The organism is Polaribacter butkevichii, from assembly GCF_038024105.1.
GTDB classification, from domain to species: Bacteria; Bacteroidota; Bacteroidia; order Flavobacteriales; family Flavobacteriaceae; genus Polaribacter; species Polaribacter butkevichii.
Genome location: NZ_CP150661.1, coordinates 1,135,001 through 1,596,373, shown reverse-complemented (window position 1 = coordinate 1,596,373; position 461,373 = coordinate 1,135,001). Strand labels below are relative to the sequence as shown.

Below are 461,373 nucleotides of genomic sequence, written 5' to 3'. Positions count from 1 at the left end.
AAATATATATTGATATCGATTTATTTTTTGGCTTCCAACTTAAAATAAATCATTAAACATTTTTAAAATGGCAAAAGAAGTTAGTAAAGTAGTTAAGTTACAAGTAAAGGGAGGCGCAGCGAATCCATCGCCGCCGGTTGGACCTGCTTTAGGAGCTGCTGGTGTTAACATTATGGAGTTCTGTAAACAGTTTAATGCAAGAACGCAAGACAAACAAGGTAAAGTTTTACCTGTTGTTATTACTGTTTTCAAAGATAAATCATTTGATTTTCTTGTAAAAACTCCTCCTGCAGCAGTTCAGTTACTAGAAGCGGCCAAAATTAAAAAAGGTTCAGGAGAACCAAACAGAAAGAAAGTAGCATCAGTTACTTGGGATCAAATTAAAACGATCGCAGAAGACAAAATGGTAGATTTAAATGCCTTTGAAATTTCTTCAGCAATGCGTATGATTGCAGGTACAGCACGTTCTATGGGATTAACAGTAAAAGGAGATGCACCAGCATAAACTTTATAAAAAGTAGTAAAATGGCAAAATTAACAAAAAAGCAAAAAGAAGCTTACGCAAAGGTAGACAGCTCTAAATCTTATGATTTAGCAGCAGCTTCAGCGCTAGTCAAAGACATTACTAATGTAAAGTTTGATGCATCAGTAGATCTAGCTATACGTTTAGGAGTAGATCCTCGTAAAGCAAATCAAATGGTTCGTGGAGTTGTAACATTACCTCACGGAACAGGAAAAGATGTAAAAGTTTTAGCATTAGTAACACCAGATAAAGAAGCAGAAGCTACAGCAGCAGGTGCAGATTATGTTGGGTTAGATGAGTACCTTCAAAAGATTAAAGGAGGATGGACAGATGTAGATGTAATTATTACAATGCCTAGTGTAATGGGTAAATTAGGTCCTTTAGGAAGGATTTTAGGTCCTAGAGGTTTAATGCCAAACCCAAAAACAGGTACAGTAACAATGGACGTTGCAAAAGCTGTTACAGATGTAAAAGCTGGTAAAATCGATTTTAAAGTTGATAAAACGGGTATCGTTCATGCAGCAATTGGAAAAGTATCTTTTGATGCTAAGAAAATTGAAGAAAATGCAAACGAGTTAATACAAACTATCATTAAATTGAAACCAACAACTGCAAAAGGAACGTATGTAAAAAGCGTTTTTATGTCTAGTACTATGAGTCCTAGTATTGCTGTTGATGTAAAAGCTGTTTAATACGTTAAAACTTATAATTATGACTAGAGAAGAGAAATCACAAGTAATACAAGATTTAACAGCAGTATTAGCAGATACAAATACGTTATATTTAGCAGATATTTCTGGATTAGATGCACAAACTACCTCTAACTTACGTAGAGCATGTTTTAAAGCAGGTGTTCAGTTATCAGTTGTTAAAAATACATTACTTGCAAAAGCAATGGAAGCTTCAGATAAAGAATTTGGAGACTTACCATCAGTATTAAAAGGTAATACATCAATGATGATTTCTGAAGCAGCAAATGCTCCAGCTAAATTAATCAAAGAATTCAGAAAGAAAACTAAAGATAGACCTATTTTAAAAGGTGCTTTTGCAGAAGAATCTGTTTACATTGGTGATGATCAATTAGATGCTTTAGTAGATATTAAATCTAGAGAAGAACTTATTGGAGAAATCATTGGATTATTACAGTCTCCTGCTAAAAATGTTATTTCAGCATTACAATCAGGTGGACAAACACTTTCAGGTATTATCAAAACATTATCTGAAAAATAATATCGCGCACAAATAAACTATAATAAAACAAAATTTTAAAAACAATTAAAATGGCAGAATTAAAAGATTTCGCAGAGCAATTAGTTAACTTAACAGTAAAAGAAGTTAATGAATTAGCTACTATTTTAAAAGATGAGTATGGTATTGAGCCAGCAGCAGCTGCAGTAGCAGTAGCAGGACCAGCAGCAGGAGGAGATGATGCAGCAGATGAGAAAACAGAATTTGACGTTATCTTAACAGCAGCAGGAAGTTCTAAATTAGCAGTTGTAAAATTAGTTAAAGAATTAACTGGATTAGGTTTAAAAGAAGCTAAAGGTATTGTAGATAGTGCTCCTGCAGCAGTAAAAGAAGGTATCTCTAAAGATGAGGCTGAAGGTCTTAAAAAATCTTTAGAAGAAGCTGGAGCTGAGGTAGAGCTTAAGTAAGCTACATATCCCGAGTACGTGAAGAACGTAACGGGAAAACAAATTTAGGTTTAGGTACTAAGAACTAACGTTTTTAGACCTAAACCATTTTGTGTATATATTCGTTTTTTATTTTAATTTAGATTTTTAATCAAAAAAATACTCTCTTTTGGCAACGAAAAACACTACTGAAAGAATCAACTTCGCTACTTCTCAAATGATTAAGGAATATCCAGACTTTTTGGATATTCAGGTAAAATCTTTTCAAGATTTTTTCCAACTTCAAACAAAGGCAGAAGAAAGAGGTGAAGAAGGTTTGTACAAAACCTTCATGGATAACTTTCCAATTACAGATACAAGAAATCAATTTGTATTAGAATTTTTAGACTACTTTGTAGATCCGCCAAGATATTCAATACAAGAATGTATTGAAAGAGGTCTTACACACAGTGTGCCGTTAAAAGCACGTCTTAAATTGTACTGTACAGACCCAGAACATGAAGATTTCGAAACAATTGTACAAGATGTTTATCTTGGTACAATTCCTTACATGACAAACTCAGGTACCTTTGTAATCAATGGTGCAGAGCGTGTTGTGGTTTCTCAGTTACACAGATCACCAGGTGTATTCTTTGGACAGTCTTTCCATGCAAACGGTACAAAATTATATTCTGCTAGGGTAATTCCTTTTAAAGGTTCTTGGATAGAATTTGCTACCGATATCAATCAAGTAATGTATGCTTATATTGATAGAAAGAAAAAATTACCAGTTACAACATTATTCAGAGCTATTGGTTTTGAAAGAGATAAAGATATTTTAGAGATTTTTGACCTTGCTGAAGAAGTAAAGGTATCTAAAGCTGGATTAAAAAAAGTATTAGGTCGCAAATTAGCCGCTAGAGTTTTAAAAACTTGGCATGAAGATTTTGTGGATGAAGATACTGGTGAAGTTGTATCAATCGAAAGAAATGAAATAGTTTTTGATCGTGATACTATTTTAGATAAAGAACATATTGATGAAATAATTGATGCAGGTGCTAAAACCGTTTTACTTCATAAAGAAGATAACGATATGGCAGATTATGCTATTATTCATAATACACTACAAAAAGATCCTACCAATTCAGAAAAAGAAGCAGTAGAACATATTTATAGACAATTACGTAATGCAGAACCGCCAGATGAAGAGACTGCAAGAGGTATTATAGATAAGTTATTCTTTTCTGAACAAAGATATAATTTAGGGGAAGTTGGTCGTTTTAGAATGAACACTAAACTTCAGTTAAATGAACCTATTGATCAAAAGGTATTAACAAAATTAGATATTATAACTATTATTAAATATTTAATTGAGTTAATCAACTCTAAAGCAGAGGTAGATGATATTGATCACTTATCTAACAGACGTGTAAGAACTGTTGGTGAGCAATTAGCAGGTCAGTTTGGTGTTGGTTTAGCTCGTATGGCTAGAACCATTCGTGAACGTATGAATGTACGTGACAACGAGGTGTTTACACCTATCGATTTGATTAATGCTAAAACATTATCATCTGTAATTAACTCATTCTTTGGTACCAACCAGTTATCTCAGTTTATGGATCAAACAAATCCATTAGCAGAGATTACTCATAAGCGTAGATTATCTGCACTTGGACCAGGTGGTTTATCAAGAGAAAGAGCAGGTTTTGAGGTACGTGATGTTCATTATACTCACTATGGTCGTTTATGTCCAATTGAAACTCCAGAGGGACCAAATATTGGTTTAATTTCTTCACTTTCTGTTTTTGCAAAAGTGAACAACTTAGGGTTTATTGAAACTCCATATAGAAAAGTTAATGATGGTGTTGTAGAAACAGTAGAACCTACCTATTTAAGTGCTGAGGAAGAAGAGGGAATGAAATTTGCTCAATCTAACTTAGAATTAAATGAGGATGGAAGTTTTATCGCTGAAAGAGTGATTGCTCGTGAAGGTGGTGATTTCCCAGTTGTTGGGCCAGATGCTATTGATTATATGGATGTTGCTCCTAATCAAATTGCTTCAATTTCAGCATCTTTAATTCCTTTCTTGGAACATGATGATGCCAATAGAGCCTTGATGGGATCTAACATGATGCGTCAAGCAGTACCATTATTAAGACCAGAATCTCCAATTGTAGGTACAGGTTTAGAGCGTAGAGTTGCAAAAGATTCTCGTATCTTAATCAATGCAGAAGGAGCCGGAGAGGTAACTTATGTAGATGCTAATAAAATTACAATTAAGTATGATAGATCTGAAGAAGAAAAACTAGTAAGTTTTGAATCTGATGAAGTATCTTATAACTTAATTAAATTTAGAAAAACCAATCAAGGAACAAACATCAATCTAAAACCTATTGTAGAAAAAGGTGATAGAGTAGAAGAAGGACAAGTTCTTTGTGAAGGTTATGCTACACAAAAAGGAGAATTAGCTTTAGGAAGAAATATGAAAGTAGCCTTTATGCCTTGGAAAGGGTATAATTTTGAGGATGCAATTGTAATTTCAGAAAAAGTTGTTCGTGAAGATATATTTACATCTATACATATTGATGAGTATTCTTTAGACGTAAGAGATACAAAATTAGGAACTGAAGAGTTAACTAATGATATTCCTAACGTTTCTGAAGAAGCTACAAAAGATTTAGATGAAAACGGAATGATTAGAATTGGAGCAGAAGTGAATCCAGGTGATATCTTAATTGGTAAAATTACACCAAAAGGAGAATCTGATCCAACGCCAGAAGAAAAATTATTACGTGCTATTTTTGGTGATAAAGCAGGTGATGTAAAAGATGCATCATTAAAAGCTTCTCCATCATTAAGAGGTGTAGTAATTGATAAAAAATTATTTAGAAGAGCTGTTAAAGATAAAAACAAACGATTAAGAGATAAAGAAGCTGTATCTAAGTTAGAGGCATCTTTTGTATCGAAATTCGAAAGTTTAAAAGATGTTTTAATAGACAAATTGTTTATGCTTATTAGCGGAAAAACTTCGCAAGGAGTTTATAATGATTTAGGTGAAGAAGTTTTACCAAAAGGTAAAAAATATACACTTAAAATGTTAAATTCTGTTGATGATTATGTGCATTTAACAGGTTCTTGGACAACGGATAAAGAATTGAATAATTTAGTAGGTGAATTAGTTCACAATTACAAAATTAAAGTAAATGATTTACAAGGTTCTTTACGTCGTCAAAAATTTACAATCTCTGTAGGAGATGAATTACCAGCAGGTATTTTAAAACTTGCCAAAGTTTACATTGCTAAGAAACGTAAATTAAAAGTTGGTGATAAAATGGCAGGACGTCATGGTAATAAAGGTATTGTTGCTCGTATTGTTAGAGCAGAAGATATGCCTTTCTTAGAAGACGGAACTCCAGTAGATATCGTATTAAACCCATTAGGGGTACCTTCTCGTATGAATATTGGTCAGATTTATGAAACTGTTCTTGGTTGGGCAGGTCAAAAATTAGGAACTAAATATGCAACACCAATTTTTGATGGAGCATCTTTAGAACAGATCAACGAAATTACAGATACAGCAGGTGTACCAAGATTTGGTCATACTTACTTATACGATGGTGGAACAGGAAAACGTTTTGATCAACCAGCAACAGTTGGTATCATTTATATGATCAAGTTAGGTCACATGATTGATGATAAGATGCACGCTCGTTCTATTGGACCATACTCTTTAATTACGCAACAACCATTAGGTGGTAAAGCACAATTTGGAGGACAACGTTTTGGTGAGATGGAAGTTTGGGCACTTGAGGCTTATGGTGCTTCAAGTATCTTAAGAGAAATCTTAACTGTAAAATCGGATGATGTGATGGGTAGAGCTAAAACATACGAAAGTATTGTAAAAGGTGAAACTATGCCAGAACCAGGTTTACCAGAATCATTTAACGTATTAATGCATGAACTTAAAGGTTTAGGTTTAGACGTTAGATTAGAAGAATAAATTTTTTCAGTAACCAATAATCAGTAACAATTTAGTTACTGATTATTGAATACTGCCAACTGAATACTTATTAAAAGACATGGCAAGAAAACAAGAGAAATACACTGTAAAAAAGTTTAACAAAATCTCAATTGGTTTATCATCACCAGAAGCTATTTTAGAAATTTCTAAGGGTGAAGTTTTAAAACCAGAAACTATAAATTACCGTACACACAAGCCAGAAAGAGATGGTTTATTTTGTGAGCGTATTTTTGGTCCTGTAAAGGATTATGAATGTGCTTGTGGAAAGTACAAAAGAATTCGCTACAAGGGTATCGTTTGTGATAGATGTGGTGTAGAAGTAACAGAAAAGAAAGTACGTAGAGATAGAGTAGGACATATCAATTTGGTAGTTCCTGTGGCTCATATTTGGTACTTTAGATCATTGCCTAACAAAATGGGATACCTTTTAGGTCTGCCATCTAAAAAGTTAGATATGATTATTTACTACGAACGTTACGTAGTAATTCAACCAGGTATTGCAAAAAATGTGGAAGGAGAACCATTACAAAAAATGGATTTCTTAACGGAAGAAGAATATTTAGATATTGCTGATGAGTTACCACAAGATAACCAATACTTAGATGATTCTGACCCAAACAAGTTTATCGCTAAAATGGGTGCTGAATGTTTAATTGATTTATTAGCACGTATCGATTTAGATGGGTTGTCTTTTGAATTAAGACATAAAGCAAATACAGAAACGTCTAAACAACGTAAAACTGAAGCTTTAAAACGTTTAAATGTAGTTGAAGCATTTAGAGATTCTCAGAAAAATAGAGAAAATCATCCAGAATGGATGATCATGAAAGCAATTCCGGTTATTCCACCAGAATTAAGACCATTAGTGCCATTAGATGGAGGTCGTTTTGCTACTTCAGATTTAAATGATTTATATAGAAGAGTTATTATTAGAAACAATCGTTTAAAAAGATTGGTAGAAATAAAAGCTCCTGAAGTTATTTTACGTAATGAAAAACGTATGTTGCAAGAATCTGTAGATTCATTATTTGACAACACTCGTAAATCATCTGCAGTAAAAACAGAATCTAACAGACCTTTAAAATCGTTATCAGATTCATTAAAAGGTAAACAAGGACGTTTCCGTCAGAATTTATTAGGAAAACGTGTTGATTATTCTGCACGTTCTGTAATTGTTGTTGGACCAGAAATGAAATTGTCTGAATGTGGATTGCCAAAAGATATGGCAGCTGAACTTTACAAACCTTTTGTAATTAGAAAACTAATTGAAAGAGGAATTGTAAAAACAGTTAAATCTGCAAAGAAAATAATAGATAGAAAAGAACCAGTAGTTTGGGATATTTTAGAAAATGTAATTAAAGGTCATCCAGTTTTATTAAACAGGGCTCCTACTTTACACAGACTTGGTATACAAGCTTTTCAACCTAAATTAATTGAAGGTAAAGCAATCCGTTTACATCCATTAGCATGTTCTGCATTTAATGCCGATTTTGATGGGGATCAAATGGCGGTTCACTTACCATTAGGACCAGAGGCTATTTTAGAAGCACAATTATTAATGTTGGCTTCTCATAATATTTTAAATCCTGCAAATGGTGCTCCAGTTACTGTACCTTCTCAGGATATGGTACTTGGTTTATACTATATGACCAAAGAAAGAATTTCTACACCAGAAGTTCCTATTAAAGGTGAAGGTTTAACTTTCTATTCGCCAGAAGAAGTAACTATTGCTTTTAACGAAGAAATGGTAGACTTAAATGCTGGAATTAAAGTTAGAACTTATGATGTTGATGAAAACGGAGAACAAGTAAGAAAAATTATAAAAACTACTGTAGGTAGAGTTTTATTTAATGAAGTTGTTCCTCCTGCGGCAGGATATATTAATGAGGTATTAACTAAGAAAAACTTACGTGGAATTATTGGTGGTATTTTAAAAGCTACAAATATTCCTACAACAGGAGAATTCTTAGATGCAATAAAAAATATGGGATATAAATTTGCCTTTCAAGGTGGTTTATCTTTCTCATTAGGGGATATCATTATTCCTAAAGAAAAACAATCTATGATTGATGAAGCCAATAAAGAGGTAGACATCATTATAGGTAACTATAACATGGGTATGTTAACGCAAAAAGAGCGTTACAATCAGGTAATTGATGTTTGGGGTTCTACCAACAATAGATTAACTGAATTATCGATGAAAAACTTACGTGAAGATCAACAAGGTTTCAACTCGGTATACATGATGCTTGATTCTGGTGCAAGGGGTTCTAAAGAACAAATTCGTCAGTTAACAGGTATGCGTGGATTGATGGCAAAACCTAAAAAGTCTACAGCAGGTGGTGGAGAAATTATTGAAAACCCGATTCTATCTAACTTTAAGGAAGGTTTATCGATTTTAGAATACTTTATTTCTACGCACGGTGCGCGTAAAGGACTTGCAGATACCGCCTTAAAAACGGCAGATGCTGGTTACTTAACTCGTAGATTGGTAGATGTTTCTCAAGACGTTATTGTTAATGAAGAAGATTGTGGTACTTTAAGAGGATTAGAAGTTGCTGCATTAAAGAAAAATGATGAGATTGTAGAATCTTTATCAGATAGAATTGAAGGACGTGTTTCTTTACAAGATGTGTATCATCCATTAACAGATGAACTTATTTTAGGAGCAAATCAAGCAATTACTTCTAAATTAGCAGAGGCTGTAGAAAAATCAGGAATTGATAAATTAGAAGTTAGATCTCCATTAACTTGTGAGTCTACTAGAGGTATCTGTGCTAAATGTTATGGACAAAGTTTATCTACTCTTGGTAAAGTACAAATTGGTGAAGCAGTTGGTGTTATTGCAGCACAATCTATTGGTGAACCAGGTACACAGTTAACATTACGTACATTCCACGTTGGTGGGGTTGCAGGTAATATTTCTGAAGAGAATAAATTAATCGCTAAGTTTGATGGTAAAGTTGTTATCGATGATTTACGTACAGTTGTTGGAAAAGACAATGACGGTAAAGAAATTGATATTGTAATATCTAGAACTGCAGAGATTAAAATTATAGATAAGAAAACAGGAATTACTCAGAGTACAAACATTTTACCTTACGGTTCTATCATTTTTGATAAAGAGCGTAAATCAATTAAAAAAGGTGAAGTAATTGTTCAATGGGATCCATTTAATGGTGTAATTGTTTCTGAATTTGCAGGAAAAGTGAAGTTTGATAACTTACAACAAGGTATTAACTACTCTGTAGAAGTTGATGAGCAAACAGGTTTCCAAGAGATTGTAATGATCGATTCTAAGAACAAGAAACTAATTGCATCTTTAATTATAGAAGATGAAGACGGTAATGCTTTACGTTCTTACAGTTTACCTTTAGGTGCACACTTAATGGTTACTGATGGAGATAAAGTAGAAGCAGGTCATACATTAGTGAAAATTCCTAGAAAATCTGGTAAAGCAGGGGATATTACAGGAGGTTTACCACGTGTAACAGAATTGTTCGAAGCACGTAATCCTTCTAACCCATCTGTGGTTTCTGAGATTGATGGTGTGGTTTCTTTCGGTAAAATTAAGCGTGGAAATAGAGAAATTATTGTTGAATCTAAAACAGGTGAAATTAGTAAGTATTTAGTTAAACTTTCTAACCAAATCTTAGTTCAAGAAAATGACTTTATTAAAGCAGGTATGCCATTATCAGACGGAGCTACAACTCCTTCAGATATTTTAAGAATTCAAGGACCATCTGCAGTACAAGAATACTTGGTAAATGAAATACAAGAAGTATATCGTTTACAAGGTGTAAAAATTAACGACAAACATTTTGAAGTTGTTGTTCGTCAAATGATGCGTAAAGTTAAAATTATAGATTCTGGAGATACTTTATTCTTAGAGAATCAATTAATTCATAAAATTGACTTTATCAAAGATAACGATGCAATCTACGGAATGAAAGTTGTTGAAGATGCTGGAGACTCTGAAAATTTAAAACCAGGTCAAATTATTTCTGCACGTCAATTAAGAGATGAAAATTCTTTATTAAGAAGAAATGATCAGAACTTAGTAGAAGCAAGAGATGCTAAACCAGCAACGGCAGAGCAAGTTTTACAAGGTATTACAAGAGCATCACTACAAACAAAATCGTTTATTTCTGCAGCTTCCTTCCAGGAAACTACAAAAGTATTAAACGAAGCTGCTGTAAGTGGTAAAATAGATACTTTAGAAGGATTAAAAGAAAATGTAATTGTTGGTAAGAGAATTCCAGCAGGTACAGGTATGAGATCTTATGAAAAAATTCTAGTTGGTCCTAAAGACGAAATGGAAAAAAGTTTCTAAATAAACGTTTAAACGTTAAAATTTTTTAAAAGTTGAATTGTTTACTGTAACTTATTACACTATTCAATTCAACTTTTTTTATTTCTTCTCGAGCGCAGTCGAGAGGTTTATAATTTAGGTGTCGACTGCGCTCGACCTGACAAATTTATTAATATGGAAGAAGATCAAAACAAAGACGGACAAATAAATATAGAATTAGATCAAGAAATTGCGGAAGGAACCTACTCTAATCTTGCAATTATTAATCATTCAATGTCAGAATTCATTGTAGATTTTATTAATATTATGCCTGGTGTACCAAAAGCTAAAGTAAAATCTAGAATAATTTTAACGCCTCAGCATGCTAAAAGGTTAACACAAGCTTTAGCAGATAATGTTCGTAAATTTGAACAAGCTCATGGAGAAATCAAAGACTATGAACAGCCTCCAATTCCTATGAATTTTGGACCTACTGGTCAAGCTTAAAAAAATATAAAGACTGCTAAATAGGCAGTCTTTTTTTATTTATACAAAATTTAAAAGGCTATAAAAACGTAAAATTATAATTACTTCAACGTTAAAAATGTATTTTTTGGTTAAAGAATTATCTTTTTGTTTTCATTTAGTTAATCATTTTAAAACGCCGCTATAAATACTTTTGTTTCATTATAAACTATTATTAAAATGAAACAATACAGTTATTTAAAGTTATTTATTTTAACGATATTTTTATCGTTAAGCGCATTTAAAACAATTGCCCAAACGGGTAAGATACAAGGTGTAATAACCGATAAAGATGGATTTTATGTACCTGGAGCAAATATTGTTTTAGAGTCTTTAAGAAAAGGAGATATCTCTAATTTTGATGGAAAATTTACTATTGTTGCAATTCCTTCTGGAAAATATACTCTAAAAATTACTTATTTAGGTTATAAGGATATTAAAGAGGAAGTTGTGGTAAAAGAAAATGAAACCACCAACCTTCATTTAGAGTTAATTTCAGAAAGTATAGCTTTAGATGTTGTTCAAATAAGAAGTTACAGATTAGGCAGCCAGTCTAAGGCGCTAAACACCCAAAAAAATAATTTAAATATTACCAATGTGGTTTCTACAGATCAAATTGGTAAATTTCCTGATGCTAATATTGGAGATGCTGTAAAAAGAATACCTGGTATTACAATGCAAGTAGACCAAGGTGAGGCAAGAAATATTATTATTAGAGGACTTTCTCCTCAATTAAATTCGGTTACACTTAATGGAAGTAGAATTCCATCCGCCGAAGGCGATAATAGAAATGTTCAAATGGATTTAATTCCTTCGGATATGATACAATCGATACAAGTTAACAAGGCAGTAACTCCAGATATGGATGCAGATGCCTTAGGAGGCTCTGTTAACTTAATTACAAAAACAGCACCACGAGCATTTCGATTATCGGCAACAGCAGGTTCTGGTGTAAACACAATTACCAACAAAAGAATTTTAAATGGTTCTTTTTTGGTTGGTGATCGTTCTAAAAACGGAAAATTTGGTTGGATGATTTCTGCAACCATCAATGATAATGATTTTGGTTCTGATGATGTAGAGGCAGAGTGGACGGATGAATTTGCCTATACCGATCTGTTAGGAAATGAAGTTGAAATGGATGTAAACCCGTATACAAATGTATTTGAAGAAAGAACTTATTTAGTGCAAAGAGTTCGTAGAAGTTTTTCTGCAAATTTTGATTTTAAAGTGAATGATAATAATAATCTGTATTTTAAATCGATGTATAATTGGAGAGATGATAGAGAAAATCGTTTTAGACTAGAACATGAAATTTTAGATGCGGAAGATATTTTTATTGGAGATTTTACAATTACAGACAATACACCAACCATGTTTCCTGTAGAAGTTAAAAGACAATCTAAAGGAGGTATTGATAACAACAGAAATAAAAATAGACGTTTAGAAGATCAAAAAATGCAAAATTATACGCTTGGTGGTCATCACTTAGCTGGATCATTAAAAATAGATTGGATGTCTTCTTTTGCAAAAGCATCCGAAGAAAGATTGCATGAGCGTTATGCAGAGTTCGAGTCAGAGTATAACATCAATAATGATATTTCTGATATTAGATTTCCATTATTTACAGCCGTAAATACATCAGATTTTAATGACCTTTCTAATTTTGAGTATGGAGAAATAACAGAGGAAAATCAATATACAGAAGAAAAAGATTTTAATACGTTTATTAATTTCGAGCTTCCTTCAGATTTTTTTGGAAATGGAGATGGTTTTATAAAGTTTGGATTTAGAGGTCGTTTTAAAACGAAATTAAGAGATAATGATTTCTTTGAATATGATTTAGAAAGTAGTTACCCAACTTTAGCGGCTATACCTACTAAAAACTATTCTGATGCAGATTACTTAGCAGGGAGTCAATATCAAGCAGGTTTGTTTGCAGACGAAAAATGGTTAGGTTCTTTAGATTTAACTAGTGGAGATACGGTAGAAGATGAGTTTTTACGTAAAAATTACAATGTAAAAGAAAACGTATTAGCTTCTTATGTAATGACAAATCAAAAGTTATCGGATAAATTAAGCGTTTTAGCAGGTGTTCGATTAGAGCATACAAAATTAACGGCTACAGGAAATAATATTTTAGATGAAGATACTTTAGATGGCACATTAACAAAAGAGAGTTCTTATACTAATATTATGCCTGGGGTACATTTTAAATATGATGTTTCAGATAAAACAGTAGTTAGATTTGCTTGGACAAATACATTGGCAAGACCAAATTACGTAGATATTACACCTACTTTAGATGTAGTTACTGGTGATGAAGAAGTGTTTTTAGGAAATCCTGATTTAAAACCAACAACCTCTATGAATTTTGATGTAATGGCAGAAACTTATTTTGATAATGTTGGTATTTTATCAGGAGGGTTGTTTTACAAAAATATCAAAGATTTTATTTACACTTTTCAATCAGAAACCACAACGAATGATTTTGGTGCAGATACAGCAGGTTTTGAAGTTTATCAACCTTTAAACGGAGACAATGCTTCTATTTTTGGTGTAGAGTTGGCAATTCAAAGAAAATTAGATTTCTTACCTGGTTTCTTAAAAAACCTTAGTATTTACGCTAATTACACTTATTTAACTTCGGATGCCAACGGAATACGTAATGAAGATGGAGAGGAAAGAGATGATTTAGATTTACCAAATACAACACCTAATATGTTAAATGGATCTTTAGGGTATGCAGATAATAAGTTAAGTTTAAGACTTTCTGCTAATTTTTCTGATGCTTATATAGATGAAATAGGAGGGAATGCCTTTGAAGATCGTTATTACGACAAACAGTTTTTCTTAGATTTTAGCGCAGGCTATACGATTAATAAAAATTTAAGCATTTATGCCGGTGTAAATAACCTTACCAACCAACCTTTGCGTTATTACCAAGGAGTTAGTGACAGAACTATGCAAATGGAATACTATGGTAGAAGAATTACTTTTGGTTTAAAGTATGATGTTTTTAAAAAATAAAGAAAAATGAATTTTAATTTCAAAAATATCATAGCATTTTTAGGGGTTTTACTATTACTATCTTGTAATTCTAAAAGTAAGTTACCTGCCATTACACCAGATGTAATTACAGAAAAATCTATAAATGATACCGATGATCCAGCAATATGGATTGATCCAACAGACGCGTCAAAAAGTATTGTTTTTGGTACGGATAAAAAAACAAATGGAGCCATTTATGCATACGATTTACAAGGTAAAGTTATTGAAGAGAAAACTATCAGAAATATAAAAAGGCCTAATAATGTAGATGTAGCATATGGTTTTGCAATAAATGATTCTGTAAAAGTAGATGTTTTGGTATTTACAGAAAGAGAAAAACAACAGATTAGAATGTTTTCTATACCAGATATGAAACCATTAGATAATGGAGGTTTTTCTGTTTTTGAAGATGAAACAACTATAGAAAATAGACTGCCAATGGGAATTGCAATGTATAAGAGTCCGGTTGATGGTAGTTTTTACGCAATTGTAGGTAGAAAAATCGGACCAACAGAAGGGTATTTATATCAATATAAATTAGTTTCGGATAACAATAAAGTAAAATCTGTTTTGGTTAGAAAATTTGGAAACTTTAGTGGAAAAAAAGAAATAGAAGCCATTGCTTTAGATGCAGAAATGGGCTTTGTTTATTATGCTGATGAAGGGCACTGTATTCGTAAATATTATGCAGAACCATCTAAAGGTAATGAAGAGCTTGCCTGTTTTGGTGGTGAGTATTTTCTAAAAGATATCGAAGGAATAGCGATTGCCAAACTAGAAAACAAAAAAGGTTATCTTATTGTTTCTGATCAACAAAAAGGACAGTTTAACTTATTTGATAGACAAACAAATGCGTTTGTAAAAGCCGTTAATTTAACCACAACAGAAACCGATGGATGTGATGCGGTAACAGTACCTTTAAATGCTACTTTTAAAAGTGGGTTATTTGTTGCAATGAATAACGAAAGAGATTTTTATTTTTATGATCTAGATAAGATTTTAAAATAATTAGTATTATTATTTTAGAAAAAAACCGAAACTCTTTAAAGTTTCGGTTTTTTTATTATCATAAAAGAAGGTTACTTCTTTAGACTTGTCTCGTTTTATTTAATAACCAAAAATCGGCTAAAACTAAAGCAGTCATAGCTTCTACAATTGGTACAGCTCTAGGCACAACACAAGGGTCATGACGTCCTTTACCTGTAATTTCTGTAATTTCGTTTTCAGAATTTATGGTTTGTTGAGAACTCATAATGGTTGCAACGGGTTTAAAAGCAACTCTAAAGTAAATATCCATTCCGTTACTAATTCCACCTTGAATTCCACCAGATAAATTAGATTCAGTAGAACCATCTGCATTAAAAATATCGTTATGCTCAGATCCTTTCATTTTAGCACCACAGAAACCACTACCAAATTCAAAACCCTTTACAGCATTTATAGATAACATGGCACTACCTAATTGCGCATGTAATTTCTGAAATATAGGTTCGCCTAAGCCAACAGGTACGTTTTGTGCAACACAAGTAACGGTTCCACCAATGGTGTCTCCTGCTTTTCTTATTTCTTGTATTCTAGTAATCATTTTTTCGGCAGAAGTTTCATCCGGACAACGAACAATGTTACTTTCTGTTTTAGAAAAATCTAAATCTTGATAAGGTTTGTCTATAAAAATATCACCTACAGAAGATGTAAAAGCATTAATATTCATGCTAGCAATAAGCTGTTTAGCCAAAGCACCAGCAACAACCCAATTTGCAGTTTCACGAGCAGAACTTCTTCCGCCACCTCTATAATCTCTATTTCCAAACTTTTTATCATACGTATAATCTGCATGAGAAGGTCTGTAAACATTTGTATTGTGATTGTAATCTTTAGATTTCTGATTGGTGTTTCTAATTATAAAACCAATAGAAGTTCCTGTTGTTTTTCCTTCAAAAATACCAGAAAGAAATTCTACGGTATCAGGTTCTTTACGTTGAGTTACAATTTTAGATTGCCCAGGTTTACGTCTGTTTAACTCATTTTGAATAGCATCAAAGTCTAGTGCTAATCCTGCAGGAAAACCATCTATAACCCCTCCAATAGCAGTTCCATGAGATTCTCCGTACGTTGTTACTTTTAATAAATTTCCAAAGGAATTAAATGACATAATTATATAATTAGAATAATGAAGACAAATATAATAAACTAGTATACAAGAATTCTATATTTACACATTTTTGTAATGATTTCTAAAAAAATAATATTATTTAGAATACTTGATTTATAGAGAGATATGAACTATTATGAATGATATTCAAAAAAAAAATAAAAAAAAATCATTTTTTGTTTTTTTAAACTAAAAAACCTTTCTATATTTGCAGCCGCATTCAGGGAATACCTGATGAGACACACTGGAGAAATGGCAGAGCGGTCGAATGCGGTAGTCTTGAAAACTATTGACTGTAACAGGTCCGGGGGTTCGAATCCCTCTTTCTCCGCAATGTCAATTGACAATCAGTTAGTTGTGAGTTTGACACCCAATATTACACCCAATTCTATTAGAATTGGGTGTTTTTTTTGATGTAAATAATTATCTCGTTTCTTTCAATTTGGATGTAACTCTAGTTAAGATAAAAGTTTCTCCAGCTTTTCTTTTGAATCTTTCCAATTAGGTAGTTTTTTATCTAAAAGATTATAGAATTTATTACTATGGTTATGATGTGCTAAATGACATATCTCGTGTACGATTACATAATCTATACATTCTTTTGGAGACTTAATTAAATCTAAATTTAAACTAATTGTTCCATCTTTAAAGCAACTTCCCCATCGGTTATTAAACCATTTATAGTTTAATGAAGTATCTTTTTCTGATAGTTCTTTAGCTAATTCTAATCTATTTTCAAAAAGATTTTGAAAATGTATAATAGCTTTAGATTTGTACCACTCTTTCAGTTCTTTTTCAATAGCTTTTTTATTATTTTTATCTTTTGTGTTAATTAAGATATAGCCTCCTTTTAGCTTGACTGAATTAGTATTTGATTCATTTATTTTTAATCTATAATTTTTACCTAGATACAAATGGCTTTCTCCACTTTCATATAGCTTTTCTTTTGCTCTAGGTTCAAATAACATAAAGAATTCTTTTTGCTTATCTATCCATTGAGCTTTAGACTTTACTTTTTCAGTTACTTTTTCATAAGGCGTTTCTATTGGTGCTGTGACAACCGTTGAACCATCTGGATACACCTTAATACCTAGCGTCTTCCTTTCATTTCGCTTTAAGCAAAAATCAATTCTAGAATTACCGTATGGAATACTTTTTAACTCCATGACTTATTTATACTTTTCAATGGCTATTTTTATACATTCTTCAATAAGGTAATCTATCTTACCCCAATCTGTATCTAAATCGAATTTTTGATGTAAATCATAAATAGCATCACCTAACTCTATATTGATTTTCCCTGTAATATCTTCGTTTTTATGCCAGTCAATTATCTTTTTTTCATTTAGATAAATATGTTCTTTCACTATATTATCAATAGCTAAACTTATTTCAATATGGAATGGTGTTTTTAATAATTCAACATCTTCAAAAACCGAGCAGCTATAATTATAAAAAGCTATAGCCACTGTGTTATCTGCTAATTCTTCTGGAGCATCTTTAGAGCGACCATTAAAAAATTCATCTTGGTATTCTTTAGTTTTTTTTAAGTATTCAGCTTCGTCTATACGTCTTTGATGGTAGGCTGCAATAGTTTCTTTAATAAGGTCTGCCAGTTTTCTATAATAAATAGGGTCTTCCTGCATCTTTATATTGATAGCCTTAACTGTTCTACTAGCAATATGATCTGCTTGAGCAGCTTTCCCTTTAATATTTTCTACCTGTGCATCACGTTCTTCTTTGTTAAATATATCAACCAGCTCTGTGATTTTCATCACTTCGCCATCAGTTGTAATATGCTTATTAATAAGTTTCTGAATTTGTGGTTCAAACTCTTTATATGCAATATCATCATTGTAACGTCTAGTAACATCTACACGTAATTTCAAAAAGAACTTTGCATCTCGCTTGTAGTTGTCTATCTTCTTTTTATCTGTATTGGTAACAAAATCTACTGAAGAAAGTGCTAGTTTTAAAAGTCTTGCGAACTGAGACACTTTAGTATAAAACTTGTTTCTTACGTCTTCAGGCGACAAGTGTTCTTCATATGCAGTTGTTTCTAAATGTTTTCCTTTTAAAGTTTTAAAAATATCCCACAATTCTGAGTGTGCCTGCGGTAGTTTGGCAATCTCATCTTTAATATTGGTTAGTGTGCCTTCTAAGTCTTCTTCTTCAAATCCATTTAAATTTGAATAGGTACTTAAAGCAGTATCCAAATTTTCAAGATTACCATAATAATCTACAATATAACCATAATCTTTACCAGGATAAACACGATTTACACGTGCTATGGCTTGTAGTAATGTGTGTTCTTTAAGCGAACGGCATAAATATAAAACGGTATTGTTTGGTGCATCAAAACCAGTTAAAAGCTTTGCAACAACTATTAGTATTTCTGGTTTATCACGTTTTTTAAACTGATTGATGATACTTTTTTCGTATTTCTTTAGATCACCATACTTATCTATCATCGCATTGAGATAGGTGTCTTCTCTTCTTTTGTCTTCGTTTTCATTAAAATAACCATCTTCTGTTCCTTCTCTTTGGTCAGATTGCGTTACTACAACCTCAGAATCCACCATTCCGATTTCATCTAAAAATTCTTTGTATTTTAAAGCTGCTTTTATGGTTGGTGCTACTAATTGTGCTTTTGGTTTATAATTGTCATTATGTGTTTGAAAAAATGCTGTATAATGCTCGCTAATGTCTAATGCTCTGCACATAATAACTTCATCTGCTTTATTCAATTCATTTACAGTATTGAATTTTTGTTTCAACTTTGCACGCCCACGTTCTGAAAGATTATTACGCTCTACTAGTTTTTCAAAGTAGGTATTTAAAGGAGCTTCATTTAACATTATATGTGTATGTCTTCCTTCATATAATAATGGTACTACAGCACCATCTTCAACAGCATTTTTTACGGTATATGCTTTGCCTATATAGCCTCCAAATTTATTAGCAGTACTTTTTTCTTTTTTCATTAAGGGTGTACCTGTAAAAGCTAGAAAACAAGCATTAGGAAATACACGTTGCATACTTACGTTAAACGTACCGTATTGCGTTCTGTGTCCTTCATCAATTAACACAAAAATATCTGATGAAGTAAACGGTTTCTTGTTGTTTTTTACCGCTGCTTCAAACTTGTTGATAATGGTTGTTATAATTGCGTCATTACTATCTTCTAATAACTCCGTAAGGTGTGCACCTGTCTTAGCTTGACGTACTTCTTTTTTACATTTTTTAAAAGTATCTGAAATCTGATCATCAAGGTCAACTCGGTCTGTAACTAAAATTATTTTAGGGTTTGAAATATGAGGATTTGACGCTAACATTTGCGCAAGCATTACCATGGTCAATGATTTTCCACTTCCTTGCGTATGCCAAATAACGCCTCCTTGACGTTTACCAGTTTTATCAAATTTAGTGACACGATTAATAGTGTTGTTAACGGCAAAATATTGTTGATATCGTGCTACTTTTTTAGTACCATCATCATAGAGTGTGAAGTTTAAAATTAAGTCTAGTAAACGTTCTGGACGACATAAATTATAGAGTAATTTATCTTGTTCTGTAAACAAACGTTCTTCTGTGTCTATGCTATCAAAAGTTTTTCGTACATATTCAGTACGTTCTTCAAAAACCATATTCTTTTGGTCTTCATCTAAAGATTTGTTTTTAAGTTTTTTTAACTTAGACCAATATGCTTTTTCGGCTTCTCCAGATGTAAATTGTTCTGTCCATTTTGCCCAAAATTCTTTACTTGTATCTGTAGTTGCATATTTACCTTGGTTGGTTGCGACACTTAATAACAAACTAGAATACACGTATAAAGACCGAATACCTTTACTGCCAAAATTTCTAATATGCTGTTCTATTGCTAAGTCTACTGGAGGTTTTGTGCCACCTAAAGAAGGGCTTTTACATTCTATAATAACAGAAGGAATTCCATTAATAAACAACACTAAATCTGGTCTGTAGGTATCTGTTCTAGCGGTTCTTAATACAGGAAACTCTTCGGTTACGTGATACACGTTGTTCTCAGGTTTTTTCCAGTCTATAAAATTTATATTATGGCTTTTTTTATCGCCATCAATACTTTGCTCAAAAGCTTTACCTAAAGTAATTAAATCGTAAAAGGCTTTGTTTGCGTTGATAAAACCATCTTGTATAGGTAGATCTTTTACTGCTAAAACAGCTGAGTTAATGTTAGCATCTGAAAAGGCATATTGCTTACCACGACGATTAATTTTATTGATCTTCTGTAATTGTTTGCGTAACACTTCTGTAAATAAAACTTGTGCCTTTCCGCCCCTCCATTGTTCTGCTTGCTTTGGAGATACATAGTTATACCCCATATTAATGAGTAGTTGCAATGCTGGTATTTGAGAAACATTATCTTCTATATATGATGGTGTACTCATAGTATATTTTTTACATTATTGTTAATAACTTTGTTTGTATTACAAATTTTTGTAATTTTGCAATGTCATTACCCAAAGGGTAAAGGACTTGGCTTAGCACTTGTTGCATCAGTCGTATTGCCTTAAGATACGTACCTCGCTTACGAAGTGAGGTTTTTTTTTGTCTTTAATTTTTGTAATCATTATACCAATTATTAAATCTTGGTTTTTCTAATTCATCTACTTTAAACGCTGTAACTAGCTGTAAATTAGTGGTTATTTCTCTAATAATTACCACATAATCTTTTTCGTGTAACCAATAGTATTGTTGGTTTTTACCATTAGCATGTACACGCTCAAAATAACGAACTCTAGCATCTTCTTTAAAATGAATTACTGGCTTTATCCAGTGAATTTTATTCGTTCTTTCAGGGTCAAAATATCGTTTTTTAGAATGCTTACTTTCTCTAGTGCAAATATGCTCAAAACCAACAGGTTTTCCTTTAAACAAAGGATGTCTTGACTTCCTTTTATCATAAGCTACTTGTATCTTGTTGATAAAAATAGGTTCGTCTATCATATCTTTTTTAAACACACCATAGAGTTTATACATTTGTTCCTTATCTGGTCCATCTAGGTCTAAATATTCAAATAAATCTTCTACAAGGTCTAACTCGTGTTCTTCCTCAAAATAATTCATTACTGTTTGTTTTGAGTTTGAATTTGAAAATCGAAAATATTAAACTTCTCTTCAAACGGAGCTGTACCATCGTCTAACTGATAACCAGATTTTTGTTCTAAATACGCTACAATATCTTTTTTTACCTGTGATGATGTTGCTAGTAAATGCAAGCCTCTTGCTTTATAGGTTATGGCACCAATAAAAAAATCGGCTAATTGCAAAAATTCATTTTCGTCTGAGCGGATGTGCTGAAAAAAATTAAAAGGAGAATCTCTATTGTATTTTTGCCTGTATTCTTCATTTAAACGCTTGTCTAACTTGGTTAAGCGTTCTTTACCTCTGGTATCTTTAATGTCTAAAACTACCTTATGTGGATTTTCTAAATAGTTTACCCAAGGGTTTCTCAGTAACAAAAAAACAAGTGTGTAGTAAAACGAGTTGTGGTCGCCTCTATTGAATTTAGAATGGTCTAGTTGTGCTTTGTTTTTTACCAAAATGGCTCTAAATTCTATATTGTTTTCAAAAAAGAAATCTATAATCGCTTTATAAAATGGTAAACGATTATTAGAGAGTTTATTCCATTTAATTTCTGTAGGCGCTTTAAATTTTAATTTAATTTTTTTAAGCTCATTTTTATACAAAACATAATCTTTAGATGCTATTTTGGTATAACCAATACACATTAATGGGTGTATGTCATTCTCTAAATGACAGCTTTCATCTATATAAATGTTATGTTGGTATGCTGTTGCCATATTAATCTATTTTTACCCGCTTTTTACCCGTTAATAATTGCTGCATTAAACCTTTTTTCTGTTGTTTAAGACTTTCTAATTTTTTAGTAGCTGTCTCTATTTCCTCATCTACTTTATCAAAAAAATTAGCGATAGAAACTTGCTCTTCGTAAGATGGAATTTTAATAATCAAAGTTTCAAAAACACTCCATCTTAATCCACCTCTTCTTGCTATTGAGCCAGACATATTACTCTGATAACTATATATCATTCTATCTGTCTTTAAAAGTCGAAAGAAAAACGAATCATCAATACTGTTATCTGTTTTGAATACCGTATACATAGGACTTACTAAACCTTTATCCCAAATATTTTGATAACCAATAGAACCTTCTTCAATGTGATTAGTTGCATAGGCAAAATAGTTTCTTGGTACAATTTTGTACTTGCTCAAATCATCACCATAAACTTTTCTTCCAAAATACTCTAGTGATGGAACTAAACCATTGTATTTAGTGCAGGACAGTACTTCAATATCTTCATTATCTTTATTCTTGTCAGTGAATTGGGTGGCAACATCTCCAATACTTATTTTCTTCCACTTATCAATGTATCCGGCCAAACGTTTTTTACCAGTCAACACCTCTTGCGTTAATCCTTTTTTACGCAACTGTAGTTGCTCAATAAGGTTTTGTGTTGTTTCTATAGCTTCATCCCATTGTGAGAGGATTTGAGCTATTTTTTGTTGTTCTTTTAAAGGCGGTAGGGAAACATAACATTTACCTATTTCGCCTAAATTTATTTTCTTAGGAAAAGCTACGTGTATCATTCTTTGATTTATTTCTTTCTGGAAAATATTTGAATTGATAAACAATTCAAAATACTTAGAATCAAAATTTTCACTTTTCTTGAATAATGCTAAACTCACATAAAACGAAGCACGAACATCCCAATCTATAAGTTTTGCTGTGCCAACATCTCCGATTCTAGTCATTAGAATGTCTCCTTTTTCTAGAATTACCCTTTTACTTTCCTTATGAAATACTTCCTCTGAAATATATTTTGTTTTTGAAAAATCATTTTTAGAAATATGTTCAACACTATAAAAAGGGACTCCTGACTTAACGTAGTTGGGAGTTGCGTGAGTACCATCGTATACTTTTGTGACTTCTGCCACCCTTTTAATATCCCAGTTTTTAGGTATCAACCCGATTTTCGATTTTTTATAATCTTTAATATCTCGCACCATATTAATATCCCATTTCTTTAAGATAAACTTCCATTTGGCTTTCTACCTCATTTAATTTCGCTTTCAAGGCAACTATCTCTTTTTGAGTTTCTACAATATCAACAGGCTCTTCTTCAACAAACGTATCAACATATCTAGGAATATTAAGGTTGTAGTCGTTCTCTTGTATTTCTTCTAATGTAGCAATGTGGCTGTATTTATCAACTGTTTTCCATTCAGAAAAGGTGTTGTAAATTTTGTCAACATCTTCATCGCGTAACCGATTTTGGTTTTTACCATTCTCAAACTCATTACTGGCATCAATAAATAACACCTCTGTATTGTCTCCTTTATTTTTATCAAAAATTAAGATAGAAGCAGGAATACCTGTACCGTAAAATAAATTTGCGGGCAAACCAACCACAGCTTTTAATAAATTTTCATCAATCAATTGCTTACGTATTTTACCTTCGCTACTTCCTCTAAATAAAACTCCGTGAGGTAAAATAACACCCGCTTTTCCGTGTTCGTTTAAGGTTTCTATCATATGGGTAATAAATGCATAATCACCTTTGCTTTTAGGTGGTACACCTCTATGAAAACGGCTGTATCTATCAGAAGAAGCATCTTCTGCTCCCCATTTATCTAAAGAAAACGGTGGATTGGCTACGACTATATCAAATTTCATTAAAGCATCATTCTCAACCAATTTTGGCGAGTTTAAGGTGTCACCCCATTCTATAGTGGCATTATCCATTTCGTGCAAAAACATATTCATACGTGCTAAAGCATAAGTAGAACCATTTACTTCTTGCCCATTCAGCGAAACATTAGTACTGCCTACTTCTTTTGCTACTTTAAGCAACAGCGAACCAGAACCACAAGTTGGGTCGCAAATACGATCTCCTGCTTTTGGTTCTACTAATTTTGCCAATAATTGCGATACTTGTGAAGCTGTATAGAATTCACCAGCCTTTTTACCTGCGCCAGCAGCAAAGTTCCCTATTAAATACTCGTAAGCATCACCAATAACATCGTTATTATTTAGATTAGAAGGTCTTAAGTCTAATGCTTTAAAATCATTTAGAAGATGCTGTAAACGTCTGTTTCTATCTGTTGTTTCTCCAAGATTCGATTCACTATTATAATCGATGTTTCTAAACACCTTTTCTAGTTTGCTTCTATTGGCTTCTTCTAATGCTTCTAGTCCAATATTAATTAGGTCTCCTAAATTGCTTTCGTTACGTTTTTCATATAGATAATCAAAAGACGATTTTTCAGGCAACGAAAAACGCTCGTGTTTTAAAGCACGTTCTATACGCATTTTATCTCCATTATACTTTTTCTCGTATTCGGTTTTCTTCTCTTTGTTTACATCGCTTATGTATTTAATAAAGAGCATTGTAAGTATGTAGTCTTTGTATTGCCCTGCATCTACAGTGCCTCTAAAGGTATCGCAGGCTTTCCATACTTTATTGTTGATATCGCTTTGTGTTAGTTTACTCATTTTTTATTTTTTTAAAGGAGCGATAGTTTCCTATCGCTCCTTATTAGTTAATTAGCCTTTTGGAGGAAAGTTGTCGTTTCCGTGAGAATCTTTTCTCTGAATTTTGCCATCCTTTTTATGAATGACTAATTCCGTTTTTTGCTTCTTAGAAAGTTCTCTGCTATAATCTACAGCTTCTTTCTTTGTTTCAAAGTTTTTTGAAGCTCTTTTTGCTCCTCCTTTTTTAGAATCCCAACCACCATCTTGGTTTGGGACTACGTGTCTAGTATTACTCATTTTACTATAATTTAAAAATACACTCAATATCTCGGAGTAGAGTGTGTTAATCCGAGTCTATACACATCGTAATTTTGATATGTCATAAGATTGGTATACTTTTGTTTTTCCAAGAACATTGTTAATTTCAGTTCGGTGACAAGCCACTGAGTATAAACAATACCAATCTAAAGTCTTCAAGGCGACCAGCTTTAAAGGCTTTTTTTATGTCTTACAGTTTCATTTTATTTGTTATTAATTCGTTTAAAATTCCCTTTTTCAGCGCTTTTTTCTTTTCTAATAGTTCGTTTGTTAATGCTATTTCTTCTTCAAGAAGATCTAGTACATCAATAACTTTTTGTTGTTCTTCTAAACTCGGTAGCGGTATTTCAAAATCTAAAACATCGTTTTTAGCAATAGATGTTATAGAAGAACCCACACCAAGCAATTCTAACTCGTATCTTTTTCGTTCAGAATTAAGTACAGCAGCCAAATAGCGACTGTCAATCAATGTTGCATCTGCTCTAATAATGTAAAATAATGAGCTAGGAACAACTTTGCCAAATGACTCATTGTAACTCCAGGCAAAAATTCGTTGTCCTTTTCCAGTAAGAATCACATCATTAGGTTGTAGTAAAAATTTTGTATCTTTACCTGTAATTTTGATGAAACTATCATCAAATAGCGTTGGATTTAAGAAATTATCAAAATGGCCAGTAGTAAGATATTTGGTATCTCCATCCTTGCTTTTTTTCTTATAAAGTCCAAATTGAACTTCTGCTATTTGATTAATGTTTGTCATAAAATTTCTTTGTAATCGTTTTCTAATTTGATACAAAGATAGTGGTATTTATAATTAAAAAACAAGTATTTTTCTTTGTAATTGATTTCTAATTTATGTAAAAAACATAATTTACTGATTTTAAATAGGTTATGTTGTGTGTTTTTTTCAGTGTAATTCAATAATAAAATATTTATCTTTTAAATACATCTAGAGAATTAGTTTTTCCGTTTTAAAAATCAGTTGATTTTTATTTAATTTAACTAGCAAAAATCAACTGATTTTTAAAATGAGCCTAAGCGGCAGGCGTCACGTACTGTTTATCTTTTTATATAAAAGTGCATTTATATAAAAAAGAAAGTTCTAAGTATATAAAACTATAAAAGTATAAAAGTATAAAGCTATAAATAGATATTTATAGTTTTATACATTGTTCTATGTTTTAATCAAAAATTCACATTTTAAAACCCCTGTTTTTTTTATTCATTCGTTTTTCTTGTTGTTCGTAAGATAAAAGTTTCTCAATACCTCTTAAAGATAGTTTTCTATCTATTTCTGAGCCTTTTTTTCTTACTCCTTTAGCATCGATAAAAGAAATACCACGACCTATTTTAGTTTGTATATTTTTATTTTTAAGGATAAAAACAACATCTTCAATACTATCTGAAATATCTATTGCAGAAAAAATAGCTTCCTTAAGGTCTGTAGTATGTTTGTTATTAGGAATAAACTCTTGATTCATTTTTAATGCTTCAAGCTTTCTACCAACTTTTCGTAAGTTATATTCTTTTTCTATTACTCTAGAAAAATCTTGACTTTTATAATGTGTATAGCTATTTGAGATCGCTAAATTATTATCCCCAATCCTTGTACTCACTATATGAATATGTTCTTTATCTGTGTTTTTTTCATGTAGATAAACTGCAAACATATTGTCTTGAAAACCTATTTTTAAAGCATATCTATTGGCAATATCAATCCAATCTTGATTGTTTAACTTGCCTTTATCTTCTGGAGCTGCTCTAATTTTTATATGAAACGTTTTATTAGTACATCTATCATTCTGTGTTTCTTTTTCTTTCATTTGATTATAAATATCATTTGCATTACCAAAACATTTATTGGTAGTTAAAACTTCTCCACCTTTTTCACAGTACAATAAAGCGTTTTTGGTAAAAGAAATACTTTGTAGCTTTGTTATCATCTTCCTTTTTCTAAGTCCTCTAATTGTTTTTCTAAAGCTTCTTTTTTTAGTTGAGTATTGTATTGTTTACTTAGTTTATGCACATACCGTAATAATACCGTGTCTTTTTGCTGAATATCATTTAGTATTGAAGCAATGTTTTTAGATGTTTTATTATTTTTAGAATAAGCATCTAAAAAAAAATACTCGTAGAACAACTTATATTCGTCTCTTTCGGTTTTAAGTTCACTGTTTTCATTTAGATAACTTGGTATGTACTTAAACCCAGAAAAAGCTATTAAAATAAAAGTGATAATTGAAAGCAAAAGTTTAGATGTAAACGGAGTGTCTTTACCAAACAGATAATATTCTTTTTTTTGATTAATTATGTTTGGTTTATTACTTAATGATTTTATAGATTCTTCTATTTTTATGATACTAAGAAATGCACTTGTTTGATTTATATTTAACTTATGTTGCTTCATAAGTATTTGTTTTTGTGATTCTATGAATTCTCCAAAAGTTTTGTTGTCAATTTTATTTTCTCTTATAGTGTTAATATTACTTTCTAGAGTATCTAATTTGTCACATACGTTTTGCATTAAATACAATACTTTTTTGTTTTCTTCCATGTTAGTTAAGTTTAGATTTTATATCAATAATGTGTTTTTTTAACTCTTCAATATCACTTATTATTAAATCTTCATCTGTTAATTTTAACTTGATTCCAGAATTTAATTTACGAGAGATTTGATTTAAATTATTACCTATTTTAAAAAGTTGTAATATGTAATTTTTGGTTTCTAATTGTTTTTGTTTTACTTCTAAAATTGGTTTCCCTAGTTTCTCAAGTACACATTGTCGGATGTAGAAAGAGGCTTTCACTTGTAATAATTCACATTGATTATTTAGTAGAATTTTATCATTAAAATCTAAATAGAATACCATTCTAGTCTTATTTTGATTATTCATTATTTTATATTTTTTTAGTATGTTTTTTTTCTATGAGCATTTTTATGCGAATAGCAAGGTTTGGTTAATGTGCACTTTTCGTGAACATTAGCCACACCTTGCAAATAACTGACCGCATTAATTTCGATTCACTAAATAGTGATTTAAGTCATTGTATTTTTCATAATAGATTCTGCTGTCTATAATTTTACCATTTGCATTTTCTATTAAAAAATCGGTAGCTTTATTTCCTGCTTCATCGTTATCCATAAATAATTTTATTACAGAATATTCATTTAATAAACCCATTGTTTTCTTTACTAAAGAAGTAGAGTTAAGTATGATAAAGTTTTCTTTCGGAATTTCATTTTTTATAGAAAAATATGAGAGCAGATCAGACCAAGATTCAAATATTGAAACAACGTTAGAATTATTATTTATGGTTGTAATTTCTTTTTTACCTAAGCAACCTTTAAAAAATTCATTTCTAATTTCTAATCCACCAACATTATTCATAAATCCAATTCCGTAGTTTTCTTTTCCATTAGAAAAAGAGTAATGAACTTGAAAACAAAATTGTTTTGCAAATTGTAAATTGATTTTCCTCCTGCTTAAATAATCCAATAAATTTTGATTCGTTAATTCGGTTACTTTTTTAATAGAGTAGGTTGGTTCTGGTTCAATGATAACTTGTTTTTTTTGCTGGTGAAAAGAAAAAGAACCTTCGGATAAAATAACTAAGGCTTCTCTGATTGAACAATTATTGTAATTTGTCACAAAATCAATGATGGTTCCTCCAATACCAGAACTATGGTCAAAGAATACGTTCTTTGTAGTATTAACTTTAAAAGATGGTGTTTTCTCTTCTTTAAAAGGAGAATAAAACCAAACATCTTTTGTATTGGTTTTGCTTGTTCTAAATCCTTGTTTTTTTAGGTAAGAAACTAGGTCTATTTGTTTTGCTTTTTTACAATTCATTTTTGTTTGTATTATGCGTATGAAGAATATCTAAAAGTTGATGATTTGATGACGATACTCTTGAATCTCTTTACAGTAAAGGGAAAGTTGCGTCATCAACTTGTCATCAGGTCATCAGATTTTTTTTAAACATGTCATCATTTTTTTTATTGATGACGCTTTGATGACGGTTTTGATGACGGCTTAGCCCCTTATTATTATTGACTAAGAGTATATATAGGCTAGTCCGTCATCAAATCATCAAAGTTTTTACCTAAAAAACTTTTTTTGATGGTGAAATACCTTCCTTTTGTGTCTACAAGTATGATTTCTCCATCACTAAGAATAACAAATTTTTGATAGTTAAAAGAGTTGTTTTTTGACTCAATTTTCCATTCTTTTTTTAATAACGCGCGAAGTTGTGTTAAATCCGTTTTAACTCTTGTTTTTGTAAGCCCATTTAATAAATCCATCAAACTAAAGTGTACTTCTTCTAACTCAAATTTCTCCATAACACTTAAAAGAAGGTGTGCTATTTCTTTTTCCACTCTATTTCTATTATTGTTTACTAGTTTTTTAAGCGCAGGAGTATAAATTTGTTGTGCAGTAAACCACATTCTAGTTTTTCTTTCACTAGCAAATTTTCTATTTTTAATAAAGTGTAGAAAGGCTGGAATCTCATCAATTAACTTATCTAGAAAATTAACATCTTCTTGTTTGATTACAGGAACTTTAATTACCCAAAATCTAATCTCATCAGAATCAATTTTAATGAATGAATTTTCTTTGTTGCTACACATAATAAACTTACCAAAAAAGTCTACTTCAAATCGTTCTTTACCCTTAGCCTCAATCTTATTTTTATTTGATGTGGAGAGATATTTTATTTTTTCCGTTATTTCCTCTTTTTGAAGAAAAGCTTCGTCTAAACCAAGTAATAGTTTGTTTCCCCAATCCAAGTTGAAATTGCTGTTTAAGGAGTGACTATCCAAGTAACTCATATTCTGTCCAAATACTTCTTTTAAATATTTTAAAAATGAACTTTTACCTGTAGAACGTTCTTTACTAACCAAACATAGAACAGGGAGTATTTGTGTTGGAACCTCATATAAAAGCTTAAAATAATCTAACCCAAGTTCAAACTGTGAACCAAAAATGTGATTAAAAAACTTAATAGTATTTTTAACACCGCCTTCTTTTGGTGTATGGTTTAACGGAGAATAGGTATTGTAAAACCCATAAAATTCTTTAGAAAAATCAAAATGATCCGGGAAACATATTTTACCATGATATTTAGGAATATCATCTAAATACTTCCTGCCATGGTCTTGTATAATGGTAGAAACATCCCATTTTATTAAAGCTTCGTTAAATTGATTGTTTATTGTTGGAACTTGTACTATTTTATAATAGGATGTACCAATCCTTAAATATGGTATATCTGACATATTTATTGAGATTATCCGTATATTTGTTCTATACGGTGGTTAATACTGTGTTTTGAAAATATTCTAAAGCATTGAGCGGACACTCTATGCTTTTTTTATTTAGACGCCTTCATAAGTTCTAAGGCTAGTTCAGAATCAACAATAATTTTACGACCATCTTGAATGATTGCTTCATCTATTTTTCCTGATTTCTTAAGTCGGTTTGCAGAAGAAATACTGCAATCAAAAAGTTTTGCAATTCCTCTCATACCATAAACATACTTTTTACCTTTTTCTGGCTCTAAAGTTTTTATAGGCACTTCGCTGTTTAATCTATTCTGTAGGAATATAAACTCTTCCCCTGTCATTTGGAAGAGTGGTTTGTCTCTTAATGTTTCTAAATTCATTTTTTAATAATTTTAATTATACAAATTTGGCTAACTATTTAACCTTGTTTGACAACAAATTTAGAGTCACTATGCTGTGGATAAAGTGTGGAAATATCAAAAAAAAAAGCGCTTTAATAAAGCGCTTTTTTGTGTTACAGGAATTGATATATGGTTTTTATGTGGATTTTGAGTTTAAAAAAACCTTTATGATATTAATGGTACTAATATAGTTTTAAATAAAGTATCAAGTGAGTCCGCAAACTCCTTCTGTTTTTCAGAACGATCTTCCCAGACTACAGCTTTGTATTGGCTATTATAGTATTTTTTTGTTGTATTTATTTCATTTAAAATTCCATCTAACCATTGTTCACTAACTTCTGTATTTAATAAATCATTTTGCATTTTGTAGAAAAGGTAGAATATCATTCGTTTATCCTTAATTTTTAGATAAGATATTGTGTTTTTAAGGTTTAACGTATTGTACAGTTCTATTTCAGTTATTTTTTCAAAAATAATTCCATTGTATTCTTTATGTATGTGGTGAACTACCCCCATATTAAAGAAGCTTTGTTTATGAATTTTTAAATAGTTAGAATCATAAGGTTTGTAACCTTTAAAATTCGCCTCAATAAGATTTTTAATCCATACACTAATATGGTACATATCTTCATGATAATTATTAATTAAGAAACCAACAGTATTATAAAAACTTGTTCTGAAAAACTTTTCTCGATCTGTCAGTTCTATTATTTGATCAAGTCTAGCTTGAACCTCTTGTTCAGTGTAATTGTTTTCTGGTAATTTTTGTTTGTTAAATTCATCAAGTCTTAGTTTTTCTCTAGGGAGTTCTTCAAAAAAATCACTGTATTTTATGTATAGTTTAATGTTTTTTTCAGTTGCAATTTTTAAATCTTTCAGCAGTACTTTTCTTTCTTCTTTATCCGTTTCTGGAGATATTTTTTCAACAATTTCAAATCTTAATAGAATCTGTTCTAAAACATGTCGATAAATATCTTGAGAATCATAATCAAAACTATCACCGTTTGAATTTATTTCTTTTTTCCAATGTAAGTTATTTAGATCATTATAAATACAAGTAAGCATGACTATACTGCCATCTATGTTGTTTACATTTACTGTTTCATTTTCTTCCTCCATGTTTTTCATAACTCATTAAATTTTTCCATTGCATTTTTCTTTGTTTTATCTGCAACATCAATATAGGGTTTCATTGCTTTGTAATCTGAATGTCCTGTCCATTTCATAACAACTTGAACAGGTATCCCTATAGATAATGCGCTACATATAAATGTTCTACGACCAACATGCGTACCTAATAAATCGTATTTTGGTATTGTTTCATCTTTTCTTTTATTTCCAACATAATATGTTATTCTTACGGGCGTATCAATTTCAGCTAATTCTGCTAAATCTTTGATGTAATCATTCATTTTTTGATTAGATATTACAGGTAGTGCCTTGTTATTTTCATAAGGAATATCTTTATATTTTTCAAGGATAGCTCTACTGTGTCTGTTTAATTCTATAATTAAGCTATCAGAAGTTTTTACAGTAGTAACTTCTATATGATCTTTTTTAATATCACTTCTTTTTAGATTATATGCGTCTGAATATCGTAATCCAGTATAGCAAGTGAAGAAGAGAATATCACGAACTCTTTCTAAGTGTTTTTTAGTGCTAGGGATTTCATATTTAAGCAGTTTTGATTTCTCTTCTTCTGTTAGAAATATTACTGTTTTATTAGCGTCTTTAATTTTTGGTCTAAAACTTTGATAAGCATCATTATTATGATGTTTTTTTTCGAAACTCCATCTAAGAAACCATTTTATAAAACCAAGCTGTTTTTTTATGGTGCTATTTCGCATTTTCTTTTCTTTCCTAAGATGGATAAGATAATCTGTAAGTCCACTTTCATCAAAGTCTTCAAATTTAGAATCTGGGTTAAAGCTTGTAATATGTTTTTTTACTGCTTTAAATTTTGTAAGTGTTGCATCGCTCCAATTATTTAAACGACTATTTTCTTTTACAAATAAATCAAATACATCAAAAAGGGAAGTTTCTGATTTTTTTTCAATTTCAACTTTTCCTTTTTCTTTAAGGCTTTTGGCTATTGCCCTAATCTCGTCTTTATTGGGGATATTATCTTGACTTTCACATTCTTGGAAAAAATCTTGAATAGCAACTTTCAATTCTAAAATACGAGAATTAATAGCAGAGGAACTTTGTTCTAATTTATTGTATGCGCCATTTTTAACCTGTTCTTTGTCTTGATTCCATTTTGCAATATCTATACGATACCCTGTTTGGATATCTAGACGAGTGCCTTCGTAATTTACCCTTAAACGTATTGGTACATTTTCAGTAATTAATTGACCTGCTTTTTTTCTCTTTTCGAGTGAGAAAATTAAATTTCGTTTTATTTGAATCATACCTATAAAAAAGTTACACCCAAATTTACACCCAATTTTTAAGAAATCAAATGATATTCTATGATGTTTTAAAAAACTTAAAAAAATAAAACCTTATATTTAAAGGGATTTTGAAGCTTTATGGTTTTTTACGAACAACTAGGTGATAGAGCCTCTTTCTCCGCAGCAAACCTCGTAATCAAAAGATTACGAGGTTTTTCATTTTATAGATATTGTATGAGGTGTTGCTTTTGTTTCTTTTTATTTTAAATGATTAATGTAGAAGGTAGTTTTATTATAAAATATTTTGTTGATAGATAAGAGTATTATTGTTTTAAAAAAATAATAGAAGATGTGTTGGTTATCTCTATTTGATAATTTCACCTTTTGATTAAATTGAACGATTGATTCTGTAGTTTTTTTGATTGAATTAGCGCCTTAAATTTAGCGCATAAAAAAAACCTTATTATTTCTAATAAGGTTTTGAGCGAAAGACCGGGTTCGAACCGGCGACATTCAGCTTGGAAGGCTGACGCTCTACCAACTGAGCTACTTTCGCGTATATTGGTAAGCGGTTGCAAATATACAACCTTTATTAAGTTCTGCAAGTTTTTTTTTAAAAAAATTAATAAAATTTTTTATCATCACGTAATACCTTTAAAAAGTGAAAGCCATAGATATTGTACCCTTCATTATAATAGAATTTGTGAGATTGTGGATTGTTTACATAGGCATTTAATTCTATAGCCTCACAACCTTTCTTTTGAACATGATTGTCTATCCAATTAAAGAATTGTTTTCCAAGTCCTTGACCTCTTACTGTATCATCAATAATTACATGATCGGGCTCTACAGTTTTACCTATATAGTGTCTTGTTGAATACCAAAGGCCAGAAATTCCTACTAGATTATCATCAATATATAAACCTATACATTCATAATTAGGTAATTTTGCTATTTCTACGACTCTTTCTTTGAGTATTTCTAGCGGTGTTTTGGAGTTTAATTTTGTTAAAAGTGGAATTATCGTTAGAATGTTATCTACTTCAATGATTTTTATTTGTGTTTTCATTCTTTAGAATTGTGATTTTTAATATTTAAAAAGCGAATATATAACTGTCTTTTTAAAATTTAGGGATTTTTTTATTTACACAAAAATAAAAGTAAATTCTTTTATTAGAGATTGATGATTATGTATTTTAGCTTATTCAAATTGTTATTCCGTTTTTCTTTTATGATTTTAAAAAACAAAAGAGTAAGGCAATTAATTTTTGCTATCACTTTACTACTATTATTTTTAGCATGTTCTAGGCAAGATGTTATTCGCCCTGATATACAAAAAAAACTAACTAGCATAGATAGCTTAAGTCAAAAAGTACCACAACAAACTCTCTTTAAATTAGATAGCTTACTGCAAAATAATAAAGATTTAACGTCTTTAGAGCAAGCTATGTTTTTATTTAAAAAGGGAGAATTTTTATATCTAAATTTTAAATATAATGAAGCGCTGAATACGCATTTAAAATGTTATGAATTATTTGTTGAATTAAAAGATACTTATAATCAGGGACGATGTTTAATTACATTAAGTGGTGCTTCTCTTCATATGGGAGACATAGAAACATCGCAAATGTATGCACTAAAGGCGCTGCATTTGGCTAAATTAATAGAAGATAAGCGTATTGAGGGTAAAGCGTATAATCAGTTATTTAATCTTCATTTTAAATTAAAAGATTACAACAAAGCATTGTCTTATATAAAAGTAACCGATAGTTTGTTTTCTAAGGGAATTGATACCGCTTCTATCATATCAATAAAAAACAACAAAGCCAGCGTTTATTTACAGCTAAAAGAATACAACAAAGCTTTAAAAAGTTATTCTGAAGCAATGCAGTTAAGTCATGCTACAGGAAACCCTAAAATATTAGCAAGTGTTCTAAATAATATAGGATATACCTACATAGAAGCTGGCGAATACCAAAGTGCTGAAAAATTTCTAAGAGGTGCTGCTACTTTAAACAAAAATATAAAAGATGTAAATGCTTCACCTTACAAAGGTTTGGGAAACCTGTTTTTATTGCGAGCTAAAAACGATTCGGCAGCAATTAATTATAAGAAAGCTTTAAATATTTATGTTTCTAATAATAATGCTAAGGATGAAATAGAGGTAAGAGATAAACTTGTTGCAATAGCAATTATGTCTGGAGATTATGTAAAAGCTTTAGATAACCAAATAATTAGAGATAGTTTACAATTAAATGTGAGTAGATTAGAACAAAATAGACTTTTAAATTTTGCAAATGTTAATTATGAAGTTAAACAAAAGGAAACTGAAATAAATCATCAAAAAGAAATTAATAGTAGAAACCAGTGGCTTTTAATAAGTACCGTATTGTTATTTGTTTTGTTAGCAATAGTAACTGCTTTTTATATATACAATACAAAACTAAGAGCAGCTAATAAAGCATCTAAATTAGAGCAAAGTTTACTACGGATACAAATGAATCCTCATTTTATCTTTAACACCTTGGCAGCGATTCAGAATATCACTTTAGAAGGAAATCCTATAAAATCATCTAATTATATTGCAAAATTTTCTAAGCTGATTCGACAAAATTTCGATTATGTTAGAAAAGATGCTATTTCGTTAGATAAAGAGATTGCCATGATTTCTAATTATATAGAAACACAACAATTACGTTTTAATAATGTTTTTACCTATTCATTAGAAATTAACAACTCTATTGATACTACAAAAATACAAGTGCCACCAATGTTATTGCAACCTTTTTTAGAAAATGCCATAGAATATGGATTAAAAGAGAAGAAAGAAGGAGGGAAGCTTCAATTGAAAATAGAAAAGGAAGGACAAGAATTGTTATTTGTAATTTTAGACAACGGTTTAGGCAGATCATCAAAAGCTAAGCAAGAAGAATTAACGGAAGATTTACACGCTACAGCTATTTTTAAAGAACGTTTAAAAATGCGAAAAAAAGGAGAAGAGAAATCCTTTATTCTTCAAGATTTATTTGATGAAAACAACAAGCCTTCTGGAACAAAAGTATTTTTTAAATTAAAACTATAATGATAAAAGCCGTTATAATAGAAGACGAATTTAATGCTTTAAATACATTAGATAAACTGATAAAATATACTCAGAAAGATATTGAGGTTATTGCAAAAATAGATAATGTTACAGATGCTATTTCGTTTCTAAAAAAGGAACCGATAGATTTAGTTTTTTTAGATATAGAATTAATTGGCGGAAATGCATTTCAGATTTTAGAAGCTTTAGAGAGTATTGCGTTTAAAATAATTTTTACCACTGCGTATGATGAGTTTGCAATAAAAGCAATAAAATTTGATACCATAGATTATTTACTAAAACCGATAGATTCTGAAGAGTTATCAGAATGTATAGATCGCTTTAGAATTGGTTATAAAAAAGAACAAGTTTATAAAAATGCTTTAGACAAGGTTTCTGAAATTAATAAAAAGGAAATTGAGAAAACCTTGTTAATAAAAACTGCGGATGCTCAGTATTTTTTGCAAACAAAAGATATTGTACGTTGCCAATCAGACGGAGCGTATACTGTTTTTCATACAGTTGATAAAAAAATAATGAGTGCTCGTAATTTAAAATACTACGAGAATATTTTAAGTGAACACACCTTTGTACGCGTGCATCAATCTCATTTAGTAAATATAAAATACATAAAAAAGGTGAATGCTAACAATACGGTTCACTTAACAAACCAAGAAATAATACCTGTTGCTACACGTAAAAAATCGTACTTAAAACAGGTTTTAGATAGCTTATAAATGCGAATATAAAACGAAAAAGAGCATATGTAAAACGGTTTTAAAATCATCCTAATCAAGTCTTAGTTTTGAGGTATACAAAGAAATAACCTTTAAATTAAAATATCATGGGATTAAAAGAAAACAGATTTACAAAAACATTTCAAGAAGAACAATTTCCAGAATTAAAAGCACAAATAATAGCAGCTGCAGGTTTTGATGTTCCTTTAAACATTGAATGGAGTACTTTATTTGAAGATCGTTTTTTACACTTATACAACGATTCGTACCCTAAAATATATTTTTTACCACTTGTAGCGGCTTTTAAGTCTATTGCGGCAGATGAAATGGGGAAAGAAGCTTTAGCAGAAAGCTTAAAAGAAATACACATATTAAATACCAAAGACCACCACAATCCTACTAATGCGTATGCATTTTCTAATGGAGTTTTAACTGTAGACCATAGTCCTATTTTAAATGCAGATGATGTTGATAGCAGGACGAAAGTATTGGTTAATTTATTAGAAAATAATTTATAAGCAAAGGGCAAGGCTTTGTGTAATTGGTAAATAATATTGGTATGTATAAATTTATTTTTTATAGTATTTTAATCGGAATTCTATTCTTGCTGGTTGGTTGTGGCGTTTCTAATATGAAAGCAAAAAAAGGGTTTGTAGCCTATTTAAAAGAGCATCATCATAACAAATATGAGATTTTAACTTTTAAAAGAAACTTTAATGCAGCAAACATGAATCCTAATTTGTTTTGGGTAGAATTAGCACTTAAAGAAAACCGTAACATTGTTATAAATTTTGAATGGAATGCAAAAGACAATGCACTTTATGTTCCGTTTCATTATACAGAAGATAGAAGTATAGAGGCCTTAACTCATTATCAAAAACAAGAAATTGTATTAAGAGAAGCGTTGTACCAAGCATTAGATAAGGATGTTTTTAATATGGATGTTAATGTATTTAATCATACCATTAGTATTGGCTTAGAAAGCGAACCAACATTTAAAGAGTTTCAATATTTTTCAGATAAAATTAGTGCCATTTTAGAAGATTATCCAAAGACCTGGACCAGAGAAGCGCATATAGAATTTAAAATTAAAGAAGAAGCAAAAGGTTTTTATGAGTTGATTGTTAAGCCCAATACATTTAATGATAGCAACGAATCTTATAGATACAAACAGCACGCTATTGTTGCTAATAATTACGGGTCTATAAAAGCAGTACATATAAACCATATTGTAGAACAAGAATTTTCTAAACCAAATTCTCCTGTGTATTTGAGTAACATTTGGGTCAATCAAAAAGATTTAAATTCATTTTACATCGCTTTCGAAAAACACGAGCCATTAAAAAGACCCGAAACAAATAAAAATTTAACTGAAGGTGTTGGTATGTATGTCGTAAAAATGAGTTACCCTAATTTAGTGAAGGAAACCTTAACCTATTACGATTACAAAACAACTTCTAGAGACGGAATTTTTCTGTATCTCATAGACCAATTACCAGAAGATTACCAATTTCTTATAGAACACTCATAATATCTAATTTACATCATGGAAAAAATATCATACTATAAAGCGTTTGTAGCCCAAACGCCAGAGGAAATCTTACGATCTGTTTTTAAGAAAGAAGAAGCTGTTTTAATTGCTATTTCTTTAAATAATGGAACGTATCTAGAAGGCATAATTCTAGATTTAAAGGAAGATCATAACCACAATAAATCGGTTTGTATGCTTTCTCAGAATGAAGATGTACTCTTTTTTAATACGCACAGTATTGTGTCTGTTATAGTAAAACAACCTAAAAAAATGGTAGTTGAATTATCTAAAGGTGCTATTAGCAGGCCCATATCATCAGAAAATGAAAATCTAACGGTTTTACAATTAAAACGCTGGTTACAAAGTGAAAAAAGCCTATTAGGAAATCAAATAAAGGAATTTAATGTTGATAAACTTCCGCTAGGAGAATTAAACAATCGATTAAATATTAAAGATGTTTTTACCGCATTAAAAAGTACTGTTGATGAAATTACAAAAGATATTTTAGGTAAAGAAGCATGGCAAGGTATTGATAGAATTGTACTGCAACAAGAAAATAAGTTAGGTGTTGATAATCAATCTGGAGTATTAACAATATCAATTGCAATTGATAAAGCTTTACCAGAAAACTTATTGAATATTTTAGAAGAAAAATTACTTCAAATATTATAAAACAAACAAAAAAATCATTTTAAACAATTAATAAATTATAAAATAAAAATTATGGGACTTAAAGAAAAAAGAATTATTCAAGCATTTCAAAAAGAATTATTTCCGGCATTAGAAACAGAAATTAATACCGCAGCAGGTTTTGCCGTTCCTTTAGATATTTCTTGGAACACTTTAATGGAAGATCGTTTCTCTCACTTGTACAATGATACGTTTCCTAAAATATATTTTTTACCATTAATAGAAGCTTTTAAAGCTATTTGTATAGATGAAATGGGTGTTGAACTTTTAAAAGCTGGATTAAAAAATGTAATTATTATTAATGAAAACGAAGAGCATAATTTAGAACGTGCAATTACATTTGAAGAAGGCGTTTTAAAAATAAATCATAGCCCTGTTATAAATGCCGATGCTGTAGATAGAAAAACAGCTCGTATTATTTCTTTATTAGAAGAAAAGTTAGAAGAATTTGCAGAAGGAACTTCGGATGCAGCATCTACGGAAACAGAAAGTGCTCAAGAAGCATCAGCAGAAACAACAAAAGTAACTATTCAAGAATTGTATAATCAATCGTTTGTAGTTTCTACCGAAAAACAGGAGATTTTTGGAGAAATGGTAGAAGGTTTAGGTTGGAGTTGCGATATGTTAGAAGGTAAATTAACCTACGGAGACGATAAAGTTTTTGACATTCAGGTGATAGGTACTTATTCTGAAAATGAAAAAAGTTGGTTATGGGCTTGGGCAAATACACAAAGTGGTATTCCAGAGAAGTTTTTACAAACAGCTTTAGCAGCAAAAGCAATAGGAGAGGCTTATCAAATTGAAGATTTTGTTACATCTAAAAAAGAATTTAGTTCAGATCCGGGAGTTTATTTTTCTACAATAATTTCTGCAATGGCAAAAGAAAGTTGTTACGTGCCATTAACTTTTAAAGGCTTAACGGTTTATGTTACCATAACATCTGCAGAAGCAGATAGCAAAGCAAGAACGGTGCCTGCTTTAATTTGTTCTCATTTTACAAAGATAGCCGCAAACTATACGTTTCCTCATAAATACAGTTTGTATTTTTATTTAAAAGGAAAAGGGTACGAAGTAGAGTTGCCAGGTAATAATATTGTTGCTAAAAATGGAGATGATCAAATTCTTGGAATTTTCGACTTAAAAGGTCGATTAATGAAAATATCTAATTCAAAATTAACTGTTCAAGCCTAAAATAGTATGTCATATATATCAGAAACACTTTCAGAATTAGAAAAAGAACATCAAGCTGCTTTAAACGCAGCACAAGAAAAAATGTTAACCGATTTAAATGATGCACAAGCATCAGGAAATTTCGAAAAAATACAAGAAGCCAGTGTTGTATTTCAAAATATAACAACAGAATTGGCATCAGAATACACCAAACGTATTGAAGAAATAAATGCTTTAAACCATAAAGCAATTGTAGATACAGCACCAGAAATTTATACGAATAACAGAGCCGATATCGATTTAAATTTATTAGTATATGATGGTGATAGAGATTACGTAATTGCTTTTCAGCAAGACGAGTTGATACAAAAAACGTTAGAAAAGGTAAACAAAAATAGTGGGAAATTTAAGTCTAGAAAACATTTGTTAAAATCTAGTTTAAGGCTTACAAAAACCTTAGCACCAATGCTTCATGAAATTGGTGAGCATTGTAAAAGTACCTTAAAGTTAAAAGCAGATATTGAGTTTTTTGTGTACCAAGGAGATACTTTTAACGCTTCTTGCTATCCGCCAGATGAGAATAAATTATACATTATTTTATCCTCAGGAATCTTAGAACGTTTTTCTAAAGAAGAGTTAACTTTTGTAGTTGGTCATGAAATAGGCCATGTGCTTTTTGAACACTTCGATTATCCGGTAAGACAAATATTAGATACAGGAGAAAATGATTTAGCGCCTATCCATGCCATGAAATTGTATGCTTGGAACAGAAATGCAGAAATTAGTGCAGATAGAGCCGGTTTATTATGTTGCCAAAACTTTGAAGCTGTAGGACGTACTTTCTTTAAATTATCGTCTGGTGTAACCACAGATTCATTAGACTTTCAATTAAATGCTTACATAGAGCAATTTGTAGATTTAGAAGAGGTTTTAAACGATTCTAATTTAGATCCATCAGATTGGTATAGTACTCATCCTTTTAGTCCTTTAAGAATTAAAGCTCTAGAACTTTTTAATAAAAGTGAAACGTATGCCGCTTTTAATACGTCTGTTTCTGGAGAAATTACAGAAGAAGCTATGGAGGTAGAAATTAAACGTATTATGTCTTTAATGGAACCAGAAAACTTAGAAGAAGAAGGAGAACATTCTGAAAAAATACAACGTTTAATGTTTTTAGGAGGTTATTTAATATCTAATGCCGATGGTGTTGTAGACGATTCTGAAATACAAGCACTAAGTAGTATTGTGGCGCCTAAAGTTTTTGCCAATTGTATGATGACTATAAAAGGTCTTACAGAAGATGAAATGATTGAAGAGGTACAACAACTTACTAAAGATTTAGACGTTGTGTTGTCTGTAATGCAAAAGCTAAATATATTAAGAGATTTATCTATTATTTCTTATGCCGATGGAGAAATAGATGATAGTGAAGTAAATGTTTTATACAACTTAGCAAGACTTTTGTATATCAATACAGATTTTATAGATCGTGTTATTGGTGATGCACAAGGAGTCTAATAAAAAGTTTATAAGTGCTGTTTAAGAATTGGGGGATTTTTACTACAGCAATAAGAAGGGTGGTAATTTTAAATTACTGCCTTTTTCTTTTAAAAACCTAAAGCTTCTAAAACTTCTAATTTTGGTAATTCTTTACTTAATATGCTGTCAACAAAAATTCCAGATTTGTAAGTACCATCTCTAAAATAGAGAATACCAAATCCACTCCATATTCCGTTTTTATATTCACCAACATATTTTATTACATTTTTATAATTGTTGTTGCTAAAGGGTTTGTAGTTAGACCATTTTGTAATTCCAAAACCATTTTTAACAGCATCTTGGTAAGTTCCCATAAAACTATAATCAAGACTTTGAGATAACGTCATACCGTTTGGTTTTGTGTTTTTCCAATTGCTAAAAATATAACTATTGTTTTTTGATTTAAATTGAATTCCGTATCCCGTATAGTTTTCATTTTTACCTAAGCCAGCATACCAACCACCATCTTCTAGTTCCCAAGAAACCATTTTGTTTTTAGAAAGGTTATCGTTACTATTTGAAGAACCAAATAACCAATACCAAGTGTTGGTATATCTTTTTAGTTGAGGTTGCTTTTGGTAATAATCTTCTGCTTTTTTCTTTTGAACTTCCGTTTGTGCTACAATACCATTGGTTGTGCTATATATTAAAATTAATAGTAATAATAGATTTTTCATTTTTTGTAAACTGTACTTAAATCGTTTTACTGATGTAGATTGATTCTTTTATCGAAAATAAATCAGCTAGGGTTTTTAATCTTTAAGCAGGTAAAATTACATTATTTATATGATTTCTATTTAATATTGGGTTTAAAAGAAATTTTTATCAAAGGTTAAATGCTTTAATTTTCTATTTTATACAAGTAAGATTAGGTTAAAGTTGGCATAGGATTGTGTTTTAAAAGAAGCAAGTAAAAAGGGTGGCTTTTTATGGTAAATTAAATGTAAAATAGTAAAGGTAAATAGGTTTTTAGTGCTGTAGTTTTAAGAGTAACTATTTAAATTATCTTGTTTTATTTTGCATATCAAAAACAATACAGGACAGGCTAAAATAATTATTCTTATAGTTTTACAAATGAGATTTTCTAATAAAAATCTATTTATAAAAACTAACCCTAAATTTAATTAAAATGAAAACAAAACAAAAAATGATTAATTTAACAAAACAAATATTATTGGTATTGTTCTTTGGTATTGTAGCATCATCTTGCTCAAATGAAGACGAAATGCTTTTAAATAATGACTCATCAGAAGCAGGTATAGAAACTATTAAAGATAAAGAACCTAAGGTCTATGCAAGGGTAAGTTGTAATGAAACATCATTTCCTACTTTAGGCCCAAGTGCGTCTAGTGCACAAACGTGTAATGATGTAACTAGTCCAAAAAATATAGGAACCTTAGATTGTAGAACAAATAGTGGTGGTTACTCTAATTATGGTAATTATGGTAAATATCAAATAACAGGATCTTCTACAAGATACGCAGGCACAAAAACAAGAGTAGAGCGTCATTTTAAGGATATAAATCGTGCAAATAATAGAAACGGAAAACTATCTTATAAGTTTATTATAGACGACTTAAGTGATGAGCAAACCTGTATTGTACAAGCACATGCCGTAGGAACTATTGTTGCAGGACAAAGAACTGGGCAAACTGCAGAAAGTGCTGTTATTTTACTCTATGCAACAAAAACAAGTGACCCTAATAAATTTAATTTATATACTCACGAATCTACAACACCTTACACAACAACTAATAGTGGAGCTAGAACAATTACTTTTTTTAGACAAGTAACTAAAGGTTTAGAGTATGATTTAACATTTAAAACAGGTTATAATTCTGTTGGTAATGCATACACAGCTATAAGAGTTTGGAGAGGGACTAGTTCTAAATATAAAAACCTAAACCATACATATACAACAACTGGTGTTTATGTTAGATATGGTGTTTATGGAGCAAATGATACAGGAGATAGAACTGCAACAGTTAGATTTAAAAATGTTGGTTTTTGTAGAGAAAACTAATTTTTTAAAATAAAGTAAATAAACAATTATTAGTTTTTATAGCATAAAAAGAGGTTATCTCTTTAAGATAACCTCTTTTGTTTTTAATTTAATTTTATAAAGGATAAAAAGTAAAGTTTTTTAATTACAATCTTCTGCATTTTTAAAATCATCTACAGTAAAAGTATAGATTTCAACTGTATTACCTGTAAGGTTAAAAATAAGGTTACTTTCATCAGTTTTTTTTATAATTATAATCTTTATACTTTATATTATATATAACTTTTATTGAATCAGCTTGTCTAGAATCTCTTCCAAAAAAGAAAGCAAAATGGTACCACCATCTTTATATGTTTTGGTTAATTTGTCACCACTTTCTATACTTATAATATAGGACTCTAGATTGTACTTTTATTAAGAGGTTTTAATTTGTTTTTTACGAATGAGAACTTTTATAATATTAAAAAATTTCTTAACTGATTATATAAAATCTTAAAATATTACTTAAAACAAAACACCAAATTCTAAGTATAGCCTGTAAATTGTTAAATTTTTTGTAAAATTCTAAACCCAAAATTATTATTATTTTGTAATTCCTAGAAAAGACATACGACAACATACTTAAATCTTTAAAAAGTATGAAAAAAATACAATTATTAATAATTTTAGCAATCACACTAATATGTTATAACTGCATCGGAGAAGATGTTATTATAGATGAAGTTGAACCAGAATTAAGAATTTTAAGCACAACGCAAAGTATTAGCATATCACAAACCGCTAATTTAGAAGCTACTTATTTTAATAATGTAGGTCAACCAGAAAGTACAAATATTATCTGGTCTAGTAATAACGAAGCTGTACTAAGTGTAAATAGTGTTGGTTTAATAACAGCTTTATCTGAAGGAACAGCAGTTATAAAGGCTCAGGTAATTAAAGAAGGTCAACTACCTACTGAAGACACTATAAGTATTACTGTTACAGAAAAACCAGAAGTGCCTAATACTAACACTAACACTCCAGAAGTAAACACTATAAGAACAACAAGTAGTTACAATTTACAGGGGTCTTTTACTGTTTCTGAAATTGAAAATACAGATAATATTTTAATAGATATACAAAGTGATTACGAAGCAACTACAGCACTTCCTGGTTTATATGTCTATTTAACAAATAATCCAAACTCTATAAATGGCGCTTTAGAAATTGGAAAAGTTACCGTTTTTAAAGGTGAACATAGTTATACTATAAATAATCAAGGTATAAACAATTATAAATATTTACTTTATTGGTGTAAACCATTTGGAGTTAAAGTAGGCGATGGAAAATTTAATAATTAAATTTATTTAAAAATGATTTTAAAAAGAAACATATTAATAGTTATAGCAATTATTTCATTTTCTAATTCTGTTTTTTCTCAATGGACACACGAAAAAAACAAAGGATTTTATAAACTATCTGCATGGTATTTAGAGGCTGATAAGCACTATACAGACACAGGAGAAACAGATCCTAACACAACAAGAGGTTTATTTAATATAAATTTATACGGAGAATATGGTATTTCAAACAAGTTTGATGTTATTGCCTATATCCCTTTCTTTTCTAGAACTTTTGAAAACAGTGTTGTTTCAGGAACTACAGGAGAAGTTATTGAAAAAGGTGAAGGTTTTAATAGTGTGGGAGATATAGAATTTGGAGTAAAATACGGTATTCTTAATATTAAAAATTATGCTTGGTCTACAACATTAAGTTTTGGGTTACCTACAGGGAACAACCAAGGAGGTAGCGATGGTAGTTTTCAAACAGGTGATGGGGAATTCAATCAAAACTTAAGAACAGATTTCGGAATATCTTATCACCTCGGGAAATTACCCGTTTATTCTAAAGCTTATTTAGGGTTTAACAATAGAACCAAAGGCTTTTCTGATGAATTTAGAACAGGTTTAGAATTTGGAGCTAATATTATAAAAGATAAATTATGGCTTATAGGGAAAGGTGATGTTTTAAACTCATTAAAAAACGGAAGCTTAGATAGCCAGAATTCACAAGGTAGTATTTTTGCAAATAATATTGAATTTGTAAGCTTAGGTGCAGAAATAAATTACTATGTTACACCAAAAATTGGTTTTTCTTTAAATTATTCATCAGCTATAAGCGGACGTATTATATACGCTAGCCCATCTATTTCTGGAGGTATATTTTTAGATATAAAATAAATATGACGATCTAAATAGCGTTGTATAATTAATAAATTAAGGTAGTGATTTTTTATCATTGCCTTTTTTTCTTTTAATTATTTTTTGTCTGTATATGATTAGTAGTATTTATGTAAATGGTTTTAGCAGTAGTTTTTTATACTTTTAATTCTATCTTGTTTATCCAAATTCATATTCTGTATTTGTTTTTTCAAAGTTTTTAAATATAATTTATCATTAACATAGACTTTTACTTTTTTTTTATGTTTATCATTTTTGGTGAAATTATAATATTAAAAGATGCTATAGAAGATGTTTAATTTTAAATATTTTACTCGATTTTTTAGACGTAAAAGCATTTTATCAACATTTAGCGCTATTAAACTATATTTTAATTCTTTATATATTTTAATTCTTTATATATTTTAAAGTTTATGTTTTTATGCTAAGGTTTTTGTTACCTGCAGACTTTTATTTTCTTTTCAAATTTTTGTATTTAATTTCCTAACTTGATTTAAGTATAATTTATATTCCGCAATAACAATTATTCCAATTATTAATAATTCAAGGATGAAATATACCCATCCTAGTTCAGTAATTTTTTCAGAATACTTAATTAACAGTCCAAGGGAAATTAACGAATAGATAATATTACTAATTATTAATATTCTTAAATAAGGTATGCAATTTAACTTAATAAACTTGTTACAGCTTATCGAGTAAATAAACAAGCAAAAGGCAATTCCAGATAATAGATATAATGTCTTTTTAGGCATTCCAAAATACGGTTCCAATTGTGCTAAGATTCCAAATAATGAAATTGCAGTTAGTAAAGCTCCGAAAGCGTCAATCAGAAAAAATCGTTTTGGATTAGTTTTAAGTTCATTCAGAAAGTTTTGTTTCCAATTAGACATATTTAATATTTGCTATAACGTGTATTATACTGATATATGTTGACCTTTTTTTAGGTTTATTTAGACGTTCAAAAGATTTTTTTTAGCCGTTTAGAAGGCAAAAAAATAATTTGAACTAGGTTTGTTTTTAAATTGTAAGTTCCGTCAAATTTACATTATTTTTTCGATACGATTTGTATTTGATGTTTGGATTTAAATGTACTTCTGCTGGTTTTCTTAAGTCTAGGCTAAAATGTGTTCTTAAATTATTGTAAATATCTACAGCTTGTTCAGCTAATTTTTGAGCAATATGAGTGTTTTTAAGACAGTTTCTAAGTCCGTATTCATATTTCAAAGTTCTATTGATTCTCTCTGCAATAGCGTTTTCATATGGGTCATATTGCTCTGTCATACTCATTGTTATTCCATTATTTTCAGCAAACTGGGTATATTCAGGGCAACAGTATTGCATACCTCTATCAGAATGATGAATCAATTTTTTAGATGGATATTTTCTGTTTTTTAAAGCCATCTTTAAAGCGTCCTTACAGAGTGATACCCTCATATGGTCATCTAATTTATATCCCATAATTTTCTTAGAGTATGCATCGGTTACAATTGCTAAATAGTTGTGTCCTTTTTCTGTTTTAATGTATGTAATATCGCTTACCCAAAGTTGTTCGGGTCTAGTAGGTATTTTGTTTTGAATGAGGTTTTTATGTTTTTTAAATAGATTATTAGAGTTTGTGGTAGTTATGTAGTTTTTGAGTTTAGGTACGAGTAAATTATGCAGTCTTAATACATCAAAAAACTTATCTCTACCGATTTTAATATCTAGTTCTATCAACTGATTTTTAAGTTCTTTATAGAGTTTTTTACCTCCAGTTCTGGAGCTTACTTTTTTACGATACTCTTTGACCATCGTAATTATTTTAGTGTCGTTTATCGCTTTACTTTGTTTTACTTTTTCTCTTTTGTAAAAGGCTTGTTTACTAATCCCAAAACATTGATAGAGCCATTTTCTTTTAAAATGTTTTTCTTCTTTAGTTCTATCTCTTTTGCTAATGTTTTGGGTAGCGACTTTTTTGACAAATCGACTCAAGTAATGATTTCCATATCGGCAATAATATCTTGCTGAAAGTCCTTTACAAACTCTAGTTCTTCAATACGTTCCTTTAGTTTTTTTATTTCGTCTAGTTTACTCATACCTTTATTTTGTTGAGCTAAGGTACTATATTTTCTAATCCAATATGAAATAGTAGTTCTAGGAATATCGTATTTTATGGAAGCAAAGTTTGTAGAAATCTGGCCATTTTGAATTTGGTCAACGACAGATAATTTGAGTTCTAAAGTTACTTTTTCGTAGCTTTTTTTTCGCCAGTGTTCTTTTTGTGTTTTCATAAGTGACTATAATTAAATGTTTAATTTTTAGTCAACCTATTTCAGGACGCTTCAATTTTCATATTGTGCCCAACGTTGTTGTGTAAGATTAGTTGCGTGTTTTAAGCACTAAAGTTAGTAAATAAAACACAGATAGAAAGTCCGCGAGGACTTTCGTAAATTAGCTAAAACTAGTAATTAATTTTACACGGTGTTGGCAACTGGCTTTATTTTATTTCATTTATTTTTTCGGGATCTTGCCTTGTGTCAAACACATTTGCGATTTCAATGCGGTTGAAATCATAATTTATCCAATATACTATTTTGTAATTTCTAAAAACGAGGTATCTAAACTCTTGTTTTCTGTGCTTTAGGCTAATTTCAATTTGTCCAATTTCTGGTTGTTTCTCAATTCCTATTGTTGAGTCAACAATTCCATTAACTAATTTTTCGGCAACTTTTTTGTTCGCTTTTATTAAATAATAACCGTAAATATCTTCAAGTTTATTTTCAGCAAGTTCTAACCAATAAACTTCTAGCTCCATTTTTGGATTTTAGCTTTTAAATCTGTTGCTTTTATCATTCGACCATTTTTAGAATCCTCCATTGCTTGGTCAATTTCAGCATCATATTGCTCCATTGTCATTGGTTTGAAATTGTTTTCAATCAATTCAGCTTTTCTTTTTCGCAATAATTTTTCAAGCCCACTAACAATTTCTACGTTTTGCAGTCTTAAAAATTCTTGAACAAACGTTATTTTTCTTGCTTCTAAATCCATTGTTATTGTTTTTTATCAAAGATACAAAATTTTCAATTTAATTCTTACTTTTCTTGATTTAACGGATTTTTTACAGCTTGTTGCCAACGTATTTCTTTAGTTTGTATTAAATATCTTTATGTAGTAACAGAGGAGAACTATAACGTGTTTTAGATTTGAAGGTCCCTTACACGTACGAGTCCTCTGTTTCTATAAAGTTGCAAAGAACCATTTGGAATACTAGGCGTATAAAACCCCGATAAAGGAAGTAGTTTTTGCAACATATTTAATCATTCTAATTGTAAAAATATGAAAAATTACCAAGAAGTAGTAGGAATTGATGTGTCAAAAAAGACGATTGATGCTTATTGTTATCATGCCCAAGTACACAAAGAGTTTAAGAACGATTTAACTGGTTACAAAAGCCTAATAAAATGGGTTTTAAAAGCAACAAAAGAGAGTGCTGTTTTTTATTGTTTTGAGAATACCGGTTATTATTCCTTAAAGTTGGCACTTTATTTACACAGTAAAAAAGTTATTTACGTAGAGGAGAGTCCGTTAAAAATTAAACGTTCATCTGGCATTGTAAAAGAAAAAACTGATAAGTTAGATGCTCAGGTAATTGCTAGGTATGGTTGGCTTTACCGGGAGGAATTAACTCCAAGTACTGTTAAAAGTAGCGCTCATTTAGAGTTGGGTAGATTGTTAGCTTTAAGAGATCAGTTGGTTAGAAATAATTCAGGTTTAAAAGGTACTTTAAAAGAGATGAAAGTACTTTTAACAAGCTCTACAACAGATTTAGGTTGTATCAGTTTAAAACGAAGTATTGACTATCTCACAAAACAAGTCAAGGCAATAGAAATTAGAATTGAAGAAATAATTTTTGACGATATTTCTATGAGTAAAAACTACGAATTACTTAGAAGCATGAGAGGAATTGGCTTTGTTGTTGCTTGTCAACTTATTTATCATACAGGTAATTTTACGAGGTTTAAAAGCTGGCGATCGTTCTCTAGTTATTGTGGAACCGCACCTTTTGAACATAGCTCTGGAACCAGTATTCATAGGCGAAAACAGTGTCATTATTTAGGAGATAGAAAAATGAAAAGTTTGTTGAGTATGGCAAGTGTTTCTGCTATACAACATGATAGTGAACTAAAGTTATATTATCAAAAAAAATTAGCAGAAGGAAAAGATAAAATGTTAGCGATAAACAATGTGAGAAATAAACTAATAGCAAGAGCATTTGCGGTTGTTAAAAGAGGAACGCCCTATGTTGTACTTCAAAATCATATGGCTTAAAAAAAACTAAATTTTATTAGGATTTGATCTTGGAATACGTATATGGTTTGTTGCGTGGTTTAAACACTAAATTTAGCAAATAAAAACCGAATAGAAAATCCGCGAGGATTTTCGTAAGTAGGCGAGTACTAGCAATGAATTATATACGGTGTTGCCCACAGTTTTTATTCCGCCAACCTCTTTTTTCAATTCCTCTCACATTTTCAGAATCCTTAATAGACTTAAGAAATTCAGAGAGTAGAGTCAATTCGTTGTCTTTTAAATTTCCTTCGTAGGGTTGCACATAAATTGCGTTTCCAAAATTATCTCTTGTCTTTTCAGGTGAATCATCTACAATCAGAGATTTCTCAAGTCGGAAACCTTGTTTCTTTATTTTTTTTAATCTTTTTTCTCGCACATATTTATCCAATTCATAATCACGTTTTAAAGTACATCTACTTCTTGCCCAAACAAATTCAAATTCTATTTCAGTCGGTTTAATTAAATTTACAACATCATTTACATATTTATCGTCAGCAGATGACCAAACAGCAAGTTTAAAGTGTTCGTTCATTTCTGTCAGAAATTCAATTAAATTCGGGCGTTTATAAACGAAATATTCCGCATACTGAAAATCAGATTCGATATCGAGTTTCTTTTCAGTTGCGTGGATTAGAGTTTCGTCTAAATCCAGAATTAATAATATTTGTTCGGTTTCTCTCAAATTGTGGGCAACGTTGTTGTTTATGGGAAAGTTGCGTTTAAAAGTGAACGGCTATTTTCCGAAGGAAAATAGGGGTTTACAAAAACGCGACTAGTTTTGATAAGGCACAATTTAGCAATTTTTTATAAACGGTGTTGCAAGTAGTTGGTTTTTTTTTCAGTTTGTAGTATTTTTTCATTTTTCAAAATTCAACGTTTGAGTGGTAATTCCGCCAAGTTTGTCATTCAAGGTTTGAGTGAATTTCAGGCTCTAGATTTTTCGTGTTTTGCTAAATTCCTTAAACTTGCTAAATTCAGGGTTTGAGTGAAAATTCCGGCATTTTGCTAAATTCCGCAATTTGGGGTTCTCAAGGTTTGAGTAAATTGATTTTGATTAAATTTCTAAAACTCTCCAATTTTACAAATTTTGCCGAGCGAGAGAGTGTCTAGCTTTTTTCCGTTTTTAAATTCAAGAGTTTTGAACCGCAAATTTCAAGTGTCTGAGTGGTTTCCGCCAATTACTTGCAACGTTGTTGTATAAGAAAAGTTGCGTGTTTTAAACACTAAATTTAGCAAATAAAAACCAAATAGAAAGTCCGCGAGGACTTTCGTAAATTGGCTTTTACCAGCAATTTTTTTTATACGTTGTTGTACACAGGCTTTCCACGTCCTGCTTGGTTTTCCGAGGTTTTCTGTTCGTTCGGAAGTGAGCGTTGGCAAGACATACTCTTTTGCAATTTTTGGCGTAGCGTTGGCTGGTGCGAATTGCAAATGTGTATGGCTTTTTAGCGTTGGCTTTTTGTTCTATTCATAAACAGACTTGTAATAAGTCCAATTCCGACAATCACGTCCACAATGTTCCACATTTCTCTTCCAAGTGCGATTTTAAAAAACGGTTGAAAGAGTACTGCAAGTCCACCATAAATAGTCATTTCCGTATTTTTATTTTCTTCATTCGCTTTATATGCCAAAATTGCAAATCCAATTAATGCTACAAATCGGACAAATTGATAAAATCCATAAGGCATATCTAACAAGCATAGAAACATCAATATTACTAAAACAATTTTTATTTTTCTAACCATTTGATTTTTCAGATGTTTCGTTTTTTTCTTGACCGTTGTTATTTATGATATGATTAACACCATTATTCAATTTTTTCAATTCTTCTTCTTTCCATTTTTCTACTGCGATTTCAGCAATTTCTGCTTGTGCTAAAGCCATTTTATTGAGCAAAGCCTTGTTTCCTGCAATCTCTGCATCGAGCCTATTCTGATTTTTCTCTGTTGAGATTTTTATTGAAGTGTTTATACTATCATTTATATCTGATATTTTTTGTTTCTCTCTCACAAAAGATTCATGTTTCAGCCGATCCATTATATCGTCATAAGGCCCTGATTCTGCCATCAGTTTAAACAAAACTGGAGCTACTTCAATAAAAATAAATAAAAGTGTGATTAGCCATTTTGCCCAAAAAATTGCTGACTTTTCACTAGTTAAAATACTCAATGCTTCAAGGTGAGCCGCAAAACCATCATAATTTTCTACTTTATTGTCATAATTTTCCCGTTTGGCAGTTCGGGTAGTTTCCATCTGTGTTTTTTTATCCAACAATGATTCTTTTTCAGTAATCAATAATGAAATCTGTTTATCAATCTTTTGTTGTTCATTTGTTATAGCTTCTCCTTTATTTTCTGTTAATTCTACAATTTGATGGTCTAATTCTTTTTTCTCTTCTCTCAATTTATTTCTAACACCTATTTGAACATCTCTTGTGTATTTACGACTACTAATTGTACTTAATGGTAGGGAATCATTTATAGCTCTGATGTAATTGCTATGTAATCTATTTACTTTACTTTGAACCGAGTTCAGTTCAGATTCTTTCTGTTTAGAATCTACTTTTAACTCACTCTTTCGTTCTTCATAATAAGCCCCCGCATTTTCAGTCAGTTTCTTTTTATTATTAGTTAAATTACTTATATCACTTTCAACTTTTGTTAATCGATTATTAAGTTTATCATATTCGTCATTAAATGAAACATCTCTACCTTTTAAATCTTCAGCCTTGTCAATCTTCAATCGTTCAACAACCGTTTGTATTTCTGTTTCAAATATCTTTAACTCCAAAGGTGTAGAAATTACAAATCCTAAAAGAACGGCCATCAATAACCGTGGTGCTGCTATTTTCCATTCCTCCTTTGTAATTTTTTGTGTTCCATCGCCTTTTCCTATTGTTGAAACTATATATCGGTCTAAGTTAAAAATTAACAAACCCCAAAATGCACCAAAAAATAAGGATGGCATTACAGATTTAAACGCTGTAAAAAAAGCATAGCCTCCAGCAAAACTCGCCATTAATGCCGTAAATACGATTGTTCCACCTACACCGAAATATTTTGAGTGGTCAGTAGGACATTCTTTTAAAATTTCAATATTGGCGCCTGCACACCACCAAAAAAATCTGTTAATTCTTTTCATTCGGTTGATTCTTAAATATTCTGGATATGATTTTACTATTATTTATGGCTTGAAAAACATTCTTCAAACCTCCTTTTTTTGCATTTAGGCTGCTGAAATTTTTATCAAGTGAGTTGAACTTTATTTCTTCAAAAGAACTATTAATATTATTGTTGAAGTTCACATTTAGGTTATTGGATAAATTATTTATTCCTAATTCTATATGTGGAAATTCTGGAAGATTTACTTCTAAATTGGTCGTTTTCTCAAACAATGGAATTGGGACTTGAATACTTTTTATAATCGGTGTTGGAAACACCTTTATTTCAAGTTTTTTAACAACGGTTTCATTAAAACCGATTGCAGTTAAAACGTATTCAAAATTATCTTGTGGTTTTAAAATTTCAGTTCCAATATGCTCAACTTCATTTATACCATTATTTATTGAGACTTTTAATGCGTTTTCAACTTCCCAAGCAAGGCTCATTTCACTCCCTTGCATTAATACTTCTTTGTCACTTGTGAATTTTGTTATCACAGGAGGAGCCAAATAAAGGAGGAAAGGTTTTAATTCTGTATAATTTACAGTTTTTAAATATTCAATTAAAATAGCAAGAAGCTTGTCAATTTTTAAAGAAAGGCCAGATAAGTCTTTATAGATTTTTGAATTTTCTAAATCTTCGAAATCAGTTTCGGAAAATAATAAATATTGTGTGTCTTTAACTTGATATTTTTCCCAAAGTTCTTGTTTTTCAGCTATGGCGAGAATTGACAAATAAATAATCAATTCTGAAAAGTAATCAGCTTTTAAAGAGGTTTTTCCACCTTTAAAACGTGATGGATGTTGATAACCTTTAAGCCCCGTTACAAATTCTTTTTGACCTTCAATTTCTGGAATACAAATAGAATCGTAATCTACTAACTTTATATTTCCATTTTCGGTTACTAAAATATTACCTTCTTGCAAGTCTCCGTGAGAAATTTGGTTATCCCTTAAATCTTGGCACATTTTTAAGAAATTATCGGCTAATGAAACTAATATTGATGAGTTCGTTAGATGCTTTTCAATGTATTCTTTGAAAAGCATACCATCCAACCATTCCATTCTTATCGTATCAACCAATTCACCATTTACAAGGAGTCCTTTTTCGTCATATATAAACTCTGCGAAATAGGGTAACTTTTTAGAGGTTAAGTATTTTGATATGTTTAAATAGCGTTCTTTATTTTCGCCCATTGGAACGTGCCAAACCCGAAATGCCCATTTTTTACTTTTATGGGTCAATTGAAATACCATATTGAAACCACCTACATAAACAAATGGATTTCCATTTTTATTGATTCTAGCTTTTGCACCTTTTAAAGCAAGAACTTTTAAGAAGAGGTCTAGATTTTTTATAGATGTTAATATGTCCTGCTTATTTGCCATAAATTAAAATTTGTCTAAAATATTTGAAGTATTGTTTGACGTTTTTTTACCAGCTGGCTTCTTATCCCATTTCGCCATTATATTTTCTATGGGTAGCAATGCCACTTTATTGTTTTTAATCGCAAATCCAAATTGCGGCTTAAGGTCAAAAAACTTGTTTTCAAATTGTTTTGTCAATGAACTATCATCTTGTATGATTAGGATGTTTTCATCATTCATTCTTGCTTTAAATGACCAATTATATGAACCAGTAATTACAATGTTATTGTCTATGATGCAGAATTTGTTGTGCATAAAACTATCCCTAGAACTATCGTTAAGATTACCTATGTAACCTACCTTACCTTTGAATTTTAAGAAGTCTTTAAAATCAACTCTTGATTTTTTATTGAACTTATGATTTGCAACAATTACTTCTATATTCAATCCTTCTTTTAGTTTGTCAACCAATTTTGAATAGATTTCAAAATCAGTAAACCAAGCAACACAAATCTTAATATCAGATTGTGCATTCTCGATATGATGAATGATTTGGAGATGAATATTTTCGAAGTAAGCTTTTACCATTAAAATTTGTTTGTGATGTCATTTTTATCAGGCAACGAGACTTTTTTTTTTACAGCTGGATTTGGTTGCTTCTCCCACTTATCAAAAATATTATCCTTGGCTACTTCTCGTCTATTTATCAACAAGTCTTCTAAAGGGCGTAATTGAGAAATATCAGTAGCTTTTAATTCCTCCACCATCTTTTCAGTAAGTTCAGAAATTGTTGGATTGGCCGATTTTAAATGACTGCTAATTAGCTTTGAATTGCTTGGGTTTGCAAAGTCATCTTTTGAAAAAAGCAAATCTTCTGTTTCATAGTAGTCATCCCATAATTTAGGTGTATCAGCATAAATTAAAAGAGAAAGATATATTACAAGTTCAGAGAAGTAGTCCAATCTTGAATTTACAAATTGATTACTATGCCTCGTAGGATGTTGGTAACCTGGTAAACCTTTTATGGTGTCGGACATTCCGTTTAATGGTTCAATAAACATTGAATCATAATCAATAGCGACAAGTGAACCATCACTTTTTACTAAAATATTTCCGTGCTGTAAATCTCCGTGAGCTATATTTTCTTTATGGAAATACGCTGTCATTTCTTTGAATTTCTCGGCTAAACCAAGAATTTTAGATGTGTCTGTAATATTGGAGTTAATATATTCTTTTAGAGTTTGACCATCCACCCAATCCATAAGAACAATTGGATGTAACGTACCATTTACTAATATTGCATCATCAATATATTTGAATCCTGCGAAATATGCGTTATTCAAATTTTCTAAATAATTAGAAATTTCAAGTGAACGTTTTTTTGCATCTCCAATGTCTGCAATCCAAAGTCGAACAGCTACTTTATTTCCTGTTTGCTTATGAAATGGAAATACAGTTGTATAGCCTCCGGAATATTGAATTATTCTTGAACCTTTCTGAATAACGGAACCACCAATTATTTCGTTTGATTTAAAACTAACGTGCGGATTTCGCATTGCGGTTACAATGTCTGTTCTGGATGGATAATTTGACATAATTAGAATTTATCTATAGCATTTTTAGGAGAGTTCTTTGGTATTGTGTCTTTTACCTCAGATTCTTTTTCACTTATTGTTTCACTTTCTTGGCTTTCGTTCTTTTCTGAATCATCAGGTTTCTCAATCTCGATTTTATTTTCTCGGTCTTTTGAAGAAGGTTCTTCTTCTTCTTCTTTCTGGTGTTTTTCTGATTTTTCTACTTCTTCAGTAGAATCCACATTTTCTTCTTTCCCGAATATTCGTTTGAGGAATCCTTTCTTTTGCTTTTCATTTTCAGTTTTTATTTCTTCAGGTAGTTCTTTTTCTAAAGGTTCCTCTTGTTTGATTTCTTCTGATGATATTTCAGAATTTGAGTTTTCTTTTTGAAGAATTAATTCTTCTTCTTTACCTTTTTTAGAAACCTCAATTTCCTTTTGTTCATCTTTTATAAGTTCATTAATATCAGAAACATCCTCTAAAACATAGTCTAATACGTCTTTTTCATCTTCTATAATCGTAATCATTAGGATTGCTGAATCGTCATTTCCTAGTTTTTTATTGTACCTTTCTTCAACCACAAAACGTTCAAAATCTTTTTGATTTTGCCAAACATTAATTTTACTAATAGCATCTTCCTTTTCATTCAAGAACCATTCTGCAAGAGCATCTGTCATTAAATAGAATGTGCCAGAAGTCAAAAGATTTTCTTTCAACTGTTTCTCTCCTTTGTGATTGTTTCCTAAACTGCTCAAATAATCTGGGAAATTGTCAAAAACAATGGGCTCTTGTTTTGAAGATAAAACAATACATTCCTTTGAAAAATCTTTGATTTTTTTTGGGACAAAAAACAAAAAACTATCGCCTAACGCATCTGCTTTCCAAAACCATTCTTTCTTTTTCTTGTAGAATCTTAACCCAACAAAAGTTGCCAATCCAGATTCTTTTCTATTGAAAGCATTTTTTGTGAACCACTTTGAATCAGGCTTATTGACGATTTCAGTTACTTGATTTAGCCAGTCCTTTTGACAGTCTAAAATAAATTTAGCTTCATCAAATTCTTTAGAATCAACCCATTTATTCACTAATACGTCAGCCCAAATTTTGGGAAAGAAAGATTTAGATACACCATCAGAAATAGCGAATTTGTTTTGCGATTTGTTATAAGCATATCTGTCGGCACAGTCATAAAATAATTCTGATTCTTTTGCCGTGATATATCCTTTAATTGATATTTGCATCTAGTCAATTTAAAGATTAAGCGATTTTGTCTGAACCACCAGAAGAACCAAAGTTAATAAATTGTATAAATGCTTGAGCATCTGCATTAGAAACAAACCCTCTTGATTCAGGTTTAGCTTGAAAATCCTGTTTGACCGCTGCTTGTTTGTAAGATTCGGGAACTTTACTTGAAATTTTGAATAAAAATTTTGCTTGGTCGTCTGAAAGTTCATTTTCACTTTCATTAAAACTGTGAGATTGTCCTACTCCTAAATGACAGTTAAAGATTAAAGGGTTACCGTCTGCTGAATTGATATTCATTATTTCTTTTGATACAGAAATAGCATTATTCTTTGCAGTATCAATTGAGTCTCCTGTATATGGCAATCCATCAGAAATATTAATGATAATTGGTGCAGGATTATCAGGTTTCTTTTGAAGCCATCCTTCAATTAACTCTTTTGTAAAAGAAAATGCATCTGCCATTGGTGTCAATCCATTTGCAGTTGGTTCGATAAAAATTGGCATTTGTTCATCTATTTCTATTAATCCACCAGCTCCATCAGAAACTTTCTTTTTTAATTGTTCCATTCTTAATGGATTGTCAGCAAATGAACTTAAATAATCAGACCTAATGTCATCAACAGCAAGTGAACTACTTCCACCATATCCAATCATAGAAATAAAGACACGATCTTTTACCTTTTCCCCGTCCATATTTGTGTTGATGAGTTCGTTTATGGTGCGATTAATCACAAGAGCGGTAAATTCCGACCTAGTTTTTCCTTCTGCATAAATTTCATTCATTGAACCTGATTGGTCTACAAGAAAGATAATGTAGCCTGGAGTTGCAGAACTCCATTGTTTTGAATTACTCATATTGGTTAATTATTATTTAGTTAATATTATCCTTTTTTATTTTCAAGTCTTTTTTTTTCAATTCTACAACAACTCAATTTTGCTAATTTAGAATATTTTCAATTTATTTAATTACGGTTTTCCTCAATCCTGTTTCGAGCGTTGGCAAAAAACAGCTCTTTTGTTTTTTTCAGCGTTGGCTTATGTGTTGTCAAAAAAACAAATGTGCTGATTATACAGCTGGCTTTTAGCTTGCTTACAACGTTGTTGTGTTATGAAAAGTTGCGATTAAAATGAACGGCTATTTTCCGAAGGAAAATAGAAGTTTATAGAAAAGCCACTAATTTTTATTAAGCTAAAATTAAGCAATTTTTTTTACACGGTGTTGCCTAAAGTTATTTTTTGTTTTTCCTAGTTTGGTTATTATTTTCGAGATTTAGCGTTCGAGTGATAATTCCGCCAACATTTTCAATTCCGCAATATTTGGAATTCAACATTTGAGTATTTTTTCATGTTTTGATTTTCGAGATCTTTCCGTATTTTAAAATTAAGTGTTTGAGTGATAATTCCTCAAAGATTTTCACTCCGAAATAATTGGAAATTCAACATTTGAGTGGTTTCTTTTATTCTTAAAAAACGAGATTTCTCCGCCTTTTTTAAATTTTAAGTTTGAGTAAAAATTCCACAAACTTTGTTTTAAGAATCTCTATATTTTCAACCTTTTTAATTTTTATATAAAACTAAATTTTTGACTCGCGAGAGAGTGTCTAACATTTTAAAATTCAAGAGTTTTATTGTTTTTTTTCCAACGGTTTGAGTGTTTCTGGATAATTTTTGGCAACGTATTTATATATGGTGTTGGCTGTAGTTTTTTTATATTTTTTCACTCAATTCTTTTGGTAGTAATTTTTCCAAAATCATCTTCTGTTTCTTTTCAATTACTAAAAATTTCCAGTTTTTTTCTCCACTTTCAGAAATTGCATAAACGTCTTTTTGAGACTGAATTTCAAAAAAATCAGTTTTTTCGTTATAAACGACATTTTCAGAACCAAAAGTGCTTTCCAATGACAATTTAGTCAAGTTTATTCTCGTTGTTTTTTCGTCTTTTGTTTCTCCTTCTTCTCCTTTTATTTTCATATTCATTTGATTTGAATAAGTCAGAAGTGAATAATATTTCTTTTCAATTTCCTTTTTGTCATTAACTTTCAAGATTTTTGGATTTTTTATTTCAAATTCCATATCTGGATTGTTAAAAGTCATTTTCATAACCTTAATCATTTGCGATTTCGGAATAATTTCAAAAAATTCAGGAACAATATATTCCATAGATTTTTCAAATTCCATATTTACAATTGTACTCAAATAATCATTAAATTCCTTTTTCAGTTCATTTTTATAATCTTGCGCAATTCCAATTGCACTAATTGTCAAAAATAGAATTGTAAATAAATTTCTTTTTAATTTCATATGTTAATTTTGATTTCGGTTTTTAATTACAGCCAACGTTGTTTTGTATGGAAAGTTGCGTTTTAAGTCGACGGCTATTTTCCGCAGGAAAATAGGAGTTGACAGAAATGCAACAAACCTTGATTAAGCCAAATTTAGCAATTTTTTATACAAGGTGTTGCCAAATGCGTTATTTTATTTCCATTTCCATATTTCGTTTAATATTCACGTTATTTTTAATTTACAACTAGTAATTTCATTAAATTCCATTTTTCATGCATTTCTAATTCCGCAAACTTGATAAATTAAATTCTGAGTAAAAATTCCGCAACTTTGGTTTTCAGCGTTTGAGTGGTTTTCTCACGTGATTAATTCCGACAATAATTTTCACTTAATTTAATTTTCAGAAAATTCTCAGCCTTACTAAACTTTGTTTTAGAGAAAATTCCGCACAGTTTTTGTTCCGCATTTTGCTTAATTCCGCAAAGTTTAGAAATTCACATTTGAGTGATTTCTCTGGAATCTTGGTTTCAGAGTTTGAGTAAATTCCTTTTTTGTAAAATTTAGAAAACTCTCCGATTTTTCAAAATTTTAATTCGCGAGAGAGTGTTTAACTTTTTTCAGATTTACAAACTAAAAAAAAGCCAAAATTATATTTTACTAAACGACTTGTATTCGGCTTGATTCACCAGTTTTTGGCAACGTATTTTTGTATGGAAAGTTGCGATTTTTGTGAACGAGGAATTTCCAACGGAAATTCAGAAGTTTACAAAAATGCAACAGCTTTTGTTTTAGCTAAAAGTAGCAATTTTTTATACAAGTTGTTGTAAAATGCGTGTTTAATTTTTCCATATTTTTGGTTTTTTTCAGCTTCTACTAATTCAGCTTTTATTTTTTTAGATTTATTTTTAAGAATTAATTCAGCAATTCTGATTTTTGGTATTTTACTAAATTTTCAAATTTATCGTTTGAGTAAGAATTCCAACATTTTTATTTTTTTTCCGCAATTTTGGTTTTCATAGTTTGAGTATTTTTTTTTTAATACTAAAACTTTCCAATTTTACAAGACTAGTTTTTAGTATTTTGCTGAATTTCTCAAACTTTATAAATTTAGAGGTTGAGTAAGAATTCCGCAATTTTGGTTCTCAAGCATTTGAGTAAAACCTTTTTATTAAATTTCTCACACTTTCCAATTTAGACAAATTTTCACTCGCGAGAAAGTGTTCCATATTTCTGAAAATTTATTTTCCAACATTTAGGTTTTCAAACTTAAAAGCCAAAAGTTAATTTAAAATAAATTAGTTGTTTATGGCGCGATTCAGTAGTTTTTTACAACGTGTTTATATATGGTTTGTTGCGTGTTTTAAGCACTTAATTTAGTAAATAATTATTGACAAAGAAAATCCGCAAGGATTTTCGTAAGTAAGCTTTTTGCCAGCAATAAATTATATATGTTGTTGTAGTGCGTTTTTATTTTCTATAAATTCAGTTTTAAATTTTTCAACCATTTTTTTATTCGAAAACCAATTGTAAGGATTTGGTGTTTTTCCAAAAGCAAATGAAGTGCAATTTATTAAAACGTGATTATTTTTATAAAGGACAATAATTTGTTTCCCATAATCTGTTTGTGTGTCTAAAAAAGAAATGTTAATAATATTTAAATTTTTATTTTCCTCAAATAGTTTCCACCCGTTTCTATTTACAATTTTCTTTAAAATTTTTGTGTTTTCAGATTGAGTTATTCCTTCAATTTTTTCAAGTTTTTTGCTATTCAGAAATGAGATTATTCCCAATGAAATAATGACTATTACTAGTATGAAAAAAAATAATGTCCATCCAAATGGTTTTGATTTTTCTATATTTTGATAAAAATCTCTTCCTGTTACATAGAGAAAAAACATAAGGTTGGCAATGATTAGTCCGTTTTCCCATAAACTTTCAACGAAAGATTTGTCAAAGTAAAGTCTTTCAGAATTCAAGGATTTTTGTATGTTGATTTTCAGGATGTTCATTTTTCAAATGCACTACAACGTTGTTGTGTTATGGAAAGTTGCGTTTAAAGTGAACGGCTATTTTCCGCAGGAAAATAGAAGTTTACAAAAATGCAACTAACTTTGGTTAAGCTAAAAATAAGCAATTTTTTATACACGGCTTAAGTTAGCATTTTATAATAAAAGACTAAATTTAAGTATATAAATCAGAAAGAATAAAAGAGAGAATTAAGGTTAATATACACGGTGAAGCCAAGACTTCGACAACATTGATAATCCTCTCTCTTTTCTACTAACAATCACGTTCAGTTCTGTGAGACCTAGATCTCGATTTCAAGTTGTTGTGAGTAAAAGTAGGTTATTCTTTCATAAATCAGTTCTTATGAATAAATATAAGGAAATTTTTGGAGTTGACATCAGTAAAGACGTTTTTGATGTTTATGGAAGTACAAGTGGTCATGATCAATTTAAAAATGATGAATTAGGGTTTAAAAGATTCTTAAAAAGTCTGCCTAACAACTCATTAGTAATTATGGAAGCAACAGGTTATTATCATTATAGATTAGCTCAGTTTTTATACAAGCAAAGCATTTTTGTATCGGTTGTAAATCCTTTATCAGTCAAGCGATTTATCCAAATGAAATTATCTAAAGTAAAGACGGATAAAAGTGATGCGAAGGCTATTTGTGAATATGGAACCATTAATGAAGTTCCATTGTATACGGCTCTTACCAATGTTCAGAGCGAGTGTTTACAGTTGTTTAGATTATTAGATAGTAATATTAAAAAACGTACAGCGGTTAAGAATAAAATTCACGGAGAAGAAGTTTTAGGGATTCCTTCTAAGTGGGTTTATAGTTCATTAAAACGGACTAAAAAACATTTAGATAAAGAGATTTTAGGAATCGAAACAAAAGTATTATCGTTAGTAAAACAAGACCAGCAAGCACAGTTAACATTGCTAACAAGTATTCCAGGAATAGGATTGAAAACGGCATTGTTTTTAATTGTAATTACTGATGGATTTAAGAAATTTGAAACAGCTTCACAATTATGTAGTTATGTAGGAATTACTCCAACGATAAGAGTATCTGGGAGTAGTGTACGTGGAAGAAGTAGAATAAGTAAGGTTGGAAATAGGAAGTTACGCAACCTCTTGTTTCTCTGTGCTTTTACAGCTAGCAAGCATAATAAAGGATGTCGCGAGATTTATGAGCGAATTGTTAACAAGGGTAAGAGTAAGAAATTGGCTTTAATAGCGGTTTCAAATAAATTGATAAGACAGGGTTTTGCTATTGCAAAATCAGGTTTACCATATGACGAAACGTACGTTTCTGTTTTATCAAAATAAGTAGTATTTACATAAAAAATAAAAGCTCAAAATACGAATTCATAGCATTATGAGCCTAAAATAATAGTGCGTAAATTTAATGAAGAAAAGAGTTGTTTTTTAGCTCAGTTCTTTGTTGGCAGTAGTTTTTTTATTTTTCAATTTTTTTTAGTTTCGGTAATCTTTCATATTTCTCGAGAAGGTCAATATATTTATTCTGATATGCTAAATAGTCAAATAAATCTCTACATACAGTTCCATTTAATTCACTATCCTCAATTCTATATTTCATAAAGATTTTCCTCCATTGTTTTGCTTGAATTATTGGAAAGTCGTAAGATTCAACATATTTTGAAATATTTACAATTAAATCTTCGTTTATGCCTTCTAATCTCAAAAGATTTTTATGAACTCTTACAATTCCTTCAGGGAAAATATTTGCTCCTTTTTCATAGAATTTTATAACCCATTCTAATATTTCTTTTTCGTTATTTTTATTTAATTTTTTAAATGCTTGTAATGCTTTTTTTGAAATATTATGTTTTGTTTTTAAACCAATAAGATTATAAATGATAAACAGTTTATTTATATTTACCTGATAATCTTTAACAAATTTCATATTCTGAAATTTATCCATTTGTTTTTTATTCTTCTCTCCTTCTGCAATATCCTTAAATTTAGAATAAAAATTCAAAAGTTCATCTATATCAAAAACATTAGTGAAATAACTTTCAGGTACTTTTCCTGATGGCAGTTTTTTATATTTTTCTAATATATCTAAATGTTTGTTATGAAAACCTAAATAGTAAGGTATTGTATGGCTTTCAATTTCATCTAAAAATTTTTCTTCTGGTCTATATTTTTCATAAATATCTCCCCAATGTTCCCCATATTTATTTATAAAATCATAAGAAACAGAATATTTTGAGCAGTCAATAACAATATTTTCTTTAATGTCTTTAATTTTAAATAAATAAGCATAAACGTTTTCAGATTGCTCAAAAAAACAGAATTCATTTTCATATTTAAAAATCCATTCTATTATATTTTTTTCATCATTTAAATCTAATGAATTGTATTCTTTCATTGCTTTATTTGAAAACTCATAGTTTTCTTTAAATTCAAAAAGGTTTTCTAAAGCAGAATTAATCTTGTAAAAAAAATCAAAAGATTCATCGTTATTTATTCTATTATAAACGTGGATTTCTGAATATAATTTTTTTAATTCCTCATTTATTTCCTCTAAATTATCTAAATCTACAATATCATTTTCATAATCTTTTAATTTATCAATGATTGACTTTCCTTGTTTTACTATTACTTTTATTTCATTACCAACGCCCATTTTGTTTATTTATAAAAATTTTTCTAAATAAGGTTTTGGTTGTGAAGGATTACTTAAGTCATATTTTGTATTATATAAATTATTTTTAATTTTCGGTAGTGTTTTGTTTAATATATACAGCCACATACCCTTTAATTGCTCTGAATTAAATTGGGTTTTATAACTTAACGCAATTGAAGTTTTAACCATAAGAGCCATATCAATTAGACCGTATAAATCATTATCAATAATTCTTTTATTTTTTTCTATGTGTCTTTCAGCTAAAATAAGTAATGCGTTTTCAAAACTATTATCATTTAATCCATTTTCATTTAAATATTTTCCAAAAAAAGTGATTTCTTTTATAAAAGATTCTATTGGGGTCATATAAAAGAAATCTTCACTCTGAAATGTTAAATTTTTACTTCTGTAGCTTTTATATTCAATCATTTCGGAATTTTGATTAGAAATAGGAGCAAGTATTGGTATTTTATTATCATCTATTTTGAGCCTAATTACTATACATTTTTTTCCTTCTACTGTATGTTTTTCAACTGTAAAATTAGAATTTAAATCATTATTTTTTTTTTGATTCTCTTGATTTGTTGTTTTATTTTTCCTTTTAAAAAAATTCAAAAATTTCATATTTCACCTTTTATTGTTAATTTTCTTTTATTTAAACTAATTGTAATTTAACAATTTTTTAATGTCCATTCTATTATTAAATTAGGTATATATTTTTCATTTATTAGTTCTTCCCTAATTTTATTTTCGGAATTTATAAAAACATCTTCAGTTTCATTTTGGATTATAAATAGAAGTAAATCTATCGATTTTTTAGCTTTTTTAATTTTTTCAGAACTGTGATTTTCAATTAGTGCTATTAGCCCTTCATTTATTTCTTTGTAGCAAACAACCCTATGTGATGATGTTAATAGTTCTTCCTCTTTTTTTTCCTTTTTATTATTCTTTGTTATTTCAACTGATTGTCTTAATAATTCACGACAATTGTCTAAAGCCATTCTCAAAGCTTCTGATTTTGGGATTTGACTATAATATGAATTAATTTCTTCTTTTAATCTTTCCATAATTATTCGATTTCTAAATGTATTGTTGAAGTTTCTCTTAAATTACTGCCAACGTTGTTGTATATTGAAAGTTGCGTTTAAAGTGAACGGCTATTTTCCGAAGGAAAATGGACGTTTACAAAAATGCGACTAGTTTTATTAAGCACTAATTTAGCAATTTTTACTATACGGTGTTAGCTGTAGTTTTATTATTTGTTGCAATGTTTCGAAATTACTTTATAAGCATCAGTCATTCCTAATTCTCCTGCTTTGCTTAGGTTTAAACATCCTTCTTCAATTCTCAGTACTTTTATTTTTAAAAGGCCAATATTATAATGCGTCATTCTGTTTGTATAATCGTCATTATAACTATGTTTAAAAACCTTTTCATAATCTTCTATTGCTTCATTATATTTACCGATTTTAGATTTACAGAAAGCTCTATTAAAGAAAACTTCGACCCAAACACTGGATATTGAATTAGCTACATCAACTGCTTTATCAAAGTCTAATATTCCTCCACGATAATCTTTCAAATCAAGTTTTAATTTTCCTCTTTCATTGTAATAAGTTGTTAGGCGACTGTCTTTTATTCTATTATTATAAAATTCTTTTTCTTTTCTTATAACTTGATTTAAATCTTTCATTCCTTCCACCTTTCTCTTATTTTCAATGTATAATTTTGCTCTCTCAAAATATTCATAATAACAACGATTACAATTTTTAATCAATGAAGTTATTGAGTCAATTTCTTTCTGAATTTCCTTTTTTTGAGCAGTTAAATTAGTGTTGTAAAAGAGTGAAATTAGTAATATTATAAGAACTTTTTTTTTCATAATGTATCAGTTATTAGCTACGTTAAATTATTGAATGGAGCGTGGTTTCCGCCAATTACTTGCAACGTGTTGTGTATGATTGGTTGCGTGTTTAAGCAACTAATTTAGCAAATAAAACACAGATAGAATATTCCGCAGGAATATTCGTAAGTAGGCTAGAACTAGCAATTGATTATACACGGTGTTGTAGGTAGTTATTCTTCCTTTTTCTTTAATTCGATTAATTCAATTAACTTATTCAAAGATGATTTAATTTCATTTGATTCACTCTTTTTTAGCATCAATTCCGCTTTATTTTTCATTCCGCTATAATTTGCTTTCGGATGAAGTTCGACAAGCTTAGAGAAATATTTATTAATTCCACTCGCAAGTTTAGATTTTCCTTTTTCTGAAAATGCTTTTTCATTGTTTATCTCATCTAAATAAATAATATAATTACTTATCAAAGTTTGAATATTTGAGTTAATGGTGTTTTTAACTTTTGAAGAATTTGGATCGTCTGCACTTTCAATTATTTCGTCATTTCCTAATTTAAAATATTCAAGCTGTAAACTCAAACCATATTGCCAAACAGCTAACATTTCTAAATCATAAAGATATTTATCTTTTCGGTCTGTTGCTTGATAAATTTGATGCATATCTTTCCAATGATTAAAGAATTCTGTTGCAACTTTATTTCGATGTTTTAAACCTAATTCTTTATCATTTAATACGACTTTAAAATTTTGTTCATCTGTTAGTTTCTCAACAACGATTCTTTGTTCTGGATTGTCAAAAGTTGGTTTTTTTTCGTCATTTTCGTAACCATATCTTAATTCAAGAATTACTTTGTCGTAATCGTTCGTATCCCAATATCTTTTATCTAATGGGAATTCGTGTTTTTCAGTTTCGCAATTTGTTAATATTAAGCAAACAAATGCTAAAAGGAAGTATTTAATTTTTCTCATTAATAGTAATTTTTGGTTTTTTATATTCTTTTAGCAAAGTTAATAAACTATCAACTTCTTTCTCATATTTCTTTTGCTCACTAAAAACATAGCTATGAAATGTATCATAATCATATTCTTTCTGAAAAGCTCTTTCGTTCGTTTTTACTTCTCTTATAATTCCTTCAATTTTGTTTTTATTGAATTTTTTTAGATTAGATATTTTTGCTTTTGCTTTTCGAGAAAACAATTCTGTGATTTTAATGTGATATTTTTCGTGCGTTAATAGTTCTTTGCTATTTGTATTTGTTTTGTAAACAAAAGAACGTGAAGGATGAAACAATGATTGAACTGTAACAGAATTTTCATTAATTTCAGTTTCTATTGATGTTACAACATAAGCAAATCTTTCATTTCCGTAAAGTGACTTTTTAAAAAATTCTAAACCACGAAAATTTTCAAATGTGATTTTATCGAATTTGTCAAAAGTTATAGGTTTTTCGTAATTCAAGAAATTTGTGTGACTTAAAATTCCAAAAGTAATTGCAGTGAAAATTAGAATTATAAAACTGTATTTAGTAAGTCTAAATAATTTTTTTAAAGCTTTTTTATTTTCAGCTTTTCGTTCTTTTAATAATAAATACCATTGATGAATTACTGGCGAAAATAATAGTAAAATTGCAAGAGTAATTATCAGATTGTCATTCATTTACGAAATTTTGTTTTTAATTACCTACAACGTTGTTTTGTATGGAAAGTTGCGGTTTTGTGAACGAGGAATTTCCAACGGAAATTCAGAAGTTTACAAAAATGCAACAAACTTTGATTAAGCCAAATTAAGCAATTTTTTATACAAGGTGTTGCAAAATGCGGGTTTAATTTTCGTTTTTATGTTTTCAATTTCTATTTTTTGGGTTTAAGAGTAAATTCCGCCAAGATTTTAATTCCGCAATTTATTCAGTTTCTCATTTTAGTTTTTTCGTGCTTTTAGTCGCATTTAATTCCGAAAGTGAGTAAACCTTTTTGTTTGTTCTCTAAATCTCTCAGCCTTTCTAAAATTGTGTTTGAGAGTTATTTTCACCAACATTTATTCAACACTTTGCTTAATTTCTTAATTTTCTTTTCAAACAGTAAATAAGTTTCAAGTTTTCACTAATTTTCAAACTAGTTAAATTTGACCAACTTTTTCAACGTTCTGAAACACTAATTATTAATAAAATTCTTTCAGAATTTTCCAATCTCGAGAGAGTGTTCCGCAGCATTTTTTTCAAACTTTTTTCCGCCTTTTGAGTTTTCTAACTTGTAAAATAAAATATATTTTAAAATAACTTTTGTTCTTAAATTATATTTTCAGCCAGTTTTTTGCAACGTTGTTGTATAAGATTAGTTGCGTGTTTTAAGCACTAAAGTTAGTAAATAAATCACAGATAGAAAGTCCGCGAGGACTTTCGTAAATAGGCTAGAACTAGCAATTAATTTTATACGGTGTTGTAGCCAGTTTTTATTTGTATTCAAGTGTTTTATATTTTTTATTTATTCCGTATCTCTGTTTTGCAATATCTTTATCTAATTCAATGAATCTTTTTGAGTCCATATTTTCAATTTTTCCAAGTATTCGGTCAGCACTTCTTTGGCTTTTTATCCTATAAGCTTTATTCTTATAAATAATATAAAACCCTTTAGGTTTTTCCGATGAACTTTTCAGGTAGTCAGTTGAAAAATATTTTTCGTCGTTCTTTAAGCTCGTTATACTATCATTATTTACCAAATATATGTTTGAAAAGTCAGGATTATTGTCGGTCAAATTTTTTCCATAAATATCTTTAGTTCCCAAAATCAAAGTGTCATTAGATATTTTATACTTAATTGTAGTTACTGCTCCGAGATGTCCATAAATTTTCGAGTAATTCACAGTCGAGTCGGAAATGAAAATAATTGATTTGTTCGGGCTTTTGGCATATAATCGTTCTTTTCCATTCGTCTCTACATATTCTATGTTTCTGCTCAACGAGTATACTTTTATTTTATAAGAATTACACGAGGTTAGAAATCCGATTAAAGTCAAAAGTGGAAATATAATTTTGTAATTCATTTATTTTGGTTTGATTCCTCAAACTTAATTCAGTTTTTCAGTAAGTCAAAGTCAAATTGAGTGAACGATGCTTTTGGTCGAGTGATTGCGTTTTCTCAAATTGGCTACAACGTTGTTGTATATGGTTTGTTGCGTCTTTCAAGCAACTAATTTAGTAAATAATTACGGACAAAGAAAGTCCGCGAGGACTTTCGCAAGTAGGCAAAAAGCCAGCAATAAATTATATACGGTGTTATGCAACGGTTTATAGTTTTTTCCTGTCAGGATTTTTCTTATTTGAAAATAAAGATATTATTTCGACAGAATTGCCAATTATTCTATAATATAAATTATTATGTTTTTCAACAACAGCTTTTTTGATTCCTTTTTTTTCGTAAGAGTCAGGAAACATTTCAGGTGTTTTTGAGATTAATTCGATAGTATGGTCAAGTTTCGCAGAAAATTTTCTCAATTCTTTTTCAGTCCAATTATTTTCCAAATACTCAATAGTTTCTCTTAATTCTGAAATAGCGTGATCAGTCCACAGAATTTTATAACCACTTTTCATAAATCTGTTTCACATTTGAGTGAGAAGTTAACTTACCATTATCAGCATCTTGTATTCCTTTTTCTATTGATTTTTGCTCTTCACTAGAGATTTCATTCCACCAATCTGTTTTCTCTTTTTTTCTCAACATCATAATCTTGTCAATCAAAGACTTGTCATTTAGCGTGGAAAGCCACTGAATTAATTCAATTTTATTATTTTGAAGATTTATATCCATAAATCAAAGTTACAAATTTCATTTAATATTTCAATATTAACGTGATGTTTTTTTACTGTTGCATAACGTTGTTGTATAAGCTTTGTTGCGTTGTTTAAGCAGTGAATTTAATAAATAAAACACGAACGGCGAAATTCCGGAGGAATTTCCCAAGTGAGCTAAAACCAGCAATAAAGTTTATACGGTGTTGTACGTAGGCTTTTTATTCCTGTTTCTTCATTTCAATTCCTTTCGGGTTTTCAGGAAATCCAATTAATTTGTTTTTGTAAAAATACATTTCAAAATTTTCGCCTTGTTTCCACCATTTTAATATAATACTATCTCCTTTTTTTAGATTCATACCCATTTTTATGATTTTCAAAGAATCATTCGGATTTGGATTCAGTTCATAAATTCCATAAGTATTTGGGTTTTCAGAAATATCTAAACGTAAATTTCTGTTTTCAATTTTAAAATGATAGTTCGTTTGAGAATAAGGATGATTTTCAATCCAAGAATTCCAGAAAAAAGAGAAGATTAAATAACAGATAATTGTGTTTACAAAAAATAAAATAGAAAATCTTTTTTTAATTAAGAATGTAATAATTCCAACCAGAATGTTCACAATAAATATTCGAGGTCTATAAGATTCAATTCCAACTGACATAAATGAATAAGGTTCAATTATACTAACCCAATATTTCATTAATAAAATATCAATTAATAAAATTAGAACTCCAATTCCGACAAATATTTTTGTTTCAGATTTTTTCATTTTCAGCTTTAAATTCCGCTTGTTTTTCATTTTTAAATATCTGAAAACTTAAATTTTAACTAAATTTTTGTTGGTAATTCTAGCTTACGTACAACGTTTATGTATAAGGAAAGTTGCGTGTTTGTGTGCGAGGATTTTCCGAAGGAAAATCAGAAGCTAGCAAACGAGCAACTCACTTTGGTTTAGCTAAAACTAGCAATTTTTTTTATACGGTGTTAGCTGTAGTTATTTTTTTTACTCCTAAAATAGTTGTTAATATTCCAAATACAAACAAAGCCCAATACATAAAATCATAGTTTAGTCCATAGATCCAATCAAAAAATGGGTCGCCAAAAATTGAATATAGCATAGAACATAAGTTATTTAAAAAATGAATAATTATGAGGTAAACAATATTCTTTGTTTTCATATAGATTATGCAAGCAATTACACCATAGATAAAGGTTGGAATTAAATTATTTGGGGTTGGATAATGAATAGCTGAAAAGCATAAACTCGAAATTAAAATAGCTATCCAAACCTTATTTTTTTCAAGAAGTTTTGAAAACAGAAATCTTCTAAAAAATAATTCTTCAAAAACAGGAGCAATTAGGATACTTGAAATTCTAAAATATATAAAATATGTACTAAATCCAGAAAATTTATAATGTGGTTTTGTCTCTGAATTCAGATAAAAATCTATAATTCTATTAAAATCAATTATCGGTTGTGTTGCGAATCCAAGTCCAATTATTATTATCAATAAATATGGAATTAAAGTGAAATCCAATTGTTTAATATTTAACTCTGATTTTAAATTCGGTCTAGGTCTCCAAAAAAAGTAAGCAACAATTATGAAAGAAATCCACATTAAAATATAAGCAATACCAATGATATGTTGTTCAGTTCCTTTTTCAATTAAGTTAGTGTATTCGTCAAGTCCGATAAGACTAAGTTCAAGTATAATTCCTATTGCTAAAAGTAATGCAGTTAATAATATAGCTTTGATTATTTTCAATATTCTCGGTGTTTTTTTTAATTACAGCTAACGTTGTTGTATAAGGAAAGTTGCGGTTTTGTCAGCGAGGAATTTCCGAAGGAAATTCAGAAGTTGACAAAAATGCAACTGCCTTTATTTAAGAACTAATTTAGCAATTTTTTTTATACGGTGTTGTAGCCAGTTTTTTAATTTTCCATTATTGTTTTATAAATCAATTTACTTGAATTCCTGTTTTCTGTAAGTATTGTATAATAACTATTTACGTTAAGTTTTAATGTTATTAAAGGATCTGAATTAGTAGTTTTTAATTTAATATTTAAGTTGTAATTCTGTTTTCTTTTTTCAATTAATTCATTGTCCCAACCTTTAAAGTCAGATAAAGAAATATAACATATAGATTCAAAGTCGTTCTTATCGTATTTTTTTGAAGGAATATTTTTCAAATCAGACTCAAAAGATTTTTTAGCATTCAATTCGTAGTTAAAATTTATTTTGAAGTTCCTAAATTTCTTTTTCATTTTTTTCTTAAAATCTTTACGGATTCTCTTTTTAAGGTCAAGAAAGTAATTAATTGAATGGGTATGACCTTTGAAAATAAATAAAATCGATTTTGGTTTTTTATATTCTTTTATTTTTTCATTTTCAATGATTTTAACTCCTGATTTAAATTTTTCATTTTTTTGAGAAAAACTACTCATTCCAGCTAACAGAATTATTAATAATAATATTTTCTTCATTTCTTGGGTTCTATTTTTTAATTGGCTACAACGTGTATGTGTAATAAAAGTTGCGACTTTTGTGTGCGAAGATTTTCCGAAGGAAAATCAAAGTATGCAAAAAAGCAACTAACTTTGTTAAAGCACTAATTTAGCAATTTTTACTACACGGTGTTGGCAAACGTTTTTTGTAATTCAATATTTATCTTGTATTTGAATTCATAATTTTAAAAACAATTTCCAACAGGTGTTTCTATGCAGCCACCTCCTGGATAGCAAACTGTTTTAGTTTCACATTCTTCTTCTTCTGGTGTACAAGAAATTATTACTAATGTAAACCCTAAAAAAAGAGCATATATAAAATTCCTGTTTTTAAATTTTTGATTCTTCATTTTTTTTATTTATTAAATTCTTCAATTGCATTTTTAATATGCTTGTGTCTATTTCGAGTTGTTAAGTAATTAGTTACAAGGGTTCCAAATCCAATTCCAATAATAACAGCACTTCCTGTTACGTTTGGAGTTTCTTCTCCTTGTGGTATATTACTGGTTTTATTTATAAGTGTGGCTACTCCTGCAGTCATAATAATTCCACCAACAATATATAAAATTGTTTTCCTTTGATTAACAGATTTAAACTTTTGCAAATGAAACATACTATTTTGATTACTAATTAAATCTATTTTTAGATTTTTATAATTTGCTTTTTTTAGGTCGTCAAATTCATTAATGTTATAATAATAATCAACAAAATGGTTTGGTCCCATACTTCCCATCATTCCATTTGGTCCCATCATCATTGTATTTGAAACTGACTCTTCTTTGAATAAATTAATGTTTCCCCTAACGACTCTTTTGGCAAATCCTACTCTTTCAATAAAATCCAAGTTCATTGTATTTGCAAAAAAGCCTTCACTATTTTTGTAAAATTTTACATCCGAATTAGCTATTTCTCTATCGGAGACTAAAAAATAAGATTTTGAGAAATTTTTAGTTACATACTTCACATTATTTGAATAAATTTTCTCTCCTGAAAAAAGATAGGTGAAATCTTTTGTCTCTTGTGCAAACAAAATATTATTCATTAATATAATTATAGCAATTAAAGGTGTTTTTTTCATATTCAATTTGTGTATTTATTATCTATTTTCGTTTAAATGTTTGGCAACGTATTTTTGTATGGAAAGTTGCGATTTTTGTGAACGAGGAATTTCCAACGGAAATTCAGAAGTTTACAAAAATGCAACAGCCTTTGTTTAAGCTAAAAGTAGCAATTTTTTATACAAGTTGTTGTAAAATGCGTATTTAATTTTTCCATAGTTTTGTTTTTTTCAGCTTCTAATAATTCAATTTTTTATTTTTTCAGAATTAATTCAGCAATTCTGATTTTTGGTGTTTTACTAAATTTCCAAATTTATCGTTTGAGTAAGAATTCCAGCATTTTTATTTTTTTCCGCAATTTTGGTTTTCAGAGTTTGAGTAAATTATTTTTTAATTACTAAAATTCTCCAATTTTGCAAGACCTTTTTTTAGTGTTTTGCTGAATTCCTCAAACTTTATAAATTCAGAGGTTGAGTAAGAATTCCGCAATTTGGGTTCTCAAGCGTTTGAGTAAAACTTTTTTATTAAATTTCTCAAACTTTCCAATTTAGAGAAATTTTCACTCGCGAGAAAGTGTTCCATATTTCTGAAAATTTATTCTCCAACATTTAGGTTTTCAAACTTAAAAGCCAAAAGTTAATTTAAAATAAATTATTTGTTTCTGGCGCGATTCAGTAGTTTTTTACAACGTTGTTTTGTATGGAAAGTTGCGATTTTGTGAACGAGGAATTTCCGGAGGAAATTCAGAAGTTTGCAAAAGAGCAACAAGTTTTAGTTTAAACCAAATGTAGCAATTTTTTATACAAGGTGTTGTGTGTAGGCTTTTTATTCAACTATATTTTTCCTTTTTTTCCAAACTTTTCAATTCGTTTGTTGTTTTATAATTTCCCTTTTTATCTGACGAATGTATTTTGTAAGATTCCCTTTTTTGACTTTGTTCTTTTCTAATTTCATAGAATAAATTTAAGTTTCCATTTAAAAAGGTAATTCCAAATTCAAGCAATTCATTATTAGCATTTTCTAAACTTGGATTAATTCCTTTTTCACTTGGAAAACTATATTCAGAAGCTTTTAATTTTGGATCAATTTTTTGTTTAAACTTCCATAAAGCGATAGAATTCCAATCATATTCATAAAAATCTTCGCTGTCTCCTTCTCCGAATACAATATTGTAGCAATGAGGATAATCTCTTGGATAAGTTGTACTCGTTATTTTCAGGTATTGTTTATTCTTCTGATAAATTATTGTTGAAGAATATTTTTCAATTTCAATTCTGTGCTTTTCAAATCCAAACTTTTCAAATGTAGGAATTATGATTTCTAAACATTTTTCAGAGAATAGTTTTTGTTCAGGCAAAGGTTTTTCGGTTTTTACCGATTTAGTTTTTTCTTTTCCTTTTATAAAATCAAATATTCCCATTTTTGTTAATTTGACGGATTTTTTTCAGCTTACACACAACGGTCTAGTGTATGATTTCGTTGCGTGTTTAAGCACTAAAGTTAGCAAATAAATCACAGATAGAAAGTCCGCGAGGACTTTCGTAAGTAGGCTATAACTAGCAATGAATTATACACGGTGTTGGCGGTAGTTTTTTATTGATATTTTTCCAAAGCTTCTTTATAAATTGCTTCTGTTTCGTCTTTAAAACGGTCTTTATTATTTAAGAACGTATTCAGCTTTTCATAAATACCTTTGTAGATTATTTGATGCGCTTTATTCGCCAAATTATTTTCATCATAAACGTCCATTTCAAAATCCTCTTCAATTGCGAAATCTAGAAGTTTCATTAAATCTTCTTTCTCAATTTTGTCAATTTCAGTCCAAGTTTCCGGTTCCGCTTTATCTTTTAGAAAAAAGGCTTGGTTATTATTAATCTTTAAGAATTTCATAATTCGTTATATTTCTTTGGTTATAGGCATCTTCTCCTGCTTCTAAACAGTTTAGAAGTACATCTAAGTTTTTAATTGTTTCTCCACCAACACTTTTTAATATTTTGCTAGTTGGATGACCAAAAAACACTTTGTAATCTACATTTCCTGCATTAACAGTTTTTTGCGTAAATACAAGGTGATTAGGATTTATTGATGCTCCGATAGTACTATTGTGAGTAACAACAATTACTGGGATTTCCTTTGATATTTCTTTAATTAATTCGTTTACTTCGCTTTTAAGAAAAATATTATCAAAAGAAGATTCTGGCTCGTCAATCAATAACAAATCGTGCTTTAATGCGTCACTTATTTCGTGAAGTAAATTAAATTCAGAACGTTCTCCACCTGAAACTTCATAGCCGTGTTTATTTAATGTTCTGTAATCGATATCTACAAAATATTTATAGAATTCAGTTTCTTCGATTCCTACGTTTTGAAGAGAAATTAAAAATTTATATGGATTTTCGTAATTATTGAACGCATCACTAAAACGTAAATTGGTTTTGCTTTTCTTTTTTAATTGTCCAGCTCCTGTATATTTTTTCGTTTTTGCTAAAACTTTAAAACCTCGTATTTCTTTACTATCAATAATTTTTTCTGATTGGACATTTTTAACCAACTTAATAAACTTTTGAACTTTAATTTTCTCTGATTGAATTTTTGAAAAATCTACTTCCTCAATTGATGTTGTTGTTGAGCGAAATTTTAAACTATCTTTTATCGATTCTATTAAATTATTTGTCCAATCTTTTTTTAGATTTTGCTCATAAAGTTCATTGTACTTTTGAATTAGTTCAATAGCTAAATTCTTTAAACTATTATCTGTTGCGTGCTTATTTACTATATCTTTATACTCGTTGGTTTCAAGTAAAGTTTCTGTAGCAGATATTAACTTTTTAAGATTTTCTAAACTATCAAGTGTGAATTTAGTTTCATTATACAATTTGCATTTTGAAAATGTATCTAAATTATTAGTTTCAGAAGCATATTTTTTTAGAGAAATTAAATATTTGTCGAGCGAAATTTCATTTGATTTTAAATCTATTTCATTTACGTCTAAAACAACATCTTTAAATTCTTTGAGATAATTTTCCGTAACTAAACTGTGTCTTGTTGTTACTAATTTTTTGAAATTCTCTTTGTCATTTTGTAGTAAAGAAAATTGTCTTAAATATTTTACGTTATCAAAATTTTCGCAAATCTTGTCGAGTGTATATGTTTTACCAGAAGAACGACCTCCAACGATTACATTTAAACTTGTTGACAACATAATTCCATCATCAGTCGCTTGAAAAAAGTCATTTCCATCTTCTTCTGAAAGAAAGACTTTAGTTTTATCATATAAACAACCTTTTATAGCATTTAATGTTGTCTCTTCAACATCAACATAAGTTTGTCTTGTTGGATATGAAGACATATTTTCAACAAACCTACAATCACTAAAAATTAGAGGTGTAAGTTTGTCAGCTTCTTTTATGCAAGTTTTAAATTTTCTTAAACTAGTTACTTCTCCTGCAATGATGTTATCTCCTAATTTTTCTAAGGTGATTGGTTTAATATTTGGCTTTTTATCATAGTGAGGAATTAAAAGGTAATCTTTGAGATTAGGAAAAATATCAATTAATTGCTCATAATTTATTGAATCGTCTTTGGTAGGAATAAGGTCTTTTACTTTTTGGCATTTTAAAGCAAAATCATCTAGAATATCATTTTCAGATATTAATAATAAATGACCTCCTTCTAAATCAATTTCGATTCCAGGAAAAACTTTAATTTCAAGTTTTTTACATATTTCTTCAAATTGGATTTTGTCAAATAAATTATGATTAGTAATAGCTATACAATCAATTTTAAGAAGATTTACATATTCCTGAAGTGATTCTATGTCAAATTCAAAATGTCTGTCGCTTACAGATTGAACGGTGTGAATATGGAAATCAATTTTTTTCAATTATGTATGTTTTTTTAAATTACCGCCAACGTGTTTGTGTAATGAAAGTTGCGATTTTTGTGAACGGCTATTTTCCGCAGGAAAATTGAAGTGAGCAAAAATGCAACAGCTTTTAGTTAAGAACTAATTTAGCAATTTTTACTACACGGTGTTGGCATTTCGTTGTTTTTATTCCGAGTTATTCTTATTCGGCTTAATTCAGTTTTTTTGTTTTCCAGCGTTTGAGTGAATTCGGTAAGCCTATTATTTCTCAAATTTTTTCAATTCCGATTGAGAGAGTAATTCCGTTTCTTGCTAAATTCCTAATTCAATATAGATTTTGCTTTTCAGTTCAGTTTAAGATTCCTCAAACAAACTAAAATTCCGACATAATTTTATTTATTATTTAGTCAGATTTAGTTTTTTTGTTTTCCTTCTTTTCTCTAATAAATATTTTAACCAAAGCAGCAATAAGTAGAAGTGCGGAAACTAATGTTAACCAAAAATTAAATGATCCAACACTTTTTTTTATATAACCAAAATTCAATATGTTTAAACTCATAGCCATTATAACAAATATTAAGCCTAAATTTCTTTTAATCATAATTTCTACATTTTGAGTACTTTCGTCAATGAATGCCAACGTTGTTGTATAAGCTTTGTTGCGTTGTTTAAGCAGTGAATTTACTAAATAAAACACGAACGGTGAAATTCCGGAGGAATTTCCCAAGTGAGCTAAAACCAGCAATAAAGTTTATACGGTGTTGCCAACAGTGTTTTTTTTCAGGCAATTCCTCCAGAAAAGTATTCCGTTATTTTCCACTTTCCATTTACTTTTTTAATTTCAATATTATTGTCCCAAGCACAACCAACTCCACAAATAAAGTCAAAATGTAAATAACCTTTCGTAAAATTTCTATTAAAAACTATTCTTGAAATGAATAAATAACCAAATTCATTTTTTTTAGTCTCAAAGTTTTCTAATGCTTCAATCTTCTCTTTTTTTATTAATTCAATCTTTAAATTTTCATTCTTAAAGGAATAATTCAAATTCCGAGTTTTAATTTTTCCATTTTTTAAGTCGATGAAAATTTTTTCCTCAAATTCATACTGTTTTAAATCTTCTTCAAATTTATTTTTGTTTCTTTCAATTCTTTCTTTTGAATAATCAATTCCATTCGCACCAATGTCATATCCAGTTGGTTTTATTGTCCAAGCTGTTGTTGTGTCTAATTTTGATAAGATATAAAGTTTGAGTTTTTCATTTCCATATTCATTCAGTTCTTTCATTTCCTCAAATTGTGTCATTTCAAGAATTATATCATTAATTGCTTCATTTTCCATTTTAATATATTTCTCGCTTTCATAATTCTGACAACTTGAAAAAGAAAATATTATTAAGACTATTATTATAAATCTATTCATTTTCGGTAGTTTCGGTTTTGCATTGTTGGCAACGTTGTTGTGTTATGAAAAGTTGCGATTAAAATGAACGGCTATTTTCCGAAGGAAAATAGAAGTTTATAGAAATGCGACTAACTTTAATTAAGCTAAAATTAAGCAATTTTTTTTACACGGTGTTGCCTAAAGTTGTTTTTTGTTTTTCCGAGTTTGGTTATTATTTTCGAGATTTAGCGTTCGAGTGATAATTCCGCCAATATTTTTAATTCCGCAATATTTGAAATTCAACATTTGAGTGGTTTTTATGTTTTGATTTACAAGATCTTTCCAAATTTTCAAATTTTGCGTTTGAGTGAAAATTCCACAAAGATTTTCATTCTGTAATAATTGGAAATTCAACATTTGAGTGGTTTCTTTTATTTTTAAAAAACGAGATTTTTCCGCCTTTTCAAATTTTGAGTTTGAGAGAATATTCCACAAACTTTATTTTAAGAATCTAAATATTCTCAAACTCTTTAAATCTTTATTAAAAACTAAATTTTCAATCTTGAGACAGTATCTAACATTTTAAAATTCAGCAATTTTATTGTTTTTTTTCCAACGTTTTGCTTGGTTTTGGGCAATTTTTGGCAACGTTGTTGTATAAGCTTTGTTGCGTGGTTTAGGCACTGAATTTACTAAATAAAACACGAACGGCGAAATTCCGAAGGAATTTCCCAAGTGAGCCAAAACTAGCAATAAAGTTTATACGGTGTTGTACCTAGTACTTATTATTCAACATAAATTTTAAAAGGCAGTGAATATTCAGTCGAAACTGCTATTCCATTAACTTTTCCAGGTCTACTAAATTTCGGCATTAACTTTAAAACTGTTTCCATTTCTTTTTTTAATTCTAAATTTTCAGACTTTACTGCAATATTCAAAATTTCGCCATTCTTTCCAATTATAAATTTACTATTTAATTCATATTTTCCAGCCGGTAAACCTAATTCACCAACAAGTAAGTGACTAAAATTCTCATAGATGAAATTCATTATTTCTTTTTTTACACATTTTTTTTCCTTTTCAGCTTTCTTCTTAGGCTTGCACTTTTCAAATAGAGGTGTTATTTCAACATTTTCAAATTCAAAAATTTTTTCCTTTTCAGATTTGTTTTGAGAATGTATAGTTTCACTCAAACTTAAGATTGCTAAAATTATAATCAATATTCTCATTTTTTTGGGTATTAGGTACAACGTATTTTTGTATGGAAAGTTGCGTTTTAAGTCGACGGCTATTTTCCGCAGGAAAATAGGAGTAGACAAAAATGCAATAAACTTTGATTATGCTAAATTAAGCAATTTTTTATACAAGGTGTTGTGCGTTCGTTTTTTTACCATTCAGCGTTATTTTTCAATAATTCAATTGGTATTTTTCTTTTAATATAAATTCTTTTTCCAAATGAATTTCCTTTTCTATTTATTAATAGCGAGTCTCCTCTAAATTCAAAAGTTTGTTTTATTATTCCTACATTACCCATTCCAGAAACTTGAGTTATTAAATCTCCTTTTATTTCACCATTTTTAGAATATAAAACTCCACGCCAACCTGTAAATTCAGGGTCAAACATATTGCTTTTCAATTCAGAATTTTCTCTGTTTAGAATAAATAAATTAAAATTTCCATTCTCATAAAACTTATAAACTTCATATGAAGTGTGAGGGTTTTCATAATTTTTTCTAGCTAAAACATTAATAGGTTTATCTCCAGAATAAAAAGTCGTATTATATTCTTCGTAGATTATTTGAGTATCAATATCTTTTAAAACACCTTTTTCAAAATGTTTTTTATTCTTGTAAACTTTTTCGTTTATTGCTGCTCTTGAATAACCATTTTTCAATTTAAATGTTTTTATTCCACAAGATATAGTGGTTGCTAAAACAAATAATATTATTAAGTTTTTTTTCATTTTCAATAGTTAATTCTTCAATTCAGCCGTTTTGCTTGGTAATGACGCACAACGTTGTTGTTTATGGGAAAGTTGCGTTTAAAAGTGAACGGCTATTTTCCGCAGGAAAATAGGGGTTTACAAAAACGCGACTAGTTTTGATGAGGCACAATTTAGCAATTTTTTATAAACGGTGTTGCAAGTAGTTGGTTTTTTTCAGTTTGTAGCACTTTTTCAATTTTTCAAAATTCAACGTTTGAGTGGTAATTCCGCCAAGTTTGTCATTCAAGGTTTGAGTGAATTTCGCGCTCTAGATTTTTCGTGTTTTGCTAAATTCCGCAAACTTATTAAATTCAGGGTTTGAGTGAAATTCCAGCATTTTGCTAAATTCCGCAATTTTAGGTTTTCAAGGTTTGAGTAAATTGATTTTGATTAAATTTCTAAAACTCTCCAATTTTACAAATTTTGCCGAGCGAGAGAGTGTCTAGTTTTTTTCCGTTTTTAAATTCAAGAGTTTTGAACCGCAAAATTCAAGTGTCTGAGTGGTTTCCGCCAATTACTTGCAACGGTCTCGGCTATGAGTAGTTGCGTGGTTTAGTGATTAACTTTGCAAGTATTCACAAAACTGAAAATTCGCGAGGATTTTCGTAAGTAGGCGAGAACAAGCAATTACTTATAGCCATTGTTGTAGCCAGTATTTATTTCATATTTATTTGATAATTCTTGAAAAAATGTTGCCCATTCCATTTTTCCAAAATCTTTTCCAAGTCTTACAATTATTAATTGATTTTTTGAATCAATATAAATGTGTTGACCTTTGTAGCCTTGAGTATAATAGGTTCCATTTGGATTTATGTACCAATTGTAATTGTAATAATACTTTTCTGGGTTTATTTTTTTACTTTCATCGTACTTTGTGGTTTGTTCAATCCATTTTTCTGATACAATTTGATTCTCATTCCAAGAACCTTTATTTAAATATAGTCTGCCTATTTTTGCAAAATCTATCGCAGTTGCGTTGATACAACAAAAAGCTCTTTCTAAACCTTTATCATCAAGACTCCAGTTAGCAGTAAATTCCATCTCTAATGGTTTCCAAACTTTATTTGAAAGGTATTCTGAAAGACTGATATCTTTTAATGCTCTTGATAAGACTAATCCCATTATTTGAGAATCTCCACTACTGTAATTAAACTTTGTGTCTGGCGAGTATAGAATTTCAAGTTTTCCTAATTCACGAATAATATTTCTTCCATAGTATAAATTTGCGGCGTCAGTAAAAGGACCATATATTTCCTTGAATTTTATTCCCGAAGTCATTTGAAGTAAGTTCCTTATTTTAATTTTATCAAATCCATCTTTTTTAAACTCTGGAATGTAGTTGGTTATAGGTTCTTCTACTGATTTTATATATCCATCATCAATTGCAATACCAATTAATAGTGATAAAATTGATTTACTTGTTGAAAATGAATTTACTAAAGTAGCTTTTGAATAATCATTAAAGTATTTTTCGAGTATTAAAGAGTCATTCCTAATTACAATAAAAGATGTGGTTTCGTTTTCTTTTAAAATCTCCTCAAATGTTTTTTTAAAATCGTATTTTTTATCGCCGTCTTTTATTGAGTATTCTAAAGTGTCAAATGGAATAATCTCTTTTGATTTTTTAAAGAAAAATTGCTTGTTTGAATTTTCTATATTTCGTGTTTTGAAAATTTTATAATCATCAATGTCTGCTTTTCCATAAAAAATGAATCTTGACATTTTACAAGATGATAAAACACTAAAAATCAATAATACAATCCCTATTTTCAATAATTCATTCGGATTTATTTTTTTCATATTGGCTACAACGTTGTTGTGTTATGAAAAGTTGCGATTAAAATGAACGGCTATTTTCCGAAGGAAAATAGAAGTTTATATAAATGCGACTAATTTTTATTAAGCTAAAATTAAGCAATTTTTTTTACACGGTGTTGCCTAAAGTTGTTTTTTGTTTTTCCTATTTTGGTTATTATTTTCGAGATTTAGCGTTCAAGAGATAATTTCGCCAATATTTTTAATTCCGCAATATTTGGAATTCAACAATTGAGTGTTTTTCATGTTTTGACTTACGAGATCTTTCCTAATTTTCAAATTTTACGTTTGAGTGATAATTCCGCCAAGATTTTCACTCCGAAATAATTGGAAATTCAACATTTGAGTGGTTTCTTTTATTCTTAAAAAACGAGATTTCTCCGCCTTTTTTAAATTTTAAGTTTGAGTAAAAATTCCACAAACTTTGTTTTAAGAATCTCTATATTTTTAAGCTTTTTAATTTTTATAAAAAACTAAATTTTTGACTCGCGAGAGAGTGTCTAACATTTTAAAATTCAAGAGTTTTATTGTTTTTTTTCCAACGGTTTGAGTGGTTCTGGACAATTTTTGGCAACGTATTTGTGTTATGAAAAGTTGCGATTAAAGTGAACGGCTATTTTCCGAAGGAAAATAGAAGTTTATAAAAAAGCCACTAATTTTTATTAAGCTAAAATTAAGCAATTTTTTTTACACGTTGTTGCCTAAAGTTGTTTTTTGTTTTCCGATTTTGGTTATTATTTTCAAGATTTAGCGTTCGAGTGACAATTCCGCCAACATTTTCAATTCCGCAATATTGGTAATTCAACATTTGAGTGTTTTTTTCATGTTTTGACTTACAAGATCTTTCCTAATTTTTAAATTTTGCGTTTGAGTGAAAGTTCCGCAAAGATTTTCATTCCGCAATAATTGGAAATTCAACATTTGAGTGGTTTCTTTTATTCTTAAAAAGCGAGATTTCTCCGCCTTTTAAATTTTAAGTTTGAGTAAAAATTCCACAAACTTTGTTTTAAGAATCTCTATATTTTCACCCTTTTTAATTTTTATAAAAAACTAAATTTTTGACTCGCGAGAGAGTGTCTAGCATTTTAAAATCCAAGAGTTTTATTGTTTTTTTTCCAACGGTTTGAGTGGTTCTGGACAATTTTTGGCAACGTATTTGTGTTATGAAAAGTTGCGATTAAAGTGAACGGCTATTTTCCGAAGGAAAATAGAAGTTTATAAAAAAGCCACTAATTTTTATTAAGCTAAAATTAAGCAATTTTTTTTACACGTTGTTGCCTAAAGTTGTATTTTGTTTTCCGATTTTGGTTATTATTTTCAAGATTTAGCGTTCGAGTGACAATTCCGCCAACATTTTCAATTCCGCAATATTGGTAATTCAACATTTGAGTGTTTTTTTCATGTTTTGACTTACAAGATCTTTCCTAATTTTTAAATTTTGCGTTTGAGTGAAAGTTCCGCAAAGATTTTCATTCCGCAATAATTGGAAATTCAACATTTGAGTGGTTTCTTTTATTCTTAAAAAGCGAGATTTCTCCGCCTTTTAAATTTTAAGTTTGAGTAAAAATTCCACAAACTTTGTTTTAAGAATCTCTATATTTTCACCCTTTTTAATTTTTATTAAAAACTAAATTTTTGACTCGCGAGAGAGTGTCTAACATTTTAAACTTCAAGAGTTTTATTGTTTTTTTTCCAACGGTTTGAGTGGTTCTGGACAATTTTTGGCAACGTTGTTGTGTATGGTTAGTTGCGTGGTTAAGCAACTAATTTAATAAACAAATACGAACCCGAGAAAATTCCGAAGGAATTTTCCAAATAAGCACTTGCCAAAGCAATTAATTATACACGGTGTTGCCACCAGTTATTTTATCAGTTTAATTATATTCGGATATAAATTCTCTGTTTTTCCTTTGCTCGTTTTAATTGCAAAAGTTATCGGTAATATTATATTCAAAGCATAAAGTCCGATAAAAATATAAAAAAGAAAAGGATAATAACCATAATGCATAATTTTCGAAAAAGCGAACCCAGTTATACTTAAAAATGTAATAATCGACCATAGAATTTGATAATTCAAAAGGTTTGCTCCGATTTCTTTTAGTCCAACAATTTTATCTTTTTTATTCATCCATAAAATCAAAGGAACAATTATGTTTCCAACAGGAATTGCTAAAAAGACTATTACAGAAAGATGAAAAATTGTTAGATAGCTTTTATCAGGTTGTTTACCATAATCTAAAATATCTTCTGCGTTTATGTCAAGAACCTCACAAATTAAATTCAGGGTTTTTCCACGAGGTTCACTTTCGTTGTTTTCAATCCGTTGAATTGTTCTTAAGTTCAATTTTGCAGATTCAGCTAATTCCTCTTGAGAAAGTCCTTTTTTCTTTCTTATTTCTCTAATTTTTTTTCCGATTCCATTCATAGTTATTTGTGTTTTATTATTTCTACAAAACTACTTATGAATCTATCATTTTGATAACGGTTTATTTGCGACATTTTTACGACATTCTTGTCAATATGTTGGTTTTGTTGAGTTTTTTTAATTGGTGGCAACGTGTTTCTTTAGTTTGTATTAAATATCTTTATGTAGTAACAGAGGAGAACTATAACGTGTTTTAGATTTGAAGGTCCCTTACACGTACGAGTCCTCTGTTTCTATAAAGTTGCAAAGAACCATTTGGAATACCAGGCGTATAAAACCCCGATAAAGGAAGTAGTTTTTGCAACATATTTAATCATTCTAATTGTAAAAATATGAAAAATTACCAAGAAGTAGTAGGAATTGATGTGTCAAAAAAGACGATTGATGCTTATTGTTATCATGCCCAAGTACACAAAGAGTTTAAGAACGATTTAACTGGTTACAAAAGCCTAATAAAATGGGTTTTAAAAGCAACAAAAGAGAGTGCTGTTTTTTATTGTTTTGAGAATACCGGTTATTATTCCTTAAAGTTGGCACTTTATTTACACAGTAAAAAAGTTATTTACGTAGAGGAGAGTCCGTTAAAAATTAAACGTTCATCTGGCATTGTAAAAGAAAAAACTGATAAGTTAGATGCTCAGGTAATTGCTAGGTATGGTTGGCTTTACCGGGAGGAATTAACTCCAAGTACTGTTAAAAGTAGCGCTCATTTAGAGTTGGGTAGATTGTTAGCTTTAAGAGATCAGTTGGTTAGAAATAATTCAGGTTTAAAAGGTACTTTAAAAGAGATGAAAGTACTTTTAACAAGCTCTACAACAGATTTAGGTTGTATCAGTTTAAAACGAAGTATTGACTATCTCACAAAACAAGTCAAGGCAATAGAAATTAGAATTGAAGAAATAATTTTTGACGATATTTCTATGAGTAAAAACTACGAATTACTTAGAAGCATGAGAGGAATTGGCTTTGTTGTTGCTTGTCAACTTATTTATCATACAGGTAATTTTACGAGGTTTAAAAGCTGGCGATCGTTCTCTAGTTATTGTGGAACCGCACCTTTTGAACATAGCTCTGGAACCAGTATTCATAGGCGAAAACAGTGTCATTATTTAGGAGATAGAAAAATGAAAAGTTTGTTGAGTATGGCAAGTGTTTCTGCTATACAACATGATAGTGAACTAAAGTTATATTATCAAAAAAAATTAGCAGAAGGAAAAGATAAAATGTTAGCGATAAACAATGTGAGAAATAAACTAATAGCAAGAGCATTTGCGGTTGTTAAAAGAGGAACGCCCTATGTTGTACTTCAAAATCATATGGCTTAAAAAAAACTAAATTTTATTAGGATTTGATCTTGGAATACGTGTAATGAAAGTTGCGGTTTTTGTGAACGGCTATTTTCCGTAGGAAAATTGAAGTGAGCAAAAATGCAAAAGCTTTTAGTCAAGCACTAATTTAGCAATTTTTACTACACGTTGTTGTACACAGTACTTTTATTTCCATTTCGTGATTAATTCAGTTACTCCTTTATTAATTCCGTTATAAAATTTTCCTTTTTTAAATTCGGGTATAATTGTATTTTCAATTACTTCTTTACAAATTTCGTCAGTCAAAATCAGTTCAGTTCCAGTTCCTGTTGCTATTCCAATTTTTTTACAAGGTTTACATAAAACAATAGTAAGTCCATTGTTCCATTTTGGAGCTCCAATTCCCCAGTCATTTCCTAAGTCAGTTGCGAACTTTTGAATGTCTTTGTATGGCTTTATGCTGTCTATAGTTACGATAATAATTTCCTTTGTAGTATTTATTACATAATCAGAAATATTTTTGTTTAATTCAGCTTTTTGAGATTTTGTGAAAATTTGGCCATAATCATTTATAATTTTCAAAGAATCTGGTAGAGAAAAACCTATTTCAGAATGAATAAATTCAGGTGCTGATTTTTTAGTTTCTTTTTCTTGATTAGAATACTTGCAAGAAAATAAACCAAAAGTCAAAATTAAGATTATTATTTTATTCCTGATTTTCATTTTTCGTATTGTGTACAACGTTGTTTTGTATGGAAAGTTGCGGTTTTGTGAACGAGGAATTTCCAACGGAAATTCAGAAGTTTACAAAAATGCAACAAACTTTGATTAAGCCAAATTAAGCAATTTTTTATACAAGGTGTTGCAAAATGCGGGTTTAATTTTCGTTTTTATGTTTTCAATTTCTATTTTTTGAGTTTGAGAGTAAATTCCGACAATATTTTAATTCCGCAATTTATTCAGTTTCTCAATTTTAGTTTTTTCGTGTTTTCAGGCGCATTTAATTCCGAAAGCGAGTAAACCTTTTTGTTTGTTCTCTAAATTTCTCAGCCTTTCTAAAATTGTGTTTGAGAGTTAATTCCACCAACATTTATTCAACACTTTGCTTAATTATCTTTTCAAACAGTAAATAAGTTTCAAGTTTTTACTAATTTTCAAACTAGTTAAATTTGATCAACTTTTTCAACGTTCTGAAACACTAATTATTAATAAAATTCTTTCAGAATTTTCCAATCTCGAGAGAGTGTTCCGAAACTAATTTTTTCAAACTTTTTTCCGCCTTTTGAGTTTTCTAACTTGTAAAACAAAATATATTTTAAAATAACTTTTGTTCCAAAATTATACTTTCAGCCAGTTTTTTGCAACGTATTTTTGTATGGAAAGTTGCGATTTTTGTGAACGAGGAATTTCCAACGGAAATTCAGAAGTTTACAAAAATGCAACAGCCTTTGTTTAAGCTAAAAGTAGCAATTTTTTATACAAGTTGTTGTAAAATGCGTATTTAATTTTTCCATAGTTTTGGTTTTTTTCAGCTTCTACTAATTCAATTTTTATTTTATCAGAATTAATTCAGCAATTCTGATTTTTGGTGTTTTACTAAATTTCCAAATTTATCGTTTGAGTAAGAATTCCAGCATTTTTATTTTTTTTCCGCAATTTTGGTTTTCAGAGTTTGAGTAAATTATTTTTTAAATACTAAAATTCTCCAATTTTGCAAGACCTTTTTTTAGTGTTTTACTGAATTCCTCAAACTTTATAAATTCAGAGGTTGAGTAAGAATTCCGCAATTTGGGTTCTCAAGCGTTTGAGTAAAACTTTTTTATTAAATTTCTCAAACTTTCCAATTTAGAGAATTTTTCACTCGCGAGAAAGTGTTCCATATTTCTGAAAATTTATTCTCCAACATTTAGGTTTTCAAACTTAAAAGCCAAAAGTTAATTTAAAATAAATTATTTGTTTCTGGCGCGATTCAGTAGTTTTTTACAACGTTGTTGTATAAGCTTTGTTGCGTTGTTTAAGCAGTGAATTTACTAAATAAAACACGAACGGCGAAATTCCGAAGGAATTTCCCAAGTGAGCTATAACCAGCAATAAAGTTTATACGGTGTTGGGCATAGTTTTTTAATTTTCAATCCAGCTATAAAATTTGATATTATTCCAACTATAAATTGAAATTGTAACTCCAGAATTTTCTTCGATATTCTGTGAAGAATAATCATTCAATATGTCAGCTAAACTGTTAAATTCGACTGATTCTGTGTATTTATAATATTTAGAAGGGTGATTGACCCAATTTCCATCGGTTGTCTCAGGATAAGGAATTCTTCCTTCTCCGTCAAATTCAAATTCTATGAAGTCAGGATTTTGTTCTATAATCGCTGAAAAATCTTTATAAATATTTGTGTTATTTGTATTAGTTCCGCAAACATAGGCAAATGAATTTTCAGGAATCCTAAAAGTTTTATTGTATAATGAAGTTGTAAAATTATTTTCGATGTGCGTTACAGATATTTTTTGTTCGTTAATGTCAATTGAATATTTATCAATTGTATTTCCATTTATAAAAGTTAATTTATTTGTGTTTAGAGGTAAGTCAATATAAGAAATGGCGGATCCAAGTGCGGTTAAACAAATTTCTGGTTCAATTATTTCATCAAACCTTATAATTAGTTCATTTCCCTTTATAAATTCGGTTGTAGATAAAGTATAGTTTACACAAGGGAAAATTTCAGAACTGATTAATTTTAGTTTTAAAATTGGTTCTTGAGTTTCATTAGTTGTATATATTTCCTCTGCCATAAAATTTATTTCAGTTTCAATTAAGTTTCCCGTAATAAATTCAGAATATTCTGTTTCATTTGTCCCCTCATCATTCGTATTACAACTAAATATAATTATGGATAGGATTATTAGTGTCAGTTTTCTCATTATTGTTCTTTTTAGAATAGATGAATAAATTCCAAATAGGTTGCGTCAAATTATGCCCAACGTTGTTTTGTATGGAAAGTTGCGTTTTAAGTCGACGGCTATTTTCCGCAGGAAAATAGGAGTTGACAGAAATGCAACAAACCTTGATTAAGCCAAATTTAGCAATTTTTTATACAAGGTGTTGGCAAATGCGTTATTTTATTTCAATTTTCATATTTTGTTCATATTTCGGGTTATTTTTAATTTACAAGTAGTAATTTCATTAAATTCCATTTTTCAGGCATTTCCAATTCCGCAAACTTGATAAATTAAATTCCGAGTAAAAATTCCGCAACTTTGATTTTCAGCGTTTGAGTGTTTTCCCACGTGCTTAATTCCGACAATAATTTTCACTTAATTTAATTTTCAGAAAATTCTCAGCCTTACGAAACTTTGTTTAAGAGAAAATTCCGCACAGTTTTTGTTCCGCATTTTGCTCAATTCCGCAAAGTTTAGAAATTCACATTTGAGTGATTTCTCCGTAATCTTGGTTTCAGCATTTGAGTAAATTCCTTTTTTGTGAAATTTAGAAAATTCTCCAACTTTTCAAAATTTTGATTCGCGAGAGAGTGTTCCGAAAAACTAATTTTTCAAACGTTTTATTTCGCTTTTTTGAGTTTTCAGACTTTAAAGCTAAATGTTTTTAAAAGAACTTTTACTTGCGGATTATACTTTCGCCCAGTTTTTGCCAACGGTTTTGCATAAGAAAAGTTGCGTGTTTGTGCGCGGCGATTTTCCGTAGGAAAATCAGAAGCGAACAAGCAAAGCAACGACCATAATGCAAGCCCAAAATAGGAATTTTTTTTATGCGTTGTTGGGTTTTAGTGCTTTTTTGTACGATTTTATTCAGTTGTTTTTTCAGTCCGCAATATTTTTCAAATCCGCAAACTGGCTAAATTCCGCAAAAGTGAATTTCAGCGATCTGTTCTTTTTCAGATTTCTACTGCGTAAACCAAGTCAAAAGTCAGTCGTAATTTTTGTCAGCGTATCGATTCCGTAAACTTGCTGAAAGTTCACAGTTTTATTTTCCGTAATTGGCTCAAATTCCTCGTGAACATTTTTAGAAATCAGACTTAATGGACTTCTGTTTTTAAGCTTGAACTTGTGGTTTTGCAATGACTTTTTGCATTAAACCCAACGTGTTTGTATATGGTTTGTTGCGTGTTTTAAACACCTAATTTAGCAAATAAAAACCGAATAGAAAATCCGCGAGGATTTTCGTAAGTAGGCTAGAACTAGCAATAAATTATATATGGTGTTAGCAATAGTTATTAATTTTCAAATTCCTTTTTTATTTGTTTTGAAAACAATTGCTCAATTTCATTTTTACTTAATTTTCTAATATATTCAACGTCATCTTTGTCAATTCCGCTACTAAATAGAAATCCATTTCCCTCAACAGTAAAACTTAATATACTGTCCAAAGAAACTCTTGTCGTCTGTTCATTTATAGAATCTACTTTTATAGAAGTTAAAATATGAGCATTTTTTCCAGACATTTCAATTCGATAGTTATCTTGTGCAAACATTCCTTCTTTGTATATCTGAAGTTGTGTTCTTACAGATTGTTTATCAGAACTAACAATAGTCGAAAATTCCGATTTCATAGATAATTTTTCGTAATGTTTAGGTAGAGTAGTTGCAATAAATGCAAAGCAACTTATTCCGATAATTATTGGCTTTAATTTTTTCGTTGCTTTAAACAAAGATTTAGATTCCGAATTCCAATAGACATATGAAAATGGTAGAACCAATAAAGCAATTAAATCAGAATAATCTATTGTTCGATTTATTCCAATTCCGTTTGAGAGAGCAAAATCAAATATCGGTTGTGAAAATTCCGATTTCCAAAAGACAAACAAAAGCCCGCTCAAAATGTAAATAGGCTTTATCTTTTTTGGAAAGAAACAACTGAAAAAATATGGAAAAGCAAAAAGTCCAACAAAATCAGAAAGTTTTCCAGTTAGATAATTATGATATTCAAATTTCAAGTATAAATCGTTAATCAACAATAGGAATATTGAAGCAAGAAATAATATTCGATAAAGGTGTTTTTCTTTAGTCACGATGTTTCTTGTTAATTATTGCTAACGTTGTTGTGTTATGGAAAGTTGCGGTTTTGTGAACGAGGAATTTCCGGAGGAAATTCAGAAGTTTGCAAAAGAGCAACAAGTTTTAGTTTATGCTAAATATAGCAATTTTTTATACACGTTGTTACCACACGTTTTTTTATTCCGTTATTTTTAATTCAGACAATAATTGTTCATTCGAAAACCCAGAACAACTGTCGTCTTGAAAATTCAACTTTTCAATTCCATTGTTAAGATTATAATTGATTCCGAAATTACAGGAATTGTCAGCATTTTGCATTAGATTCAGTTTACGCTCAAACAATGCTATTTTTTCTATGATGGATTCTGTTATTTTTATTTTTCCACGTTTTATTCTTTTTCCGTTTTTATAATATTTATATTTTAAAAATCCGTTTTTAGGTTTTAAAATCAGTTTGTCAGATTCAAAAGTTTGATGTCCCCAAGTTCTATTCAAAATCCAACTTTCATTATTTTCGATTGATTCTTTTATTAGAGATTTATTTTCGTAATCTTTGAATTTATTTACACAGATTTTTATTTCATTCAGTTCCTTTGCGTTTGTGAAAGTTGTGTCGATTATCTGTCCAAAAATATTCGTGTATTCTATTTTAATAATGTCCGAATTATTGAGTAAAATCTTCTTTTGGCTATTCCAATATTTTTCTTCTTGTTCAAATTTTTGTTCAGTTAGAATTTTCGGTTTAGCTCTATCCAATAAAAACATTGTAAATCCATTTTCTTGACTACAATCATTCGTAACTAATTCAATTCTGTTTTGGGCAAACGAAAAGAATGAATTCAAAACTAAAATTGTCGATATGAAAAGCGTTTTTCTCAAATGTGTGGTAACGTTGTTGTGTATGATTAGTTGCGTGGTTAAGCAACTAAATTAGTAAACAAATACGTGCCAGAGAAAATTCCGAAGGAATTTTCCAAATAAGCACTTGCCAAAGCAATTAATTATACACGTTGTTCTACACCGTTTTTATTCCGATTTTTATTAATTCGTGTCGATATGTAATCGATGTTGGTCGCAATGTAAACACTTAAATAAATAACCTTGCATTCCGCCATCATTTACTAAATATTGCTCAAATTCCGACTGCGATAATCCATATTCCGATTTAATTCTTTCAATATCGTCTGATAAATTTTCTTTCAGATGTTCAATTTCTTTCCAGCCAACATATTTCTCAAATGAACAATAATCATCGTGATGTGCAAGCCAAACTTCTTGTTGCCAACTCACATAATTTGGTGTTTTCGTAACCAATTCAGTCAGTTTATTTTGGTCAGAAACTTCTTCGCAAGAAGCATCGTCAACATACATTCCATCGTATTTTTCGGCTGCGCTTCCGTCCGCAACACACCAAGGACAAATAAATTCAACTTCTTCGACAGCGTAAATTCCGCCAGAGTATGCATAGTCTCTATTTTTCTCACAAACTGGACAATCAATATTTTTCTTTTCAATTATTCCCAATTCGATTGCGTTCGGTTGGTATTTAAACTTTGGTAATTCAGACATATTTTTTGAATTCATAGTGTTATTATTTTTACAGCCAGAAACTATTCCGATTACTAATATTAATGCTATGACGAATGTTTGTTTCAAATGGTGTAGAACGTTGTTTTGTATGGAAAGTTGCGGTTTTGTGAACGAGGAATTTCCAACGGAAATTCAGAAGTTTACAAAAATGCAACAAACTTTGATTAAGCCAAATTAAGCAATTTTTTATACAAGGTGTTGCAAAATGCGGGTTTAATTTTCGTTTTTATGTTTTCAATTTCTATTTTTTGAGTTTGAGAGTAAATTCCGACAATATTTTAATTCCGCAATTTATTCAGTTTCTCAATTTTAGTTTTTTCGTGTTTTCAGGCGCATTTAATTCCGAAAGCGAGTAAACCTTTTTGTTTGTTCTCTAAATCTCTCAGCCTTTCTAAAATTGTGTTTGAGAGTTAATTCCACCAACATTTATTCAACACTTTGCTTAATTATCTTTTCAAACAGTAAATAAGTTTCAAGTTTTTACTAATTTTCAAACTAGTTAAATTTGATCAACTTTTTCAACGTTCTGAAACACTAATTATTAATAAAATTCTTTCAGAATTTTCCAATCTCGAGAGAGTGTTCCGAAACTAATTTTTTCAAACTTTTTTCCGCCTTTTGAGTTTTCTAACTTGTAAAACAAAATATATTTTAAAATAACTTTTGTTCCAAAATTATACTTTCAGCCAGTTTTTTGCAACGTGTTTTTGTATGGAAATTTGCGTTTTAAATGAGCGGCATTTTTCCGCAGGAAAAATGAAGTTTATAAGAAAACACAAACTTTTGATTAAGCCAAATTAAGCAATTTTTTATACAAGGTGTTGCAAGTAGTAGTTTTTTTTCACAAGTTTGGTTTTATTATTTTCCCTAATTTTCTCTTTTAGCATTTTTCCAACATTTTTAATTCCGAAAGTTGCTAAATTCCACAATTTTGGAAATCTTTTTTTCTTGTTTTTGTGAGAGAGAAAATTCCGAAAAACGGCTCAATTCCGAACGTTTTATAATTCCGAAATATTGGAAATTCCACATTTTGTTTTACAATAGGTTATAGATTAATACAAACGATAATATACCTAGTATAAGAAAAGTTGTTCCCCATTGAGTATTTAATTCATTTTCGAGAATCTTATTTTTGCTTTTAGCATTTCTCATTTTTTTAAAATTACCTTTATATACAAAAATTAGCCTTAAAATAAATCCTATTTTATCGGAGTAAATATTGTTCATAGTTCTTCTTTATTGTGTTTAAGTAATTTTTTTCAATATTTAATAATCGTAAAATTTTAGAGTTTCAAACCACAAATTATTTGAATGCAAGAGTTTTTTCCGCTATTACTTGCAACGTTGTTGTATAAGCTTTGTTGCGTTGTTTCAGCAGTGAATTTAGTAAATAAAGTACGAACGGCGAAATTCCGGAGGAATTTCCCAAGTGAGACAAAACCAGCAATAAAGTTTATACGGTGTTGGCATTTCGTTGTTTTTATTCAGATTTTTAATTATTCAACTAAATTCCGTTTTACACTTTTTCAGCGTTTTATTTAATTCGGTCAGCGATTTATTCCGCAAACTTTTTCAATTCCAGTTGAGTGAGAAATTATTCAACTTGCTAAATTCCACATTCAGTTAGTTTTTTATTTTTCAATTCAGTTTCCCATTCCACAAATCAGTTAAAAAATCAGTATTTGATTTTATTCAGATTTATAATTCGTCATTTTATTAATAATAGTATTTTCATTAAAAAAATAACTATAAATTATTTATCAGTAGTTTCTTTTTTATTAAAGAAATTAAAAATATCTTCTGTCCAAAAAAAGAAGAAGAATAATTTAAAGTATTTTAAATAATATGGACATTCAATAAAATAAGGAAGAAATCCTATTATTCCAATAAATCCTAGTAATTTTAGTTTTTTCAATTTTATATTTTTTTTAAATTTAGAATTCTTCTGATCAATGAATGCCAACGTGTTTGTATATGGTTTGTTGCGTGGTTTAAGCACTTAATTTAGCAAATAAAAACCGAATAGAAAATCCGCGAGGATTTTCGTAAGTAGGCTAGAACTAGCAATAAATTATATACGGTGTTGCCAACAGTATTTTATTTTTTCCGATTATAAAATTCAGTCAGAACTTTTTGTTTTTCCAATTTCGAAAGTCCAAAATCAGTTATTAATTCAGGTCGGAAAGGTGGAATTCGGTTGTCAATCATTAAAACATTTTGAACCAAATATTCGCCAACTTTCAATTCGTTTCCTAAACAACCAGATTGATAATAAACAGAATAAATCGTGTCATTAATCGCATTTGAAATCAGTTCAGGTTTGTTTTTGAAATTCTTTTTTCTCAATAATCCCTCGTAAGCAATTGCTTTTATATTCCCATTTGGAAATTCCGTAAGTTTTAGAAGTTCAGATTCTGTTGCATTTTCCATAATCCATTTTCTACTTTCTATTTCCTCAGGCATTGCTCTTCCATTTCCTCCAATTCCGCTCGAAATAGATTGATATTCATAAACACTAATAGAATCTTTAATATTTCTTTCAATTCCGTTCCAATTAAATGTCCAACTTTTTTCATAGCCAGAAGTTAACGCAGCAATAATTCCAATTCCGAGTATTGTCAGGATTGGAAATAAAATCGAAAATCGACCTCGTTTGTTAGTGTTTCTGCGTTTTATCATATTGTTGGCAACGTGTTTGTACAAGGTTAGTTGCGTGTTTAAGCAATAAAGTTAATAAATAATTACTGACCAAGAAAATCCGCGAGGATTTTCGTAAGTGAGCAAAAAGCAAGCAATTAATTTTGTACGGTGTTGGCTACTGCCTTTTGTTCCATTGTTCAATTGTCATTATTTCTGTTAATTCCAACGTTTCTTTTTTTCCGTCTGAATATTCCTTTTCCATTTTAGCTAATCCAATTCCTTTTATATAATAACTGAATTGAGTGTATTCAAATTTATCTGTAGAATTCACAACAATAGTTTTATAACTTCCTTTCAGTTTTATAGCTTCATATTCTTTTCCGAGAATAATAATTTTCGATTTGCCAATAAATTCTCTTTCTTTTGAAAATATCGTTTTTTGATTTTGAGCATATAAAGTTTCTGCTGAATATTTATATGGATCTTTCTTTTCCCATCTGAAAACATCAATATCTTTCGGAATATTTGATAATGGAATTGAACGCCCTTTTCCGTTTTTGATATAGCTTATAAACTCTATAACTTCTGTTCCTTCCTCTGTAAATTTTTCTTTAAAAAGTTCATATTGTCTGAAGTCACTTTCATAAGCTTTTGTAGTTAAAACTTTATTTTCAGGATTATAAGTTATTTTCCAATATTGAGTTTTATTTGGTTCGTTTTTACATTCGTATTTGTAAACTTTTCCATTTGTCAATTCAGATATTGGGAAATAATATTTTTTGATTGAACATCCTAAAAAAGTCAGGATTATTATAATTGTCGAAATTATTCTTAAGTTTCTCATTTTTAGGTTGTAGCCAACGTTGTTGTACAAGATTAGTTGCGTTGGTTTAGCTATAAAGTTACTAAATAATAACTGACAAAGAAAATCCGCGAGGATTTTCGCAAGTAGGATAGAAGCAAGCAATTAATTTTGTACGGTGTTAGGCACAGTTATTTTTGTTGATGTAGCTAATTTAATTCCTAATTCACAAAGTTTTATTGCTTCTTTTAATTCAAATACTTTTTTAAAACGAAAAAGACATTTCCTATTAGAAAATTCCATTTCAAGATTTTTATATTCTGTTATGGAATTTAATATATTTTCATTTATTGATTTTAAAAATTTTTCTTTTTCAGAAACTACTAAATAGTAATTTTTGCTAAACTTTTCAAATCCATCTATATCTAATTCTACAGGAGAAAAATATTCGCTTATTTTGTCTCCAATATTTTCAGGTCTTAAGAATCCTTTTCCAAAATCTTTGCTTGTCCTTAAAAAACCAAATAAATATTTATGTGATTCAGAAGCCATTCTTCCACCATATTTATGGACTATTTCGTATGAATTGCTATATTCAACCACGCAGAGCGTAAATTCATTATGATCTTTTTTTATTTCATAAGACTGAAGAACTTTTAAGGAATTTCCTTTATTCAAAATTTCAAAACTTGAAAGAGATGGTTTTCGGGTTTTTGAAACTTTAAATTCAGAAGAAATGTGAGAAAAAATTCTCTTAATATTAATCCATTCCTTCCTTTCATTTTCAAAAAGACTATCATAGTTTTTAGGTAAATAAAATGCCATTTTCAGAAGTTTTTAATTGTGCCTAACGTGTTTGTGTATGGTTAGTTGCGTGGTTAGGCAACTAAGTTAGCAAACTTTAACGAACCTGTGAAAATTCCGCAGGAATTTTCGCAAGTAGGGAAGAACCTAGCAATTAATTATACACGGTGTTGGTAGGCGTATTTATTTCAATGTTTTATAATATTCTTTTTTGTAGAAATTTTCCTTCATTTTTCTTTTTTTCAAAAGGTTCAAAATTTCTTTACTTCCTTTTTTAGTTAGGATTTCTTCCAGTTTTATATTTTCAGTCATTGGTAAATAAGAAACTACAAATTCACCAAGCATAAAACCTGTTCCAATACAGCCACTTTCATAATGAACAAAAGCTAATGTGTCATTCAAAGCTTTTTCAAATAATTCCTTTTTCTCAACTTTTTTATTTTTAAATAAATTCCAATAAGCTATTCCTTTTACACTTCCATTTGGATATTCAGTCAATTTTGACAATTCCTTTTCATTCAGGTTTTCATTCAACCAATTTTGTCTGAACCATTGTTGAGGAGTTTTTCCTGCATAACCAACATACTTTGAAGTGATACTTCCATATTTTTCAAATTCAATTATAGAATCTTTAATTTCATTTCTAATTCCATTCCAATTAAAGTTATTGATATAACTATGAGAGAAAGTAAAAGAAAGCAATAGAAAAACTATTCCAAGTGAAAATATTGGAATATAATTTATTTTTGTTTTCCTTCTGTTTGTTTTTCTAAACTTCATTTTCTTATATGACTACCAACGTATTTTTGTATGGAAAGTTGCGATTTTTGTGAACGAGGAATTTCCAACGGAAATTCAGAAGTTTACAAAAATGCAACAGCCTTTGTTTAAGCTAAAAGTAGCAATTTTTTATACAAGTTGTTGGCAAATGCGTGATTTTTTTATTTCGTTCAACTTTTTCATAATTTTCTTTTTTTTCAAAATTCAATCCCTGAGTGAGAATTCCGTAAACTTGCTAAATTCAGAGTTTGAGTAAGAATTCCACCATTTTGTTTTTCCGTATTTTGCTAAATTCCGCAAACTTGCTAAATTCAAGGCTTGAGTGAAAATTCCGCAATTTTGGATTTTCAGTGTTTGAGTAAATTCCATTTTATTAAATTTTTCAAACTCTCCAATTTTTACAAAATTTCACGAGCGAGAGACTGTTCCATAAATTTTAAATTTCTACATTTTCCGAAATTGGGTTTTGAAAAGAGAGGAAAAGCAAGAAGTAAATTTATAAAACAGACTTTATTTCGGCGCCTTTCCCGAGTTTTTGCCAACGTGTTTATATATGGTTTGTTGCGTGTTTCAAGCACCTAATTTAGTAAATAATTACTGACAAAGAAAATCCGCGAGGATTTTCGCAAGTAAGCAAAAAGCCAGCAATAAATTATATATGGTGTTGGTAAAAGTTTTTTTAATTCCAAAATTGATTAAATTTAAGTATTCTTTTTCATTCAGGTTTTTAAAATTCAGAGTTGAGTAAGAAGTTCGCAAATATTTTCAATTTCATATTTCATTAATTTGTACAATTTTATTTTCACGTTTTATAAATTCACATATTTTTTATTTCGACAATTTTATGTTATAATTAATCTTTAAACTTATTATATTCTTCTAAATTTATATCACTCTTTTTTGGGTTAATAGAAGAATAAGAAACATTAAAAGCTTTTCCAACACAACCTCGAATTCCATCTTTACATTTAAAAAATGAAGTCGAAATAACATTTTTATATTTAACTTCATTAACTTCATATTCATATGTTAGAAGGTAATCATATTCAGAAAATTGATATTCAGTAACTTTTCCGATTACAGTTTTTTTATTGTCAATGATTTCTTTGTGATAAGAATTTTTTTCAAATATTGTGTAGCAAATAATTAATAAAACTGAAAGAATGAAGAAAAATGGTTTTTTATTATCACTCATTTTTTTAATTTTTACCAACGTTGTTGTGTAGGAAAAGTTGCGGGTTTAAGCACTAAAGTTAGTAAATAAAACACAAACCAAGAAAATCCGAGAGGATTTTCGCAAGTAAGCTAAAACAAGCAATTTTTTTTACACGGTGTTGGCTTTTAGTGCTTTTGTTTAATTTCCTTTCGTTATTCTTAATTCAGACTTATTTTTACAATCTAAACATATAACATTTTTATTTTCAATCTTGTACTTTGTTCCTAAATATTCAGATTTCTCATTATTATAATTTAGTTTTAGAACATTATTATTTAAGCTAAATGTTCCAATATTTTCCGTTTCACAACCAATTCCCAAAGTATTTGAGAAAAAGCGACCACTTTCGTATAATTCTAATTTTATTAAAGGAAAACTATTACTTTCAATAACAATTTTTTGTTTTCCATAAGTTGTTGAGAACAAAATTCCCCTAAAAGAAATACTTAATATGACTAACGTACAAACATATATTATTGAAATAATTCTATATTTTTTCCATTTCCCTTGATTGTGAAAATTTATTGTGTTGATAATAAATCCAATTATTAGAATTGTAAAAGTCAAAATGAATCCAAGTAAAAATATACTTTCAGCGTCACAAATCGCTCCGTTTCCAGGAATATTCATATAAATGAAAATTATTCCTATCAGTGATATTATACTTAAAACAATTACTTGTCCTATTATCGTTAAAATTTTTTTAATTTTCATTTCTTAAACTTATTAATTCAGATTTTCTGAATTAATATCAATTCTTATAACGTAATTTCAAATTTCGAGCTTGGATTTTCCTGCATTAAAGCCAACGTTGATGTATAAGCTTTGTTGCGTTGGTTTAGCAGTAAAGTTACTAAATAATTACTGACCAAGAAAGTCCGCGAGGACTTTCGCAAGTAAGCAAATAGTTAGCAATAAAGTTTATACGGTGTTGTGTTTAGTACTTTTTCATATTCAGATGTTATTGTCTCTTCGCAATTTAAATTTTCAGCCATTTTAATCATAGAGTTTAATTTATTCTCAATGTATTTTATTGTGATTGAATTTTCCTTTTTTGTATTAATTTCCCAAGAAATTCCATATTTGTCAATTATAAATTTCTCGTTATTCTTTTTTTCAAATTCCGTTTTCATTTCTTTTAATTCAGGAATGTTTCCATAAATACTGAATGTTACAATTTTCGGTTTTCGAAAACTTACTTCGAAATATATTTCCCAATTATTAAATTTTGAAAAATAAATATAATCAATCATTCCATTTGGATGAATTACAGATTTCACACGATTATAAAATCCAATTTGTTTCAGATTTTTATATGGGTTTTTAGAGTAAATTCGGTTGTAATTTTTCCTGTTTCTATACCAATCCCAAGACCAAACGCCCAAAATAAAAAGCGGAAGAATAATTAATGTTCCTAAAAAAATAATAATTATCCATTTTAAAGGTATTTCAGAACTATCAAACAATAAAAGTAAAATGAAAATAAAACTTAAAAAACCAGCAGACCAAAAGTATCCTTTTTTCAGATTTTTGGAATTTAATTCTATAAGTTCATTCATTGATTAGGATTTCGTTTTGTATTAAACACAACGTTGTTGTGTATGGTTTGTTGCGTGTTTAAGCAGTAAATTTAGTAAATAAAACACGAACCAAGAAAGTCCCAAAGGACTTTCGTAAGTAGGCGATTACCAGCAATAAATTATACACGGCTTAAGTTAGCATTTTATAATAAAAGACTAAATTTAAGTATATAAATCAGAAAGAATAAAAGAGAGAATTAAGGTTAATATACACGGTGAAGCCAAGACTTCGACAACATTGATAATCCTCTCTCTTTTCTACTAACAATCACGTTCAGTTCTGTGAGACCTAGATCTCGATTTCAAGTTGTTGTGAGTAAAAGTAGGTTATTCTTTCATAAATCAGTTCTTATGAATAAATATAAGGAAATTTTTGGAGTTGACATCAGTAAAGACGTTTTTGATGTTTATGGAAGTACAAGTGGTCATGATCAATTTAAAAATGATGAATTAGGGTTTAAAAGATTCTTAAAAAGTCTGCCTAACAACTCATTAGTAATTATGGAAGCAACAGGTTATTATCATTATAGATTAGCTCAGTTTTTATACAAGCAAAGCATTTTTGTATCGGTTGTAAATCCTTTATCAGTCAAGCGATTTATCCAAATGAAATTATCTAAAGTAAAGACGGATAAAAGTGATGCGAAGGCTATTTGTGAATATGGAACCATTAATGAAGTTCCATTGTATACGGCTCTTACCAATGTTCAGAGCGAGTGTTTACAGTTGTTTAGATTATTAGATAGTAATATTAAAAAACGTACAGCGGTTAAGAATAAAATTCACGGAGAAGAAGTTTTAGGGATTCCTTCTAAGTGGGTTTATAGTTCATTAAAACGGACTAAAAAACATTTAGATAAAGAGATTTTAGGAATCGAAACAAAAGTATTATCGTTAGTAAAACAAGACCAGCAAGCACAGTTAACATTGCTAACAAGTATTCCAGGAATAGGATTGAAAACGGCATTGTTTTTAATTGTAATTACTGATGGATTTAAGAAATTTGAAACAGCTTCACAATTATGTAGTTATGTAGGAATTACTCCAACGATAAGAGTATCTGGGAGTAGTGTACGTGGAAGAAGTAGAATAAGTAAGGTTGGAAATAGGAAGTTACGCAACCTCTTGTTTCTCTGTGCTTTTACAGCTAGCAAGCATAATAAAGGATGTCGCGAGATTTATGAGCGAATTGTTAACAAGGGTAAGAGTAAGAAATTGGCTTTAATAGCGGTTTCAAATAAATTGATAAGACAGGGTTTTGCTATTGCAAAATCAGGTTTACCATATGACGAAACGTACGTTTCTGTTTTATCAAAATAAGTAGTATTTACATAAAAAATAAAAGCTCAAAATACGAATTCATAGCATTATGAGCCTAAAATAATAGTGCGTAAATTTAATGAAGAAAAGAGTTGTTTTTTAGCTCAGTTCTTTGTTAGGCGTAGTGTTTTTACTTTTCAATACTTCTTTTTTCAACTTGGTTTTTTAAATGTTCTGTCGTGTTTTCCGCTCCACGAAGTTATATAATATGTAATACAATCATAATTAAAATGTTCAAGATTTTTCCCACTTTCAAGAATTTCTATTTCTTTATTTGTCAAAAGTGTTGATACTCCACCACCAGCAGAAACAACAAATAATTCGTCTTTTAATAATTTATAAAAATTTTCAAGTGCTTTTTTCAGTTCCTTTTTGAAATTCAGTTCTGCAAAATTATCATAATGGCTATGAAAATTACCAAACCCAACAGTTAATTCGTTATTTTCAGTTTCAAAGTATAAATTAGCAACAGTATTTTCATTTTTTGGTTTTAGTTCAACCGAAATATACTTTTTTCCAAAATTCGATTTTTCTAATGATATATTTTTTAATAACTCTTTGTTATGCCTTTTTAAATATTTATAAACTTTAAGAGAATAATCATTTAACTCTTCACGTTTAAGTTCGTCTTTCTGTAATTTAAAAAAACTATAAAAATTATCTTTTATATTGCTTATTATCATTTCATTACGTTCGTTTTTTTTGACATTACGCCTAACGTTGTTGTATAAGGAAAGTTGCGGTTTTGTCAGCGAGGAATTTCCGAAGGAAATTCAGAAGTTGGCAAAAATGCAACTGCCTTTAATTAAGCACTAATTTAGCAATTTTTTTTATACGGTGTTGGCAACTGGCTTTTACTTTTTCGGCATTTCTGTTGTGACATAAATCAGTTCATCACATTTTTCTGATGTTAATTCCTTAATAGCATTCTTTTCCAAAATTGTTGCAATTCCGATTATTTTATTCTTTTCAATCTTATGATATGCATTTTTTGATATAATTTTTCCATCCAAGACATAAATAGTTTTTTTGTCAGAATTTGAGTTTTTATTTCCTAATTCTGAAAGTATCGTTTTTACTAATACAGCTCCATTTTTTCCTTTTTCTCCGTAAATTTTAAAAGCAGTTTCTTTCTTTAAATATTCGGTGTTTACAATATCTTCTTCTAATAATAAGAATGCTCCGTCATTCATTAATTCATACTGCTCAACATAACCATCAATTAGAACTAATGGATTTTCAGTTAAAGAATGTTTTTCCTTAATTGACTCAACATAATTTGCTAAATAAGTTTTGTTCGTCTTTTTCTCATTACAAGAAATATTTATAAAAATCAGAAATATTATTATGTAATTTTTCATTCTGTTCATTTTTCAGCGTTCTGTTTTTTGCTTGTTGCCAACGTTGTTGTGTTATGAAAAGTTGCGATTAAAATGAACGGCTATTTTCCGAAGGAAAATAGAAGTTTATAGAAAAGCTACTAATTTTTATTAAGCTAAAATTAAGCAATTTTTTTTACACGGTGTTGCCAGTAGTTTTTATTCCGCTGGTTTATTTATTTCGGTTGAGTTGTTGATTGAAGATAAAATATCAATCCAATCTTCTTTTTTGCTAACTCTTAATTCCAAAAGGTCATACAAATCTTGTTCATTTACATATTTTATTGATAATACATCAAATCCGAAATCGAATATTCTCGTATCTAATTTGTTGCTTACTATTTTATCTACTTGGATAATCTTTTCAGCAGTTTTATTTATTCCAGCGTAATATTTGATTTTTAATTCATTCGATTCAGCATTATATTCAATCAAATGGTTTTTCTGTTTGTAAAAGATAAACAGAGAAACTATTAACCACAAAATGAGGTAATAAATTATAAATCCGAATTCTAAATAATTTTGTCTTAATACATAGATTATTAGGATAACCAACAATATCGCAGGTACAAGAAATTTATTCAATAATATTTTATTCTTTAAAGTCATTTTCGGTTAAAATTCTATTTCCTTATTTAAATATAATTGTGATTTTAGTTTTCTATTCGTTCAATTCAAATGGCTTCTAGCTGTTCCGTTAAATTACTGGCAACGTTGTTGTGTTATGAAAAGTTGCGATTAAAATGAACGGCTATTTTCCGAAGGAAAATAGAAGTTTATATAAATGCGACTAATTTTTATTAAGCTAAAATTAAGCAATTTTTTTTACACGGTGTTGCCTAAAGTTGTTTTTTGTTTTTCTGATTTTGGTTATTATTTTCGAGATTTAGCGTTCAAGAGATAATTCCGCCAATATTTTTAATTCCGCAATATTTGGAATTCAACAATTGAGTGTTTTTTCATGTTTTGACTTACGAGATCTTTCCTAATGTTCAAATTTTGAGTTTGAGTGAAAATTCCGCAAAGATTTTCATTCCGCAATAATTGGAAATTCAACATTTGAGTGGTTTCTTTTATTCTTAAAAAACGAGATTTCTCCGCCTTTTTTAAATTTTAAGTTTGAGTAAAAATTCCACAAACTTTGTTTTAAGAATCTCTATATTTTCAACCTTTTTAATGTTTATAAAAAACTAAATTTTTGACTCGCGAGAGAGTGTCTAACATTTTAAAATTCAAGAGTTTTATTGTTTTTTTTCGAACAGTTTGAGTGGTTCTGGACAATTTTTGGCAACGTTGTTGTATAAGCTTTGTTGCGTTGTTTAAGCATTGAATTTACTAAATAAAACACGAACGGCGAAATTCCGGAGGAATTTCCCAAGTGAGCTATAACCAGCAATAAAGTTTATACGGTGTTGTAAAACGTTTTTTATTTATTCAATTCGGATTAGTTGCTTTTCAACAGGTTTTGAATTTCCGTACTTTTCATTAAATTCCTTGACCATATTTTCGTAATTGTCAATTAGGTCAACTTGAATTTTATTTTCATTTTTTCCTGCGTCTGAAACTGCTCCGACAACACCAGTATTCGCAACATCATTTTTGTTGATATTCCAGTTAAAAGTCAAATCTCCGATATAATATATTTTGTTCGGTTCTAAATCTACAGATAAATAATTGTCAGGAACATTTTTTCGATATTCATTGTATTGAAGTAGAGATATAAAATGTTTTCCTTTTGGTAATTTCATAAATACATATCCATCTTTTTCAACCCAAACAGCGTTTTTCCCCCATAACCTTTCATCCCAGAGAAAATTCCATTTTGTATTTATATTTTCTCCATTATTTTTTATGAACGCACGAGTAATTATGATAGCTTCATCATTCTCGATTTCCGTAGTTTTCAGTTGTCCGCTTGCGCAACCAATTAGCAATCCTAAAAAAGGAATTATTAAATATTTTAATCTTGTTTTCATTTTTTTTTCAAATGTTTTACAACGTTGTTGTTTATGGGAAAGTTGCGTTTAAAAGTGAACGGCTATTTTCCGCAGGAAAATAGGGGTTTACAAAAACGCGACTAGTTTTGATAAGGCACAATTTAGCAATTTTTTATAAACGGTGTTGCAAGTAGTTGGTTTTTTTTCAGTTTGTAGCACTTTTTCATTTTTCAAAATTCAACGTTTGAGTGGTAATTCCGCCAAGTTTGTCATTCAAGGTTTGAGTGAATTTCGCGCTCTAGATTTTTCGTGTTTTGCTAAATTCCGCAAACTTATTAAATTCAGGGTTTGAGTGAAAATTCCGGCATTTTGCTAAATTCCGCAATTTTGGATTTTCAGGGATTGAGTAAATTCATTTTGATTAAATTGCTAAAACTCTCCAATTTTACAAATTTTGCCGAACGAGAGAGTGTCTAGCTTTTTTCCGTTTTTAAATTCAAGAGTTTTGAACCGCAAATTTCAAGTGTCTGAGTGGTTTCCGCCAATTACTTGCAACGTGTTTGTGTTATGGAAAGTTGCGTTTTTGTGAACGAGGAATTTCCGAAGGAAATTCAGAAGTTTATAAAAAAGCAACAAACTTTAATTTAAGCTAAAAGTAGCAATTTTTTATACACTGTGTTACCACACGTTTTTTTATTCTTCAATTTCTATTAATTCCTTGTCAATTGCAATTAGCATTAATCCTTCCAATGTATATCTGCGATAAAATTTCATAAATGCCATAAAAAACACATAGGAAATTAGTCCAATTATAATTAATTGTAAATAATTCACAAAACCATTTATCTGGTTAGTCATTATGTATACAAAATACCAAAATATAATTATTGATATCAAAGTCATAGTTCTCAAAAAACCATAAAGAACAACATAATTTACTAATCTAAATTGATGGTTTTTAGAATGCTCAAATGTATAATGTGAAAATATTCTGAAGAAGTCATAATTTTTCAAACCTTTAATTTTATTATCAAGCTCAATATTTTCAAGTAATCTATTAATTAAAATAAGTCCTTTTTTTGAAATTGTCTCAATTAGAAAATCATCTAATTTTCTAGTATAGAAATTTTTAAACTTAAATAAATCTCCAAGTATTAAATCTAAAACTGTAACAGGAAATAATATAACGGCTAAAATAAATCTCCTAATATTCAGAGTTTTAATTACTCCTTTTTTATTAAAACCTAAAAGGTATTTTGAAGGATAATCATATTTCCAATTCGCATATTTTTCAATTGTAATTGATGATGTGAAATTTAATAAATGACCTAAGGAATAACTTAATATTACAAAGAAAAGGACTTTTTCAATTTGAAGTTCCGAGTTTAATTTTAGAAAACTAGATAAATCAAGTTTGTCATTTATACTCCCAAGATATTCTATGAAAGTATATAAATAAATTAGAAGAGCTCCTGGTATAAAATATCCTAAAAAATCATAAATTGAAAAAGGATTTTGTTTTATCATAGGTACAAATTTTTTATGTGTGGTAACGTTGTTGTGTTATGAAAAGTTGCGATTAAAATGAACGGCTATTTTCCGAAGGAAAATAGAAGTTTATAGAAAAGCCACTAATTTTTATTAAGCTAAAATTAAGCAATTTTTTTTACACGGTGTTGCCTAAAGTTGTTTTTTGTTTTTCTGATTTTGGTTATTATTTTCGAGATTTAGCGTTCGAGTGACAATTCCGCCAACATTTTCAATTCCGAAATATTTGGAATTCAACATTTGAGTGGTTTTTCATGTTTTGACTTACGAGATCTTTCCTAATTTTCAAATTTTGCGTTTGAGTGATAATTCCTCAAAGATTTTCACTCTGCAATAATTGGAAATTCAACATTTGAGTGGTTTCTTTTATTCTTAAAAAACGAGATTTCTCCGCCTTTTTAAATTTTAAGTTTGAGTAAAAATTCCACAAACTTTGTTTTAAGAATCTCTATATTTTCAACCTTTTTAATTTTTATAAAAAACTAAATTTTTGACTCGCGAGAGAGTGTCTAACATTTTAAAATTCAAGAGTTTTATTGTTTTTTTTCCAACGGTTTGAGTGGTTCTGGACAATTTTTGGCAACGTTGTTGTGTATGATTAGTTGCGTGTTTCAAGCACTAAAGTTAATAAATAAAACACAGATAGAAAGTCCGCGAGGACTTTCGTAAGTAGGCTATAACTAGCAATGAATTATACACGGTGTTGTGGTTAGTTTTTTTCAGTTATTGGAATTCCATAAGGACCATTTTCAGATGTTGATTTTGAGTAAGATTTTCGGTTTTTTAAATCCATAATCAGAAAATCAATTCCGTTTAGTTTTATACTTATTTCGTTTCCGTTCCAATCAATTTCTATGTCCTTATTTTTAATTTCTCGTTGGATAGAGAATTCATTCGAATACCTTTTCATTAATGGTGCAGAAATAGCGTTATTGATATAGTCTTTTATTTCTTTACTTGACTCAACAAGAGTTCCGCGAGAACATATAAATCCGTCAAATTCAATTCCGATACTTTCCTCCGAATGTTTCAAGACATAAGCCCAAACAGAATGGTCATCTCCTTCGACAATGACCTCTCGATTTTGTTCTTCATTTATTTTAGATAAATAGATTTCGTTCATTTTAGACTTCTTGATTTGTTTTACCATAAATGTGGTTTTGCAAAATAAAGCCAACTACACCATAAAGTCCATAAGCAACTGAATAAAATTCCGATTATGAAAAATACCATTCGGAACCTTTTAATTCCGACTCTGTTTTTCAGGTAATACCAGTCAAATAATTCCAATAAAATTCCTAATGAATAAAAAATATTTGCTCCAATTCCCCAAATAATAATTCCAATTGTGTCGTCTATTGTCCAAGAGTATTCTCCTCTTGAAAGTCCATCGTAAATTCCAAAAATTCCGAAAAGTCCAACAGCGACATTATAAATCCATCTTTTGGATTCCCACCATTTTATGTTCAATTTTAATTGTTCTATCGTCATTTTCTTAAATTAACCACAACGTTGTTGTATAAGCTTTGTTGCGTTGTTTAAGCAGTGAATTTAATAAATAAAACACGAACGGCGAAATTCCGGAGGAATTTCCCAAGTGAGCTAAAACCAGCAATAAAGTTTATACGGTGTTGTACGTAGGCTTTTTATTCCTGTTTCTTCATTTCAATTCCTTTCGGGTTTTCAGGAAATCCAATTAATTTGTTTTTGTAAAAATACATTTCAAAATTTTCGCCTTGTTTCCACCATTTTAATATAATACTATCTCCTTTTTTTAGATTCATACCCATTTTTATGATTTTCAAAGAATCATTCGGATTTGGATTCAGTTCATAAATTCCATAAGTATTTGGGTTTTCAGAAATATCTAAACGTAAATTTCTGTTTTCAATTTTAAAATGATAGTTCGTTTGAGAATAAGGATGATTTTCAATCCAAGAATTCCAGAAAAAAGAGAAGATTAAATAACAGATAATTGTGTTTACAAAAAATAAAATAGAAAATCTTTTTTTAATTAAGAATGTAATAATTCCAACCAGAATGTTCACAATAAATATTCGAGGTCTATAAGATTCAATTCCAACTGACATAAATGAATAAGGTTCAATTATACTAACCCAATATTTCATTAATAAAATATCAATTAATAAAATTAGAACTCCAATTCCGACAAATATTTTTGTTTCAGATTTTTTCATTTTCAGCTTTAAATTCCGCTTGTTTTTCATTTTTAAATATCTGAAAACTTAAATTTTAACTAAATTTTTGTTGGTAATTCTAGCTTACGTACAACGTTGTTGTGTTATGAAAAGTTGCGATTAAAATGAACGGCTATTTTCCGAAGGAAAATAGAAGTTTATAGAAAAGCCACTAATTTTTATTAAGCTAAAATTAAGCAATTTTTTTTACACGGTGTTGCCTAAAGTTGTTTTTTGTTTTTCTGATTTTGGTTATTATTTTCGAGATTTAGCGTTCGAGTGACAATTCCGCCAACATTTTCAATTCCGAAATATTTGGAATTCAACATTTGAGTGGTTTTTCATGTTTTGACTTACGAGATCTTTCCTAATTTTCAAATTTTGCGTTTGAGTGATAATTCCTCAAAGATTTTCACTCTGCAATAATTGGAAATTCAACATTTGAGTGGTTTCTTTTATTCTTAAAAAACGAGATTTCTCCGCCTTTTTAAATTTTAAGTTTGAGTAAAAATTCCACAAACTTTGTTTTAAGAATCTCTATATTTTCAACCTTTTTAATTTTTATAAAAAACTAAATTTTTGACTCGCGAGAGAGTGTCTAACATTTTAAAATTCAAGAGTTTTATTGTTTTTTTTCCAACGGTTTGAGTGGTTCTGGACAATTTTTGGCAACGTTGTTGTATATGTTTTGTTGCGTGGTTTAAGCACCTAATTTAGCAAATAAAAACCGAATAGAAAATCCGCGAGGATTTTCGTAAGTAGGCTAGAACTAGCAATAAATTATATACGGTGTTAGCACCAGTTATTTATTTTTCAATTCGATAATTTCACTTATTTGTGGTGTTTTTTCCGAGTATTTGATTCTTATTGTGTCTCCTATAAATAATGTTTTTTCAGGATTTTCTTTTGTAGACGTATGAAATGTTTTATCTCCTACAATATATTTTGCCTTAACAGACCAAACATCCGTTCTGCTTTTTCTAATAATTAACCACGCTTTTTCAATTATTCCGTATGTTATTTTTCCGTTTTCTTTCAGTTCGTTTTCACTATAAACATTCAGCCACAGACCAAATGGAATTCCAAGAAAAATTGACAGATAAGCAATTCCTTTTCGTGTCTTTTTGGAAAAAGAAGTTAATTCCAATGATTTAAATAGTAAATACGGTAATAATAAAAATATTCCTCCATATATAATCCATCTCATTATTCCTTCTCCAGAATAAAAGACTTCTTTCGGTGTAAGAAAAATTATTGAAATCCAAATAATAACATAGATTATCGGTAATAATTTGTTCAAGTTCATTATTTTTATCTTATTGGTGCTAACGTGTTAGTATATGGAAAGTTGCGGTTTTGTATGCGAGGATTTTCCGAAGGAAAATCAGACGTAACAAAACAAGCAACGACCTTTGTTTAAGCACAACACCAGCAATTTTTTATATACTGTGTTGTAAGCAGTATTATTAGCTCTATTTCTTAATTTTATAGTTGTCATTTATGTTGTCTATATAGATTTTAGAGTCTTTGAAAAATCCAATTCCGATTTTTGCTTCCTTTGCTGAATTTATAGTTGTTTTGATATTTTCAAACTTTATATTTCCTAATTTGATTATAGGCAATATTCCAACTTTTTCCTTTAGTTTTTGAAGACCGCCAAGAGTATATCTTTCTCTTTCATTGTTAGAAAAATTATGTTGTATTAATAATTCTTTAGCTAGTTTAGATTCCTTAGGAATATTAAAATCAGCTGATGAACCAAAATCTACCATTACTTTATAATCAGTTTCATTGATTGTAATGTATGTATATGGTGAACCTTTTTCTATTGTTCTTTTAATGGTCTCATAATTTGTGTCCACTATATTTTTGTTAGATAATTTTATCGTTCTGTTAGGGTAATCAATAAGCCAATTTGCTTTTTTTATAATAGACTGTCCAATTATCCCTCCAAAATTGGGGATTTGTTCTTTAAGACCTTTCATGTCACCATTTAGAGCGAACGTATTAGTGAAATCTATATTATTAATTTTCATCGATAATATAATCTCACTCCCTAATCTCATTTTACGTTTAGAGGCTCCCCCATAATTGTTAGTTTTGCCAATCATCGAGTCTCTTTGAATAATGGAATAGTCAGCACCTGTATCAAAAATAAAGTTTTTGGTAACTCCATTTATTTCAAATGGTAAAATCATAACTGATTTGAGTGTCGTAAATTTCGTTTTATATTCAAAATTTTCGGGAACGACATTTCCTTTGTTTTGTTTATTGGTTATAGAGGAACAAGATATATTTAGGATTAATAGACTTAATAATAGTATTTTTAACTTTTTCATAATTCTTTTGGCTTGCCTATTATTCTAGATTCAAAAAAAATGTTTAAGATTATCTGAGTTTTTGTGTATTGCTTACAACGTTGTTGTGTTATGGAAAGTTGCGATTTTTATGAACGGTTATTTTCCGCAGGAAAATTGAAGTGAGTAAAAATGCAACTGCCTTCGGTTAAGCTAAAAATAAGCAATTTTTTATACACGGTGTTACCAAAAGTAGTTTTTTTATTTTCCAATTTTTTCTTATTATTTTCTAAATTCAGCGTTCGAGTGAAAATTCCGCCAATATTTTAATTCCACATTTTGCTCAATTCCGCAATTTTGGTTTTTCAGCGTTTGAGTGTTTTCTTACGTGCTTAATTCCGCCAACAATTTTTACTTTTTTTTTTTGATTTTAAAGAAATTCTCAGCCTTTCTGAATTTTCGTTTTAAAGATAATTTTACTCCGCATTTTGCTCAATTCCACACTGCTCAGTTTTTACTTTTTATTTTTCTAAATTCTCAAAAATGTAAACAAAATTCTTTCAGAATTCTCCAATCTTCAGAGAGTGTTCCGCAATTTTAAATTCTTTTTTTTTAGCTTTTAAATGCTATTTTAAATTCAGGATTTGAGTGATTGAGCTATTTTTGGTAACGGCTTCGGCTATGATTAGTATGGGAATAAATAAGCGATTAATTTCCGATTAAGCACTTAGCCAAAACTTTTTATTTTGTTTTAATTTTTCCTTTTTAAATTCCAAATCAAAAGATTTGGCGGACATTATAAAAATACACTAACTTTTCGATTAAACACCAAAACCCGTATTAATTATAGCCAATGTTAGGCAATGTTATTTTTTATGTCTGATATAAATTTTCGCTCCATAACTTGGAACTTTTTTGATTTTAATACCCTTAATTTTTTTATCAATTGTTTTTAGTAGTTTAGAATTTATATCTTTTATAGCATCTTTTTCGGGTTTCGCTGTATTCTTACTTTCGTGTAATTCTAGAATTAATTCTTTATCATTAAATTTTAATACAACTCCATCAATATCAGTCACTGGCCTTTTACTTGGTGCTAATGAATAATTGTAAATTTTTATTCTAGAAAGACAAATCAAGACAGTACCATCAAATTTGCGATATGCTGATTTTTTTTGTTGATTTAATTCGTGTTTTCTATCTATATCTTTCTCAGAAATTATCGCTTTATCTAAATTTTCTTTAAGAGGGTTTAGGCCAGCAACCTTTACTCCAAAATAATCGTATTTCTCAAAAGAATGGTTTTCAATATCAAAATGATACTCTTTATCTAAGTGGTAACGTAGAACTGACCAAAGTATATTTTTGAATATTGGTAGGTTTTTATTTAATAAAGCTTTTTTAATATTAGATGAAATATGTTCTTGAATTGGTTTCTTAAAATCTTTTTTTTGTGCTTCCGTGATTGGTAGTACATTTAAATTACTATCGATTATTTCATTGATTTTTTTAGTTTTATTAAATTCATTAGAAGCTGTACCTATAATTTGTCTAATTGTTATTTCTCCGATATTGTATATGAAACTAGAGAAATATTTAATATTGAAATTATTTTCTATATAAAAATCAATAACTCTCTCGTCAGTAAAAGGATTTAAATCTATTGAGGCATTAACACCTTCTATTCCATTTTTTACAGTTAAAATTTGTTGAGTGGCTCTTGAAATTTTCTCAAAAACCATATTCTTTTTATTAAGTTGAATCCTTAAAAAATGTTCCAAATTACATTCTGTAGGGTCGTATAATCCATCGCTTAATGCAATATCAATACTTTTTATAACATTTGGATCAATTTTTTTAGATGCATTTATTTCATATGACCTTTGGTGAGTTTGGCTTTTAACATTTAAATAAAGGTTATCACACAGAATTGAAATAAGAGGTTCTAAAATGACTGAAATTCTTCTATTTTGATATTTTTGTTCAAACGAATCTAATGATAATACTGTTGAAAGAATATCTAAATTGAAAGGTAAAGAGCTATTTCTTGAATCTAAAGAGATAATAGAAATATCTCTCAATATGTAATAAATGTTTTTCAATTGAGAAATCTGAATAGGATTTGCAATTACCTTATTTTCTTCTTCAGGTAGTATTAATAATTTGTATAACTTAATAAGTTCATCTTGTCTTGAAACTCTCCTTGTGAATGTTTTATATATTCTAATGAAACTTATTATATGATGAAAATTTACATAATCAAAATTATTAATTACTTCTTCAGACCATTTTTTTAGTCTAATGTCTTTAATTGAATTGATTAATTTTCTTTTAAATGTTTTATTTTGAATACAATGAAGAAGTAGTGTTTTTTCATCTCCAATAGTATTTTTGCAATGCCCAAAATTGGAAAGTAAAATCCAAGTTTTAATAATATCGTTTCCATTTTGCTTAGTTCCATTTATAGTTATACTTCCTTGAGCATTAGAAGTTCCTTTATATGAGTTTTCAATTAAATCGGATATTACACATTGCAAAATTAAATAATCAAATCTGCTGTGATTTGAGTTTTTAAAGGCGTGAGAAATTAGTCCTAAATGAGCTGTGTTTTTCTGTCTATCAATTTCTTTGATGTCAATGAAATGCTTATACAGTTTTGCACTTAATTCAAGGAAGTTAACATTAACCTTTCCTAATATTGGAATGTCTTCCTTTATTCTCATAGTTTATTTTTAATATTGCCTAACGTTGTTGTATATGGTTTGTTGCGTAGTTAAGCGACTAAGTTAGCAAATAAAAACCGAATAGAAAATCCGCGAGGATTTTCGTAAGTAGGCGGGAAGCCAGCAATAAATTATATACGGTGTTACCATTTGTTTTTTATATGAACTCTTTCAAATCTTTCCGAACTTTAGTTGTGTGACCTTTTTGAAGATTAAATAATTTTTCATAATTATTCTCAATTTTCCCAAACAAATATTTTGCTTTTTCGGAATTATCTTCTTCGGGATTTAATTCTAAAATTTCTCTGTTTACAGAATTAATTTCATTATTTATTTCCAGCGATTTATTTTCGTCAAATTCATAAAAAATATTTATATGATGATGTTCAAAATGAGGAAACGACTTTAGTTTATCCGCATAAAATTGCACTTCTTTTTGGAAATTTTTGATTAATAAACCGTGTTCAATTTTCTGTAGCCTATAGTTTTCAAATTGAATACGTGCTAAATTTAAGAAATTAGCATATTCAAAGTAAAATTCAGATGCTTTTTTAGAAGCATCAATTTTTTCTTTCCAGAAATAGGTTTTTAGTTCTCTATTATATTTTCTTTTTTCTATGAAAAGTTCAAATAAATTTCTAAAAACCCAACCAATTGATGCAAAAGTGGTAGCAATTAATGTTGCGCCAATTTTAGGATATACAGCAAGAAATTCTGTGATTTTTTCCATTCAGGTTTAATTACAGTTAGAGTTACTTGAACTTGCTCCTAAACTTCTTATATAGCCACTATGTCCGTTTCCATTGATATCTTTGATAGAAATCCATTCACAAGGTTCAAATGGAGGAGTATTTTGAATTTCTTTTATTCTTTCATATTCTTGTTTCGTTATGCAATAATCATTTCCATCTTCTCGACATACTTCTTCTAATTCAACGGAATATTTCAATTCGTTTTCGTCATTATCGTCATTATTACTACAAGAAGTAATAAAAGGAAATGATGTTAATAAAATAGTAATTACAAATAAATTAATCTTTTTTTTCATATTTCAATTTTTGTTTGGGTTATTGATTTTTTGTTTAATAAATGGTAACGGTCTCGGCTATGAGTAGTTGCGTGGGTTAGCACTTAACTTTGCAAGTACACACCAAACTGAAAATCCGCGAGGATTTTCAGAAGTAGGCGAGAACAAGCAATTACATATAGCCATTGTTGGGCATAGTTATTTTCTTAATCCTTTTATTAATCTATAAATCAGTTTTTCAAATTTATGTTCATCCATTGAATCTGGATTTACAAAATCTGAAAAGTCCAAAGAATTTAATTTCCTTAATTCTTCAATGTTTTTCCAGTATTCATCTTGATTTTCAATAGGCCTTATTTGTTCCTTTTCTAAATCAAATAAAAAATTATCAATATGTATTGGGAAAAGAACATCATTCCAAGTTATTTCCTGTTTTTCTCTCCCTTTTGACAATTCAAATTGACAGGCTTTACTTTTTATGGAATTTTCCGAGGCAATAAATAGAACTCTGTCTTTGTTCTTAATGTTTGATGACATTATGTTTTTGAGGCTCTTACCTCCAGGAGAATCATATTCCCATAGAAATGTCATTATTCCACGTCTATTTAGCGTTTCATTTATTTTTTTAGCGAACTGTTTGTCGGCAAAACTGTATGAAATAAAAATTGATTGAAATTCAATTTTTGAAGTTAAATCGATTAAATACTCTTTTACATCTGAACTATTTATTCCAAAAATATTTTCAAGTACAATTTTATCAAGTGGTGGTGAATTTAAAATCGTTCTAATGTCAACCATATTAAATTCATTTGCATAAGTTTTATTAGAAACATCAATAGTATTTTTTGAAAATTCACAGGAAGAAAATTGAATTAACGATAAATCACATTCTTTGAATGTACTTTTCGTAAAATCAATTCGGTCAAAACTAGACTCTTTAATTATACACTCTTCAAAATCAATTATTTCTTGATTAATCTCTTTGGGGGAATTTTCATTGACGCTAATAGGTTCGACATCTAAATGGTGCAAATAACAGCGAACGAATGAAATGGAACGTTTACCAAAACCTCGTAAACTTAAATCAAGAATTTCAGGGCAATCAATGAAAATCAAATTGTTTGCATCCAAGTCCGAAAATTCTAATCCAGTTATTGTGCAATCTATAAATTGACAATTAGTTAACTCCACGAAAAGGAATTTAGTTTGATAAAATTTACATTGGATGAATTGGCAATCTACAAAAGTGCAAGAATGAAAAACTGAATGATTAATATCACAATTGAAGAATACACAATTTTTAAAAAAAGTACATTCAAAAGATTTATATGTTATATCAATATTCTCAATTTTCAAATTATCTAAATTGAGCATACTGTCTGCTACCCTGTAGTTGCAATATTCAAAACCTTTCCGGATGTATTCCTCATCCTTTAGATTTATCCAGTCAAGAAACTCTTCTTTGTCCTTAATAATAGTCAATATGTATGTTGTTTTTAATTATGCCCAACGTTGTTGTTTATGGGAAAGTTGCGTTTAAAAGTGAACGGCTATTTTCCGCAGGAAAATAGGGGTTTACAAAAACGCGACTAGTTTTGATAAGGCACAATTTAGCAATTTTTTATAAACGGTGTTGCAAGTAGTTGGTTTTTTTTCAGTTTGTAGCACTTTTTCAATTTTTCAAAATTCAACGTTTGAGTGGTAATTCCGCCAAGTTTTTAATTCAAGGTTTGAGTGAATTTCGTGCTCTAGATTTTTCGTGTTTTGCTAAATTCCGCAATTTTGGATTTTCAGGGATTGAGTAAATCGATTTTGATTAAATTTCTAAAACTCTCCAATTTTACAAATTTTGCCGAACGAGAGAGTGTCTAGCTTTTTCCATTTTTAAATTCAAGAGTTTTGAACCGCAAATTTCAAGTTTCTGAGTGGTTTCCGCCAATTACTTGCAACGTTGTTGTTTATGGGAAAGTTGCGTTTAAAAGTGAACGGCTATTTTCCGCAGGAAAATAGGGGTTTACAAAAACGCGACTAGTTTTGATAAGGCACAATTTAGCAATTTTTTATAAACGGTGTTGCAAGTAGTTGGTTTTTTTTCAGTTTGTAGCACTTTTTCATTTTCAAAATTCAACGTTTGAGTGGTAATTCCGCCAAGTTTGTCATTCAAGGTTTGAGTGAATTTCGCGCTCTAGATTTTTCGTGTTTTGCTAAATTCCGCAAACTTATTAAATTCAGGGTTTGAGTGAAAATTCCGGCATTTTGCTAAATTCCGCAATTTTGGATTTTCAGGGATTGAGTAAATTCATTTTGATTAAATTGCTAAAACTCTCCAATTTTACAAATTTTGCCGAACGAGAGAGTGTCTAGCTTTTTTCCGTTTTTAAATTCAAGAGTTTTGAACCGCAAATTTCAAGTGTCTGAGTGGTTTCCGCCAATTACTTGCAACGTTGTTGTATAAGAAAAGTTGCGGTTTTGTCAGCGAGGAATTTCCGAAGGAAATTCAGAAGTTGGCAAAAATGCAACTGCCTTTGATTAAGTACTAATTTAGCAATTTTTTTTATACGGTGTTGGCAACTGTTTTTTTATTTCCGTTTTTATTCAATATTTTTAAACTCAATTTTATTCCAATTATTAAACTAATTCCATAAACAAATAATAGAATACTTTCTTTGTCAAATTTTTGATGAAAAACTCCAATAAAAAGAATTTTAATAATTCCTGAAGTAATAAACCAAAATCCCATAAATTGGAAAAAATTCAAACTTTTTGAAGAATTTAAAGAAAGAGGATTTTCATTCCAAGTTGGTTTCTTAAATTCAATTCCGAACCAACTCCAAAGTTTAGTTATAAATGCTAAAAATAAAATTACAAAGACAAAAATCATAATACTAATCCCTAATATTTCAAAGTTATTTAGAGAATCTAAATCTTCTCTAACTTTAAAGAGAATTAAAGGTAAAATACTAAATAGTAAAATTAGAAAACTTTTGATTTTTCCTATTTTATTCCAATTTTCTATTTTGGTTTTGTAAAATAGTATTGAAAAATATTTTTTAATTCCGATTTTCAATTTTTCAGATTTTGAGTGAGTAATAGTTGCCAACGTGTTTTTGTATGGAAAGTTGCGATTTTTGTCAACGAGGAATTTCCAACGGAAATTCAGAAGTTTACAAAAATGCAACAGCTTTTGTTTTAGCTAAAAGTAGCAATTTTTTATACAAGTTGTTGTAAAATGCGTGTTTAATTTTTCCATAGTTTTGGTTTTTTTAGCTTCTACTAATTCAACTTTTATTTTTTTAGATTTATTTTTAAGAATTAATTCAGCAATTCTGATTTTTGGTGTTTTACTAAATTTCCAAATTTATCGTTTGAGTAAGAATTCCAGCATTTTTATTTTTTTTCCGCAATTTTGGTTTTCAGAGTTTGAGTAAATTATTTTTTAAATACTAAAATTCTCCAATTTTGCAAGACCTTTTTTTAGTGTTTTGCTGAATTCCTTAAACTTTATAAATTCAGAGGTTGAGTAAGAATTCCGCAATTTGGGTTCTCAAGCGTTTGAGTAAAACCTTTTTATTAAATTTCTCAAACTTTCCAATTTAGAGAAATTTTCACTCGCGAGAAAGTGTTTCATATTTCTGAAAATTTATTTTCCAACATTTAGGTTTTCAAACTTAAAAGCCAAAAGTTAATTTAAAATAAATTATTTGTTTCTGGCGCGATTCAGTAGTTTTTTACAACGTTGTTGTGTTATGAAAAGTTGCGATTAAAATGAACGGCTATTTTCCGAAGGAAAATAGAAGTTTATAGAAAAGCCACTAATTTTTATTAAGCTAAAATTAAGCAATTTTTTTTACACGGTGTTGCCTAAAGTTATTTTTTGTTTTTCCTAGTTTGGTTATTATTTTCGAGATTTAGCGTTCGAGTGACAATTCCGCCAACATTTTCAATTCCGCAATATTTGGAATTCAACATTTGAGTATTTTTTCATGTTTTGATTTTCGAGATCTTTCCGTATTTTAAAATTAAGCGTTTGAGTGAAAATTCCGCAAAGATTTTATTCCGAAATAATTAGAAATTCAACATTTGAGTGGTTTCTTTTATTAAAAAAAAAACGAGATTTCTCCGCCTTTTTAAATTTTAAGTTTGAGTAAAAATTCCACAAATTTTGTTTTAATAATCTATATATTTTCAACCTTTTTAATTTTTATAAAAAACTAAATCTTTGACTCGCGAGAGAGTGTCTAACATTTTAAAATTCAAGAGTTTTATTGTTTTTTTTCCAACGGTTTGAGTGTTTCTGGATAATTTTTGGCAACGGTTTTGTATATGATACGTTGCGTGGTTTAGCACGTAATTTAGCAAATAAAAACCGAATAGAAAATCCGTGAGGATTTTCGTAAGTAGGCTAGTACTAGCAATGGATTATATACGTTGTTGTAGCCAGTATTTTTTCCTTAAGCTACTCAATTTAACTTTGTTTTTACACTTATTATTTTCAAAGTCAGAATAGAATTCGTCTTGAAATAATTTCAGATTGTCCCAATTCGAAAAACTCTGATAATCTTTATTTGAAAAATAATCTTTATTAACTTTTAATTGTCCAATTTTTTCAAATTCCGTTTCCGATTTTTTGAAATGTTGAGCATAATACCAACTAATTTGTTCTTTTGGTTTATACTCTTTGTTTATTTGTTGTTCAAGTCTAAATAATAGTTTTGCGTTTTCGAAATCTTTTTCAGTTGGTTTTTCTGATTGTTTAATGTCAGTTACAACAATTAAATTCAGTCCGAATTCCGTTTCCTTTTCTGATTCTAAAACAAAAACTCCACAATAATCTCCATCATTTAATTTAAAAGCCAAACAATCGCCTTTTTCAAAAATTGCATTTCGTGATTTTTTTACCTTTCGTTTTCGAGATGTCTTTTTTTCGGTCGATATTTTCTCTAAAAAACTAACTAAAACTTTTTTCCTTTTAGTCAAATCAGATGTTGAAGAGTCAAGTTCTTTCCACAATTCAATATCCTTTCCAGATTCGACAATATCTTTAATTCGATTAAGAACTTTTGGGTCAAGTGATTTACATTCCCATTGAGATTTTGCGATAGTTATCCAAAAATTATTTTGGTCTTCATGAGAATCAATCAGTTCCTTATTTTCCTTAATTAACTTTTCGGTAATCGCAGAGACTTCCATCCCTTGATTATATAATTCAAAGAATTCATAGTTAATATCTTCGTAAATATCATTTGAAGAAATTCCTGTTCCCCAAGTTCCCATAGGCGTTTCTTATATTGGCTACAACGTTGTTGTGTTATGGAAAGTTGCGATTTTGTGAACGAGGAATTTCCAGCGGAAATTCAGAAGTTAGCAAAAGAGCAACAAGTTTTAGTCTATGCTAAATATAGCAATTTTTTATACACGGTGTTGCCAAACGTATTATTGATTCATTTCAATATTCTTTTTTATTATTTCAATATCATTTATCTTTCCTTCAATTTCAATTACTTTGAGAACATTATTTCTATCTTTTGTTAATTGATTAAAATTTAAATATTCGTTTGATTTATTCACAACAATTGGTGAGAAATTACTAAATATTACATAATAATTTTCAAAATATATTAATTTCCAGTAACCTGTGGATTCCCATTTTTCACGTTTTTTCTTTTTCCCTTTAAAAAATAAATATTTTTCACTAAAATATATTGTGTCAATATTTCTTTGATTTTCTATTTTAAAAAATTTGTTTTTTAATTCAAGAGTTTGATTTGAATTAGATTTTAAAGAGTCAGGAATTTTTCTATATGCTTTAGTCTCTAAAACACTTTTCAATATTAAACTGTCATTTTTAAAATTAACAATTTTAGTTTGAATTGTTTCAAATTCGTTAATTGGTTTTGAAAATATGAGATTACCAAGAGTAATGTAATTTCTTTTTATTATACTGTCCTTTTTTAGATAAGGATTAATGTATTTGAAGTTAAAAGTATTAAAATTTATTAGAGATTCATTAATTGAATTATACTTACTATTGTCGTAACTTATATACGTTCCAATCCATATTCCATTTATTTTTCTATTTGAATAGATTAGAAAAATAGTAACTGTAATTACCAGTAATATAAATACTTTAATAAGTTTCGTTCTCATATGTTTGGCAACGTTGTTGTATAAGCTTTGTTGCGTGTTTCAAGCAGTTAATTTACTAAATAAAGCACGAACGGCGAAATTCCGGAGGAATTTCCCAAGTGAGCTAAAACCAGCAATAAAGTTTATACGGTGTTGTAGCCAGTTATTTTTCATTCTTAATTTTTTCTAAAATATATTCTAAAGGTGCGTTTACATTATTTATGTACTGATCAAAAGTCTGTATAACTTTATGGTCAGGAACTACTCCGCTTCCAAACGGTAGTTTTTGCTCAACATTCATAACAAATTGCAATGCTGGTATGTCTATTTCAATTTTCGAATTTGGTAAAATAAGTTCTTTACTATAGCCACTTGTATTTCCCAAATATCCGCCTCCAGTTTCTTGACCAACAAAAGTTCCTTTGTCATTTGAATAAACCATATTACTAAACTCACTTCCACCAGAATAAGTTATTGGACTAATAATAACATATGTTTTTCCTGAAAATTTATTTTTTGGTTCTTTTTTGTAAGCCATTAAACCGTATCCAATCCATTGCTTCCTTTCTAAAGAACCATCTGTCATTTTTTTGTTTACAAATGTTCTTTCTAAAAAGCCAAATGTTTTTAATGTTATTGGTTTGTCAATTCCATTATCAAGAACTGCTTTTTGAGTTTTTGCTCTTACTTTCTTGTATTTTTGATAATTGTCTCCAAGATATGAATAAACAATTCCTTCATTTCCTTCAGTCCCACCTCCATTTTCACTTACGTCAATTATTAGATTTGTAATTTTATTAACTAAAATTGATTTGAAACTGTTTTCTAAAAATTTACTCAAACTTTTTTCTTTTGTTTCCTTTTTTATATCAGAGTTAGAAAACGAGTGAAGTCCTAAGTATGCCGTTGTTTTGTTGAGTATTTTGAATTCTAATAACTCCTTATTTTTATCGCCTTTTTTATTTGTATTTCTCGAGCGTAAATTTTTATTGATATTTTCAATTTTTAAAGGCTTAATAATTATTGGGTTTTCAAATTCTTGAAATTTAATAGTTACATCTGTTATGTTGCCGTAATAATAAAAATAATATTTAGAGAAATTAAAACCTTCTAAGTCGCTATATTTAACGGGTTTTATATATCCGTCAGATGCAAATAAATTTCCAATTTTCTCAACAATATCTATAGGTTTTTCTCCATTTATAGATTCAATTTCCTTTCCTTCAATTATTAATTCTTGATAGTTTGAACCATTTTTAACGCAATATAATTTTGTTCCTAAAAAAACAAAAGTTAGAGGAATAAAAGTAGATTCTAAATTTCTCTTTTCAATTATTTTTTTTGGTAAATATATGTCTGTATGGTCTTCTCTTGAAAGGGCAACTAAAGGCGCAATAAGTTTATGAAATTGAAGAACGTTCATATCTTCACTTATTTTTGACTTCACATTTTTAAAAGCAATATCTACGCTATCTTTTGGCGTATACCAATACATTCCAGAATGAAACTTATCTAAACCTTGATAAAGAATTTCTAAATCATTAAGTAGTTTTTGTTTTTCTATTTTTGGAAAATCTCCAAAATTCTGACCAAGAGAAATTTTAAAAGATAAAGTCATGATAATTAAAAGTACTGATATTCTATTCATTAACGTGATTTTTTTTAATTGGCTACAACGTTGTTTTGTATGGAAAGTTGCGTTTTAAGTCGACGGCTATTTTCCGTAGGAAAATAGGAGGTGACAGAAATGCAACAAACCTTGATTAAGCCAAATTTAGCAATTTTTTATACAAGGTGTTGCCAAATGCGTTATTTTATTTCCATTTCCATATTTCGTTTAATATTCACGTTATTTTTAATTTACAAGTAGTAATTTCATTAAATTCCATTTTTCATGCATTTCCAATTCCGTAAACTTGATAAATTAAATTCTGAGTAAAAATTCCTCAACTTTGGTTTTCAGCGTTTGAGTGTTTTCTCACGTGCTTAATTCCGACAATAATTTTCACTTAATTTAATTTTCAGAAAATTCTCAGCCTTACTAAACTTTTTTTAGAGAAAATTCCGCACAGTTTTTGTTCCGCATTTTGCTGAATTCCGCAAAGTTTAGAAATTCATATTTGAGTGATTTCTCCGCAATCTTGGTTTCAGCGTTTGAGTAAATTCCTTTTTTGTAAAATTTAGAAAACTCTCCGATTTTTCAAAATTTTAATTCGCGAGAGAGTGTTTAACTTTTTTCAGATTTACAAACTAAAAAAAAGCCAAAATTATATTTTACTAAACGACTTGTATTCGGCTCGATTCACCAGTTTTTGGCAACGTTGTTGTGTATTGAAAGTTGCGATTTTGTGAACGAGGAATTTCCAACGGAAATTCAGAAGTTTGCAAAAAAGCAACAGGTTTTAGTTTAGCTAAATATAGCAATTTTTACTACACGGTGTTGGGCTTAGTTTTTTTATTCCGATTTATGCAGTATCTTGAAAAAATAATTCCGCAAATAAAAGCAATTCCTCCTTCTAATCTGTATAGAATAGGAGAGTCTGTGTTATTGAAATTTCCTTTATTAGGGCTTATTTTTCTTAAAATAGCTAAAAATTCAACTATTAATTGTTCATTAACATCTAAAGAATGTGCTATTGTATTTCTCAATTTATTAAGAACATTTAGACTTTTAATTATCAATTCTCCTTTATTAGTATTCAATTCTCCGAAAAGGCGTAGCAATTTTGTTTTCGCACTATAAGAGAAATTTTCTTTAAAAAAATTTGAATCGTTATTGGTTGATATACTTTCCAAGTAACAATTTAATGTAAATTCAGTAAAAATATGTCCTTTCAAAATAGTTAATTCAATGTCTTCTATTTTTGTTAATTCAGACATAATGAATAATCCATATTCATCTTCGCTATAATTTCTAATTTTCTCCATTTAATATAGAATATTAACTCTGTTTTTAAATCACTTGGATTAATTTTTTAATTTTCACTCAAATTAAGCCCAACGTTGTTGTGTTATGAAAAGTTGCGATTAAAATGAACGGCTATTTTCCGAAGGAAAATAGGAGTTTATAGAAATGCGACTAATTTTTATTAAGCTAAAATTAAGCAATTTTTTTTACACGGTGTTGCCTAAAGTTGTTTTTAGTTTTTCCGATTTTGGTTATTATTTTCGAGATTTAGTGTTCAAGAGATAATTCCGCCAACATTTTCAATTCCGCAATATTTGGAATTCAACATTTGAGTGTTTTTCATGTTTTGACTTACGAGATCTTTCCTAATTTTCAAATTTTGCGTTTGAGTGAAAATTCCGCAAAGATTTTCACTCCGCAATAATTGGAAATTCAACATTTGAGTGGTTTTTTTTATTCTTGAAAAACGAGATTTCTCCGCCTTTTAAAATTTTGAGTTTGAGTGAAAATTCCACAAACTTTGTTTTAAGAATCTATACATTTTCAACCTTTTTAATTTTTATAAAAACTAAATTTTTGACTCGCGAGAGAGTGTCTAACATTTTAAAATTCAAGAGTTTTGTTGTTTTTTTTCCAACGGTTTGAGTGGTTCTGGACAATTTTTGGCAACGTGTTACGTGTATGGTAAGTAAGGGGTAGTTATAAGTTACTGTTCATTTGGCACTTTGTAGATAGAAAAAAATAAATTTTAACAAGACATCAGCCCTTATTAATTATACACGGTGTTGCATAAAGTACTTTTTCAAATGACCGATGATTCAAATTACGACGGAAAAAAATTCAACACTATAATTAAAAAGACAGAAGAAAGATTGTCTAAAATTAAAGATAGTGTTGTAGTTATTTCCAACGAACTTAAAAAGTTAAAAGAACTTTCCGAAAATTTCTGATAGAGTATTTTCCATAATTACAGAAGCTTGTTTTTCTAAAACATCCTTATCCTCATTAGATGATTCTATTATTAATTTTATATCTTCACCTAATGGTTTTAGTTTCGTGTTTATTTGGGAATCAATATCTGCCAAGGAATTTATTGCTTTATCTATTCCTTGGCTAAAGTCAATTTTAGAAGATAATTCTGTAATTACTTCATTTTTCTTAATTTCACACTTTTGTTTAATTACTTCAATTGTTTTCATAGTTATTTATTTTAAAAAATTATTTAATGTTCATTATAAGTTGGTTTAAAATGTTTTATAAAACTCAACTAGTATATACCCTAATAAAGTTCCTAACCCACTTAAAATGATTACTACAATAGATTTCCAAATTGGTTTTAGTATTGCTTTTGGTCTTATTTTCTCAAATATTGCATATCGTATTCTTTTTAAAAAATGGTTTTGGGATGATTTATTTTGATTTTTAAGTATTTTAGTTTCCAAATACTCTTTATAAAATTCCATTGTAACTTTTTCTTTCAAAATAGAAGTGCTTGTTGAAAATTGATTTTTATGTCTTTCAGCATCTCTCTTACTCATTAAAGTTTCAGATGTTTTTCCGTCTTTGTGAAGTGTCTTAACTTTTACTACATTATTCAGATTTAATATTTCCCAATCTTTATACAATTCTTTTCTAACGTATTCTCTTACCCATTCTCCAAACGTAGGATTCCTTTCGATTTTTGTTTCTTTATGTTTTATCTTCATTCCTTTCCTTTCTCTCCTTACTTGTATTTTATGCAACGTATTTTTGTATGGAAAGTTGCGATTTTTGTGAACGAGGAATTTCCAACGGAAATTCAGAAGTTTACAAAAATGCAACAGCCTTTGTTTAAGCTAAAAGTAGCAATTTTTTATACAAGTTGTTGGCAAATGCGTGATTTTTTTATTTCGTTCAACTTTTTCATAATTTTCTTTTTTTTCAAAATTCAATCCCTGAGTGAGAATTCCGTAAACTTGCTAAATTCAGAGTTTGAGTAAGAATTCCACCATTTTGTTTTTCCGTATTTTGCTAAATTCCGCAAACTTGCTAAATTCAAGGCTTGAGTGAAAATTCCGCAATTTTGGATTTTCAGTGTTTGAGTAAATTCCATTTTATTAAATTTTTCAAACTCTCCAATTTTTACAAAATTTCACGAGCGAGAGACTGTTCCATAAATTTTAAATTTCTACATTTTCCGAAATTGGGTTTTGAAAAGAGAGGAAAAGCAAGAAGTAAATTTATAAAACAGACTTTATTTCGGCGCCTTTCCCGAGTTTTTGCCAACGTTGTTGTGTTATGAAAAGTTGCGATTAAAATGAACGGCTATTTTCCGAAGGAAAATAGAAGTTTATATAAATGCGACTAATTTTTATTAAGCTAAAATTAAGCAATTTTTTTTACACGGTGTTGCCTAAAGTTGTTTTTTGTTTTTCTGATTTTGGTTATTATTTTCGAGATTTAGCGTTCAAGAGATAATTCCGCCAATATTTTTAATTCCGCAATATTTGGAATTCAACAATTGAGTGTTTTTTCATGTTTTGACTTACGAGATCTTTCCTAATGTTCAAATTTTGAGTTTGAGTGAAAATTCCGCAAAGATTTTCATTCCGCAATAATTGGAAATTCAACATTTGAGTGGTTTCTTTTATTCTTAAAAAACGAGATTTCTCCGCCTTTTTTAAATTTTAAGTTTGAGTAAAAATTCCACAAACTTTGTTTTAAGAATCTCTATATTTTCAACCTTTTTAATGTTTATAAAAAACTAAATTTTTGACTCGCGAGAGAGTGTCTAACATTTTAAAATTCAAGAGTTTTATTGTTTTTTTTCGAACAGTTTGAGTGGTTCTGGACAATTTTTGGCAACGTTGTTGTTTATGGGAAAGTTGCGTTTAAAAGTGAACGGCTATTTTCCGCAGGAAAATAGGGGTTTACAAAAACGCGACTAGTTTTGATAAGGCACAATTTAGCAATTTTTTATAAACGGTGTTGCAAGTAGTTGGTTTTTTTTCAGTTTGTAGCACTTTTTCAATTTTTCAAAATTCAACGTTTGAGTGGTAATTCCGCCAAGTTTTTAATTCAAGGTTTGAGTGAATTTCGTGCTCTAGATTTTTCGTGTTTTGCTAAATTCCGCAATTTTGGATTTTCAGGGATTGAGTAAATCGATTTTGATTAAATTTCTAAAACTCTCCAATTTTACAAATTTTGCCGAACGAGAGAGTGTCTAGCTTTTTCCATTTTTAAATTCAAGAGTTTTGAACCGCAAATTTCAAGTTTCTGAGTGGTTTCCGCCAATTACTTGCAACGTTGTTGTGTTATGAAAAGTTGCGATTAAAATGAACGGCTATTTTCCGAAGGAAAATAGAAGTTTATATAAATGCGACTAATTTTTATTAAGCTAAAATTAAGCAATTTTTTTTACACGGTGTTGCCTAAAGTTGTTTTTTGTTTTTCCTATTTTGGTTATTATTTTCGAGATTTAGCGTTCGAGAGATAATTCCGCCAATATTTTTAATTCCGCAATATTTGGAATTCAACATTTGAGTGTTTTTCATGTTTTGACTTACGAGATCTTTCCTAATTTTCAAATTTTGCGTTTGGGTGATAATTCCGCAAAGATTTTCACTCCGAAATAATTGGAAATTCAACATTTGAGTGGTTTCTTTTATTCTTGAAAAACGAGATTTCTCCGCCTTTTAAAATTTTGAGTTTGAGTAAAAATTCCACAAACTTTGTTTTAAGAATCTATATATTTTCAACCTTTTTAATTTTTATAAAAAACTAAATTTTTGACTCGCGAGAGAGTGTCTAACATTTTAAAATTCAAGAGTTTTATTGTTTTTTTCCAACGGTTTGAGTGGTTCTGGACAATTTTTGGCAACGTTGTTTTGTATGGAAAGTTGCGTTTTAAGTCGACGGCTATTTTCCGCAGGAAAATAGGAGTTGACAGAAATGCAACAAACCTTGATTAAGCCAAATTTAGCAATTTTTTATACAAGGTGTTGCCAAATGCGTTATTTTATTTCCATTTCCATATTTCGTTTAATATTCACGTTATTTTTAATTTACAAGTAGTAATTTCATTTTTCATGCATTTCCAATTCCGTAAACTTGATAAATTAAATTCTGAGTAAAAATTCCGCAACTTTGGTTTTCAGCGTTTGAGTGTTTTCCCACGTGCTTAATTCCGACAATAATTTTCACTTAATTTAATTTTCAGAAAATTCTCAGCCTTAATAAATTTTGTTTTAGAGAAAATTCCGCACAGTTTTTGTTCCGCATTTTGCTGAATTCCGCAAAGTTTAGAAATTTACATTTGAGTGATTTCTCCGCAATCTTGGTTTCAGCGTTTGAGTAAATTCCTTTTTTGTAAAATTTAGAAAACTCTCCGATTTTTCAAAATTTTAATTCGCGAGAGAGTGTTTAACTTTTTTCAGATTTCAGATTTACAAACTAAAAAAAAGCCAAAATTATATTTTACTAAACGACTTGTATTCGGCTCGATTCACCCAGTTTTTGGCAACGGTCTTGTGTATGAAACGTAGCGTATAAATAAACGCTAACTTTTCGGATTTAGCACGAGCCGAATTTTTATTTTTTATCTTTAATTTTATTTTCTAAATATACAAAAATAAAAATTTGGCGGACTTAATAAATAAGCAAAAACCTCTCGGAAAGCCTGTAATAGCTATGTTTTATACACGTTGTTGTGCATAGTGCTTTTCACGTTCAGCTTGGTTTTCCGATGTTTGTTATTTAGTTCAAAAGTAAGCGTTGGCAAGACATACTCTTTTACAGTTTGGGTGAAGCGTGGATGATGCGACTGTGAATGTGTATGGCTTTTAGCGTTGGCTTTTCAATAATCGATTTTTAATGTTAGCACCAAATTTTTCCGCAACATTTCTCAATCCCACTTCATTTTCTGTAATCTTACAGCGTTTAAGATTGCTAATAAAGCCACACCAACATCGGCAAAAACTGCTTCCCACATTGTCGCCAATCCACCTGCTCCTAAAATCAATACAATCACTTTTACTCCAAAAGCTAAACCAATATTTTGCCAAACAATTTTTCGAGTGGAACGACCTATTTGTATTGCTTTTACAACTTTCGAAGGTTGGTCGGTTTGAATTATCACATCTGCGGTTTCTATTGCAACATCACTTCCTAAACCACCCATTGCAATTCCGACATCACTTGCGGCTAAAACTGGCGCATCGTTAATTCCATCTCCAATGAAGGCAATTTTGTTTTCGGGATTCTTCTTTAAAAGCTCAACCTCATTCAGTTTATCTTCTGGCAATAATCCGCCTTTGGCTTTTTCAATGTTTAATTCGGCAGCAACTTTTTGAGTTATGGAATCTTTGTCTCCCGAAAGCATCATAATATTTTTAATGCCTACTTTTTGTAAATTAATAATTGTGTCTTTTGCATCGTCTTTCAATTCATCCGCAATAACCACATAACCTGCAAATTTTACATCGATAGCGACTAAAACAATTGATTCAACAATGTTTTCCGTTTCCTTCGAAACTTCAACATTATTTGCTGTCATCAACGCTTTGTTTCCAACTAAAACGGTTTTGCCATTTACAATACCTTTCAAACCTTTTCCAGCGATTTCTGAAACTTCTGTAGCCTCAAAATCTGCTCCGTTTGCTTTATATTCTAAAATAGCTTTGGCGATTGGATGCGTAGATTGTTCTTCCATCGCCATCAAATATTTCATAAATTCGGTTTCTTCCCAACCAATTGCTTTAATTTCTTTAATCTTGAAAACACCTTTGGTTACAGTTCCTGTTTTATCCATAACCAACGTATTTATTTTTGTCATTGCATCGAGAAACGAAGCGCCTTTAAATAAAATTCCGTTTTTTGAAGCTGCTCCCAATCCGCCAAAGTAGCCTAACGGAATTGAAATTACCAACGCACAAGGACACGAAATCACGAGAAAAATTAAGGCACGATACAACCAATCTCTAAATACATAATCATCCACAAAAAAGTACGGTAAAAACGTAACTCCAATTGCTAAAAACACAACGATTGGCGTGTAAATTCTTGCAAATTGTCTAATGAATAATTCCGTTTTTGATTTACGAGCTGTCGCATTTTGAACCATATCCAAAATTCGAGCAATGGAACTATCCTTAAATTCTTTAGTTGTTTCAATTTCAATTACACTATCCATATTAATACTTCCAGCAAAGACTTTTTCGTTTTTCGCAATAGTGTCAGGTTTGCTTTCGCCTGTTAATGCTGCTGTATTGAAAGAGCCTTTTTCGGAAATCAAAATACCATCTAAAGGAACTTTTTCGCCCACACGCACTTGTACTTTTTCTCCAATTTCAACTGTTTCGGGATTAACCGAAATGTAATCGTTATTCCGATAAACCAAAGCCTCATTAGGTCTTACATCGAGCAATGCTTTGATATTAGATTTCGCTCTGTTGACTGCTGCATTTTGAAACAATTCGCCAACTGCATAAAATAACATTACTGCAACTCCTTCGGGATATTCGCCAATGATGAATGCACCAATTGTTGCTATTGACATTAAAAAGAACTCTGTAAATACATCGCCTTTTTTAATACTTTCCCAACCTTCTTTTAATACTGGGAATCCTACTGGTAAATAGGCAATGATATACCACACAATTCGAAGCCAATCTTTAAAAAATGCAACATCAAAATAATCTAAAGCAATACCAATAATGAGCATCGTAAAGCTAATTATAGCTGGTATATAGGCTTTAAAGTTATTGGGTTGACCACTATGATTATGACCATCATCGTGACTATGTTGCTCTTCCGAATTTGGTTTTAAATCTCTTAAATTGATTTTCTTTTTTTTCATCATTATTTAATTCTTTAGATAAGAAATATTTATATCCAACGTCTTACTTTTTTTGCATACTCTAAATAATCATTTTCGAATTCTCTTTTTAAAAACTCTTCTTCTAATCTAATTTGTGTGTTTATACTTATTGTTGATAACGAAATTATTAATAATGTAAAAGCGTTTGGTATCGCTAAAAACAATCCGATATTTGCTATCATAATACCAAGAAAAATTGGGTTTCTTGAAATTGAAAACATTCCATTTGTAACTAATTTAGTTTTGTTATTTTCATCAATCCCAATTCTCCAAGAATTCGCCATTTGACTTTGAGAAATCCATACTACAATTAACGATAGAAACAAAAGTGCCCAACAAATCTTGTGTAAAGTAGAGTTTTCTATATACCAAAATGGAAGCAAGTATTCATACCATTCACTTTTAAAAGCATAGATTCCAACAACTATTAATTCCAAAAACGAGATAAATGTAAATACCTTGCCATTAAAACCGTGAGCATTATCAGTTTTATTAAACGTTAATGGGTTTATACCTGTTTTTTTCCATAGTAATAAAGACCTTAATACAAAGACCAATAAAAAATATAATATCAGATAAGCAAATAATAACATAATTTCTAATTTGATACAAAAATGCTCTAAATATCAATGCAATGGAAGTGCAATTATTGACCACTACATTTATCACAAATTCCTTTTACAACCAAGTTTACATTTTCTGAAACAAAACCATCAGGCACTTTAATTTGAGGGATTTTATGCTCTGTTAAACAAACAGTTTCGTTACAGTTGTTGCAATGAAAATGCAAATGCAAATCGGTTTCAATTTCGCAATTACAACCTTTTTCACACAAAGCATATTTTGTATTTCCTGTACCATCGTCTATTTGATGCACTATCGCTTTTTCCTCAAATGTTTTTACTGTTCTATACAATGTCGTTCTATCTGCTTTATCAAAAGCACTTTCGATATCACTCAATGTAACAGCGACTTCTTTTTCTGCAAGAAACTTATAAATAAGTAAACGCATTGCCGTAACTCGTATATCTTTTGACTCTAATAATTTTTCTATTGTTTGCATAATTAATCGTGGTCTTCGTTTCCAAATGGTTTAATTATTATTCCTACGCTAAATATAAATCCATCTGTTGGTGCATATATTTCTGGAAATATAGGATTTTCGTGAGGTGGCAAAACCAAAGGTGAAAACCTACTTTGCCTTCTATCTGTGAAATTTTCAAAATTTACGAAAGCACTACCAAACTTAAAATTCCTCATTAAAAGTAAACCCATAGTTACAAAGTCTGTTGTTTCAGTTCCGTTTGACAAAAATTGCTTTCCTGTATAAAATGTTTCATAACCTATTCGCCATTTTTCAGATTCATACATCAACACGCTTCCTGCGTTATGTTTTGCCGTTAAAGGCTTTTGCGGATTTCCTGCCAAATAGTTCAATTTTATATCTATTAGCGCATAATTTAAAAACCATCGAAAGTCTTTGTATGTAAACTTTATATTTGTTTCTGCTCCTTTGCTTAAAATTTCGTCGGTTGCATTTTCAAATGCAAACAATCCGTTATCTGTACTATTTAATAATAAACCGTTGTTTATTGCAGAAACGTAAAAAAGCTGATTAATTGAAAAACCTATACTCTCGAATAGTCGAGTTTTATAATTAAAATCAAGATTTAAACCATAAGAACGTTCTGCTTTTAAGTTTGATTTATCTATACCAAGTACATTTTCGAAATTTATAAATTCTGCTTCCTCTGTGAAAATATCAGGTATTTTGTAGCCTAAACCACCACCAATTCTACTTGAAAATCCATTGTCATTTTTATATAATAATGAAATTCTTGGAAGTGGAAAAAATCCAAAATCCGTATTGTAATCTGCTCTCAATCCAGTTTCTAAAATCCAATTATCTGAAAGGTCATAAATATTGTTTGCAAACATTCCATAAGTTATATCTGTTTGGTCACGTTGTAAAGTTGCGTTATCATTCTCATCAAAGTTTGATGTATATAAGTTTGCACCAAAAATCCAATCAGCTTTTGAAGTTGCTTTTTGATAGGTAACTTCTGTAAACGTGTTGATTTGTTTACCGTCAAAATTAAAATCTGGAATAGTAAGGTTTCTATCGAAAAAGGAAACACTATTTTTTATGTTTAAAGAGCTTATTGAATCTATTTGTGTTTTATAAACTGCTTGACTGCTTACTCTTTTTGAGATATTTTCTTCAGTATATTGATGAATTCCATTTTCTCCACTTTCAATTTTTGTTACATCTCCACCAATTCTGTCATCGTAAGTTCCATTTAAACCAATCCAAAAGGTTGTTTTTTCTGATGGATAATAAAAGAATTTTGGGTTGAATGAAATTGATGTTGTTTTTGGTAAATTACTAAAACCATCATTTTCTGGGTCGTATACTTTTTGAGAATGACCAGAACCGTAAAGTGAAACACCAAATTTCTCATTTCGCTTGCTGTAAAATACATTTGCTGTACTTCCTAATGCTTGGGTTTGCGTCAACATAATATCTAAAGCTGGTTCTTCGTCAGGTGTTTTTGAAACCATATTTATTAAACCTGCAATTGCTCCACCACCATATAGTGTTGAAGAACTTCCTTTAATAATTTCAAACTGTTCTAAGTCTAATGGTGGAATTTGCAATATGCTCAAACCACTTGAAAAACCTCCATAAAGAGGAAATCCATCTCTTAAAAGTTGCGTGTAGCGTCCATCAAGTCCTTGTATTCTAATATTTGTACTTCCGCTACTTAAAGAAGTTTGTTGCATTTGAATTCCTGTGCTTTCACGAAGTACCATTGAGATATTGGTGGGATTCATTATGGCTTTTTCTCCTAACTCTTCTGCACCAATATATTCTATTCTTGTTGGAATTTTTCTTACCGTTCTTGTGCTTCTTGAAGATTGTAACACAACTTCATCCAATTCATTTCCTCCACTTTTTAACTTGAAAATTAAGTTTGAACTATTAGGGAATAGAATAGTAGTTTTTAAGGTTTCAAAACCTAAATATGAAATTATTAGAATATGTTCTCCGTTTGGAATTTCTGTAAAAGTTGCAATTCCGTCAAAATCGGTTACTGCTCCTTTTTCTAATTCCTCAAAATATACTGTTGCTCCTAATAACGGTTCGTTTTCGGATTCTGAAACTACTTTTATTTGTATATCAGATGTTTGCGCTTTTATAGAAAAGCACATTATTATTGTGAGCATTGCGCTCAATATGTATTTATTCATTGAAAATGTAAAAATTAATTAACTAAAATTTTTTGACTTTTGGTCGATAAATTAGCTAATCAATTGAGGCGGTTGCCAGATATTGGAATGAAAATTAAATCTGTATATTGATTGATAAGCAGATAGAATTTCTGTAGAAATTTGATTATTATTACCTAATTCAAAAGTTTGAATTGGTTGGTATGTAATTGCGATTCCGCAACAATTACAAATACAAGTTATTGGACACGTATCATCACTATCATTTTGATGATTGTGTTCAGCAGTTATTTCGTCTTGGTGTTGGTCTTCGGCATTATTTCCGTCAGAACAAGGTTTTATTGACAAAACAAGTATTAATAAGGATAATATGATAGTGATAAATTTCATTGTCACAAAGATAGAGAATTATTAATGCAATGGTATTGCAAAGTCATTTCTTAATTCTGTTTTGCGTTCCGTTTTTGAGCGTAGGCTAAAAACAGCTCTTTTATTTTTTTAAGCGTTGGCTTTAGGTGTCTGGAAAAAATAAATGTGCTGTTTGTGCGGTTGGCTTTTTTAGTTCAAATGTTGATGTTTAACACGATTTTCCGCATTATGCACAACGTTGTTGTGTATGATTAGTTGCGTGTTTTAAGCAATAAAGTTAGTAAATAAAACACAGATAGAAAGTCCGCGAGGACTTTCGTAAATTAGCTAAAACCAAGCAATTAATTATACACGGTGTTAGCACCAGTTTATTTTTCACAATTAGTTTTTAACTTTTCAAAATCTTCGTCTGCTTTAAAGTGTTCTTCTTTTAAAACTCCTAATTTTATAGCTTTTTTAAAATCTTTACAAGCTTTTTCTGTGTTTCCTAATTTCAGGTAAACATTAGCTCTATTAAGAATTCCTAAAGGATATTTTCTTTTTAATTTTATAGATTTATTTACATCTTTTAAGGCTTTTTCTAATTCATTTGTCTCTTGATAAAGACTCGCTCTATTATTATAAAGAATATGTAAATTTGGTTGTGTTGGAAAGTCGTTCAATATCTTTTCATAATCTAATTTTGCTTCTTCATACAATTCCAATTTTGTTTTAATATTTATTAAATTTGCAAGAGATTTAAAGTCTTTAGGATTAAGTTTTATTTGAGATTCCAAGTCAGTTTTAGCGATTTCATACTTTTCAAGCCTAATATTTGCATATGCTCTGTCAAAGTAAATAGTTTTATATGATGGTTTTTTATTTATAATCGTAGAGTAATCTTTGATAGCTTTTTTAAATTCCTCTTTTTCCAAATAAACACTTGCTCTTGAGTAAATAACTCCCAAGTTTTCAGGGTTTAATTGAATAGATTTTGAATAGTCTTTTATAGCTAAATCATATTCCTTTCTCATTCTGTAAACATTTCCACGATTAGAATAAGCATTCGGGAAATCTGGATTTATCTTAATGGCTTTGTCAAATAATTTAAAAGCTTCATTTATTTTTCCTTTTTTTGCAAATTCTATTCCTTTTGTGTTCAATTCAGCTTCTTCTTGTGAATATAAAAATGCTGAAAATAATATAAGTAAAATCGATAATTTTAATTTGTTCATTGAATTGGTTTCTAATTGGTGCTAACGTTGTTGTTTATGGGAAAGTTGCGTTTAAATGTGAACGGCTATTTTCCGCAGGAAAATAGGGGTTTACAAAAACGCGACTAGTTTTGATGAGGCACAATTTAGCAATTTTTTATAAACGGTGTTGCAAGTAGTTGGTTTTTTTTCAGTTTGTAGCACTTTTTTATTTTTCAAAATTCAACGTTTGAGTGGTAATTCCGCCAAGTTTGTCATTCAAGGTTTGAGTGAATTTCACGCTCTAGATTTTTCGTGTTTTGCTAAATTCCTCAAACTTGCTAAATTCAGGGTTTGAGTGAAAATTCCGGCATTTTGCTAAATTCCGCAATTTGGGGTTCTCAAGGTTTGAGTAAATTGATTTTGATTAAATTTCTAAAACTCTCCAATTTTACAAATTTTGCCGAGCGAGAGAGTGTCTAGCTTTTTTCCGTTTTTAAATTCAAGAGTTTTGAACCGCAAATTTCAAGTGTCTGAGTGGTTTCCGCCAATTACTTGCAACGTGTTTCTTTAGTTTGTATTAAATATCTTTATGTAGTAACAGAGGAGAACTATAACGTGTTTTAGATTTGAAGGTCCCTTACACGTACGAGTCCTCTGTTTCTATAAAGTTGCAAAGAACCATTTGGAATACCAGGCGTATAAAACCCCGATAAAGGAAGTAGTTTTTGCAACATATTTAATCATTCTAATTGTAAAAATATGAAAAATTACCAAGAAGTAGTAGGAATTGATGTGTCAAAAAAGACGATTGATGCTTATTGTTATCATGCCCAAGTACACAAAGAGTTTAAGAACGATTTAACTGGTTACAAAAGCCTAATAAAATGGGTTTTAAAAGCAACAAAAGAGAGTGCTGTTTTTTATTGTTTTGAGAATACCGGTTATTATTCCTTAAAGTTGGCACTTTATTTACACAGTAAAAAAGTTATTTACGTAGAGGAGAGTCCGTTAAAAATTAAACGTTCATCTGGCATTGTAAAAGAAAAAACTGATAAGTTAGATGCTCAGGTAATTGCTAGGTATGGTTGGCTTTACCGGGAGGAATTAACTCCAAGTACTGTTAAAAGTAGCGCTCATTTAGAGTTGGGTAGATTGTTAGCTTTAAGAGATCAGTTGGTTAGAAATAATTCAGGTTTAAAAGGTACTTTAAAAGAGATGAAAGTACTTTTAACAAGCTCTACAACAGATTTAGGTTGTATCAGTTTAAAACGAAGTATTGACTATCTCACAAAACAAGTCAAGGCAATAGAAATTAGAATTGAAGAAATAATTTTTGACGATATTTCTATGAGTAAAAACTACGAATTACTTAGAAGCATGAGAGGAATTGGCTTTGTTGTTGCTTGTCAACTTATTTATCATACAGGTAATTTTACGAGGTTTAAAAGCTGGCGATCGTTCTCTAGTTATTGTGGAACCGCACCTTTTGAACATAGCTCTGGAACCAGTATTCATAGGCGAAAACAGTGTCATTATTTAGGAGATAGAAAAATGAAAAGTTTGTTGAGTATGGCAAGTGTTTCTGCTATACAACATGATAGTGAACTAAAGTTATATTATCAAAAAAAATTAGCAGAAGGAAAAGATAAAATGTTAGCGATAAACAATGTGAGAAATAAACTAATAGCAAGAGCATTTGCGGTTGTTAAAAGAGGAACGCCCTATGTTGTACTTCAAAATCATATGGCTTAAAAAAAACTAAATTTTATTAGGATTTGATCTTGGAATACGTGTATGGTTAGTTGCGTGGTTAGGCAACTAAGTTAACAAACTTTAACGAACCCGTGAAAATTCCGCAGGAATTTTCGCAAGTAAGCAAGTAAAAAGCAATTAATTATACACGGTGTTGTAGCACGTTTTTTTATTTATATTCAATCATAATTAATCAGTACAATTATTAGAATAACATAAAATATTGTGCCCAAAGTCATTAAAATTAATTTTCGACCCATTTTATTGTCTGAACTCCTTTTTATGCCTGTGTTGTGATGACTGTATGTTCCATTTAATCTAATCAATATTAGATATAAAGGGCCTAAAAAAAAGAGTTTAAGGTCAGAGTCAGTATATTTTTTAGACGTGCTCATTATTTTTATTCCGATTTAATGTCATCTTCAGTTCCAAATTTTCCGTCTAAACCAGCAGACGTTATTAAAAATCCTTTTCCGTTCTCTGTAATCGTAAATTCATATTCTCGATTCCAAGCATCTTTTGTCCAATCTTTTCTTAAAGGACTATTTCCGATTAATTCATTCAATTCTGTTGGGTATTTTCCGAGATTTTTATTCCAGTTTTCCATTCTCTCGCTCATTTCCGAGATTTCCTTTTCAGTTTTTTTTGGAAATACAGATGTTCTTTGATAAGTAAAAAATAGAACAGCACTAAAACTTCCAATGATAAAAACAGCAATAAACATTAATGCACTTGGTTGCATAAAATACTTTTGAATCGGTCTTTTAATTCCGTCTTCTTTTTCCTTTTTACTTATCCGTTTTTGATGTTTATAATCTTCACGAATTAGTCTAAATTCAGCTAAAGTTGAAAGTATTAATTCTATCATTTAGTTCGTTTCTCAAATGTGCTACAACGTTGTTGTATAAGCTTTGTTGCGTTGTTTAAGCAGTGAATTTACTAAATAAAACACGAACGGCGAAATTCCGAAGGAATTTCCCAAGTGAGCTAAAACCAGCAATAAAGTTTATACGGTGTTGTAAGTAGTACTTTTTTGTACTTTCAGTTTATTCTTTAATATAAATACTTTTCTCGAAAAATAATCTTCTTTCATATTTTTTATTCTCAAATTCCCCTCTTTCAACTACAACTCCACGAAGAACTTTTTTTCCAGAACTTTGATAGTCATATTTAAATTCTGTTATATGGTTTAAAGGTAAATTTAAATTAGATAATTCAGGATGTGGAATTTTATCATTTTTCAGACTGTAAAAAGTATCAAGTTTAATTTCTGATAGGTTGGAAAAATCCTCTTTCAGTTTATTTTCAGGTATTGGGAATATTACGAACATATCAGACTCCCAATTTATTGTCGGTTTTGTCAATACAAATCTTAAAGTAGTTAATTCTCCTAATTTTGTAGTATCATTTACATATAAATCAAAATAATTTCCTCCAATAGTATCATTTTCTTTATCTACTAACCAAATTTGATTTGCATATTCCTTTCCATTAATTTTTAGATATTCAACTATACTATCTTTAATATTTTTATCTGAAGATTTAAGTTTTTTTATTCCAATTCTGTTTGTCGATTCCTTTATATAATTTTCTTTATTATCAGATTTACAAGATAAAATTGAAATGAATAAAATTAGCAAAATAGTCTCTTTCATTTTCGGATTCTGTATTACTTACAACGTTGTTTTGTATGGAAAGTTGCGTTTTAAGTCGACGGCTATTTTCCGTAGGAAAATAGGAGGTGACAGAAATGCAACAAACCTTGATTAAGCCAAATTTAGCAATTTTTTATACAAGGTGTTGCCAAATGCGTTATTTTATTTCCATTTCCATATTTCGTTTAATATTCACGTTATTTTTAATTTACAAGTAGTAATTTCATTAAATTCCATTTTTCATGCATTTCCAATTCCGTAAACTTGATAAATTAAATTCTGAGTAAAAATTCCTCAACTTTGGTTTTCAGCGTTTGAGTGTTTTCTCACGTGCTTAATTCCGACAATAATTTTCACTTAATTTAATTTTCAGAAAATTCTCAGCCTTACTAAACTTTTTTTAGAGAAAATTCCGCACAGTTTTTGTTCCGCATTTTGCTGAATTCCGCAAAGTTTAGAAATTCATATTTGAGTGATTTCTCCGCAATCTTGGTTTCAGCGTTTGAGTAAATTCCTTTTTTGTAAAATTTAGAAAACTCTCCGATTTTTCAAAATTTTAATTCGCGAGAGAGTGTTTAACTTTTTTCAGATTTACAAACTAAAAAAAAGCCAAAATTATATTTTACTAAACGACTTGTATTCGGCTCGATTCACCAGTTTTTGGCAACGTTGTTGTGTTATGGAAAGTTGCGATTTTGTGAACGAGGAATTTCCAGCGGAAATTCAGAAGTTAGCAAAAGAGCAACAAGTTTTAGTCTATGCTAAATATAGCAATTTTTTATACACGGTGTTGCCAAACGTATTATTGATTCATTTCAATATTCTTTTTTATTATTTCAATATCATTTATCTTTCCTTCAATTTCAATTACTTTGAGAACATTATTTCTATCTTTTGTTAATTGATTAAAATTTAAATATTCGTTTGATTTATTCACAACAATTGGTGAGAAATTACTAAATATTACATAATAATTTTCAAAATATATTAATTTCCAGTAACCTGTGGATTCCCATTTTTCACGTTTTTTCTTTTTCCCTTTAAAAAATAAATATTTTTCACTAAAATATATTGTGTCAATATTTCTTTGATTTTCTATTTTAAAAAATTTGTTTTTTAATTCAAGAGTTTGATTTGAATTAGATTTTAAAGAGTCAGGAATTTTTCTATATGCTTTAGTCTCTAAAACACTTTTCAATATTAAACTGTCATTTTTAAAATTAACAATTTTAGTTTGAATTGTTTCAAATTCGTTAATTGGTTTTGAAAATATGAGATTACCAAGAGTAATGTAATTTCTTTTTATTATACTGTCCTTTTTTAGATAAGGATTAATGTATTTGAAGTTAAAAGTATTAAAATTTATTAGAGATTCATTAATTGAATTATACTTACTATTGTCGTAACTTATATACGTTCCAATCCATATTCCATTTATTTTTCTATTTGAATAGATTAGAAAAATAGTAACTGTAATTACCAGTAATATAAATACTTTAATAAGTTTCGTTCTCATATGTTTGGCAACGTTGTTGTATATTGAAAGTTGCGTTTAAAGTGAACGGCTATTTTCCGAAGGAAAATGGACGTTTACAAAAATGCCACTAGTTTTGTAAAGCACCAATTTAGCAATTTTTACTATACGGTGTTAGGCATAGTATTTTATTTTTTCAATCTTTTACTTTTCAATTCTAAACCTTTACTCGGAATTTCATAAAGTGTATCAAAAACATTTTCAACTATCTCAATTGCTAAATATAAATCTTCTTTTGATGGAAGTGATAGTTCATGTATCGCTTCGTTTCCTAAAAACCGATGTTCATGTAATATTTCCGAATGTTGTAACGTAAGTTTTCCGCTTTCATGAAGTCCGTTAATTTTTCCTTGAAGATTCGTTTTTTTTTGAGTTACAGTAGAACCATCTTTATTCTTAAATTCAACATTACCTTCTGTAATTCCATTTTCTTTGCATACTCCTTCCACTAAAGCTCTCACACCAGCTCCACAAAGCGTTAAGTTTCCATAGTTATAACTTTCGACAGTTTCACTGTATATTCTTTGTAAATTATATGGAACATTAAAATAATGTTTTGCTGCTATAGTGTCTTTACTTCTTTTAGGGTAAATTAGAGTAGTTGATATTGGTCGACCTTGATAATCAGTGTTTTCAGAGTTTGTTGAGTGATTCCTGAATGAAATTCTTTCACAGCCTAAACATTGAATAATTTCATAGTCAGTATTCCAGTCTATAGAATAATATTCTCCTAAAGGTTCAGTTCCAATTTCGTTAATAGATGTTAATACATTATGATTTGTATTATTTTTACAAGATGAGCAAAGGACCTTTATAGTTTCATTCTTTGTTTTATCATTCTCAAACTTTATGTTCATTCAATTTTCGGTTTTCTTGGATATTATGCCTAACGTTGTTTTGTATGGAAAGTTGCGGTTTTGTGAACGAGGAATTTCCAACGGAAATTCAGAAGTTTACAAAAATGCACCACCCTTTGATTAAGCCAAATTAAGCAATTTTTTATACAAGGTGTTGGCAACTGGCTTTTATTTATTTTTCCAACTTTTAAAATAATCTTTCAGTTCCTTAAATCTTTTCGGTTTTTTAATTAATTCGTGTATCCAAATTGGTTCGAGATAATCTCCTGTCGAATCTTCTCCGCTATTGTCATTTAAATATGTTTTTCGAGCTTGTTCAATTTTTTCTAACCATTTTGAATTCGGGTTTTTGAGAATTTCAAAAGACACAATGTTATTCATTGCTATTTTTTCTGCAATAGAATCTGTCTCGTTATAATTTAAATGATAAGTTCTTGGGAGTTCTTTAAATAAAGGAATTGAATCGAACATTCTGTATTGATGAATTAATTCCGTTTTCTTAATTAAGTGTTTTCCAATAGAGTCACTAATGACCTTTTTAGAGTCTTTTGAAGAATATCTATCATTTCCCCAGGTATGAGCTATAAAATGAATTTCTTTTGCATCTGGACTAAAATTCCCAATGTTATATTTCGTTTTTCCAATTCTTTTCAAACTATGCAACTCAAAATCAAATAATGTTGTCCAATTATAGTGCTCATCTTGATAGAGATAAAAACCATTAGCATGCATTCCATTATAACTTCCATTTATTAAAGTTACAAAACCTACGTGTGTTTCACCATTTTCAGTGGTAATTTTACAAACAGCTTGAATAGAAGGATCTCCAACATCTACATAATTTGTAAATGCCATTAAAATTATAGTTATAAGTATTGTTAATTTTTTCATTTTTCAGCGTGCTATTTTGCGCTTGTTGCCAACGTATTTTTGTATGGAAAGTTGCGATTTTTGTGAACGAGGAATTTCCAACGGAAATTCAGAAGTTTACAAAAATGCAACAGCCTTTGTTTAAGCTAAAAGTAGCAATTTTTTATACAAGTTGTTGGCAAATGCGTGATTTTTTTATTTCGTTCAACTTTTTCATAATTTTCTTTTTTTTCAAAATTCAAACTCTGAGTGAGAATTCCGTAAACTTGCTAAATTCAGAGTTTGAGTAAGAATTCCACCATTTTGTTTTTCCGTATTTTGCTAAATTCCGCAAACTTGCTAAATTCAAGGCTTGAGTGAAAATTCCGCAATTTTGGATTTTCAGTGTTTGAGTAAATTCCATTTTATTAAATTTTTCAAACTCTCCAATTTTTACAAAATTTCACGAGCGAGAGACTGTTCCATAAATTTTAAATTTCTACATTTTCCGAAATTGGGTTTTGAAAAGAGAGGAAAAGCAAGAAGTAAATTTATAAAACAGACTTTATTTTGGCGCCTTTCCCGAGTTTTTGCCAACGTTGTTGTTTATGGGAAAGTTGCGTTTAAATGTGAACGGCTATTTTCCGCAGGAAAATAGGGGTTTACAAAAACGCGACTAGTTTTGATGAGGCACAATTTAGCAATTTTTTATAAACGGTGTTGCAAGTAGTTGGTTTTTTTTCAGTTTGTAGCACTTTTTTATTTTTCAAAATTCAACGTTTGAGTGGTAATTCCGCCAAGTTTGTCATTCAAGGTTTGAGTGAATTTCACGCTCTAGATTTTTCGTGTTTTGCTAAATTCCTCAAACTTGCTAAATTCAGGGTTTGAGTGAAAATTCCGGCATTTTGCTAAATTCCGCAATTTGGGGTTCTCAAGGTTTGAGTAAATTGATTTTGATTAAATTTCTAAAACTCTCCAATTTTACAAATTTTGCCGAGCGAGAGAGTGTCTAGCTTTTTTCCGTTTTTAAATTCAAGAGTTTTGAACCGCAAATTTCAAGTGTCTGAGTGGTTTCCGCCAATTACTTGCAACGTTGTTTTGTATGGAAAGTTGCGTTTTAAGTCGACGGCTATTTTCCGCAGGAAAATAGGAGTTGACAGAAATGCAACAAACCTTGATTAAGCCAAATTTAGCAATTTTTTATACAAGGTGTTGGCAAATGCGTTATTTTATTTCAATTTTCATATTTTGTTCATATTTCGGGTTATTTTTAATTTACAAGTAGTAATTTCATTAAATTCCATTTTTCAGGCATTTCCAATTCCGCAAACTTGATAAATTAAATTCCGAGTAAAAATTCCGCAACTTTGATTTTCAGCGTTTGAGTGTTTTCCCACGTGCTTAATTCCGACAATAATTTTCACTTAATTTAATTTTCAGAAAATTCTCAGCCTTACGAAACTTTGTTTAAGAGAAAATTCCGCACAGTTTTTGTTCCGCATTTTGCTCAATTCCGCAAAGTTTAGAAATTCACATTTGAGTGATTTCTCCGTAATCTTGGTTTCAGCATTTGAGTAAATTCCTTTTTTGTGAAATTTAGAAAATTCTCCAACTTTTCAAAATTTTGATTCGCGAGAGAGTGTTCCGAAAAACTAATTTTTCAAACGTTTTATTTCGCTTTTTTGAGTTTTCAGACTTTAAAGCTAAATGTTTTTAAAAGAACTTTTACTTGCGGATTATACTTTCGCCCAGTTTTTGCCAACGTTGTTGTGTTATGGAAAGTTGCGGTTTTGTGAACGAGGAATTTCCGGAGGAAATTCAGAAGTTTGCAAAAGAGCAACAAGTTTTAGTTTATGCTAAATATAGCAATTTTTTATACACGTTGTTACCACACGTTTTTTTATTCCGTTATTTTTAATTCAGACAATAATTGTTCATTCGAAAACCCAGAACAACTGTCGTCTTGAAAATTCAACTTTTCAATTCCATTGTTAAGATTATAATTGATTCCGAAATTACAGGAATTGTCAGCATTTTGCATTAGATTCAGTTTACGCTCAAACAATGCTATTTTTTCTATGATGGATTCTGTTATTTTTATTTTTCCACGTTTTATTCTTTTTCCGTTTTTATAATATTTATATTTTAAAAATCCGTTTTTAGGTTTTAAAATCAGTTTGTCAGATTCAAAAGTTTGATGTCCCCAAGTTCTATTCAAAATCCAACTTTCATTATTTTCGATTGATTCTTTTATTAGAGATTTATTTTCGTAATCTTTGAATTTATTTACACAGATTTTTATTTCATTCAGTTCCTTTGCGTTTGTGAAAGTTGTGTCGATTATCTGTCCAAAAATATTCGTGTATTCTATTTTAATAATGTCCGAATTATTGAGTAAAATCTTCTTTTGGCTATTCCAATATTTTTCTTCTTGTTCAAATTTTTGTTCAGTTAGAATTTTCGGTTTAGCTCTATCCAATAAAAACATTGTAAATCCATTTTCTTGACTACAATCATTCGTAACTAATTCAATTCTGTTTTGGGCAAACGAAAAGAATGAATTCAAAACTAAAATTGTCGATATGAAAAGCGTTTTTCTCAAATGTGTGGTAACGTTGTTGTTTATGGGAAAGTTGCGTTTAAAAGTGAACGGCTATTTTCCGCAGGAAAATAGGGGTTTACAAAAACGCGACTAGTTTTGATAAGGCACAATTTAGCAATTTTTTATAAACGGTGTTGCAAGTAGTTGGTTTTTTTTCAGTTTGTAGCACTTTTTCATTTTCAAAATTCAACGTTTGAGTGGTAATTCCGCCAAGTTTGTCATTCAAGGTTTGAGTGAATTTCGCGCTCTAGATTTTTCGTGTTTTGCTAAATTCCGCAAACTTATTAAATTCAGGGTTTGAGTGAAAATTCCGGCATTTTGCTAAATTCCGCAATTTTGGATTTTCAGGGATTGAGTAAATTCATTTTGATTAAATTGCTAAAACTCTCCAATTTTACAAATTTTGCCGAACGAGAGAGTGTCTAGCTTTTTTCCGTTTTTAAATTCAAGAGTTTTGAACCGCAAATTTCAAGTGTCTGAGTGGTTTCCGCCAATTACTTGCAACGTTGTTGTATAAGCTTTGTTGCGTGGTTTAATCAGTGAATTTAGTAAATAAAACACGAACGGCGAAATTCCGAAGGAATTTCCCAAGTGAGCTAAAACTAGCAATAAAGTTTATACGGTGTTGTGCCCAGTTATTAGTTTGTATATTGTTTTATTTAGTTTTCCTGTTTTCTCAAATATTTTTAATTCTGTTCCTTTTTTCAAATCTCGACTTGCAGTTGCAGCAGAAATATCTTTAAATATATCCATATAATCTTTTCTAGTAAATTGAATTTTATTTAAAGAAACAAAATATTCTAATCTGTCTTTTTCATTTAATGTTCGATTATTGAAATTCAATAATTCACTTATTGAAATATCAATTACTCCTAACATATATTCAATAAACTTTGTTGATTTTCCAGATTTATCACTTTCAGCTAAAGCCTGGTAATATTTTTCTTGATCGTTACTAATTAAAGTTTCAAAAGGTAAAAATTCAAATATTGGATATTTTTCCATTAATATTAGAGTTTGCCATAATCTTCCCATTCTTCCATTACCATCTAAAAATGGATGTATAAACTCCATTTCATAATGGAAAACACAACTTTTAATTAACTCAATTTCGTCTGACTTTTTTAAATATTCAAAAAGGTCTTTCATTAAGTATGGAAGGTTTCCAAAAGGTGGAGCTACATGTTCTACTTTAGTGCCTTTTACAATTCCAACACTTTGTTTCCTATATGTTCCTGCATCTTCAACAAGGCCTTTCATTAAGCTTTTATGTGCTTTTAAAAATGACTTTTCATTAGATGGTTTGTAAATATCTAAATTCTCGTAGATTTCTATTGCATTTAAAACTTCAACAACATCTTTTTTTGGACCAATAACTCTTTTGTTTTCAAGAAGTGCTGTTATTTGTTCTTCTGTAAGTGTATTTCCTTCAATTCTTAGAGAGGAATGAATTGTTTTAATTCTGTTCTGTTTTCTTAATTTAGGAGAAGGTTTGTTTAATAAGTTAGCGTTTACTTCACCTATTTTTTCTGAAATAGAAGTTATTAATTTTAAAATTGAAGATGTTATTTCGTAAGGTGGTTTCATTCGTGATACTATCATTTGATATTATCAAAGATACAATCATTTAATTATATTTCTTTAATGTAACGGATTTTTTTAATTGGGCACAACGTGATTGTGTATGGTTAGTTGCGTGATTTAAGGAACTAAGTTAGCAAATAAATCACAGATAGAATATTCCGCAGGAATGTTCGTAAGTAGTCTTAAAACAAGCAATTAATTATACGCGGTGTTAGCCACAGTTTTTTTTTGTCGTTTTATTATTGGGTCAATTCGTCTTTTGTTTTCCTGTTGTAATAAAGTAGGATATAAATTCATAAATATATTCACAATCATTATTATCAGACCAAATAAAAAGTCGTGAGTAATACTTTTATAAACAGCAAAGAAAGTCACGAATATAAATCCGATTAAATGGCTTATTTCCGCAATTGTCATTTCCTTTCGTATTTCAGTCAATTCCGTTTTTTTATTTTTCAATTTTATTTTCTGATTAAAAAACTTGAAAAATGAATTTTTCACAATCCATTTAAAATAGTCAATTCCAATAGTTTTATTTAAAGATTTACTTTCAATAAAATTCAGATTTGATATTTTTATGTAGTATTCAGTTTTGACAAGAATACTATTAATTATCATTCCGACTATCCACGATATAAATGATATTGATATTCCGAATGTTAAATATTTAAGCATAATTCTCTTGAATTTCGTGTTTTTTTAAATTGTGGCTAACGTATTTATATATGGTTTGTTGCGTGGTTTAAGCACTTAATTTAGTAAATAATTACTAACAAAGAAAATCCGCGAGGATTTTCGTAAGTAAGCAAAAAGCTAGCAATAAATTATATATGGTGTTGGCTGTAGTTTTTTTATATTTTTTCACTCAATTCTTTTGGTAGTAATTTTTCCAAAATCATCTTCTGTTTCTTTTCAATTACTAAAAATTTCCAGTTTTTTTCTCCACTTTCAGAAATTGCATAAACGTCTTTTTGAGACTGAATTTCAAAAAAATCAGTTTTTTCGTTATAAACGACATTTTCAGAACCAAAAGTGCTTTCCAATGACAATTTAGTCAAGTTTATTCTCGTTGTTTTTTCGTCTTTTGTTTCTCCTTCTTCTCCTTTTATTTTCATATTCATTTGATTTGAATAAGTCAGAAGTGAATAATATTTCTTTTCAATTTCCTTTTTGTCATTAACTTTCAAGATTTTTGGATTTTTTATTTCAAATTCCATATCTGGATTGTTAAAAGTCATTTTCATAACCTTAATCATTTGCGATTTCGGAATAATTTCAAAAAATTCAGGAACAATATATTCCATAGATTTTTCAAATTCCATATTTACAATTGTACTCAAATAATCATTAAATTCCTTTTTCAGTTCATTTTTATAATCTTGCGCAATTCCAATTGCACTAATTGTCAAAAATAGAATTGTAAATAAATTTCTTTTTAATTTCATATGTTAATTTTGATTTCGGTTTTTAATTACAGCCAACGTGATTGTGTATGGTTAGTTGCGTGTTTAAGCAACTAATTTAGTAAACAAAAACGAACGCGAGAAAATTCCGAAGGAATTTTCCAAATAAGCACTTGCCAAAGCAATTAATTATACACGGTGTTGGCAAATCGTTTTTTATTCCGTCTCAATTTTCCAGTTTTCAGTATTCAAAACTCCATCTATTATATCATAATCAGGTAGTTTCTCAAAATTAATTCTCAATTTCGTTCCGATATAATTTCTAAACACAATATTGTCAATTCCGAAATCGAGATTTAGATATTTTGTTTTAAAATCTTTGTCAATAATTCCAATTTGGTCATAATCCGCAATAATGAATTTGTCCTTTGTTGGTAATTCGGCTAATTCTCTAAATTCAGTTTGTTGGTCAAAAAAGAGAGTTTCTCTTTTGTCAATATCCAATATATAAAGTCCATCACTTGTCAAAACAGCCACTTGATTTATTTTTTCCGCAATTACAGTTTTCTTTGGTTCTCCACGAAAAGCTCCAATCCATTCAATTCCGTCTTTTGTTGTGAATTTTGTCCAACTCCAAATTTGACTTTTCCAAACTGTATTTAAGTCAAAAGTTTTCTCTTCATATTCTCCAGAAGTAGGTTGGTAAATAAATTCAGCTTTCAATTTTTTCTTTCAGTTTTGGGTTTGGTCAAAATGTTTGCCAACGGTCTAGTATAAGAATAGTAGCGGATTAAAACACACTAACTTTTCGGTTAAACACAGACCTTTTTTATATTTACTTACTTTCATTTTAGCGATTAAACCGCTATTATTTTTATACATTGTTGGGTGTAGTTATTTCTGGAAGTTCCATCTTTTTTAATCTAGCCAATGTTACCATTCTGCCATAAGAGAATCTCCAACTACAATATTTATTTATATAAGCAGCATAGTAAACAAAAACTTCGTGAGTCATTTCTTTTTTGGGAATTAAAACTATTAATCCACTTCCTCCATTTCCTCTCGGTAAAAAAGGAGGGTTATGTATAGTTGCTTCACAAAATGCAGAAACACAAATTCCTTTTTTGTTAAAAACTCTATCAGTGTCTAATGGAGAAACATAACCTATTATTCCATTATTCATTATTCCATTTGAAATAAATGGAATTTCCCCAATATCGTAGGAACTAAATCCACTTGATTTCGCATTTACTACATCAAATATTTTATTAATGTCTAAAAACTTATTGAGTAAATTTATCTTGTAATATTCATCTAATTGGATTTGAGGTAACAAGCCTTTAATATCTATTTTTGTTTCGTATTTACTCTTATCATACTCCAATACGTTTACCTTTCGTAGTCTAGCCATATTCATTCGTCTCCCATAATGGAAACCGAATTTAGCAGTTGTGTTAATTTGAAAGCAGTAGAAATACAATTCAGATAAAGTCATTTTATTCTTGGGTTTAAGAATAATTATATTACTCTTATCTACTACAGAAGTTGTAAATGGAAGTATTTGAACAAATGCAGTACCTAAATAAGAAACTGTTATTAATGGAGGTTGAAAAATGTTTTCTTCGCTCTCGACTTCAACTAGTTTGATAACTCCATTATTAAATGAAGTGCCATAAATTAATGGAATGTCTCCCTCGTCAGTATTTTCCAATGCAGGAAGATTACCTGTTAGAAAATCGAAAATGTCATTAATATTTTTCATATAATTTCATTTTCATTTTTTGACCTAATAATAAATGCTGCTGCTTCTCTCACTAATTCATCAATTCCAATCATTATTTCTTCTTTAGTCGGAATTTTTTGGTCTAAATAAGCTTCTGGAACTAACTCTAACAAATTATCTTTAAAATCAATTTTTTCTGATTTTTGAAATTCAGGTATGTTATTTATTTTAGTATTTGAATTTAAAATGAAGAGTTTAAGTTTATCCTCAATTTGTTCAAGATGATTTTCTATACTATCGTTTTTAAGTCGTTTACCTTTTTTTGTTAAATAGCCGTCTTCATTACATTTTGCCCAAAAAACTTTTTGATTTTCTGGATGTGGAACTCCTTTTTTGACAATTAATGCACAAGTATGCACACCAACAGGATAAAATAATTTATCCGGTAATGAAATAACAGAAAGGACTGTGTTTTCTTTTAATAATTGATTCTGTCTCCATTTTTTAGAAACGCCAGATTTTGTAAGAACAGATAATGGTATTATGGCGAATAATAATCCTCCATCAATCATTTGGTCAAGTGCGTGTTGAATAAATTTATATTCTTTTTCGTCTTTATCTTTTAGAGCAAAAGGAGGATTCATTAATACTTTTGAAACAACTTTGGAGTTTATATTTTCTCCAGTCTTTACATATTCTCCAGTTGTTGAACTATTAAGAACTAATCTCTTTAAACCAACTGACAAACAATTATCATCTATTATATTATTACTTCCATCTCCTCTGAAAATCATATTAACAATTGCTAGAGATGCAACCTTAGGTTGTTGTTCAATACCAAAAATTCTATGTTTTTTGAATTCAGAAAGTTGTTCTTCACTTGAGTTTGACCTTACATAATCAAAAGCAGAAACTAAAAATCCACCTGTTCCACAAGTTGGGTCATATACTACATCTTGATGAGTAATGTTTAAAATATTACAAGCAAAAGTTGTTACGTGTCTTGGTGTTAAAACAATACCAATATCTTTCGCTCCATTACCATATTTTAAAAATACTTCATAGAACTTACCTAGAACATCTGTTCCAGAAAACATAGCTGCTTTAATGTTTATCTTTTTAAGTTTGAATATTGTAGATACTAAAGACTTTTTATATTTTTTTCTAGCTTCTTCCTTACTTGGAAGTTTAATTTCAATATGCTTAAAAAAGTCTCTTTTATTATGCTGAATTAGAATTTCTTCGGCTCGATTATTAACATCTTTAACAAAAACAGTTGCAGATGCATTATAATTTGGTTTTGTATCATCAATTAAAGACAAGAGCAATGTAGCCATAACCGAAGCTCTTTCATCTTTATTTATTGAGCCCAAATGTAAAACTTCATTGATATCTTCGGCAGTGGCTAGAAGTTGTTTTTCATTAATTTCTAGTTCTTTGATTGATGAACTTTTATTTTCGATTAATTCTATACAGAGGGAAGGGCTAATTAAACTTGTTATTTCCTTGCTATGATAATTTATTGTTTTAAAAATCCCTTTTTCTAAAAAAGCACTTCTTACAATGTATCCATCTTCATCATTTCCAGCAACTCCAGAAACTATTGGAGCTTTAATTAGTTTACTTTTATTTATAAGTGTGGCATAATCACAAGCCTCTTGAAATGCTTTGTCTATTTCTTCAATTTGACCTTTGGCTTCAATTACGTAAAAGTTATCTTCATTTATTTTGCAAACATATTCAGGCTTTTTCTTGACTAATTGTTTTTTGATTTGTTCATTATCAAGACATTCTTGTTGCGTGTATACTTGTCCATCTGAATTTCTATTCGGGTTTTTTGTATTCCAATCGAGTTCTTGTAATTCGTTTTTTATCCAGATATAGGATGTGTATTCAGATATTCTTTTTTTCGTCATTTAGTTTTTTTTTAATTACACCCAACGTTGTTTTGTATGGAAAGTTGCGTTTTAAGTCGACGGCTATTTTCCGCAGGAAAATAGGAGTTGACAGAAATGCAACAAACCTTGATTAAGCCAAATTTAGCAATTTTTTATACAAGGTGTTGGCAAATGCGTTATTTTATTTCAATTTTCATATTTTGTTCATATTTCGGGTTATTTTTAATTTACAAGTAGTAATTTCATTAAATTCCATTTTTCAGGCATTTCCAATTCCGCAAACTTGATAAATTAAATTCCGAGTAAAAATTCCGCAACTTTGATTTTCAGCGTTTGAGTGTTTTCCCACGTGCTTAATTCCGACAATAATTTTCACTTAATTTAATTTTCAGAAAATTCTCAGCCTTACGAAACTTTGTTTAAGAGAAAATTCCGCACAGTTTTTGTTCCGCATTTTGCTCAATTCCGCAAAGTTTAGAAATTCACATTTGAGTGATTTCTCCGTAATCTTGGTTTCAGCATTTGAGTAAATTCCTTTTTTGTGAAATTTAGAAAATTCTCCAACTTTTCAAAATTTTGATTCGCGAGAGAGTGTTCCGAAAAACTAATTTTTCAAACGTTTTATTTCGCTTTTTTGAGTTTTCAGACTTTAAAGCTAAATGTTTTTAAAAGAACTTTTACTTGCGGATTATACTTTCGCCCAGTTTTTGCCAACGTTGTTGTTTATGGGAAAGTTGCGTTTAAAAGTGAACGGCTATTTTCCGCAGGAAAATAGGGGTTTACAAAAACGCGACTAGTTTTGATAAGGCACAATTTAGCAATTTTTTATAAACGGTGTTGCAAGTAGTTGGTTTTTTTTCAGTTTGTAGCACTTTTTCATTTTTCAAAATTCAACGTTTGAGTGGTAATTCCGCCAAGTTTGTCATTCAAGGTTTGAGTGAATTTCGCGCTCTAGATTTTTCGTGTTTTGCTAAATTCCGCAAACTTATTAAATTCAGGGTTTGAGTGAAAATTCCGGCATTTTGCTAAATTCCGCAATTTTGGATTTTCAGGGATTGAGTAAATTCATTTTGATTAAATTGCTAAAACTCTCCAATTTTACAAATTTTGCCGAACGAGAGAGTGTCTAGCTTTTTTCCGTTTTTAAATTCAAGAGTTTTGAACCGCAAATTTCAAGTGTCTGAGTGGTTTCCGCCAATTACTTGCAACGTTGTTGTTTATGGGAAAGTTGCGTTTAAAAGTGAACGGCTATTTTCCGAAGGAAAATAGGGGTTTACAAAAACGCGACTAGTTTTGATAAGGCACAATTTAGCAATTTTTTATAAACGGTGTTGCAAGTAGTTGGTTTTTTTTTCAGTTTGTAGTATTTTTTCATTTTTCAAAATTCAACGTTTGAGTGGTAATTCCGCCAAGTTTGTCATTCAAGGTTTGAGTGAATTTCAGGCTCTAGATTTTTCGTGTTTTGCTAAATTCCTCAAACTTGCTAAATTCAGGATTTGAGTGAAAATTCCGGCATTTTGCTAAATTCCGCAATTTTGGGTTTTCAAGGTTTGAGTAAATTGATTTTGATTAAATTTCTAAAACTCTCCAATTTTACAAATTTTGCCTAGCGAGAGAGTGTCTAGCTTTTTTCCGTTTTTAAATTCAAGAGTTTTGAACCGCAAATTTCAAGTGCTTGAGTGGTTTCCGCCAATTACTTGCAACGTGTTTGTATATGGTTTGTTGCGTGGTTTGAGCAACTAATTTAGTAAATAATTACCAACCAAGAAAGTCCGCGAGGACTTTCGTAAGTAGGCGAGAAGCCAGCAATAAATTATATACGGTGTTGGCATTTCGTTATTTTTTCAGTTTTTAATTTCGTAATATTTACTTTTCTAATTTACTTAAATTGTACATTTAATTGAGAATTCCGTCTTTTTTATTTTCAGAGTTTGAGTAAATTCCTATGTTTTTTTAATTTTCATTAGTCAGATTGTTCAATACTTTTAAAGTCAAACTTTTTCTTCTAACTTTCCCATCCAGTATCTTTATTATTTATTAGACCTAATATATAAAAAGTAGCGAGCATAAGTAAAAAAGAGAAAATACTTACCATTAATAAATTCCTTATAAAAAAATTAAATTTATAACGTTCAAGACCTTTTAAACGACTGCTTAAAGGATTACCTTTCACATATTCTATTTCAATCTTATCGCCAATAGAGTATCCGTTTGGAAAATGTTCACTACCATATTTATAACTTTTCCCATTTACAACATAAGAGTATTCTATATATTCAACATCAGAAACATCAACACTCCTTCCGTCATTATATTCCTCAATTACTTCTTCTGTTCCGAAGTTAAAAATTGTAGCTGTAGTTATTCCTTTTTCTCTAAATTCAATATCAAATTCATTTTTGTCAAAATAAAAAATTGTACTTAACCAAATAAGTACAAATGATATTAAGAAAACTATGATATAGTTTTTTCTTGATCGTGTCATTATATTTTCGTTTTTTTAATGAATGCCAACGTGTTTGTATATGGTTTGTTGCGTGGTTTAGGCACCTAATTTAGCAAATAAAAACCGAATAGAAAATCCGCGAGGATTTTCGTAAGTAGGCTAGAACTAGCAATAAATTATATACGGTGTTGCCAGTAGTACTTTTCTAAAATGGTAAATCATCATAGTCGTTTTCCACTTGATTTTTTTCTTCCGTTTCCTCGCTAACTGTTCCGTCATTTACAATGAACTGTGCTCTTTCTAAAAGTTCATCGTAAGTTATTATTTCAATATTTCTTGAATTTCTGCGATATAATTCAAATGTCTTTTTCTTAATTAAATCCGTTTTTGTGGAACCTGAAAATTGATTGGTGTTTCCGATTATTAAAATTGTTTTTGGGTCAACTGTATCTTGTTCAATTTTATCTCCATTTTCATCGAATTGGTCTGTTTGAGCTTTTATTTCCCATTCTGCTTTTTGAGAAAGAATTTGAGATACTGCATAAGTCAGGTCCTTTGATAGTTTCCAAGATTCTGAACGATTTTTGTCTTTTTCAAATAGAGGTGTGTCAGGTCGTTTTAATTCAACAATAATGGTGAAATTTTTATCGCCAAGTAAATAGTCCAACTTAACTTCGTTTTTTCCATCCAAATCAGTTGATGAAACGGAAGCTTCTCTTTGTAAAATACTTAAAAACCTATAATCTAAACCATAACCGAAAATCCAAGAATTCTGTTTAAAAAACACTTGCCATTCAGGTTCTGTAATATCTTTCGTAAAAAGCTCTTTAAATATTTCTAAACCATCTTTTCTACCTGAGAGAATATTCAAATCTTGTTTTGTTAAGACATTATTTCGTAAAGTTTCCAGAACAGATTCTCTTTTGTCTTTATCTAAGTCAGACAATTTATCGACTAATTCTGCTAAATCTTTGTCAACTAAAATTTTGCTCGTGTCAGGTTTTGTTAAGTTTAATAAGATTTTTCTATTTGGTAAAGTTCCTTCTTCTATTACAAATCTATCTTTATTAGAAAAGTCTAAAAATTTCAAATCACTCAAGAATTTTAGTAATTCGGTAAATTCATCTTGACTAAACGAAAAGGCAGTTTCTTGAATTGGTGTAGAAATTCCTGTCTCTTGATTTTCTGTAAACTTTTGTAAAGTAAATTCTAAAAGATTTGTGTCTTTAATTGAGTAAACAATTGCGCTTACTTGATATTTATTTTCAAAAATTCCAGTTTCTCGAAGTACAATTTCTCCTTTAACTTCGGCAAATTCGTTAATAGTTTCTTTTTTGAAAACTTTTTTGACAAACCGTTTTTCATTAGTAAAAATGCCTCTAAATTTCAAATAAGGAAACGATTTACTTACATATATTCTTGAAGAACTACGTTGTCTAAAATAATCAAGTTCCTTACTTATGTTTTTTCTCATTTTTTGTTTTTCGGTATTACTGGCAACGTTGTTGTGTTATGAAAAGTTGCGATTAAAATGAACGGCTATTTTCCGAAGGAAAATAGAAGTTTATATAAATGCGACTAATTTTTATTAAGCTAAAATTAAGCAATTTTTTTTACACGGTGTTGCCTAAAGTTGTTTTTTGTTTTTCCTATTTTGGTTATTATTTTCGAGATTTAGCATTCAAGAGATAATTTCGCCAATATTTTTAATTCCGCCAAGATTTTCATTCCGCAATAATTGGAAATTCAACATTTGAGTGGTTTCCTTTATTCTTGAAAAACGAGATTTCTCCGCCTTTTAAAATTTTGAGTTTGAGTAAAAATTCCACAAACTTTGTTTTAAGAATCTATATATTTTCAACCTTTTTAATTTTTATAATAAACTAAATTTTTGACTCGCGAGAGAGTGTCTAACATTTTAAAATTCAAGAGTTTTATTTTTTTTTATCAACGGTTTGAGTGGTTCTGGACAATTTTTGGCAACGTTGTTGTGTTATGAAAAGTTGCGATTAAAATGAACGGCTATTTTCCGAAGGAAAATAGAAGTTTATAGAAAAGCTACTAATTTTTATTAAGCTAAAATTAAGCAATTTTTTTTACACGGTGTTGCCTAAAGTTATTTTTTGTTTTTCCTAGTTTGGTTATTATTTTCGAGATTTAGCGTTCGAGTGACAATTCCGCCAATATTTTTAATTCCGCAATATTTGGAATTCAACATTTGAGTGTTTTTTCATGTTTTGATTTTCAAGATCTTTCCGTATTTTAAAATTAAGCGTTTGAGTGAAAATTCCGCAAAGATTTTATTCCGAAATAATTAGAAATTCAACATTTGAGTGGTTTCTTTTATTAAAAAAAACGAGATTTCTCCGCCTTTTAAAATTTTAAGTTTGAGTAAAAATTCCACAAACTTTATTTAAGAATCTCTATATTTTCAACCTTTTTAATTTTTATAAAAAACTAAATTTTTGACTCGCGAGAGAGTGTCTAACATTTTAAAATTCAAGAGTTTTATTGTTTTTTTTCCAACGGTTTGAGTGTTTCTGGATAATTTTTGGCAACGTATTTTTGTATGGAAAGTTGCGATTTTTGTGAACGAGGAATTTCCAACGGAAATTCAGAAGTTTACAAAAATGCAACAGTTTTTGTTTAAGCTAAAAGTAGCAATTTTTTATACAAGTTGTTGTAAAATGCGTGTTTAATTTTTCCATAGTTTTGGTTTTTTTAGCTTCTACTAATTCAACTTTTATTTTTTTAGATTTATTTTTAAGAATTAATTCAGCAATTCTGATTTTTGGTGTTTTACTAAATTTCCAAATTTATCGTTTGAGTAAGAATTCCAGCATTTTTATTTTTTTTCCGCAATTTTGGTTTTCAGAGTTTGAGTAAATTATTTTTTAAATACTAAAAATCTCCAATTTTGCAAGACCTTTTTTTAGTGTTTTGCTGAATTCCTCAAACTTTATAAATTCAGAGGTTGAGTAAGAATTCCGCAATTTGGGTTCTCAAGCGTTTGAGTAAAACCTTTTTATTAAATTTCTCAAACTTTCCAATTTAGAGAAATTTTCACTCGCGAGAAAGTGTTTCATATTTCTGAAAATTTATTCTCCAACATTTAGGTTTTCAAACTTAAAAGCCAAAAGTTAATTTAAAATAAATTATTTGTTTCTGGCGCGATTCAGTAGTTTTTTACAACGTTGTTTTGTATGGAAAGTTGCGTTTTAAGTCGACGGCTATTTTCCGCAGGAAAATAGGAGTTGACAGAAATGCAACAAACCTTGATTAAGCCAAATTTAGCAATTTTTTATACAAGGTGTTGCCAAATGCGTTATTTTATTTCCATTTCCATATTTCGTTTAATATTCACGTTATTTTTAATTTACAACTAGTAATTTCATTAAATTCTATTTTTCATGCATTTCCAATTCCGTAAACTTGATAAATTAAATTCTGAGTAAAAATTCCGCAACTTTTGTTTTCAGCGTTTGAGTGTTTTCTCACGTGCTTAATTCCGACAATAATTTTCACTTAATTTAATTTTCAGAAAATTCTCAGCCTTACTAAACTTTGTTTTAGAGAAAATTCCGCACAGTTTTTGTTCCGCATTTTGCTGAATTCCGCAAAGTTTAGAAATTCACATTTGAGTGATTTCTCCGCAATCTTGGTTTCAGCGTTTGAGTAAATTCCTTTTTTGTAAAATTTAGAAAACTCTCCGATTTTTCAAAATTTTAATTCGAGAGAGAGTGTTTAACTTTTTTCAGAATTCCGATTTACAAACTAAAAAAAAGCCAAAATTATATTTTACTAAACGACTTGTATTCGGCTCGATTCACCAGTTTTTGGCAACGTGTTTGTATATGGTTTGTTGCGTGGTTCAGCACGTAATTTAGCAAATAAAAACCGAATAGAAAATCCGCGAGGATTTTCGTAAGTAGGCTAGAACTAGCAATAAATTATATACGGTGTTGCCAACAGTATTTATTTCCACAGTTCAAATTTTCCGTTTCTAAATTCAAATATTTTATCTGAAACTAAATGGTCTCCTGACTCATTAATTTCGTTAATTGTATTCTTTAATTTCTCGATATTGTCTTTGTCGTTTGTTCCAGTAATAAATACAATATCTCTTGCTGGAATTCCAATTATTAAATTTCCGTTTACTGGAAAGTTTTCCTTATTCCAAATGTCAAATAAAATTAAGCTTGCTTCGTAATCTCCTCCAGAAGTTAACATAAAATAGCCATTTTCTCCGTGTCTTTCCATTTTAGAAACTACAGAATTTAGATTTTCAATTGCTTTTTCTTTTATTGTTTCAATTCCTACATTCAGTTGCTCAAATTTTTCTTTTGTGAAATAGCTAATCGTATTTTCTTTATCCTCTGCGTAAAATATGTATAATTCAGAATTATACTTTTCGTAAACGTGAGTGTTTTCAAAATTCTCAATGATTTTAGAACTCTCAATTAAATATCTTTTGTCTTTAATTACTGGAACTATTCTTTTTAATTGTATTGGTTCTTCTGGTAGAAATAGGTCTTTGGAAGCGAATGTATATTTTTCAATTACGTTTTTTAAATCTTTCGGGTCATTTTTATATTCAGCGTAAGAGTTGTCCAAAAAATGTTTGTAATTGTCAGAATCTTTGAGTTTAGTAATAACTTCAAGTCCGTTGATTGAAACTAATTCCAAACCTTTGACTTTCTTTTTTAATTCAGCGAAAAATTTTTCGGCAAATTCCGATTCGGTTAAGTTAGATTTTGATTTAAAAAATGTAAGCATAAATGTTAACGATTCGGTTTTTTTATATTGTTGGCAACGTTGTTTTGTATGGAAAGTTGCGTTTTAAGTCGACGGCTATTTTCCGCAGGAAAATAGGAGTTGACAGAAATGCAACAAACCTTGATTAAGCCAAATTTAGCAATTTTTTATACAAGGTGTTGCCAAATGCGTTATTTTATTTCCATTTCCATATTTCGTTTAATATTCACGTTATTTTTAATTTACAACTAGTAATTTCATTAAATTCCATTTTTCATGCATTTCTAATTCCGCAAACTTGATAAATTAAATTCTGAGTAAAAATTCCGCAACTTTGGTTTTCAGCGTTTGAGTGGTTTTCTCACGTGATTAATTCCGACAATAATTTTCACTTAATTTAATTTTCAGAAAATTCTCAGCCTTACTAAACTTTGTTTTAGAGAAAATTCCGCACAGTTTTTGTTCCGCATTTTGCTTAATTCCGCAAAGTTTAGAAATTCACATTTGAGTGATTTCTCTGGAATCTTGGTTTCAGAGTTTGAGTAAATTCCTTTTTTGTAAAATTTAGAAAACTCTCCGATTTTTCAAAATTTTAATTCGCGAGAGAGTGTTTAACTTTTTTCAGATTTACAAACTAAAAAAAAGCCAAAATTATATTTTACTAAACGACTTGTATTCGGCTTGATTCACCAGTTTTTGGCAACGTGTTTTTGTATGGAAAGTTGCGTTTTAAGTCGACGGCTATTTTCCGCAGGAAAATAGGAGTTGACAGAAATGCAACAAACCTTGATTAAGCCAAATTTAGCAATTTTTTATACAAGGTGTTGGCAAATGCGTTATTTTATTTCCATTTTCATATTTCGTTCATATTTCGGGTTATTTTTAATTTACAACAACGCATTTCAGTAATTTCCATTTTTAATGCATTTCCAATTCCGCAAACTTGATAAATTAAATTCCGAGTAAAAATTCCGCATTTATGGTTTTCAGCGTTTGAGTGTTTTCCCACGTGCTTAATTCCGACAATAATTTTCACTTAATTTAATTTTCAGAAAATTCTCAGCCTTACTAAACTTTGTTTTAGAGAAAATTCCTCACAGTTTTTGTTCCGCATTTTGCTCAATTCCGCAAAGTTTAGAAATTCACATTTGAGTGATTTTTTCGCAATCTTGGTTTCAGCATTTGAGTAAATTCTTTTTTTGTGAAATTTAGAAAATTCTCCAACTTTTCAAAATTTTGATTAGCGAGAGAGTGTTTAACTTTTTTCAGAATTCCGATTTACAAACTAAAAAAAAGCCAAAATTATATTTTACTAAATGACTTGTATTCGGCTCGATTCACCAGTTTTTGCCAACGTTGTTGTGTATGATTAGTTGCGTGTTTTAAGCACTAAAGTTAGTAAATAAAACACAGATAGAAAGTCCGCGAGGACTTTCGTAAATTGGCTAAAACCAAGCAATTAATTATACACGATGTTAGCTGTAGTTTTTTTTGTTCGCACTTTCTATAAATTTTTCAACAGCTTTATTTTTGTCCGATTCACGTTTAGTTAAGATATCATCTATTATTTTTCTAATCGTTTTCTTTTCGTGAATTGGTTTGAATTCAAAATGAGTATCGAAGACAATTAAATATATTTCAAATACAATTTTAACTAAAACGTTTATTAATTCCTCCGTTTTTTTTAATGTCAATTCAGAGTTGTTAATTACGTTTTCATAATTATTGTCAGTATGTGCATATAGCTTAAATCTCAAACTACTGACTTGTTCTATTGATTTATTCTGTTTTTTTAATTCGGTTTCCCATTCACTAATTTTTGATTCATCAATTTTTAATGATTGATAAATCCCTCCTTTTTTTAGTTTTCTAATTAGATGATGAAGGTTGTATTTGTCAGTTTCTTTATTGTTATTAGTCAACTTATGAAGTTCTATAATTGTTACACGCCAAAGTGCATATCTCGTAAATGAAAAGAAACCTGAATTGTTAATATACTTCAGCTGTTTCTCATCTAAAATGTTGTCCGTTTTAGGATAGTTTAGGTAATAGCAAAATTCAAAAGATTGAAGAAAGGTAACAATACTTTTAGTAATCTTATCTAAGTCTTTTTTTAATTGTTCTTTCTTGTTCATTCAAATTACAGCTAACGTTGTTGTGTATGGTTAGTTGCGTGTTTAAGCAACTAATTTAGTAAACAAAAACGAACGCGAGAAAATTCCGAAGGAATTTTCCAAATAAGCAACGTCCAAAGCAATTAATTATACACGTTGTTACCACACGTTTTTATTCCGTTGTTGTTTTAATTCAGTTTTTTATTTTCTAAAATGTCAAATCCAAAAAGTCCATTCCGAGTTTCCAATTCAACGGTTTTGTATTGATTCATTTTTTCAAAGTATTGGTGTTTAAAAACTAACTCTTTCTTAATTCCTTTATAATTAATTGTAAATACAGGTTGTTGTTCTCCGATTCTGTATTTTGTTCCGCCACGTATAAAAGTCCGTTCAACAATTTTATAAGATTCCTTTTTGTTTTTTTGGTCAGCAAAGTGATAATTCATAAACATAAAAATAGAACAAGCTATAAATCCAAATCCAATGAAATAGTTTATCAAAGCATATAGTTTTATCGTTTTGTAATGAAAGTAAGTATTTTTAAAATTTCGAAAATCAATTCCGTATGCTATTATTCCGAATACAATGATTATTAACGCTGGAATTAACCAATTAATGATTGTATTCCGAAAAATCTGTATTTGAAAGTACATTGAAAATATTCCAATAAAGAAAATTGTTGGATAGAATATTTGTCTTTGTTTTTGCGTCATTCTCAAATGTGTGGTAACGTTGTTGTGTTATGAAAAGTTGCGATTAAAATGAACGGCTATTTTCCGAAGGAAAATAGAAGTTTATATAAATGCGACTAATTTTTATTAAGCTAAAATTAAGCAATTTTTTTTACACGGTGTTGCCTAAAGTTGTTTTTTGTTTTTCTGATTTTGGTTATTATTTTCGAGATTTAGCGTTCAAGAGATAATTCCGCCAATATTTTTAATTCCGAAATATTGGGAATTAAACAATTGAGTGTTTTTTCATGTTTTGACTTATGAGATCTTTCCTAATTTTCAAATTTTGCGTTTGAGTGATAATTCCTCAAAAATTTTCACTCCGCAATAATTGAAAATTCAACATTTAAGTGGTTTCTTTTATTAAAAAAAAACGAGATTTCTCCGCCTTTTTAAATTTTGAGTTTGAGTAAAAATTCCACAAATTTTATTTAAGAATTTCTATATTTTTAACCTTTTTTAATTTTTATAAAAAACTAAATTTTTAACTCGCGAGAGAGTGTCTAAGATTTTAAAATTCAAGAGTTTTGTTGTTTTTTTTCCAACGGTTTGAGTGGTTCTGGACAATTTTTGGCAACGGGTTATATGCAATCAAATATATTGATTATCGGTCAAATTCTTCCGGATAATAAAAGTTTTTTGTTTTCATTATCATGTTTATTTATTTTCTGTAAAGCAATATCTAGTGGGTTTTGTATATCCATTAGATCTTTTCTTTTTACATGAGTGTAAATCATGGTGGTTTCTGGTTTAGCATGGCCCAAAAGGGATTGTATATATCTTATGTCTACTCCATTTTCTAATAAATGAGTAGCATAACTATGCCTAAGTGTGTGGGGAGTAACAATTTTTTTAATATTTGCTTTTAAGCAACTTTTTCTTAAAAATTGGCGTACACTTTCTGCACTATATTTACCTCCATTTTGTCCTTCAACAAAATAAAATTGGGGTTTGTAAGAATAGTAATAATTAGATAATAAAGGTAAAAAACTATCCGCTAAACTAACATATCTATCTTTTCTTCCTTTTCCATTTTTTACAATAAGTTGTTTTCTTTCTAAATAGAAATCGGTTAATTTTAAATTAATTAATTCACTTATACGTAATCCACAAGAATAAATTAAAGCCAAAATAGCTCTGTGTTTTAAATTTTGAGTAATTTGTATAATTGTTAATACTTCTTCTTGCGATAATACACTAGGGAGTTTTCTAGATTTTTTAGGTCTTTCTAATACAAGATCGTTAATCTTTGTATGAGGATAAAAAATTATAAAAATTTTTAAAGCGCTTATAAATTGTCTTTGAGAACTAACAGAGTAATTTCGCTCTATAAATACTTTTTCTATAAAAAGCTCTACATCTCTATTTGTAAGTTCATCTAGAGCTTTATTTGTGTGAAAATTAATAAAATCAGCAACAAAAAAAGTATAGGTTTGTATGGTACTTTTACTATATCTTTTTCCTTTTAAAAAAAGATAAAAATTATTAAGAAGTTTTTTTTCTTCAGGAGTTAAATTTCTCTTAAACAAATCCTTTTTAGGGAGCTTATCTGAATTTACGTTTGTTAAATCTTTAAAAGTTTTTAGAACAAGAGCTAAGTTTTCTTCACTATATTTAAGGTGCCAACTATGTAGCGTTTTACTCCATTGAGCACCATCTAATTTTCTAGTTGCTTCAATAAGTGTATTGTTGTAATTGAACTTTAAAAGTAGTCGAAGTTCTTTTCTGTGAGTTTTTTGTTCTAAAAATATTGTTGGATATGTCAAACTTATTCAATTTATAGCAGTTTAAATATAGCATTTTTTTTTGAATTAATTGTTATAAAAAGAAACAATATTATAAGTAACAATAAAAAAAGATTAGATTTAACCTGTTGCGCATTTATACTTTTTTTAACTATAAAATGTCAGTTCTAGTGATTTTGAGGAACTAAAATTGTATAGAGAACAATTTAATAATTTAAAATACGTATTCTCGATACAAATTTTACGCATTACAATCGTAAAATTCATTCATATTGACAGAATTTCACCAAATGTACAACAGGTTAGATTTATATAGTTAATATTCTCTAAAAGGATTGTAGTATTTATTTTTTATTTTCGAATAAAATATTACTAGAGTACTTCTTTTGATGTTCCAAGTAATAATTTCTCTTTTATTGATATTGTAATAATAAACAATTAAACCATTTAATATTTAAAATTATTTAAAAGAAGGAAGTTGTTTCTTTGGTTTTTTTTATTCAGAAAAGTTCAATTTCATAGTGCAATCGTGTACTTTATCGTGTACTCTTTGTAAAAGTAAGAAAAATGTAGACATAAAAAAAACGAATTGTGAGACACAATTCGTTGATTTAATTAACTTTAAGCTTGTAGCGAGAACGGGATTTGAACCCGTGACCTCAGGGTTATGAATTTATGGTAAATTCTTATTTTAACCTGTTTTATGACTTATTTTAAGAAAATCGTGTACTGAATCGTGTACTCTGATTTATATATAATTTCTATTCAAATATAATTAAGATTTTTATTCTTGAAAGGTTAAAACGAATTTTTTTAACTCATTTTCAAAGATTTTTCTAATTGCTTTAATTCCACCCCTAATCCATTAAACATTTGCATAATACTACTCAATTTTAGTTCATGTTCTTCATACTCTTGCGTATTTATGCTGCAAGTAAATTTCCAAAGTTCTAAAACTTCTTCTAAGGGAACTTCATAAGACTGATATTCTTTGTTATCTGGTTTTAAAAGTAAACTTCCTTTTTCTTCAATTTGATTATAGACTCTTTTGTAGGTCATACCATCATTTTTAGTGACTATGATATAAGACGTTCCATTTTTAACATCTGTAATATTTTCTACAAATTCAGCAACCACATAAGAGCCATCTTTCATGGGTAACATAGAATCTCCTTTAATAGGAAATGCTCTGTGTTTACCAGTAGGTAAAAAAGGCAGTTTTATTTTTTCTAACTGCTCAATATATTCAGGATCATCATACCCTAATAAATAACCTGCAGAAGTTTTAGCAGAAACGACTTCAATTAAATTTTCATTTTCGTCATCAACTGTAATTGGAAATAAAACACGTTTGCTTCCAACTTCTATAAACGAAATATCTTTTGTTTTTGTCAAATCATTTTTCAATAAAATATCAATAGGGATTTTAAAATAATTAGAGAAATCTATTAAAAACTCTAAAGTAGGAGAAGACCTGTTCTCTTCATAAGAACCTATTCTTGATCTTGTTACATTTAAATCGTCCGCTAAACGCTCTTGTGAAAGCGCTTTTAAACTTCTTAAATGACGTATGTTTTTGGATATAATTTTCATAATACTACAAATGTAAGCAATAATTGTTTGTTTTTGTAGCTAATTTTGTGATGTGAAGAAAAATATTTTACATCTCGATTTAGATACTTTTTTTGTCTCTTGTGAACGATTGATTGATAGTCGATTGCAAAAGAAACCGTTGTTGGTTGGCGGAACAGGAGATCGTGGAGTTGTGGCGGCTTGTAGTTATGAAACAAGAACTTTTGGAGTGCATTCTGGTATGTCAATGAAAATTGCTAGAAAGTTATGTCCTGAAGCAGTTGTTATTAGAGGAGATACGAGCATTTATTCTAAATACTCAAATATTGTTACAGAAATCATCAAAGAAAAAGTACCCATTTTTGAAAAAGCGAGTATCGATGAATTTTATGCAGACCTTTCTGGAATGGATGCTTTTTTTGGAAGCTATAAATATGCTTCTGAATTACGTCAGCGAATTATAAAAGAAAGTGGTTTGCCTATTTCTTTTGGAATGTCACAAAACAAAATCGTATCTAAAGTAGCAACAGGAGAAGCAAAACCCAATAATCAATTGTTGATTGATGCAGGGTTTGAGAAAGAATTTCTGGCACCATTATCAATTCGTAAAATTCCATCAGTTGGAGAAAAAACGTATCAAATTTTAAGGAATTTAGGGGTAGAAAAAATAAAAGTAATTCAAGAAATGCCTTTAGAAATGATGATAAGCGTTTTGGGGAAAAATGGAAAAACGATTTGGAAACGAGCCAACGGAATAGACAATCCACCCATTATTGCTTTTCACGAACGTAAATCTTTATCCACAGAAAGAACTTACACAAAAGATACTATTGATATGATAAAGTTAAAAGAAACCATTTTTGCAATGGCAGAAAACTTAGCCTATCAATTGAGAAAAGGAGATAAGTTAGCAGGTGTAATTAGTGTAAAAATTAGATATTCAGATTTTAACACGTATAACAAACAAATAAAAATTCCTTATACAAGTGCAGATCACATTATCATTCCTGCTGTTTTAGAATTATTTAAAAAATTATATCAACGAAGATTGTTAATTCGATTGGTTGGGGTAAAAGTATCTGATATTGTCAATGGTAATTACCAAATTAATTTGTTCGATGATACGGAACAACTATTGGATTTATACAATGCAATGGATACCGTTAGAAATAAATATGGAGATAAAAGTATTATGAGAGCAGCTTCTATGGGAGCAAAATCTATTGGTCGTTTTAGCAATCCTTTTAATGGAGAACCTCCTTTAGTTCTTGCACATAGAAAACAATAATTGATTGCTTTATGTATTTAAACTGTCATACTTATTATTCCTTACGTTATGGTACGTTCTCGGAAATAGAATTATTAGAACTCGCAAAAGAAAACAATATCAAAAGTATTGCACTTACAGATATCAACAATACTTCTGCTTGTATGAATTTTATACAACAAGCTAAAAAGTATCATATTAAACCTGTCATCGGTGTTGATTTTAGAAATGGAAATACCCAGCAATTTGTAGCAATCGCAAAAAGTAATGTTGGTTTTCAAAATATCAATCAATACTTATCTACTTTTTTAGAATCTAAAACCGATATTCCAGATACTCCAAGTTATTTAGAAGATGTATTTATCATTTATCCGTTTGAAAAAGTATTGCAGTTAAATATGACTTCTTTTAAAGAGAATGAATTTATTGGAGTTTCTATTGCAGAAATTAATAAGCTCCGTTTTTCTCATTTAAAGAAATTTGAAGATAGAATTGTGATACAACAACAGGTTACCATCCGAAATAAAAAAGATTTTAACGCACACAGGTTGTTACGTGCCATAGATAACAATACTTTATTAAGCAAACTTCTTGCTACAGAACAATGTCTTATCACAGATGTAATACATGAAAGAAAAGAATTGTTAGCGTTTTATAAAGAGTTTCCAAATAGTATTGCAAACACAGAAAAAGTATTGCAAGGTTGTAATACGTTTTTTGACTTTCACGAAGATAGAAAAAACCAAAACCTTAAAAAGTATTGTAATAGTTTTAAAGAAGATTGTAAAATGTTACTGGATTTATGTAAAAACAACTTACATAAACGTTATAAAAATCCGACTCAAAAAGTACACGATCGACTTGAGAAAGAATTGAAAGTAATTATCGATTTAAAGTTTGTTTCCTTTTTTTTAATCAATTATGATATTGTGAGTTATGCAAAAAGTAAAGGCTACTTTCATGTAGGAAGGGGGAGTGGTGCCAATAGTATTGTTGCTTATATTATTGGTATTACAGATGTAGACCCTGTAGAACTTGATTTGTATTTCGAACGTTTTATCAATCCTTTTAGAGCTTCTCCTCCTGATTTTGATATTGACTTTTCATGGAAAGATAGAGAAGATGTTACCAACTATATTTTTAAACGCTTTAAAAACACTGCACTTTTAGCCACCTACAATACTTTTAAGTATAAAGCTGTAATAAGAGAATTAGGAAAAGTATTTGGATTGCCAAAAGAAGAAATAGATAAACTGAGTAAGGGAGAAAAACAACAAAAAACGGTTGTCAATAATGGAAATACTGCCCCAAATAAGGCTTTACAACAAGTCAGCAACAAGGGAACAACAGATTTACAACAACAAGTAAAAAAGAGTGCAACAAAAAATCAACAACCATTTAATGACGTTGCAACAGTTTATCAACAGCAAGAAATGGATAGTATTGCAATGTTGGTTTTAAAATACGGTAAACTAATTGAAGGTTTCCCGAATTATGTTAGTGTCCATTCTGCAGGAATATTGATTTTAGAAAAACCGATTCATTATTATTCAGCAACAAGTTTACCTCCAAAAGGATTTCCAACCGTTCAGTTTGACATGAACATTGCAGATGATGTAGGTGTTTTTAAGTTTGATATTTTAGGACAACGAGGTTTGGCAAAAATTAAAGAAGCCTTAGAAATTATCAAAGAAAATAATCCTGATGATCCACCGATAGACATAACAGATGTTGAAAGTTTTAAAAAAGATAAAAAGATTAATGACTTATTAAAGTCAGGTGGAGCCATTGGTGCCTATTATGTAGAATCTCCTGCAATGCGAGGATTGATGCAAAAACTACAAACCCAAGATTATTTAGGCTTAGTGGCTGCAAGTTCAATTATTAGACCAGGTGTCTCAGGATCAGGAATGAAAGATGAATTTATAAAAAGACATCGTTTTCCTGAAAAAAGAAAAGAAGCGAATCCTATTTTGTTAGAAATTATGCCAGAAACGTATGGTGTAATGGTGTATCAAGAAGATGTGATGAAGGTGGCGAGTAAGTTTGCAGACTTAACATTGGGGGAAGCAGATGTTTTAAGACGTGGAATGAGTGGAAAATATCGATCTCTTAAAGAGTTTAAAGCTGTAGAAGATAAGTTTATTGCTAATTGTAGAAAAAAAGGGCATAAAGATGCTTTAATTTTTGAAGTATGGAATCAAATTAAAAGTTTTGCAGGCTATGCTTTTGCTAAAGGACATTCGGCTTCTTATGCTGTAGAGAGTTATCAAAGTATGTTTTTAAAATGTTATTACCCCATAGAATTTATGGTGGCGGTTTTAAATAACGGAGGTGGCTTTTATTCCACGGAACATTATATCCATGAAGCAAAAATGCAAGGAGCAATTATTGAATTGCCTTGTATCAATAAAAGCAACCATCCCAATATTGTTATAGATAAAACTATTTATTTGGGTTTTGGGTATTTAAAAAGTGTAGAGCATTTAACTATTCAAAGATTGTTAACAGAAAGGCAATTATATGGGGATTTCACCTCTTTAGAAAACTTTATAGATCGTGTTGTAATTAGTATTGAACAACTAACCATTTTAATAAGAATTGATGCTTTTCGTTTTACTAATAAGACCAAAAAGCAACTATTATGGCAAGCTATTTTTAAATTGAAAGCTACCAAACAAAAAACAAAACAAGAGCTGCTTTTTAAAACAGAACAGGTAAAGTATGAACTGCCAAAATTAGAATCTCATTGGTTGGAAAAAGTCTATGATGAAATGGAATTGTTAGGGTTTACTGTGCATGATTATTTTAAATTGGTGACTGAACCTTTTTTGCCAAGTATTAAAGCTAAACAAATGATTGATTTTGAGAATCAGCATGTTTTAATTTATGGTTTATTGGTAACTACTCGCTTTAACAAAACATCTCAAAATAAATTAATGAGACTGAGTACTTTTATTGATCAAGATGGTCATTATTTTGATGCCGTACATTTTACCAATGTTGTACATCAATACCCAGTAAACGGAATGGGAATTTATGGTTGTTATGGGAAAATCACCAATAGATATGGTTTTTGTAGTATGAATGTAATTCAATCTAAAAAGATGAGTGTTTGGGTGATCCAAGAAAATAAAAAAATAATAATCTAATTTTTAGATTGTTACATTTATTTTTATTAAGTTTAACTGCTATTTAAAAAGAATGAAGAACTTACTTACCCCATTTATTGACCAAAATACTCACAGAAAAACACTAAATTTTCCTGTAAATTAAGTACGTTATTAATTCTCTTCCCCAAGTAATGGAAATTCTAATTCCACTAGATATTACATTACCAAAAAATAATTAAAGGTGATAATGGAGGCAATTTTTTTTATTATCTAGTTGTAAGCAATCTAAAACCAACCGTATGAAAACTTTAACACTTACTACAATCTTAACAGTTCTTTTATTTTCTAATTATTCATTTAGTCAGGATTATGACCTAACAGAAAAAGTCAATAAATCTATAAGATTTGGATTTTCGGCAGGAATTGAAAATAAGTTTTCTAAACCTCACGAAGCTTATTTAGACCCAAGTGGTTTAACACTTGAATTTGATGATTTGAGTAGAAATTCATTTGTAATTTCAACAAGTATTGTCTATATGCCAAACTACTATTTTAGAAATAAAAATAAGGTAGTTGACGGAAGTGGAAACCCAAAAAAAGATGCAAATGGAAATCAAATGTTTACATATGGCGACTGGAAATATAAAAGCGGAAAATGGGGTGGAGTTGTATCTTTGAATGTAGCAGAAGTGTCGCCTGACACAGGGTTTAATTCAAGAATTGATGGAGGAATAGGAGTTGCCTATGCACCAGGAAGTCAAGAAGAAGATGATAAAGGAAAATATAATCCAAGACCATTTTATTTATCATTGACACTTGATTTTAGTTCTATTAGACAAGTAAAAGAAGGAATTATGAATAAATATAAAGGGAAACAAATCCTAATTAACGAAAAACCTTTGAATGCATTAGACCAGACAGATAACAGCTTATTTACAAATAAAGTTTTTGCAGGAATTTCATTTAAACTAATCTATTTACTGAATTAAAGGCAGCTTACAACAGCGTATAAAAAAAAAGCTAAATTTAGGCTTTATCAAAGGCAGTTGCTTTTTTGCTCACATCAATTTTCCTTCGGAGAATAGCCGTTCACAAAACCGTAACTTTCTTTATAAGAAACACGTTACAAATAATTCAACCAAATACAGCCTCCATTCAATAACTCAACGTAACAAACAAAAATATTATGACTACTTTAAAAACTTTATTTATAGTAATGCTCTTTTCTATTAATTTTACATTTTCTCAAGTTGAGCCAATTTCTGCAGATGATGGAAGAACAATAAAAATCCCTGTAGTTTTTCATGTAATACAAGAGAAAGGAAAAAGTCAAGATGTTCATGAAAAAATTACCGATGAAGTTTTAAAAAAGGAAATACAAGATTTAAATATAAACTTTAGTGCGCAAAATAATATGTCTGCATTAGACGTAAGATTCGAAAATTTAATAGGGAATCCTAATTTTGAGTTTTACTTATTTAATCCAGAACACGAAGGCTATATTTGGAGATATGACCTTTCTTCTAACGTTTCGTCCAGACCTATTTTCGGTAGAAGTTGGAAAATATTACATATTGTAATTGGTGACATGTTGAGTTCTTCAAATGTTTTGTTAGATAATAATAGTATAAATAAGCCAAACCACATTAATATAAACTATAAATTAGTTGGAAATGGTAGTAATACAGTAACCCATGAACTTGGTCATTATTTCGGACTTTGGCATGTGTGGGGAAAATCTAATTGTAAAAAGATAAAGTTTCATAAAAGAACAGATTTTATAGCAGATACACCTAAACAAAATAATTGTACTGATGTAAAAAGAACAAAACCTTGTCCGCCGAAGAAAATTTCTAAAAATCCAAATTATAATAATTTTATGGACTATAGTTCTTGTAGGTGTTTTTTTACAAAAGACCAAGTTCAAACTATGAGAAATAGAATAATTAAATATAAAAAGTTCTTTCAAGAATCAAAATAACTAAAACTGTATACAATAAAAAACTAAGCTAAAAACAACTCTTTCTTCATTAAATTTTTACACTATTATTTTAGGTTCATAATACTATCAATTAGTATTATGAGCTTTTATTTTTTATGTAATTACTACTTATTTTGATAAATTATAAGGTAAACCTGATTTTGAGAATCAGCATGTTTTAATTTATGGTTTATTGGTAACAACTCGTTTTGACAAAACGTCTCAAAATAAATTAATGAGACTAAGTACTTTTATTGATCAAGATGGTCATTATTATGATGCTGTTCATTTTACAAATGTTGTACATCAATACTCCATAAATGGAATGGGAATTTATGGTTGTTATGGGAAAATCACCAATAGATATGGGTTTTGTAGTATGAATGTAATTCAATCTAAAAAAATGAGTGTAGCGCTTGATCCAAGGAATTTAGGATAAAAAAAAAGCCAAGACCTAAATCTTGACTTCCCTAAACACACTACTATTTAGTAAATTACCAGTTAACACTAATCTCTAGAAGACCAATAGGCATCATTATTAGAATTTAACTGATTTGAATGATTATCCAGTTCATCTTGTGAATAATCATTATTTTGATTTAAACCTTTCATAATATCTATATTTAAAATTATATTAGTAAAAGTAAAATGAATTGATGTATCAAACGTAAATTTTGAATAATCGACACAAAAATGGAATCCGAAGAAAATCAAGCTAAAAATATCAATACGATTGAACTCAAAATTGATATTCGACATTTTGGATTAGATGAAATTTCAAAACTTGAAATTGAATTAGATAATTTAAAAAGTATAGGTTTAAATTTTGATAAAGAAAAGTATTCAAAATATCTTACTATTAAATTACCTGTGTCTTTAATCTTTTATGTAGAATACAGGCAAAAGAAAATCAATTTTCATCTTTGTTGCCATCAACTTATTTTAACAGATCTTAGCTATACTTCATTGGTTAAAATGGAAGAAAAAATAAATGCTAAAATTTGTAACAAAAATCCTTTGAACAAATTTGTACATATAAACAGCTATTATTTAGTTCGTAAAAGAGATGTAAAAGGTTATGATTATGCAGATAGAAAAGTTTTACTTTCTTCCATTTCGCATAATTATAAATGTGCGAAAATTGAGGTAGGTAGAGATTATAAAATCAAATTATTTGAGAATATTGATATAATTTCAAGAGGATTATTACTAATAAAGTCTATTCACAACATTGAATATATTATTTATCCCCAGGACATTAGGAGTATAGAAAGTCATACGAAGTCTAAAGTTGTTTTTTTAGAAAATAATTTACACACAAATATAATTGAAATAAAGCTTTCAAATTCTTCCGAAAAATTAACGGATTTTTTTAAAGATGAGTTTAATATTATATTTAATTACGGCAGTTTTATAAAGTTTAACAGAAGTGTAATTTATAACTTACGCTTTTTTGAAGAAAACTTACTTGAAGACAATATTTATAATGATCCAATTTGTGGCAAAATTGAAATTCAAAAAAAAGTTTTAAAAAAACTTAATCTTTAAAAATCTTATGTGCTACCATTTTAAACAAACCAAAACTATTAAAGATCTTGAAAAAAAATTCAAAGCTACAATTGATTCAAGCGAAACTTTAAAGCCATCAGCAGATATAAATGGGTTCAAGTACCCCAAAACTCCCATAATTACAAATTTAGATTCCTCTAAAATTCAACTATTTAATTGGGGTTTAGTGCCAGATTGGGCAAATGAAGATTGGAAAAGAAATTACACTTTAAATGCACGTGTAGAAACCTTATCAGAAAAACCTGCGTTTAAAAATTATACAGAAAATAGATGTATCATTTTGGTTGATGGGTTTTATGAATGGCAGCATAAAGGAAAAGAAAAAATAAAATTTGATATTGGTTTTGATAATCAATTATTTGCTTTTGCAGGTTTATATTCAAATAACACATACACCATAGTAACTACCGAAGCAAAAGGTATAATGAGAGAAATTCACAACACAAAATTAAGAATGCCTTTTAGTTTAAAAACGGACGATGATTTTAAAAATTGGTTGAATATGGAAGAAGTTAATCCTCAATATGATTTTACTACAAATCAACTAGGTTTTTCGCAACCAACTTTGTTTTAAAATACAACTACAAAATTTCTAATTATTTTGGAGTATCTAAACTGACTTATGAGTTTTGTAATATGACTATTATTAATATCTTAAAAATCGAGTTTTGCTGTTAATCAGAGGAATTAAAAGAACGCAATAAACTCATACTTATATCTTTAGTAAAACCTGTAATTATAGTTCTATAGTTTTATGGAAATCCGTAATTATATATCAGTTCGTTTTCATACTTTTAATGTTCATAAAAAAAATTGTTTTAAATATATTTCTATGTCACTATTTATCACTTATAATTAGGATTATTATAGCATAATTATATATTACACTTTACCTTATTAAGATAAAAAAATACATGAATAAATCATCACACAATAAATTAGTATCCTTTATTTGGTCTATTGCAGACGATTGTCTTAGAGATGTTTACGTACGCGGTAAATATAGAGACGTTATTTTACCAATGATTGTATTACGTAGGTTAGACGCATTGTTAGAACCTACCAAAGACGCTGTTTTAGAAGAACTAGCTTTTCAGCGTGATGAAGCTGGTTTTACCGAATGGGACGAAACAGGATTACGTGAAGCTTCGGGTTACGTGTTTTATAATACTAGTAAATGGACACTTCAAAAAATAAAAGATACAGCTACCAATAGTACACAAATATTACAAGCTAACTTTGAAGATTACCTCAATGGCTTCAGCCCTAATGTGAAGGAAATTATCCAAAAATTTAAGCTTCGCAGTCAAGTTGCTCATATGGCTAGTAAAGATGTGTTGTTAGATGTATTAGAAAAATTTACTTCATCAAACATCAACTTAACACCTTTTGAAAAAGAAGATCCAGAAGGTAGAAAATTGCCTGCGCTTTCTAATTTAGGAATGGGGTATGTTTTTGAAGAACTCATCAGAAAATTCAACGAAGAAAATAACGAAGAAGCAGGAGAACACTTTACACCCCGTGAAGTAATCGATTTAATGACGCACATTATCTTCGACCCAATAAAAGACAACTTACCACCAGTAATGACTATTTATGATCCTGCTTGTGGTTCTGGAGGAATGCTTACCGAAAGTCAAAACTTTATTAAAGATGAAGAAGGAGACATTCGTGCTACAGGAGATGTCTATTTATACGGAAAGGAAATAAACGACGAAACCTACGCAATTTGTAAGTCTGATATGATGATTAAAGGAAACAATCCTGAAAACATCAGAGTAGGTTCTACCTTATCTACAGACGAGTTTGCTGGCAAGTCTTTTGATTTTATGTTATCTAATCCACCTTACGGAAAATCATGGTCTAGTGAGCAAAAATATATCAAGGATGGTAAAGATGTGATCGATCCGCGTTTTATAATCTCTTTAAAAAACTATTGGAATGTAGAAGAAGAAGCAGATGCCATTCCACGTTCTTCCGACGGACAATTACTGTTTTTAATGGAAATGGTCGATAAAATGAAGTCCTTATCGCAAAGTAAAACAGGAACACGTATTGCTTCGGTACATAACGGAAGTAGCCTTTTTACAGGAGATGCAGGAGGAGGAGAAAGCAACATACGCAGACACATTATAGAAAACGATTGGCTAGAAGCTATTGTACAATTACCAAACAACTTGTTTTACAATACAGGAATTACAACCTATATCTGGATTTTAAGCAACAATAAAGCTGCCAATCGCAAAGGCAAAGTGCAATTGATTGATGCAGTACAACTGTACCGTAAATTACGTAAAGCCTTAGGAAACAAAAACTGCGAGTTCTCGCCAAAACACATTACTAAAATCGTAAATACTTATAAAAACATGAGTGTTGAAGAACGTGTAGGCGAGCAAGGTATTTCTTCAAAAGTTTTTGATAATTCGGATTTTGGGTATTATAAAGCCACTATAGAAAGACCAAAACGTTTAAAAGCACAATTTACAGCAGAGCGTATTGAAGCACTTCGTTACGACAGAGTCTTACAAGAACCGATGCAATATGCGTTTGAAACCTTTGGAGAGAGTATTTACACCAATACCACAAAACACGGAAAAGATATTTTAGAATGGTGCGAAAAAAACGAATTAAACTTATCGTCTGCCAATAAAACGAAGTTGACCAAGCCTGCAACATGGCAAAAACACTTAAATTTAGTAAAAACAGGAGCTCTTTTATTAAAAGCAATTGGTAAAACTGAATACAACGATTTTAACGACTTTAAAAAACTAGTAGATGCTGAAATTAAAAAGCAAAAACTAAGTATTTCTGCAAGCGATAAAAAAGCCATTTTAAATGCGGTAAGTTGGTATGATGCTGAAGCTGAAAAAGTCATTAAAAAGGTAGAACAACTATCTGGTGATAAACTAGCAAAACTACTAGCACATTTAGATTGTGAAGAAAAAGACTTAGCAGATTTTGGGTATTATGGTTTTAGTAACGATGTCACCTCGAGCGCAGTCGAGAGGTCTCTTAAAAAAGGAGAATATATTACCTACGAAACCGAAAGCGACCTACGAGACACAGAAAACGTACCATTAAAAGAAAACATACACAATTACTTTAAACACGAAGTACAACCGCACGTGCCAGAAGCGTGGATAAATCTAGACGCTACCAAAATTGGTTACGAAATTAGTTTTAATAAATACTTTTATAAACATAAGCCTTTACGAAATATAGAAGACGTAACTAAAGATATTCTGGATTTAGAACAACAAAGTAATGGTTTAATTACTGAGATTTTAAACTTGGTGTAATGGTAGAAGCAAAAACAAAAATAGAGCATTACGAAAGCTATAGAGATTCTGGAATAGAATGGTTAGGAAAAATCCCTGAGCACTGGAAGATTGAATCCTTTAAATATATTCTAACAGAGCGTAATGAAAAAAATGCACCTATCAGAACTAAAGAGATTTTATCACTTTCTATTGATAAAGGTGTTACTTTATATGCAGAAAAAACTACAAATTTAGACAGATTCAAAGATGATTTTTCCAAATATAAGTTAGCTCATAAAGGCGATTTAGTGTTTAATAGTATGAATATGATTGTTGGAGCAGTTGGTGTTTCAGGCTATTTTGGCTGTGTAAGTCCTGTTTATTATACATACTATGGAAAACTTAATAATTCTGATACTTCAAAGTTTTATGAGTATTTGTTTAGAAGTAAAATTGTTCAAGGTGTTTTATATAGTCTTGGAAAAGGATTAATGGCTATTGATAGAGGTGATGGAAAATATAATACTCTGAGGTTAAAAGTTTCTAGAGATGATTTACGGTCTATGAAATTGCCATTTCCTAACCCTTCAGAACAAACCCAAATAGTACAGTTTTTAAACGATAAAACCATCAAAATAGACGAGGCTATTGCTATTAAACGGCAACAAATAACTTTACTTAAAGAACGCAAACAAATTATAATACACAAAGCCGTAACACGTGGTTTAGATGATAGTGTGACGTTGAAAGATTCTGGTGTGGAGTGGATTGGTGAGATTCCTGAGCATTGGAAGCTAAAGCGATTAAAATATTTAGGATATACATTTGCGGGAATAACAGGGAAATCTGGTGAAGATTTTAGTAAAGAACAAAAAGAAGGGTATAAGTCATTTGTCCCTTTTACTAGTATATTTAACAATGTAATAATAAATACTTCGAAGCATCAATATGTAAATATCAGAGAGAATGAATCTCAAAATAAAGTAAGTAAGAATGATTTATTATTTCTGATGAGTAGTGAAACTATAGCCGATATAGGCAAATGTTCTATTTATTTAGGAGAGGAAAATGAATTGTATTTAAATTCATTTTGTAAAGGTTTTAGATTCAGTAACCCTATAATAAATGCTGTTTTTGCAAACCACCTATTGCAATCATACAACTATAGACATTATTTTTCGCTGAAAGGAAGAGGTTTTACTAGGATAAATATTAAGCAAGAATTTGTGTTAGAAATGCCAATACTGATTCCACCACTTTCAGAACAAAAAGAAATTTCAGAATATATAGAAACAACTTCACAAAAAATTGAAACAGCTATTGGTTTAAAACAGCAAGAAATAGATAGGTTAAAAGAGTATAAGAGTAGTTTAATAAATGGGGTTGTAACTGGTAAGGTTAGGGTTTGTTAGGTCTAAAAAATACAAAGTTATGAATGGGGAAAAGTACATAAAAGCAAAGCAGAGAATCTGGGCAAAAAGTGAAGGACATAAACTTACAGGAGGTACCAAACCAAAAAAAGGAGAAAAGAATTATGTAGATGATATAGCCTTAAACATTTTTAATCAAAAACTATCAAGCGAAACGCTACAGGATTTCAAGAAAGGTGATGGTAATGAAACTAAAGATACTAATACTAGATTGGCTAAAATGAAAGCGCTGCATTCGTCTTCGGCATTACCTGTAAATGTATTTCAATATTGGCAAGAAAAAGATGTAAGCCCTATACTTTTTGCCTGTAAGTTAATTAATAGAAGACCTTTTAATTCAAATACCTTGCCCAATGCTGTACGATTTGAACAAAAGTTTGAAATAAGTAAAGACAAAAAACTATTTCCAAAAACACCTAATTTGGATGTTGTCATTGAAAATGATGGAAAGGTATTCGCCATAGAATCAAAATTTACAGAGCCTTATAAAAAGAAGCAAAAAGGATTAAGTGAGAGATATATGTCTGATAAATCATTTTGGAAAGGTATTCCTCATTTGGAAGAATTGGCAAATACAATTTCACCCGATAACGTTAAATTTAAATACCTAGATGTAGCACAATTAGTAAAACACATATTGGGTTTAAAGAATACACCGAAGAGAAAGAGCGGTTTTACACTTTTATATCTCTGGTATGATGTGATTGGAAAAGATGGCGCAGCACACAGAAAGGAAATACAGCAATTTGCGGAGATAGCTAAAAAGGATAACATAATATTTAGGCATATAAGCTATCAAGAAGTTATAGTTAATTTATCTAATAACTTTTATGAAGGGAATGTGGCATATGTTGATTATTTAACGAATAGGTATTTGTAAAGTAATATGAAAGAGTTTATAAGTGGTTTAATAAATTGTGTGTTAATAAGAAAATAAATGAGTCAACTATTATACAGTATTGAAGAAGTCTTTTCTAACAAAGAATATCTAAAACAACAAGAAAAGAATTTTTATAATATTCCATTATATCAACGTGGCTATAAATGGGAGCCTAAACATGTAACTAAGCTATTAGTAGATATTGATAATTTTCAAGTTTCAGATGCTAAGTTTTATTGTTTACAAAACATTACAATTGTACCTAAAGACAACTACTTTAATATTGTAGATGGTCAACAACGTTTAACAACTCTTACCATAATACTTGCTTATTTACAGGAAGAGGAATTGGTATATAACAAAGTTCGGTTTCCCGAAAACTCTATTAGAAAAGAAACTAATCGTTTTTTAAATGAAATAATAACGAAGCAAGATGTTAGTTTTCCAGAAGAAGATTGGGATGTATTTATTGATGAGAATAAAGATTATGACCATCAAGACATCTATCATATTTTTCAGGTCTATAAAACTATTGATAAATGGTTTGAAGAAAAAGAGAGTCAGCTTTCCTTCTCGAAAGAAAACTACAGAAATAAATTATTAAAGCACGTAAAATTTATTATCAATAAAATAGATGATAAAACATCTAGTGAAGAGAAGATTTTTGGAAACCTAAACTCAAAACGTATTCCTTTAGATGGTGCAGATTTAGTAAGAGCGGTTTTAATTACACGTGTAGCTAAAGAAGAAGGTAAAAGAGAAGCCGATATTAAGAATATAGTACGTGTAAACGAGAGACGTGTTAAAATTGGTTGGCAACTAGACCAAATTAATAATTGGTGGAGTAAAGAAAATGTAAGACATTATTTTTCAAAATTTGTTTCTGTTTCTTCAGAAAGAATTGGTACTATTAAGTTATTTGATGATAATAAATATCCAATTAACATATTGTATTTATTATTCGCTGAAAAAAAGGGTGAAGAGGTTTTAACCTTAGAGCTTATTGAAAAGAACAATAATGATGCATTGGGCTTGTACAAAGAAATAATAAAGTTAAACAGCACATTGCAAGATTGGTTTCAGGATAAAGAAATTTACCATTATTTAGGTTTTTTATTTAATCAAAAACTAAAAAGAGATTTTAATTATTCAACGGTTTGGCAATTATGGGAAGATTGTAATACTAGAGATTTATTTAAAGAGGAGTTGATAAAGGAAATGAAGTCTTCCTTAATGACAGATGATGAACTTATTAGTTTTGTAGATACAAGTATTAATTGGTATAAGAAAGAACCAAGAAAGTTAGTAAGTGCTTTAATACTAATGGACATTATCCATTCTATAAAAAACAACCAACCATTCCTACCTTATAGTTCATTTAATAAAGCAACAAACGATATTGAGCATATTTTCCCTCAAAACCCTGAAAATATTAAGGATAAAAAAGCTTACATAGTATTTTTAAATACATATGTAGTTGCGAAAGATAGTCAATTCGATGTTTCAGAATTTGATTTAAATAAAGATGATGATGAGTACCTAGATACAGTTGATGATTTTATTGAAACTCAAATTGAAGCTATAAATATAGATTCAATAGGGAATTTAGTTTTACTTTATAATTCTTTAAACAGAAGTATTAGTAACAATCCTTATGCTAAAAAAAGAGCTAGAATAATAGAATATTTTAATAAGGGCAATTTTATTCAGCCACATACTTTTCAAGTTTTTGTCAGGTATTTTAATGATGACTCTAATGATGTAAAAGATTTTGAACATTGGACAAACAATGACATAGAAGCTAATGCAAAAAGAATAGATACTGAGATTAATAACTTTTTTAAAACAGATAGCGATGAGTAAAAATAAATCTATGGAAGAAGTATCTGTTGAGCAATTAATTTCTAATTATAATTTAGTTGTACCAGAAATACAACGAGAATATGTTTGGGGTTTAAATACACATGGTATATTAGAAACTTTTATTTCAGACATAAAAGAAGGGTATAAATCACATAAAAAAGACCAAAATAAATCCAATAAAGAATTAGAAGTTTTAAACAAATTATTTCTTCAAGCAGACAACCTAGCTAAAGATTCAATAAAGAAAATGATTTTAGAGTTAGGTGTAAATGAAAACCCTATCAATATTGGGTTTTTGTATTCTTATCGTCCAGATTATTATGTATACAATGATAGAAATGAAGATGTTTATTTAATTGATGGTCAACAACGTTTCACAACACTATTCTTTATGCTTTTCTATTTAGCCATTAAAGAAAATAGAAAAGAGGATTTTATAGAATTGTTTAGGTTTAATAAAGAATTAGAGAAAATAGCATTTGATTATCGAGTAAGAACCTTAACACATAACTTCTTTATCGATTTAATTAGTAATTCTCATTCTGTAGAAGATTTAAATCAAATACAATCTAAAAATTGGTTTTTATCTAATTACAAAAACGATATAACTGTTAACTCTATTGTAGGTAATATTAAAAGTAACTCTTTAACAGGAACCTTACCAATACTTGACTACCATTTTAATGATGATGTAAACAAGTATTTCGATTATGTGAAAACACAGATAAAATTTTGGCATTTCAAGACAGAAGAAACATCGCAAGGAGAAGAACTGTATATTACAATGAACTCTAGAGGACAGCAATTAGCCGATAATGAAAATGTTAGAGCAAGGTTGTTTGAAGAGGAAACTATAAGAGCTAATCAATTAGAATGGAGTGAAAAATGGGAAAATTGGCAAGATTTTTTCTGGAAACATAGAAACAAAAAGGATATTAATGCTTCAGCAGATAACGGTTTTAATGAGTTATTAAGATGGGTTTGTGTCATTGAAATGTTTGATAACAATATTCGTTTGGAAGACGAAGAAGGTTACAGCACGGATTTAAAAAAACTAATAAAAGGTGATAGTAGTTTAAAGCTACCTATTAAATATTTAGGTATTCAAAAAATTGAACACTTAATGTCTGCTGTTAAGTATTTGTTTGAAACTTTGCCTAATAATTTAGAAAAGATAAAGGAAGGTTATTCACTATACAAAAACTTCAATTTGATTAGTGAATATTGGTTGTCTTCAAAAGAAAAAGGATTAACGCAAATAGAATTATTTAGATTATTACCTATTTTAAAATATGTATCAATAAGATTACAAGATGGTAAGACAATTGATGATTTACAGTTATTTAGACTTATTAGATTTTTCTATAATTTAAGACAAGATGATACAGTTGGTAAAACACCAGACGTTCAACTGTTAAATGCTCTTGACTTAGTTTCAATAATGGGTATTGATAATGATGATATTACCTCAATAGTTGAATTAAAAGGAGTTTCAAAATCTTTATTAAATAAGGAAGAATCAAAAAAGCTAAACTATTTAAAAAGTGTTGATGATAGAACAAAACTTGAAACGTGGTTTTGGATTTCGGAAGACCATACAGAAGCAAAAGGTAAAATTTCTCACATTATAGAATTGGGAGAAAGGGCTTGTGCAGAATTTGATTTAAAATTTGATTCTGAGTTATATTTAAAAGTTCTAAAAGCATATCGTCAGCTTATTCTCAATGATGCTAAAATTTGGGGCAACTTTTTGAATACAAAACTGTATAATGTGAATAATGATAGAATTCAATATGCATATAGTTTATATAGAAATGAAGACTATCTTGATTGTGCTTATGAGCGTTATTTAAATCCAGTTGATACTATAGAAGTTTTCTTTGAAAAGAAACAAAAACAATTCATCAAAGAATACGCTAACGAAAAAGAAATGTTTGAAGAAGAAAGTTATAAAAAACAATTATATATCTACTATATTCTAAACACTCAGATAAAAGGAGAATGGGTTTGGGATGGAAATTGGAATTTTGGAGCTTTTAATTACGAAATGGATAGTAGTTATAAAAGTTTATTTAAAAATAACAACGAAAATATTATTTTCCAAAAGTATAATCAACAATGGAGATATAGTTATGGGTATAATCCGCAAAACGGTATTTATACTCAACATAATTATGACGAACAATACAACTATTTTCAAGAATTAATTAATTGGGCAAATAAATAGAATATGCATAGCCAAACCAACGAACAAGCTTTAGAAGCAGCCATAGAAAAAACTTTAACAGGAACTTGTTTAGAGGATATTAAAAAACAAGGAACATCTGTAGATGTAGTAAACGAAAATGCAGAAATATATAGAACAGGCAAAGGCTATTATATTGGTCAACCTGCTAACTTTAACGCACAGTTCGCCATAGATGAGCAATTTTTTTGGGACTTTTTAGAAAGCACACAAAAAGAAGAATTAGAAAAGCTACAAAAGCAAAGCGACTGGAAATTGAAAATTCTAAACCGTTATGAGCGTTTGGTTAAAAAGTATGGTATTCTGTATCTGCTTAAAAAAGGCTTACAAGTAGATGATGCGCATTTTACCTTGTTTTACCAATTACCATTGGCTAGTAGTAGTCAACAAGTTAAAGACAACTTTGCTAAAAACCGTTTTAGTGAGACCAGACAATTGCGCTATAGTAGAGACAACCCAAGAGAAGAAATAGACATGGTTTTGTTTATTAATGGTTTGCCAATTGTTACAATGGAATTAAAAAACCATTGGACAGGACAAAATGCCAGAGTGCATGGACAACACCAATATAAAACCCAACGCGATACCAAACAACCTTTATTACAATTTGCACGTTGTGTAGTTCATTTTGCTGTAGACACCGATGAAGCCTATATGACTACGAAATTAGATGGTATAAACACGTTTTTCTTACCATTTAATAAAGGAAATAATCACGGTAAAGGAAATCCTACATTGCCTGATGGTGCAACAGGACATAGAACCAATTATTTATGGAATGAAGTATTTACAAGAGAAAGTTTAGCAAATATCATTCAGCACTTTGTACGTTTAGATGGTAAAAAGAAAGACCCTATACAAACAAAAACATTGTTCTTTCCAAGATACCACCAAATGGACGTGGTACGAAAAATAATAGAAGATGCTAGTAAAAAAGGTGTAGGGCAAACCTATTTAATTCAGCATTCTGCAGGTTCAGGTAAATCGAATTCTATTACTTGGGCAGCGTATCAATTGATTGAAACCTATCCAGAAAACAGCAATGTACCAGGAATAAAAGATGTAGAAAGACCATTATTTGATTCTGTGATTGTAGTTACAGACAGACGTTTGTTAGACAAGCAAATTCGTGATAATATTGCCAGTTTTTCTGAAGTAAAAAACATTATTGCACCCGCATATTCATCCAAAGAACTAAGAGATAGTTTAGAGCAAGGCAAGAAAATAATTATTACAACGATTCAGAAATTTCCATTTATTATAGATGGCATTGCAGATTTAAGCGAAAAGCGTTTTGCGGTTATTATTGACGAAGCGCATTCTAGCCAAAGTGGTTCGGCTCATGATAACATGAACAGAGCCATGGGGCAACAATTTAATGAAGAAGAAGCTGCCGATGCGCAAGATAAAATTGTACAAGCCATGCAATCCCGTAAAATGCGAGGGAACGCAAGTTATTTAGCATTTACAGCAACACCAAAACCAATTACTTTAGAAAAGTTTGGGGTAAAACAAGAAGATGGTAGTTTTATACCTTTTCATTTATACTCTATGAAGCAAGCTATTGAGGAAGGTTTCATATTAGATGTCTTAGCAAATTACACTACGTTAAAAAGTTATTACGAAATAGAAAAATCTATTGAAGATAACCCCTTGTTTGATGCAGCAAAAGCACAGAAGAAATTGCGTGCGTATGTAGAACAACATCAACAGACTATTAATACCAAAGCAGAAATAATACTCGATCATTTTATTCCGAAAATAGTCAATCAGAAAAAACTAAAAGGAAAAGCAAAAGCTATGGTAGTAACACAAAGTATCGAATCTGCAATTCGTTACTACAAAGCTTTACAAAGTGTTTTAAAGGACAAAGGACATCCGTTTAAAATTGCAATTGCCTTTTCTGGAACAAAAACGGTAGATGGTATTGAATATTCCGAAGCAGAAATGAATGGTTTTGCAGAAAAAGACACACGCATTAAATTTGATGAAGACGAGTATAGAATCTTAGTAGTAGCTAATAAATACCTTACAGGATTTGATCAACCTAAGTTATGCGCCATGTATGTAGATAAAAAACTACAAGGTGTTTTAGCAGTACAAGCATTATCTCGTTTAAATAGAGCAGCCACAAAACTAGGAAAGAAAACAGAAGATGTTTTTGTATTGGACTTTTTTAATCCTTCTGCAGATATTAAAACTTCTTTTGATCCTTTTTATACCGCAACTTCATTAAGTGAAGCAACAGATGTAAACGTATTGCATGAATTAAAAGATGTATTGGATGATGTAGGCGTTTATGAATGGAGCGAAGTAGAAAACTTTAACGAGTTATTTTTTAATAAAGCAGACGCACAAGTATTGAGTCCGATTATTGAAAGAGCAGCAGAACGTTTTGTAAACGAACTCGAATTAGAAGATGAAGATAAAGCCGATTTTAAAATAAAAGCCAAACAGTTTGTAAAAATCTACGGACAAATGGCTTCTATTTTACCTTTCGAAATATTGAATTGGGAAAAATTGTACTGGTTTTTAAAGTTTTTAATTCCGAAATTACCAATAGTAGACCCAGCTATTGATGCCCTTGATGAATTGTTAAGTTCTATTGATTTATCTACCTATGGTTTAGAGCGAGTACGTTTAAATGAAACCATAGAATTAGACGCTTCTGAAACAGCAGTAGATCCGCAAAACCCAACACCTAGAGGTGCTTACGGTAGTGATGAAGAACAAGATCCTTTAGATTTAATTATACAGAGTTTTAATGAGCGTTGGTTTCAGGGTTGGGATGCAACACCCGATGACCAACGCGTAAAGTTTATTAGTTTAACAAAATCGATACAAGCACACCCAGATTTTGAGTCTAAATATTTAAATAATACAGATGAACAAAACAAAAGCATAGCGTTTGAAAAAATAATGAATGACGTTATGGCGCAGCAACGTAAACAAGAACTCGATTTATATAGATTGTACGCAAAAGATGATGCCTTTAAAATAGCACTTTTTGATACGATGAAGAGAATGGCTAGTGTTGGAAAGTGATTTCTAATGTTATAATAGCAGAATGATTACCCACCAATTACAAAAGAAGAGGTTTTTAAAGAGATTTTTGAGCAGGCTGAAAACTTTAAAAAAAACATAACAAATAACGGAATTAAGATGTCCTTAGAGCATGTTACTTATTATATAAAAAATCAACCAAATCCCCTCCATTTTCTAATTCAATACTTTCCAATAAATTACTACATTCAATTTTATATCCTTGTTTATTTAAAAGGAGTGATGTTTTTTGCCAATTGTGATACTCAGTTTTATCAGGGTAAGCAATAATTTTATATTCTTTAATTGGTTGTAACATATTTTCTTTAAAACCAGATTTACTACCAGTAGCTAGCCATAAAAAATTGGTTATCAGAATACTCATTATTATTGCAGTTTTTTCAGATTCTACAATACAAATTGTATCACTTTTAGAAATAGTGTTTATAAGGTGTTGCCCAAATAAACATTGTTGTAATACAAAGTTTTTTAATTTAAGTTGTTTGTGCATCCAACTAACATGATTAAAAGGTTTTTTTACTCTTTTTCCTGTTTTACAATCGTATTGCATTATTTTACCACCTCGTATTACGTTTTTTGTGTCCATTTGCCAAAATATGGTTGCGCCATGCCAGTAGTTTGTTGTACCAATGTGATACAAATTTATTGCTTGTGATACAGCTTTAGGTTCAAAATGTTTAAACAAATAGCTTATAAAGTTACTTTGTTGTTTTGTATTACAATATTCTTGCAATACTTTTCTATTGTGATACGAAGGTTGTATTACTTCAGTGATACAGTTATTAATATTTGTAATACAATTTGATGTAGGCTTTTTAAAATATCCACATTTACTTTCTCTATCGCATCTACCATCATTATTATTTAAGTATTGTTGTGTTTCATTGTCAATAAATTTCACAAATGTTTTCTTATTGCAATTTGGACATATAAATTTCTTACTAGATGTATCTAAACTGTATTTGTAATTATGCTTCATTTTTTTTGAATTCGTACCATTCGTACCTATTTATTGGTACGAATGGTACGATTATATTTTTTTGTTTTTCCGAATGTGATTTTCTAATAGGTAACGTAAGCCATCTTCTTTGGTGAAGTCTGGTAACTCATATTTCTTTTTCTTTTTCAGTTTTATTTCACTTTTCTTTATATCGCTTCTGAGCATATCGGATAGCTTGATAAACTCTTCTTTTGAAAGAGCCTTTGCTATTGTGTATATGTCTGAAGCAACCATCTATCTTAGATATTTAGTTTTTTTCTTCTTTTTCTGATAGCCCCTTCAGTTAAGCTTAACATTTCACCTATATGAACATTGGTTTTTCCTTCAGAAACTAAAAATTTTATCTGCTCGTCTCTTTCCTCTAAATTCAATGAACCAGAAGTTTGTAAATGTGCTTTTTCAGAATCAAAATCTTCAAAATGAAATTCTAGAAAATTAGTTTCTTTATCAAGACTGCAAACAATAACATTCTCTGAGTGATATAAATGTTCTGTATTACGTTGCTTAATTTGTTTGATATATCTAAACGATGCTTCTTGAGAACTACTACCAATAGCAAAACAACTATCACAAAAATTCATTAGCATTTTACTTCCTGCTAAATCATTTTTACTAATGGGTTTAGAGTCATCTCTTTTAGGGGTATGAGCTAATACAAGTATTGAAACATTATTTGTGTTAGATATTTTTTTAAGAGTTTTCATTAATACCAAAGCATCTTTTGCTTTTTCATTTTCGCTGCTTAAAAAAGTAAGATTATCCACAATCAAAACAGATACTTTTGTCTTGGTAATAATATCTGACAAGGTTGCGCAAAGATATTCTTCAATATTCTTGTACTCTTTAGGTAACTCTAATTCGGTATGAAATTCTGCACGAAGAAAATTTTTATTAAATTGATAATGGTTTTCATATTCTTCAGAACACCTATTTTCAAATTGTTTATCAGATAATTCAAAGTCTAAATAGAGAACTCTTTTAGGAGGGCTTTCAAGTTTGAACCCAGGTATTGCTTTTCCTTTACTAATACTGTCTGCTATTTGCACAGCTAAAATAGATTTACCTAAATTAGTATCTGCAAATAAAATACAAAGCTCACTTTCATACCATAGCTCACTAAAAAGCATGTTGGGTATGGGTCTGTTTTTAGCTTCCTCTACCCAGGTATTTGCTTCTTTGATAATTAAACAACCATATTCAAAACCCTTATTTTTAAGTTTTTTTTGATTGTTTTCTATATCCTTCGTTATTAAATTAACTTTATCTCTTATCATAAAGTTAATTTTAAAGATTGTCAGAATCTATTGGTGGAATAGGAAGAATGAATTCTCCAATAGTTTTTGATGGGTCATAGCTAATGCTATTTATACTATTTAAATAATCTGTTATGATTTCTCTAGTAATAACAGATATTTTCACACCTTTTTCATCTGCTAGAATTTGAAGGTGTTCTTTCTGGTCTTGATCAATTCTAAAATTAATTGTTGTAATCATTTTTACTTTTTGTTTTAAATATTTTTAAAATAAATACTTGTTAAAAAGTAAGGTGATTTTACATCAAAGGATAACTACCTAATTAACAAGAATTAACTAGGTGCAATTACGTGATACAATGAAGATTTTAAAAGGGCAAAAAAAGGGTCATTTTGGAGTATATAGGGTCTTTTAGGGTCAGAATTAAGTTTTTAGGGTCATGCCTAAAAAAAGAGGGCTATTTTATAAATTCTAACCATTCATTTTGAATAGTTCTCATTCTTATTTGGTGCTTATCATTACTAGAGTCATTAACTTTTAGTCTTTTAAGTTTCAAGTCGAAATAATCTAATAAGATTTCCCTAAAATCTTTTTCTTTCGGTATTTTTAAATTGACTTTCTCCAATTTGAAGAAAAAGTACAGACTAACAATATATGAGGGTTTTCTATTTTCTTCAATAGTTAGTTTTTCTTCAATGAATTGGAGTTGTTTTAAAGATTGAAATTGATCATTGTATTCTTTAAAAATTATTTTAGCTTTAGTTTTAGGGATAAAAATATCATCCTCTTCAAATTTGAATTTTTTATTTAATTCTATTAAAATTTTTAGATTATTTTCAAACTCAAAGATTTCTTTAATCATTGAATTGTTTTCAAATAGATCTCTGTTATAATAGTTGTCATCACCTGCTAAATAAGGAATAATTAGTTCTGATTTATTTTCAAGACTTAAAAATAAACAATCTTTATATCTTTTTAATGATTCAAACTTTGTTGCTGGTATTATATTTCTAACTTCATCCAATTTTAGTTTAAAGCCTGGGTTAATAGGAATTTGATTATAATAAACTTCAAAATAAGATAAGGCAATTTTTTTACATTTAGAGTCTTTTAAGCCAAAGGTGTCTTCGTGTAATTTTAAATTAAACATTATATGTTTTCCAAGTCCTGCTTTGTAATGAGTTAAAAGAAAGCTATAAAATTCATTTATTACTTCATTAGAATAAATTTGACTATCATAGACTTTAGTTCTACGACTTTTAGAGTAATGTTCCCCTAAAACATCTGTTTTTTCAAATTCACCTGTGTATAAAATATTTGTAAATTCTCCGCAAATTTTATTTTCTACTAGGTATTCAATTATAAGTTCTTGATTATTTGTTTTGTATAATTGGTCTGGTATAATTTTATAATATTTACTTTGCATTACTTTAATAATTTTGAATAATCTTCAGGTAATACAGCATCAATATCCCTAAGGTATAATTCTAGTGCATCCATTGTTGCATGACCTGTAATTAATTTTAATTTACTTTTCACTTCAAAAGGAGTTGCTGTTTTAGCCATTTCTTTATACAACTTCGTTATAAAGGTATGTCTAAAACTGTATAAACCATAATCTTTACCTAAACCAAAATGGTCTTTTACTTTTTTAAACTGTTTGGTAAAATAATCTCTTTTATTGTTTTCTTTTGATTCCCATTCGCCTCCAATTTCATTGGGAGTAAATAAAAAATCGTTTTTATTTAATTTAGATAGATCTGGTAATTGCTTAATTAATATATCAGGAATGATTTTAATTTTTACAGGCTTGTTTTTGGCTCTCACATAAATCTTTTTATCTATTAAATCGATGTCTCCAATTTTTAGTCGACAAACTTCAACAGGTCTAAGAAAATTATAAGATATAAATTGAACAAAAAGATATAATACTGCATCATGTTTTTCTAAATATTTAAAAATATCTTTCTGCTCAGTTGTAGTATAGGTTTTATTTCTTTCTGGTACAGATTTTAAAACATTAATTTTCTTAACAAAATTATTTTCAATGATTTCATTGTCTTCAAGAGTTTGAAACAATGAGCTGATGTCAATCCGTGTATTATTTCTATTTCTAGGACTTGTAGCTTGTAATACAGTGTTTAAATATTGTATTACAAGTTTCTTATTTATAATTGAAATGTCTTCTTTAAGGTCATGGCCTTCTTTATTGAGCCATTTTTTAAATCGTTCAATTCTATTTTTAAAATTTTGATAAGAAATTCCACTTAGAACTTTAGATTTGGTGTCTAATGCTAGGTCAAAAGAGGTATTAATAGGGTGGAGGATTGGTGTTTTCTGTACAGTCTTTTTTTCAAGATGCAATGGAGTTTCCTCTTGTGTTGGTGTATTCTTGATTTCGCTTTTTTCAGGAGAAAGAAGATTTTCGATAAATTCAGCTAAAGAACTATTGTCTTCATAAGGATTGAAGCCTTTTGATAAAACATATTCTAAACTTTCTTTTAATTGAGTTAATATGTGTATCCTACTTCTTTTATCTTTATAAAGATTGACTCCTGCTTTTATATTGGTCTGCCTTTTTAGTTTTCCTGTAATTGGATCTCTAAATGAATAATAGACATACCAATTTTTGGATAATGCTTCTTTTTTATCTTTTTTTGAGAGTTTAGACCAAGCTCCAATATCAACTCCTCCAGTGAATATTTTTGGCTCTGAATAATTCAATTTCATAGTGCAATCGTGTACTTTATCGTGTACTCTTTGTAAAAGTAAGAAAAATGTAGACATAAAAAAAACGAATTGTGAGACACAATTCGTTGATTTAATTAACTTTAAGCTTGTAGCGAGAACGGGATTTGAACCCGTGACCTCAGGGTTATGAATCCTGCGCTCTAACCAACTGAGCTACCTCGCCGTGGTTTTGAGGCTGCAAAGATAGTAGAGTTTTATTAACTGGCAATAATTATTTAAAATTTTTTTTAAAAAGAATTAATAACTATATTGTGAGCCTAAGAAAAATAATAATGGATAAAATAAAATTCGAACTAGAAATATCAATTCACGCATCTCCACACATGTTATATCAATACATCTCATCACCATCTAATTTACAAGAATGGTTTGCAGATAAAGTGAATTCTAGAGGGAAAGAGTATAGTTTTACCTGGGAAGGAGAAGAAGAAATTGCAGAATTGATCACTAAAAAAACAGATGATAGAATTCGTTTTAAATGGTTAGAGAGCGAAGGAGATGATAGCTACTTTGAAATTAAAATTCAAGTAGATGCATTAACTAAAGACGTCTCTCTAGTTATTACAGATTTTGCTGATGACGAAGATGATGTTGAAGAAGCAAAACAATTATGGGAAAATCAAATAGATGAATTAAGACATACCATTGGGGCTTAAAAATATTTTTTATTATTATAAAACTCAGCATTATTGTTGAGTTTTTTTATGCTTAAATATTTTAAATACATTAATTTTGCAGGGCTAAAAAAAATCTTATTTATGATCAATTTTAATGGACAATTATTAAAATCAGAAGATGTAAAATTGTCTTCAGAAAATAGAGCTTTTAAATATGGTGACGCCATTTTTGAAACCGTAAAAGTAATGCATAAAAAAGTTGTTTTTTGGGAAGATCATTATTTTAGATTAATGGCTTCTATGAGAATGTTACGCATGAAAATTCCATTAGAATTTACCTTAGAATTTTTAGAGCAAGAAATTTTAAAAACCGTTGCTACTCTTGATGATGCAAATACGTGCAGAGTTCGTTTAAACATTTTTAGAAAAGATGGTGGTCTTTATACACCTAAAACAAATAAAATCGATTACACCATAGAGGCTAGTGAGAGTTCTTATCAAACTAAAGAAAAGTATTCATTAGATGTATATAAAGATTTTTACAACTTTTCTGGACTTTTGTCTACCATAAAAACCAATAACAGAATGCTAAACACATTGGCGAGTATTTTTGCTGATGAAAATGATGTAGACAACTGTATTTTATTAAATGAAAAAAAGGGAGTAGTAGAAGTAACCAACGGAAACATTTTTATAGTTAAAGGAAATGTTATAAAAACACCTGCTTTAACAGAAGGATGTATTAAGGGGATTACTCGTAATAAGGTGATTGAAATTATATCTAAAAACAAAGATTTTACGTTAGAAGAGACTTCAATATCTCCTTTCGAAATTCAAAAAGCTGATGAAGTATTTATAACAAATGCAATTATTGGGGTACAACCAGTTACAAGTTATAAGAAAAAAACGTTTATAACAGAGCTTGGGTCTAAAATAGCAGGTAATTTAAAAGTATTGCAAATTACGGGTGTTTAATTTAAATTAAAATCGCTAGGCGCATTTGCCCAAAGTTTGTAATTGCCACCTTTTTTTAATAGTTTGTTTTTCCAAAGGCTTTCATCATCCATAGAGAAAATATTTTCAGAATCATTTTCTTCTACAAACCAAGAATTTTGATTCATTTCTTCTTCTAGTTGTTCTTTTTCCCAGCCAGAATAGCCTAAGAAAAAACGAATGTCAGAAGTGTTTAGAGCTGCATTGTTTAATAAATCTTTTAAACATTCAAAACTGCCACCCCAAAAAATGCCATTTGCAACTTCAATACTATCTGGGAGTAGCTGTGGAATTTTATGTACAAAATATAAATTATCTTGTTCTACAGGTCCGCCTTGATAAACAGGAAAATTACAATCTATTTCTGGTAATAAATCGTTAATCGTATAATTTAAGGGTCTGTTTAAAATAAAACCAACAGAGTTGTTACAAGTGTGTTCTGTGAGTAAAACAATGGTTCTATTAAATGAGCTATCATTTAAAATAGCGGGTTCTGCAATTAATAATTTACCTTTATTTAGTTTCAAATTATCGATTTTAAATAATTATGTTAAATATAACAAAATTATTCATAAAAAAAAACTCCCTTAAAAAAGAGAGTTTTTAAATATACTTTAAAACAATAGGTTTTAGTTTACAGCATCGCTTAAACCAGCTCCTGCTTTAAATTTTGCTACGTTTTTAGCTGCAATTTCGATTGTTTTTCCTGTTTGAGGATTTCTACCAGTTCTAGCAGCTCTGTTAGATACAGAGAATGTTCCAAATCCTACTAAAGCAACTTTATCTCCACCTTTTAAGGCAGCTGTTACGTTATCTGTAAAAGATTCTAATGCCGCTTTAGCTGCTACTTTAGAAATTCCTGCATCAGCAGCCATTGCATCGATTAAATCTGACTTGTTCATAATAAATAAATTTTTTAAATTAATTGAATATTTTTTCGCTTAAAAGCTTAACAAATATAGATGGATTAAGGGTTTACGCAAATTTGAGTGCTAAAAATGTACCTTTTTGTTAATAAATATGTCTAAATTGTTAATAAAGCTAGTTGTAAAACACAAAAATCTATAAAAACCTTATTGATAAAGGCTTTAGAAGACATTGGCTTCTGATAAAAATGTATAGCCATTTAATAAACTTTTTGCATCCATTTTTTTCTTTCCAGATAGTTTTATTTCATTAATTATAATGAAACCGCCATTAACAGCCACTTTCAATTCTTTTTTAGTGGCTATAATTTTACCGATCGCAAAGTTATGCGGTGTTTCTTCTTCTGATTTTTGAATTGCATAAATTTTGGTTGCTATTTCTTCTTCTCCATTTTTTATAATAGTCCAAGCTGCCGGAAAAGGGTTTAAGCCTCTAATTTTATTGTAAATATTATCTAAAGAGTCGGTCCAATCTATTCTACAATTTTCTGGATTTAATTTAGAAGCAGATTTTTCTTCTAAATCGGGTTGTTTTGTTGTCGTTACTTTTTCAGTAGCTATTAAGTCTATTGTTTTTGCAACTAAATTGGCGCCTAAAAACATAAGCTTGTCATGAAGTGTACCAACGGTTTCTGTATCTAAAACAGGTATTTCTTCTTGTAAGATAATTTCTCCGGTATCAATTTTATCATCAATAAAAAAGGTAGTAACGCCTGTTTTGGTTTCTCCGTTAATAATGGCCCAATGTATGGGTGCTGCTCCTCTATACTCAGGTAATAAAGAAGCGTGTAGATTAAAAGTACCATATTTTGGCATTTGCCAAACAACTTTAGGTAACATTCTAAAAGCCACTACAATTTGTAAATCTGCTTTTAACTCTTTTAAAGTGGTTAAAAAGTCTTCGTTTTTTAAATTGGTAGGTTGTAAAATTGGCAAATTTACCGAAGTTGCATATTTTTTTACGGCAGATTCATTTAACTTACGTCCTCTTCCTGCGGGTTTATCTGCTGCTGTAATAACACCAACAACATTATAGTTTTTTTCTACCAAATGCTTTAAAATGGTAACAGCAAAATCTGGAGTTCCCATAAAAACAATACGCGTGTCTTTCATAATTAGTTGTTTAATTGGTATTTGTTTTGATGATTTATTGTAATTACATCATCTGTTAGTAATTGTCGCAAATGTATTAAAATGTCTTTTTCATTCGCTATTAAAGCTCCACTAATTTCTAAGGAGGATAAAGCTTGTTGCTTTTGTAAAAGTTGAATTATTTCTGAAGATAAATTTTTAGAGGGCTTTCTGTTATTAGAAATACAAACATCACAAATACCACATTTTTCTGTTTTTATTTCATCAAAATAACCTAAAACCTGAATACTTCTACAAATGGTATTGTTATTTACAAAGGCAATTAAATCATCTGCTTTTTTCTTTTTTTGATGTATAAATTGCTTTATTTCTCTAGAAAATCGATTGATGGTATAATCGTCTTCTCTTGGAAGTAAAAAAGTAAGTTCAGCTTCATTTTTTACAGGTTTGTATTCAATAATAGCATCATTTTGTAAACGTTCTAAATTAGATAAAACAAGGCTCGTTGTAAGGCTCGTTTTTTTTGCGATAAAAAATTCGTCAATCTTAACTTCTTGCTCAAACAAACCCGCATAAGTTCTTAAAATTGAATTGGTAAATTTTTTGATAATAGGATTTTGATCTAAGTAGTTTAAAACAGTTTTACTAGGTACAATAAATAATAACGTAGATTTCTTATTGTACTCATTGCTAATTTCTATAACTCCGTTATTTGCTAATGTTTTAAGAGCGGTATCTACCTTTAAAACCGAAAATTTATATTTTTTACAGAATGCTAAAAGATTAAAAGAAAAAGTTTCTTCGCTTATTTCTCCTAAAGCAATTCTAAAATATTGATATAATTTTCTGTGAATTTCTTTAATTTCAGTAATGCTTAATAATGTTTTTTCTAATCGATCTTTAAATAATAAGATATCACTTTTATTAAATAACAAAACGGCAAACGATTTTGTACTATTTCTACCAGCTCTACCTGTTTCTTGCACGTAATTCTCTATGCTAGAAGGTAAATCTAAATGGATAACCAAACCAACGTTTGCTTTATCAATTCCCATTCCGAAGGCATTTGTAGCCACCATAATAGGTGTTTTTTCTGTCATCCAATTGTTAAAAGAAATATTTTTTTCTATGGATGATAATCCGCCGTGATAAAAAGAACTTTTAAAATTATTAGCATTTAGAAAAGCCGCAATTTGTTCTGTCTTTTTTCTTGAATTGACATAAACAATTGCGGGTGTTTTTGTTTTGGTAAATATTTGAAGTAAACGCTGTAATTTATCTTCAACCGTAAATATTTGATACGCTAAATTTTTTCTAAAAAAGGATTTTTTAAAAACAATATGTTCTTTTAAAGTTAGGTTTGTAGCAATATCATTAAGTACTTTTTTATTGGCTGTTGCGGTTAAAGCAATAAAAGGCACCTCTGGTTTTAGTTCTCTTAAAATTTTAATATTTCTGTAAGAGGGTCTAAAGTCGTGGCCCCATTCAGAAATACAATGTGCTTCATCAATAGCAATTAAATTAATATTTAATTCTTTTATTTTTTGTTGAATAAAAAATGATTGTAATCTTTCGGGAGAAATATATAAGAATTTAATGCCTCCAAATTTTATGTTATCAAATAACATAATAATTTCATCTTGTGTAGCACCAGATTTAATGCTTGTTGCTTTAATTCCTTTTTCGGTTAAGTTTTCTACTTGATCTTGCATTAAGGCTATTAATGGAGAAATTACCAAACAAACACCTTCTTTTGCCATTGCAGGTACTTGAAAACAGATAGATTTACCGCCACCTGTTGGTAACAATGCAATGACATCTTTTTGAGCTAGAGTAGCAGTAATTATTTCTTCTTGCTGTGATCTAAATGTAGAATACCCCCAATATTCTTTTAATATTTCTTTAGGCGGAATCATAAATCGCAAGCAAGCGAATTAATTACAAAATCGGTTCTTTCTTTTAAAGTACCAAAGGGAATGTTGATAATGGTGTAGCCTAAATCTGTATAAGATTTCATTAAAAAACGATCAATTTCCATGGTTTCTTCAAAAGACTCATAACGTTCATTATCTGTTGTATGAATGTCTTCCCAAGGGGAAAAATGAAAAATTTTGGTATATTTATAAAGATTACTTTTTTCGAAAAAAGTAGCTGGATATGCTGTTTTAAAGTAATCCATATAGGCATGAACATCAGGGATTCCTCTATCAAAAAAAACAAGTTCTTCATTATTTTTACTAGCTGTTAAGTATTGTTTTTCTCTACCTTCTAAAAGCATTTTACTAAACAATAGCGGTTCTGTTAAAAACAATTGATCGATTCCTTTTTTTTGAGCTTCTAAAGTAACTTCTCTAGATATTTCTGGCATACAAAAATACCCTCTCTTTATTAACTCATTTATTACTGAAGTTTTCCCTGTTCCTGGTCCACCGATTAAGACTATTTTTTGCTGCATTTCACAAAAATAAATGATTCCCTTTATAAAACTAATTTTTAATGTAATTTTGTGTCTTGTTATTTGTAATTAATTTATATTTAAGAAAGCGTTTTTATGAGTGATAAAAAAGAGTTTTATGCAAAGTTAAAGGTTCAATTAGATGATACTACTACCTTTCCGGCAGATTATATGTATAAGTTTATTGTACCTACAGATGGTAATCAGGTGCAAGAAGTAGAAGATTTATTTAATAATACTGGCGCTGTTATAAATACAAAAAAATCTAAGACAGGAAAATATGTGAGTGTTTCTATCGTATTAAATATAGAAAGTTCAGATAAAGTAATTTCTTATTATTTAAAAGCAGAAAGCATTAAAGGGATTATATCATTATAATTAAGTACGTTATGAAAAAAATAGTTTTATTATTTGTATTAAGTTTATCAATAGCTGCCTTTGCTCAGAAAAAAGATAAAACATTACTCACAATAGATGGAGAAAAAACAACCGTTTCTGAATTTAAAAGGGTCTATGAAAAAAATTTAGATGCTATAGATAATGAAGAAGCAAAAAGCATCAACAAAAATTTAGATTTGTATATAAATTACAAACTAAAAGTTAAAGAGGCGTATGCTATTAAATTAGACACGTTGCCTTCTTATAAAAGGGAAATGGAGACTTATAAAAATCAACTTTCTGCGCCTTATTTACAAGACACTACCTTTATAGATCAATTGGTTAAAGATGCTTACTTTAGAACCAAATATCAAGTTAAAGCAAAACATATTTTAATGCGATTACCAAGAGAAGCCTCACCAAGTGATACTTTAGTAGTCTATAATAAGATTTTAAAATTAAGAGAAAGAATTTTAAATGGCGAAAAATTTGAAACATTGGCAGCTCAGTATTCAGAAGATAGATCTGCCAAAGATGATCCAGAAACAGGTAGAAAAGGGAATGGTGGTAATTTAGGCTATTTCTCTGGTTTTAGTATGGTGTATCCTTTTGAAGTTGCTGCATATACAACAAAAGTTGGTGAAATTTCGATGCCTTTTAAAACCCAATTTGGGTATCATATTGTACAAGTTGATGATGTAAAGGAGTCTAAAGGAGAAATAGAAGCGGCACATATTTTACTAAGAGATACCACCTTGGTAGGTAAAGCAAAGATAGATAGTATCTATACAAAATTAAAAAATAATGAAAAATTTGAAGATTTAGCCAAACAGTATTCGGAAGATCCAGGATCTAAAAACAATGGCGGTAGCTTGGGTAAATTTGCTTCTGGTAGAATGGTAAAACCGTTTGATGATGCTGCATTTGGGTTAGAAAATGTAAATGATTATTCTAAGCCTTTTAAAACTCGTTTTGGTTGGCATATTGTTAAACTAACAAAAAAACATCCTATTAAATCTTTTGATGAAATGAAAAAAGATTTAAAATCTAAAGTAAAAACTAGCTCTAGAATGGAGTTGTCTGAAAAAGCTGTTGTAAATAAATTAAAAAAAGAATATACAATTACAGAATTTGAAGATGCTAAAAAAATTCTAGATAAAAAGAACTTAAGAGGTTTACCTAAAGATTCTTTACAAGGTACACTTCTTGCAATAAACGATAAAAATATTACTCAAGAAGATTTTATAAAATATATTAGAAACAGAAGACAGTTTCCTGTTTATAAGTTATTTGAAATGTTTAAAGAGAAACAAATATTAGAATATTATAAAGAAGATTTGGTAAATAGAGAGCCAGAATATGCCTATACTTTAAAAGAATATGAAGATGGTTTGTTGCTTTTTGAATTAATGCAAGAAAAAATTTGGAATCAATCTTCTAAAGATACTTTAGGTTTGCAAGAATATTTTAAAATAAATACAGCTAACTATAAAACAACAGATTTAAAAAGTATAAAAGGTCAGGTTATTAACGATTATCAAAACTTTTTAGAAAAAAACTGGATTGCAGATTTAAGAAAGAAGAGTAAAATTAAAGTAGATAAAAAACAGTTAAAAAAATTAATTAAATTCTACGAAAATAAATAATGAAGTATATAGCTATCTTGTTTTCTGTTATTCTTTTTATTTCTTGCGATTTTTTTAAAATGCAAGAGAAAGAGAATAGTACTTCAGAGATTGTAGCTATTGTAAATACAGAAAAACTTTTTAGAAAAGATTTAGTAAATATTTTACCCAAAAATATTAATAAATTAGATAGCGTAATTTTAGTAAAAAGCTACATTCAAGATTGGGCAATTAAAAAACTTTTACTAGAAAAAGCTAAGAATAATAGTTCTTTAGAAACCGTAACGCAAATAGATAATTTAGTAAAAGATTATAAAGAAAGTCTTTTAATAAATAACTATAAAGAAGAATTGGTAAAACAACAATTAGATACTGTTATTTCTGATGAAGAATTAACCAACTATTATTTGTTAAATAAAGAGAATTTTAAATTAAATGAAGAATTAGTTAAAATAAAATATCTGTATGTAGATAAAAACATAAAAGATAAAAAAGAAATTATAAAACTCTTTAAATCGGATAGTATTAATGATTTAGAGAAGTTAGAAAAACAAGAATTAAGTTTTAAATTTCATCAATTTAACGATTCCATTTGGACTCAATTAGATAACATTTTGTTAAAACTTCCTTTTTCAAAGGAAAAACTGTTAAAAAAAACAAAATTCATCGAAAAACAAGATTCAATAGGTTTATATTTGGTGGCTATAAAAGACGTTTTAGAGCGTAATTCTATTGCGCCATTAAGTTATATTACACCAACAATAGAACAAATGATTTTACATAAACGTAAAATTGAATTATTAAGAGAGATAGAAAAAATAATAGTAAAAGATGCAACACAGAAAAACAATTTCAAAATATATTAAAGTATTAACTTTTGCCTTTTTCTTAGGTTTTTTAGGGTTGCAAACTTCTGCACAAAAAGTAAAAATAGATGGAGTAGCAGTTGTTATTGGTAAAAACATTGTGCTAGAATCTGATATAGCTAAATTTAAGCAAGAAGTAGAGTTAAGAAGTGAAGGGAAAGTAACCATCACAGATTGTGAAATGCTAGAAGAATTAATGCAGCAAAAATTATTAGCGCATCATGCAATTGTAGATAGTGTTACCGTTTCTGATGCAGAAGTTTCTACGAGAGTAGATAGAAGTATACAGTACTTTACACAACAGTATGGTAACGTAGAAAAAGTAATTAAGGCGTATGGTTTTAATGATTTAGATGATTTAAAAAAGGAATTAACTACCGTTCAAACAGAAAATATTTTAATAGAAAAAGAGCAGCAAAAAATTACTGAAAAAATAGATGTTACTCCAGAAGAGGTGCGTTTGTATTTTAATGGATTAAAAGAAAAAGGAGAGTTGCCTCAGTTTCCTGCGGAAATAGAATTGGCGCAAATAGTTATCAAAGCAATACCTACTAAAGAAGAAACAGATAGAGTTATTGCTAAATTAAATGCATTAAAAAAAGAAATTGAAGAAGGGTCTAATTTTAGAATGAAAGCAATTATTAACTCAGATGATCCTGGAGTTACAAGTAATGGTGGTGAGTATACTGTAACTAAAGAGTCTAGTTTTATTAAAGAATTTAAAGAAATGGCTTTTACTTTAGATGTTGGTCAGGTTTCTAAACCTTTTAAGTCTGAATTTGGGTATCATATTATGCAATTACATGCCATAAAAGGAAATACAAGAGTTGCTTCTCACATATTAATGCAGCCAAAAGTACCAGATGAGAAGATGAATGAGATTAAGGAAAAGGCAGAAAATATTATTAAAGAAATTAGAGCAGGTGACTTAACTTTTGCAGAAGCGGTTAAGAAATACTCTAATGACGATGAAACGAAGAATAATGGAGGTCTTATTATTAATCCATCTACAGGAGAATCTAAATTTGATTTAACAAGAATGGATCCTGCATTTTATGCTAGAGTAAGTGATCTTAAAAAAGGAGAAATGACAGAACCATTTTATGATGAAGAAAGATCTGGAGATAAAATGTTTAAGTTTATTTTAATGAAAGATAGAACAGATACGCATGTTGCCGATCTTGTAGAAGATTACGTTAAAGTACAACAATTAGCACTTCAAAAAAAGAAAGAAGAAACCATTACTAAATGGTCTAAAGAAAAAATAAAGGATACGTACATTAACATAGGGCCTACTCATAGCAATTGTACTTTTGAAAAAAACTGGAAAAAAGAAGTAAATAAATAATGTCTGACGTTAAAGCAGTAACTGATTTAGTAGCTAAATTTAAAAACATAAAAGCAGAAATTGCAAAAGTAATTATTGGTCAGCATGAAGCTGTAGATTTTACTTTGTTATCTGTTTTTTGTGGCGGACACTCATTATTAGTTGGTGTGCCAGGTTTGGCAAAAACGTTGTTGGTTAATACAGTTTCTGATGCATTAGGTTTAAACTTTAAAAGAATACAATTTACACCCGATTTAATGCCTTCTGATATTTTAGGAAGTGAAATTTTAGATGAAAACAGACACTTTAAATTTATTAAAGGGCCTATTTTTTCTAATATTATTCTTGCTGATGAAATTAATAGAACGCCTCCTAAAACGCAAGCAGCATTATTAGAAGCTATGCAAGAGCGTTCTGTAACGGTTTCTGGGAATCATTACAAGTTAGATTTGCCTTTTTTTGTATTGGCAACACAGAACCCAATTGAGCAAGAAGGAACTTATCCTTTGCCAGAAGCACAATTAGATCGTTTTATGTTTTCAATTTATTTAGAATATCCTTCTTTTAAAGAAGAGGTAGAGGTTGTAAAAAGTACAACAGGAAATAAAAAAGAAACGATAAACCCTTTATTTTCTGCGCAAGAAATTGTTGAAATTCAAAAACTAATACGTAAAATACCTGTTGCGGATAATGTTATAGAATATGCGGTTCGTTTAGTAGGTAAAACAAGACCTAAATCTAAAGAAGCTACAGAGTTAGTAAAATCTTATTTAGATTGGGGAGCAGGTCCAAGAGCTTCTCAAAATTTAATTTTGGCAGCAAAAGCACATGCAGCAATTAATGGTAAATTTTCTCCCGATATAGAAAATGTAAAAGCCGTTGCGGTTCCTATTTTGTCACATAGAATTGTAAAGAATTACAAAGCAGAAGCAGAAGGAGTTACCGTTTCTGATATTATAAAATCACTACTGTAACTGTTTTTTATTTCTTTGGATAAAAAAAAACGCTCTAAAAGTCAAAATATTGTCTCTTTAAAGCGTCTTCTTTTTTTATACTAAAATGCTATTGTTTATTCGTTTTCAAAAAAGCTAAATACATTTCCACCATAACGTTTGTCGTAACTATGGTTTTTGTGTTTAGATAAATCGGTATGTTTAGAATGCTCTACAATTAACACACCTTCTTCTTTAAGTAGGTTTCTTGTAAAAACCAAATCTACTATTTTTAAAAATTGTTCCTCATCAAAATCATAAGGAGGATCTGCAAAAATAACATCTGCTTGTAGCGAGGTTTTTTCTAAAAATTTATAAACATCACTTTTAAAGGTGTTTATAGGTAAATCTAATGTTTTTGATGTTTCGTTGATGTATTTTATACAACCAAAATGTGCATCAATTGCATAAATATCTTTTGTACCTCTAGAAGCAAATTCATAGCTAATGTTTCCTGTACCAGAAAAAAGATCGATAACCGAAATACCATCAAAGTAGTACGTGTTGTTTAAGATGTTAAACAACGATTCTTTTGCCATATCTGTTGTAGGACGAACAGGTAAGTTTTTAGGCGCTGATAAACGTCTGCTTTTGTGTTTTCCAGAAATTATTCTCATGAACTTAAAAGGATGTAATTAGAATGTTTAGATACATCTAATTGATTAAAAATTTTATTATTGCTTTCTAGAAAAGATACATTTCTAATATATTGATAGGTTATTTTATAAATTTCAGATGTTTTTTCAATATTACCAATAAAAGAAAGTGGTGTTTTTTCTACATCTAATTTTAATTGTTCAAAAGTAAATAAGATGTAATAGATAAAATCTTCTTTTGTATCAAAATAAAAAGAATTCGAAAACTCTAATTGTTTGTTTTGAAGTACAACGATATCAAAATTATTTTTAGAGACATTTATAAATACTTTTTTTTCATCACTATTATTTTTTAAAATTAATTTTTCAATTAAAATAGTTAAATGATGCTTGTATTCGAACTCTCCAAAATTTTGAAATAAATAATTATTAATATTTACATAAGGCACATATACATTTTTAGCATTGCAGTTTTCGATATCATCAAAAGCAATAAAATCTGTAGCTAATGTTTTAATATTAAAATTAAGGTATTCAGAGAGTTTATCTTCAGAAAAATAAGGTGTAGGTACAAGTGTAAATAAATTGTTTTGATGTACCACTAAAACAGAAGAAAAGTCTTTTTGTAGGTGTGTATCTGTTTTAAAGATCTCTTCTATTTTTTTTAAAAGATTTTCTGGAGTTACTTGTTTTTCATTAAATACGTATTCAGAAAAATAGATGGTTTCTTTTGTTGTAGTATTTGTGATACAAAAAGAAAATCCATCCAAATTAAATTGGATGGATAACTTTGTATCTTTTGAGTGTTCTAATGTAATTGTACTATTCGTTTTTATCACCGTCTTTGTCATAAAAAGGAGGCCAGTTACCACCTGTAGAAACTTCGTCTAAAGAACCAACAGAAACAAATTCACCTTTAATTTGATCTGTAGCTAATTGTTCTAATTCTTGTTTTAGAAGAGATTCATCCATTCCTTTTAAAATATCTGTTTTATGAGATTTTACATAAAAAGTTGGTACAACCATACCAGGTACTTTTTCTACAGTTCCTACCTCAACTTCAAACTCTTTACCTTCTACACCAGGAATTTTAAACATTTCTTTGTAGTTTTTACCTTTAAAATACTTAGAAACAGGTTCGTAGCCAATAGTATCTGTTTGTCTTTTTTCAACATCAATAATAATACCACCACCTCTGTTTTCTTTTTCTACAATAGTTTTAGTTTCTGTTAAAGCTAATTTTGCAGTATCAATAAATTGAATTAAAGCTGCTTTGTCTTTTGTATACTTTCCGGTAACTTCAAAATGCTTTACTTCTGCATCTCTAATTATTTTTAAGTTTTGAATAACTTTACTGTATTTGATAACTTTATTTTTGTTAAAAATAATCGGTTCCATAATACCGTAATATATTTTATAAACCAAGAATACTGTTAAACCTAAAAGTAAAATAGATGCAATCCATCTTAATTTTAACGGTAAAAATTTAACTATAACAATAGCTAGTAATACTGCAACTATAACAGCTGCCAAAATCATTCCAAGTAATCCCATTTTACGTATATTTATTTTAATAGTCTTAAGGCAAATTTACACTTTTTTTTTTATGATAAAAACTTTTATTTACAAATCAATGTATCTTTGTGGTATTAATTTTTATATGATAAATAAAACAACCGATTTTTACGGAGAATTACTGAAAAAATTTCATTTTACACCTACTTCTAAGCAAGATAAATTATTACGCCTTTTAAGTGATTTTAGTTTTAGCGAGGATACTGATGCCCTCTTTTTATTAAAAGGGTATGCAGGTACAGGAAAAACAACTACCATTAGTGCATTTGTAAATAGTTTAAAAACTATAAATAAAAAAGCAGTTTTATTAGCGCCAACAGGTAGAGCGGCTAAAGTGATTGCTGTGTATTCTAAAAGACCTGCATTTACAATTCATAAAAAAATATATTTCCCTAAAAAACAGGCAAATGGTGGTGTTGGATTTGTTTTACAGCCCAATAAGCATAGAAATACAATTTTTATTGTAGATGAGGCTTCCATGATTCCTGATAGTAGACAAAATCAACAATTATTTGATTCTGGTTCTTTATTAGACGATTTAATTAGATATGTATATTCTGGTCATCAATGTAAATTGATTTTTATTGGAGATACGGCACAGCTTCCGCCTGTAAAATTAAATATTAGTCCTGCTTTAGAGCAAGATACATTAATGTATGATTTTCATAAAAATGTTACAGAAATAGAATTGGATGAAGTGATGCGTCAGCATGAAGATTCTGGAATTCTTGCAAACGCTACTTTATTACGATTGATGATACAAAACGATACCACTAACTTTAAGTTTGATATTGATTTTCCGGATATTGTAAGATTAGATGATGGCTATGATATAGAAGATGCTTTGGTAACGGCTTATGATAGTGGAGGTATAGAAGATACTGCTTTTATTGTGCGATCTAATAAAAGAGCAAATCAATACAACCAACAAATTAGAATGAATATTCGTGGGCAAGAAAATGAAATTTCTGCGGGTGATTTTATAATGGTGGTTAAAAATAATTATTTCTGGTTAAAAGAAAATTCAACCGCAGGTTTTATTGCCAATGGAGATATTTGTGAAGTATTAAAAATATTTTCTATTAAAGAATTATACGGCTTTAAATTTGCGGAAGTAGAAGTAAGGATGATTGATTATCCAGACATGCAACCTTTCGAAACCGTTTTATTATTAGATACTTTAACTAGTGAATCTCCATCGTTAACTTACGACGAATCCAATAAACTGTATCAAGCGGTAAAAGAAGATTATGCCCACTTAAAATCAAAGTCTAAACAGTTTATGGAAATTAAAAAGAATGTTTTCTTTAATGCTTTGCAAGTAAAGTTTTCGTATGCTATGACCTGTCATAAATCTCAAGGAGGACAATGGAAAACGGTTTTTATAGAGCAGCCTTATTTACCCGAAGGAGTATCTAAAGAATATTTTAGATGGTTGTATACAGCATTAACAAGAGCGCAAGAAAAATTATATTTAATTGGTTTTAAAGACGAATTTTTTAATGATTAACGTAATAAATAATTAATGATAACGCTGCCGTATCTATGACCATACGTAAATCTTAAATCTTTAGATTTACTTGTGTTGTAGTTAAAACTGTAACCAAAATTAAATCGATTAGCAGTAAATTTTAAACCAACTTCAATATCAAAAACAAAAGGCATAATGTTTTTTGTAATTGGACTTGTTTTGTTTAAAAAACTGCCTTGTAAGGTTGCATCATAAAAAGCATAACGTAACATTGGTTTAACAAAGAAAAAACTTTCTATTTCTCTGTAATTACTTGTTTTGTCATCATTTAAATTGGTATTAAATGCTATTGAGTTTGTTAAATTTTGCAGTGGTTTTAAACCAATTCTACTGTAAAAACCAGAGGCAATATTTGTATAAACAGTACCAGCATTTAACGTATTAACCCAAGTAATATCTAAGTTATTATCATTGGTTGTTGCAAGGGTTTTTAAGTATTCTGCATTAAAGTTTAGTGCAAAAGCATTTTTTATTTGATATTGCCAACCTACGGCTTTTTTAAAACCATAAATATCATGTATAAATTCTTGTAATTCCTCGGCATAAGAGTCAGCGCCAATAACACCAATTTGAGCAGAAGTATTAAAAATTTGATTGCTTTTATAGACTCTTTGTATTTTAAAGCCTCCATATAAGTAGCCTGCAAAAGGTCTGTCGTGTTCATTCATGTTTTCAACCGTAGCTTTGTACGGTGTGTACATTTCATGACCAATTTTCCATTCAAAAATTCGCTTTTCTAAAAATTCATTTTTTTTGCTCGAAAGATATCTGTATTCTAAAAAAACTCCACTAGTATAATACCTGTCTCTAGTTGCAGAAACATACAAATCATTGTCTGTTCTAAAACTAATTTCTTTAGAAAATTTTTCTTGTGCAATAATTAGTGAAGACGCAAATAGAGCTAGAATAAACAGGAAATTTTTCATAGAAAGCAAATATAAAATAACTTATTTAAAATGATGTTTTTTTTATGGATTTCTAAAAAAAAGTAGTTATTTTTAGACCAAGTAAAAAGAATGAATGGAGACAAAAAAAGGATTAACTGCAGCAGACTTTCAAGGTGCTAAAAATACAGAAGAACTTCTGGCGCTTATAGCGGATAAAAACGAGACTTATAACAAAGTAAAAAAAACACTTCAGTATAATGAAGAGTTAAGATTGCTTCAAATAGAGTTGGTTAAATTACAACGTTGGATATCTAATAACAACAAGCGGGTTGCTATTATTTTTGAAGGTAGAGATGCAGCTGGTAAAGGTGGTAATATTCGTAGATTTATGGAGCATTTAAACCCACGTTCTAGTAGGTTGGTGGCTTTAAATAAACCTACCGAAGTAGAAAAAGGGCAGTGGTATTTTCAACGTTATATAAAAGAATTACCAAACCCAGGAGAAATTGTTTTTTTTGATAGAAGCTGGTATAATAGAGCTGTTGTAGAACCTGTTATGGGGTTTTGTACAGACCAACAATATAAAGAGTTTTTGGTGCAAGTGCCAGAGTTTGAGCACATGATGTACGAAGATGGTGTGGTAATCATTAAATTTTGGCTTTCTATATCTAAAGATGAGCAATTAAAACGTTTTGAAGGCAGAAAAGAAAATCCATTAAAAAGATGGAAATTTAGTCCTGTAGATAAGCAAGGTCAAATTCTTTGGGATAGATACACTCACTACAAAAGAGAAATGTTTTCTAAAACTCATACCTCATACAGCCCTTGGATGATGATTAAAACGAATGATAAAAAAGTAGCAAGATTAGAAGCTATTAGACATGTTTTATCTATGTTTGATTATGATGAAAAAGAAGACTCAAAAACAGTTTTAAACCCAGATCCTAATGTTGTAATGCGTTATTATAGATCTAATACTAATATAGATTAAATTTAATATGGAAATATCACCTAAAAATTTAAAGAAGTTAAATTCTAAAAAAGGCTTATTAGCGTTGTTGTCTAAAGAACCGTTAAATATTGGTAGAGCAATTAGATATGTAGATTATCAACGTAAACTAGAAAAGTTACAAGTAGAGTTAATTCGTTTACAAACTTGGGCAATTAATCAAGAAGAAAGAATAATTGTTGTTTTTGAAGGTAGAGATGCTGCAGGTAAAGGTGGGGCAATTAGAAGGTTAACAGAACGTATTAATCCTCGTCATATGCGTATTGTTGCATTACCAAAACCAACAGAAGACGAGCAAACACAATGGTACTTTCAAAGATATATAGAGCAATTACCAAAAGCTGGTGAAATTGTTTTTTTTGATAGAAGTTGGTACAATAGAGCGGTTATTGAACCCGTAAACGGATTTTGTACTCAAGAAGAGTATCAGATTTTTATGAATCAGGTAAATGATTTTGAAAGAATGATTTTAGAATCTGGAATTCATGTAGTTAAAATTTATATGTCTATTTCTAAAAAAGAACAAGCAAAACGTTTTGAAGACATTAAAAGCAATCCATTAAAACAATGGAAAATGACAAAACTAGATGAAAAAGCCCAAGATTTTTGGGATGAATATACCGAGTATAAAAATGCAATGTTCGAAAAAACAAATACTGCAATTTCTCCTTGGAAAATAATTAGAGCAAATAGAAAAACAGAAGCACGCGTAAATGTTATCAATCACATTTTAGATCGTATTCCGTATGATAAAAATTTAAAAGTTTAAAGGAGTGCTTTTTTTACTTCTGCAAAAATAAAATAGATTTCACCTGCAATTTGTTGGTTTGTATTTAGATAAGTTTCTTTCTGTAATGGAGTTCCATCAGAAGGTTTAGGGTCTACAAAGGGTAAGTGAAATCTATAAATAGCTTCTGCTATAAAAGGACATTTTGTATCGGCGTTATTACAAGTAGTTATTGCTATAAAAGGTTTTTTATTATCTACATGATCATATCTTTTAGAAAAACCTAAAATTGTTTTAGATGATTCATCAAAAGAAATAAGATACTTTGGGTTTTGATGCGAAAAATCTTCTAAATTAAAAGAAAAACTAGCTTTTTGTAATGTTTTTATGGTGTTTCTATAAAAAGAAGTTACTTCTGTTCCGCCAGAAAAACTATAAATGTTTAGGTCAAAATAATGGGCTGCAAAAAATGCCCAAACTTGTGCTATTTGACTTCTTCTAGAATTGTGTGTGCAAATAAAGTTTAAATTAACAAGACCTTCGCTTTTATATTCTTTAGAAATTGTTTCAGAAATTTCTAACAATAAATTCTTTCTGCCTTCACTTAATGTAATTTTATTGTGAGCATTTGTAAAGAATTTTCTTGTAGAAATAGCTGAAGTCTTAATCATCTTGTTATTTTTGTCTCAAATATACTATCTTAAAAACTGAAAACAAATTAATACAAGGTTAAGAATGTGTTTAGAAATTGGAAATAAAGTGGCGGTTTTAGATGATGTTTTAAAAGGAAAAGTCATCCATATTATGGGTGATGAAATTTCGATTGAAACTAGCGATGGCATGGTTTTTAAGTTCAATTCGTCTGAATTAGTAAGAATTGGAATAGAGCAACATGAACTCTCTAAATTTAGTGATATCAACAATGCACTACTAAAGGATAAAATTGCTCAAAATAAGCCAAAGAAAAGCTTGTTTAAAAAAGAAAAAAAGGAAATAATTTTAGAGGTTGATTTACATATTAGTAAATTAACAAAATCTACAAGAAACATGGATAATTACGACATGTTAAACCTTCAGTTAGATACTGCAAAAAATAAAATTGAGTTTGCTATTTCTAAACGAATTCCTAAAATAGTTTTTATTCATGGAGTTGGTGAAGGAGTTTTAAGGTCAGAGCTTCAACGATTATTAAATAAATATCCGGTTCAATTTTATGATGCTTCCTATAAAAAATACGGTTTAGGAGCAACAGAAGTTTATGTTTTTCAGAACGCTAATTAATTGTAATTTTACAGTATGAAAACGGTTTATTTAGACAACGCAGCTACCACACAAATTGATGAAGAAGTTATAGAGGTAATTTACTCTTCTATGAAGCAAAATTATGGTAATCCATCTTCAATACATCAATTTGGAAGAAAAGCTAAATCGGCAGTAGAAACTGCTAGAAAAAATATTGCAAAACATTTTAATGTAACTGCTAGCGAAATTATTTTTACAGCAGGTGGTACAGAAGCTGATAATTTAATTTTACAGAATGCTGTTTTTAATTTAGGAGTGCAAAGAATTGTTACTTCTAAAATAGAGCATCATGCAGTTTTACATACTTGTACTTATTTAAAAAAAGCACATAACATTATTGTAGATTATGTTAATGTTGATGAATTTGGAACTGTTGATACAGGGCATTTAGAACAGCTTTTATCAACATCAAAAGAAAAAACATTGGTAAGTTTAATGTTGATCAATAATGAAATTGGTAACATTTTAGAAATAGATGTAATTGCTGATATTTGTAAAAATAATAAGGCTTTATTTCATTCGGATACCGTTCAGTTGATAGGGCATTATCCGCTTGATTTACAAAAAATACCAGTTGATTTTATAGCAGCAAGCGCACATAAATTTCATGGACCAAAAGGAGTTGGTTTTGCCTTTTTTAGAAAAGGATTTGGAATCTTACCAATGTTACATGGTGGAGAACAAGAAATGGGCGCAAGGTCTAGTACAGAAAATGTACATGCTATTTTAGGGATGGAAAAAGCATTAGAAATTGCTGTTTCTAATTTAGAGGAAGATAAAGTTTACATAGAAAATTTAAAAAAGTATTTTATTTTTGAACTACAAAGTATATCCGAAAAGATTCAGTTTAACGGACTTTCATCCGATATAGAAAAAAGTAGTTATGCAATTTTAAATGTGCGTTTTCCTTTTACAAATGATATGTTGTTATTTAGTTTAGATATGGCAGGAATTGCTGTTTCTGGAGGAAGTGCTTGCCAAAGCGGAAGCAATAAAGGCTCTCACGTATTAAGAGAGATTTTAAGTGACGCAGATGCGGATAAAACGTCTATTCGTTTTTCTTTTTCAAAATATACAACAAAAGAACAAATTGATTTTGTTGTAAAATATTTAGAAACTGCTATATAAGTAGAGCGTTTTAATAAAGGTTAACTAATGAATAGGGTTGCTTAAAATATTTTAACCAACCCTATTTTTAATTATTTTAACTTTAAAAATGAGATGTTATACTTTAGTCCTAAATTGATAAAAGGACTGCTTAACTCTCCGCCTTTTGCTTTTACATAACCAGCGGCAGCTCTAAAGTTTAACGTATTAGAAAGTTTATAATCTAAACCTAAACTTGGTTTTATAATAAAACCTTGGCCTGTGCTAATATTTCCTCCACCTGCTGCACCACCTAAAATTTGTGTAAAAATAGAGGTAGAATTATTAAAGAAAGGCTTTGATTTTATACCTAAACCAACCAAACCTTCTGCATAAGCACCTGCATTACCAAAGTTTGCAAAAGAGGTTTGTCCTGCAACAAAAAGATGTTTGTTTAAATCTAAATTTATTTGCAAAGAAATTTGATGCATGTGTTCCGTAGGGTCTTCTATCCTCTTAGCATTAAAGTACAGGTCTTGTTTTACAATAACATCAAATCCTTTAAACTTTCCTTGTGTAAAAGAAGTATTGTCTGTTTTTACTCCATTTCTTTCTATGTAGTATTTAATTCCGACTCCAAATGTTGAGGTATAAAAATCTTTATTAGGCGTTAATAAATATCCTTTATTAACAGAAACATAAATGTCTTTTAGTATTTGTTGCTCTATGGATATATCTGGGTAAAATAAAAAACCACCTTTTGTATCTACACCACCACCACCACCAGCACCAAAACCTAATTTAGCTAAGATATTGGTTCTGTTTTTATTCATAGATAAATGATACCCTCCTCCTAATAAAACATCCATATAACCTGCTCTAATACCATCGTAGGCACCATCTACTTTTAAAAATGCAAACCAATTGTCATTAAGGTAAGACGTAAATTCAAAACCAGCTAATTTTATTGTTTTTCCTTTTAAAACTTCTCCAGTAGTAGAATTTGCTTCACTTAAAACTTTTAAATTGTTAAAATGAACCATCAAGGAATTTTGTTTCGGATTTTGATTCCAATTTGTGTTTTCAAAATTATCCAAACCAAATTCTTTTTCTGTATGCTTATAATTTGCATATTCAAAATCTAAAGGAATCTCTAATCCAATATTTAGTTGATGTCCTTTAATTCTTCCACCATCAAAAAAGTTAACATAACTCCAACCTCCATTTAAAGAGAAGTTTTTAAATTGATACCCTAAATTAGCATGAGGCAAAATGAAAGCGCCACCACCATCGGGAGCACCAGCGCCACCACCACCACCAAAGTGAAAACCTGTATCGATATATAATTTTTTAGAAAAATATTTTTTTAGCCCTGCATTAATTCCTAAAGTAAAAAAGCCACCTCTAATGCCAGAAATAGAGCCATAAAGGCCAACACCTGTGTAAAAAGATTCATTTAAAAATAAATTATAATGGATACCCGTAAATCCCATATTTGGTTCATTAAAAGTAGTTCCAATATCTTCTGGAGGCGGCATCTTTATAGAAAGAAAATCTATTTTGGCAAACCCTTTTTGAGTAATTCTTTCAGGAATATTTTCTGTTTGAGAAAATAATGCTTGAAAAGAAATAAGCGTTATTAATAAGAATATAAACTTTTTCATAAGCTAATTTTATCTTTTTTTGATGGTAATAATTACAGTTTTAGAGGTAGGTGTATTGCTAATATCTGCTTTGCTTTTTAAAGGCACTAAAACATTTGCTTCCGGAAAATAAGTAGCTGTACATTGTTTAGGAATCTCATAAGGAACTACTAAAAAACCTTTTGCTTCTCTTTCTTCTTTATTAAAATGACTTGTTAGATCTACCAAATCTAACTTTTTTAAATTTAATGAGTTCATATCATCTGTATTCATAAAGATAATTCTTCTTTCATTTAAAACCCCTCTATATCTGTCATCTAAACCATAAATAGTGGTGTTGTATTGATCATGAGTTCTAATCGTCATCATCATAAATTGGTTATTTTCTAACGCAATTTCAGAAGGTTTGTTGATACTAAAATTAGCCTTTCCTGTTTTGGTCGGTGTAAAATCATTTTCTCTTGCATTGTTTGGCAAGTAAAAACCCCCTTTAATTCTTACGCGGGTATTAAAATCATTAAAACCAGGAATGGTTGCTTCAATTTTATCACGAATAAAGTCGTAATTAGAAATTAATTCAGACCAATTGGTTGTTGTATTCTTAATAGTTGCATTGGCAACACCCGCCACAATAGCGGTTTCACTTAATAAGTTTTTAGAACAAGGTTCTAAAGTTCCTTTAGATTGATGTACCACTCCCATCGAATTTTCTACGGATACAAATTGTTCTCCAGTTGCCTGATAATCTTTTTCAGTTCTTCCTAAACAAGGAAGTATAATTGCTTTTTTACCAGTAATTAAATGACTTCTATTTAGTTTAGTAGATACTTGTACTGTTAAATTACAATTTCTTAAAGCATCCGCAGTAAAAGTGGTGTCTGGTGTGGCAGAAATAAAATTTCCCCCCATTCCAAAAAATACTTTTGCTTCTTTTTTATGCATGGCTTCTATAGATTCAACCACGTCAAAACCAAATTTTCTTGGAGCTTTAAATTGAAACTCTTTTTCTAAATTGTCTAAAAATGAAGCGGGAGGTCTTTCCCAAATCCCCATGGTTCTGTCTCCCTGTACATTAGAGTGTCCACGAACCGGACAAGTACCTGCGCCTTTTTTACCAATGCTTCCTTTTAGTAATAATATGTTAACAACTTCGCGGATATTATCCACTCCGTTTTTATGTTGCGTTAAACCCATTGCCCAACAAATAATAATATTTTTATTATTGATAATGAGGGCTGTAGTTTCTTTAATTTTATCTAATGTTAAACCTGTTTGTGGTAATAATTCATCAATTGAGTAGGTGTCTAAATCTTTTAATAAGTCTTCTAATCCAGCAGTTTTTTCTTCAATAAATTGATGATCGAAAACGCTATTAGGTTCTGCATCTTCCTTTTCTTTCATCAACTTTAAGATGATTTTTAACAAAGCCACATCACCATTTATTTTTACGGGTAAAAACAAATCCGTTAAATCTTGTCCTGCTCCCACCCATTTTAAAGGGTTTTGAGGATCTTTATAATTCATTAAACCAACCTCTGGTAACGGGTTTATTGTAATTATTTTTGCGCCTTTCTTTTTTGTTTCACCTAAAGCACTTAACATTCTTGGGTGATTGGTTCCTGGGTTTTGACCAATAACAATAACTAAATCTGCATGATTGAAATCGTCTAAAGTAACAGAACCTTTTCCGATGCCTAAAGTTTGAGAAAGTGCAACACCACTAGATTCATGACACATGTTAGAGCAATCTGGTAGATTGTTTGTTCCAAACTGACGTACAAACAACTGATATAAATAAGCTGCCTCATTACTAGTTCTACCAGAGGTATAAAAAATAGCTTCATCAGGAGAGTTTAATGAATTTAATTCTTCACCAATTATATTAAAAGCATGCTCCCAAGAAATTTCTTCGTAATGTGTTGCGCCTTCTGGCAAATACATTGGGTGTGTTATTCGTCCGCTTTTACCAATTTCATAATCAGATAATTCAGAGAGTTCTTGTATCGATTTTGTAGTAAAAAAGATTGGAGAAACTTTATTTTTGGTAGCTTCTTCTGCAACTGCTTTTGCACCGTTTTCGCAATATTCTGCTAAAAAAGCTCTTTTTTCATCAGGATCTGGCCACGCACAACCTGGGCAATCAAAACCATCTTTCTGGTTTAATTTAGATAATAATTGAATCCCCTTAGAAATACCAACTTCGTCTTTAATATGAGTTAAAGCAGAAACAATTGCCTTAACACCAACAGCAGTTTTTGGAACTTCTGTTAATTGAATGCCTGTTAATTTTTCTGGTGGTTGTTCTTTTATTTTTTTAGACATAGGTTGTTTTTCTTTTAACAAATGATGGATTCGAATAAATAGTCATTTTTTGATCTCTAGTAAAGCCTATTAAGCAAATACCAAATTCTTTAGCAAAATCTACAGCCAATGAAGAACAAGCAGAAACGGCTACAATAATAGGAATTTTTGCAATAAAGGCTTTGGATACAATTTCGTAAGAAACACGGCCGCTAACAATTAAATAATTTGCTTCGCTTAATTTCTCTTTTATCAACAAATCCCCAATTACTTTATCAACAGCATTGTGTCGACCAATATCTTCTTTAATTGTTAATAAATCATAATTTTTATTAAAAAGAGCTGCGGCATGACTTCCTCCAGAATTTTTGAATGTATGCTGAAAATCATTCATTTTTAAAAACATTTCATGTAAAATATCACTTGAAAAAGAATTTGTTTGTGCTAATTTTTCTCCATTAACTTTAATGTCTTTTAATTCTTTTTTGCCACAAATACCACAAGACGAAACAGACAACAAGGTTCTTTTATTTAAGTACCCTTTGCCTAATATATATTTAGAAATAGTAACGTTTATAATAGTAGGAACTCCGTTTTCTGCTTCTTCAACATTAAAAGTCAACGTTTTTTTACTTTTATAAATATCTTCAGCATAAAGTAAACCTCTTATCAATTCCTTATCATTATCAGGAGTTCTCATCACAACGGTATAAGGTTCATCATTAATATTTATCTGTAAGGCAGCCTCAACAACCAAAACGTCATCAATAAAATTTTGAGTGTTTTGGGTGATTTTTAATGCTTGATAGGTAAGTGTCTGCATGTATATAAGTTGAGCTTTTGCAGCAAATTTAATAAAAATGTAGTCGTTTAGAGTTACTAGTCTCTTATTAACTTACTTTACTTAAACTTGACTTTTAGAACATGAAATACAAATGAGCTTATTTTGTACATCTGTGGTAAAAAATAAATACTTATTTCCACCATCTTTTAAATTGGTTTCCTTTCTTATTTGAGCAACCGTTTTAGGGAAATTTCTTGTAGTAATATTGGCTTTATTATCAGTAATTAACTTCTTGATTTTTTTCTTATCATAATTTAAAATTTGCTCAATTTTAAAAACTCTTCCAGGGAAATTGATGATTTCTTTAGAGGTGTATAAGTGTGAATGTTGATGAAGTTTAAAAAGGTTTAACTGCTCTGAAATTTCATGAAAACCACCAGATTTTAAAATTGCTGCATTAGGCTCGTACAAATAGGTAAGTGGTTCTGAATAAGTTGATGTTACTTCTTCTTTGTACTTAAAATTAAAAGTTTGAATATCTTTTTTACCAATATTTACGGTATTAATTTTGATAGGATTTTCAGATCCTTTTTCTAATAAAAACAATAATTCTTTTACTTCATTATTTACTGCAAGAATATGAATTCCTTTTACAAATTTTAACTCATTTATGGTGCTTGTAATATCTAAAATAGGCGAGTTCTTAATAAGAATTTGATTGGTTTTAGAAAACAAAAAATCAATGTTTTCGGGTACGTTTGGTAAACAATCATTTAATAAAAACACTTTGCCTTTTATATCATTTCTTCTGGATGGGTCTATATAAATACAATCGAAATTATCTTTAGTATTTTTAATAAATTCGATTCCATCACCAGAAAAAGTAGTGATATTTTCTTTTTTTAATTGTTGATAATTATGCTTTACAATTGTTGATAACTCATCGTTAATTTCACAATGTGTAACGTCTTTAAAATGGTTAGAAAAGTAAAAGCAATCTACACCAAAACCGCCTGTAATATCAATAATAGAAGTGCCTTTTACTAAAGTATCTTTATAGTTTGCTGTTATTTCAGAAGAGGTTTGCTCAATGCTTATTTTCTCTGGATAATAAATGTTTTGGGAAGTAAACCAAGAAGGTAGTTTATGTTCAGACTTTTGCTTAGCAACAATTTGATTCGCTAATTCTTGTACTGTAATGTTATCAAAAGGACTTCCTTTTAAAATTAGTTTTGTAATGTCTGATTTTAAATGATCTGTAATAAATTGTTGTACTTCTGGTCTTAAAATGGCTAAATTCAAAAGAAATTATAGGTCTTTGGTTAGTGACTTTACGATTTTGTTTTCGGCTAAAAATTCTTTCAGTATTACTTTTAAAGCTGTGTACATTGGTACCGCAGTTATCATACCTACAATTCCAAAAAGTAATCCACCAATAATGATAATTAAAAATATTTCTAAAGGATGCGACTTTGTTGTTTTAGAAAATATAATAGGTTGACTGAAAAAATTATCGACCAATTGGGCAATCAAATAACCAATCATCACGTAAAGTGAGGTTGGTAAAATTTCTGTTTGAAAATCTAATCCAATATTACTTGTCATCGATAAGATAAACATAATAACGGCTGCAATTAAGGGACCTATGTATGGTATTAAGTTTAATAGGGCGCATAAAAAAGCAATAACGATGGCATTCGAAATTCCGAAAATGAATAAAACAATGGTATAGATAACAAATAAAATAGTAATTTGAAGTATCAAACCAATAAAGTATCTAGATAATAAATCGTTAATGGTTTCTAAGGATTTAGAAAACCGGCCTTCATTTCCTTTAGGTATAATAACCATTATTCCATTTGCTAGTAACTGGCTGTCTTTCATAAAAAAGAAAGATATAAATAATACAGAAAATAACCCAACACTTAAAGTGCCAACAGCACCTAAAATGGCATTTAAAAAATCAGGAATTTCTTTAAAATGAGAAGCGATATCTATATTTTCTAATTCTTTTAAAACATTGATACCTCTAGATGAAAAATAAGAGTTTATTTGGTTAATGATTTCTTGAATGTTTGCTTGTAATTTATCTATATTTAAAAGTGATAAACTTTCTCCTTGTTCAGCAATTAAAGGGATAAACATGCCAATTAAACCAGCTAAAAAACCTAACATTAACAGCATTGTAGTAATTACTGCAAGTGTATTGGGAAATTTTAATTTTCTTCTTAAAAATTGAATTAGTGGTCTTGCAATTAAAGATAAAACACCTGCAATAATAATGTAAACAATTACAGATTGTATTGCGTATAAGAAGTAGCCCAAAAGTAAAATACCTACCAGAATAGCTACCGCTCTTAAAATTCCGTTTGCAATTGTTTTCGATTTCATTAATTATATCCTTTTACAGTTCCCATACTTAAAATTCGTCCATTGCCAAAAGTATGGTTTGTTGGTAACAAAGTACCACTTTTTGTGGTTATCCAATCTTGCCAAGTAGCAGAAACTCCATCCATTTTCATGCTTGGTACAAACATTTTATAACTTTTAGGTACATAATTAGAGTCTAAAAGCCACAAATAAGAATCACCAGGTGTAGAACCACCAGTGGTATATTTAACTAATAACACATCTTTATCATCTACTTGTTGTATGCTTCTTATAATTCCGTTTTCGAATAATTTATGCGGAGCAACCAACCAAAAAGAATCGTTGTTAAAAATATTCCACGCTTTTTTTACAATGGCAGTATCTATAACTTCTTGTTTTTTATTGTTGATGTAAACCGTGCTTTTTTGGGTGTTTCTAGTATCTAAATTTACAAGAATAGAATCCCAAGAAACGTCTGCAACATTTTTTTCTTTATCCCATTTAAAAGATCTTTTACCAGCAAAACTCCATTCTAAATATCTAGTGTTTTTATACGCTTTATGTTTTATCGCTTTTAAAATTTTATCAGCTAATTCGTCTGCTTTTTCATTATAAGCTTTTACATCGCCCATGTTTATTTCCATTCCAAAAAGAGACAATGTGTGTTTTGTAGGTAATTTAATTCCAGATGCTGTGTTTTTTAAATCAGACCAAGTGGCAGCAACACCGCCAATAGGAATAATGCTTGTCCACATTTTAAAAGAAGTAGGTAAGTAGTTGTCATCTAAAATCCATAAGTAAGAATCTCCAGGAGTAGAACCGCCAGAAGTGTAGGTAATTAACAGTGCGTCTTTACCTTCATGTTTTACAATACGTCTTTCTGTACCAGAGTCAAAAACTTTGTAAGGAGCAATTAGCCAAAAAGAATCGTTATTAAAAAAGTCTTGTGCTTGTTTAACCAATTCTGGTTTATTAGTAATATTTCCATCAACATATACTTCAGATTTATTAGGAGCATTTGTATGCAGTGTTACTTTATAATTTGCCCAAGAAATATGTACAATATTTTCTTGTTTGTACCATCTATAAGAGTGTTCTCCTCTAAAGCTCCACTTTAAAACCTCTGTTTTTTTATAAGCATCAATATTTAAGGCATTCAGCATTTTAGTAGCCAATGCATCTGCTTCTTTTCCTTGTTCTCCTTTAGGTAAAGGTTTATTATTTATAAAATAATAGAGTCCACCAGCAACAATTAAAAGCAATAAGATAATTCCAATAAATTTAAAAAGCTTCTTCATTTTTATAAATTAAAAAATCAGAAGCTAAATTAATATTTTTTAAAAGAAGAAACTATTTGTTGGCTTCATAATAGTCTATCAATTTGTTTTAAGTTGATAAACTTAGTAAAGGAGGTTGTGAATTTGGAAAAATCTTTGTAAACTTCTTAGGCAGTTCTTTAGTAACCAAAATTTTCTCTTTCGTAAACGGATGGATAAAGTCTAAAGTGGCTGCATGTAAAAACAAGCCTTTTCCGTTTAAAATTTTATTCTCTAAAAAGTATTCTTTGTCACCTAAAATAGGTGCGTTAAGCACAGATAAATGTTTTCTTAATTGATGTTTTCTTCCGGTTTTTGGTTGGAGTTTTACCAAGTTTAAAAACTCAAAACGTTCTGAAACAACAGTATCTAAAACTTCAAAATCGGTGTGAGATTTTTTTTCATCAATAGGGAAATTTATAAATCCAGTAGGATTCATTTTACCTATAGTAATGGCATAATACGTTTTTTTAATTTCTTTATCTTTAAATAATTTTCCTAATTCTGTAATTGCAGCACTTGTTTTTCCTACTAATAAAAGTCCACTTGTGGGATAATCTAAACGGTGAATTGGTTGCGGTTTAACGGCATCAGAAAGAATACTTTTTTTTAGGTTTTGAGATAGTCCGTTTGCAATGGTTACAAATTTGTTTCCACTGACTAAAATGCCTGCAGGTTTGTATATTATTGCCAAGTAATCGTCTTCAAATAGTACCTCCAAATCGAGCTTTAATCTTTCGAAGGTAGAAGAATTTTCAGATTCAAAAAGTGTTATTTTTTCATCACCAGAAATATATTTAGAGGTTGTAGCTAAATTTCCATCAATAAAAACAAGCCCTTTTTTAATCGCTTTTTTAATACCAGATTTTGTAGGAATTGTTTTAAAAATGCCCACAGCGTATTCTTGAAAACGAATTGGTTTTTCTAATTTTGGTACAAGATGCGTTTCTAACAATTGCATTATTTGGTATGTGGAGTTAGCATTGTTGTAATCTATTTTAATAGAGATAAGTAAAATAGATTACAAAAATGCTTTTAAAAGTATTTTATTATTTAGCAAATAATTGATTTATATCTTGAAAAGCTTTAAACTCTAAAGCATTATTTTCTGGGTCTTTAAAAAACATGGTTGCTTGCTCACCAACTTTTCCTTTAAAACGAATACAAGGAGCAATCTCAAATTTTGTATTTAAGGTTTTTAATCGATCCGCTAAAGCATGCCAATCTTCCCAAGTTAATACAACTCCAAAGTGCGGAACAGGCACATCATGACCATCAACAGGGTTTGTAATTGATTTTGTTGGTTGGTAATTTTCTTTTTTGTGAATAACTAATTGATGTCCGAAGAAATTAAAATCTACCCATTGGTCTGTACTTCTACCTTCTTCACAGTTTAAAATTTCTCTATAAAAAGTTCTTAATTTTTCTAAGTTCTGTACAGGAATTGCCAAGTGAAATGGTTGTGCTTTCATTTTTTTAGTAAGTTTTTTAGTTTAAGAATTACAAAGTTACAAAGTATTTGGGGGTAAAAGTTGCAAAGTAGAGATTTCTTAATCGCTTAAAAAAGCTTATTTAGAAAAGATATTTGTTATAATTTTTATTAACAGCTAATTAATAGCCAACAGCTTTATCGTCTCCTCTTGGATCTGCTCCTCCTTCTAATTTTCCATTGGGAAGTACTAAAATTCCTTCTACTTTACCAATAACAGGTGCGTCTTTTTCGTTGATATGATATCCTTTATTTTTTAATTCATCCGTTATTTTTTGATCAAATTGATGAGGTTCCATCATAATAACATCAGGCAACCATTGATGGTGAAAACGAGGTTGATTTATTGCTTCTTGCATGCCCATTTTAAACTCATGTACATTTAAAATGGTTTGTAAAACAGAGGTAATAATGGTAGAACCACCAGGAGTTCCAATCACCATCCAGAGGTTACCGTTTTTTTCTACAATTGTAGGAGTCATAGAACTTAACATTCTTTTTTCTGGAGCAATTTCATTTGCTTTAGCACCAATTAATCCAAACATATTTGGCACACCAGGTTTGCTAGAAAAATCGTCCATTTCATTATTTAAAAAGAAGCCTAAATCCGAACAATACAATTTAGAGCCATAAGCACCATTTAAAGTGGTGGTTACAGAAACAGCATTCCCAAATTGATCTACAATAGAATAATGTGTTGTTTCATCACTTTCTACCATTTCTATAGTTCCGTGTGCAACATCTGCAGATTTAGTAGCTTTATCAAAAGAAAAATCATCCATTCTTCCTTTGGTGTATTCTTTAGAGATTAAGGTTTCTAACGGAATCTTTACAAAATCAGGATCCCCTAAAAAGAAACTTCTATCTGCATACGCGCGTCTTTCTGCTTCTGTAATTATTTGAATTGTTTTTACTGAGTTATGACCATAAGTATCTAAATCGTACGGCTCAATTCCGTTCATAATTTGTGCCAAACAAATTCCCCCACTAGAAGGAGGTGACATTGAAATTATTTTTAAATCATCATATTTAAAAGTAATAGGGGTTCTCCATTTTGCTTCGTATTTAGCCAAATCATCAAGCGTCATAATTCCGCCATTTGCTTGCATAAACTTTACCAAACGTTTTGCCGTTTCCCCTTTGTAAAACTCATCTCTACCGTTTTTAGAAATTCTTTCTAGTGTTTCTGCTAAAGCAGGATATTTTATAATGTCGTTCTCTTTCCAGATACTATCAAAAAGGATTAAAGATTGGTTTGCTTCTTTAAATTTAGGTTGATATTCTTTAATTCTAGCTTCTTGTTTTTTAGTGACAATTACGCCACGTTTAGCCAATTCTATCACTGGTTTTAAAATATCTTGTATTGGTAATGTTCCAAATTTTCTATGTGCTTCAAAAACACCTGCAATAGTTCCTGGAATTCCAACAGCCATAGAACCTAACGTACTTTTATTAGGAATTACATTGCCGTCATCATTTAAATACATGTCTTTTGATGCCGCTAAAGGCGCTTTTTCTCTATAATCTAAAGCACCAATTTCTCCGTCGTTTTTACGATATACCATAAAACCACCACCACCAATGTTTCCTGCATAAGGATACGCAACAGCTAAAGCTAATTCTGTAGCTGCCATAGCATCAAAGGCATTTCCTCCTTTTTCTAATATAAGTAGACCTATTTTAGAAGCTTCTTCTCTTGCAGAAACTACCATTGCTTTATTAGCAATTAAACCTACAACTTTCTCTTTTTTAGTTGCAGTTTTACAGTGAATGAATACTAAAGAAAATGCGAATAGTAAAATGATGTTTTTCATAGGTTCGTTTTAATTTCTTTAATTTTTTTGTTAGTATGTGCTATTAAATCTTTAAAAAATAAGGTAAAATCTTCTTGTAATTCTGTTTCTAAAATTCGTAAATCTTCGATGGCTAAATTCATTTGAGATTTGCCTTTTGTTCTCGCGTTCATTCCGTTTAAAACCTTTTCAATACCTTCTTTATTTTGATAATTGAATAAGATGTTATATTCAATCATATATTTAATAAAGTTTTGAGATTTTACAGGTAATTGATCAGAGATGCCACCAAACAATTTATTGATAGAATCTGTGTAAATAGCTAAAGGAATTTCTGAATAATCTGCCCAATTTTTAGCCAAGAAGTAATCGTAAAAAATGTCGATAATTACACCATCATAATGTCTGTATCGTTCGTGCAAACGACGTTTACTTTTTCTAACAATTTCATGAGCGTCTGTAAACGTATCTATTTCTCTGTGTAAAAAAATACCTTGCTGAATTTCTTTAGAAAAACTTTCGTAATTATTTCCTCTAATATGATCTGCAATAAAATTGCCAATCATAATGTTAGTATTGTTTTGTGATAAATATAAATGGGCTAGGAAATTCATAAGGGTAAATGTAAAGAAAAAAACCACAATTAATTTTGAATCAATTGTGGTTTTTTATATATGTTATTAAAAACTCATAATTAAGATTTTTTCTGTTTAAAATATCTGTAAATCAATAGGTTTAATTTTATAGAAACAATATATTTGTTATAGCTATTAAAAGAAATATAATTATGAAAAACCTTTACTTATTCCTTGCCATTTTTTTTACATTACAAACTACGCAGTCTCAAAATGTAAATATTACAGATGTTCATTTTAAAAATGTGTTGTTAAATTATACACCTGCTATTGACACCAATGGCGATAATGAAATACAAATAACCGAAGCAGAAGCGGTAAAAAATTTAGAAATAGACAACTTAAATATTCAATCATTAGAAGGAATTAATGCTTTTGTTAATCTAGAAACCTTAGGGGTTAACAATACACAAATAACAACGTTAGATATAAGTAAACTAAGTGCTTTAATTTATATTTCTATAGATAATAGCTTACTTATTACATCAGAAAATATTAATTTTTTTGATATTAATACAAATGAGATAACTGGTATAAGTTTTTCAAATAACCAATTTTTAACCCATATTAATACGAGTGGTTTACCTACATCTTTAGGTTATTTGAATTGTACTAATAATCAGCTTACATCTTTAGAAATAGATTTTAATAATATACCGTATTTAGCTGAATTATTCATAACTAATAATCCTATAGATGCATTAACGTTTGTGGGAGGAGAGGTGAATTATCTATACTACCTAATATGTAAAAATACAAATCTAGTAGATATAGAGTTAAATGGTTTGCCAAATTTATCTGATTTTTCTTGCAATTATAACCCTTACTTGAAATCCGTTACTACAGGTGGTCAAAAAGGATGGTTAAATTTTGGAGTTACTGATAACCCAATGTTAGAAACAATTTCGTTTAAAGATGGTGTCTCAAATAGTTCTGCAGGTCAAGATTATGGTGGGTACTATTCTATTTGTAATAATTCTAGCCTAAAACTTGTGTGTGCAGATGAATCTGAGATAGAAAATTTAGAGTTTCCTAATGATTGGTGGCCTTCGGAAGGGCTTACGTATGTAGGAATAAAAGAGTTAGTAGCTAATTGTGGCTATACAGATGTTGCGGTAAGTTCTTATTGTGATTTTGAACCAGGAGGAAGTTTTAAAACGGTTAAAGGAGCTAATTTATTAGATGTTGACGCTGATGGTTGTAATTCTGAAGATACGTCTATAGCTAATTTAAAATATGCTATTTCTAATAGTTATGGTGCTATTGGTAGTTTTACTTCTAATGACACTGGTGATTATCTTTTTTACGTTACCGGAAATGGTACTCATATAATAACACCCGTTTTAGAAAATTCAGCATATTATACCGTTTCTCCAGAGAGTTTTTCTGTAGACCTTTCTAAAGAAGAAAGTTTATTTACACAAGATTTTTGCATTACACCAAATGGGGATCATACAGATGTAAAAATGATTTTATTGCCTTTAGAAGCTGCAAGACCCGGTTTTGATGCTACTTATAAAATAACGTATAAAAATATAGGGAGTACAACAGTGTCTGGTAGTGTAGCTTTAGCTTTTCAAGAAGATGTGTTAGATTTTGTTTCCTCTAATCCTAATGCAGATGTAGAATCTGCCGGTAACTTAAGTTATAATTATAGTAATTTATTGCCTTTAGAAAGTAGAGAGATTATTTTTAGCTTAAACTTAAATACACCAACAGAAACACCTGCTTTAAGCGGTGATGAAGTACTAAATTTTACCGCTACAATTACGCCATTAGCAGACGAAGAAAATATAGAAGACAATACTTTTGTATTAAACCAAACTGTAGTGAACTCTTTCGATCCAAATGATAAAACTTGTTTAGAAGGCACTACTTTACTACCGGATATGATTGGTAAGTATGTGCATTATATGATTAGGTTTGAAAACACAGGTACTGCTAATGCAACAAATATTGTGGTAAAAGATATTATAGATACCACTAAATTTAATGTTAATACTTTGTTAGTAACAGATACTAGCCACATTACTGTTACAAGAGTTACTGGTAATAAAGTTGAATTTATTTCTGAAAACATTAATTTACCTTTTGATGATGCAAATAATGATGGGTACGTTGTTTTTAAAATCAAAACTTTAGATACTTTAGTAGTAGGTGATACTTTTACAAATGATGCAGAAATTTATTTTGATTATAATTACCCTATAGATACAAATATTGCAGAAACTCTTATTAAAAGCACCTTAAGTACTTCTAATTACAAAGCTTTAAATAGCTTAAAAGTGTATTTGAATACAGAAAATAGTACGTTGGTTGTTAATGAAGCAGATAAGCTTAAATCGGTAACAATTTATAATATTTCTGGTAGTATAGTTCAAAAAGTTTCTTACACAGGTACGCATAACAATGCTATAGTTTCTACAGAAAAATTAACACAAGGTATTTACTTTGTAAAAGTAAATACAAGTATTGGAGAGGTTACTAAAAAGGTATTAAAAAACTAAATTCAACAATAATTTATACAAAGCAAAAAACCACAATGTTTTAAAACATTGTGGTTTTTTATATATGTAAGATTTGTAAATGCAACCAAAAGCTTTATTTACAAACAACAAAATTAGTTGTCTTAACTATTTAACATTACCGGCATTACCAACATTGTAACTTGTTCACCTTCGTCAGTTCCATCAATAGGTGTTAAAATACCTGCTCTGTTTGGTAAAGACATTTCAATTAAAACTTCGTTAGAACTTAAGTTGTTTAACATTTCGCTTAAAAAACGAGAGTTAAAACCAATTTGCATATCGTCTCCTTGGTAATCACAACTTAAACGTTCGTCTGCTTTGTTAGAAAAATCTAAATCTTCAGCAGAAATATTTAATTCAGTACCCGCCATTTTTAAACGAATCTGATGTGTTGTTTTACTAGAGAAAATAGAAACACGTCTTACAGAGTTTAAGAAAGAAGCTCTATCAACCGTTAATTTATTTGGATTTTCTTTTGGTATTACTGCTTCGTAATTAGGATATTTCCCATCAATTAAACGACATACTAAAACTACGTTATCAAACGTAAATTTTGCATTTGCGTCATTATATTCAATAGTAACATCTGTTTCAGAACCACCTAAAATTCCTTTTAATAAATTTAAAGGTTTCTTTGGCATAATAAATTCTGCCGTTTGATCTGCAGTAACATCTGTTCTTGTATATTTTACCAATTTATGGGCATCCGTAGCAACAAAAGTTAAACTTTGTGAGCTAAATTGAAAAAACACTCCACTCATTACTGGACGTAAATCGTCGTTTCCGGCAGCAAATATTGTTTTAGAAATTGCTGTTCCTAAAATATTTGCAGGTACTACTGTTTTACTTGGTGATGGTAAAGAAACCGCTTTTGGGAATTCATCTCCACCAAAATAAGCCATGTCATATTTACCTTGGTCAGAACTAATTTCAATAGCGTTGTCACCTTCCGTTTTAAACGTTAAAGGTTGGTCTGGAAACGTTTTTAAGGTATCTAATAATAAACGTGCAGAAACAGCTATAGAACCAGAACTATCGCTTTCTACATCTATTACAGAACTCATGGTTGTTTCTAAATCTGATGCAGAAACTTTTAATTGATTTTCAGATAACTCAAATAAGAAGTTATCTAAAATTGGTAGGGTATTGTTGCTATTTATAACGCCGCCTAAAACTTGTAATTGTTTTAATAATTGCGAACTCGATACAATAAATTTCATTGATTTTCTATCTTTATTAGTATTACAAATATAATCTTATTAACTGATTCTGAAAATTAATTTATTAACAGGTTATGAGCATTTTGTTAATGAAAATTGAAACGTTATAATTATGTTAACAAATTTTAAGAACCCTCATAAAAAACTACATTTGTTTTTATTGACCAATTATAATTATGAAGAAAATTTTACTTTCAATAGTATCGGTTTTATTGATTTCAATATCCGTATTTGCACAACAACCTCAAAAATTAACCTCGAATCAGATTTATGAGAAAATTCAAAAACTGAATTTCCTTGGTACTGCTCTGTACATTGCTGCACATCCAGATGATGAAAACACACGATTAATTGCTTATTTAGCAAATAATGTAAAAGCAAGAACGGGTTATTTATCTTTAACAAGAGGAGATGGTGGTCAGAATTTAATAGGACCAGAAATTAGAGAATTATTAGGAGTTATTAGAACGCAAGAATTATTGGCAGCAAGAAGTATTGATGGTGGAGAACAATTATTTACAAGGGCGAATGATTTTGGGTATTCTAAACATCCGGATGAAACCTTAGAAATATGGAATAAAGAAGCCGTTTTAAGTGATGTTGTTTGGGCAATTAGAACTTTTAAACCAGACGTTATTATTAACAGATTCGATCATAGAACTCCAGGCACAACACATGGGCATCACACAAGTTCTGCAATGTTAAGTGTAGCCGCTTTTGATATTGTTGCAGATTCTACAAAGTATCCATCTCAATTAAAATATACAGAAACTTGGTCTCCTAAAAGATTGTTTCAGAATACCTCTTCTTGGTTTTATAGAGGAAGAGAAGCGGAATTTAAAGAAAAAACCAAAAATTTTACAAAATTAGATGTAGGGGTTTATTATCCTTTAAAAGGTGTTTCTAATAACGAGTTGGCATCTATAGCAAGTAGCCAACATTTATGTCAGGGTTTTGGTAGGTTAACAACTAGAGGAAGCGAAAATGAATATCTAGAGTTTTTAAAAGGAGAAGCCTTAAAAGATGAAAATGATATTTTTTCAGGAATAAATACCACTTGGAACCGTCTTGAAAATGGAGGTGAAATTGGTGAGATTTTATATGATGTAGAAAATAATTTCGATTTTGTTAATCCATCTAAACATTTACCAAAATTGATGAATGCATATACTTTAATTGAAAAGCTAGAAGATACTCATTGGAGAATAATTAAAGAAAAACAAATTAAAGAAATTATTGAGGCTTGTGTAGGCTTATATATAGAGGCTTCTGCAGTAAGTTCTTCTGCAATACCAAATTCTAAAATAGATGTAAATTTTGAAGTAGTAAACAGAAGTTCTTTTCCGATGATATTGACTTCAATTACACCTACACTGGATAAAAAAATCATTTACAAAGGGTTTGATTTAGAGCAGAATAAAAAAATAAATTTTAAAGAAAATCTTTTAATAAAAACAGATGACTTTACAGATCCTTATTGGTTAAAAAAAGAACCCTCTTTAGGGATGTATAAAGTAGACAATCAAGAATTGATTGGAAAACCAGAAACACCGAGAGTTGTAAAAATTGATTTTAATTTGGTGATTAATTATTTACCAATAACAATTACTAAAAATGTTGTTATGAGGTATGCGGAAAGAGATAAAGGAGAAATTTATGAGCCTTTTGAGGTGTTGCCAAAAGTAACAACTAAACTTAAAAATAAAGTACTTATTTTTTCTGACAGTATTGCTAAAAAAGTTAGTGTAGAGGTTAGGGCAGGAGCGAGTTATGTAAACGGAAAAGTGAGTTTAAAGGTTCCTGAAAATTGGAGCGTTACTCCTAATGAAGTTTCTTTTGATATTGCACAGAAAAAAGATAAACAAACCGTTTCTTTTATGGTATCTCCACCAAAAGAACAATCTGAAGGAAAGTTAGAAGTGCAAGCAACGATAGAAGGCAAAACGTATACAAAAGAATTGGTAGAAATTAACTACAGTCACATTCCTAAGCAATCTGTTTTATTAAATTCTGAAGCAAAAGTTGTTCGTTTAAATATTAAAAAGGAAGGGAATAAAATTGGGTATATTAAAGGTGCAGGAGATGTGGTTCCAGAAAGTTTGCGTCAGATTGGGTATACTGTAGAGGATATCAATCCGTTAGAAATTAATGGTACTAATTTATTAAAGTACGATGCAATTGTTGTGGGGATTAGAGCTTATAATGTTGTTGATGAATTAAAATTTAAGCAAAAATTCTTATTAGAATATGTAGAAAAAGGAGGGAATATGATTGTACAATACAACACGAATAGAGGTGTAGATGTTGCAGCTCCTTTTGCTTTAGAGTTGTCTAGAGATCGTGTTACGGATGAGTTTGCTGAGGTTACTGTTTTAGATGCAGAAAATTCACTTTTAAACTTTCCTAATAAAATTACATCCGAAGATTTTAAAGGTTGGGTACAAGAACGTGGTTTGTATTTTCCTAGTTCTTGGGATACTGCTTATACGCCAGTTTTATCGATGCACGACAAAGGCGAAACCGCTAAAAAGGGAAGTTTGTTAATTGCAAAATATGGTAAGGGAAATTATATGTACACTGGTTTAAGTTTCTTTAGAGAATTACCAGCAGGAGTTTCTGGTGCTTATAAATTATTTGCAAATATGTTGTCTGTAAAGAAAAATGAAACAGTAGCAAAAGAGGCCGCTAAAAAGTAGTTTTTGTTATTTCTGCACAGGCAGGAATCTTTAAAAAAGTAAGTTTGGATTGCTTTTTTTATAAGAATCACAAAAGCAATTAAACAAGTTTAGCCCTGATTGAAACGGCATCCTTTTTATGGCTTTTTTAAAATTGTCATTGCCAGGAACGAAGCAATTTGCTAGCTTAAAAGAAATTGCCGCAGTTTACAAAAAAAGTAAACTTGGTAATGAGAAGCATAAAAAGATATAGTGGAAAGCAGGAAATAGCTTCAAAAAAAACACAACATGAAAGGACAAAAATACACTTGGAAAAAAGAATATTCAATGGTTTTAATAGCCAATGTAATTTACATTATTGCGTTTTATTTTATTTCAAATTATTTTACGGTTTAAGCAATGGAGATAACAAGTAAATTACATTATATAGATTGGATTATTTTGTCTGTTACCTTAATTTTTATTGTGGCATACGGAACCTACGTTACCCGAAAAAATGCCAACGTAACAGATTATATTAAGGGTGGAAGTGACTCGAAATGGTGGACGATTGGTTTGTCTGTAATGGCAACTCAGGCCAGTGCAATTACCTTTTTATCAACTCCAGGACAAGCGTTTCATAGCGGAATGGGGTTTGTGCAATTTTACTTCGGTTTGCCAATTGCAATGATTATTATTTGTGTGGTTTTTATACCGATTTATCATAAGTTAAAAGTCTACACTGCCTATGAATTTTTAGAAGGAAGGTTCGATTTAAAAACAAGAAGTTTAGCGGCAATTTTGTTTTTAGTTCAACGTGGATTGGCAGCAGGAATTACCATTTTTGCACCGGCAATTATTTTAAGTGCGGTGTTAGATTGGGATTTGCTAACCTTAAATATTTTGATTGGGTTTTTAGTGATTATTTACACCGTTTCTGGAGGTACAAAGGCGGTAAATGTAACGCAGAAACAACAAATGATTATCATTTTTATAGGAATGCTAATTGCATTTTTTATGATTATGAGTCAGCTACCAGAGAATATTACTTTTACAAAAGCTTTAGAAATTGCAGGGGCTAGTAATAAAATGCAAGTGCTAGATTTTTCTTTTGATTTAAGCAATAGATATACCGTTTGGACTGGTGTTTTAGGAGGAACCTTTTTAATGTTATCGTATTTTGGTACAGATCAAAGTCAGGTGCAACGTTATTTGTCTGGAAAATCGGTTAGAGAAAGTCAGTTAGGTTTAATTTTTAATGGATTGTTAAAAGTACCTATGCAGTTTTTTATCTTGTTAATTGGGGTAATGGTTTTTGTTTTTTATCAGTTTAATGCCTCTCCTTTAAACTTTAATCCTACTGCAAATGATGCGGTTCAGAATTCTGAGTATTTAGCAGAATATCAAGAGTTAGAAAAAGAGCACACGATTATAGAGAACGATAAAAGATTGTTGTTTTCTGATGGGTTTCAGGTGGAAGAAAAAGAAAGAATTCAAGAATTAAATACAAGAGATTTAGAGCTGAAAGAATCGGCAAAAGCAATTATAAAAAAGGTGGATGAGAAGTCGATAAAAAAGATAGAATCGAATGACAAAGATTATGTGTTTATTCATTTTATTTTAAACAATTTACCAAGAGGATTAATCGGACTTTTATTGGCCGTAATTTTATCTGCAGCAATGTCTTCTACCGCATCAGAATTAAATGCCTTGGCAAGTACAACAGCCATAGATTTGTACAAGCGAAATGTAAAAGAAGAAAAGAGCGAAGAGCATTATGTAAAAGCTTCTAAATGGTTTACCTTGGCTTGGGGAATCATAGCTATTTCTGTGGCTTGTATTGCTAATTTATTTGATAATTTAATTCAGCTTGTAAATATTATTGGTTCTATTTTCTATGGAAATGTTTTAGGGATTTTCTTGTTAGCGTTTTTTGTTCGATTTGTTACAGGAAATGCAGTTTTTGTGGCAGCATTAATAACACAAGCTTTAATTATTGTTGTATTTTTACTTGATTGGTTGCCGTATTTATGGCTCAATTTATTAGGCTGTGCGTTAGTAATGGGAATTGCAATTATTATTCAAACATTTATGCCTTCTAAAGACAATTATACAGATGATTTTAAAACAGTAGAAATTTAATAGGTTATGGAAAAGAAAGTAATTAAATGGGGAATTATAGGATTAGGTAATATTGCTCAAAAATTTGCTGCAGATTTAGCAACAGTAGAAAATGCAGAATTAGTTGCTGTAGCATCTAGAAGTCAAGAAAATGCGAATGAATTTGCTAGTACATATAACTCAAAAAAAGCCTATAACTCGTATCTAGATTTAGCAAAAGATGCTGAGGTAGATGCTGTTTATATTGCAACACCACATAGTTTTCATAAAGAACATGCCATACTTTGTTTGCAACATAAAAAAGCTGTTTTATGTGAGAAACCTTTTGCAATGAATTTGCAAGAAGTAGAAGAAATGATTGCTGCATCCAAAGAAAATAATGTGTTGTTAATGGAAGCTTTATGGACGTATTTTCTACCACATTACACGTATGTTTTAGAAAGTATTAAAAACGAAAAATTCGGAAAACTGTTAAAACTAGAAGCAGATTTTGGTTTTTCTAGAGCATTCGATAATGATAGTAGATTATTTAAAAAAGAAGTGGGTGGAGGTAGTTTGTTAGATATTGGTATTTATCCAATTTTTGCAGCTTTGTCTACTTTAGGTAAGCCAGATGTAATAGAAGCAGGTGCTACTTTTTTTGATAATGGTGCAGACTCATCTTGTAATATGACTTTTAATTATACAGATACCAAAGCTGTTTTAAAAAGTACCTTGGTAGAAGATACAGCCACAGAAGCCATTTTTACATGCGAAAGAGGTGTTATAAAAATAAATACCATGTTTCATATGCCTACAACGGTAACTGTTATAGAAAATGGTAAAGAAGAAATTATTGATTTTAACTATAAAACAATTGGTTATAATTTTGAAACAATACATTTTAATAACCTGTTAAGAACAAACCAAAAAGAAAGTGATTTAATGACTTTTGATTTCTCTATAAATTTAATTAAAACCTTAGATAAGGTTAGAGTTATTATTGGTTTAGAGTATTAAAAAGTAATTTTAAAGAACTGTTATAGTATTTGTTTTTATGGTTACGACAGTAAATCTTTAAGCGTTAAATTATCACTTTTGTTTAAACGAGCTACTATTTTTAAAAAGACAATTGCAGTAATTAAAGCGTCGCCACTTGCGGTATGTCTATCACTTTTAGAAACATTTAATTCATTACAAACTCTGTCTAAAGTATAACGCTCTTGTGGTAGTGATTTTTGGTAAACAGGGTGTTTAGAATTTCTGTATCTAATGTTTTATTTTTAAGACTTGGTACGTGATGTCTTTCTAGTATTTGATTAATTATTGCAATATCAAAACCAATATAAGGCGTTTAACAAATAGTTTTCTTTACTTATTAAAGGTCTTAAACCAAAAATATCTCCACCATCACAGATGTCTATTAACGATTTTTGATCTTTAGAATTTTTGTACAAGCTAATCCCTCCATTTCTTACAATGTAAAATTGCTTGTGATTTGTATCGTTTTGATGGTAAATAGCTTTTCCTTTTTCTAAATATATGATAGATACCTGAGAAGCTATTTTTAATATTTTCTTAGAAGTTAATAGGTTAAAAGGTGGGTAGTTTTTTAAAAAATCGTAAACGCGTTCTGCTATTGAGTTTTTCATCTTTTTTTTATTTGTTGATAAACTTTATTCCTAACTTTTGCTAACTGGCGTTTTTTCTAAATCGTAAACAGCAGTAGAAATAGCTACCTGAAACCAATTTTTAAACATTTTGTAATTACGTCTTTGTGGCCATTCTTTTTTATTAGTGTGCCAACCATCTAGTTCCATCATAAAATATTTATCAAACTTCTTTTTTAAATGAGTTTCAATATCTTCGAAACTACTATTGTTAATTAGATAAATATTAACGTCATTAAAAGTTGTTGCATCAATTTTAGAATCTGGATAGATATTGTTGTGCCAATCTATAAAAGGTTGTAAAGGTTTTATAGAAATTGCAGATCTATTAATATAATTTTCTTCAAAATCATCGGTTTCTTCATTATGGGAATCCATTTGTAACATATCAATAAGGTAGTCGTCTTCAGATTGTGTTGTTACATTTAATTTTGGGGTTCCATTATTTTCAAAGAAATAAAAATCGACTATAAATTCTGTAAACTCCTTAAAATGATTGACTTTATGGGTTGTCATTTTTTCTATTAATCGATAATCTTCACCATCTTCTTTTGCTAACGTAACAATGTTTTTAAATTCAGAGGTATCTAAAATAGATCTCATATTTCCTAAGTTCCAAGTATTTTGGGCAAACTCATAAACGTCTTCGTGATATTCATAATCTTTAAATTCATCATCAAAGTGATTTACAAATTTTTCTAATAATGTAGAGTAATTTACTTCTGTATTTTGAATGTTACTGTTGTCTCCAAATAAATTTACAACTTTATTTTTTTTCATTTTGATGTGAATTTTGAATGTTTTTTATGATTTTATTATAAACCGAACAATAATAGTCATGAAACCTAGAAAGTAAAATATTATCTAGGTTTTCTGTATTTTTTAAAGTTGATAAATTAAATAATTGAATCGCATCAACTTCTTCTTTTTGAATGGTTAAAGTTGATAAAGGAACTTTTAATTCTGCTATAAAAACATGATGATGTTCGTTGTCTTGAATTCCGTTTGCATGAGTAACTTGATGAATTCTTGTGCCAATTTTGATGAGGTCTTTTTCTGTTAATTGCAAACCGATTTCTTCTAAGACTTCTCTTTTTGCTGATGTTAAAATTTCTTCTCCTGCACCAACATGTCCTGCTACAGAAATATCCCACATGCCAGGAAATACTTTCTTTGTTAAAGCTCTTTTTTGCAGCAATATTTTTTCATCCGAAGTAAATAACCACACATGTACAGTGGCATGAAACCAACCATTTTTATGCGCTTCAGATTTTAAAGCTGTTTTTCCTGTTGGTTTTCCATCAGGAGTTAAAATGTCGATGAGTTCATCCATGTTTTTTAACCGCAAAGTTCGCAAAGAAACCGCAAAGGTCACAAAGTAGTGTTAATTATTCTTTGCGACCTTCGCGAAAACTTAGTGCCTTTGCGTTTTATATATTATTATTCAAAGTAAGAAAAAGTTTCTCCGTCTTTGATGTTTAATAACGTTTCGTAAATCATTTTAATCACATTTTCTACATCTTCTCTATGCACCATTTCTACAGTGGTGTGCATGTAACGTAATGGTAAAGAAATTAAAGCAGAAGCTACGCCACCGTTACTATATGCAAAAGCATCTGTATCTGTACCAGTTGCTCTAGAAAGTGCTGAACGCTGAAAAGGAATCTTTTTAGCTTCGGCAGTTTCTGTAATTAAATCGCGTAATTTTTGTTGTACAGCAGGTGCGTAAGCCACTACAGGTCCTTTACCTAATTCTAAATGACCAGCTGTTTTTTTGTCTATCATTGGGGTAGTGGTATCATGTGTTACATCTGTAACAATGGCAACATTTGGTTTAATAGTTTGAGTTATCATTTCTGCACCACGCAAACCAATTTCCTCTTGTACAGAATTTGTAATGTACAATCCGAAAGGCAATTCTTTTTTGTTTTCTTTTAATAAACGAGCAACTTCGGCAATCATAAAACCACCCATTCTGTTGTCTAAAGCTCTACAAACAAATTTGTCTCCGTTTAAGATATGAAATTCATCTGGGTAGGTAATTACACAACCAACATGAACTCCTAATTTTTCTACTTCTTCTTTTGTAGCACAACCTGTATCAATAAAAATATTATCTGGTTTAGGTGCTTGTTCATTAGCTTTATCTCTAGTGTGTATTGCTGGCCATCCAAAAACACCTTTTACAATTCCGTTTTTAGTATGAATATTTACAATTTTACTAGGTGCAATTTGATGATCTGAACCACCATTTCTAATCACGTAAATTAATCCGTTATCAGAAATATAATTTACATACCAAGAAATTTCATCCGCATGTCCTTCAATAACAACTTTATATTTTGCATCTGGGTTTATTACGCCTACAGCAGAACCGTAAGTATCGGTAATAAATTCATCTACATAAGGTTTTAAATAGTCCATCCAAATTTTTTGGCCTTCCCATTCGTAACCCGTAGGTGCCGCATTGTTAAGGTATTTTTCTAAAAATGTAAGAGAATCTTTATTTAATATTGATTTTTTTGACATTGTATATTTGTTTAAAATTTTGAAAAGTATTAAAATTAAAATGTCTGTTTGTAGGTTTTCTTTTTATAGAATTGAAAAAGAAAAAGTATTGAGAGCATTTTGTATTTCCAATGGTAAAAATAATACGATTTTTTATGAATTCCATTAAAATAATCACAAAAAAGTGTAACAAAAGTGCTTACTTTTACACTTATCAGTAATTCTCATTTTTAAGAGAAACAGATTTTTTAAAGGAAACTTAGGCAAAAGCTAAGGAGAAGTCCTTTTTAAGATAAAAATCAATAAAACCAAGAATATGAAGTTAGTAATTGAAAATTTAACCAAGACTTATAAAAACGGAGTAAAAGCTATTGATAATTTAAGTATCGAGATTGGTACAGGAATGTTTGGTTTATTAGGTCCAAATGGAGCAGGGAAATCATCATTAATGAGAACCATTGCAACATTACAAAGTCCAGATTCTGGTTCAATTACTTTTGGTGATATTAAGGTTTTAGAAGACAATATGTCTTTGCGCAAAGTATTAGGTTATTTACCACAATCTTTTGGTGTGTACCCTAAAATGTCTGCAGAAGATTTGTTAGATTATTTTGCAACTTTAAAAGGGATCGCTAATAAAGCAGAAAGAAAAGCAATTGTAAAAGAGGTTTTAGAGATTACCAATTTGTATGATGTAAGGCGTAAATACGTTGCAGGTTATTCTGGCGGAATGAAACAGCGTTTCGGAATTGCACAATTGCTTTTAAATAACCCAAAATTAATTATTGTTGATGAACCTACAGCGGGTTTAGATCCGGCAGAAAGACATCGATTTTTAAATGTTTTACGTGAAGTTGGTACAAATACTACGGTTATTTTTTCTACTCATATTGTAGAGGATGTAAAAGAGTTGTGTAATGAAATGGCCATTTTAAATGGAGGACGAATTTTAAAACACACTACGCCACAAGAAGCAACCAAAGAAATAGAAAATACAATTTGGACCAAAATTATAGAACGAGAAGCGTTGGAAGAGAATGAGAAAAACTTTAATATTTTATCATCAAACTACAACCAAGATAATACGTTAAACATAAGAGTGCATGCTACAGAAAAACCTTCGGATGATTTTGTTGCTGCAACTCCACAGTTAGATGATGTCTATTTTATCGCTTTAAAACAAGATGAACCGCAGTTGGTTTAACGTTTTAGGTTTAAAGTTCATAGTTTTGAGTGGGCTTACAATTACACAATTAAACAATTACACTTTTACACATTTTATATGTTTTCAACTATCTTTAAACAAGAATTAAAATATTGGTTTAACAGGCCTGCATTTTATATTTATATAAGTATTTTCTTTGTACTAGCGTTCTTTTTATCGGCAGCTTCAGCCGGTTTTTTCGATTCTGTAACCGCCACCACTGGTTCTTCTAGAATTGTAAATTCGCCAATAGGTATTTCGGGGTTGTTTAATGCGTTAACCATTTTTATATTCTTCTTATTTCCTTCTATTGTTGGGGTTTCTGTGTATAGAGATTTTAAAAGCGAAATGCATACGATCTTATATTCCTACCCTTTTACCAAAGCTAATTATTTGTTTGCAAAGTTTTTTAGTGCAATAACCATTGTTTCTATTATTGTGTTTTCTATTGCATTAGGTATGATTATTGGTTTTCGTTTTCCAGGTACAAATTCAGATATTGTAGGTGCGTTTAATATAACGAGTTACTTACAAACATATTTCGTTTTTATTTTACCAAATGTATTGTTGTTCGGTGCCATTGTTTTTGCTGTTGTAGCGTTTACGAGAAATATTGCAGCTGGTTTTATTACGGTTATTATATTAATGTTTGGTCAAGGGGTTTTAGAAAGCTTACTTTCTGATCCAGAACATAGAGCTTTAGCTGCTATTTTAGATCCGTTTGGTTCTGCAGCAACTAATTATTATACAAAATATTGGACACCTTCTGAACAAAATGAATTACAGATTCCTATCAAAGAAATGATTGTTTATAATCGTTTATTATGGTTGGCAATTTCAACTGTAATTTTCGGGTTGGTTTATCGTTTTTTTACTTTTAGTCAGAATGCTATTTCTATCTCTTTTAGAAAAACGAAAGGAGAAAGAATTACAAAAACCAACTTTAGCGGAATTACTAAAATTACCTTACCAAAGGTTTCTTATGATTATTCTTTTCTTCAGAATTTAAAAACTACTTGGAGATTATCTAATATCGATTTTAAGTACATTATTAAAAGTTGGGCTTTTATTTCTATTGTTTTAGTTGGGTTGATACTTATTGTTGTAATGTTGTCTGAGGTTGGAAACCTCTTTGGAACGCCTACATTACCCGTAACTTGGAAAATGATTAATTTGGGAGGTGTGTTTTTTGGTTCTATAAATATTTGTACATTTTTGTATGCAGGTATGTTGGTGCACAGGGCTAAAATTGCAAAAATAAATCATTTGGTAGATGCAACTCCAATACCAAATTGGACACTTTTGTTTTCTAAATTAATTGCCCTGATAAAAATGCAATTGGTTTTATTAGCTGTAATTATTATTTCTGGTATGGCTTTTCAAGTCTATAAAGGTTACTATGATTTTGAAATTGGACATTACTTTTTAGAACTGTATTTTTTAAGTTTTATCAGTCTAATTATTTGGGCATTGTTATCCATATTTGTGCAAACATTAATTGGTAATCCTTATTTAGGTTTATTTGTACTGTTAGTAATTTCTATTGGTATGCCTTTTTTATCTTTGGCAGGTATAGAGCAATCTATTTTTAAATACAACCAAGGTCCTGGGTTTAATTATTCTGATATGAATGGTTATGGGGCAACTTTATTACCTTATTTATCGTATAAAATTTATTGGATTTTATGTGGATTGTTACTTTTAGTTGTTTCTTTTTTATTCTGGGTTCGTGGAATTCCGAGTTCGTTTGTAGAGCGAATCGAAATTGCAAAAACTCGTTTTAAAGGTTTTGCAGCCATTAGTTTTGGGGTGTTTTTAATAGCTTTTTTAGCATTAGGATATTCAATTTATCAAGAAACCGGAACAAAATCTAAAAAAACATCTTCTAAACAAGCAGAATTGCAAAGTGTATCTTGGGAAAAAACCTATAAAAAATACGAAGGCTACGCACAACCTAGAATTGTTAGTGTTACTGCGGATGTAAATATTTTTCCGAAAGAAAGATTATTTGATGCTACTGCAACCTATATTATGGTGAATAAAACAAACGAGGCTATTGATACCTTGTTTTTAAATCATAATTCATTAGAAAGTACTTTTGAATTTAATAAAGAGAACACTTTGGTTTTAGAAGATACCATTCAGCATTTTGATATGTATCAATTTAAAAATAAAATTTTACCAGGAGATACGTTGCAGCTTTCTTTTACTGTAAAAAGTAAGAAAAACACCAATTACAGAAGAAGGTCTCCGGTAAGAGAAAACGGAACATTTATCAATAATTTTGCAATGTTTCCTTCTTTAGGCTATTCTTCTCAAGCAGAATTAACAGATAATAAAACACGTAAAAAATACAAGTTACCCGTTAATGATTTGCGCCCTGAACCTACAGATTCAACAGCTTTAGGTGATACTTACATTTCTAAAGATTCTGATTGGATTGATTTTGAAGCAACCGTTTCTACATCAAAAGACCAAATTGCTATTGCTCCAGGATATTTACAAAAAGAATGGACAGAAGGTAATAGAAAATACTTTCATTATAAAATGGATAGTAAAATATTGAATTTCTATGCTTTTAATTCAGCCAGATATCAAGTTAAAAAAGAACTTTGGAAAGGAATTAGCTTAGAAATTTATTATCATAAAGGACATGAGTATAATTTAGATAGAATGATGAAAGGGATGAAAGCATCGTTAGACTATAATTCTAAAAACTTTAGTCCTTATCAACACAAACAATTAAGAATCGTAGAGTTTCCAAGAACAGGAGGAAGCTATGCACAATCTTTTCCAAATACAATTCCGTTTTCAGAAGGAGTTGGTTTTATTGCAGATGTAGATGATAAAAATGATGATGGTGTAGATTATCCGTTTGCAATTACGGTACATGAGGTGGCGCATCAATGGTGGGCGCATCAGGTAATTGGTGCCGATGTTTTAGGAGCCACCATGTTGTCGGAAAGTTTGTCTGAGTATGTTGCTTTAAAAGTGTTAGAACATCAACAAGGAAAAGAAAAAATGCGCACTTTTTTAAAGAAAGCATTAGATGATTATTTAATGCAAAGAACCATGGAAACAAAACGAGAAAATGCATTGATGTATAATGACGGGCAAGGATATATTAGGTATCAAAAAGGTTCTCTAGTTTTTTATGCTTTAAGTGATTATATTGGTGAAGAAAATTTAAATGGTGCTTTAAAAAAGTATGTAGAAAAAGTAAAGTTTCAAGAAGCACCTTATACCACTTCTGTAGAAATGGTAAACTATATTAAAGCTGCAACGCCAGATTCTTTACAATATGTTATTAAAGATATGTTTGAAACCATTACGTTGTATAGAAACAGGGTTTTAGAGGCAAAATCTACAGAATTAGAAAACGGAAAATATAAGGTAGAAATAGAATTTGAAGTTTCTAAATATAGAAATGATGAAAAAGGAAAACGCTATTACGGTGAACAAGTTGGCGATACTTTGTCTTACAAAACAGACAAAATGAATAAAGCTATTTTATCTGTTCCGTTGGCAGATTATATTGATATTGGTATTTTTACAGAAGAAGAGGTTGATGGGGTGAAGAAAGAAAAGGAATTGTATTTACAGAAACATAAGATTACGCAAATCAATAATAAAGTTACCATTATTGTTGATAAAAAACCAGTTGAGGTAGGTGTAGATCCTTATAATAAATTGATTGACACACAATCTGATGATAACAGAAGGAAATTGTAAGTGATGAAATACCAAAGTAATATATTATCTGCTTCAGCATTATTTTTAATAATTGCAGTATTGCAAATTTTAGGGGTTTTATTTAACGATACTTTGGCTTTTGTATCGAGTCCGTTTATAACCATTTCTTTGGTGATTGTATACTTAACATCGGTAAATAAAGTAAATTTAGGTTATACGGCTGCATTGTTTTTTTCTTTTTGGGGAGATCTTTTTTTACTTTTTAAAGCAGAATTTTTCTTGTTTGGACTAGTTTTCTTTTTAATTGCTCAAGTTTTATTTATAAAAGTTTCGATTAGTTTTTTAATAAAAAAAAGTTTTACTAAAACAGTGTTATCTTCTATACCATTTTTAATTGTTTTGGGAAGTGTCGTTTATGTAATAAATGAACGTTTAGGAGAAATGCTATTCCCGATAATTGTTTACGGAATTGTTATTTGTTCTTTTGGTACAATTACTTTATTAAATTATTTACAAGAAAAAAGCACAGAAAATTTATGGTTATTCTTAGGAGCCGTATTTTTTATATTGTCGGATAGTTTATTTGTAATTCATAAGTTTTATGACATCAATGAAGTGTATAGAGTTAGTATAACAATTACTTATATTTTGGCGCAGTATCTTATTTGCAAAGCAATGATTGCTAAGAGTACAAAAGCTTAAATAAAAAAATAATAATTTTAATGAAAAATCTATTTTTAATACTTTTCGCATTTAGTGTTTTTGTATCTTGTAAAAAGGATCAAAAAACAAGTTTAACATTTTTAGATGAATTTGTTTTAGCAGATTCAATAGCTTTTCAGCATTCAATTATTGGTGGTTTATCTGGTTTAGATGCTGCAAACGGAGGTTATTATTTTGTGGTCGATGACGCGCACAATCCTCGTTTTGTAAAAGCTGAAATTGGCATTCAAAAAAATAAGATACAAGCTGTAGATTTTAAAAATGTAGTTTTTTTAAATGATACTGTAACTTCTTATTATAAGGATAATGCCTTAGATCTAGAATCTATTTTTGTAGATGAGGAAAAACAAGAAGTTAATTTTGTAGGTGAGGGGTCTATTCATAATGATAAAAGCCCAACTATTTTTACAACCGATTTAAACGGTAATTTTTTAGAAGCTTATGAGTTACCTAAAAGTTTAAGCAATAATAAAGTGATAAAACACAATGCTGTTTTTGAAGGATCTTCTAAAAGTTTAGATGGTAAAGGGTTTTGGGTGGCTATGGAAGCGCCATTAAAAACAGACGGAGAAGAGCCTACTTTTACAAAAACATCATCTCCTGTAAGAATTACTTATTTTGATAAAAAATCAAAAAAAGCAACCAAACAGTTTGCGTATCAATTAGAACATATTACAAAACCATCAAAAGGAAACATTAATTTAAATGGCGTTACGTCTCTTTTAGAATATAAAGAAAATCATTTTTTTATCATAGAAAGAACCTACCAAAGTGGGTATGGAGCACATGGAAATATTGTAAGGATTTTTGATGCAGTTTTAGATGAGCAAACTACCAATGTGTTAAATATAGATGCGTTAAAAGAAACAACATTTATTCCGCTTAAAAAGCGATTATTATTAAATTTTGAAGATGTAAAAGATCAATTAACAGACGGAATTATAGATAACATAGAAGGACTTACTTTTGGTCCGAAATTAGCAAACGGAAATCAATCTTTAATTTTAGTTTCTGATGATAATTTTCAATTGTATGGAAAACAATTAAATCAATTTATTTTATTAGAAATTAACAATCAATAATTTCTACAAGTACTAATTTAAGAGCAGGTAAGTAATGAGTTTTTCTAAAATAAAAGAAACTAGGTTAAGAAAAAAGTTTGATAAAAAAGTCTTACAATTAGCAAAAAATAGAACGGTTTCTCAAAAAGAAATTAAAACTGTAGGTATTTTAACAACCGATGCTATTTCTTTAAAGTTAGATGTACAATCTAAAATAGAAAAGGTACTTGGCGTAAGAAATATCAAAATTTATAATTTTAAGAAATATAATAAATCAGATTCCGTTTCTTTTAAACATTTTTCTGAAAAAGATATCAATTGGAAAGGTCATTTTATACAACCTAATTTTAAAAGTTTTTTAGAAGAACCGTTCGATTTGTTAATTGGTTATTTTAAAGAACCTAATTTGTATTTACAAAATGCCGTTTTAGAATCTAAGGCTACTTTTAAAGCAGGTTTTTCTGATGTAAATTCTAAATTGTACGAATTAGAAATTGTAGAAAACACAGAACACTTAGATCTATTTGCTGCAGAGCTAAAAAAGTATCTTATAATTTTAAAAAAGCTAAAAAATTAAACTTTAACAATAAAGTTGTTTATTCTTGGTAAGAATTGTTTTTTTAGTGATGGAATTCAGCTTAATATTGTAATTTTACCCCTTATAAAATACATAATAATGCAAAAATTTATTGGAACTGGAGTTGCGTTGATAACACCTTTTAAAGAAGACTTAAGTGTAGATTTTGATGCACTTGTAAAATTGGTGAATTTTAACATCGAAAACGGAACAGATTATTTAGTAATCAATGGTACTACTGCAGAAAGTGCTACAATTACCAAAGAAGAAAAACAAGAGATCATTAACGTTATTATTAAAACAAATAATAAACGTTTACCTTTAGTTTTAGGTGTAGGCGGTAACAATACGGCTTTAGTAATAGAAGAATTACAAACAAGAGACTTTACCGGAATTGATGGTATTCTTTCTGTTGCACCATATTATAGCAAACCAACACAAGAAGGTTTTTATCAGCATTTTAAAGCCATTGCACAAGCTACAGATTTACCAATTATTTTATACAATGTGCCTGGTAGAACTGCAAAAAACATGGAACCAGCAACCACTTTACGTTTGGCAAATGATTTTAAAAACGTAGTTGGGGTTAAAGAAGCAGGAAATAACCAACAACAATATTATACCTTATTAAGAGACAAGCCAGCAGACTTTTTAGTAATTTCTGGTGATGATGATTTAGCTTTAGGAGTTGCCTTAGCAGGTGGTTCTGGAGTAATTTCTGTAATAGGACAAGCTTTTCCTAAAGCATTTTCTACCATGATAAATCATGGTTTAAAGGGTAATAATAAAGACGGGTATGCAATTCATTATAAAATGATGGATGTTGTAGATTATATTTTTGCAGAAAATAATCCAGCAGGAATAAAAACTGTTTTACAAGAATTAGGTATTTGTAAAAACGATGTTCGTTTACCTTTAGTAAAAGCAAGTACAGAACTTCAATCTAAAATTGCTAAATTTGTAAAGAATTTCTAGATTTACAAACAACTTAAAATAAAAAACATGTTATCACCAATTATTGAAAAAGCATTAAACGAGCAAATAAGAGTAGAAGCACAGTCTTCTCAAATATATTTGGCAATGGCTTCTTGGGCAGAGGTTTTAGGATTTGAAGGGGTAGCGCAGTTTATGTATGCACATTCAGACGAAGAAAGAATGCACATGTTAAAGTTGGTGAAATTTGTAAATGAACGTGGTGGACACGCAAAAGTATCAGCATTAGATGCACCACCAGTAGAATTTGGTGCTTTTAAAGAAATGTTTCAAGAATTATTTAATCATGAGGTTCATGTTTCTGCTTGTATTAATGATTTGATTGATATTTGCTTGAAAGAAAAAGATTATGCAACCCATAATTTTCTACAATGGTATGTGTCTGAGCAGATTGAAGAAGAAGCATTGGCAAGAAATATCTTAGATAAAATTAAATTAATTGGAGATGATAAAGGTGGTTTCTATTTGTTTGATAATGATATTAAACAATTAATTACAGCAGCAACTCCTGCAGAGTAATAACATTAACAAACTTTTAGCAGCATATAAAATCTTTTTTTACGTTTTTTGTGTCATTATTATATGACATAATTTACTGTCAAAAAAAACGTTTTATTAATCCATATTTAATCACTAATTTTGCACGATGCAAAAAATTAAAAATTTAGCGTGTTTATTGATGTTCTCACTTGTATTAATTTCTTGTGGAGAATATCAAAAAGTATTAAACAAAGGTACATCTGAAGAGCAATATAAAATGGCTGTAAAAATGTACGAAGGTAAAAAGTACGGTAAAGCTTTACGTTTGTTTGAGAAAATTACACCAACATATAGAGGAAAACCACAAATGGAGCGTATCCAGTTTATGGTAGCGCAATCTAATTTTAACGAGAAAAACTATAGTATTTCTGGTTATTATTTTGATCGATTTGCAAAAAATTACCCTAAAAGTTCTAAAAAAGAAGAAGCTTCTTTTTTATCTGCTTATAGTTATAAGTTGGCGTCACCTAAATTTAGTTTAGACCCAACAGACACTAATAAGGCATTAGAGGCTTTTCAGAGTTTTATTAATACCTATCCAGATTCAGACAAGATAGACGAAGCAAATCAACATTATAAAGAACTAAGATATAAGCTTCAGAAAAAATATTTCGAAATTGCTAAAACATATTATAGAACTGCAGAGTACGATTTAAGAAATTACAAAGCAGCCATACAAGCATTCGATAATTTATTGTCAGACTATTTAGGTTCTGAATTTAAAGAAGAAGCATTGTACTATAGGTTAAAAGCAGCTCATGATTTTGTGTTAAAAAGTTATGACAGAAGAAAGCCAGAACGTATAAAAGATGCTATAGAAGCTTATGAAAAGCTAAAAAGAAATTATCCAGAATCTCAATACATGGAAGATTCAGATAAAATGTTGGCAACCTTACATCAAGAACAAGAAAGAATAGACGCTATAATTGCAAAACAAGTTAAAGTTAATATTCAAAAATCAAAAAAGAAATAATAACGAATTATGGATTATAAAGATACAAAGGCACCTTTAAGTACAATTACTTACAATAAGGTTGAAATAGAAGCTCCTACGCAAAATATTTATGAGGCTATTTCTATTATTGCTAAAAGAGCAAATCAAATTAACGGCGATTTAAAGAAAGAATTGGTTGATAAATTAGAAGAGTTTGCTACTTATAACGATAGTTTAGAAGAGGTTTTTGAAAATAAAGAACAAATAGAAGTTTCTAAATTTTACGAAAGATTACCAAAACCAACCGCAATGGCTGTTGAAGAGTGGTTAAAAGGAAAAGTATATTTTAGAACTCCAGAAGCAGAATAATGTCCGTTTTAAGTGGTAAAAAAGTTCTATTAGGAATTACTGCTGGAATTGCTGCATACAAAACGGCTGGTTTAGTTCGTTTATTTATAAAATTAGGCGCAGAGGTCAAAGTAGTTATGACTCCTGCGTCTAAAGATTTTATAACACCTCTTACACTTTCTACACTTTCTAAAAACCCTGTTTATTCTACTTTTTACAATAAAGAAGATGAAGAAAACGAGTTGTGGAATAATCATGTAGATTTAGGTCTTTGGGCAGATTATATGGTCATTGCACCAGCAACTGCAAATACCATGTCTAAAATGGCAAATGGTACGTGCGATAATTTATTGTTGGCAGTTTATTTGTCTTCTAAATGTCCGGTATACTTTGCACCCGCAATGGATTTAGATATGTATATTCATCCGGCTACCAAAGAGAGTTTACAAAAATTACAAAGTTTTGGTAATACAATGATTCCTGCAACATCTGGTGAGTTAGCAAGTGGATTGGTTGGAGAAGGTAGAATGGCAGAGCCAGAAGATATTGTATCATTTATAGAAAATGATGTTTTATCTAAATTGCCTTTAAAAGGTAAAAAACTATTACTTACTGCTGGTCCAACGTATGAAGCCATAGATCCTGTTCGTTTTATTGGGAATCATTCTTCTGGTAAAATGGGATTTGCAATTGCAAAAGCAGCGGCTAATTTAGGGGCGGAGGTTTATTTAATTTCAGGTCCAAGTCATCAGCAAATACAACATTCTTTAGTACATCGCATAGATGTTGTTTCTGCAGAGGATATGTACAAAGCGGCACATACCTATTTTAAGGAAGTGGATATTGCCATACTTTCTGCGGCTGTAGCAGATTATAAACCAAAAAATATTGCCACTCAGAAAATAAAAAAGACAACTTCTGCGTTAGAAATTGAGTTGGCACCTACAAAAGACATTTTAGCTTCATTAGGTGAAATTAAAAAGAATCAATTTTTAGTTGGTTTTGCTTTAGAAACCAATAATGAGTTGGCAAATGCAAAAGAAAAGCTGAAACGTAAAAATTTAGATGCCATTGTTTTAAATTCTTTACAAGATAAAGGTGCTGGTTTTGCAACAGACACAAATAAAATTACTATTATTGATAAAGATTTGAATGAAAAAACGTTCGAATTAAAATCGAAAGTAGAAGTAGCTAAAGATATTATCAACGAAATTATACGTAAAATATCTTAATATTTTTGGTCTCCTCGAGCGCAGTCGAGAGGTTTAAAAGAAGGTCTCGACTGCGCTCGACCGGACAGTAAAAAATTAAATAGATGCGTAAACTTATATTCTTTTTTCTGTTAATATTTTCAGTTTCTGTGCTAAAGGCTCAAGAATTGAATTGCTTGGTTACTGTAAATTATAATCAAGTACAAGGTTCAAATACCCAGGTTTTTAAAACACTAGAAAAATCGTTGTCTGAGTTTATAAATCAAACTAAATGGACAAATAACGAGGTAAAACCAGAAGAAAGAATAGATTGTGCATTTACAATTATTATTAGTTCTAGAGATGCTAATAACTTTAAAGGAACCTTACAGGTACAATCTACAAGACCTGTTTTTGGCTCTACGTATGCATCGCCAATATTAAATTTAAAAGACAACCAATTTAACTTTACGTACAATGAATTTGATCCATTAATTTATAATCAAAATTCGTACGATAGTAATTTAATTTCTACCATTGTTTTTTATGCAAATATTATTTTAGGGGCAGATGCAGATACTTTTAAAAGAAATGGTGGAGAACCTTATTTTAAAGAAGCAGAAAATGTAATGTTGCAAGCACAACAAAGTGGTTTAAGTCCTTGGCAAAATGTGGTAGGAAAACAAAATCGATTTTTATTGATTGATAGTTTTTTATCACCAAAACTTACTGCGTACAGAACTGCAGTTTATAATTACCATAGAAGAGGGTTAGATGAGTTTTCTTTAAATAATGGTATTGCTAAACAAAATATGGAAGAAGCTGTAATCTCCTTAGAAAGTATTTATAACAAAACGGTTGGTAACTATTTAATACGTGTATTTTTTGATGCAAAAGCAGATGAAATTGTAAACATGTATTCTGATGACGCTGTAACAAGAAATCAAGATCGATTAACCGAAGTAGTTAGAAAATTATCTCCGAACAACAACGCTAAGTGGAAAAATATTAAGTAAAAACATTCCTTATAATTATTGTTTAATCTTGATACAATTTTCCTTAATTTTATCTTCTAAAATTCAGAAAATTTGTTAACACAACTTTCCATTAATAACTACGCATTAATCAATCAGTTATCTATTGATTTTTCTTCTGGTTTATCTATTATTACAGGTGAAACTGGGGCAGGTAAATCTATACTTTTAGGAGCCTTAGGTTTGGTGCTTGGTAACAGAGCAGATTTATCTTCGTTAAAAGATACGTCTACCAAATGTATTGTAGAAGCAAAAGTTGCGCTTTCTAGTTATCATTTAGAAGATTTTTTTAAAGAAGTAGATTTAGATTACGAGTCTGAAACCATTATTAGAAGAGAAATTTTACCATCTGGTAAATCAAGAGCTTTTGTAAATGATACGCCTGTTACGCTGTCTGTTTTAAATCAACTAAGATCTAAATTGATAGATGTACATTCTCAGCATCAAACAATGCAACTGTCAGACAACAGTTTTCAGTTTACTATTTTAGATGCATTGGCAAAAAATCAAGCAAGAATTGCTTCTTACCAAAGAGGTTTTTTACAACTTAACAAATTAAAAAAACAACTTAGCAAATTAGAGGAAAAACAGTCCATTGCAAATCAGAAATACGACTATAATTTACATCTTTTTAAGGAATTAGAAGAAGCTAAAATTAAAGTTGATGAGCAAGAGATTTTAGAAGAAAAGCTAGAGAAATTAAACAATATAGAAGACATCAAAGATAATTTATCGGAAGCATTAGAGCTTACGATAAACGAAGAAATCGGAATTCAGAATTTACTAAATACCTTAGACAATAGACTGACTAAAATTTCTACGTTTTCTAAAGAATATCAAACCTTATCAGAAAGAATTACTTCTGTAAAAATAGAAATTGATGATATTGTTTCTGAATTAGAAGATGCCAATGAAAATGTAGATTTCAATCCTAATGAAGCAGAAGAAATTAATGACAGATTACAATTGTTATATAATTTACAGAAAAAACATGCTGTTAGTTCAAATGAAGAATTACTACAAGTTTTCGAAAAAATTTCTGAAGAAGTAGGTGATGTAGAATCTGCAGATGAAGTGATCAATTTAAAACAAAAAGAAATAGATGATGTTTCTGAAAAATTAGATAAGGTTGCAGGTTTAATTTCTAAAGCAAGAACAAGTGCAATACCTAAATTAACAAAAGAATTGCAAGTTTTGTTAACCGATTTAGGAATGGAAAACGCTCGTTTTTCAATAAAGATAAAAGCAACTAAAAATTATTTTTCAAACGGTAAAGACGAATTAGAATTCCTTTTTTCTGCAAATAAAGGCGGACATTTTGGTGAATTAAAGAAAGTGGCTTCTGGTGGAGAATTGTCTAGAATTATGTTATCTGTTAAAAAAGTATTGTCAGAAAACACACAATTACCAACCATTATTTTTGATGAAATTGATACCGGAGTTTCAGGAGAGGTTTCTAACAAAATAGCTGCCATTATGCAGCAAATGAGTAATAATATGCAGGTAATTGCCATTACTCACTTACCACAAATTGCCGCAAAAGGAGCAAATCACTACAAAGTGTATAAAAAAGAAATTAACGGAGTTACCACTACCAACTTAAAGCAATTAACTACAGAAGAACGTATTGTAGAAATTGCAGAAATGTTAAGTGGTAAAGATATTTCCGACTCTGCATTAACCCACGCAAAAGAATTATTGAATTAGTTTATATAAAACTTATAAAGTGAGATGGTCATTTCGAAATGAGCTTTCTAGCAATTGAGAAATCTTATAAAAAATATTTAGCAACATGTACAACTTACTAAAAGGAAAAAAAGGAATCATTTTTGGCGCTTTAAATGAAAATTCTATCGCTTGGAAAACGGCGCAAAGAGCACATGAAGAAGGAGCGGAGTTTGTATTAACCAATGCGCCGGCTTCTATAAGAATGGGCCAATTAGATGTTTTGGCAAAGAAAACAGGCTCTCAAATTATTCCTGCAGATGCAACTTCTGTAGAAGATTTAGAGAATTTGGTAGAAAAATCTATGGAGATTCTTGGTGGTAAAATAGATTTCGTTTTGCATTCCATCGGTATGTCTGTAAATGTTAGAAAAAACAAACCGTATACAGATCCAAATTACGATTACACCACAAAAGGTTGGAATGTTTCAGCCGTTTCTTTTCATAAAGTACTCAATGTTTTGTATCATAAAAAAGCCATGAAAGATTGGGGTTCTATCGTTGCTTTAACTTATATGGCGGCGCAAAGAGTGTTTCCAGATTACAATGACATGGCAGATAATAAAGCCTATTTAGAGTCTATTGCACGTAGTTTTGGGTATTATTTTGGTAGAGATTTTAAAGTGCGTGTCAACACCATTTCTCAATCTCCAACACCAACAACAGCCGGAAACGGCGTAAAAGGTTTCGACGGATTTATCAATTTTTCAGAAAAAATGAGTCCGTTAGGCAATGCTTCTGCGGCCGATTGTGCAGATTATACCATTTCTTTGTTTTCAGATTTAACCAAGAAAGTTACGTTGCAAAATCTGTTTCACGATGGAGGATTTTCTAACATGGGCGTAAGTGATGCTGTTATGGATAAGTTCGAATAGTTGTATAAGAAGCTATTTCCTGCTTTCCGTTATATCTTTTTATTGCTGTCATTGCGAAGTTTGCTTTTTTGTAAACTGTGGCAATCCCTAAATCGGAAAGAGATTACTTCGTTCCTCGTAATGACGCTTTTTTAAAGGAGATAAAAAGGATGCCACTTCAATCAGGGCTAAACTTGTTTGCTAACTTTTTTAAAGATGAAAGCAAGTAACAACCTATTTTTTTAACTTTGATAACTGATAACTGATAACTGATAACTGATAACTGATAACTGATAACTGATAATTGAAATACTCCATCATCATACCTGTTTACAATCGTCCTACAGAAATAGACGAATTATTAGAAAGTCTTACAAAACAAGATTTCTCTAACAATTTTGAAGTTTTAATTATAGAAGACGGTTCTACGGAAAAAAGTGAAGTTGTTGTAGGGAAGTATAAAAATCAATTAGACATAAACTATTTTTTTAAAGAAAACAGTGGAGCAGGAGCAAGCCGTAATTTCGGAATGCAGCATGCTACTGGAGATTATTATATCATTTTAGACTCTGATGTTATTGTTCCAAGTCAATATCTATACGAAGTAAATAAAGCATTAGAAATCAATTTTACAGATGCTTTTGGAGGACCAGACGCGGCACATAAAAGTTTTACAGCATTACAAAAAGCTATTAATTATTCTATGACTTCTGTATTAACGACAGGCGGAATTCGTGGTAAAAAACAAGCTGTAGGTACATTTCAACCAAGAAGTTTTAATTTAGGACTTTCTAAAGTTGCTTTTAACAAAACACAAGGTTTTTCTAAAATGAAAAACGGAGAAGATATCGATTTAACATTCCGACTTTGGGAAAATGGTTTTGAAACGCAATTGATAGAAAAAGCATTTGTTTACCATAAAAGAAGAAGCTCTATTCAGCAATTTTTTAAACAAACTTTTGGTTTCGGAACTGCAAGACCTATTTTGAATAAAAAATATCCAGAAACAGCAAAACCAACCTATTGGTTTCCTTCTTTGTTTATTATAGGGATTGATGTGAGTATCATTTTAGCTGTCTTTGGCTATAATCAATTACTCTATTGCTACGGATTTTATTTCTTGTTAATTTTCTTAGATTCGTTATTTCAGAATAAGAATGTACAAGTAGCTTTTTTAAGTATGTTTACTTCTTTAACGCAGTTTTTAGGATACGGATTAGGCTTTTTAGAGTCGCAATTTTATCCGAAGAAATAGTGAGGTTTGGCTAAAGCCTTGTTGTAATAAAATCTATTTTCCTATGGATAAATCCATAGGCAATTGAATAATATAAAAGAAAAGATATTGTTTTGTTGTAAATAGGAACCGGCTTCGACCTTTGCTTGTTGTAATAAAATCTATTTTCCTATGAATAGATCCATAGACAATTGAATAATATAAAAGCAAAGAATTTATTTTGCTATAAATAGGCACTGGCTTCAGCCTGTGCTGTGCTAAATTAATGAGATAAATATTGGCTTTAGCCAAAGTTTAAAAGTAGCATGTTGTTTAAGAATATGTATTCTTCTGAATAAAAAAGTTTTAGATTTTTTATTTAAAAATTTTTTTCGATTTTTCCCAATATACATCCATTTCAGTTAAGGACATATCAGCAAGTTCTTTGCCTTCTTTTTTGGCTTCTTGTTCTAGAAATTGAAAACGATTAATAAATTTCTTATTCGTTTTTTCTAAAGCATTTTCTGGGTTTACGCCAATAAAACGAGCGTAATTGATCATAGAAAACAAGACATCACCAAATTCTTTTTCAGTTTCTTCTTTATTTCCAGCTTTTACTTCTTCGTTTAATTCAGTTAATTCTTCCTGGACTTTTTCCCAAACTTGTTCTGGGTGTTCCCAATCGAAACCAACACCTTTTACTTTTTCTTGAATTCTGCTTGCTTTTACAACAGCAGGTAAACTTTTAGGAACACCTTCTAAGACAGATTTGTTTCCTTCTTTTAATTTTAATTGTTCCCAATTGCGTTTTACTTCTTCTTCGGTATCAGCAACAACATCGCCATAAATATGAGGATGTCTGTGTATTAACTTGTCGGAAATTGCGTTGGCAACATCAGCAATATCAAAAGCTTTTTGTTCGCTTCCAATTTTAGCATAAAAGACGATGTGCAAAAGCACATCGCCTAATTCTTTTTTTATTTCTTGTAAATCATTGTCTAGAATAGCATCTGCCAATTCGTACGTTTCTTCAATTGTAAGATGACGTAAACTTTCTAAAGTTTGTTTTTTATCCCACGGACATTTCTCTCGAAGGTCGTCCATAATATCTAACAATCTATTAAAAGCTGCTAATTGTTCTTTTCTGCTATTCATGTTTTTTAGTTTCTAAACTGAACGTTGTATTAATTTTATAGTAAACCTAATAAATCTATGAGATTTCTCAATCGCTTAAAAAAGCTCATTTCGAAATAACAGTCGTTATATTTTTTTAGTTTTGAATACTGAATACTGAATACTGAATACTGAATACTGCTTACTCCTTACTCCTTTCCACTTTCTTCAGCAGTTACTTCTTCTACTTTAGGAAACTCCATACCCGCTTTTACTAAAATATTAAACCATTGAATTACTTTTTTAATATTAGAAGCATACACTCTTTCTTCATCATAACCTGGTAATACTTCAGAGAAAAAGTTAGTTAAGTTTTTATTACTTTCTTTATGAGACATTGCTTCTTTTCCTGCTGTTTTTTCGAACATAGAAGTAAAAATGTTTAATAAAGGTACGTCTTCTTCATACGTGTAAATTGCTATGTTTTCTAGCAAACTTACGTTTTGAGCAGCGTTAATTGCTACACGTTTTTTTTCTACTAAAGATTCTGCAATTACAGCATTTTTAGATTGAGATATTACTTGAAATAATCCTGGTTTACCTGTTACGGCAATAATTTTGTTAAATTCCATATGTGTTTTTATGTTTTTTTTGTCTGTTTAAGCTTATTTGAGAGGTTGTTTTAATCTAAATATTACTTGTTCTCTATTGTGCTTTAACATACATTATTTGTATATTATTTACCTTTTTTAGCATTTGGAAAACGCATTCTGTAATCTGCATGAACTTTTCCTTTAGAAATTTTTTCTAATTTCTTTTTAATCAATCTTTTTTTAAGAGTAGAAAGTTTGTCTGTAAATAAAATTCCATCGATATGATCATATTCATGCTGAAAAACTCTAGCTGCTAAACCATCTAAAGTTTCTGTATGCGTTTTAAAATCTTCATCTTGATACTCGATGGTAATTTCTGGTTGACGAAAAACGTCTTCTCTAACATCCGGAATACTTAAACAACCTTCGTTAAAAGCCCATTCGTCTCCTTCTTCTTTAATAATTTTAGCATTTATAAAAACTCTGTTAAAGTTTTTTAATGCTTCTCTATCCTTTTCAGACAATTCTTCGTCATCAGCAAAAGGTGAGGCATCAATAACAAACAAACGAATTGCTTTTCCTATTTGTGGTGCAGCTAAACCAACACCAGATGCATTGTACATCGTTTCCTTCATGTTAGAAATTAAGGTTTCTAAGTTCGGGTAATCAGCATCAATTTCAGTTCCTACTTTACGTAAAACCGGATCTCCGTAAGCTACTATTGGTAAAATCATTTCTTTTTTTTTAAGATTGGCAAAAATACAATTTAGAATTACGAATTACGAATTTTGAATTGCGAATTTTAAAAATGAGTGGCATTTTTTTACTACAAATTCACAATTTGTTATTTTTACTAAAAAACAATGTAAACTAAACTGTTTTTAGTGCTAATATTCTTTATTCGTTAAATAATAAACTTATTTTTTAAACATATAGGTTAGCGTAAACAGTTACGCCTATTAATTTTTGTTGTATAAATAAGATTGTAAAATAATGGTTGCACTAATTTCATCAACCAAAGCTTTATTTCTACGTTGTTTTTTATTTAGTCCTCCATCAATCATTGTTTGAAAAGCCATTTTAGATGTAAAACGTTCGTCAATTCTTAAAAGAGGAATTTTAGGGATTTGCTTTTCAAGCTTCTGTAGAAAAGGAAGTATCAAAGCTTCACTTTCGCTATCCGTATTATTCATCTGTTTTGGTTTACCTACCACAAACAGCTCTACTTTATTTTTAGAAATATATTCTTTTAGAAAAGGAATTAAATCATCTGTATTTACAGTTGTTAAACCAGAGGCAATAATTTGAAGTTCGTCTGTTACTGCAATACCTGTTCTTTTTTTACCAAAATCGATGGCGAGAATTCGTGACACCTGCTATTTTTTTATTTAAAAGTGAATAATAATTACATAATTTTATATTACAAATCTATATAAAAATTATTTTACAATACCTTTGTGCAATACTTAAAATGAATTAGAAATATATTCTTATGAAATTATTAGCAGTTTTAGTTAATTACGGAGATGAGCAGTTAGATTATTTACAAGAAGTAGTTAGTGGGTTTAAAAAAATAGAAAAGTACGATGTAACTATTGTTGTTCAGTCTAATATACCATTAAATATTAAGGGGATTGATAAGGTTAATGTTGTGAAATTAAAAAATTATCAATTTTTACCATTAACATGTCGTGAAGAGATATGGAAAAGGAAAGATGATTTTGATGTTTTTATTTACGGAGAAAATGACCATTTATTTCTTGAGAAGCACATCGATAGACATTTAGAATATTCAGAAATACTACCAGACAATAGAATTCCTGGACTTATACAGTATGAAGAAAGTACTGATGGTTTATATTACCCTGGTTATCATAGTCATTTTGAATGGGATTTTAACTCTGTTGAAACTTATAAAGGAAAAGTTTTTGCACATTTTAGAAATACGCACCAAGCTACTTTTATACTTACAAAATCTCAATTGGAAAAGGTTTCTAAAAAATTAGATTTTACTAAGTTAGTTCAATATAGGTTTTCATACGTTTTAAATACGTTTTTAAATTCTTTGCGCAAAATAATAAAACAACCAATAAAAGAACCTTTTAGATATAGCTATAAATGTAAAGTAAATACGGATATTTATGATTTTGGTGGTATGAAAAAAATGATTTGTATTTCTGAGTTAGATGATAATTTAATACACCATTTACCAAACTTATATATAAAAGGATTAAAGGGGAGAACTAAATTAAATTCAGATCAATTAAGGATGAATGAGTCTCTAAAAAAACTACTTAAAAAGTAGCTTCAATTTTAACAACAAAACCGTATCTGTTTAAAAAACGTATATTCGCTTTGGTTTTTTAAGGATACATTTATATTTGTAGAAACTAAATATTAAAATGAAAGAAATTAGACAAATTATAGAATCAGCTTGGGATAATCGTGAGTTGTTAAAAGAAGAAAATACAATTAACACAATTAGAAAAGTTGTTGATTTATTAGATAAAGGAGAATTAAGGGTTGCAGAACCTATTGTTGGAGGATGGCAAGTAAATGAATGGGTAAAGAAAGCAGTAGTTTTATATTTCCCTATTCAGAAAATGGAAACTTTAGAAGCAGGTATTTTTGAATATCACGATAAAATGCCTTTAAAAACAGATTATGCTGCTCAAGGAGTTCGTGTAGTTCCTGGAGCATCTGCTCGTAAAGGATCTTACCTTTCACCAGGTACTATTTTAATGCCAAGTTACGTTAATATTGGGGCGTATGTAGATGAAGGTACCATGGTTGATACTTGGGCTACTGTTGGTTCTTGTGCGCAAATTGGTAAAAATGTTCACCTTTCTGGTGGTGTTGGTATTGGTGGTGTTTTAGAACCATTACAAGCAGCTCCTGTAATTATAGAAGATGGCGTTTTTGTTGGTTCTAGATGTATTGTTGTAGAAGGTGTTAGAGTAGAAAAAGAAGCTGTTTTAGGTGCAAATGTGGTACTTACAATGAGTACAAAAATTATTGATGTTACTGGTGATGTACCTGTAGAAACTAAGGGTGTTGTACCTGCAAGATCTGTGGTAATACCAGGAAGCTATACAAAGAAGTTTGCGGCAGGAGAGTTTAATGTGCCTTGTGCATTAATTATCGGAAAAAGAAAAGAAAGTACCAATAAAAAGACTTCTTTAAATGATGCATTAAGAGAATATGATGTTGCTGTTTAAGAATTAAAAAAAACTATGACAAAAATTACTGCAATAATTCCTACACTTAATGAAGAAATTCATATAGAAGAAGCTATACAATCTGTGAAATTTGCAGATGAAATAATTGTAATAGATTCTTTTAGTACAGATAAAACGTTAGAAATTGCAGAACAATACAATGTGAAAATCATCAAACGAAAGTTTGATGATTTTTCTTCTCAAAAAAACTTTGCTATTCAACAAGCAAAAAATCCTTGGATTTATATTTTAGACGCAGATGAACGTGTAACTCCAGAAGTAGAAAAAGAAGTTTTAGATGCAGTTAAAAAACCAAATGGGGTTGTAGGGTTTTATGTTAGACGGAGTTTTTATTTTTGTGAAAGAAAAGTAAATTATAGTGGTTTTCAAAGTGATAAAGTAATTCGTTTATTTTTAAAAGAAAATTGTAAATACACAGGGCTTGTTCATGAAAAGATAACTGCTAATGGAGAAATAGGTTTTCTGAAAAATAAAATTGATCATTTTTCTTATAGAAGTTATGACCATTATATCTCTAAATTAAATCATTATGCAGCAATTCAAGCAAAAGAATTACATCAAAAAGGAAAAAGAGTAAATATTTATCATGTGATTGTAAAACCTACTGCAAGGTTTTTTATTCACTATTTTATTAGATTGGGTTTTTTAGATGGTTTTACTGGTTTTTTAGTTGCTAAAATACAAGCTTATGGTGTTTTAACAAGGTATATTAAACTTTGGCTTTATAATAGAAAAATAAAATAAATGTTGGAATCTTTTTCGAATAATATTGATATTTCTATAATTATTGTAACTTATAAAAGTTGGAATGACCTACGTAATTGCTTATTATCTATAAAAGAAGCTAACTCATTAGAACTTAAATTAGAGGTGGTGGTTGTTGATAATTGCTCTAATGATGGTAATATTTTTGAATTTAAAAAAGAGTTTCCTAATTTAAAATTTATAGAAAACACAGGAAATAATGGGTTTGCTAATGGTTGTAATCTTGGAGCCAAAAACGCTCTAGGAAAATATTTGTTTTTTCTAAATCCAGATACTATAATTAACAAAGATTCTATCGTTAAAATGTTTACTTTTCTAGAAAAACATGCTAATTGCGGAATTGTTTCATGTAATCAAAAAAACACAAAAGGTTCCTATGAAAATAACATACGTTTTTTTCCAAATTTAGAAACTCTTTTTGGTCTTTTTAGAGTGATAAATAAAAGTAATTTAATAAAAAGAATAAAAAATAAAAACAATGTAATTTATACTGAGTGGGTTTCTGGGGCTGTTGTTTTTATAAGTAAGTTTTGGTTTGATAAAATTAATGGTTGGAATGAGGATTTTTGGATGTATTTTGAAGATGTTGATTTATCTAAAAAAGTAACAGATTTAGGAGGTGAAATCTGTTTATTAACAAATACAGAGATTATACATAATCATGGAGGCTCGTCTAGAATCAATATAAAAACAGCTTTAATAACAAAAACAGAAGTTCTTATTTCTAAACATGTATATATTAGAAATCATTTTAAAGGTTTTAAATATTTTATTTTACAGCTCTTAGTTGTTCTAAATAATCTTATAGGGAAAATTATTTCTGTTATTTTGGGACTTATTTTTTTCTTTGTTCCTAAGCTAAGATTAAAAGCCCTTTTATATTTTAATATCTTAAAATATTATTTTAGTTCACTTAAAAATAAAACATGGTTAAGTCCTAAATCCATGAATTATCCCCATAAATCAGTGTAAAAAATATAATTGTAACTTTTTTAGTTTTAAAGAAAAAAAAAACAATTATCTATACTAAAAGGGCTTTTAAGTTATGTCTCTACTGTTTTTAGTGATTTTATAAATTCTACAAATAGAAATAAATATCTTCTTTTATTTTTTGTAATTTAATAATTCCATTTATTAATCACTTAATAAAGAGAATTATTATTGTACAGGATTTTTTTAGACTCCAATAGCTTTTATAAGTGTTATGTGTAAATTCATTTAAAGAAATTGTTAAACCAATTTTGGATGGCGCATTTTAAATAGTAAATTTGCATCAAAATAAAGAGAATCTATAATGCTTTGCTGGTTTTTAAAAATTGGTAATTAGATTTAAGTTTTAAGACCTTAGTTCATGCAGAAACAGTTGTTTAAAGAAGCAATTTCATCAGAAATATTTAGTGTAATATCAAAAGCATCCACTCAATTACAAATAGATAGTTATGTTATTGGAGGTTTTGTTCGTGATTTTTTCTTAAAAAGAGGGAATTCTAAAGATATAGATGTCGTAGCAGTTGGTAGTGGTATTGAGTTGGCTCAAAAAGTAGCTAAACTTTTGCCAAACAAACCTAAAGTACAGGTTTTTAAAACGTACGGAACAGCAATGCTACGCTACAACGACGTAGAAATAGAGTTTGTTGGTGCAAGAAAGGAATCGTATACAGAAGATAGCAGAAACCCAGATGTTACAGAAGGTTCTTTACAAGACGATCAAAATAGAAGAGATTTAACCATAAATGCATTAGCATTGAGTTTAAATGAAGCTAATTTTGGAGAATTGTTAGATCCTTTTAATGGAATTGAAGACCTGAAAAATAAGGTGATTAAAACACCTTTAAACCCAGATATAACGTATTCGGACGATCCTTTAAGAATGCTGCGTGCAATTCGTTTTACAACGCAATTAAATTTTAATATTGATACAGAATCTTTAGAAGCAATTTCTAGAAATGCCTATCGATTAAAAATTATTACTCGAGAAAGAATTGTAGATGAGTTGAATAAAATTTTGTCATCAGCAAAACCTTCTATAGGGTTTTTATTATTAGAAAGAACAGGGCTCTTAAAGCAAATTCTTCCGGAATTGATTGCTTTAAAAGGAGTAGAAGAGGTAGAAGGACAAAAACATAAAGATAATTTTTATCATACATTAGAAGTTGTAGATAATATTGCTAAAAATACAGCGGATGTTTGGTTGCGTTGGGCCGCTTTGTTACATGATATAGGAAAAGCGCCAACTAAAAAATTTAGTAAAAAAGTTGGGTGGACATTTCATGCACATGAATTTGTGGGCTCTAAAATGGTGTATAAATTATTCAAAAGATTAAAAATGCCATTGAATAATAAAATGAAATTTGTTCAGAAAATGGTGATGTTAAGTTCTAGACCTATTGTTTTGGCTACAGAAGTTACAGACTCTGCCGTTAGGCGTTTGGTTTTTGATGCAGGTGATGATATTAATTCTTTAATGACCCTGTGTGAAGCTGATATAACCACTAAGAATCCAAAGAAATTTAAGCGTTATCATCAAAATTTCGAATTAGTAAGAAATAAAATAAAAGAGGTAGAAGAAAGAGATCAGGTACGTAATTTTCAGCCACCAGTTACCGGCGAAGAAATTATGGAAGCTTTTAATTTAAAACCTTGTAGAGAGATTGGGCAAATTAAAGAAGCCATAAAAGAAGCAATTTTAGAAGGAGATATTCCTAATGAAAAGCAAGCCTCTTATGATTTTATGATTAAAATTGGATTAAAATTGGGGTTGAAACAAGGTTAATTAGAACTAATTTACTTTAAAATAAATAACAAAAAAAGACCAATACAAATAGCGTATTGGTCTTTTTTTTGTTGATATAATATAGTCCTTAACTTAAAGATTGCATAGTTACTAACTTAAAATACTCTCCTTTTTTGGCAAGTAATTCTTCATGTTTACCTTGTTCTACAATTTTTCCTTTTTTCATGACCACAATTTTATCTGCTTTTTGAATGGTAGATAACCTGTGTGCAATTACTAAAGACGTTCTGTTTTGCATCATTTTTTCTAAAGCAACTTGTACCAATTGTTCAGACTCGGTGTCTAGAGCAGAAGTAGCTTCGTCTAGAATCATTATTGGAGGGTTTTTTAAAACAGCCCTTGCAATAGACAAACGTTGTTTCTGTCCGCCAGACAGCGTGTTTCCACTATCGCCAATATTGGTTTGGTATTTTTGAGGTAAATTCTGAATAAACTCATCTGCATTTGCAATTGTTGCAGCTTCTAAAATAGCTTCATCACTTGCATTTTTAGTACCTAAATTGATGTTGTTTGCAATGGTGTCATTAAATAAAATAGAATCTTGAGAAACAATTCCCATTAAATCTCTTAAAGATTTTTTGGTAACGTCTTTTATATTTTGATTATCAATAAGAACATCACCATTATTTACATCGTAAAAACGAGTAATTAAATTGGCTAAGGTAGATTTTCCACTACCAGATTGACCAACCAAAGCAACGGTTTCTCCTTTATTAATGGTTAAAGAGAAGTCTTTTAAAACATAATCATCTTTATATTTAAAAGAAATATTTTTAAATTGTATTTGATCAGTAAAGTCTTCTTTTACAATAGCGTTAGGTTTGTCTTTAATACTATTTTCTGTATTTAAAACCGTCATAATTCTTTCTGCAGATGCCTCTCCTTTTTGAATATTATAAAAGGTAGAAGTAATTAATTTTATAGGGTTTAAAACGGTGTAAAATAACACAATATAACCTAAAAATTCATCTGGTTGCAAAGAACTTGTTTTAGCTAAAACTTCTGTTCCTCCGTACCAAAGGATGGCAATAATGGTTGCCGAACCTAAAAATTCACTCATTGGAGAAGCCAATGTTTGCCTGTGAATTACACTGGTCATTAATTGTTTAAAATGAAGTGTAGAGTTGTTAAACTTTTTAGCGATTACCCCTTCTGCATTAAAGCCTTTAATGATTCTTAATCCCGTTAAGGTTTCTTCTATAAATGATAAAAAATTACCATTTTCTTTCTGAGCTTTAGCAGATTTTGCTTTTAATTTTTTACTGATGGATGAAATTATAAATCCTGAAACTGGTAATAAAACAAAAACAAAGAGTGTTAATTTTACACTCATAAAAAGCATAATAGAAATTGCAATAATTACAGTTAACGGCTCTCTAACAATGGTTTCTATAGATGTTAAAATGGAGTTTTCTACTTCTTGTACATCAGAGGTCATACGCGCAATTATGTCTCCTTTTCTTTTTTCGGAAAAGTAGGAGATAGGCAATTCTACAATTTTTTCGTATAATTTATCTCGTAAATCTTTTACTATTCCGGTTCTTAAAAAGGTAATTACATAAGAAGCTAAATATCTAAATAAATTTTTAAAAAAGAATAAAGAAACAGATAGTAAGCAAATAAAAACTAGTGTTTTTATATTGCCTTCAGTTTCTATTTTGTTTGATATGTAAAAGTAAAAACTTTCTTTTAAGTAATCTCCAATTCCGGTAATGCCCTCATAAGTTGGTTTACTTACAACCTTTTTATCTGTGCTAAATAAGATGCCTAAAACAGGTATAAAAGCTAAAACGGACAGTACATTAAAAATAGCGTAAAGTATGTTAAATAGAAGGTTTAAAACTGTAAACCTTCTATACTTTTTTTCATATTTTAAAATGTCTTTAAAATACCCCATTAATTCAATTTCATTTCTTCAATAATTCTTTGAATCTTAGCATCTAAAGCAGCTTCTGTTGCATCTGCATTTGTAGCATTATCTAAAGCAGTATTTACACTAAAGTAGAACTTTATTTTTGGTTCTGTTCCACTAGGCCTTGCAGCAATTCTTGTTCCAGATTCTGTTTGATAAATTAAAACATTAGATTTTGGTAAATCAATAGTTGTTACTTTACCTGTAATTAAATTCTTTTTTGTTGATGCGTCATAATCACAAAGTGATTCTACTTTTTCTCCATCAATTTCAGTTAATGGATTGTTACGCATATCACTTAACATTTGCTGAATTTCTGCAGCACCATCCATTCCTTTTTTAGTAATAGAAATTAAATGCTCTTTGTAATAACTGTTTTTAATATAGATTGCCAGTAATTCTTCATAAAAAGAACTACCATTTTGTTTTGCATAGGCAGCAACTTCACAAGCTAAAAGTGTCGCTGTAACAGCATCTTTATCTCTTACAAAACCACCAACCATATAACCAAAACTTTCTTCTCCACCACCAATAAAATCAAGCTCAGGAAAATCTCTTACCATTTTAGCAATCCATTTAAAACCTGTTAAACCAACTTTGGTATCTACACCATAAGTAGCAGCAACATCGTTTACTAATTCTGTAGAAACTATGGTAGAACCTACAAATTGTTTTCCATTGATTTTACCTTCTTCTTTCCATTTTTTTAATAGAAATTCAGTCATAACAACCATTGTTTGGTTCCCATTCATTAATTTCATGTTTCCATCCGTATCTCTAATAGCCACACCTAAACGATCACAATCTGGGTCCGTACCAATAACAATATCAGCACCAATTTTGTTAGCTAAATCAGTTGCCATTTTTAAAGCTTCTGGTTCTTCTGGGTTTGGTGATTTTACTGTTGGGAAGTCTCCATTAGGTACTCTTTGTTCTTCAACAATATGTACATCTGTATACCCTGCTTTAGCCAATGCATCTGGTACAGAAACAATAGAGGTTCCGTGTAAAGAAGTAAAAACAATTTTTAAATTTTTTCTATCAATGTTGTCAGATAAAGAACCGTTTTTTACTGATGCTTCAATAAAAGCATCATCAACATCTTTACCAATAACTTCAATTAAGTTTTCGTTTGCATCAAACTTTATTTCAGAGAAATCTAATGCATTTACTTTTCCAATAATTCCACCATCATGCGGAGGAACAATTTGTCCACCATCTGCCCAATATACTTTGTAACCATTATATTCTGGCGGATTATGAGAAGCTGTTAGTACAATACCAGCATCACAACCTAAATGGCGTACAGCAAAAGATAATTCTGGTGTTGGGCGTAAATCTTCAAAAAGATATACTTTTATATTGTTTGCAGATAAAACATCGGCTACAACTTTCGCAAACTTTTTACTATTATGTCTACAATCGAAAGCAATAACAACACTACGTTGCTCTTTTTGTACGTTTTCTATTAAGTAATTAGATAAACCTTGTGTAGCTCTACCCAATGTATATTTGTTAATTCTGTTGGTTCCTGCACCCATAACTCCACGCATACCACCAGTACCAAATTCCATATCTTTATAAAACCTGTCTGCTAAAGCATCCGGATTATTAGAGATTAATTCTTGAATTTCTGTTTGAGTTTCAGCATCAAAAGTAGCTGTTAACCATTGTTTTGCTTTGTCTAAAATATTATCCATTGTATAAAGATTGTGTTACTTAATTGAGGTGCAAATATACTATTTAGAAATTGAGTTTTTCTTTAATCGTATAGTGTTTTTCGTTACTTTTTGTTTTTATAATGAGTTCTCCAATAAATCCTGCCAAAAATAAAGAAGTTCCTAAAATCATAGAAGTTAAGGCAATATAAAACCAAGGATTGTCTGTTACCAGTATTGTTTTAATGCCATTAAATACTTTGTATAGTTTTATGGCTCCAATATAAAATGCAGAAGTTGTTCCGAATAGAAACATTAAAGTTCCCCAAAGGCCAAAAATATGCATGGGTCTTTTACCAAATTTTGATAAAAAAGAAATGGTAATTAAATCTAAAAAACCATTTACAAAACGGTCCATTCCAAACTTGGTTTCCCCGTATTTTCTAGCTTGATGTTGTACTACTTTTTCGCCAATTTTAGTATACCCTTCGTTTTTAGCTAAAACAGGAATGTATCGGTGCATTTCTCCGCTTACTTTTACTGCTTTTATAACTTCGTTTTTGTAAGCTTTTAAGCCACAATTAAAATCGTTTAGTTTTAAACCAGATGTTTTTCTAGCGGCAGCATTAAATAATTTTGAAGGGATGTTTTTAGTGAGAACGTTGTCATAACGCTTTTTTTTCCATCCAGAAATAAGGTCGAAATTTTCTTTAACGATTAAATTATACAATTCAGGAATTTCGTCTGGGTTGTCTTGTAAATCAGCATCCATAGTAATAACTACGTTTCCTTTTGCCATTTCGAAACCAGCATCTAAAGCTTGGGATTTTCCGTAGTTTTTTTGAAAACGAATTCCTTTTACAGCTTCATTTTTAGCAGATAATTCTTCGATTACTTTCCAAGAATTGTCTGTGCTACCATCATCAATAAAAATAACTTCATAAAAATAACGATTGGATTGCATAACTTTTGCAATCCAATCGTATAATTCTTGTAAAGATTCATCTTCGTTAAGAAGTGGTATTACTACCGAAATATCCATGTTTTTTATATTCTAAAATTCTAAGTTGTAAAGTTATAAAGCCTTGGTTAAAACTTTTTAATTTTACTGCTTTTTAACTAATATTTAGTAAGTTTCTTCTTCAGATTTTTTCATGATTGCAGCAGCAATAGCAGAAATTATAAAACCAAAGAAAGCAGATGTAGCTAAAATAATAGCCGCTAAAATACCAGGACTCTGAAATTTTTGAGCCATGGCTACTGCATTATCTACTTGTTCTTCTGTCATACCTGCATCTAACCATTTTTGTTGTTGCAATTCCATGGCTTGTTGCTGAAAAGTAGGGTCTATATAATTCATAAATAAAAATGTATACACCAAAGCAATTACGGCACTAATCATAGTAATTCCTAGCCCTATTTTAACGCCTTGTCCCCAAGAGATAAAGCCGTCATTAGCTTCTCTAAACTTTTTAATACCTATTATAATAAGCGCAATCATTGCAACAAAACTAACAAGGCTATTAATCCATTGAAATTCTAATAAGCTACCTGTTGCAAAAAGAATTAAGTGAACAATAATACCTATTACACCTAGGTATAGTCCGTAATTAAGTATAATGCTTTTACTATCTGCTTGATTTTCCATTTTTTTTTAAGTTTAGTTATACAAATATATTCATTTCATTGTTGATAGTTTTTACTTTCCTAAAAAAGATTGCAACTTACCATAACAATACATTAGTATTCAGAGTGTTGAAAATGTTACAAAAAAATATCACTTTTTTTTGTTGTCATAATAAAAAAAGCTTGTAAATTTGCACTCGGCAAGTCCTACACAACTAGCTCCCTTTGAATCCTCCAGGGCGGGAACGCAGCAAAGGTATTAGGTTGTAGCAGTGTGATGTAGGTAGCTTGCCTTTTTTTATGCACTAAATTTAAATTCTGAATCGGTTCAGAATTTTTCTTTTTTATAGCGGTATTAACTTTCTCCTTGTTAGTTTCCTTCATTTACTTTTAAGATATTTGCACCCGAATTCAAGCCTCTAAATATTTTTATCAAAAAATTTAGTTTTGTATTCTACAAATTTTTAATAATTCAATCTTTTTATAATCATATGTCTAAAGTTGTATTAATTACAGGAGCGTCATCTGGAATAGGAAAATCTATTGCTACGTTTTTATCTGAAAAAGGGTACAAAGTTTACGGAACAAGCAGAAACCCTAAAAACACAGCCAATTTTTCTTTTGATCTAATTGCTTTAGATGTTTTAAAAGTAGATACCATTAATTCGGCAATCGATTTTATCATTCAAGAAGAAGGGCGTTTAGATGTATTGGTAAACAATGCAGGAATGGGAATTACAGGACCTATAGAAGACACACCAACTGATGAAATGCGCGCTGTTTTTAATACTAACCTTTTTGGAGCTGTAGATGTTATGAAAGCTGCTTTACCACAAATGCGTAAACAAAAAGCGGGACTTATTATAAATGTAACTTCTATTGCAGGTTATATGGGGTTGCCTTTCCGCGGATTATATTCTGCTACAAAAGGAGCTTTAGAAACTATAACAGAAGCGACGAGTATGGAGGTAAAACCATTCGGAATTAAAGTAGCTTGTGTGGCACCTGGAGATTTTGCAACCAATATTGCTGCAGGAAGATATCACACACCCGTTTTTGAAAAATCGGCTTACAAAGAAAATTATCAGGCAAACTTAAATTTAATGGATGCGCACGTAAGTGGAGGAATGGATCCTATAGAAATGGCCAAGGCTGTTTTTAAAATTATAAATACTAAAAAACCTAAGATTCATTATAAAGTAGGTGGTTTTATGGAGAAATTTTCTATCGTTTTAAAACGAATTCTGCCAGACAGAATGTATGAGAAAATTTTAATGAATTATTATAAATTATAGTAATGGAGCATGCTCTATTAAAAAAAATATGTGTTTAAAAAACAAATAATGCATTTTGGCTAAAGCCCTTGTGTTGAAATAATTTAATTACCTATGGATAAATCCATAGGCAATTTAAAAATTGAATAATAAAGAGTTTGTTCTGGTTTTTAATTGTCACTGGCTTTAGCCTGTGTTCATTTAATAAGTAGAATAGTGGCTTTAGCCAAACTTTAGAAGGTTTTTAGAATAAATTATACTCAAAAAAGTATTCTGAACAGCAATGTTTTAAAAACTTATTAGGACTGAAAATATTTTTATTTAACTTCTTAAATTATTTATAACTAACTATCTTTGCGTTAGGGATTGAAGTGGAAATCCTTTTTATTTTTTAATTAGCGTCATTGCGAGGAACGAAGCAATCTGTTAATTAATTATAAGAATGCTGCATAAAGCAGAAAAAGATTTATGAGCAAAGACAAAATAAAAAGATTGCAGCGAAAAGCCCGCTCGAACGCCCAAATAAAACAGAACAATTACAACTAAATATATACAAATGAAATTTTTTATTGATACTGCAAATTTAGAGCAAATTAAAGAAGCGCAAGCTTTAGGTATTTTAGACGGTGTAACTACAAACCCATCTTTAATGGCTAAAGAAGGAATTACTGGTGAAGCAAACATTATTAATCATTACAAAGAAATTTGTAACTTGGTAGAAGGAGATGTTTCTGCAGAAGTAATTGCTACAGATTTTGATGGAATGGTAAAAGAAGGTGAAGCTTTGGCTGCTTTAAACCCTCAGATTGTGGTAAAATTACCAATGATAAAAGACGGTGTTAAGGCGTGTAAATATTTTTCTTCTAAAGGGATTAAAACAAACGTAACGTTAGTGTTTTCTGCAGGTCAGGCTTTATTGGCTGCTAAAGCAGGAGCAACGTATGTTTCTCCATTTATTGGTCGTTTAGACGATATTTCTACAGACGGAATGAATTTAATTAAAGAAATTCGTTTAATCTATGACAATTACGGTTTCGAAACTCAAATTTTAGCAGCTTCTGTACGTAATACAATGCACATTATTAACTGTGCAAAATTAGGATCTGACGTTATGACTGGACCTTTAAGTGCTATTGAAGGTTTGTTAAAGCACCCTTTAACAGATAGTGGTTTGGCTAAGTTTTTAGAAGATTACAAAAAAGGAAACTAACCAACGCAGTTGGTTTTTAGATATTAAAGTCAGAAAGTAGAAAAAATGTTTTTTACTTTCTGACTTTTTTGGCTTCATTAACTTTTTGACTTTGTAACTTAGTAGCTTACCAATAACTTTAGTTGTAATTATTAGAAGCTATTTCCTGCTTTTCACTATATCTTTTTATTTCTGTCATTGCGAAGTTTACTTTTTTGTAAACTGTGGCAATCTCTTAATTAAAAACAGATTACTTCGTTCCTCGTAATGACGCTTTTCTAAAAAGATTATAAAAAGGATGCCGTTTCAATCAGGGCTAAGCTTATTTAGAAGTCAATAGCAAATAAGTAAAATTAAAGCATCGTTAACTTTTAAAGTAATAAATAAAAGTTTGCTGCTTTTTTGTCTTCCATAACTTTTGGACTTTGTAACTTTGCCACCTTGTAATTTATAGTAATGTATCCAAAAAAAGAACTCGCACAAATTGTAATTTCAGCATGTAGTCAATTTAATATTGATACCGTTGTTATTTCTCCTGGTTCACGTAATGCTCCGTTAACGGTTGGTTTTTCTAATCATCCAGAAATAGAAGCATTAAGTGTGGTAGATGAGCGTTGTGCTGCTTTTTTTGCTTTGGGTATTGCGCAACAAAGGCAAAAACCAGTTGCAATTGTTTGTACATCTGGTTCTGCTTTGTTAAATTATTATCCTGCAATTGCAGAAGCTTTTTATAGCAACATTCCGTTAGTGGTAATTTCTGCAGACAGACCAAAACGTTTAATAGATATTGGCGACGGACAAACGATTCGTCAAGAAAATGTCTTTGAAAACCATATGTTGTTTTCTACCAATTTAATTGATGAAGTTGTCAGTTCGAGCGCAGTCGAGAACTCAAAACTGATTTGTGAGGCTTTGCAAATAGCAGTTTCGCAAAAAGGACCTGTGCATATAAATGTTCCGTTTGATGAGCCTTTGTATGAAACTGTTTCTACAATTGATACGGTCATTGCGAACAAAGTGAAGCAATCTTTTGATGAGATTACTTCGTCGTTTACTCCTCGTAATGACGATACAGATTATGATGCTTTGTCTAAAATTTGGAATGCAGCCGAAAAGAAAATGATTCTTGTTGGCGTTAATTATCCGGATGAAGCATTGCATCAATTAATGGATTTTTATGCTGATGATACTTCTGTTTTAATTTTAACAGAAACCACGTCTAATTTACATCAACAAAAGGCGATAGATTCTATAGATCAATTAATTTTTTCTTTAGATGAAGAGCAGTTTGAGGCTTTAAAACCAGACGTGTTAATTACTTTTGGAGGAATGATTGTTTCTAAAAAGATAAAGCAATTTTTAAGAAAATATCAGCCAAAACATCATTGGAATATTGATAAGAAGAAAGCAATGAACACGTTTTTTTGTTTATCAGAATTTATTCAAATAGAACCGTTAGATTTCTTTTCGAAATTTAATGGAACAATTGTAAAAAAAGAAAGTAATTATCAGCAAAAATGGTTGCAATTTCGTGATGAGAAGCGCGAGAAACATACTGCCTATTTATCAAAAACAACACATTCTGATTTTAAAGTTTTTGAGCAAATTATAAAAAGTGTGCCTACTAATAGTCAGTTGCAAATTAGCAACAGTTCTATTATTAGATACGCGCAATTATTTTCTATAGATAAAACAAACAATGTTTATTGTAATAGAGGAACAAGCGGAATTGATGGTAGCACAAGTACGGCTATTGGCGCAGCTTTTGCAGCTAAAAACCAGACTGTTTTTATAACAGGAGATATTAGTTTTTTTTATGACAGTAATGCGTTGTGGAATGCTACTATTCCTAAAAACTTTAGAATTATTTTAATTAATAATTCTGGTGGCGGAATCTTTAAAATTATTCCAGGACCAGGAACCACAAACGCTGCCAAATATTTTGAAACTCCACATTCTTTAACTGCAGCGCATTTATGTAAAATGTATCATTTTGATTATTTAAAAGCAGATTCAATAGAAACAGTAGCAGCACAATTAAACGGTTTTTATGAAACATCAGAAAAACCAAAAATATTAGAAATCTTTACGCCAAGTGAAGAAAATGATTTAATTTTAAAAGCATATTTTAAATATATACAATAATGGATTCACAAGAAGATTTATACGAAGGAGAAGAGCATTTACAAGAAGACGAAAATAATTCGGAAGCGGTAGACATGTACTTAAAAGAAGGAGATAAGGTAAACTTAGTCATTGAAACCGAAACAGGTTTAGGATATACGGTTTTAATTAATGAAGAGTTTGATGGTTTGCTTTTTAGAAGTGAAGTTTTTCAGGAATTAGAAGAAAATATGGAAGTTGTTGGTTATATAAAACAAATTCGTGAAGATGGGAAAATAGATGTTTCGCTTCGTCCACAAGGTTTTAGGAACGTAATTGATTCTGATGTAGAAAAAGTACTTACTAAGTTAAAAGAAAGTAGAGAAGGTTTTTTGTTATTAACAGATAAAAGTTCTCCAGATTCTATACGTTTTCACATGAAAATGAGTAAAAAAGCATTTAAAAAAGCAGTTGGAAATTTATATAGACAGAAACTTATTTTAATTAAAGAAGATAGAATAGAGTTGGTGTAAATAGTATACAGTAGTAAGTTCGCAGTAGGCAGTAAAATTGTTTTTTAATTATTTTTTTAGAAATAGAATTTTATTTTTGCTAACTGCTAACTGCTAACTGCTAACTGCTAACTGCTAACGAGCCTATCTACCTCCCAATCTTAAAATATTGTCATAAAATTTATCGGCATTTGGGTCTGCAGGATCCATTTTACCATAGCCTATTTTATATTGTAAGATTGCTTTTCTGATTTGTTTTCCTTTTTCGTAATACTTGCCAATATAATAGTCGCCTAAAGGAGAGTTGGGAAAAAGTTTTAAAATCATTTTACCAAACGGAAGTAACTGGTTTCCATTTTCTTTTTCCATAACTATTTTTTCTACCGCGTACACATCATTTTCTCTAATGTTTAAGCTGCTTCCAAAAAGAAATTCTATTTCTACATATTTGTTTTCTAAATATGCAATAGCGTCTGCAGGCGATAAATCTTTTATATTTTCATTAAATTCTTCTTTAGAAATAGCAGAATATATCTGAAACACTTGGTTTAAGGCTCTCGGAATTGCTTCGCTCATTGCAGAAATATTACTAGACGTATGTATAGTGTCATTTATAATATTAAAGTTCTTTAACTCTACAGAGTTTAAAAGAGTTTGTAGTTCTCCTATTTGTGTCTGTTTATCGGTAGAAAAAGAGGTAGCATTGTTAATATAAAAGTAAAAAGTATTGTCTTCTTTTTGATATCTAGGTAGGTTGTATGACTCTAATTGTTGCCCAATAAAATTTGAGAAAGTAGGGTTTATACAGATATAAGAATTGATAAACGGAGTTTCTTCTCCTAAAAAATAAGAAACTAAGTTTGCAGAAGTACCTTCGCCTACAAGTGTAATAAAAGGAGAAGTTTTGTAAGTACTTTCTATGTTTAAAATAACTTCATCTTTTATAAATTGATAAAACTTTTTATTATCTGTAGTTAGTTCTCCGTTTGTAATATTAAAATAGGTGTCTTTTTTTCTAGTTTTTGCCATTTCAATTCCTACAACAATTTGCTTTGGAGCTTTGTCTTTTGCTGCAAATAAAACAGAATTACCAACATAGGTATCAAACAAAAATTCACTATCTAAAACAATAGCTAAGGGGTAGTTTTTTTCTTCTTTAGCATTGTAACCTTCTGGTAAATAGATTTTTATTTCTCTTCGGTCATCTGCGTAGTCAGATACAATTGTTTTTTTTATAATTTTTTGAGCAAACCCGTTAAGGCAAAATAGCATAAATATTAGTGTGAACGATTTCTTTATCATAAATTTGAATCTTTTATTTTTGTACCCAATTATTTTGTTCTTCTAAAAGAACGTCCAAAATACAAAATTATGATACAACCCGAGTGGAAAACTGTTAAAGAATACGAAGACATTACTTATAAAAAGTGTAATGGAGTTGCTAGAATAGCATTTAATAGACCTAATGTTAGAAATGCTTTTAGGCCTAAAACAACTAAAGAACTATACGATGCTTTTTATGATGCTGGCGAAGATGTAAATATTGGTGTTGTGCTACTTTCTGCAGAAGGACCAAGTACAAAAGACGGAGTTTATTCGTTCTGTTCAGGCGGAGATCAAAAAGCACGTGGGCATCAAGGTTATGTTGGTGAAGATGGTTATCACAGATTAAATATTTTAGAAGTACAACGTTTAATAAGGTTTATGCCAAAAGCTGTAATTGCAGTGGTTCCGGGATGGGCCGTTGGTGGCGGACATAGTTTACACGTGGTTTGCGATTTAACTTTGGCCTCTAAAGAACATGCTATTTTTAAACAAACAGATGCAGATGTAACGTCTTTTGATGGGGGTTATGGTTCTGCATATTTGGCTAAAATGGTGGGGCAAAAAAGAGCTCGTGAGATCTTTTTCTTAGGAAGAAATTATTCAGCACAAGAAGCGTATGAAATGGGGATGGTAAATGCTGTTATTCCTCATGACGAATTAGAATCTACTGCATATGAATGGGCACAAGAAATTTTAGAAAAATCTCCAACTTCTATAAAAATGTTAAAATTCGCTATGAACTTAACAGACGATGGAATGGTGGGGCAACAAGTTTTTGCAGGTGAAGCAACAAGACTTGCTTATATGACGGATGAAGCAAAAGAAGGAAGAGATGCTTTTCTAGAAAAAAGAAAACCAAACTTTCCTAAAAAATGGATACCATAGGTTTTAGTATTCTGTTAACAGTATCAGTTTGTCAGTTCGAGTGAATTTATGAAGTATGAATAAATTTGTATCGAGAACATTTAAATTTTGAATAAACAATGAAATCAAAAGTAGTTTCTTTTTTAATAAAATGTCCAGATCAAAAAGGATTGGTAGCCAAAATTACCAGTTTTTTCTATGAAAAAGGATTTAATATTGTAAGCTCACAGCAATACGTAAATGCTATTGAGAACACCTATTTTATGCGAATTCGTTTAAATGCAGACGGAACAACACTTTCTAAAAAAGAATTAGAAAGTAGTTTTTTAGAATTGGCAACTCCCTTAAATATAGATTGGTCTGTAAATTACGATGATAAAAAACAAAATGTAGCCATTATGGTTTCACATACAAGTCATAATTTATATGATTTGTTAGAACGTTCTAAAGAAGGACGATTAGATTGTAATGTAAAAATGATTATTAGTAATCATGATAAGTTAAGATACATTGCAAACATGTTTCATATTCCTTTTCATTATTTACCAGTTACCAAAGAAACCAAATTAGAACAAGAAGCACAGGTTAAAGAATTGTTAGATGCTAGCGATATAGATTTGATAATTATGGCAAGATATATGCAAATTTTATCTGCAGATTTTATCAATCATTATCCAGAAAAAATCATCAATATTCATCATTCTTTTTTACCCGCTTTTCAAGGAGCAAATCCTTATAGAAAAGCCTATGAAAGAGGAGTTAAGTTAATAGGGGCAACGGCACATTATGCAACGGTAGATTTAGATGAAGGACCCATTATAGAGCAAGATGTAAAACCTGTAACGCACGAAAGTACACCAACAACTTTAAAAAGAATTGGTGCAGATATAGAAAAATTGGTTTTGGCAAGAGCTGTAAAAAACCATTTAAATCATCAGATCATTGTTTCAGGAAATAGAGCTATTGTTTTTCCAGAAGCAGGAGAGTAAAAAAAGTAGGCAGTAATTCAGTTGCAGTTGGCAGTTTAGAATTAAAATCTACTTTAATTATAAATTTTGAATCATTTAATTTTCAACGTATATAAATGAAAATAATTTGTATTGGGCGCAATTACGCAAAACACATCGAAGAATTGGCTAACGAAAGACCAGAAAATCCTGTTGTTTTTTTAAAGCCAGATTCGGCAATTTTACCAAGAAAAAATCCATTTTTTATTCCACCTTTTTCTGATGATGTTCATTATGAAGTTGAGGTTTTAGTGAAAATAAATAAAGTAGGTAAACATATTGATGCAAAGTTTGCTCATAAATATTATGATGAAATTGGTTTAGGAATCGATTTTACAGCAAGAGATGTGCAAGCTCAATGCAAAGAAAAAGGTTTGCCATGGGAAAAAGCAAAAGCTTTTGATGGAAGTGCCGTTGTAGGAGAGTTTTATCCGAAGGAAGAATTCGAATTAGAGAATTTAAAATTTCAATTATATAAAAATGATGAAATTGTTCAGGATGGAAATACCAATGCAATGTTATGGAAAACCGATGAATTAATTGCTTATGTTTCTCAATACTTCACGTTAAAAAAAGGAGATATCATTTTTACAGGAACACCTGCTGGAGTTGGTAAGGTTGTAGAAAACGATAACTTAAAAGGAGTAATTGAAGGTAAAGAAGCTTTTAATATTAGAGTAAAATAGGTTAAACCGCAAGGTACACAAAGAATAAGCAACGTTCGCAAAGAAATAATTCTTTGAGATTTTTGCAAAAAACTCTGCAACCTTTGCGTTTAAAAACAGACAATGAAAGCAGAAATTATAACTATTGGAGATGAAATTCTTATCGGACAAATTGTAGATACAAATTCGCAATTTATTGGTCAGGAATTAAATAAAATCGGAGTTTCTGTGTATCAGATAACTTCTATTCAAGATGATGAGCAACATATTTTAAATGCTTTAAAAGAAGCACAAGAAAGAGTAGATATTGTTATTTTAACAGGAGGTTTAGGACCTACAAAAGATGACATCACTAAAAAAACGATCGCAAAGTTTTTTAAGGATGACAAGCTTGTAGAATATCCAGAAGTAATAACACATATTAAAGAGATGTTTCAAAAGATTGGTCATCCATTTAAAGAAATTCAAAGATACCAAGCACAACTGCCATCAAAAGCTACTTTATTAACAAATAGTTTTGGTACAGCACCAGGTATGTGGTTTTACGAAAACGATACTGTCTTTGTGTCATTACCAGGAGTTCCGTATGAAATGAAAGGTTTAATTACCAATCAAGTTTTACCAAGAATTCAAAAACAATTTCAACTAGATTTCATTATGCATAAAACAATTATGACGTATGGACTAGGAGAAAGTATGATTGCAGAAAGAATTGAAGATTTTGAAAATAATTTACCAACGTATATAAAACTAGCCTATTTGCCATCATTTGGTAAAGTTCGACTGCGTTTATCTGCCATTGGCAAAAATAAAGAAACTCTAGAAAAAGAGTTAAATGAAAAAGTAGCTGCCATTTATCAATTAATACCAGAAATTATTACAGGTTTAGACGAGGATAGTTCTTTAGAAAAAAGAATAGGAGAGCTGTTGCAAAAAAATAACCAAAGTATTGCCACAGCAGAAAGTTTAACAGGCGGACAGATTGCAGCAAATATAGTGTCAGTTGCAGGTTCTTCTGCCTATTACAAAGGTAGTTTTATAACCTATACTGCAGATACCAAAATAAATTTATTAGGTGTTTTACCAGCTACTATTAATACATATACAGTAGTAAGTAAAGAAGTTGCTTTAGAAATGGCCAGAGGAGTTAAAGCTAAATTGCAAACAAATTATGCCATTGCAGTAACAGGTAATGCAGGACCAACTACAGATAACACAGACAAAAGTGTAGGAATCGTTTACATTGCTATTATTTCTGATGAAAAAGAAATTGTAAAAGAATTTAATTTTGGGCAACCAAGAGAAAAAGTAATAAATAGAACTGTAAGTAAAGCGCTAGAAATGGTGTATAAGGAATTAGTGTAGCAAAGATTAATTAGTAAAAGGCTGTTTAAAACATTCGTTTTTAATAGGTTTTGGGCATTTTAGAAATAAATATAAAAAATAATAAAAATAGTTTTGTTCACATTTATAATTAATTGTATATTTGCACCTCGTTTAGAGATAACACTATAAATACTGTCGAAAAGATGTCTAGAGTTTGTGAATTAACAGGAAAAAAAGCAATGGTTGGGAACAATGTATCTCACGCTTTAAATAGAACTAAGAGAAAGTTTGACGCTAATCTAATGACCAAGCGTTTTTATATCCCAGAAGAAGATAAATGGATAACATTAAAAGTATCTGCTTCTGCATTAAAAAATATTAACAAGAAAGGAATTTCTACAGTTATAAAAGAAGCGAGAGCTAACGGATTTTTAACTAAATAAGCGCTCGAGCAATTTAAAATTTTATACAGATGGCAAAAAAAGGAAACAGAGTTCAGGTAATTTTAGAATGTACAGAGCACAAAGCAACAGGTTTAGCAGGTACTTCTAGATACATTACAACTAAGAACAAAAAGAACACTCCAGATAGAATGGAAATTAAAAAATTCAATCCTATCTTAAAGAAAATGACTGTTCACAAAGAAATTAAATAATTAAACTGTCTAGAACTCAGAATAGAGCACATAGATTAAAAAAAATAGACAATGGCAAAAAAAACAGTAGCATCGTTACAGACATCTTCAAAAAGATTATCAAAAGCTATTAAGATGGTAAAGTCTCCAAAATCAGGAGCTTATACATTTGTAGAAACGATCATAGCACCAGAAAAAGTAAACGACTTTTTAGCAAAAAAGTAAGTTTAACTACATAAAATATTCAAAACTACTTTCTATAATTAGAAAGTAGTTTTTTTTTGTGTCTAATAATTACGTATTTTTGGGCGTTACCTAAAGGTCGCGCTTTACATTATATCTTTTCTTATACTGTTCTAGCGCAAAACGTTTTTATTATTAATGATCAACCTTTACTCTAAAACAAGTAATTGTTTTTTTTAAGAAAAGGATGCCATTTCAATCGCTAACGCAGCCTTTTAGGTGACAATTTGACCAAACCTAACAAATGGCACGTTTTTTAACGTATTGCCATATAGCATAAAAAATAAAAATGAGTTTTTTTAAAAGAATATTTTCAAAAGAGAAAAAAGAAACCTTAGACAAAGGATTAGAAAAGTCTAAAGAAAGTTTTTTTGGCAAGTTAACAAAAGCAGTTGCAGGTAAATCTAAGGTAGATGATGATGTTTTAGATAATTTAGAAGAGATTTTAGTAGCATCAGATGTTGGTGTAAGCACAACTCTTAAAATTATAGATAGAATAGAAGCCAGAGTTGCTAAAGATAAATACGTTGGTACAGATGAGTTAAACAGAATTCTTCGCGAAGAAATTGCGGGTCTTTTGTCTGAAACAAATATTGGCAATGAAACTGAATTTACAATCCCAGAAGGTAAAAAACCTTATGTAATAATGGTTGTTGGTGTAAACGGAGTTGGTAAAACAACAACTATTGGTAAATTAGCAAGCCAGTTTAAAAAACAAGGTTTAAAGGTTGTTTTAGGAGCCGCAGATACTTTTAGAGCAGCTGCAATAGATCAATTACAAGTTTGGGCAGACAGAACAGATGTACCAATTGTACGTCAAGAAATGGGGTCAGATCCTGCTTCTGTAGCATTTGATACTTTAAAATCTGCCGTTACTCAAAATGCAGATGTTGTAATTATAGATACTGCTGGTCGTTTACATAACAAAGTCAATTTAATGAATGAGTTGACAAAGATTAAACGTGTAATGCAAAAAGTAGTAGACAATTCTCCTCATGAAGTTTTGCTGGTTTTAGATGGATCTACGGGGCAAAATGCTTTTGAACAAGCCAAACAATTTACCTTAGCAACAGAAGTTAGTTCTTTAGCCGTTACCAAATTAGATGGCACAGCAAAAGGTGGAGTTGTAATTGGTATTTCAGATCAATTTAAAATACCTGTAAAATATATTGGAGTAGGAGAAGGTATAGATGATTTACAAGTATTTAATAAATACGAATTTGTAGATTCTTTCTTCAAATAAAGAATTTATCAATCTTTTAATATTATATGTCCCTGTGTATTTAAAATACTCAGGGATCTTTTTTTCTAACCTTTTTTTGTGTTAGGTTCTATATGAATTAATATATGTCCTAAATTGGGTATTTCTGCTTGTAAGTAGTCTTTTAAATGATGCGCAATGTCATGTCCTACTTTTACAGAAATCTCGCTGTTTACAATGGCATGTAAATCTACGTGAAATTTCATTCCAGATTTTCTGATAAAACATTTTTCTGTGTTTAAAATCCCTGGAACTTCTATTGATTTTTTTCTAATTTCAAGAATAAGGTCGTCATACAATTGTTCATCCATTACCTCACCTAAAGCAGGTCTTAAAATTAAGTAACTATTGTATAAAATAAAACCCGCCGCAAATAATGCTGCCCAATCATCAGCAGCTTCAAACCCTTTGCCAAATATAATAGCTATAGAAATACCAATAAAAGCCATCACAGATGTAATAGCATCACTTCTATGGTGCCAAGCATCTGCTTTAAGTGAGGTACTATTAGTTAGTTTACTTTTCTTGATTACAATTTGAAATGAAATTTCTTTCCAAATTATTATTACGGCTAATACAATTAAAGTCCATGTTTTTGGAATTTTTTGAGGAGACTGAATGTTTAGAATACTTTTGTAGGCAATTACAGTAGCGGAAACCACCAAAAAAGCTACAATACCAAAGGTAATTAAAGGCTCTATTTTTCCGTGTCCGTAAGGATGGTTTTCATCCGCAGGACGTTTTGCGTATTTAAAACCCAGTAAAACTAAAAAGGAAGCAAAAATATCTGTGGTAGATTCAATAGCATCTGCAATTAGCGCGTAAGAATTACCAAAAAAACCCGCAAGACCTTTTATTATTGCTAAAATAAAATTAGATATCAGGCTAAAGTAAGTTGTCTTTATGGCGCTTTCTTCGTTATTCATTTTGTTTTTGTATGATTGTTGGTAACTGTAGTTTTATCTAAAGTAACTGTTAAAAAAAAGCAGAATACCGAGAGGCAAAGTTAGTTTTTTCAATCTAAAAAGAAGGTTTTTAATATTGGTTTTAAAAAAGAAAACCTCACTAATTTGTGAGGTTTTCTTTTTAACTTATGATATCTTTTTAGGTATTATTCTGTTAAAAGACCTTCTATAGAAAGGTAACGTTCTCCAGTATCATAATTCATAGTTAGTATTGTTTCTTCTCCTTTTAAGGTTTGTAATTGTTTTCTAACGGCAGCTAAAGATGCACCTGTAGAAATACCTACTAAAATACCTTCTGCTTTGGCTATATTTCTAACTTCTGTAAAAGCTTCTTCTTTGGTAATTTTAATAGCACCGTCAATTAAATCTGAATTAAATACTTCTGGAAAGAAACCTGGTCCGATACCTTGTAAAGCATGTGGCCCTGGTTTATCTCCAGAAATAATTGCAGAATCTTTTGGTTCTACGGCAAGTACTTTTATGGTAGGAAATGTTTCTTTTAAAACTTCTGCCATACCAGTAATATGTCCACCTGTACCAACACCAGTAATTAAATAATCTAATCCTTCCGGAAAGTCGTTAACAACCTCTATTGCTGTTGTATTATAATGTATTTGTGGGTTTGCAGGGTTTGTAAATTGAGAAGGCATCCACGAATTTTTATTATCGGCAACCATTTCTTTTGCTTTTGCAATAGTACCACCCAAACCTAATTCTTTAGGAGTTAATACAAGGTTCGCACCGTAGGCTTTCATTAAAGCACGTCTTTCTAGAGACATAGATTCTGGCATTACAAGTGTAAGTTTGTAATTTTTAATGGCAGCTACCATTGCCAAACCAATACCTGTGTTACCAGAAGTTGGTTCTATAATTTCTGTATCTTTGTTTATAAGGTTTCTTTTTTCGGCATCTTCTATCATTGCAAGTGCAATTCTATCTTTAATGCTTCCTCCAGGATTCGCTTTTTCAAGTTTCATCCAAACATTAGCATCTGGAAATAATTTAGCTAATCTTACCACAGGTGTATTACCAATGGATTCTAAAATATTATCAATTTTCATACTGTTTTGTTTAATTTATAAGGGATTTTATTTCTTTAAAAGTAAGTTCTTTCCCTCTTACGAAGTTAGTTTTTTTAGGGTATATATCATAAGATAAAAGCTTAATTTAAAGCCAAAAAAAAGCTAAGAAATCATAATTCTATTTGTAGTCTACTATTAAATTTTTATAATTCTAGAAAAGTAGTAAATGAATGTACATTTTCTGTTGTGCGTAATTTTTTGTTGGTTTTAATAAGAGTAAACGATTCTATTCTGAACGTATTTTAGTGTTTTTAGATGTTGATAATCAGCTGTTTTTAAAGAGTTGTATAAATTACGAGTGATAAAAAAAACCTCACAAATATTTGTGAGGCTTTTAGATTAAAGGATACCTATTTATAGATTATTCTTTTACTCTTTTTTTAAATTTATCAAACTCATTAGATTCTTTCTTTGGCCAACTGTTGTTAGATGTATCTACATCAGCAGTTTCAAAATCAGGATCTACTTGTATGCTTTTAATTTCTTGTGATGAAGCAAATACTCTTTTTACAGAAGTATCATTTTTCATCCAAATTTGAGCAGGAAATGTCTGTTTTTCTTTTGTACCATCAGCATAGGTTAACTCTACAATTAGTGGCATAATTAAACCTCCTGGTTTTTCAAACTCTACGGCATACATATAAGCAGGTATTTCTTTTCCTTCTGCATGGGCATCCATTGCTTTTGCGTTGGCATCTTCTTTTTTATCAGTAATATATACTAACTCACCTAAGCCATCAAAATATTGTTTGTATTGTTCTTTTAACTTGGCAACTCTTTCATTAGGTTTATCTGTTAAATATAATGGTTTTACTGTTTTAATACCTATGTCATTTACATCTGTAGTATAAAACCAACCTCTCCAAAACCAATCTAAATCCATTGCAGAAGCATCTTCCATAGATCTAAAGAAATCTGCAGGAGTAGGGTGTTTAAACATCCATCTTTTAGCGTAAGTTCTAAATGCATGGTCAAATAACTCTGGTCCCATAATTGTTTTACGCAATATAAATAAACCTGCTGCAGGCTTGGTGTATGCATTAGGTCCAAATTGTTTTACATAATCACCTTGAGACATAATAGGAGAGATGTTACTTTGGTCTCCGCTCATATATCTTGTAATTTCTTTTGCAGGGTTATTTGCAAATAAATCATAATCATAACTATATTCTGCTAAAATTTCTACAAATGAATTTAAACCTTCATCCATCCAAGTCCATTGTCTTTCATCAGAATTTACAATCATCGGAAAAAAGTTATGTCCTACTTCGTGTATAATTACACCTAACATTCCTTTTTTAGTTCTGTCAGAATAGGTTCCGTCTGGGTTTGGACGCCCAAAGTTGAAACAAATCATAGGATATTCCATTCCTTGTCTTTGAGAATGTACAGAAATAGCTTTAGGGTAAGGATAATCGAATGTTAATTTAGAGTACTCAATTAAAGTATGTGCCACAGCTCTTGTAGAGTGTTCTTCCCATAACGGATTACCTTCTTTAGGGTATAAAGAAACGGCCATTACTGTTTTACCATTTATTTTGGTTGCCATGGCATCCCAAATATATTTTCTAGAAGATGCAAAAGCAAAATCTCTTACTTTTTCTGCTTTAAATTTCCAAGTTTTAGTTTTTGTAGCACGTCCTTTTTCTGCTTTTTCAGCTTCTGCTTGTGTTACAATTATTACAGGTTTGTCGTAAGATTTTCTTGCTTGTTCCCAACGATTACGTTGCGTTTTTGTTAAAACATTTTTTTCGTTTTGTAAAACACCAGTTGCATCTACAATATGATCTGCAGGTACGGTTAAGTTAACTTCGTAATCTCCAAATTCTAAAGCAAATTCAGAACGTCCCCAGAATTGCATGTTTTGCCATCCTTCTACATTGTTATATACTGCTAATCTTGGAAAAAATTGAGCAATTGTATAGTTGTTGTTTCCGTCAGGGAATGTTTCTAAACCAGAACGACCACCATCTTTGTTAATGTCGTTAATTTTATAATTCCATTGAATACTAAATTTAAAAGTATCTCCAGAAGCTAAGGGTTTAGGTAAATTAATACGCATCATGGTTCTATTGATAAAGTGTGATAATGGCTTACCATTACTTTCTACTTTTTCGATGTTAAAACCAAAGCCTTTGCTTTCTTTCATATACTCTTTTTTAAAGTTCTCTGGAGTAATAAAAGGAGTAGCCCCTGTAGATTTTGCTAAAGGTGTTTTAGAATCATCGGCTCTCATATTTTGATCTAACTGAACCCATAAATATTCTAAAGCATCTTTAGAGTTGTTGTGATATGTAATTTCTTCGCTTCCATAAATTTTGTTGGTACTTTCTTCTAAACGAATGTCCATTACATAATCAACTTTTTGTTGACTATATTGGCTTCCAGGAGCACCTGAAGCAGTATGTTGATCGTTAGGAGTTGCCAAAACATCTTTTAGTTGTCTAAACTTATTTTGGTCTGTGTGTCCTTGGGGAGCTTTACTTTCTTCTTTTTTTTCTTGCGCAAAACTAGCTGCTGCAACAAAAAATAAAGAAAACATGAATAAAGAGAGTTTTTTCATTTGTTTTAATTTGGGTTTAATTATCGATAAAATTAGTGATAAGTCTACAAACGTTGGTTCAATGTTAAAAAATTAACAAATTTTTATCAAAAAAAGCGATACCTAAGGATATCGCTTTTTTTGATAAAAGAACGTTTGTTATCCTTTTATTTTGCTTTTAAATTTTTCGAACTTGTTATTTTGTTCTTTTGGCCAGCTATTGTTAGATGGGTCTACATCTGCCGTTTCTTGGTTAGGATCTATAGTAATTTTAGAAACTTCTTTGTTAGAAGAAAATACTTTGGTAATTTCTTGATCATTATATCTCCATATTTGTGCAGGATATACTTTTCTTTCTGTTGTACCGTCTGTATAACTAAATTGCACAATAATTGGCATTACTAATCCCCCTGGTTTATTATAGGTAATTTCGTAGTGGAATTTAGATTTTTTACTTTTCGCTTTACTAAATGCTAGTCCTTCTGTTGTATCTTCTATAAAATCTACGTTTTCTCCATTTGCTTTTGTGTAGTATTTTTTTACACCTTTAATACCAATATCTGTTACATCTGTAGTGTAAAACCATCCCCTCCAAAACCAATCTAAATCTACACCAGAGGCATCTTCCATTGTTCTAAAAAAGTCTGCAGGCGTTGGGTGTTTAAACATCCAACGTTGTGCATAAGTTCTAAAAGCATGGTCAAACAATTCTTTACCCATAATTGTTTCTCTTAAAATCCATAAGGCGGTAGCAGGTTTACCGTACGCATTGTTACCAAATTCATACACATGATCTCCTTTAGACATAATTGGAGCAATCTTAGATTGATCGCCTGCCATATATTTTACAATATTTTTAGGATATCCTCTAGTAATAGGGAAATCTTTATCATACGCTAATTCTGCTTGCATTTCTACATAAGAATTTAAACCTTCGTCCATCCAAGTCCATTGTCTTTCATCAGAATTTACAATCATCGGAAAAAAGTTATGACCAACTTCGTGAATCGTTACTTTTATCATTCTGTATTTTACTCTATCAGAATAGGTACCGTCTGCATCTGGTCTTCCTGGATTGAAACAAATTTGAGGGTATTCCATTCCCATTTGTCCGTCTACAGAAATTGCTTTATGATACGGATAATCAAACGTATATTTAGAATACGTTTTTAAGGTTTGTGCAACTGCTCTTGTAGAGTGTTCCCCATATAAAGGATTTGCTTCTTTAGAATATAAAGAATAGGCCATTACCGTTTTACCATTAATATCTACTGCCATGGCATCCCAAATAAACTTTCTTGAAGTTGCAAACGCATAATCACGTACATTTTTAGCAATAAATTTCCAAGTTTTAGTTTCTTTAGATTTACTTTTTTCAATTTTAGTTGCTTCTTTTTGAGTACGAATAACAACAGGATTGTCAAAAGTTTTTCTAGCTTTTGCTAATCTTTTTAATTCTGTTTTTGAAAAAACATCATTTTCGTTTTGTAAAACTCCCGTTGCACCTAACATGTGGTCTTTGGGAGTTGTAATATTTACCGTAAAATCTCCAAATTCTAAAGCAAATTCGCTTCTTCCCCAAAACTGACCGTTTTGCCATCCTTCTACATTATCATAGACACACAATCTTGGATAAAACTGTGCAATTACATAATTGTTATTGTCATTTTCTGTAAAATGTTCAAATCCAGAACGACCACCTTGTGTTCTGTGGTTATTAATATTGTACCACCAATTTATTTTAAAAGAAAAAGTTTCTCCAGAAGCCAAAGGTTTTGGTAAGTTAATACGCATCATTGTTTGGTTAATGGTATGAGATAAGTTGCTACCGTTTGTGTTTGTTACACTTGTAATTTTAAAACCACCATCAAAAGGTTCAGAATCATAAGTACTCTCAAACTGGGTTTTACTAATGCTTTTAGCAATTTTATTAGGTTGAATATCTGGCGTTTTAGAATCTTTAGCCCTCATATTTTGGTCTAATTGTACCCATAAATATGATAAATCATCTTTAGAGTTGTTATGATAGGTAATGGTTTCTTTACCTGTTATTTTTTGATTTTCATCATCTAAAACAATATCCATTACATAATCCACCTTTTGCTGCGTGTAATTTACACCTGGAGCACCAGAAGCTGTTCTTTGGCTATTTGGGGTAGCTAGTTCGTCTTTAAGTTGTTTAAATTTGTTTTGATTTGTGTGCCCCTGTTTTGTAATATTTTGTTCTTGGGCATACGTAGCTGTCCCAATAAAAAATACAGCGAGTAAGAGTAATGTAATTTTTTTCATTTGTACCTAAGTTGAATTTGCGTACAAATTAAGGATAAGTAGTTAAAAAAGTTAAAAAGAGTTAAAATTTTAACAAACCTTTATCATTTTTAGCATTTAACAAAATACTTTTGTGTTTTTTACCCACTTTAGACTTTATTAAATTTTGTTGTTGAGGAAAATGTGTTGTAAGTATTTTATTTGAAATTTCTATGGTATTTACTCCAGTAACATCTTCTATTTCTAGATAGAAATAAACTAAATCACCATCGTACTCTTTACCAATGTAATTAAAGGTTTTAGAAACGTCATCAATTTTTAAATGTAATTTTTGATTTAGATATTTCTTAAAATAAACATCATTATCTTTTAATTCTTTTTTGGTATCTAATTGTAAATCGATATTGTAATCTTTGTTTAAGGCTTTTTCTATATCATCAATAAAAACATTTATTGTTATTTGTACTGTATGTAATTCGCTTCTATATTCTATTTGTGTTAAGCTCAAATAGTACTTGTGAGCAGAGAAGGAGAGAAGGGGAATTATAAATAAAAGTAAAATAGTTTTTTTAGTATTCATGAGGATGATAAAACAATTATTGCGCCAAATTACTCTTTTTTTATGATTTTTAAATAAGGAACACTTTCTTTCTGAAAGATTTTTATAAGTTCTAATATCTTATTTTCTTTATGTAATTCTTCTACACCCAAAGGATTACAGTATTCTAAAAAATGGAAGTAATGATCTACTGGGATTTTTAATTTTTCGAAAAAGAATTTTTCACCTAATTCTGACATTATTTTATACGGAAATTGTTTTTTACGTTCTAATTTTTTACGCAATGCCCATAAACGTTCAGAATCACGAAAAGGAATTTTAGCACCAGCTCCTGCGCCTCCAAAGGAATTGGGTACGGTGTTTACAATAGGTGGTTTTGCTTTTACAACGGCATCAATTGTAGGATCTTTTTGTTTAAAATTGATGTTAGAAAAATCTAAAACCTTGCTTAATAAAGAGTCTTTTCTACTTCTAGGAACTCCTTTTAAATCTGCAGTTAATCTGCCCATTAAATCATTTCGTTTTAAATCGAATGCATCTAAAACATAAGTGTTTTGTTTAAGTGTAACAGTTATCGATTTTAAATCTTTAATTGTTTTGGTAATCCTTATTTTTTTGGTAATGTGTTGTACTGTTGAAATTTGTAAAGAATCTCCTTCTGAAACAAAAATTCTAAATCGGCCATCATCCGAAGAAAAAGTACCTTGGTTTGTTTGTCTGTTAATGATATTTGCATTTTTAACAATGCCCAAAGAATCTATAACTTTACCAGATAGTAATATTTTTGTTTCTTGTGATAAAGTAGTAAACGTTACAAAAAACACGAAAATTGTAAGTAGTTTTTTTACCATGTCAGATAGGTTTATTCTTCGTTTAAAGTTTCTAAGTAAGATGCGCTTTCTTGTTGAAATATTTCTATAATCTTTAAAAGTCTATTTTCGGCATACATTTTTTCAATACCAAAAGGTAAACAATATTCTATAAAATGAAAGTATTTTTCTTTAGGAATTTTTAATTTATTAAAGAAAAAATGGTCACCAAATTCCACCAATATTTTATTTTTAAATACTTTTTTACGATCAAATTCTTTATCTCTAGATTGTGCTTTTTCAAACTTTTTAGAAGAAAATAAACCACCTATAATTCCGCCTACATTAAGTCCAGAATACGAATTAGCAACCGTGTTTACTACTTTAGAACTTGCTCTATTATTAGCATCAATTCTATGATCTTTTAAAGAGAAATCTACATTAGAAAAATCCATATTACTTTTTAATAACGCAATTTTTTCGTTTTTCGGTACGGATTTAATATCAACAGCTAACTGCCCAATTAAGTGGTTTCGTTTTAATTCGAATTCATCTAAAACATAAGTACTTTGTTTTAAAGGAACAATTAACGCTTTATTTATGATTGTTTTTTTGTTAATTATGATTGTTTTGGTGCTGTATTGTATGTTTGAAATTTGTATAGAATCGCCTTCTGAAACATAGATTTGAAAACGGCCATCATCAAAAGAAAAAGTACCTTGTTTTGTTTTTAGGTTGATAATATTTGCATTTTTAACAATACCAATAGAGTCTATAACTCTACCCGAAATTAATGTTTTATCTTCTTGAGAAAAAGCAGTAAATGATAAAAAAAATAAAAGTAATTGAAGTAGTTTTTTTTCCATTTACGAGTATTAATGGTTGGTTAAATAGATGTCTTCTTCCATTATTCTGTGAGGAAATAGTCTACTTTCTTTTATTAATAGTTTGATGACATCTAATTTGTTATCCCTTTTAAAAATACGAATTATATTTTTATCAATACAATCATTTAAAAACTGATTGATATAAAGTTTCTTGATTTTTAAATCAGTAATAAAAAAATCATCCGTAAAATGTTTTCTAATTTTTTCGAGTTCACTATCTTCTAACGCCATCTCTTTCATTTGTTTTTCTCTTCTGTGGCTTCCGTTTAAAGCACCTATTAAATTATCTAAACTGATGGCAGCTCCAGAACTAAAACTAACGATAGATTTATCTTTTTTGGCAAAAGTATTTGCATATGGCAGGTTTAATTTCTTTGCATTTACAACAGGGCCACTATAATTTGTTATTTCTGGATCTTGATAAAAAATACTTCGTTGTTTTTCTAATACCATCTCTTTTAAAACAACCGTTTTTTCTTCTAAAGAAATGTTTATTTTTTGATTTACAATTGTTTTATCTGTGATGATAATAACTTTGTCTTGATATTGTAAATGTGAGAAAAATAAGGTATCACCAAGACGAACAGGAATTTTGAAAATACCATTATCATTACTAATTGTACCAATTTTTGTATGTTGATTGATAATATGTACATTAACAATAGGCAAACTATCTAACACCATTTTACCTGATATGATTTTTCTTTTTTCTTGTGCGTTTAAGAAATTTAGACACATAAAAAGAGTTAGAAAAGTAAGTATTTGTTTCATTATTACAAAGAAAGGAGGATTGGGTCTTAAAACTCTATTAAGAGAATTGTAAACTTGTGTTAAAAAGGATGGTTTAAAATTCTTATTTTTGATGTATGAAAAAAATGATTATTGCAAGTACATCTACAGTGCATGGAAGTAAATATTTAGCATATTTATTACCTACTTTAAAGAAGCATTTTACTGGAGTAAAAGAATTGTTATTTATACCGTATGCTAGACCAAGTGGGATTTCTTACGACGAATACACTGCAATAGCTAAAAAAGCCTTTTCAGAGATAAATATTGATGTAAAAGGGATTCATGAATTTGAGAATGCAAAAGAAGCTGTTAATAATGCATCAGCAATTTTTACAGGAGGCGGAAATACGTTTGAATTAGTAAATCAATTGTATAAAAATGATGTTTTAACTACCTTAAAAGAAGTGATTGAAAACGGAACACCTTATTTAGGCACAAGTGCCGGAAGTAATATTTGTGGGGTTAATATGAAAAACACAAATGATATGCCTATTGTGTATCCACCAAGTTTTACCACCTTAGGTTGCATTAATTTTAATATCAATGCCCATTATTTAGATCCTATTGAAGGTTCTACACATATGGGAGAAACCAGAGAAACACGCATTAAAGAATTTCATGTGTTTAATGAAACTCCAGTTTTAGGTTTGCGTGAGGGAAGTTGGTTAGAGGTTGATAATGATGCTGTTTTTTTAAGAGGAAAATTGACTGCTCGTTTGTTTAAAAGAAACGAACAGCCAATTGAATTAATAAGCGGGGATTTATTAAAATTTTAAATAGACTAAACCATAGCTCCGTTTGCGCCAATAACTTGACCAGAAACCCATTTAGAATCATCACTGGCTAAAAATAAAACAACACGAGCAATATCTATAGGTTTTGCTAATCTGTTAAAAGCATTCATACCACTAAGTGTTTTTATAAATTCTGGCGATTTACCTGTTAAAAATAATTCGGTTTCTGTTGGGCCAGGAGCAAGGGCGTTTACCGAAATTCCTCTACCAATTTCTTTAGAAAATACACGTGTTATTTGCTCTACAGCCGCTTTTGTGGCAGAGTAAATAGCGTAAGTTGGTAACATTAGTTTTACGGTACTCGATGAGATGTTAATTATATTACCATTATCGGCAAGTTTACTTTCTGCTTCTTGTAACGTATTGTATACGCCTTTAACATTTACATTAAAATGATGGTCAAAATCATTTTCTGTAATGTCTTTCAGTTTTTTAGAATTCATAACACCAGCATTGTTAACTAAAACGTCTACTTTTCCGTAAAGCTCAATTGTTTTATCGAACAAATGTGTTACTTCTTTCCTTTTACTAACGTCTGCCTTTATGGCAAAAGCAGAACCACTTCTATTAATGATGGTATTTACGGTTTCATTGGCTTCGGTTTCACTATTGGCATAGTTTACAATTACTTTAGCATTATTTTCGGCTAAGAGTATTGCTATTTCTTTCCCAATTCCTTTTGATGATCCTGTTACAATTACAACTTTGTCTGCTAGTTTCATAATTTGTTTTATGCTTTTATTTGGTTAATGTATAAGGATAAACCTAGAATATATTCCTCTACAATTTTATCATTATCATATAGTTTTCGTATTCCTCTGATGCCTTCAAAAGCACTGATTAAATAAACAGCGGTAGCCTCACTAGAAATAGCATTTTTAATAGTTTTTTGTTCTTTTCCTTTTTCAATTAACTGAACTATTGCAGATTTCCAATCTTCAATAATACTTTTTAGTGCCAATTGATAAATTTTGTCTGAGTTTCCAATTTCATTGATTAAATTATTCATTGGGCAACCTTGTTGTTTTTCTTCTATCGGAAAAGATTTAATTCTATCTAAAAAAGTAGATTTTAGAATCTCTATTGCATTACCATTGGTAAAAAGAGGAGAAATCATACCTTCATAAACTCTTTTTTGTAGTTTTAACTTAATTACATCTAAACCTAATTCTCTTTTGTTTTTATAATGGTAATAAAAAGCACCTTTTGTAAGCTTTGTCTTTAGCATTATTTTATCTACACTGGTTGTTTTAAAACCATCTTTATAGAATAGTTTAAAAGACTCATTAAGAATTAATTGCTTGGTAAATTCAGATTTTTGCTTTTGTAACATTTTCAAAGTTAATAAAAAATACCAAGTAGTATGTTTTATTGGCTTTGTTTAACATTTTTGATGTTGTAATTTTTAAAAAAAGTAATTTGATAAATAGGGGATAAGGTCTTAGTAGCCTACGTAATCTACAATTTCTAAACCATAACCAATAATACCTACACGTTTTGTTTGTTGTGTATTGGTAATTAGTTTTAATTTTCGAATGTTTAAATCGTGTAAAATTTGAGCTCCAATTCCAAAATCTTTATTGTCCATTTTAATATCTGGTGCTTTCATTTCTCCATTTACCTGATTTACTTTTAAACCAGCCAACCTACTTAATAAGTTTTGAGATTGATTTTGTTGATTTACAAAAATAATAGCACCTTTTCCTTCTTCATTAATTACCTGAAACATTTTGTCTAGTTTCTTGTCAGCATCATTTGTTAAGGTTCCTAAAATATCATTATTTACTAAAGTAGAATTTACTCTTGTAAGTATAGGTTCGTCTTTAGACCAAGATCCTTTTGTAAGAGAAATATGTACTTGATTATTTGTTGTTTGCTGGTAAGCTCTTAATCTAAATTCGCCAAATCTAGTTTTTATTTCAAAATCTTCTTTAATTTCAATTAAAGAATCATGTTCCATTCTATAAGCAATTAAATCTTCTATAGAAACAATCTTAATGTCTAATTTTTTTGCTACTTCTAAAAGTTGAGGTAAGCGCGCCATAGTACCATCCTCATTCATAATTTCTACAATAACACCTGCTGGTTGCAAACCCGCTAAACGAGCAAAATCTATAGCAGCTTCTGTATGCCCCGTTCTTCTTAAAACACCGCCTTCTTTTGCTATTAAAGGAAAAATATGACCAGGTCTTGCTAAATCGAAAGGTTTTGTATCCTTATCTACCAAAGCTTTTATTGTTAAAGCTCTATCTCCTGCAGAAATACCAGTTGTAACACCTTTACCACGTAAATCTACAGAAACTGTAAAAGCTGTTTCCATAGGGTCTGTGTTGTTGTTAACCATAACATGTAAGTCTAGTTCTTTACAACGAGTTTCTGTTAAAGGAGCACATATTAACCCTCTACCATGAGTAGCCATAAAGTTAATCATTTCTGGGGTTACTTTTTCTGCTGCAGCTAAAAAATCACCTTCGTTTTCTCTATTTTCATCATCTACAACAATGATTATCTTACCATTTCTAATATCTTCAATTGCTTCAGAAATTGAGTTTAATTGCGTAGTTGTTTTAATATTTTGAACTGTCATAATAGTTATGCTTCTTTTTTTGAAAATATCTTTTTAAAGAAATTAATAATAGGTTGCGTAATAGCATCTACATTAAAAATTCCTTTGTCTTTTGTAGCTCTTCTTGTTAATAGGATGGCTATTGGAACCATAATAAAAGCTGCTATCCAAGAGCCTAAAAATGATGAAATAGAACTTTCTTCTGCTAAATTTTTACCAAAAGTATTACTAAAGAAATAGGTTACGTAAATGGCTATTGCAAGAATCATGGGTAAACCAAATCCTCCCTTTCTAATAATAGAACCTAAAGGTGCGCCTATAAAAAATAAAATTAGACAAGAAAGTGAAAATGCAATTCTATTATAGTATTCTGTATCAAAGAAATTTAGGTTTTTTCTTTTGTATTTAATAGAACTCATGTTGTTTTTGATAGAGCTTAAAGCTCTACCTGCTTTTGTAGAAGCTGAGTTTAGTATATTAATTTTAGCCTGTAAATCAAAATTTTCTAAGATATCAATATCAATGTTTTCGGTTTTTAAGGAATCTGGATATTTGTATAAATCTTTAGCAACAGTTGTTGCGTATAAGTTTTTAGATTTTAATAATAATGTTTCATCATAACTAGCTTTTAAATCTGGAATTGTGTCTCCTAGTTGATTTAAACTAAGCATCATAAAGTTCTTGGTATGATTTGTTTTATCTAAGTCGCCTTCTCCTGTTACAGATGAAATATCAATGTTAAATTCATATTCTTTAAAGGTAGCATTAGATGCTGCCATTTTTTTTATTTGCAGATTTGTTCTTGCAGATTTTACATGCTCTTGATAATAAAAACCATCGTACAAAACAAAGGTCATGTATCTACTTCCTTCTTCAGAGATAATTTTACCTCTTTCTGCTGTAATAACTTTTTGGTTTCCTTTACCTTCTGATAAATCGTAGATTAATACTTTTCTAAGTAAGTTTTCATCTTCACCATATTTCTCATCAAACTTAATTTGAAATCCTGGAATATCACTATTAAAACTTCCCGGAACCAATGCTAGTGCAGGTTTTTTCTTTTTAATATTTAAATATAAATTCTTTTGCTTTAGTACAGCATAAGGATAAATGTTGTTTAAAAATAAAAAGTTTATACCACTAAGAATTATGGTTAAGAAAACCAATGGTCTTACTAATCTCTGTAAAGAAATACCTGCAGATTTTGCAGCTGCAAACTCGTAGTTTTCTCCTAAATTACCTAAGGCCATGATAGAAGATAAAAGTACGCCAATTGGCAATGCTTGCGGTGTAATAATTAAGGTAGAGTAATATAGAAATTTTAAAATAAAAGGCAAGCTAATACCTTTACCAGCTATGTTTTCGAAGGTTTGCCATAAAACTTGCATCACCAAAACAAAAAGCACAATTAGAAATGTAGCTACAAAAGGTACTAAAAATGTTTTTAGGATGTATTTATCTAAAATTTTCATCTTGGCAAAAGTAGTTTCTTAAGATGAAAGAAGCTACTAATTTTCTGTTAATTGGACAATTATTAATCTATTGAAAAATGTAGCTTTTTGTATTTTTCTTCATCAAAAGAGAAAAAACTGCTAGATAAAGTTTGATTACTTTTAAATTCTGTAATTGTAAATGTAGTTTTAGAACCATTAGAACCTGTTTGAATTAGCTTGTAAATATGCTTTGTTTTAGCATCTATAGCCAACTCTACTTTTACTATGTCAGAAGCACTATCTATTGGGCTTAAGGTAATTAATTGAATTTTTCTGCCGTTTAAATTTTTTAATTCTCCCATTTCAAAATTGTAACCTTCTTTGTAAAAAGTTAATAATTTAGAAGGGTATATAAAACCATCATCTCCCCCCATATCACCTTCTGTAATGGTGACTTCTTTTTCATCATTGTTAATTACGTATAGTTTTTTTCCATCAAAAATAAATCTATTTCCTAAGTAATTAAGGCTGTATTTTTCTCCTTGGAGTGTAATTTGTCCTCTAATTGGTGGTTCATCACCTTCCATAATACCTGCATCTTCATTACTTAAGGTTTGGCTAAAACTTATAGACATATTTTTATAAGCTCCCATTTTGGAAGAAACTTCGTCTAAAAGAGATTTTGCTTGGTCTGCATTTTGAGAAAAAGTAATGGTTGTTAAAAATAAACTTAAAAATAAGATTCCTATTTTTTTCATAATTCTATTTCTTGTCATCCCGATTTTAGTCGAGAAACTATTGATTTTTTTCGTTTTCTAATAATTGTTCTAAGGCTATAAAATCGGGTACTAAAACTTGTCTGGCTTTACTTCCTTCAAAACCACCAACAATACCAGCAGCTTCTAATTGGTCTATCAATCTACCTGCTCTATTATATCCTAATTTTAATTTTCTTTGCAATAAAGAAGCAGATCCTTGTTGTGCTGTAACAATAATTTCTGCAGCATCTTTAAAGAGCTTATCTCTATCGGAGATATCTATATCAAGACTCGTGCCACTTTCATCATCTACATATTCTGGTAATTGGTATGCTTCTGCATAGGCTTTTTGTGACCCAATAAAATCGGTAATTTTTTCGACTTCAGGTGTGTCTACAAAGGCACATTGAATTCTTTTAATTTCGTTTCCTGCAGTATATAATAAATCTCCACGTCCAATTAATTGGTCTGCACCACCTGCATCTAATATGGTTCTAGAATCTATTTTAGAGGTAACTCTAAAAGCAATTCTTGCAGGGAAATTTGCTTTAATAATACCTGTAATTACGTTTACAGAAGGTCTTTGTGTTGCTACAATTAAATGAATACCAATGGCTCTTGCAAGTTGCGCTAATCTTGCAATTGGCGTTTCTACTTCTTTACCAGCGGTCATAATTAAATCGGCAAATTCATCAATAACCAAAACAATATATGGTAAAAATTGATGTCCATCATTAGGATTTAATTTACGCTGCTTAAATTTAACATTGTATTCTTTAATATTACGTACCATTGCCGCCTTTAGCAAATCGTAACGGTTATCCATTTCTATACACAAAGAATTTAAAGTGTGTACAACTTTGGTGGTATCTGTAATAATAGCATCTTCTACATCGGGCAGTTTTGCTAAGTAATGACGTTCTATTTTATTGAATAAAGTTAACTCTACTTTCTTTGGATCGACTAAAATAAACTTTACTTCTGCAGGATGTTTTTTATATAAAAGTGATGTTAAAACTGCATTTAAACCAACCGATTTTCCTTGCCCTGTGGCACCTGCCATTAATAAGTGAGGCATTTTTGCTAAATCAACCACAAAGGTTTCATTAGAAATTGTTTTACCTAAAGCAATTGGCAACTCCATAGTAGATTCTTGAAATTTCTTTGATGAAATAACAGAATGCATAGAAACTATGGTCGATTTTTTGTTAGGTACTTCTATACCAATTGTTCCTTTACCTGGAATAGGAGCAATAATTCTAATACCTAAAGCAGATAAAGAAAGCGCAATATCATCTTCTAAATTTTTAATTTTAGAAATTCTAATTCCGGCTTCTGGTACAATCTCGTACAATGTAATTGTTGGTCCTACAGTTGCTTTTATTTCTGCAATACCAATTTTGTAGTTTTTTAAGGTTTCTACAATTCTATCTTTGTTAGCTTCTAGCTCTTCCGGATCAATAGAAATAGATTCGTTATATTGTTTTAAAAGATTAAAAGTTGGAAATTTAAAGTTGCCTAACTCTAGAGTAGGATCAAATTCACCGAAATCTTTTACCAATTGATTGGCTAAATTTTCTGTAGAGTGTTCTTCATCTCTACCAATAGCTACATCAATTTCAACATCCATTTCTGTACCTTCTTCAATTCCCTTTTCTTCTTCTTTGGCAACTTCTGTTTTTAATACAGGACCTGATTTTTTTTCTACATTTAAAGTAATTTCTTCTTTTTTTGTAGTTACCTCAGAATGTTTAGAAATAGTTGGCTGTAAATTTTCTAATGAAAGCTCAACATCAGATTTTTCTTTTTTATCTGTTTTTAAAGAGATCGTTGCTGTTTCTTCTGATGCTTTAACAGGTGTTTTTTCTATAATTTTTTCTTCTGTTAAAGTTTCATTTTCTATAAGTGCTTGCGCTTTTCTTTCTTCTCTTTTTATTTTTAAATTTTCTATATGCTTATCAAAAGTTACTTTGTAGCGTACCACTAAATAGGTAATCAATAAAAATGTTAATAGTATTACTAAACCTGTATTACCAATAAAAGCATGTAAATACTCATTGATTTCAAAACCAACAATACCAGATAGAATCGCATAATTATCATGTACAAAACCCAAAGAAATAGAAATCCATAACATGGCAATAAGACCCCAGTTCCAAGAAATAATTATAGCAGCTAATTTCTTTTTAACAAGAATGTAAGAGCCTGTTAAAAATATTTGAAAAGCAATTATAAAAGCGGCAATACCAAAACCTTTGTAAATAAAAAAGTTACTTAAACTGGCGCCGATTTTACCTAATAAATTTTTACTTCTAACCGTTTTATTAGCCAATTCTGTAAGTGCACTTTGATCTTCTTGCCAATTAAAGAAAAAAGAAATAAAAGCAATACAAAGAAAGGCTGAAAATAAAATTAAGAAGGTACCTAAAATTGTTTGTGCCTGTCTAGATTTAAAAAAGGCAAAAATATTCGGTTTATTTTCCGAAGAATTTAAGGGTGTTTTTGTGCTTGTTTTCCTTTTAGCCATTAATAATTTTTGGTAGTTTTTAGCAGTAAATATACGTATTTACCTAAAATAATAAGGCTATTTTAGGAAGGTATATAAAGCCCGCAACAATTAATGAAGTAAAAGCTGCAAAACTTGGTGCGCCTGCAGCTATATCTTTTATAAAACCTATTTTTTCATGATAATCTGGATGTACAAAATCTGCTACTTTTTCTATAGCTGTGTTTAAAGCTTCGGCTACTAAAACGAGCCCAATTACTATAAACTGAAACATCCATTCTACATTAGATATCTTAAAATAAAAACCTAAAATAGTAGCAAGCACAGCAATAAAAAGTTGCGCTTTAATGCTATCTTCTGTAGTCATTAAAAGCCACATTCCTCTCAATGCAAACTTAAAACTACGAAGTCTTCCTCTTAAAAAGCTATCATTAGGATTCTTCATAGACTAAATTGCGTTTAAAGCAGCTGTATAATTAGGTTCGTTAACAATTTCAGAAACTTGTTCTGTGTAAACTACGTTTGCATTTTCGTCAAGAATAACAATTGCTCTAGAATGTAAATGAGCTAAGGGACCATCTGCAATTTCTAATTGGTATGATTTACCAAAGTTTCCGTCTGCAAAATCAGACAACATTACTACATTATCAATTCCTTCTGCACCACAAAAACGAGCTTGTGCAAATGGTAAGTCTTTAGAAATACATAAAACAACAGTGTTTTCTAAATCGGCTGCTTTTTTGTTAAATTCTCTAACAGAAGTAGCACAAGTACCTGTGTCTACACTTGGAAAAATATTTAAAATTACTTTTTTACCAGAGAAATCTGATAAACTTTTTTGAGATAAATCTACTGCAGTTAACTTAAATTCAGAAGCTTTAGTTCCTACTTTTGGTAAATTACCTATTGTGTTTATTGCGTTTCCTTTTAATGTGATATTTGCCATTTTAGTATGTTTTTTTGGAATTTCAAAAGTAACTATTTTTATTCATAAAACTTTATTAGAAAATGGATAACTTCAACATAAAATGATCTTGCATTAATACTTATCTTCGCAGTCTTAAAAAAATAAAAAAGACATTGAATATTTCTCAATACACATCAGAATTCAAATACAATTGGAAACTTGCTGCACCTGTAATGTTAGGAATGTTAGGACATACATTTGTGAGTTTTGTAGACAATATTATGGTTGGGCAATTAGGTACTGCAGAATTAGCTGCAGTTTCTTTGGGTAACAGTTTTATGTTTATTGCCATGTCTATTGGTATTGGTTTTTCTACAGCTATTACGCCTTTAATAGCAGAAGCAGATTCTTCTAATAATTTACAACAAGCAAGAGCTACTTATAAAAGTGGTTTGTTTTTATGTACAACATTAGGGATTGCATTGTTTTTAGGAATTTACTTTTCTAAACCTCTTATGTATTTAATGAAACAACCAAAAGAGGTAGTAGAATTGGCTATTCCATATTTAGATTTGGTAGCGTTTTCTTTGATTCCTTTGGTTGTTTTTCAGGCTATTAAACAATTTAGTGATGGTATGTCTATGACTAAATATCCTATGTATGCTACTTTAATAGCTAATATTGTTAATACCTTTTTAAACTATGTATTAATTTTTGGGAAATTTGGTTTTCCAGAAATGGGAATTGTAGGTGCCGCCTATGGTACGCTAGTTTCTAGGCTTATTATGGTTGTTTACTTATGGTTGTTGTTGCGTTATAAAGAACGATCTGCAAAAATTGTAAGAAATATAAAATTCTTTGTTTTAGATATTTTTACAATCAAAAAAATTATCAATTTAGGTTCTTTAAGTGCCATGCAAATGTTTTTTGAAGTAGCCATTTTTACATCTGCAGTTTGGTTAAGTGGTTTGTTGGGCAAAAACCCACAAGCGGCAAATCAAATAGCATTAAATTTATCTTCTATGACATTTATGGTTGCAACCGGGTTAAGTGTTGCTGCTATGATTAGAGTAGGGAATCAGAAAGGATTGCAGAATTATAAAGAATTGCGTAGAATTGCTTTTTCAATCTTTTTGTTAGGTGTGTTATTAGCAACGTTTTTTGCACTACTTTTCTTTGTTTTTCATGAAAGTTTACCATATATATATGTTGATTTAAGTGATGCTACTAATTATATGGATAATATGGAAGTAGTTTCTATTGCTTCAAGCTTATTATTAGCGGCAGCTTTTTTTCAAATTTCAGATAGCATACAAGTTGTTTTTTTAGGAGCTTTGCGTGGTTTACAAGACGTAAGAGTACCCACTATTCTTACCTTTATTTCTTATTGGGTGGTAGGTTTTCCTATTTCTTATTTTTTAGGAAGTGAAGAAATGTATGGTAGTTTTGGTATTTGGTTGGGCTTGCTAGCAGGTTTAACAACGGCTTCTATTTTATTATTTATTAGATTTAATTCGTTAACTTTAAAGTTAATAAGAGAAAAGGAATAATAATTACCTCTCGAGTGCAGTTGAGAGGTTGTTTACAAAAAAAATAAATTAATTTTCGACTGCGCTCGAACAGACATAATTACTATAATAACAATGACTTTACCTAAATTTTTATTAGCAGATAACAGTAAGTTTCCTGAAGATATTTTTGTGTTACACACAGAGTTTCCTCGTTTTTTAATTAATTTAAAAGATGATGAAATAGAGTGGTTTGAAGATTTAACAGGAGAAAGTGAAGAAGATATAGCAACTGAATTAGCCGATTTAATGGATAAGGCGGGCGCTTTTTATGATGAAGAAATGAAAGATTACGAGTAAGAAGTAGTTTTGGGTATTTTTTTAAAGCCTTATATTATAAGTTATCGAACTTAAGTTCATACACAAAAAAAGCTCTCTGATTTCAGAGAGCTTTTTGTAATTATATAACTTGTAAAGAATGTTATTCTTATTTAACATCCATTAATTCTACATCAAAAATAAGTGTTGCATCTGGTGGAATTACGCCTCCTGCACCTGCAGCACCATACGCCAAATTAGATGGAATTACAAAACGAGCTTTATCTCCTACTTGTAATAACTGAATTCCTTCATCCCAACCAGAAATAACCTGACCAACACCAACATTAAAGTCAATTGGTTCTTTTCTTTTGTAAGAAGAATCAAAAACAGTACCGTCTAATAATTGACCTTTGTAGTGTACAGAAACTCCAGCTCCTTTTGTAGCTTTTTTTCCTGTTCCTTTTTGTAAAATTTGGTAACGTAAACCACTTGCAGTTTCGTCATAACCAGCAGCAACAGTATCTAATAATGCTTTTTGTTTTGCTTTTTCTTCAGCTTCACGTTTTTCTCTAGATCCTTCAAAAACTCTAAAAGCTTCTACAGCATTAAAAGCCTCTGCATCTGCACCAACTCTAATAATTTCTACAGAAGTTAATTCATCTCCTTGTGCAATTGCATCAACAACATCTTGCCCTTCTATTACATAACCAAAAACAGTGTGTTTACCGTCTAACCATGGAGTAGGAACGTGGGTAATATAAAATTGACTTCCGTTGGTTGCAGGACCCGAATTAGCCATTGCTAATTTTCCTGGTGCATCATGTTTTAATTCTGGATGAAATTCATCATCAAATTTATATCCTGGGTTACCTGTACCAGTACCTTGTGGGCAACCACCTTGAATCATAAATTCTGGAATTACTCTGTGGAATTTTAATCCATCATAATAAGGAGTTCCTTGCTCTTTTACTGCATTTTCTAAATTACCTTCTGTTAAAGCAACAAAATTACCTACAGTTCCAGGAGTTTTTTCATGTTCTAATTGTACTAAAATTTCACCTTTTGGAGTGGTGAATTTTGCATAGATTCCGTTGTTCATTGTATTCTTATTTAATTTTGTTTTCTCGAGCGCAGTCGAGAGGTTTTATTCATTTATTAGTTCTCGACTGCGCTCGAACTGACATTAATTGTAATCTTAAAATGGATTAAGATTTTTTTTGATAAAAGCTGATATTAAATCAGTAGATATTATTTTTTAGCATTTAAAATTGATAGTCCATAAGACAAGCCAATATTAATATTTGTTGAATTTACGTTACCATAAGGAGACCACATTTGTCCGCCCGAAAAGTTAAAAGATAAATCATCATTTACGTGGTAATTAATACCTGCGGTAGGTCTTACTAAAACACCTTCACCAGAATCTACTCTTCCGCCACCTGCAACACCTGCAGCAGCTTCTGCAAATAAAGATAGTTTGTTATTAGCAAATCTATTTGATTTTATTCCCAAACCAAAAATTCCGTGAGCATAACCACCAGATTCTCCTTCGTATGCAAAAGAAGCTTCTCCAGCAATATAAAAACGATGATTTAAATCGTAGTTTACTTTGATGGCAATTAGTTGTAGATTTCTATAGGTTTCTTCTGGAGTTAGTCCAAATCTTTTAACTTTTAAATAAGTTTGATTTTGAACCCCAATTTGTATTCCTTGTGTTTTTATACTTGTTGCTTCTTCATTCGAAAAAGGATCTTTAGTTCCGCCACTTAAGCCATAATATTTAATACTAAAACCAGCCGTATAAGCTTCGAAGGTACCGCCAATAGATCTGTGATAACCACCGTGTGCACTTAAACCAAATTTTTCTGTAATTTTTACATCGGCACCAACACTTGGGTACATGGTTAAACCTCCTTCTGGGTAAATTCTACCACCTGCAGCTCCCATACCAAACTTACCAAAGAAATTTACATATTTGGTTTCAATAAAGTTTTTTCCAACACCCATAAATAAATCCATAAAACCAGCAGTTAAACCTGCATACATAGCATCTACATGTGCATAAATAAAAGTATTACTTGTTAAATAGCGTTGGTATTCAAAACCAATAACAGATAATGTGTGGTCTATAGGTTTGTATTTTGGTGTTGTACTAGCATCTGTTCTAGAGTCACCAAAAGGAAAAAAGTAGTCGAAAGTTACTTGTTGCACACTTTTTACAGCTGGTTTTGTCCAAAATGCATCTTTAGACTGGTTGTTGTTTATAAAAGTTTTTTGAGCATCAGCATAAGTAGTAGATCTTAATGAAGTTGGTATTTCTACAAAAAATGAAACATTATCACTTTTCTGAATACCCGTAAAAAAGTTTACGTAACCATACTGCACACCAAAAGAATAGTTTTTGGCTTTGTATTGTAAACCTGCATTTGGGTAAATAATTCCACCTCCGTTAACCAAACTTCTAAATCCACCACCGCCACCAAAGTGAACGTTAGCATCAAAATATAGGTTTTTATAAAGTTGTTTGTTTACGCCTAAATTAACACCCAAAGTAAACAAGCCACCTTGGTCTCCTGTAATTGCTGCATGGAAACCTACACCAGTATACAACCAATCGTTTAAAGGGAAATTATAGTTTAAACCAATAAACCCCATGGTTGGGTCTAGCTCATGCCCGTTTTGATAAATAATATTAGGTTGATGAACTAAAATATAATTTAAACGAATACTGTTGCGAAGTTCATTACCTTTTAAATTGGATAGATTATCTGTTTGAGAAAAAGTATTTAGGGCTACAAAAGTAATCAGTAAAAAAAATATTTTTTTCATAACTTTAATTTTTAAATTCACTCGTAAAATGCAATTTCACTGTAGGATATTTGCTTTGAGTCATTTGTATGGTAAACTCAGAATCTGCTAAAAATACTAACTGACCTTGTTTATCTTTAGCTAAATAACGTTGTTTAACACGTTTAAATTCTTTAAATTCTTCGTTTTTAATATCTTCAGGCTCTACCCAACACGCTTTGTGAACACTTAAGTTTTCGTAAGAACATTTTGCGCCATATTCATGCTCTAATCTATATTGAATAACCTCATATTGTAAGGCACCAACAGTACCAATAACTTTACGACCATTCATGTCTAATGTAAATAATTGGGCAACACCTTCATCCATTAATTGGTCTAAACCTTTAAATAATTGTTTAGATTTCATAGGGTCTGCATTATTTACGTAACGGAAATGCTCTGGAGAAAAACTAGGAATTCCTTTAAAATTCAATTCTTCACCTTCGGTTAATGTATCTCCAATTTTAAAGTTTCCGGTATCATGTATCCCTACAATATCACCCGGAAAAGATTCTTCTACAATTTCTTTCTTTTCAGCAAAAAAAGCATTCGGACTAGAAAATTTTACTTTTTTACCGTTTCTAACATGTAAATAAGGTGCATTTCTTTTAAAAGTACCCGATACTATTTTAATAAAAGCCAAACGATCTCTGTGTTTTGGATCCATGTTTGCATGAATTTTAAACACAAATCCTGTCATTTTTTGCTCTTTAGAATCCACTAAACGCTCTTCTGCCTTTTTAGGTTGAGGCGAAGGTGCAATTTCTATAAATGCATCTAACAATTCTTTTACTCCAAAATTATTTAAAGCAGAACCAAAAAATACAGGTTGTAAATTTCCTTCTAAATAATCGTTTCGGTTAAATTCTGGATATACTTCACTAATCAATTCTATTTCTTCACGTAGTGTGTCGGCGGCTTTTTCTCCAACAATTTTATCTAATTCAGGGTTCGATAAATCATCAAACTCAATTCCTTCAGAAATAGAGGTTTTATTATCACCAGAAAAAAGATTTAATTTCTTTTCCCAAATATTATAAATTCCTTTAAAGTCGTATCCCATTCCAATTGGGAAACTCATAGGTGTAACGGTTAAACCTAATTTTTGTTCTACTTCGTCTAATAAATCAAAGGCATCTTTTCCCTCTCTATCCAACTTGTTGATAAAAACCAACATAGGAATACTTCTCATTCTACAAACTTCAACCAATTTTTCGGTTTGAGGTTCTACACCTTTTGCAACATCAATAACCACAATAACACTATCTACAGCGGTTAAGGTTCTAAACGTGTCTTCAGCAAAATCTTTGTGACCAGGCGTATCTAAAATGTTTATTTTTTTATCTTGGTAGATGAATGCCAATACGGAAGTAGCTACAGAGATACCACGCTGACGTTCAATCTCCATAAAATCGGAAGTTGCTCCCTTTTTAATCTTATTATTTTTTACAGCACCTGCTTCTTGAATTGCTCCTCCAAAAAGTAATAATTTCTCTGTTAATGTGGTTTTACCAGCATCTGGATGCGATATAATACCAAAAGTTCTTCTACGTGCTATTTCTTCTAAAAAAGTCATCTACAAAATTTGAGGTGCAAAGATAGGTTTTACTAAGAGAAATATCAATCTAAAATTTCGATGGTCATTTTTACATCATCAATAGGCCATTCATCAACACCCACCCTTACTTTAGAGATTTTTTCCATGGTAGAAAAACCAGAAATTACTTCACCAAAAACTGTATGTTCGTTATCTAAATGATGCGCGCCACTTTTTTTCTGAACAATATAAAATTCAAAAGGACTCGATAATTTATTAGGATTATGATCCCATTCTCTGGCAGCAGCCACTGCGCCGTATTTATGTTTTCTATTACTTTTAAATTCGGGCTTTAATAAGTAATTTCCGTATTTTCTTCGTTCTCGTTGGGTGTACATTTCATCAGAATTACCACCTTGAATTACAAAGTTTTTAGCAATTCTATAAAAAACTGTTGTATTAAAATATTTTATTTTAGTTAAGAATATAAAATTAGCTCTGTGTATGGGTACATCTTCGTATAAACGAATTTTTATGTTACCAAAATCGGTTTTAATTAACACCTTTGTTTCTGGGTTTTGTTTGCCAAACTCGGTTAAAAAAGCTTCTGTATTATGGCTGTTTAAACTATCCCAAGCTTTAACTATTTCTTTTTTTACTTTCTTTTTCTTTAACGATAAAGTCTTTTTTTCTACCGTTTTTTTTTCGTCTTTGCATTGATAAAAAGCGATGATTGAGAGTACTAAAAAGAGTTTAAATAAAATTTTCATGCAGGCAATTGGTTGTTAATTCTTACAAATATATGTTATCATAATAAAAGAATAGAAAAGACTTATGGGTTTTGTAAATATTTTATGATTTATTACTCTTTGATTTTCTTATTTTTGCAATTATGGAAGAACAAGTAGTTTTAGTTGATGAAAAAGACAATCCGATAGGATTGATGCCAAAAATGGAAGCACATGAAAAAGCTGTTTTACATAGAGCTTTTTCTGTATTTGTATTTAATAAAAAAGGAGAATTAATGTTGCAGCAAAGAGCAGCAAGTAAATACCATTCGCCTTTATTATGGACCAATACTTGTTGTTCTCATCAAAGAGATGGAGAAACTAATTTAGAGGCAGGTAAAAGAAGGCTTGAAGAAGAAATGGGATTTGTTACCGAAATTAAGGAAGTTTTTTCGTTTATTTACAAAGCGCCTTTTGATAATGGTTTAACAGAACACGAATTAGACCATGTAATGATTGGGTATTATGATGATGCGCCAAACATAAATAAAGAAGAAGTAGAGGCTTATAAATGGATGACTTTAGTAGATGTGCAAAAAGACATTGAAAAGAATCCGCAAGAATATACAGAGTGGTTTAAAATTATCTTTGACAAATCTTTCGAAAAATTAACAAATGCCTAAAGTAAAAGTTTACAGAAGAGCCCATTTTAACGCAGCACATAGGTTGTTTAATGCGGCTTGGTCTGATGCCAAAAATGCAGAAGTATTTGGTAAATGCAGCAACCCTAATTATCATGGTCATAATTATGAAATGATAGTGGCTTTGTTTGGAGAAATAGACCCTGTAACAGGTTTTGTATATGATTTAGGTTTGTTAAGAGAGTTGATAAAAAAAGAAGTAGAAGATCCGTTTGATCATAAAAACTTAAATATTGAAGTTGCAGAATTTAAAAACTTAAATCCAACTGCAGAAAACATTTCAATTGTTATTTACAATAAATTACGTCCTCATATACCAGCACATTTAGAAATAGAAGTAACTTTATACGAAACACGAAGAAATTTTGTGCGTTATGCAGGAGAGTAATTACTTTTACAAGCGCCTCATTAAAAATATTTTATGAAAATAATTGCCATGATTCCTGCACGCTATAGTGCATCTCGTTTTCCAGGAAAGTTAATGAAAGATTTAGGGGGTAAACCTGTTATTTTAAGAACGTATGAAGCGGCTTTACATACCAATTTGTTTGATGATGTTTATATTGTAACAGATTCTGATATTATTTTTAAAACGATAGAAAAAGCCGGAGGAAAAGCAATTAAAAGTACCAAAGAACACGAGTGTGGTTCTGATAGAATTGCAGAAGCTGTAGAAAATATAGAAGCAGATATTGTTATTAATGTACAAGGAGATGAACCTTTTATAGATGCAATTTCTCTTTCTAAATTAATTGATGTCTTTAAAAAAGATGATAAAAAAGAAATTGATTTAGCTTCTTTAAAAGTACAAATTACCAATAAAGAAGATATAGAAAACCCTAATAATGTTAAGGTAATTACCGATGTAGATAATTTAGCTATTTACTTTTCTAGAAGTGTAATTCCTTATCATAGAGATAAAGATGTAGCAGTAAAATACTACAAACACAAAGGAGTCTATGCGTTTAGAAAACAAGCATTAATAGATTTTTACAATACTCCGATGACGCCCTTAGAAGCGGCAGAAAAAATAGAGGCCATTAGATATCAAGAAATTGGTAAGAAAATTAAAATGGTAGAAACAGATGTAGAAGCTGTTGGTATAGATACACCAGAAGATTTAGAAAAAGCAATTCAATTTTTAAAACTATAAATTATGACTAAAATAAGTAAAAACATAAAGGTAATTGCTTTTGATGCAGATGATACTTTATGGGTAAATGAAACTTATTTTAGAGATGCAGAGCATCAGTTTGCAAAACTATTAGCAAAGTACGAAACCGAAAATAAAATAGATCAAGAACTTTTTAAAAAAGAAATTAAAAACTTAAAACTTTATGGTTACGGAGTTAAAGGTTTTGTTTTATCTATGGTAGAATGTGCTTTAGAATTGTCTAATTATCAAGTAAAACAAAAAACGATAGCGGCAATTTTAGAAATAGGTAAAGAAATGATAGAAAAACCTATAGAATTGTTAGACGGAGTAGAAGAGGTGTTGCAGTCTTTACAAGGTAAATATAAATTAATTGTGGCTACTAAAGGAGATTTACTAGATCAAGAAAGAAAACTAGAGAAATCTAATTTGTTAAAATACTTTCATCATATAGAGGTGATGAGTGATAAAAAAAAGAAAGATTATAAAAAACTGATACATCATTTAGATGTATCTCCATCAGAATTTTTAATGATTGGTAATTCTTTAAAATCAGATGTTTTACCTTTAATAGAATTAGGTGCTTCTGCCATTCATGTTCCTTTTCATACCACTTGGATGCATGAAGAGGTGAGTGATGAAGAAAAATTAGAAGTTGATTATAAAACAGTTGCAAATATTAAAGGTATAATTGATTTGTTATGAATTATTTAGATATAGATAACTGGAATAGGAAACAACATTTTGAACACTTTAGTAAATTAGAAGATCCTTATTTTGGAATCACAGCAAATGTAGAGGTTACCAACGTTTTTAATAAATCTAAATTACAAAAGGAATCTTTTTTTGCGATGTATTTACATGACTGTTTAAAGGCATTAAATAAGGTAGAAAATTTTAAATATAGAATTGTTAAAGACAATAAAGTTGCTATTAGTGATGTTTTGCATGCTTCGGCTACAATTGCAAGAGCAGATAATACTTTCGGATTTTCATTTATAAACTTTTCTGAAGACTTTAAAACCTTTAATCAGAATTTTTTAAACGAAAAAGAACGAATTTTAAATTCTACAGATTTGTTTCCGCCTATAAATTCTGATGATTGTATTTATTGTTCTGCACTACCTTGGGTTTCATTTACAGGGCATAAAGAGCCCAATTCTGGACAAAAAAACGAAAGTATACCCAAGTTAGCATTTGGTAAAATTTTTAAAGAAAACACAAAAATTATGATGCCTGTGGCAATTTCTGTAAATCATGCATTGGTAGATGGTTATCACATTGGTTTATTTTTTGAAGAATATCAAAGGCAATTAGATAAAAACACCTAACTTTGCAAAATTAAAATTTATAATAAGTTATGGCAAGTATAAAAAACTTAAAAAAAGATATCAATTACGTTTTAGGTGATGTTATCGAATATGCATTAGATGTTTCAATCTTAAAAAATGCACCAGAAAAAGGTGAAGCAATTATAGATGAAGCTATCGAAACTTTTGATGCTTTAGTATCTAAAGTTAACAATAACAAGGTAGAAAACAAAAAAGCACACTTTAAATCTATTAATGAAGAATTAGAGGTAAAAGCAAAAGGTTTGGTAGAAAAGATTAACGCTTTATAATCTTAACAAATTTTTAAGCAAAATTTAAGACCATCATTTGATAAAAATGATGGTTTTTTTGTTAAATTTGATAAAACATACTAAAACGATATAGTAAACGTTATTATTGTATAATTTAATTCTTAAAAATGGCTAGAGCAATGTTTGAGTACACTAAAACGGTACTAAAAAAGGTGAGTTTTAATTCAGATTTGTTTTGTAAAGAAGTAGAAAAAGCGTTAAGTCGATTGTTACCTTATGAGAGAGATGAGTTAACAATTTGGTTAAAGCAGTTTACCTCTAATAAACCAGAATTATATTCTTGCTTAGCATTAATAGAGTAAAGACAAAAAAAGGAAGCGATTAGCTTCCTTTTTTTGTTTTACCTATTAGAATTTTATTTTCTATGCTTGTATTTTCGCATTAACTTCCTACCAAATTCCATTTCTGCTAATTGTAATTGAATTATTTTTTTGTAAGAAATTACTTTTTTTATGTTTTCTATAAAACTCTTTTGAGATTCGTAAAACTTTTTATCTGTTGTTAATTTTAACACGATTAATCTTTCTGCTTCTTTTTCTGAAACAGCATTTATATCATTTTTAATCGAATTTTTTATTTCAGATTTAAGTTTATTTCTTAAAGCGTATTGCTTTTTAGAATAGGCGTTGTAAATAGGCCAAAATTTTTCAGCTTCTTCTGGTGTTAAATTTAATTGCTCTGTAATGTACGATACTTTAAGGGCTTTAATTTTTTCTCTACTATCTTTATTTTCTTGTGCAGATAAAGTAAGACTATAAAAAAGGGTAAAGCATATAATAGTGATTAATTTTTTCATATTCTTAATTTTAGTTTATTTCATTTAAAAATGAAGTGTTATCTATGGAGTTTATATAATCTTCTATATTTTCATCTTCTAAGGATGAAAAATAAAAATCGGTTTCTTCTAAAACCTCATTTTCTAATACATTCGCAATATCTGTGGTATTAATTGTGTTAGAATCTAACCAATATTCAATATCATCATCAGAAAGAGAGTCTATTGTAATTTCTTTATTCTGATTAAAAACAAAAGAATTTAATCCAATAAATAAAATTACAGAGGCAGCTGCTGCAAAAGGAATTATTTTAAAAACTCGTTCTTTAAAAGATATAACTTTTGCTTCTTTTTTTGGTATTGTAACTTTAGCTAATATTTCGTTTTCTAGTTCTTTAAAATAATTGTCTGGTATTGTAAATCCTTGCTCTTTTGTTAAAGCTTGTTCAGCCAATTTTGTTTCTAATGTTTCTTCAATGTTTGCAAAATAATCTTTAGGAACAGAAAAACCAGTTTTTTTTCCTAGTATTGAGTTTAAATATTGTTCGCTATTTTTGTTTTTGTCTTCCATGATACTTTTTAGACCTTTTATTTGTAAAAAGGTTTAATTTGTTTCCTTTTTAATATAGAGTTCAATTTTCTTAACTGCATGAAAATAAGAGGCTTTTAAGGCACCTATTGAGGTTTCTAGAATTTCAGAAATTTCTTCATATTTCATTTCATCAAAATATTTCATGTTAAAAACAAGTTGCTGTTTTTGTGGTAAAGTAGCTACTGCTTTTTGTAAAATAACTTGAATTTCATCGCCTGTAAAAAAATCATCATCCGCTAATGTAGAGGCTAATTCTTGTTGATAATCAGTAATATCTACATTTCTATTTTTTGCTCTTTTATTGATAAAAGTAATCGACTCATTGGTGGCAATTCTATACATCCAAGAAAATAGTTTGCTTTCTTGGTTAAATTTATCGATATTTTTAAAAATTTTAATAAAAGTATTTTGTAAAACATCATCTGCATCATCATGAGATATCACAATTTTACGTATGTGCCAATACAAACGTTCTTTATAGAGCGTAATTAGTTTTCTAAACGCTTTTTCTTTAGTCTTAACGTTTTTTAACTGTTCTATTAAAAGAGTTTCATCTGTCAATTAAGTAGTTTCTAATGTTTAGACTTTAAAAGGTTACAAAGGTTTAATATTTATTTTTTTACTCTAGATCTAGAGTACCCAAATAGTCTTTTTTGTTTAATAGTATCTGCAATACCTTCTGGTAACATTTCTTCCCAACCTTGTTCTCCGTTTAAGATCATTTTTAAAACGGTACGAGAAAAAATATCTAAAATATTTTTGTCAAAATCATCAATATTAACAAGTTTACCATTGTGTTTAAAGAATTTGTACAATTCTTTCATTCTAGGATGCACTTTTAAGTTTTCGCTATCTATATAGTCTCCGGTAGCTGCATCATGGTATGGGTACATGTATACTTTTAAATCTCTATAAAATAATTTACCAAAAGCTTCTAAGATTCCTCCGCTTAAATTTCTGTAGTATTTTTCATCAAAAATTTGAATTAGATTTTGCACTCCCATGGTTAATCCCATTCTTTCTTTTGTAAATTCACTAAAATATTCTACTAACTTAAAGTATTGTTGAAAACTAGTAATCATTACATTTTGTCCTAAAGAACACAGTAATTCTGCTCTATCTAAAAAGTCTCTTTCATTAATTTTACCTTCTGCAGAAAGGTTACTTAATGTAATTTCGAAAATAACTTGCGTTTTACTTTCTTCAACTTTATTTTCGGCTAAAAATAGTTTTTTAGATTTTTCATACATGTCCATATTTACCTTGGTAACAGGTCTAAAGCTACCACGTAAGGCTAATATGTTTTTTTTGTACAATACCTGTGCAGGTAATAAGTTGTTTCCGTCAGGGCCAAACATAACCGCATTGGTCATACCGTTTTTAAGTAGCTGTAAACTCATTAAACGGTTGTCTACATACATAAAACGTGGCCCAGAGAAATTAATCATATCAATTTCTAACTGGTCATTACTTAAGTTATCATAAAAAGATTTTACTAAATCTTTAGGGTTGTCATTTAAATAAAAAGCACCATAAATTAAATTTACTCCTAAAATACCTAAAGTTTCTTGTTGTAAACGTGCGTCCGTTTCTTTAAAACGCAAGTGTAAAACAATTTCATTATAACCTTCTAAAGGGTCTAATTGAAAACGAATACCAACCCAACCATGGCCTTTAAATTGTTTTGCAAAATCTATGGTAGTTACTGTATTGGCATAACTAAAAAATAATTTATCAGGATGTTTTTGTCTGCTTAAACGATCTTCCATTAAATCGATTTCGTGACCTAACATTTTTTTTAAACGTGGCTGTGTTACATAACGATTGTCTTGTTCCATGCCATAAATTGCATCAGAAAAATCTTTATCGTAAGCACTCATCGCTTTAGCTATTGTTCCAGAAGCAGCGCCAGATCTAAAAAAGTTACGAGCAGTTTCTTGTCCTGCGCCAATTTCGGCAAAAGTTCCGTAAATATCTCTATTTAAATTAATTCGTAGTGCTTTGCTTTTTATAGTAGGAACACTACTAATTTCTTGATCTCCTTTTAAAGAAATTGCCATATAATGCTATTTTTAGGTTGAAACAAATGTAGTAAAATAGACTGCTATGAGTCAATTTTTATGTTATTTTTGTTCTAATGAACTTTACCAAGAAACAACTGAATATTACCTTTTTAGGAACAGGTACTTCGCAGGGAATTCCTATGATAGCAAATAACGACCCTGTTTGTTTATCTAAGGACTTGAAAGATAGGCGATTGCGTTCTTCTATTTTAATATCTTGGGATGCTGTTTCTTATACCGTAGATTGTGGCTTAGATTTTAGGCAACAGATGCTAAGAGAAAATGTACAGTCTTTAAATGGAGTCTTTTTTACACATGAACATGCAGATCATATAGGTGGTTTAGATGATTTAAGAGCTTTTTGTTATCAAATAGGTGAGATGCCTATTTATTTAAATGAAAGAACGCTGCATAGTTTAGAAAAAAGGTTCGAATACATTTTTAGCACAGAAAATAGGTATCCGGGTGCGCCAAGTGTGCTGCCAAATATAGTAGATTCATCTAGTTTTTATGTTGATGAATTAAAAGTAACCCCTATAAAAGTTTTACACGGAAATTTACCAATAACTGCATATAGATTTGGTGATTTTGGATATTTAACAGATGTAAAATCTGTTTCTGATGAAGAAAAATTAAAACTGCAAAACTTAGATGTTTTAGTAGTAAATGCGTTAAGAATAGAAGAGCATCCAACTCATTTTAATTTACAAGAAGCATTAGATTTTATAGCAGAATTAAAACCCCAAAAAGCATATTTAACTCATATAAGTCATAAGTTAGGTTTTCATGAAGCTGTTTCTAAAATACTACCAAATAACGTTTTTTTAGCTTACGATGGCCTAAAAATAAGCGTTTAGATTTTTATAAACTGTTTTTTAACGTATATTTGTTAGGAGTGCTTCTTTTTAAAAAATTATAAAGAATAAAATAACTCTTTTTAGTAATCAACCTTTAGTATAAATGGAAAAAAATTCAGAAAATAAACAGCCTGTAGTTGAAAATCATAAAATTGATGATAGAATTGCAGCTGTAAGAGATTTAATTTTTGGTGAAAACATGCAACAATACAGCAGCGAGTTTGCTGATGTTTATGACAAAATTAAAACACTTAAAGAACAAACTGATAAAAATATTTCTGAGTCTGTTACAAACCTAGAAAATAAATTAGCCGATTTAGAAAGTTTAATGGAACACAAGTTTCAGGACTTAAATGACGATTTAGATAAGAGATTGGCAGATTTAGATGATGAAAAAGCAGACAGAAAAAAACTAGGTAAAGCTTTAGAGAAAATTGCATTGATGTTGCAAGAATAAATGAAAAATACACCTGCAGATAACAATAAAGACAATCGTTTTGAGTTGCTCAGAGACCTTTTATTAGCCGAAGATAGAGAAAAGTTTGATTCTTTAAGTGAAGAAATTATTCTAAGAGAAAAGTTGTCTAAAAGAGTTGCTCCTCTTGTAGATGAGAAAATTTTAGATTTACGTAAAAATTTTTCAAGAGACTTTGGTGATACAATTACAGAAACAATAAAAGTTCAAATTAGAGACTCTCAAGACGAAGTTGTAGAAGCCTTGTACCCAATTATGGGTAAAATGGTTAAGAAATTTATTGTTGCAGAAATTACAAAGTTATCTGACAGTATTAATAGAACAGTAAAAGAAAAATTCTCTATTAAAGAAATGCTTAAACGATTCTTTAAAGGAAAAAGAAATGATGCTGGTATTGTTTTAGAAGAGGTTTTTGAATTTGTTATCGAAGAAGTTTTTGTAATTGAAAAAGACTCTGGGTTACTTTCTGGTAGCTATTCTAGAGGTAATATTGCAGATAAAGATATGATTTCTGGTATGTTAACGGCAATTAAATCTTTTGCCGAAGATGCATTTTCTAAAGAAGGTCAGGATTTAGAAAATATAAAATTTGAAACATTTCAACTTTCTATTAAAAACTTTAAAACCATTTATATTGCAATTGCTACCTCTGGTGTTTTAACACAAGAACATACAGATGAACTATCTGATAATATCAATAATTTTACAGAGATTATTTTAAGAGATCGTTCTTATTTAGCAGATGAGGAGCGCTTAAATCAATTAATATTTAACGAATTAATTAAAGAGTAAAAAATCAATCATAATTTATGAAAGCAAAAAAAGTACTACTAGTTGGTAATTTTGGTGTTGGTAAAACTTCATTAATTAGAAGGTTTGTTTTAAATGAGTTTTCTGAGGATTACATTAGTACTATTGGCGTAAGAGTAAGTAAAAAAGTAGTAGAATATCAAAATGAAACCATTAAATTAATGATTTGGGATGTTGCTGGTACCAATGGTAATGAAAAAATACCGAAAGCCTATTTTTTAGGTTCTCATGCAGCCATGTTTGTGTTTGATGTAAGCAGAGAAGAAACTTACCTATCGATTGATGAGAATTTAAAGATGGTTAAAGACCTATCTGGTTTAAACAACATAACTATTGTTGGTAATAAAAAAGATTTACTTTCTAATGAAGAATTAGAAAATGTAATACAGAAGGTTTCTGTAGATATCGATTTAATTACAAGTGCAAAAGAAGATGAAAATGTAGAAGATGCTTTTATGAAATTAACCAGTTTAACTTTAAAATAATTTTTATTGATACCTGCAAAAATAGAAGATGTTTTTTTACAATTAACTACTGATTATTCAGGAGTTATTACAAACATTATTGCAGGAAAATTTACAAGAAAAGAATTTGTAATTCAAGAATCTATCTATGATGCTTGTCCGTTTTTAGAAGGTACTTTAGAAGCCTTGCCTTTAAAAGAACCCTTTCTTTTAGAAGGGATGATTTTAAACTCAGATACAATAGAATACAATATAGATTTAGAACTTTTTAAGGCCGATGATTCAATAGCTATTTTAATACATAATAGAACAAATGTATATAAATATGTAAGTGAATTAAATCAGAATAGAAATGATATTTTCTTTATAAAAAGAGAACTTGCAGAAAAAAACATAGAGTTAGATGCATTGCGAAAAATTGCTGATAAAGCTAATGAAGAGAAATCTCGATTTTTAGCAATGATGAGTCATGAAATTAGAAATCCTTTAAACTCAATTCTTGGTTATGCAGCAATGATTTCTTCAGAAAACTTAAATCAAAAAGTAGCGGCATATATTAAGAGTTTATCGTCTGCGGGTAATAACTTAAAAGTTATTGTTGAAGATATTTTAGATTTATCTCGTATTGAAGCTGGTAAATTAAGGTTAGCTTCAGAAGAAGTTTGTATTCAAAAAATAATTCAGAATTGTAAAAATGATTTTGAACAACTACATACAAATACAGCGGTAGAATTGATTTTTATTACTTCTAGCAAGCTTCCTAAATTTGTGTTAGGAGATGCTGTTAGAATACAACAAATACTAGTAAACTTAATAAGTAATGCTATAAAATTTACGAGTATTGGGCGCGTAATAACAAGTGTAAAAGTGGCATTTGAATCTGCAAAAGTGGTTAACCTTCTTTTTGAAGTTACAGATTCTGGAAGAGGAATGTCTGAAGCGCAATGCTTAAAAATATTTGAAGAATACGAACAGAATGAATTAGATGATAATAGAGTTCATGGAGGTGCTGGTTTAGGTTTGGCAATTGTTAACCGTTTAATAGTTGCCATGAATGGAAAAATTTCTGTTAAAAGTGAATTGAATGTTGGTACTTCTTTTTTTGTTGAAATTCCTTTTTCTAAAACCACTAAAATATCAAAAGAAATAGAAGAAACTTTACAGCAGAAAGATAAATCTCTAAAAGGTAAAAATATTTTAGTAGCTGATGATGATATTATGAATCAAACTATAGTTGCGCATATTTTAGGAAAGGAAAAATCTAATTTAACCCTTGTAAATGATGGTTTAGAAGCGCTAGCTAAAATAGAAAAGGAAACCTTTGATGTTGTTTTATTAGATATTAATATGCCTAATATGACAGGTGAGGAGTTGATGAGGAAGTTGCCCTCTGTAAAAATGAACTTAGAGACTCCTTTTATGGCTTTAACAGCCAATACCTCTAATGAGGATTTAGAAAGGTATTTGGCTTTAGGTTTTTCTGGTGTAATTTCTAAACCGTATACAATTGCTGGTTTTGTAGATAAGGTTAAAACTGTTTTGTAGTAGTTGTAGAGGAGGTTTTAAGTAATCAATTCAATAGTTAAGTCTCTCTTTTTTATAAATATAAAAACTATTTACGGTCCATAAAATCTTGAAAAGCATCTTGCGAAATTGCTTTTCCTAAGGAATCTAATACGGTAGCGGCTGTACCTTCTTCTAAAATTGGTTTTTTACTTACATAATCAAATAAATAAAGACCATTTTTGGTTAATGTACCAAACCCTTTGTTAAATATATAATGCGCGTATTGTTTGTTAGAGGTATTAAAGATGTTTTTACTGAATTTAAAATCAGAATTATCTCCTTTTAATAAATCTAGTAATGTGTAAGAAATGTCTATTTGACTGGCAATATTATCAATTTTAATTCCTTTTTGGTGTAAAGCTCCACCTAGCCATAGCATTGGTATTTTAAATTTTTTAGGCGAATTAAAAGCTCCTTCATGTTTAGGAGTACGATGCCCATGATCTGCAACAATAATAATTAAAGTGTTTTTGTACCAAGGTTGTTGTTTTGCAAATTTTATAAAATTACCAATGGTTTTATCAGTGTAAGCATGTGCACTTCTAAATTTATTTTCTTCTGTATCTTTGCCGAATTTATAGGTGTCAGGGAACTCGTAAGGCTCATGACTGGTAAGTGTTAAGGCAATTTTAAAAAAAGGTTGGCTCTGTTTGTTTTCTAAATCTTTAGCAAAACGATTCATAAAAACATGATCATGAGCGCCCCATTTAGAATTCCAGTCTTTTTTGTCAAAATCATTTCCATCCACAAAATTGGTAATTCCTGCATTTCGTAAATAGGTATTCATGTTACCAAAGTTTAAATCTCCACCGTAATAAAAGGAAGTTTTGTAACCTAAATCAATCATTTTTTTAGGTAACATGGGTAAGCTTCTTGTTTTATTTGGCATTTTCATAATGCTCTGAGTCGGTTGTGGGTAATAACCGCTTAAAATAGCAGGAATTCCTTTATCTGTTCTATCTCCATTTGCGTAAAAATTTGTGAATAGAATTCCTTCTTTAGAAAGTTTGTTGAGGTTTTCTGTTACGTTAGGCTCGCCACCTAAACAGCCAACAACTTTTGCGGTTAAACTTTCCCAAACAATTAAAATAACATTGGGGTTAGTAGTGTTTAAAATACTATCTGTATTTGCTGTTAACAGTTTGTTTTGTCTTTTATTGATGATGTTTTTTGCAACTTCTTCATCAAAATATTTATATACATTTTTAGTAATAGACTTATGAGTGAGTGCGTTAAAAAAGTTCCATCCATAATTAATGGCTGCATGGTTAGCAAACATTTTTTTAGAAAAATAAACGTTACTTTGGTTAACAGGTATGGTTTGTAAACCACCTCTAACAGGTATAATTAGGGCGGCAGTTATCAATAAAAAAATAACAGATTGTAGCCAGAAACCTTGTTGAACGTTATTTATTTTATTAGTAATTACTTTATTAAAAATTTTAATAAAAAGAAAAGAAATAATTACCCAAAAAAAAGTGCCTGTAATTTTTTGAAATGTAGATGCAGAAGCAATCATAATTTCAGGAGTATTTAAATACTTTAAGAAAGAAGTGTCTAAGCGAGTGCCCCAAGATTGGTATAAACTGGCATCAATAATTAATAATAAACTTAAAATAATAATAAGAGTTGCCGAGTACCATTTTATAATAACTCCTATTTTTTTAGGGTTGATAAAAACAGAAAAAAGGATTGCTAAAAACGGAATGAAACATAAATAAGCAGCAAAAGAGCTATCTAATCGTAAACCGTAAATAAAAGTATTTAATGTAGTTAAAAATCCTAAATCCTTGGTGTTATCAAAATAAAAAAGCAGGAAAAAGAAACGCGCAAATGCAAAGTATCCAATCCATAAAAGAAAATAGTAAATATTGAATAAAAGCCTGTTTTTAAATGTTTTCAAGGAGTGAATTCTATGAGTTAATTATGCGTTTTCTGATACTTTTAAACGAGCCTTTGCGGTTACGGAAACATCAGAATAATCGTTGTTTAAGTATTTTAAATACCCTGTTATAGCAATCATTGCTGCATTATCTGTTGTGTATTCAAATTTAGGGATGTAAGTAGTCCATCCAAAATGTTTCTCTGCTAATTGTAAACGAGCTCTAATTTCTGAATTTGCAGAAACCCCACCAGCAATAGCTATGTGTTTAATACCTGTTTGTTTAACCGCATTTTTTAATTTATCCATTAAAATTTCTACAATAGTATATTGTATAGAGGCACAAATGTCATTGAGGTTTTCTTCAATAAAATTAGGATTTATTCTTACTTGTTTCTGAATAAAGTATAAAATTCCGGTTTTTAATCCACTAAAACTAAAATCTAAATCGCCTACTTTAGGTTTTGTAAATTGAAAAGCTTTTGGGTTTCCTAATTTTGCGTGTTTGTCTATTAAAGGGCCTCCAGGATATTTTAAGCCTAAAATTTTTGCAGATTTATCAAAAGCTTCACCAACCGCATCATCTATGGTTTCACCTAAAACTTCCATTTCAAAATGATTGGTAACCTTAACAATTTGCGTATGTCCACCACTAATTGTTAAGCATATAAAAGGAAAAGGAGGCATTTTTTTGCCATCATCTTCAATAAAGTGCGATAATATGTGTGCTTGCATATGGTTTACATCAATTAAAGGAATTTGTAAACCTAAAGCAAGAGACTTTGCAAAAGAAGTGCCTACTAACAAAGACCCCATTAAACCAGGACCTCTAGTAAATGCAATTGCAGACAAATTTTCTTTAGTAATACCTGCTTGTTCTATGGCTTGTTGTACTACTGGCACAATGTTTTGTTGATGCGCTCTAGAAGCTAATTCTGGCACAACTCCGCCATATTTAGAATGTATTACTTGGTTGGCAACAACATTACTTTGCACTTTGTTGTTACAAATTACAGAAGCACTCGTATCGTCACAAGAAGATTCAATACCTAAAATATAAACAGGTTTTTTCATTAAAAAGGTTAATTTAAAGCAAAATTAAGGATAATTTTAGGTTGTCGTCCTTTTTTAAGAATAGAAATTTAATTCTTTGTTAAAATTGCACGTTCTTTGTAATAATTGGCAGTGTTTTTGATTCGTTTATATCATCTTTGTTACATTCATTTTAAATAAAAATCATTATCAAAAAAGTTGGAAAAATATTACTAAAATGGCTTAAGTACTTTGTACTCTTTTTGCTATTTGTTATTATTTTACTTTCTATACCAGCTATTCAAACAAAATTAGGAAATTACGCTACTAAAAAATTAAATGAAGATTTTAATACTAATATTTCTATAGAAAAAATAGATCTATCTTTTTTAGGAAATGTACAGTTAAAAGGAGTAGAAATTAGAGATCATCACCAAGATACTTTAATCTTTGTAAAAAAATTAAGTACTTCTATTTTAAATGCAAAAAAAGTTTTAGAAAGTCAAGTTAATTTAGGTAGTATTTCTTTAGATGGAGGGTATGTTTATATGAAAACATATAAAGGAGAAAAAGATGATAGTATGTCTGTTTTTATAGATGGCTTTGATGATGGTTCTCCTAAAGACTCTTTGGCGCCAAAGTTTATATTAAAATCTTCTAATGTTTATGTTAGTGATTTAAACTATAAATTGATTGATGATAATCGTAAAAGTCCTATTTTATTTTCTGCATCAAACGTAGGTGGAAATTTGCAAGATATGTTAGTTTACGGACCTGATTTTTCATCAAAAATTAGAGGCCTCTATTTAAAAGATAACAGAGGATTAGATATTACAAACCTTACTACCGATTTTTCGTATTCTAAAACAGCAATGCATTTTGTAAATACAACGCTACAAACAAGAGAATCAGAAATTAAGGCAAATATAGATTTTACTTACAAAAGAGAAGATTTAATAGATTTTAATAATAAAGTAAATATAACAGCATCCTTTGTTAAAAGTAAAGTTTCTGTGCAAGACTTAAAAAAATATTACAATGAGTTAAGTGGTAATGATGATATATACTTTTCTGGAAATTTAAAAGGTAAATTAAATAATTTTTCTTTAAATAAACTTTGGTTAACTTCTAGAAAAGGAATTAAAGTAATTGGTGATTTAGATTTTGTAAATGCTGTTAACTTTGAAAAAGGGTTTGTCTTTAGAGGTGATTTAAGAGATTTAACAGCTACTTATAAAGATTTAAAAAGTGTTTTGCCAAATGTTTTAGGAAAGACGTTGCCTTCGGAATTTATAAAATTTGGTAAGTTTACAATAAAAGGAACGGTTGATGTTACCCCAAAGGAAATAAAAGCGAACCTAGATTTAAATTCGGAAATAGGTGCGGTAGTTTCTGATTTACAGATCTCTAATATAGATGATATTGATTACGCTGCTTATAGCGGTAAAATTGCATTAAATAAGTTTAATGTTGGCGAATTGTTTAACGATCCTTTGTTTGGAGAAGCTTCTTTAAAAGGAGATGTAGAAGGAAGTGGATTTAAGCTAGAAAATATTAATACTTCTTTTATAGGTACAGTTTCTGAACTCAATTTTAAAAACTATACCTATAAAAATATTGAGGCAAATGGGCAATACCAAAACAATAAATTTGATGGAGATTTAAAAATTGATGATGTTAATTTTAAAATGAAATTTAATGGGTTGGCAGATTTATCTACAGAGGTAAATAAGTTCGATTTTAAATCTAATATTGAATATTTAAATTTAAAAGAAACAAACCTTTTTACCAGAGATAGTATTGCTGTTTTAAAAGGAGATATAGCGTTAGATGTAGAAGGTAATACGTTTGATGATATAACGGGTAAAGCTACGTTTAAAAATGTTTTATACACCAATCAATCAGAAGAGTATAATTTTAAAGAATTTAATGTAACATCATCTTTAAAAGATAGTATTAAAACCATAGAAGTATCTTCTAAAGATATTGCAAAAGGGTATCTTTCTGGTAAGTTTTCTTTTTCAGAACTGTTACCTGTGTCGCAAAATGCTTTGGGTAGTATTTATACAAATTATACACCTTATAAGGTAGCTCCTAATCAATTTTTAGATTTTAATTTTACCATATACAATCAAATTGTAACTGTATTTTTTCCTGATATTTCTATAGATGATAATACAAAAATCAAAGGAAAAATAAAGGCAGATAAAAATCAATTGAGATTAACTGTTTCATCTCCAAAAATTGAAGCTTATGGTAATGAAGTAAAAGATCTTTTGTTAAGGACAGATAATCAAAACCCGCTTTATAATTCGCATTTAACAGCCTCTGAAGTACATACAAAATATTATGATGTTTCTAAGTTAAACCTCTTAAGTTTAAACCAGAATGATACTTTGTATTTTAAATCGGTGTTTAAAGGAGGAGTAAAGAAAAATGAAAATTTTAACCTTGATTTCTTTTATACCTTTAATCCCGAAGGGAAATCTGTGGTTGGTTTTGAAAAATCGTCATTTATATTTAAAGAAAACACGTGGGAAATTAATCCTAATGAGTTAAATAAAAACAAAGTTACGTTTAATATAAAAGAAAATGATTTTAATTTTAGTCAGTTTAAATTAACCTCAGGCGAACAAAAAATAGAATTTTCAGGAACTTTAAAAGGAGATTCAGAAAAAATACTTTTAGCTGATTTTACAAAAGTAAAACTGCAAAGTTTTTTACCTAAAATAGATAGTTTGTCTTTAAAAGGAAAACTTTCTGGGCACTTAGATTTTGTACAAAACAAAGGCGTATATAGTCCGGAAGCATTGCTTTCTATTAAAGATTTTCAAGTAAATAACTTTAAACAAGGAGATTTATCTTTAAATGTAAAAGGAGATAATTCTTACGAAAAGTATAATGTTGATTTGTCTATAAATAATGAAAAAGTAAAAAGTATTGCTGCAACAGGTTCTTTAGATTTTTCAGAAAAAAGACCTTTGATTGATTTAGAGGTTTATTTAGAGGAATTTGGTCTTGATGCTTTTAGTCCATTAGGCCAAGACGTTTTATCCTCTATAAGAGGAGTGGCAAGTGGCGATTTTTCTTTAAGAGGTTTTTTAGGAAATCCAGAAATGGAAGGGACACTTACCCTAAAAGATGCTGGTTTAAAGTTTCCGTATTTAAATGTAGATTATGATTTTGAAGGAGAATCTATTATTAGTTTGCAAGAACAATCTTTTATCTTTGAAGGAGTTTCATTAATAGATACCAAACACAAAAGTAGAGGGCGGCTTATTGGAGATATAACCCATTTAAATTTTAAGAAATGGTTTTTAAATATTGAAATAGAAAGTAATAATTTATTGGTCTTAGATACCGAAAATACAGATGAAGCATTGTACTATGGTACCGCTTTTATAGATGGTGTTGCTAATATTACAGGTTTAACAGACCAACTAACTATAGATATTAATGCTAAAACAATGGCGGGAACTAGTTTTGTAGTTCCTTTAAAAGATGTAGAAACCGTAGATAGTTATAGTTTAATTCATTTTAAATCTAAAGATTCAGAAGTTAAAAAGAATCAAAAAGAAGTTGCTTTAGAAGCCATTAAAGGACTGTCTTTAAATATAGACTTAGATGTAACAAAAGACGCCACAGCACAGGTTGTTATCGATGAGATAAACGGGAGTCAGTTAACCGGTTCAGGTAAAGGAAACCTTCGAATAGAAATAAATACCCGTGGTAAATTTAATATGTTTGGCGATTATACGATTGACAGTGGAGTTTACGATTTTAAATACGGAGGTATTGTAAATAAACCATTTTTAATACAAAAAGGAGGCACCGTTTCTTGGAACGGAAACCCTTATGAAGCTAATTTAGATGTTACTGCAATTTACAAAGCAAAAGCAAACCCAGGTGTTTTATTACAGAATTTTAATTCTAATAGAAAAATTGAAGTAGACTTGGTAACCAGAATAACAGGAGGTTTGTTTAGTTCTAAGCAAGATTTAGATATTCAATTAACCAACGTAGACCCAACAATTGCAAGTGAGTTAGAGTTTATTTTAAATGATAATAATGTAAACGAAAAAACAACTCAATTTATATCATTACTTGCTTTAGGTAATTTTGCAAACCCAGATAAAGCAGACTTTAGTGCGAGTGAAACTTTTTCTAATACAGCTTCTAGTGCTGTTTCTACAGCTTTTTCTAGTTTATTAAATAATCCTGATGGTAAATTTCAATTAGGGGTAGATTATCAACAAGGGTATAGTGGGAGTGATGTAGATAGGCTTAATATAGATAATCAGGTAGATGTTTCTGTAAGTACACAATTAGGCGATAAAGTAATTATTAATGGTAAAGTAGGTGTGCCTGTTGGCACACAAACTCAATCTAGTGTTGTAGGAGAAGTTAAAGTAGAGGTATTGTTAAATAAAGAAGGTAATTTTAGAGGAGTTATTTTTAACAGACAAAACGAAATACAATATTCTACAGAAGAAGATGGCTACACACAAGGAGTGGGGCTTTCTTATCAAGTTAACTTTAACACCCTTTCTGGCTTATTAAATAAAATAAGAGGTAAAAAAGGTAAAATAAGAAAACCTAAAGCACCTGTTAAAAAAGATTCCGCAAAGAAATTAAGAGAAAATTTAATTAATTTTGAAGGAAACTAAAAAAATATCTATTTATTAGTAAAGGTGATTTTTATCATTTAATTTTCTTGCTTCCAAGGTTAATTTTGCGTTTCAAAAAATTAACAAAATAATAATGAAAACTATTAAAATTGATTAAAAAAAAACAGCTACTTTTCACTTATAATGGCGAGAATTAGCCTAAAACGATTTCGTAGTTTTATTATTTTAAATGGTTATAAAGCAGTAAATTTACATCAGAATATATGAAAAAAATTACAAAAATAGCAGTTATGACTTCTGGAGGAGACGCTCCGGGGATGAACGCCGCAATTAGAGCCGTAGTTAGGTCTTGTGCTTACTATAGTTTAGGTTGTGTAGGTATATATAGAGGGTATGAAGGTTTAATTGAAGACGATCTAGTAGATTTAAATGCAAGAAGCGTTCATAATATTATTAACAAAGGAGGTACTATCTTAAAATCGGCAAGATCTAAAGGATTTAGAACCAAAGAAGGCAGGCAAAAAGCTTACGAGAACTTAATGGAACGTGAGGTAGATGCTATGGTGGTAATTGGTGGAGACGGTTCTTTTACTGGGGCAGTATTGTTTAATGAAGAATTTGGTTTTCCGGTAATTGGTATTCCAGGAACTATTGATAATGATATTTTTGGAACTTCTCATACATTAGGATATGATACCGCTTTAAATACAGCAGTAGAAGCAATTGATAAGATTAGAGATACAGCATCTTCACACAACAGACTTTTCTTTGTAGAGGTAATGGGGCGTGATGCAGGTTTTATTGCTTTAAATGCAGGTGTAGGAGCAGGAGCAGAAGAAATCTTAATACCTGAAGAAGATTTAGGATTAGATAGATTACTAGAATCTTTAGAAAAAAGTAGAAGAGCAGGTAAGTCATCTAGTATTGTTGTAGTGGCAGAAGGTGATAAATCTGGTAGAAACGTGTATGAATTAGCTTCTTATGTAGAAGAAAATTTACCTCAGTACGATGTTAGAGTTAGTATCTTAGGGCATATGCAAAGAGGTGGTTCTCCTTCATGCTTTGATAGAGTTTTAGCAAGTAGATTAGGTGTAAAAGCAGTAGAGTTATTATTAGACGGTCAAACCAATTTAATGGTAGGTTTAAAAGATAATAAAGTAATAAGTACAGATATTAAAGAAGCAATTTCAGGTGGTCATTCAATAAACTATGAGTTACTTAGAATTTCTGATATTATAACAACATAAAATAATTAATTAAAAATTAGTAAAATGATTAAAATAGGAATTAACGGGTTTGGAAGAATTGGAAGATTAGCATTCAGATCTACAGTAAATAGAAAAGACGTACAAGTAGTAGCAATTAATGATTTATTAGATGTAGATTATTTAGCTTACATGTTAAAATACGATTCAGTTCATGGTAAATTTGATGGAACTGTTGATGTAAAAGACGGTAAATTAATTGTAAACGGTAACGAAATTAGAATTACAGCAGAAAGAGATCCAGCTAACTTAAAGTGGGATGAAGTTGAAGCAGAATATGTAATTGAATCTACAGGATTTTTCTTAACAGAAGAAACTGCAGGAAAACACTTAGAAGCAGGAGCTAAAAAAGTAGTTTTATCTGCACCTTCTAAAGATCATACACCAATGTTTGTAATGGGTGTAAATAATACTGAGTTAAAAGCAGATCAAAAGATTTTTTCTAACGCATCTTGTACTACTAACTGTTTATCTCCTATCGCTAAAGTATTAAACGATAACTGGGGTATTTCAGAAGGATTAATGACAACTGTACACGCTGCAACTGCAACTCAAAAAACTGTTGATGGTCCTTCTATGAAAGACTGGAGAGGTGGACGTTCTGCAATTGGTAACGTAATACCTTCTTCTACAGGAGCTGCAAAAGCTGTTGGAAAAGTAATTCCTGCTTTAGATGGAAAATTAACTGGTATGGCTTTCAGAATTCCAACTATGGATGTTTCTGTTGTTGATTTAACAGTTAAATTAGAAAAACCAGCTACTTATGCAGAAATTTGTGCTGCAATGAAAGCTGCTTCTGAAAGTGGAGCTATGAAAGGTGTTTTAGGATACACTGAAGATATGGTAGTTTCTCAAGACTTTGTTGGAGATACTCGTACTTCTATCTTTGATGCAAAAGCAGGTATCGCATTAAATGATAACTTTGTAAAAGTTGTTTCTTGGTATGATAACGAAATAGGATACTCAACTAAAATAGTTGATTTAATTGAATATGCAGCTTCTTTATAAGAACTCAAAAATAAATTCAATAAAAAACCTGATAGATTAATTTCTATCAGGTTTTTTTAGTTTTGAATACTGAATACTGAATACTGAATACTGAATACTGAATACTGAATACTGAATATTATTTTACAGCAATAGCGCTAATTTCTACATTTACAAATTTAGGTAAGTTAGCTACTTCCACAGTTTCTCTTGCCGGAGCCGTTTCTTCATTAAAATAGTTTCCGTAAACCTCGTTTATTTCTCCAAAATTATTCATATCAGAAATAAATATAGATGTTTTAATTACGTTTTCAAAAGTCATATCAGCAGCAGCTAAAACTTCTTTTAAATTTTCCATAACTTGTGTTGTTTCTTCTTTAATAGAGTCTAAAACAAGTTTTCCTGTATTAGGGTTAATAGCTATTTGGCCAGAAGTATATAAAGTGTTTCCGCTTAATGCCGCTTGGTTATATGGGCCTATTGGAGCTGGTGCTTTTGTAGTTGTTATTATTTTTTTCATTTTTTTAAAGTTTCAAAGTTTCAAAGTTTTCATTTTTGCTAACTGCTAACTGCTAACTGCTAACTGCTAACTGCTAACTGCTAACTGCTAACTGCTAACTGCTAACTAGAATAACCTTCTGTCTGCTGGTTTGTTTTTATCCCATTTTAAATCTGATAATACAGAAGATTTTACCCCTATAAAGAAGGTGTAAGAAGAATTTGTACCAAAAGGAACCCAGTTAAAATTAAATTGCCAGCTATCTAAATCTCTTGTAAAATTAAATCTAGAAAACGTAAATGCACCTCCTTTAACATCGTATCCAGAAGAATACCCCATTTTCCATTTAGGAGATAACTCTAGATTACCGCTAAACATAATACTGTGTATACCTATATTTCCACCATCTATACCGTTATTGGTATAACTTGTAGAATATGCCAAATTTATAGACCAAGGTATGTCTGCTCTATATAGTTTTGCTTCTTTGTTTTTATCTTTCTCTTCAGTATTAATGCCTTTTTGTTCTCCAAATCGATCCGTTGGGTTTATATCTGCTCCAATAACATCAGGAGTGTTGTTTGCGTTGTTGTTTTGTTTGTCTTTCTTGTCTTTATCAAAATCAGCACTAGAAATAGAATAATTTGCGGTTAAACTTGCATTGGTTAAGCGCAGTATGTTTGCATTGTATTCATTAATTCTTATTCCTTTACTGTTTACTTTATAAGGATCCATAGAACCACTTAAATTAACAGATAATTTATCTTTAAACAATCGTGTTCCTGCAGAAAAACTAACAGGAGACCATCGTAAACTATCCGCAGCAATATTATAAGAACTACTAAAGTTTAAATTATTTAAAATGGTAATTTTTTCATCCTCTTCATCACTATCTGGGTCTTTAGGTGCTACTTTGGCTTCAATTACGTTGTTTAACGAAATTCCTATAGAATTACTTAGTCCTGATGATGGAGCTCCGTAGATACCTTGGTCATAAACGGTGTAGTCTAATAAATCGGTAGCATCTGCACTTTGTTGTACTTGCTGAATGTATTTATCTTTAAAATCGGGTCTGTATGAATAAGAAATAGAAGGCCTAAAAGTATGTCTAATTGTTTTTAAACGTCCTTTCTTAAAATTGAAGGTACCATAAATATTTGTAGATAAACTAATACCAGCATTGTATTCTCTATAACTTTTAAAACCTCTAAGAGTATCGGTTACTACAACATTGTCTGTAATGTCGTATTTTTTTTGAATATAATCAAATTGCCACGTTTCTTCATAATTTGCACTTGGTGATAAAGTAAAGTATTTAAATGCTTTTATGTTTGTGCTGGTTCCTGTTTTATGTTGTACACCAGATCTTGCTGTTTCAAACATTTTAGCAGTAAAAAACTCATCATCATTGGTGTTAATTAAATACTGACCTTGCATGGTGTAATTAAAACCCATTTTTTGAATAGGCGTTTTTTGTACACCACCTTTTCCTGCAAACGGATATACCCTGTTCATATTTACAGTTAGCGATGGTAAAGTCATCGTAATTTGTTCTGTATTGGTGTTTTGTTGATGACTTGCCGTAAGGTTCATGTTAAAAGGTGTACCAACAAATGTTTTACTATAGTTTATAGATGAATTAAATGTATTTGTTTGTGTCTGAGAAACATTATATTGATTTTGTGATTCTCTAAAGAACTTACTACTACCTAGGTTTACAGAAGCTGTAAATCTAGAATTAGGACTCGCTTTTGCATCTTGACTATGAGACCATCTAATATTAAAATTATTGGCTTTGCTATAATTATCAAAACCTCTAATTCCGTTAATATTATTTTCAAAATTGAAACTAAAAGAACCACTAAAACGATATCTTTTTCTGTAGTTAGAGCTTATTCTGGTTCCCCAACTTCCATTAGAGTAAGCATCACCTAAAACAGTTAAATCCATATAATCACTTATAGCAAAGTAATAACCACCGTTTTGAAAACCGATACCTCTATCACTACTACCTGTATCAAAAGCCGGAATTAAAAAACCAGATACACTTGTTTCCGTTATCGGAAAATAGGCAAATGGTAAAAAGATAGGTGTGGGTATGTCTGCCAAAACTAAATTACTTGTACCAACAATAATCTTTTTTCCAGGAACAAGTTTTGCTTTGTCTGTAGCAATATAATAATCGGGTACTTTTTTTTCTGATGTTGTAAAACGGATGTTTCTAATGTAAATAGTAGAGTCGTTTACACGTTTGGTTTTTTCACCATAGGTAAACATTTCTCCTTGTTTGGTTTTTAAACCGTAAATTAATGCTCTTTTACTTTTTAAATTATAGATAATAGAATCTTGTTCAGATTCTTGACTACCTTGTTTAAAAACGGGGCGCTGTGTGTACCCTGTACTATCTATAATTCCTTTAGCAAAAACGGTGTTCTTTTTATAATCTACTATTATTATTCCTGCTTTTAAATCGATGTCTGTATACGTAATATTCGCTTCGTTATAAAGTGTAACTTTTTTGTTCTTTGCGTCTTGTATGGTGTAGTCTTTAGCTACGTGTACAATAAGATCTTCTATAGTTTCTTTAGGTTTTAAAGAATCTAATGCAATTGTATCCGCTTTTTTTAAGGCTAAAGAGTCTTTTGTGCTTTTAAAGATAGAGTCTTTCTTAGCTACAGAAAGTGCCGTTGTGTTCTTAGATTTAAGGTCTTGTGAAAAGCCTATTTCTATAAAAAATATAGAGCAAAATAAAAGAATGTATGATAGGTTTGTTTGCAATGCTTTAAATGCTATTTTTGTATAAAGGTAAAAGTATGGCTCAATATTTGGAACACCAAATTTAAGAAGCCAAAATTAGTTAAATTTTATTGATGCATTTTAAACAAAACAACAAAATTAATATCAAAGTAAGAAATCTTTTATTTTTTTTCTTTGCATTCTCCTTTTTGATGAATTCATCAACGGTGTTTGCTCAGAAAAAATACGTCATAGTTATTGATGCAGGCCATGGAGGAAAAGATCCTGGTAATCTAGGAAATGGTTATAAAGAAAAGAATATAGCATTAAAAGTTGCCTTAAATATTGGTAAAAACTTATCTAAAAAGAAAGATATAAAAGTAATTTACACCCGTAATAAAGATGTTTTTATTGATTTGTGGAAAAGGGGAGACATCGCTAATCATGCAAAAGCAGACTTATTTATATCGATACATTGCGATTCTCATACATCAAATGCCTACGGAGCAGGAACCTTTGTTCTGGGGTTAAGAGGTAATAAAAAAAACTTAGAAATTGCAAAAAGAGAAAATGCAGCCATTTTTTTAGAGGATAATTACAAAGATAAATATGTGGGGTTTGATTCTAATTCGGCAGAATCTGTTATTGGGTTATCTTTATTGCAAGAAGAAAATTTAGATAGAAGTTTGGCCATGGCTAGCCTAATACAGAATAATTTTGTCTTTAAATTAAAAAGGCACGATCGTAAGGTAAAGCAAGATAATTTTCAGGTTTTAAGAGAAACCATTATGCCAAGTGTTTTGGTAGAACTAGGTTTTTTAACCAATAAAACAGAAGGTAGGTTCTTAAATTCTAAAAAAGGGCAAGAGCAAATGGGGAATGCTATTTCAGATGCTGTGTTAAATTATATTAGTAATTTAAAGTTAAATACAGTTATTAATAATGTAGTAGAAGGTAAAGAGATAGTAGGAAATGTAGAGTATAAAGTGCAAATTGCTTCTGGAAAAAATAAAATAGCAACTAAATCATACAATTTTAAAGGCTTAAAAGATGTTGAGAGAGTTTCTATAGGGAATTTTTATAAATATTATTTTGGAAATACTTCTAATTATAAAAATGTAAAGCAATCGTTAAAGGTTGCTAAATCTAAAGGATATAGATCTGCTTTTATTGTGGCATTTATGAATGGAGAAAAAATATCTGTTCAAGAAGCTATTAAAATGCAGTAGTTTTGGTGGTTTCTACCAAAAATTATTAGTAATATTGTTGTTAAATTTTTATGGATGTCTAAAGAATTAAAAACAGGAATTGTAGCAATTGTCATTATAGCCATATTTATATGGGGCTATAATTTTTTAAAAGGGCAAAACTTGTTTGATACAAATACGCGTTATTTTAAAGTAGAATATACCAATATTGGTGGGTTAACAGAGTCTAGCCTAGTAACAATTAACGGACTAAAAGTAGGTAAAGTTATAGATATTGGGTTTAACAAAGCAGAAGATAAAAAAGGGCAATTAGTAGTTCGTTTTGCTATAGAAAAAGATTTTAAATTCTCTAAAAAGAGTATTGTAAAAATATATTCTCCAAGTCCTTTAGGAGGTTCTAATTTAGCAATTATACCTAATTATGAAGGAGAAGATGCCGTATCGGGAGATTACCTTAAGGGGCAAATTGAGTCTAGTTTATTCACTTCTATAGGAGAGCGTTTAGATCCGCTTCAGGCAAAATTAGAGCATGTAATTATTAGTGCAGACACTTTGTTTAAAAACGTTAACAATGTTTTAGATTTAAACACTCAAAACAGTTTAAAAAATTCAGTTAAAAGTCTTGAACATACTTTAGCAGAAGTAAAAAAAATGATGTTTTCTGTAAATGGTATGATTGCATCTACATCTACAGATTTAACAGAAAGTGTTAAAAACACAAAAGTAATTACAGCTAATTTTGCAAAAGTTTCTGATACTTTGGCAAATGCAAATATTGGCGGAATATTAAATAAAGCAGAAGTTACCTTAAATTCTGTAAATTTAATGTTAGAAGGAATACACTCTGGTAAGGGAACAATTGGTAAATTAGTTACAGACGATGCTATGTATAACAATTTAACATCGATGTCTAAAGAGTTGGAAAACTTATTAAGAGAAATGAAATTAAACCCAAAAAGATTTGTTCACTTTTCATTATTTGGAAAGAAAGCAAAACCCTATACACCTCATAAAGATGGTGAAGTAGAGAAAGAAGCTAATAAATAATTTTATATATAATTTACCTGATATGCAATATTTACCAAACATACTTTTTGCCTTGGCTCTTGTTCTAGGAGTCGGTTTTTTTGTGATGAATATTCGCAAATTATCTAGAAACATTAAATTAGGTAAAGATGTTAACAGAACAGATAATAAACCAGAACGTTTAAAAAATATGATAAAGATTGCGTTAGGGCAATCTAAAATGGTAAAAAGACCACTTTCTGGGGTGCTTCATATTATTGTTTATGTTGGTTTTATCATTATTAATATAGAAGTTTTAGAAATCATTATTGATGGACTTTTTGGCACTCATAGAGTTTTTAGAGGTTTTTTAGGTGATGGTTTTTATGGATTTTTAATTGGTTTTTTCGAAATATTAGCAGCCTTAGTTTTTATAGCTGTTGTTGTTTTTTGGTTACGTAGAAACATCTCTAACATAAAACGTTTTTTGACTAAAGAGATGAAGGGTTGGCCTAAAAAGGATGGTAATAATATTCTTTATTTTGAAATGGTTTTAATGACCCTGTTTTTGGTAATGAATGCAACAGATTTTCATTTTCAGCAAGCAGCAATTGGTAACCCTATCAGTCAATTTATAACTCCTTTGTTTGATGGTTTTTCTTTAGAAACTATTCATACGATTGAAAGAAGTGCTTGGTGGATTCATATTTTAGGAATCTTAGTTTTCTTAAACTATTTATATTATTCTAAACATTTACATATTTTATTAGCGTTTCCAAATACGTATTATGCAAATTTAAAACCTAAAGGACAATTTACAAATTTAGAATCGGTTACTAATGAGGTAAAGCTAATGATGGATCCAGATGCAGATCCTTATGCAGCGCCACCAGAAGGAGAAGAAGAAGCAATTCCAGAAAAATTCGGTGCCTCAGATGTTACAGATTTAAATTGGGTTCAGTTAATGAATGCCTATACATGTACAGAGTGTGGTAGATGTACATCGTCTTGTCCTGCAAATTTAACAGGAAAAGAATTGTCACCAAGAAAAATCATGATGGATACGCGTGATCGTTTAGAGGAAGTTGGTAGAAATATCGATGCTAATAAAGGAACTTTTGTTGATGATGGAAAACAATTACTAAACGATTATATTTCTCCAGAAGAACTTTGGGCATGTACAAGTTGTAATGCCTGTGTAGAAGAATGTCCTGTAAATATAGATCCATTATCTATTATTATGGATATGAGAAGATATTTGGTGATGGAAGAAAGTGCAGCACCACAAGAGTTAAATATGATGATGACCAACATCGAAAATAACGGTGCTCCTTGGCAATACAACCAACAAGATAGGTTGAATTGGGCTAATGAAGAGTAAAATTAATTTTTAGTTTTAAGTGCAAAACTAACAACTAAAAACTAACAACTAAAAACTACAGAGTATGAACGTACCTACAATGGCAGACATGATGGCGCAAGGCAAGCAACCAGAAGTATTATTTTGGGTTGGAGCAGCAGGAAGTTATGATGATAGAGCCAAAAAAATATCGAGAGCATTTGTAAAAATATTGCATCAAGCCAATGTAGATTTTGCTGTTTTAGGAACTGAGGAATCATCTACAGGAGATGCTGCAAAAAGAGCAGGAAATGAGTTCTTGTTTCAAATGCAAGCCATGATGAATATTGAAGTTTTAAATGGTTACGAGGTTAAAAAAATAGTTACCTGCGATCCGCATTCCTTTAATACTTTAAAAAATGAATATCCGGGGTTGGGTGGTAAATATGAAGTTTTTCATCATACACAATTCATTCAAAATTTAATTGCAGAAGGACGTTTAAAAATAGATGATACTACTTTAAAAGGTAAAAGAGTTACGTTTCATGATCCTTGTTATTTAGGAAGAGCTAATGAGGTTTATGAATCACCTAGAGAATTAATAAAAAGATTAGGAGTTAACTTAACAGAAATGAAACGCAACAAATCTACGGCTTTATGTTGTGGAGCTGGAGGTGCACAAATGTTTAAGGATGCAGAAAAAGGTGATAAAGAAATTAATGTTTTAAGAACTGAAGATGCTTTAGAAACCAAACCAAATATTATTGCTACTGGTTGTCCGTATTGTAATACCATGATGACAGATGGAATAAAGTTTAAGGAAAAAGAAGCAGAAGTAGAAGTTAAAGATATTGCAGAATTAATTGCAGAAGCAAATAAATTATAATTATGAAAAATTTTTTATTTTTAATAGTTACCCTGTTTTTTTTTATAAGTACTAGTCGTTTGTCTGCGCAAGTAAATGAAAACTATTTAAAAGTTATTGTTGAAAGCTTAAATGAGCAATACTTAAAATCGAATTCAGAATTATTTTTTACAATTCAGATAGGTGCATATAAAAAAGGAAACAAAGCTTTTGAAGCAATAGACAATATTGTTAAAACTAAAGAAAACAATCTTATTAAATATAGGTTAGGAGAGTTTTTAACTTATGAGGAAGCAGTAGAGTATAAAAAAATCGTTTTAAGTGTTTGTAATGATGCATTTATTGTGCCCATAAAAAATGGAAAACGAATTTATATTACCCAAGCGCTAAAATTAGCAGCTATTTTATAGATGATTAAAAATTATATTAAAGCAGCACGTTTAAGAACTTTACCTTTATCTGTTTCTGGTATTATTGTTGGAAGTTTTTTAGGTGTAAAGAGCTTAAATAATCAAACTTCAATCTTAGAATCTCCAATTTTTTGGTTTGCAATTTTAACAACAATTGGTTTTCAAGTGTTATCTAATTTTGCCAACGATTATGGAGACGGAATAAAAGGTTCTGATAAAAATAGAACAGGAGAAGCACGTATGGTGTCATCTGGCGCAATTACTCCAAAACAAATGAAAATGGCAATGATAATTACTTCTGTTATCACCTTAATAATAGCATTGTTATTAATTTATGTTTCTTTTGGTAAAGAAAACTTTGGATTTTCAATTTTATTTTTCGGATTAGGAATTGCATCAATTGCAGCAGCAATAAAATATACCGTTGGTAACTCTGCTTATGGTTATAGCGGTTTTGGTGATGTTTTTGTATTTTTGTTTTTTGGTTTGTTAAGTGTTGTAGGTAGTTATTTCTTGTATACAAAAAACCTCAATTTAGAGGTTGTTTTACCTGCAATTTCTGTTGGTTTACTAAGTACAGCTGTACTTAATCTAAATAACTTAAGAGATAAAGAAGAAGATAAAAAGAATAATAAAAATACCTTAGTGGTTAAACTAGGGAGTCAAAAAGCAAAAAAATATCATTATTTTTTAATTTTCGGAGGGTTAATTTCAGCTTTAACGTATGTTTTTTTAGATTTTAGAACAATATATCAGCTTCTTTTTTTAGTTGCATTTGTTCCATTAATTAAAAATGTAATCACAGTTGCACAAAATAAAATACCTGCAGATTTAGATGGTGAATTAAAGAAAGTAGCGTTAAGTACATTTTTGTTTGCCATTCTTTTTGGAATCGGACAATTTTTATAATTTAAATATAGTTTTAGTATGAAGATTCAATTTTTAGGACATTCTTGTTTTTCTATAGAAATTAATGGAGTATATCTTTTAATAGACCCTTTTATAACGGGTAATTCATTAGCAGCACATATAGATGTATCTAGCTTAAAAGCAGATTTTATTTTGTTAACACACGCACATCAAGATCATGTTTTAGATGCGCAAGTTATTGCCGAAAGAACAAATGCGGTTATTGTATCTAATTATGAAATTGCCATGTATTTTGCAGCGAAAGGATTAGAAGTAATTGCTTTAAATCATGGTGGAGTGGTCAAAAAAGATAATTTTACGGCTAAATATGTAAATGCAATTCATACTTCTTCTTTTGAAGATGGCACTTATGGTGGTGTCCCAGGTGGTTTTGTGATATCATCTAAAGATAAAAATTTATATGTTGCTGGAGATACTGCGGTAACTATGGATATGAAATTAATACCAATGTTTACGACATTGGATGCTGCTATTTTTCCAATTGGTGATACATTTACAATGGGAGTAGAAGATGCCATTATTGCAAGTAATTTTGTGGAGTGTAATAAAGTAATAGGTTGCCATTTTAATACTTTTCCTCCAATAGAAATAGATACCAATGATGCTATAGCTAAATTTGCATCAAAAGGAAAAGAATTAAACCTATTGGGAATAGGCGAACATATAAACATATAAAATGAAAACAATTAAAATAATTTTAGGAATTATTTCTGCAATTGTAGTGGCTTTTCTTCTTACGGGTTTAATCGTAAAAGAAACCACTTATTCTGCTCAGGTGTCAGTAAATAAGCCAATTTCAGCAGTTTTTAACGCATTTAATAAGTCGGAAGATTTAAAAAACTGGATTCCAGAAGTTCAGTCTTTCGAAGTTTTAAATGACAATCCAGGTAAAACGGGTAGTGTGTATAAAGTTGTTGTACTTAACCAAGGTCAAGAAATTACCATGACAGAAAAGGTGATGGCGTATGTACCAAATGAAAAAGTAACTTTGTTTTTTGATGCAGAAGGGATGCTAAAAAAAGATGATTATACTTTTACTGAAAATGATGGAGTTACAACCATTACTTTAAACGCTAGTTGCCAAAGTGAAACATACCTTATGGCTTGTGTTTTTCCTTATTTTAAAGGAACTTTTATAGAACAAGACCAATCATACTTGAATAATTTTAAAGCATTTGTAGAAAATAAATAAGCTATACTTTTGATAAAAGCTATCTATAAAAAATACATCCTTAATTTTAAAAATCCAAGTGGAACATCACGTGGAATTTTAAGAACAAAAGAAACGTGGTTTATCATTTTAGAAGAAAATGGCAAAACAGGTGTGGGAGAAACGGGGTTGTTTAGAGGTTTAAGCTTTGATGATGTAGCCAATTATGAAGAGAAATTAATTTGGGCTTGTAATAATATCAATAAAGGTTTAATTTTTTTATTAAATGAACTTCGTCAGTTTCCATCCATACAATTTGGTTTAGAGCAAGCTTTTTTATCACTTAAAAGTAAGGATTCGTTTCATTTATTTCCATCAGAATTTACAAAAGGAAATAACGCTATTGCTATAAACGGACTCATCTGGATGGGGGAAAAAGAGTTTATGAAAAAGCAAATCAAAGAGAAATTAGAAACCGGTTTTTCTTGTATCAAAATGAAAATTGGTGCTATCAATTTTGATGCTGAAATAGAATTATTGACATCCATTAGAAAAGAGTTTTCATCCAAAGAAATAGAATTAAGGGTAGATGCAAATGGTGCTTTTAATCCAACGGATGCTTTAGAAAAATTAGAAAGATTATCAGCATTAGAAATTCATTCTATAGAACAACCTATAAAGCAAGGGCAGGTAGAAGAAATGGCAACTTTATGTGCAAAAACACCATTACCAATTGCTTTAGACGAGGAGTTGATTGGCGTTGTAAATACTGAAGCTAAAAAGGAACTATTAAAAATAATTCAGCCTCAGTATATTATCTTAAAACCAAGTTTAATTGGTGGTTTTGCAGGGAGTTTAGAGTGGATTAAGTTTGCAGAAGAGTTAAATGCAGATTGGTGGATTACTTCTGCATTAGAAAGTAATATTGGGTTGAATGCAATTGCACAATTTACGTATACTTTACAAAGTAGTTTGCCACAAGGTTTAGGAACTGGTGGTTTATTTACAAATAATTTTACAAGTCCGTTAACCGTAAAAAACGGAACTTTACAATACAATCCAGCAAAAAACTGGAATTTTAATTTATAAAAATGAATTATATACAACAAGCATATAAAGGAAACAATGAGTGGTTTCATTGGGTACTAACAATTATTTTAGTATTTGTAGGTTGGCAAGTTATAGGTGTATTGCCTTTAATGGCATTGGCTATTATGCATTCTGCAAACATGGCAGAGTTTACAAAAGCAGCACAAGATAATTTTATGAGCTTAGGTATTGATAAAAATCTTTTTCTCTTTTTTATGATTCTAATGTTCTTTTTTGGTTTAGTAAGCCTTATTATTGGTGTAAAATACATTCATAAAAGAACCGTAACTTCTTTGGTTACAAGTAGAAAAAAAATAGACTGGAAACGTTTTTGGTTTGGTTTTATTCTTTGGGGAGTTATCTCTTCTGTGGTAATTATGATGGGGGTTTTTATTTCTCCAGAAAATTATGTGTGGAATTTTAAACCTGTTCCTTTCTTTACTTTATTAGCAGTTTCTTTTCTTTTTTTACCTTTTCAAACTTCGTTTGAAGAATTGCTTTTTAGAGGTTATTTTATACAAGCTTTAGGTATTTTGACTAAAAACAGATGGTTTCCATTAATTTTTACCTCGGTATGCTTTGGTTTGCTGCATGGTGCAAACCCAGAAGTAGAAAAACTAGGGTACATCTCTATGGTTTTTTATATTGGTACAGGTTTCTTTTATGGGATAACTACTTTAATGGATGAAGGTACCGAGTTGTCGCTTGGTTTGCATGCTATTAATAATATAGTAGCTGCTTTTTTTGTAACTACAGATTGGACTGTTTTTCAAACAGATGCTTTGTATGTAGACACTTCAGAGCCATCTGTAGGATGGGAAATGTTTTTCCCTGTATTGGTTTTATATCCTTTAATTTTATTTATTTTTTCTAAAAAATACGGATGGAAAAACTGGAAAGAAAAATTAACTGGAAAGATTTACGAACCTGTTGTTTTAAAAGAAAACTATAGAATTTTAGAAGATTGATACTAGATAAGTTTCATAAAGATTTTCGATTAAATGGTACTTCATTTTCTTCGGTAGATGAAATTCTAGGTTATACTAGTAGTTTTTCTGATGAAATTCATCAATTTTTAACAATTTGGTTCTCAGATCAAGCTTGGGTTGTTGTAAAAACATCAGGCTCTACAGGTATTCCAAAAGAGATTAAACTAGAGAAAAGACAGATGATAAATTCTGCCTTAGCTACCGGTAATTTTTTTGATATCAAAGAAAATACAACGGCATTATTGTGTTTACCAACAGATTATATTGCGGGTAAAATGATGCTGATAAGGGCTTTAACTTTAGGTTGGCACTTAGACGTAGTAAAAGCAACCTCTTTTCCACTACGTGGGATAAAAAAACACTACGATTTTTCTGCAATGGTACCTTTGCAGCTAGAAAATTCAATAAAGGAACTACATCAAATTAAAACTTTAATAGTGGGTGGAGGAGTTGTTTCTGTTAATTTAAAAGATAAAATTAAGGATACTACCTGTGCTATTTTTGCTACTTATGGGATGACAGAAACCATAACACATATTGCGATTAAAAAGTTGAATAATAATTCGTTATCTTCAGTAAGTGTGATTAAGCAACCAATTTATAAAGAATACTATAAAACCTTACCAGATGTAGAAATTTATATAGATTCAAGAGGTTGTTTGGTAATTCATGCTCCCAAAGTATCTAATGAAGTTGTTTTTACAAATGATAGGGTTCGTTTAATTTCTGATCATCAATTTGAATGGTTAGGGCGTGTAGATAATGTGATAAATTCTGGAGGTGTAAAGTTGCATCCAGAAGAAATTGAAGAAAAATTAGCTAAAATTATTCGTAACCGCTTTTTTGTAACAGGGATACCTGATGAGCAACTAGGGGAGAAGCTTGTTTTGCTTATAGAACAAGTTGATTCTTGTGATATAAGTAAGTTTTTAAAATTAGAAATAGCAGAATTAAAGACACTTAGTAAATTCGAAATTCCTAAAGAAATTTATTTTGTAGATAAATTTATAGAGACTAAAACAAAAAAAATCCAACGAAAAAAAACGTTGGATTTAGTTAATTATTCAACTAAGTTTAAAAGGTAATCTCTTAAATCTTCCTCTTCACTCAAATTCATTTTCTTTTTAATTCGGTACCTTGCTGTTTGTACAGATCTTGGATCAATTAATAATATTTTTGCAATTTCCTTAGTATGTAAGTGTAATTTTATAAACATACAGTGTCTAAGTTCTGTTTCAGTAATTGTAGGGTGTTTTGCAATTAATGTATCGTAAAAGTTATCATAAACTGCATTAAAATGTTCCTTTAAGATAGTCCAATCTTCATCTCCTTCTAAAACATAGTCTATTTGATTAATAATGGCCCTAGTTGCAGATTTATCATCTGTTTTAATACCTTTTAAATCGGCTTTTATTTCTTTAAAATATTGTTTGTGATATAATAAGTTTGTAGATAAAGTAATCATCTCTTTATCTTTTTTTGTGTTTTTAGCTTCAATAAGTGCCATTTCTTCATTTTTTTCTAGGTTATTTTTTTTAACATTTTCTAGAATAAAATAATAGCCAATTAATGCCATAATAAATAAGAGGCTAATTAAGGAAACCATTACTTTTAGATTGTAGTTGGTACTTTCTAAACTTTGCTTTTGAAGTACTATTTTTTCATATTCAAACTTGGCATTTAAATCTTTAATTTTACTTTCTAATTCTTGATTTTTTATATCTTTATTTTCTAGTACAAATGATAAAATATCAGGGTTATTGTGGCCTATTAATTCTAAACTAAAAATACAATCACTAGAGGTTCTATAAGATTGATGAATAGAAACGCTAATAATATTTTTCCCTTTTTTAAATATGCTACTATCAAAAAAATGTTGTTTAAATAAATGCTCTTGTTTGCTTTTAATAGTACTTAAAGCAAAAGTAGAATTGCTAATTGTAGAGTTGGGCATATTGTCTCTAAAGACTTCTTTTCCGTTTACGTAAACAACAGCACCATCATCTCTTTGAATTTTAAATTCATAAGCTATGTAGTTATTGTCAAAATTTAGTATCTTTTTAAAGTACTTTGTAATGTGTTTCCTTTGTTTATTTCCACCAAAATCAAGTTTTGTGATAATTTTATCATCTCCATATCCTAATGGAGATTTTCCGCTTTTCCAATTAGAAAAATCAGCAAGTTCTACCCAATCATTTTCTAAACCACCTTTGTCATAATAAGACCAATAATCATGATCTTTGATGATTAAATCTTGTGAAAAAAGGAGGCTGATTTGAAAAAATAATAAAAGGAATAGTATTTTCTTTAAAATAGGTAGTTTATTCATTTACACGCAATTATTCTTTATTGTTGTGTAAATATAGTAGTTTTTGTGTTAATAATATACATGTGTAGTAGCTTAGTGTGCTTTATAATATAATTTGTATGTAAAAGTATTGTATATTTGTGCTTATTCTGATGAAAATATGTAATAATGAAATTGGGGGATTGAATTTATTATATTCTAGGAATAAAAAAGAAAGTCGTAATTTTTTAATTACGGCTTTTTAATTTTTAACAACTTTACTAACACGTTTTTTTTATTAAAATAATAATCCCTTTTTTTTAGAAAAAAGGGTAATTTTGTTTTTATTTAGTATAACATTTGTTCTGTGTTTTTTTTTTGGTATTATTTTTGATATTTTTGATGAAATTACTACTTATGAATAAAGTTATATTACTTTTTACTATTTGTTTTTTTACGATTACAAATATTGTAGCTCAAGAACAAAATGTGCAAGAGTTAGATTCTGTTACTTTAAATTGGGAATCTACTTTTAAAAGTGCTTTAAAAAAATCTAAAAAAGAAAATAAACCTGTACTTATTTATTTTACAGGATCAGATTGGTGTGGTCCTTGTAAAGTTCTAGATAAAAAGCTTTTTCATACAAAAAAATTTAAAGCGATTGCTGAAAAGGACTTAATATTATATGAGGCAGATAGTCCTAGAAATATAGATATAATTTCTCCTGAAAAATTAGAAATAAATAATGATTTAAAGAGGCAATTTAAAATAAGGTCATTTCCTACACTTGTTTTTGTAAATCATAAAGGAAAAATGATTGGTTATAAAAAAGGATTAATCTTAACGGAGTATTATTATCCGTTTATAGAATCTGTAATTGAAAATTACTAAATAAAAAAACCGAAGTTTTAGCTTCGGTATTTTTGTTTTAAAAGAAGATGTTTACGTAGTTATTTACTTTGCTAAGGCTTCTCTTTTGTTGCTTTTAGCCCTTCTATATTTTTTATTTACCTTTCTTTTAATTACCTATTCATTTTAAGCTTAATTCAATCTTATTATATGTGCTTACTCTTGATGTCTTTACATCAAATAAAATATCTAAGGTGTTTGTATTGTATTCCTTCAATTGTACCTTTATTGATATACTTATTAGATTTTAAGGACCAAATAGAGTTATCTAAATAAAAGCCTTATATTATTTCAATAATATATTTGATTGATAACAATATGGTTTTAGAAAACAAAAAAAAACCGAAGCAGATTGCCTCGGTTTTTATTACCTTTCTAATAAATTAGAAGAGATTATTTTTCGTTTACTACTCTAAATGTAGTTCTTCTGTTTGCTCTGTGTTGCGCTTCTGTACAAGAAACACCATCAGCACATCTGTTTGTTAATTTAGATTCTCCGTATCCGTTACCAGTTAATTTACTTGGGTTTACACCTTTAGAAATTAAGTAGTTTGTAACTGCCTGAGCTCTTCTTTCAGATAAGTTTTGGTTATTTTCTTTAGTTCCTCTAGAGTCTGTATGAGATTCTAAAGCTACAGATACTCCTGTTTTTAATACAGGTAATAATCTAGTATCAATAATTCTTTTTGCAGCAGGAGTTAAAGTAGCACTTCCTAAGTTCCAGTTAATTGGTAAAATAGTATTGTTAACTAATTCACATTCAACTTCTTTCCAAGTAGTTAAACCACCTTTGTTAACTAAAATTTCTTTAGTTACAGTTTTGTATTTAGCAGCAACAGTAATTTCTTCTTGCCATGCATCTTTTACTAAAACTGTTTTGTTGATACTTCCGTAAACTGCAGGAATTTCAATAGAAGTAGTAGTAGGTCCTTTAACCATTACTTTAGTAGTATATGTTTTCTCATATCCAGGAACTTGGTTAGATACAGTACTTGCGTCTCTGTCTAATTTAGTTAAAGGAATAGTAACATATTTTGCAGGTACTGGTTTGTAACACCAATATCTACAGTCGTTAGGATCACTAGATTCACAATCAGGAGCTTTTTCGCTCATTTCCCAATTTGCAGAAGCAGCTTTTGTTTCTATAGTTTGAGAGTCTTGGCTAAATGTAGCAGGTACAACACTTAATTTATTAGCATCTACTTTAGCAGTGTATGTAATTGTTTTATCTTCCCATACTGCAGGTACAACTACTAAACGTTGACCAGCTTCTTTAATTAAAACTCTTTCTGTTACTGTATTGTATTCCGCAGGATGCGTTACAATTTTCTTGTAAGCCGGAGCCACTTCTATAGTTACATCTTCGTTTTTCCAAACTTCTGGAGTTTTACAACGAACGTAACATTTTCCTGGTTCTGGGTTTGTTGGTAAGTCTTGAGCAAAAGCTGTTGCTCCAAACATTAATAGCGTAGCACTTAGTAAAATTTTTTTCATAATAAACCTATTTTTGATTTTTAGTTCAATTCTATGACACAACTTTTTTTGATAAGTCACAAGAATTATAACAAAAATACAAAAATATGTTAAAGAAATCACAAATTAATTTATAACTTATTGTAAAATAAGCTTTTAATAATTCCGTCTGAAAGACCAATTTTAGGTACATAAATTTTTCTAGCGCCACTCCATTTCATTGCAGAGAGGTAAATTTTGGTTGCCGGTATTATTACATCGGCTCTATCTGGGTTTAAACTAAGCTCAGAAACGCGCTCATCAAAAGACATCTGCTTTAAAAATTGATATTGAGCATTTAGATAAATATAAGAAATTGGTTTGCCTTCTGTTCGTCCAGACATTTTAAATAACTTATTAATGTTACCACCAGAACCAATTAAAGAGACCTTTTTTAAATCTTTAGTATTTTTCTTAATCCATTTTTCTACATTGGCAAAAATCTCTTTATTTACAGACTTTTTGTTATTTAACAAACGTACTGTACCCATTTTAAAAGACTTTGATGTAAGAATTTTTCCTTCAGAAAAAATGGTAAATTCTGTACTACCACCACCAACATCTACATACAAATAAGAATTATCTCCTTCTATTAATTGATTTAGGTCTGTAGATGAAATAATAGCAGCTTCTTCTTTTCCGCCAATAATATCAATTTGTACACCTGTTTCTTTTAAAATTCTTGTAGCTACTTCTTTGCCGTTTTCTGCTTCTCTCATGGCAGATGTTGCGCAGGCTTTGTATCTTTCTACACCATGAACATCCATTAATAATTTAAATGCTTCCATAGCATGAATCATTCTTGAGATGTTTTTTTCGCTGATAGTACCTTCTCCAACAAAAGCATCTGCTCCTAAACGAATAGGAACACGTACTAAAGAAGATTTTTTAAATTGAGGTTCTTTGTCTTCGGATACAATAACATTAGCAATAAGCAATCTAATTGCATTAGAACCAATATCAATTGCACCGTATTTTTTAATTTCTAACAAACTATTTTATTTATGATTTTTAGGGAAATCTATTAAAAAAGTTTTCCCTTTTTTTATGTTTTTCCAGTGTTTTTCTTCAAACTGAATACCAATAACACCACAAGTGGATACATGAGAAATGGGTTTGTTACCAAATTTATTTACAAATGTATTGATACCATGATCATGGCTAAATATAATGGCAGAATTAAAACCATCATCTAACGCATTTACAGTTTTTACCAAATAGCCATCGCTAAAGCTGTATAATTGTCTCTTTATTTTAAGGTTAGATAAAGGGTATTCAAAATTTTCGCAAAAAATAACGGCTGTATGCAATGCTCTATTAGCACTACTTGATACAAATACGTCTGGTCTGCCAACTTCTTTTGCTAAGAATTTAGACATTAAATGTGCGTCTTTTATTCCGCGTTTTTTTAGAGGTCTGTCAATATCTTCTATTCCTGAGTATTCCCAAGAAGATTTAGCATGTCTAACAATGTATAATGTTTTCATTAAATTTTAATTGTTGAGTTGTAAATATAAAAATTTATGGCGCTAATCTTTCTTTTTTCCAAGAAAAATCTTCTTCTAAAGTGTATCTTATTCTATCGTGCATTCTATTGGGTCTCCCTTGCCAAAATTCTATAGAAATTGGTTTTACTAAATAGCCTCCCCAATGTTTTGGTCTTACAATTTCTTGTCCTTCAAACTTTTTTTCAAAAGTTTTTAAAAGAGTATCTAATTCTTCTCTAGAGGCAACAACAGCACTTTGGTTAGAAGCCCAAGCTCCTAATTTACTTCCGTCTGGTCTCGATTCAAAATAACCATCAGATAAATTTTCTGCTAATATTTCTGCGGTTCCTTTTATAATAATTTGCTGTTCTAATGCAGGCCAAAAGAAAGACAAACAGATGTTATTGTTAGCAGCAATGGCTTTTCCTTTTTCCGAATTGTAATTGGTGTAAAAAATAAAACCTTCCCAAGTAAATCTTTTTAATAAAACAACTCTACTTTTAGGGAAACCATCTAAACCAATAGAAGAAACGGTCATTGCGTTGCTTTCATCAACCATGTTAGAGGTATCTGCGTTAATAAACCAAGTTTGAAATAATTCTATTGGGTTTTCTGGACAAGTACTTTCTAAAAGTTCTTGCTTTTCGTAGGATTTTCTATAGTTACTTAAATCTTTAGACATTCTTTTTAATTGGATAAAGTAAAAATACAGAATATTTTAAGAGTACAATCATTCTAAAACATCCTTTTTTATGCAATTTTATTAAAATGTTTTGCAAGATAAACTCCAGAACTAGCACATCCCTGAATTAAATATCCTCCAGTAGGCGCATCCCAATTTAACATTTCTCCTATACAATATTGATTCTTAATTTTATGTAGCTGAAAATGAGTGTCTACAGCATTTAAATCAATGCCTCCAACCGTAGAAATCGCTGCGTTTATATTGCCTAAACCTATAATTTCTAAAGGGAAATTTTTAATGTTTTTTGATAAAGTTACAATGTCTAAATAATCTTCTTTAGAAAGCGTTGTTTTTAAAAGTTCTATTTGTGAATTGCTAAGTTTTAATTCTTTTTTTAAAACTTGTGTGGTGTTTTTAAAAGTAGAATTTATCACTTTAGAGATGATGTTCTCTAAGCTTAACATCGGTTTAAAATCGATATAAATACTTGCTTTTTCTGATGATTTTAATTGAGCTCTAATTTGCGGACTCAACCCGTAAATAGCATTTCCTTCTAAGCCAAACTTTGTAATTACAGCTTCTCCTTTTTGTATTTTATTATCACAAGTAATAGTGATGTTTTTTAAAGGATTTCCTTCGTTTTGGTTGATGAAATTAGATTTCCAATCAATATTTACAGCACAGTTTGATGCTTCAAAAGGGATGGTGGTTACCTCTTTTTTTTGAAATGTTTCTAACCAACTTCCGTTAGACCCTGTAACTCGCCAACTGGCACCCCCTAAAGAAAAGACAGTGTAATCAGAAGGAGTTATTTTATTATTTAAAATTAAATTATTTAGAGCATCCCAACCCGAAAAAGTATGTTCGTATTTAAAGGTAATTCCTTTTTCTTTTAAATGATTTAAAATAGTATTGATAACGGTTATTGGTTTTAAACCTTCTTCTGGGTAAATTCTTTTACTGCTGCCAATATAAGTTGGAACCCCAATACTTTGTAGCCAATTTCTAAAATCATCGTTGGTAAAACTAAGTAAAGCATCTTTTAAAAAAAAAGTAGGTGTATAGCGTTCAATAAAATGAGCAATAGGTTCTGAGTGTGTTAAATTAAATCCGCCTTTTCCTGCAACTAATAGTTTTCTACCTGCTGTTTTATTTTTTTCGTAAATAGTAACCTCAAATTTTTTTGTATCTAAAAAAGCAGCTAAAAGCAGTGAGGAAGGTCCACTTCCAATAATGGAAATTGTTTTTTTCATTTTATTAGATAATTATGAATTTGATAGATCAATTATTTAAGATTTTTATTATTGATTTTAGTTAATTGATTCCGTTAATTAGTAAAATCACTTAGAAACTTTACGTAAGGTTTAAAAGGAATTATTGTCATTCTATTTTTCTATTACCACTTAAAATATTTGAAAATTTATCCTTAAACTGAAGAAAGAAAGATTCAAAATATTTATAAGATAGGCTTGCCATTGTTATCGTTAAAATAAAACTTAGGGGATATAAAATCCAATTTGTTTTTAAATCAAAAGATGAAATTATTGATATTGCTAATATAATTCCTATAGGATGATACATATATAGACCGTAAGATATATTACCTAAATAATTGAAAATTTTGTTTTCTAAGGAGATTTTTATTTTTTCGTTGACAGCAAAATTGAGAATTATTACCCCAAAAAAGAATGAATAAAATTCATAATGGATGTAAGGAATGTAAACACCTTTTAACATCAAAAAAGTAACAAGACCAATTGAAAAATAAAAGAGGTCATTTCTTACTAAATACTTTAAGAATTTACTTTTTTGGAAAAGTAAGATAGAATATAATGCTCCTATTGCCATACAATCTATAGGAAATGAATTCCAAAACGCCCGTAGCACATTGTTGTAAGGAATTTGGTAAGCATATGAAGTTCTTAAAAAGAATTTAAAACTTAGATAAAAAAGAATAATGGCAAACATTAATAAAATTCGATATTTTTTGATGTGTTTAAGAATTACTGGCCACACTAAGTAATATTGTTCTTCAGTACCTATAGACCAAGTATGTGAAGCGTACGGAACAACACCTAGTAATGAAAGTACCAAATTTGGAAAGAATATTGCATATAAAAGAAGTTTCCAGAACAGGTTGGTATAAATAACATCTTTACCATAACTAGGTAAGATAAAAATTTCAATATTTGGAAGTACAAAAAAAGCTAAAATGATAATTAAGAAATATAAAGGCCAAATGCGTAATACTCTTCGCATATAAAACTTAGCGATACTTATTTTTTTAAATGCTTTTTCTTCAGCTAATAATAAATATGTTATTAAAAAACCACTAAGAACAAAGAATAAAATAACCCCAAGTTTTCCTATAATATTTATAAAAGGAATTTTACCCCAGTAATTTTCAACTTTAATAATCGATTTAAATTGTTCTATGTGATGAATTATCACCAAGAAAGCTGCAATAAATCTTAATCCATTTAAATTGGGGAAATAAATTTTCTTTTTTTTCATTTTATACGTTACTCAGAAAAGTATTATTTTTTTACAGCGTTTTATATATAAAGTTGCCAAGTTTAAATTATTTCTTGATTAAATACAATCCTATAAAAGTCAATGCTCCATTTAAAACCAATACAAAAAAGCCAAAATCGAAGCCTAATTTTTCTTTAGAATAATAGCTGATAACAAAAGTAAGTACAGGTGCAATAAAACAAATTGCAGGTACTATTTTATCTTTTACATTCATTTTGGTAAACATTCCAAAAGCATATAAGCCTAATAAAGGGCCGTAGGTATAGCCTGCAAACGTAAATATTTTTGCAATTACACTTGCATCCGCAATAAAATATTTAAAAATTAGAATGGTTGCAATTAATATAAAAGAGAACATAATATGAATTTTCTTTCTAATTTTTTCTTGCTCATTTTTCTCTTTCTTTTTATCGATTTCTAATATATCGATACTAAAAGAAGTAGTTAAAGAAGTTAAGGCAGAATCTGCACTAGAATAAGCTGCAGCAATTAAACCTAATAAAAAGAATAGGGCAGTGGCTAAACCAAGATTTCCTTGAGTAGCTATGATAGGAAAAAGCTGATCTTTGTGTGCATCAATTCCGTTTTGTTGTGCATAATCTGTTAGTAAAACACCTAAAGCTAAAAAGAAAAAATTTACAATTACTAACACAATTGTAAACCAAAACATGTTTTTTTGCGCGTCTTTTAAGTTTCTACACGTTAAGTTTTTTTGCATCATATCTTGGTCTAAACCAGTCATTACAACCGCAATAAATGCCCCTGATAAAAACTGTTTCCAGAAATAATTTCCTGCATTTACATCCTCAAAAAAGAATGTTTTAGACAATTCACTATCTGCAACGTAGGTAAATAGATTGTCTATTTCCATTTCACCAGAAATAGTGTAAATACAAACTCCAACTGCAACTAACATAAATAAGGTTTGTAAAGTATCTGTCCAAACAATTGTTTTTATACCGCCTTTAAAAGTGTACAACCAAATTAATAAAATAGTAATAGAAACGGTTACCCAAAACGGAATACCGTAGGCATCAAATAAAATAACTTGTAAGACATTTGCAACTAAAAAAAGCCTAAAGGCAGCACCAACTACTCTAGAAAGTAGAAAAAAACTTGCACCTGTTTTGTATGAGTAATTGCCAAAACGATCATCTAAATAACTGTAAATGGATGTTAGATTTAGTTTATAGTAGAGTGGTAGTAAAACCAAACCAATTACAGCATATCCAAGAACATAGCCTAAAACCATTTGAAAATAACTCATGCTTTGTGCTTCTATCCAACCAGGAACGGAGATAAAAGTAACCCCAGAAAGGGAAGCGCCAATCATACCAAAGGCAACTAAATACCAAGGTGAAGAATTGTTTGCTTTAAAAAAAGTTTTGTTGTCTGCAGATTTTCCGGTGATGTAAGAAATGAATATTAATACAGAAAAATAAGCGACTATTAATAATAAGATATAAAGTGGTTGCATGTAGGATTACGAATGTTCAATTATAAATTACGAATATAGACATTTCAAGAAGTATAATTCACAATTTTTTAGCCACGTATGCACGAATTGTATTTTTAATATTCAAATCTTTTACTTTTTTTTCAATGTGTGTACTCTTTTTATGTTAATAGGTGTTCTAGTTTTTATTCGTGAATTTGTGGTGATTAAAAAGTATGATTTTTCTTTTTTGTAATTCGTCATTTATAATTACTAATTCGTAATTTTGCTGGCTATGGATTTTTCATCAAAACTTTTAGAAAATGCAGTAAACGAAGTGTCTCGTTTACCAGGAATTGGAAAACGAACTGCGTTGCGTTTGGTTTTACATTTGTTAAAGCAACCTTCGGATAATACAAAGTTTTTAACGGAGGCTTTATTGCATTTAAGAAATGATGTAAAAACTTGCGAAAAATGCCATAATATTTCTGATACGGAATTGTGTGATATTTGCAATAATGTAAAAAGAAATCCAGAAATTGTGTGTGTTGTAGAAGATATTCGTGATGTAATGGCAATTGAAAGTACGTCTCAATTTAATGGTTTGTACCATGTCTTGGGGGGGAAAATATCGCCTATTGAAGGCATTGGTCCTCAAAATTTACAGATAGAATCTTTGGTACGTAAGGTAGAAAGTGGAGAAGTTAAAGAATTAATTTTTGCCTTAAGTTCTACCATGGAAGGAGATACTACCAACTTTTATATTTTTAAGCAAATAGAAAAATTTGAAATTACAACATCTACAATTGCACGTGGAATTTCTGTGGGTGATGAATTAGAATATGCCGACGAGGTTACTTTAGGAAGGTCTATTGTGAATAGAATTCCGTTTGAGCAAAGTATAAGAGGGTAACTAGTATTAGTTAACAGTATTCAGTTGGCAGTTGAGTAACTAGGATTGAAAAATGTTACTATTCTCTACTTTTATCACTTTCTAAAACTTCTCTTTCTGCTTTTTCCCAAGATCTTTTGGCTCTTATTTTTTTGTAGAGTCTAATGCCTAACATTAGTAAAACCCCAAAAAGAATAATACCAACAACACCCCAAATCCAATTTACAGCATTTTTTAATGTTACTAAAAATACAACAGCAAATAGAATTATTGTAGGTACTTCGTTTATAATTCTTAGTTTGAATGCGGTATATTTTATAACATCTTGTTGTAATTGTTTATATATTTTATGACAAAATCCGTGGTAAACATATAAGGCTAATACAAAAGATAGTTTTACTAACATCCAAGGTTCAGATAAGTATTCTGGAAAATGATATAAGGTCCAAAAGCCTAAAATAAAAGTTAAAATAGCTGAAGGCCAAGTTATAATATACCACAACCTTTTGCTCATTAATTTGTATTGAGTTTGTAAAATTTCTTTTGCAGGTTCGTCTTTTTTTTCTGCTTCAACATGGTACATAAATAATCGAATAATATAGAATAACCCAGCAAACCAAGTAACTACAAAAATAATATGTAAGGCTTTGATGTAATAAAGACTCATAATTTTTAATTTTATTTATTCTAATTAACCTCATTCTGTTAGAAGAACGAGGAATAATTTAAGTTTTATTTATAATGAGATTTCTAAATCGCTTAAAAAAAGCTTATTTCGAAATGACATATTGAATACTTGAATATGTTATAAGTTTTGCTATTGGTTTGCAAACAAGTTTAGCCCTGATTGAAGCGGCATCCTTTTTTCTGTCAGTTCGAGTGAATTTGCTTTTTTGCAAATTTGTATCGAGAACAGAAGAAAAAAGATATAGCGGAAAGCAGGAAATAGCTACTTATAATTTTATTTATTTTTCCAATCGTTAATCCATTTAACCATAACATCTACCCAATCATCATTATCATTCATACATGGGATGTGTTTGTAATCTGTACCACCAAATTTTAAAAATTCGTCTTTTCCTTCCATAGCAATTTCTTCTAAAGTTTCTAAACAATCTGCCACAAAAGCAGGTGTAATTACGGCTAGTTTCTTTTTTCCTTCTGATGGAAATTTCTCTAGCTCAAAATCTGTATAAGGCTTTAACCAAGGGTCTTTTAATAAGCGAGACTGAAAAGAATTACTGTATGTACCTTCTTTTAAGTTTAATGTTTTTGCAATTTCTTTTGTGGTTTCAAAACATTGATGTCTGTAACAGGTGTGGTGTGCAACCGAATTTCGTTCGCAACAAGAACCGTCTATTTTACAGTGGTTTTTAGTAACGTCTGATTTTAAGATATGACGTTCTGGAATTCCGTGATAAGAAAATAAAATATGATCGTAATCGAAATCTTTTAAATGATTGGCAATGTTGTTACTCATTGCTTTTATATAATCTGGTTCGTTATAAAAAGCCGGTAAAACGTCTAATTTTATCTGTGGATATTTCTCAGCGATAATTTCTTCTGCTTTTACAACTACGGTTTCATAAGAAGACATTGCGTAATGCGGATATAATGGTGCTAAAAAGATTTCTGTAACTCCTTTATCTACCAATTCTTTGATGCCTTTTTCCATGGTCATAGAGCCGTAACGCATTGCCAAAGCAACAGGTAAATCTACTTTTTTAACCACTTTGTCTGTAAATCTTTGAGAGATTACCACTAACGGAGAGCCTTCTTTCCACCAGATTTTTTTGTATGCGGCACCAGATTTTTTAGGTCTTGTTTTTAAGATAATTCCGTTAATTAGTAACCAACGTTTCCAATACGGAATGTCTATAACGCGTTCATCCATTAAAAATTCACCTAAATATTTTTTTACATCTTTGGTGTCTGTAGAATCTGGTGATCCTAAATTGTTAAGTAATATTCCTTTCATTTAAAAAAGTTTCAAAGTTTTTAAAGTTGAAGTTCAAAGTTTAAAGTTTAAAGTTCAAAGTTTTAATTTTTTATTTTTGCTTACTGCTTACTGCTTACTGCTTACTGCTTACTGCTTACTGCTTACTGCTTACTGCTTACTGCTTACTGCTTACTGCTTACTGCTTACTGCTAACTGTTAATTGATTAGTTACTTCATACAACGTTATTGCTAAACTGTGTATTACATTCATACTAGAGTTTCTACCAAACATTGGTATGGCAATGGTATGGTCTAATAAATCTACATTTTCAATTCCGTTTCTTTCGCTTCCCAAAAGTAAAACTATTTTCTTGTGATTTTTAAAATTAAAATCTTGAATATCGATACTTTTATCAGTAATTTCTATTCCAATAATTGTGTTACCTTCTGCTTTTAATTGATTTATAAGGGCTTCGAAATTATTGTAAACCTCATGTTGAATTTGATTTACCGTATTTCTGGCAGTTTTTTTTACAATTCTATTTGCTGTAGAAGGGGAAGCTTCATGAAAATAGATTTTTTGTACTCCAAAACTTTCAGAAATTCTAAAACACATACCTATGTTTTCTGGTGTTCTTATAGCATCGCAAACAATTGTTATTGGAAACTGTTTTTGATTGTTTTCTATGTCGTAATGTGTTAATTGTTCCAAGTTAGTTTAGTTTCAAAGTTCAAAGTTTAAAGTTTAAAGTTTAAAGTTTCAAAGTTAAAAAGTTTCAAAGTTAAAAAGTTCAAAGTTTAAAGTTTCAATTTTTTTAATTTTGCTTACTGCTTACTGCTTACTGCTTACTGCTTACTGCTTACTGCTTACTGCTTACTGCTTAATACGTGTTTTTTAGGTGTGGTGCCAAATTTCTTTTTAAAGGCTGCAATAAAATGACTTGCTGTACTGTAACCAATTTTTACGCCCACTTCATTTACGTTAAATTGATTACTTTCTAATAATTTTCTAGCATATTCCATTTTATAGTCTAATAGAAAACTGTACACGGTATCGCCGTAAATTTGTTTAAAACCTTCTTTTAGTTTTTTAATATTTAGGCCAATTTCATTAGCTAATTCTTGTAAACTAGGTGGTTCTGCCATTCTAGTAATAATAATTTCTTTGGCTTTTCTAATTTTAAGTACGTTTTGTTCATCAACCAAAAAAGGACAAAACTCACCTTCTAAGTTTTCTTCTTTCTGAAAATGAAGGCTTAAAAGCTCATATACTTTTCCTCTAACAAATAAATCTCTAATAGAATTATTGGTTTTAGAGTTGATGATTTCTTGTAAAACCCTGGCAACCGAAGGTTTTATTTCTGTATCATCATAATATTTTTTATTGCTATTTTCATCACTTAAAAAAGGGATATAACCAGATTCTTTAGAGAATAGTGAGTGAAATTTTTCAATAGAAATTAATAGTGAAACCAATGTTGTTTTAGGTTGAATTTCTAAATTGATGGGTAAAACACCTTGTGGATTGTATAATAATATGGCTCTATTGTCTAAAACATCAAAAGAATAGGTGCCGTTATTAAATAAAAATTTAGCTTTTCCTCTTAAGCAAAAATGAATTTGTATAAAAGCATTGTTAATTTTTCTATCAAAATTCTCTATTTCTTTACTTTCGTTCTGAAAATGAAGCACATAAAAACCTTTTTCTAAAGTAATTTCTTCAAATGTACTTTCTCCGACATTTTTGAACATAAATAATCTTTTTGATTTGAATTTTTTTATTTAGAATGGTTCTATATAAAAACAATTAAAAACTTAATTCTGTAGCAAAAGTACTGCTTTTCGGTTGTTTTATAAATAAAAATTAAGTAAAAAACATATAACGTTATAAAAAGTCCTTTAAGCGACATTTTTTTCTAATTGAAGTTTATACTTTTGTCCAACTTTTAGAATTATATGCAAGAGCACAGGCAAGAGCACTTTTATAATATTGGCGTTAGTTACAAAAAAGCGGATGCTAACACGCGCGGAAAATTTTCTTTATCAAAAGAAAACCAATCCCTGTTGTTAGAACTTTCTAAAGAAAAAGGATACGAAGGTGTTTTTATTATATCTACTTGTAACCGAACAGAAATTAGTGGTTTTGCAGAACGTCCTTGTCAACTAATAGAATTGTTATGTGAGTTTTCAGAAGGAACAATAGAAGAGTTTTCTAAAGTTTCTAACGTTTATAAAGACCAAGAAGCAATACAACAATTATTTAGAATTGGTACTGGGTTAGAAAGTCAGATTTTAGGAGATTACGAAATTGTAGGTCAATTAAGACAGTCGTTTAAAATGGCAAAATCTTTAAAAACGACCAATGCGTATTCAGAAAGATTAATTAACTCTGTACTACAAGCAAGTAAAAGAGTTAAAAATGAAACTAGATTAAGTTCTGGTACTACTTCTGTTTCTTATGCAGCCATTCAATACCTTATTAAAAATTTACCAGGCTACAATACTAAAAATATTTTAGTTTTTGGTTTGGGTAAAATGGGGAAACATACCTGTAAAAATTTAGCAGAGTACACGCAAAATAAGTCGGTGTGTTTAATTAACAGAACAGAAGAAAAAACATCAGAATTTGTTAAAGAACACACAACAATTAGAAAAGCTGTAATTGCTAATTTAAAAGAAGAAATAGCACAAGCAGATGTTTTAATTGTTTCTACTGGATCCGATAAACCTACCATAACAAAAGAACATATTGCTGAAAACAAAGAGCTGTTAATCTTAGATTTATCTATGCCAGAAAACGTGGCAAAAGATGTTACAGATTTTAAAGGAGTATCAATAGTAAATATTGATGAACTTTCTAAGATTACAGATGAAACTTTGGCGGTTCGCCAGAAAGAAGTACCGTTTGCAGAAGCAATTATAGATACCCATAAAGCAGAGTTTAATGAATGGTTAAATCATAGACGATTTACACCTGCAATTGCAGCTTTAAAGAAATCATTAGAAAATATTACAAACGATGAAATTAATTTTCAGAAGAAAAAGATTGCTGGTTTTGATGAAAATCAAGCAGAAATCTTAACTTCACGTTTTATTCAGAAAATAACCACACAGTTTGTGAAACATTTAAAAGATGAAGAAACATCTGTTTCACAAAGCCTACAAGTAATTAATAAGGTTTTTAAATCTTAATCAAATAACTCCATGCAGAAAATAATAAGAATAGGAACTCGCGATAGCCAATTAGCGCTTTGGCAAGCTAATAAAGTGCGCAATGAATTAACGGAGTTAGGCTATGAGTCTGAGCTGGTACCTATAAAATCTCTAGGAGATATTGTTTTAGATAAACCTTTATATGATTTAGGTGTTACCGGTGTTTTTACAAGAAATTTAGATGTTGCTATGTTAAATGGTGATATTGATATTGCTGTACATTCTCTTAAAGATGTACCTACGGTTTTACCAGAAGGAATTATGCAGGCTGCTGTTTTAAAACGTGCAGATTATATAGATTTATTGGTGTTAAAAGATAACGAAGAATTTTTTGGTCAGCCAAATGGAGTTATTGCAACTGGTAGTTTACGTAGAAAAGCAATGTGGTTAGATCGTTATCCTACGCATAGAGTAGAAGATTTACGAGGAAATGTAAATACCCGTTTAGAGAAATTAGACAATAGTGAAACTTGGAACGGAGCAATTTTTGCTGCAGCAGGTTTAGAAAGATTAGGCTTAAGAGATGCAGAAGCAATTCCGTTAACATGGATGATTCCTGCACCTGCTCAAGGAGCTATTATGGTTACTTGTTTAGAAAAAGATGATTTTGTTAAAGATGCTTGCGAGCAATTAAACCATTACGAAACCAAAGTTTGTGTTGGCATAGAAAGAGAATTCTTAAACCTTTTAGAAGGAGGTTGTACGGCACCAATTGGCGCTTTGGCATATGTAGATGCAAGAACCGAAGAAATTGTTTTTAAGGGAGTTCTACTAAAAAAAGACGGTTCTAAAAAAATTACGGTTACTAAGAATGCAAAAATGGGAAGCCATCGTTATTTGGCTAAAGATTGTGCAGACTATATAATTAATAAAGGAGGGAAAGAGTTGATGGCAGAAGATGCTGCAGAAGCTGTAGAACCTTTACAAAAGATTTATTCTACTAAAAAATTATCAGAGCTTCAAAAAGAAACTTTATCTTCAACTATTGGTATCACAGATAGCGATTTTATTAAAATTCGTTTTAACAGAATTCCTGCTAAAGTGATGAAAAAAGAAATCGAAAATGTTGTTATTACTAGTCAAAATGGAGTAGAAGCACTTTTAAATTCATTTACAAGAGATGAAATGAACTTTAAGAATATTTATTGTGTTGGTAGAAGAACAAAAAAACTGATTGAAAATAGAATTGGTAAAGTGGCACACGTTGCCAAAAATGCTAAGAAATTAGCAGAATACTTAGCAACAGCATTAGAAAATAAAAATGTAACCTATTTTTGTAGTAACGTAAGATTAGACGTTTTACCAACCTACTTAAAAGCTCATGATATTTCTGTAAACGAAGTAGAGGCTTATAAAACAATGTTAAGCTCAGAAAAAATAGCTGATGATGTTTCTGGAGTTTTATTTTACAGTCCTTCTGGTATAGAAAGTTATTTAGAAGAGAATAATCCAGATAGAGTTGCTTTTTGTATTGGAGAAACTACAGCAGTAGAGGCTAGAAAATATTTTGAGAAAGTAGAGGTTGCCAATATGCCAAGTGTAGATAGTGTTTTAGAATTAGTAAATAATTATTTCTCTAAATAATAGAGAATGTCTCCTCGAGCGCAGTCGAGAGGTTTTATTAATTAGGTCTCGACTGCGCTCGACCTGACATAAGCTAAAAATTTATGTTCAGAACAAGAAGATTAAGAAAATCAGAAGGAATTAGAAGATTGGTTAGAGAAACTAAATTATCTGTAGATGATTTTATCTATCCGCTTTTTATTGAAGAAGGAGAAAATATAGAAACAGAAATTGTTTCTATGCCAGGGATCAAACGTTTCTCTTTAGATAGAATTTCTAAAGAATTAGATGAGGTTGTTTCTTTAAATATACCCGCAGTTTTATTGTTCGGAATTCCATCAGAAAAAGATGATGAAGGAACCGAGACGTGGAATGATAACGGAATTATGCAACAAGCAATTCGTTTTATCAAGAAAAATTATCCGAGCTTATATGTAATTACAGATGTTTGCTTTTGCGAATATACTTCTCATGGTCATTGCGGAATTATACATGATAATGATGTAGATAATGATGCTACTTTAGTAAATATTGCAAAACAAGTAATTTCTCATGCAAAAGCAGGAGTAGATATGGTGGCGCCTTCCGGAATGATGGATGGTACTATTGATATGATTCGTCAATCTTTAGACAATACAGGTTTTGTGAACTTGCCAATTATGGCATATTCTGTAAAATATGCATCTGCATTTTACGGTCCTTTTAGAGATGCTGCAGATTCTGCACCAACATTTGGAGACAGAAGAACGTATCAAATGGATCCATCAAACAGAGATGAAGGAATGCGAGAAGCTACTTTTGATGATCAAGAAGGAGCCGATATTTTAATGGTAAAACCAGCATTGTCTTATTTAGATATTATTAGAGATTTAAAAAATAGTTTCGATCGTCCGATTGCATGTTACAATGTAAGTGGAGAATATGCTATGGTAAAAGCCGCAGCAGAAAAAGGTTGGATAGATGGCGAAAAAGTAATGATGGAAAGCTTACTATCTATGAAAAGAGCAGGCGCAGACATTATTATTACGTATTTTGCAAAAGAAGCAGCGAGAGTATTGTTGAAGAAATAAAATATCAAAATGTCTCCTCGAGCGCAGTCGAGAGGTTTAATTAGTTCTCGACTGCGCTCGAACTGACAAAAAGCAAATAGAATGGAATTCAAAAAATCAGAAAAATTATATAAAAAAGGATTGGTAAACCTTGTTGGAGGTGTAAATTCTCCTGTTAGAGCATTTTCATCAGTGGGTGGTAATCCGTTGTTTATCAAAAAAGCAAAAGGAACTAAAATTACAGATGTTGATGGTAATAAATATGTAGATTTAGTGCTTTCTTACGGACCAATGATTTTAGGTCATCGACATAAAAAAGTGCAAAAAGCTGTTGAAAAAGCATTGAAAAATGGATATTCTTTTGGAGCATCTACAGAAAACGAAATTAAATTAGCAAAAATAGTTTGCGATGCTTTTCCAGGAATGGATAAAGTACGTTTTGTAAATTCTGGTACAGAAGCTGTTTTAAGCGGAATCCGTTTAGCAAGAGCCTTTACTGGAAAGGATAAAATTATAAAATTTGCAGGTTGTTATCATGGTCATCAAGATGCTTTATTAGTAGCAGCTGGTTCTGGTTTAGCAACATTAAGTTTACCTGGTTCTAAAGGAGTGCCAGAAGGAGCTGTAAAAAACACATTAATTTCTAATTATAATGATTTAGAAAGTGTAAAAAAACATTTCGAAAACGACGATAATATTGCAGGTGTAATTATTGAACCAATTGCAGGTAATATGGGCGTTGTAGTTCCTGAAAATAATTTCTTAGCAGAATTAAAGGCGTATTTAGAAACCAAAGGAGCGTTGTTAATTGTTGATGAAGTAATGACCGGTTTCCGTTCTAAATTTGGTGGAGCACAAGAATTATTAGGCGTAGAAGCAGATATTACGTGTTTAGGTAAGGTTATTGGAGGAGGTTTCCCAGTGGGGGCATACGGAGCAAGAGAAGAAATTATGCAAGAAGTTGCACCTTTAGGCGGAATGTATCAAGCAGGAACGTTAAGTGGAAATCCAATTGCAATGGCAGGAGGAATCGCTACTTTAACAGAGTTGAAAAAACAAAATCCGTATAAAAAGTTCGAAGAAATAGGGGCTATTTTAGAAGTAATTTTATTAGAAACTGCTAAGAAATACAATGTAGCTTTAACGGTAAATAGATTTGGTTCTATGTTAAATCCTTTCTTTGTAAATAGCGAAGTTACCAACTTTGTAGAGGCACAATTGTCTGATACAAAAAAGTTTGCTGTTTTCTTTTGGGAAATGATCAAAAACGGAGTTTTCTTACCTCCAAGTCAGTTTGAAGCATGGTTTTTATCCTCTGCTTTATCAGATAAGGATATTAAAAAAATAGCAGAAGCGATTGATAAGGGAATGTTAGCTGTTTCAAAAATGAAAAAGTAACCGCAAAGAGGCAAAGGAAAGTGCAAAGGTCGCAAAGAAATATTTATAAAACCTTTGCGACCTTTGCGAAAAACTCAGCGCCTCTGCGTTTAAACAAAAAAAATGACTGAAAACGAAATTTCTAAAATTATTGTAGACTGCGCTTTAAAAGTTCATAGAGCTTTAGGTCCAGGTCTTTTAGAAAGTTCTTATGAGGAATGTTTGTTTTATGAGTTAGGGAAGAGGAATCTAAATGTAGAAAAACAAAAAGCATTGCCTTTAGTTTATGAAGAAGTAAAACTCAATGTAGGTTATAGAATAGATTTAATAGTTGAAGATAAAGTAATTGTTGAGCTAAAATCAGTAGAAAGTATAAATGATGTTCATTTAGCTCAAGTTTTAACTTATCTAAAGCTATCAGAATGTAAATTAGGTTTGTTAATTAATTTTAACGTTGCTTTAATAAAATACGGTATTAAAAGAGTAGTAAATAATTTGTAAAAAAATAACCACAAAGCCCCAAAGGGAAGCGCAAAGTGCGCCAAGAAATAAATAGTTAATTCTTTAAAAGAGACTAGAAAACTCTGCGACCTTTGCGAAATAACTTGGCGTCTTTGCGTTTAAAAAACATTACGCTTTTGCGTTTAAAATCATGATAAAAAACGATTTATTTTTAAGAGCCTTAAAAGGAGAAACTGTAGACCGTCCACCAGTTTGGATGATGCGTCAAGCAGGAAGATATTTACCAGAATTTCAAGAAATCAAAAAAAAGTACGATTTCTTTACACGTTGTCAAACTCCAGAATTAGCATCAGAAATTACAGTACAACCAATTCGTAGATTTGGTATGGATGCTGCCATTCTGTTTTCAGATATTTTGGTAATACCACAAGCAATGAATATTGAAGTGGAAATGAAACCCAATTTTGGACCTTATTTACCAAATCCTATTCGTTCTCAAAAAGATTTAGATAGCGTAATTGTTCCAGATATTCAAGACACTTTAGGTTACGTAATGGAAGCAATTAAAGCAACCAAAGAAAAATTGAATGATGAGGTGCCGTTAATTGGTTTTGCAGGTTCACCTTGGACAATTTTATGTTATTGTGTACAAGGGCAAGGTTCTAAAAACTTTGACAAAGCAAAAGAATTATGTTTTACAAACCCTGTAATAGCACACTCATTATTACAAAAAATAACAGACACAACTATTGCCTATTTAAAAGCAAAAGTTGCAGCAGGTGTAGATGCTGTTCAAGTTTTTGATTCTTGGGGAGGAATGTTATCTCCTGTAGATTATCAAGAATTCTCTTGGCAATATATGCAACAAATTATCGATGCCTTAAAAGACATTACCCCAGTAATTGCCTTTGGTAAAGGATGTTGGTTTGCTTTAGACGAAATGTCTAAATCTGGCGCTTCTGCATTAGGTGTAGATTGGACGTGTTCTGCAAGAAACGCTCGTTATTTATCTGGCGGAAAAATTACCTTACAAGGTAATTTCGATCCATCAAGATTGTTCTCTCCACCAGCAGTTATCAAAAAAATGGTACACCAAATGATTAATGAATTTGGTAAAGATAGATTAGTTGTAAATCTAGGCCATGGTATTTTACCAAACATTCCGTTAGAAAACGCAAAAGCGTTTGTAGACGCAGTTAAGGAGTATAAAGCAAACTAAAATGCCGCATTTTATTTTAGATTGTTCAGAAAACATTTTAGAATTACGAGAACCAAGAAAAATTTTAGAAGCCGTTTTTGAAACGGCTTTTTCTACGGGTTTATTTGAAAGAGATGATATTAAAGTACGCTTAAATCCGTTTAAACATTCTTTGGTACAAAGTGAATCGGCAGATTTTATTCATGTTTTTGGAAATATAATGGAAGGAAGAACAGAAGAACAAAAATCAGATCTTTCTTATGCAATTGTAGCTACTTTAACGACCTTGTTTCCAAAAGTACCCGTTATTTCTATGAATGTTAGAGACTTTGAAAGTGCTTCGTATTGTAATAAAACAATGATTTAAGTAACAATTTTGGGCGTTACTTTATGCTGAGAAAAATCAGCATAAAGTCGCGCTTTCCATTATATCTTTTTGCAGAAAAAGCAAAAAGGATGTCATTTCAATCGCTAACGCAAACCAACGCTAATGATTAAAAATATACTTTCAGGAATACAAGCTTATGTAGGTTCTTTTGGTTTAATTTCTAAATTAAAACTTTGGAAATATTTTATTGTTCCAGTTGTAATTAGCCTTGTAACCGCAACAATTATTGGTTTTACTGCTTATGGATTATCAGATAATATAGGTAATTTTTTAGCCAAAATATGGATTTGGGATTGGGGTAAAGAAACTGTAACTACTATTGCTTCTTTTATAGGAGCCGTTTTTGTTTTAGTTATTGGCTTTCTATTATATAAACATATTGTAATGGCGCTATCCGCACCATTTATGAGCCCTGTTTCAGAAAAAATAGAAACTCATCTTAATGGAAGTTTTAAGCATAACCATAGAAAAACTACCTTCCGGGAGCAATTAATTAGAGGTGTTAGAATCAGTTTAAGAAACTTATCAAAAGAAATATTATTTACAATACCATTGTTATTGCTAAGTTTTATACCTATTATTGGGTTAGTTTTTACTGTCGTTTTATTTTTGGTACAAGCTTATTATGCTGGTTTTGGTAATATGGATTATACCTTAGAAAGACATTTAAACTATAAAGAAAGTATCAATTTTGTAGGTAAAAATAAAGGCGTTTCTATAGGAAACGGAATTGTTTTTATGCTGTGTTTATTAATTCCTGTTTTAGGGTTTATTATTGTTTTACCATTATCGGTAACCGCAGCATCTGTAAAAACAGTAGCCTTATTAAATAAAGAAAATGAAAGAGCAATTTTATAAATACATAGAAAATCTTCAAAATACAATTACTTCTAAATTAGAAGAAGTAGATGGAGTTGCAAAATTTCAAGAAGATATTTGGGAAAGAAAAGAAGGCGGAGGAGGCAGAACTCGTGTAATCGAAAATGGTGCAATTTTTGAAAAAGGTGGCGTAAATATTTCTAAAGTTTTTGGCGAATTACCAGAAGCATTAAGAAAGCAATTTAAAGTAAAAGAGGGGAACTTCTTTGCATGTGGCTTAAGTTTAGTATTGCATCCAATAAATCCTTTTATACCAACGGTACATGCAAATTGGCGTTATTTTGAGATGTATGACAATGATGGTAATATTGTAACACAGTGGTTTGGTGGCGGACAAGATTTAACGCCCTATTATTTATTTGATGAAGATGTAACTCATTTTCATCAAACATGTAAAACAGCTTGTGATAAGCATCATTCAGAATTTTATCCGAAGTTTAAAAAAGTTTGTGACGAGTATTTTTGGAATGCACACAGAAATGAAGCACGTGGAATTGGTGGTTTGTTTTTCGATTATTTAAAAGAAACAGAAGTATTTTCTATAGAAGATAGATTTAACTTTGTAACAGAGGTTGGGGATAGTTTTTTAGAAAGTTATGTGCCAATTGTAGAAAAAAGAAAAGAAATTGAATTTACCAGAGCGCAAAAAGATTGGCAAGAAATAAGAAGAGGTCGTTATGTAGAATTTAATTTAGTACATGATAGAGGCACTCTTTTTGGTTTAAAAACCAACGGAAGAATAGAAAGTATCTTAATGAGTTTGCCGCCAATTGTGCAATGGAAATACAATCATCAACCAGAAGAAAATACAGAAGAAGCCAGATTGATAGCTATCTTAGAAAAACCTAAAGATTGGGTTTAATAGAAAATATAAGGGTAAAACGAATTGTTTTGCCTTTTTTATTTTAAAGAAACACTAGTTCTAACAAATATTTGTTAAAATAATTTATTATATTTTGTTTTCGTTTTTATAAAATATAGATAATTTATACTGTTTTTATAAATCTAAAAATATTAATGATCTAAAAAATGTATTACAAGTTTATAGTCCCCCTTTTGTTCTTTTTTACTTTAAAAACCAATGCTCAGAATTTGGATTCTATTTTTCTTTCAAAAAAAGAAATTTTGAAATCAATAAAAACCGCTGAAAATAAGTGTCAGTTTTTATTTGAATGCGGAGAATTCTTCTATTCAAAAAATGTTATTAAATCAGAATATTTTTTTAACGAAGCCTTGCAATTATCAAAGGGTAAGAATAATACTATGGAGGGCAAAGCTTTGCTTAAATTAGGGTTTATTGAGAAAAATAAAGGGAATTTAAGTACCTCTCTTAGGTACTTTAATAAAGCAAAAGATATCTTTAAAAAGACAAATGATTCTGTACGTTTTGCTTCTATCCATTTTGATATAGGTTATGTATATCGCTATAAAGATCAAAAAGAGAAAGAGCTTGAGTTTTATAATAGAGGGTTAGAACTCAGTAAGGGGAGAGAAGAAGAATTAATGGGAAAAGGTTATTTACATTTAGGGAATTACTATACAAGGCTTAAAAAGTTGGATTCATCTATTTACTACTATAATAAAGCACTTGAGGTTTTTAAAAAAAATAATAAAGACGATCGAATTTATAATGTTTACAATAATGTATCAAATACATATTACAAACAAGGTAAATATAAAAAAGTAATAGATATTAGAAGTTTGGTTTTAGAGTATGCTAAAAAAGAAAATAATAAACTACTTATAACAGTCAATTATCATAACATAGCAGCTGCTCATAGCAAGTTAGGAACCTATAATTTAGCTTTAAAATATCTAGATTCTGCTATTATAGTGGCAAAAGAAAATAATTTTAAACTACGATTATCAAAATCATATAGTTCACTAGCAAAATTGAATTATGTACTTAAAGATTATAAGAATTCTTATATATATTTAGAAAAACATAAAATCTATTCAGATTCTATTTTTCAATCTCAATTATCAAATACAATTGAAGAGGCTGAACTGCAAAACAAGCTTAAATTAGAAAAGAAAAATTTACAGATAATAAACCAAAAGCAAGCTTTTGACAAAAAAATATATTTAATTATAATTTCAGCTTTATTATTATTGGGTATTCCTATGATTGTTTTACTTTATAGAAATTCTATAAATAGAAATAAAATAATAGAAGGTAACCTGGAGAAAGAAAAAATAAAAAAAGAAGTTTTATTACAGAAATTTAAAAGATCAGAAATAGAAGTAAAAAATTTAGTAGCAGATAACTCAATGCGATTAGAGTTTTTAAAACAACTTTTAGCACAACTTAAAGAGCAAAGAAAAACGTATAATTCTGTTGAAGTAAAAAATTATATTAAAGATTTATCTTTTAAAATTCAGCAACAAATTACCACGGAAAGTAAACTAACATTACTAAAGAAAAAAATAGATTCTGTTAATGATGGTTTTGATAATATGTTACTTACGGTTTATTCAGAATTGACTAAAACGGAAAGAGAGGTTTGCGCTTTACTAAGGTTAAATTTATCTGTTAAAGAAATTGCGTCTATTAGAAATTCTAGTTCAGATGCTATAAAAGTTACTCGTTACAGAATAAGAAAGAAAATGAATATACCAAAAAATCAAAATTTAGAGGTATTTATTCAGAATTTAGGAGTATAATTTGTTTTTATTATTAATTAGTAACTTTATTGCTAATTAAGAGTAGATTTTTTTAGATTTCTGTTTTAAAGGTATTTATGTTTTTATTGTTACTTATTGTTACTTGTTTTTTTTAAGACTGTTACTTTTTGTGACCTTTTTTTTTGGTGGAATTGTTTCTTAAATAATTATATTTGAGTATGTTTTTTAATAAAATCAATCCCCCGAATTTTATTTATCCCCCAAAACTAATTTTATAATAATTTAAAAAAGTAGCTTATTATAAGCTACTTTTTTTTATTTATATTTATGTTTTTTATCAGTATAGATAATAGTTTATAGTGAGGTCTAAAAGATAGCATAGACAATTACAAAATAGTATAACTACTTTGTTATTTCCAAATGACACTTTTTTTAGTTATTTGTTTATCTCTATTATAAATATGAGAAAGTCTTGCTTTTATTAATAGGCGTCTCCCTATTTTATTTCTAGTGTAAATTAATTTTGATTTTCCTAAATGATACAACCAGTTTTTCTGAAATAATAAAGCTGTTTTTTTATTGGTAGAAAAAATTTCTGGCATTGCAAAAAAGTTAGAAATGTTTAATTTTTTTCGATACCAATTTGTTTTTACAATTACATATTTAGAATTTTCAATAGGTTTTAATAACTCTTCTAAAGCAGTTGTAAACAATTGGCTTTCTAGTTTATTAGCACCCTCTATATTGCAAGAAATATTTCCGTTGCTTAATTTTTCTGTAGAAATATGTATTTTATTTTTATCTGTTGTTATTAATTTTAGAGTAATTAAAGAGTCTAAAATAATTAACCCCATTTTGTTTATTTTCTTATAAATAAAACCATAACGAATATATAATTGAACGATTTTAACTAGTTTGTATCCAAATGTAAGTGCAAACGCACTTAATAAAGAATAGAAGAAAACTAACATACCCTTATTTAAGATTATGTTTACGTTCTTTAGAAGAAAATTAGGTAAAAAATAAGAAATACCAATAATTATTTCTACTGATAAATTTTTTACCAAGTCTTTGTAAAAAACTTTTTTCTTAGTATTGGGGTGTTCTTTTTCTTGATTTAAAAAAAGAACTTCTTGCGTCATGTTTTTACCAATAGAAATTGCTTTTTTCCAATTATCTTTTATTTGATTCCTGTTTTTTGATCTTTCAAAATTCTGTTGATTGTACGTTTTAATGCTATCAGAATTTAATTGAGTAGGAATTTGTAAACGGTCTACTCCGTTGGTAATAATTATTTTTTCGGAATACGTAATTCCAAGAAAAGCAGTAAACCTTCTCGATAAAATTTCTAAGTCTTTTCCGCCACGTTTATCAGATAAATCTACACAAGCCAAATGCCAAATAACCCCCACTTTATTTGGGTTATTTTGTTGAGTTCTAATTGCTCTACCGCGCATTTGATTAGAAGTAACAAAAGATCCCACAACAGAAGCTAAAATTAATGAATTAATGGAGGGAGCATCCCAACCTTCTCCTAATAACGATTTTGTACCAATTAAAATTTTGATATCTCCAGATTCAAATAGCTCTGTAATGCTATTTACAATCTTATTTTTAGAACCATTGGTATTGATAGTTAAAAACTCTTTATCTGAAGATAATGGAGTTACGGTATATGTATTTAAAGGTTCTTTTTCTTGTAATTTAGAAAAAATACTTTGATGTATAATAACTAAAGAGCCTGTTAAAACTGCAATGGTGTTTTTACAGCGAACACTTTTTCTTAATTTGTGAAATATAGGAAGAATACCTAATTTATTTATCGTTTCAATTTCGGTATCGTTTGTGTTTAAATATTCTTTTCTAATATAATCAGATAAAATTACACAACGCAAACTGTCTTTTAAATCTTCTTGTTCGTGTTGTACAATTTTGCAGATACTATTTAGCTTGCTTGGGCTAGAGGTTAAAGACTTATAAAGTGTTTTATTACCTTTAAGGTTAACTTTAAGCTGTCTGTAAGCAGAAATTTTTCTTAATTTTTTCTCTAATTCTAGTAGGTAGTTTTCCTTTTTAATAAGGTTTTTTCTGTCTGTAACTAGTAAATTTTGTAATAAAATTTCTATCCAATTATTATTAAGTTTAGGAAACTCAATGGTTTCATTCTTTTCAAAACCTAAAACGCTTAGTTTTTCTTGTGTAATATAAGTTGAAGTTTGATTGAGAAATATTAATAGAGATGAAAAGAATTCTATGTTTTGATAAATTTCATCTATATATTTTTCTGTTTCTGTATAATAACGATGTTGTTTTAGAAAATTGATAAAATCGGTATCTATTAATAATTCATCAACAAAATTGGCTATTTTAAAACGATAATCAACAATAAAATTTATTTCATGATCTAAAGGTTCAGACAAATAAACAAGGTCTTGGTGCGGACAAAGGTTTTTTTCTTTAATTAAATCTGGTACAACAATTTCGTCATCTACCTCTCCGCATAAACTAAAATACTTTTTAATTTCAGCATTTGTGCTGTCGTAAGGAGGTGTTGCTGTTAAAGAAATTACAGTTTTATTATATTGTTTTTTTAGTTGGTATAAACAATTCCACCATTCTTTTTTTAAGTGATGTGCCTCATCCAAAACTAAAACTTCAATATTATGATCTTCAAAAAATTGAAAATAATCAGCTTCGTTCTTAAAAGATTTATATAAAGAATGTAAAGATTGATAGGTAGAGAAAGTAAGTGTGTTTGGTTTTTTTATATCAAAAGAAAAATCAGTAAAAGAAGTGTTTTTTGTAAAAAAAGTTTGTAACCTATTTTCCCATTGATTTCTTACAGTTAAAGTAGGTGTTAAAATAAGTGTTTTTTTTTGAATTCTTCTAATTAATTCAAGACCTAAAATAGTTTTTCCAGAACCTGGCGGAGCAATAATATGAAAATGATTATCGTCTATAAACTTATCAAAGTTTTTTAGAACTTTTGCTTGATAAGGTCGCCATGAGAATATAAAATTTAAATTTCTTAGTGGATTGTTCAATTTTTTTTAAATCTAAAATCAAATATAAATAAAATTTAAAGGTATCTCCTTAAAGAGGTTACATATTTTAGTTTAAAAAAAAGAATTACTTCTGATATAGTTTGTTTTGTGTAAATGATATTAAAATTGGTTTTTTATTGTGTTTTATCTATCAAAATAGTGTTTTTAAATAATAATATTATGAATAATATAAACTGAATTTATTCTTTAATATTATTTTAAGAGTTAAAAAAGTTAAAAAATCAACGAATTTTCGTACTTTTGCATTCTGTAAAAACAGATAATAATGGCAAGATTTGAATTGAAATTACCTAAAATGGGAGAAAGTGTTGCAGAAGCAACGATAACTTCTTGGTTAAAAGAAGTTGGAGATACCATTGAATTAGATGAGGTTGTGGTAGAAATAGCTACAGATAAAGTAGATTCTGAAATACCTTCTGAAGTAGAAGGTACTTTAATAGAAGTTTTATTTGAGAAAGATGATGTTGTTGCTGTAGGTGAAACAATTGCAATTATAGAGGTTGATGGTGAAGAATCTGATGATAATAAAGTGGTAGCTGATGATGATGTAAAAAAATCAGAAGTAGAAGAACTTGAAAAAACAATAGAAAAAGTTGTTGAAAGTGTTTCAGCACCAATTACTAAAACTTCAGACTCGGGTAAGTTTTATTCGCCTTTAGTTAGAAATATTGCACAGACAGAAAACGTTTCTATGCAAGAGTTAGAAGCAATTGCAGGTTCTGGAAAAGACGGTAGAGTAACTAAAGAAGATATTCTTTCTTATATTGAAAGTAGAGGTACAGCAATTAAAGAAACACCTATTGTTGCTTCTGTAAAAAAAGAAACTGTAAAGCAAGTAGAAAAATCAGTAGCTAAAGCTGCACCAATTTCTGTGAATGGAGGAGACGAAATTATAGAAATGAGCAGAATGGGTAAATTGATTGCTAAACACATGGTAGATTCTGTACAGACTTCTGCACATGTACAATCGTTTATAGAAATAGATGTAACAAATATTGTAAAATGGCGTAATAAAGTAAAAGATGCTTTCTTTAAAAGAGAAGGAGAGAAGCTTACATTTACACCAATATTTATGCAAGCCATTGCTAGTACCATTAGAAAATATCCATTAATTAATATTGCTGTTGATGGAGATACAATCATTAAAAAGAAAAATATTAATTTAGGAATGGCAGCTGCATTACCAGATGGCAACTTAATTGTACCTGTAATTAAAAATGCAGATCAATTAAATTTGGTAGGTATTACAAAATCTGTAAATGATTTAGCTTCTAGAGCCAGAAATAATGCTCTAAAACCCGATGAAATTCAGGGAGGTACCTATACTGTTACAAATGTAGGTGGCTTTGGTTCTATTATGGGAACACCAATTATAAACCAACCACAAGTAGCTATTTTAGCTTTAGGGGCTATCAGAAAAGTACCTGCAGTTATAGAAACACCAGATGGAGATTTTATAGGTATTAGACAAAAAATGTTTGTGTCTCATTCTTACGATCACAGAGTTGTAAATGGCGCTTTAGGTGGTATGTTTATTAAAACGTTAAAAGATATTTTAGAAGCTTGGGATGTTAATCAAGATTTCTAGTTTTAAAAATATAATTATACTAAAAACGTTCACATTTTGTGAGCGTTTTTTTGTTACAAAAGATTATATTCGTTAACTATAAATAATAACAAATTTAAAAAACAAAAAAAAATAAAAAAATTGTTAATCTTATTTCTAGTAGTTACAGCAAACTTAAGCTTTGCGCAAGACGCTGTATTGCTTAGATTAAATTATGAAAAAGGAGCTACTTATGATGTTGCAATGAATATCTCTCAAGAAATGGGTGCGGTGATGTCTATGGGGATGGTTATGAATATGGACATTAAAGTTATCGATGTAAAAGATGATACTTACGATAGTGAAATGAAATTTACTAAAATGACCATGGACATGTTACAAGGTGGCCAAGTAATGAGCTTCGATTCTTCTAAAAGTGATGAAGAATTAGATGAGACAGGTAAAATGATGAAAGCACAAATGGGGCCAATGTTAGGTGCTGTAATTTCTGCCAAAGGAAATAATTTGGGGCAAATTTTAGAGGTAAAAGTAGCACCAAGTGTACCTGGTGTAGAAGATATGGCCAAACAATCTAGTAATGTTGTTTACCCAAAAGAAGCAATAAGCGTAGGTAGTACTTGGACAATGACTAAGGAAGAAAAGGGAATGAAAATGGATTTCTTATATACAGTTAAGTCTATTGATAGTGATAAAATTGTATTAGATATTACAGGGGATGTTTCTGGAATGGCTACAGGAAAAATTTCTGGAAACATGAACATTGATAAAGCATCTGGTATTCCAGAAAACTCTTTAATAGACATGAATATGTCTGTAAGCGGACAAGAATTAAAGTCTAAGATTACAATGACAATGGTTAAAAAATAATCATTTAGTTTTAATGAATAAAAAGCTTCAGAGAAATCTGAAGCTTTTTTTGTTTTATATAAATTTAGGCTGTTTTTACAAAGATCTTGCGTTAAAAGTATCTCCTTGATTTACATCACCAGTATCAAAACCTTTTTTAAACCAACGCATTCTTTGTGCGGAGGTTCCGTGGGTAAAAGAATCTGGTACAACTCGTCCTGTAGCATTTTTTTGCAAACGGTCATCTCCAATGGCATTTGCAGCGTTTAAAGCTTCTTCTAAATCGCCGTTTTCCATCATTTTACTAATTCTTTGAGAATGGTTTGCCCAAACACCTGCATAAAAATCTGCTTGTAATTCTAACATTACAGAGTACTTGTTGTATTCTGTAGTACTTACTTTGCCACGCATGGCTTGTACTTTTCTGTTCATTCCTGTAATATTCTGAATATGATGCCCAACTTCATGTGCAATTACGTAAGCTTGTGCAAAATCTCCTGGGGCATTTAGTTTTTTCTCCATTTCTTCAAAAAAACTTAAATCTATGTATAGTTTTTCATCACCAGGACAGTAAAAAGGCCCTGTTGCACTCGATGCGTTTCCACAGGCAGAACTTACAGAACCAGAAAAAAGAACTAAAGTAGGTTCTCTGTAATTCGGAATTATTTGATTCCAGACATCTTCTGTATTCGCTAAAATAGTAGCACTAAAGTCTGCCAATTCATTTTCTTTTGCAGTTCCTTTATAAGTAGCAGAAGACTGTATTTGGTTGTTGGTATTGCCTGTTATAAAGTTTAAAGGATTGTTACCTGTAAAATACATAACAGCTAATACAATACCCACAATAATTAGCCCCTTTTTAGAACTGACCAATTTTAGCAAAAGACCTATTAACATAGGATTTAAACCTCCACCAGAACTTCCTCCGGAAGATGCGCCTCTTCGATCTTCTACATTAGCACTTTTTCTATTTCCTTTCCACTTCATATAATTATCTTTAAAAAGATAAATTTACTGTTTATTTTTTAGTTGATATAATTCCGTCTTAAAGAAATAGGTATTTAGCTGTTTACATTAAAGGTATAACTAGTTATTACTTTATTTTTATATAGAAAATGAACATCATAAAATCCTTTTATCTTAAATTGATGTTTGATAAAAAGGAGATTCTTTTTTCTAAATATAGAGGTTGGTTTTATTTTAGGTATCCTTTTATCAATTTGTATTTCAATTTTAGTTAAATCGATATTTTCTTTAATCCGAAGATAAAAGGTGATTTCTTTATGTTTAGAAACTTTGTTTCTCATCTTTTTTGGAAAAACGGGGGTTATTTGATGTTTAAAAGTTGCACCGTAAATTAACGGTGCTTGTACAAATTTTTCAGTTGATATTACTTCGCTTTGTAGAAGACTCCATTTTTTATCTAAAGGAAAATGAGTTTTAATAAATAATTGAGGTTCTGTTAAAAAATAACCATCATTATAATCAAAAATAAAGGTATTTGTACTTAAGTCAGAATAACCAGCAGACCAAGTAGCATCTACTAAATACCATTTGTCGTTTAGTTTTACAGCATTCCAAGAATGATTTGGTATTGATAATTTACCAATATTTGTTGTTGCGCTTCTTCCATAACCATCAATAATTTTAGATTCTATATTAGCTAGCGTACATAATTCTCTAATTAAATAAGCATAACCTGTGCAAACCGTTTTTTTATTTTTTAATAGTTTTTTAAAGAGCACTTTGTTAAAAGAATTGTTCCATTGAGTAAGTTTTGAACTATCATTTTTAAACCTTTTTCTTTTTCTGGTATTTTTAGAAACTGCTGCATAATCACCTTTTATATTTTTAGAAACCCAAATATAAATGGCTCTAAATTTTTCTACATCTTTATTTAATGTAGAGGTTAAAAGATGAGAAAGTATGGGTAAACTATTTATATTCTCATTTTTATAAATATGAGCTATACTGTCTGCCTTTGTAAAATTGATGTGTTTAAAATCTTCTTTTTGGGCATTAGAATAACTGGAAATCAGCATGAAAAGAAAGAAATGAATCCTTTTCATGTTTAATTTTTAGAAGTTAATCTTTTCCATAAAGAACGTTTTGTTTTAAATACTTTGTTAGTAGTAACTTTCCCCATTATGTTACAAGAGTCTAGCTTTAACTCTAAGTTGTAATTTATATTTAATTGTTTTTCTTTAATAACTAAAATTTCCGTCTGATAGCCTAAATAACTTACCAATAAAACATCGCCTTTTTGCAATGGTTTCGGAAACGTAAATTCGCCATCAAAATTGGTTGCAACCCCAATTGTAGTTCCTTTTAATACTATACTAGCACCAGGTAAAACACCGTCTTCATCACTAATAATTCCTTTTACAATTTGTGCTTCTTGTTTCTCTGTAGAAACAACTTTATTGGTTAGCGTATTTTTATGAATTTCTGTTTTGTTTTTTTGTTCTTGTGCTTTCATTTCATTTATAGGAAACAAAGAAATAATTGACAAACCTAACCCTGCAAGCGCTCTAAATTGCCATCTATTTTTAGGAAGCGTTTTTTCTTGATAAGAAGTTAATTGCATTTTATTAAAAACACCGCAAGTACCGTTTTTTGGTTTCTTAAAATATTCAATAATTTGTTGCGAAGTCATTTTTGTAAAATCGATAACTTCTTTGTTACAAGAATTACAAAAGCCTCCGTTGTTAGTTTTTGTAAAATTGTCAAATTTTTCTAAACAAGGTGTTTTTATTGATAAATCAAATTGCGTTTTCATGATATGTTTTTTAATAATTACATATCAAAACTATTGAATAGAGTAGGAGTTTAAAAGTAAGAATGAGTAATGCGGTTTGTTTTAAAGGTAAAATATCGTTTTGAGTTAGTTTACCAAAGTTGTGATTTTTAATTACTACTATTTAATTCTTTTAGATTGTGTAGAAAAAGACAAACCTTGTTGTCCTTTTGTAGAATTCATAATGCCTTCAAATAAAGGTTCCGGACAGCCTTTTGGTGTTTTCCATTCAAAAATAAAATTAGAGCCTGTACCGCCTTCAGTATCAATTTCGTCTATTATAATTTCTGTAGTTTCTAATGGCGCTAAATAAATAGGCTTTTTAAAATACGTACGAACCGACTTACCATGGGTATCATAGTAGTTTGCTTTTAATAGATAGATAGTATCTGTATCACTTGTATTTCTTAAACTAACCATAGCTGTTAAACTATGTGTTTTGTGTTCTGAAACACTATAAATTTGAGAGTAAATAGAAAGGTAAGATTTTCCGTATTCTAAAGAATCTTTTGGATTGATATTCGCATATCTTTTGGTCCAATTCTTTACATTCATAGAGCTTACTTCTTTATCTTCTTTGCAACTTGTTATTAAAAGACCTAGTATTAAAAGTAGTATGTATTTTTTCATTTCAGTAATTTAAAAGCAGTTTATAATCTTTATAAAGATAGATATAACGAATTTACTCGTTTTTATCTTTAAAATCAAAAAGTACAAACAAATCTTAGTCTTTTGTATTAATTATCTGTTGCAATTCCAAAATAAACCCAAGTAACATTTTTAGAAAATGGATTGCTCATAGAATGTAACTCACCTTGTTCGATAGTGATGCAATCACCAGAGATTAATATCATTTTTTTATTATTTACAATAAATTCTGCTTTACCAGATTGTATGTAAAAAACCTCATACATGGTATCGTGCTTATGTGTTTCTACAGCTTGTCCTGGTTTAAAAGTAGCAGAACCAAACATCATTAATTGAGGAACAACTCCTTTTTCTATAAAAACCTTTTTCTTAATATCTGTATTATGGCTTACACCTATTTCTGGTAAGCTGTTTGTATGTGTTAGTTTCATTGTGAGGTTTAATTCTTAGCCCAAAAGTACAAAACATTAAAATTATCAAAAGAAAAAAATATAATATTTAAGTTTAATAGAAAAGAGGTTAGATGCTGTTTATTCTGATAAAAAAGGCAAATAAAAAAACCTCTCTGAATACACAGAGAGGTTATGGTATTATAAGTCATTGCGAAGTACGAAGCAATCTGTAAATTTAAAGAAACAGATTATTTCATTCGTTCCTCATTTATAATGACGTTTTTACTATTTAATCAATTGGTAAGAACGTTTAATAAAGTTTGTTAGCTCTTCACCATGTAAAAGGTTTTGAGATAATTTAGCCAAATCAAATGCTTGCGAAATTAAACCTTTCTGAGCAGCCTCATCTTTATTATTTAAGATTTCAGAAACAAATGGGCTGTTTGTGTTTACAACTAAATTGTACATGTCTGGGAAATTACCCATTCCCATCATTCCGCCACCACCAGAAGCTTGCATTTCTTTCATTCTACGCATAAATTCTGGTACTGTAATCATAAACGGAGAAGAGTTAGAATCCATTGCTTCTAATTGTACCGTATATGTTTTAGAATTTACTGCACCTTCTATAATTGGTTTTAAGGTAGCTATTTCTTCGTCAGATAATTTAGAAATGATGTTTTCGTCTTTCTTAATTAAATTATCAACATGATCAGCATCTACTCTAGAGAATTTTATTTTCTCTCCAGATCCTTCTAATTTTTGCATTAAATGCGAAATAATAGGAGAGTCTAACAACAATACTTCATATCCTTTTGCTGTAGCTTCTTGTATATAACTGTGTTGAGCTTCTTTGTTAGAGGTATATAAAATAACGTGATTTCCGTCTTTATCAGTCTGAGTATCTTTTGTTTTTTCCAGGAATTCATCAAAAGTAAAGAAAGCATCTGCAACTGTTGGATACAATGCAAATTTCTTAGCTTTGTCAAAGAATTTATCTTCAGACAACATTCCGTATTCAATAATTACTTTAATATCGTTCCATTTTGTTTCAAAATCTGCTCTGTCTTTTTTGAAAAGAGAAGCTAATTTATCACCAACTTTTTTAGTAATGTAACCAGAAATTTTCTTTACAGCTCCGTCTGCTTGTAAACCAGAACGAGAAACGTTTAAAGGAATATCTGGAGAATCGATAACACCTTTTAACATTTGTAAGAAATCAGGTACAATACCTTCTACATTATCCGTTACAAAAACTTGATTTTGGTATAATTGAATTTTATCCTTTTGTACATCCATTGATGGAGATAACTTAGGGAAAAATAAAATACCCGTTAAGTTAAAAGGATAATCAACATTTAAATGAATATGAAATAAAGACTCTTCAAATTGCATTGGATACAATTCTCTGTAGAAATTTTCGTAATCTTCATCACTTAAATCTGCAGGGGCTTTTGTCCAAGCAGGTTCTGTATTGTTAATAATTTTATCTACAGTAATTTTTTTATGAGGCTCTGTAGTTTCTTTACCATCTGCATCTTTTGTAGTTGCAGGTGTAAACTCAGGATCGTTAATTTCTTTTGTTCCAAATTTAATTGGTACTTGGTTAAAACGATTGTATTTATTTAATAAACCTTCAATTTTACTTTCTTCTAAGAAGTCTAAAGAGTCTTCTGCAACGTGTAAAATAATTTCTGTACCTCTATCTTTTTTATCGCTTTCTACCAACGTAAATTCTGGAGAACCATCACAAGTCCAATGTGCAGCAGGTTCGTCTTTAAAAGACTTTGTAATTAATTCTACTTTTTCTGCAACCATAAAAGCAGAGTAAAAACCTAATCCAAAATGACCAATAATTCCTGCTTCGTTGTCTTTATATTTATCTAAAAACTCTTCAGCTCCAGAAAATGCAATTTGGTTGATGTATTTTTCAACCTCATCTGCAGTCATTCCTAAACCTTGATCTTTAATGGTAATTGTTTTGGCCTCTTTATCAATGCTTACTTCAATTTTAGCATCACCTAACTCTGTTTTTGCTTCACCGATAGCAATTAAGTGTTTTAATTTAGAAGTTGCATCTGTTCCGTTAGAAATTAATTCACGTAAAAATATTTCGTGATCAGAATACAAGAATTTTTTAATCAGTGGAAAGATGTTTTCTACCGATACATTAATATTTCCTTTTGCCATTTTATATTTGTTTTGTTTAAAATATTATTTGTGATTGTAATAGTCAAAAAAAATACCAAAGAGAATTTTATGACAAGATGACAGAATTATTATTTTATATGGCAAGTATCTTAATTATTTTTATAAATTAGTATTTTTATGTACTATAAGTTGCAAATTATCAAAAAATCAATATAAAATTATGTATAATTCAAAAATAACCGGACTTGGATATTATGTTCCAGAAAATATTGTTACAAATAACGATTTAAAAGAATTCATGGAGACTTCAGATGAATGGATTCAAGAAAGAACAGGAATAAAAGAAAGACGTTGGATTGACCCTAAATCTGATGATACTACAGCAGTTATGGGGGCAAAAGCATCTAAAATTGCTATAGAAAGAGCTGGTTTAACTAAAGATGATATTGATTTTATTGTTTTTGCAACCTTAAGTCCAGATATGTATTTTCCTGGAGGAGGAGTTCAGGTGCAAGATCTACTAGAGATGCCTACAATTGGGGCTTTAGATGTACGTAACCAATGTTCTGGTTTTATTTATGCAATGTCTGTTGCAGATCAATTTATAAAAACAGGTATGTATAAAAACATTTTAGTAATTGGGGCAGAATATCATTCTGGAGGATTAGATAAATCTACAAGAGGAAGAAATGTTTCGGTAATTTTTGGTGATGGGGCAGGAGCCGCAGTACTTTCTAGAAGTGAAGAAGCAGGCAAAGGTATTTTATCAACTCATTTACATTCAGAGGGAAAACACGCTAAAGAATTGATCTTAGAAGGGCCATCAACCAAACATTGGGTACCAGAAATTTTAGAAGCAAACAATCCTGATGATGTTTCATATTATCCTTATATGAATGGTCAATTTGTGTTTAAACATGCAATTACTCGTTTTTCTGAAGCAATTGTAGAAGGTTTAACTGCAAATAAATTAGAGAAGGAAGATATTGATATGTTAATTCCGCATCAAGCGAATTTGCGTATTTCTCAATTTGTACAACGAAAGTTTAGATTGCCAGATGACAAGGTTTTTAATAATATTCAAAAATATGGAAACACAACTGCTGCTTCTGTAATTATAGCCTTAACAGAAGCTTGGGAAGAAGGTAAAATAAAAGATAACGATTTAGTTGTTTTAGCTGCTTTTGGTAGTGGTTTTACTTGGGGTAGTGTTATTATTAGATGGTAAATTTAGCCTAACTATTTAACTGAGCTTGTTTGGGAGCAAATAAAAAAGTTTTCTACAAGCTCAGACTTACAATCCCTTTTTTTTGATTAACTTTTATGGGGTATTTATTCTTTTTCAATATCTCAAAATAAAATCTATAAATCTCTCAGATTTTGTTAAAGTGTTACTCAGAATTAAACGAGTTTCACCCTAACCTTTATAATCTAGAAAATATGGATTTTTTTTCTTTTTATTAAAGTAATATTTTAATAGACTTTGAACTAAATTTTTAATTGTTTATATTAGTGATATAATTAAATTATTATCTAAATGAAAAACGTAACACTTGTTTTAGGAGCCTCTACAAACCCTAATAAATATTCTAATATTGCTATTAAAAGATTGGTAGATAAACAAATACCTGTTGCAGCTATAGGAATTAAAAAAGGTACCGTTTTAGGTGTTGTAATTGATGATGAAAAAAAAGAGTACAAAAATATAGATACGGTTACTTTGTATTTAAACCCTAAAAGACAAGAAGAGTATTATAATTACATTATTAGCTTAAAACCAAGAAGGGTGATTTTTAATCCAGGTGCTGAAAATATGGAGTTTGTAAAGCTTTTAAAAGATAATAATATTGAGTCTGAAATTGCATGTACGTTAGTAATGTTAAGTACAAATCAATATTAAAAAGTAAGCTGAATTGCTGTAATTTATCCGCCTCTTCTATAATATAGTCTCTAATAAAAAAATTAAACCTTAAATGTTTTTCCTGGTTCCGCTAAGTTTGTGTTTTCAAAAATTTCTTGAGCTTCTTTTTTAAATAAAGAAATATCTTTATATCTGCCAGAATAATGACCAATAATTAATTCTTTTACGTTTGCTTGTTTTGCAATTTCAGCGGCTTGTTTTGTTGTAGAATGTCTTGTTTTTTTTGCTAAATCTTCTCTATCTTGTAAAAAAGTAGCTTCATGGTATAATAAATCTACATTTTTAATAATAGGTACAATATCTGGTTTGTAACTTGTATCGCTACAAAAAGCAAAACTTAAAGGTTTTGGAGGGTTTAATGTTAATGCTGCATTTGGCACAACTTCTCCAGAAGGTAAAACAACATCTCTACCTGCTTTAATATTTAAATAATCAGCTTTATCAATTTCTGGATATCCGCTAATATTTAGCATGTTTAATTTTCTTGATTTTTCTTTTTCTGTAAATAAATATCCGTTTGTGTATACTCTATGTGTTAAAGGAATGGTACGAACAGAAACTTTATCATCTTCAAATATGAGTTCACTTTTTTTAGAAGTCAATTCATGAAAAATCATTGTATATTTTGCGTGAGACTGAGATATTTTTAATTGCAATAAAGTAACTTCTTTAATGCCTTTTGGTCCATAAATATGAAGCTCTTTCTCTCTGTTTAAGATTCCAAAAGTAGCTAACAATCCAACTAAGCCATAAAAATGATCTCCATGTAAGTGAGATATAAAAATATGATTAATCTTAGAAAAACCAACTTTATATTTTCTCATTTGACGCTGTGTGCCTTCGCCACAATCAATTAAAAAATGGCGATTGTTAATTTCTAAATATTGAGAAGTAGGAAAAGCGTTTAATCTTGGTGTTGCAGAATGACATCCTAAAATAGTTAGTGCTATACTCATCTAATAACAAGTCTTTTAGAAATAGTTTTCTTTTTATCTTGAATACTATAAATGTACATCCCTGTAGGTAAATCATTCTTGTAAAAAGGAATGGTGTTTTTGCCAGGTTTTATTAGGATGCTTTTTCTATATACGGTTTTTCCTAATACATTTTTAACCGTAAAATAGATTGTTGAGTTTGTAGTTGATAAAAAACTAACCTTTGTAGAATTTGTAAATGGATTTGGAGCAGCAGATAAACCATCAATAGATTTTTCTTGAGAAAAACCTAAAGTCATACTACTTAAAAATAAAATTAAAAGTAATTTTTTTATCATTTGTTTCTTGTTTAAAATCCTAACTCTCTTTCCATAGCTTCCATTTCTAATACATCTATTGCTTCTTGCAAAGTAGGAGTAATGTTTAAACTGTCAGGAAAATCGTCTATATTTACATTAGAGTTAACTATTACAAATGATGTGCCATTTTCCTTTTTTTGTTCTGCTATTCTCAAAAATAGTAAAAATTCTTTGATAGAAGCCTTACAATCATTAGAAATTTGTACAATAATGTTTTCTTTTTGACGTTTTTCCTCTTCAATTAAGAAAGAATCGTAAAATTCAGAGAAAGTGTTTTCTTCACAACTAATAATTGTGTAAGTTTCTTTTTGGTCTATTTGCATCACTTATCTTTTAACTTGTTGCGCTAATAAATAAATAACCGCCATTCTAACCGCAACTCCATTTTCTACTTGATTTAAAATAATAGATTGGTTAGAATCAGCTACATCACTTGTAATTTCTACACCACGGTTTATAGGCCCTGGATGCATGATTACAATCTTTTTATCTAGGTTGTCTAAAATTTCTTGGTTAATTCCAAAAAGTTGCGTGTATTCTCTAGTTGATGGAAAATATTTAATATCCATTCTTTCATTCTGAACACGTAAAACATTGGCAACATCGCACCATTCTAATGCTTTTTTTAGGTTGGTTTCTACCTGTACACCTAAACTAGAAATGTATTTGGGTATTAACGTTGTAGGCCCACAAACCTTTACCTCTGCACCTTGTAATTGCAATGCAAATATGTTAGATAAGGCAACCCTAGAATGTAAAATATCACCTACAATAACAATTTTTTTACCTTTTACACTTCCTAATTTTTCTCTAATAGAGTAAGAGTCTAATAAGGCCTGTGTTGGGTGTTCATGCGTACCATCACCAGCATTTATAATTTTAGCATCTACGTGTTTAGATAAAAATACTCCTGCACCAACACTTGCGTGTCTCATTACAACAATATCTACTTTCATCGCTAAAATATTGTTTACGGTGTCTATTAAAGTTTCTCCTTTTTTTACAGATGATTGCCCTGCAGAAAAGTTAATAACATCAGCAGAAAGTCTTTTTTCTGCTAATTCGAAACTTAATTTTGTACGTGTACTGTTTTCAAAAAACAAGTTGGCAATGGTAATATCTCTTAAAGAAGGCACTTTTTTAATAGGTCTATTAATAACCTCTTTAAAATGATCTGCAGTTCTAAAAATAAGATCAATATCAGTTGATTTTAGATACTTTATTCCCAATAAATGTTCTACACTTAATTCTGACATAATTATTTTAATTCTATATAAACTGCGTCTTTTTTATGGGTCTCTGCCCAAGTTACCAACACTTTTTCTTTATTAATAGCATCTACTTGTCTGCCTCTATAATTAGGCTGAATAGGTAAATGTCTACTAAAACGTCTGTCTATTAATACTAATAACTCTATATTATCTGGTCTTCCGTAGGCTTGCATTGCAGTTAATGCAGCTCTTACGCTTCTTCCAGAGTACAAAACATCGTCAATAATTACTACATTTTTACCTTCAATAATAAAGTCCATTTCAGTGGCAGTTGCTGCTAAAGGCGCATCTCTACGTCTAAAATCGTCTCTGTAAAAGGTAATATCTAAAAGCCCTAATTGTAAGCCTTCAACGTGGTAAGTAGTTTTTAATAAATCAGCTAATCTTTTAGCCAAAAAACTACCTCTTGGTTGTAAACCAATTAAAACGGTATTAGAAAAATCGTTATGATTTTCGATTAACTGACACGCTAATCGATGTAAAATTATTTCAATATCCTTTGAGTTAAGTAAGGTTTTTTTGCTCATAAGAAAGCTATCAATTTAGCCTGATAGTTATTGAAAATCAAAATTACTGTAAATAAATGTATGTGCAAAATTTATATCTACTAAAATGGTAACACTTCAATGTTAATTAAATTGTTGAAAACAAATGCGCCTAAATAAAAAGGAAGATAAGAGTTGTAGTATCTTTAAATATAATGTAAAAACCAATAGTTATGTCCCTCTTAAAGTTTGAATCGATGCTCAAAACCAATTCGGTTTATTTTTTTGATTTGGTAGAATTTGAAGAAATAATTGTACATTATTTAGATGCAGGTAAACATGCACTTGCTAAAAAGGCAGTAAAACTAGGGTTGCAACAACACCCTGCTTCTGTAGATTTAAAATTATTACAAGTAGAGATTTATGTTTTTGAAGATGAGTTAGATAAAGCCTCTATGTTGTTGAAAATTATAGAACGTTTAGAGCCAAATAATGATGAGGTTTTTATACAAAAAGCAACGATTAGTTCTAAAAAAGGAAATCATAAAGTAGCTATAGATTTACTTAAAAAAGCACTTACTTTTACAGATGATAAGGTAGATGTTTGGTCTCTTTTAGGCATGGAGTATTTGTATTTAGATGATTTTAAAAACGCACGATTAACGTTTTCTAAATGTGTAAATGTAGATTTTGAAGATTATTCTGCCTTGTATAATGTGGTGTATTGTTTTGATATGGAACAAGAGCATGAAGAAGCCATTACTTATTTAAATACCTATGTAGAAATAAACCCATATTGTGAGGTTGCATGGCATCAACTAGGAAGGCAATATTTTATCTTAGAAGATTATGAAAAAGCATTAACCTCTTTTGATTATGCCGTTTTAATTGATGAATCTTTTATTGGTGGATATTTAGAAAAAGCAAAAACTTTAGAACAGTTAATGAGGTATAAAGAAGCTATTGATAATTATCTAATTACTTTAGAGTTAGATGATGCAACTGCTTTTGTGTATACTAGAATAGGCGAATGTTATGAAAAATTACTAAATTTTGAAGAAGCTATTTCATTTTATAAAAAGGCGGTTCATGAAGATCCTTTGTTAGATAAAGCTTGGGTGTTATTATCTAATTTGTATTTTATAGAAGAAAATTATGAAAAAGCAGCATATTATCTTTCTAAAGCATTAAAAATAGAAGAGGATAATGCTTTATATTGGAAACGTTATGCAGAAATAAATTTAAAACTTAATTTTTATGAAGAAGCTTTAACGGGGTATAAAAAATCTTTAAGTTTATATGATGATGGTTTAGAAAGCTTTATTGGTTTAGCAGATGTTCTGTCTTTTTTAGGCGAATTTACAGAGGCAATTAGTATTCTAATAAAGGCACAAAAAAAGCACAGAAATACAGCAGAAATAGAATACAGGTTGGCAGGTTTGTTTTTTATTCTGAATAAAGAAAAATATGGCTACAAGCACTTAATTGCTGCTTTAAAAATAGACTATGATTACCATATTGTTTTAAAAGAATTGTATCCTATTGTTTATGATAATGAAAAAGTACAAAAGCTTTTAAATAATTATAAAAAAGCAATGGAGTAGTACGGTGTTAAATTTACTTTAAAGCTTCTTTTTAAATATAAAAAAACCTCACAAATTTGTGAGGTTTTTTGCTTTTTGTTAATACAGTTTATTGACTTTATTTCTTTTTTGGCTGTGCCTTATCAACAATTAATCTAGATTCTCTATTGGCAACTTCCCAAGCGGTATAAAAGACTAAGCGTGTTCTTTTTGCTAATAAATCATATTCAATTTTGTCTGGTGTGTCAGAGGGTTTATGGTAATCATCATGTGTTCCGTTAAAGTAAAAAATAACAGGTATGTTGTGTTTTGCAAAGTTATAATGATCAGATCTGTAGTAAAAACGATTCGGATCATTTTCATCATTATATGTATAATCTAAATTGATATTGGTATATTTAGTATTTACATTTTCAGAAATTTGGTGAAGCTCAGTACTTAATTTATCAGCACCAATTAAATACACATAATTAGAGTCTAAAGTATGCGCTTTATCAACTCTACCAATCATATCAATATTTAAATCGCACACTGTGTTTGCTAAAGGAAAAACAGGGTTTTCTGTGTAGTATTTAGAACCAAGTAATCCTTTTTCTTCACCTGTAACATGTAAAAATAATACAGATCTTTTTGGCCCTTTGCCTGCTTTTGCAGCTTTTTGAAACGCTTCTGCTATTTCTAAAATTGCCATAGAACCAGAACCATCATCATCAGCTCCATTATAAATTTTACCATTTTTTATTCCTTCATGATCTAAATGTGCAGAAATAACAACAATTTCATCTGGTTTTTCTGTACCTTTAATATAGGCTAAAACATTTTCAGAATCTTTTAATTGGCCACGTCTAGAGTTTTTGTTTAAAAATTCGGCAGAAACTTCCTGAAAATAGTCATCGCCTCCTAATGGAGAAGCAATTCCTTGACTTACGTAAAAGTCTTTTAAATATTTAATCGCTTTTTTTTGTCCAGGTTCTCCCGTATTTCTTCCTTCAAACTCATCAGAAGCAAAAATGTACAAATGTTTTTTTAAATTTTCGGCTGTAATTGTAGCAGCATATTTAGCAGAGTAATCTGTGTTTATATCTTCTTTAGAAGCGTTTTGACTAGAGCTACACGCTATAAAAAATAAAAGACTAAAAGAGTAAAGTAGTTTTTTCATTGAATTGTTTGAGTGAGTATTAAAAATTAACTGATTTTAAATTAAAAACAGAAAATCAAAATTAACTTTTGTTAATCACAAATTGTTGTAACGTTTTGTTAAAATTAACTAATCCTTTAGGAAATAGAGTATCAAAAGCATTGCTTGCTATTAATTCTGATGGAGTACCACTGTGTAATGTGTTTTCTGTTAAAAGAATAATTTCATCGGCCAATTGAATTGATAAATTAATCTCGTGAGACGAAATAATAACAGTTTTGTTAGTTTCTGCTACAAGTCGTTTTAACAACGAAAATATTTTAATGGTATGATGCATATCTAAATGTGCAGTAGGCTCATCTAAAATAATAATTTCTGTATCTTGTGCTAATGCCCTTGCAATTAGAACCCTTTGTAATTGACCATCACTTAATTCGTAAAAACGATTGTTTTTAAGGTGTTCTATTTCTGTTTGATGAATTGCCGTTTCTACCTTTTCTATATCCTTGGTAGAAAGTTTATCAATCCAATTTGTATAAGGTTGCCTACCTAAAGCAATAAGTTCATAAACCGTTAATTGGCTTTCTGGTAAACGCTCTGTTAAAACCAAACTTAATTGTGTAGAAAGTTCTTTTTCGCTAAGTACTGTTAGTTTTTTATGATGGATAAAAACATCCCCAGAAATAGTTTTTTGTACTTTAGAAAGTGTTCTTAATAATGTAGATTTTCCAATTCCGTTTTTACCTAAAACGGTAATTAGTTTTCCTTGTTCAATTTCTAAATTGATATTAGAAGCTATAATTTTAGCATCTTTTTTTTGCTGATAACCTATAGAGAGATTTTCAGTTCTTAAAATGATATTTTCGTTTGTTTTTTTAATGACGTAATTTTTTTAATTAAGTTTTAAAGTTTCAGGTTTTCAGAGGTTTAGGTTTTTGTCTGTTTGTTTTACTACTTTGTTATTCATTTTAGCCTGCCACTTTGTAGTTTTTTATCACTTTAATACTTTTTTTTAATTTCTCTGTACTCTTCATATCTCCTTAGACAAATAATCTTTTTTTTCTAATCAATAACCAAATCACTACAGGTGCTCCAAATAAGGAGGTAATAGCATTTATAGGAAGTGTAAATTCACTAGTTGGTAATTGAGCAATAGCGTCGCAAATTAATAAAACAATGGCGCCAATAATTGCAACAGCGGGTAATAATATTTTATGATTAGAGCTTGCAAATAACATTCTTGCAATGTGCGGAACTGCTAATCCTACAAAGGCAATTGGTCCAGAAAATGCCGTAATTACACCTGTTAAAATACTGGTAATTAGTAAAATGATGTTTCTACTTTTTTTTACGTTAATACCTAAGCTTTTTGCATAGTTTTCTCCTAATAAAAAACTGTTTAAAGGTTTTATAACAGCGATGGTTCCTAAAATGCCAATAGAATAAATAATAACAAAAACGGTAATCTCATTCCAAGTTAAATTGCCCAAACTACCAAAACTCCAAAATAAATATTGTTGAATTTGGGCTGCTTCACTAAAATAGGCTAAAACGCTTATTACTGCAGAGGTTAAAGAGCCAAACATTAAACCAATAATTAAAATTGACATGGTGTTTTTTACACGATTAGCCGCTATAATAACTGCGGATAAAACTAAAAAAGCCCCTAAACTAGCAGCAATGGGTAAAGACCAATTAGATATAGAGGTGGTTAGAAAGAAGCCTCCAAAAACAGATGATCCTAAAATTAAAATTGCAACGCCTAAACTTGCACCAGAAGAAATACCTAAAACAAAAGGTCCTGCTAATGGGTTTCTAAATAAAGTTTGCATTAGCAAACCACAAATAGACAAACCAGATCCCACTAAAATGGCTGTAATAGCTTTAGGTATTCTAAAATTGATAATTATGGTTCTCCAACTGTCTTTAGTTACTGTGCCTCCAAAAACACTATTAAAAAGATCTTTAAAAGGAATAGAAACAGATCCTAAACTGATGTTTAAAAAGAACAAAATTACCAGTAAAATAGATAAAAGGATAAAATGTTTTGTGTATTTTTTTTGTTCCATTCTGTTGTTCCTTTAGAAACAGGAAGCTTTTTTTATGTTTTTTTCTTTTGGTAGACGTAAAATAATAGCTTTATGAATATTTTTCTTCTAAAAAGCGTACTAATTTTTGTATGGCAATTCCTCTGTGTGATATATTGTTTTTTTGTTCTGAGCTCATTTCGGCAAAAGAAACGTTAAAACCTTCTGGTTTAAAAATAGGATCATATCCAAAACCTTTTTCGCCATGTTTCTTTTTTAATATTTCACCTTTACAGATACCTTCAAAAAGAAACTGCTCATCATTTAAATTTAATGAAACAACTGTTCTAAATTGTGCTTTTCTATTCGTTTTATCTTTTAGATCTTCTAAAAGTTTTTGCATATTATTTTCAGAATTAGCAGGTTCGCCAGCAAAACGAGCAGAATATACTCCGGGTTTACCATCTAAACTTTCTACTTCTAAACCGGTATCATCAGCAAAACAATTAAAACTAAATTTACGAGTAATGTAATCTGCTTTTAATTTAGCGTTTCCTTGTAAAGTGGTTTCTGTTTCTTCTATTTCATCAAAACAATTAATGTCTTTTAAACTCAGTAATTTTATAGAGTCTGGTAACATTTTTTGAACTTCGGCAAGTTTGTTTAAATTATTGGTGGCGAAAACTAATTTCATCTGTTTCATTTTAGCAAATGTAAGAAATTAAACAGTGAAATTTTAATGAGATCTACTATAGAAAACCTATAATTTAAGAAAGGTGTTTTAAGATGTATTTTTTCTGAAGAACTATAATTTAAACTCGAAAGGTAAAAATTAAGATTTAACTAGATGCAGTCTTTTTTAAGGATGAACAATATAACTTGTCAACATGTGCTTATGTGAAAATTAAAAGAAATTATTTTATTATTCCCCCAAATTTTAAAAAATTACTTTTTCTGTTTTCTATAAACACAAAATTAAGTTGACAAGTATATTTAAAGTCATTTTCTAATTAAATCAAACTTAAAAAAAATAAATAGAGTAAACTTCATTAAAATGGTTAGGTAATGGTTGTTTTAATGAAATCAGTAAAGATTTTAATAAATCAGTAACAGAATATAAAACAGCTATGTTAATTTTTTGTAATTTTGGTAAAATATAAATCCCCAAAATAGTTTGATAGAAGCCTTTTTATTTTTATTTACAGGTATTATTGGGCTAGTTACTTTAGCTTTAATGCTAAGGTCTTATCAATCAAATCCATTTTGTAATTTTTTTTTAGTACTAATTATAAGCGTAGTTTCTTTTCGTTATTTTTTTCATGGTAGTTATAATTTAGGTTTACAAACAGTTGTAAAACCAGACAGCGGATTGTATTCTTTATTGTTTTTGATAATAGCGCCTTCTTTGTATTTGTATTATAAGCACTTAACAGACCCAAAAACAGCATACAATCCTAAAGATTTTAAACATCTTTTTTTTATAATTTTTTTGTATTTAATCAATTCAGTTGAAGTTCTACGTGATAGCTTTTTATTTTACTTTGGATCGATGACTAATTTTTATCTGATAACAATTTTTGTAACATTTTATATCGTTTTAATTTTTAATTTATTAAAAAAGAAGGTTTGGTTTAGAAAGAATTTAGAGTTAAATAGAAATCATTTTAATTTGGTTAAAAACTGGACTATATATTTTTTTATTATTAATCTGCTTTGTAGTTTAATGGTTTTTGTTTCTTTATATACAGAGTTTAAAACAGGGGTTAAGGTTTCTGGAAAGACAATGGCTGTTTTTTCGGTGATTTTTTGGTCATCAGCTTTTTTTAAAATTTTAATTTCACCAGAAATTTTATATGGATTGCCTGTATTAAATAAAACTTTGTTAAAGTTTAACAATTCTGAAGTAGAAAAAATAGAGGCTGTAAATCTACAGAATGATGTTGTTGGTAGTAATTGGGTTTTAGAAGTTGCTGTTAAAGAAGATAGTCAAGATTATAGATTGCAAGAAAATATAAGAGCTAATATTGTAAGTTATATTCAGGAGGTTGATAAATTAAGTACAGAAAAATTTATTTTTCGTAATCAAAAAGTTTCACAAAATGACATTGCAGAAATGTTAGGAGTTCCAACAAGTCATATTGTGTATTTGTTTAAATATCACTCTAAAATTTCTTTTACAGAATATAGAAAAAATAGTAGAATACAAGACGCTCTTAAGCTTATAGATGAAGGTTTTTTAAATTTAGAAACGTTAGAATCTTTGGCATACAAAACAGGTTTTGCTTCTTACAATCCCTTTTTTATTGCTTTTAAAAATAGCACCAATTATTCTCCTCAAGATTATAGTAAGGTAAAAAAATAGTATAAAAATGATTATTCATGATGATAAGGTTCATTCTTTAAAATTGTAAAACCTCTATAGAGTTGTTCTACAATAAAAAGACGAATCATTTGATGTGAAAAAGTCATTTTAGATAATGATATTTTTCCTATTGATTTTTTATAAACAGCATCAGAAAAACCATAAGGTCCGCCAATAACCAAAACGAGTTGTTTAATGCCAGCATTCATTTTCTTTTGTAGGTAAATAGAAAACTCAATAGAACTATAATGTTTGCCTTTATCATCTAACAACACCAATTGATCTGTGTTTTGTAGTTTAGATAAAATTAATTCTCCTTCTTTTTCTTTTTGTTGAATTTCGCTTAAATTCTTTACATTTTTAATGTCAGGAATAATATCTAACTCAAACTTTATGTAGTGTTTTAATCTATTTTGATATTCATCAATTAACTGAATCAAGTTTTTGTTGTCAGTTTTACCAATGGCTAGTAATTTAATTTTCATACGTGCAAAATTACGAATTAAGATTTACGAATTTGCAATAATTTGCCCTAATTGATAATTCGTAATTCATAATTAAAATAGTATTTTTACATCAGAATTCAATAATTATGATATCAAAAGAACAATTTCAGAACGAGTTAGATTTAATTATAAAAAACGCCATTAGAGAAGATATTGGCGATGGAGATCATACATCACTTTCATGTATTCCGGCGGATGCTAAAGGGAAAGCAAAATTGTTGGTAAAAGAAGATGGAATTATAGCGGGAGTAGAATTTGCAAAACAAGTTTTTAGCTATGTTGATAAAGATTTACAAGTAGAAACGTTTATTAATGATGGAGAGGATGTAAAATATGGAGATATTGTTTTTCATGTTTCCGGAAAATCTCAATCGATTTTAATGGCAGAGCGTTTGGTGTTAAATGCTATGCAAAGAATGTCTGCAATTGCAACAAAAACAGCCTTTTTTGCAAACTTACTAAAAGGCACAAAAACAAAGGTTTTAGATACAAGAAAAACAACTCCAGGAATTAGAGCTATAGAAAAATGGGCTGTAAAAATAGGAGGAGGAGAAAACCACCGTTTTGCGTTGTATGATATGGTAATGATAAAAGACAATCATATAGATTTTGCTGGCGGAATTACAGCAGCAATTACAAAAACAAAAAAATATTTAGCAGAAAAGAATCTTGATATTAAAATTATTGTAGAGGCAAGAAGTTTAGAAGAAATTAAAGAAATTTTGTCTAACGAAGGCGTTTATAGAATTCTAATAGACAACTTTAATTATGAAGATACTAAAAAGGCAGTTGCTTTAATTGGTGATACTTGCTTAACAGAATCTTCTGGCGGAATTAATGAAGAAACGATTAGAAAATATGCAGAATGTGGTGTAGATTTTATTTCTTCTGGGGCATTAACACATTCGGTTTATAATTTAGATTTAAGTTTAAAAGCAATAGATTAATTTATATGAAAAAATGCATAACAGTAGCAGCTTCATTACTATTAATAATTTCTTGTAGTACAAAAGAAGTAAAGAAAGAAAACATTATGGATATCTCTAAAAATCCTTTATTAGTAAAAAGTACATTAGAATATGGTACACCAGATTTTACCAAAATTAAAGCAAAACATTTTTTACCAGCTATTTTAGAAGGGATGAAATTGCAAAATGAAGCAATTGTAAAAATCACTCAGAATACTGAGGCTCCAACTTTTGAAAATACGATTTTAGCTTTAGAAGAAAGTAGCAAAAAGTTAGATGCAGTAACTGCTGTTTTTTCTGGATTGGCAGGTGCGCATACAAATGATACAATAAAAGCAAATCAAAAAGAATTAGCTCCAAAATTTTCTAAACATTCTGATGACATTTTGTTAAACACACAATTGTTTGCGAAAATTAAAACGGTTTATAATAATTTGACAACAGCTAATTTAGATGCAGAATCAGAACACTTAGTAAAAGAATATTTTAAAGATTTTACCAAAGCAGGTGCAAATTTATCCGAAGAAAAAAAGGAGAAATTAAAAGAAATTAATTCTGAAATAGCGAGTTTGTCTAATGATTTTGGAAAAAAACTATTAGATGCTAGTAAAAAAGGTGGTATTGTAATTTCTGACAAAGCACAATTAAAAGGTTTTTCTGATGAAAAAATAGCTTCTTTAGAAAAAGATGGTAAATATGAAATTCAGTTAATAAACACAACACAACAACCTTCTTTACAAACGTTAGAAAATAGAGATGTTAGAAAACAATTGTTCGAAAAATCGATTCATAGAGCTGATGCTGGGGATTATGATACTAGTGATTTAGTAAAGAAAATGGTGCTGTTAAGAGCTCAAAAAGCACAGATTTTAGGATTTGGTAATTATGCAAGTTGGAGCTTACAAGGCACAATGGCATCAAATCCAGAAACGGTTTTTGATATGTTTAAAAACTTAATTCCGGGTTCTTTAGAAAAAGCAAACTCAGAGATTAAAGAGATTCAGGCAGAAATAAATAAAGAAGGAAAAGACTTTAAATTGGCTGCTTATGATTGGAATCATTATGCAGAAAAAGTGCGTAAATCTAAATATAATTTAAATGAAGATGAGGTAAAACCTTATTTTGAAATGACCAATGTGTTAGAAAAAGGAGTTTTCTATGCAGCTACAAAATTATACGGAATTACCTTTAAAAAACGTACAGACATACCAACGTATCATCCAGATGTTGTGGTGTATGAGTTGTTTGAAGAAGACGGAAGTAAATTAGGATTGTTTTTTGGAGATTACTTTGCAAGAGATAGCAAACGTGGTGGTGCTTGGATGAGTAGTTTTGTAAAACAATCTAAATTACGTAACCAAAAACCTGTAATTTATAATGTTTGTAACTCAACAAAACCGGCTGCAGGAGCGCCTGTTTTAATTAGTTTTGATGAGGTAGAAACGATGTTTCATGAATTTGGACATGCATTGCATGGTTTTTTCGGAAGTCAAAAATATGCTTCTATTTCAGGAACAAGTACCGCTAGAGATTTTGTAGAATTTCCTTCTCAGTTTAATGAAAATTGGGCAACGCATCCAGAAATTTTAAATAATTACGCAATTCATTACAAAACCGGAAAAGTAATTCCTGCAGAATTATTGCAAAAAATTAAAGATGCAGGTACTTTTAACCAAGGGTATTCTATGATAGAAAACTTATGTTCTTCTAGTTTAGACATGAAATGGCACACAATTTCTGCAAATGAAAAAATAGAAGATGTTGCTAAGTTTGAATTGGAAGCATTAAAAAGCATGAAGTTAAATGTTAATGAAATTCCTCCAAGATATCGATCAACTTACTTTGCGCACATTTTTAGTGGAGGTTATTCTGCAGGGTATTATTCTTATTTATGGACAGAAATGTTAAGTCATGATGCATATGATTGGTTTAAAGACAATGGTTTATTAACAAGAGAAAACGGACAAAAATTTCGTGATCAAGTTTTATCAAAAGGAAATACAATGGATTATGCAGAAATGTATAAAACCTTTGCAGGTAGAAATCCTGAAGCAGCACCAATGTTAAAGGCAAGAGGTTTAAAATAGGTATTTAAATGAAATCAATTTTAAAAATTTTAGTGGTTGTTTGTATGTTTTTTTTGTCTTGTAAAAGTAATGAAGCAATCGATGTAACAGGTATTTATACAGGTGAATTTCCTTGTGGAGATTGTGCAGGAATAGAGCAAAAAATGACGCTAAATGCAGATAGTACTTTTGTTTTAGAAAGAGTTTACAAAGGCAAAGGTGATGGTAATGTTTTTAAAGAATCTGGTAAGTATTTAGTGGTAGAAGGAAAACTAGTTTTAGATATAAAAACCTCGCCTTTTAAGTATAAAATAGGCGAAAATTTTATCGAATTACTAGATATTGATGGCAATATAATTAAAAGTGATTTAAATTATAAATTGATAAAACAAAACTAAGCGTTTAAAATTATTAGATGACAGACAATTATTTTGATAGCGAAGAATACTCTAAAATTGATTTTACAAAAACAAAAATAGAAAAAGGAGAATATGAAAATTGTATGTTTTCTAACTGTAATTTCGAAGGAATTCATGCTTCCAATATACAGTTTATAGAATGTGAATTTTTCGATTGTAATTTTAGTAATACAATTGTAGATCATACAGCTTTTAAGGATGTTAATTTTATCAATTGTAAAATGATAGGTGTAAAATTTAATGGATGTGATCCTTTTTTATTACAGTTTAGTTTTAAGGAATGTCAATTAAGTTTTGCTAGTTTTTATCAACTAAAAATACCAAAAACAACATTTAAAGACTGTAACTTACAAGAAGTAGATTTTACAGAAAGTATGTTAACAAATGCTGTTTTTGATAATTGCGATTTTAAAGGGGCTGTTTTTGGCAGAACTAATATAGAAAAGTCAGATTTTAGAACGGCATATAATTTTAATATCAATCCAGAAAAAAATCAAATAAAAGGTGCTAAGTTTAGTAAGGAAAATATTGTAGGCCTTTTATCAGAATATAAAATTGTGGTTGAATAAATTATCAAGAGAAATAGAACAAATGTTATTAAGTATTATTAGAAGTATAAAAACACAAAGGAACTAATTTAAAGTTTTAACCTTTGTAACTTATAAAACTGTAAATCGCTACAAATTTGTTCCTTTGAAACTAAATTAATGACAAAAGAAATAGAAGACAAGCTAGAAAAAATACCAGTTGTAAACCTCTTGGTTAAATTTGGCAAGAAAATAAAAGTACCAGGGTTACAAGGTATGTCTTTGTATGATGTAATAGAAATGTACATTATAGGTATTGTAAAAGGTGCTTTAACTACAAGAGCAGGCGGAATTGCATTCAGTTTTTTTATGGCCGTTTTTCCTTTTATGCTATTTATTCTTACACTAATTCCGTACATTCCTATAGAAGGTTTTCAAGAAGGATTATTTTCATTTATAAAAGAAATTTTACCACCACAAACTTTTGAAGCGGTAAACACGGTAATTGGAGATATTATTAACAATCAATACGGAGGCTTGCTTTCTTTTGGTTTTCTATTATCTATTTTTTTAATGACAAATGGTGTGAATGCTATTTTTGGTGGTTTTGAATATTCGTATCACGTAACAGATGTTAGAAATGTTTTTAGATCTTATTTTATTTCGTTAGGTGTATCTTTATTGATGTCGTTTTTCTTAATTGTAACCATTACATCACTTATATTATACCAAGTAGCGTTGTCTAAAATAGATGAAACAGGTTGGTTAAATACAAGCGATTTAAATCTATTTCTTTTAGGTAAAAATGCACTATTTCTAATAATGCTATTTACTATTGTTTCTTTACTTTTTAGGTATGGTACAAAGCAAGGAAAAGAAACAAAATTCTTTTCTGCAGGCGCAATTTTAACTACCGTGGTTTCTTTATTTACCTTTTATTTATTTGGTATTTACGTTGTAAAATTTGCACAATACAATCAATTATATGGTTCTATTGGTACACTTTTAATCTTAATGTTATTTGTATGGTTAAATGCCATAATTCTGCTGTTAGGTTTTGAGTTAAATGCTTCTTTATATAGTTTAAGACGAAGAAATAAAACCTTTACAACACCTAAAAAAGTATAATTTTTCACGATATTTGCCGACTCAATTAATAATAATCAATTAATAACAATCAATTAACCATTGATAACTTATAATTGAACACTGATTACTGATTTATATGAAACCAAGCATACCAAAAGGAACCAGAGATTTTTCGCCAACAGAAGTAGCAAATCGTACCTATATTATGAATACGATTAAAACTAGTTTTGAAACATTTGGATTTCAACCTATTGAAACTCCAAGTTTTGAAAACTCATCTACCTTAATGGGGAAATATGGTGAAGAAGGAGATAGACTTATTTTTAAGATTTTAAATTCTGGTGATTTTTTAAAGAAAGCAGATGCTACACTTTTATCAGAAAAAAATAGTTTAAAAGTTACCACTCAAATATCAGAAAAAGCGTTGCGTTACGATTTAACAGTGCCTTTTGCGCGTTACGTTGTACAACATCAAAATGAAATTACATTTCCTTTTAAAAGATATCAAGTACAACCAGTTTGGAGAGCAGATAGACCACAAAAAGGACGTTTTAGAGAGTTTTTTCAATGTGATGCAGATGTTGTGGGAAGTAAATCTTTATGGCAAGAGGTAGAGTTTATACAATTGTACGATACTGTTTTTACCAAATTAGGTTTAGCAGGAACTACAGTTAAAATAAATAATAGAAAAATACTTTCTGGTATTGCAGAAGTTATTGGAGCGCAAGATAAATTAATCGATTTTACAGTTGCTTTAGACAAACTAGATAAAATAGGTAAAGAAGGTGTTGTTAAAGAAATGCTGTCTAAAGGAATTACAGAAGATGCCATTGAAAAAGTGCAACCTTTGTTCGATTTTACGGGTTCTAATTTAGATAAATTGGCTTCTTTAGAAAGTATGTTGTCAACTTCAGAAGAAGGAACGAGTGGAGTAGAAGAGTTGCGTTTTGTTATTAATTCTATAGAGGAATTAGGTTTAGAAACGGCAGCTTTAGAAGTAGATGTAACTTTGGCCAGAGGATTAAATTATTACACAGGTGCTATTTTTGAAGTTGCAGCTCCTAAAGGTGTAAAAATGGGCTCTATTGGTGGCGGTGGAAGATATGATGACTTAACAGGAATTTTTGGATTAAAAGATGTTTCTGGAGTTGGAATTTCTTTTGGATTGGATAGAATTTATTTAGTTTTAGAAGAATTAGGTTTGTTTAAAGCAGTTGATAACCCAAAGCCGAAAGTAATTTTCTTAAATTTTGAAGCTTCAACAGATGTGCTTAAAATGAAAGCGATTAAAAGTTTGAGAGAAAATGGAATAAAATCGGAATTTTATCCGGATTTAGGTGAAAGTAATAAGGCGCAAAAACGACAATGGAAATACGTTACCAATAGAGAAATAGAATATGTTGTTTCTAAAGTTGAAGATGATGTTTTTACCTTAAAAAACATGATTTCTGGAGAGCAAACAGATTGTACTTTAATGGATTTGGTAACAAAGCTAAAAATATAAAAATTATAGTTTTATAATTTTTATTGATTAGGAAACTAAGATAATACGTTGCAAACACGTAAATTTGCACTTTAATAAAGAATGAAATGTTTGAATTAAGCAGCAAAATGAATGACGAAAGAATTGAAGAAATAGGAGAGAACCACGTTGGTACATCAGCTAAAACTCCGTTAAGAGCAGATGCTTTTGATATTTCTGACGAAGAAAAAATTGAAAGAATCCAAGAAAGTGTAAAAGATATTTTAACCACTTTAGGAATGGATTTAACAGATGATAGTTTACAAGGAACTCCAAGAAGGGTGGCTAAATCTTTTGTAAATGAACTATTTATGGGATTAAATCCTAAAAATATGCCAAAGGCTTCTACGTTTGACAATAATTACAATTATGGTGAAATGTTGGTAGAGAGAAACATTGTGGTTTATTCTACTTGTGAGCATCATTTATTACCAATTATTGGTAGAGCACATGTTGCTTATATTTCTGATGGTAAAGTAATAGGGCTTTCTAAAATGAATAGAATTGTCGAATATTTTTCTAAAAGACCTCAGGTGCAAGAGCGCTTAACAATGCAAATTGTACAAGCAATGCAAGAAGCTTTAGGTGTAGAAGATGTTGCTTGTGTTATTGATGCTAAACATTTGTGTGTAAACTCTAGAGGAATTAAAGATATAGAAAGTTCTACTGTTACAGCAGAATTTGGTGGTAAGTTTAAGCAGAAAGAAACAAAAAGAGAATTTTTAGAATATTTAAAGATGAAAACAAGTTTTGAATAAAACTTTGATTTATTTTTAATTAAAATATAAGTTATAAAAAAACCGTTTAGAAATTTTCTAAACGGTTTTTTATTTATGTAAAATCCTGTAAAACAGGATTTGTTTTTATTTATTTACCAACACCCATTCTCCTTTAGCTATTAAAGGAATTGCCTGTTTGTATTTTACTCCTTTTTCTTCTCCACTCATTACGTTTTTAATGGTAACATGTTCATTTCTACCAATTTTAGGTTGATCTCGAATAATGGTTTCAACAGGTTCTGATTGTTGAGGTTTAGAGTTTTGTATGGCTTGTTCTGTAGAGTTTTGAACATCTTCTTTAGAAGTGTTTAAACGCTCTCTTTTTTGTTGACGCGCCTCTGATATTTGATTTACATTTTGCTCTGGTAATTCTCCTTTAAACAAGAAAGATAATACTTCTTTGTTAATATCATCAACGGTTGTTTTAAATAATTCAAAAGCTTCAAACTTGTAAATTAATAAAGGATCTTTTTGTTCATAAGACGCATTTTGTACAGATTGTTTTAAATCGTCCATTTTACGTAAATGATCTTTCCAATTTTCGTCAATAATTGCTAAAGTGATGTTTTTCTCGAAATCTGTAATTAAACTTTTTCCTTCAGTTTCATAAGCTTCTTTTAGGTTGGTTACAACTTGTAAAGATTTAATTCCATCTGTAAAAGGCACCACAATACGCTCGTATCTATCGCCTTCGTTTTCAAAAACATCTTTAATAACAGGATATGCTAAAACGGCATTTCTTTCAATTTTGTTTTTGTAATGTGCTGCAACTATTTCGTATAATTTATCTGCCAATTCACTTTCAGAAAGTTTTTCAAATTCTTCTTCTGTAAAAGGAGAGGTCATTGAAGAGAATTTGATCAATTCAAATTCGAAATTCTGAAAATCTTTTGCAGCTTTATTGTTGTTGATAATAGATTCGCATGTATCAAAAATCATGTTTGCAATATCTACTTGTAAACGTTTACCATCTAATGCATGACGTCTTCTTTTGTATACAAACTCACGTTGAGCGTTCATAATATCATCATACTCTAACAAACGTTTACGAATACCAAAGTTGTTTTCTTCTACTTTCTTTTGAGCTCTTTCAATAGATTTGCTAATCATAGAATGCTGAATTACTTCACCTTCTTTTAAGCCCATTCTATCCATCATTTTTGCAATTCTGTCTGAACCAAAAAGACGCATTAAATTATCATCTAAGGCAACGTAAAATTGAGTTGACCCAACATCACCTTGTCTACCAGCACGTCCACGTAACTGTCTGTCTACACGTCTAGAATCGTGTCTTTCTGTACCAATAATAGCTAAACCACCAGCTTTTTTAACTTCGTCTGTTAATTTAATATCTGTACCACGCCCTGCCATGTTGGTTGCAATGGTAACCACACCTGGTTTTCCTGCTTCTGCTACTACATCTGCTTCTCTTTTATGCAATTTTGCATTTAAAATATTATGAGGAATTTTACGCATTTGTAACATTCTACCTAATAATTCAGAAATTTCTACAGAAGTTGTACCTACTAAAACCGGTCTGTTTTGTTCAACTAGTTTTACAATATCTTCAATAACTGCATTGTATTTTTCACGTGCAGTTTTGTAAATTAAATCTTCTTTATCATCTCTTTGAATTGGTTTGTTTGTAGGAATTTCTACAACATCTAATTTGTAGATTTCCCATAACTCACCAGCTTCTGTGATTGCTGTACCTGTCATACCAGACAGTTTTCTGTACATTCTAAAGTAGTTTTGTAATGTTACGGTAGCAAATGTTTGTGTAGCATCTTCAATTTTTACATTTTCTTTTGCTTCAATTGCTTGGTGTAATCCGTCTGAATAACGACGACCGTCCATAATACGACCTGTTTGTTCATCAACAATCATTACTTTATTGTCCATTACTACATACTCTACATCTTTTTCAAAAACAGTGTATGCTTTTAAAAGTTGATTCATGGTATGGATACGCTCGCTTTTTATGCTAAAGTCTTTGTATAACTCTTCTTTTTGAGCCGCTTTTTCTTCTTTACTAAGGTCAGAATTGTCAATTTCACCAATTTTTACACCAATATCTGGTAAAACAAAGAAACTATCGTTATCTGTTTTATTTGATAAATGTGCAATCCCTTTATCAGTTAAATCAATCTGATTATTTTTTTCTTCAACAACAAACCAAAGATCTTCATCTACTTGTGGCATTAATTTGTTATTATCTTGCATGTAGTAATTTTCTGTTTTCTGCAAGATTTGTTTATTACCTTCTTGTGATAAAAATTTAATTAAGGCTTTGTTTTTAGGCAAACCTCTGTAAACTCTTAATAATAAGAATCCGCCATCTTTATCATTTCCTTCTGCTATTAATTTTTTTGCTTCAGCAAAAACACCTACTAAATGTTGTTTTTGTAAAGTAACTAAATCAGATACTAAAGGTTTTAAATCGTTAAATTCATGTCTGTCTCCTTGTGGTACAGGTCCAGAGATAATTAAAGGAGTTCTTGCGTCATCAATTAAAACCGAATCTACTTCATCAATAATAGCATAATTTGGTGCACGTTGCACTAAATCATCTTTAGAACTCGCCATATTATCACGTAAATAATCGAAACCAAATTCGTTATTTGTACCATAGGTAATGTCTGCATTGTAGGCTTTTCTACGTGCATCAGAATTTGGTTGGTGATAATCGATACAATCTGTGGTAAAACCATGAAACTCAAAAAGAGGTCCCATCCACGCTTTATCACGTTTTGCTAAATAATCATTTACGGTAACTAAATGTACTCCATTACCTGTTAATGCATTTAAGTATACTGGTAAGGTAGAAACTAATGTTTTTCCTTCACCAGTCATCATTTCTGCAACTTTACCTTGGTGTAAAACAGAACCACCAATTAATTGTACATCGTAATGAACCATATCCCAAGTAACAGGTTTTCCTGCTGCGTCCCAAGAATTTGCCCATAACGCCTTGTCATTATCTAAAGTAACATTATCTCTTTCTGCAGATAATTCTCTGTCATAAGGAGTTGCTGTTACTTCTATTTCTTTATTTTCTACAAAACGTTTTGCTGTTTCTTTAACAACGGCAAAAGCTTCTGGCATTATTGTAAGTAAAGTTTCTTCAGAAACTTTGTACGCTTCATCTTTTAGTGCATCTATTTCTGTATAAATATCTTCTTGACGATCTATGTTTGCTGTTTTAGCTTCTGTTTCTAACTCAGTAATTTTATCATCAAACTGTTTAGTAGCTGTTTTTATTCTTTCTTTAAATTCTATAGTTTTTGCCCTTAAACCATCATTAGAAAGTTTAGAGAATTCTATTTCGAATTTTTTTACGTTTTCAACAACAGGTTGTAAAATTTTTAAATCTTTTTGTTGTTTATCACCAACAAAAAGTTTGATTACTGAATTTAAAATATTCATTATTATGTTATTTTTAGTTAAATTAATAACTATATTATAGTTCTGTATTAGGTTTTTTTTAAAACCCTGAAAAACAGTTTTCTAGTTTAGGAGAAAACAAAAAAAAAGCCTCCATAGAGACTTTTTAAATTTTATTATTATGTTTAGTATTCATCCTCATTCCAAAGATAATCATCTTCGGTAGGATAATCTGGCCAAATTTCAACAATTGAATCATACGCATCACCTTCATCTTCTATATCTTGTAGGTTTTCTACTACTTCTAAAGGAGATCCAGTTCTAATAGCGTAATCTATTAACTCGTCTTTGGTTGCTGGCCAAGGCGCATCTGCTAAATAAGATGCTAATTCTAATGTCCAATACATTTCTTAATGTTTAATTTTGTGCAAAAATAATTTTTTTACTGAATTATACAAGTCTTTTTTAAGAAATATATAGAGAAGTTATTTTAATATTTTGTTAATATCTTAAAACGAATGCTTTAAGCGTTAAATAAAATTTAAAATTTCTTTCTATCGATAAAAAAAAGAACGTATTATTTTTTTGTAGGAATCCACTTGATTTCCTCTACTGATAAGTCTTTAGACAACTTTCGTGCCAACGTAAAAAGGTAGTCAGAAAGTCGGTTTAAGTATTTTAGTATGTCATCATTAATGTTTTCTTGATCATTAAGTTCTACCACTAAGCGTTCTGCTCGTCTGCAAATACATCTAGCGATATGACAAAATGACACAGATTGATGCCCTCCAGGAAGAATAAAATGAGTCATTTGAGGAAGCTCTAAATCCATTTTATCAATTTCTTCTTCTAAAAAAAGGATAGAAGCTTCATCTATCTTAGGTATATTAAGTCTTTCTTTTCCGTTTTTTAATGTTTCTTTATCTGGCGGAGTAGCCAACATTGCCCCCAAAGTAAATAACTCATTTTGAATTTTTAATAAAGCTTCTTTAATTGAAAGACTAATTTCCTGATCTTTTATTAAACCAATGTATGAATTTAGTTCATCTACATTACCGTAGCTCTCTATTCGTAAATTGTATTTTTTTACTCTTGTTCCTCCAAAAAGGGCAGTTGTACCTGCATCACCAGTTTTTGTATATATTTTCATTTTAAATGAGTTGCAAATTTTTTATAATAACAAAGTTACAAAGTTTGTAAGCTGTAATATTTATAATTAACACGATTTAACAGTTGCATTATTAAACTACCTTTTAAACTCTTATTTTAAAATGTTCTTTTTCTTGTTCTTTTCTAAAAAAAACAATGCCCCAGTAAAAAACATCTACCGTAACTGTTACTTTATTGTGGTTTTTAATCTCTGTCCAAGCTTCTTTCATTTCATCACTCCAATAAATATCATCAAAAATCCAAACGGAATTATTATGAGCTGTATTTAAACAAGTTTCGAAATAATGTAAAGTATCTTTTTTTGTATGATTTCCGTCAAAATAGATACAATCGATTTTTTGATTTTTAATAGCTAAGGGTAACGTTTCTTTAAAATCTCCTGTAATTATCTTTATGTTGTTAAAATTATTTGTAAAAAATAAATGATTAGCAACTTTACTTGTTTCAGAGCATCCTTCTAGAGTTGTAATTGTAGATTCTTTATTTCCTATTTTAATTGCAGATGTACCTAAACCAAGAGATGTTCCAATTTCTAAAATAGTTTTAGGTTTAAAATATTCAATTACACGAATTAATAATTTTGCTTTTTTGTTAGATAATCCTGCTATTTTAGCTATTTTAGAAACTTGACGATTATTGTCTTTAAAAATTTTAGATCCAGCACCAAAATCTGTGACTTTTATAAGACTTTTGTTGTCTAATAAATGTTGCTTTGTTTTAGAAAATAATTTAATGCAATCGGAGTCTGTTTTTTTGTAAAAACATTTTGTTACTAAATCATACACAAAAGGAGAGTGAACCCCATGTTGATTGGATGATTTTAAAAGAAATTTTAGGTATTCTGTGATTAAATGTGTCATTATTTATAAAAAAAACGAAAGTAAAATAAAATTATAGTAAATCACTTTTAAAAAGTATATTTGTAGCTATTTATGATTAAAATTACAATGAAAAAACACCTTTTATTACTATTATCTATCTCTTTCTTTTTTTCGTGTGTACCAAGTAAAGATATTATTTATTTACAAGGAGAACCCGTGGCTAAAAAGGAGATTAAAAGAATAAATAATATACCTTATAAATTACAGGTAGATGATATTTTAAATATAGATATTAAATCTAATGATGAATCTTTGGTATCTGTGTTTAAAAAACAATCTGGAAATACAGGTGGAGGAGACGGATATTTTTCGGGCTATAGTATTGATAGTTATGGAAATATAAGAATGCCTACTTTAGGAGAAATAAATGTTTTAGGCTATACCGAATTGGAAGTACGAAAAAAAATTGAAAATGAATTAAAAAAATACATTAAAACTCAAGAAGAACTTTTTGTTTCGGTTAAATTAGCAGGTATTAAATATACTATTATTGGAGAAATTGGTAGTCCTGGACCTAAAGTAATTTTTCAAAATAAGCTTTCTATTATTGATGCAATTTCTAACTCTGGCGATATTACTACAGTAGGAAATAGAAAAAAAGTAGAAATAATTAGAAACTCTATTACAGGAACAGAAAAGTTTACTATTGATTTAACAAAAATTAGTGCTTTTGAGTCTGAAGTGTTTTATGTAAAACCAAATGATATTATTAATGTGATGCCACTAAGACAAAAAACCTGGGGTACAGGAACTACTGGCCTTGGAGCGCTAACAACAATCGTTTCTTTATTTACATTAATTAGTACCACTTTTATTTTAGCAAGAAACCTATAGTATTTTATGGATAATTTAAATAAACTGAATAGCAGTCCAATTCAAGCCAATGTAGATGTTAAAGGTTATCTTTTTAAAGTTTTATCTTATTGGAAACTTTTTTTTGTAACCATTATTATTGCTTTGATCGTTGCTAAATTTATGAATGATTATAAACCAAAAATTTATAGTCTTGATACTGTTGTCTCTGTAAAGGAAGAAAATAACCCTTTATTTTCAACAGGAACAAATATAGCCTTTAATTGGGGAGGAGCCAGTGATGCTGTAGAAACTATTAAAGTAGTTTTAACATCTAGAACACATAATGAAAAGGTTGTTAAAAAATTAAATTTTTTTATTGATTATCTTAAAGAAGGTAGATATAGATTAGAGGATGTATATGGGTATACACCTTTTGTTGTAAATTTAAATACTAGTAAACCTCAATTGTACGGAAAGCTTTTACAGATAGAAATTACTGGAGAGGATACGTATAAGTTATCTTTAGACTTTAATGAATCACATTCTAATTCGTTAATAACTTATGATACAAATAAAACGAGTATTTACAATTCTGTAGAAACTTCTTTTTCTAAAGAATTTAAAGTAGAGGAAGAAATAAATACCTCTTTTTTAAGTTTTTCACTTAAAAAGACGAAGAAATTTAAAATTGGAGAAAAATATTTTATTAGATTCAATAGCTTTGATGGTACTGTTGGTGGTAATCGTTTTATTAGTGTAGTTGGTATTACAAATGGAGCTTCTATGCTTAGATTATCTAAAAGCGGAACAAATAAAAATAGAATTGTAGATTATTTAAACACAACAGTTTTAATACTTGATAAAGACAAGCAAGAGCAAAAAATTCTATATGCTAAAAAAACAAAAGATTACATAGACGAATTTTTTGTAAAAGAACAAGAAAGTTTAAAAAGAATTGAAAAAGAAATAGGAGCCTATAAAGAGAAGAATAACATCTATAATTTATCTGCAGAAGGTAATATCGTTTTTAACGAAAGTATCAATATAGAAAAAGAACAAAAAGATATTTTAGAGTTTAATCAATATTTAAATAATTTAAGAACTTATATCACCTCACACGATACCTATGGAGAAAATGTACCTGTACCTGCATTGATATCAATTCAAGATGGGAAAATTTCTGGAGAGATTGCTAATCTCATTCAAAAATCTACTTTGAGAGAAAAATTAAGAGGTTCGGTCACCGATAATCATCCGGATGTAATTAAATTAAGTAATAGCATTAATCTTTCAAAAAATAATTTATTAGAAAATATAGCAACCTTAAAAGTTGTAAATAATAATAAACTTAAGAAGTTAAGTTCAGAGTTGTCTCTGTCTAAAAGTAAACTTAAAAGATTACCAAAAACAGAACAAGGTTTATTACAATTTCAAAAAAATTATGAAATTTCAGAAGCCAACTATAATTATTTAAAACAAAAAAGTTACGAAGCTGGTACTGCAATTGCAGCAAATGTATCTGATGTTAAAATAATAGATTCAGCTAAAGATTTAGGCAATGGGCCTATATACCCAAAGCCTAGTTTTAATTACTTAATAGGATTAATGTTAGGCATTGTTTTTCCGTTATTTTATATAATCACTAAAGAAGTTTTAGATAATAAAATTCACACAGCAGAAGAGATTCAAAATAATTATGCAATTCCTGTTTTAGGTGTTGTAGGTAAAAATCATGATAACAATAATTTAGCGGTTTTTAACAAGCCTAAATCATCGGTAGCAGAATCTTTTAGAGCGCTTAGGTCAAATATCCAATTTTTGTTTAAGAACGCTCAAAAAGACGGATCAAAAACTTTAATATTAACGTCTTCTGTAAGTGGAGAAGGTAAAACAATGGTTTCTATAAATATGGCAACGGTTTTTGCTTTAAGTGGTAAAAAAACCGTATTAATTGGTTTAGATTTAAGAAAACCTAAAATTTATGATGATTTTGATTTAACAAATGATGTGGGGGTTGTAAATCATTTAATTAATCAAAAAACATTAGATGAAATAATTATTAATACTCAAGTACCAAACCTAGATCTTATTTTATCGGGACCAATACCACCAAATCCTTCTGAGTTGTTGTTAAATGAAACAGCAGATAAGATGATTAAAAGTCTTCAAGAAAGATATGATTATGTTATTATTGATACCCCTCCAGTAGGCTTAGTTTCTGATGCCTTAGAGTTGTTTAAATATGGTGATGCAATTATTTATGTTATTCGTCAGAATTACTCAGAAAAAGGTATGATGAGAATGATAGATGATAAGTATAAAAATAAAGAAGTATCTAATATTAGTTATGTTTTAAATGATTTTTCTGTTAAAAATAATTATGGCTACGGCTACGGCTATGGGTACGGCTATGGTTACGGTTATGGAAAATACGGAAATGGCTATCATGAAAATGAAGAAACAAAAGGTATCTTTTCTAAAATTTCTAGTTTATTTAAAAGAAATAATTCATAATAAAAAAGCATCGTTAACGCGATGCTTTTTTACTTTACTATATCTAAAAAGATTTATTTATAATGAAAATTCCACAAGAAGAATATGCTCCCTATTTCTCTGGGTATATTAATTTAATAGATACAGAAAAAAAATCAATTATTGAAAGTCTCAAAGAATCTCAAAATAAATTTGAAAGTGTATTAAGTAATTTACCAAAAGAAAAACAAAGTTTTGCGTATGCAGAAGGTAAATGGACGATCAAAGAATTGATACAGCATATTATTGATACAGAACGTGTTTTCTGTTACAGAGCCTTGTGTTTTGCAAGAAACGATACAACCTCTTTACCTGGTTTTGACCAAGATTTATTTGTAAATAATGATTCTGCAAACGATAGAGATTATCAAGATTTGTTAGACGAAATGGCTGTTTTAAGAAAATCTACCATTCAGTTATATAAAAGTTTTTCTGAAGAAGCTTTGTTAAGAATAGGCGTGGCATCAGAAAATAAAATGTCTGTTAGGGCTTTAGGATATTTATTTTCCGGACATCAAATTCATCATTTAAATGTTGTAAAAGAAAGATATTTATAATTAAAAAACCGAAGTTTTAACTTCGGTTTTTTTATAAATTTAATATTCAGTTTTATCTAGCTTTTCTGCCCATTTATTAAAAGGTTCTAATGCAATTTCTCTTCCTATTTGCTCAAAAGGAATACTTCTTTTCTCGTAAGGTAACGGAATTTCTTTATAGATAAATTCATCATCAAAGCCAATATTTGCAGCATCTTGTTGGTTACTACCGTAAAAAACTTTGTCTGGTCTAGCCCAATAAATGGCACCTAAACACATAGGACAAGGCTCGCAAGAAGTATAAATAATACAACCATCTAACTGAAAAGAGCCTACGTTTTTACAAGCATCTCTAATTGCAGTTACTTCTGCATGTGCCGTTGGGTCGTTTGTAGAAGTTACTTTATTATTTCCTTTACCAATAATTTTTCCGTCCTTAACAACTATACAACCAAAAGGGCCGCCTTCATTATTATTCATTCCTTTTAAAGCTGTTTTTACAGCTTCACTCATAAATTCTTCGTGTGTATTCATCTTCATTATCTGTTATTATGATTTTATTTTTTTTAGCCAAAAAAAAGCTGCATAATGTATGCAGCTTTTAGAGAATGTAAAATTAATATTTTTATTTTAAACTACCCGTCATTTCTTCTGGTTTTACCCATTCGTCATATTGTTCTGGTGTTACGTAGCCTAAACGTACCGCTTCTTCTTTTAAAGTTGTTCCGTTTGCATGCGCAGTATTTGCAATTTCTGCAGATTTATAATACCCAATTTTAGTATTTAAAGCAGTAACTAACATTAAAGAATTATTAACCAATTCATTAATTCTTTCGTGGTTAGGTTCTATACCAGCTGCACAATTTACATCAAAAGATTTACAAACATCACCAATTAATTGAGCAGATTGTAAAACGTTTGCAGCCATTACAGGTTTAAAAACATTTAATTCATAATGCCCTTGAGCACCACCAATAGTTACAGCAACATCATTACCCATAACTTGTGCAGCAACCATTGTCATAGCTTCACACTGTGTAGGATTTACTTTACCTGGCATAATAGAAGATCCTGGTTCGTTTGCAGGAATAATAATTTCTCCAATACCAGATCTTGGTCCAGATGCCATCATTCTAATATCGTTTGCAATTTTATTTAAAGAAACTGCAATTTGTTTTAAAGCACCATGAGTTTCTACTAAAGCATCGTGTGCTGCTAAAGCTTCGTATTTATTTTCTGCAGTAATAAAAGGCATTTCTGTAAAATCTGCAATATATTTTGCAACCAATACATCGTAACCTGCTGGAGTGTTCATTCCTGTACCCACTGCAGTACCTCCTAAAGCTAATTGAGATAAATGCTCTAAAGTATTATTTAAAGCTTTTAAACCAAAGTTTAATTGAGCAACATAACCAGAAAATTCCTGACCTAAAGTAAGTGGAGTAGCATCCATTAAATGCGTTCTACCAATTTTTACAACATCTTTAAAAGCTTCAGATTTTGCTTTTAAAGTATCTCTTAATTGTGTAATACCAGGTATGGTAGTTTCTACAATTTTTTTGTAAGCTGCAATGTGCATTCCTGTAGGAAACGTATCGTTAGATGATTGCGATTTGTTTACATCATCATTTGGTTGAATCACTTTTTCTCCTTCGCCAATTACTCTTCCTGCAATTTCTTGCGCTCTGTTAGCAATAACTTCGTTCACATTCATGTTAGATTGTGTACCAGAACCTGTTTGCCAAATTACTAAAGGAAATTGATCGTCTAATTTACCTTCTAAAATTTCATCACAAACTTGTGCAATTAAATCTCTTTTTTCTGTTGTTAAAACACCTAATTCTTCATTTGTGTAGGCAGCTGCTTTTTTTAAATATGCAAAACCATAAACAATTTCTAGTGGCATAGAACCAGAAACACCAATTTTAAAGTTGTTTCTAGAGCGTTCTGTTTGTGCACCCCAATATTTGTCTGCAGGAACATTTACTTGTCCCATAGTGTCTTTTTCAATTCTATATTTCATAATTATGATGTATATTTTAGATCAAACAAATTTACAAAAAAGTATGATTACATAAACTTGATAAATGTCATTTTTAGATAAGTAAAAAAAATATTTTTTTGATGAGGGTTTTTTCAAAATAAGTATTATTTTTGCATTAATAATTTTACAAACAGATACAAATGTTAGATTTTTCAGAATTTTCAGGATTGGTTTTATTCATGTTTATTTTTACAGCTGGTTTTTGGTTGTTAATATTCTTATTAACATTTGTGGTTCCTTATTGGATTGGTGGAACCATCTGGGAAAATTTGAAGTTAAAAAAAGAAGCAAGAAAGGCTGCAGAAGGAAAGTAGTCTTATAAAACATATAATTTAAAAAACTCGTTCAGTTAATTGAACGAGTTTTTTTTGTGCGTTACCACAAGGGTCGGGCTTTTCGCACTCGCTTTTTTTAAGAAAAATAAAAAAGAGCTCAAACAAACGCTACAATCCCTAACGCGAGCATACTTGTAATGCATTTGGAAATATTTACCAAACATTTACAAATAGGTGCGTTAGGGATTGAAATGGCATCCTTTTTTATTTTTCATAAAAAAGATAGAATTGAAAGCCTGTTAAAACGCCCAAGTATTGAATTTAAAATTCGTCTCCTCCTTCATCTTCCCTGTTTCCTCCAGATTTTCTTTCTTTTTGATTTTTATTTTGGTTAAATCTGTACGTAAAGTTTAAAGATACTTGACGCATTCTTCGTTGAAAAGTTTGATCTGTAATATTTGTTGGGTTTTCTCTGCTTGGAGCATAACCTGTAACTTGGTACTTTCTAGTATTAAAAAGGTCGCTAACATTAAGTACCAACGTTGCTTTATCTTTTAAGATGTCTTTACTAAAAGCTAAATTGGCAGATAAAATTCCTTTAACATCACTTTGTGCATCATCTTTAGGGCCTCTATAAAAAATTCTTGTTTGCGATTGAATATCCCAAGGAAGTGTAATTTTAGCATCGAAACGTGTAAACCAAGAATTGTTTTTGGTATCGAAATTTTGTGTAACTGGAGTAACAGCATTGGTGTTTAAATCTGTTACATTATAAGTGTATTCTCCTTCTGTTTCAAACTGATAAAAGTTAAAACTACCAGAAAAACGTACTTTTTTACTTGCGTTGTAATTTGCTGTAAACTCAAAACCAGCTCTTTCTTCTGATGCTAAATTAATAGGTTGTCTTACCAAAACATTGGTTTCTTTACCATTTACAAATCTAGTTTCTTGGCTGTTAACACGTGCAATATTGTTGGTGGAGTGTTGGTAATAGATAGATGAATTTAGGGTTACTTTACCAAATTTATTTAAATATCCTAAATCAAAAGAGTTTGTATAGGTTGGGTCTAAGTTTACGTTTCCTTTAGAGAAAATTACTTCACTTTCTCTACTTTCAAAAGGGTTTAAATATCTAGAATGTGGTCTTCTAAGTCTTTTACTGTATCCTAAAGTAAAGCTTTGGTTTTCTGTTAATTCGTAACCAAAATTTACTGTTGGAAAAAAGTCGGTATACTTTTTATTGTAATTTTCATTGGTATTAAGAAGTTTAATATCAATGTTTGTAATTTCTGTACGGATACCTAATAAGTAAGAAAATTTATTTATTTTACTACCAAATTGTGTGTAAAAAGCATTTACGTTTTGTGTAAATTCTAAGTTGTTAGAAGGATTGTATGCTGGGTCTAAATTGGGAGCTATAACTAAATAATCTGATGTTAAATCTTGAAAACTACCTCGATAACCAGCTTCAAATTGAGCGTTTTTACCTATTGGTAGTACATAATCTGCTTGTACTAAATTGTCTATAGATAGCTCATTGGTAGCATTGGTTTCTGGGTTTATATCTGTAATAATTGCAGATTCGTTTTCTTTACTTGCACTGTGTTGCCAGTCTAACGTTAATTTATGTCCGTTTTCATTAAAGTTATTTACATAGTTTAAAGAGAATTGCAATGTTTCATCGGTTTCTCCTTCATCTTGTATACGTGTAGAGTTGTATAAATTTGTATTGGCATTATCAAAAGAACTAATATTATTGTAAGAAATATTTTTACCATCAGAATCTCTTACAAATATAGTACCTGTAATAGAACTTTTTTTGTTTAAATAATATTCTAAACCAAAATTAGCATTAAAGCCTTTTCTACTTCTATCGTTGTCTCTGTTTTCTATTCTAACACTATCTATAGCGCCGTTAGATAAATACGTAACATCAGAGTCATATACACCAGGGCTTCCATTATCACTATAGCCTAAATTTGTAAATACATTTATTTTTTCTGTACGTAAATTTAAGTTTACTGCTGTTTGATAGTTTTTTGGATCACCCACAGTAACATTTACAGAACCATTAAAGCCAGAAGCTTTACCTTTTCTTAAAATAATGTTTAAAATACCTGCAGTTCCTTCAGAGTCATATCTTGCAGAAGGAGAGGTAATAACTTCTACTCTTTCTATAGCATCTGATGGTAGTTGTTTTAAAGCATCGGCACCAGATAAACCAACTAAAGCAGAGGGTTTTCCATCTATTAAAATACGTACGTTTTCGCTACCTCTTAAACTAACAACTCCTTCTGGATCTACATCTACAGAGGGTACATTGTCTAAAACATCAGATGCTGTACCACCTTTAACAGTCATATCTTTACCAACATTGTATATTTTTTTATCTAATCGGATGTCTACAGTAGATTTTTCTGCAATTACAACTACTTCATCTAAACTACTTGCGTCTTCCTTTAGTTTAATGATTCCTAATTTTTTATTTGCTAAAATTTCTTGAACAGGAAAATTTATTGTTTTAAAAGAAATAAATTCTACACTTATTTGGTAGGTTCCTTTGGATGTTTGCACTTTAAAAAGACCTTTATCATCTGTAATTCCTCCAGTAATTTTTTGTGTTTTTGTGTTTTTTAAAACAACTGTTGCATATTCTAAAGGTTGGTTAGAATTAGCATCAACCACTTTACCTGTAATGGTAATTCCTTTTAGAGGTGGAGATTGGGCTAATAAAAATGTTGATGTGAATAAGCAAAGTAATAAGAGTGTAGTTTTTTTCATTTGGGTCTTTAAATCGTTATTTATTTAAGACGGCAAAGGTCTTTTTAAGTTTAACTAGATGTAGTTAAAAAAACGTTAAAAGCTTTTTTTGAATTCCCAATTTTTAGGCTCTTATATTTTGACTAGAGAGGTGTTAAAAAAAAACTGCAAGGTTAAAAATAAACAAGTCTTGCAGAATTTTAAAATAGATTAAATAGGATGTGAATTTTAAATAATATCTAAAATTGTTTCTGTAGGTCGTCCTATAACAGCTTTATTGCCATTTATAACAATTGGGCGTTCTATTAATTTAGGATTTTCTATCATTGCTTTAATAATATCAGTGTCAGATAATTCTTTTCCTTTAAATTCTTCTTTCCAGATTTTTTCTGTTTTACGAACTAATTGAATAGGGGCAATGCCTAATAATTTAATGATTTCTGTAAGTTCTTTTTCTGACGGAATTTCTTCTAGGTATTTAACAACTTCGAATTCTTTTTTTGAGTTTTCTAGAACCTCTAAACCCTGCCTAGATTTAGAGCAACGTGGGTTATGGTATATTTTTATCATACTGAATGTTTTTTGTTTTGCTATTTGTTGGCAAACAGGTTTAGCCCTGATTGAAATGACATCCTTTTTGTTTTTACAAAAAGATATAATGGAAAGCAGGAAATAGCTTCTTATTTAATTTATAAAAAAATTACTCACTTTTTTGTCCATTTAGCATTAAATACGCTTTTAAAAATGGGTTTATATCTCCATTCATTACATTGTCTACGTTACCGGTTTCATGAGCGGTTCTTACATCTTTTACCAATTTATATGGATGCATTACGTAGTTTCTAATTTGGCTTCCCCATTCGTTTTTTAATTTTCCCGACTCAATTTCATCCCTTGCAGCTTGTTGTTTTTGCAATTCGATTTCATACAATTGAGATTTTAGCATTTTCATTGCAGTTGCTCTATTGTCGTGCTGAGAACGTGAGTTAGAACAAGAAATTTGAATTCCGGTTGGTTTGTGTGTTAACTGAACTTTTGTTTCTACTTTATTTACATTTTGTCCACCAGCACCACTAGAACGCGCAGTTACAATTTCTATATCTGCAGGGTTTACCTCAATTTCTATAGAATCATCTGCCACCGGAAAAACATAAACAGAACCAAAGGTTGTGTGGCGTTTTCCGTTAGAATCGAAAGGTGAAATACGTACCAATCTGTGTACGCCATTTTCTCCTTTTAGCCATCCAAAAGCATAATCTCCTTCAATTTCTATGGTAATGGTTTTAATACCTACAACATCGCCTGCTTGGTAGTTGAGTGTTTTTAGCTTAAAACCTTGCTTTTCTGCCCACATGGTGTACATTCTAGACAGCATTTCTACCCAATCGCAACTTTCTGTTCCGCCGGCTCCGGCAGTAATTTGTATGGTGGCAGAAAGAGCATCTCCTTCTTCTGAGAGCATATTTTTAAACTCTAAATCTTCTAAAAAAGTACTTGTTTTTTCAAATTGATCTTCAACTTCATCTTCTGCAACTTCGCCTTCTTTATAGAATTCGTACAAGACATTTAAGTCTTCATTTAAGGTGATGGTTTTATGATAATCGTCTACCCATTTTTTTTTGAAACGCAGCTCTTTCATTAAAATTTCTGCTTCTTTAGGATTGTTCCAAAAATCTGGATTTGCCGTTTTTTCTTCTTCGTTGGCAATTTCAATTAGTTTTTTATCAATCTCTAAATAAGATTTTAATTTTTCTATTCTTGTAGCAATATCTTTTAGTTGTTCTTGTGTAATCATAGGTTGAACAAAAATAAACGAAATTTTAAGACTTTTTGTTTTAAAAACTCACTGATTTTTATGATTTTTTATTCTACAATAATTTTACTTGTTCCGTAAACAGGGGTCCCGTTTTCTGTAATTCCTTCTACCTGAATTAAATAATTACTTTTGGAGTCTGATGTAAAAAACTTGATAGAAACGTCTCCGGTTGTTTTCGTTTTTATTTTTGGTACCCAATGTAAAGTTGTTCTAATATCGGCTTTGGTTTGTTCTTCAACTCCGTTGATGTGGTCTGGAGCATAAAATTCTTTGGCAGTATAAAAACCAACTGCCTTAAAATCTATAATTCCTGGTTTTCTTTTTACATTTTTTCTTAAAGCATTACCTGTTTTAGAATACATAGAAACTACTGCACCACTATTGGTAAATATAGCAGATTCTGAGCCTACAAGTAAGTCTATAAAAGAAACGCTACTTGCTGGTATAGTGCTTAGTTCTGTGACGTCTATGGGTGCTTCATCAAACAAAATTAAAGGGACTGTAGTGCTACCTTGGTTTCTAACATAAACAGAATCTTGCTCAATTATAACTCCTTGCATGTTATATAATAGTTCTAAAGCCGTAGCGCTAAAGGAATCTTCTGTAGCATCAAATCTTCTAAAAGAGCCGCCGTAAGAAGTTCTTGCATCCATTTCATCTTCTCTTTCGCTCTCTTTGTCTTTTAGTGTTGTGCTTATTACAATTTCATCTAAAACGTATTGTTGCTGTTTAAAAGCAGCATCTAGTTCTTTTAAATAGTTTTCATAATTTAGAAAAGCAGTAATATCTGCCTCTTTATTAGTGTTTTTAAAAAGAGTATCTCTTAATACTTTTGGACTTCCTTTACCTTTATCTTGAATAATTAAGACATTTCTATCTTTACTTTCTTTCGATTTAAAGTCTGTTAATCTGGCCTCTAAAAGAACAGGAATACTATCAAAAAAGATATAGGGTCCGTAACTAAATTTTCCTCTTAGGTTAGATTTTAGAATTGGTTCTTGAATAATTTTTTTGCCCATAAAAGTAAATCTTGTAGGTACAGACTTTATGCCATAAGGAGATTTCATAGCTAATGTTTTACCAGAAATGGTAATTCCTTTTTCTATTTCAAACTCAGGTTTGTTTTTTGTATTGTATAATAAATTTGGCCATGTAAAACGTCTCCAACCATTTGTTCTCATTATTAAATCTAGTAAATAAGTACGTTCTCTATCGTTCTCTTTTTCAAAGAAATAGCCAGGGTTTTTTATTTTCCCTCTTACATCAGAATTTAATAACAACCATGTTTTAATGTTTTCCTCTTTACTATTTTCTGGATAGGCGTTTAAGTCTAAAACACTCATAGATAAATTACTTACTAAATTTTGTTGGTCTTTATTTTTTACATTTAAGTTTAAGGTAACTTCTTTTCGACTACCATAATAATCTTTTGGTTTGGTTATGTTAACAGTTGCATTGTTATTGAGATTGTTAATAAATACAAGCCTTTGACAAACAGGTTTTCTTTCAGGATTAAAAAGTGTAATGTGTATTACTCCGTTTTTTAGATCATCATTCTTAATTTTTAAGTTTTGATTTAGTTTTTGTGTGGTTTGAGAAGCATTGTATATTAATTTACCTCTTTGATGAATAACTAATGAAGTGCCAAAAAGACCTTGTTTTAGATTTGATTGTAAATTAATTAATAAGTCTTTTCCGTTGTTTAGTGCGTTTAAAGTATATCCTTTTTCTAAAGATTTAGGAAGTTGGTATTTATATTCATTACCTTCTATATTTACAAGTGCATAATAGGTTTTGTCTTGTTCTGGTTGAAGATAAAAGAGGCCTAAACCAAATTTAGTAGTGGTTAAATCCGTTATAAAATGATTTTCATTATCTAAAATTGAAATAGTAATAGGTACATCATCAAAAAAAGGGTCTTTTAATTTTATAGTAACGGCATTTTTTAAGTCATTAATTAAATAACCTCCTTCTGGATAAAAATTTAGAGTTGGTTTAAAAGGCTTTGCTTTATTTTTTGTTGTAGGAATTTGACTTGTTTTAACAATCGTTTTTTTAGTATCAAGTGATAAAATAGAAATTTCTTTCTGAAAAAAATATTCAGGATTTTCATTTCTCATATAATTAGTATAGGCTCTAATTAGGTATTTTCCTGGTGATAGCTTTTTTGATATTTTAAAATTTCCGGCAGTATTTACATCATTCATAAAAAGTTTTTCCTGTACTATAATGCTGTCTTTGTCGTTTATGAACTCCGCATATAATAAATTACTTTTTTTAGACTTGGTGTGTGTAACTCCATTTACTAAATATGCAGAAAACCAAATATCATCGCCTAAAGTATAATACGGTTTGTCTGTATGTACATATACTTTTTCTGGATAATTATTTAAAGTATAATTTTCTGCTTTTTCTTTCACTAATTGTGTGAAATAATTTTCTTGAATACTAATAAAAGAAGCAAAAACAAGTAGGGCAATAACAAGGAAAAAATATTTTTTCATCAATTTGAATTTAAAAACCTAAAATACTTCATTTTTCATTATAATTTTAAAAATTAAAGTATTTTTATACCATAGATACAAAAGATGATAATAGACTTAATTTCAGATACAGTTACCAAGCCAACAAAAGGAATGTTAGCTGCAATGATGAATGCAAACGTTGGTGATGATGTTTTTAAAATGGATCCAACAACCAATGAGTTGCAAGAAAAAATGGCAGAATTGTTTGGAGTGGAAGATGCATTATTTTTTCCATCAGGAACCATGGCAAATCAGGCAGCCATAAAATTACATACACAACCCGGAGATAAATTAATTTGTGATAAATATGCACACGTGTATAATTATGAAGGGGGAGGAGCAGCATTTAACTCTGGTGTTACTTGCAAGTTAATTGATGGTAACCGTGGTATGTTTACAGCAACACAGTTGCAAGATGCTATTGCAGAAGGGTTTGGTATTCATACTCCATTTACTAGTTTAGTTTGTATAGAAAACACTACAAATAAAGGAGGAGGAGCTTGTTGGGATTTTTCTGAATTAGAAAAGTTACAGAAAGTTTCTAAAGAAAATAATTTAGCTTTTCATTTAGATGGTGCACGTTTGTTTAATGCAATGGTGGCTAAAAATGAAAACCCGAAACAATACGGAGAATTATTTGATACCATTTCTATTTGTTTGTCTAAAGGATTAGGGGCGCCAATTGGGTCTGTTCTATTGGGGTCTAAAGCGCATATTGCAAAAGCTTTGCGAATTAGAAAGCTATTTGGAGGCGCAATGAGACAAGTTGGTTTTTTAGCTGCAGCAGGAATTTATGCACTAGACAATCATGTAGATAGATTAGCAGAAGATCATAAAAAGGCACAAGAAATAGGTGCTGTTTTAGAAGCAGCTTCGTATGTAACAAAAGTAGAAAACATAGAAACCAATATTGTTATCTTTTATGTTGATGAAAAAATAGGAGATGAAAATTTTATAAATACATTAAAAGAAAAAAACATACTCTTAACTCCAATGGGGCAAGGGAAAATAAGAATTGTTACGCATTTAGATTATACAGATCAAATGCATGAAGTTCTTTTAAAGGAGTTGAAAAACTTCTAAAAATAAAAACGAACAATTGGTGATACGGCAGAAGAATAAACGCTTCTGTCATCATACAAAACATCATATCTTATACCAACAGCAAACCTACCATTGTTGTAAGCAACTCCAAGATATAAAGCAGGGAAATTTGTGCTTATAGTACCTAAATTAGATGTTTGTTTGGCAAAAGAGTGTTCGTATTCTCCAGAAAGTTGAATATTTATGTTTGGTATTTGATATAAAGAAATAATACTGGCGCCATAAACATTTGTTTTAGTATCATCAAACTTGCTATAAACGTAGGTTAAACCTGTACCTAAAGCAAAACCATTGTCAAAATTATAAATAGCACTTGGAGAAACACCAATGGTGGTTTGAGATCCAAAACTCATACTTAAACCACCACCAAATTGTACATGATCCCAGAAATCAACTTTTTTTTCTTGAGAAAACATGGTAAAAGAGCAGCTTAAAAATAAAATAAGGAAATACTTTTTCATAACATAATTTAATTAGTCTCGTCTAATTTAGCCAATTCTTTGTAATTTCTCTTTAATTTTTTTAATAAAATACCATAAAGTAATTGGTAGAACAACCATAACAGTCCTAAAAATACTAACGTAACTACTAAGGTTAATAAAATAATAAGTAGTATTTGTTTGGTGTTTAGTTCTTCTATTTTAAAGTTTATTTCAGCTATTGTAACAATAATCATCATTAAAGTCATGTAGCCTAAGTTAAACAATACATAGTTTCTTACTGTTTTTCTTGTTCTAATAATTTTTTTCATCAACTTTTTTGTAGAGTCAATTACAGAAATAGTTTTATAATTTCTATAAAACATCACTAAAAAGTAAAACAAGATTAAATAGGCTAAAACTTGAGAATAATAAACAAAGTTCATTAATCCAATTTTTTCATATTCAGCATACGCTTCATCTAAGTCAATAAAAAAGTATAAAGAATTTAATACTACAAATTCTAATATACCAATTATAAAGATCCATTTTACAATAGAAGACGACCTTGATTGTGCCATTTTGTAAATCTCAACAGAAGATAGTTTATTGTCATCTTCTGGTTGATTTTTCCAAGTATTTTTATATTTTTCTAATAAATCCATGTTATTATGGGTTTAAGATGTTTTTTAATTTTTCTTTTGCTCTGTTCATTTTCACTCTTGCATTTACAGAAGATATACCTAGTGTTTCAGAAATTTCCTTATAGGGTTTGTCTTCAAGGTATAAAAATATCAATGCTTTGTCAATATCATTTAATTGATGAATTGCTTTGTATAAAGACCTTAATTGTATTTCTTCTGTATCATCATAATCCGTTGCTTTAATTTTATAAGCAAAATCAGTTATATCTTGGGTTTTAACGGTTCTTGTAGATTTTCTATACAGCGAAATTGCTGTGTTTAAAGCTACTCTATACATCCAAGTACTAAACTTAGAATCTCCTCTAAACTTTGGATAATTTTTCCAAAGTTGAATTGTTATCTCTTGAAACAAATCATTATGTGCACTTTGATTTGTAGTATAAACTCTACAAATTTTATGTGCTATATTTTGATTTTTCTCAAAGACCTCTAAAAAATTCTTTTCTAAATCTTTTTGCACTTGTGTAAGCTAGTTAGTTATCTATTAGTAGTGTAAAAGTATAAATTGTTACATTTTTAATAAAATAAATTTTATTCTTTATTTTTTCTTTAAATTTGTTGAACTAAAAATCAAATGTATTGAACAATATTAAAAAAGATTTTACAATTAAAGACCTTGAAAATATTTCAGGAATTAAAGCACATACCATTCGTATTTGGGAAAAGAGGTATAATCTTTTACAGCCAAAAAGAACGGAAACCAATATTCGTTTATATTCTAATGAAAACTTACAGAAACTTTTAAATATTGTTTTATTAAACAATCATAATTTTAAGATTTCTAAGATTGCTAAAATGTCTGATGAAGAACTAATTTTGCAATCTAGAGAATTGGCTCTTACTATTTCTGTTAATGATGAGGCAATTAATTCTTTAAAGTTATCCATGTTTCAGTTTGATAAACAGTTATTTAACAATACTTATAATAAGCTTTTACAAAAAAAGACCTTTAGAGAAATTTTTAAAGAGGTGTTTATACCTTTTTTAAATCAAATAGGTCTATTATGGCAAACCGATACTTTAAACCCTGCCAATGAGCATTTTATTTCTAATTTAATTTCTCAAAAAATTCTTCTTAAGATAGAAGAAATTCAATTTAATATTTCTAATACGTCTAGAACGTATGTATTGTTTTTGCCAGAAAATGAAATTCATGAATTGGGGCTTTTATATTTAAATTACGAGCTAGTTTTAAGAGGGTTTCATACTATTTATTTAGGGCAAAGTTTACCATTAAATAATTTAAACTATTTTTTAGAGAGTAAAAGTGAAATTTCTTTTATAACATCTTTAACAATAAAACCGTATGATGATAAAATTGAAGAATATTTTAAAGAAATTAATGATTTAATTACACCAACAAATCATACATTTATTGCAACAGGTAATAAAGTAGAAAAAGTAAAACACCTTACGTTAAATTCAAGAATTCAATTACATGATTCTATAATAGATTTGTTAAAAGTCTTGTAAATTTTATTCTTTTTTAATTTTGTGTTTAATAATTTTGTACTTTTGTTAAACAAAATAAAAAATGAAGAAGAAAATTTATATAATTGGTTCAGGTTTTTCTGCTTTATCAGCTTCTTGCTATTTAGCAAAAGCAGGATATGAAGTTACTGTTTTAGAAAAAAATGATACGTTAGGAGGTAGAGCTAGACAATATAAAAAAGACGGTTTTACTTTTGATTTGGGACCTTCTTGGTACTGGATGCCAGATGTTTTTGAACGTTTTTTTGGGGATTTTGATAAAAAACCTTCTGATTATTACATTTTAGATAAGTTAAACCCTGGTTACGAAGTTTATTTTGGTGAAAAATCATCCGTTAAAATTTCTAGTGAATTAAAAGAAATTTATGACCTTTTTGAAAGCGAAGAAAAAGGAAGTGCCAAACATTTAAAAACCTTTTTAGATTCTGCAAAATCTAATTATGATACTGCTATAAAAGATTTGGTGTATCAACCTGGTATTTCTCCTTTAGAGTTGGTAAATACTACAACGATTGCAAGGGTTACTCAGTTTTTTTCAACCATAAGAAAACAGGTGCGTAAAAACATAAAGAGTACCAAACTAATTAAAATATTAGAATTTCCTGTGTTGTTTTTAGGGGCAAAACCAAGCAATACACCTGCATTTTACAATTTTATGAATTATGCCGATTTTGGACTTGGTACATGGCATCCAAGAGGTGGAATGTATAAAGTGATTGAAGGAATGGTTTCTTTAGCAGAAAGTTTAGGTGTTACATTTATTACCAATGCAAATGTTGATAAAATTATAACCGATACCTCTAAAAATGTAACCGGTTTGTTAGTTAATGGAAAAGAAATAAAAACAGATTTGGTTTTAAGTGGTGCAGATTATCATCATACAGAAACGTTGTTAGATGCATCTGTTAGGCAATATTCGGAAGGGTATTGGGACAAAAAAACATTTGCTCCGTCTTCTTTATTATTTTATGTTGGTTTTGATAAAAAAATTGAAAACGTAAGTCATCATACGTTGTTTTTTGATACAGATTTTGATGCGCATGCAAAAGAAATTTATGATGATCCGCAATGGCCATCAGATCCACTTTTTTATGCAAACTTTACATCCATTACAGATACAACTTCTGCACCAGCAGGAAAAGAAGCTGGTTTTTTCTTGATTCCTTTAGCTCCTGGTATTAAAGATACAGAGGTTTTAAGAGAAGCGTATTTTCATAAAATTATGGATCGTTTTGAGAAATTAACAAATCAAGAGGTAAAAAAGCACGTGTTGTTTAAAAGGTCATTTTGTGTAAATGATTTTAAAAGCGAATACAATTCTTATAAAGGTAATGCATACGGAATGGCTAACACTCTTTTACAAACTGCTTTTCTAAGACCAAAAATAAAAAGCAGTAAAATAAATAATTTGTATTTTACAGGGCAATTAACAGTTCCGGGGCCTGGTGTACCTCCGGCTTTAATATCAGGTAAAATTGCATCAGAATTAATTTTTAAAAATCAGCAATAATTATGAAAGAGTTATTTGACAGTGTTTCTAATGATTGTAGCAAGTTGGTTACAAAAAAATACAGTACTTCTTTTTCGTTGGCAGTAAATATGTTGTCTCCAAAAATTAGAACTGATATTTATAATATTTATGGGTTTGTTCGTTTTGCTGATGAAATTGTAGATACTTTTCATGACTATGATAAGGAAGTATTAATGGCCCATTTTGAAAGAGATTATTATCTTGCAAAAGAACATGGTATAAGTTTAAATCCTATTTTAAACTCCTTTCAGCATACCGTAAATAAATATAAAATTCCGGATGAAATGGTGCAAGCTTTTTTAAAAAGTATGAAAGCCGATTTATTTAAAACGGAATATGAAACCAAACAAGAATACGATGCCTATATTTATGGCTCTGCAGATGTAGTTGGTTTAATGTGTTTAAAAGTTTTTGTGGATGGTGATGATAAAAGGTTTGATGAATTAAAAGATGCTGCTATGCGTTTAGGTTCTGCTTTTCAAAAAGTGAACTTTTTGCGTGATTTAAAAGATGATTTTGAAGTATTAAATCGTTCTTATTTTCCGAATATCAATTTAGGAGAATTAGATGCAACTTCTAAAGCACTTATTATTGATGAAATTGAAGCTGATTTTGATTTTGCTTACCAAAACGGTATTCTTAAATTGCCTGTGGAAGCAAAGTTTGGGGTATATATGGCTTATAGATATTACAAAAGGTTGTTAAAAAAACTAAAGAAAGTTCCATCAGAAAAAATTATGGATACTCGAATTAGAATTTCCGACCCAATGAAAATTAACTTATTGGCAAGGAGTTATGTAAAATATAAATTAAATATTATATAGTTAAATATCCCCTCGAGCGCAGTTGAGAGGTTATTTAGAAAAGAGGATATTATTAATTAGGTCTCGACTGCGCTCGACCAGACATTAAAATATAATGATATACATATTAATAACATTGGCTGTTTTTTTACTAATGGAATGTGTAACTTGGTGTACACATAAATTTGTAATGCATGGCTTTGGGTGGTATTTACACGAAGATCATCATCAACCAAAATACAACGGAATTTTTGAAAAAAACGATGCTTTTTTTGTTGTTTTTGCCATACCAAGTATCTTACTTTTTTATTTTGGTACCTACACAGAATACACTTTCTTATTTTTTATAGGACTAGGAATTCTGTTTTATGGGATTGCCTATTTTTTAGTGCATGATGTATTAATTCATCAGCGTTTTAAATGGTTTAAACAGACCAATAATCGGTATTTAAAAGGATTACGTAAGGCACACAAAATTCACCATAAACATCTAGGTAAAGAAGAAGGAGAGTGTTTCGGAATGTTGTTTGTTCCGTTTAAATATTTTAAAAAACCAAAAATTTAGTGTATCTATATCTGCTTTTAAATCTCGGTTCTCTTAGTATTCCGCTTTTATATTCTTTCGAGAAAAAAATGCGATTTATAAAACATTGGAAAGCAGTTTTTCTTTCGTTAACACTTGTTTCAATTGTTTTTTTAATTTGGGATGCAATTTTTACAGCTAATGGAGTTTGGGGGTTTAACCCAGATTATCATTTAAATTTCTTGCTTTTTGGAATGCCTATTGACGAGTGGATGTTCTTTATTTGCATTCCGTATGCAAGTATATTTATTCATTATTCTTTAGAATATTTTAAACCTAATTTGGTTATTTCAGAAAAGATTACAAAGTTGATTACAATATTTTTTATGGTGATTTTGCTTCCTGTAATTTTTATGAATACAGATAAAGCCTATACTTTTGTAAATTATACTTTTCTGGTTTTAGTACTCTTAATTGGTTTTTTCTTCGGAATTAAAGACTTACAACGGTTTTATATATCATTCCTTATTATTTTAATTCCGTTTTTTATGGTAAACGGAGTTTTAACGGGAACAGGAATTGCAGAACCAATCGTTTGGTATAACGATGCAGAAAACTTAGGAATCCGCTTATTAACAATACCTATTGAAGATGTAGGCTATGCTTTTACGATGATTTTTGGTAATGTTTTATTGATTGAAAAATTCAAGAAAAAAGTTTAAGAAAAAAGAATTCTTCTAAGCGTTTATTACATTGATAGGATTTCCATTAATAAAAGCATCTAAATTATTAACAGCAGTTTGCATTAAGCGAGTACGCGCTTCTTTTGGAGCCCAAGCAATATGAGGTGTTATAATGCAGTTCTTTGCATTTAATAAAGGATTATTAGCTAACATAGGTTCTGTAGAAATTACGTCTACCGCTGCACTTGCTACTTTACCTGAATTCAGAGCATCTCTAAGGTCTTTTTCTATTATTAATCCACCTCTAGCAGTGTTAATAATAAGCACACCATCTTTCATTTTATCAATAGTTGCTTTATTGATGATACCTGAGGTGCTTTCTGTAAGCGGACAATGTAAACTAATTATATCTGCTTTTTTAAACAAAGTGTCTAAAGAGACATATTGGCAAGTTTCAGTTTCTAATTCTGGATATTTAGTTCTACTATGTACCAAAATATTTAATCCAAAGGCTGCTGCTAATTTAGCGGTTGCTTGTCCTATTTCTCCAAAACCAATAATACCAATTGTTTTTCCAACTAATTCTATTAACGGAGATTTGCTAAATGTAAAATCAGGACTAGTTAACCACTCTCCATTTTGAACAGCAGCATTATGGTTTCCAATATTATGACACATTTCTAGCAATAAGCCCATTGTAAATTGAGCTACTGAGCGGGTGCTATACGCAGGGATATTTGTTACTGTAATTCCGTGTTCTTTTGCGTATTCAACATCAACTACATTATAACCAGTTGCTAAAACACCAATATATTTAATAGTAGGTATTTTTTCTAGTATACTTTTTGTTAACGGAGTTTTATTAGTAAATACAACGGTTGCATTACCAATATTTTTAATTATTGTTTCTGTTTTAAAAGTTGTTCTATCATAAACTTTTAAATCTCCAAACTGTTTTAATCCGTCCCAACTTAAGTCGCCTGGGTTTAGTGTATATCCATCTAAAACTACTAAATTCATCATACTTTAATTTTAAAAACACTTATCAAAAACTTCTTTCATCACAGAATACGAGGTAGAAGCGCCAGGAGATGCGCCTAAAAGAGCTGCTATGGTTTTATCTTCAGAGACAATAATTTCTGTACCGAATTCTAGTTTTCCAAACCTTTTTTTGTTACGTTTAATAATTTGAACACGCTGACCTGCAACCACTACTTTCCAATCGTCATTATCTGCTTCTGGATAGAACTCTCTTAACTCGTTCATTCTATCTTTAAAAGATAAACGTACTTGTTTAATTAGATATTTTACAAGCGGTAAGTTTTGGTAACCGGCACCTAAAAGACTCATAATATTATCAAATTCTACAGATTTAGGTAAATCGAACATAGAACCATGTTTTAAGAATTTGGTAGTAAAACCAGCAAAAGGACCAAATAATAATTCTTTACGTCCGTTTATCATTCTAGAATCCATGTGAGGTACAGACATTGGTGGTGCACCACGACCAGCTTTACCATAAGCTTTAGCGTTGTGTCTTTCTATAATTTCTGGATTGGTACAGCGTAACCAAAGACCACTAATAGGGAAACCTCCATAACCTTTAGATTCCTTTATGTTTGCTTTTTCTAGTAAAGGTAATGTTCCGCCTCCTGCACCTATAAAAAGATAATTAGAAGCCAACATCCAATGTTTACCAACATTTTGTCCTTTTATACTTACTACCCAATTATTTCTTTTTGATTTTTGAATATTGTAAACATTACTATGATTTAATAATTCTACATTGGTTTGTTTTTTTAAGAAACGAAATAGTTGTTCTGCTATTTCACCAAAATTCACATCATATCCTTTTTCAAAATAAGTGGCAGCAACTTCTTCTTTGTTAGAACGCCCTTCCATCATTAAAGGAAGCCATTCTTTTACTTGTTCGTTATCTTTAGAAAAAAGCATGCCTTTAAAATGAGGTTCTTTACTCATTATCTTATAGCGCTTTTCTAAAAAGGCAACATCTTTTTTTCCTCTCACAAAACTAAGATGCGGTACTTCACTAATACATTTTGATAAATTTTTAATGTACCCTTTTTCTGCACAATCTTTCCAAAAGTTGTAGGTTTCTGTAAATTGTTCAGAGATACTAATTGCTTTATCAATATTTACAATGCCTTTCTTTTCAGGTGTATAATTTAGTTCACAATTTCCAGCATGTCCTGTACCTGCATTATTCCAAGCTTCAGAACTTTCTTCTGCCATTGTAGGTAACTTTTCTATAATGGTTATTTTTTTTCCGGGAAATTTTTCATACAACATTATGGCTAATGTAGCAGTCATTATTCCTCCTCCGATAAGCACAAATTCTGAATGTTTTACAGATACAATTTTGGGCATTTTTTTATTTTTTAAGAGCACAAAGGTAGCCGTTTATGAATTTATTTTAAATGGATTTGGTATGCTATTTTAGCAATTTTTGTATATGTAAATTAGTAAATACGCAAAGAAATATAAACCGTTTTTTAGTATTGATAAGTTTTTTTTTATTTACAATTTTAAAAAATAAGTTTTTTTAAAAATAGATATCCACCATTTTTCTCCAATACCTAGCTCTGTGTGCTTCTTCATTCCATTCAAATAATTGATGAGGTATTTCTTTTTCCTTTAAAATATTAGATAATTTTAAGTTGCTTTCTAAAAAAGAGTCTTCTTTTCCGATTGCTAAAATAATATCCATTTTACTTAATTGTTCAATTAAAAAAGAATCTTTTAAGTTTTTTAAATATTGATTAGGCATATTAAAATAAACAAAATCATTATGAAAACCGTTAAACAAATCGTTAAAGTATCCGCTAGATTTTGTTAAATCATAACGCCCACTCATCCCAACAACTTTGGTAAATAAATTAGGGTGACGCATGGCAATGTTAACAGCATGATAGGCTCCTAAACTACAACCTGCAGAAGTAACATTTTTACTAGGGTTAATTGAATTGGCAAGTGGTAAGACTTCATCAATAACATAGTTTTCGTATTGGATATGTCTATATATACGATATCCTGGGTCTTTAAAACTATTATAAAAAGATTCTAAATCTACACTATCTACACAAAAAACTTGTAATTTTCCGTTGTTGATTTTTTGTTCTAAAGCGGCAATAATTTTCCAGTTTTCATAATCAAAAAAGCGTCCCATTCTTGGAGGGAAAAATAACACTTTTGTACCTGAATCTCCAAATACAAGAAGTTCCATTTCTTTTTCAAGATTAGGACTATACCATTTATGATATTCTCTTTTCATGAAAAATAATTTTTCTATTAAAGTAAGCTTTTCTTATCCTTTTTGGAGAATTTTTATAGGAAATATTTTTGGATTTCTAAGAAGTGATTTTGTTAGTATTTGATAGCCTTGGGAGTTAAAATGTAATCCATCTTCTTTAAAGTATTTACCATTAGCTTTTCCATTTCTATCTAATAGGTCATCATAAATATTTACAAAATGAAAATTATCATCTTTAGACATTAATCTTTCGGTGTTTTTATTTGTAAAAAGAATACTTTCTAATAAATGATTACGAGCAACACTCGGTTTTATAGAAATGCATGTGCATTTAACGTTTCCGTATTTTGTTCTAATTTTTAATAATAAGTTTTCTAAGTAGAGCAGTACCTCTTCTGGATGTCTGCCTTCTCCTAAATCATTATCTCCTGCATAAATTATAATAGCATCTATTTCTTCTATGTTTTTAAAAATACGATCAAAAAACCAGGTGCATGCAGCTAAAGTTGCTCCTCCAAAACCTAAGTTTACAGGATGATGTTCCTTAAAAATTGTGGTTAATTCGTTCCATAAGGTAATTGTAGAACTACCATAAAAAATCATTCTAGGTTTATAGTCTAAATTCTGAATTTGATTTTCTAATCGCTCTAAATCTGAATGAAACCAAAACATAAATACATTATTTTTAAGGGGTTAATTGCTCAATATAAAAGATATATATTAAATACTAGGTAAAATGATGAAAAATAATAAGGATGGAAGTAGTCTTTTTCTAACTTTTAACGAGATAATTGATTTGATTTTATTATTAAAAATAGAAATATTTTATGAAGATAAATTTCATTTTTTTTATTTTGATATAGAGCTCGTAAAGCTTTTAAAAACAGTATGTAAGCCGTTTTTTATTTTAGGATGAAAATGTTAAAAACTAGTTTTAAAATTCTTTTTTTTTATTATTGTAAGTACCTATTTTTTTATCGTCTATACAATGAATAAATTTGTATAAACATATAGAAAAAAATGAAATATTTAAGAATAGCAATACTGAGTTTTGTATTGTTTTTTACGACTTGTGACCATCCTTTTGAATTTAGTGTTTATGAAGCGAATGTAAAATCTGATCAAAAAAACACGACTGAAAAAAACTTAAAATTACTTAAAAATGTTACTGTAAATTCTGCAGAATTTAAATTTGCATTTATTTCTGATGTACATTATTATTACGATCAACTTGCTACAGTAATTGATGACATCAACAAAAGAGATGATGTTTTATTTGTAGTTTTTGGAGGAGATATTGCAGATCAAGCATTATTAAGAGAATACGAGATTTTTCATGATATTATGTCGAAATTAAAGAAACCTTATGTAACAGTTATTGGAAATCATGATTATAATAATAACGGAGAAGTTATCTATAAACAAATGTTTGGGGATTATAATTATTCTTTTGATTTTAATAATAACAAATTTATCCTTTTTGATGATACCGTTTGGGAAAATCATAAGGAGTTAGATTTTGAGTGGCTTACATCAGAATTAAAAGATAACACCAGTTTTAATCAAGTATTTGTTATTGCTCATATTCCACCTTACGGAGATCAATTTGATGATGAGTTAGAAGAAAAATACAGATCTTTAATGGAAGAATACAAAGTTCCGCTATCAATACATGGCCATACACATACTTATCTGTATGAAGAAGGAGAAGTAAGTTATTTAACGGCGCCAACTGTTAAAAAGAAAGCATACAGTATAGTAACTGTAAAGGAAAAAGATTTTAGTGTAGAATTGATAGAATTATAAAATAAATGAAAATTAAAAATATATTAGTAATAGCAATAACTTTGTTATTGTTTAGCAATATTTATGCTCAAGAAGAAAGTATCGTTAAAGAAAAATCTTGGTATGTACCAGATTATGTAAAAGCACAATTTGCTGGAAACATTGGTCTTTTTTCTGTGGGAGCTGGTTACCAATTGTTTGATAAAGTTTTATATTCTGAATTATTATATGGTTTTGTGCCAAAATCTGCCTCTAAAGCAGATGACATACATTTAATTACAATTAAAAATACGTTTCCTCTTTTTAGAAAAAAAATTGGTGATAACTTAACGTTAACTCCAATTGCTGGTATTGCAACAACTTTAGATATAGGTACTACTTCGTTTACAACGCTTCCTAAAAAATATCCTGAAGGATATTATGTTCCTACTGCGATTCATTTTACCTTGTTTGGAGGTGTGATGCTTCATAAAGATTTTAAGAAACCAAAATTATTTAAAGGAGTAGATTTTTATGCAGAACTAGGTACAGTAGAAACGTATCTTTGGTATGCACTAGCAACTAAAGAAGTTGATTTGGTAGACGTTTTTAGTACGTCTATTGGAGTCAATTTTTATTTTTAATAGATAGAATAAAAGACGTTCATAAAATAAAAAGCCCAAATTCATTATGAATTTGGGCTTTTTAGATTTGTAATTATTTTTATTGTTTAGGGTATTTTTCGGCAATTTTATCCAAAGATAAATTATGTATACTTCCAACATGAGTGTGTTGTTTCCCTAAATCTGGTTTGTAAGTGCCTGCTTGTACTTGTCCTCCAATTTTTTGATATGCTTCTCTAAAAGACATGCCTTCTACCACTAAATTATTAATGCTATCAACCGTAAATAAATATTGATATTTTTCATCATCTAAATCGATATCTTTTACAATTACTTGCTGAATAGAGTAATTAAAGATGTCTAAAATATCTTTAACATCTTCAAAAGCATTGATGATGTTTTCTTTTAATAATTGATAATCTCTGTGATAACCCGTTGGTAAATTGTTGGTAATTAAAATCATTTCTGTTTGTAATGCCTGAATTTTATTACATTTTCCACGAATCAATTCAAACACATCTGGGTTTTTCTTGTGTGGCATAATGCTACTTCCTGTAGTTAATTCATCAGGAAAAGATATAAAACTAAAATTCTGACTCATATACAAACAAACATCCATTGCAAAGCGAGACATAGTGTTACACAAACCACCTAAAGCAGAAGCTATAGAACGTTCGCTTTTTCCTCTACTTAATTGTGCTGCCACAACATTGTATTTTAAGGTTGCAAATTCTAATTCTTTTGTAGTTAGTTCTCTGTCTATAGGGAAAGAACTTCCGTAACCTGCAGCAGAACCTAAAGGATTTTGATCTACAACTTTAGAAACAGCATTTAGCATATACACATCATCAATTAACAATTCTGCATAAGCAGAAAACCATAACCCAAAAGATGATGGCATTGCCACTTGTAAATGTGTATAACCAGGTAATAAGCTTTCTTTGTGTGTTTCTGCAAGGTTTAAAAGTGTATCAAAAAGTGTTTTAGTTTTATCATTTATAATTGATAAATTCTCTTTATAATATAATTGTAAAGCAACTAAAACTTGATCGTTTCTAGAACGTGCAGTATGAATTTTCTTACCGACTTCTCCTAATTTATTGGTTAATTCCCATTCAATCTTAGAGTGTACATCTTCAAAAGAAGCTTCAATGATAAAAGTGCCGTTTTCAATATCAGCTGCTAATTCTTCTAATCCTCTCTTTAAATCTTTTAGTTCATCCGCAGTAATAATACCAATTGATTCTAGCATTATGGCATGAGCTAAAGAAGCCTGAACATCATATTTGGCAATATGCATGTCAATTTCTCTATCATTACCTACCGTAAATTTTTCTATTTGTTGATCTATTGAAAATCCTTTATCCCACAACTTCATAATTTCTATATTTTGTTGTCATTGCGAGGAACGAAGCAATCTCATTATTAATAAAGAGATAACTTAATTATGACTCGTTTTGACTTTTATTTAATTTTTTTTTGTCATTCCTAGCTAGGCAGGAATCTATTTTTAGTTCTTATTGCTCTATGGATTCCTGCCTTCGCAGGAATGACAGAATTGTTTAAACTATTACACGATTTAACAATTCTACATATATTTTAATTCCTTCTTCAATTTCAGACAAATATATAAATTCATCGGCAGAATGAGAACGTGTACTGTCTCCAGGGCCTAATTTTAAAGATTGGCAACTTAAAACAGATTGATCAGATAAAGTAGGAGAACCATAAGTTGCTCTTCCCATGGCAATACCTGCTTTTACTAGATCGTGATTGGTAGAAATAGAAGAGGAGTTTAAGCGTAAACTTCTAGGTGTAATTTTTGTACAAGGCGATTTTTCTTGTAAAATATCAGCAATTTCTTTATTAGAATATGCATCGTTTACACGAACATCAACAACTAAATCTACATGAGCAGGAACAACATTGTGTTGTTTTCCTGCATTAATTTGAGTAACCGTCATTTTTACATCGCCTAAAGCAACAGAAGGTTTGTCGAATTTAAAATCTTTAAACCATTGTAATACTTCTATGGTATTATAAATAGCATTGTTGTTATTTGGGTGCGCAGCATGACTTGGAGTTCCTTCTACAACGGCATCAAAAACTACTAATCCTTTTTCTGCAACTGCTAAATTCATTAATGTAGGTTCGCCAACAATGGCTACATCAATATCCGGAATGATGGCTAACATACTATTTAATCCATCTGGTCCGCTGTTTTCTTCTTCTGCAGAAGCTACAATAACCAAGTTGTATTTTAAGTTTTCTTGTGCGTAAAAATTAGTAAAAGTTGCTATTAAGGAAACCAAACATCCACCGGCATCATTAGAACCTAAACCGTATAATTTTCCGTCTTCTACAATCGCTTTTAAAGGATCTTTTGTATACGCAGAGTTTGGGTGAACTGTATCATGATGAGAGTTTAGCAATAAGGTTGGTTTGCTTTCATCAAAATGTTTGTTGGTTGCCCAAATATTATTTTTTGTTCTTTTAAACGGAATTTCATTTTCTATAAACCATCCTTCTATAAGTTTGGCTGTATTGTGCTCTTCTGTAGAAAAAGATTGGGTTTCAATCAAATTCTTTAAAAGTGAAATTGCGTTTTCTGTTAATTTTTCGATCCTCATTTTATAATGTAATGGTTGTAAAATTATCGTTTTCTTTTGTCAACATAGATGTGTTTCCTATATGTACTCTTGCTACTCCGTTGTTTAAAGCATCAAAGCAATTGTCTATTTTAGGAATCATTCCGTCAGTAATAATTTCATCTTTTAACAACTCTTTATAGGTGTTTGTGTTGATGTATTTAACTACCGAATTTTTATCATTAAAATCTTTTAAAACACCATTCAATTCAAAACAATAATAAATGGATGTTTCGTAGATTTTACTCATTCCTACTGCAATGGTACTTGCAATAGTATCTGCATTGGTGTTTAGTAGCTGACCGTTACCATCGTGCGTAATAGCGCAAAATACTGGTGTAAAATTGGCTTTTATTAATTTATCAATAGCATTAGAAGCTACTTTTTTTACATCACCCACAAAACCAAAATCTACTTCTTTTACAGGTCTTTTTTCTGATTGTATGCTGTTAATATCTGCACCTGTTAAACCAATGGCATCTATTTGTAATGCCTGTAATTTAGCAACTATATTTTTGTTAACCAAACCACCATAAACCATGGTAATTACTTCTAAAGTTTCTGCATTAGTAATACGTCTACCATTTACCATTTTAGACTCGATGCCTAATTTAGAAGCAACATGAGTAGCGCGTTTTCCGCCTCCATGAACTAAAATTTTGTTCCCTTCTAAATTAGAAAATAATTTTAGAAAAGCATGTAAAGAAGTTTCATCTTCTATAATGTTTCCTCCAATTTTTATGATTGATAGTTTTTCCATTTTTTGTTTTTCTGTCATTGCGAGGAAGAATTACGAAGCAATTTCTTAATTAGGTAGATTACTTCTTACCTCGCAATGACGTTAGTTATTTTCTAATATCTTTTTTAATACCAATTGAGCTGCATAAGTTCTATTATTTGCTTGCTCAATAACTAAAGAGTTGTCAGAATCTAAAACGGCATCTTCTACCACAACATTTCTTCTAACCGGCAAGCAGTGCATAAACTTAGCATCACCAATTTTGTCTTTGGTAATCATCCAATCTAAATCTGTTTTTAATACTTTTCCGTAATCCTCATAAGAGCTCCAGTTTTTAGTATATACAAAATCGGCATCTTTTAAAGCTTCTTCTTGATTGTGATAAATAGGTGTGTCTTTTGTAATTTCTGGATTCAAATTATATCCTTCTGGATTTGCAATTACAAATTCAACATCCATTTTTTGCATAGCTTGTACAAAACTATTTCCAACCGCATGTGGTAAAGCTTTTACATGTGGCGCCCAACTTAAAACCACTTTTGGTTTCTTTTTGGTTGTATTTTCAGAAATAGTAATAGCATCTGTTAACCCTTGTAATGGGTGACCTGTTGCACTCTCCATGCTTACAACGGGTACAGAAGCAAATTGAACAAATGAATTTAAAATCTGTTCTGATTCGTCTAGTTCTTTATCCGTTAAGGTAGGAAAAGCTCTAACAGCAATAATATCGCAATATTGAGATACTACAGCGGCAGCTTCTTTAATATGTTCTGCTGTGTTTCCGTTCATTACAGTTCCATCTCCAAATTCAATTCCCCAAGCATCACCAGAAACATTCATCACAATAGGATCCATGCCTAAATTCAATGCTGCTTTTTGGGTACTTAAACGCGTACGTAAGCTCGAATTAAAGAATAACAATCCTAATGTTTTGTTTTTTCCTAAGTGATTATTACTTAGAGGTTTTCTTTTTATTTCTTTCGCTTCTAGAATCCAATTGTCAATATGTTCTATGTCGCTTATAGAGATGTAATTTTTCATTTTTATTGTTTAATCGTTTAAATCGTTAAATTATTTAAAAGTACTTAGACTACTAAATAATTACACTTTTAAAGAGTTACACTTTTTATTTTATTTTTGTAAACGCAACCTTATTATCAAAAGCATTGGTTATAAAATTGTCTTCTAAACCATTTACAATCCAAGTTTCTATGTTTGCGTTTTTTGCAAGTTCTGCAGCTTCAATTTTAGAAGCCATTCCACCACTTCCGTGGGATGATTTAGAATTTACAACTTCATCCTTTAAATGGTCAAAATCTTCAACCACCAAAATAGTTTCTGGCGCGTTGTTTTTAAAAGACTCTTTGGTGTAAATTCCGTTGGTGTTTGTGGCAATAATTAGCAAATCTACATTTAATAAAGTAGCCGTTAAAGCGGCTAGTTTATCATTATCACCAAACTGAATTTCATCGGTTGCAACCGTATCATTTTCGTTAATAATTGGAATGTAATTATTGTTTACCAACACATTAATTGTGTTTACAATATTGGTTTTACTTTGTTGCTTTTCAAAATCTGAATAGGAGAGAAGGCATTGAGAACTCAACAAACCGTATTCTCTAAAAATTTCTTGATAGATTCTAATTAAATGTGGCTGACCAATAGAAGCCAAAGCCTGTTTTACAAAAACTTCTTCGTGTTTGCTTTCTAATTTTACAAACTGTTTTGCAACAGCAATAGCGCCAGAACTCACAATAATAAACTCGCAAGTATCTTGTAGTTTTGCAATTTGGTTTGCAATATCTTCAATTTTACCTCTAGAAATATTATCTGTTTCTTTAGTAAGTGTGTTAGAACCTATTTTTAGTAAAATTCGTTTCTTTTTTTGCATTGTGTTTATTTTTTCAACTGCTTACTGTAAACTGTGACTGTAGTTTTGACTGCCAACTGCGACTGAAAAACTGCCAACTAATTTTTTTAACTTCTCACTTGTCCGTTTCCATGAACGTACCATTTGTTGGTAACCAAGTGTTGTAAACCAATTGGCCCACGTTGGTGTAATTTGTCTGTACTAATCGCTAATTCGCCACCCAAACCTAATTGACCACCATCTGTAAAACGAGTAGAAGCATTATGATAAACCACTGCAGTATCTACGTTTTCCATAAATACTTTAGCAACTTTAATTTCTTTTGTAATAATGGCAGCAGAATGTCCGCCAGCATATTTGTTAATCATGGCAATAGCGTCAGCATTAGAAGCTATTTCACCAATAACAATTTTATAATCTAAAAACTCTTCGTACCAAACTTCATTTGATGAAATCTCTTCTAATTTATGGTTTTTAGCAACAGTTGCATCCCCTAAAACCTGAATTTTAGCAGCATTTAATTTAGCAATTAGTTTATTGATAAACGCTTCTTTATTTGGTAAGTTTTTATCAATTAATACTTTATCAACTGCATTACAAGCAGATATTTTAGATTTTCCGTTGATAATTACATCAACAGCAATATCTAAATCGGCTTCTTTTTCTACATACACAAAGTTGTTTCCTCGTCCGCTAATAATAACGGGGCAAGTAGCATGTTCTTTCACAAAAGCAATCAAACGTTCTCCACCTCTTGGTACAATTAAATCTACTTTCTGAGTTGGTTTTTCTAAAAATGCTTGTGTTTCTGTTCTGTTAAATTGTAAATATTCTACCCAATCTGTAGAAGCATTGTGCATTTTTAAAGCCTGGTGCCATAATTCTACAATTTTTAAATTAGATTGTAAAGATTCTTTACCACCTTTTAATAATATTTTATTTCCAGATTTAAATGCAATACCGGCTGCTTCTACAGTAACATCTGGTCTCGATTCATAAATAATAAGAATCGTACCAAAAGAAGCTGTTTTGTTATACACTTGCATTCCGTTATCATGCTTAAAGCTAAAACGCTCTACACCTACAGGGTCATCTTGCGAAGCTAAATGTTTAGCAGCAGCAATCATTTCATCAACCTTCTTATCATCTGCTTTTAAACGATCAAACATAGAAATGTCATCACCTTTATACGCTTCTAAATCTTTTTTGTTGATGCTAATAATAGCTTTTCTTTCTTTTTCAAGAAGTTCTGCCATTGTAAGTAGTACGGCGTTTCTAGTTTCTATGGATAATAACGTGTTCATATTCTTTTAGTATTCAGTTTACAGTTCTCAGTATCAATTCTAAAAAATCTTATCGAATTCTGTGTTTATAATTATTTACTCTTCCAAGGCTTCAACCAAAGCTTCAAAAAACTGATTGATGTGCCCTTTATTGATAGTTAATGGAGGTAAAATTCTTAACAAATTTTTATTCATGGCGCCACCAGTAAATATCTGATAATCGTAAATTAATTTCTTGCGTAATTCTCCAACTTCAAAGTCGAACTCTAAACCAAGCATTAATCCTTTTCCTTTAATATTTTTTATCTGCGGAATTGTCTTTGCAATTTTTAAGAAATAGCAAGACATTTCATTTACGTTGTCTATTAAGTTTTCTTCTTCAATAACATTTAAAACAGCTAAACCTGCAGCACAAGCCAAGTGATTTCCTCCAAAAGTAGTTCCTAACATTCCAAATTTAGATTCGATGCTTGGGTGAATTAAAATTCCTCCAATAGGAAAACCATTTCCCATTCCTTTAGCAATAGAAATAACATCTGGAGTTACATTATAATGCTGAAAAGCAAAAAACTTACCAGATCTACCGTAACCAGACTGTACTTCATCCGCAATAAAAAAAGTATTATTTGCTTTACAAAGTACATCTACTTGTTCAAAAAATTCTGCAGTTGCTTGGTCTAAACCACCAACTCCTTGTATAAACTCTACAATAACGGCACAAACATCTCCTTTTTCTAGTTCTGTTTTTACGCTATCAATATCATTTAAATCTAAAATAGTAACTTTTTGTTGTGCGTTAATTGGTGCAATAATATTTTTATTATCAGTTGCAGCAACCGCAGCAGAAGTTCTACCATGAAAACCATTTCTAAAAGCAATAACTCTAGATTTATTGGTTTTAAAAGAAGCTAATTTTAAAGCATTTTCATTAGCCTCTGCACCAGAATTACATAAAAATAATTCGTAGTCTTTACAACCAGAAAGTGCTTCTAATTTATTAGCTAATTGAACTTGTAAAGGATTCTGAATTGCATTCGAATAAAAACCTAATTTAGAAACCTGCTTAGAAACAGCTTCTACATATTTAGGATGCGAATGACCAATAGAAATTACGGCATGACCTCCGTACAAGTCTAAATATTCTGTTTTATTATCATCATAAACATAAACTCCTTTTGCTTTTACTGGAGTTACATTATATAAAGGGTAAACGTTAAATAATGGCATGATTTTAGTTTTTTATTTGGTTGATTTTCTCAAAAGATTTATTGATTCCTGTAATTAAAGACGAGCTTAAACCTTGGTGCTCCATTTCGTTTAAACCCTCAATTGTACAACCACCAGGAGTGGTTACTCTGTCTATTTCTGCTTCTGGGTGTCTGCCAGATTCTTTTAATAAAGTAGCTGCTCCAAAACAAGTTTGCATTGCTAATTCATGTGCCACATCGGCTTCAAAACCTAATTGAATAGCACCTTGTGTTGTTGCACGGATTAAGCGCATCCAAAAAGCAATACCACTTGCACAAATAACCGTAGCTGCTTGTAATTGTTCTTCCGGAATTACCATAGAAAGCCCTAAACTATTAAAAATAGTTTTTGCCAATTCCACTTTTTCTTTTCCTTTTGTATTCGGAGAAAGACAGGTCATAGATTGCCCAACAGAAGCAGCTGTGTTTGGCATAGAACGAATAATATATTTGTCGGCTCCAACAATTGCTTCAATTTTATCTAGAGAAAATCCTGTAATTACAGAAATTAAAACATGATTTTCTTTTAACAACGGTTTTACAGTGTTTAAGATATTTTCTAAATGGCGTGGTTGTACCGCAAAAATTAAAATATCAGAATTTTTAATAGCTTCTTCGTTGTTAGAAGTTAAAATAACTTCGTTATGGTCATCAAAACCTTTAATAGAGTGGGTGTTTCTTTTTGTTAAATACAAAGAACTCACCACCTTATTTTTTAATAAACCCTTGGCTATAGATTGTCCTAAACTTCCTGCTCCAATAATTGCTACTTTCATAATAAAATATATTTCAAAGTTAAAAACCTTGTTCTTTAATTTGTCTTTCCTGTAAAATCAGGAATCTATTTTGGGCGTTCCCTAAAGGTCGCGCTTTATACTATATCTTTTTTATCGTACCTCTAAAAAAGGATGCCGTTTCAATCGCTAACGCGGGCTAGTAAATAATTAACAACCTATTTCTTACTATTCTAATTACAAGGCACTCTTTTGTCAAATAAATTCTTGGCTATCGCTCTGCGATTAAAAATAATTCGCTTTTAAATTTAAACCTAACGATTCTTCAAAACCATACATTAGATTAAGATTCTGAATTGCTGCTCCAGAAGCTCCTTTTAAAAGGTTATCTATAGTACTTGTAATTAGTAATTTATTACCGTGTTTTTCTAAACCAATAATACACTTGTTTGTGTTTACAACCTGTTTCATGTGAACATCGGTATCAGAAACAAATGTAAAAGCAGCATCTTTATAATACTCTTTGTACATTTTAGTAGCTTCTTCTATAGAACCTTCAAACTTTGTGTAAGTGGTTGCAAAAATTCCTCTAGAAAAATTACCTCTATTTGGCATAAAGTTAATTTCCGAATTAAAATCACTTTGTAAACGCTTTACAGACTGATTAATTTCTCCTAAATGCTGATGATTAAATGCTTTGTAATGAGAAAAATTATTATCTCTATAAGTAAAATGTGTTGTTGCAGAAAGCGAAGTTCCTGCACCAGTTGCACCAGTTACTGCATTAATATGAATGTCATTTTGTAACAACCCATTTGCAGCCAAAGGCAAAATTGCCAATTGTAAAGCAGTAGCAAAACAACCAGGGTTTGCAATGTATTTTGCTGTTTTTATACTTTCTTTGTCTAGTTCTGGTAAACCGTAGACAAATTCTTTTCCTTCAAAGTTTTTATCAGCAAGTAATCTAAAATCATTACTTAAATCAATAATTTTTGTCTTGTCAGAAAAAGTAGTTTTCTCTAAAAAAGCAGTTGAATTTCCATGTCCTAAACATAAAAATAAAACATCAACATCTGTATTTATCTTGCTTGTAAAATCTATTTCTGTATCACCAATTAAATCTTGATGTACTTTGTACAATTTATTGCCAGCATTAGAAGTACTGTACACAAAATTGATATTTGTTTCTGGGTGATTCAATAATAATCTGATTAATTCACCAGCTGTATAACCTGCGCCACCTATAATTCCTACTTCTAATTTTTTCATTTCTTAAAAATGTTTAACCGTGTAATTGTTTAATCGTGTAATTGTTTGGTTGCTTAATAAACAGTTAAACAATTACACCTATTTTCAACACTATTGATTTACTTGTCTATATATTTTATTCTGATTTCCTAAGATTTTAATAAATCCTTTTGCATCATCAGCTGTCCAAGCTTTATTTTCTTCACCATACGTACTAAATGCACTAGACATTAAATCGTGATCAGAAATAATTCCGTCTAAAGAAAAATGATAAGGTTTTAAAGAAACCACTACATTACCAGAAACCATTTTTTGAGAACTTTGTAAAAAAGCTTCGGTATCTCTCATTACAGGATCTAAATATTGACCTTCATGTAAATGCATTCCGTAGAAACTAGATAAATACTCTTTGTGTTGTAATTGCCATTTTGTTAAGGTATGTTTCTCTAACAAGTGGTGTGCTTTTACGGTGATTAAAGCAGCAGCAGCTTCGAAACCAACTCTACCTTTTGTACCCACAATAGTATCTCCAACATGAATATCTCTACCAATTGCAAATTTTGATGCAATATTATTTAGGTTTTCAATATTTACTTCTGGTTTGTTTTCTTGTCCGTTTAAGGCAATAAATTCACCATTTTTAAAAGTCAAGGTAACCTTTTCTTCACCTTCTTTTTCTAACTGAGAAGGGTATGCTTCACTAGGTAAAGGAAGTTCAGATTTTAATGTTTCAACTCCACCAACACTCGTTCCCCACAGCCCTTTGTTTACCGAATATTTAGATTTTTCCCAAGGCATATCAATACCTTCAGACTTTAAATAATCTATTTCTTCTTGTCTTGTTAATTTTTGGTCTCTAATAGGAGTAATAATTTTAATATTAGGAGCTAAGGTTTGAAAAATCATATCAAAACGTACTTGATCATTTCCTGCACCTGTACTTCCGTGTGCAATATATTCTGCACCAATACTTTTTGCATATTCAACAATTTCAATTGCCTGAATAATTCTTTCTGCACTTACCGAAAGCGGATAAGTAGCATTTTTTAGAACGTTACCAAAAATTAAATACTTTACTACTTTATTGTAAAAAGTAGCAACGGCATCAATATTTTTATAAGTAGTAACTCCCATTTTGTAGGCGTTACTTTCTATATGTTTAATTTCTTCTGTTGTAAATCCACCAGTGTTAACACTTACGGCATGCACATCATATTCTTTTGATAAACTAACGGCACAATAAGAAGTATCTAAACCACCACTATACGCAATAACTAATTTTTTCATTTTTTATCTTTTTTTAGAAACAAGTTCTGTTTAATATTTTTTAATTTTTGAAAAACGTTCTCTTTTACTTCTTTAGACGCTTCTTTATTATTGTTTTTTGGGTCAAACAACATCCCTGTACACAAACACATTTTTCTATCTGTTCTTGTTAAAACATCATAGTTTCTACACGTTTGGCAACCATCCCAAAAGCTTTGGTCGTCTGTAAGTTCAGAAAAAGTTACCGGTTTGTACCCTAAATCGCTATTTAGTTTCATTACTGCTAAACCAGTAGTAATACTAAAAACTTTTGCATCTGGAAACTTAGTTCTAGAATGCTTAAAGATTACTTGTTTAATAGATTTAGCAAGTCCTATATTTCTATAATCGGGATGTACAATTAAACCAGAGTTGGCAACAAATTTACCGTGTCCCCATTGCTCTATATAGCAAAACCCTGCAAATTTACCATTATCTAAGGCAATTACTGCATTACCGTTTTCCATTTTTGTGGCAACGTATTCTGGTTTTCTTTTTGCGATACCTGTTCCTCTAACCTGAGCAGCATCTTCTATTGTTTTGCAAATAATATCTGCGTAAACAGTATGTGATTTGTTAGCAATTACAATTTCCATTGCATTGTGTTTTTAATTTTATTAAAGTTGTTGTTTGTATTTGTTTGAATGCAGAATCGGACTCACCTAAATTCCATAATAGTCTAAACACCCAAAGGGCGAATAGAGAAACTACGTCGTACATTAATATTGTTATTGGTTAAAATAACGAAAAATTGAAAGTAAGTTTTGTAAGAAATGTTCACGATAAAAAAATAAATGGATAAATACTGTAATAAGTTGATTTGTTGCTAGTGTAGAATATTAGCGACGGCGGTTGCGCAAGCGCAAGCTGGGACTTATTGTAGTACATAAATTATTTTCTCTTGTAGTAATCATACGGCTAAAGTATATATTTTTTTAAAAGTATTATCAAAAATGCAGCGGTTTTTTGTGAGTTTTATTAAATTTAAACAAATTTGAAGTTTGCGTTAAAAATAAATCAACAGATACCTTAAATAATCTTTTTTTCATAATTTTTTTGTTAAAAATAGAAGTGTATTTTATAATTAAAACCTCATTTAATATAAAAACTACAATTCAGCCTTAAAAAGTTACAACTCGGTATTCTTTAATTTAAAAAACAAGACTTCTGCTGCATCTTTGTATCATAATTAACCATTAAAAACAATTTATTATGAAATTTATCTTCGCAATTTTAGCAACCGCAATGTTATTTATTACAAACAAAGTAACAGCTCAAAACAACACCATAACAGCAACTGTTGTAAATATTACTTCAGATACTGGTAAAGTAGCTTTTGCTTTGTATGACAAAACTAATTTTAGAATGAAGCCATTACAGTCTAATAATGTGATGATTAACAGCGGTAAAAGTACAGTAACTTTTAAAAATGTAGAACCTGGCGAATATGCCATTATTTGTTTTCATGATAAAAATGAGAATCATAAAATGGATTTTAAAACGAATGGAATGCCTTTAGAGGATTATGGAGCTTCTAATAATGTAATGAGTTTTGGTCCACCTAAATTTGACGATGCAAAATTTAGTGTTACTGATAAAAATGTATCTTTAGAAATTAAATTTTAGTATGTTTATTTTACTAAATTAACTCCCAAAAATGAAGAAATTAGACACAAATATCTATAATAAAATTAAACACGATTTTATAGTTTGTACAAAGCTTACTTTAATTATAGGAAGTATTTTTGTAGTTATAAATCAGCAATTTAACTTAAAGGGAGTTGGTTTCACTTTTTTAATTTCGGGAATGTATTCTTTTACCTTAGGATTAGGAAATGGAATTATTAATGAATATTTAAATACAAAATGGGATTGGGTTAAAGAAACCAATAAAAGGGTTTGGTCCGGAATAATTGCTACCGTTATATATACTGTTATTGCTGTTTTAATAATTCACTACATTCAATATATACTTCTTTTTGGGAATTCGGTTGAAAATTTTTTTAAAGGATATTTAGTTTGGGTACATTTATTTGCTATTATATTTTCATTAGGTGTAGCTGCTTTTTTACATGCCAAAGGCTTTATGGTCAATTGGAAATCTGCCATGACGCAAGAAAGCACACAGCAACAGATTGTAGCAAAAACAGAAACGGCAAAGTTTGAGTCTTTAAAAAATCAATTAGATCCACATTTTTTATTCAATAGTTTAAATGTGTTAACCAGTTTGATTGGCGAAAATCCTGCGCAAGCAGAAAAATTTACCACAAAATTATCTAAAGTATATAGATATGTTTTAGAACAAAGAAATAAAGATTTAGTACCCATTGATGAAGAATTGAAATTTGCAAAAACATATATGCAACTCTTAGAGATGCGTTTTGAAGATGCTGTGAAATTTAATATTCCAGATACTATAAGTACTAATGAGTTAAAAATTGTGCCACTTTCTTTACAACTATTGTTAGAAAATGCAGTAAAACACAATGTGGTTTCTTCTTCTAAGCCTTTAACAGTATCAATTTACGAAGAAGATGGTTATTTAATTATAGAAAACAACGTAAATCCTAAAGAAGCAATAGGAAAAAGCACCAAAGTTGGGTTGCAAAATATTGCAGATCGATATGGATTGATCACTCAAAAAGGAGTGAAAATAGAAAACAACAACAAAACTTTTAAGGTGAGTTTACCTCTCTTATATAAAATGAACGATATTATGTACACAGACGATTTAGAAAATAGCAAATATGTAAAAGCAGTAGAAAGAGTAGAGAAATTAAAGGAATTTTATCAAAATTTAGTCTCTTACTGTATTGTAATTCCTTTTTTAATTTTTATCAATTTAAGATTTTCTCCAGGATTTCATTGGTTTTGGTTTCCAATTTTTGGATGGGGAATGGGATTAGCGTTTCACTTTTTAGAAGTAAACAATTACAATATTTTCTTAGGTAGTAATTGGGAAGAAAGAAAGATTAAAGAAATGATGAATAAAGAGAACCAACATAAAAACAGAAGGTAATGGAACATGAATTTACACAAGAGCAGAAATATATCTTAGCTAAGAAAAGAGTTGAAAAAATTAGTAAATTTTATAAGCACCTAGCAACGTATGTGGTTGTAAATGTTTTTTTAAGTGCAATTTTTATAGTTGGAGATGTAAATGACGGAGACACTTTTAACGAGGCGTTGTTTAATTATCATAATTATAAAATTTGGTTTTATTGGGGAATTGGGATTGTTTTTCAGGCTTTAAATACTTTTGGGTTGTCGTTGTTTCTAGACAAAGATTGGGAACAAAAGAAGATTGAAAAATATATGAACGAACAACATAAAAGAAGATAGAAATGGAATCTAATTTCACAAAAGAACAACGCTATTATAAAGCTCAAAAAAGGGTAAAAAAGATAAAAGGATTTTATACACATTTAAGTGTTTACTGTATTATAATTCCTGTAATCATTTTTACAAACTTAAAATTCGAACCTCATTTTCATTGGTTTTGGTTTTCTGTTTGTGGTTGGGGAACAGGACTTTTCTTTCACTGGTTATCCGTTTTTGGATTTAACTTATTGGGTTTAGGAAAAGATTGGGAAGAAAAGAAGATTCAAGAATTTATGAACGATAAAAATTAAGGTTATGCAACAAGATTTTACGCAAGAAGCGAGTTACATAAGAGCAAAAAAGAGAGTAAAAGCTATTAAGGGGTTTTACGTGCATTTAATAGTGTATGTGTTGGTAAACATTTTTATAAGCGGAGTTATTATTTTTGGCTTAACACAAAGTGGATACAATTTTATAGATACATTTTCTAATTTTGGAGTATATTCTACGTGGCTTTTCTGGGGAATCGGAATGTTTTTTCATTGGATGGGAGTTTTCGGGTTTCAATCTTTAGGTTTTGGTAAAGATTGGGAAGAAAAGAAAATAAAAGAATTGATGGAAAAGTAGGGTTTTACACAGAGATTAACGGAGAAAAAGCTGAGATTCACAGAGTTTTTTGCACAAATTAGAATAAAGGAACAGTTTTATATTTTTTTCTTTGCGCTCTTAGCGAAAACTCTTTGCGAACTTTGCGTTTAATTTTAATTTTTTTATTTTTCACAAACCACAAACCACAAACCTATAACACATGAACGTATTAATAATTGAAGATGAAAAACCGGCAGCAAGAAGGTTAAACCGAATGTTAGCAGCCTTAAATTTAGAAGTTCAGCAGATGTTACATTCTGTAGAAGAGTCTTTAAATTGGTTGCAAAACAATGAACATCCAGATTTAATATTTTTAGACATTCAGCTTTCTGATGGTTTATCTTTTGAGATTTTTGAAGAAATTGAAGTGAAATCTGCTATTATTTTTACGACTGCGTATGATGAATATGCTCTAAAAGCCTTTAAGCTAAATAGCATCGATTATTTATTAAAACCTTTAGATGAAGACGAACTAAAAGTTGCGGTAGATAAGTTTAAAGAACATCAACCAAAACAAACAGATGTTCAAGTAAACTTAGATGACATTCGTAAATTATTGGTCAATCCGGTAGATAGAAAATTCAAGAAAAGACTGACAATTAAAGTCGGACAGCATATAAAAATTATAAATATAGATGAGGTGGAGTGTTTTTATAGCGAAAATAAATCGACCTATATTCATACCAAAGAAAATAGAAATCACCTGTTAGATAATTCTTTAGAGTATTGGCAAGAACAATTAAACCCTGAACATTTTTTTAGAGTAAACCGTACTTTTATTATACACATAAATGCGATAAAAGACATTGTTGCTTTTTCTAATTCTCGTTTAAAATTGATTTTAGATTCGTATACCGAAACAGAAATTATTGTAAGTAGAGAACGTGTAAAAGATTTTAAAAATTGGATTGACTGAAACCGTTAATTTACTCTTAAAGGAAGCTCTAGGTTTGTAGTTAGATTTGTTTGCATGCGTATTTTCTTATAACTTCGCTAACCTCTGATAATTGGACTTTGAAACGATGTGATATCATCGTTAATATTAAACTCAATTAAAAAACAGCAACTAAATGGATAATAAGGAAGTAATAAAGAAGTTTTACACGTCATTTTCTAATGGAAATGTAACAGGAATGCTAGAATGTTATCATAAAGATATTGTCTTTAAAGATGCTGTATTTGGTAGGTTAGAAGGAGATAGAGCTTTTAAAATGTGGGAAATGCTACTTTCTCAGAAAAAACAAGATACTATTATTAACTTTAGTAATATAGAAGCAACTGCAGAAAGCGGAAAAGCAAATTGGGTTGCAGAATATCTTTATGGAGACAAGAAAAGAAAAGTGGTTAATAGAGTTTCTGCGGATTTTAAATTTAAGGATGGTAAAATTATACAACATTTTGACACTTTTGATTTATGGTCTTGGACAAAGCAAGCAATGGGACTTCCTGGTTATTTAATGGGATGGACCTCTTTTATGAGAAATAAAATTCAGCAAACTACCAACAACCGATTAGATATTTTTATAAAAAAATAAGAATACTTAATCAACTGCATAAAAAATAGCTTTATCAAAATTAAGTAATTATTAAGTTGTCGATTTATTGTATTAAAAAATTGAAAATTATAATAAAAACTTGTGCTATAAGTTAATGAATACCTTAAATTTGATTACCAATTAAACCCTTTATTATCTTAAATATTCTCACTTTTTTCAATTTTAAACCAGCAATTATAAAAACCTTTTTTTTTGTAATTTTAATAATGAATGCAACCAATTTTTATTCGCAATCATTCAAAGTAAATTTAGGGTTCTTATTAAAAGCACAAATACAACTCGGAAATCAAAACCAAGGAATAAAATTAGGTGCTTATGGCTTAGGGACAGCGCAATTTAATGACCTATCTATGGAAACAGGTGTTGCGTTGTATAGCGGTTATTTATTGAAAAAATATACGGTTAAAACTTCTGGTTTAAATTTTGGGTATGATTTTTTTACTTTATTAGGTATAGGAAACAATAACAATTTTTTAGGCTCTTCCTTTTTTGAGGATGGTCCTTTATTGGCTACAATAGAAAATAAGCAACGCTTTTACGGAATAGGATTTGGGTTTGAAAAGGAATTTTTACCAAAAGAATTAAGTACTTTTAATCAAAGGTTAGGTAAGTTTCTGTTGCGTTTTAGCGATGAAGGCAGTTCTATAAATATTCAGTTAAAGAACGATTTTAGAGCAGGAAAAATTTTTTATGGTGAAGGAACAGATTTTGGAAAAACAGGAATGCTAAAACTGAGCTACAGTAGGGTTGTTAATCCTAAAGAAATAGTTCATGTTGGTATGGCTGTTTCGTTGTTTACTCCATTGCAAGATTATAGCAAAACGCCAAATAATTTGATGAATTCAGATGATGAAAGTAAAAATGTTTGGTACACAAAAGCTCCTTATAAAAACCTTTTTTATGCCAATTTGTATGTTTTTGGCGGTTATCAAAATGATTCCTTTTCAGGATTTTTAAAAGCAGGGGTAAATTCACAGAAATTGGGTGCCTTTGTGCAAAACACATTGCATGATAGTTTTGGCTTAAACCCTCGTTTTCCTTGGAATGTAAGTGAAAAAGATAAGCTGTTTTTAGAATTTAATACTAGTATTAATACCCAAAATACAAATGAATAAGGTTTTAATATATATTGTATTCGTCGTTTTATTACAAAGTTGTAATACGTACAAACGCTCTTTCGGAACGACTTTTACAACCATAGAAACAGAAAATTATAAAACTTTATATCGTTTAGATCTAAGCAATCAGTTTTTAAAAGTTGCACCAGAAAAACTAAATAAACTTACAGAGTTAAGAATGCTAAATCTTGCAGGAAACATTTCGTTAAACTTAAAAGAAACTTTTAGTGAAATTCCGAATCCAGAAAAATTAGAAGTCCTTATTTTAGATAGTTTAGATTTAAAAAGTATACCAAAATCAATTGTACGATTTAAGAATTTAAAACATTTATCATTAAATAAGAATCCGAATATTAATTTGGAAGAAACGTTGGAATTATTAGGTTCTTTACCAATTGAATTCTTGAATTTACAACACAATAATTTAGAAAAGTTACCAATTAATATTACTGAAATCAAGACGATTTCTAGTCTTAATTTATCTTACAATCAACTAGGTACTTCAACTAAGTTTACAACTTTATCAAAATTGCCAAAATTGCGTTCTTTGTGGTTAACCGAGAATAATATCAAAAAATTATCCAATGAAATTGGAACAATAACATCTTTAAATAATTTGTATTTAGAGCATAATCATTTAGTCGGATTGCCTAAAACAATGGAAAACCTAAAAAAAATAAGGGTACTTCATGCAGGTTATAATAAGTTTAAGGAGTTGCCAAAAGAGCTTATTAAAATGCCTAGTTTAATGCTTTTACATATTAATAATTGCGAAATTTCTACTATTTCAGAAGTTTTTTCTACTGCCAAATATTCTTTAAATAGTATCATTTTAGACAATAATTCACTTTCAAATTCTGATAAAATAAAGTGGAGAAAAGTTTTTAAAGGCTTTTTTATTGCTTCTTTTTAGTCTTTAATTGTTTATTAAATAATCTATGAATAATTAAACTTCAATTAGTTTTTTGGCTAGACAATAATAAACCTAACTTCGCATCCTCATAAAAAAAAATACAATTGCTGGGTATTTGCAATTGAAAAACATACTACATGAATATTTACCAACAAATAGAAGCAGAAATTAAAGCTGCATCAAACATCGTTATTACAGCACACAAATCTGCAGATGGAGACTCTATAGGTTCTTCTTTAGGTTTGCTTTATTTTATAGAAAAGTTAGGAAAGAAAGCGGTTGTTTGTCACCCAGATAAAGCACCCGATTTTTTAGATTGGTTAGATACTTCGTTGATTCTTTTAATGGAAGAAAATCCGGAGGAAGTTACAACACAAATGCAAAAAGCAGATTTAATTTTCTGTTTAGATTACAATGCAACCAATAGAGTAGGGCCAGAAATGCAAGTTTTGTTAGAAGCAGCAACTTGTAAGAAAATAATGATAGATCATCATTTAAATCCAGAAGAATTTCCTACAATCACGGTTTCTGAAACTACAGCATCTTCAACATCACAATTAATTGTAGATTTAATAGAAGAGTCTGGTCATTTAGAGTTGTTAGATGAAAAAATAGGAACCCCTTTATATTTAGGAATTTTAACAGATACAGGTAGTTTTAGATTCAATTCTGTAAAACCAAGAACACACGAGGTTTTAGCTAAAATATTAGCAGCAGGCGTAGAACATCATTTAATTCACGAAAAATTAAGTGACAATAATACAGAAACTCGTTTGCGTTTACAAGGATATGCAATGAGTGAGAAATTAGAAATTTTATACGATTATAATGTGGCAATTATTTCTTTATCTAAAGAAGAATTGGCAAAATATCAGTATAAAAAAGGAGATACAGATAGTTTGGCAAACTTGGTTTTATCAATAAAAGGAATGAAAGCTGCTATTGTATTTACAGAAAGAGATGGAATAATGAAAATTTCTTTTCGATCTAAGGGTGCTGAAAACCCGGTAAATATGTTCGCAAAAGAGCATTTTAATGGAGGTGGACATGCAAATGCTGCTGGTGGTATGAGTGATTTAACTGTAGATGAAACTTTAGAAAAATTAAAAGGATTGATTCCTGAATATTTTAAGAAATAAGAATAATTTTCAAAGAAATTTATAATATTAGAAAGAGGTTTAACTATAAAGTTAATCCTCTTTTTTTATATGTATTTTTAACAAAACCTAAAAAACAAATCACATTTCTTCAACTTTGTTTATTTTTAACAAAAATATGTTAGAAATGATTAAGAAATTTATCTCTTTAGAACGTTTTATATTGAGGAATAAAACGAAAATAATTTTCAACTTTTTAATATTAATATTATTAACGTTAACTATTTCTTGTAGTAGTGAGGATGATTCTCTTTCTGAAGAAGATGAAATACAAATTGATGCTAAAAAAGAAGATCTTGCAGGAATTTGGTCTATTTATAGCGTGGAAGGTAATGGTGTTGATGCTAGCGTACCTGCAACTACAGAAGAATGTGGTAGAGATTTTTTTATTTATAATGAAAGTGGTTTTTATGAAGAATTTGTTTTTCAAGAATCGAATACATGTTTACCAACAAAATCAAAATCAAGGTGGACTTTAAATGAAGGTATCATTAAAGTAAGTACTTTAGATAATAATGAATCTGAAACTATAAAAATAAAAAGCATTAATAACAATACTTTTATTTTTATAGTTTATTTAGACTTAGATGGAGATAGTGTTAAAGAGAAATATACTTTTACAGCTCTTAAATATGTACCATCAAATGAAATGGATATTTATACATATACTTTTCAAAGAAAAAATAATGAACCTTTTGATGATCACATAGAATTTGGTTGGGATAAGTACAAAGGCTACAATACATTTGTAAAATATGAGATTTATAGAAGTGGTGAAAATTGTAATTTAAATTCAGCAGAATTAATTAAAACAATTACAAATGTTGATGAAAATTATTTTATAGACGAAACCCCTTTAAACGGTAATGAATCGTGTTATTTTTTAAAAATTTATACAAACAAAGGTCTTTTAGGAGAAAGCGAAGGAAGGTATGTGAATTCAGAATTTATTTATCCGGACAATGTGGATTTTAAAAATGCATCAGTAGCAGATAATAAGATAACGCTATCTTGGGAAAAGTATGATGGTTATTATTTTTCTCATTACGAGATTAGAGTTCAAGATCAAAATGAAAATTCTAGCCCTAATATAGAAAGTGTAAAAATAATTACAGATATAAATACAACTTCGTTTATAGATGAGCATCCTCCGTATATAAATAATCCTATTTATTCGATTTATGTCCATAATATATTTGGTAATATTAGTAATTTATATGATGCTAGGTCTATGATAGAAACTAACTTTATTAGACCAGAAATATTAGATTTAAGAGATATACGGTTTTTAAGTTTTGATGCAAAAGAACAATCATTCTTTTTCTATGGAAAAACAGAAAATAACGGTTATCGATTATTGAAATATAATTACATAACAAATAAAATTAGTGCAGAGGCCTTTAAACTTCCAACAACGTCTACTGATGTAGAGATGAGGTTGGTTGATTCTGGTTATGGAAAAGAGCTTATTTTTCAACAATCTGGAGATTTATGGGTGTATGATGATGAAACTTTAAATTTTAAATATTCTTTAAAGCCAGATTATGTATCAATAAATAGTTTTAATTATTTAGAGAATGATATCTGGATTTTATCAGATAACGATGATGTTTTTACCTACAAAAGAAATGGAGAAGAATTTGTAAAAATTGATGAGAAACCACATTTTTCAGAACATCAAGGAAGTTGGAATTATGAAATTTCAAAACTAGATAAGAACAACATCCTTTTAAGTCATAATAATGAAGGTAGAGCTATCCATTATTCAATAACTGCCAATGGAGGAATTACAAATAATGGGATCAAAGAAATCCCTTTAAAATTTGATTATAATAGTGATGTTACCGTAAACAATAATTTAATTCTTAATAAAAAGAGAAATACAATGTATTCTTCTGTTAATTTTTCTAAGGTTTTAAATTATTCAATACCAAAAACAACCTTAAATTTTAATTTATCAGGAACAGAAATTTATGGAACAAATAATGTTGTTAGCCTAACAGGACAAGGTGAAGATTATAAAAAAGAATTGATTATTTATAATATTCAAGATAAAACGACTACGACTTTAACCACAAAAGGATATCCAAATTTTGTAATGGAAGATGAATTTGGTAATATAATTAGTTTATCTACTAGTTTTCCTAATAGAAGTTCTTATGGCTTTACTATCTATGATTCACCAGGTATTTTTGTAGAAGTTATTAAATAAGTAAAACAAAATCTTTAAATAATTTCCTAACAATTAAACTTTGATTATTTTTATCAAAATTTAGTATTAAATGAGTCAGAAGGAAGAATTTTTTGAGTACATCAATAACGGTTATAAAACCAAAGGCGATTTTATTGCATTAGGTGCCGCAATGTTAGGAGAAGAAACCATCACAGATGCATTGGTGAAAATACCGCTTAAAACATTGAATAGGCATGGTTTAATAGCAGGTGCAACCGGAACAGGAAAAACGAAAACACTACAAGTTTTAGCAGAAAACTTATCAGAAAAAGGAATTCCTGTGTTGTTAATGGATATTAAAGGAGATCTTTCTGGTTTAGCACAACCAAGTCCAGGACACGCAAAAATAGACGAACGTCATGCAAAAATTGGCTTTCCGTTTACGGCACAAAAATTTCCGATAGAAGTACTTACCATTTCTGAACAAGACGGAACAAGAATGCGTGCAACGGTATCAGAATTCGGACCAGTTTTATTATCAAGAATTTTAGATTTAACAGAAACACAAAGCGGAATTGTAGCCATCATTTTTAAATATTGTGATGACAATAAATATGCACTTTTAGATATTAAAGATTTTAAAAAAGTATTACAATACGTTACCAATGAAGGTAAAGAAGAAATTCAAGCTGAATATGGGCGAATTTCATCTTCCTCAACAGGAGCAATACTGCGTAAAATTGTAGAAATAGAGCAACAAGGTGGCGATTTATTCTTCGGAGAAAAATCTTTTGAAGTAGAAGATTTAACAAGAACAGATGAAGACGGAAAAGGAATTATCTCTGTATTGCGTTTAACAGACATACAAGACAAACCCAAGTTGTTTTCAACCTTTATGTTGCAGTTATTAGCAGAGGTATATGAAACTTTTCCAGAACAAGGAGATAGCGGAAAACCAGAGCTGGTAATCTTTATAGATGAGGCACATTTGGTGTTTGAAGAAGCCTCTAAAGCCCTATTAAATCAAATAGAAAGTATTGTAAAATTAATTCGTTCTAAAGGAATTGGCTTGTATTTTGTAACACAAAATCCAAAAGATGTGCCAGAAGATATTTTAGCACAATTGGGATTAAAAATTCAGCATGCCTTAAGAGCTTTTACTGCAAAAGATAGAAAAGCAATTAAATTGGCGGCAGAGAATTACCCAAGTTCAGAATATTACGATACCAAAGAGGTATTAACACAATTAGGTATTGGAGAAGCATTTGTATCCGTTTTAAATGAAAAAGGAATTCCAACTCCGTTGGCAAGAACCATGTTGCGCGCTCCAATGAGTAGAATGGATGTTTTAACAGACAAAGAGTTAAAAAATGTAATTAACAATTCGCGTCTTTTTTATAAGTATAACGAAAACTTAGATAGAGAAAGTGCTTACGAATTATTAAACAAAAAGATAGAAAAAGTAAATCTTGCAGAAGCTAAAGCCATACAAGCAGAGGCAGATGAAAAAGAAAGAGAAAAAATAGCGAAAGAAAAAGAAAAGGAAAGACAAAGAGAAGAAAGAGCCAGTAGAAGCTCTTCTAGAAGACGAAGCACTGCACAGAATCCATTGATAAAAGTATTAACAAGTGCTACTTTTATTAGAGCTGCATTCGGAATCTTAAAAAAAGTAATGAAATAACAAAACAGTAGAATTAACGTTTAAACAAAGCATAAAAATAAAAAAATGATTAAAAAAAATATCTTACCAATTATAGTAATCGCATTCTCATTATTTATAATTAGTTGTAGTAACAATAATAAGTTTAAAATAGAAAAAGGAAAAGTAGGCGAGATTACAACGACTACTACAATGAAAGATTTAAGTACTATTTTTAAGAATGATTCTATTGTAAAGAATTTAAGTGAAGGTGCACAAGGAGATAACTATTTTCAAGAAGATGATGAATATTTTATTTTTGAAAAAGGAGGAAAGTTGTTGTTAACTATTTTACCTAAAGAACAATTAGATTCTACATCAACTATAAAAAGTATTGAAATTCATGATGCACGTTTTAAAACAGCTTCGGGCATCAATATCAACTCTAGTTTTTCAGAAATAAATGCAAACAATAATATTAATAGAATAGAGTCTACATTTTCTTCTGCAACCTTATTTATAGACGATTTAAATGCTACAATTGCAATAGATAAAGAAGAATTAGGGTTAAAAGAATTTAATACTCAAAAAGTTACAAAAGAACAAATACCAGATTTAGCAAAAATGAAATCATTTATCGTTTGGTTTAATTAGTTGCTATTGTAATAATACACATACTGTTACCGTAATTTATAAACTGTAACAAATAAAAAACTCAAGGTTGATGATATCATTCTTGAGTTTTTTTTATTTACGAAAACTTTACGAAATCGATTTCGTATTCTGTAAAAAAGAAATACTTTTGCTCGAAATTTATATTTAGATATACAATGTCAACAATTTTAAATTACGAAGAAGAAGTTATAGAGCAAGCTCAAAATAGAAGAGCTACGGTAGAGTTTATAACTATTGTAAACGATTTATGGTACGATAAAGCGATAGAGTTAGTTCTTTTTAGAAATCCTTTGGTAGATAAAAGAGCAAGCGAAGTTTTAAAACTAATAAACTATGCAAAAGAGTTTGTAAGCAAACCCATTTCTATTTACGATGCGTTAGATATTGCAAAAGCAATACAACAATTAGACCTGCCATCGTCTAAATTAGATATTGGTAAATTAGCGTACGAATGTCATTTAAGCCCTAAAAAGTGTGAGGACAAAGTTGCCTTTGTAAGTAACAAATTAAAAGGAGCCACAGAGTCAGAAGATATTCAACCCAAAGATGTAGTTTTATATGGGTTTGGTAGAATTGGTCGTTTATTGGCAAGAGAACTCATGTCTAAAATGGGTAAAGGTTCTCAATTACGATTAAGAGCTATTGTTACTCGTGGCGAAATTAATAAAGAAGTTTTAGAAAAAAGAGCCTCTTTATTAAGGATAGATTCTGTACACGGAGATTTTTTAGGAACCGTAGAAATAGATGTAGAACACAATGCATTAATTATAAATGGTACAACGGTTCACTTAATTTCTGCAAATAGTCCAGAAGATATCGATTATACTAAATACGGAATTAAAGATGCCTTAATTATAGACAATACAGGTGCTTTTAGAGATGATGTTGCTTTGGCAAGACATTTAAAAGCTAAAGGAGCAAGCAAAGTTTTGTTAACTGCTCCCGGAAAAGGAATTCCTAATATTGTGCACGGTGTAAATCACAAACAGCACAATCCAGATACTGTAGATATTTTTTCTGCGGCATCTTGTACCACCAATGCAATTACGCCAATTTTAAAAGTTTTAGAAGATAATTTCGGAATCTTAAAAGGGCATTTAGAAACCATTCATGCATACACAAACGACCAAAATTTGGTAGACAATATGCATCGTAAAAATAGAAGGGGTAGAGCTGCTGCCTTAAATATGGTTATTACAGAAACCGGTGCAGGAGCAGCAGTTGCAAAGGCAATACCTGCTTTAAAAGACAAACTTACATCCAACGCAATTAGAGTTCCGGTTCCAAACGGATCTTTGGCAATTTTAAACCTACAATTAAATACCATGGTTTCTACAGAACGCGTAAATGCCATTATTAAAAAGTATGCTTTAGAAGGCGATTTGGTAGAACAAATTAAGTATTCTTTAGATAACGAGTTGGTTTCATCAGACATAATTGGTGCTACAGCACCGGCAATTTTCGATAGTAAATCTACTATTACAGACAAAGAAACCATTGTAATTTATGTTTGGTACGATAATGAATATGGATATTCTCATCAAGTAATGCGTTTGGCAAAACACATTGCCAAAGTAAGGCGGTTTACCTATTATTAAAAGTCTCTTAGTGCAAGTTCGTTCAATAAAAATTGAATGTAAAAACCCGAAGCAATGTTGTTTCGGGTTTTGTTTTTTTAGAAGCTATTTCCTGCTGGAATTTATCTTGAGCAAAGTCGAAAGGCTACTCGCTTTTTTTATCCCCAAAAAAGGGAATAAAAAAGAGCTCAAACATGCCATTCAATCAGGGCTAAAATTATTTGCCTGCTGCAGTAATCAATTAGAAACGATATCTTTTACTTGCCTACTTGTAGCAAAAATAAGCTGAGGTCCATTTAAAACTGCATCCGTTTTCTTTTTCTTATTTTTGAAAAAAAATCCATAATGAAAAACATTCTTTTCTTATTTCTCTTTTTACCCAGTCTTATACTAGCGCAGAGTTTAGATGTGCCAAAAAATCCAAAACCAGGTAAGTGTTATGTTAGGCATTCATCACAAGACTTTAATTATAATAAAGCCGTTAATAAAAAAAAGCTATGGACAGAAATGGACTGTTACAAAGCAAGAAACTTAACAATTGATGCAGAAAAAGACCGTGTTTTTTTAGAGTATCAAAAACTATTAAAAAAAGAAGGTTTCGATATAGAAATTACTGGTGTCTTAGATTTAAAAACAGCAAAAGCACATAATAAATATTTAAGAAAATCAAAAAAGAAGCGAAGAAAAGAGTGATACATAATTAGAAAACAAAAAACCAAAACATTATTCTATGTTTTGGTTTTTTGTTTTCCAGTATCTTTTTGTTAATGTAGCCTATATAGTATAAACCATAAATTGATATTCAACTTAATCTTCTTCAAAAAATTTAATATTAGCATCAAATTCTTCATTTATAAATTCTTCTCTACTCATAAAATAATCAGAAGTAGTCAATCTATAAGTAGTATCCTTTTTTTCTAAATACCAAATAATGTCATTGGCTTCAACAAAAGCTTCTTCCGCATTTAGTTGTTGTCCAAATAATCGAATAATTACATTATGACTATCTAAATTTTGAGCAAAACACTTCAAAACAATTTCTTTTGTAATTGTAGTTTCTGCATTTCTAGAAGGAGTTATTTCAAAATCTACAATGGTTGCTTTTGTGTTAGGAAACTTTCCATTAAAAGCCTTATACAAAAGCTGATTTATAATAAAAAGGGTTTTGTGTAAGCCAATTTTAGGGTATTCTTCAGAAATCTTATCAACCAACATTTCGTAAGAAAGAGAGTCAATCTGACCTTCGTTTAAAACATTGCCTAATTTATAATCTAGCACAATTGCGGCAGCTTCATTTGGTTCTTTGTCTGTAATTGCCATAAAAAGTAATTCTCTTAACTCTTTAATCTCGTTTACGTCATCATTTGCAAAATCAAAACGTACTAAAAGTTCTTTGTAATCTTCAATACTCCAAGAGTTTTCTAAGTCATCAACTGTAGAAATTTTGTGTATTTTTATAGCGTATTTCATTTTTCTATTCATTTTTTGAATGCCTATACAAATTACAGCTTCTTCCTTTTAAACACAAGTATTTTTATATAAAGTTATGTTATTTTTTGTTGTAACAGTAACCATAATTAGTAGTCTTTAATCTTTATAGAAACCTAAGTTTTCTAATGTATTTACAAGGTTTGCATTTGTTTTTTTTTTTTGATAAAACAAACCTTTGTTTCAAGGTCTCTTTTCACTATTTTTACCAGTCTAATTTAGCACTTTTACAAAATGATATTTAAAGAAAAACTACCATATTATCAAATACCAGAACCAGCGTTAGAATATACAGCTGGTACATCAGTAAGTAGAATGGTAGATGGGTTAGGTTTTAGATATTATTGGGCAACAGAAAATTTATCAGTAGCAGATTTGGGGTTTAAACCAAATTCAGAAGCAAGAACAACAGAAGAAACAATAGATCATATTTATCATCTATCAATTAGAATTTTAAATGCTACTTTAATAAAAGTAAATGGAGATATAGAACCAAGCATGACTTTTACCGAAAAAAGGAAAAAAACCTTAGAAAATTTTTTACAAGCAAGTACTATTCTTAGAGAAAGTAAAGATGTTTCTCAATTTAAAATATTGTTTCCTAATAAAGAGCTTTCTTTTTGGTGTGTTATAAACGGACCAATTGCAGATGCTATTTGGCATGTAGGTCAAATAGTTTCATTTAGAAGGTCTTCCGGTAATCCTTTTCCAAGCGGAGTAAGTGTTTTAACAGGTAAAAAGCAAAATTAATTTTTTATTAAAGAATGACAAATCAACAAAAAATACAAGTACTCCGTGATGAATTAAATACACATAATTATAACTATTATGTGTTAGATAATGCAACAATTTCAGATTACGATTTCGATATCAAACTAAAAGAATTAGAAAAGTTAGAAGCAGAAAATCCTGAATTTTTCGATGCAAATTCGCCAACGCAAAGAGTAGGAGGTACCATTACAAAAAACTTTAATACGGTTACCCATAAAAACAGAATGTATTCTTTAAGTAATTCGTATTCTAAAGAAGATTTGTTAGACTGGGAAGAAAGAATTCAAAAAGTTCTAGGTACAACAGATGTAGAATATACGTGCGAGTTAAAATTCGATGGAGCTTCTATTAATTTAACGTACGAAAACAGACAATTTGTAAAAGCCGTAACTCGTGGCGATGGTTTTCAAGGTGATGAAGTAACGCCTAATATTAAAACAATTCGTTCCATTCCTTTAAGTATAAAAAAAGATTTTGTCCGTAATTTCGAAATGAGGGGAGAAATCATTTTGCCAATAGATGGTTTTAATAAAATGAATGAAGAGCGTGTAGAAAACGGGGAAGAAGAATATAGAAACCCTCGAAATACTGCAAGCGGAAGTTTAAAATTACAAGACAGTACAGAAGTAGCAAAAAGACCTTTAGATTGTTTATTATATCAGGTTGTAACAGAAGAACGCAAATATAAAACGCATTTTGAGAGTTTAGAAAATGCAAGAAAAGTTGGTTTTAAAGTGCCAGAAACCATCACTTTGGTAAAATCGATAGATCAAGTTTTCGATTTCATCACTAATTGGGATGCCAAACGTCATAATTTACCGTATGAAACAGACGGAGTTGTAATAAAAGTAAATAATCTGCATCAGCAAGACGAGTTAGGCTATACCGCAAAAGCACCAAGATGGGCAATTGCATATAAGTTTAAAGCAGAACAAGTTTCTACAATTTTAAATGAAATTACCTATCAAGTAGGTAGAACAGGCGCAATAACTCCGGTTGCAAATTTAGAACCCGTACAATTAGCAGGTACAACGGTTAAAAGGGCTTCGTTGCACAATGCCGATCAAATAGAAAAATTAGATATTAGAGTAGGAGACACGGTTTTTGTAGAAAAAGGAGGAGAAATTATTCCTAAAATTATTGCAGTAGACTTAACAAAACGACCAGCAGATTCAGTGCCAACCATATATGCAACTCATTGTCCGGAATGTAATACCGAGTTGGTAAGAACAGAAGGCGATGCAAAACATTATTGCCCTAATGAGTTTGGTTGTGCACCACAAATTACAGGAAGAATTCAGCATTTCATTTCTAGAAAAGCCATGGATATTGATGGTTTAGGAGGCGAAACGGTAGATTTGTTACGTAAAGAAGGCTTAATTCAAAACTATGCAGATTTATATGATTTAACAGTAGAACAAGTAATTCCGTTAGAAAGAATGGCAGAAAAATCTGCTCAGAATATGATAGACGGAATTATAAAATCAAAAGAAATTCCGTTCGAAAAAGTATTATTTGCACTTGGTATACGTTTTGTAGGAGAAACAGTAGCTAAAAAGTTAGCAAAACATTTTAAATCCATAGATAATTTAATGTCTGCAGATTTAGAAACATTAATTGCTGTAGATGAAATTGGCGATAGAATTGCACAAAGCATTATAGATTTTTCTAAAAACGAAGGAAATATCGATTTAATAAACAGGTTAAAAGCATCAGGAGTACAATTAGAAGTTTCTGCAGAAAGTTTAGAAAATCAAACAGAACTATTACAGGGACAAATATTTGTAGTTTCAGGCGTTTTTCATCAAATGAGCAGAACCGAACTTAAAAAAGCAATTGAAGATAATGGCGGAAAAGTAAGTTCATCAATCTCTAAAAAAACAAATTTTATTGTTGCCGGCGATAATATGGGACCTTCAAAACTAACCAAAGCAGAAAGTTTAGGAATAGCAATTATCTCAGAACAAGATTTTATAGACAAAATAAGTTAAATTCTAATTTTAGAGGCTAATTTCTGGTAATTAAAAACACGTTCCACTATTTTTATGTACAAAGTCTTTATAATAAAGTAATACAAATTTGAAAAAACTCCTATACATATACATCGTACTAATTACGGCAGCATCTTTTTCTCAAATAAAAGAAACAGATTCGCTGCCTATAAATGTAGACGATTATGTTTTTGTAAAACCAGGAGACACCTTAGTAGTAAGCCTTAACGAGTTCTCGTTGTTGCCAAAACCTAAATTTAACTCAAAAAAAGACGTTCGGTATTATTTATGGTTCCGTAAAAAAGTATTTAAAGCATACCCTTATGCACAATTGGCCTCACAAAGGTTAGACTCTTTAAACCAAAGGCTAGAAAAAATCGAGTCAAAAAGGGCACAAAGAAAATATACACGTTTAGTTCAAAAATATATAGAAGGCGAGTTTACAGATCAAATTAAAAAGATGACCACCACAGAAGGTAGAATTCTTATAAAGTTAATTCATCGTCAAACCGGTAAAACGGCATTTCAAAACATCAAGGTCTTAAGAAGCGGATGGAAAGCTTTCTGGTACAACACAACGGCAAATGTTTTTAGTTTATCTCTTAAAACCGAATACCATCCAGAAACAGAGAACGAAGATTTTTTAATAGAAGATGTTTTGCAACGCGCTTTTCAAGACGGAAAACTCCAACCTCAAAAAACTAAGTTAAATTTCGATTTTCCTCAAATTATAATAGAAAGAAAGGCAGAAATCAATGTAGAAGAATACAAATTGTTTTTTGCAAAAATGCGTAAAAAAGGAAAAGTTAGACAATCTAAGAACTAAACTTGTTCTTTGGGTGTTCCCTTTTTTTGTTGAGATATAAAAAAGAGTAGGGTTTATATATAGGTACACTTTTTCAATTCTCATAAACTTATAGAATAAAAAAGGTCGGGCTTTCCACTATATCTTTTTGCGAAAAGCAAAAAGGATGCCGTTTCAATCCCTAACACAAAGCCTGTAATTGTAAGTAGCAAGAAGAAAACAAGCCTACAAAGAACAATTTCAACAAATAGACACCCCATTTGTTCTTCATATAAAAAAACGTCATTGCGAGGCACGAAGCAATCCCTTTCTTCTAATAAATTAAGGTTCTGAGCAAATCGAAGCTTTCAAGTAATCCGTTTTTTTTAGATTTAATTCTATTTACAAAGTTTCTACTTCATCTATAAGAGACCTTTTTCACGATTTTCGTTGTATTAAAATTAAAAAACAATCATTTACAGGCTTTATTTAAAAGCAAAAAAACAAATTCAAGTAACCAGGTAAAGCTATTTCAAAGATAACATTGACCAGAGTAGTAGTCGTTTTATCTAAAAGATAAAGTACAATAAACCTATTTAGACTAAATTTTCAGCTGACACTCTTTCCTTTTTTTAATGTTCTTATGTTGTAAAAAGTAGCAATTATCCCCAAAACCCAGATAAAACCCAATAACCTTAAAAAAATAACAAAAAAATATTTCATGTAACTTACTAGAAACAAAATAATTAGGAGAAGTATGTAAAATAAACAAAAAAAAAGGGTTAAAAAATAGTTGTTAGATTAAAAATGTGTTGTAAGTTTGCAGCCGCTAACAGCAATATTAGTTTGTTAGTCACGTTCATTGAGAGTTTGTAAATCGAGTGAAAATTAAGGAGTTAAACCGGTAAATTTGCAAAAATTTTATCAAAAAAAACTTTAATTTTTATTAGGTTGGTTTGTAAAAAACGTTGTATGTTTGCAGTCCGAAAATTTCGGCAAAAAGTTCAGTGTTTTTTTACAGGTAAAATAAAATAAAAAAAAGTTTATTTTTTTATTGTCAGATTAGAAATAGTTTGTATGTTTGCAGCCGCTAAGAAATACAGCAAAACGATCAGAGAAAATTTGGAATAATCATTAAAACGATTAGTTAGTTCGATTCTAACATTTCTACAAAGTTGAGTTAAAGGTAAAGATTGAGTTTTATGACTTGTCGGTGCCGACTCGGCACAGTTCATTGAAAATATTGAAATTGACAGCGTAATTAAAGAGTAGAATAACCACATTATTAGATTAATGTAAAATTCTTTTGAAACTTATTCATTAAAATATTTAAAATATACAATGAAGAGTTTGATCCTGGCTCAGGATGAACGCTAGCGGCAGGCTTAACACATGCAAGTCGAGGGGTAACATTGTGCTTGCACAGATGACGACCGGCGCACGGGTGCGTAACGCGTATAGAACCTACCTTTTACTGGAGAATAGCCTTTAGAAATGAAGATTAATGCTCCATAGTATTGATTAATCGCATGATTAATTAATTAAAGATTTATTGGTAAAAGATGGCTATGCGTCCTATTAGTTAGATGGTAAGGTAACGGCTTACCATGACTGTGATAGGTAGGGGTCCTGAGAGGGAGATCCCCCACACTGGTACTGAGACACGGACCAGACTCCTACGGGAGGCAGCAGTGAGGAATATTGGGCAATGGAGGCAACTCTGACCCAGCCATGCCGCGTGCAGGAAGACTGCCCTATGGGTTGTAAACTGCTTTTATACAGGAAGAAACACTGGTATGTATACCAGCTTGACGGTACTGTAAGAATAAGGACCGGCTAACTCCGTGCCAGCAGCCGCGGTAATACGGAGGGTCCGAGCGTTATCCGGAATCATTGGGTTTAAAGGGTCCGCAGGCGGTCGATTAAGTCAGAGGTGAAATCCCATAGCTCAACTATGGAACTGCCTTTGATACTGGTTGACTTGAGTCATATGGAAGTAGATAGAATGTGTAGTGTAGCGGTGAAATGCATAGATATTACACAGAATACCGATTGCGAAGGCAGTCTACTACGTATGTACTGACGCTGAGGGACGAAAGCGTGGGGAGCGAACAGGATTAGATACCCTGGTAGTCCACGCCGTAAACGATGGATACTAGTTGTTGGGCATTAGCTCAGTGACTAAGCGAAAGTGATAAGTATCCCACCTGGGGAGTACGGTCGCAAGACTGAAACTCAAAGGAATTGACGGGGGCCCGCACAAGCGGTGGAGCATGTGGTTTAATTCGATGATACGCGAGGAACCTTACCAGGGCTTAAATGTAGTCTGACAGCTTTAGAGATAGAGTTTTCTTCGGACAGATTACAAGGTGCTGCATGGTTGTCGTCAGCTCGTGCCGTGAGGTGTCAGGTTAAGTCCTATAACGAGCGCAACCCCTGTCGTTAGTTGCCAGCATGTTATGATGGGGACTCTAACGAGACTGCCTACGCAAGTAGTGAGGAAGGTGGGGATGACGTCAAATCATCACGGCCCTTACGTCCTGGGCCACACACGTGCTACAATGGTATGGACAATGAGCAGCCATCTGGCAACAGAGAGCGAATCTATAAACCATATCACAGTTCGGATCGGAGTCTGCAACTCGACTCCGTGAAGCTGGAATCGCTAGTAATCGGATATCAGCCATGATCCGGTGAATACGTTCCCGGGCCTTGTACACACCGCCCGTCAAGCCATGGAAGCTGGGAGTGCCTGAAGTCGGTCACCGCAAGGAGCCGCCTAGGGTAAAACTGGTAACTAGGGCTAAGTCGTAACAAGGTAGCCGTACCGGAAGGTGCGGCTGGAACACCTCCTTTCTAGAGAAAGATGGTGAGTTACAAAAAAAGGTTTTTTTTACTCTTTGCTGTTAATTTTAAAATAAAAAAGTATTAAGCTATTCTAGTCTCGTAGCTCAGCTGGTTAGAGCGCTACACTGATAATGTAGAGGTCGGCAGTTCGAGTCTGCCCGGGACTACAAATAACTAAAATACTAAGGAAATTCTGGAAGTAAGAGGATTCTACATTCATAATTTAGGATTTATTCTGAATTTCATAATGGGGGATTAGCTCAGCTGGCTAGAGCGCTTGCCTTGCACGCAAGAGGTCATCGGTTCGACTCCGATATTCTCCACCAGGTCAATTAACAATGACCGTTTAACATTGATCAATTTTGTATTGATAATTGTTAACTGATAATTGTTTAATTGAAAGAAAGTTCATTGACATATTGGTAAAATGATATCGTAAGAATCAAATAGATAGAGAACGATTAGATTTATCTAATCAAAAATTTTTTTATAAAAATATAAAAGAGTTCATTGTAGAAGCAATTCTACAGCAAAAAGTACAATAAGTTAAGTAAGGGCGTATGGCGGATGCCTAGGCTCTCAGAGACGACGAAGGACGTGATAAGCTGCGAAAAGCTACGGGGAGGGGCACATACCTTTTGATCCGTAGATATCCGAATGGGGCAACCCGTCATGTTGAAGACATGTCACCACGTAAGTGGGGTAAACCCGGTGAACTGAAACATCTAAGTAACCGGAGGAAGAGAAAACAATAGTGATTCCGTTAGTAGTGGCGAGCGAACGCGGATTAGCCCAAACCAAAGTTGTTACGGCAATTTTGGGGTTGTAGGGCCACGATATTCGAAGATAAGTGAATTAGAACTGTTTGGAAAGACAGACCATAGAGGGTGATAGTCCCGTAAAAGTAAGCAAATTTAAGATAGTG

General features: G+C 29.8%; 408 protein-coding genes, 5 tRNA genes, 2 rRNA genes and 1 other RNA gene (1 of these 416 running past the window's edge). 174 read left to right on the top strand and 242 right to left on the bottom strand.

Annotated features, from left to right (window positions below):
- Positions 1-67 precede the first annotated feature (67 nt).
- From rplK to WG951_RS06605, 9 genes are all read left to right on the top strand, one after another.
- Positions 68-505 carry a 50S ribosomal protein L11 gene (gene rplK, locus WG951_RS06645; RefSeq protein WP_105050520.1) on the top strand — a complete coding sequence of 146 codons (438 nt, stop codon included), beginning with the start codon at positions 68-70 and terminating at the stop codon, positions 503-505.
- 20 nt (positions 506-525) lie between these two features.
- Positions 526-1,215, top strand: a complete 690-nt coding sequence (rplA, locus tag WG951_RS06640; RefSeq protein ID WP_105050521.1) for a 50S ribosomal protein L1 — start codon at positions 526-528, stop codon at positions 1,213-1,215.
- Between the two features lie 19 nt (positions 1,216-1,234).
- Positions 1,235-1,753: a 50S ribosomal protein L10 gene (gene rplJ / locus WG951_RS06635; RefSeq protein WP_105050522.1), complete on the top strand. Its 519-nt coding sequence runs from the start codon at positions 1,235-1,237 to the stop codon at positions 1,751-1,753.
- Positions 1,754-1,803: 50 nt separating this feature from the next.
- The gene (gene rplL, locus WG951_RS06630; protein WP_105050523.1) at positions 1,804-2,178 is read left to right on the top strand and encodes a 50S ribosomal protein L7/L12; all 375 of its coding nucleotides are present in this window, start codon (positions 1,804-1,806) and stop codon (positions 2,176-2,178) included.
- Positions 2,179-2,326: 148 nt separating this feature from the next.
- Positions 2,327-6,136 (top strand): DNA-directed RNA polymerase subunit beta, encoded by a 3,810-nt coding sequence (gene rpoB / locus WG951_RS06625; protein ID WP_105050524.1) that lies wholly within the window; start codon positions 2,327-2,329, stop codon positions 6,134-6,136.
- A 79-nt stretch (positions 6,137-6,215) separates the two neighbouring features.
- Positions 6,216-10,490: a DNA-directed RNA polymerase subunit beta' gene (rpoC, locus tag WG951_RS06620; RefSeq protein ID WP_105050525.1), complete on the top strand. Its 4,275-nt coding sequence runs from the start codon at positions 6,216-6,218 to the stop codon at positions 10,488-10,490.
- A gap of 153 nt (positions 10,491-10,643) precedes the next feature.
- Positions 10,644-10,955 (top strand): DUF3467 domain-containing protein, encoded by a 312-nt coding sequence (locus WG951_RS06615; protein ID WP_105050526.1) that lies wholly within the window; start codon positions 10,644-10,646, stop codon positions 10,953-10,955.
- Between the two features lie 198 nt (positions 10,956-11,153).
- A complete protein-coding gene (locus WG951_RS06610) occupies positions 11,154-14,003 on the top strand; it encodes a TonB-dependent receptor (protein ID WP_105050527.1) in 2,850 nt (949 codons plus the stop codon).
- 6 nt (positions 14,004-14,009) lie between these two features.
- Positions 14,010-15,032 carry a phytase gene (locus WG951_RS06605; RefSeq protein ID WP_105050528.1) on the top strand — a complete coding sequence of 341 codons (1,023 nt, stop codon included), beginning with the start codon at positions 14,010-14,012 and terminating at the stop codon, positions 15,030-15,032.
- Positions 15,033-15,111: 79 nt separating this feature from the next.
- Here WG951_RS06605 and aroC read toward each other — a convergent pair whose 3' ends face one another.
- The gene (gene aroC / locus WG951_RS06600; protein ID WP_105050529.1) at positions 15,112-16,176 is read right to left on the bottom strand and encodes a chorismate synthase; all 1,065 of its coding nucleotides are present in this window, start codon (positions 16,174-16,176) and stop codon (positions 15,112-15,114) included.
- Positions 16,177-16,422: 246 nt separating this feature from the next.
- Here aroC and WG951_RS06595 point away from each other — a divergent pair.
- Positions 16,423-16,507: transfer RNA gene (locus WG951_RS06595), tRNA-Ser, on the top strand.
- Between the two features lie 127 nt (positions 16,508-16,634).
- Here WG951_RS06595 and WG951_RS06590 read toward each other — a convergent pair.
- The 18 genes from WG951_RS06590 to WG951_RS06505 all read right to left on the bottom strand — a co-directional run bounded on the left by WG951_RS06590 (position 16,635) and on the right by WG951_RS06505 (position 34,174).
- Entirely contained in the window at positions 16,635-17,342 is a 708-nt protein-coding gene (locus tag WG951_RS06590) for a M48 family metallopeptidase (protein ID WP_092852150.1), read from the bottom strand.
- Positions 17,343-17,345: 3 nt separating this feature from the next.
- Positions 17,346-20,600 carry a type I restriction endonuclease subunit R gene (locus tag WG951_RS06585; protein ID WP_105050530.1) on the bottom strand — a complete coding sequence of 1,085 codons (3,255 nt, stop codon included), beginning with the start codon at positions 20,598-20,600 and terminating at the stop codon, positions 17,346-17,348.
- Between the two features lie 166 nt (positions 20,601-20,766).
- A complete protein-coding gene (locus WG951_RS06580; protein WP_092852154.1) occupies positions 20,767-21,279 on the bottom strand; it encodes a hypothetical protein in 513 nt (170 codons plus the stop codon).
- Positions 21,279-22,016 (bottom strand): DUF3800 domain-containing protein, encoded by a 738-nt coding sequence (locus WG951_RS06575; RefSeq protein ID WP_105050531.1) that lies wholly within the window; start codon positions 22,014-22,016, stop codon positions 21,279-21,281. Before WG951_RS06575 ends, WG951_RS06580 begins: the two co-directional genes overlap by 1 nt.
- A 1-nt stretch (position 22,017) precedes the next feature.
- Complete coding sequence (locus WG951_RS06570) at positions 22,018-23,244, bottom strand: restriction endonuclease subunit S (RefSeq protein WP_105050532.1); 1,227 nt, start codon at positions 23,242-23,244, stop codon at positions 22,018-22,020.
- A gap of 1 nt (position 23,245) precedes the next feature.
- Complete coding sequence (locus WG951_RS06565) at positions 23,246-24,730, bottom strand: type I restriction-modification system subunit M (RefSeq protein WP_105050533.1); 1,485 nt, start codon at positions 24,728-24,730, stop codon at positions 23,246-23,248.
- A 51-nt stretch (positions 24,731-24,781) separates the two neighbouring features.
- Positions 24,782-25,006, bottom strand: coding sequence for a DUF2188 domain-containing protein (locus WG951_RS06560; RefSeq protein ID WP_105050534.1), 225 nt, complete (start codon positions 25,004-25,006; stop codon positions 24,782-24,784).
- A gap of 211 nt (positions 25,007-25,217) precedes the next feature.
- Positions 25,218-25,787: a restriction endonuclease subunit S gene (locus WG951_RS06555; protein ID WP_105050535.1), complete on the bottom strand. Its 570-nt coding sequence runs from the start codon at positions 25,785-25,787 to the stop codon at positions 25,218-25,220.
- A gap of 433 nt (positions 25,788-26,220) precedes the next feature.
- Positions 26,221-26,970 carry a relaxase/mobilization nuclease domain-containing protein gene (locus WG951_RS06550; protein ID WP_105050536.1) on the bottom strand — a complete coding sequence of 250 codons (750 nt, stop codon included), beginning with the start codon at positions 26,968-26,970 and terminating at the stop codon, positions 26,221-26,223.
- A complete protein-coding gene (locus tag WG951_RS06545; protein ID WP_105050537.1) occupies positions 26,967-27,581 on the bottom strand; it encodes a hypothetical protein in 615 nt (204 codons plus the stop codon). The genes WG951_RS06550 and WG951_RS06545 overlap by 4 nt, the downstream gene beginning before the upstream one ends.
- A gap of 1 nt (position 27,582) precedes the next feature.
- On the bottom strand, positions 27,583-27,897 hold the full coding sequence (mobC, locus tag WG951_RS06540) for a plasmid mobilization relaxosome protein MobC (protein ID WP_340915878.1): 315 nt from the start codon (positions 27,895-27,897) through the stop codon (positions 27,583-27,585).
- Between the two features lie 141 nt (positions 27,898-28,038).
- Complete coding sequence (locus WG951_RS06535) at positions 28,039-28,878, bottom strand: toprim domain-containing protein (protein WP_105050538.1); 840 nt, start codon at positions 28,876-28,878, stop codon at positions 28,039-28,041.
- Between the two features lie 221 nt (positions 28,879-29,099).
- Complete coding sequence (locus WG951_RS06530; protein ID WP_105050539.1) at positions 29,100-30,305, bottom strand: primase-helicase family protein; 1,206 nt, start codon at positions 30,303-30,305, stop codon at positions 29,100-29,102.
- Between the two features lie 95 nt (positions 30,306-30,400).
- Positions 30,401-30,691, bottom strand: a complete 291-nt coding sequence (locus WG951_RS06525; RefSeq protein WP_092852178.1) for a DUF3853 family protein — start codon at positions 30,689-30,691, stop codon at positions 30,401-30,403.
- Between the two features lie 186 nt (positions 30,692-30,877).
- Positions 30,878-31,840 (bottom strand): hypothetical protein, encoded by a 963-nt coding sequence (locus WG951_RS06520; protein ID WP_105050541.1) that lies wholly within the window; start codon positions 31,838-31,840, stop codon positions 30,878-30,880.
- Complete coding sequence (locus tag WG951_RS06515; RefSeq protein ID WP_092852466.1) at positions 31,837-33,120, bottom strand: site-specific integrase; 1,284 nt, start codon at positions 33,118-33,120, stop codon at positions 31,837-31,839. Before WG951_RS06515 ends, WG951_RS06520 begins: the two co-directional genes overlap by 4 nt.
- Before the next feature lie 468 nt (positions 33,121-33,588).
- Positions 33,589-33,661 (bottom strand) — tRNA-Gly (locus WG951_RS06510).
- Between the two features lie 66 nt (positions 33,662-33,727).
- Positions 33,728-34,174 (bottom strand): GNAT family N-acetyltransferase, encoded by a 447-nt coding sequence (locus WG951_RS06505; protein ID WP_105050542.1) that lies wholly within the window; start codon positions 34,172-34,174, stop codon positions 33,728-33,730.
- Between the two features lie 162 nt (positions 34,175-34,336).
- Here WG951_RS06505 and WG951_RS06500 point away from each other — a divergent pair, with 162 nt between their 5' ends.
- The 7 genes from WG951_RS06500 to WG951_RS06470 all read left to right on the top strand — a co-directional run bounded on the left by WG951_RS06500 (position 34,337) and on the right by WG951_RS06470 (position 41,833).
- Complete coding sequence (locus WG951_RS06500; RefSeq protein WP_105050543.1) at positions 34,337-36,187, top strand: tetratricopeptide repeat-containing sensor histidine kinase; 1,851 nt, start codon at positions 34,337-34,339, stop codon at positions 36,185-36,187.
- Positions 36,187-36,924 carry a LytR/AlgR family response regulator transcription factor gene (locus tag WG951_RS06495; protein WP_105050544.1) on the top strand — a complete coding sequence of 246 codons (738 nt, stop codon included), beginning with the start codon at positions 36,187-36,189 and terminating at the stop codon, positions 36,922-36,924. Before WG951_RS06500 ends, WG951_RS06495 begins: the two co-directional genes overlap by 1 nt.
- Positions 36,925-37,031: 107 nt before the next feature.
- On the top strand, positions 37,032-37,442 hold the full coding sequence (locus WG951_RS06490; protein WP_105050545.1) for a hypothetical protein: 411 nt from the start codon (positions 37,032-37,034) through the stop codon (positions 37,440-37,442).
- A 41-nt stretch (positions 37,443-37,483) separates the two neighbouring features.
- A complete protein-coding gene (locus WG951_RS06485; RefSeq protein WP_146105315.1) occupies positions 37,484-38,455 on the top strand; it encodes a hypothetical protein in 972 nt (323 codons plus the stop codon).
- Positions 38,456-38,470: 15 nt separating this feature from the next.
- Positions 38,471-39,127 (top strand): hypothetical protein, encoded by a 657-nt coding sequence (locus WG951_RS06480; RefSeq protein WP_105050547.1) that lies wholly within the window; start codon positions 38,471-38,473, stop codon positions 39,125-39,127.
- Between the two features lie 51 nt (positions 39,128-39,178).
- The gene (locus WG951_RS06475; RefSeq protein WP_211296756.1) at positions 39,179-40,336 is read left to right on the top strand and encodes a DUF6882 domain-containing protein; all 1,158 of its coding nucleotides are present in this window, start codon (positions 39,179-39,181) and stop codon (positions 40,334-40,336) included.
- Between the two features lie 6 nt (positions 40,337-40,342).
- Positions 40,343-41,833: a M48 family metallopeptidase gene (locus WG951_RS06470; protein WP_105050548.1), complete on the top strand. Its 1,491-nt coding sequence runs from the start codon at positions 40,343-40,345 to the stop codon at positions 41,831-41,833.
- An 89-nt stretch (positions 41,834-41,922) separates the two neighbouring features.
- Here WG951_RS06470 and WG951_RS06465 read toward each other — a convergent pair whose 3' ends face one another.
- A complete protein-coding gene (locus WG951_RS06465) occupies positions 41,923-42,531 on the bottom strand; it encodes a hypothetical protein (protein ID WP_105050549.1) in 609 nt (202 codons plus the stop codon).
- Positions 42,532-42,983: 452 nt separating this feature from the next.
- Here WG951_RS06465 and WG951_RS06460 point away from each other — a divergent pair, with 452 nt between their 5' ends.
- The 3 genes from WG951_RS06460 (at position 42,984) to WG951_RS06450 (ending at position 46,075) form a co-directional block, all read left to right on the top strand.
- Positions 42,984-43,877, top strand: a complete 894-nt coding sequence (locus WG951_RS06460; protein ID WP_105050550.1) for a hypothetical protein — start codon at positions 42,984-42,986, stop codon at positions 43,875-43,877.
- A 617-nt stretch (positions 43,878-44,494) separates the two neighbouring features.
- Positions 44,495-45,196 (top strand): hypothetical protein, encoded by a 702-nt coding sequence (locus tag WG951_RS06455; RefSeq protein ID WP_105050551.1) that lies wholly within the window; start codon positions 44,495-44,497, stop codon positions 45,194-45,196.
- A gap of 12 nt (positions 45,197-45,208) precedes the next feature.
- On the top strand, positions 45,209-46,075 hold the full coding sequence (locus WG951_RS06450) for a hypothetical protein (RefSeq protein WP_105050552.1): 867 nt from the start codon (positions 45,209-45,211) through the stop codon (positions 46,073-46,075).
- A 1,020-nt stretch (positions 46,076-47,095) separates the two neighbouring features.
- Here WG951_RS06450 and WG951_RS06445 read toward each other — a convergent pair.
- From WG951_RS06445 to WG951_RS06430, 4 genes are all read right to left on the bottom strand, one after another.
- Positions 47,096-48,049 carry an IS3 family transposase gene (locus tag WG951_RS06445; protein WP_105050554.1) on the bottom strand — a complete coding sequence of 318 codons (954 nt, stop codon included), beginning with the start codon at positions 48,047-48,049 and terminating at the stop codon, positions 47,096-47,098.
- On the bottom strand, positions 48,046-48,348 hold the full coding sequence (locus tag WG951_RS06440) for a helix-turn-helix domain-containing protein (RefSeq protein ID WP_105050555.1): 303 nt from the start codon (positions 48,346-48,348) through the stop codon (positions 48,046-48,048). Before WG951_RS06440 ends, WG951_RS06445 begins: the two co-directional genes overlap by 4 nt.
- A gap of 206 nt (positions 48,349-48,554) precedes the next feature.
- Positions 48,555-48,872 (bottom strand): type II toxin-antitoxin system RelE/ParE family toxin, encoded by a 318-nt coding sequence (locus WG951_RS06435; protein WP_105050556.1) that lies wholly within the window; start codon positions 48,870-48,872, stop codon positions 48,555-48,557.
- Positions 48,863-49,105: a hypothetical protein gene (locus WG951_RS06430; RefSeq protein ID WP_105050557.1), complete on the bottom strand. Its 243-nt coding sequence runs from the start codon at positions 49,103-49,105 to the stop codon at positions 48,863-48,865. The genes WG951_RS06435 and WG951_RS06430 overlap by 10 nt, the downstream gene beginning before the upstream one ends.
- Before the next feature lie 288 nt (positions 49,106-49,393).
- On the opposite strand from WG951_RS06430, the gene WG951_RS06425 reads away from it, so the two are divergent.
- On the top strand, positions 49,394-50,386 hold the full coding sequence (locus WG951_RS06425) for an IS110 family transposase (RefSeq protein ID WP_340914023.1): 993 nt from the start codon (positions 49,394-49,396) through the stop codon (positions 50,384-50,386).
- A 139-nt stretch (positions 50,387-50,525) separates the two neighbouring features.
- Here the strand turns inward: WG951_RS06425 and WG951_RS06420 are convergent, their stop codons facing one another.
- From WG951_RS06420 to WG951_RS06375, 10 genes are all read right to left on the bottom strand, one after another.
- Complete coding sequence (locus WG951_RS06420; RefSeq protein ID WP_340915861.1) at positions 50,526-51,089, bottom strand: HAD family hydrolase; 564 nt, start codon at positions 51,087-51,089, stop codon at positions 50,526-50,528.
- 763 nt (positions 51,090-51,852) lie between these two features.
- The gene (locus tag WG951_RS06415) at positions 51,853-52,152 is read right to left on the bottom strand and encodes a DUF6804 family protein (RefSeq protein ID WP_105050558.1); all 300 of its coding nucleotides are present in this window, start codon (positions 52,150-52,152) and stop codon (positions 51,853-51,855) included.
- Positions 52,145-53,548, bottom strand: a complete 1,404-nt coding sequence (locus WG951_RS06410) for a DUF4407 domain-containing protein (RefSeq protein WP_105050559.1) — start codon at positions 53,546-53,548, stop codon at positions 52,145-52,147. Before WG951_RS06410 ends, WG951_RS06415 begins: the two co-directional genes overlap by 8 nt.
- Positions 53,535-54,956 carry a protein kinase domain-containing protein gene (locus tag WG951_RS06405; RefSeq protein ID WP_105050560.1) on the bottom strand — a complete coding sequence of 474 codons (1,422 nt, stop codon included), beginning with the start codon at positions 54,954-54,956 and terminating at the stop codon, positions 53,535-53,537. Before WG951_RS06405 ends, WG951_RS06410 begins: the two co-directional genes overlap by 14 nt.
- Positions 54,957-54,959: 3 nt before the next feature.
- Positions 54,960-55,523, bottom strand: a complete 564-nt coding sequence (locus tag WG951_RS06400; RefSeq protein WP_105050561.1) for a phospholipase D-like domain-containing protein — start codon at positions 55,521-55,523, stop codon at positions 54,960-54,962.
- The gene (locus tag WG951_RS06395; protein WP_105050562.1) at positions 55,523-56,530 is read right to left on the bottom strand and encodes a protein kinase domain-containing protein; all 1,008 of its coding nucleotides are present in this window, start codon (positions 56,528-56,530) and stop codon (positions 55,523-55,525) included. Before WG951_RS06395 ends, WG951_RS06400 begins: the two co-directional genes overlap by 1 nt.
- A 2-nt stretch (positions 56,531-56,532) precedes the next feature.
- Positions 56,533-57,750, bottom strand: a complete 1,218-nt coding sequence (locus WG951_RS06390) for a hypothetical protein (protein WP_105050563.1) — start codon at positions 57,748-57,750, stop codon at positions 56,533-56,535.
- Positions 57,751-57,766: 16 nt separating this feature from the next.
- On the bottom strand, positions 57,767-58,447 hold the full coding sequence (locus tag WG951_RS06385) for a hypothetical protein (RefSeq protein ID WP_146105316.1): 681 nt from the start codon (positions 58,445-58,447) through the stop codon (positions 57,767-57,769).
- 1,014 nt (positions 58,448-59,461) lie between these two features.
- Positions 59,462-60,055: a hypothetical protein gene (locus tag WG951_RS06380; RefSeq protein WP_340915794.1), complete on the bottom strand. Its 594-nt coding sequence runs from the start codon at positions 60,053-60,055 to the stop codon at positions 59,462-59,464.
- A gap of 1,424 nt (positions 60,056-61,479) precedes the next feature.
- Positions 61,480-62,013 carry a hypothetical protein gene (locus tag WG951_RS06375; RefSeq protein ID WP_146105317.1) on the bottom strand — a complete coding sequence of 178 codons (534 nt, stop codon included), beginning with the start codon at positions 62,011-62,013 and terminating at the stop codon, positions 61,480-61,482.
- A 394-nt stretch (positions 62,014-62,407) separates the two neighbouring features.
- Here WG951_RS06375 and WG951_RS06370 point away from each other — a divergent pair, with 394 nt between their 5' ends.
- Entirely contained in the window at positions 62,408-63,376 is a 969-nt protein-coding gene (locus tag WG951_RS06370; RefSeq protein ID WP_340915824.1) for an IS110 family transposase, read from the top strand.
- Positions 63,377-63,506: 130 nt separating this feature from the next.
- Here WG951_RS06370 and WG951_RS06365 read toward each other — a convergent pair whose 3' ends face one another.
- The 23 genes from WG951_RS06365 to WG951_RS06255 all read right to left on the bottom strand — a co-directional run bounded on the left by WG951_RS06365 (position 63,507) and on the right by WG951_RS06255 (position 85,385).
- Positions 63,507-64,700, bottom strand: a complete 1,194-nt coding sequence (locus WG951_RS06365; RefSeq protein ID WP_105050566.1) for a hypothetical protein — start codon at positions 64,698-64,700, stop codon at positions 63,507-63,509.
- Between the two features lie 9 nt (positions 64,701-64,709).
- The gene (locus WG951_RS06360) at positions 64,710-65,324 is read right to left on the bottom strand and encodes a hypothetical protein (RefSeq protein ID WP_105050567.1); all 615 of its coding nucleotides are present in this window, start codon (positions 65,322-65,324) and stop codon (positions 64,710-64,712) included.
- Between the two features lie 47 nt (positions 65,325-65,371).
- On the bottom strand, positions 65,372-65,767 hold the full coding sequence (locus WG951_RS06355; RefSeq protein ID WP_105050568.1) for a hypothetical protein: 396 nt from the start codon (positions 65,765-65,767) through the stop codon (positions 65,372-65,374).
- 188 nt (positions 65,768-65,955) lie between these two features.
- On the bottom strand, positions 65,956-66,582 hold the full coding sequence (locus WG951_RS06350) for a tetratricopeptide repeat protein (protein ID WP_105050569.1): 627 nt from the start codon (positions 66,580-66,582) through the stop codon (positions 65,956-65,958).
- A gap of 194 nt (positions 66,583-66,776) precedes the next feature.
- Positions 66,777-67,529, bottom strand: a complete 753-nt coding sequence (locus WG951_RS06345) for a hypothetical protein (protein WP_105050570.1) — start codon at positions 67,527-67,529, stop codon at positions 66,777-66,779.
- Complete coding sequence (locus tag WG951_RS06340; protein WP_105050571.1) at positions 67,516-68,217, bottom strand: hypothetical protein; 702 nt, start codon at positions 68,215-68,217, stop codon at positions 67,516-67,518. The genes WG951_RS06345 and WG951_RS06340 overlap by 14 nt, the downstream gene beginning before the upstream one ends.
- Positions 68,218-69,009: 792 nt before the next feature.
- Positions 69,010-69,516, bottom strand: coding sequence for a hypothetical protein (locus tag WG951_RS06335; protein ID WP_146105318.1), 507 nt, complete (start codon positions 69,514-69,516; stop codon positions 69,010-69,012).
- Positions 69,517-69,844: 328 nt separating this feature from the next.
- Complete coding sequence (locus WG951_RS06330) at positions 69,845-70,147, bottom strand: type II toxin-antitoxin system RelE/ParE family toxin (RefSeq protein WP_105050573.1); 303 nt, start codon at positions 70,145-70,147, stop codon at positions 69,845-69,847.
- Entirely contained in the window at positions 70,131-70,295 is a 165-nt protein-coding gene (locus WG951_RS06325) for a hypothetical protein (protein WP_245893557.1), read from the bottom strand. The genes WG951_RS06330 and WG951_RS06325 overlap by 17 nt, the downstream gene beginning before the upstream one ends.
- 271 nt (positions 70,296-70,566) lie before the next feature.
- Entirely contained in the window at positions 70,567-71,118 is a 552-nt protein-coding gene (locus tag WG951_RS06320) for a hypothetical protein (RefSeq protein WP_340915816.1), read from the bottom strand.
- Positions 71,119-71,323: 205 nt separating this feature from the next.
- Entirely contained in the window at positions 71,324-72,115 is a 792-nt protein-coding gene (locus WG951_RS06315; protein ID WP_105050575.1) for a CPBP family intramembrane glutamic endopeptidase, read from the bottom strand.
- A 167-nt stretch (positions 72,116-72,282) separates the two neighbouring features.
- Positions 72,283-72,834: a hypothetical protein gene (locus WG951_RS06310; RefSeq protein ID WP_105050576.1), complete on the bottom strand. Its 552-nt coding sequence runs from the start codon at positions 72,832-72,834 to the stop codon at positions 72,283-72,285.
- A gap of 206 nt (positions 72,835-73,040) precedes the next feature.
- Positions 73,041-73,205 (bottom strand): hypothetical protein, encoded by a 165-nt coding sequence (locus tag WG951_RS06305; protein ID WP_170062930.1) that lies wholly within the window; start codon positions 73,203-73,205, stop codon positions 73,041-73,043.
- 5 nt (positions 73,206-73,210) lie between these two features.
- Positions 73,211-73,933 (bottom strand): hypothetical protein, encoded by a 723-nt coding sequence (locus WG951_RS06300; protein WP_105050577.1) that lies wholly within the window; start codon positions 73,931-73,933, stop codon positions 73,211-73,213.
- A gap of 809 nt (positions 73,934-74,742) precedes the next feature.
- A complete protein-coding gene (locus WG951_RS06295) occupies positions 74,743-75,333 on the bottom strand; it encodes a hypothetical protein (RefSeq protein ID WP_105050578.1) in 591 nt (196 codons plus the stop codon).
- 173 nt (positions 75,334-75,506) lie between these two features.
- A complete protein-coding gene (locus tag WG951_RS06290) occupies positions 75,507-75,803 on the bottom strand; it encodes a hypothetical protein (RefSeq protein ID WP_105050579.1) in 297 nt (98 codons plus the stop codon).
- On the bottom strand, positions 75,784-77,796 hold the full coding sequence (locus WG951_RS06285) for a PHP domain-containing protein (protein ID WP_105050580.1): 2,013 nt from the start codon (positions 77,794-77,796) through the stop codon (positions 75,784-75,786). Before WG951_RS06285 ends, WG951_RS06290 begins: the two co-directional genes overlap by 20 nt.
- Positions 77,797-78,181: 385 nt before the next feature.
- The gene (locus tag WG951_RS06280; RefSeq protein ID WP_146105319.1) at positions 78,182-78,379 is read right to left on the bottom strand and encodes a hypothetical protein; all 198 of its coding nucleotides are present in this window, start codon (positions 78,377-78,379) and stop codon (positions 78,182-78,184) included.
- 179 nt (positions 78,380-78,558) lie between these two features.
- Complete coding sequence (locus tag WG951_RS06275; protein WP_146105320.1) at positions 78,559-79,119, bottom strand: hypothetical protein; 561 nt, start codon at positions 79,117-79,119, stop codon at positions 78,559-78,561.
- A gap of 827 nt (positions 79,120-79,946) precedes the next feature.
- Complete coding sequence (locus tag WG951_RS06270; protein ID WP_105050584.1) at positions 79,947-80,390, bottom strand: hypothetical protein; 444 nt, start codon at positions 80,388-80,390, stop codon at positions 79,947-79,949.
- Between the two features lie 158 nt (positions 80,391-80,548).
- A complete protein-coding gene (locus tag WG951_RS06265; protein WP_105050585.1) occupies positions 80,549-81,124 on the bottom strand; it encodes a hypothetical protein in 576 nt (191 codons plus the stop codon).
- A 648-nt stretch (positions 81,125-81,772) separates the two neighbouring features.
- Positions 81,773-82,945: a serine hydrolase domain-containing protein gene (locus tag WG951_RS06260; protein ID WP_105050586.1), complete on the bottom strand. Its 1,173-nt coding sequence runs from the start codon at positions 82,943-82,945 to the stop codon at positions 81,773-81,775.
- A 1,876-nt stretch (positions 82,946-84,821) separates the two neighbouring features.
- Positions 84,822-85,385, bottom strand: coding sequence for a helix-turn-helix domain-containing protein (locus WG951_RS06255; RefSeq protein WP_340915841.1), 564 nt, complete (start codon positions 85,383-85,385; stop codon positions 84,822-84,824).
- A gap of 332 nt (positions 85,386-85,717) precedes the next feature.
- On the opposite strand from WG951_RS06255, the gene WG951_RS06250 reads away from it, so the two are divergent.
- Positions 85,718-86,710, top strand: a complete 993-nt coding sequence (locus tag WG951_RS06250) for an IS110 family transposase (RefSeq protein ID WP_340914023.1) — start codon at positions 85,718-85,720, stop codon at positions 86,708-86,710.
- 168 nt (positions 86,711-86,878) lie between these two features.
- Here WG951_RS06250 and WG951_RS06245 read toward each other — a convergent pair whose 3' ends face one another.
- From WG951_RS06245 to WG951_RS06190, 12 genes are all read right to left on the bottom strand, one after another.
- Complete coding sequence (locus WG951_RS06245) at positions 86,879-87,415, bottom strand: TPM domain-containing protein (RefSeq protein ID WP_340915839.1); 537 nt, start codon at positions 87,413-87,415, stop codon at positions 86,879-86,881.
- Between the two features lie 1,398 nt (positions 87,416-88,813).
- Positions 88,814-89,620 carry a hypothetical protein gene (locus WG951_RS06240; protein WP_340915837.1) on the bottom strand — a complete coding sequence of 269 codons (807 nt, stop codon included), beginning with the start codon at positions 89,618-89,620 and terminating at the stop codon, positions 88,814-88,816.
- A gap of 1,310 nt (positions 89,621-90,930) precedes the next feature.
- The gene (locus tag WG951_RS06235) at positions 90,931-91,725 is read right to left on the bottom strand and encodes a hypothetical protein (RefSeq protein WP_340915835.1); all 795 of its coding nucleotides are present in this window, start codon (positions 91,723-91,725) and stop codon (positions 90,931-90,933) included.
- Positions 91,726-91,888: 163 nt separating this feature from the next.
- The gene (locus tag WG951_RS06230; protein ID WP_340915802.1) at positions 91,889-92,554 is read right to left on the bottom strand and encodes a hypothetical protein; all 666 of its coding nucleotides are present in this window, start codon (positions 92,552-92,554) and stop codon (positions 91,889-91,891) included.
- 198 nt (positions 92,555-92,752) lie between these two features.
- A complete protein-coding gene (locus WG951_RS06225) occupies positions 92,753-93,295 on the bottom strand; it encodes a CbrC family protein (protein ID WP_340915833.1) in 543 nt (180 codons plus the stop codon).
- 2,103 nt (positions 93,296-95,398) lie between these two features.
- Positions 95,399-95,980, bottom strand: coding sequence for a hypothetical protein (locus tag WG951_RS06220; RefSeq protein WP_105049305.1), 582 nt, complete (start codon positions 95,978-95,980; stop codon positions 95,399-95,401).
- Positions 95,981-96,116: 136 nt separating this feature from the next.
- Complete coding sequence (locus WG951_RS06215) at positions 96,117-96,785, bottom strand: hypothetical protein (RefSeq protein ID WP_105049304.1); 669 nt, start codon at positions 96,783-96,785, stop codon at positions 96,117-96,119.
- 123 nt (positions 96,786-96,908) lie between these two features.
- The gene (locus WG951_RS06210; RefSeq protein WP_105049303.1) at positions 96,909-97,568 is read right to left on the bottom strand and encodes a hypothetical protein; all 660 of its coding nucleotides are present in this window, start codon (positions 97,566-97,568) and stop codon (positions 96,909-96,911) included.
- 162 nt (positions 97,569-97,730) lie between these two features.
- Positions 97,731-98,327 carry a hypothetical protein gene (locus WG951_RS06205; RefSeq protein WP_105049302.1) on the bottom strand — a complete coding sequence of 199 codons (597 nt, stop codon included), beginning with the start codon at positions 98,325-98,327 and terminating at the stop codon, positions 97,731-97,733.
- Between the two features lie 853 nt (positions 98,328-99,180).
- A complete protein-coding gene (locus WG951_RS06200; RefSeq protein ID WP_105050651.1) occupies positions 99,181-99,522 on the bottom strand; it encodes a hypothetical protein in 342 nt (113 codons plus the stop codon).
- A 159-nt stretch (positions 99,523-99,681) separates the two neighbouring features.
- Entirely contained in the window at positions 99,682-100,257 is a 576-nt protein-coding gene (locus WG951_RS06195) for a hypothetical protein (protein WP_105050650.1), read from the bottom strand.
- A 194-nt stretch (positions 100,258-100,451) separates the two neighbouring features.
- Positions 100,452-101,102, bottom strand: coding sequence for a hypothetical protein (locus tag WG951_RS06190; protein ID WP_105050649.1), 651 nt, complete (start codon positions 101,100-101,102; stop codon positions 100,452-100,454).
- 372 nt (positions 101,103-101,474) lie between these two features.
- On the opposite strand from WG951_RS06190, the gene WG951_RS06185 reads away from it, so the two are divergent.
- On the top strand, positions 101,475-102,443 hold the full coding sequence (locus WG951_RS06185) for an IS110 family transposase (RefSeq protein ID WP_340915824.1): 969 nt from the start codon (positions 101,475-101,477) through the stop codon (positions 102,441-102,443).
- A gap of 152 nt (positions 102,444-102,595) precedes the next feature.
- Here WG951_RS06185 and WG951_RS06180 read toward each other — a convergent pair whose 3' ends face one another.
- From WG951_RS06180 to WG951_RS06050, 27 genes are all read right to left on the bottom strand, one after another.
- Positions 102,596-103,126: a hypothetical protein gene (locus WG951_RS06180; protein WP_105049301.1), complete on the bottom strand. Its 531-nt coding sequence runs from the start codon at positions 103,124-103,126 to the stop codon at positions 102,596-102,598.
- A gap of 171 nt (positions 103,127-103,297) precedes the next feature.
- Entirely contained in the window at positions 103,298-103,804 is a 507-nt protein-coding gene (locus tag WG951_RS06175) for a hypothetical protein (protein WP_146105279.1), read from the bottom strand.
- A 177-nt stretch (positions 103,805-103,981) separates the two neighbouring features.
- Positions 103,982-104,257: a hypothetical protein gene (locus WG951_RS06170; protein WP_146105278.1), complete on the bottom strand. Its 276-nt coding sequence runs from the start codon at positions 104,255-104,257 to the stop codon at positions 103,982-103,984.
- Between the two features lie 995 nt (positions 104,258-105,252).
- Entirely contained in the window at positions 105,253-105,798 is a 546-nt protein-coding gene (locus tag WG951_RS06165) for a hypothetical protein (protein ID WP_340915822.1), read from the bottom strand.
- 654 nt (positions 105,799-106,452) lie between these two features.
- Positions 106,453-107,286, bottom strand: a complete 834-nt coding sequence (locus WG951_RS06160) for a hypothetical protein (protein WP_105049298.1) — start codon at positions 107,284-107,286, stop codon at positions 106,453-106,455.
- Between the two features lie 730 nt (positions 107,287-108,016).
- On the bottom strand, positions 108,017-108,457 hold the full coding sequence (locus tag WG951_RS06155) for a hypothetical protein (protein WP_340915820.1): 441 nt from the start codon (positions 108,455-108,457) through the stop codon (positions 108,017-108,019).
- Complete coding sequence (locus WG951_RS06150; RefSeq protein ID WP_340915818.1) at positions 108,451-108,798, bottom strand: hypothetical protein; 348 nt, start codon at positions 108,796-108,798, stop codon at positions 108,451-108,453. The genes WG951_RS06155 and WG951_RS06150 overlap by 7 nt, the downstream gene beginning before the upstream one ends.
- Before the next feature lie 155 nt (positions 108,799-108,953).
- On the bottom strand, positions 108,954-109,505 hold the full coding sequence (locus tag WG951_RS06145; RefSeq protein WP_340915816.1) for a hypothetical protein: 552 nt from the start codon (positions 109,503-109,505) through the stop codon (positions 108,954-108,956).
- An 802-nt stretch (positions 109,506-110,307) separates the two neighbouring features.
- The gene (locus WG951_RS06140; RefSeq protein ID WP_146105277.1) at positions 110,308-110,805 is read right to left on the bottom strand and encodes a hypothetical protein; all 498 of its coding nucleotides are present in this window, start codon (positions 110,803-110,805) and stop codon (positions 110,308-110,310) included.
- Positions 110,806-110,977: 172 nt separating this feature from the next.
- Complete coding sequence (locus tag WG951_RS06135; protein WP_105049296.1) at positions 110,978-111,844, bottom strand: retropepsin-like domain-containing protein; 867 nt, start codon at positions 111,842-111,844, stop codon at positions 110,978-110,980.
- Between the two features lie 824 nt (positions 111,845-112,668).
- Positions 112,669-114,525, bottom strand: a complete 1,857-nt coding sequence (locus WG951_RS06130) for a hypothetical protein (RefSeq protein ID WP_105049295.1) — start codon at positions 114,523-114,525, stop codon at positions 112,669-112,671.
- A 157-nt stretch (positions 114,526-114,682) separates the two neighbouring features.
- Positions 114,683-115,255, bottom strand: a complete 573-nt coding sequence (locus WG951_RS06125; protein WP_105049294.1) for a hypothetical protein — start codon at positions 115,253-115,255, stop codon at positions 114,683-114,685.
- Positions 115,256-115,261: 6 nt separating this feature from the next.
- Positions 115,262-115,573 (bottom strand): hypothetical protein, encoded by a 312-nt coding sequence (locus WG951_RS06120; protein ID WP_105049293.1) that lies wholly within the window; start codon positions 115,571-115,573, stop codon positions 115,262-115,264.
- A gap of 177 nt (positions 115,574-115,750) precedes the next feature.
- A complete protein-coding gene (locus tag WG951_RS06115; protein ID WP_245893518.1) occupies positions 115,751-116,683 on the bottom strand; it encodes a toll/interleukin-1 receptor domain-containing protein in 933 nt (310 codons plus the stop codon).
- A gap of 1,423 nt (positions 116,684-118,106) precedes the next feature.
- A complete protein-coding gene (locus WG951_RS06110; protein ID WP_146105275.1) occupies positions 118,107-118,619 on the bottom strand; it encodes a hypothetical protein in 513 nt (170 codons plus the stop codon).
- A 1,352-nt stretch (positions 118,620-119,971) separates the two neighbouring features.
- A complete protein-coding gene (locus tag WG951_RS06105; RefSeq protein WP_105049290.1) occupies positions 119,972-120,826 on the bottom strand; it encodes a hypothetical protein in 855 nt (284 codons plus the stop codon).
- A 159-nt stretch (positions 120,827-120,985) separates the two neighbouring features.
- Positions 120,986-121,699, bottom strand: a complete 714-nt coding sequence (locus WG951_RS06100) for a hypothetical protein (RefSeq protein WP_340915805.1) — start codon at positions 121,697-121,699, stop codon at positions 120,986-120,988.
- A gap of 142 nt (positions 121,700-121,841) precedes the next feature.
- Positions 121,842-123,326, bottom strand: coding sequence for a S41 family peptidase (locus tag WG951_RS06095; RefSeq protein ID WP_105049289.1), 1,485 nt, complete (start codon positions 123,324-123,326; stop codon positions 121,842-121,844).
- 782 nt (positions 123,327-124,108) lie between these two features.
- Positions 124,109-124,606, bottom strand: a complete 498-nt coding sequence (locus WG951_RS06090) for a hypothetical protein (RefSeq protein WP_105049288.1) — start codon at positions 124,604-124,606, stop codon at positions 124,109-124,111.
- A gap of 903 nt (positions 124,607-125,509) precedes the next feature.
- Positions 125,510-125,785, bottom strand: coding sequence for a hypothetical protein (locus WG951_RS06085; RefSeq protein ID WP_105049287.1), 276 nt, complete (start codon positions 125,783-125,785; stop codon positions 125,510-125,512).
- Positions 125,786-125,830: 45 nt separating this feature from the next.
- Positions 125,831-126,328 carry a hypothetical protein gene (locus WG951_RS06080; protein WP_340915810.1) on the bottom strand — a complete coding sequence of 166 codons (498 nt, stop codon included), beginning with the start codon at positions 126,326-126,328 and terminating at the stop codon, positions 125,831-125,833.
- Between the two features lie 3,140 nt (positions 126,329-129,468).
- Complete coding sequence (locus WG951_RS06075; protein WP_105049286.1) at positions 129,469-131,421, bottom strand: heavy metal translocating P-type ATPase; 1,953 nt, start codon at positions 131,419-131,421, stop codon at positions 129,469-129,471.
- A gap of 29 nt (positions 131,422-131,450) precedes the next feature.
- Positions 131,451-131,879 carry a methyltransferase family protein gene (locus tag WG951_RS06070; RefSeq protein ID WP_245893517.1) on the bottom strand — a complete coding sequence of 143 codons (429 nt, stop codon included), beginning with the start codon at positions 131,877-131,879 and terminating at the stop codon, positions 131,451-131,453.
- 209 nt (positions 131,880-132,088) lie between these two features.
- The gene (locus WG951_RS06065; protein ID WP_105049284.1) at positions 132,089-132,505 is read right to left on the bottom strand and encodes a Fur family transcriptional regulator; all 417 of its coding nucleotides are present in this window, start codon (positions 132,503-132,505) and stop codon (positions 132,089-132,091) included.
- Positions 132,506-132,507: 2 nt separating this feature from the next.
- On the bottom strand, positions 132,508-134,670 hold the full coding sequence (locus WG951_RS06060; RefSeq protein ID WP_245893516.1) for a TonB-dependent receptor: 2,163 nt from the start codon (positions 134,668-134,670) through the stop codon (positions 132,508-132,510).
- A 75-nt stretch (positions 134,671-134,745) separates the two neighbouring features.
- Positions 134,746-135,063 carry a DUF6660 family protein gene (locus WG951_RS06055; RefSeq protein ID WP_105049282.1) on the bottom strand — a complete coding sequence of 106 codons (318 nt, stop codon included), beginning with the start codon at positions 135,061-135,063 and terminating at the stop codon, positions 134,746-134,748.
- A gap of 347 nt (positions 135,064-135,410) precedes the next feature.
- Positions 135,411-136,256 carry a tetratricopeptide repeat protein gene (locus tag WG951_RS06050; RefSeq protein WP_105049281.1) on the bottom strand — a complete coding sequence of 282 codons (846 nt, stop codon included), beginning with the start codon at positions 136,254-136,256 and terminating at the stop codon, positions 135,411-135,413.
- 720 nt (positions 136,257-136,976) lie between these two features.
- On the opposite strand from WG951_RS06050, the gene WG951_RS06045 reads away from it, so the two are divergent.
- Positions 136,977-137,969 (top strand): IS110 family transposase, encoded by a 993-nt coding sequence (locus WG951_RS06045; RefSeq protein WP_340914023.1) that lies wholly within the window; start codon positions 136,977-136,979, stop codon positions 137,967-137,969.
- Between the two features lie 400 nt (positions 137,970-138,369).
- Here the strand turns inward: WG951_RS06045 and WG951_RS06040 are convergent, their stop codons facing one another.
- From WG951_RS06040 to WG951_RS05950, 19 genes are all read right to left on the bottom strand, one after another.
- On the bottom strand, positions 138,370-138,837 hold the full coding sequence (locus WG951_RS06040) for a type II secretion system protein GspG (protein WP_105049280.1): 468 nt from the start codon (positions 138,835-138,837) through the stop codon (positions 138,370-138,372).
- Positions 138,838-139,015: 178 nt separating this feature from the next.
- On the bottom strand, positions 139,016-139,624 hold the full coding sequence (locus tag WG951_RS06035) for a hypothetical protein (RefSeq protein WP_146105273.1): 609 nt from the start codon (positions 139,622-139,624) through the stop codon (positions 139,016-139,018).
- Between the two features lie 802 nt (positions 139,625-140,426).
- Complete coding sequence (locus tag WG951_RS06030) at positions 140,427-141,140, bottom strand: hypothetical protein (protein WP_340915805.1); 714 nt, start codon at positions 141,138-141,140, stop codon at positions 140,427-140,429.
- Between the two features lie 146 nt (positions 141,141-141,286).
- Positions 141,287-142,015: a DUF4145 domain-containing protein gene (locus tag WG951_RS06025; protein WP_105049279.1), complete on the bottom strand. Its 729-nt coding sequence runs from the start codon at positions 142,013-142,015 to the stop codon at positions 141,287-141,289.
- Between the two features lie 168 nt (positions 142,016-142,183).
- Positions 142,184-142,906 carry a hypothetical protein gene (locus tag WG951_RS06020; RefSeq protein WP_105049278.1) on the bottom strand — a complete coding sequence of 241 codons (723 nt, stop codon included), beginning with the start codon at positions 142,904-142,906 and terminating at the stop codon, positions 142,184-142,186.
- Between the two features lie 1,858 nt (positions 142,907-144,764).
- Positions 144,765-145,430 (bottom strand): hypothetical protein, encoded by a 666-nt coding sequence (locus tag WG951_RS06015; RefSeq protein WP_340915802.1) that lies wholly within the window; start codon positions 145,428-145,430, stop codon positions 144,765-144,767.
- Between the two features lie 651 nt (positions 145,431-146,081).
- The gene (locus tag WG951_RS06010; protein ID WP_282147553.1) at positions 146,082-147,053 is read right to left on the bottom strand and encodes a Fic family protein; all 972 of its coding nucleotides are present in this window, start codon (positions 147,051-147,053) and stop codon (positions 146,082-146,084) included.
- Positions 147,054-147,245: 192 nt separating this feature from the next.
- Positions 147,246-147,668, bottom strand: coding sequence for a hypothetical protein (locus WG951_RS06005; protein WP_340915796.1), 423 nt, complete (start codon positions 147,666-147,668; stop codon positions 147,246-147,248).
- Positions 147,669-147,901: 233 nt separating this feature from the next.
- Positions 147,902-148,495: a hypothetical protein gene (locus tag WG951_RS06000; protein WP_340915794.1), complete on the bottom strand. Its 594-nt coding sequence runs from the start codon at positions 148,493-148,495 to the stop codon at positions 147,902-147,904.
- Between the two features lie 174 nt (positions 148,496-148,669).
- A complete protein-coding gene (locus WG951_RS05995; RefSeq protein WP_340915792.1) occupies positions 148,670-149,176 on the bottom strand; it encodes a hypothetical protein in 507 nt (168 codons plus the stop codon).
- Between the two features lie 151 nt (positions 149,177-149,327).
- On the bottom strand, positions 149,328-150,215 hold the full coding sequence (locus WG951_RS05990; protein WP_105049277.1) for a restriction endonuclease subunit S: 888 nt from the start codon (positions 150,213-150,215) through the stop codon (positions 149,328-149,330).
- Entirely contained in the window at positions 150,212-152,092 is a 1,881-nt protein-coding gene (locus WG951_RS05985) for an HsdM family class I SAM-dependent methyltransferase (protein WP_105049276.1), read from the bottom strand. Before WG951_RS05985 ends, WG951_RS05990 begins: the two co-directional genes overlap by 4 nt.
- Before the next feature lie 1,987 nt (positions 152,093-154,079).
- The gene (locus tag WG951_RS05980; RefSeq protein WP_105049275.1) at positions 154,080-154,559 is read right to left on the bottom strand and encodes a DUF3592 domain-containing protein; all 480 of its coding nucleotides are present in this window, start codon (positions 154,557-154,559) and stop codon (positions 154,080-154,082) included.
- Positions 154,560-154,725: 166 nt separating this feature from the next.
- Positions 154,726-155,994 (bottom strand): Shedu immune nuclease family protein, encoded by a 1,269-nt coding sequence (locus WG951_RS05975; RefSeq protein ID WP_105049274.1) that lies wholly within the window; start codon positions 155,992-155,994, stop codon positions 154,726-154,728.
- Positions 155,995-158,495: 2,501 nt separating this feature from the next.
- A complete protein-coding gene (locus WG951_RS05970) occupies positions 158,496-159,296 on the bottom strand; it encodes a DUF1444 family protein (protein ID WP_146105272.1) in 801 nt (266 codons plus the stop codon).
- A gap of 1,454 nt (positions 159,297-160,750) precedes the next feature.
- Positions 160,751-161,410 carry a hypothetical protein gene (locus WG951_RS05965; RefSeq protein WP_105049272.1) on the bottom strand — a complete coding sequence of 220 codons (660 nt, stop codon included), beginning with the start codon at positions 161,408-161,410 and terminating at the stop codon, positions 160,751-160,753.
- A 167-nt stretch (positions 161,411-161,577) separates the two neighbouring features.
- Positions 161,578-162,102 carry a hypothetical protein gene (locus WG951_RS05960; RefSeq protein WP_105049271.1) on the bottom strand — a complete coding sequence of 175 codons (525 nt, stop codon included), beginning with the start codon at positions 162,100-162,102 and terminating at the stop codon, positions 161,578-161,580.
- A 629-nt stretch (positions 162,103-162,731) separates the two neighbouring features.
- Positions 162,732-163,886, bottom strand: coding sequence for a tyrosine-type recombinase/integrase (locus WG951_RS05955; RefSeq protein ID WP_105049270.1), 1,155 nt, complete (start codon positions 163,884-163,886; stop codon positions 162,732-162,734).
- Positions 163,887-164,678: 792 nt separating this feature from the next.
- Positions 164,679-165,458: an XRE family transcriptional regulator gene (locus WG951_RS05950; RefSeq protein WP_105049269.1), complete on the bottom strand. Its 780-nt coding sequence runs from the start codon at positions 165,456-165,458 to the stop codon at positions 164,679-164,681.
- A gap of 52 nt (positions 165,459-165,510) precedes the next feature.
- Between WG951_RS05950 and dinB the strand changes: the two genes are divergently transcribed.
- From dinB to WG951_RS05885, 13 genes are all read left to right on the top strand, one after another.
- Positions 165,511-166,725, top strand: a complete 1,215-nt coding sequence (gene dinB, locus WG951_RS05945; protein WP_105049268.1) for a DNA polymerase IV — start codon at positions 165,511-165,513, stop codon at positions 166,723-166,725.
- An 11-nt stretch (positions 166,726-166,736) separates the two neighbouring features.
- Entirely contained in the window at positions 166,737-169,856 is a 3,120-nt protein-coding gene (locus tag WG951_RS05940) for a DNA polymerase III subunit alpha (protein ID WP_105049267.1), read from the top strand.
- 260 nt (positions 169,857-170,116) lie between these two features.
- Entirely contained in the window at positions 170,117-170,806 is a 690-nt protein-coding gene (locus WG951_RS05935; RefSeq protein ID WP_105049266.1) for a hypothetical protein, read from the top strand.
- Between the two features lie 197 nt (positions 170,807-171,003).
- On the top strand, positions 171,004-171,798 hold the full coding sequence (locus WG951_RS05930) for a M43 family zinc metalloprotease (RefSeq protein WP_105049265.1): 795 nt from the start codon (positions 171,004-171,006) through the stop codon (positions 171,796-171,798).
- A gap of 235 nt (positions 171,799-172,033) precedes the next feature.
- Complete coding sequence (locus WG951_RS05925) at positions 172,034-172,237, top strand: hypothetical protein (protein ID WP_146105271.1); 204 nt, start codon at positions 172,034-172,036, stop codon at positions 172,235-172,237.
- Between the two features lie 254 nt (positions 172,238-172,491).
- Positions 172,492-173,346: a hypothetical protein gene (locus WG951_RS05920; protein ID WP_105049263.1), complete on the top strand. Its 855-nt coding sequence runs from the start codon at positions 172,492-172,494 to the stop codon at positions 173,344-173,346.
- A gap of 7 nt (positions 173,347-173,353) precedes the next feature.
- A complete protein-coding gene (locus tag WG951_RS05915; protein WP_105049262.1) occupies positions 173,354-173,941 on the top strand; it encodes an SOS response-associated peptidase in 588 nt (195 codons plus the stop codon).
- A 340-nt stretch (positions 173,942-174,281) separates the two neighbouring features.
- Entirely contained in the window at positions 174,282-176,666 is a 2,385-nt protein-coding gene (locus WG951_RS05910) for a type I restriction-modification system subunit M (protein ID WP_105049261.1), read from the top strand.
- Positions 176,666-178,039 carry a restriction endonuclease subunit S gene (locus WG951_RS05905; protein ID WP_105049260.1) on the top strand — a complete coding sequence of 458 codons (1,374 nt, stop codon included), beginning with the start codon at positions 176,666-176,668 and terminating at the stop codon, positions 178,037-178,039. Before WG951_RS05910 ends, WG951_RS05905 begins: the two co-directional genes overlap by 1 nt.
- 19 nt (positions 178,040-178,058) lie before the next feature.
- The gene (locus WG951_RS05900) at positions 178,059-178,937 is read left to right on the top strand and encodes a PGN_0703 family putative restriction endonuclease (protein WP_105049259.1); all 879 of its coding nucleotides are present in this window, start codon (positions 178,059-178,061) and stop codon (positions 178,935-178,937) included.
- A gap of 57 nt (positions 178,938-178,994) precedes the next feature.
- Positions 178,995-180,800, top strand: a complete 1,806-nt coding sequence (locus WG951_RS05895) for a DUF262 domain-containing protein (protein ID WP_105049258.1) — start codon at positions 178,995-178,997, stop codon at positions 180,798-180,800.
- On the top strand, positions 180,793-183,027 hold the full coding sequence (locus tag WG951_RS05890; RefSeq protein WP_105049257.1) for a DUF262 domain-containing protein: 2,235 nt from the start codon (positions 180,793-180,795) through the stop codon (positions 183,025-183,027). Before WG951_RS05895 ends, WG951_RS05890 begins: the two co-directional genes overlap by 8 nt.
- A gap of 3 nt (positions 183,028-183,030) precedes the next feature.
- Entirely contained in the window at positions 183,031-186,090 is a 3,060-nt protein-coding gene (locus WG951_RS05885; RefSeq protein WP_105049256.1) for a type I restriction endonuclease subunit R, read from the top strand.
- A 133-nt stretch (positions 186,091-186,223) separates the two neighbouring features.
- On the opposite strand, the gene WG951_RS05880 is transcribed toward WG951_RS05885, so the two are convergent.
- The 7 genes from WG951_RS05880 to WG951_RS05850 form a co-directional block, all read right to left on the bottom strand.
- Positions 186,224-187,087 carry a DUF6371 domain-containing protein gene (locus WG951_RS05880; RefSeq protein WP_105049255.1) on the bottom strand — a complete coding sequence of 288 codons (864 nt, stop codon included), beginning with the start codon at positions 187,085-187,087 and terminating at the stop codon, positions 186,224-186,226.
- A 51-nt stretch (positions 187,088-187,138) separates the two neighbouring features.
- A complete protein-coding gene (locus tag WG951_RS05875) occupies positions 187,139-187,342 on the bottom strand; it encodes a hypothetical protein (RefSeq protein ID WP_105049254.1) in 204 nt (67 codons plus the stop codon).
- A gap of 5 nt (positions 187,343-187,347) precedes the next feature.
- Positions 187,348-188,382, bottom strand: coding sequence for an AAA family ATPase (locus WG951_RS05870; protein ID WP_105049253.1), 1,035 nt, complete (start codon positions 188,380-188,382; stop codon positions 187,348-187,350).
- Between the two features lie 10 nt (positions 188,383-188,392).
- Entirely contained in the window at positions 188,393-188,602 is a 210-nt protein-coding gene (locus WG951_RS05865; protein WP_105049252.1) for a hypothetical protein, read from the bottom strand.
- A gap of 217 nt (positions 188,603-188,819) precedes the next feature.
- Positions 188,820-189,788 carry a hypothetical protein gene (locus tag WG951_RS05860; RefSeq protein WP_105049251.1) on the bottom strand — a complete coding sequence of 323 codons (969 nt, stop codon included), beginning with the start codon at positions 189,786-189,788 and terminating at the stop codon, positions 188,820-188,822.
- Complete coding sequence (locus WG951_RS05855) at positions 189,788-191,092, bottom strand: tyrosine-type recombinase/integrase (RefSeq protein ID WP_170062899.1); 1,305 nt, start codon at positions 191,090-191,092, stop codon at positions 189,788-189,790. The genes WG951_RS05860 and WG951_RS05855 overlap by 1 nt, the downstream gene beginning before the upstream one ends.
- Before the next feature lie 110 nt (positions 191,093-191,202).
- Positions 191,203-191,276, bottom strand: a tRNA-Met gene (locus tag WG951_RS05850).
- Between the two features lie 109 nt (positions 191,277-191,385).
- Between WG951_RS05850 and WG951_RS05845 the strand changes: the two genes are divergently transcribed.
- Positions 191,386-191,769, top strand: a complete 384-nt coding sequence (locus WG951_RS05845) for an START-like domain-containing protein (RefSeq protein WP_105049249.1) — start codon at positions 191,386-191,388, stop codon at positions 191,767-191,769.
- A gap of 102 nt (positions 191,770-191,871) precedes the next feature.
- A complete protein-coding gene (locus tag WG951_RS05840) occupies positions 191,872-192,705 on the top strand; it encodes an aminotransferase class IV (protein ID WP_105049248.1) in 834 nt (277 codons plus the stop codon).
- On the opposite strand, the gene WG951_RS05835 is transcribed toward WG951_RS05840, so the two are convergent.
- From WG951_RS05835 to WG951_RS05815, 5 genes are all read right to left on the bottom strand, one after another.
- Entirely contained in the window at positions 192,702-193,259 is a 558-nt protein-coding gene (locus WG951_RS05835; protein WP_105049247.1) for a YqgE/AlgH family protein, read from the bottom strand. The genes WG951_RS05840 and WG951_RS05835 overlap by 4 nt on opposite strands.
- A 93-nt stretch (positions 193,260-193,352) precedes the next feature.
- A complete protein-coding gene (locus WG951_RS05830) occupies positions 193,353-193,625 on the bottom strand; it encodes an HU family DNA-binding protein (protein ID WP_105049246.1) in 273 nt (90 codons plus the stop codon).
- A 186-nt stretch (positions 193,626-193,811) separates the two neighbouring features.
- On the bottom strand, positions 193,812-194,762 hold the full coding sequence (gene fmt / locus WG951_RS05825) for a methionyl-tRNA formyltransferase (RefSeq protein WP_211296717.1): 951 nt from the start codon (positions 194,760-194,762) through the stop codon (positions 193,812-193,814).
- Positions 194,763-194,764: 2 nt separating this feature from the next.
- Entirely contained in the window at positions 194,765-196,657 is a 1,893-nt protein-coding gene (locus WG951_RS05820) for a RecQ family ATP-dependent DNA helicase (RefSeq protein WP_105049245.1), read from the bottom strand.
- A complete protein-coding gene (locus tag WG951_RS05815; RefSeq protein WP_105049244.1) occupies positions 196,654-197,196 on the bottom strand; it encodes an AAA family ATPase in 543 nt (180 codons plus the stop codon). Before WG951_RS05815 ends, WG951_RS05820 begins: the two co-directional genes overlap by 4 nt.
- A 96-nt stretch (positions 197,197-197,292) precedes the next feature.
- Here WG951_RS05815 and WG951_RS05810 point away from each other — a divergent pair, with 96 nt between their 5' ends.
- The 5 genes from WG951_RS05810 to WG951_RS05790 are packed head-to-tail and all read left to right on the top strand — an operon-like array spanning position 197,293 to position 202,366.
- Complete coding sequence (locus tag WG951_RS05810) at positions 197,293-197,574, top strand: DUF493 family protein (RefSeq protein WP_105049243.1); 282 nt, start codon at positions 197,293-197,295, stop codon at positions 197,572-197,574.
- Positions 197,575-197,585: 11 nt separating this feature from the next.
- A complete protein-coding gene (locus WG951_RS05805; RefSeq protein WP_105049242.1) occupies positions 197,586-199,220 on the top strand; it encodes a peptidylprolyl isomerase in 1,635 nt (544 codons plus the stop codon).
- Positions 199,220-200,065 carry a hypothetical protein gene (locus WG951_RS05800; protein WP_105049241.1) on the top strand — a complete coding sequence of 282 codons (846 nt, stop codon included), beginning with the start codon at positions 199,220-199,222 and terminating at the stop codon, positions 200,063-200,065. Before WG951_RS05805 ends, WG951_RS05800 begins: the two co-directional genes overlap by 1 nt.
- Complete coding sequence (locus WG951_RS05795; RefSeq protein ID WP_105049240.1) at positions 200,031-201,413, top strand: peptidylprolyl isomerase; 1,383 nt, start codon at positions 200,031-200,033, stop codon at positions 201,411-201,413. The genes WG951_RS05800 and WG951_RS05795 overlap by 35 nt, the downstream gene beginning before the upstream one ends.
- Positions 201,413-202,366: an AAA family ATPase gene (locus tag WG951_RS05790; RefSeq protein WP_105049239.1), complete on the top strand. Its 954-nt coding sequence runs from the start codon at positions 201,413-201,415 to the stop codon at positions 202,364-202,366. The genes WG951_RS05795 and WG951_RS05790 overlap by 1 nt, the downstream gene beginning before the upstream one ends.
- A 95-nt stretch (positions 202,367-202,461) precedes the next feature.
- Here the strand turns inward: WG951_RS05790 and WG951_RS05785 are convergent, their stop codons facing one another.
- Genes WG951_RS05785 through WG951_RS05775 form a run of 3 tightly spaced genes read right to left on the bottom strand, consistent with a single transcriptional unit; the run spans position 202,462 to position 204,534 of the window.
- The gene (locus tag WG951_RS05785; protein WP_105049238.1) at positions 202,462-203,001 is read right to left on the bottom strand and encodes an RsmD family RNA methyltransferase; all 540 of its coding nucleotides are present in this window, start codon (positions 202,999-203,001) and stop codon (positions 202,462-202,464) included.
- On the bottom strand, positions 202,998-203,831 hold the full coding sequence (locus tag WG951_RS05780) for a DUF3822 family protein (RefSeq protein ID WP_211296716.1): 834 nt from the start codon (positions 203,829-203,831) through the stop codon (positions 202,998-203,000). Before WG951_RS05780 ends, WG951_RS05785 begins: the two co-directional genes overlap by 4 nt.
- Complete coding sequence (locus WG951_RS05775; protein WP_105049236.1) at positions 203,803-204,534, bottom strand: hypothetical protein; 732 nt, start codon at positions 204,532-204,534, stop codon at positions 203,803-203,805. The genes WG951_RS05780 and WG951_RS05775 overlap by 29 nt, the downstream gene beginning before the upstream one ends.
- A gap of 106 nt (positions 204,535-204,640) precedes the next feature.
- On the opposite strand from WG951_RS05775, the gene WG951_RS05770 reads away from it, so the two are divergent.
- Complete coding sequence (locus WG951_RS05770) at positions 204,641-206,065, top strand: ATP-dependent DNA helicase (RefSeq protein ID WP_105049235.1); 1,425 nt, start codon at positions 204,641-204,643, stop codon at positions 206,063-206,065.
- On the opposite strand, the gene WG951_RS05765 is transcribed toward WG951_RS05770, so the two are convergent.
- A complete protein-coding gene (locus WG951_RS05765; protein ID WP_105049234.1) occupies positions 206,062-207,012 on the bottom strand; it encodes a lipid A deacylase LpxR family protein in 951 nt (316 codons plus the stop codon). The two genes, WG951_RS05770 and WG951_RS05765, sit on opposite strands and share 4 nt — an antisense overlap.
- A gap of 94 nt (positions 207,013-207,106) precedes the next feature.
- Between WG951_RS05765 and ppk2 (WG951_RS05760) the strand changes: the two genes are divergently transcribed.
- Together ppk2 (WG951_RS05760) and ppk2 (WG951_RS05755) are read left to right on the top strand one after the other, a co-directional pair.
- Positions 207,107-207,964, top strand: a complete 858-nt coding sequence (ppk2, locus tag WG951_RS05760; protein ID WP_105049233.1) for a polyphosphate kinase 2 — start codon at positions 207,107-207,109, stop codon at positions 207,962-207,964.
- Positions 207,965-207,971: 7 nt separating this feature from the next.
- Complete coding sequence (gene ppk2 / locus WG951_RS05755) at positions 207,972-208,751, top strand: polyphosphate kinase 2 (protein WP_105049232.1); 780 nt, start codon at positions 207,972-207,974, stop codon at positions 208,749-208,751.
- Here the strand turns inward: ppk2 (WG951_RS05755) and WG951_RS05750 are convergent.
- On the bottom strand, positions 208,748-209,380 hold the full coding sequence (locus WG951_RS05750) for a hypothetical protein (RefSeq protein WP_105049231.1): 633 nt from the start codon (positions 209,378-209,380) through the stop codon (positions 208,748-208,750). The two genes, ppk2 (WG951_RS05755) and WG951_RS05750, sit on opposite strands and share 4 nt — an antisense overlap.
- A 64-nt stretch (positions 209,381-209,444) precedes the next feature.
- Between WG951_RS05750 and WG951_RS05745 the strand changes: the two genes are divergently transcribed.
- A complete protein-coding gene (locus WG951_RS05745; protein WP_105049230.1) occupies positions 209,445-209,990 on the top strand; it encodes a Smr/MutS family protein in 546 nt (181 codons plus the stop codon).
- Positions 209,991-210,005: 15 nt separating this feature from the next.
- Positions 210,006-211,139, top strand: coding sequence for a cysteine desulfurase family protein (locus tag WG951_RS05740; protein ID WP_105049229.1), 1,134 nt, complete (start codon positions 210,006-210,008; stop codon positions 211,137-211,139).
- Between the two features lie 71 nt (positions 211,140-211,210).
- On the opposite strand, the gene WG951_RS05735 is transcribed toward WG951_RS05740, so the two are convergent.
- The 10 genes from WG951_RS05735 to WG951_RS05690 all read right to left on the bottom strand — a co-directional run bounded on the left by WG951_RS05735 (position 211,211) and on the right by WG951_RS05690 (position 223,359).
- A complete protein-coding gene (locus WG951_RS05735) occupies positions 211,211-212,761 on the bottom strand; it encodes a hypothetical protein (RefSeq protein WP_105049228.1) in 1,551 nt (516 codons plus the stop codon).
- A gap of 9 nt (positions 212,762-212,770) precedes the next feature.
- Positions 212,771-215,062: an FdhF/YdeP family oxidoreductase gene (locus WG951_RS05730; RefSeq protein ID WP_105049404.1), complete on the bottom strand. Its 2,292-nt coding sequence runs from the start codon at positions 215,060-215,062 to the stop codon at positions 212,771-212,773.
- Entirely contained in the window at positions 215,055-215,864 is an 810-nt protein-coding gene (gene fdhD, locus WG951_RS05725; RefSeq protein WP_105049227.1) for a formate dehydrogenase accessory sulfurtransferase FdhD, read from the bottom strand. Before fdhD ends, WG951_RS05730 begins: the two co-directional genes overlap by 8 nt.
- Before the next feature lie 81 nt (positions 215,865-215,945).
- Entirely contained in the window at positions 215,946-217,127 is a 1,182-nt protein-coding gene (locus WG951_RS05720; protein WP_105049226.1) for a class I SAM-dependent methyltransferase, read from the bottom strand.
- Between the two features lie 6 nt (positions 217,128-217,133).
- Complete coding sequence (locus WG951_RS05715; protein ID WP_105049225.1) at positions 217,134-218,216, bottom strand: AI-2E family transporter; 1,083 nt, start codon at positions 218,214-218,216, stop codon at positions 217,134-217,136.
- Positions 218,216-219,493, bottom strand: a complete 1,278-nt coding sequence (locus WG951_RS05710; RefSeq protein ID WP_105049224.1) for a hypothetical protein — start codon at positions 219,491-219,493, stop codon at positions 218,216-218,218. Before WG951_RS05710 ends, WG951_RS05715 begins: the two co-directional genes overlap by 1 nt.
- 88 nt (positions 219,494-219,581) lie before the next feature.
- Positions 219,582-220,472, bottom strand: coding sequence for an RluA family pseudouridine synthase (locus WG951_RS05705; protein ID WP_105049223.1), 891 nt, complete (start codon positions 220,470-220,472; stop codon positions 219,582-219,584).
- Positions 220,473-220,560: 88 nt separating this feature from the next.
- A complete protein-coding gene (locus WG951_RS05700; RefSeq protein ID WP_105049222.1) occupies positions 220,561-220,983 on the bottom strand; it encodes a VOC family protein in 423 nt (140 codons plus the stop codon).
- 139 nt (positions 220,984-221,122) lie between these two features.
- A complete protein-coding gene (gene ggt, locus WG951_RS05695; protein WP_105049221.1) occupies positions 221,123-222,814 on the bottom strand; it encodes a gamma-glutamyltransferase in 1,692 nt (563 codons plus the stop codon).
- Complete coding sequence (locus WG951_RS05690) at positions 222,811-223,359, bottom strand: ACP phosphodiesterase (RefSeq protein ID WP_105049220.1); 549 nt, start codon at positions 223,357-223,359, stop codon at positions 222,811-222,813. Before WG951_RS05690 ends, ggt begins: the two co-directional genes overlap by 4 nt.
- Positions 223,360-223,580: 221 nt before the next feature.
- Here WG951_RS05690 and WG951_RS05685 point away from each other — a divergent pair, with 221 nt between their 5' ends.
- Positions 223,581-225,935: a DUF7619 domain-containing protein gene (locus WG951_RS05685; RefSeq protein ID WP_105049219.1), complete on the top strand. Its 2,355-nt coding sequence runs from the start codon at positions 223,581-223,583 to the stop codon at positions 225,933-225,935.
- 122 nt (positions 225,936-226,057) lie between these two features.
- On the opposite strand, the gene dnaN is transcribed toward WG951_RS05685, so the two are convergent.
- Positions 226,058-227,176, bottom strand: a complete 1,119-nt coding sequence (dnaN, locus tag WG951_RS05680) for a DNA polymerase III subunit beta (RefSeq protein ID WP_105049218.1) — start codon at positions 227,174-227,176, stop codon at positions 226,058-226,060.
- Between the two features lie 176 nt (positions 227,177-227,352).
- Between dnaN and WG951_RS05675 the strand changes: the two genes are divergently transcribed.
- The 3 genes from WG951_RS05675 to WG951_RS05665 all read left to right on the top strand — a co-directional run bounded on the left by WG951_RS05675 (position 227,353) and on the right by WG951_RS05665 (position 232,950).
- The gene (locus tag WG951_RS05675) at positions 227,353-229,872 is read left to right on the top strand and encodes a PIG-L family deacetylase (protein WP_105049217.1); all 2,520 of its coding nucleotides are present in this window, start codon (positions 227,353-227,355) and stop codon (positions 229,870-229,872) included.
- 378 nt (positions 229,873-230,250) lie between these two features.
- A complete protein-coding gene (locus tag WG951_RS05670; RefSeq protein WP_105049216.1) occupies positions 230,251-231,972 on the top strand; it encodes a sodium:solute symporter family transporter in 1,722 nt (573 codons plus the stop codon).
- Between the two features lie 6 nt (positions 231,973-231,978).
- The gene (locus tag WG951_RS05665; RefSeq protein WP_105049215.1) at positions 231,979-232,950 is read left to right on the top strand and encodes a Gfo/Idh/MocA family protein; all 972 of its coding nucleotides are present in this window, start codon (positions 231,979-231,981) and stop codon (positions 232,948-232,950) included.
- A gap of 314 nt (positions 232,951-233,264) precedes the next feature.
- On the opposite strand, the gene WG951_RS05660 is transcribed toward WG951_RS05665, so the two are convergent.
- The 4 genes from WG951_RS05660 to WG951_RS05645 all read right to left on the bottom strand — a co-directional run bounded on the left by WG951_RS05660 (position 233,265) and on the right by WG951_RS05645 (position 236,129).
- A complete protein-coding gene (locus WG951_RS05660; RefSeq protein ID WP_105049214.1) occupies positions 233,265-233,582 on the bottom strand; it encodes a cyclic nucleotide-binding domain-containing protein in 318 nt (105 codons plus the stop codon).
- A 30-nt stretch (positions 233,583-233,612) separates the two neighbouring features.
- Complete coding sequence (locus tag WG951_RS05655) at positions 233,613-234,380, bottom strand: hypothetical protein (RefSeq protein ID WP_105049213.1); 768 nt, start codon at positions 234,378-234,380, stop codon at positions 233,613-233,615.
- Positions 234,367-234,933: an NUDIX hydrolase gene (locus WG951_RS05650; protein WP_105049212.1), complete on the bottom strand. Its 567-nt coding sequence runs from the start codon at positions 234,931-234,933 to the stop codon at positions 234,367-234,369. Before WG951_RS05650 ends, WG951_RS05655 begins: the two co-directional genes overlap by 14 nt.
- A 107-nt stretch (positions 234,934-235,040) precedes the next feature.
- Positions 235,041-236,129 carry a M42 family metallopeptidase gene (locus WG951_RS05645; protein WP_105049211.1) on the bottom strand — a complete coding sequence of 363 codons (1,089 nt, stop codon included), beginning with the start codon at positions 236,127-236,129 and terminating at the stop codon, positions 235,041-235,043.
- 295 nt (positions 236,130-236,424) lie between these two features.
- Here WG951_RS05645 and WG951_RS05640 point away from each other — a divergent pair, with 295 nt between their 5' ends.
- From WG951_RS05640 to WG951_RS05575, 14 genes are all read left to right on the top strand, one after another.
- Positions 236,425-237,312 carry an ABC transporter ATP-binding protein gene (locus WG951_RS05640; RefSeq protein WP_105049210.1) on the top strand — a complete coding sequence of 296 codons (888 nt, stop codon included), beginning with the start codon at positions 236,425-236,427 and terminating at the stop codon, positions 237,310-237,312.
- A 78-nt stretch (positions 237,313-237,390) separates the two neighbouring features.
- Positions 237,391-241,044: an ABC transporter permease/M1 family aminopeptidase gene (locus tag WG951_RS05635; protein WP_105049209.1), complete on the top strand. Its 3,654-nt coding sequence runs from the start codon at positions 237,391-237,393 to the stop codon at positions 241,042-241,044.
- Positions 241,045-241,047: 3 nt separating this feature from the next.
- Positions 241,048-241,707, top strand: coding sequence for a lysoplasmalogenase (locus tag WG951_RS05630; protein WP_105049208.1), 660 nt, complete (start codon positions 241,048-241,050; stop codon positions 241,705-241,707).
- 20 nt (positions 241,708-241,727) lie between these two features.
- On the top strand, positions 241,728-242,810 hold the full coding sequence (locus WG951_RS05625) for an esterase-like activity of phytase family protein (protein ID WP_105049207.1): 1,083 nt from the start codon (positions 241,728-241,730) through the stop codon (positions 242,808-242,810).
- A 34-nt stretch (positions 242,811-242,844) separates the two neighbouring features.
- The gene (locus WG951_RS05620; protein WP_245893515.1) at positions 242,845-243,366 is read left to right on the top strand and encodes a DUF6913 domain-containing protein; all 522 of its coding nucleotides are present in this window, start codon (positions 242,845-242,847) and stop codon (positions 243,364-243,366) included.
- A 99-nt stretch (positions 243,367-243,465) separates the two neighbouring features.
- Positions 243,466-244,341, top strand: a complete 876-nt coding sequence (dapA, locus tag WG951_RS05615) for a 4-hydroxy-tetrahydrodipicolinate synthase (protein WP_105049206.1) — start codon at positions 243,466-243,468, stop codon at positions 244,339-244,341.
- A 27-nt stretch (positions 244,342-244,368) separates the two neighbouring features.
- The gene (locus WG951_RS05610) at positions 244,369-244,878 is read left to right on the top strand and encodes a ferritin (RefSeq protein WP_105049205.1); all 510 of its coding nucleotides are present in this window, start codon (positions 244,369-244,371) and stop codon (positions 244,876-244,878) included.
- A 127-nt stretch (positions 244,879-245,005) separates the two neighbouring features.
- Entirely contained in the window at positions 245,006-245,872 is an 867-nt protein-coding gene (locus WG951_RS05605; RefSeq protein ID WP_105049204.1) for an outer membrane protein assembly factor BamD, read from the top strand.
- Positions 245,873-245,881: 9 nt separating this feature from the next.
- Positions 245,882-246,202: a DNA-directed RNA polymerase subunit omega gene (locus WG951_RS05600; protein WP_105049203.1), complete on the top strand. Its 321-nt coding sequence runs from the start codon at positions 245,882-245,884 to the stop codon at positions 246,200-246,202.
- Positions 246,202-247,413 (top strand): bifunctional phosphopantothenoylcysteine decarboxylase/phosphopantothenate--cysteine ligase CoaBC, encoded by a 1,212-nt coding sequence (gene coaBC / locus WG951_RS05595; protein ID WP_105049202.1) that lies wholly within the window; start codon positions 246,202-246,204, stop codon positions 247,411-247,413. The genes WG951_RS05600 and coaBC overlap by 1 nt, the downstream gene beginning before the upstream one ends.
- Positions 247,414-247,496: 83 nt before the next feature.
- Entirely contained in the window at positions 247,497-248,387 is an 891-nt protein-coding gene (locus WG951_RS05590) for a DUF4835 family protein (RefSeq protein WP_105049201.1), read from the top strand.
- 72 nt (positions 248,388-248,459) lie between these two features.
- Complete coding sequence (gene recN / locus WG951_RS05585) at positions 248,460-250,112, top strand: DNA repair protein RecN (protein ID WP_105049200.1); 1,653 nt, start codon at positions 248,460-248,462, stop codon at positions 250,110-250,112.
- 85 nt (positions 250,113-250,197) lie between these two features.
- Positions 250,198-251,004 carry an enoyl-ACP reductase FabI gene (locus WG951_RS05580; RefSeq protein WP_105049199.1) on the top strand — a complete coding sequence of 269 codons (807 nt, stop codon included), beginning with the start codon at positions 250,198-250,200 and terminating at the stop codon, positions 251,002-251,004.
- Between the two features lie 283 nt (positions 251,005-251,287).
- Positions 251,288-252,238, top strand: coding sequence for a glycosyltransferase (locus WG951_RS05575; RefSeq protein WP_105049198.1), 951 nt, complete (start codon positions 251,288-251,290; stop codon positions 252,236-252,238).
- A gap of 333 nt (positions 252,239-252,571) precedes the next feature.
- Here WG951_RS05575 and mazG read toward each other — a convergent pair whose 3' ends face one another.
- The 4 genes from mazG to ruvX all read right to left on the bottom strand — a co-directional run bounded on the left by mazG (position 252,572) and on the right by ruvX (position 255,275).
- Complete coding sequence (mazG, locus tag WG951_RS05570) at positions 252,572-253,351, bottom strand: nucleoside triphosphate pyrophosphohydrolase (protein ID WP_105049197.1); 780 nt, start codon at positions 253,349-253,351, stop codon at positions 252,572-252,574.
- Positions 253,352-253,518: 167 nt separating this feature from the next.
- A complete protein-coding gene (locus WG951_RS05565) occupies positions 253,519-253,941 on the bottom strand; it encodes a DUF5606 domain-containing protein (protein WP_105049196.1) in 423 nt (140 codons plus the stop codon).
- Between the two features lie 104 nt (positions 253,942-254,045).
- Complete coding sequence (gene def / locus WG951_RS05560) at positions 254,046-254,636, bottom strand: peptide deformylase (RefSeq protein WP_105049195.1); 591 nt, start codon at positions 254,634-254,636, stop codon at positions 254,046-254,048.
- Positions 254,637-254,861: 225 nt separating this feature from the next.
- Positions 254,862-255,275: a Holliday junction resolvase RuvX gene (gene ruvX / locus WG951_RS05555; protein WP_105049194.1), complete on the bottom strand. Its 414-nt coding sequence runs from the start codon at positions 255,273-255,275 to the stop codon at positions 254,862-254,864.
- A 119-nt stretch (positions 255,276-255,394) separates the two neighbouring features.
- Here ruvX and WG951_RS05550 point away from each other — a divergent pair, with 119 nt between their 5' ends.
- From WG951_RS05550 to WG951_RS05530, 5 genes are all read left to right on the top strand, one after another.
- The gene (locus WG951_RS05550) at positions 255,395-256,207 is read left to right on the top strand and encodes a hypothetical protein (RefSeq protein WP_105049193.1); all 813 of its coding nucleotides are present in this window, start codon (positions 255,395-255,397) and stop codon (positions 256,205-256,207) included.
- Between the two features lie 97 nt (positions 256,208-256,304).
- Positions 256,305-257,120: a 2,3,4,5-tetrahydropyridine-2,6-dicarboxylate N-succinyltransferase gene (locus WG951_RS05545; protein ID WP_105049192.1), complete on the top strand. Its 816-nt coding sequence runs from the start codon at positions 256,305-256,307 to the stop codon at positions 257,118-257,120.
- Between the two features lie 15 nt (positions 257,121-257,135).
- Complete coding sequence (locus tag WG951_RS05540; protein ID WP_105049191.1) at positions 257,136-257,885, top strand: glycosyltransferase family 2 protein; 750 nt, start codon at positions 257,136-257,138, stop codon at positions 257,883-257,885.
- Positions 257,886-258,878 (top strand): glycosyltransferase family 2 protein, encoded by a 993-nt coding sequence (locus tag WG951_RS05535; protein WP_105049190.1) that lies wholly within the window; start codon positions 257,886-257,888, stop codon positions 258,876-258,878.
- 379 nt (positions 258,879-259,257) lie between these two features.
- Positions 259,258-260,679, top strand: coding sequence for a CCA tRNA nucleotidyltransferase (locus tag WG951_RS05530; RefSeq protein ID WP_105049189.1), 1,422 nt, complete (start codon positions 259,258-259,260; stop codon positions 260,677-260,679).
- An 88-nt stretch (positions 260,680-260,767) separates the two neighbouring features.
- Here WG951_RS05530 and WG951_RS05525 read toward each other — a convergent pair whose 3' ends face one another.
- From WG951_RS05525 to WG951_RS05510, 4 genes are all read right to left on the bottom strand, one after another.
- Positions 260,768-262,597, bottom strand: a complete 1,830-nt coding sequence (locus tag WG951_RS05525) for an ABC transporter ATP-binding protein (protein ID WP_105049188.1) — start codon at positions 262,595-262,597, stop codon at positions 260,768-260,770.
- Entirely contained in the window at positions 262,597-264,312 is a 1,716-nt protein-coding gene (locus WG951_RS05520; protein ID WP_105049187.1) for a phospho-sugar mutase, read from the bottom strand. The genes WG951_RS05525 and WG951_RS05520 overlap by 1 nt, the downstream gene beginning before the upstream one ends.
- A 43-nt stretch (positions 264,313-264,355) precedes the next feature.
- Complete coding sequence (locus tag WG951_RS05515) at positions 264,356-265,312, bottom strand: glycosyltransferase family 2 protein (RefSeq protein ID WP_105049186.1); 957 nt, start codon at positions 265,310-265,312, stop codon at positions 264,356-264,358.
- 84 nt (positions 265,313-265,396) lie between these two features.
- Positions 265,397-265,918, bottom strand: coding sequence for a DUF4199 domain-containing protein (locus tag WG951_RS05510; RefSeq protein WP_105049185.1), 522 nt, complete (start codon positions 265,916-265,918; stop codon positions 265,397-265,399).
- Between the two features lie 176 nt (positions 265,919-266,094).
- Between WG951_RS05510 and ffs the strand changes: the two genes are divergently transcribed.
- The 5 genes from ffs to WG951_RS05485 all read left to right on the top strand — a co-directional run bounded on the left by ffs (position 266,095) and on the right by WG951_RS05485 (position 270,995).
- Positions 266,095-266,193, top strand: an RNA gene (gene ffs / locus WG951_RS05505) — signal recognition particle sRNA small type.
- A gap of 194 nt (positions 266,194-266,387) precedes the next feature.
- On the top strand, positions 266,388-267,191 hold the full coding sequence (locus WG951_RS05500; RefSeq protein ID WP_105049184.1) for an SDR family oxidoreductase: 804 nt from the start codon (positions 266,388-266,390) through the stop codon (positions 267,189-267,191).
- 535 nt (positions 267,192-267,726) lie between these two features.
- Entirely contained in the window at positions 267,727-268,380 is a 654-nt protein-coding gene (gene fsa / locus WG951_RS05495) for a fructose-6-phosphate aldolase (protein WP_105049183.1), read from the top strand.
- Positions 268,381-268,815: 435 nt separating this feature from the next.
- Positions 268,816-270,504, top strand: coding sequence for a 2-succinyl-5-enolpyruvyl-6-hydroxy-3-cyclohexene-1-carboxylic-acid synthase (gene menD, locus WG951_RS05490; RefSeq protein WP_105049182.1), 1,689 nt, complete (start codon positions 268,816-268,818; stop codon positions 270,502-270,504).
- Positions 270,504-270,995 carry a DNA-binding protein gene (locus WG951_RS05485; RefSeq protein ID WP_245893514.1) on the top strand — a complete coding sequence of 164 codons (492 nt, stop codon included), beginning with the start codon at positions 270,504-270,506 and terminating at the stop codon, positions 270,993-270,995. Before menD ends, WG951_RS05485 begins: the two co-directional genes overlap by 1 nt.
- Positions 270,996-271,118: 123 nt before the next feature.
- Here the strand turns inward: WG951_RS05485 and WG951_RS05480 are convergent, their stop codons facing one another.
- The gene (locus tag WG951_RS05480; protein WP_245893513.1) at positions 271,119-272,246 is read right to left on the bottom strand and encodes an alpha/beta hydrolase-fold protein; all 1,128 of its coding nucleotides are present in this window, start codon (positions 272,244-272,246) and stop codon (positions 271,119-271,121) included.
- Positions 272,247-272,345: 99 nt separating this feature from the next.
- Here WG951_RS05480 and WG951_RS05475 point away from each other — a divergent pair, with 99 nt between their 5' ends.
- From WG951_RS05475 to ftsY, 8 genes are all read left to right on the top strand, one after another.
- Entirely contained in the window at positions 272,346-273,185 is an 840-nt protein-coding gene (locus WG951_RS05475) for a 1,4-dihydroxy-2-naphthoyl-CoA synthase (RefSeq protein WP_105049180.1), read from the top strand.
- A gap of 98 nt (positions 273,186-273,283) precedes the next feature.
- Positions 273,284-274,153 (top strand): formyltetrahydrofolate deformylase, encoded by an 870-nt coding sequence (gene purU / locus WG951_RS05470; RefSeq protein ID WP_105049179.1) that lies wholly within the window; start codon positions 273,284-273,286, stop codon positions 274,151-274,153.
- 95 nt (positions 274,154-274,248) lie between these two features.
- Complete coding sequence (locus WG951_RS05465; protein ID WP_105049178.1) at positions 274,249-274,857, top strand: fumarylacetoacetate hydrolase family protein; 609 nt, start codon at positions 274,249-274,251, stop codon at positions 274,855-274,857.
- A 102-nt stretch (positions 274,858-274,959) separates the two neighbouring features.
- Entirely contained in the window at positions 274,960-276,201 is a 1,242-nt protein-coding gene (locus tag WG951_RS05460) for a competence/damage-inducible protein A (protein ID WP_105049177.1), read from the top strand.
- A 164-nt stretch (positions 276,202-276,365) separates the two neighbouring features.
- Positions 276,366-276,605, top strand: a complete 240-nt coding sequence (gene rpmB, locus WG951_RS05455) for a 50S ribosomal protein L28 (RefSeq protein WP_105049176.1) — start codon at positions 276,366-276,368, stop codon at positions 276,603-276,605.
- Between the two features lie 29 nt (positions 276,606-276,634).
- Positions 276,635-276,817: a 50S ribosomal protein L33 gene (gene rpmG / locus WG951_RS05450; protein ID WP_105049175.1), complete on the top strand. Its 183-nt coding sequence runs from the start codon at positions 276,635-276,637 to the stop codon at positions 276,815-276,817.
- Between the two features lie 51 nt (positions 276,818-276,868).
- A complete protein-coding gene (locus WG951_RS05445) occupies positions 276,869-277,021 on the top strand; it encodes a DUF4295 domain-containing protein (RefSeq protein WP_105049174.1) in 153 nt (50 codons plus the stop codon).
- Between the two features lie 307 nt (positions 277,022-277,328).
- Positions 277,329-278,282 carry a signal recognition particle-docking protein FtsY gene (gene ftsY / locus WG951_RS05440; protein WP_105049173.1) on the top strand — a complete coding sequence of 318 codons (954 nt, stop codon included), beginning with the start codon at positions 277,329-277,331 and terminating at the stop codon, positions 278,280-278,282.
- Between the two features lie 65 nt (positions 278,283-278,347).
- Here the strand turns inward: ftsY and WG951_RS05435 are convergent, their stop codons facing one another.
- The 8 genes from WG951_RS05435 to WG951_RS05400 all read right to left on the bottom strand — a co-directional run bounded on the left by WG951_RS05435 (position 278,348) and on the right by WG951_RS05400 (position 288,183).
- Complete coding sequence (locus WG951_RS05435; RefSeq protein ID WP_105049172.1) at positions 278,348-279,226, bottom strand: cation diffusion facilitator family transporter; 879 nt, start codon at positions 279,224-279,226, stop codon at positions 278,348-278,350.
- Positions 279,227-279,411: 185 nt separating this feature from the next.
- Positions 279,412-280,326, bottom strand: coding sequence for a cysteine synthase A (cysK, locus tag WG951_RS05430; protein ID WP_105049171.1), 915 nt, complete (start codon positions 280,324-280,326; stop codon positions 279,412-279,414).
- A gap of 382 nt (positions 280,327-280,708) precedes the next feature.
- A complete protein-coding gene (locus tag WG951_RS05425; RefSeq protein ID WP_105049170.1) occupies positions 280,709-282,910 on the bottom strand; it encodes a M1 family metallopeptidase in 2,202 nt (733 codons plus the stop codon).
- 138 nt (positions 282,911-283,048) lie between these two features.
- Positions 283,049-285,178, bottom strand: coding sequence for a M1 family metallopeptidase (locus tag WG951_RS05420; protein ID WP_105049169.1), 2,130 nt, complete (start codon positions 285,176-285,178; stop codon positions 283,049-283,051).
- A gap of 61 nt (positions 285,179-285,239) precedes the next feature.
- Complete coding sequence (locus tag WG951_RS05415) at positions 285,240-285,737, bottom strand: DUF6702 family protein (RefSeq protein ID WP_105049168.1); 498 nt, start codon at positions 285,735-285,737, stop codon at positions 285,240-285,242.
- Positions 285,738-285,766: 29 nt separating this feature from the next.
- Positions 285,767-286,567 carry a hypothetical protein gene (locus tag WG951_RS05410; RefSeq protein ID WP_105049167.1) on the bottom strand — a complete coding sequence of 267 codons (801 nt, stop codon included), beginning with the start codon at positions 286,565-286,567 and terminating at the stop codon, positions 285,767-285,769.
- A gap of 11 nt (positions 286,568-286,578) precedes the next feature.
- Positions 286,579-287,391, bottom strand: coding sequence for a hypothetical protein (locus tag WG951_RS05405; RefSeq protein WP_105049166.1), 813 nt, complete (start codon positions 287,389-287,391; stop codon positions 286,579-286,581).
- Between the two features lie 9 nt (positions 287,392-287,400).
- Positions 287,401-288,183 (bottom strand): carboxypeptidase-like regulatory domain-containing protein, encoded by a 783-nt coding sequence (locus tag WG951_RS05400; RefSeq protein ID WP_245893512.1) that lies wholly within the window; start codon positions 288,181-288,183, stop codon positions 287,401-287,403.
- Between the two features lie 95 nt (positions 288,184-288,278).
- Here WG951_RS05400 and pepE point away from each other — a divergent pair, with 95 nt between their 5' ends.
- Positions 288,279-288,980 carry a dipeptidase PepE gene (gene pepE, locus WG951_RS05395; protein WP_105049165.1) on the top strand — a complete coding sequence of 234 codons (702 nt, stop codon included), beginning with the start codon at positions 288,279-288,281 and terminating at the stop codon, positions 288,978-288,980.
- Positions 288,981-288,985: 5 nt separating this feature from the next.
- Here the strand turns inward: pepE and WG951_RS05390 are convergent, their stop codons facing one another.
- From WG951_RS05390 to tpx, 8 genes are all read right to left on the bottom strand, one after another.
- Positions 288,986-289,720, bottom strand: a complete 735-nt coding sequence (locus WG951_RS05390) for an SDR family oxidoreductase (protein ID WP_105049164.1) — start codon at positions 289,718-289,720, stop codon at positions 288,986-288,988.
- 8 nt (positions 289,721-289,728) lie between these two features.
- Positions 289,729-290,331 (bottom strand): TetR/AcrR family transcriptional regulator, encoded by a 603-nt coding sequence (locus tag WG951_RS05385; protein WP_105049163.1) that lies wholly within the window; start codon positions 290,329-290,331, stop codon positions 289,729-289,731.
- Between the two features lie 108 nt (positions 290,332-290,439).
- Positions 290,440-291,585 (bottom strand): 3,4-dihydroxy-2-butanone-4-phosphate synthase, encoded by a 1,146-nt coding sequence (gene ribB / locus WG951_RS05380; RefSeq protein ID WP_105049162.1) that lies wholly within the window; start codon positions 291,583-291,585, stop codon positions 290,440-290,442.
- A gap of 5 nt (positions 291,586-291,590) precedes the next feature.
- A complete protein-coding gene (locus WG951_RS05375) occupies positions 291,591-293,036 on the bottom strand; it encodes an LptF/LptG family permease (RefSeq protein WP_105049161.1) in 1,446 nt (481 codons plus the stop codon).
- 62 nt (positions 293,037-293,098) lie between these two features.
- Positions 293,099-293,755, bottom strand: coding sequence for a LolA family protein (locus WG951_RS05370; RefSeq protein WP_105049160.1), 657 nt, complete (start codon positions 293,753-293,755; stop codon positions 293,099-293,101).
- Between the two features lie 37 nt (positions 293,756-293,792).
- Positions 293,793-296,282: an FtsK/SpoIIIE family DNA translocase gene (locus WG951_RS05365; protein WP_105049159.1), complete on the bottom strand. Its 2,490-nt coding sequence runs from the start codon at positions 296,280-296,282 to the stop codon at positions 293,793-293,795.
- Between the two features lie 43 nt (positions 296,283-296,325).
- Positions 296,326-296,706 carry a diacylglycerol kinase family protein gene (locus WG951_RS05360; RefSeq protein WP_105049158.1) on the bottom strand — a complete coding sequence of 127 codons (381 nt, stop codon included), beginning with the start codon at positions 296,704-296,706 and terminating at the stop codon, positions 296,326-296,328.
- 3 nt (positions 296,707-296,709) lie between these two features.
- A complete protein-coding gene (tpx, locus tag WG951_RS05355; protein WP_105049157.1) occupies positions 296,710-297,207 on the bottom strand; it encodes a thiol peroxidase in 498 nt (165 codons plus the stop codon).
- A gap of 134 nt (positions 297,208-297,341) precedes the next feature.
- On the opposite strand from tpx, the gene WG951_RS05350 reads away from it, so the two are divergent.
- Together WG951_RS05350 and WG951_RS05345 are read left to right on the top strand one after the other, a co-directional pair.
- A complete protein-coding gene (locus tag WG951_RS05350) occupies positions 297,342-298,718 on the top strand; it encodes an MATE family efflux transporter (protein WP_211296715.1) in 1,377 nt (458 codons plus the stop codon).
- 93 nt (positions 298,719-298,811) lie between these two features.
- On the top strand, positions 298,812-299,036 hold the full coding sequence (locus WG951_RS05345; protein ID WP_105049156.1) for a hypothetical protein: 225 nt from the start codon (positions 298,812-298,814) through the stop codon (positions 299,034-299,036).
- A 127-nt stretch (positions 299,037-299,163) separates the two neighbouring features.
- Here WG951_RS05345 and WG951_RS05340 read toward each other — a convergent pair whose 3' ends face one another.
- From WG951_RS05340 to WG951_RS05325, 4 genes are all read right to left on the bottom strand, one after another.
- Positions 299,164-300,096: a peptidylprolyl isomerase gene (locus WG951_RS05340; protein WP_105049155.1), complete on the bottom strand. Its 933-nt coding sequence runs from the start codon at positions 300,094-300,096 to the stop codon at positions 299,164-299,166.
- A gap of 149 nt (positions 300,097-300,245) precedes the next feature.
- Complete coding sequence (locus WG951_RS05335; protein WP_105049399.1) at positions 300,246-301,826, bottom strand: hypothetical protein; 1,581 nt, start codon at positions 301,824-301,826, stop codon at positions 300,246-300,248.
- Between the two features lie 4 nt (positions 301,827-301,830).
- Positions 301,831-303,423 (bottom strand): peptide chain release factor 3, encoded by a 1,593-nt coding sequence (locus WG951_RS05330; protein ID WP_105049154.1) that lies wholly within the window; start codon positions 303,421-303,423, stop codon positions 301,831-301,833.
- 44 nt (positions 303,424-303,467) lie between these two features.
- On the bottom strand, positions 303,468-304,154 hold the full coding sequence (locus tag WG951_RS05325; RefSeq protein WP_105049153.1) for a peptidylprolyl isomerase: 687 nt from the start codon (positions 304,152-304,154) through the stop codon (positions 303,468-303,470).
- A 122-nt stretch (positions 304,155-304,276) separates the two neighbouring features.
- Between WG951_RS05325 and idi the strand changes: the two genes are divergently transcribed.
- The 7 genes from idi to WG951_RS05290 all read left to right on the top strand — a co-directional run bounded on the left by idi (position 304,277) and on the right by WG951_RS05290 (position 307,910).
- Positions 304,277-304,795: an isopentenyl-diphosphate Delta-isomerase gene (gene idi / locus WG951_RS05320; protein ID WP_105049152.1), complete on the top strand. Its 519-nt coding sequence runs from the start codon at positions 304,277-304,279 to the stop codon at positions 304,793-304,795.
- A complete protein-coding gene (locus tag WG951_RS05315) occupies positions 304,788-305,201 on the top strand; it encodes a 6-pyruvoyl trahydropterin synthase family protein (protein ID WP_105049151.1) in 414 nt (137 codons plus the stop codon). The genes idi and WG951_RS05315 overlap by 8 nt, the downstream gene beginning before the upstream one ends.
- Before the next feature lie 33 nt (positions 305,202-305,234).
- The gene (gene kdsB, locus WG951_RS05310) at positions 305,235-305,966 is read left to right on the top strand and encodes a 3-deoxy-manno-octulosonate cytidylyltransferase (RefSeq protein ID WP_105049150.1); all 732 of its coding nucleotides are present in this window, start codon (positions 305,235-305,237) and stop codon (positions 305,964-305,966) included.
- Positions 305,967-305,969: 3 nt separating this feature from the next.
- Positions 305,970-306,671: an HAD family hydrolase gene (locus WG951_RS05305; protein WP_170062897.1), complete on the top strand. Its 702-nt coding sequence runs from the start codon at positions 305,970-305,972 to the stop codon at positions 306,669-306,671.
- Entirely contained in the window at positions 306,668-307,297 is a 630-nt protein-coding gene (locus tag WG951_RS05300; protein ID WP_105049149.1) for a chloramphenicol acetyltransferase, read from the top strand. The genes WG951_RS05305 and WG951_RS05300 overlap by 4 nt, the downstream gene beginning before the upstream one ends.
- 29 nt (positions 307,298-307,326) lie before the next feature.
- The gene (locus WG951_RS05295) at positions 307,327-307,587 is read left to right on the top strand and encodes a hypothetical protein (protein WP_105049148.1); all 261 of its coding nucleotides are present in this window, start codon (positions 307,327-307,329) and stop codon (positions 307,585-307,587) included.
- A gap of 128 nt (positions 307,588-307,715) precedes the next feature.
- Positions 307,716-307,910 carry a hypothetical protein gene (locus WG951_RS05290; RefSeq protein WP_105049147.1) on the top strand — a complete coding sequence of 65 codons (195 nt, stop codon included), beginning with the start codon at positions 307,716-307,718 and terminating at the stop codon, positions 307,908-307,910.
- 53 nt (positions 307,911-307,963) lie between these two features.
- On the opposite strand, the gene WG951_RS05285 is transcribed toward WG951_RS05290, so the two are convergent.
- The 4 genes from WG951_RS05285 to WG951_RS05270 are packed head-to-tail and all read right to left on the bottom strand — an operon-like array spanning position 307,964 to position 311,035.
- Entirely contained in the window at positions 307,964-308,404 is a 441-nt protein-coding gene (locus WG951_RS05285) for a sensor of ECF-type sigma factor (RefSeq protein WP_105049146.1), read from the bottom strand.
- Between the two features lie 10 nt (positions 308,405-308,414).
- Entirely contained in the window at positions 308,415-308,954 is a 540-nt protein-coding gene (locus WG951_RS05280; protein ID WP_105049145.1) for a hypothetical protein, read from the bottom strand.
- A gap of 33 nt (positions 308,955-308,987) precedes the next feature.
- Positions 308,988-309,536: an RNA polymerase sigma factor gene (locus WG951_RS05275; protein WP_105049144.1), complete on the bottom strand. Its 549-nt coding sequence runs from the start codon at positions 309,534-309,536 to the stop codon at positions 308,988-308,990.
- 50 nt (positions 309,537-309,586) lie between these two features.
- On the bottom strand, positions 309,587-311,035 hold the full coding sequence (locus WG951_RS05270; RefSeq protein ID WP_105049143.1) for a nicotinate-nucleotide adenylyltransferase: 1,449 nt from the start codon (positions 311,033-311,035) through the stop codon (positions 309,587-309,589).
- A 77-nt stretch (positions 311,036-311,112) separates the two neighbouring features.
- On the opposite strand from WG951_RS05270, the gene WG951_RS05265 reads away from it, so the two are divergent.
- The 5 genes from WG951_RS05265 to WG951_RS05245 all read left to right on the top strand — a co-directional run bounded on the left by WG951_RS05265 (position 311,113) and on the right by WG951_RS05245 (position 315,189).
- Positions 311,113-311,895, top strand: a complete 783-nt coding sequence (locus tag WG951_RS05265) for an MBL fold metallo-hydrolase (RefSeq protein ID WP_105049142.1) — start codon at positions 311,113-311,115, stop codon at positions 311,893-311,895.
- A gap of 103 nt (positions 311,896-311,998) precedes the next feature.
- The gene (locus tag WG951_RS05260; protein ID WP_105049141.1) at positions 311,999-312,352 is read left to right on the top strand and encodes a hypothetical protein; all 354 of its coding nucleotides are present in this window, start codon (positions 311,999-312,001) and stop codon (positions 312,350-312,352) included.
- Positions 312,353-313,162, top strand: coding sequence for a cell envelope biogenesis protein OmpA (locus WG951_RS05255; RefSeq protein ID WP_105049140.1), 810 nt, complete (start codon positions 312,353-312,355; stop codon positions 313,160-313,162).
- 17 nt (positions 313,163-313,179) lie between these two features.
- Positions 313,180-313,665, top strand: coding sequence for a Rab family GTPase (locus WG951_RS05250; RefSeq protein WP_105049139.1), 486 nt, complete (start codon positions 313,180-313,182; stop codon positions 313,663-313,665).
- A 6-nt stretch (positions 313,666-313,671) separates the two neighbouring features.
- On the top strand, positions 313,672-315,189 hold the full coding sequence (locus WG951_RS05245) for an ATP-binding response regulator (protein ID WP_105049138.1): 1,518 nt from the start codon (positions 313,672-313,674) through the stop codon (positions 315,187-315,189).
- Positions 315,190-315,256: 67 nt separating this feature from the next.
- On the opposite strand, the gene WG951_RS05240 is transcribed toward WG951_RS05245, so the two are convergent.
- Positions 315,257-317,113 carry an LTA synthase family protein gene (locus WG951_RS05240; protein ID WP_245893511.1) on the bottom strand — a complete coding sequence of 619 codons (1,857 nt, stop codon included), beginning with the start codon at positions 317,111-317,113 and terminating at the stop codon, positions 315,257-315,259.
- Positions 317,114-317,134: 21 nt separating this feature from the next.
- Positions 317,135-318,166, bottom strand: coding sequence for a tRNA (adenosine(37)-N6)-threonylcarbamoyltransferase complex transferase subunit TsaD (gene tsaD / locus WG951_RS05235; RefSeq protein ID WP_105049137.1), 1,032 nt, complete (start codon positions 318,164-318,166; stop codon positions 317,135-317,137).
- Positions 318,167-318,387: 221 nt separating this feature from the next.
- On the opposite strand from tsaD, the gene WG951_RS05230 reads away from it, so the two are divergent.
- From WG951_RS05230 to gap, 3 genes are all read left to right on the top strand, one after another.
- On the top strand, positions 318,388-322,791 hold the full coding sequence (locus WG951_RS05230; protein WP_105049136.1) for a translocation/assembly module TamB domain-containing protein: 4,404 nt from the start codon (positions 318,388-318,390) through the stop codon (positions 322,789-322,791).
- Positions 322,792-323,015: 224 nt separating this feature from the next.
- The gene (gene pfkA / locus WG951_RS05225; RefSeq protein WP_105049135.1) at positions 323,016-323,999 is read left to right on the top strand and encodes a 6-phosphofructokinase; all 984 of its coding nucleotides are present in this window, start codon (positions 323,016-323,018) and stop codon (positions 323,997-323,999) included.
- Positions 324,000-324,023: 24 nt separating this feature from the next.
- On the top strand, positions 324,024-325,025 hold the full coding sequence (gene gap / locus WG951_RS05220; protein WP_105049134.1) for a type I glyceraldehyde-3-phosphate dehydrogenase: 1,002 nt from the start codon (positions 324,024-324,026) through the stop codon (positions 325,023-325,025).
- 118 nt (positions 325,026-325,143) lie between these two features.
- On the opposite strand, the gene WG951_RS05215 is transcribed toward gap, so the two are convergent.
- Positions 325,144-325,524 carry a RidA family protein gene (locus tag WG951_RS05215; RefSeq protein WP_105049133.1) on the bottom strand — a complete coding sequence of 127 codons (381 nt, stop codon included), beginning with the start codon at positions 325,522-325,524 and terminating at the stop codon, positions 325,144-325,146.
- A gap of 105 nt (positions 325,525-325,629) precedes the next feature.
- Positions 325,630-328,281 carry a putative LPS assembly protein LptD gene (locus tag WG951_RS05210; protein ID WP_211296714.1) on the bottom strand — a complete coding sequence of 884 codons (2,652 nt, stop codon included), beginning with the start codon at positions 328,279-328,281 and terminating at the stop codon, positions 325,630-325,632.
- A gap of 92 nt (positions 328,282-328,373) precedes the next feature.
- Here WG951_RS05210 and WG951_RS05205 point away from each other — a divergent pair, with 92 nt between their 5' ends.
- From WG951_RS05205 to WG951_RS05155, 11 genes are all read left to right on the top strand, one after another.
- Positions 328,374-329,468, top strand: coding sequence for an N-acetylmuramoyl-L-alanine amidase family protein (locus tag WG951_RS05205; RefSeq protein WP_105049132.1), 1,095 nt, complete (start codon positions 328,374-328,376; stop codon positions 329,466-329,468).
- Between the two features lie 54 nt (positions 329,469-329,522).
- Positions 329,523-330,494 (top strand): MlaD family protein, encoded by a 972-nt coding sequence (locus WG951_RS05200; protein WP_105049131.1) that lies wholly within the window; start codon positions 329,523-329,525, stop codon positions 330,492-330,494.
- Positions 330,495-330,516: 22 nt separating this feature from the next.
- Complete coding sequence (locus WG951_RS05195; RefSeq protein WP_105049130.1) at positions 330,517-331,833, top strand: (Fe-S)-binding protein; 1,317 nt, start codon at positions 330,517-330,519, stop codon at positions 331,831-331,833.
- Between the two features lie 64 nt (positions 331,834-331,897).
- Complete coding sequence (locus tag WG951_RS05190; RefSeq protein WP_105049129.1) at positions 331,898-332,677, top strand: (Fe-S)-binding protein; 780 nt, start codon at positions 331,898-331,900, stop codon at positions 332,675-332,677.
- A gap of 2 nt (positions 332,678-332,679) precedes the next feature.
- Positions 332,680-333,066, top strand: coding sequence for a hypothetical protein (locus WG951_RS05185; RefSeq protein WP_105049128.1), 387 nt, complete (start codon positions 332,680-332,682; stop codon positions 333,064-333,066).
- On the top strand, positions 333,067-333,975 hold the full coding sequence (menA, locus tag WG951_RS05180; protein WP_105049127.1) for a 1,4-dihydroxy-2-naphthoate octaprenyltransferase: 909 nt from the start codon (positions 333,067-333,069) through the stop codon (positions 333,973-333,975). It abuts the gene before it with no gap.
- A gap of 18 nt (positions 333,976-333,993) precedes the next feature.
- Positions 333,994-334,671, top strand: coding sequence for a metal-dependent hydrolase (locus WG951_RS05175; protein ID WP_105049126.1), 678 nt, complete (start codon positions 333,994-333,996; stop codon positions 334,669-334,671).
- A gap of 1 nt (position 334,672) precedes the next feature.
- Positions 334,673-335,188: an SRPBCC family protein gene (locus WG951_RS05170; protein ID WP_105049125.1), complete on the top strand. Its 516-nt coding sequence runs from the start codon at positions 334,673-334,675 to the stop codon at positions 335,186-335,188.
- 9 nt (positions 335,189-335,197) lie between these two features.
- Positions 335,198-336,235 (top strand): o-succinylbenzoate synthase, encoded by a 1,038-nt coding sequence (locus WG951_RS05165; RefSeq protein WP_105049124.1) that lies wholly within the window; start codon positions 335,198-335,200, stop codon positions 336,233-336,235.
- A 2-nt stretch (positions 336,236-336,237) separates the two neighbouring features.
- Complete coding sequence (locus tag WG951_RS05160) at positions 336,238-337,203, top strand: CPBP family intramembrane glutamic endopeptidase (RefSeq protein ID WP_105049123.1); 966 nt, start codon at positions 336,238-336,240, stop codon at positions 337,201-337,203.
- A complete protein-coding gene (locus tag WG951_RS05155) occupies positions 337,200-338,309 on the top strand; it encodes an AMP-binding protein (protein WP_105049122.1) in 1,110 nt (369 codons plus the stop codon). Before WG951_RS05160 ends, WG951_RS05155 begins: the two co-directional genes overlap by 4 nt.
- On the opposite strand, the gene WG951_RS05150 is transcribed toward WG951_RS05155, so the two are convergent.
- Entirely contained in the window at positions 338,285-339,553 is a 1,269-nt protein-coding gene (locus WG951_RS05150; RefSeq protein WP_105049121.1) for a helix-turn-helix transcriptional regulator, read from the bottom strand. The genes WG951_RS05155 and WG951_RS05150 overlap by 25 nt on opposite strands.
- Positions 339,554-339,928: 375 nt before the next feature.
- On the opposite strand from WG951_RS05150, the gene WG951_RS05145 reads away from it, so the two are divergent.
- Positions 339,929-340,402 carry a thioredoxin family protein gene (locus WG951_RS05145; RefSeq protein WP_170062896.1) on the top strand — a complete coding sequence of 158 codons (474 nt, stop codon included), beginning with the start codon at positions 339,929-339,931 and terminating at the stop codon, positions 340,400-340,402.
- A gap of 411 nt (positions 340,403-340,813) precedes the next feature.
- Here WG951_RS05145 and WG951_RS05140 read toward each other — a convergent pair whose 3' ends face one another.
- The 7 genes from WG951_RS05140 to WG951_RS05110 form a co-directional block, all read right to left on the bottom strand.
- A complete protein-coding gene (locus WG951_RS05140) occupies positions 340,814-341,914 on the bottom strand; it encodes an OmpA family protein (RefSeq protein ID WP_105049119.1) in 1,101 nt (366 codons plus the stop codon).
- 110 nt (positions 341,915-342,024) lie between these two features.
- A complete protein-coding gene (locus tag WG951_RS05135) occupies positions 342,025-342,924 on the bottom strand; it encodes a Ppx/GppA phosphatase family protein (protein ID WP_105049118.1) in 900 nt (299 codons plus the stop codon).
- 6 nt (positions 342,925-342,930) lie between these two features.
- Positions 342,931-343,419: a SixA phosphatase family protein gene (locus WG951_RS05130; protein WP_105049117.1), complete on the bottom strand. Its 489-nt coding sequence runs from the start codon at positions 343,417-343,419 to the stop codon at positions 342,931-342,933.
- Between the two features lie 34 nt (positions 343,420-343,453).
- Positions 343,454-344,101 carry a pyridoxamine 5'-phosphate oxidase gene (gene pdxH / locus WG951_RS05125; protein WP_105049116.1) on the bottom strand — a complete coding sequence of 216 codons (648 nt, stop codon included), beginning with the start codon at positions 344,099-344,101 and terminating at the stop codon, positions 343,454-343,456.
- Between the two features lie 68 nt (positions 344,102-344,169).
- Positions 344,170-345,357 carry an NAD(P)/FAD-dependent oxidoreductase gene (locus tag WG951_RS05120; protein WP_105049115.1) on the bottom strand — a complete coding sequence of 396 codons (1,188 nt, stop codon included), beginning with the start codon at positions 345,355-345,357 and terminating at the stop codon, positions 344,170-344,172.
- 127 nt (positions 345,358-345,484) lie between these two features.
- Entirely contained in the window at positions 345,485-346,618 is a 1,134-nt protein-coding gene (locus WG951_RS05115; RefSeq protein ID WP_105049114.1) for an acyltransferase family protein, read from the bottom strand.
- Positions 346,619-346,685: 67 nt separating this feature from the next.
- Positions 346,686-348,116 carry a sodium:solute symporter gene (locus tag WG951_RS05110; protein WP_105049113.1) on the bottom strand — a complete coding sequence of 477 codons (1,431 nt, stop codon included), beginning with the start codon at positions 348,114-348,116 and terminating at the stop codon, positions 346,686-346,688.
- A 253-nt stretch (positions 348,117-348,369) separates the two neighbouring features.
- On the opposite strand from WG951_RS05110, the gene recR reads away from it, so the two are divergent.
- Complete coding sequence (recR, locus tag WG951_RS05105; protein ID WP_105049112.1) at positions 348,370-348,987, top strand: recombination mediator RecR; 618 nt, start codon at positions 348,370-348,372, stop codon at positions 348,985-348,987.
- Between the two features lie 58 nt (positions 348,988-349,045).
- On the opposite strand, the gene WG951_RS05100 is transcribed toward recR, so the two are convergent.
- From WG951_RS05100 to WG951_RS05085, 4 genes are all read right to left on the bottom strand, one after another.
- Positions 349,046-349,633, bottom strand: coding sequence for a CopD family protein (locus WG951_RS05100; protein ID WP_105049111.1), 588 nt, complete (start codon positions 349,631-349,633; stop codon positions 349,046-349,048).
- 294 nt (positions 349,634-349,927) lie between these two features.
- Entirely contained in the window at positions 349,928-350,944 is a 1,017-nt protein-coding gene (hemH, locus tag WG951_RS05095; RefSeq protein WP_105049110.1) for a ferrochelatase, read from the bottom strand.
- Positions 350,945-351,101: 157 nt separating this feature from the next.
- Positions 351,102-351,617, bottom strand: a complete 516-nt coding sequence (locus tag WG951_RS05090) for a TrmH family RNA methyltransferase (protein WP_105049109.1) — start codon at positions 351,615-351,617, stop codon at positions 351,102-351,104.
- Between the two features lie 155 nt (positions 351,618-351,772).
- The gene (locus tag WG951_RS05085) at positions 351,773-352,657 is read right to left on the bottom strand and encodes an AraC family transcriptional regulator (protein WP_105049108.1); all 885 of its coding nucleotides are present in this window, start codon (positions 352,655-352,657) and stop codon (positions 351,773-351,775) included.
- 204 nt (positions 352,658-352,861) lie between these two features.
- Here WG951_RS05085 and hemA point away from each other — a divergent pair, with 204 nt between their 5' ends.
- From hemA to WG951_RS05035, 10 genes are all read left to right on the top strand, one after another.
- Complete coding sequence (gene hemA / locus WG951_RS05080; RefSeq protein WP_105049107.1) at positions 352,862-354,097, top strand: glutamyl-tRNA reductase; 1,236 nt, start codon at positions 352,862-352,864, stop codon at positions 354,095-354,097.
- A 12-nt stretch (positions 354,098-354,109) separates the two neighbouring features.
- The gene (hemC, locus tag WG951_RS05075; RefSeq protein ID WP_105049106.1) at positions 354,110-355,702 is read left to right on the top strand and encodes a hydroxymethylbilane synthase; all 1,593 of its coding nucleotides are present in this window, start codon (positions 354,110-354,112) and stop codon (positions 355,700-355,702) included.
- A gap of 83 nt (positions 355,703-355,785) precedes the next feature.
- Complete coding sequence (hemB, locus tag WG951_RS05070; protein ID WP_105049105.1) at positions 355,786-356,751, top strand: porphobilinogen synthase; 966 nt, start codon at positions 355,786-355,788, stop codon at positions 356,749-356,751.
- 81 nt (positions 356,752-356,832) lie between these two features.
- Positions 356,833-358,128, top strand: a complete 1,296-nt coding sequence (gene hemL, locus WG951_RS05065; protein ID WP_105049104.1) for a glutamate-1-semialdehyde 2,1-aminomutase — start codon at positions 356,833-356,835, stop codon at positions 358,126-358,128.
- A 102-nt stretch (positions 358,129-358,230) separates the two neighbouring features.
- The gene (locus tag WG951_RS05060) at positions 358,231-358,608 is read left to right on the top strand and encodes a GxxExxY protein (protein WP_105049103.1); all 378 of its coding nucleotides are present in this window, start codon (positions 358,231-358,233) and stop codon (positions 358,606-358,608) included.
- A 151-nt stretch (positions 358,609-358,759) separates the two neighbouring features.
- Positions 358,760-359,788 carry a uroporphyrinogen decarboxylase gene (gene hemE / locus WG951_RS05055; protein WP_105049102.1) on the top strand — a complete coding sequence of 343 codons (1,029 nt, stop codon included), beginning with the start codon at positions 358,760-358,762 and terminating at the stop codon, positions 359,786-359,788.
- A 1-nt stretch (position 359,789) separates the two neighbouring features.
- On the top strand, positions 359,790-360,134 hold the full coding sequence (locus tag WG951_RS05050) for a 5-carboxymethyl-2-hydroxymuconate Delta-isomerase (protein WP_105049101.1): 345 nt from the start codon (positions 359,790-359,792) through the stop codon (positions 360,132-360,134).
- Between the two features lie 123 nt (positions 360,135-360,257).
- Positions 360,258-361,013 (top strand): EI24 domain-containing protein, encoded by a 756-nt coding sequence (locus tag WG951_RS05045; RefSeq protein WP_105049100.1) that lies wholly within the window; start codon positions 360,258-360,260, stop codon positions 361,011-361,013.
- Entirely contained in the window at positions 360,994-361,896 is a 903-nt protein-coding gene (hemF, locus tag WG951_RS05040) for an oxygen-dependent coproporphyrinogen oxidase (protein ID WP_105049099.1), read from the top strand. The genes WG951_RS05045 and hemF overlap by 20 nt, the downstream gene beginning before the upstream one ends.
- A 230-nt stretch (positions 361,897-362,126) precedes the next feature.
- A complete protein-coding gene (locus WG951_RS05035) occupies positions 362,127-363,698 on the top strand; it encodes a tetratricopeptide repeat protein (RefSeq protein ID WP_105049098.1) in 1,572 nt (523 codons plus the stop codon).
- Positions 363,699-364,069: 371 nt separating this feature from the next.
- Here the strand turns inward: WG951_RS05035 and WG951_RS05030 are convergent, their stop codons facing one another.
- Positions 364,070-366,703 (bottom strand): DEAD/DEAH box helicase family protein, encoded by a 2,634-nt coding sequence (locus WG951_RS05030; RefSeq protein ID WP_105049097.1) that lies wholly within the window; start codon positions 366,701-366,703, stop codon positions 364,070-364,072.
- 286 nt (positions 366,704-366,989) lie between these two features.
- Here WG951_RS05030 and WG951_RS05025 point away from each other — a divergent pair, with 286 nt between their 5' ends.
- Positions 366,990-368,312, top strand: a complete 1,323-nt coding sequence (locus WG951_RS05025; protein WP_105049096.1) for a dihydrolipoamide acetyltransferase family protein — start codon at positions 366,990-366,992, stop codon at positions 368,310-368,312.
- Positions 368,313-368,432: 120 nt separating this feature from the next.
- Positions 368,433-369,158 (top strand): DUF6263 family protein, encoded by a 726-nt coding sequence (locus tag WG951_RS05020; RefSeq protein WP_105049095.1) that lies wholly within the window; start codon positions 368,433-368,435, stop codon positions 369,156-369,158.
- A 75-nt stretch (positions 369,159-369,233) separates the two neighbouring features.
- Here the strand turns inward: WG951_RS05020 and ypfJ are convergent, their stop codons facing one another.
- The 6 genes from ypfJ to htpG all read right to left on the bottom strand — a co-directional run bounded on the left by ypfJ (position 369,234) and on the right by htpG (position 375,164).
- Positions 369,234-370,124, bottom strand: coding sequence for a KPN_02809 family neutral zinc metallopeptidase (gene ypfJ / locus WG951_RS05015; RefSeq protein ID WP_105049094.1), 891 nt, complete (start codon positions 370,122-370,124; stop codon positions 369,234-369,236).
- Positions 370,125-370,198: 74 nt separating this feature from the next.
- A complete protein-coding gene (locus tag WG951_RS05010) occupies positions 370,199-371,206 on the bottom strand; it encodes a transglutaminase domain-containing protein (RefSeq protein WP_105049093.1) in 1,008 nt (335 codons plus the stop codon).
- Positions 371,207-371,208: 2 nt separating this feature from the next.
- The gene (locus WG951_RS05005) at positions 371,209-371,916 is read right to left on the bottom strand and encodes a carboxypeptidase-like regulatory domain-containing protein (protein WP_245893510.1); all 708 of its coding nucleotides are present in this window, start codon (positions 371,914-371,916) and stop codon (positions 371,209-371,211) included.
- A 138-nt stretch (positions 371,917-372,054) separates the two neighbouring features.
- A complete protein-coding gene (locus WG951_RS05000) occupies positions 372,055-372,564 on the bottom strand; it encodes a DUF3124 domain-containing protein (protein ID WP_105049092.1) in 510 nt (169 codons plus the stop codon).
- A 107-nt stretch (positions 372,565-372,671) separates the two neighbouring features.
- Complete coding sequence (locus WG951_RS04995; protein ID WP_105049091.1) at positions 372,672-373,013, bottom strand: cupin domain-containing protein; 342 nt, start codon at positions 373,011-373,013, stop codon at positions 372,672-372,674.
- 246 nt (positions 373,014-373,259) lie between these two features.
- The gene (gene htpG / locus WG951_RS04990; RefSeq protein ID WP_105049090.1) at positions 373,260-375,164 is read right to left on the bottom strand and encodes a molecular chaperone HtpG; all 1,905 of its coding nucleotides are present in this window, start codon (positions 375,162-375,164) and stop codon (positions 373,260-373,262) included.
- 181 nt (positions 375,165-375,345) lie between these two features.
- Between htpG and WG951_RS04985 the strand changes: the two genes are divergently transcribed.
- Together WG951_RS04985 and WG951_RS04980 are read left to right on the top strand one after the other, a co-directional pair.
- A complete protein-coding gene (locus WG951_RS04985) occupies positions 375,346-376,353 on the top strand; it encodes a 3-oxoacyl-ACP synthase III family protein (protein ID WP_105049089.1) in 1,008 nt (335 codons plus the stop codon).
- 309 nt (positions 376,354-376,662) lie between these two features.
- Positions 376,663-377,025, top strand: a complete 363-nt coding sequence (locus WG951_RS04980; RefSeq protein WP_105049088.1) for a CoA-binding protein — start codon at positions 376,663-376,665, stop codon at positions 377,023-377,025.
- Between the two features lie 62 nt (positions 377,026-377,087).
- On the opposite strand, the gene WG951_RS04975 is transcribed toward WG951_RS04980, so the two are convergent.
- From WG951_RS04975 to pyrR, 5 genes are read right to left on the bottom strand one after another with little or no spacing between them, the layout of a single operon-like run.
- Positions 377,088-378,002 carry a ribonuclease Z gene (locus WG951_RS04975; protein ID WP_105049087.1) on the bottom strand — a complete coding sequence of 305 codons (915 nt, stop codon included), beginning with the start codon at positions 378,000-378,002 and terminating at the stop codon, positions 377,088-377,090.
- On the bottom strand, positions 377,999-378,319 hold the full coding sequence (locus WG951_RS04970; protein WP_105049086.1) for a T9SS type A sorting domain-containing protein: 321 nt from the start codon (positions 378,317-378,319) through the stop codon (positions 377,999-378,001). The genes WG951_RS04975 and WG951_RS04970 overlap by 4 nt, the downstream gene beginning before the upstream one ends.
- A gap of 11 nt (positions 378,320-378,330) precedes the next feature.
- Positions 378,331-378,663 (bottom strand): hypothetical protein, encoded by a 333-nt coding sequence (locus WG951_RS04965; protein ID WP_105049085.1) that lies wholly within the window; start codon positions 378,661-378,663, stop codon positions 378,331-378,333.
- 3 nt (positions 378,664-378,666) lie between these two features.
- Positions 378,667-379,596, bottom strand: a complete 930-nt coding sequence (locus tag WG951_RS04960) for an aspartate carbamoyltransferase catalytic subunit (protein ID WP_105049084.1) — start codon at positions 379,594-379,596, stop codon at positions 378,667-378,669.
- A 2-nt stretch (positions 379,597-379,598) separates the two neighbouring features.
- Positions 379,599-380,138, bottom strand: a complete 540-nt coding sequence (gene pyrR / locus WG951_RS04955) for a bifunctional pyr operon transcriptional regulator/uracil phosphoribosyltransferase PyrR (RefSeq protein ID WP_105049083.1) — start codon at positions 380,136-380,138, stop codon at positions 379,599-379,601.
- Positions 380,139-380,329: 191 nt separating this feature from the next.
- Between pyrR and WG951_RS04950 the strand changes: the two genes are divergently transcribed.
- Positions 380,330-381,700 carry a tetratricopeptide repeat protein gene (locus WG951_RS04950; RefSeq protein ID WP_105049082.1) on the top strand — a complete coding sequence of 457 codons (1,371 nt, stop codon included), beginning with the start codon at positions 380,330-380,332 and terminating at the stop codon, positions 381,698-381,700.
- A 97-nt stretch (positions 381,701-381,797) separates the two neighbouring features.
- Here the strand turns inward: WG951_RS04950 and WG951_RS04945 are convergent, their stop codons facing one another.
- The 4 genes from WG951_RS04945 to WG951_RS04930 form a co-directional block, all read right to left on the bottom strand.
- Entirely contained in the window at positions 381,798-382,838 is a 1,041-nt protein-coding gene (locus WG951_RS04945; RefSeq protein ID WP_105049081.1) for a M28 family metallopeptidase, read from the bottom strand.
- 61 nt (positions 382,839-382,899) lie between these two features.
- Positions 382,900-383,604, bottom strand: a complete 705-nt coding sequence (locus WG951_RS04940) for an ABC transporter ATP-binding protein (RefSeq protein WP_317044727.1) — start codon at positions 383,602-383,604, stop codon at positions 382,900-382,902.
- Between the two features lie 253 nt (positions 383,605-383,857).
- Positions 383,858-384,886 carry a FecCD family ABC transporter permease gene (locus WG951_RS04935; protein WP_105049079.1) on the bottom strand — a complete coding sequence of 343 codons (1,029 nt, stop codon included), beginning with the start codon at positions 384,884-384,886 and terminating at the stop codon, positions 383,858-383,860.
- A 70-nt stretch (positions 384,887-384,956) separates the two neighbouring features.
- Complete coding sequence (locus WG951_RS04930; protein ID WP_105049394.1) at positions 384,957-385,538, bottom strand: non-canonical purine NTP diphosphatase; 582 nt, start codon at positions 385,536-385,538, stop codon at positions 384,957-384,959.
- Positions 385,539-386,018: 480 nt separating this feature from the next.
- On the opposite strand from WG951_RS04930, the gene WG951_RS04925 reads away from it, so the two are divergent.
- Positions 386,019-387,206, top strand: a complete 1,188-nt coding sequence (locus WG951_RS04925) for a helix-turn-helix domain-containing protein (RefSeq protein ID WP_245893509.1) — start codon at positions 386,019-386,021, stop codon at positions 387,204-387,206.
- A gap of 11 nt (positions 387,207-387,217) precedes the next feature.
- Here WG951_RS04925 and rlmH read toward each other — a convergent pair whose 3' ends face one another.
- A complete protein-coding gene (rlmH, locus tag WG951_RS04920; protein WP_105049078.1) occupies positions 387,218-387,691 on the bottom strand; it encodes a 23S rRNA (pseudouridine(1915)-N(3))-methyltransferase RlmH in 474 nt (157 codons plus the stop codon).
- 107 nt (positions 387,692-387,798) lie between these two features.
- Here rlmH and nadC point away from each other — a divergent pair, with 107 nt between their 5' ends.
- The 7 genes from nadC to folE all read left to right on the top strand — a co-directional run bounded on the left by nadC (position 387,799) and on the right by folE (position 395,061).
- Entirely contained in the window at positions 387,799-388,659 is an 861-nt protein-coding gene (gene nadC / locus WG951_RS04915) for a carboxylating nicotinate-nucleotide diphosphorylase (protein WP_105049077.1), read from the top strand.
- Between the two features lie 5 nt (positions 388,660-388,664).
- Positions 388,665-390,767 (top strand): M3 family metallopeptidase, encoded by a 2,103-nt coding sequence (locus WG951_RS04910; protein ID WP_105049076.1) that lies wholly within the window; start codon positions 388,665-388,667, stop codon positions 390,765-390,767.
- Positions 390,768-390,775: 8 nt separating this feature from the next.
- Positions 390,776-391,144, top strand: a complete 369-nt coding sequence (locus tag WG951_RS04905) for a copper resistance protein NlpE (RefSeq protein WP_105049075.1) — start codon at positions 390,776-390,778, stop codon at positions 391,142-391,144.
- Between the two features lie 17 nt (positions 391,145-391,161).
- Positions 391,162-391,734, top strand: coding sequence for a pentapeptide repeat-containing protein (locus WG951_RS04900; RefSeq protein WP_105049074.1), 573 nt, complete (start codon positions 391,162-391,164; stop codon positions 391,732-391,734).
- 138 nt (positions 391,735-391,872) lie between these two features.
- Positions 391,873-392,820, top strand: a complete 948-nt coding sequence (locus WG951_RS04895; RefSeq protein ID WP_105049073.1) for a YihY/virulence factor BrkB family protein — start codon at positions 391,873-391,875, stop codon at positions 392,818-392,820.
- 97 nt (positions 392,821-392,917) lie between these two features.
- Entirely contained in the window at positions 392,918-394,285 is a 1,368-nt protein-coding gene (gene hisS / locus WG951_RS04890) for a histidine--tRNA ligase (protein ID WP_105049072.1), read from the top strand.
- 86 nt (positions 394,286-394,371) lie between these two features.
- Positions 394,372-395,061, top strand: a complete 690-nt coding sequence (gene folE, locus WG951_RS04885; protein WP_105049071.1) for a GTP cyclohydrolase I FolE — start codon at positions 394,372-394,374, stop codon at positions 395,059-395,061.
- Positions 395,062-395,166: 105 nt separating this feature from the next.
- On the opposite strand, the gene secA is transcribed toward folE, so the two are convergent.
- From secA to WG951_RS04865, 4 genes are all read right to left on the bottom strand, one after another.
- The gene (gene secA / locus WG951_RS04880; protein WP_105049070.1) at positions 395,167-398,508 is read right to left on the bottom strand and encodes a preprotein translocase subunit SecA; all 3,342 of its coding nucleotides are present in this window, start codon (positions 398,506-398,508) and stop codon (positions 395,167-395,169) included.
- A 143-nt stretch (positions 398,509-398,651) separates the two neighbouring features.
- Positions 398,652-398,873 (bottom strand): DUF2795 domain-containing protein, encoded by a 222-nt coding sequence (locus WG951_RS04875; RefSeq protein ID WP_065318236.1) that lies wholly within the window; start codon positions 398,871-398,873, stop codon positions 398,652-398,654.
- A 170-nt stretch (positions 398,874-399,043) separates the two neighbouring features.
- Positions 399,044-399,616, bottom strand: a complete 573-nt coding sequence (locus tag WG951_RS04870; protein WP_105049069.1) for a cob(I)yrinic acid a,c-diamide adenosyltransferase — start codon at positions 399,614-399,616, stop codon at positions 399,044-399,046.
- 103 nt (positions 399,617-399,719) lie between these two features.
- On the bottom strand, positions 399,720-400,496 hold the full coding sequence (locus WG951_RS04865; RefSeq protein ID WP_105049068.1) for an O-methyltransferase: 777 nt from the start codon (positions 400,494-400,496) through the stop codon (positions 399,720-399,722).
- An 87-nt stretch (positions 400,497-400,583) separates the two neighbouring features.
- On the opposite strand from WG951_RS04865, the gene WG951_RS04860 reads away from it, so the two are divergent.
- The 3 genes from WG951_RS04860 (at position 400,584) to WG951_RS04850 (ending at position 404,401) form a co-directional block, all read left to right on the top strand.
- A complete protein-coding gene (locus tag WG951_RS04860) occupies positions 400,584-401,351 on the top strand; it encodes a polysaccharide biosynthesis/export family protein (RefSeq protein WP_105049393.1) in 768 nt (255 codons plus the stop codon).
- A 6-nt stretch (positions 401,352-401,357) separates the two neighbouring features.
- Positions 401,358-403,826 (top strand): polysaccharide biosynthesis tyrosine autokinase, encoded by a 2,469-nt coding sequence (locus WG951_RS04855; protein ID WP_105049067.1) that lies wholly within the window; start codon positions 401,358-401,360, stop codon positions 403,824-403,826.
- 62 nt (positions 403,827-403,888) lie between these two features.
- Positions 403,889-404,401: a DinB family protein gene (locus WG951_RS04850; protein ID WP_105049066.1), complete on the top strand. Its 513-nt coding sequence runs from the start codon at positions 403,889-403,891 to the stop codon at positions 404,399-404,401.
- A gap of 39 nt (positions 404,402-404,440) precedes the next feature.
- On the opposite strand, the gene WG951_RS04845 is transcribed toward WG951_RS04850, so the two are convergent.
- The gene (locus tag WG951_RS04845; RefSeq protein WP_105049392.1) at positions 404,441-404,914 is read right to left on the bottom strand and encodes a nucleoside deaminase; all 474 of its coding nucleotides are present in this window, start codon (positions 404,912-404,914) and stop codon (positions 404,441-404,443) included.
- A 91-nt stretch (positions 404,915-405,005) separates the two neighbouring features.
- A complete protein-coding gene (fumC, locus tag WG951_RS04840; protein ID WP_105049065.1) occupies positions 405,006-406,403 on the bottom strand; it encodes a class II fumarate hydratase in 1,398 nt (465 codons plus the stop codon).
- Positions 406,404-406,564: 161 nt separating this feature from the next.
- Here fumC and WG951_RS04835 point away from each other — a divergent pair, with 161 nt between their 5' ends.
- Positions 406,565-406,738, top strand: coding sequence for a hypothetical protein (locus WG951_RS04835; RefSeq protein ID WP_170062895.1), 174 nt, complete (start codon positions 406,565-406,567; stop codon positions 406,736-406,738).
- A gap of 282 nt (positions 406,739-407,020) precedes the next feature.
- Here the strand turns inward: WG951_RS04835 and WG951_RS04830 are convergent, their stop codons facing one another.
- The 4 genes from WG951_RS04830 to WG951_RS04815 form a co-directional block, all read right to left on the bottom strand.
- On the bottom strand, positions 407,021-409,480 hold the full coding sequence (locus WG951_RS04830) for a TonB-dependent receptor domain-containing protein (RefSeq protein ID WP_105049064.1): 2,460 nt from the start codon (positions 409,478-409,480) through the stop codon (positions 407,021-407,023).
- 207 nt (positions 409,481-409,687) lie between these two features.
- Entirely contained in the window at positions 409,688-410,029 is a 342-nt protein-coding gene (arsC, locus tag WG951_RS04825; protein ID WP_105049063.1) for an arsenate reductase (glutaredoxin), read from the bottom strand.
- A 130-nt stretch (positions 410,030-410,159) separates the two neighbouring features.
- Positions 410,160-411,254: a peptide chain release factor 2 gene (gene prfB / locus WG951_RS04820; RefSeq protein ID WP_105049062.1), complete on the bottom strand. Its 1,095-nt coding sequence runs from the start codon at positions 411,252-411,254 to the stop codon at positions 410,160-410,162.
- A gap of 68 nt (positions 411,255-411,322) precedes the next feature.
- Positions 411,323-413,779, bottom strand: coding sequence for a hypothetical protein (locus tag WG951_RS04815; protein ID WP_105049061.1), 2,457 nt, complete (start codon positions 413,777-413,779; stop codon positions 411,323-411,325).
- A gap of 84 nt (positions 413,780-413,863) precedes the next feature.
- On the opposite strand from WG951_RS04815, the gene WG951_RS04810 reads away from it, so the two are divergent.
- Positions 413,864-414,883 (top strand): threonine aldolase family protein, encoded by a 1,020-nt coding sequence (locus tag WG951_RS04810; protein ID WP_105049060.1) that lies wholly within the window; start codon positions 413,864-413,866, stop codon positions 414,881-414,883.
- Here WG951_RS04810 and WG951_RS04805 read toward each other — a convergent pair.
- The 3 genes from WG951_RS04805 to WG951_RS04795 are packed head-to-tail and all read right to left on the bottom strand — an operon-like array spanning position 414,880 to position 416,487.
- A complete protein-coding gene (locus WG951_RS04805; protein WP_146105269.1) occupies positions 414,880-415,365 on the bottom strand; it encodes a hypothetical protein in 486 nt (161 codons plus the stop codon). The genes WG951_RS04810 and WG951_RS04805 overlap by 4 nt on opposite strands.
- An 8-nt stretch (positions 415,366-415,373) precedes the next feature.
- Positions 415,374-415,988, bottom strand: a complete 615-nt coding sequence (locus tag WG951_RS04800; RefSeq protein ID WP_105049058.1) for a hypothetical protein — start codon at positions 415,986-415,988, stop codon at positions 415,374-415,376.
- A gap of 4 nt (positions 415,989-415,992) precedes the next feature.
- Positions 415,993-416,487 carry an RNA polymerase sigma factor gene (locus tag WG951_RS04795; protein ID WP_105049057.1) on the bottom strand — a complete coding sequence of 165 codons (495 nt, stop codon included), beginning with the start codon at positions 416,485-416,487 and terminating at the stop codon, positions 415,993-415,995.
- Positions 416,488-416,606: 119 nt separating this feature from the next.
- Between WG951_RS04795 and WG951_RS04790 the strand changes: the two genes are divergently transcribed.
- From WG951_RS04790 to WG951_RS04770, 5 genes are all read left to right on the top strand, one after another.
- On the top strand, positions 416,607-417,500 hold the full coding sequence (locus tag WG951_RS04790) for a MerR family transcriptional regulator (protein ID WP_105049056.1): 894 nt from the start codon (positions 416,607-416,609) through the stop codon (positions 417,498-417,500).
- Positions 417,501-417,561: 61 nt separating this feature from the next.
- Entirely contained in the window at positions 417,562-419,028 is a 1,467-nt protein-coding gene (locus WG951_RS04785) for a phytoene desaturase family protein (protein ID WP_105049055.1), read from the top strand.
- Between the two features lie 2 nt (positions 419,029-419,030).
- Positions 419,031-419,873 carry a phytoene/squalene synthase family protein gene (locus WG951_RS04780; RefSeq protein ID WP_105049054.1) on the top strand — a complete coding sequence of 281 codons (843 nt, stop codon included), beginning with the start codon at positions 419,031-419,033 and terminating at the stop codon, positions 419,871-419,873.
- Between the two features lie 94 nt (positions 419,874-419,967).
- Positions 419,968-420,417 (top strand): sterol desaturase family protein, encoded by a 450-nt coding sequence (locus WG951_RS04775; RefSeq protein WP_105049053.1) that lies wholly within the window; start codon positions 419,968-419,970, stop codon positions 420,415-420,417.
- The gene (locus tag WG951_RS04770; protein ID WP_245893508.1) at positions 420,417-421,097 is read left to right on the top strand and encodes a lycopene cyclase domain-containing protein; all 681 of its coding nucleotides are present in this window, start codon (positions 420,417-420,419) and stop codon (positions 421,095-421,097) included. The genes WG951_RS04775 and WG951_RS04770 overlap by 1 nt, the downstream gene beginning before the upstream one ends.
- A 15-nt stretch (positions 421,098-421,112) precedes the next feature.
- On the opposite strand, the gene WG951_RS04765 is transcribed toward WG951_RS04770, so the two are convergent.
- From WG951_RS04765 to WG951_RS04750, 4 genes are all read right to left on the bottom strand, one after another.
- Complete coding sequence (locus tag WG951_RS04765; RefSeq protein ID WP_211296713.1) at positions 421,113-422,081, bottom strand: D-2-hydroxyacid dehydrogenase; 969 nt, start codon at positions 422,079-422,081, stop codon at positions 421,113-421,115.
- A 9-nt stretch (positions 422,082-422,090) separates the two neighbouring features.
- Positions 422,091-423,446: a malate dehydrogenase (quinone) gene (gene mqo / locus WG951_RS04760; RefSeq protein ID WP_105049051.1), complete on the bottom strand. Its 1,356-nt coding sequence runs from the start codon at positions 423,444-423,446 to the stop codon at positions 422,091-422,093.
- A 175-nt stretch (positions 423,447-423,621) separates the two neighbouring features.
- Positions 423,622-424,350, bottom strand: coding sequence for an esterase family protein (locus WG951_RS04755; protein ID WP_105049050.1), 729 nt, complete (start codon positions 424,348-424,350; stop codon positions 423,622-423,624).
- A 33-nt stretch (positions 424,351-424,383) separates the two neighbouring features.
- On the bottom strand, positions 424,384-425,001 hold the full coding sequence (locus tag WG951_RS04750; protein ID WP_105049049.1) for a GDSL-type esterase/lipase family protein: 618 nt from the start codon (positions 424,999-425,001) through the stop codon (positions 424,384-424,386).
- Between the two features lie 348 nt (positions 425,002-425,349).
- Between WG951_RS04750 and WG951_RS04745 the strand changes: the two genes are divergently transcribed.
- On the top strand, positions 425,350-426,135 hold the full coding sequence (locus tag WG951_RS04745) for a metallophosphoesterase family protein (RefSeq protein ID WP_105049047.1): 786 nt from the start codon (positions 425,350-425,352) through the stop codon (positions 426,133-426,135).
- A gap of 5 nt (positions 426,136-426,140) precedes the next feature.
- A complete protein-coding gene (locus WG951_RS04740; protein WP_105049046.1) occupies positions 426,141-426,737 on the top strand; it encodes a hypothetical protein in 597 nt (198 codons plus the stop codon).
- Between the two features lie 79 nt (positions 426,738-426,816).
- On the opposite strand, the gene argH is transcribed toward WG951_RS04740, so the two are convergent.
- The 11 genes from argH to WG951_RS04685 all read right to left on the bottom strand — a co-directional run bounded on the left by argH (position 426,817) and on the right by WG951_RS04685 (position 438,386).
- A complete protein-coding gene (gene argH, locus WG951_RS04735; protein WP_105049045.1) occupies positions 426,817-428,094 on the bottom strand; it encodes an argininosuccinate lyase in 1,278 nt (425 codons plus the stop codon).
- A 184-nt stretch (positions 428,095-428,278) separates the two neighbouring features.
- A complete protein-coding gene (locus WG951_RS04730) occupies positions 428,279-429,346 on the bottom strand; it encodes a M20 family metallo-hydrolase (RefSeq protein WP_105049044.1) in 1,068 nt (355 codons plus the stop codon).
- A 1-nt stretch (position 429,347) separates the two neighbouring features.
- Positions 429,348-430,124 carry an acetylglutamate kinase gene (gene argB / locus WG951_RS04725; protein WP_105049391.1) on the bottom strand — a complete coding sequence of 259 codons (777 nt, stop codon included), beginning with the start codon at positions 430,122-430,124 and terminating at the stop codon, positions 429,348-429,350.
- Positions 430,125-430,205: 81 nt separating this feature from the next.
- On the bottom strand, positions 430,206-431,144 hold the full coding sequence (locus tag WG951_RS04720; protein ID WP_105049043.1) for an acetylornithine carbamoyltransferase: 939 nt from the start codon (positions 431,142-431,144) through the stop codon (positions 430,206-430,208).
- 85 nt (positions 431,145-431,229) lie between these two features.
- Complete coding sequence (proB, locus tag WG951_RS04715) at positions 431,230-431,994, bottom strand: glutamate 5-kinase (protein ID WP_105049042.1); 765 nt, start codon at positions 431,992-431,994, stop codon at positions 431,230-431,232.
- Positions 431,995-432,080: 86 nt separating this feature from the next.
- On the bottom strand, positions 432,081-433,277 hold the full coding sequence (locus tag WG951_RS04710; protein ID WP_105049041.1) for a glutamate-5-semialdehyde dehydrogenase: 1,197 nt from the start codon (positions 433,275-433,277) through the stop codon (positions 432,081-432,083).
- Between the two features lie 75 nt (positions 433,278-433,352).
- Entirely contained in the window at positions 433,353-434,483 is a 1,131-nt protein-coding gene (locus tag WG951_RS04705) for an aspartate aminotransferase family protein (protein ID WP_105049040.1), read from the bottom strand.
- Positions 434,484-434,487: 4 nt separating this feature from the next.
- Complete coding sequence (proC, locus tag WG951_RS04700; RefSeq protein ID WP_105049039.1) at positions 434,488-435,279, bottom strand: pyrroline-5-carboxylate reductase; 792 nt, start codon at positions 435,277-435,279, stop codon at positions 434,488-434,490.
- A 243-nt stretch (positions 435,280-435,522) separates the two neighbouring features.
- Entirely contained in the window at positions 435,523-436,506 is a 984-nt protein-coding gene (gene argC / locus WG951_RS04695) for an N-acetyl-gamma-glutamyl-phosphate reductase (protein WP_105049038.1), read from the bottom strand.
- A gap of 90 nt (positions 436,507-436,596) precedes the next feature.
- Entirely contained in the window at positions 436,597-437,772 is a 1,176-nt protein-coding gene (locus WG951_RS04690) for an argininosuccinate synthase (protein ID WP_105049037.1), read from the bottom strand.
- On the bottom strand, positions 437,769-438,386 hold the full coding sequence (locus tag WG951_RS04685; RefSeq protein ID WP_105049036.1) for a GNAT family N-acetyltransferase: 618 nt from the start codon (positions 438,384-438,386) through the stop codon (positions 437,769-437,771). Before WG951_RS04685 ends, WG951_RS04690 begins: the two co-directional genes overlap by 4 nt.
- A 616-nt stretch (positions 438,387-439,002) precedes the next feature.
- Here WG951_RS04685 and WG951_RS04680 point away from each other — a divergent pair.
- From WG951_RS04680 to WG951_RS04610, 15 genes are all read left to right on the top strand, one after another.
- Positions 439,003-439,416 (top strand): DUF2141 domain-containing protein, encoded by a 414-nt coding sequence (locus WG951_RS04680; protein ID WP_105049035.1) that lies wholly within the window; start codon positions 439,003-439,005, stop codon positions 439,414-439,416.
- A gap of 31 nt (positions 439,417-439,447) precedes the next feature.
- A complete protein-coding gene (locus tag WG951_RS04675; protein WP_105049034.1) occupies positions 439,448-440,809 on the top strand; it encodes a 2TM domain-containing protein in 1,362 nt (453 codons plus the stop codon).
- Complete coding sequence (locus WG951_RS04670; protein ID WP_105049033.1) at positions 440,809-441,132, top strand: 2TM domain-containing protein; 324 nt, start codon at positions 440,809-440,811, stop codon at positions 441,130-441,132. Before WG951_RS04675 ends, WG951_RS04670 begins: the two co-directional genes overlap by 1 nt.
- Positions 441,133-441,134: 2 nt before the next feature.
- Positions 441,135-441,422: a 2TM domain-containing protein gene (locus WG951_RS04665; RefSeq protein ID WP_105049032.1), complete on the top strand. Its 288-nt coding sequence runs from the start codon at positions 441,135-441,137 to the stop codon at positions 441,420-441,422.
- 4 nt (positions 441,423-441,426) lie between these two features.
- Positions 441,427-441,738 carry a 2TM domain-containing protein gene (locus tag WG951_RS04660; RefSeq protein ID WP_105049031.1) on the top strand — a complete coding sequence of 104 codons (312 nt, stop codon included), beginning with the start codon at positions 441,427-441,429 and terminating at the stop codon, positions 441,736-441,738.
- A gap of 181 nt (positions 441,739-441,919) precedes the next feature.
- Positions 441,920-442,675 carry a LytR/AlgR family response regulator transcription factor gene (locus WG951_RS04655; protein ID WP_105049030.1) on the top strand — a complete coding sequence of 252 codons (756 nt, stop codon included), beginning with the start codon at positions 441,920-441,922 and terminating at the stop codon, positions 442,673-442,675.
- A 154-nt stretch (positions 442,676-442,829) separates the two neighbouring features.
- Positions 442,830-443,294 (top strand): nuclear transport factor 2 family protein, encoded by a 465-nt coding sequence (locus WG951_RS04650; protein WP_105049029.1) that lies wholly within the window; start codon positions 442,830-442,832, stop codon positions 443,292-443,294.
- Between the two features lie 227 nt (positions 443,295-443,521).
- Positions 443,522-444,430 (top strand): hypothetical protein, encoded by a 909-nt coding sequence (locus WG951_RS04645; protein ID WP_105049028.1) that lies wholly within the window; start codon positions 443,522-443,524, stop codon positions 444,428-444,430.
- On the top strand, positions 444,423-445,346 hold the full coding sequence (locus WG951_RS04640) for a leucine-rich repeat domain-containing protein (protein WP_105049027.1): 924 nt from the start codon (positions 444,423-444,425) through the stop codon (positions 445,344-445,346). Before WG951_RS04645 ends, WG951_RS04640 begins: the two co-directional genes overlap by 8 nt.
- 137 nt (positions 445,347-445,483) lie before the next feature.
- Complete coding sequence (locus tag WG951_RS04635) at positions 445,484-446,485, top strand: DHH family phosphoesterase (protein WP_105049026.1); 1,002 nt, start codon at positions 445,484-445,486, stop codon at positions 446,483-446,485.
- Positions 446,486-446,630: 145 nt separating this feature from the next.
- The gene (locus tag WG951_RS04630) at positions 446,631-448,715 is read left to right on the top strand and encodes a hypothetical protein (RefSeq protein ID WP_146105268.1); all 2,085 of its coding nucleotides are present in this window, start codon (positions 446,631-446,633) and stop codon (positions 448,713-448,715) included.
- 70 nt (positions 448,716-448,785) lie between these two features.
- Positions 448,786-450,357, top strand: coding sequence for a helicase HerA-like domain-containing protein (locus WG951_RS04625; protein ID WP_105049024.1), 1,572 nt, complete (start codon positions 448,786-448,788; stop codon positions 450,355-450,357).
- A gap of 45 nt (positions 450,358-450,402) precedes the next feature.
- Positions 450,403-450,969, top strand: coding sequence for a hypothetical protein (locus tag WG951_RS04620; protein WP_105049023.1), 567 nt, complete (start codon positions 450,403-450,405; stop codon positions 450,967-450,969).
- Positions 450,970-451,145: 176 nt separating this feature from the next.
- Positions 451,146-452,588 carry a glyceraldehyde-3-phosphate dehydrogenase gene (locus WG951_RS04615; RefSeq protein ID WP_105049022.1) on the top strand — a complete coding sequence of 481 codons (1,443 nt, stop codon included), beginning with the start codon at positions 451,146-451,148 and terminating at the stop codon, positions 452,586-452,588.
- Positions 452,589-452,912: 324 nt separating this feature from the next.
- Positions 452,913-453,260, top strand: coding sequence for a hypothetical protein (locus tag WG951_RS04610; protein WP_105049021.1), 348 nt, complete (start codon positions 452,913-452,915; stop codon positions 453,258-453,260).
- 114 nt (positions 453,261-453,374) lie between these two features.
- On the opposite strand, the gene WG951_RS04605 is transcribed toward WG951_RS04610, so the two are convergent.
- Positions 453,375-454,049 (bottom strand): hypothetical protein, encoded by a 675-nt coding sequence (locus tag WG951_RS04605; RefSeq protein ID WP_340915629.1) that lies wholly within the window; start codon positions 454,047-454,049, stop codon positions 453,375-453,377.
- Positions 454,050-454,289: 240 nt separating this feature from the next.
- On the opposite strand from WG951_RS04605, the gene WG951_RS04600 reads away from it, so the two are divergent.
- The 7 genes from WG951_RS04600 to WG951_RS04570 form a co-directional block, all read left to right on the top strand.
- Positions 454,290-454,805, top strand: a complete 516-nt coding sequence (locus WG951_RS04600) for a hypothetical protein (RefSeq protein ID WP_105049020.1) — start codon at positions 454,290-454,292, stop codon at positions 454,803-454,805.
- 14 nt (positions 454,806-454,819) lie between these two features.
- The gene (gene ligA, locus WG951_RS04595) at positions 454,820-456,817 is read left to right on the top strand and encodes an NAD-dependent DNA ligase LigA (protein ID WP_105049019.1); all 1,998 of its coding nucleotides are present in this window, start codon (positions 454,820-454,822) and stop codon (positions 456,815-456,817) included.
- Between the two features lie 88 nt (positions 456,818-456,905).
- Complete coding sequence (locus tag WG951_RS04590; protein ID WP_105049018.1) at positions 456,906-457,643, top strand: DUF4294 domain-containing protein; 738 nt, start codon at positions 456,906-456,908, stop codon at positions 457,641-457,643.
- Positions 457,644-458,939: 1,296 nt separating this feature from the next.
- Positions 458,940-460,457 (top strand): 16S ribosomal RNA (locus WG951_RS04585).
- Positions 460,458-460,541: 84 nt separating this feature from the next.
- A tRNA-Ile gene (locus WG951_RS04580) sits at positions 460,542-460,615 on the top strand.
- A gap of 82 nt (positions 460,616-460,697) precedes the next feature.
- Positions 460,698-460,774 (top strand) — tRNA-Ala (locus WG951_RS04575).
- Positions 460,775-460,987: 213 nt separating this feature from the next.
- Positions 460,988-461,373, top strand: a 23S ribosomal RNA gene (locus WG951_RS04570); it runs 2,500 nt beyond the window's last position.
- Together the 16S and 23S rRNA genes with 2 tRNA genes alongside form the textbook arrangement of a ribosomal RNA operon.

Coding starts and splice junctions, on each gene's coding strand:
- rplK (WP_105050520.1), top strand. CDS start 68: ATGGCAAAAGAAGTTAGTAAAGTAGTTAAGTTACAAGTAAAGGGAGGC.
- rplA (WP_105050521.1), top strand. CDS start 526: ATGGCAAAATTAACAAAAAAGCAAAAAGAAGCTTACGCAAAGGTAGAC.
- rplJ (WP_105050522.1), top strand. CDS start 1,235: ATGACTAGAGAAGAGAAATCACAAGTAATACAAGATTTAACAGCAGTA.
- rplL (WP_105050523.1), top strand. CDS start 1,804: ATGGCAGAATTAAAAGATTTCGCAGAGCAATTAGTTAACTTAACAGTA.
- rpoC (WP_105050525.1), top strand. CDS start 6,216: ATGGCAAGAAAACAAGAGAAATACACTGTAAAAAAGTTTAACAAAATC.
- WG951_RS06615 (WP_105050526.1), top strand. CDS start 10,644: ATGGAAGAAGATCAAAACAAAGACGGACAAATAAATATAGAATTAGAT.
- WG951_RS06610 (WP_105050527.1), top strand. CDS start 11,154: ATGAAACAATACAGTTATTTAAAGTTATTTATTTTAACGATATTTTTA.
- WG951_RS06605 (WP_105050528.1), top strand. CDS start 14,010: ATGAATTTTAATTTCAAAAATATCATAGCATTTTTAGGGGTTTTACTA.
- aroC (WP_105050529.1), bottom strand. CDS start 16,176: ATGTCATTTAATTCCTTTGGAAATTTATTAAAAGTAACAACGTACGGA.
- WG951_RS06590 (WP_092852150.1), bottom strand. CDS start 17,342: ATGGAGTTAAAAAGTATTCCATACGGTAATTCTAGAATTGATTTTTGC.
- WG951_RS06585 (WP_105050530.1), bottom strand. CDS start 20,600: ATGAGTACACCATCATATATAGAAGATAATGTTTCTCAAATACCAGCA.
- WG951_RS06580 (WP_092852154.1), bottom strand. CDS start 21,279: ATGAATTATTTTGAGGAAGAACACGAGTTAGACCTTGTAGAAGATTTA.
- WG951_RS06575 (WP_105050531.1), bottom strand. CDS start 22,016: ATGGCAACAGCATACCAACATAACATTTATATAGATGAAAGCTGTCAT.
- WG951_RS06570 (WP_105050532.1), bottom strand. CDS start 23,244: ATGGTGCGAGATATTAAAGATTATAAAAAATCGAAAATCGGGTTGATA.
- WG951_RS06565 (WP_105050533.1), bottom strand. CDS start 24,730: ATGAGTAAACTAACACAAAGCGATATCAACAATAAAGTATGGAAAGCC.
- WG951_RS06560 (WP_105050534.1), bottom strand. CDS start 25,006: ATGAGTAATACTAGACACGTAGTCCCAAACCAAGATGGTGGTTGGGAT.
- WG951_RS06555 (WP_105050535.1), bottom strand. CDS start 25,787: ATGACAAACATTAATCAAATAGCAGAAGTTCAATTTGGACTTTATAAG.
- WG951_RS06550 (WP_105050536.1), bottom strand. CDS start 26,970: ATGATAACAAAGCTACAAAGTATTTCTTTTACCAAAAACGCTTTATTG.
- WG951_RS06545 (WP_105050537.1), bottom strand. CDS start 27,581: ATGGAAGAAAACAAAAAAGTATTGTATTTAATGCAAAACGTATGTGAC.
- mobC (WP_340915878.1), bottom strand. CDS start 27,897: ATGGTATTCTATTTAGATTTTAATGATAAAATTCTACTAAATAATCAA.
- WG951_RS06535 (WP_105050538.1), bottom strand. CDS start 28,878: ATGAATTGTAAAAAAGCAAAACAAATAGACCTAGTTTCTTACCTAAAA.
- WG951_RS06530 (WP_105050539.1), bottom strand. CDS start 30,305: ATGTCAGATATACCATATTTAAGGATTGGTACATCCTATTATAAAATA.
- WG951_RS06525 (WP_092852178.1), bottom strand. CDS start 30,691: ATGAATTTAGAAACATTAAGAGACAAACCACTCTTCCAAATGACAGGG.
- WG951_RS06520 (WP_105050541.1), bottom strand. CDS start 31,840: ATGAAAAACATGGAGGAAGAAAATGAAACAGTAAATGTAAACAACATA.
- WG951_RS06505 (WP_105050542.1), bottom strand. CDS start 34,174: ATGAAAACACAAATAAAAATCATTGAAGTAGATAACATTCTAACGATA.
- WG951_RS06500 (WP_105050543.1), top strand. CDS start 34,337: ATGATTTTAAAAAACAAAAGAGTAAGGCAATTAATTTTTGCTATCACT.
- WG951_RS06495 (WP_105050544.1), top strand. CDS start 36,187: ATGATAAAAGCCGTTATAATAGAAGACGAATTTAATGCTTTAAATACA.
- WG951_RS06490 (WP_105050545.1), top strand. CDS start 37,032: ATGGGATTAAAAGAAAACAGATTTACAAAAACATTTCAAGAAGAACAA.
- WG951_RS06485 (WP_146105315.1), top strand. CDS start 37,484: ATGTATAAATTTATTTTTTATAGTATTTTAATCGGAATTCTATTCTTG.
- WG951_RS06480 (WP_105050547.1), top strand. CDS start 38,471: ATGGAAAAAATATCATACTATAAAGCGTTTGTAGCCCAAACGCCAGAG.
- WG951_RS06475 (WP_211296756.1), top strand. CDS start 39,179: ATGGGACTTAAAGAAAAAAGAATTATTCAAGCATTTCAAAAAGAATTA.
- WG951_RS06470 (WP_105050548.1), top strand. CDS start 40,343: ATGTCATATATATCAGAAACACTTTCAGAATTAGAAAAAGAACATCAA.
- WG951_RS06465 (WP_105050549.1), bottom strand. CDS start 42,531: ATGAAAAATCTATTATTACTATTAATTTTAATATATAGCACAACCAAT.
- WG951_RS06460 (WP_105050550.1), top strand. CDS start 42,984: ATGAAAACAAAACAAAAAATGATTAATTTAACAAAACAAATATTATTG.
- WG951_RS06455 (WP_105050551.1), top strand. CDS start 44,495: ATGAAAAAAATACAATTATTAATAATTTTAGCAATCACACTAATATGT.
- WG951_RS06450 (WP_105050552.1), top strand. CDS start 45,209: ATGATTTTAAAAAGAAACATATTAATAGTTATAGCAATTATTTCATTT.
- WG951_RS06440 (WP_105050555.1), bottom strand. CDS start 48,348: ATGAAAACACAAAAAGAACACTGGCGAAAAAAAAGCTACGAAAAAGTA.
- WG951_RS06435 (WP_105050556.1), bottom strand. CDS start 48,872: ATGGAGCTAGAAGTTTATTGGTTAGAACTTGCTGAAAATAAACTTGAA.
- WG951_RS06430 (WP_105050557.1), bottom strand. CDS start 49,105: ATGGATTTAGAAGCAAGAAAAATAACGTTTGTTCAAGAATTTTTAAGA.
- WG951_RS06425 (WP_340914023.1), top strand. CDS start 49,394: ATGAAAAATTACCAAGAAGTAGTAGGAATTGATGTGTCAAAAAAGACG.
- WG951_RS06415 (WP_105050558.1), bottom strand. CDS start 52,152: ATGGTTAGAAAAATAAAAATTGTTTTAGTAATATTGATGTTTCTATGC.
- WG951_RS06410 (WP_105050559.1), bottom strand. CDS start 53,548: ATGAAAAGAATTAACAGATTTTTTTGGTGGTGTGCAGGCGCCAATATT.
- WG951_RS06405 (WP_105050560.1), bottom strand. CDS start 54,956: ATGGCAAATAAGCAGGACATATTAACATCTATAAAAAATCTAGACCTC.
- WG951_RS06400 (WP_105050561.1), bottom strand. CDS start 55,523: ATGGTAAAAGCTTACTTCGAAAATATTCATCTCCAAATCATTCATCAT.
- WG951_RS06395 (WP_105050562.1), bottom strand. CDS start 56,530: ATGTCAAATTATCCATCCAGAACAGACATTGTAACCGCAATGCGAAAT.
- WG951_RS06390 (WP_105050563.1), bottom strand. CDS start 57,750: ATGCAAATATCAATTAAAGGATATATCACGGCAAAAGAATCAGAATTA.
- WG951_RS06385 (WP_146105316.1), bottom strand. CDS start 58,447: ATGGACGGGGAAAAGGTAAAAGATCGTGTCTTTATTTCTATGATTGGA.
- WG951_RS06380 (WP_340915794.1), bottom strand. CDS start 60,055: ATGAAATTAAAAAGAAATTTATTTACAATTCTATTTTTGACAATTAGT.
- WG951_RS06370 (WP_340915824.1), top strand. CDS start 62,408: ATGAATAAATATAAGGAAATTTTTGGAGTTGACATCAGTAAAGACGTT.
- WG951_RS06365 (WP_105050566.1), bottom strand. CDS start 64,700: ATGGGCGTTGGTAATGAAATAAAAGTAATAGTAAAACAAGGAAAGTCA.
- WG951_RS06360 (WP_105050567.1), bottom strand. CDS start 65,324: ATGAAATTTTTGAATTTTTTTAAAAGGAAAAATAAAACAACAAATCAA.
- WG951_RS06355 (WP_105050568.1), bottom strand. CDS start 65,767: ATGGAAAGATTAAAAGAAGAAATTAATTCATATTATAGTCAAATCCCA.
- WG951_RS06350 (WP_105050569.1), bottom strand. CDS start 66,582: ATGAAAAAAAAAGTTCTTATAATATTACTAATTTCACTCTTTTACAAC.
- WG951_RS06345 (WP_105050570.1), bottom strand. CDS start 67,529: ATGAGAAAAATTAAATACTTCCTTTTAGCATTTGTTTGCTTAATATTA.
- WG951_RS06340 (WP_105050571.1), bottom strand. CDS start 68,217: ATGAATGACAATCTGATAATTACTCTTGCAATTTTACTATTATTTTCG.
- WG951_RS06330 (WP_105050573.1), bottom strand. CDS start 70,147: ATGAAAAGTGGTTATAAAATTCTGTGGACTGATCACGCTATTTCAGAA.
- WG951_RS06320 (WP_340915816.1), bottom strand. CDS start 71,118: ATGAAAAAATCTGAAACAAAAATATTTGTCGGAATTGGAGTTCTAATT.
- WG951_RS06310 (WP_105050576.1), bottom strand. CDS start 72,834: ATGAAGAAAATATTATTATTAATAATTCTGTTAGCTGGAATGAGTAGT.
- WG951_RS06305 (WP_170062930.1), bottom strand. CDS start 73,205: ATGAAGAATCAAAAATTTAAAAACAGGAATTTTATATATGCTCTTTTT.
- WG951_RS06300 (WP_105050577.1), bottom strand. CDS start 73,933: ATGAAAAAAACACCTTTAATTGCTATAATTATATTAATGAATAATATT.
- WG951_RS06295 (WP_105050578.1), bottom strand. CDS start 75,333: ATGGGAATATTTGATTTTATAAAAGGAAAAGAAAAAACTAAATCGGTA.
- WG951_RS06290 (WP_105050579.1), bottom strand. CDS start 75,803: ATGAAATTCTTAAAGATTAATAATAACCAAGCCTTTTTTCTAAAAGAT.
- WG951_RS06280 (WP_146105319.1), bottom strand. CDS start 78,379: ATGATTAAAAGAAATTTAGGCTTAATATTTGTTATAATGGCTATGAGT.
- WG951_RS06275 (WP_146105320.1), bottom strand. CDS start 79,119: ATGGAAAATGAAGCAATTAATGATATAATTCTTGAAATGACACAATTT.
- WG951_RS06270 (WP_105050584.1), bottom strand. CDS start 80,390: ATGAGAATATTGATTATAATTTTAGCAATCTTAAGTTTGAGTGAAACT.
- WG951_RS06265 (WP_105050585.1), bottom strand. CDS start 81,124: ATGAAAAAAAACTTAATAATATTATTTGTTTTAGCAACCACTATATCT.
- WG951_RS06260 (WP_105050586.1), bottom strand. CDS start 82,945: ATGAAAAAAATAAATCCGAATGAATTATTGAAAATAGGGATTGTATTA.
- WG951_RS06255 (WP_340915841.1), bottom strand. CDS start 85,385: ATGAATGGAATCGGAAAAAAAATTAGAGAAATAAGAAAGAAAAAAGGA.
- WG951_RS06250 (WP_340914023.1), top strand. CDS start 85,718: ATGAAAAATTACCAAGAAGTAGTAGGAATTGATGTGTCAAAAAAGACG.
- WG951_RS06245 (WP_340915839.1), bottom strand. CDS start 87,415: ATGAAAATCAGGAATAAAATAATAATCTTAATTTTGACTTTTGGTTTA.
- WG951_RS06240 (WP_340915837.1), bottom strand. CDS start 89,620: ATGAGAAAACTGACACTAATAATCCTATCCATAATTATATTTAGTTGT.
- WG951_RS06225 (WP_340915833.1), bottom strand. CDS start 93,295: ATGAATTCAAAAAATATGTCTGAATTACCAAAGTTTAAATACCAACCG.
- WG951_RS06220 (WP_105049305.1), bottom strand. CDS start 95,980: ATGATAAAACGCAGAAACACTAACAAACGAGGTCGATTTTCGATTTTA.
- WG951_RS06215 (WP_105049304.1), bottom strand. CDS start 96,785: ATGAGAAACTTAAGAATAATTTCGACAATTATAATAATCCTGACTTTT.
- WG951_RS06210 (WP_105049303.1), bottom strand. CDS start 97,568: ATGGCATTTTATTTACCTAAAAACTATGATAGTCTTTTTGAAAATGAA.
- WG951_RS06205 (WP_105049302.1), bottom strand. CDS start 98,327: ATGAAGTTTAGAAAAACAAACAGAAGGAAAACAAAAATAAATTATATT.
- WG951_RS06200 (WP_105050651.1), bottom strand. CDS start 99,522: ATGAGTGATAATAAAAAACCATTTTTCTTCATTCTTTCAGTTTTATTA.
- WG951_RS06195 (WP_105050650.1), bottom strand. CDS start 100,257: ATGAAAATTAAAAAAATTTTAACGATAATAGGACAAGTAATTGTTTTA.
- WG951_RS06190 (WP_105050649.1), bottom strand. CDS start 101,102: ATGAATGAACTTATAGAATTAAATTCCAAAAATCTGAAAAAAGGATAC.
- WG951_RS06185 (WP_340915824.1), top strand. CDS start 101,475: ATGAATAAATATAAGGAAATTTTTGGAGTTGACATCAGTAAAGACGTT.
- WG951_RS06180 (WP_105049301.1), bottom strand. CDS start 103,126: ATGATAATAAGCAATATAAAAGATAATTTTTATAGTTTTTTTAAATTA.
- WG951_RS06175 (WP_146105279.1), bottom strand. CDS start 103,804: ATGAAAAATTACATAATAATATTTCTGATTTTTATAAATATTTCTTGT.
- WG951_RS06165 (WP_340915822.1), bottom strand. CDS start 105,798: ATGAAAACAAGATTAAAATATTTAATAATTCCTTTTTTAGGATTGCTA.
- WG951_RS06160 (WP_105049298.1), bottom strand. CDS start 107,286: ATGATAAAACAAAATCCTTTTTCAATTTATGATTTTTTAGGATATTTT.
- WG951_RS06155 (WP_340915820.1), bottom strand. CDS start 108,457: ATGGTAAAACAAATCAAGAAGTCTAAAATGAACGAAATCTATTTATCT.
- WG951_RS06150 (WP_340915818.1), bottom strand. CDS start 108,798: ATGACGATAGAACAATTAAAATTGAACATAAAATGGTGGGAATCCAAA.
- WG951_RS06145 (WP_340915816.1), bottom strand. CDS start 109,505: ATGAAAAAATCTGAAACAAAAATATTTGTCGGAATTGGAGTTCTAATT.
- WG951_RS06135 (WP_105049296.1), bottom strand. CDS start 111,844: ATGAAAAAGTTAAAAATACTATTATTAAGTCTATTAATCCTAAATATA.
- WG951_RS06130 (WP_105049295.1), bottom strand. CDS start 114,525: ATGAGAATAAAGGAAGACATTCCAATATTAGGAAAGGTTAATGTTAAC.
- WG951_RS06125 (WP_105049294.1), bottom strand. CDS start 115,255: ATGGAAAAAATCACAGAATTTCTTGCTGTATATCCTAAAATTGGCGCA.
- WG951_RS06120 (WP_105049293.1), bottom strand. CDS start 115,573: ATGAAAAAAAAGATTAATTTATTTGTAATTACTATTTTATTAACATCA.
- WG951_RS06105 (WP_105049290.1), bottom strand. CDS start 120,826: ATGGGAACTTGGGGAACAGGAATTTCTTCAAATGATATTTACGAAGAT.
- WG951_RS06100 (WP_340915805.1), bottom strand. CDS start 121,699: ATGAGAACGAAACTTATTAAAGTATTTATATTACTGGTAATTACAGTT.
- WG951_RS06095 (WP_105049289.1), bottom strand. CDS start 123,326: ATGAATAGAATATCAGTACTTTTAATTATCATGACTTTATCTTTTAAA.
- WG951_RS06090 (WP_105049288.1), bottom strand. CDS start 124,606: ATGGAGAAAATTAGAAATTATAGCGAAGATGAATATGGATTATTCATT.
- WG951_RS06085 (WP_105049287.1), bottom strand. CDS start 125,785: ATGAAAACAATTGAAGTAATTAAACAAAAGTGTGAAATTAAGAAAAAT.
- WG951_RS06075 (WP_105049286.1), bottom strand. CDS start 131,421: ATGAAAAAAAAGAAAATCAATTTAAGAGATTTAAAACCAAATTCGGAA.
- WG951_RS06065 (WP_105049284.1), bottom strand. CDS start 132,505: ATGCAAACAATAGAAAAATTATTAGAGTCAAAAGATATACGAGTTACG.
- WG951_RS06060 (WP_245893516.1), bottom strand. CDS start 134,670: ATGCTCACAATAATAATGTGCTTTTCTATAAAAGCGCAAACATCTGAT.
- WG951_RS06055 (WP_105049282.1), bottom strand. CDS start 135,063: ATGAAATTTATCACTATCATATTATCCTTATTAATACTTGTTTTGTCA.
- WG951_RS06050 (WP_105049281.1), bottom strand. CDS start 136,256: ATGAACAAATTAAAATTATCGATTTTACTTATATTATTTTCAGCATTT.
- WG951_RS06045 (WP_340914023.1), top strand. CDS start 136,977: ATGAAAAATTACCAAGAAGTAGTAGGAATTGATGTGTCAAAAAAGACG.
- WG951_RS06040 (WP_105049280.1), bottom strand. CDS start 138,837: ATGATAGAATTAATACTTTCAACTTTAGCTGAATTTAGACTAATTCGT.
- WG951_RS06035 (WP_146105273.1), bottom strand. CDS start 139,624: ATGAAAGAGACTATTTTGCTAATTTTATTCATTTCAATTTTATCTTGT.
- WG951_RS06030 (WP_340915805.1), bottom strand. CDS start 141,140: ATGAGAACGAAACTTATTAAAGTATTTATATTACTGGTAATTACAGTT.
- WG951_RS06025 (WP_105049279.1), bottom strand. CDS start 142,015: ATGAACATAAAGTTTGAGAATGATAAAACAAAGAATGAAACTATAAAG.
- WG951_RS06020 (WP_105049278.1), bottom strand. CDS start 142,906: ATGAAAAAATTAACAATACTTATAACTATAATTTTAATGGCATTTACA.
- WG951_RS06010 (WP_282147553.1), bottom strand. CDS start 147,053: ATGAAACCACCTTACGAAATAACATCTTCAATTTTAAAATTAATAACT.
- WG951_RS06005 (WP_340915796.1), bottom strand. CDS start 147,668: ATGATAATTAATAGTATTCTTGTCAAAACTGAATACTACATAAAAATA.
- WG951_RS06000 (WP_340915794.1), bottom strand. CDS start 148,495: ATGAAATTAAAAAGAAATTTATTTACAATTCTATTTTTGACAATTAGT.
- WG951_RS05990 (WP_105049277.1), bottom strand. CDS start 150,215: ATGAAAAATATTAATGACATTTTCGATTTTCTAACAGGTAATCTTCCT.
- WG951_RS05985 (WP_105049276.1), bottom strand. CDS start 152,092: ATGACGAAAAAAAGAATATCTGAATACACATCCTATATCTGGATAAAA.
- WG951_RS05980 (WP_105049275.1), bottom strand. CDS start 154,559: ATGACACGATCAAGAAAAAACTATATCATAGTTTTCTTAATATCATTT.
- WG951_RS05975 (WP_105049274.1), bottom strand. CDS start 155,994: ATGAGAAAAAACATAAGTAAGGAACTTGATTATTTTAGACAACGTAGT.
- WG951_RS05970 (WP_146105272.1), bottom strand. CDS start 159,296: ATGCTTACATTTTTTAAATCAAAATCTAACTTAACCGAATCGGAATTT.
- WG951_RS05965 (WP_105049272.1), bottom strand. CDS start 161,410: ATGAACAAGAAAGAACAATTAAAAAAAGACTTAGATAAGATTACTAAA.
- WG951_RS05960 (WP_105049271.1), bottom strand. CDS start 162,102: ATGACGCAAAAACAAAGACAAATATTCTATCCAACAATTTTCTTTATT.
- WG951_RS05950 (WP_105049269.1), bottom strand. CDS start 165,458: ATGAAAATTATATCCAAAAACATACGTCATTTAAGAAGTTTAAAAGCG.
- WG951_RS05940 (WP_105049267.1), top strand. CDS start 166,737: ATGTATTTAAACTGTCATACTTATTATTCCTTACGTTATGGTACGTTC.
- WG951_RS05935 (WP_105049266.1), top strand. CDS start 170,117: ATGAAAACTTTAACACTTACTACAATCTTAACAGTTCTTTTATTTTCT.
- WG951_RS05930 (WP_105049265.1), top strand. CDS start 171,004: ATGACTACTTTAAAAACTTTATTTATAGTAATGCTCTTTTCTATTAAT.
- WG951_RS05925 (WP_146105271.1), top strand. CDS start 172,034: ATGAGACTAAGTACTTTTATTGATCAAGATGGTCATTATTATGATGCT.
- WG951_RS05920 (WP_105049263.1), top strand. CDS start 172,492: ATGGAATCCGAAGAAAATCAAGCTAAAAATATCAATACGATTGAACTC.
- WG951_RS05915 (WP_105049262.1), top strand. CDS start 173,354: ATGTGCTACCATTTTAAACAAACCAAAACTATTAAAGATCTTGAAAAA.
- WG951_RS05910 (WP_105049261.1), top strand. CDS start 174,282: ATGAATAAATCATCACACAATAAATTAGTATCCTTTATTTGGTCTATT.
- WG951_RS05905 (WP_105049260.1), top strand. CDS start 176,666: ATGGTAGAAGCAAAAACAAAAATAGAGCATTACGAAAGCTATAGAGAT.
- WG951_RS05900 (WP_105049259.1), top strand. CDS start 178,059: ATGAATGGGGAAAAGTACATAAAAGCAAAGCAGAGAATCTGGGCAAAA.
- WG951_RS05895 (WP_105049258.1), top strand. CDS start 178,995: ATGAGTCAACTATTATACAGTATTGAAGAAGTCTTTTCTAACAAAGAA.
- WG951_RS05890 (WP_105049257.1), top strand. CDS start 180,793: ATGAGTAAAAATAAATCTATGGAAGAAGTATCTGTTGAGCAATTAATT.
- WG951_RS05885 (WP_105049256.1), top strand. CDS start 183,031: ATGCATAGCCAAACCAACGAACAAGCTTTAGAAGCAGCCATAGAAAAA.
- WG951_RS05880 (WP_105049255.1), bottom strand. CDS start 187,087: ATGAAGCATAATTACAAATACAGTTTAGATACATCTAGTAAGAAATTT.
- WG951_RS05875 (WP_105049254.1), bottom strand. CDS start 187,342: ATGGTTGCTTCAGACATATACACAATAGCAAAGGCTCTTTCAAAAGAA.
- WG951_RS05870 (WP_105049253.1), bottom strand. CDS start 188,382: ATGATAAGAGATAAAGTTAATTTAATAACGAAGGATATAGAAAACAAT.
- WG951_RS05865 (WP_105049252.1), bottom strand. CDS start 188,602: ATGATTACAACAATTAATTTTAGAATTGATCAAGACCAGAAAGAACAC.
- WG951_RS05860 (WP_105049251.1), bottom strand. CDS start 189,788: ATGCAAAGTAAATATTATAAAATTATACCAGACCAATTATACAAAACA.
- WG951_RS05855 (WP_170062899.1), bottom strand. CDS start 191,092: ATGAAATTGAATTATTCAGAGCCAAAAATATTCACTGGAGGAGTTGAT.
- WG951_RS05845 (WP_105049249.1), top strand. CDS start 191,386: ATGGATAAAATAAAATTCGAACTAGAAATATCAATTCACGCATCTCCA.
- WG951_RS05840 (WP_105049248.1), top strand. CDS start 191,872: ATGATCAATTTTAATGGACAATTATTAAAATCAGAAGATGTAAAATTG.
- WG951_RS05830 (WP_105049246.1), bottom strand. CDS start 193,625: ATGAACAAGTCAGATTTAATCGATGCAATGGCTGCTGATGCAGGAATT.
- fmt (WP_211296717.1), bottom strand. CDS start 194,762: ATGAAAGACACGCGTATTGTTTTTATGGGAACTCCAGATTTTGCTGTT.
- WG951_RS05820 (WP_105049245.1), bottom strand. CDS start 196,657: ATGATTCCGCCTAAAGAAATATTAAAAGAATATTGGGGGTATTCTACA.
- WG951_RS05815 (WP_105049244.1), bottom strand. CDS start 197,196: ATGCAGCAAAAAATAGTCTTAATCGGTGGACCAGGAACAGGGAAAACT.
- WG951_RS05810 (WP_105049243.1), top strand. CDS start 197,293: ATGAGTGATAAAAAAGAGTTTTATGCAAAGTTAAAGGTTCAATTAGAT.
- WG951_RS05805 (WP_105049242.1), top strand. CDS start 197,586: ATGAAAAAAATAGTTTTATTATTTGTATTAAGTTTATCAATAGCTGCC.
- WG951_RS05800 (WP_105049241.1), top strand. CDS start 199,220: ATGAAGTATATAGCTATCTTGTTTTCTGTTATTCTTTTTATTTCTTGC.
- WG951_RS05795 (WP_105049240.1), top strand. CDS start 200,031: ATGCAACACAGAAAAACAATTTCAAAATATATTAAAGTATTAACTTTT.
- WG951_RS05790 (WP_105049239.1), top strand. CDS start 201,413: ATGTCTGACGTTAAAGCAGTAACTGATTTAGTAGCTAAATTTAAAAAC.
- WG951_RS05785 (WP_105049238.1), bottom strand. CDS start 203,001: ATGAGAATAATTTCTGGAAAACACAAAAGCAGACGTTTATCAGCGCCT.
- WG951_RS05780 (WP_211296716.1), bottom strand. CDS start 203,831: ATGACAAAGACGGTGATAAAAACGAATAGTACAATTACATTAGAACAC.
- WG951_RS05775 (WP_105049236.1), bottom strand. CDS start 204,534: ATGGGATTACTTGGAATGATTTTGGCAGCTGTTATAGTTGCAGTATTA.
- WG951_RS05770 (WP_105049235.1), top strand. CDS start 204,641: ATGATAAATAAAACAACCGATTTTTACGGAGAATTACTGAAAAAATTT.
- WG951_RS05765 (WP_105049234.1), bottom strand. CDS start 207,012: ATGAAAAATTTCCTGTTTATTCTAGCTCTATTTGCGTCTTCACTAATT.
- ppk2 (WP_105049233.1), top strand. CDS start 207,107: ATGGAGACAAAAAAAGGATTAACTGCAGCAGACTTTCAAGGTGCTAAA.
- ppk2 (WP_105049232.1), top strand. CDS start 207,972: ATGGAAATATCACCTAAAAATTTAAAGAAGTTAAATTCTAAAAAAGGC.
- WG951_RS05750 (WP_105049231.1), bottom strand. CDS start 209,380: ATGATTAAGACTTCAGCTATTTCTACAAGAAAATTCTTTACAAATGCT.
- WG951_RS05745 (WP_105049230.1), top strand. CDS start 209,445: ATGTGTTTAGAAATTGGAAATAAAGTGGCGGTTTTAGATGATGTTTTA.
- WG951_RS05740 (WP_105049229.1), top strand. CDS start 210,006: ATGAAAACGGTTTATTTAGACAACGCAGCTACCACACAAATTGATGAA.
- WG951_RS05735 (WP_105049228.1), bottom strand. CDS start 212,761: ATGAAAAAGTTTATATTCTTATTAATAACGCTTATTTCTTTTCAAGCA.
- WG951_RS05730 (WP_105049404.1), bottom strand. CDS start 215,062: ATGTCTAAAAAAATAAAAGAACAACCACCAGAAAAATTAACAGGCATT.
- fdhD (WP_105049227.1), bottom strand. CDS start 215,864: ATGCAGACACTTACCTATCAAGCATTAAAAATCACCCAAAACACTCAA.
- WG951_RS05715 (WP_105049225.1), bottom strand. CDS start 218,216: ATGAAATCGAAAACAATTGCAAACGGAATTTTAAGAGCGGTAGCTATT.
- WG951_RS05710 (WP_105049224.1), bottom strand. CDS start 219,493: ATGAAGAAGCTTTTTAAATTTATTGGAATTATCTTATTGCTTTTAATT.
- WG951_RS05705 (WP_105049223.1), bottom strand. CDS start 220,472: ATGCAATTGTTAGAAACGCATCTTGTACCAAAATTAGAAAAACCAATT.
- WG951_RS05700 (WP_105049222.1), bottom strand. CDS start 220,983: ATGAAAGCACAACCATTTCACTTGGCAATTCCTGTACAGAACTTAGAA.
- ggt (WP_105049221.1), bottom strand. CDS start 222,814: ATGAAAAACATCATTTTACTATTCGCATTTTCTTTAGTATTCATTCAC.
- WG951_RS05690 (WP_105049220.1), bottom strand. CDS start 223,359: ATGATTGGCAATTTTATTGCAGATCATATTAGAGGAAATAATTACGAA.
- WG951_RS05685 (WP_105049219.1), top strand. CDS start 223,581: ATGAAAAACCTTTACTTATTCCTTGCCATTTTTTTTACATTACAAACT.
- dnaN (WP_105049218.1), bottom strand. CDS start 227,176: ATGAAATTTATTGTATCGAGTTCGCAATTATTAAAACAATTACAAGTT.
- WG951_RS05675 (WP_105049217.1), top strand. CDS start 227,353: ATGAAGAAAATTTTACTTTCAATAGTATCGGTTTTATTGATTTCAATA.
- WG951_RS05670 (WP_105049216.1), top strand. CDS start 230,251: ATGGAGATAACAAGTAAATTACATTATATAGATTGGATTATTTTGTCT.
- WG951_RS05665 (WP_105049215.1), top strand. CDS start 231,979: ATGGAAAAGAAAGTAATTAAATGGGGAATTATAGGATTAGGTAATATT.
- WG951_RS05660 (WP_105049214.1), bottom strand. CDS start 233,582: ATGAAAAACTCAATAGCAGAACGCGTTTACGATTTTTTAAAAAACTAC.
- WG951_RS05655 (WP_105049213.1), bottom strand. CDS start 234,380: ATGAAAAAAAATAAAGTTGTAAATTTATTTGGAGACAACAGTAACATT.
- WG951_RS05650 (WP_105049212.1), bottom strand. CDS start 234,933: ATGGATGAACTCATCGACATTTTAACTCCTGATGGAAAACCAACAGGA.
- WG951_RS05645 (WP_105049211.1), bottom strand. CDS start 236,129: ATGTCAAAAAAATCAATATTAAATAAAGATTCTCTTACATTTTTAGAA.
- WG951_RS05640 (WP_105049210.1), top strand. CDS start 236,425: ATGAAGTTAGTAATTGAAAATTTAACCAAGACTTATAAAAACGGAGTA.
- WG951_RS05635 (WP_105049209.1), top strand. CDS start 237,391: ATGTTTTCAACTATCTTTAAACAAGAATTAAAATATTGGTTTAACAGG.
- WG951_RS05630 (WP_105049208.1), top strand. CDS start 241,048: ATGAAATACCAAAGTAATATATTATCTGCTTCAGCATTATTTTTAATA.
- WG951_RS05625 (WP_105049207.1), top strand. CDS start 241,728: ATGAAAAATCTATTTTTAATACTTTTCGCATTTAGTGTTTTTGTATCT.
- WG951_RS05620 (WP_245893515.1), top strand. CDS start 242,845: ATGAGTTTTTCTAAAATAAAAGAAACTAGGTTAAGAAAAAAGTTTGAT.
- dapA (WP_105049206.1), top strand. CDS start 243,466: ATGCAAAAATTTATTGGAACTGGAGTTGCGTTGATAACACCTTTTAAA.
- WG951_RS05610 (WP_105049205.1), top strand. CDS start 244,369: ATGTTATCACCAATTATTGAAAAAGCATTAAACGAGCAAATAAGAGTA.
- WG951_RS05605 (WP_105049204.1), top strand. CDS start 245,006: ATGCAAAAAATTAAAAATTTAGCGTGTTTATTGATGTTCTCACTTGTA.
- WG951_RS05600 (WP_105049203.1), top strand. CDS start 245,882: ATGGATTATAAAGATACAAAGGCACCTTTAAGTACAATTACTTACAAT.
- coaBC (WP_105049202.1), top strand. CDS start 246,202: ATGTCCGTTTTAAGTGGTAAAAAAGTTCTATTAGGAATTACTGCTGGA.
- WG951_RS05590 (WP_105049201.1), top strand. CDS start 247,497: ATGCGTAAACTTATATTCTTTTTTCTGTTAATATTTTCAGTTTCTGTG.
- WG951_RS05580 (WP_105049199.1), top strand. CDS start 250,198: ATGTACAACTTACTAAAAGGAAAAAAAGGAATCATTTTTGGCGCTTTA.
- mazG (WP_105049197.1), bottom strand. CDS start 253,351: ATGAATAGCAGAAAAGAACAATTAGCAGCTTTTAATAGATTGTTAGAT.
- WG951_RS05565 (WP_105049196.1), bottom strand. CDS start 253,941: ATGGAATTTAACAAAATTATTGCCGTAACAGGTAAACCAGGATTATTT.
- def (WP_105049195.1), bottom strand. CDS start 254,636: ATGATTTTACCAATAGTAGCTTACGGAGATCCGGTTTTACGTAAAGTA.
- WG951_RS05550 (WP_105049193.1), top strand. CDS start 255,395: ATGAAATTATTAGCAGTTTTAGTTAATTACGGAGATGAGCAGTTAGAT.
- WG951_RS05545 (WP_105049192.1), top strand. CDS start 256,305: ATGAAAGAAATTAGACAAATTATAGAATCAGCTTGGGATAATCGTGAG.
- WG951_RS05540 (WP_105049191.1), top strand. CDS start 257,136: ATGACAAAAATTACTGCAATAATTCCTACACTTAATGAAGAAATTCAT.
- WG951_RS05535 (WP_105049190.1), top strand. CDS start 257,886: ATGTTGGAATCTTTTTCGAATAATATTGATATTTCTATAATTATTGTA.
- WG951_RS05530 (WP_105049189.1), top strand. CDS start 259,258: ATGCAGAAACAGTTGTTTAAAGAAGCAATTTCATCAGAAATATTTAGT.
- WG951_RS05525 (WP_105049188.1), bottom strand. CDS start 262,597: ATGGGGTATTTTAAAGACATTTTAAAATATGAAAAAAAGTATAGAAGG.
- WG951_RS05520 (WP_105049187.1), bottom strand. CDS start 264,312: ATGGATAATATTTTAGACAAAGCAAAACAATGGTTAACAGCTACTTTT.
- WG951_RS05515 (WP_105049186.1), bottom strand. CDS start 265,312: ATGGATATTTCGGTAGTAATACCACTTCTTAACGAAGATGAATCTTTA.
- WG951_RS05510 (WP_105049185.1), bottom strand. CDS start 265,918: ATGGAAAATCAAGCAGATAGTAAAAGCATTATACTTAATTACGGACTA.
- WG951_RS05500 (WP_105049184.1), top strand. CDS start 266,388: ATGTCTAAAGTTGTATTAATTACAGGAGCGTCATCTGGAATAGGAAAA.
- fsa (WP_105049183.1), top strand. CDS start 267,727: ATGAAATTTTTTATTGATACTGCAAATTTAGAGCAAATTAAAGAAGCG.
- menD (WP_105049182.1), top strand. CDS start 268,816: ATGTATCCAAAAAAAGAACTCGCACAAATTGTAATTTCAGCATGTAGT.
- WG951_RS05485 (WP_245893514.1), top strand. CDS start 270,504: ATGGATTCACAAGAAGATTTATACGAAGGAGAAGAGCATTTACAAGAA.
- WG951_RS05480 (WP_245893513.1), bottom strand. CDS start 272,246: ATGCTATTTTGCCTTAACGGGTTTGCTCAAAAAATTATAAAAAAAACA.
- WG951_RS05475 (WP_105049180.1), top strand. CDS start 272,346: ATGATACAACCCGAGTGGAAAACTGTTAAAGAATACGAAGACATTACT.
- purU (WP_105049179.1), top strand. CDS start 273,284: ATGAAATCAAAAGTAGTTTCTTTTTTAATAAAATGTCCAGATCAAAAA.
- WG951_RS05465 (WP_105049178.1), top strand. CDS start 274,249: ATGAAAATAATTTGTATTGGGCGCAATTACGCAAAACACATCGAAGAA.
- WG951_RS05460 (WP_105049177.1), top strand. CDS start 274,960: ATGAAAGCAGAAATTATAACTATTGGAGATGAAATTCTTATCGGACAA.
- rpmB (WP_105049176.1), top strand. CDS start 276,366: ATGTCTAGAGTTTGTGAATTAACAGGAAAAAAAGCAATGGTTGGGAAC.
- rpmG (WP_105049175.1), top strand. CDS start 276,635: ATGGCAAAAAAAGGAAACAGAGTTCAGGTAATTTTAGAATGTACAGAG.
- WG951_RS05445 (WP_105049174.1), top strand. CDS start 276,869: ATGGCAAAAAAAACAGTAGCATCGTTACAGACATCTTCAAAAAGATTA.
- ftsY (WP_105049173.1), top strand. CDS start 277,329: ATGAGTTTTTTTAAAAGAATATTTTCAAAAGAGAAAAAAGAAACCTTA.
- WG951_RS05435 (WP_105049172.1), bottom strand. CDS start 279,226: ATGAATAACGAAGAAAGCGCCATAAAGACAACTTACTTTAGCCTGATA.
- cysK (WP_105049171.1), bottom strand. CDS start 280,326: ATGAAAATTGATAATATTTTAGAATCCATTGGTAATACACCTGTGGTA.
- WG951_RS05425 (WP_105049170.1), bottom strand. CDS start 282,910: ATGAAAAAACTCTCTTTATTCATGTTTTCTTTATTTTTTGTTGCAGCA.
- WG951_RS05420 (WP_105049169.1), bottom strand. CDS start 285,178: ATGAAAAAAATTACATTACTCTTACTCGCTGTATTTTTTATTGGGACA.
- WG951_RS05415 (WP_105049168.1), bottom strand. CDS start 285,737: ATGAATACTAAAAAAACTATTTTACTTTTATTTATAATTCCCCTTCTC.
- WG951_RS05410 (WP_105049167.1), bottom strand. CDS start 286,567: ATGGTAAAAAAACTACTTACAATTTTCGTGTTTTTTGTAACGTTTACT.
- WG951_RS05405 (WP_105049166.1), bottom strand. CDS start 287,391: ATGGAAAAAAAACTACTTCAATTACTTTTATTTTTTTTATCATTTACT.
- WG951_RS05400 (WP_245893512.1), bottom strand. CDS start 288,183: ATGAAACAAATACTTACTTTTCTAACTCTTTTTATGTGTCTAAATTTC.
- pepE (WP_105049165.1), top strand. CDS start 288,279: ATGAAAAAAATGATTATTGCAAGTACATCTACAGTGCATGGAAGTAAA.
- WG951_RS05390 (WP_105049164.1), bottom strand. CDS start 289,720: ATGAAACTAGCAGACAAAGTTGTAATTGTAACAGGATCATCAAAAGGA.
- WG951_RS05385 (WP_105049163.1), bottom strand. CDS start 290,331: ATGTTACAAAAGCAAAAATCTGAATTTACCAAGCAATTAATTCTTAAT.
- ribB (WP_105049162.1), bottom strand. CDS start 291,585: ATGACAGTTCAAAATATTAAAACAACTACGCAATTAAACTCAATTTCT.
- WG951_RS05375 (WP_105049161.1), bottom strand. CDS start 293,036: ATGAAAATTTTAGATAAATACATCCTAAAAACATTTTTAGTACCTTTT.
- WG951_RS05370 (WP_105049160.1), bottom strand. CDS start 293,755: ATGAAAAAAATAGGAATCTTATTTTTAAGTTTATTTTTAACAACCATT.
- WG951_RS05365 (WP_105049159.1), bottom strand. CDS start 296,282: ATGGCTAAAAGGAAAACAAGCACAAAAACACCCTTAAATTCTTCGGAA.
- WG951_RS05360 (WP_105049158.1), bottom strand. CDS start 296,706: ATGAAGAATCCTAATGATAGCTTTTTAAGAGGAAGACTTCGTAGTTTT.
- tpx (WP_105049157.1), bottom strand. CDS start 297,207: ATGGCAAATATCACATTAAAAGGAAACGCAATAAACACAATAGGTAAT.
- WG951_RS05345 (WP_105049156.1), top strand. CDS start 298,812: ATGACTTTACCTAAATTTTTATTAGCAGATAACAGTAAGTTTCCTGAA.
- WG951_RS05340 (WP_105049155.1), bottom strand. CDS start 300,096: ATGAACAACGGAATCTATGCAAAATTCACCACTCCAAAAGGTGAAATT.
- WG951_RS05335 (WP_105049399.1), bottom strand. CDS start 301,826: ATGAAAAAAATATTTTTTTTACTGATTACTTTTGTAGCCCTAAATACT.
- WG951_RS05330 (WP_105049154.1), bottom strand. CDS start 303,423: ATGACTTTTTTAGAAGAAATAGCACGTAGAAGAACTTTTGGTATTATA.
- WG951_RS05325 (WP_105049153.1), bottom strand. CDS start 304,154: ATGAAAATTTTATTTAAACTCTTTTTAGTACTCTCAATCATCGCTTTT.
- idi (WP_105049152.1), top strand. CDS start 304,277: ATGGAAGAACAAGTAGTTTTAGTTGATGAAAAAGACAATCCGATAGGA.
- WG951_RS05315 (WP_105049151.1), top strand. CDS start 304,788: ATGCCTAAAGTAAAAGTTTACAGAAGAGCCCATTTTAACGCAGCACAT.
- kdsB (WP_105049150.1), top strand. CDS start 305,235: ATGAAAATAATTGCCATGATTCCTGCACGCTATAGTGCATCTCGTTTT.
- WG951_RS05305 (WP_170062897.1), top strand. CDS start 305,970: ATGACTAAAATAAGTAAAAACATAAAGGTAATTGCTTTTGATGCAGAT.
- WG951_RS05300 (WP_105049149.1), top strand. CDS start 306,668: ATGAATTATTTAGATATAGATAACTGGAATAGGAAACAACATTTTGAA.
- WG951_RS05295 (WP_105049148.1), top strand. CDS start 307,327: ATGGCAAGTATAAAAAACTTAAAAAAAGATATCAATTACGTTTTAGGT.
- WG951_RS05290 (WP_105049147.1), top strand. CDS start 307,716: ATGGCTAGAGCAATGTTTGAGTACACTAAAACGGTACTAAAAAAGGTG.
- WG951_RS05285 (WP_105049146.1), bottom strand. CDS start 308,404: ATGAAAAAATTAATCACTATTATATGCTTTACCCTTTTTTATAGTCTT.
- WG951_RS05280 (WP_105049145.1), bottom strand. CDS start 308,954: ATGGAAGACAAAAACAAAAATAGCGAACAATATTTAAACTCAATACTA.
- WG951_RS05270 (WP_105049143.1), bottom strand. CDS start 311,035: ATGGCAATTTCTTTAAAAGGAGATCAAGAAATTAGTAGTGTTCCTACT.
- WG951_RS05265 (WP_105049142.1), top strand. CDS start 311,113: ATGAACTTTACCAAGAAACAACTGAATATTACCTTTTTAGGAACAGGT.
- WG951_RS05260 (WP_105049141.1), top strand. CDS start 311,999: ATGGAAAAAAATTCAGAAAATAAACAGCCTGTAGTTGAAAATCATAAA.
- WG951_RS05255 (WP_105049140.1), top strand. CDS start 312,353: ATGAAAAATACACCTGCAGATAACAATAAAGACAATCGTTTTGAGTTG.
- WG951_RS05250 (WP_105049139.1), top strand. CDS start 313,180: ATGAAAGCAAAAAAAGTACTACTAGTTGGTAATTTTGGTGTTGGTAAA.
- tsaD (WP_105049137.1), bottom strand. CDS start 318,166: ATGAAAAAACCTGTTTATATTTTAGGTATTGAATCTTCTTGTGACGAT.
- pfkA (WP_105049135.1), top strand. CDS start 323,016: ATGAAAAAAATTACAAAAATAGCAGTTATGACTTCTGGAGGAGACGCT.
- gap (WP_105049134.1), top strand. CDS start 324,024: ATGATTAAAATAGGAATTAACGGGTTTGGAAGAATTGGAAGATTAGCA.
- WG951_RS05215 (WP_105049133.1), bottom strand. CDS start 325,524: ATGAAAAAAATAATAACAACTACAAAAGCACCAGCTCCAATAGGCCCA.
- WG951_RS05205 (WP_105049132.1), top strand. CDS start 328,374: ATGCATTTTAAACAAAACAACAAAATTAATATCAAAGTAAGAAATCTT.
- WG951_RS05200 (WP_105049131.1), top strand. CDS start 329,523: ATGTCTAAAGAATTAAAAACAGGAATTGTAGCAATTGTCATTATAGCC.
- WG951_RS05195 (WP_105049130.1), top strand. CDS start 330,517: ATGCAATATTTACCAAACATACTTTTTGCCTTGGCTCTTGTTCTAGGA.
- WG951_RS05190 (WP_105049129.1), top strand. CDS start 331,898: ATGAACGTACCTACAATGGCAGACATGATGGCGCAAGGCAAGCAACCA.
- WG951_RS05185 (WP_105049128.1), top strand. CDS start 332,680: ATGAAAAATTTTTTATTTTTAATAGTTACCCTGTTTTTTTTTATAAGT.
- menA (WP_105049127.1), top strand. CDS start 333,067: ATGATTAAAAATTATATTAAAGCAGCACGTTTAAGAACTTTACCTTTA.
- WG951_RS05175 (WP_105049126.1), top strand. CDS start 333,994: ATGAAGATTCAATTTTTAGGACATTCTTGTTTTTCTATAGAAATTAAT.
- WG951_RS05170 (WP_105049125.1), top strand. CDS start 334,673: ATGAAAACAATTAAAATAATTTTAGGAATTATTTCTGCAATTGTAGTG.
- WG951_RS05160 (WP_105049123.1), top strand. CDS start 336,238: ATGAATTATATACAACAAGCATATAAAGGAAACAATGAGTGGTTTCAT.
- WG951_RS05150 (WP_105049121.1), bottom strand. CDS start 339,553: ATGAATAAACTACCTATTTTAAAGAAAATACTATTCCTTTTATTATTT.
- WG951_RS05145 (WP_170062896.1), top strand. CDS start 339,929: ATGAATAAAGTTATATTACTTTTTACTATTTGTTTTTTTACGATTACA.
- WG951_RS05140 (WP_105049119.1), bottom strand. CDS start 341,914: ATGAAAAAAATTTTACTAAGTGCTACGCTATTAATGTTTGGAGCAACA.
- WG951_RS05130 (WP_105049117.1), bottom strand. CDS start 343,419: ATGAAAACATTATACATTGTTAGACATGCTAAATCTTCTTGGGAATAC.
- pdxH (WP_105049116.1), bottom strand. CDS start 344,101: ATGTCTAAAGATTTAAGTAACTATAGAAAATCCTACGAAAAGCAAGAA.
- WG951_RS05120 (WP_105049115.1), bottom strand. CDS start 345,357: ATGAAAAAAACAATTTCCATTATTGGAAGTGGACCTTCCTCACTGCTT.
- WG951_RS05115 (WP_105049114.1), bottom strand. CDS start 346,618: ATGAAAAAAAAGAAAATTTATTTCCCCAATTTAAATGGATTAAGATTT.
- WG951_RS05110 (WP_105049113.1), bottom strand. CDS start 348,116: ATGCAACCACTTTATATCTTATTATTAATAGTCGCTTATTTTTCTGTA.
- recR (WP_105049112.1), top strand. CDS start 348,370: ATGGATTTTTCATCAAAACTTTTAGAAAATGCAGTAAACGAAGTGTCT.
- WG951_RS05100 (WP_105049111.1), bottom strand. CDS start 349,633: ATGAGTCTTTATTACATCAAAGCCTTACATATTATTTTTGTAGTTACT.
- hemH (WP_105049110.1), bottom strand. CDS start 350,944: ATGAAAGGAATATTACTTAACAATTTAGGATCACCAGATTCTACAGAC.
- WG951_RS05085 (WP_105049108.1), bottom strand. CDS start 352,657: ATGTTCAAAAATGTCGGAGAAAGTACATTTGAAGAAATTACTTTAGAA.
- hemA (WP_105049107.1), top strand. CDS start 352,862: ATGCAAGAGCACAGGCAAGAGCACTTTTATAATATTGGCGTTAGTTAC.
- hemC (WP_105049106.1), top strand. CDS start 354,110: ATGCAGAAAATAATAAGAATAGGAACTCGCGATAGCCAATTAGCGCTT.
- hemB (WP_105049105.1), top strand. CDS start 355,786: ATGTTCAGAACAAGAAGATTAAGAAAATCAGAAGGAATTAGAAGATTG.
- hemL (WP_105049104.1), top strand. CDS start 356,833: ATGGAATTCAAAAAATCAGAAAAATTATATAAAAAAGGATTGGTAAAC.
- WG951_RS05060 (WP_105049103.1), top strand. CDS start 358,231: ATGACTGAAAACGAAATTTCTAAAATTATTGTAGACTGCGCTTTAAAA.
- hemE (WP_105049102.1), top strand. CDS start 358,760: ATGATAAAAAACGATTTATTTTTAAGAGCCTTAAAAGGAGAAACTGTA.
- WG951_RS05050 (WP_105049101.1), top strand. CDS start 359,790: ATGCCGCATTTTATTTTAGATTGTTCAGAAAACATTTTAGAATTACGA.
- WG951_RS05045 (WP_105049100.1), top strand. CDS start 360,258: ATGATTAAAAATATACTTTCAGGAATACAAGCTTATGTAGGTTCTTTT.
- hemF (WP_105049099.1), top strand. CDS start 360,994: ATGAAAGAGCAATTTTATAAATACATAGAAAATCTTCAAAATACAATT.
- WG951_RS05025 (WP_105049096.1), top strand. CDS start 366,990: ATGGCAAGATTTGAATTGAAATTACCTAAAATGGGAGAAAGTGTTGCA.
- ypfJ (WP_105049094.1), bottom strand. CDS start 370,124: ATGAAGTGGAAAGGAAATAGAAAAAGTGCTAATGTAGAAGATCGAAGA.
- WG951_RS05010 (WP_105049093.1), bottom strand. CDS start 371,206: ATGAAAAGGATTCATTTCTTTCTTTTCATGCTGATTTCCAGTTATTCT.
- WG951_RS05005 (WP_245893510.1), bottom strand. CDS start 371,916: ATGAAAACGCAATTTGATTTATCAATAAAAACACCTTGTTTAGAAAAA.
- WG951_RS05000 (WP_105049092.1), bottom strand. CDS start 372,564: ATGAAAAAATACATACTACTTTTAATACTAGGTCTTTTAATAACAAGT.
- WG951_RS04995 (WP_105049091.1), bottom strand. CDS start 373,013: ATGAAACTAACACATACAAACAGCTTACCAGAAATAGGTGTAAGCCAT.
- htpG (WP_105049090.1), bottom strand. CDS start 375,164: ATGGCAAAAGGAAATATTAATGTATCGGTAGAAAACATCTTTCCACTG.
- WG951_RS04985 (WP_105049089.1), top strand. CDS start 375,346: ATGTATAATTCAAAAATAACCGGACTTGGATATTATGTTCCAGAAAAT.
- WG951_RS04980 (WP_105049088.1), top strand. CDS start 376,663: ATGAAAAACGTAACACTTGTTTTAGGAGCCTCTACAAACCCTAATAAA.
- WG951_RS04975 (WP_105049087.1), bottom strand. CDS start 378,002: ATGAGTATAGCACTAACTATTTTAGGATGTCATTCTGCAACACCAAGA.
- WG951_RS04970 (WP_105049086.1), bottom strand. CDS start 378,319: ATGATAAAAAAATTACTTTTAATTTTATTTTTAAGTAGTATGACTTTA.
- WG951_RS04965 (WP_105049085.1), bottom strand. CDS start 378,663: ATGCAAATAGACCAAAAAGAAACTTACACAATTATTAGTTGTGAAGAA.
- WG951_RS04960 (WP_105049084.1), bottom strand. CDS start 379,596: ATGTCAGAATTAAGTGTAGAACATTTATTGGGAATAAAGTATCTAAAA.
- pyrR (WP_105049083.1), bottom strand. CDS start 380,138: ATGAGCAAAAAAACCTTACTTAACTCAAAGGATATTGAAATAATTTTA.
- WG951_RS04950 (WP_105049082.1), top strand. CDS start 380,330: ATGTCCCTCTTAAAGTTTGAATCGATGCTCAAAACCAATTCGGTTTAT.
- WG951_RS04945 (WP_105049081.1), bottom strand. CDS start 382,838: ATGAAAAAACTACTTTACTCTTTTAGTCTTTTATTTTTTATAGCGTGT.
- WG951_RS04935 (WP_105049079.1), bottom strand. CDS start 384,886: ATGGAACAAAAAAAATACACAAAACATTTTATCCTTTTATCTATTTTA.
- WG951_RS04930 (WP_105049394.1), bottom strand. CDS start 385,538: ATGAAATTAGTTTTCGCCACCAATAATTTAAACAAACTTGCCGAAGTT.
- rlmH (WP_105049078.1), bottom strand. CDS start 387,691: ATGAAAATTAAATTACTAGCCATTGGTAAAACTGACAACAAAAACTTG.
- nadC (WP_105049077.1), top strand. CDS start 387,799: ATGATATCAAAAGAACAATTTCAGAACGAGTTAGATTTAATTATAAAA.
- WG951_RS04910 (WP_105049076.1), top strand. CDS start 388,665: ATGAAAAAATGCATAACAGTAGCAGCTTCATTACTATTAATAATTTCT.
- WG951_RS04905 (WP_105049075.1), top strand. CDS start 390,776: ATGAAATCAATTTTAAAAATTTTAGTGGTTGTTTGTATGTTTTTTTTG.
- WG951_RS04900 (WP_105049074.1), top strand. CDS start 391,162: ATGACAGACAATTATTTTGATAGCGAAGAATACTCTAAAATTGATTTT.
- WG951_RS04895 (WP_105049073.1), top strand. CDS start 391,873: ATGACAAAAGAAATAGAAGACAAGCTAGAAAAAATACCAGTTGTAAAC.
- hisS (WP_105049072.1), top strand. CDS start 392,918: ATGAAACCAAGCATACCAAAAGGAACCAGAGATTTTTCGCCAACAGAA.
- folE (WP_105049071.1), top strand. CDS start 394,372: ATGTTTGAATTAAGCAGCAAAATGAATGACGAAAGAATTGAAGAAATA.
- secA (WP_105049070.1), bottom strand. CDS start 398,508: ATGAATATTTTAAATTCAGTAATCAAACTTTTTGTTGGTGATAAACAA.
- WG951_RS04875 (WP_065318236.1), bottom strand. CDS start 398,873: ATGTATTGGACATTAGAATTAGCATCTTATTTAGCAGATGCGCCTTGG.
- WG951_RS04870 (WP_105049069.1), bottom strand. CDS start 399,616: ATGAAAATATATACAAAAACTGGTGATGCAGGTACAACTGCCCTTTTT.
- WG951_RS04865 (WP_105049068.1), bottom strand. CDS start 400,496: ATGACACATTTAATCACAGAATACCTAAAATTTCTTTTAAAATCATCC.
- WG951_RS04860 (WP_105049393.1), top strand. CDS start 400,584: ATGAAAAAACACCTTTTATTACTATTATCTATCTCTTTCTTTTTTTCG.
- WG951_RS04855 (WP_105049067.1), top strand. CDS start 401,358: ATGGATAATTTAAATAAACTGAATAGCAGTCCAATTCAAGCCAATGTA.
- WG951_RS04850 (WP_105049066.1), top strand. CDS start 403,889: ATGAAAATTCCACAAGAAGAATATGCTCCCTATTTCTCTGGGTATATT.
- WG951_RS04845 (WP_105049392.1), bottom strand. CDS start 404,914: ATGAATACACACGAAGAATTTATGAGTGAAGCTGTAAAAACAGCTTTA.
- fumC (WP_105049065.1), bottom strand. CDS start 406,403: ATGAAATATAGAATTGAAAAAGACACTATGGGACAAGTAAATGTTCCT.
- WG951_RS04835 (WP_170062895.1), top strand. CDS start 406,565: ATGTTAGATTTTTCAGAATTTTCAGGATTGGTTTTATTCATGTTTATT.
- WG951_RS04830 (WP_105049064.1), bottom strand. CDS start 409,480: ATGAAAAAAACTACACTCTTATTACTTTGCTTATTCACATCAACATTT.
- arsC (WP_105049063.1), bottom strand. CDS start 410,029: ATGATAAAAATATACCATAACCCACGTTGCTCTAAATCTAGGCAGGGT.
- prfB (WP_105049062.1), bottom strand. CDS start 411,254: ATGATTACACAAGAACAACTAAAAGATATTGCTACAAGAATAGAAAAA.
- WG951_RS04815 (WP_105049061.1), bottom strand. CDS start 413,779: ATGAAAAAATATTTTTTCCTTGTTATTGCCCTACTTGTTTTTGCTTCT.
- WG951_RS04810 (WP_105049060.1), top strand. CDS start 413,864: ATGATAATAGACTTAATTTCAGATACAGTTACCAAGCCAACAAAAGGA.
- WG951_RS04805 (WP_146105269.1), bottom strand. CDS start 415,365: ATGAAAAAGTATTTCCTTATTTTATTTTTAAGCTGCTCTTTTACCATG.
- WG951_RS04800 (WP_105049058.1), bottom strand. CDS start 415,988: ATGGATTTATTAGAAAAATATAAAAATACTTGGAAAAATCAACCAGAA.
- WG951_RS04785 (WP_105049055.1), top strand. CDS start 417,562: ATGAAGAAGAAAATTTATATAATTGGTTCAGGTTTTTCTGCTTTATCA.
- WG951_RS04780 (WP_105049054.1), top strand. CDS start 419,031: ATGAAAGAGTTATTTGACAGTGTTTCTAATGATTGTAGCAAGTTGGTT.
- WG951_RS04775 (WP_105049053.1), top strand. CDS start 419,968: ATGATATACATATTAATAACATTGGCTGTTTTTTTACTAATGGAATGT.
- WG951_RS04765 (WP_211296713.1), bottom strand. CDS start 422,081: ATGATGAATTTAGTAGTTTTAGATGGATATACACTAAACCCAGGCGAC.
- mqo (WP_105049051.1), bottom strand. CDS start 423,446: ATGCCCAAAATTGTATCTGTAAAACATTCAGAATTTGTGCTTATCGGA.
- WG951_RS04755 (WP_105049050.1), bottom strand. CDS start 424,350: ATGAAAAGAGAATATCATAAATGGTATAGTCCTAATCTTGAAAAAGAA.
- WG951_RS04750 (WP_105049049.1), bottom strand. CDS start 425,001: ATGTTTTGGTTTCATTCAGATTTAGAGCGATTAGAAAATCAAATTCAG.
- WG951_RS04745 (WP_105049047.1), top strand. CDS start 425,350: ATGAAATATTTAAGAATAGCAATACTGAGTTTTGTATTGTTTTTTACG.
- WG951_RS04740 (WP_105049046.1), top strand. CDS start 426,141: ATGAAAATTAAAAATATATTAGTAATAGCAATAACTTTGTTATTGTTT.
- argH (WP_105049045.1), bottom strand. CDS start 428,094: ATGAAGTTGTGGGATAAAGGATTTTCAATAGATCAACAAATAGAAAAA.
- WG951_RS04730 (WP_105049044.1), bottom strand. CDS start 429,346: ATGAGGATCGAAAAATTAACAGAAAACGCAATTTCACTTTTAAAGAAT.
- argB (WP_105049391.1), bottom strand. CDS start 430,124: ATGGAAAAACTATCAATCATAAAAATTGGAGGAAACATTATAGAAGAT.
- WG951_RS04720 (WP_105049043.1), bottom strand. CDS start 431,144: ATGAAAAATTACATCTCTATAAGCGACATAGAACATATTGACAATTGG.
- proB (WP_105049042.1), bottom strand. CDS start 431,994: ATGCAAAAAAAGAAACGAATTTTACTAAAAATAGGTTCTAACACACTT.
- WG951_RS04710 (WP_105049041.1), bottom strand. CDS start 433,277: ATGAACACGTTATTATCCATAGAAACTAGAAACGCCGTACTACTTACA.
- WG951_RS04705 (WP_105049040.1), bottom strand. CDS start 434,483: ATGCCATTATTTAACGTTTACCCTTTATATAATGTAACTCCAGTAAAA.
- proC (WP_105049039.1), bottom strand. CDS start 435,279: ATGAAAGTAGCAATTATTGGAGCAGGAAGTTTAGGACAATCTATAGCC.
- argC (WP_105049038.1), bottom strand. CDS start 436,506: ATGAAAAAATTAGAAGTAGGAATTATAGGTGGCGCAGGTTATACAGCT.
- WG951_RS04690 (WP_105049037.1), bottom strand. CDS start 437,772: ATGAAAAAATTAGTTATTGCGTATAGTGGTGGTTTAGATACTTCTTAT.
- WG951_RS04685 (WP_105049036.1), bottom strand. CDS start 438,386: ATGGAAATTGTAATTGCTAACAAATCACATACTGTTTACGCAGATATT.
- WG951_RS04680 (WP_105049035.1), top strand. CDS start 439,003: ATGAAATTTATCTTCGCAATTTTAGCAACCGCAATGTTATTTATTACA.
- WG951_RS04675 (WP_105049034.1), top strand. CDS start 439,448: ATGAAGAAATTAGACACAAATATCTATAATAAAATTAAACACGATTTT.
- WG951_RS04670 (WP_105049033.1), top strand. CDS start 440,809: ATGGAACATGAATTTACACAAGAGCAGAAATATATCTTAGCTAAGAAA.
- WG951_RS04665 (WP_105049032.1), top strand. CDS start 441,135: ATGGAATCTAATTTCACAAAAGAACAACGCTATTATAAAGCTCAAAAA.
- WG951_RS04660 (WP_105049031.1), top strand. CDS start 441,427: ATGCAACAAGATTTTACGCAAGAAGCGAGTTACATAAGAGCAAAAAAG.
- WG951_RS04655 (WP_105049030.1), top strand. CDS start 441,920: ATGAACGTATTAATAATTGAAGATGAAAAACCGGCAGCAAGAAGGTTA.
- WG951_RS04650 (WP_105049029.1), top strand. CDS start 442,830: ATGGATAATAAGGAAGTAATAAAGAAGTTTTACACGTCATTTTCTAAT.
- WG951_RS04645 (WP_105049028.1), top strand. CDS start 443,522: ATGAATGCAACCAATTTTTATTCGCAATCATTCAAAGTAAATTTAGGG.
- WG951_RS04640 (WP_105049027.1), top strand. CDS start 444,423: ATGAATAAGGTTTTAATATATATTGTATTCGTCGTTTTATTACAAAGT.
- WG951_RS04635 (WP_105049026.1), top strand. CDS start 445,484: ATGAATATTTACCAACAAATAGAAGCAGAAATTAAAGCTGCATCAAAC.
- WG951_RS04630 (WP_146105268.1), top strand. CDS start 446,631: ATGATTAAGAAATTTATCTCTTTAGAACGTTTTATATTGAGGAATAAA.
- WG951_RS04625 (WP_105049024.1), top strand. CDS start 448,786: ATGAGTCAGAAGGAAGAATTTTTTGAGTACATCAATAACGGTTATAAA.
- WG951_RS04620 (WP_105049023.1), top strand. CDS start 450,403: ATGATTAAAAAAAATATCTTACCAATTATAGTAATCGCATTCTCATTA.
- WG951_RS04615 (WP_105049022.1), top strand. CDS start 451,146: ATGTCAACAATTTTAAATTACGAAGAAGAAGTTATAGAGCAAGCTCAA.
- WG951_RS04610 (WP_105049021.1), top strand. CDS start 452,913: ATGAAAAACATTCTTTTCTTATTTCTCTTTTTACCCAGTCTTATACTA.
- WG951_RS04605 (WP_340915629.1), bottom strand. CDS start 454,049: ATGAATAGAAAAATGAAATACGCTATAAAAATACACAAAATTTCTACA.
- WG951_RS04600 (WP_105049020.1), top strand. CDS start 454,290: ATGATATTTAAAGAAAAACTACCATATTATCAAATACCAGAACCAGCG.
- ligA (WP_105049019.1), top strand. CDS start 454,820: ATGACAAATCAACAAAAAATACAAGTACTCCGTGATGAATTAAATACA.